Raw genomic sequence first — 441,504 nt, 5'->3', positions numbered from 1 at the left:
GAGTGCCGCGATCCCGAACTCGACGACGTCCGGTTCCTCGTCCACGTCGTTCGACGGTGGCCGAACTCCCATTGCCGGACACATCGGCGTCGACCCCCGAAAATCCTGCGGCTCGAACGCTCCCCGTAGCGGCGTGTTCGGCCCACGGCGCTCGGTCGCTCGCGGGCTACAGGGCGTCCAGCGCCCCGGTGGCTTCCGGCCCTCCGACCGCCCGACGGTAGCCCGGTGGCGCCACCAACGATAACTAACCGGCCCCCTATGTGGCGGACATGCTGCAGTCGTCGCCCGGGCAGGTCGCCGAGCTGGTCGAGGCCGTCCGCGCGGTCGCCCCCTGGCAGCAGCTGTTCCTCCTCGTCGCCGTCGGGGTCTCCGTCGCCGTCGCCCGCCGGCTCGTTCCCGGGGAACGCTGGGGCGACCGCCTGCGCGCCCGGTTCGTCCTCGGCGTCCCGTGGGGGACGCTGCTGACGGTCCTCGGCGTCCTGCTCGTCTACTGGGTGGTCCAGGGCGGCTGGGAACACCCCAACAGCCCGCTGGTTATCCCCTTCCGGTCGTGGTCGTACTTCTACCCGCTCGGGGTCCTCGTCGCCGGGTTCGCCCACAACGGGGTCGGTCACATCACCGGCAACCTGGTCGGGACGGTCGTGTTCGCCCCGGTCGTCGAGTACTACCTCGGCCACTACCCGACCGAGCGGGGCTCGGAGTCGTTTTCCTCGCTCCGGGCGAACCCGTTCGTCCGCCTGCTGGCGGTCCCCGCCGGGTCCGTCGCCGTGGGCGTGTTCACCGGCTTCTTCTCGATGGGGCCGGTCATCGGCTTCTCCGGCGTGGTCTACGCCTACGTCGGCTTCGCGATGGTGACGCGGCCGACCCTGGCGGTGCTCGCGCTCGTCTCCGAGCGGGTCGTCGACCTGCTCTACCGGGGGCTGCGCAACCCCTACATCAGCCGCGAGCCGGGCCCGAGCTTCTTCTCGCCGTGGTGGGCGGACATCGCGATCCAGGGCCACGCGATCGGCATCCTGGCCGGCGTGCTGGCCGGGATCGCCGTCCTCGCCGTCCGCGAGGAGTACCCGAACCCGCTCGCCCTGTGGTTCGCTGCGCTGGTGCTGGGCATCCGGCAGTCGCTGTGGGCGATCTACGCGCCGATGGGCGCCAACCGGTTCGTCCTCTTCCGCGCGGTCGGCGTCGGCGTGATCTTCCTCTCGGCGGCGCTGATCGCGACCGCCGTCTCGGCGTCGAACCGGTCGCTGGTCCCGCGGCTGGAGGGACGGAGCGTCGACCTGCCCAGCCCCGATTCGCCCGTGGTGGTGGTCGCCGTCGCGCTTGTCGTGCTCTCGTCGTTCGCGGTACCGTTCGGGTTCGCGACCGTCTCGGGGGAACTGCCGGCCGACGCCGCGACCGTCGAGGTCCGCGACTACACCGTCACCTACGTCGAGAACGAGCCCAACCAGTACGTCTCGCTGGTCAACGAGTACCTCTACGGCGACACGGGGACGATCCGCTCCAGCGGCGTGGTCGTCCTCAGCGAGGAGCGCCGGGTGTGGATCGAGGCCATCTCGAAGAGCCGGCTCGCCTTCAGCGGCGGCGGGACCGTCCGCGTCGGCGGGCTGGGCTGGCGGGAGTCGGTCCACGCCGACCGCGAGGGCTGGTCGGTGGTCGGCAACGGGTCGGTGTACAAGGTGTCGCTCCGCGAGCAGGGCGGACGGGAACGGCTCGCCTACGCGTCCGACGCGCGCCGCGCGCGGCCGGTGATCGACGGCCGCAACGTCTCGATCGCGCCCGTAGAGGGCGGGTTCGAGGCCGTCGTCTCGACGAACGGGACCGTCCTCGGGCGGGCGCCGGTCCCCGCGCGGTCGAACGCGACGACCGTCGGCGGACTGACTCTCAACCGGACCGGCCGCGACCTGGTCGCGATCAGCGACCGGACGAGAGTGCAGGTCGCCAGCAAGTCCGTGCCGCGGGCGCGGCAGGGCTGAACTGCGGGCGCCCCGGGCGCGCGGCAGTCACTCGTCGTCGGCGTCACTACCGTCCCAGGCGATCCGGAAGACCTCCACGTCGACCGTCTGCGAGTCGGCCTCGTGGAAGTCGAACTGACGGGGCAGGTCGAGTTCGGCGGCGAAGGCGTGGGTGACGCGGCCGCCGTTGTCGGCGGCGAACGACTCGACGAAGTCCTCGCTGCCGGCGTTGTGGACCGAGTAGGACACCTCGCTCACCGCGGCGGCCGTCCCGAGGAACGCCCGGTCGGCGTGTTCGTTGCCCGACTGGGCGCCGAACGGCGGGTTCATCACGACCGTCGTCGGGCCGTCCGGGCACAGGGGGACCGCGGTCGCGTCGGCCCGCACCCACTCCACGTCGGCGGCGGCCGCGACCCGGCGCTCGTTGGCCCGCGCCGTCGCCAGCGGGCCGGGGTCGAGGTCGACGCCGACGACCCGCTCGGGACCCCGCAGGACGGCGCCGAGCGCGAGCATCCCCGTCCCGGTCCCCAGGTCGACGACGGTCCGACCCTCGATGTCGCCCTGCAGGTCCGCCGTGTGGATCAGGTGGGCCGCCACGTCCGGCGGCGTCCGGTACTGTTCGAGGTCGACCCGCGGGTCCTCGAAGCCCGCGACGACCGCCAGCTGCTGGGCCAGCCGGGTCTTCGTGCTCACGCTCTCACCCCGCGGTTGCTCCCGCCCGCGCGTCGCGCCTGGTCGGTCATCCGTCGACAATATCTCCTGCGTATGCAAAAACGTTTGTGAATGCACAACAGTAATTCCAGGGCGGGTCGCGGACGGGTCACGCCCGGGGGAGTTCCAGGACGAAGGCGGCGCCGCCGCGGTCGCTCTCCTCGGCGCGGACCGACCCGCCGTAGGACTCGACCATCGAGGAGACGAAAAAGAGGCCGAATCCCGTGCCCGAGGAGGCGGCGCCCTTCCCGCCGCGCTCGAAGATGTCGGTCCGGTCTTCCGGGGGGAGCCCGGGCCCGTCGTCGGCCACCCGGAGGACGACGGTCGACCCCTCGTCCTCCGCGGTGACGGCGACGCTGGTGGTCTCCTCGGAGTGCTCCACGGCGTTCGTGAGGAGGTTCCCGACCACGTCGTCGAGGAGGTCGTTCCCGAGGACGGTCAGCCCCGCCGGGACCGAGGCGTCGACGTCCACCCGGTCGGTCATCGCGTCGACGCGGTCGGCCTCCTCGGCGACGAGCGGCCGGAGCGCGACCGCTTCGAGGGCGGCGTCCCCGTCGCTGGCGACGGAGTCGAGGATCGACCGCACCTTCCCGCTGAGGTCGGTGATCTTGACGCTCCAGTCGTGAATGTTCTCGGCGTGACCGACGAGTTCCGGGTCGTCAAGCTCCGTTCGGAGCATGTCGGCTCGCGCCATGATGACGTTGAACCCGTTCATCATGTCGTGGCGGAGGACGCTGTTGAAGAAGTCGAGCTGCTCGTTGCGGCGCGCGAGCGTCTGCTCCTGCTCGTGGCGGTCGATGGCGTAGCGGAGCGCCCGCACGAGCCTGTCACCGTCGAGGTCGCCTTTCGGCAGGTAGTCCTGGGCGCCGGACTGGATCGCCTCGACGGCGATCTCGGTGTTGTCGAGCCCGGTGAGCACGATGATCGGCACGCCCGAGTCGAACGCCGCGGCGCGGCGGAGCGTCTCGATCCCCTCGGACTCCGGGAGCCCGAGGTCGAGCAGGAGCACGTCGTAGTGGCGCGCGACGAGCGCGTCGCGTGCGGCCGACAGCGACTCGACGTGGGTGAGCGCGACCTCGTCAAGGAACGCCTGGACGGAGGGGTTCTCGAGGTGATGCTCGACGAGCTTCGCGTCGCCGGGGTTGTCCTCGACGAGCAACGCGTTGACGGCCTGGTTCATCACTCGGGGGGCATCCTGACGACGGTGAGCCAGAAGTCCTCGATCCGCTTGACGATGTCGAGGAAGCCGTCGAAGTCGATCGGTTTGGTCAGGTACGCGTTCGCGTGCAGGTCGTACGACTGGACGATGTCCTCCTCGGCCTCCGAGCTCGTCATGACGACGACCGGGATCCGCCTGAGGTCGTCGTCCGTCTTGATCTCCTCCAGCACGTCGCGGCCGTCCTTCCGCGGCATGTTGAGATCGAGGAGCACGAGGTCGGGGCGGGGCTCGTCGGCGTACTCCCCCTCCTGGCGGAGAAAGGAGAGCGCCTCGACGCCGTCGCCGACGACGTGGAGGTTGTTGCTGATGCTCCCCCGTTCGAGCGCCTTCCGCGTCAGCGTCACGTCACCGGGGTTGTCCTCCGCGAGGAGTATCTCGACCGGCTCGCCGTGGTCGTTCATACCCGCGCCCCCGCGGGTCGGGTCGGTTCGTCGACGGTTCGCGCTCGGTCGGTCGCGGTCGTGTCGTTGCGGTTCATGCGTGGATCTCCGTCTCCGCCGTCGCCGGCATCGTGAAGTGGAACGTCGCGCCGTCGCCGGGTTCGGACTCGACCCAGATCTCGCCGCCGTGGCGGTTGACGATGCGCTTGCACATCGCCAGCCCGATGCCGGTGCTCCCCGAGCGGCTGGCGTTCTGTTTGAATATCTCGAAGATGCGGTCGTGCTGGTCGGCCTCGATGCCCGGGCCGTCGTCGGCGACGGTGAAGTGGACGCGGTCGTCCTCGCGTTCGGCCCCGGCCGTCACGGTCGGCTCCTCGCCCCCGTAGTGGAGCGCGTTCTCGACGAGGTTCTGGAACACCTGTCCGAGCTGGTTGCGGTCGACGGTGACCGCCGGCAGTTCGCCGCTGTCGACGGTCGCGTCGCGTTCGTCGATCAAAAGCTCCAGGCTCCGGACCGTCTCCTCGAAGACGGCCCCGGCGTCGGTCTCGGTCGGCTCGTCGCCCTTCGTCGTCACCCGCGAGTACTGGAGGAGCGCGTCGATCATCGCCTGCATCCGGGTCGCGCCGTCGACGGCGTACTCCATGTACAGTTCGCCCTCCTCGTCGAAGCTGTCGCCGTACTCCTCTTCGAGCAGCGAGACGTAGCTCGACACCATCCGCAGCGGCTCCTGGAGGTCGTGGGAGGCGACGTAGGCGAACTGCTGGAGACTCTCGTTCGAACGTTCCAGTTCCGTCCGCTGGCGTTCGAGTTCGGCCTCGCGTTCGACGCGGTCCAGGGCGTCGACCATGGCCTGCTCGACCATCTCGACCATCGTGTGTTCGAACTCATCGATCTCGGCCGGCCCGGGCTGGCCGACGATCAGGAGCCCGTGGTCGTCGACCGGGACCAGCATCAGCGTCCCCAGGTCGGCCCGCGGGACCGACGGGTTCGCCAGGTCGCCGTAGTCCGCCACGACCGACAGCTCTCCCGCCTCGAAGCAGCCCATCTCGTCGTGAGCGGGCTCGATGTCGGGGAGGGCCTCCGTCGTCTCGACCCCGAACGCGTCGAGCGCGCCGTCCGACGCGTACAGCGGTTCGAGTCGCTCGGCCCCGTCGTACGACCAGTACGCCGACACGGGACAGCCGACGATCGAGTCGACGATCTCGACGACGATCTCGACGACCGCTCGCTCCGAGCGAGCGTGTGGGAGCTTTCTGGTCGTCTCCGCGAGGTTCTTCAGTCGCGTCTCGCGCCGCTTGAGCTCGGAGATGTCGCGCGTGAACCCGGCGACGTACGCGACCGCACCGTCCTCGTCGAAGACGGGTTCGGCGTGGACGCTGAGCCACCGCGTCTCGTCGTCGTCCGTCAGGGTGCGGTACTCGAGGTCGGCCGGGTCGCCCTCCGAGAGGACACCCATCTTCTCGCGGACCATCTCGCGGTCCTCGGGGTGGATCCCCTCGAGGAAGTTGGTCGGGTCCTCGATCAGGTCCGCCTTCGTCCGGTCCCACACGTCGTCGTACGCGGAGTTGACGATGACCGTCTCCGACCAGTCCGCCGTGAACATCCACAGCGTGTCCGTCGTGTACTCGGTGAGCCGGAACAGCAGTTCCGTCGTTTCCTCGTAGCGCTGGTGTGAACGGTACTCGTCGACGACCACGTCGATCCGGTCGACGAGCGTTCGAAACGCCTCGGACCCGGGCTCGCCGTCGTAGGCGACGTAGCCGTCCGCACCGGCGTTGACGGCGTCGGCCGCGACGCGCTCGCTCCCGTCCCCGGTGACCAGCACGAACGGCAGGTCGCCGTGCTCCGCCCGCAGGCGTTCCAGGACCGCGATCCCGTCCGGCTCCCCCGCGGTCAGCCCGCACACGAGACACCCGACGTCCTCGGCGTCCAGGCGTTCGAAGGCCGACGACACCGTCGTCACCGCCGTCGCGTTCGCCGTGTCGCCGGTCGCCTCGATACCGTCGGCGAGGCGCTCGCCCGTCGCCTCATCCGGGTGGAGACAGACCACGCTGACTCCCGACTCCCGCTCGTCGAGCGGCCTGACGTACGTCGACGACGACGGGCGACCGTTGCTCACGGGGTGTCCCCTCCGCCGTCGGACACCGTCGCCGCCGGGCCGGTGGGTCCACGACCGACCGCCACTCGCTGGGCTCTCGCGCTCGATTCGGTGCGCATACGCGAGGCTCACCGTCCGGCTGTAAATCGTTGTGCCACCAGTTATCGCGGCTGATACTCCACTGGGCCCGCGAGAACGGGTCTCCGGCGGCGGGCTACCAGGTGCCGTGGAAGGTGTCGAACTCCAGCGCCTCCAGCGGTTCCTCGCCGATGGCGATGCGGTACTCCTGGGGGGTGAGCATCGGCTGCTTGAACTGCGGGCCGTCGTCGGTGGTGATCCGGGGACAGCCCGTGTTCACGTAGGCGTCCATCCCGAAGTTGGTCAGCCGGTCGGGCGTCACCTCGTCCATCGTGATGAGGTAGGCGTCGTCGTTGTTCTCGACGATCTCCTGGGCCTGGTCCCAGCGGCCCTGCCCGATCTTGGTGCAGAAGATGACGCCCCACTCCTCGGCGTCCATCGCGCGGTGAACCGCGCCGTAGCGCTGTTTCATGAACTTCTCCGTGTCGGCGACTGAGACGGCGTTGTTGACGGGGTCGGCGATGACAACCTTCTTGTCGGGGTGTTCCATCGCCAGCCCGAGCGGGTGGAACTTGCCGCCGCCGACGTACAGCATCTGGTCGGCGTCCACGTCGGCGCTGGCGTAGTTACAGCCCAGCACCTGCCCCTCGTGAGTGAGCCGCTCGTCGCCCTTGCGGGTGTGGACGGTGTAGCCCCGCTCCTCCAGCCACGAGCGCATCTCGTCGAACTTGTTCATGTGCTGGGCGGTCGTCACGAGGCCCACGTCCTCGTCCTCGTCGGCCGGGGCGATCTCCTCGTCGAGCGCCCGCTCCATGATCGGGAAGACGTCGACGTTCGAGAAGAGGGGGACGTAGATGATCTTGTCCGACTCCTTCATCGGGGAGTGGCCGAAGTGGACGAACACGTCCGTCCGGCGCATCAGATAGGTGTCGAGGTCACAGGCGCCGTAGCAGGGCTGGCCGGAGATCATGACGGTCACGTCGTCGGGCAGCTCGGCGCGCAGGTCGTCGGCGACGCGCGGACCGCGCCGCTTCAGCCCCTCGGGGAACTGCAGGCCGACCGTCTCGGCGTCACGTTCGGCGACGGCGTCGACGATGCGGTCGAGTTCGTAGTCCCACTCGCGGTCGTGGCGCAGCGACATGCCCGTCTCCCTGAGGTCGCCCTCGGTGCGAGGCGCCTCGTCGGCCTCGCCGCGCGAATCCTGGCTCATTAGGGGCTCGTATCCGCTCGCGGGGTAAAACCTCCGCGGTCCCCGGCGGACCCGTCAGTGCGTCGCAGTCGCACGGCTGGGCGGGCGGCGAGCGCGAGGAACGAACCCGAGGGTCGAACCGCCGTCAGGGGTCCTCGATGACGACCCGCTCGTCGCCGCCGCGGGCGCGGGTCAGCGCCGAGACGATGCGGTCCTGGAACCGGAGGAAGCCGAACACCAGCGTCGCGAGCAGCCCGCCGACGACGAGTTCTGAGACCATACCCCCGCTTCGGTCCCGCGTCGGATAAGGGCTCGGGGAGCGTGCGAACGTCGCCGGATCCGGTGACGCGCTCCCGTCGGTCCGGACGCCAGGAGCGACCGCGCCCACGCATTTATCGCCGCCCGCCGAGTAGGGTCGACCGCCGATGGTCCCTCTCTCGACGGTCCTCCGCACGGCGGTCGTCGCCGTCGCCTCGTTCGCGGTCGCAGCCGGCGCCGCGGTCGCGGTCACCCGCCTCGCCGTCCGCACCCGCTTTTTCGCGATGCACGACCGCCTCCCGGACAGCTGGCACGGCCGACCGCTCCGCCAGGCCGACCGTGAACCTCGGGACGGGCTGAACCCGTTCATCCTCGCCTTCCTGGCCTTCTGGGTCGCGTTCGGCCTCGCGAACGTCGCGCTCGACGCGCTGTTGCTCGGGTAGGTTCGCGGCCCCGTCCGCGGGGTCCCGAAGTTCCAGTTCCGGTCCCCGCGCAGTCGCGGGAGCTTTGGCGCTCGCGCACCCGGAGTCGGGTATGTCTCCCCGTACGTGGGCGTCCGCGACCGTCGACTTCCTGCTCGCGGCGGTCGGGCTCTACCTCGCGCTCGCGCCGGCCTTTACGGTCGTCTACGCGCTGGTCGCCGACGCGACGCTGTTCGCCCAGCCGCCCCAGACCGCCGCTGTCGTCGTCGCCGTCGGCGGGAGCTACCCGTTCGTCGCCGGCGACTGGTCGTATCGGCGGCTGGCCGTCTTCGTCGTCGCGCTGTACGTCGCCAGCGGCGCCGCGGGGCTGGCCGGCATCGCCGTCCTCCGGTCGCTCGACGTCTCGCTCCCCTCGTCGGTCGTCGCACGGGCGGGTGCGCTCGCGGTCGCCTATCCCGTCGCCGCCGCGGCGGCGTTCCGCGACCGCGTGCGTCGCCGGCTGGGCCTCCGACCGCTCGACGCCGACGACCACCTGGAGCGGTGAGCGCCCGGGGTACTCGGCCGGTGCCGTTCGACGGGGTCGACCCGGCGACTGCGGCCGGAGTCGGCACCTTGAAACCCGCGAGGGACCAACGGCGGGTATGAGCATCGAGACCGACGCGGCGAACGCGGAGGCCAGCGAGGAGGTCGACGCGCTCGCCCGCGAACTCGGCGAGCGCATCGCGGAGCTGCCCGTCTACGAGCGCTACCGCGAGGCCAAGGCCGAGGTCGAGGCCGACGAGGACCTCCAGGAGCAGATCCGCGAGTTCGAGCAGATCCGCGAGGAGTTCATGCTCGCGCGCCAGACCAACGAGGCCACCCAGGAGGACCTCCGGACGCTGCAGGACGCCCAGGAGGAGCTACACGACCACCCGAAGATGGCGGAGTACCTCGAAGTCCAGAGCGAGCTGGAGCTGCGCCTGCAGGAGCTCAACGAGATCATCTCCGAACCCCTCACGGTGGACTTCGGCGGCAAGGCCGGCGGCTGCTGCGAGGACTGACCGTCTCGCGGGCGCCGCCGAGCGAACGGCCGGTTTCACCCACCTTTTTGCTGGCGTCGCGCGGAGGTGCGGGTATGACAGTGGACAGCGACTGGGGCGACTGGCTCCCCCGCGCGGTCGAATCGGCGTCGCCGGACACGCTGGCGGTCTGGTACCTCGGCTGCAACGGGTTCGTCCTGAAGGCCAGCGACGGCACGACGGTCTACGTCGACCCCTATCTCGGGATCGGCGACCCGCCGCGGACGGTCCGGATGATCCCCGTCCCGTTCGAACCCGAACACGTGGAAGAGGCCGACGCTATCTTCGGCACCCACGAGCACGTCGACCACGTCCACGGCCCGAGCCAGGCGCCGATCCTCGCGAACACGGGCGCCGACTACTACACCTCCGACTCGGGCCACGACGTGATCGACGAGGAGGACTGGACCGGCGAGTGGGGCGTGAGCGACGACCAGCTCCACGAGATCGAGGAGGGCGACACGGTCGAAGTCGGCGAGCTGACCGTCCACGTCGAACCGGCCAACGACCCCGACGCCGTCCACCCCGTCTCGCTGGTCTTCGAGCACGAGGCCGGGACCTTCTTCCACGGCGGCGACGCCCGCCCCGGCGAGTTCGAGCGGGTGGGCGAGGCCTACGACATCGACATCGGGGTGCTGGCGTTCGGCGCGGTCGGCAACATCCCCGACAAGGAGACCGGCGAGGACGTGCGCACCCGGTGGTACAGCGACGAGAACATGGTGATCGAGGCCGCCAACGAACTCCAGCTCGATACGCTCGTGCCGAGCCACTGGGACATGTGGAAGGGCATGACCACCGAGCCGACGGTGCTGCACAACCACGCCGCGAGCTTCGAGTACCCCGAGAACCTGCAGGTCGTCGAGATCGGCGACCGCTTCGACCTCTGAGACGGTCGCCGCACGTGCCGTCGTCGGCCGGGTATCCGCCCGTCCGGCGCCGCGGGACCGCCGGACGACCGACCGCTTTTCGCCCGAAATTCCGCGCTTTCGTTCCGCTGCGCAGAGATGAAAGGATCCGGACAATAAGTATCATTAAGTTGGTCCCTAAACGAGAGGGAACACATGAGCGACTCCCAGCAGTACGAGAAAGTGTCCGTCTCGTCGGACGGGGTGACGGTGGACAAGCGGTTCGAGGAGGACGAGTTCCCGGTGCCGGCGATCGCCTTCGAGATCCAGTCGGCGCGCTCGGAGACGGTGACGGTGACGCTGGTCGACCGGGTGCCCGAGGACGTGGCCGTCGAGGACCTGGGGTTCCACCCGGAGTACGGCTCGGAGTACTGGACGATCGACGAGGACCAGATCACCTTCGAGCGCGAGCTGGAGGCGGGCGCGGAGTACACGACGGTCTACGGCATCCGGGCGACCGGGACGGACAACGTCGAGCAGTTCCTCACGACGCCGACCATCGAGTCCGTCGACCCGCCGCTGGACGACGGCGGCGACGGGAGCGTCGTCGACGAGGGCAGCAGCGACGTGGTGCGCGACGTGATCTCCGGCGACGGCGACGTGCCGGGGCTCGAAGACGAGGAGGAGGCCGATGGCAGCGACGAGGACGTGGAGACGCTGAACCTGAAAGACCCCAACGAGCCCGACGACGCCGGGTCCGGCGGTGGCGGCGGTGGCGGCGACTCCTCGGGCGGCGGCGGGACGGTGGCCGTCGAGGACGCCGACGTGGACTCGCTGGTCGGCGCGCTCGCCGCGGAGATCCGCAACCAGAACGTCGACGCCGAGGACGTGAAGCTGCTGCGCAAGGCGTTCGACCTCGCCGAGGACGACAAGGGCAGCGTCGACGCGCGCATCCAGCACCTCCAGACCGAGGTGTCGGACCTGCTCGCCTACACCTCCGCGCTCGAGGAGTTCCTCGACGAGAACGGCACCGGCGACGAGATGATCGAGGAGTTCCGCGAGCAGGTGGAGTCGTTCGAGTCCGAGCTGGAGGAGGTCCGCGAGATGGCCTCCGGCCACGAGGCGTCGATCTCGGAGGTCGAGGAGACCGTCGCCTCCGTCGAGTCGTCGATGGACGCGCTCCAGTCGGACATGGACGAGGTGCTCGACGACGTGGAGTCCGTCCAGGAGGACGTGGAGTCCGTCCAGGACGAGGTCGACTCCGTCGAGGACACCGTCGACGACGTGGAGGAGGACCTCGACGACCTCGAAGCGCAGGTCGGCGACATCGACGTCGGGGACGTGCGCTCGGACATCGAGGACATCAACGACGAGATCGAGGAGCTCAAGGAGTGGCGCGAGCAGCTCTCCTCGGTCATCGGCGGCAGCTGAGCGGTTTCCCCGGACCGGCGAGCCCCGGGAGCAGGAGTCGAGCGGGACTGGGCACTGGGGTCGAGCAGCACCGGGCGCTGGAGTCGAGCGGGGCCCGGAAAACCCCCGGCCGGGCGGACGTGGCGGAGATCGGACTCGTTTTACGCGCCGCTTGCGTGCTCGATAGCAATGACGACCGTCAGCGTCGCGGTGCCGCGGAAGGGACGCCCGCTCGAAGCGGTCCTCGACAGACTCGCCGACGAGACGGGGGTCGCCGGCCTCGCCGACGACGTGATCTCGACCCTGCGCTACGAGAAGGCAGTCACCAAGGGCGAGCAGTCGGCGACCGGCGACGTGTACGAACGGCTGGCCGCCTACAGCGACGACGGGGACCCCCATGCCCCGGAGTACACGCTCGTCCGCGACGACCGCTCGGGGATGCCCCGCCGGATCGTCTTCGACAGCGTGGTCGTGCCGGTCGACGAGGACCTGCGACTGCGACTGGTCGGCCGCGAGGAACCGTTCCGCGCGCTCCGGAAACACGAGATGCCGCTGGGCTTCGACAGCGCCGACCTCTTCCTGGAGGAAGTCGTCGAACTCCGCGCGGAGCCGCTGGCCGAACTCGGCGAGGTCAACGAGCGGGTCGACCCCCGGGACACCGACGTACGCCTGGTCGCGGGCCTGGGCGACACCGTCTGGCACTCGCTGCTGGTCACCCCGGAGGTCGCCGCCGAGTACGATCCGGACCCGACGCGGGAGCTGGTCGACGCCTACGAGGGCGACCTTTGCATCTCGCCGCGCTACGAGCGGCTCGTCGAGGGAGTCCTCGGCACCTCGGCCACGGAGGGGATCGAGTTCACCTATCCCACCGACGACCACGAGGAGGAGGAGGCGGCCATCGCCGAGACGGGCATCGGCGTCTACCTGACCGTCTCCGGCGGGACCGCCCGCGAGCACGGCCTCGAAGTCGGCGAGCGCCTCTTCCCGAGCGAGACGGTGCTGCTGCGGAGCGAACCGGAGGTGACGGCGGCGGCCGAGCGGGTGGCCGACCTGCTGGTCAGCGCCGAGACGGGGACGCGCCTGGCGGCGCAGTGAGAAGCGGTCAGTTCTCCTCGTCGTCCTCGGTCTCGACGGTGTCGATGACGTTGAGCGGCACGTCGCGGAGCGCGCCGCCCACGTCGCTCTTGGCGATGCGCTGGGCGTGTTCCTCGCTCTCGGCGTTGAACACCTCCATCTCCAGGACCAGGCCCACGAGGGCGGTGTCGGCGGCGATGTACGCGGAGTCGAACGGCTCGCCGCAGGCCGGACAGTTCGTCGAGCCCACGCCCACCTCGACGTAGTCCATGTCCTTCTGGTTGAGGCGCTTGCCGGCCTCGCTGATGGCGACGCCGATGGCGTCGTCGATGTTGTCCACGTCGTGAACCAACCAGGCCGCTTCCATCACTACGATGTAGTTCATACACGTTGCTCCGCCTTTCTCCGTAATCCTGTTTTTGGTCCGCTCCCGCCAGCAGGGCCGCCCGCCGGCCCGGGCCCTCCCCGACGACCGCCGCGGGCCGCTGCGCACGTGACTCCAATCATGGCCATAACTTATGACGATTCCCGGGCTCACCAGCGGACCCGTTACCCCGAAACCCGCGCGAGCGCCGGTGTGGTTGTCTCCGGGACAACTCCGGTTGAACCGCAAGACGGCGTGGGGGTGAAACCACATGATCCATGATCAAATACCCGGTGTCGGGGGGTAAAGCTTATATACTCCCTCGACTGGAGAAGAGAGCATACCACGATGCCGACCACCCTGAACCGCGCGGCCGTGTTCGCAGTGTACCAGTTGACCCTGTTCGCCGGCATTCTGCTCATGCCGGTGGCGCTCGTGATGCGGAAGGCGGGGGTCACCCTGCCCGTCCACCGGGCGGTCGACCGCGTCAACGAGACCTACGAGGAGATGGACGCCGAACACGCGAACTGACGGGGCCACCCTTCTGTCGTCGACCCGCCAACCGGCGAGCGACGCGTCGCACCGGCGCCGTCGCCGGACGGGGGATCGAAAAGGTGGTTTTATCAGCACAGGACTGATACCCGACTACCATGCGCGACCCATCCGCAGGCCCGGAGTTCTCGGAGAATCTGCAGCGCCACGACGCGGGGATCCCCGACCCGACCGAGCCGGAGATCGGCTCGTTCCCCGACGAGTCCCCCCAGGGCGACCAGAGCAAGGTCGCCGAGACCGGGACGACGACCATCGGCATCACCGCCGAGGACGGCGTCGTCGTCGCGACGGACATGCGCGCCTCGCTGGGCGGGCGGTTCGTCTCGAACAAGCGCGTCCAGAAGGTCGAGCAGATCCACCCGACCGCCGCGCTGACGCTGGTCGGCTCCGTCGGCGGCGCCCAGTCGTTCATCCGCTCGCTGCGCGCCGAGGTCGACCTCTACGAGGCCCGCAAGGGCGAGGACATGAGCATGACCGCCCTCTCGACGCTCGCCGGCAACTTCGCCCGCGGCGGTCCCTTCTTCGCCATCAACCCCATCCTCGGCGGCATCGACGACGAGGGCAGCCACGTCTACTCCATCGACCCCGCCGGCGGCGTCATGGAGGACGACTACACCGTCACCGGTTCCGGCCTCACCGTCGCCTACGGCACCCTGGAGGACCGCTACGAGGACGGCATGAGCATCGACGAGGCCCGCTCGGCCGCCGTCGCCGGCGTCCGCGCGGCCGCCGAGCGCGACACCGGCTCCGGTAACGGCGTCTACATCGCCGAGGTCACCGAGGACGGCGTCGAGATCGAGGACTACCCGGACTTCGACGGCGTCGAGTAACGCCGCCCTTCTCTCTCGCTCTCGCTCTTTCGCCGACCAGCGGCCGCGCTCGCGTCCGGGCGCGGCTCGCCGGGACCGCACCGGTCCCTCGGTCCCCGTCGCCGTTCGGCCGCATGCCACTACGGTTAATGGCCACCCTCCCGTGGAGCCGGTATGGAACTGTTCGGGACCGCGGGGATCCGCGGCGACGCGCAGTCTCGGGTGACGCCGGAACTGGCGCGGGCGGTCGGGCGCGCGGCCGGCGCGGACGGCGACTCGTTCGTCGTCGGCCGCGACGGGCGAACCACCGGCGAGGGACTGGCGGCCGCCGTCGAGGCCGGGCTCCTCAGCGCCGGCGCCGACGTGACCAGGGTGGGGCAGGTTCCGACCCCCGCCCTGGCCTACGCCGCCCAGCAGCGCCGCGGGGTGATGGTCACGGCCAGCCACAACCCGCCGACGGACAACGGGCTCAAGCTGTTCGCCGACGGCCGCGAGTACGGCGACGACGCCGAGGCGCGGATCGAACGCCGCGTCGCCGACGACCCCGACCCCGTCGCGTGGGACGAGTGGGGCGCGAGCGAGCGGGCCGACGTACTGGGCGCGTACCGCGACGCCGTCGCCGAGTACGCACGCGACCACGGCGAGCCGCTGGACGGTCTCTCGGTCGCGGTCGACTGCGGCAACGGGATGGCCGGCGTCGCGACGCCGCAGGTCCTCCGCGCGCTGGGCGCCGACGTGACCGCGATCCACGCCAACGTCGACGGTCACTTTCCCGGCCGCGAGAGCAAGCCCACGCCCGAGAGTCTGCGGGACCTCCGCTCGTATCTCGCGGAGAGCGACGCCGACCTGGGGATCGGCCACGACGGCGACGCCGACCGCATCGTCGTCGTCGACGCGAGCGGCGAGGTCGTCCACGAGGACACGATCGTCGCCATCCTCGCCGAGCACTACACCGCCCGGAGCGACGCGGCCGACCCCGTCGTCGTCACGACGCCCAACGCCTCCGCCCGCATCGACGAGCGGGTCCGCGCGGCCGGCGGCCGCGTCGAGCGCGTCCGCCTGGGCGCGCTCCACGAGGGCGTCGACGCCGCCCGGGCGGCCGGCGGTGACGACACCGAGGTCGTCTTCGCCGCCGAGCCCTGGAAGCACATCCACACCGGCTTCGGCGGCTGGATCGACGGCGTCGCGAGCGCGGCGGTGCTCGCCCGCCTCGTCGCCGGCCCCGGCCTCGCCGTGCTCCGTGACCCGGTGACCGAACGACCGTACCGGAAGGTCAGCGTCGAGTGCCCCGACGAGGACAAGGAGCGCGCGATGGCGCTGGTCGAGGAGCGACTCCCCGCCGAGTTCCCCGAGGCGAGCGTCGACACGGAGTACGGCGTGCGGCTCGAACTGCCCGACGGCTCGTGGACGCTCGTCCGCCCGAGCGGGACCGAACCGTACGTCCGCGTCTACGCCGAGAGCGAGGGCGTGGCCGAGCTGGTCGACGCGGTCACGACCGTCGTCCGCGGCGCCGTCGCCGACGCCTGATCCGGGCGACGGCTTAAGTGGCGTCCGCCGTTCGGTACGGCCATGAGCGACCTGCTGGAACGCGCCCGCGAGGCGCGCGAGAACGCCTACGCCCCCTACTCGGAGTACGCCGTCGGCGCGGCGCTGCGGACCGCCGACGGGACCGTCTACACGGGCTGTAACATCGAGAACGCCAACTACAGCAACAGCCTCCACGCCGAGGAGGTCGCGCTGGGCTCGGCCGTCCGCGACGGCCACCGCGAGTTCGACCGGCTGGCGGTCTCCTCGGCCGCCGAGGACGGCGTGACCCCCTGCGGCATGTGTCGCCAGTCGCTCGCGGAGTTCTGCGCGGAGTCGTTCGTCGTCGTCTGCGAGGGGGCCGACGACCCGGTCGAGTACGAACTCGGCGAGTTGCTACCGGAGACGATCACTCGGGAGATGGTCGAGCGATGAGCGACGGGGACGACGCCGCCGGCGGGAACGGGGCGGCGACCGGGGACGCACCGACCGACGGAGACACCCCCGCCAGCGAGGACCCCAACGACGGCGAGCAGTACCACCTCGAAGTCTCGCCGGGGGACGTGGCCGACAGCGTGCTCCTGCCGGGCAACCCCGAGCGCGTCGAGAAGATCACCGACGGCTGGGACGGCCACGAGCTCGTGGCCGAACACCGCGAGTACCGCACCGCCACCGGGACCTACGACGACACGCCGATATCGGTCACGTCGACGGGGATCGGCTCGCCGTCGGCAGCGATCGCCGTCGAGGAACTCGCCCGCGTCGGCGTGGACACGCTGCTCCGGGTGGGGTCCTGCGGCGCCATCCGCGAAGAGGCGTCCGTGGGCGATCTCGTCATCACCGCCGGCGCCGTCCGCCAGGAGGGGACCAGCGACGAGTACGTCCGCGAGGACTACCCGGCGAGCGCCGACGACCGCGTCGTGGGCGCGCTCGTCACCGCGGCCGAGCGGCTGGACTACGACCACCACGTCGGGCTCACCGCCAGCACGGACAGCTTCTACGCCGGCCAGGGCCGCCCCGGCTTCCGGGGGTTCGAGGCCGCGGGGAGCGACGCACTCGTCGAGAACCTGCGCGAGGCGAACGTCCTCAACTTCGAGATGGAGGCCGCGGCGATCCTGACGCTCGCCAACCTCTACGGGCTCCGGGCGGGCGCGGTCTGTACCGTCTACGCCAACCGCGTCACCGGCGAGTTTCGCACCGAGGGCGAGCGCAAGGCCGCGAAAGTCGCGAGCGAGGCCGTCTCGATCCTCGCCGAGATGGACGACGCCGCCGAGGCTGCGGGCGTCGACCGGTGGCACCCCGGGCTCGGCCTGGGGGAGTGAGCGGCCGAGTGGCGGGCGGCGTGGGGACCCGCCCGGAGACGCCGGTCACTCGCCGGCGTCGTCGGTCGTCGGCGAGTCCTGGGTCTCGGCGTCGGCGACTCCCTTCTCGTCGGTCCCCGTCCCCTCGTCGCTCTCTTCGACCGCTCTGGCCGTCACTTCGTCGATCCGGGCGCCGTCGACGGCCGCGACCGTGAACCGGTAGCCGTCGACGGTCACCTCGTCGCCGACCTCCGGCGCGCGGCCGAGCCGGTCGAGGACGAGCCCCCCGACCGTGCCCACGTCGTCGGTCTCGAACTCGGTGTCGAGAGCGTCCTCGACTTCGGTGAGGACGACGCCGCCGTCGATGGCGAAGGAGCCGTCGGCCCGCTCGTCGACCGTCGGCTCGCGCTCGGCGGCGTCGAAGTCGTCGCGGAGGTCGCCGACGACCTGTTCGAGCACGTCCTCGACGGTCGCGATCCCCTCGAAGGAGCCCCACTCGTCGATGACACCGGCCATCTGGCGCTGCTCGGCCTGGAACTCCGCGAGCAGGTCGTCGACGGCCCCGGTCTCGGGGATCAGCGGCATCTCCCGGGCGATGTCGGCCGCGGTCACGTCGTCGGCCATCGACTCCTCGGCCCGGAAGACGTCCTTCACGTCGACGAACCCGACCACCTGGTCGGGGTCCTCGGCGTCGAGCACCGGATACCGGGTGTGACCCGAGTCGAGGACCGCCTCGCGCAGGTCCGCCAGCGTGGCGTCCGCCGGGACGCTCGCCACGTCCGGCCGCGGGACCATCACCTCCCGGACCGAGACGTCGTCGAGTTCGAACACGCGCTCGATCATCTCCACCTCGGTCGCGTCGACGTGACCCTCCGTGCCCGACCGCGAGAGGACCGTCAGGATCTCCTCCTCGGAGAGGGTCTCCTCGGTCTCCGAGGCCGGCGGGACGCCGATCAGGCGCGTGAAGTAGTTCGCCGTCCCGTTGAGGACGACCAGCCCGGGGATGAAGATGTAGTAGAAGAACTTCATCGGCGGGGAGACGAACAGGGCGATCTGCTCGGCCCGGGCGATCGCGATGGTCTTCGGCGCGAGTTCCCCGAAGACGACGTGCAGGAACGTGATGATCCCGAACCCGATCCCGACGGCGATGAGGTGGACGGGGGCGTTGGGGAACGCGGCGCCCAGGACCGGGTCGATCAGCGCCGCGATGGCCGGTTCGCCGATCCAGCCCAGCGAGAGCGAGGCGAGCGTGATCCCGAGCTGGGTCACCGCCAGGTAGTTGTCGAGTTCGTCCAGCGCGTCCCGCAGCAGGTCCGCGCCCGCTCGGCCCTCCGCGACCATCTGGTCGACCGCGCTCGACCGGACGCGGACGTACGCGAACTCCGAGGCGACGAAGAAGCCGTTCAGGGCCACCAGGAACAGCGCGGCGAGCAGGCGCCCCGTCGAGAACAGGATGTCTACCATCGCGACCACCGACGGGACGGCGAGGGGGTCGTCTCTCTCATGGCCAGTCTAGGTGCGGGACGCGATTTAATCGTGGTGGCCCTCACTCCGGCCGGCCGCCGTCCTCGACCGCGACCGTCCCGCCGGCCGCGGGCGTTCCCCGGCCGGCGGTCCCCTCGCCGACCTCGAAGGTCCCCAGCAGCGACTGCAGGCGTCCGGCCCGCTCGCTCAGCGACGTGACGTTCCCGCTGACCTCGGCGATCGCGGTTGCCTGCTCCCGGGCGGTCGCCGCCGCCTGCTCGCTCTCGTCGGCGGTCGAGCGGCTGATCTCGGCGACCGCCTCGACCGTCGAGACCGCCTCCTCGGTGCTGGCGGCCTGCTCGTCGGTCGTCTCGCTGATCTCCCGGATCCCGCTGTCGGTCTCCTCTGCGTTCTCGGCGACCCGCTCGAACGCGTCGACCACGTCCGCGACCACGTCGACGCTCTCGCCCATCCGCCGCTCGGCGCGGCGCGCCTCCTCGACGGTCGCCGTCGTCTGGGCCTGCGTCTCCTCGACGAGCTCCTCGATCTCCGTCGCCGACGCCCGGGTCTCCTCGGCGAGCTGTTTGACCTCCTCCGCGACGACCGCGAACCCGTCGCCGGCCGCGTCGCCGCCGCTGCCGGCCCGCGCCGCCTCGATGTTGGCGTTCAGCGCCAGCATGTTCGTCTGCTCGGCCACGTCGCCGATGAGGTCGACGATCTCCCCGATCTCGGCCATCCGGTCGTCGAGCGCCTCGACCCGGTCGGCCGTCGAGCCGATCGCCGCGCGGCTCTCCCGCGTGTTCTCGATCGCCGTCCGCGCCGTCTCCGCCCCATCGTCGGCGATCTCGGCCGTCTCGCGGGAGGTCTCGGCGACCGTCTGCGCGGAGGCCGCCACCTCCTCGACCGTCGCCGACAGGTCGCTCATCTCCGCCGACACCGCGTCGAGCTGTTCGGACTGCTCGCTCGCGCCCTCGGAGATCGCCTCGATCGACTCGCGGACCGCCTCGCTGGCTTCCTCGACCGCCGCGGCCCCGTCGTCGGCCTCGGCGCTCGCCTCGCCGACCTCCGCGGCGAACCCCTGGATCTCCGCCATCGCCGACTCCGTCTCCGCGATCATCTCGTTGAACGCCTCGGCGATCCGCGTCATCGCCTCGCTCTCGCTCTCGGGGTCCAGCCGGACGTACAGGGCGCCGTCCGCGGCCCGCGACATCGCCGCGCTGTAGTCGTCGGCCTTCGCTTCGAGGTGGTCGTTCAGCCGCTCGACCTCCCGCCGGCGCTCCTCGGCGCGCTCCTGGGCCGCCTCCGCCTCGGCCTTCGCCCGCTCGATCTCCGCCCGCTGCTCCTCCAGATCGGTGACCTGCTCGCGTTTCTGTTCGGCCTCGCGGAGCCGCTCGGTCGCTTCCTCGCGGGACCGCTCCGTCGAGTACCAGTGGGACATCAGGGCGGCGGCCAGCGCGAGGACGAACACCCCGTGGATCAGTCCCCAGGCCCACGGATTGGCGATCGCGGCCTCGTGGTTGTACACCCGACCGGGATTGATCATCCCGAAGACGCCGTGGGTGAGGACGACCTTCCCGATCCCCAGGGCGAACGGGAACCAGTCCTCGTAGACCGCGACGACCGCCATCGCGACGAAGAAGTGGAAGTGCGCCTCGATGAACCCGCCGGAGAACTGGACGAGGACGATCGACGCCGTCAGCAGGCTGACCGTACCGAGCGCGGTGCGGGCGCGCCGGGGCAGCCGCGAGCGGCTCGCCGCGGCGACCAGCCCGACCAGGACTCCGAGCTCCAGCAGGACGGTCGACAGCGGGATGGCGGGGATCGTCGCCCCGGAGAACGTCGTCTCGGTCCCCTCGAAGGTCCCCAGCAGAAAGAGCACGGGGACGTGGGCGAGGACCACGAGGAGGATGTTGCGGTGGCGCCGCCGCCACGCCTCGTCGGGGATCGTGTCCCCGCTCGGGATGTACTCGACGAAGGTTCGGAGACCGGACCGCAGCCCCCCGGTCGCTGCGGCCGGTTCGGTGGCTCCCTCGGCTGGCATACCAAGCTCGGAGGACTAGCTCGACAAAAGCACACCGGCCCGAGTATCAGCCGCTGAAACGGCCGATCCGGCCGGTTGCGGCCGGGCGGTCGCGGCTCGCCAGTCCGGGGTCAGGCGGTCGCGGCTCGTTTCAGGATCTGCGGCGTGACGATCATGTCGAGGACGGCCACCGCGTAGGCGACGAGCTGGGTCGTGCCATCGAGGAAGAGGTACGCGACGACGGCGACCGCTAGCGCGCCGGAGGCACCGATACCGTATCTCACAGCGGGGCTCGCCAGGGGGTTCTGTGACATCAGTTCGGTTGGACCCGTGTCACCTGTAAATACGTTGTGGCCTCACCTATCGCTCCCGTCGAGGGCGGTCGCTACTCGGTTCCGCCGTACGCCGTGAAGTTCAGCCGTTCGGGTCCGGCCTGGACGACCGACCCGTCGACCAGACAGGGGCCGTCCGCGTCGCGGTCGAACTCGCCGTTCCCGTTCCGGTCGCTGTAGACGACCGTCTGGACGGCGCGAGTCCCGGAGTACGACCGCCGGAGGTCGAGGGGATACCCGTCGGCAGTGACGACCTCCTCGCCGATGTCCGCGCGGAAGTACGTGCTCGCGACTTCGCCGTCCACGTACGTCACCAGAAAGAGAGACCTGTTCGACGGGATCGTGAAGCTCACGCGGACGGCGTCCTGTGCCCAGATATCCGCTCTGTCGGTCCGCGAGAATCCGATCCAGAGGCTGTCGGGACAGGCCGTGCCGTCGGAATCGAACGCGACCGGCGTTGCCGATGTCGGTCGGGTAACGGACGCCTCCGCGGGAGGGTCCGACGGTGACTCGCGCGGCGACGCGACCGGCGAGTTCGGTCCCGGACCGGGCATCGTTTCGGTCGCTGGGTCCGCCGACTCGGTCGTCGGTGAACGACCGGTCGCAGGAGCGTTGCAGCCCGCGACGACCAGGAGTAGTGCAAGTGCCACCGGGAGCGCGCCGCGCATCGTGTCTGACGATTCGGCAGTCCGGTATATGCTTTGTCCAGTCGAGTGGCCAGTTTGGGTTGCGAACTGCTGTTCCGATAGCTAGCGCGATGCAAACAGCGTGTCTCCCTCGATCTGAATCGAATACTCTTCATAGGTGAACGAGATCACGACGCGAGCCTCCGAGCGGACAAGTGTGTCAAGCGCGTCGGGGTCAACGTGGTCCGATAGGGTCGTGTCAAACTTCTCGGGGAGCCGGGTCGCTTCTACACCTTCCAGTTCTGCGACTCCGAGAACGACCGCGTGGCTCGGATCTGTCGTTGACCAATCGAACTGGCGCTTGACTGGGGCGTCTCCGAAAGAACAATCCACAATGTGACTACTCGCTGTAGTGACTTATGTTTAGTGTGATTATCTGAGTGATTGCTATCGAGTGCCTGTCTTCTGGGCCGAGGGCACGTCTAATACTCGACCGAGTAGATCCGACCCTGTGGGTAGAACCGGACACCAATTTCAGACAGTGACGTAACAGATTGCCGCTCTCGGTGAACTGCCCGGTTCAGGGGAACGGTGGTGCGTCGTCGGCTGTTTCGGCGTCACTACCTTGTTCCAGTTCCGCTTCGAGCTTCGGATGGCTCCGATACCGAACTGTCTCCGAGCGGTGATCGAAATCGATCACGCCCTTCTCATCCAGAAACGGTAGCTGGTGGTGATAGAGGCCGATCCGAATCGACCTACGGTCGGGGGGCGGGGAGTCCGATGCTTCCTGGGCGATGCACTCAACGAGGGTATCGACTTGGGCCACTTTGTCTTCGGCGTCCTGAAGATACCGCAGGAGTTGGCGTCGGCGTCGGTGTGCGAGAATCCGGTATGTTGCACTCTCCGAGGGGGTCATGGGTGAGACCACCGCAATATTCGCCACTTATATAAATAAATCTATTTCTAGCACATAATATGATTTTGTGAGTTACTGTAGTCCCTCACAGAGTGTTCCACGTCTCGACTGTAGGTAGCACTCGTCCGAAGCACTGAGCGCGATTCACCGGGATCGAGCGAAGCGAGCTGCCGGCCTCGTTCCCCGGAACGTCGTCACATGTCGGGCCAGGCGTCGATGGCGTTGCCGATCGAGGACACGTCGGCGATCCAGCGGGCTGCGATGCCCTTCTTGAGGATCTCGGCGGGCTTGCCGCCGAAGGTGGAGATGGGGAGGAACTTCACGTCGTGGGCGACGGCCTCGTCGCCGACGGAGACGACGGTGCCCTTGTCGTCGTAGGTCCACTCGGTGAGCGGCTGGCCCTTGACGCGGCGGGCGAGGTTCTCGCCGGCGACCTCGGCGGCCTGCCAGGCGGCCTGGGCCGTCGGCGGCGCGGGGTCGTCGCCGGGCTGGTCGACCAGCGCGGCGTCGCCGATGGCGAACACGCGGTCGTCGTCCGTCTCGAAGGTCATGTCGGCGAAGATGCGGTTGCTCCGCTCGTCCTTGTCGACGTTCGCGTCCGCGATGGCGTCGCGGCCGGTGATGCCGCCGGTCCAGATGAGCACGTCGTAGTCCATCTCGGTGTCGTCGCCGATGTAGACGGTGTCCTCGTCGACCTCGCCGATGAACTCGCCGGTGTGGATGTTCACGTCGGCGGCCTCCAGGCGCTTGCGGAGCGCGCCCTGCAGTTCGGGGTCGCTGTTGGGCAGCACGCGGTCGAGCCCCTCGACGAGTTCGATGTCGACGTTGGCGCCGTAGTCGTCGCGGTACTCGGCGATCTCGCCGGCGGTCTGGATGCCCGAGAGACCGGCGCCGCCGACGACGACCGTCGCGGGGTCGTCCCGCGTGGCGCCCGCGGCGGCCTCGGAGACGGCGTCGTGGATCGAGAGGGCGTCGTCGAGGCTCTTGAGCGTGTGGGCGTGCTCGCGGAGGCCCTCGATGCCGAAGAAGGCGGTGCGCGAGCCGATCCCGACCAGCAGGTAGTCGTAGGCCACCTCGTCGCCGTCCGCGAGTTCGACGACCCGTTCGTCGGTGTCGACGCCCTCGACCGTGGCCTGGCGGAACGTCGTCGACGGCGACTTGACCTCCTCGACCGGGATGGTGACCTTCTCGCGGACGCTCGGGTCGCGGATACAGCGGTGGGACTCGTGGAGCACGAGGTGGTAGTCCACGTCGGAGATCCAGGTCACGTTGGCCCGCCCGTCGAGGTGGGATTCGAGGCTCTTGACGGCACCCGCGCCCGCGTAACCGGACCCGAGCACGACGACGTTGTCGCTCATGCGACCGACTCGGGAGGCGGGCGATACAAACCCTACGAATCCGTCGCGAGAATCGGTCGCTCCGACGGCCGTCTGTCACGAAAATACAGGATCGACGGGTCCGATCGAGTCAGTCGAGACGAACGACGGGCGGCTCGGGCCCGGGGCCGCCCGGATCGGAGTCGGGGAGCGCGGAGCCGGTGGGAGCCGAGGGGGTGAAGCGAGTCGACCGGTCGACGGGGCGGTATCGCGGTCAGTGCTCGGGTTCGCCGGCGGGTGCGCGCATGTCGTCGATGGTGAGGATGAGCTTGTTGTTGGTGTCGTCCTTGCCCTCGAGCGTGCCGATGATCTGGAGCTTCGAGAGCGGCGTCGGGCCGACGGTGATGGTGTCGCCCTCGTGGAAGTCGGCGATCGACCCCTGCAGCTGGATCTCGGCGCGGCACTCCTCGGGGTGGTGGACGCTGGTGAGGTCGATCTCCTCGACGTTGGCGTCCTCGATGTCCGAGCCGTTGTGGGCCAGCGGCACGTCGGCGGCCTGGTCCATGTCCTGGATCTGGAGCGCGTCGTAGGCGGTCGCCGTCGGCTTGTACCCGCCCTTCGGACCGGGGACGCCCTCGACCAGTTGGAGGGCCTTGAGACTCTGCATCTGGTTGCGGATCGTCCCGGGGTTGCGGTCGACCTTCTCGGCGATGTCCTCCCCTTTCACCGCGCTCTCGGACTCCCGGTAGAGATTGACCAGCTCCTGCAGGATGTTTTTCTGGCTGGGCGTCAACTCGATTGATGACATACCCGCATTTTGGTCATAGATTTTATTAAAGCCGGCGGTGGCCGGCCGCGACCGCGGCAATATTCGCCACCCGCTGGCTCGAACCCGCGACAGTCAGTCCCTCACACGGTCGATCCGCTCGCGGCCCGGCGATAATGGGATGACTTATTGCGCTCGGAGTGACATCTCGACCCATGGACGGCAAGCGGGTACTCGTCACGGGCGGCGCGGGGTTCATCGGGTCGAACCTGGCGAACCACCTCGCCGCGGACAACGACGTGATCGCGCTGGACGACTGTTATCTGGGGACGCCCGACAACCTCGACGAGTCGGTCGAGTTCGTCGAGGGGTCGGTCCTGGACGACGACCTGCCGACGGACGTGGACGTGGTCTTCCACATCGCGGCGCTGTCCTCCTACGCGATGCACGAGGACGACCCGACGCGGGGCGCCCGGGTCAACGTCGAGGGGTTCGTCAACACGGTCGACCAGGCCCGCCAGGACGGCTGCGATACCGTCGTCTACGCCTCCACCTCGTCGATCTACGGCGACCGCACGGACCCCTCCCCCGAGGACATGGACGTGACGGTCAACACGGGCTACGAGGCGTCGAAGCTCGCCCGCGAGAAGTACGCCGAGTACTTCGCCAACCACTACGACATGTCCATGGCCGGCATGCGCTTCTTCTCCGTGTATCAAGGGATGGAAGACGGTGCGGAGGAGCACAAGGGCGAGTACGCCAACCTCATCGCGCAGTTCGCCGACGACATCGCCAACGGCCGCAACCCCGAGATCTGGGGCGACGGCTCGCAAACCCGGGACTTCACCCACGTCGACGACATCGTCCGCGGGCTCGAACTCGCCGCCGACCACCAACTCACGGGCGTCTACAACCTCGGCACCGGCCAGCAGTACAGTTTCAACACCCTCGTCGACCGCATCAACGACGAACTGGGCACCGACGTCGAACCCGTCTACGAAGACAACCCCATCCCCGAGGACGTCTACGTCCACGACACGATGGCCGACGCCTCCAGGATGCGCGAGGCCACCGGCTGGGAACCCGAGATCTCCTTCGAGGAGGGCGTCCGGCGCGTCTGCAGCCAGTACGAGTAACTGGCCATACAGAACACTTAATTGACACCCGCGTCAGCGGTTGGTATGGACCTTCGAGAGGGGGTGGGCGGCAGTTACCAGTTCTACCTCGGTGACCACCCGCGACAGGTCGTGTTCGGTTCGGTGACGACGGTCGTCCTGTTTTCCGCCGGTGTGTTCTTCGACGGGTTGTCACAGGCGATCGGGACGACGGGGCTCGCGGTCGTCGCGCTCGCCGGCTTTCTCACCGGACTCTCGCTGGGTCGCGCGTGGTACGAGGGGGTCGCCGTGGCTTTCCGTGCGGTGGTCATCGGGCTGGTCGTCTCGGCGGTCGCCGTCTCGGTGGGACTGTTCGCCCTGTGGCTCGTCCAGCCCGAGGGGAACTCCGTGTACGGGGCACTGCTGTCCGCGGTGTTTCTGATGGTCCTCGGTCCACTGTTCGGCTTCGTCGGCGCCGTGGGCGGTGGCTTCGGGACCGTCCTCCGTCGGTTCGTCGTCCCTCCGGGGACCGACCCGCCGACCTACTGAAGGGGGCGGTGGAGACCGGCGTGCCCGGTCCGGTGGCCCCGACCGTTTTGCCGCTCGGCCACCTTGCGGTGGTATGGACCGACCGGTACGCGTCCTCGGCGTCCCGATGGACCTGGGCGCGGACAGGCGCGGCGTCGACATGGGCCCGTCGGCCATCCGCTACGCCGGACTGGCCGACGAACTGGAGTCGCTCGGGATCGACTGCGACGACGGCGGAAACGTCCCGGTCCCCAGCCCGGAACGGACCGAGGCGGACGCCGGCCGCCCCCCTGATGGTCGGGCGAAGTACCTCGCGGCGACCGAGCGGGTGTGTCGTGACCTCGCCGACGAGGTGGCCACGGCCGTCGCCGACGGCGCGGTCCCGCTCGTCCTCGGCGGCGACCACTCCATCGCCATCGGGACCGTCGGCGGCGTCGCCCGCGACCGGGACATGGGGGTCGTCTGGTTCGACGCCCACGGCGACTTCAACACGCCCGCCACCACACCGAGCGGGAACGTCCACGGGATGTCCGTCGCCGCGATCCTCGGCCGCGGCGCGTTCGCCGACAGCGACTGGGCGGCGTCCCCCACGGTCGACCCCGAGAACGTCGCGATGGTCGGCCTGCGCGACCTCGACGACGAGGAGCGCGAGGCCCTCCGGGAGAGCGACGTGACCGCGTTCTCGATGACCGACGTCGACCAGCGCGGCCTGCCCGAGGTGACCCGCGAGGCCGTCGAGGCCGCGACCGACGGGACCGACGGCGTCCACGTCAGCCTCGACATGGACTTCCTCGACCCGACCGAGGCCCCCGGCGTGGGCACGCCCGTCCGCGGCGGCGCCTCCTACCGCGAGGGCCACACCGCGATGGAGGTCGTCTCCCGGACGACCGGCTCCGACCTCGTCTCGATGGAGATCGTCGAGGTCAACCCCATCCTCGACGACCACAACAGGACCGCCGAACTCGCGGTCGAACTCGCCGCGAGCGCGCTCGGCAAACGCATCCTCTGACACGGGACGACGCGCGAGCGAGCGCGCCGACCCCGGTCCCAGCCGCTACTCCCGCCGCGACAGCGCGGCCGCGCCGAACAGGACGACGGCCACGACGACCGCTGTCACTCCGAACCCGGGGCCGAACCCGTCGGCGGCGCCGTCTGTGACCGTCGCGGTCCCGCTGGCGGCCGTGCCGTTCGGCCCGGCGGTGCCGTTCGCGGCGGTCGGGACGCCGGTCCCGTTCGGGGCGGTCGTCCCCGCGGGCGTCGCCGTCGGCGTGTCCGTCCCGCGCAGCGTCGGCGGCGGGAGCTCCGTCGTCGTGACCGCACGGTCCGTCGGCGTCGCGGTCGGCGTCGGCGACGGGGTGGCGGTCGCCGTCGGCTCGTCGGTCGGCGTCGCCGTCGGGACCGGCGTCCCCGTGATCTCGTCGGCCGGCGGGAGCGTCACGCCGAGGTACTGCGGATTTCTCGGCGGTTTCGACCCGCCGTCGAGCAGCACCCTGCCCACGCCGTAGACCGGGTCGCTGCCGATCCGGTAGGGGCTGTCGTCGGCCGGGTAGTCGAACCGGCCGTCGCCGTCGCCGTCGCGGTGGGCCACGAGGACGACGTTCTCACTGCGGGTCAGCGGGCGGTCGAGCGACACCGTCGGGTCGTGGACCCCCGGCTGGAGGTACCCCGAGCGACCGATCAGGTCCTCCCGGGTCACCTGTTCGTTCGGCGGCACGCGGTAGGCCGCCAGGAACCCGCCGTCTTCGAGCGCGACGCGGGCGTTCTCGACCCGGTCGGCCTCGCTCGAACTCGCCGACGCGTACTCCTCGAAGAGGACGGCCGTCGCCTCGGCCGACCCCGTCGTCAGCAGCGTCTCCGAGTCGTCGATCTGGGCGATCGAGGCGGTGTACCGCGCGTCGTCGCGCGCGTCGCTCAGGTCGACGTCGACGCCGAAGCTCCCGTCGTCGTCGACGGTCGTCCGCGCGCTCGTCTCGTAGTCGCGGTCGAGCCCCGTGACGTTGACCGTCAGGTTCGTCCCCGGCGCCAGGTTCGTCTCGCCGGCGACCCGCTGGCCGGGTTCGGCCGCCCGGACGAGGATCCCGCCGTCGGCGTCGTAGCTGTACTCGCGGGCCGCGACCGTGTAGTCGACCGCGGTCGTCGTATCGGATTCGGCGATGTGACTCCCCCCGGAGAACGTGTATGTCGCCCGCCCGGGCCCGCGGAACCCGCGGTCGAGGCCCTCGCGGACGGCCACGCGCCGCAGGTCGGCGGTCACGTACAGCGTCTCGCTGTCCGGGTCGGGGATCACCCGGGCGGTCCCGTCCGCGACGCTCCCGCGGACGTCGACGGCCGACTCGCAGTCGCCCGACGAGGTGATCGACAGGTCGAACGGACCCTCCTCGCCCGTGGCGGCGAGGAAGTTCGCCTCGCTGGTCGCGCCGCCCTGTGCGGCCAGCAGTCCGTAGACCCCGCTGGCGTTCAGCCGGTAGACCATCGTGTCGCCCAGCGCGGCCTCCGGGCCGTCGTCAGTCATCGGCGGCTCCGTGATCAGACCCGCCTCGCGGGCCGCGACGATGTCCTCGTCGGAGTCCAGTTCGCCGAACCGGTCGCCGGGCGCCCGCTGGAGCGTCGTGTCGCCGACCGCGGGGTCGTCGACGGTCAGCCGCTGCGTGGTCGTCCCCGACCGCGTCTCGACGGTCACGTCGTAGGCGCCGACCGGCATCGGCGCGCCGGTGACCGACTCCCGGTCCTCGACGGCCACGCGGTCGTTGTCGCCGGCGGTGTACGCGAGGCCGGCGACCGCCGTCTCGTTGCCCGCGAGGTAGGTGTTGACGTACAGCTCCGCCGGCTTGCGCCCGTCGTTGTTCGCGAACGTCAGCGAGACGTTGAACTCGCCGTCGACCGACTCGATCCGGACGGTCCCCGTCTCGCCGCGCGTGATCCCCGTCTCGATGGCCGCGATGTCCCCCCGGGCCACGTCCGTCCGCGGCGCCTCCGGGTAGCTCGCCAGCGAGTGGTCGCTCGCCGCCGACGCGGTCGAAGCGCCGCCGGGACCGCTGTCGTCAGCGCCCCCATCTGCGGCCGCCGCCGACCCGACCGCCCCGCCGCCGACCGGACACTGCGTCCCGCCGCCCGCGTTCGCCGGCGCCGTCCCGGCCCGTGTATCCGGTCCAGCGGCCGCGAACGCCGGTATCGCCGCGGTCCCGGCGACCGCCACCGCCAGGACGAACAGTACTCCGAGCGTCGAACCGCCGCGTCTCTCGAACATCGTGATCGTGAGTTCCCCCGTCGCTGTCCGGGAGTCCGCCCGACTCCGGCAAAGTTCTTGTGTCCCTTCACGGGCGAGCGCTCCGCTCGACGGCGAGAACGGCGAAAGCGAAATCGGCCGGGAACAGGGGCGCTACTCGGCGTCCTCGGCGTCGACCTCGTCGACGGACTCGGGGACCACGTCGACGCTGGCGACGCTGTCGCCCTCCTCCACGTCCATCACGACGACGCCCTTGGTGTTGCGGCCGACCTCGCTCACGTCGCCCGCGCGGATGCGCATGATCTGCCCGCGCTCGCTCATGATGATCAGGTGGTCGTCCGCGCCGACGGCCTTGACGGTGCTGACGGGCCCGTTGCGCTCGTCGGTCTTGATGTCGATGAGCCCCTTGCCGTAGCGGGACTGGCGGCGGTACTCCGAGAGGCGGGTGCGCTTGCCGTAGCCGTTGCGGGTGACCGTCAGCAGACAGCGGTCGTCCTCGCCGTCGGTGGCGACCATGCCGGCGACGCGGTCGTCGCCCTGGAGGTCGATCCCGCCGACACCGCGGGCGTTGCGGCCCATCTCGCGGGCCTCGCTCTCGTCGAAGCGGATCGTCATCCCCTGTTCGGTGGCGATCACCAGGTCCTTCGTCCGGTCTGTGACCTCCACGTCGACGAGCTCGTCGCCCGCCTCCAGGTCGGCGGCGATGATCCCCGTCGAGAGGATGTTCTCGAACTCCTCGGCGTTGGTCCGCTTGACGTAGCCGTTGCGGGTGACCATCGCGATGGACTCCTCGGGCTCGAAGTCGTCCGTGTTGACGACGGCGGTGATCTCCTCGCCGTCGTCCAGGTCGATGAGATTCACGGCCGACTTGCCGCGCGCGGTCCGGCTCATCTCCGGGATCTCGTAGGTCTTGAGCTTGTAGACCTGCCCCTGGTTGGTGAACGAAAGGAGGTAGTCGTGGGTGTTTGCCCGGAACACCTTCGAGACGCGATCGCCCTCCTTGGGGTCGGCGCCGATGATGCCCTTGCCGCCCCGGCCCTGCGGGTCGAAGCGGTCGACGGGCATCCGCTTGATGTAGTCGTCCTCGGTGATGACGACGACCACGTCCTCCTCGGGGATCAGATCCTCGTTGGTGATCTCGTCGCTCTCGACGAAGTTCGTCCGGCGCTCGTCGTCGTACTCGGCCTTCATCGCCTCCAGCTCCTCCTTGATGACCGCCAGCAGCTCCGACTCGTCGTTCAGGATCGTCTCCAGGCGCTCGATCTCGGCCTGCAGGTCCTCGTACTCGCTCTCGATCTCCGCGGCCTCCATCGAGGTGAGCGAGCCGAGCTGCATCCGGACGATGTGGTCGGCCTGGTCGCCCGAGAAGTCGAAGGCGGTCTGCTCGTCGAGGTGCTCGAACTCCGCGTCGAGCTCGCCGAGGTCGACCTCGCCGCGCAGCGCGGCCTTGGCCTGGTCGCGGTCCTCGGAGTTGCGGATGAGGTCGACGACCGCGTCGACCTGCTCCAGGGCCTTCAGCCGGCCTTCGAGGATGTGCGCGCGGTCCTCGGCCTCCGCGAGTTCGTACTCGGAACGGCGCCGGACGACCTCTTTGCGGTGGTCGAGGTACTCCTCGAGGGTCTCCTTGAGCGTCAGCACCTGGGGCTGGCCGTCGACGAGGGCGAGGTTGATGACGCCGAAGGTCGACTCGAAGTGGTGTTTCTTCAGCTGGTTCTCGACCACGTCGATGTTGGCCCCGCGCTTGAGTTCGATGACGACGCGGACGCCGTTGCGGTCCGATTCGTCGCGCAGGTCCGAGACGCCCTCGATCTTCCCCTCGTTTACGTCCTCGGCGATGCGCTCGACCATCCGCGCCTTGTTCTCCTGGAACGGGATCTCCGTCAGGACGATCTGCCCGTTCTCCCGGTCGAGCTCGTACTTCGCGCGGACGGTCACCCGGCCGCGGCCGGTGGTGTAGGCGGAGTGGACGGCCTCGCGGCCGACGATGGTGCCGCCGGTCGGGAAGTCCGGCCCCTTGATCGGGCCGGCGGTGCCGTTGCCGCGGCCGTCGCGGGTGTCGATCAGGTCCTCCACGTCGCAGTCGGGGTTGTCGATGAGGTGGACGACGGCGTCGACGACCTCGCCGAAGTTGTGCGGCGGGATGTTCGTCGACATCCCGACCGCGATGCCCGAGGAGCCGTTGATCAGCAGGTTCGGCACCTTCGCGGGCAGGACCTCCGGCTCGGTCAGTCGGTCGTCGTAGTTCGACTGGAAGTCGACGGTGTCCTTCTCGATGTCCGCGAGCATCTCCTCGGCGATGGGGGCCATCCGGGCCTCCGTGTAGCGCATGGCCGCCGCGGGGTCGCCGTCCATCGATCCGAAGTTGCCCTGGCCGTCGACCAGGGGGTACCGCATCGCGAAGTCCTGGGCCATCCGGACCAGGGTGTCGTAGATCGCGGAGTCGCCGTGGGGGTGGTAGTCCCCCATCGTCTCGCCGACGATCGACGAGGACTTGCGGTGTGAGCTGTTGTTCGTCACGCCCATCTCGTGCATCGCGTAGAGGATGCGCCGGTGGACGGGCTTGAGCCCGTCCCGCACGTCCGGCAGCGCCCGGCCCGCGATGACGCTCATCGCGTAGTCGATGTAGCTCTGCTCCATCTCGTTCTCGACGCGGACGCGGTCGACCTCCGCGGCCGGCGTCACGTCCGAGTCGGGTACGTCGGAACTCATCGTGTCACCTCTCGTCGGTCAGTGTCGTCCGCCGCTCGGTCGCGCCGGGTCATATGTCCACCCACTCCGCTTCGGGCGCGTGGTCCTTGATGAACTGCTTGCGGGGTTCGACGGCGTCGCCCATGAGGACGGAGAACATCTTGTCGGCGGCGGCGGCGTCCTCGATGGTGATCTGCTTGAGGATGCGCTGGTCGGGGTCCATGGTGGTGTCCCAGAGCTGCTGGGGGTTCATCTCGCCGAGACCCTTGAAGCGCTGGACCTGAGTGGGGTTGCCGTTACACTTCTCGGAGACGATGCGGTCGCGCTCCTCGTCGCTCATCGCGTCGTAGGTCTCGCCGTTGTACCGGACGCGGTACAGCGGCGGCTGGGCCGCGTAGACGTAGCCCGCCTCCAGCAGCGGCCGCATGTGCCGGTAGAAGAACGTCAACAGGAGCGTCCGGATGTGCGCGCCGTCGACGTCCGCGTCGGTCATCAGGATGATCTTCTCGTAGCGGGCGTCGTCGATGTCGAACTCGTCGCCGATGCCGGTGCCGATGGCGGTGATCATCGCGCGGATCTCGTTGTTTTCGAGGATGCGGTCGAGGCGGTGTTTCTCGACGTTCAGAATTTTCCCGCGGATGGGGAGGATCGCCTGGAACTCGGGGTTGCGGCCCTGCTTGGCCGACCCGCCCGCCGAATCGCCTTCGGTGATGAACAGCTCGGCCTCCTCGGGGTCGCGGGTCTGGCAGTCCGAGAGCTTCCCGGGCAGCGCCGTCGAATCGAGCGCCGACTTCCGGCGGGTCAGCTCCTTGGCCTTCTTGGCGGCCTTGCGCGCTTTCGCGGCCTCGACGGCCTTCTGGACGATGACCTCGGCGGTGTCGGGGTTCTCCTCGAAGTAGGTGCCCAGCCCCTCGTGGACGGCCGACTCGACGATGCCGCGGACCTCGCTGTTGCCGAGCTTCGTCTTGGTCTGGCCCTCGAACTGGGGGTCGGGGTGTTTGACGGAGATGACGGCGGTGAGCCCCTCGCGGATGTCCTCGCCCTTGAGCGTGCCGTCGATCTCGCCCAGCAGGCTGTTGTCCTCGGCGTAGTCGTTGACGATGCGGGTCAGCGCGGTCTTGAAGCCCGTGAGGTGGGTGCCGCCCTCGCGGGTGTTGATGTTGTTGGCGAACGCGTGGATCGACCCCTGCAGCTCGCTCGTGCCCTGCATCGCCACCTCGACGTGGATGTCCTGCTCCTCGTCCTCGAAGTAGACGACCTCCTCGTGGAGCGGCTCTTTCGTCTCGTTGAGGTACTCGACGAACTCCCGGATGCCGCCCTCGTAGCGGAACGTGTCCGCCGTCCCGTCGCGCTCGTCGGCCAGCGTGATCTCGACGCCGGAGTTGAGGAAGGCCAGCTCGCGCAGCCGCGACTCCAGCGTCGAGTAGTCGTACTCCGTGGCCTCGAAGATGCCGGTGTCGGGCCAGAAGCGGATCTCCGTCCCCGTCCCCTCGTCGTCGTCCATATCCCGGACGCGTTCGAGGCCGTCCTGCGGGGCGCCCTGTTCGAAGGACTCGCGGTAGACGGCGCCGTCGCGCTTGACCTCGACCTCCAGCCGTTCGGAGAGGGCGTTGACGACGGAGACGCCGACGCCGTGGAGCCCCCCCGACACCTGGTAGGACTTGTTGTCGAACTTCCCGCCGGCGTGTAACACCGTCATCACCACCTCGACGGCGGGCTTGTCGTACTTCTCGTGGGTGTCGACCGGGATCCCCCGACCGTCGTCGGTCACCGAGACGGACCCGTCGTCGTGGATCGTGACCGAGATGCTGTCGCAGTATCCCGCCAGCGCCTCGTCGATAGAGTTGTCCACGACCTCGTAGACCAGGTGGTGCAGCCCCCTGTCGTCGGTGGACCCGATGTACATCGCCGGGCGTTTGCGCACGGCCTCCAGCCCCTCCAGGGCCTGGATCTGCTGTGCGCCGTACTCCTCAGGCTCCCGTGACATATAATCTGTCTACCGGTAGTAGACCAGCCGACTTAAAGCCCTCGCACGCGCGCTCGCGCGAGACTCGCCGCGGAGCGGCCCGCTCGCCCGCGGGATCGCACGCCGGGTCCGGTCTGTCCCCGGATCCAGCGTCGGGCAACAGGCCGGGGCGTCCCCGCCGCTCCGGGCGACAGACCGGACCGTCCCCGCCGCTCCGGGAGCCGGGTTTCACTTTCACCCCGCCGGCGAACGCCTTTTAACCTGCCCGGCAGTAGGGGGGCGCACGGATGACATCGTATCAGTCGCAACTCGGCGAGGGTGAGGGGATCGCCGAGGAGCTGGCCGAGAGCCAGCGGTCGATCTCCATCGCCGAGTTCTTCGAGAAGAACAAGCACATGCTCGGGTTCGACAGCGGGGCCCGGGGGCTCGTGACCGCCGTCAAGGAGGCGGTCGACAACGCACTGGACGCCTGCGAGGAGGCCGGCATCGCCCCCGACATCTACGTCGAGATCCAGGAGGCCGGCGACTACTACCGCCTCATCGTCGAGGACAACGGGCCGGGCATCACGAAAGAGCAGATCCCCAAGGTCTTCGGGAAGCTCCTCTACGGCTCGCGGTTCCACGCCCGCGAGCAGTCCCGCGGCCAGCAGGGGATCGGCATCTCCGCGGCCGTCCTCTACTCCCAGCTGACCTCGGGCAAGCCCGCGAAGATCACCTCCCGCACGAAGGGCGGCACCGACGCCGAGTACTTCGAGCTCATCATCGACACCGACACCAACGAGCCCGAGATCGACGTCGAGGAGACGACCACGTGGGAGCGCCCCCACGGGACGCGGATCGAACTGGAGATGGAGGCGAACATGCGCGCCCGCAACCAGCTCCACGACTACATCAAACACACCGCGGTCGTCAACCCCCACGCCCGCATCGAGCTCCGCGAGCCGAGCGAGCACATGAAATACGAGCGGGTGACCGACAAGCTCCCCGCGGAGACCGAGGAGATCCGGCCCCACCCTCACGGGGTCGAACTCGGCACGCTCATCAAGATGCTCGACGCCACGGATTCGTACTCGGTGTCGGGCTTCCTCCAGAGCGAGTTCACCCGCGTCGGCGGCAAGACCGCCGACTCGGTCATCGACAACTTCCGCGACCGGCACTTCGGCCGCGAGATGTCGTGGACCCCGCCGAAGTCACACGAACCCGCGGACGTGGCCCGCGCGCTCGACGCCGCGGTCGCCAACAAGGGCGCCGAGGCGACCGCCGAGTTCGCCGACCGGGTCGCCGACGCCGTCGACGGCTACGAGCGGGTCGCCCACCACGAGTTCTGCGACATCGTCGACGACGTGGCCGACGACATCGAGGAGAAACACGACGTGACCTTCGGCTCGACCGTCCGCGAGAACGCCTGCGAGGCCGGCTGGGGCGCCGTCACCGGGACCGGCGAGGCCGTCGACCTCGGCGAGGACGCCGACGAGTACGAGCACCTCCGCGGGGACCTCTACGCCGTCGTCGACGAGGTGACGACCACCCAGAAGGACGACGCGACGATCCAGGGGGTCGCCGACCGGCTCGCGCCGAAGTTCGGCGACGCCGACGACGCCCGCCACCGGCTGACCCGCGACGAGATCCGCGAGTTCGTCCGCCGCGCGGCCGAGGCCACCGAGGAGTACGACGACGCGACCTTCGGCGAGACCGCCCGCGAGAACGTCGTCGAGGCGCTGTGGGAGCGGGCCCGCCGCGTTCCCGACGACCCGCCGAACGTGAACGAAATCGCGGGCGACCGCGACACGTCCAGCCAGCTGCTGGAGGCGATGCGCGAGACGGACATCATCGCGCCCCCCACGGACTGTCTCTCGCCCATCGAGTCCGACCTCATCGAGGAGGGGCTGCGCAAGGAGTACGACGCGGAGTTCTACGCCGCGTCGACCCGCGACGCATCGGTCCACGGCGGCGACCCGTTCATCGTCGAGGCCGGCCTGGCCTACGGCGGCGACGTGGAAGCCGAGGGCAAGGCCGAGGTGATGCGCTTCGCCAACCGCGTCCCGCTGGTCTACCAGCGAGGCGCCTGCGCCACGACCGACGTGGTCAAGGACATCAACTGGCGCAACTACAACCTCGACCAGCCAGGCGGCTCGGGCATCCCGAACGGGCCGGCCGTGATCATGGTCCACGTGGCCTCGACGAACGTCCCGTTCACCAGCGAGTCGAAAGACGCCGTCGCGAACGTCCCCGAGCTCGAATCGGAGATCGAACTCGCGGTACGGGAGGCGGCCCGCGAGCTGAAGTCGTTCCTGAAGAAGCGCCGGTCGATGCAGCAGCGCCGCGAGAAGCAGGACAAGCTCGCCACCATCCTCCCGGAGATGGCCGAGAAGCTCTCGGCGGTCACCGACAACGAGGAGCTGGACATCGACGACACCCTCGCGCGGATCATGAACAACGTCCTGATCGAGCGCCAGCGCGACGGCGACACCGTCCGGCTGGTGGTCGAGAACAACTCCGACCGGGCGGCCGAGGTAGAGATCACCGACATCGTCGCGGGGAGCGAGCCCGCCCTCGCGAACGGCGACGCCAGCGTCGTCGAGATGGACGGCGAGTGGTTCGTCAAGTGGTCGACCTCGGTGTCGGCCGGCGACGAGGCCACCCTGGAGTACGACGCGGGCGCCGACGCGGAGTTCGACATCTCCGTCGACGGCGTCGAGGCCGAGCGAGTCACTATCGACGCATGACGACGAGCGCGGACACCGACACATACCAATGAGCGCAGACACAGACACCGACGCCGACGCGAGAGAACAGCTGATCGACCTGGCCGAGCAGTTCTACGAGCAGTTCGAGGGCGGCGACGTGCCGAAGATGAAGATTCCGACCCGGACCAAGTCCAACATCGAGTACGACGAGGACAAGGACGTCTGGGTGTACGGCGACCGCGAGAGCACGCGCACCGCCAAGACCATCTCCGGCGCGGAGAAGCTGCTGAAGGCCACCTACACCATCGACTTCCTCGCCCGCCAGCTCGACGAGGACCGCTCGTCGACCCTGCGTGAGCTCTACTACCTCAGCGAGTCGTGGGACCTGGACGAGGCCCAGTTCAACAGCCAGGACGAGTCGAACAACCTCGTCGAGGACCTGGAGATCGTCTCGGAGGTCAAACGCGAGGACTTCCACATGCGCCCGGAGGAGTCGGGCGCGAAGGTGATGGGCCCGCTGCGCATCCGCGAGCAGACCAACCGCGGCGACCGGGAGATCCACTGCCAGGACGACGTGGGCCAGGGCGGCTACCAGATCCCCAACAACCCCGACACCATCGAGTTCCTCGACAACGACGCGGAGTTCGTCCTCTGCGTCGAGACCGGCGGCATGCGCGACCGCCTCGTCGAGAACGGCTTCGACGACGACTACGACGCCCTGGTCGTCCACCTCGGCGGCCAGCCCGCGCGGGCGACCCGGCGGCTGACCAAGCGGCTCCACGACGAACTGGACCTGCCCGTCGTGGTCTTCACCGACGGCGACCCGTGGTCGTACCGCATCTTCGGGTCGGTCTCCTACGGTTCCATCAAGAGCGCGCACCTCTCGGAGTACCTCGCCACGCCGGAGGCGCAGTTCGTCGGCATCCAGCCCGAGGACATCGTCGAGTACGACCTGCCGACCGACCCGCTCTCGGACTCGGACGTGAACGCCCTGGAGAGCGAACTGGAGGACCCGCGGTTCCAGTCCGACTACTGGAAGGAGCAGATCGAACTGCAACTCGAGATCGACAAGAAGTCCGAACAGCAGAGCCTGGCCTCCTACGGCCTGGACTTCGTCACGGACACCTACCTGCCCGAGCGCCTCGACGAGATGGGCGTGCTGTGACGACAGGGACACCTCGTCTCTGACAATCGTCCGGTTCGACGTGCGAGTTGAGTGGGTGTTTCTGTTTGTGGAGTCGTGAAACGAAGTCGTGTCGGGGAGAGCGCAGTCAACCACAGGCGTTGAAAGCCCTCGGCGCGCTCGCGGTCGCTGAGGCGGGATATCCGCGCTCTCGGCACCGCCCGCGCGGACAGTGCCCGCTCAGGCGACTATATAAACGCGAGCACGCCTCGCCCTTTCAGTCCGCCAGGACCGCAACCGCACGACACCGCACGGCTCCGCACAGCACCGCAACCGCTCACTGTAACAGCTACCGCCTGTACTGAACAACCGATGAGCGACCGCGTTGTCCGCGAAGTCTACCGCTCGTCCAGCACGACCGGGACGCCGCGCTTCGCCACGTCCTCGGCGAAGGCGCCGCTGTCGGCTTCGAGCGCCGCGAAGGTGTTGTAGTGGATCGGGAGCACCAGGTCGGGGTCCATCGCCTCGGCGAGGTCGGCGGCGTCGTGGCGGTCCATCGTGAACGACTGCGAGATGGAGGGGGCGAACAGCGACACGTCGAGCGCCTCGTGACCCTCCAGCGCGTCGGAGTCGCCCGTCCAGAAGACGTTCGTGCCGTCGACGGTGACGACGAACCCGCAGCCGATCCCCTTCGGGTGGAAGGGTTCGCCGTCCTCGTCGACGTTCTCCCCGTCCGGGTCGTTGTACGCCGGGACGGTCGCGATCGGCACGTCGCCGACGACGAGTTCGTCCTCCATCCCGACCTCGACGACCTCGTAGGGGAGGTCGTCGACGGGCGTCAACTCGCGGTCGGTGTCGGTCACGTCGATGCCCTCGAAGGCGACGACAGTGGTGTCCTCGTTCGAGACGCGCTCGACGCCGTCGCTGTCGTAGTGGTGGATGTGGGTGACACAGACCACGTCGGCGTCCTCGGCGCGGTAGTCCTGTCCCGGCGGGTGGCCGACGCCGGGCGTGTCGGGCTCCCACTCGCCGGTCAGCGTGCCGTAGCGGCCGGGGTCGAGGTAGACGACCGTGTCGTCGCCCTCGATGCGCAGGGTCGCGTAGCCGAGCCAGTCGACAGTCAGGCCGTCGTGTCGGACAGTCATACCCCCGATTTCCGCCGAGACGCGGTTAAGGGTTCGGCTTCGGGTGGCGCCTTCCGGCTCTCGGCCGCGCCCTCACTGCCGCTCGGCGAGCCGCTCGACCCGCTCCAGGGAGTCGGCGTCGGTCGGGTCGATGTCCTCGCGGACGCCGAGGAAGCGCGGGAACCGCAGGGCGTAGCCGCCCGAGTAGGTCGAGGAGGTCTGGATCTCCTCGTACCCCACCTCGAAGACGACGGACGGGTCGATGTCCACGTCGGCGCCGTCCTCGCTCAGGACGTGGGGTTCGAGCAGCTCGGTCAGCTCTTCGAGTTCCTCGTCGGTGATGCCGGTGGCGACCTTGCCGAGGGGGGCGAAGCCGTCGTCGGTCCGGGCGGCGACCTCGAAGGTGCCCAGGAGTTCGGCCCGCCGGCCCTCGCCCCACTCGGCGCCGGTGACGACCAGGTCCAGCGTCTCCACGTCGGGCTTGCGCTTCAGCCACTGTTTCCCGCGCCGGCCGGGCGTGTACGCCGACTCGGGGTTCTTCAGCATGATCCCCTCGTGGCCGGCGTCGAGCGCATCGGCCTCGATGGCGGCGATCTCGTCTGGATCCTCGGAGACGGTCGGTTCGGACAGCGCGTCGGTACCGGCCTCGCCCAGCACGGCGGCGAGCCGGTCGTGGCGGTCGGTGAGGGGGTCGTCGAGGAGGTCGTCGCCGCCGGCGTGCAGGCAGTCGAACGCGCGGAACTCGACGGTCACGTCCTCGCGGGCCTTCGCCACGTCGTGTTTCCGGCGGAACCGCCGGAGGACCTCCTGGAAGGGGAGCGGCGAGCCGTCCTCGGCGACCGCCACGACCTCGCCGTCCAGTATGGCGGGGGCGTCAAGGCTCTCCTCGACGAACTCGACGACCTCCGGGAGCGGGTCGGTCACGTCCTCCATGTTGCGGGAGAAGAGGGCGGTGGTGACCCCGTCGTCTATCCCGTCGGGGTCGTAGTGTACCTGGACCCTCGCGCCGTCGAACTTCCACTCGACGGCCGCCTCGCCCCAGTCGTCCAGCGCGTCGGTGACGGTCCCCGCCTGGGCGAGCATCGCGCCGACCGGCCGGCCGACTTCCAGCCCGAGCGATTCGAGCCCGTCGCGCCCCTCGTCGCGGGCGACGACCGCCACCTCGCCGTGGTCGTTGGTGACCTGCAGCGCCCGCTCGACCGCCTCGACGGGCACGTCGAACGCGTCGGCGACCGCGTCCCTGACGGTCCCGTCGCCGACGCCGATGCGCATCTCCGAGAGGACGAGTCGGGCGAGATACCGCGCCTCGTCGCCCTCGGTCCGGTTGAACAGGCCGAACAGGATGTCCCGCTTGGTGTCGTGACTGCCCGACCCCTCCGTCGCGGCGAGGTCGCGCAACTCGGCGTCGACCTCGGCGACGGTCAGGCCGTCGCTCCCGCCGTGGCCGTCCCCGCTGTCGCCGCCGCCACCGGCGCCGAACGCGGCGAGGCCCCGCTGGCCGCCGAAGTCGTAGCTCGCGGCGACCTCGCCCACGTCGCCCACGTCGGCGACCCGCTCCTCCACGTCGTCGGCGGTGACGTTCCGGCCGGCCGCCTTCGCGATGGCCTCGTAACAGAGGGCCGGCCCGATGTCGAGTTTCGTCGAGTCGTGGGCGGGGAACACCCGCCCCTGGACGTAGCGGGCGACGACGGGCAGGTCCGGGCCCGCCGCCGCCAGCAGGTCGGTCACCCGCTCGCGCACGTCGGAGTCGGCGCTCTCGGCTTCGATCGCCCGGGCGCGCTCGGCGAAGGCGGCGAACTCCATCGCCTCGTCGGTAGGTCCCTCGCCGGTCTAAAAGCTGCCGACCCCGAGCCGGTCCGCCAGTCTCGACCGTTCCGCCGGTCCCGCGGTGGGCTGGAGAGACCGGGTCCCGCCGGTGCCGGGCCGCCGGACGGTCGCCACGTCGTAGATCCGCGTGCGCTCCTCGGGGTAGGTGCGGTCGACCGCCCCGCCGGTGTAGCCGAACCGCTCGTCGCCGTCGGTGTCGAGGTGCGGGACGGCGTACAGCTCCATCTCGTCGCTGTAGGTCGATTCGAGGCGTATCCGCACGTCCTCGTGGCCCCCGGCCGCGAGGTACCCGCTGTGGCCGACGATCTCGCCGTCGGCGCTCCGGGCGCGGACCGTGACGTAGCCGCCCTCCGAGAGCGACACCGAGTCGACGGTGACGGTCTCGCCGGCCATCGTCTGGTCGTCGAAGGTGACCTGCGCGACCGGGGAGGACAGAAGCAGGAACGCGCCGTAGGCGACCGCGAGCATGACCGCCGCGTGTTTGGCGCCGTGTTTGAGCGACCCCTCGCCGAGCTGGCCGGCGACGAACCCCGAGAGGACCGCCTGGACGATGGCCGTGTGGAAGAAGACGAGGGTGTAGGCGGCCTTGTTCACCCGGCCGAAGCGGGCGAAGGCGTCGACGTTGACCGCGAGGCGGTCGGTGTTCTCGGGGGTCGGGACGTTGTTCGGGAGGCTCGGCACGAGCACCTCCTGGACGGCGACGATGATGACGAGGAAGACCAGAAAGGAGATGTAGATGACGATCAGGTAGGTGAACATCTGCTGGCGGCGCTTGCGCCGGAGCTTGAGTTCGGTGTTGGCCTGCTCGCCGGCGATCCGCAGGACGGGCGCGAGGTCGCCGCTCGCGCGGAGGGCGTTCGTGAGGAGGGTGACGACGCGGGTCGTCGCCGTCGTGCGGACCCGCAGGCCGAACCGGCGCAACGCGTCGTCGACGTTCGCGCCGTAGGTCAGGTCGCGGCAGATGCGGTCGACCTCGACCGAGAGGACGCCAAGGTCGCTCTCGCGGACGCGCTCGAACCCCTCGACGACGGACATCCCGGCCTCGTTGAGGCTGGCGAGCCGTTCGAGCAGTTCGGGCAGCGCCGCCTCCAGCTTCCGGATCCGCCGGCTGTAGAGCTCCCAGACGACCGCGAACGAGCCGACCACCAGCAGCGCCGCCTGGATCAGCACGTCGTCGAGCGCCCGGACCTGGACGCCGGTGGCCCCCACCGCGTCCGGCGCCCGGAGCGCGATAGACAGCAGCGCGAGCGGGACGGTCACGTAGAGGATCGCCGTCGGCCGCTGCATGAGCGCCTGTCCCGGTCGGTCGAACAGCGCCCGGACGCGGGCGAGCGAGTCGTACGCCGCCAGTTGCTCGCGGAGTGTCGACGACGCCGTGTAGCCGCCGTCGGTCACGGGACTGTCGGCCGCCGAGTCGGTGCCCGCCCCGTCGACCGTCCGACCGTCGGCGACCTCCCCCTCGGCCGCCGGGTCGGTCCCGGACCCGCCCGCGCCCGGGAGACCGCTCCGGCCGCGGATCGACGCCGCGAGCGCGCCGGTCTCGCTCCCGCCGGAGACGCCCAGCAGGTCGAGTTTCCCCGAGAGGTAGACCACGAACAGGAGGTTGGCCAGCGGGATCATCACGTAGGCGAGCAGGCGAAGGAAGTTGATGGTCTGAGCCGTCGTCAGCCCGAAGACGAGCAGGATCGTCATCAGGAACAGCGTGCCGGCGACGAGGACGGTGACGTAGGCCTCGGCGATGGTCGCCAGCAGTTCGAGGATCTCCTCCTGGCGGTCGGCGGCCTCCTCGCGGTAGCGCTCGTACTGGTCGCGGAGGAACCCGGGGAGGTTCTGCCCGCTCTGGAGGACGCTCGCGAGGTTCTCGCTGAAGGTCTTGAACTCCTCGCTGGGCGTCCGCTTCGAGACCGACCGGACGGCGGTGATGATGTCACGGCCGAAGAGATCCATCTCCCGGACGGCGACGGAGATCTCGTCGGCCCCGTGGCCGTACACGTCGCGGTTCTCGGCCAGCGTCCGCATCACCGCCGGCGTCGCCATCCCGCCCCGCGACAGCGCGTAGACGAACGCGACCGTCCGCGGCAGCCCCTCGTTGATCCCCCGGCGGCGGACCTCCGCGGTACTCCGGAGACGCTCCCAGCGGTACCAGTAGGCGACTCCGGCGACGGCCAGTCCGGAGACGGCCCCGCCGGCGGTCAGCACGCCGAACACCTGGTTCGGGGTCAGGTCGGGCTCCAGTTCCGGCCGCCCGAGCGTGTTCGCGATGGCGTCGGGCAACCCCTGGATGAACTCGCCGACCGCCGGGAGCACGAGCAGGACGCCGCCGAAGACGTAGACGCCGACGATCGCGCCCGCCGTCGCGGCCAGGACCGTCACGAGGTACGTCTCCGCCGCGTAGGTGCGGTACGTCTCGTCGACGTAGGCCTCCCTGAGCCGCCGCCGTCGGTCGGGCGCCTCGTCGGGGACGTACCGGCCGAAGTAGCGCCGCGCCGTCCGGGTGAACCGGGTGTCGAGGCCGGAGTGGAGCGACGACAGCGGGACCAGCGCGGCCAGCCCCAGCGCGACGACCAGCGGGGCGAGCCCGACGACCGAACTCATTGCTGGTCGCCGGTCGCCGGGTCGGTTCCTTCGCCCGCCGCCGGGTCGGCGCCCTCACCGACCGCCGGCCCGGCCCCGGCGTCCGGGCCCGTCCCCTCGTCGACGGTCACGTCGGCCTCGTCGATCATCTCGACCACCTCGTCGGGGTCGGCGTAGTACTTGTTGACCATCGCGGTGAACCGCCGGAAGTCGGTGATGTCGTTGTCCCGGAGGTACGTCAGGAACCGCCGCCGGTCGCGCAGTTCGCGGAGCAACTCGGCGCGGGTCCAGCCCTGCTCCTCGCGGATCTCCTCCAGGAGTTCGCTGTTGTTGCGGGTGAAGGTGTCGGCGGTGCCGTCCCAGCTGTAGGTGTTCGAGTAGTCGAGTTCGCCCGTCCGCTGGTCGATGCCCTCGATCTCGGCGATGGTCCGGGCGCGGCGGACCCGCTCGCCGCCGGATCGGGTGAGGACCTGGACGCTCAGCACGTCCAGGCTCTGGACCATCGGCCGCGGGACGTTGATCGGCTCGTTCTCCAGCCGGTTGATGACCGTCTGCACGGAGTCGGCGTGCAGCGTCGAGAAGGTGGTGTGGCCGGTGTTCATCGCCTGGAACAGCGTGATGGCCTCCTCGCCGCGGACCTCGCCGACGACGATGTACTCGGGGCGGTGGCGCAGCGACGAGCGCAGCAGGTCGTACATCGTGATGTCGCCGTCGCCCATCCGCTCGCGGGTGACCGACGAGAGCCAGTTCTCGTGGTACAGCGAGAGCTCGCGGGTGTCCTCGATGGTGATGACCTTCGACCGCGGCGGGATGAACATCGAGACGGCGTTCATCGAGGTGGTCTTGCCCGCCGCGGTCCCGCCGGCGAAGATGAGGCTCTTGTTGTGCTCGATGCAGAGCCAGAGGAAGGCGAGCATCCGCGCGTCGTAGGTGCCGTAGTTCATCAGGTCGACCGGCGTGAACGGCTCGTCGGCGTACTTCCGGATGGTGAACGCCGAGCCCCGCGGCGTCACCTCCTCGCCGAGCGCCAGCTCGATCCGGGAGCCGTCCGGCAGCGTCGTCGAGACGACGGGGTCGGAGACGCTGACGTGACGGCCCGAGCGCTGGGCGAGCTGGACGACGTAGTCGTCGAGTTCGTCCCGTTCGAAGACGACCGTCGTCTCTACGTCGGTGTACTCCTCGTGGTAGACGAACACGGGCAGGCCGGACCCGTCGCAGGAGATGTCCTCGACGCGCGGGTCGTGCATCACGGGGTCGAGCTTGCCGTAGCCCAGGAAAGAGCGGTGGAGGTAGTAGTACAGCCGGTAGAACGTCTCCGTCGCGATGGAGACGCCGTACTCCTCGAGGCGCAGGCGGAGCTCCTCGCGCAGGGCGTCGGCGGGGTCGTCGCTCACGTCGTCGCGATAGAGCAGCGGGTCGCGGATGTCGTCGAACACCCGGTCGAGCAACTCGCGCTCGGTCCCGTCGAGGGTCGGTTCGACGACGCGGTAGCGGTGTTCGTTCTCCTCGTCGTCGTAGGCGATGGAGACGTAGGCGAAGGGGGCGTTGAGCCAGTAGCGGTCGACCTCGCGGCCGCCGCTCGGCGGGTCGTCGGCGACCAGCCGACCGTGCCGGGCCGGGTCGTAGTCGGGGACGTGGATCCGCGACCCCGCCAGCGCCCCGGCGGCCCGCGAGAGCCACCGCTGGAACGCCGCGAGCCGCCCGTCCGCGCCCGGTCCGTCCGTCGCTTCCCGTGACATGAGTGCCCCCCTGAGGGTGTTACTCCAACTATCCCGGCGAGTCACTTAAACCCGGAGCCCCAGGAATCACGGCTGAAATTCGCGAGGGGGCGGTGTCGCGTCGATACGTTGACCGGCGACACACGGATCGATGGGATCCGCTTCACGAAGGGCGGCGCGGGAGCGAGGACCTACGCCCGCTTGCTCGAACGTTTATTACCATCCGCTGGCAACGGTCAGGCATGGAGCGGCGAGACGAGATCTCCGGGGTAGATCTGGACGCCGTTCGCCGTGTTCTCGACGCGGCTCCGGTGTCGGTCGGAGTCCTCTACGGTTCGGGCGCGCGCGGCGATGCCCACAGTCGGAGTGACATCGACATCGGAGTCGCGTTCGAAGACGTACACTCCCCGTCGGATCGGACTCGCGAGCGCCTGTCGCTGATCGACGCGCTGTCGGCCGCGCTCGGCACCGACGACATCGACGTCGTTCCGATCACCGACTCGCCGCCAGAACTCCGGCGCTCGATCCGTCGCGATGGGGTGGTCGTGTACGGGTCGCTCGACAGGGCTCGCGACCTGCTCGCGACGCCGGACTCTGAAGCCGACGACGCGCCGCTCGACTCGTTCGACGACATACTCGGGGATCTCAGACGAGTGGTGTAGGATGGACGAGTCGACGAGACGGCGAATCGTGGAGAAAGCGTCGTACGTCCGGGATGCGGTCGAGGTGCTCGCCGAAAAACGCGATTCGCTGTCGTTCGAAGAGTACCGGGATAGCCGAGAGGACCGCGCAGTCGTCGAACGGGAACTCCAGACCGCGATCGAAGACTGTATCGACATCGGCGAGATGCTACTCCGGTCGCGAGACATTGCCGTCCCGGAGACGAATCGGAGCGTGTTCCGCCGCCTCGAAGCGGAAGCGGTGTTAGACGACGCCACTGCCGACCGGATGGCTCGCGCTGCCGGACTCCGGAACATCCTCACACATCAGTACGGCGCAGACATCGACGACGAAGCCGTCTACACTTCTCTCCAGAACCAGCTCGACGGTTCGAAGCGTACCTCACACAGATCCGAGACACTATCGGCTGAGGTCTCTCGACCCCGGTTTTAGACTGTAAACAGATGGCCCTCCTCGGGCACGTCGAACAGCCCGATCCGGGCGCCGGCGTCGAGCCAGGCGTGGCCGTAGGAAAAGGAGGCCAGGGCGTTGACGGGGTCGTCCTCGTCGCGGAAGTGGCGGCCGTCCTCCAGGTACGAGCGGGCCATCTCCTCGCACTCGGCGGCGGCGTCGGCCATCGGCGTCCCCTCGGGCGGCGCCACCTCGGCGGCGTCGAGCGCCTCCGCGAGCAGCCGTTCGTAGCGGTCGGTCTTCTCTTCGAGGTCGGCGGGCATACTCGGAGTAGAGTGTACCCGCGGGCCTAAGCGTTCGGACCCGATGTGAGTTGTCAGTTCGTGTTGCGAATCGAGTAGTTGTTTCTGTTGGGTTTGTCGGGGAAGGAAGTCGTCTCGGAGTGGCCGCACTCGCCGGTGAGCGCTGAAAACCCTCGCCGCGCTCGCTACCTGGAGTCAACACCGCAGAGGACAGCAAGCGATGAAAGCCCTCGGCGCGCTCGCGGTCGCTGAGCGGGATATCCGCGCTCTCCGCACGGCCCGCGCGGATAGTGGCCCGCTCAGGCGACTAGATAAACGCGAGCCCGCCTCGCCCGTTCAGTCCACCAGGACAGTACCGCAGACCGCCCCGCACAGCACCGCAGACGGCCACGAGCCTCCCCAGCCGATTCGCGACACGCGAGTCGCGAATCCCTCGCGCGATGTCGTCGCGCGCACGAGAGCGCGCTCCAGCGCGCGCCGACCGCACCGCGACCGCTCACTGCAACAGTTACTGTCTGTCCTGAGTGCGGGCCGGGTAGTGTTGGTGCAGGCAGAAGATACTTGATACGGTGTACCAAACCCGGTCGTGAAGCCATGACGGACCACGCGACGCGACGCGGCGAGGCGGACAGTGCCGAGAGCGAGCCGTCCGCGGACGTGCGAGTCGGGCCGGCCGACACCGACGGCGTCGCCGCCACGGACGCCTACGAGGTCGACGGCGGCGTGGTCCTCTTCCACACGGAGAACCCCCTCGCGTGGGTCGAGGCCGACGACGCGGTCGCGCTCGGGCAGATGGTCTGAGCGGCCCGGGCGACCGGTTGGCGCCCGGTTTTCCGTCGAGTGGGAACCCTTTTGTCCGCCAGCGCGTAACTCGCCGGTGTGTCCGAGGACGGGGCGGACGACGAGCGCGGCCTGCTGGGGGACGACGAGCGCTTCGAGCACGCGCTCGGCCCGGACGTGCCGAGCGTCGACGTCCCGTCGGTCTCGATCCCCGGCGAGGACGGCGCGGACGGGGGCGAGGACGCGGGCGCGGTCGACGAGTCCGACGCGTTCGACGCGGACGTGGACCCCGAGGTGAGCCGGACGTTCTGGCGGCTCGTCCTCGTCTTCGACGTGGCGCTGTTCTCGATCGCCGTCGGTCCGATGTTCGTCTACTTCTGGGGCGACTGGAGCGTCGGCGGCCCGCTGACCGCGCTCGGCGCGGTCACGTTCGGCTATGGCGTCCGCGAGTACCGCGCGTTCCGGCGCTCCAGGGCCGCCGACTCGCCGGAACCCGCACCCGACGGCGGGACCGAGGCCGGCGTCGACCTCGAAACTGACGCCGGAGCCGACGAGGGCTGACTCGCCGGCGACACCGGGTCGACCCTCGTCGCCGCGACCGGAACCGCTAACCCCGCGAGGCCGCTACCGCCGGCCATGCGAACGGTCCGCGACGAGTCCGGCCGCCGCCTGGTGCTGCTGAAGGAGTCGGACGACGCCTCGCTCGTGCGCGACCCCGAGACCGGAGAGCGCCGCCACGTCGCCAACGAGGATCTGGAGCCCGTCGACGGCGAGTCGCCGCTGGAGACGGCCAGCCGCGCCGTCCCCGAACCGGTCCGGGCCGTGGCGAGCGCCGTCCACGACGACCGCTCGCTCGGACTCCTGGTGGAGATCGACGCCCGCTCGCCCGTCGACGTGCGGACGCTGACGGGCGCGGTCGACCTCTGCGAGAGCGACCTGCACGGCCTCCTCTCGGAGTTCCGTGCGGCCGGGCTGGTGGCCGAGACCGACGCTGCGGGCGTCCGCGGCTACGAGACGACCGAGCGGACGAGCACGGCGCTGGCCGCGATGCGCGGTGCGGACGTGGACGGCGACGGTGACGACCCGGTCGAGAGCGACGACGACTCGGTCGAGAGCGACGACGGCCCGGCCGCGGACGGGCCGGACGCGGCCGATCCCTGACCAAGACATTTACCGCAGCGCTCGCGACGGTGGGTATGGGCCGGGACCGGCTGTGGGCACACGTCGTCGGCGAGCGTCCGCGGTGGATCCCGGTCGCGTTCGCCGTCGGCGTCGCCGCCGCGGTCGGGCTCGAACTGTTCCTCGCCGTTCTCGGCACGGGACCGGGGTTCGCGGTACTGACGGTGATCGCGTATCTCGTCGGTGCCGCGGCGCTGACCCACCTCGTACTGCGGTGGTCGGGCGGCGTCGTCACCGCCTGGGCGGCCGCGTTCCCGTCGATGTACGCGTTCGCCTGGCGGTTCTTCTCGTACGTCGGGATGCCACCACCGGACCTTGGCCGATTTCTCCCGCCCGCAGTCGCGTTGACGCTCGGCGTCGGCACCGCCCTGTACGTCCTCGGCATCACAGTGGGACGGCTGCTCCGCAGATCCGGCGTCTCACCCGCGAGCGAGAACCCCGCCGAGGACGGGGTGGCGGGCGCGGTCCGCCGGAACAGACGCGCCGTCCTCGTGGGGAGCGTCGGCGGCGCGCTGACGCTGACGGCCGGCGTCGGCCACGCGCTCGGGTGGTGGTGCCGGGCCGAGCCCGCCACCTGCCACGTCGAGAACGAACTACCGAGGGCGGTCGACGCCGGGGTCACCGTCCGCCGGGCGGGCGAGACGGTGTTCACCGCGTCGCCGTCGCTCGGTCCGGCCGAAGATACACAGGCGGGCTCGGCGACCGCGACGCCGGACGACGCCCGGTTCGAGGAGGCCGTCCCGCTCGGCTGTTCGTTCCCCGCGACGGTCACCGTCTCCGTCGAGGCCGACGGCCGGTCCGCGACCGAGACCGTGACGTTCCCGGAACCGGACCTGTCGAGGTCCGAGACTCTGTTCGGGTCGGTCCTCCACGTCCGGGTCACGGACGGCGACACCGAGATCGAGGCGAACTACTCGATCGCGATCGCCTGAGTCGCCGGCCTGTCGGCGACGGGGCGGACGACGTAACGGATGGAACGTATCCGCCGCCGACCGTCCGAACCCGGACGCGGGGTTCGCCGTCCGTTCGCCTCGCGAGCCGCGCGACCCTTTCCTGCGCCAGCCCCGCTTTCAACCGCTCGCGGCCGGTACCTGCTGTATGTCGACCGTCCGCTCCGTCGTCGCCCTCGCCCGCGACCGCAACCTCACCTTTCTGGCGGCCGGGATCACCTACTACGCGTTCGTGTCGATCATCCCCATACTGCTGCTCGCCGTCGTCGTCGCGTCGGTCGTCGGCGGCGAGGCCCTGGTCGACCGCGTGGTGGCGATGGCCGACCAGCAGCTCTCCTCGTCGGGCGCCGAGAGCCTGACCCAGGCGCTCACGGCCTCCACCGGCCGCGGCGCCGCCTCCGTCGTCGGGTTCGTCACGCTGACCTGGAGCGCCCTGAAACTGTTCCGCGGCCTCGACCAGGCGTTCGACGAGGTCTACACCGACGACGTGGAGGCCTCGCTGCTCGACCAGATCCGCGACGCCCTCGTCACGGTCGTCGGCATCGGGCTCGCCATCGGACTCGTCGTCGCCGTCGGCGTCGCCCTCTCGCTGCTCCCGCTGGAGATCCCGCTCGTCAACGTCTTCGGGACTCTCGTCCTGGTCGCCGCCCTCGCGCTCGCCTTCCTGCCGATATACTACGTGCTCCCGCCGGTCGAGGTGTCCGTCTCGGAGGTGCTCCCCGGCGCGGTCGTCGCCGCCGTCGGCTGGGTGCTCCTCCAGGTCGGGTTCCGGCTCTACGCGTCGAACGCCGGCCGCTACGCCGCCTACGGGGCGATCGGCGCCGTCCTCGTGTTCGTCACCTGGCTGTACTTCGCCAGCATCGTCGTCCTGCTGGGCGCGGCGGTCAACGCCGTCCGCCGCGGGCGGCCGGTCGAAACCGCGTAGCCGCCTTCAGTCGTCGGCCTCGACGGCCTCGGCGAGGCGGTCCTCGGGCCGCTCCCGCCGAACCGACGAGCGGTTGGTCGTCGAGTCCTTCTCGACGCGGACCAGGTCGTCGGCCGCGCCGACGAGTTCGTCGTCGTGGCTGACGACGAGGATCTGCTCGACGCCGTACTCCCGCATCGCCTCGACGAGTTCCACGAGCTGGGAGACGTGGCCCGAGTCGAGGAAGACGGTTGGCTCGTCGAGGATGAGCGGCGGCATCGGCGCGGCGCCCTCGATGCCCTCCGCGAGCAGCCGGTAGATAGCGCAGCGGAGGCTGAGGTTGAACAGCGCGCGCTCGCCGCCCGACAGCTGCTCGGGGTCGAGCGGCTCGCCGTCCTTCTGGTAGACGGTGAGTTCGTACTCCCCGGAGAGCTCGATGCGGGCGTAGGAGTCGTTCTGGTAGACCAGGTCGAAGATCTCGTTGAGCATCGCCTCCAGGCTCTCGACGTTGCGCTGGCGGAGTTCGGCGCGCAGGTCGCCGTACATCCGCTGGAGCTGCTCGGCCTCCTCGTACAGCGAGTCGAGCCGCTCGACCCGTTCGGCGAGTTCCTCCCGGCGCTCGCGTAGCGATTCGAGCTCTTCGATTTCGTTCTCGACCCCGCCGATCGCGCTCTGGAGGTCGTCGCGGCGCTCGCGCAGCTCCTCCAGCTTCGCGTCCGCCTTCTCGATGTAGTCGACGGCGTTGTCGTGTTGCTCGCGGGCCTGCTCGATCCGGTCGTCGTCGAACTCCTCCTGCAGCTCCGAGCGCCGTTCCCGCTTCTCGGCGAGCCGCTCGCGGCGCTCGTCGTTGGTCTCTTCGAGCTGCTCGCGCCGCTCGCGTAGCCCCTCGATGGCGTCGGTCGCGTCGGCGATCCCGTCGAGCAGTTCGTCGACCCGCTCCAGGCGCTCGCGGCGCTCGCGGATCTCGCCGCGCTCGGCGTTGATCTCGCCGACCCGCTCGCGACACTCCTCGGCATCGGCCTCGTGTTCTTCGGCGGCCGCCCGTTTCTCCTCGACCTCCGATTCGAGGTCGTCGGTCTCCTCGCGGAGCCGCTCGGCCTGTTCGACCTTCTCTTCGAGGGCGTCCTCGCGCTGGTCGACCAGCTGCTCGACGTTCGAGCGGTTCGTCCGGCACTCACGGACCTCCGATTCGACCTCGACGAGCTCCTCGGCGCGCTCCAGGCGGTCTTCGAGGTCGTCGCGGCGCTCGCGGGCCGCTTCGAGGCCGGCCTCCAGTTCGGCGAGGCGCTCGCGGTCGTCGTCGATGGACTCGACGTGGGGGGACCCGTCCACGTCCTGGCCGCACTCGGGACACTTCCCCTCGTCCAGCAGTTCCTCGGCCTCCTCGATCCGGTCGCGCTGGTTCGACACGTCGGATTCGAGGCTGGCGACCCGCTCGCGGGCCTCGCTCAGCTCGTCGGCGACCTCCGCGCGGAACGATTCGGCCTCCCCGAACGCGACGGGCGCGTCGTCGAATTCGGACTGCAGGGACTCGATGCGTTCGCCCAGCTCGTCGATCTTCTCGCGGCGGTCCGCGAGTTCCTCGCGCGTCTCGGCCACCTCCGATTCGAGGTCGTCGGCCTGCTCGCGCTTGGCCTCGGCCTGCGATCCGAGGTCGTCGGCCGTCTCACGGAGGTTCTCCGCCTGCGTGCTGTGCTGGGACACGTCGGCGGTGACCTCCTGCAGCGTCTCCTGTAGCTCGTCGTCGCGCTCGGCGAGGTCGTCGAGCAGCGAGTCGACGGCCGCGGGGTCGGGCGGGTCGTCGGCGCTCCCCGCCAGTTCCGTCTCGGGGAGCAGGTCGCCGAGTTCCTCGCGGCGGGTCTCCCGACGCTCCCGGTGGTCGGCGATCTCCTCGGCCAGCTCCTCCCGGTCGCGCTCGGTGTCGGAGATCGCCTCGCGCAGCTCCTCAATGTCCGACTCGACCTCGTCGAGTTCCTCGCGTTTCTCCTCGTAGCTGTCGAGGACTTCCTGGGCCTGGTCGCGCGTCTCGATGGCCTTCTCGCGCTGGTCCTCGAAGCGCTCGATGTCGGACGTGACCGATTCGAGGTCCGTCCGGAGGTCGTTGAGCCGGGCGTGCAGATCCTCGTCCTCCTTGGCCTCGATCTGGTCGTCGAGCTGGGAGAGCGAGCCGCGCTTGTCCCGGCGGACGCGGTCGACGCCGACGCGGGCGTCGCTGGCGCGCTCGCGGTACTCCTCCAGTTTGCCCAGCTGGAGCAGCGAGTCGAGCATGTCCTGGCGCTCGGCCGGCGAGGCGTTGATGAGCTTGTTCACCTCGCCCTGCCGGACGTACGCGCAGTTGACGAACGCCTCGGCGTCCATCCGCAACAGTTCCTCGACGTAGCCGCGCACGTCGCGGGCGCCCTCGACGGTGCCGTCGGGGCCTTCGAGCACGCACTTGGCCGTCTGGGCCTGCTCGCCGGTCGCGCGGACGCGCCGCTCGATGTGGTACGACTCGCCGCCGTGGGCGAACCAGAGTTCGACCTCCGCGTCGTCGGCGCCGATGGTGACCACCTCGTCGAGGGTGTTGTCCAGCGCCTTCGCGCCGTACAGCGCGAAGAAGCAGGCCTCCAGCAGCGAGGACTTGCCGCTGCCGTTGAGCCCGTGGATGACCGTCACGCCGCGGTCGAGGCGCACGTCCGCGTCGTCGTAGCACTTGAAGTTCGAGAGCCTGACGCGCTCGAACCTCACTGGAATTCACCCCACGTCGCCTGGCCGTCCCCGTCCTCCGCGGGGGCTCCGTCTTCCGCGGGGGCCCCGTCCTCCCGGGCGTCCGGGTCGGTCTCGGTTTCCGCTTCGCCGCCGGCGTCGCCGGACTCCTCTGCGGGGTCGCCGCCGTCGGCCGCCGCGCTCGCCGCGACCGTCTCGTCGTCGGCCGCTGGGGAAGCGGGTTCTCCGTCGCCGTCGCCTTCCGCCGGTTCGGACTCGTCCTCCCGCTCCTCGGGGTCGACCGACTCGAAGGCCGCGGGGTCGCCGTCCTCGACGAGGTCGGCGACCCGGTCTTCGACCACGTCGTCGACGTTGGAGTCGGCGACCTTGCTGGCGCGGACGGTCTCGTCGAGCGACCGGGCCGCCTCGCTGAGGCCGAGTTCGCGGACCCGCTCGCGGACGGCGTCGTCGGGGTCGGCGAACGACACCTCCCGCTCGCTCTCCTCGGCCGTCTCGCGGCGGTCGGTGACGCGGGCGACCAGCGCCCCGCGGTCGAGGGCGAACTCCTCGACGGCGGCCGGCGTGACCGGCTCGCCCTCGCCGTCGATGGTCACGACGACGACCGCGTCCTCCAGGTCGTACTCGCCGACGCGCTGGCGGACGCGCTCGACGCCCTCGCCCTCGCCGAGGTCGAGGTCGACGAAGACGAACTCCCGGGTGTCCAGCCCGCGGCGGCGCACGTCCACCTCGCCGTCGAACTCGACGACGTTGTACCCCCGCTCCTCGCGCTCGGCGGCGCTGGTGCGCTCGGTCGACCCGCAGTAGGTGACCCAGGTGTCGTCGACCTGTGCGGTCTCGGCGTGGTGGTTGTCCCCCAGCAGGAGCGCGTCGAACTCGACCTCGGTCGTCTCGAACAGCTCGCGGGGGTCCCACTCGCCGAAGTCGAACGGCTCGAACAGGCCGTGCGTGACCAGGGCGGCGTGGTCGGAGTCGTGCGATTCGAGGTCCAGTTCGAAGCCCTCCCGCTTCGAGCGCGGGACGAAGTCGAGTCCGTAGAAGGCGGTCGAGCCCAGTTCGACCGGCTCGGGGCCCAGCCGGGTGGCGAGCCCGAGCGACTCGAAGAGATCGAGCCACTGGCCCTCGCGTTTGGCCTCGTGGTTGCCGACGACGGCGAGGAACGGGACGCCGGCGTCGTCGAGGGTCCGCAGGACCGAGAGGGTGCCCATGATGTCGTCGAGGGTCGGGCGCCGGTCGTGAAAGAGGTCGCCGGCGTGGACGACCGCGTCGACGTCGTCGGCGGCGGCGTCGTCGGCCACCTGCCGGAACGCGTCCAGATAGTCCCGCTTGCGCTCCGGCCGGTGGTACTGCCGGTAGCCGAGGTGGGTGTCCCCGGTGTGTATCACGCGCGTCATCTACGGCGGGGTACGAAACCCCGGCCTAAAGAGGTGTCGCGAGCGCGGTGAAAGTACTCCCGTCGGGTACGGTCGACCTACCACGCGGTCCGGCGAATCCGGCCGACGGAGCGGCGAGAAAACGGGGAAGGGCGGGGAGGGCGGCGGTGGTCGGGGAGCGGGACTACTCGATATCGAGCGTGTAGATGCGCTTGCGGGCGTCGGCGAAGGAGAACCGGGAGCTGACGACGTCGACGTCTTCGAGCCGGTTCAGCGCGTAGCGGACGGTCCGCGGGGGCAGCAGCGTCTCCTCGGCGAGCTGACTCTGGGTCAGCGCGTCGTTGTACTCCAGGGTCTTTGCCACCAGTTTCGCGCTCGGGGGCAGGTCGCGAACGGCGTCCCAGCCCTCTTCGGCCGCCGATTCCGCCTCCGCAGTCTCGGACGTGCTCATCGTGACTGTCGCTTTCGGATACAGACTAATAATATTTCCCGTTTCGAATAATTACCTCCGAGAATCTATCGGCAAGAACCGCGCGGCCGGTGCCGGTCAGCCGGGGCCGGTCCGACTGCGCTAACATATCACACGACGATACCGGGAGAATCGGGGGACAGCGCCGGACGTTCGGGATATCCCTCCGATCGGCAAGTGACCGGACCGACCCGAAACCTCTTATTATCCCATCCGCTAGCAGAGGTGTAATGACCGACACCGTGGACGAGGTGGACCTGCCGTACGACGACGACGCCTCCCAGCAGGAGAAGATCGAGGCCCTGGAGGAGCGCCTCGAGGTGCTCGAATCGCAAAACGAGGAGATGCGGGACAAGCTGCTGGACGCCAACGCCGAGAACAACAAGTACCAGCAGAAGCTGGAGCGGCTGACCCACGAGAACAAGAAGCTCAAGCAGTCGCCGCTGTTCGTCGCCACGGTGCAGGAGCTGACCGACGACGGCGTCATCATCAAACAGCACGGCAACAACCAGGAGGCCATCACCGAGGTCACCGAGGAGATGCGCGACGACCTCGAACCCGACTCCCGTGTCGCCGTCAACAACTCCCTGTCGATCGTCAAGAGCCTCGAAGACGAGACGGACGTGCGGGCCCGCGTCATGGAGGTCGAGGAGTCCCCGGACGTGACCTACCAGGACATCGGCGGCATCGAGGACCAGCTCGAGGAGGTCCGCGAGACCGTCGAGATGCCGCTGCAGAACCCCGACATGTTCGAGGAGGTCGGCATCGACCCGCCGAGCGGCGTCCTCCTGCACGGCCCGCCGGGCACCGGCAAGACGATGCTCGCCAAGGCCGTCGCCAACCAGACGGACGCGACGTTCATCAAGATGGCCGGCTCCGAGCTCGTCCACAAGTTCATCGGCGAGGGCGCCAAGCTCGTCCGCGACCTCTTCGAACTGGCCCGCCAGCACGAGCCCAGCGTGCTGTTCATCGACGAGATCGACGCCATCGCGGCCAAGCGAACCGACTCGAAGACCTCCGGCGACGCCGAGGTCCAGCGCACGATGATGCAGCTCCTCTCCGAGATGGACGGCTTCGAGGAGCGCGGCGAGGTCCGCATCATCGCCGCGACCAACCGCTTCGACATGCTGGATCGGGCCATCCTCCGCCCGGGCCGGTTCGACCGCCTGATCGAGGTGCCCAAGCCCGACGTGGAGGGCCGCGAGCAGATCTTCAGGATCCACACCCGTAGCATGAACCTCGACGACGACCTGGACTTCGCGGAGCTGGCCGATCTGACCGGCGAGGCGTCGGGCGCCGACGTGAAGGCCGTCTGCACCGAGGCCGGGATGTTCGCCATCCGCGACGACCGCACCGAGGTCCGCATGCAGGACTTCCTCGACGCCTGGGACAAGATCCAGGCCGAGGACGAGGACGAGGACGTCTCGCGCACCTTCGCGTAGACCGACCAGTCCACCTCTCCCCCGTTTTCCGACCCGACAGCGACGGGACCACCGCGCCTCGACCGCAACACACTTCTGTCGGGTGGCTGTCACCTCGAACGTGCCCTCCAGACGCGACGTGCTCGGTTCGGTCGCGGGGTCGGCGGCGCTGTCGGGAACCGCCGGCTGTCTCTCGACCGGCCCGAGCGATCCGATACTCGGCTGCGTGAGCGTGACCAACGACGCCGCACAGGCCCGGACCGTCCACGTCATCGTCGAGCGCGCGGACGAACTCGTTGCGTGGGACACGCTCGAACTGGCCGGGCACGACGAGTCGGGCGTCGCTCGGAAGTGGATCGAGCGGACGTGGCCGGCCGAGCCGGCGCCGTTCCTCATCAGGGCGCGCGTCGAGGGCCGCGACGGCTGGGAGCAGGTCGATTCCGAGGGACTGGCGAACGGGAACTACATCCACTACGACCTCGAAGTCGGCGAGGAGTCGACGATATTCTGGAAGAACTCGGTCCCGGACCCGAACGAGCAATGCGCGGGGACGCCGGTCGCAACCGGGACGCCCGAAACTACCGATTGAGACGGGTCCGACGAGCGTCCGGGATAGCAGGCGGCTCGGTCACAGCATCCGCGAGAACTGTCCGAGCGGCGGGAACCGCAGCGTCTCCTCGCTCTCCGCGTCGAACACCACGGGTCGGTACTGCGAGACGCCGGTGACGACGGGGGACAGCTCCGGCCGGGCGGTCCCGACCCGACCGTTGACCGAGACGCCCTCGACGAGGCGGTTGAACGAGGGGACGACGAGCACGTCCGAGCGGCGGTAGGCGCCGTCGCCGACGAGGAAACAGGGTCGTTTTTGCCCCTCGATCTCGATTGCCGGGTGGTCGTGGCCGACGACGTAGGCGTCGGCGGGCGTATCGGGTTCCTCGTGGCCGTGAGTCACCACGACGGTCTCGTCGCCGTCGGTGTCGAGTTCGTACTCGTCGTGGAGCTCGCCCGAGTACGCCGCGTCGAGCATCGTGTCGTGGTTGCCCTCGACGACGACGAGGCGCGCGCCCGCCTCGCGGACCGCCCGCCGAACCCCCGACAGCGCCGCCTCGGCCGAGTCGGGCACGTAGTCGAACGAGTGGAACACGTCGCCCGCGAAGACGACCTCCTCGGGGTCGAAGCGGTCCAGCAACTCCTCCAGGCGCCCGACGCAGTCCTCGCCGGCGCCGATGGGGAACTCGACGGTCGAAGCCTCGCCCTTCCCGAAGTGGGTGTCCGCGAGGACGAGCGTCCCGTCGAGGTAGACCGCCCGGTCGCGGTACTCGGGGTCCATCGCTCGCCTCTCGGCGCCCGGCCGACAAATGCCTGACGCACCGCCGAAGTCGCCGAGGTCGCCGAGTCGCGATCGCTCTCGCGGTTGCCTACTACTCCCTCTCGCGGCCCATTATTCGCCGTCGTCGGTCGCCGCCCGGTACTCCGCGGCGGTGACGGTGAACCGGTGTACGTCGGCGACGGAGCCGTCCTGGTTCACCTCGAAGTTCCGGAGCAGGCCCTCGTGGTGGCCGCCGTGGGCCTCGACGTACCGGGAGACCGCTGTCCGGGACTTCTCGTTGCCCGCGTGGACGCAGACGACGACGGCGTCGAGGTCGAGCCGGTCGAACGCGACCCCCATGAGCGCCGCCGCGCGCTCGCCGGAGTAGCCCCGGCCCCAGAAGCGCTTGCGGAACCAGACGCCGAACGTCGCCGTCTTCCGGTCCCAGTCGACGCTGATGCCCGAGAGACCGGCGAGCTCCCCGGCGCCGTCCTCGCCGGGTTTCGGCCGGACCACGTAGGTCGCGCCCTCGTCGTTCTCGCGCTCGTCGGTCACGAGTTCGAGGAACTCCGCGGTCTCTCTGGGCGTCTCGTGGGGGTCCCACGTGACGTACTCGGTCACCTCGTCGACGTGCGGTGCGCCCTCGCGGACGTGTTCGTACAGGTCCAGCGGGTCGACGGTCTCCGTCGTCGCCGCTTCGAGGACGAGCCGCTCGGTCTCGACGCGCTCGGGGAACAGATCGGACATACTCCGATGGGGCCCGGCCAGCGGAAAAGCGCTTGCCCCCGTTCGGGACGGAGTCCCACGGTCCGGCAGTCCCGTGGTCGGTTCTCGGGTATTTATCCGCCCGCCGGCCGGAACAGGGGATATGTCCGACGACCTGTACGCGGCAGTCGAGGAGTTCCTCGAGAAGACCGACGCAGCGCTCTCCGAGTACGACGACGGCTACGCCGACGCCGACGCGACCCTCCGGGTCGTCCGGACCCATCTGTCCGACCTGCGCGAGGCCGCCGAGGAGGAGTGACTGGCGGCGTTCGGCCGCTTCTCGACCGCGACTCCTGTTCTCGAAGCGTCTCGCCCGTTGACGGCGGTTCCGGTCACTCCGGGGAAACACCGATGACGGAGCCGCGCGAACTGTTGACACATGACAGACGTAGTGATAGTCGACGGATCGCGGACCGCCCACGGCGCGATGCTCGGGTCGCTGTCGGACGTGCGCGCGCCGGAGCTGGGCGCGACGGTGCTGGAGGACCTGGTCGACCGCTCCGGCGTCGACGCCGGGGATATCGACTGGGTCGGGCTGGGCAACGCCGTCCAGGCGGGCGTCGGACAGGTCCCCGCGCGGCAGGCGGTCACGCGGGCGGGGCTCCCCGATGACACGCCGGCGACGACCGTCAACGAGGCGTCCGGGTCGGGACTGCGCGCCATCACGCTCGCCGCGGACCGCATCGCGGCCGGTCGGGTCGACATCGCCGTCGGCGGCGGGATGGAGTCGATGTCGAACGCGCCGTACCTCCTCCGGGAGCTGCGCGAGGGCCGTCGTCACGGCAACACCGAGCTGGTCGACTCGATGATCTTCGACGCGCTGTGGGACGTGGGCTACGACGCCCACATGGGCGAACTCACCGAGCGGCTGGCCGAGGCTCACGACATCACCCGCGAGGCCCAGGACCGCTACGCGCTGCGGAGCAACCGCCGCGCGGCCGAGTCGATCGAGGAGGGCCGCTTCGACGAGGAACTCGTCCCGGTCGAGGTCGACGACCGGCTCGTCACCACCGACGAGGGGCCGCGGGCCGACACCTCGCTGGACCGGCTCAGGGGGCTGCCCGCGGCGTTCCGCGAGGACGGAACCATCACGCCGGGCAACGCCTCGAAGCTGGCGGACGGGGCCGGCGGCGTCGTCCTCGCCAGCGCGGAGGCCGCCGAGGAACACGGGCTCGGGCCGATGGTCCACGTCGAGGACTACGCCGTCGCCTACCGCGACCCCGCGGAGTTCTCCCAGGCCGTCGGCGACGCCATCGAGAAGCTACTGGCGCGAAACGACCTGGCCGTCGACGACGTGGACCACTACGAGGTCAACGAGGCGTTCGCCGCCCAGACGGTCTACGTGCGGGACAGGCTCGGGATCCCGGAGGAGCGGCTGAACCCGCTCGGCGGCGCGGTGGCGCTGGGCCACCCCATCGGCGCCAGCGGCGGGATCCTGGCGACGACGACCGCCCACGCGATGGTTCGGGAGGACCACGATCTCGGAGTTGTGGGGATGAGCGTCGGCGGCGGCGGTGCGGTGATGGTGTTGCTATCGCGGTAGGGCGGTTGTGTGAGACCGCCGGCGCCGACGGGAGTGAGCGTCGGCGGCGGCGGTGCGGTGATGGTGTTGCTATCGCGGTAGGGCGGTTGTGTGAGACCGCCGGCGCCGACGGGAGTGAGCGTCGGCGGCGGCGGTGCGGTGATGGTGTTGCTGTCGCGGTAGGGTGGTCGCGGTAAGGCGGTCGCGGTAAAGTGGTCGCAGGAACCCGCCGGCGCCGCCGGTGCCCATTAGTCGACGCGTCCCTATCGCCCGGGTATGTCACGGACGACAGCGGCTCGACTCGCCGACTACACGCCGGCACCGCTGTCGGTCGCCCGCGTCGGCCTCGGCGCGATGGTGTTGCTCGCCGGCGTCCACAAACTGCTCGCGCCGGGCGTGTGGGCGGCGTACGTCACCGGCTGGCTGGCGCCGTGGCTGGTCGTCTCGCCGGTGACGTTCATGCTCGTCAACGGCGTCCTGGAGGTGGGGTTCGGCGCGGCGATCGTCGCCGACAGGGCGACCGCTTTCGCCGCCGGCGTCGCGGCCGTCTCGCTGTCGGCCACGACGGCCTACCTCGCCGTCGCCGCGGTCGTCGAGGGCGGCTTCTTCGTCGACGTGCTCGTCCGGGACGTGGGGCTGTCGGCGCTCGCGTGGACGGTCCTGTTCGACGCGCTCCGGCGGTCCGGACGGTGAGCACACGGCGAGCCCGGACGGCCGCTCCGGATCCCGGCGACCGTCACGGCGCTGTCGCTCGTGCAGGACTGCTGGGGGCGGGAAAACGGGAGGCGGCCAGTCGGTCAGTCCTCGCCGTCGTGTTCGAGGCCCTCGGTGAGGGTGACGACGTTCTCGGCCTCGCCGTCGAGTCGCTGGGGGTAGATGCCGACGGCGACGACGTAGTCGCCCTCGTGTCTGAACTTCGCGGCGTGGACGTACACGTCGACCTCGCTCCCGGAGAGCGTCGCGGTCCCCTCGAACTGTTCGAGGGTGCGCTGGCTCCCGAGCGCGCGCACGCTGCGGTTCTCGACGTGGTCGCCCACGCTCAGGCCCTCGTACTGGGACTCGAACTGCCGGAGCACCTCGCGGGTGGACATGTCGGAGATGGGGTTGAACGTCCGGGTGGCCACCTCCACCTCCGGGCTGGCGAAGGTGACGAACACGGCCGCCCGCTGGGAGCCCAGCGGGCCGAGGTCGACCGCCCGCTCGTAGCGCGCCTGCCGGTTGGTCACCTCGACCTGCCGGGTCTGGCCGGCGGCGCTGAAGTTGCGCGTGACCGTCGCGTTCGTGACGGCCCGCTCCTCGTAGCCCGTCTCCGAGAGCGCGGCGTCGCTCGCGGTCGCCGGCGAGGCGCTGAACGCCAGCGCGCTCTGGCCGGTGATGAACCCACAGCCCGCCGTCACCGTCAGGACGAGGACCGCCAGCGTCGGGAGTGTCTGCCGTGTGTGCATACGCCGCTCGTTGCGACAGAACGCGGATAAACCTGCTGATACCCGGAATTCCGGTTTCCGCGTGGGAATGTTTCGATGGTTGATCGGTTCTCCGCGGTGCGCCGGTCGCCGGTGGCGGCGGCCGCGCGCCCACCGGCGGCCGCGACGGCGGGACCCTCAACAGTTATCGGGGAGCGCGCCCGCCGTGGGAGTATGACGGAGTTCTCTCGACGCGTCGAGCAGGTGTCGATCAGCGGCATTCGCGAGGTCTTCGAGGCCGCCGGCGAGGACGCGATCAACCTCGGCCTGGGCCAGCCGGACTTCCCGACGCCCGAGCACGCCCGCGAGGGCGCCATCGAGGCCATCCGCGCGGGGGAGGCCGACGAGTACACCTCCAACAAGGGCACCGAGTCGCTGCGGGAAGCCATCGCGGGCCGCTACGCCGAGGACCGCGGCATCGACGTGGACCCGAATGACGTCATCGCCACCGCCGGCGGGAGCGAGGCGCTGCACATCGCGCTGGAGGCCCACGTCGACCCCGGCGAGGAAGTGGTCTTCCCCGACCCCGGGTTCGTCTCCTACGAGGCGCTGACGCACATCGCCGGCGGCGAGCCGAAGCCGGTCCCGCTGCGCGACGACCTGACGATGGCTCCCGAAACGGTCGAGGAGGCGATCACCGACGACACCGCCGCCTTCGTCGTCAACAGTCCCGCCAACCCCACCGGCGCAGTCCAGTCGCCCGAGGACATGCGCGAGTTCGCCCGGATCGCCGACGAGCACGACGTGCTCTGCATCTCCGACGAGGTCTACGAGCACATCGTCTTCGAGGGCGAGCACCGCTCGCCGCTGGAGTTCGCCGAGACGGACAACGTCGTCGCCGTGAGCGCTTGCTCGAAGACCTACTCGATGACGGGCTGGCGGCTGGGCTGGGTCACCGGCTCGAACCGCCGGATCGAACGGATGCTGCGCGTCCACCAGTACGGCCAGGCCTGCGCGACCGCCGCCGCCCAGCACGCCGGCGAGGCCGCGCTGACCGGCCCGCAGGACCCCGTCGACGAGATGGTCGAGGCCTTCGAACAGCGCCGCGACGTGCTGCTCGACGGCCTCGCGGACATCGGGCTGGAGTGTCCGACGCCGAAGGGCGCGTTCTACGCGATGCCCAAAGTACCGGAGGGGTTCGTCGACGAGGTGATCGACCGCGGGGTCGTCGTCGTCCCCGGCGACGCCTTCGGCGAGCACGGCGAGGGCTACGCCCGCATCTCCTACGCCGTCAACGTCGAGACGCTGAAGGAGGCCCTGGAGGTCATGGACGACGCCTACGACGCGGTGGCCTGATTCATACGGATTATTGCAAGCGTTTCCCGGGTCAACCGCACGACTGCATGCGGTCGATCCCGGAATGACTTGCAATAATCCGTATCAGTTCGGCGCGCCGCCGTCGGTTTCCTCGTCGTCACCTGCGGCCGCCGCGTCCTCGTCGGGGAACGGCGAGCCCAGGAGGACGAGCGGGACGGCCGTCACGACCAGCAACGCGCCGAGCGCGCCGTAGGCGGCGACCGGCCCGCGAGCGCCCGCCGCGACGCCGGCGAGGACGACGAACGGCGTCCGCGCGAGGCCGACGACCATCGAGACGGCCGACAGCACCGTCGCCCGTCCGACGCTCTCGACCCGGTCGTTGACGTGGCCCTCGACCATCGGGCGGAGCAGGTAGTGGACCGCACGGAGCAGGTAGAACGTCGCGAACGCCGCCAGCGGGACCGCGAGCGGGACCAGCGTCGCGGCGACGAGGACGACCGCGGCCCCCGCGAGGACGCGCGAGAGGCCGAACCGCGCCTCGATCGGCCCCGCGTAGTAGCTGACGACGCCCGCGACGAGGGCGAAACTCGCGTACAGCGGTCCCAGTCCGGTCGCCGCCGACACCGGAACATCGACCGGGAGCGATGCGGTCCCGACCGTCCCCACGACGCCGCCGACGACCGGGAGCGCTGCGAAGTCGACCCCCTCGACGACCGCGACGGCGATCGGCTGGACGTACTGGTTGCCGGCGCCGACGGCGCCGAAGACGAGCGCGGCGAAGGCGACGAACGACCGCAGCGGCGGGCGGGCGAGGCGGTCGCGCAGCAGCGGGAGCGCGTCGCGGACCGACGGGCCGGCCGTCTCGCCGGCCTCGAACTGCTCCGTGCGGGGGAGCGTGGCGACCACGCCCGCACCGACGAGCATGAGCGCGCCCGCCGCGAGGAACGGCGCCCGGGGGTCGGCCCCGTAGAGGACGGCGCCGACGACGGTCGTCACCGCGGAACTCCAGCGGGCGATCGACTGGCCGCGGCCGCGGACGGTCGTGAACTGTTCCTCGCCGACGGTCGATTCGAGCACCTCGTAGAGCCAGGCGCCGCCCGTCCCAGACGACAGGGCGACCCCGGCCCCCCAGAGCACGTAGACGACGAGGTAGGAGGCGAACGAATCCACGAGGAGGAACCCGAGCAGCGAGGCGGCCATCGCGATCTTGCTCGCGACGAGCGTGTCCCGGCGGCCAGCGCGGTCGCCGACGTACCCGGTCGGGATCTCGCCACCGACCAGCACCAGCGAGTAGACCGCGCTCAGCGTCCCGTACTGCGGGTACGTCAGATCGCGGAGGACGAACAGCGCGAAGACCGGGGAGACGAACCCGACCGCCGCCAGCGCCTGGAAGAGGTAGTAGCGGCGGATCAGCGCCCGCGGGTCCGACAGGTCGACGCGCACGGTCGGTCCGTCGGACGGCGCGGACTTGACGTTTCCCTGAACGCCGTTGAAGTAACCGGTCTGACACTCGGGCCGACATTCGCCTGCGGAACGTAGAAACGTCTCGCGGCCCTACCTCCGGGCGATGGACCAACTGGCGCCGTCGAACGTGCCGACCTACGAGACCAAGGCGGAGGGGCGGTCGCTGTGGGACCGCTGCGCCGACCGCGGGCTCCCCGTCGTCGCCGTCCGCGAAGGCGAGCGCGGCTACGTGGTCCGCTACGACCTCCAGCACCTCGACGGCCAGCTCTCCGAGCGGGCGCTCAGGCGGCTCCGCGAGCACGTCCGCTCGCTGCGCTCCTACTCCGTCCGCGTCGACCCCGACTCCCAGACGGAGGGGGTCGGCGGCGAGACGGGCCACGTCGCCGGCGAACTCCACGCCGAGACGGAGGACGACGCCCGGCGGCTCGCCTCCCACGTCTCGGCGTTCGTCTTCGACGACGACAACCTCGTCTGAGCGGCGGGTCTCGGTCTCCGTCGAAGCGCCCCGACGGTCCGCCCCGTCACTCCGACCGGTCGTGGAGCGTCTCGTGGATCCCCAGCACCAGCGCCGGGACGACGAGCATGAACAGGTGTTCCTCGACCGGGATCCCGACGAACTCGACGCCGGTCCGCAGCGGGATGGCGAACACCCCGACCGCCAGCGTGTACCAGTCCCAGACGTACGCCAGCGGGTAGACGACGGCGACGGTCACGGCCGCGCGCCGTAGCGCCGCCCGGCCCGCGCGGACGAGCAGCCCCAGCGCGAGCGACCCGAACACGAGTTCGGTCGCGAGGTAGGTGTACGGACCGAGGACGCCGATGTCGGGCAGCGGAACGCCGGCCAGCGGTTCGACGGCGACGGCCGCGACGAGCGCGGCCAGTCCAGCGGCGAGCCCCGATGCCAGGCGCCGCTCCGCCCGCGCGACCGGCCCCGTGGCGACCCCCAGCGCCGTCCCGAACAAGACCACCGCGGCGACGCCCCCGCTCGGGGGCACGACTCCCGCGACCGCCGCCCAGAGCACGGCGACGCCGAGGCCGAAGGCGAGGGCGACGAACCCCTTCGCGCGACCGCTGTCCATACCGTCACGTGCGGCGCCACGCACATGAGAACCGGGTCTTCGCTGGGGGCGTTCGGTTCGATGTGCAAGTCGATTCGCTCCTGGCGTCGCTCATCCACCGTCGGAGCACGCTCCGGCGAGCCTTCGTTCACACAGTTCACGAAGACCTCGCGCGGCTATTTCGAGCGGCCCGCCAGGCGGCGGGCACGCTCGACAGCGCACGCCGACCGCACCGCGACCGCTCACCGCAACCGCTACCGCCCGTACTGGACAGTCAACATCTCCGGCACTGACCGTTTTCGCTCGTGTCTCTCGTCCCGGCGCCCACAGAGAACGCAGCGACCGGGAAACCACGGGCGGCAGACCGATGGGGCGGAAGGCCAATCTTAAGGCGGTTCCGGCCGCTCCCGTGTACATGGATTACCAGCTCGCCATCGAGTCGGCGCCGGACACGGTACCCGGCGGGACGGGCATCCTCCTGCTGCATCCGAGCACGGGCGAGACCGACCGCATCGACACGGAGTTTCTGAGCACGGACACCGACGAGATGCTGGTCATCTCGACGCGGACCACCGCCCGCGAGGTGCGCCAGAAGCTCGAACACTACGAGGTCGACGAGGAGCGGGCGACGATCCTCGACGCGCTGTCGGTCGAGCGGGGCTACACCCGCCGCCAGTCCGAGAACGTCAAGTACGTCTCCGCGCCGGACGACCTCGAGGGGATCGTCGAGGAGACGCGCGCCTTCCTCGAATCGACCGAGGGCAAGCGCCGGGTCAGTCTCGACTCGGTGACGGAGATGGTGTACTACTCCGACGCCGAGCGGGCCGCCGAGGCCGTCGACGCCATCCTCGAACTCCTGGACGAGCACGACGCCGTCGGCCTGTTCCATCTCGCGAAGGGCGTCCACGACGACGCGGAACTGGAGGACTTCCGCGCGCGGTTCGACGGCGTGGTCGACCTCTCCGAGGACGGCTCCGTCGACGCCGACTTCTGAGGCGGGCGCCACTGCGTACCGCTCTGCCGCGGTTTCGGACCGTGCTCCGGGCCCGGTCCTCAGCCGGCTCCGAAGCGGTGGAGCGTCCCGTACTCGGTCACGACGAAGACGGACCCGGCGGCGACGGTTCCGCCGGTCGGCTCCGCGTCGAGGGCCCGCCGCGACCGCTCGGTCCCGTCGTCGGTCGCGAAGGTCGCGAGCACCCACGAGTCCTCGTTCGCCACGAGACCGGCCGCGAAGACCGTGTCGCCGGCGCACGCGAGCACGTTCCGCCCGCCGACGGGGGCGGCCCACCGCCGATCGCCGGAGGGCGCGTCGAACGCGGCGACCCGTTCGTGCGTCCCCCCGACGACCACGTCATCGGTGACGGCGACCGAGTCCGCGCTGTCGATGGTTTCCTCGCTGTGGGCCGTCCACACCGTTTCGCCGCCGTCCGCGTCGAGCGCGGTGATGCCGGCCTCGGTGGCCGCGTAGACGGTCCCGTCGCTGACCGCGAGGTCCCGGACCGGCGCGCCCGGGTAGACCCACTCGACCGCTCCCGCGTCCGGATCGAGCGCCAGGACCCACCCGAGGTTCGGGTAGTCGCTGTTCGACCCGTTCGCGCCGACGTACGCGCGACCGTCGGCCACCGCGACGCACCGGACCGCGGTACCCGGATCCGAGAGCGCGAGTCGAACGCCGAGCTCGCCCGATCGGGCGTCCACCGCGAGGACGGCCGGGTCGAACTCGTGGCCGGTGAAGACGGTGTCGCCCGCGATCACCGGGGACGCCGACACCGAGGCCGAGAGCGTCCGGCGCCATCTGCGCTCGCTGTCGGAGAGGCCCACCGCGCCGAGGTACGAGCCGGTCCCGTCGTTCTCCCAGGGGGCGAACCCGGCCCCGTCGCCGATCGCGGGCGTCACGTGGCTGACGTCGTCGTACGTCGCGGACCACCGCTCGGCGCCGTCCGCCGGGTCGAACGCGGACAGCGCCGCGTCGTGGTGGGTGGTCACCACGAGGAGCGTCCCGTCGGCGACGACCGGCGCCGTCGGGCCGTTCTGACCGGTCGACTCCGACCACGTCCGTTCGAGCGGGACCCCCTCGGGCGCGTTCTCGACCGGCGCCGCCGCGGTCCCGGCGGCGTCGTAGCCGGCCATCGGCCACGAGCCCGGTGCCGGGCGCTCGTCGGGGTCGGCGGTCACGTCGGCCGGGCCGTCCTCGACGGTCCATTCGAGCGGCTCCCGCGTCCGCGTTGGAGGGGCGTCCGGGGACCCGAAGTCCGTCACGCAACCGCCGACCAGTGCGCTTCCGAGGACACAGAGGGCGCAGCGCCGTCCGATCTCCGTCACGGCGGATTACGTTCGGCGCGTCGACAAATACTTTCCGGGGGTCCGGCGCGGTCAGTCGTCCGAGCGGGTCGAGTCGGCGCCGTCCGAGGGGCGCAGGCGCTCGTAGCCGGCGCGGAGGCGGCCGCCGATCCAGCGGCGGTGGTAGACCGCCTCGGCGCCGGTCCAGCCGAGGGTGACGACGGCGGCGCCGAGGAAGGCGACGAACGCCCACGGGTCCATCCAGACGGGGCGGACCCAGGGGGCGACGTGGGCCCACCGCTCGGCGAACGAGTCGACCTGTCCCGAGATGGGCGTGCCCGCGAACGTGTTGCGGAGCCACGAGGCGAAGGTGGCCCGTTCGGTCGCGCCGGGGGTGAGCGCGGCGCTACCGTTCAGGGCGTAGGCGCCCTCGGCGTCCTGGTCGGCGATGGTGGGGCCGCCGGGTTCGTCGCCGAGATGCATTCGCTCGGCCTCGTAGGTGCCCCAGGGGGCGTAGTACTCCCAGACCACTTCGCCCTCGGGGGTGACCTCCATGACGCGGTGGTTGAGCGAGTCGGTGACGAGCGTGTTGCCGTTGGGGAGGCGGTCGGCGTCGCGGGGCCAGTTCAGGTTGCCGTCGACCCCGAGGTTCCAGGTGCGCTCCCAGGTGGCGTTGCGACCCTCGCCGCCCGCGTACTCGTACTCGACGACGCGGTCGTTCTCGCTGTCGGCGACGACGACGGTCGGGGTCCCGTCCTCGCTCTCGATGTAGTTGGGGTTGTGCTGCTCGTAGATGACGCTGTGGTCGCCGGGGGCGCCGAGCGACAGCTCGACCTCCTTGGTCGAGCGGTTGATCACGACCACCTCGTCCATGTTGCGCGGCGAGGCCATGTACCGGCCCTCGCCGATCTTGTCCACGTCGTTGACGTGGGTCCAGTCGCCGGTGTAGCTGCCGCCGTCCCCGCGGTCGTAGATGCGCTCGAAGCGGTACTCCCACTCCGTCTCGCCGGTCGTCCGGTTGTAGACGAAGATGCGGTCGTTGTTCGTCCCGGTCGTCTCGTTGTAGTTGCGCATGTTGGCGATCAGCAGCTGATCGCCGTTGATCAGGTCCACGTCGTGGGTGTCGTGGATGTCGAGCCGCTCCGTCCAGACGCGGCTGTTCGTGTCGGGGTCGTACTTGAAGACGGTCGTGCCGTCGGTGCGGGCGCCGACGACCAGCAGCGTGCCGTCGTCCAGCGGGTCCACGTCGTAGAACCACGTCACGTCCTCCTTGGGCTCGTAGTTCCACTCGAGGTCGCCCTCGGGACCGACGCCGACGAGCCGCGCGGGCTTCTTGGAGCTGTTCTGTCCGCGGCCCTTGAACCCCTGGACGGCGATGACGGTTGTGCCGTTGGCGGCCTCGTCGATGGCGCCCTTCTGGAGTTCGACGGGTTCGTGCGTGAGCGCCGAGACGCCCGACGGCACGAGCAGTGCCGCGACGAGGGCGACCACGCAGAGACGGGCGGCCAGCGGGCGCGTGAGTTCGAGTGAATCCCAGTCCATTCGGAGACCTCCGGAACTACCGTCCGGTTGTCCGGTTCCAGCCGTCTCTCGGTAATAACCGTACCGCTCTGGCGCAGTGGTGCCCGGCCGCCGCTCCGACCGAAGCACCGAACGCCGTTCCCAACCGCCGCCCGACCGTTCTAAAGAAAGTCGAACCCGTTCTCGATGTCCGGACCGACCTCTACACCAGGACCGCCCTCGGGAATCGGTGCTGACGCCGTCACGCCCGGGTTCGACGGGGTGTGAGTGCTACTACCAAATCACCAACCATTAAGGTCCAGTACCCGAAGGGATGTACTGTATGCCGGAATGCCAGAACTGCGGTTCCTTCGTGACGGCGGACTACGCACGGGTGTTCACGCCCAACGGGGTCGAGTCGCCGCGCGTCTGTCCTCAGTGTGAGGACAAGATCCGCGACGGGGCCGACGTCCGCGAGGCGCGCTCGACCCGTCGCGGCTAGGGTCCTGAATCGTCGTGAACTATCGGGGGGAGGCGGCCTGGCGGGTTCGGGGGGACCCGCCCGGGACGCTGCCAGGACGCTTCTCCTGTTCCGTTCTCCGCCGAGCGAACTCCCGCCGAGCCACCGCTCCAGCCGTCGGCCGGGCCCGCGTTCCGACGGCTGGGTCCCACGTTCCGACGGCTCACGCGCCGACGGCTGGGTTCTACGCCCCGACGGCGTCGTCCAGCAGGTCCCGCGCTTCGGCGAAGACGGCCTCGGCGCGGTCGGCGTCGCGGGCCTCGGCGGTGATCCGGACCAGGGGCTGGGTGCCGCTGGCCCGCAGGAGGAACCAGGCGTCGCCCAGGTCGACGCGGACGCCGTCCAGCGTCGTCACGTCGCCGTACTCCGCGAGGACCCGCTCGGTCACCCGCTCCATGACGGCGCCCTTCTCGGCGGTCTCGACGGAGTCCCGGCGGATCGGGTAGGTCTCGACCTCGGCGAGGCGGTCGGCCAGCGGGCGCTCGGCGGCGAGCGCGGCGACCTTGCACGCGGCGAGCGGGCCGTCCGGGCAGAGCGTCTCCCCCGGCCAGATCCAGGCGCCGCTGGGCTCGCCGCCGAAGGCGACGCCGCCCTCGCCCGCCCGTTCGGCGACGTACACGTCGCCCACCTGCGTACGCTCGACGGACACGTCGACTTCGGCGAGGTGGTCGTCGACGGCCAGACTGGTGTCGACGGGCGCGGCGACGCGCTGGCCCGGGCTCGCCGCCTCGCGGGCCAGCAGCGCGAGGGTCACGTCGCCCGAGAGATACGTACCGTCGGCGGCGACACAGCGCATCCGGTCGGCGTCGCCGTCGTGGGCGATCCCCAGGTCCGCGTCCGTCTCCGCCACGAGGGCGGCGAGCGACTCGCAGTTCTCGGCGGTCGGTTCGCTGGGCCGACCGGGGAAGGACCCGTCGGGCTGGGCGTTGAGCGTCTCGACCTCGCAACCGAGCCGCTGGAGCGCGTCGACGGTGACGCCCCCCGCGCCGTTGCCCACGTCGACGACGACCGACAGCGGTTCCGGCACGTCGACCGCGTCGACCAGGGCGTCGACGTGGCGGCCGTCGGCGGTGTCGCGGTCGACCCGGTCGCCGAGTTCGTCCCACGCCGCGAGGTCGGCGGCGTCCTCGCGGAGTCGGCGCTCGACCTCCGCGCGCAGGTCGGCGTCGTAGGCCTGCCCGGAGGGCTGCCAGAGCTTGATACCGTTGTCGGGCGCGGGGTTGTGCGAGGCGGTGACCGCGACGCCGGCGTCGGCGTCCTCGCGGGCGACGCTCCGGGCGACCGTGGGCGTCGCGGCGAGGCCGAGGTCGACGACGTCGACGCCGGATTCGCGGAGACCGGCACTCAGCGCGTCCGTCAGGAGCCGCCCGCTCTCGCGGGCGTCGCGGCCGACGACGACGCGGTCGGCGCCGACGCCGACGGCCCGCCCGACCGAGAGGGCTAGCTCCGCGGTCACGTCCTCACCGACCGGTCCCCGGATGCCGCTGGTTCCGAACATGCTCGACGCGACGGCGGGTCGGACCAAAAAACTCGGCCGTCGGCGCGGTCGCTGGGCGGCCGGTCGGCGGAAAAGGGGTGGATGCCTGACAGTGTCCAGTGACTCGCCGCGCGAGCGGGTGGCCGTACTGCTCGTCCCGGGCGTCAGTCGGCGCCGTGGCGCGGCGCGTGGCCGCAGTCGCTGCACTCCCAGGACTGGTGTTCGAACGTGATCTCGCCGTCGCAGTCGGGACACCGATACGCCCCGACGGCCGTGTGCTGCTGCGTTGCCATTACCGGAGTCCAGATCGTTCTCCGGTTTAAGCGTTCCTATTATTCCGACTTGAGAATATAAGGCCGTACGTCGCGGACTGTGTGACCGCTTCGCGGGAGTATTGTGAATCGTTCACGAGGTTCTGGGACTCGGATCCGAGATAATCTCTCGGAGACTACGTAAATAATAGGGTGTTTAATTATCAACCTGTGTGCCTATATTATTTCCCGGTAAAACTTATGTCCGGGGACGGGGTCGATCCGGGTATGGCAGCGACAGACTCCTGGAACGACCCCGAGCGGTGTCCGTTCTGCGGCGAACGACTCGCGTCGCCGGGCGCGGGCTTCGTCGACCACACGGCCGAGCGCCCCGAGTGCGAGGCGAAGTTCGAGACGTGGCGCGACCGGGTCGGTGGCGACCTCCGCGGCGGCTGGAGCGGCTGACCGTCGTCGCCGGCCGGGAGAGCAGTGGGAGGACCGACCGCCGGCCGTTCGCGGTCGGTAGCGTTTTTCGGCCCCCCGGCGATGGGTGGGGTATGAACCAGAGCGAGCGCGAGGCGGCCAAGCGCCGCGCGGGCGAGCGCGCGGCCGAAGCGGTCGAAGACGGCACCGTCGTCGGACTCGGGAGCGGCAGCACCGCGGCCCACGCCGTCCGGGCGCTCGGCCGCGAGGTCGACGCCGGGCTCGACATCGAGGGCGTCCCCACGTCGTTCCAGGCCAGGGAGATCGCCGTCGACGAGGGGATCCCGCTGACGACGCTCGACGAGAGCGACGTCGACCTGGCGATCGACGGCGCCGACCAGATCGCGGGCGCCGACCTCGTGAAGGGCGGGGGCGGCGCCCACGCCCGCGAGAAGGTGGTCGACGCCGCCGCCGACCGGCTGCTCGTCGTCGTCGACCCCACCAAGGAGGTCGACGTGCTCGACGACCCGGTGCCCGTCGAAGTGCTACCGGACGCCCGCTCGCCAGTCGCCGACGCCGTCCGCCGGCTCGGCGGCCGGCCGGAACTCAGGCGGGCCGACCGCAAGAGCGGCCCCGTCGTCTCGGACAACGGCAACCTGATCCTCGACTGCGAGTTCGGCGCGATGCCCGACCCCGCCGGGCTGGCGGCGGACCTGTCGGCGCTGCCGGGCGTCGTGGAGCACGGGCTGTTCGTCGACTTCGCCGACGAGGTCTACGTCGGGACGGAGACTGACGTAACCGTCTTCGAGCCCTGACGCCGATAAAAATACGCTGTTCCCGTCGACCTTACAGGTCGCGCGGCTGGACCGTCTTCCGGTCGTTGGCCTCGGCGCGTCGCTGCGCCTCGTCGAGCAGCTCCTCGACTTCCTCGTCGAGGGCGTCGTAAAAGTCGCGGGAGACGTTCATGTCTTCGAGCGCTTCCTTGACCGAGTTCTTGACAATGAGGTCTGCCATACAAGTCGCTTGAACAAATGGATGGTTTATAAACTTTCCCAATTAGACGCAGTCTCGCCGGCTTTGTCGGGGGTCTGAGCGCCGCTCCGGCGCGGTCGCGCCCTCCGAACGACGAGGGTTTAAGTATCTTTTGGGGCGACCGCGGCCGAGACGGGCGGAAACTGGGCCGTTCGAAGGTGTGGGACCGCTCGCGCGCGCTCCGGCGCGGCTGAGACTGTGGCGGGACGGTGTTCGGGGAACCCGCCGGTCACGGCCGGAGAGGGGGACGGTCAAGTGGATCGAACGCAGATGGGGGGTATGCGCGAACTACTCGAGGCGGTCGCGGCGGGCGAGCTCTCGCCGGCCGAGGCCGAGGCGGAGCTCGCGGGCTACGCCACCGGCGAGGCCGGGCGGTTCGACGCCGCCCGGACGACCCGGAGCGGCGTCCCCGAAGCGGTGCTCGCGGACGGCAAGACGCCGGCGGAGGTGGCGGCACTGGCCTCGACCTCCGTCGAGACGACCGGCAGGACGATCGTGACCCGCGCGGACGAGGCGGTCACCGAGGCCGTCGAAGACGTACTGGGTGCCGACCACCCCGAGGCGACGGTCGAGGCGGACGGCCGGTCGGGCGTCGTCGTCGCGACGACCCCGGAGTTCGAGCGACCGGACCTGGACGCGGCCGTCGGGGTCGTGACGGCCGGGACTTCCGACGCCGTCCCCGCGGGAGAGGCCGCCGCCATCGCCCGCGAGATGGGCGCCACCGTCGAACGCGTCGACGACGTGGGCGTCGCCTCGCTCGCGCGCGTGGTGGACTCGCTGGAGACCCTGCGCGAACAGGACGTGCTCGTCGTCGCCGCCGGTCGCGAGGGCGCACTGCCGACCGTGCTGGCCGGGCTGGTCGACGTGCCGATCATCGGGCTCCCCGTCTCGACGGGCTACGGCCACGCCGGGGAGGGCGAGGCCGCGCTCTCGGGGATGATCCAGTCGTGTACCGCCCTCTCGGTCGTCAACGTCGACGCCGGGTTCACCGCCGGCGCGCAGGCGGGGCTGATCGCCCGTCGCATCGACGCCGCGCGGAGCGACGGATGACCGAGAGACGGCCGGTAAGACGGCTCTCACCCGGTTACACGGACGACACCAAACAGCGTTGGTACACTCGTTATATCCGGGGCGCGTCAAGGGACTGGTACCGGTTGACAGCCGGGACAAACGAATGCCAACGTGTAATCACTGCGGCGCGCACGTCTCCGACCAGTTCGCCCGCGTCTTCGCCGACGAGACCGGTGCGGTTCACGCCTGTCCGAGCTGCTCGGCGAACGCGGGCATCGCGGAAGTCGCGAGAGAGCGCGCCCCCGAAGTGTAGTCCCCGCACAGCCCGATGACCGACCCGCGGACCGCCGACCCCGACCACTTCGTCTACGTCCTGCGGTGCGCCGACGACACGCTTTACACCGGCTACACGACCGACGTGCAGCGGCGCGTCCGTGAACACGACGACGGCGCGGGCGCGAAGTACACCCGGGGCCGGACGCCGGTCGAGCTCGTCCACGTCGAGGGGTTCGACTCGAAGTCCGCCGCCATGTCCCGGGAGTACGAGATCAAGGACGGCTCCCGGGCCGCGAAGGAACGCCTCGTCGCCGAGGGCGGCGTGCCCGAGTCAGTCGACCTGCCGGTCGGCCTGCTGGCCGACGACGCGCGGTGAGCCGCCGTCGAGCGGAAAGCGCTCGACCGCCGCCGAGCGTGGTAGCACGCCACTCACACACCTTTTTCCGCCCGGCAGCGCTGCTTCCGGGCATGACCGCAGACGCAGACGCCGACGCGATCGAGTTCGGCACCGACGGCTGGCGCGCGACGCTCGACGAGTTCACCGAGCCGCGCGTCCGCATGGTCGGCCAGGCCGTGGCGACGTACCTCCGCGAAGACGGCGACGCGCACCCTGACGCCGCCGACGGCGCCGGGACCGTCGCCGTCGGCTACGACGCCCGCGATACCTCCCGCGGGTTCGCCGAGGAGCTCGCCCGCGTCCTCGCCGCGAACGGCTTCGACGTGCTCGTCCCGCCCCGGGACTGCCCGACGCCGGTCGTCGCCTGGACCGTCCGCCAGCGCGACCTCGCGGGCGGCCTGATGGTGACCGCCTCGCACAACCCGCCGGAGTACAACGGCGTGAAGTTCCTCCCCGCCGGCGGCGCGCCCGCGCTCCCCGAGGTCACCGACGCGCTCGCCGACCGCCTCGCCGAGCCCGACCCGCTCCCCGAATCGGAGTGGGGCAGCGTCGCGGAGGCCGACCTCGTCGGCCCGTACACCGACCGCGTGCTCGACGCCGTCGACGCCGACCTGTCGGGCCTCTCGGTCGTCTACGACGCGATGCACGGCAGCGGCCGCGGCGTCACCGACCTGTTGCTGGAGCGGGCCGGCGCGGACGTGGACCGATTGCGCTGCGAGCGCGACCCCGAGTTCGGCGGCGACTCGCCCGAACCCACCGCCGCCCACCTCGGCGACCTGGCCGACCGGGTCGCCGAGTCGGACGCGGACCTGGGGGTCGCCAACGACGGCGACGCCGACCGGATCGCCGTCGTCACGCCCGACCGGGGCGTCCTCGACCCGAACCTCTTCTTCGCCGCGACCTACGAGGCGCTGCTGGACGAGGGGGTCTGGACGAGCGACGAGGAGACCAGCGGCGACGTGGTCCGGACGGTCTCGACCAGCAGCATCGTCGACCGCGTCGCCGAGGCCCACGGCCAGTCCGTCCACGAGACGGCGGTCGGGTTCAAGTGGGTCGCGCAGGCCATGGCCGACCACGACGCCCTGATGGGCGGCGAGGAGAGCGGCGGGTTCGGCCTCACGACCCACGTCCGCAACAAGGACGGCGTCGGGGTCGCCGTCCTCGCGGCGGCCGTCGCCGCCGCCGAACCCTACGACGACCGCGTCGACGCCCTGCTGGAGCGCCACGGCGCCATCGTCCAGGACCGCGTCAGCGTCGACTGCCCCGACGAGCGCAAGGGACCCGTCCTCAGCGACCTGGAGGACGCGCTGCCCGACGAGCTCGCCGGCTCGGCGGTCGAGGACGTGTCGACCGTCGACGGCTTCAAGGCCTTCCTCGCCGACGGCACCTGGCTGCTGATGCGTCCCAGTGGCACGGAGCCCAAACTGCGGGTCTACGCCGAGGCGAGTTCACAGGAGCGGGTCGACGAGCTGCTCGCGGCCGGTCGCGAACTGGTCGAGCCGCTGGTCTGAGTCGCAGAAACCCGTTCAACCGTCCTCTTGCGGTATCGCGCCGCACAGTACACCCCGGTAGCGGTCGGGTTCGTCGCCCGTGGTGGGTTCGATCTCGAACCCCAGCGACTCGTAGAACGGCCGCACACCGGCGTCGAACTCGGCGACCAGTCGGTCGTAGCGGTCGGCGGCCGCCGCGACCAGCGCACGGCCGATCCCCTGGCCGCGGCGGCGCCGCCGGACGGCCACCGCGTCGATCTCGGCGCCGGCCGGCCCCTCACAGTCGACCAGCACGAGCGCACCGAGGACGGTCCCACTGGCGTCGCCCGCTCCCGACGCCGATCCGCGGACCGCGACGAACGCGTCGCCGCGGTGGATGCCTGTCCGCACCGCTTCGGCGTCGGTTTCGAGTGCGCCGGCGTCGAGGACGCCGAGGACGCCGGACAGGTCGTCGGCGGTCGCCGGCCGGACCACTACGTCCCGGACCACCGGAGTCACTCCCGGACGCTGTCGAGGCCTTCGAGCACGGTCGTCATCGAGGGGTGGTCCCACGTGGACCGGCCGCGGTAGGTCCAGGCGACCTCGGGTTCGGCGCCGCGGGCGTCGACGATGGCGACTGCGGGCAGGCGCCCGAATATCGGGAGTTCGGCGAAGACCGGGAGCCGGACGGGCTGGCCGTAGTCGTCGCCGGCGGTCCCGTCGGGGTCGACCAGCAGCGGGTGGGGGAGGTCGAAGCGGTCCTGCCAGTCCTCGGCCCGCTCGCGGTCCCGCGGGAGCACGGAGACGGCGACGGCGTCGCGGGCCCGCAGCGCGGCGTAGCGCTCGCCGGCCTTCTTCGCCTGGGCGCGGCAGTCGTGGCACTCGTCGTCGTGGTGAAAGAGGAGGACGACGAACGACTCGGTGCCCGAAAGCGTCGCCAGCGAACAGGGGTCGGGACCGGCCCCGACGTTGGGCAACTCGAACGCCGGCGCCGGCTGAGAGCCACTCATCGACCGCCGATAGACGCCCCCCGGTCAAAACGACTGCGTCCGAGGTCGCCGACGTGGACCCGCCGGCGGGGTAAGCCGTCGAACCGTGGGCAAACCACTTGAGCGTCGCTCCCGTCCTGTGCTGTATGCCATCGAACGACAGGGTAACCGTCGGAGACGTGATGTCCACGCCGCTGGAGACGATCTCGAAGGACGCCACGGTGAGAGAGGCCGCCCAGCGGATGCGGGACGCGGATATCAGCGCGCTGGTTGTGACGACCACGCCGCGAGCGATAATCAGTAGTACGGACGTGCTCGACGCCGTCGCCGGGGGAGATGACGTCTCCGCCCTCCGCGTGAGCGACGTGATGACGACCGACGTGGAGACGGCGACCCCCGACCTCTACATGGAGGAGGTCGCCGCGATGATGGCCACGTACGGGATCAAGCACCTCCCGGTCGTCGAAGACGACTACGTCGGGATGATCTCCTCGACCGACGTGACGGCACACCTCTCGTGACGGTCTCGGGTCTCCCGCGACCGCGGTGAGCGGACCGCCGGGAGAGACCCGCCGGAAGGTTACCCCCGCCGACACCGGCCGCGACGCAGCCGGTCACCCGCCCTTGACGAGCCGCAGGACCTCCACCTCGTCGGCCTCGACGGGGGCGTCCTCGGGGACGGGGCGGCCGTCGACGAGGACGGACACCTCGTGGGCGCCGTAGGGCAGCGGCTCCAGCAGGTCGCCGTAGGTCGCCCCGTCGTCGACCTCGATCTGGCGGGTGTCCTCGCCGGCGACGGCGACGGTGACGCGCATACCGGTCGATCCGTCCGCGCGGGCTTGAGCGTGTCGTCCGCGGTCGGACCGACGGAGTTTCGGCCGCACCCGGCCAGCGGGGCGCTCCCGCGCTGTCGAGCGGGTGCCACTCGGTAGGTTTACGGACGGCCGTCGCCTCCCTCCGGGCATGAGCGAGGCCGACCAGGAGACGGGGTCGCGGGCGGGGCGCGAGGAGGTATGGATCGAGAAGTACCGCCCGCAGACCCTGGACGAGATCGTCGGGCAGGAGGACATCGTCGAACGCCTCCAGAGCTACGTCGACCGCAACGACCTGAGCCACATGCTCTTCTCGGGTCCGGCCGGTATCGGCAAGACGACCTCGGCCACGGCCATCGCCCGGGAACTCTACGGCGACGACTGGGGGGAGAACTTCCTCGAACTCAACGCCTCCGACGAGCGGGGGATCGACGTGGTCCGCGACCGCATCAAGAACTTCGCGCGCACGTCCTTCGGCGGCTACGACTACCGGATCATCTTCCTCGACGAGGCGGACGCACTTACCTCAGACGCGCAATCAGCGCTCCGCCGGACGATGGAGCAGTTCTCGAACAACGTCCGGTTCATCCTCTCGTGTAACTACTCCAGCCAGATCATCGACCCGATCCAGTCCCGGTGTGCCGTCTTCCGCTTCTCGCCGCTGAGCGACGAGGCGGTCGCCGAGGAGATGCGCCACATCGCCGAAGAGGAGGGCATCGAGGTCACCGAGGACGGGCTCGACGCCCTGGTCTACGCGGCCGACGGCGACATGCGCAAGGCGATCAACGCGCTGCAGGCCGCCTCCGTGACCGGCGGCGTGGTCGACGAGGAGGCCGTCTACGCGCTCACGTCGACGGCCAAGCCCGAGGAGATAAAGGAGATGGTCGACCGGGCGCTTGAGGGCGACTTCACGGCCGCCCGCTCGACGCTCGACCGCCTCCTCACGGAGGAGGGCATCGCCGGCGGCGACGTGATCGACCAGCTCCACCGCTCGGTGTGGGAGTTCGACCTGGAGGACGAGGCCGCGGTCCGGCTGCTCGACCGCATCGGCGAGACCGAGTACCGGATCACGACCGGCGCCAACGAGCGCATCCAGCTCGAAGCGCTGCTCGCGTCGGTCGCGCTGGAGGACTGACTCGCCCGCTCTCGCCGTCGTTCCGCACTCCCGGACTGCCTCGCGTCGCCGTCGCCGCGCGACTACGTCGAGGGGGCCGCGACCGTCCCCTCGACCGGTTCGATCCGGCGCTCGCCGGCGTCGACGTACTCCATGTCCCCCTTCGTGTAGGTGTCCTCGCAGCCCCAGGGGATGATCCCGAGGCCGTCCGGGCGGACGCGGACGCTCACGACGCGCTCGCCCGCGGCCTCGCCGGAGCAGGGGTCGACGACGCCGGTGATCCGGTCGGCGGGCGGCGCGTCCGGCAGCGCCGCGCGCACCTCGTACCCCTGGCCGGGCTCGATCACGTTCTGGAACTCCACCGCGTCGCCTTCGGGGACGCGGTACCAGGCCGCGACGATCGGATCCACGTCGCCGGTCCCCTCGCCGCTTCCCGTTCCTCCGTCAGTTCCGGTCGCGCCGACGGCTCCGGTTTCGCCGGGGGTTGCGGCGTCGTCGACCGACCGCTGTGCGACCCACAGCGCGACGCGGTGGGCCGTCTCGTCCGTGTTCTCGATGTAGATGTGGCCGGTCCCCGGGCCCTGCTGTCGGAGGAGACACCCCGCGAGACCGCCGGAGACGGCGAGTCCGGTCGCCGCCAGCATCTCGCGGCGCGAGATGGCGCTCATGGTGGTCGGGCTAGCCGTGCCGCGGGCAAGTGCCCCTGCCCGGGCGCTGCAAGCCTCGCCGGTTCGAGCGCGGTCCGGTAGTCCGGCGGCCCGCCGGTCAGGCCGACGCCTCGTAGCCGGCGTCCTCGACGGCCGCGACGAGGTCGTCGGTGTCGGCGTCGCCCTCGACGGTCGCCGTCTCGGCCTCTCGATCCGCAGAGGCCGACTCGACGCCCGCGACGCCCTCCAGCGCCTCCTCGACGGACTGTTCGCAGCCGCCGCAGCTCATGCCTGTCACGGTGATCTCTCGGACCATACCCGACCGTTGTGCCGCGACGCTCTTGTGTGCCACGGACGCGGCGATCCGTCCGGCGAGGCCGGGCAAACGTGTGAACGGAAAATTATTTAATAACCAGACGGCCGAACGACCGATATGCGTCGCGCCGCTCGAACGGTCCTCCTCCCGGCAGTCCTGACAGTCCTCGCCCTGGCCGTCCAGTTCGGTCCCGCGGTCGTCCCGATCCGCGGACCCGCGTGGCTGGCCGACCTCGGGTCGTCCAGCGTCCGTTTCGCCCTCTGGGAAGGGCTGTGGGCGCTCGGAACGGTCGCCGTGCTCGCCGGCGCCTGCGCGCTGGGGTATCGCGAGGCCCGCCACCGCGAGGTGGGCCCAGCGTACCTGCGGTACGTCGGCGTCGTCGCCGGCACCTGCACGACGGTGTTGCTCCTGGTCCTGGCCGGATGGGTCGTCCTCAACGGCCCGAACGGGTCGAACCCGTTCCTGGGGTTACTCACCGTCGTGACGCTGCTCGTCGGCGTTCCCGGCGTCTTCACGGTGGCCGCGCTGGCGGGCGTCGCGTTCGCGTCAGCCCGCGGGGACGGCGCGCCCGTTCGGTCGGCCACAGAGTTGGGACCGCTCGCCCTCGGAGCGGCCACCGTGGCCGGCACCGGATACCTGTTGAACTCCGTCGCCGACCTCGCCATCACCGCGGGCGACGGTGTCGGGGTCGCGGCGTCGCTCCCGCAGTTCGGGTCCACCGGGGCGACCGTCCTGGCGTACCTCCAGGCCGGTCAACTGGCCGGCGATATCGTGGTCATCGGCGCTGGAATGGCGCTGGGCGTGCTGGCAGTCCGCCGGCGGGGCGTGGCGACCCCGTCCCGCCGGTTCGTCGGCATCGTCGCCGCCGGCGCGCTGGGCGGGTTACTGGTCGCGTGGGTCTCGGTGACCTGGTACGCGACGACAGGGGGCGGCGACGCGAACGCCCCCTCGTTCGTGTCGGCAGCGGCCTCGTTCCCGGACGCGGTGGTCTGGACGGGCGTCGTCACGGTGCTCGCGGTCGTCGCGGGGGTCGGCGTCGCGCACTTCGAGACCGACGACCGGGAGACCGGGAGTCGCGAGTCGACCGACAGCCCCGGCTTCGACCCGGGGACCGAGACGCGGACGAACGAGCGGTCGTTGCGCGACCACTGATCGCCGGCCCGCCGTATCGGTGCCCCGTCCGGGAGTACAGTTTTGTGGTCGGGCGTGGTACGGAGTCCCATGAAGTTCGTCATCGTCGGATTCGGTCGCGTCGGGATGCGGACGGCCCGCATCCTCCGGAGCGAGGGCCACGACCTGGTGATCGTCGACAACGACCCGGCCAAGGTCGAGCGCGCCCGCGAGGAGGGGTTCACCGTCGTCGAGGGGGACGGCGCAGAGGAGTCCACCCTGGAGGAGGCCGGCATCGCCGACGCCGACGCCGTCGGCGCGCTGACGGGCGATCTCAACACCAACTTCTCGGCGTGCATGCTCGGCAAGCACTACGGCCTTCGGACCGCCCTGCGCATCGACGAGGACTACCGCCAGGAGATCTACGAGAAGTACGCCGAGGACGTCGACGAGATCATCTACCCCGAGCGGCTCGGCGCCGCCGGCGCCAAGACCGCGCTGCTGGGCGGGGACTTCAACGTCCTCGCCGACCTCACGGAGGAACTCTCCGTTGCGACCGTGACCATCCCCGAGGGGTCGCCACAGATCGGTCGGCGCGTCGTCGAGGTCGACCTGCAGGGCGACGCGCATATCTACGCCCACGGCCGCGCCGACGAGCCGATGGAGATCCCGCTGCCACAGACGAAGATCGAGGCCGGCGACGACGTGGCGCTGATGGCCGCGCCCGCCGACCTGCCGGAGATCCGGGCGTTCCTCCGCGGCGACGAGGCGGCCGCCGCCTGACCGCGACGGCCGCGCGCCGCACGTGACAGCCGAAAGGACTTTTCCAGCGGGCGGAGACTACGGAGACGTGTCCCCACCCCCGCTGTTCCCCGCCGGCCCGCCCGGCGGTGTCGCGCTCGCGAGCGTCGTCGGCCAGTTGCTCGTCTTCGTGTTCGTCGGTCTCGTCGCCGTCGCGCTCTACCGGCGGTTCGTCGCCGACGAGTGACTCGGCGGGTGCGGGAAACGACGCGGTCGCGGACACGCGACCGCTGGGCGCCTTGGAGTGGATGGGCGGGCGCGCGGTGGGGAGGATGGGAATGAGGCCGTCGCTGCGCGCCCGTGCGAGTGTCCTCCGCCGGAGGACGTAAAGACCCGTCAGACGGGCGACTGACGCCGCCGCCGAACGGGTCAGTCGATGTCGAGCGAGAGCCCGTCGGAGGCGAACCGAACGTCCCCGTCGTAGCGGTCGGCGACCGAGTCGAGCATCTCCTCGTGGCGGCCGTCGGTGTGCGGGTAGAGGTGAGTCAGGTACACGCGGCCGACCTCGCCGTCGGCCTCGGCGAGGGTCCGGCCCAGCTCGCTCGGAGTGGGGTGGTTGTCCACGTCGACGCTGTCGGGGAACGAGCAGTCGTGCGCGAGGACGGCCGCGCCGTCGGCGAACTCGACGAGTCCCGGGAACGCCTCGGTGTCGCCGCTGAAGACGAACGCCGGGCGGTCGCGCTCGCTCGACGCCGACGACTCGGACTCCGCGAACCGGTAGGCGAGACAGTACATCGAGTGTCGGACCTCGAAGCCGGTCACGTCGAAGCCGGCGAGCGAGAACGCCTCCGGGCCGACCTCGCGGAAGGTCAGGTCCATGCGGTCCCGCATGTACTCGTGGACGCCGAGCAGGTCGGTCACGAGCTCGGCCGTTCCCTGGGGGCCGGCGATAGTCAGGTCGGTCGCGCCGGCGAGCCAGCGGGCCTTCAGCAGCGCCATGAGGTCCGAGACGTGGTCGAGGTGGTGGTGGGTCAGCAGCACGGCGTCGATACCCTCGTACCCGACATCGGTCCGCTGGAGGCCGTGGAGGACGCCGCTGCCGCAGTCGACGAGCAGATCCCCGCCGGCCGACTCCAGCAGGATGCCGGTCTGGAACCGCTCGCCGGTCGGCATCGCGCTGCCCGTGCCCAGGAACGTGACGCGCATATCCGACTCGTCGGGCGGGAGGCTGAAAAGTCGTGCCGTGCTGTCGATGCGTCCGCCGGGCGGCGGCTCCCCGGCGGCGACCCGCCCGGTGGCGACTCGCCCGGCGGCGTCCCGCCGAGTTGCGGCCCGTCCGCTCCCGTCCCCGGTGTGGTCGGGTCGGTCCGGGAAAAACATATAACTCGAACGGGACGATTCCACGACATGGGATTTCGCATCGAGTCTCCGCTCGCGAAGGCCGCCGGACTCCTGTTCGCGACGGTCGCGCTCGGGTACGTCGTCATCCGGGAGGCCTGGGGGTTCCGGATCGACGCGCTCGGGAGCGGGCCGGTCGAAGTCGCCCTGGCGGTCGGCGCCGTCCTCGTCGTCGGCGCGCTGCTCGTCCTGACGGACAACGCCTTCGAGGGGTGACCACTTTCGCCCCGCGGTCCAAACCCACTTGACGGCGCGGTCCCAACCGGGGAGCCGAGGCCACATGGGAGGACGCGAGTTGCTGGACACGGCAGACGTGGGTGTCGACGCCGCCGACGCCGAGATCGACGACGGCCACGTGCTCGACCTGCTGGAGCCGCCGGTCCGCGAGTGGTGGGTCGAGCAGTTCGGCGCGTTCGTCCCCGAGAACGGCGGGTTCTTCACGCCGCCACAGAAGGAGGCCGTCCCGCTCATCCACGAGGGCGAGAACGCGCTCATCGCGGCGCCGACGGGATCGGGGAAGACGCTCGCGTCCTTTACCAGCATCATCAACGAGCTGTTCCGCCGCGAGCGCGCCGAGGGGCTGGACAACTCCGTCTACTGCCTGTACGTCTCGCCGCTCAAGTCGCTCGCCAACGACATCCACCGCAACCTGGAGGTGCCGCTCGACGGCATCACCGAGAAACTCGACGAGCGCGGCGAGGACGCCGAGATCCGCCACGCGATCCGCCACGGCGACACCAGCGACGCCGACCGGCAGAAGATGCTCGACGAGACGCCGCACATCCTCAACACGACGCCGGAGACGCTCGCGATCCTCCTGAACAGTCCCAAGTTCCGGGAGAAACTCCGCACGGTCGAGTACGTCGTCGTCGACGAGATCCACAGCCTCGCCGAGAACAAGCGGGGGACGCACCTCTCGGTGTCGCTGGAGCGACTGGAGGCGCTCGCCGACGGGTCGCCGACCCGCATCGGCTGTTCGGCGACGGTCGAACCGCTCGACGCGATGGCGGAGTTCCTCGTGGGCCAGGAGTCGCCCGGCGGCGACCCCCGCGACTACGAACTCGTCGACGCCCGGTTCGCCCGCGAGTTCGACGTGGAACTGGTCTGTCCGACGGACGACCTGGTGAACACGCCGCCGGACGTGGTCAACGACAGGTTCTACCGGGACCTGCACGACCTGATCCAGGACCACACCAACACGCTGGTGTTCACGAACACCCGGTCGGGCGCCGAGCGCGTCCTGCACAACCTCCGGGAGCGCAACGACGACTACGACGAGGACAACTCCGGCTGTCACCACGGCAGCCTCTCGAAGGAGCGCCGCCAGGAGATCGAGGGGAAGCTCAAGGAGGGCGACCTCGACGTGGTGACCACCTCGACGAGCCTGGAACTGGGGATCGACATGCCGTACATCGACCTGGTCGTGCAGGTCGGGTCGCCCAAGTCAGTCGCCGCCCTCCTCCAGCGGGTCGGTCGCGCGGGCCACCAGCTCGGCGAGACCGTCACGGGGCGGGTCGTCGCGCTCGACCGGGACGAACTCGTCGAGTGCGCGGTGATGCTCAGGAAGGCCGAGGCGGGGTTCGTCGACCGCGTGTTCGTCCCCGAGCGCGCCCAGGACGTGGCCGCCCAGCACGTCTACGGGATGGCGATCGCCGAGGTCCGGCCGGAGGCGGAGATCCGGGGCATCCTCGAACGGGCCTACCCCTACCGGAACTACAGCGACGAGGAGTGGGAGTCGCTGCTGCGCTATCTCACCGCCGACTACGCGGGGATGGAGGACAAGAACGTCTACGCGAAGGTCTGGCGCGACACCAACGACCCGCCCGACGGCGAACACCACTACGAACAGTTCCCCGTCGGCGAGGACCTGATGGGCAAGCGCGGCCGGCTCGCGCGGGTCATCTACATGACCAACATCGGCACCATCCCCGACTCCTTCACCTGCGACGTGTTCACCCGCTCGGGCGACGAGTGGGTCGGCCAGCTCGACGAGGAGTACCTCGACACCCTGGAGTCGGGCGACGTGTTCGTCCTCGGCGGGCAGAACTTCGAGTACCGCTACCGCCGCGGGTCGAAGGTGTACGTCGACCCGACGAGCGCCCGCCCGACCGTCCCGTCGTGGTTCTCCGAGCGGCTGCCGCTCTCCTACGACCTCGGCCGGGAGATCCTCGCCTTCCAGCGGGAGCTGCTGGACAAGCTCGACCGTGGCGGCGCCGGCGCGGTGCGCCACTGGCTGCGGGAGTTCCCGCTGGACGAGAACAGCGTCCGCGCCGTCGCGCGGATGTTCGAGGAGCAGGTCAGGTACGCCGGCTTCGAGAGCGTCAGCACCGACGAGCGGCTGGTCGTCGAGGAGGAACTCGACCGCGAGGAGTACGAGCGCCGCTACTACGTCCACTCCAACTACGGCCGGCGGTTCAACGACGGGTTCTCCCGGCTACTGGCCTACCGGATCGCCCGCGAGGCCAACGCCAACGTCCAGGTCGCCGTCGCCGACAACGGCTTCACCCTCTCGATGCCGCTGAACCGGAAGGTGGACGTGCTGGGCGTGATCGACGACATCCACCCCGACGACGTTCGCGCGGACCTGCGAGCGAGTCTGGAGGGGACCGACCTCCTCCAGCGGTACTTCCGCATCAACGCGACGCGGGCGCTGATGATCCTGAAACGGTACAAGGGCTACGAGAAGTCGGCGGCCGAACAGCAGATGAACTCCGAGATGCTGCTGGGGTTCGCCGAGGACCTCGACGGGTTCGCCGTGATCGAGGAGACCTACCGCGAGATCCTGGAGGACAAGCTGAACGTCGACGCCATCGAGGACGTGCTCGGGGCGGTCCAGCGCGAGGAGGTCGCCGTCGAGCACCACCGCGTGCGGTCGCCGTCGCCCCGCGCGTTCGGGCTCGCGACGCTGATGGCCTCGGACGTGGTGCTCGCCGAGGACGAGAGCGAGGTGCTCCAGCGCTTCCACGAGCGCGTCATGGACGAGATCGGTGAGGACGCCGCCGATACCGGGCTCGGTGCGAACTGAGCGGGAACGGACCTGATGGCGGCGCTACTGCATCGCGCCGCTCCGCCGTTCAGACCAGCAGCGTGTCGAGCGCGTCGGGGACGACCAGCACGTCGCTGCCGGGTTCGACGGCGTCGGCCACCGAATCGCGTGCGTGCATCAGACACTCCTCGACTACCTCGGGCGCCTCGCTGTTCGTGACGTAGATGTCCTGGTCCCGGAGAGTGCGAGCGACGACGAACGCGCGCTGGGCGCCGGGTTCGTACCCCTCGCGCATCTCGTCGTAGAGCGCCTCAGCGCTCTCCGCCGAGGAGAGCCAGTCGTAGAACCGCTGCTCGCCCGTCCCCTCGCCGGCGCCCTCGGGGAGCGCCGCCGGGATCACGACCCGGCCGCCGTCCCGGAGTGGGTTGTGCGCCCCCAGCACGACGTAGGTGGCGGCCCGCGTCGTCTGGTAGAGGTTGGCGTCCTTCGGCGCGCCGACGCCGGCGACGACGGCGTCGTAGCCGTCCTCGACGGGCGTCGCGAGGGCTTCCCGGGCCGTGTCGGCGAGGTCGCGGACCACTGGCCGGGGATCGCCCGCGGCGGCGCCGAGGATGCCGCTCGGGCCGTGGGTGACGTTCAGGGAGAACGCGACGCCCGCCAGGTCGCCGGCCTCGTCGACGAACGCGCGGAAGGGGTTGTCGTCGACGCGCCCGAGGCGGACGCCGTCGCGCGCGAGCAGTTCGGGGCCGTGGGAGTAGCCGATCTGCGACTCGCCGCCGGCGCCGACCACGACGGTCTTCGCGCCGCCGGAGAAGCCGGCGTACTGGTGGGGCTCGACCATCCCCGTCGCGAGGACGGTGTCGACCCGCGTCAGCGTCTCGTTGATCTCGATAGGAGTTCCGTCCACCTCGCCGACCTCGACCGTCGCGTCGGGGTCGTGGTTGACGGCGAGGTCGGCGTGGTCGCCCAGCGCGCGCTCGATCTCCGCGTCACTCATCGGGCGGTGCAGTCCCAGCCCGATGATCACGGTCACCTGCTCGCGGGCGACGCCCGCCGAACGGAGTTCGTCGAGCAACACGTCCAGCAGCACGTCGTCCGGGGTCGCGCGGGTCACGTCCGTAACGACGATCCCGACCGTGTCGTCGGGGTCGACGCGGCGGGCGAGCCGCGGCCCGTGCGGGTCGGCGACCGCCGCCTCGGCCGCATCGCGCGGGTCGACCGCCTCGCCGCCGGGCGGCCGGCAGACGGTCACGTCGCAGTCGGGGAGCGAGACGGAGACGGTCCCCTCGCCCAGTGGGAGTTCGACTGGCACGCTCGCCAGTAACACCGCCGCCCCCGAGAACTTGCCGGTCCGGTACCCTCTCTCGCCTCGGCGCCGTCAGCCAGCTCAGTCGGTCGCGCTCGCCCCCGCGAACGCGTCGAACCGGCCGACCAGCGAGGGGAGCGCGACGATCCCGAACGTCAGCGCGGCGTTGGCGGCCGCCGCGGGGAGGAAGAGCGGTTCCACCGTCTGGACGACGGCGATGGTCGCCACGAGGTACGCGACGCCACCGGCGGTGACCGCGACGCGCTCGACCAGCGAGCGGAACCGCTCGGCGCCGGTCCGCCACGCCGCGCCCGCCAGGCCGCCGACGCTGCCGCCCATCGCGAGCGCCGCGTCGCCCGGGGCCGCAGCCAGGAGCACCGCCGGGACCGAGCAGACGACCGCGAGGCCGAACACCGGGGTCGGGCCGCGGTCGAGGGCGACGGCGACCACGCCGACCATCACCAGTCCCACGGCGAAGCCCGCGAGCACGTCGCCGAGGTAGTGGACGCCGATGACGACCCGCGAGAGGCCGACGAGCGCCACCAGCGCGCCCGCCCCCGCGAGGAACTTCGGGTCGCGGTAGCGGTCGAGCGCGACCAGCAGGCCCCCGTAGACGGTCGTCGCCGCGATGGCGTGTCCGCTCGGGAAGCCGACGGGGCTGGGGTCGACCGCGACCCGTCGGGCGGCCGCCGGCGGCCTCGGCAGGCCGAACCCGTACTTCAGCGCCAGCGTCACCGACACCGCGACGAACGCGACGCCGACCACCGTCAGCAGCTCCCGGCGCCGGGACCCGTCGTTCCAGTACGCCAGCGACAGCGCCACCATCAGGAACTTCGACCCGCCGAGGACCGTGACGAGCCCGAACACCGGCACCAGCTCCGCCGGGACCGCCCCGCGGATCGCCTCGCTCGCCGCGACCAGCCGAAACATACCCGCCTCCGTGTCCGCCGCCCGCTTATACTTTCCCACCCCGGCGACATCTCTCGGCGTCGATACCACTACTAAAATCCACGCCACGGAGTGAAACTGAAACGGTACGGAACTAGGGATAAAACCTCGCCACACGGTGAAAGTGGAGCGGCGATTCACTAGTCAAAAGTGATAGCCACGGGGCGAAAGTGGAACGCGGCGAGTGACGGGGTCGGAGCGGGAGATCGGGTCGGCGTGGTCAGCGGGCCCACTCGACCATGCGGCCGTAGGTGTCGTCGGTGGCGAGCGCGTCGGCGTCGCCGACGAGGACGAGCGCCTTCTTCGCTCGCGTGAGCGCGACGTTGACGCGGCGGTAGTCCTCGAAGATCGGGGAGTCGAGCGACCCCGTGGCGACGAACGAGATGACGACGACCTCCTTGCTGGAGCCCTGGAAGCGGTCGACGGTGTCGACGGCGACCGCGTCGGGGAGCCGCTTGCCGATCTCGGCGACCTGCGCGCGGAACGGCGCGATGACGCCGATCTCCCCGGCCGGGACGCCCGCCTCGCGGTAGGCCGCGACGGTCTCGGCGACCGCGTCGGCCTCCGTCGGGTTCGTGTTGCCCCGCGCGCTCCCGTCGGGGTCGACGAACGCCACCTGGCCGCGGAGGTGCTCGGGCAGCGCCGCCACGTCGACGCCGTCGAGCTGGCCGAGGTGCTGGCCGGCGACCTCGCCGGTCGCCGGTCGGAGCTGGCCGTCGTAGAACTCCCGGGAGGCGAACGCCTGGATGCGCTGGGCCATGCGGTACTGCCGGTCGAGCATGACCGAGGCGTCCGGATAGCGCTCGATGAGCCGCTGGAACAGCGACCGGGAGAGCGCAGCGCCCGGAGCGGGCTCCCCGTCGTCGCCCGTCGGCAGGTCGTCGAGGTCGGGCTCGTCGGCCTGTACCACGGGGGGTAGTTGCTGGTGGTCGCCCACGAGCACGAACCGCTCGGCGAGGTTCGTCGCGGCGAGCGTCCCGGGTTCGGTGAGCTGGCCCGCCTCGTCGACAACGGCAACGTCGAACTCCTGCTCGCGCATGATCCGCGACCCGCAGGTGGCCGTCGTCGCCGCGACGACGTTCGCGTCCCGCAACTCGGCTACCCGCTCGTCGGGGTCGCCGGCCCGCTCTAGCCGGTACTCCTGCATGTCCTCGCGGACGCCGCTCTCGGTGCCGACCCGGACGAACTCGTCGAAGCCCTGCTCGACGAGCGCTTCGAGCGCGTTGTCGACCGCGCGGTTCGTAAAGGCCGAGAGCAGGACCCGTTCGCCGCGGTCGACCAGCGCTTGCACGATGTATGCCAGCGTATACGTCTTGCCGGTCCCGGGCGGTCCGTGGACAAGCGCGCAGTCCTCGCAACCGACGGCCAGTTCGACGGCCTCGTCCTGTGCGTCGTTGTTCGGGACGAACGTCTCCTCGACGGCCGAAAAGTCGGGCTCGCGGCGGCCGAACAGCACGTCCTTCTCGTCGGGCGACTGCGTGAGGACGGCGTCGTGCAGCGCGGTGAGCATCCGGTCCGTGGAGAGTTCGGAGGGGTACACGTCGATACGGCGCAGTTCGACGGGTTCGTCGGCCGTGACGACGACCTCGGGCCCCTTCTCGTCGGACTCGGGGTCGTCGACACCCCCGCCCAGCCGCTCCACGCGGGCGAGTTCGGCCTCGCCGCGGATCGGGTCGCCGTCGCTGGCCAGCACCAGGTCGCCCTCGCGGATCTTCGAGACGGCGCCGGTCCCCCGGGCGCGAAGCTCCCACCGGCCGCCGTCGAGTTCGGTCCGTTCCGTGGGTTCGAGGTCCACCAGCGCCCGGTCGTCGTCGGCCCGCTCCTCGGGGCTCTGCTCCCAGAGCTTCGCGTACTCGCGGTGGACCGCGCGCCGTTCGCGCTCGATCGATTCGTAGACGCGGTCGAAGTACTCGCGCTCTTCCTCGGGGATCGGCGAGCCGACCTGGCCGGCCTTCGACTCCTGGTCCAGCCGGCCGGAGACGGCCATGCAGGTGTCCTGCTCGAAGCAGTACTCGCACTTGGCGTCGGCCTCGTAGCCGGTCGGCACGTCGACGCCGTACTCCATCGCCGCCAGCGCGTTCCGGGTCCGGAGGACGAACTTCAGGAAGCCAGAGCCGATGGAGAACTCCTTGGCCGGCGAGAGGTCGCCGCTCTCCTCGGTCCGCTCGACGGCCGCGTTCTTGGTGTAGAGGAGGGTGCCCGTGTCGGGCGGCTCCCCGCGGCGCTCGCCGAGGATGAGCGCGTAGCAGGTCGCCTGCACCTTGTCGTGGAAGCGGGGGTCGCGCTTGGTGTTCTTGCCCGTCTTCAGCTCGACGGGCATCCCGCGGCGGACGGCGTCGGCCCGCCCCTTCAGCCCGTAGGTCTCGCTGACCAGCGTCATCTCCGAGCGCCACTCGTCCTCGTCGGTGAGCGTCCCCTGCTGGAGCCACCCCTCGATGGCCGAGGCGTGCTGGCGCACCTCCTCGCGCACCTCGTCGGCGGTCCGGCCGAGCATCCCGAGTTCGAGTCCAGCCTCCTCGACCCGCTCGTCGATGGATTCGTCCAGATCCCGGCCCCGGAGGAGGTCGCCGAACACCTCGTGGACGATGGTCCCCTTGACGACGGGGTAGGCGTTGGGCGTGCCGCCGATCTTGTTGAGGTAGTACATCCGCGGGCACTGCACCCACGAGCGCACGTCGGTCACGTCCACGAGGAAGTCCGGTTCGACGACGACCATCGAGTCGCCGGTCGTCGAGAACTGCTGCTCGCCGCGGTACTCCCGCTGTTCGGGGTTCGTGACGGCGAGTTCCATCCCGGCTTCGAGGTACGTCGCCGTCTCGGTCCACTTGTCCCACAGCGTGACGGTCGTCGGTTCACCCCGGCCACGGTCGGGTCTGAGGCCCACCTCGACGAGTTCGCTCTCGCCGTACTGCGTCGAGACGGTCTTCGGGTCGCTCACGTCGACGACGACGCCGCGGATAGTCACGCTCCGATCACGGGCGGGCCGCGGGAAAAACGCTGTCGATCAGAGGGGATCGCCGGGTTCCGGGTCCCTCCGGTCGCCGGATTCCTGGCTCCGTCGGTCGCGGTCGTCGCTCCGGGCGTCAGGGCCGTCGGTCGCGGTGTCGCGGTCGTCGCCCCCGCCGTCGACCCGCGGGCGGTCGGGCTCGCCGGGGTCGCTGTCGGAAGCCGCCCCGGGTTCGTCCCCGCCGGGGTCGGGCGCGTCGGGCGAGACGGCGGGCACGTCGACCGCCGAGAGCGCGTCGGCGACCACCTGTTCCGGGTCGACGCCCTCGACGGTCGCCTCGGTCGTCAGCACGAGCCGGTGGGCCATCGTCGCCCGGGCGAGCCGCTTCACGTCGTCCGGTGTCGCGTAGTCCCGACCCGCGACGACGGCCCCCGCCCGCACCGCCTCGAAGACGCGCTGGATGCCCCGGGGGGAGACGCCGATGTCGGTCCGGCCGTCTTCGCGCGTCTCCCGTGCGATATCGATGATGTAACGCCGCACCTTGTCGTCGACGCGCACGTCCTCGGCGAGGTCCTGCAGCGCGAGGACGGTGTCCGGGTCGACCACGGGGTCGACGCTGGGTGCGAGCGAGCGCCTGCCGGCCCGCTTGTCCAGCAGGTCCATCTCGCCGTCCACGTCGGGGTAGCCCATCGAGGTCTTCACCGCGAAGCGGTCGCGCTGGGCCTCGGGCAGCCGGAACGTCCCCTCCTGCTCGACGGGGTTCTGCGTGGCGATCACGACGAACGGCTCCGGCAACGGATGGGTCGTCCCGTCGACGCTGACCTGCCCCTCCTCCATCGATTCCAGCAGGGCGGCCTGGGTCTTCGGCGGCGCGCGGTTGATCTCGTCGGCCAGGACGACGTTGGTGAACACCGGCCCCTCGGCGAACTCGAACTCCCGTTCGTGCTCGTTGTAGACGTTCGAGCCCGTCACGTCCGCCGGGAGGAGGTCGGGCGTGAACTGCAGGCGGGTGAACCCGAGCCCGAGCGACTCCGCGAGGACGCGGGCCAGCACCGTCTTGCCCGTGCCCGGCACGTCCTCGACGAGGACGTGGCCCCTGGCGATGACTGCCGAGAGCGTCTCGAACAGCACCGACCGCTCGACGACGACGGCCTCCTCGACGCGCTCGACCACGTCGAGACAGACCTCCGTCGCCTCCTCGACGGTCAGCTCCTGGTCGGCCATACCGACGCCTGTGACCCCACCGACAAGAAGCTACCCTTCGCCGGTCCGTCTCCGAGTTCGCCGCCGTCGGGTCGGCCGGGAGCCGCTCGAACCGGTCGTGACGAGAGACGAACACGGTCCTCTCGCGGACTTCGAAAGCGGCCGGAGCCTGAGAAACAGAGGTCCGCAGCGACCCGGAGCGAGCGGCCGAAGTTCCGGTGTAGGAAACCCTTTTGTGAGTTACGCCGGATCGGGTATTCGAAATGACGGACGACCAACCCGACGCGGATATCGAGATCGAGCTTCCCGGCGAGGACCCCGAACCGCCGGAGTACGAAAAGGTAGCGGACTTCGGCGAACGGCTTCGCGAACGGTTCGCCGAGTACCACTGGGAGTTCGGGATGCTGGCCGGTGCGGACGGGGAGACGGTCGAGATACCGGCCGTCCACTCCTGTATCGAATCCGCGTTTCGCATCCACGTCGCGGGGACGCTCGCGGAGGCGGAGTTCCCCCAGCAGGTGTACGACGACCCCGACGTGGACGCCGACTTCCTCGCCACCGACCAGGAGCTGGGGCTGGAGGACATCGCCGTGACCGTGACGGCCACTCGGCGGGACGAGGGTCCGGACCGCACTCCCGAGAGACGGGCGGACGGAGTTCACGAACACTGGCACGTCAACCTGGCGTACGGTCTCTCCGACTCGGTCGTCACCAGCGAGCGCGTCTCGGACCCGACGATCACTATCGACGAGCTGTAGCCGCCGCGTGGGTTCCCGGACCGGCGTCCGACGTTCGGTCTACCCGCGCAACAGCGCGCCGAGCAGCAGCGTCCCGACGACGGCGGCGGTCATGGCGAGCGTGTGGCCGCCGCCGGCGCTCGTCCGGACGGCGTACAGTCCCGTCGCGCCGAGGACGGCGGCCGCGCCGATCCCGGCGGCGAAGACCCCGTGGTAGAGTTCGAGCCGCCTGGTCTCGGGCCGGTGGCCGAGTTCGGCGGTCAGTCCGAGGCCGAAGGACCCCGCGTCCCAGACCACGAGCGCGCCGGCGACGGTGGCGAACACCAGCGGCGCGGGCAGGCCCGCCGAGTCGGCGCCGACGGCCGCGACGACGAGCCCGGCGGCCGCGAGCGCGGGGCCGCCGGCCCGCTCGGGGGACAGGTCGATCCGGACGGCGACGAGCGCGGCGCCGACCGCGAGGAACACCGCCAGGGGCGCGAGCAACACCCCGGCGAGAAAGATGAAGGGGCTGAACGCGAGGATCCCGACGGCCTGCGGGACGACGCCGAACAGGAGGACGACGAGGTAGCCGCCGCCGGCGACGCCGGCCGCGACGGTCCGGGTCTTGCGCTCGCCGTAGCGCTGGGTCACCTGCCGGGCGGCGACCGCGGCGCCCGCGGCCAGGAGCGCGAGGGCGCCGACGACCAGCAGCGGGCCGACGACGAACGCCGACGTGAGCGCCGCCACGACGGCGGTCGCGCCGGGGACGAGCGCCAGCGCCGGGGAGTCGGTAGTGGTGAACACCAGCGAGAGGAGCCCGGCCCCGACGGCCGCGGCGGCCGCGGCCGCGAGCCACCGCCTTGTCCGCCCGAGCCGCGCCCGGACCGCGTCGCGCCGGCCCCGGGGCGTCAGCTGGACGACGGGGATCCCCTCCAGCGAGAGGCGGACGGCACCGAGGACGGCGCCGAGCACGAACAGGAAGCCGATCGCGGCGACGGTGGGGTCCTCGGCGGCGACGGTGCTGTCGACGAGCCGCCAGGCGAGATACCCCGCGGCGACGGCGATCGCGGTCCCGAACAGCCAGACCAGGCCGAAGACGTACGAGAGGATGCCCTGCGAGAGCGCGCCCTCCAGCGCGTCGTCGTCGGCCACGTCCGCCCAGGCGGCCGCCGTCCCCAGCAGCGCGAGCGCGTAGCCCCCGACGAGGTATGGGTTCCCCGGCGTGGCGACCACGAGCACCCCGAGCAGCGCCGCGCCGGGGAGAAAGAGCAGGTGTCCGACGACCTTCTCGCCGAGGGCCTCCCGGTCGAGGAGCGCGACGCCGGCGGTCGCGAGGCCGGCGACGAGTCCCAGCCCCGTGAGGAACGTCGGCTGCCCGACGACGAACCCCGTCGCCAGGGCGAGGCCGACGACGGTCACGGCGGCGATCCCGAGGCTCGTCGCGCGGGGGCGGCCCTCGTCGCCGACCGCCGAGGGCCGGTCCAGGCGCGGCCCGAACGGCATCAGGCGCCACCTCCCGCGGTCCCCGCCGACCGCCTGGCCTCGACCGCCAGGGCGTACTCCAGCGCGAGCGCCAGCGGCGTGCCGCGCCGCCAGTCGACGGTCCGGGCCCCGGTCGACTGACAGCGCGCCAGCCGCGTCCGCCGCCGGACGGCGTCGAGCCGCCCGCCGACCGTCGTCGCCGACACCACGTCCGGCGAGAGGACGGTCCGCGCCCGGTCGAGCGAGGCCCACGCCTCGACGGCCTCGACCGGGCGGCCGTCCAGCAGCGGCGAGACGAGCAGCAGCTGCGCCCGCGGGTCCGAGAGCTCGGCGGCCTTCCGGAACTGGTAGGTCGCGTCGACCGGCGTGTCGACGGCGTACTCGACGGCGCGCTCGACGCCCGCTGTCAGCCGCGACCGGTGGTCCGACCCCGCGCCGGGCTCGACCCAGTCCAGCCCGCCCGGGCCCCTGGCGTTGCGGCCGACGACCGCCAGACCCACGTCGTGGCCGGCGCGCATGAGCGCCGTGACGGTCCGGACGGCGGCGTAGGCCGAGCGCTCGACGGCGGTGGGGCGACCGGGCCCCGGGGCGACCCGGTTGCGCTCGCGGGCGTCGAGGACGACCACGACCGTCGTCGACACGGGTCGCTCGTACTCGACGGTGGCGAGTTCGCCCCGCCGGGCGTAGCCCCGCCAGTCGATGCGGTCGGCGGCGTCGCCGTGGCGGTACTCCCGGGTGGCGTGGAACTGCACGCCCCGGCCTGGCCGGTCGGCGGTGAGCCGGCCGACGAAGTCGTCGCCCCGGTCGGCCAGCGGCGGCGCGTCGGCGTCCAGCCGACAGACCAGCCGGTCGTCGCCCGCCGGGACCGGTTCGGTCGTCGCGACCATCCCCGCGCCGACCGACCGCAGGCGTGCCCGCGGCGAGGCGAAGTCGTACTCGCCGCGGCGGGCGACCACGGTGTATTCGACCGTCGCTGTCTCCCCGGGGTCGAGCGTGGTCCCCGCCCGCGGCGAGCCGTCGACGACCTGCAGGTCGTCGGGCACCCCGTCGACCAGCCGCAGGTCCGACAGCGTCCGGTCGCCCTCGTTGGTCGCGGTGAGCGTGACGGTCACCGGCCGCCCCGGCGGCGCCGGCGTCGGGTCGACGGTCCGGCTGACGGCCAGGTCCTCCGGGGAGTCGACCGTCGAGAGCGACCCGTAGGCGACGAAGACCAGCGGGATGGCCGCCGCGAGGACGAGCGCCGCGCTGCGGTTCCAGACGCCCGCGACGGCGAGCACGAGCGCCGCCGCGACCGCCCCGCGCCAGCGGACCCGCCGCCTACGCACCGTCCCACACCTCCCCGACCGGGTCCGCCGTCTCGTCCGCGTCGTCCGCCTCGTCGAGGGTCCCGTCCGCGTCGTCGGGCGCGCCGCCGCTGCCGGCGCCGGACTCGTCTCCACCGGCGTCTTCGGCGCGGTCGGTCGCGCCTCCGCCCTCCCGCTGTGGCCGTCCCGCGGCCGCGTCGGCGCGCTGGAGCGTCCCGTCGGCGGCGCGCTGGAGACTCCCGATGGCGGGCGCCAGCGTCGGGGCCGTCCGCGGGGCGTCCGCTCCGACGACGGGCGGGAGTTCGCGCTCGGCCGCCTCGTCGATGGCCGCGACCGCGCGGGCGGTCCCCCGCCTGACGACCCGCTCGGGGAACAGCCAGGCGCGCAGTCGCCCCCGGAGCGACAGCCGCGGGGGGTCGACCCGCTCGTCGACGACCGCCGCGGCGACGCGGTCGTCCGTCCAGGCGCCGGTCGCGAGCGCCCCCTCTATCTGGTCGGGGTCGGCCCCGCCGGCCGCGAGGACGCGGGTCAGCGCCTCCCGGAGCGGTCGGCGCACGACCGCGAACCCCTCCTCGACCGTCTCGGCGTCGCGGGCCCGTTCGCGCGCCTCGCCGACGAGTTCCGCGAGTTCGGCGCCGGTCACGTCCGCCGGGTCGGCCGTCTCCTCCGGCGTCCCCGCGACCAGTTCGCCCTCTTCGGTCCAGGGCGCCGGCGCCACCGCCTCGGCGTCCGCGGCCGACCGGTAGAGCTTGACGGCCGCGAGCGCCAGCCCGACCAGCGCGACGGCCAGCGCACCGCCCCCCGCCTCGGAGGCCGTTACCGGCGTGAGCGCGACCGCCAGCAGGAGCGCGGCGCCGATGGCGACGGTCCCCAGCGCGGCGACCAGCGCCGCCAGCCAGCGGTTCACGACTCCTCGCCCTCCTTCTGCTCCCGCTCACGTTCGATGCTCTCGAAGGCCTCGCGGGCCCGCTCGCTCCGGTCCTCGGCGCTCCGGTCGCCGTACTCGACCTGGCGGAACGCGTCGGTCAGCGCCCGGACCGGCCGCTCGGGCCACCCGCGTTCGACGGCCGCCCGCGACACCTCCCCCGGCGTCGACTGGCGCCACCGCTCCGGCAGGACCCGCCGGGCGAACCGCCGCCAGAGCGCACGGATCGACCGATCCCTCCGGTCGTCGCCGTCGCTCCCCGTCGCGGTCCGGCCGGTCGCAACCGCCGAGCGACCGTCCGTCCCGTCCCCGGCGTCGGCGTCGGACGCCTCGCGAGTCCACCGCCGATAGGCGACGGCGGCGACCCAGAGCGCGACCAGCCCGGCGAGCAGGCCGAGGGCGCCGAACCGGTAGGTGAGCCCCGCGAGCAGCCCGGTCGCGAGCACCGCGGCTGCGACGCGCCGGAGCGTGAGGCGGGCGGCGAGATACCGCCGAACCCGCCCGGGGAGCGCCCGGAGCCAGTCCCACAGCCGGGCGGCCAGCCCACGGGCCGACAGCGGGAGGGCGGCGACGCGGTCCGCGATCCGGCCCAGCAGCGCCGCGAGCCGGTCGAGGCCGGCCGCCACGCCGTCGGCGACCGCGAGCGCGGCCCGGCGGACCCAGGCGACGAGCCCGCTCGACCGTTCGGCGAGCGTCCGCCCGCCGGCTCCGACGGTCCGCCGGTGACGGACCGCCGCGACGAGGGCGACGAGCCCCGCCGCGGCGAGCAGCCCGCGCCCCTCGTCGACGGCGAGGCCGACGAACAGGACGGCCAGCGCGACCCACCACGTCGCCACGCGCTTGGCCGCGCCGCGACCGCGCCGGCCCGCGGCGACGCCGGTCCCGACGACGCCGCCGACCACCAGGAGCGCGCTCGCCAGTATCGTCGACGCGTAGGCGGTCCACAGCGGCACCGTCGCGGACTGTCGGTCGGTCCGGACCGTGACCGTGCCCCTGGGGTCCGCCGGCAGCGCGAACCCGACCGTCCCGTTCTCGTCGGTGCGCCCCAGTCGCGCCCCGTCGAGGGCGACCCGGGCGTCCTGCGCTGGTTCTGGCCCCGCGGCGGCGCTCACAAGCGCCGGCTCGCCGGGCACGGGCAGCCCCTCCTGCGGGCGGACGGCGGCGTCGAGCAGCCACACCTCGATGGTCCGCGACCCCGAGAAGTCGCCGCGCTCGACGGTCACCGACACCGACTCGGCGTCGGTCGGGACCGCGAGCTCGTACCGCCCGTTCGCGGTCGTCCGGCCGACGCGTTCGCCGTCGACACTGACGGTCGCCCGGCGCATCGGCACGTCCTCCACTGCCGCGAGGAGGGTCACGTCCGTCCCGGGGTAGGGGTCGCCGACCACCGAGAGTTCGACGGCCCCGTCGACCTCGTAGGCGGCGGTGTCGTTCCCGTCGCTCTCCTGTGTTCGGGCGGCGGCGGTCTGCCCGCTGGCGAGCGACGGGACACGGAGGTCCGACAGGCCGACACTCCCGGCGGCTACGTCGCCGGCGTCCCCGCCGGTGTCGTAGGGCCGCCGGAAGAACTCGCAGTCCTCGCCCGGCACCCGGACGGTGACGTTCAGTTCGCGGGTGTAGGGGGCTTGACCCTCGACGCGGCCGGCCGGGTCGGTCCGCCCGACCAGGCGGTCGCCGAACCAGACCGGGACCCCCTCGGCGGGTTCCAGGTCGTCGTAGACGCTGACGCGGACGACCCCGCCCGGCACCGGTTCGTTCTCGACCACGACGCCGCAGCCCTGTTCCGTGGGGGGTGCGTCGTCGCCGGGGACCGGGATCGGCTCGCCGTCCTCGGAGATGACGCGACCGCCGCCGCCGTCACTGCCGCCGACACCGTCCCCTTCGCCCCCGGCCCCGCCTCCGCCCGCGCCGCCCTCGCCACCGTCACCGGCCCGCCCGCCGGACCCATCGTCGCCGCCACCGCCGTCGCTGGCCTCGCCGCCGGGTCCGGTACCGTCGCCGGTCCCGAAGACGCCCGCGTCGGGCGCGACCGGGGCGACGAACGCGGCGACAACGAGCCCGAGCAGACAGAGCGCGACGAGCGCGGCCTGGCGGCGGTCGACACCCGCGGCTGCGCCGCCGGCCTCGCCCGTCGGTTCGGTCTCTGACACCGTGGTAGCCCCCTCGACCGGCGCCGCGCCGCCGCGGTCGCCGGGCAGTTGTACACCTGTCAGGTGGGGCGGATAATCAATCGTCCGGTCGCCGGAGTCGCGGCGTCGGCGTCCCGGCCGGGTCGGGGGACTGCGGCCGGAGAAGTGGCCGCGACCGATGCCTTCATTCACGGGGGGCGCCTACCCGCGACCGACATGCGCGTCCGCGACTGGCAGGACATCCTGGAAGACGTCGTGGAGAGCGACGCCGACCCCGCCGGCTGGCGCGCGGCCGGCGGCGACCGCGCGAACGGCATCGGGGAGGATCTGTACTTCGGCCACCCCGCCGTGGGGGTGTTCCACGTCAAGACCTACGCGAGGAACCCCTACGAGGTCCAGGGGGTCGGCGCCGAGGTCGCGCGCAAGATCGACGACGACCTGGACCCGCTGTTCCCGGCGGAGCCCGGCGAGGGCGGGATGTTCGGCGTCCGCCAGCCCGTCGACGACGAGGACGAGGCCGAGGCGGCGGCCTCCGAGCTGGAGGAGGTCGTGCAGGCCCACGCCGACGCGCCGACGACGCCCGACGCCCTGTTCGAGGACGTGATGGACACGCTGGACTCGCCGGCCTACGGCCCGATGGAGTACGACCAGTACGGCCGCCCCGACCGGGTCGACGACCTCGCGGACACCTTCGAGGAGGCCGAACAGCTGCTCGACTCCGAGCTGGACGACCTGATCGACGAGAACGTCGACAGAGGGTTCCAGTGATGGGCGCCGCCGACCGGGTCGAGGCCTACTACGACGCGCTCCGCGAGGGGGAGCCGCTGGCCCCCTTCTTCGCCCCGGTCGACGGCGCCGTCAAGGTCGGCATCTCCGAGCGGCTGGTCGGCGGCGACGCCGTCGCCGAGGGGCTGCGCGAACAGACCGAGCGGACGACCGACTGGAGCGTCGGGAGCCGCGACCTGCGGGTCACCGAGCGCGACCGCCACGCCTGGTTCGGCGACCGCGTCTCGCTGGCCTGGACCGACACCGAGCGGCGGATCCGCTACGAGTTCGACACCCGCTGGACGGGAACGCTCGAACTGCGCGGGGCGGACGGCTCGTCGGCCGACGGCGCCGACGGGGCGGGTGAAGACGGGGCCACCGCGGCCGACGGGAACGGCGACCGGTGGCAGTTCGTCTCGATGCACGTCAGCACCGCGAGGGCCCTCTGATGGGCCGGACGAGCCCCCGCTCGGGAGGCGAGCGCTGATGGTCGGCCCCATCCCCGAGGAGGAGCGCTCGGCGTTCAACCGGAAGGTCGTCTACGGGACGACGCTGCTGGTCGGGCTGTCGGGCGGACTCATCACGCTGCAGATCGAGACGACGGCGGTCCAGACCGCGGGCGCGGTCGTCCTCGGGATGCTCGTCGGCTACCCCCTCGCGAAGTTCGTCGTCCCGACCGGTCCCGCGCCGGCGGACCGCCAGCGGCGGCGGATCGAGCGGGAGAACCCCTTCGCCGACGGCGGCGACGGGAGCGACGGCTCGGGCGACGACGGTTCCGGTGGCAACGGTTCCGGCGGCGACCGCTCGGACGGCGGAGACGGGTCACGTGCCCGGTCGCGCTCGGACGACTACGGGCGGCGCTGAGGGCCCCGACGGCGGGAGAACCGGATCTCTGCGTTACGGGTCGACGCGCGCGAGCCACAGCGCCGGGTCGTCGAGTTCGGCGTCGGTGGGCAGGGTCTCCGGGGACTCCCAGACGGCGGCGGCGCCGGCGACGCCGCGCTCGTCGGCGACGGCGTCGAAGAAGGCCTTGCCGCGCTCGTACTGGCGCCGTTTCATGCCGAGGCCGAGCAGCCGGCGGATCACGCGGGCGACCGGTCCGCGGCCGCGACGGCGGGCCTCGACCTTCTCGCGGAGGTCGGCGTACTCGTCGTCGAACGCCCGGTCCATGACGAGTTCGGCGTAGCCCTCGACGGCGGTCATCGTGGTGTCCAGATCCTGCAGGGCATCGCGGTCGAGCGTGCCCTCGCCGAGCGCCGCGACGGCGCCCTCCATCGTCGATTCGAGGTGGTCCGACAGCCAGGGCGCGGCGCCGAACTCGGCGGCGTGGGCCACCTCGTGGAAGGCGATCCACCGGCGGAAGCGGTCGAAGTCGACCTCCAGGGCCTCGGCCACCGTCTCGATGTTCGGGTGGACGAAATACAGCGCGTGGTCGTCGCCCTCGGCGAGCAACAGGGGGTCGTACTGGCCGAGGACGTTGTTGCCGAGGAAGGCCAGCGCGACGCTCATCGTCCCGGTGTTGACGACCCGGCTGGCGCCCGGGAACATCGTCACCTGCTCCTCCAGCGGGCGCATCACCCGCTCGAACGTGGCGACGTTGGCGTCGATCCAGTGGTGGCGGTTCTGGATCTCGACGACCTCCGGCAGGTCGAACGCCACCTCGCCGACCGACCGCACGCGGTCGCGAGCGTCGCGCACGTCCGCTGCGTAGGCCTCCTCCTCCTCGCGGGTGAGCGCGATCGACCCCGGATCGGTCGACGACTTCGCGGCGTCGGCGACGGCGGTCCAGTCGACCGGACCGTCGCCCGAGGCCGCCGTGACCGCCCGGACGCTCTCGTACAGTCCCATACCTGACCCACGGTATCCGACGGGATAGGCCTTCTCCCCGCCCCGGCAGGGGTCAGAGCCGCGCTCGCAGCCCGCCGCTCTCGGCTTCCTCGGAGCCGCCCGTCTCGAGGACCGGTTCGCCCGACCCCCCGAGGATCCGCCGGAGCGCGACGACGGCGAGGATCATCCCGGCGAAGGTGAGGACGATCCCGAAGGGGTTGGTCCCGCCCTCGTCGGTCGCCGTCGCCTCGTCGGTCTCGTCCTCGCCGAACGGGAGGGCGCCGAACCCGTCGGCGCCCTCGTCGGGTTCGGCCTCGCTGTACGGTGCGTTCGCGGTGAACTCGGCGCCGTCGAGGTGGACTTCCAGAAGGGTGAACTTCGCCATGGGTGACGATTCGACGACCGACCGGAAAGGGGTTTCCCCGGCGACTGCGCCCCCGGTCGACCCAGCGGTCGGCCGCCCCCCTGCCCCCGGCGCGTCCAGCCGACACCCGGCACTTCTTTGCGGAGGCCGCCGAGGCGGAGGTATGGCTCCGACGATCACCAAGATCGAGAGCGTCGAGTTCGCCTACGAGATCCCCGAGATGGGGACCGACCAGCACGGGTTCAACCTCGTCTACGAGCCCGGCGGCAGCGTCGAGCGCAAACTGTTCGCCGTCACCGTCCACACCGACGAGGGGATCACCGGCGAGTACGTCGGCGGCAACTCCCCCGGCGCCGCCCAGATCAACACCTTCGCCGACTACCTGGTCGGCAAGAACCCTCTCGAACGGGAGAAACACTGGTCGGAGATCAAGCGGGCGCTCCGCAAGTACGACCGCATGGGGATCGGCCCGGTCGACATCGCGCTGTGGGACTTCGCCGGCAAGTACCACGACGCGCCGATCCACGAGCTGCTCGGCACCTACCGCGAACGGCTCCCTGCCTACGCCTCGACGTACCACGGCGACGAGAACGGCGGCCTCGAAACCCCGGAGGACTTCGCCGACTTCGCCGCCGAGTGTCGCGACATGGGCTACCCCGGCTTCAAGATCCACGGCTGGGGCGGCAGCGACGGCTCCCGGGACCTGGAGCGGGAACTCGACGCCGTCCACGCCGTCGGCGAGCGCGTCGGCGACGAGATGGACCTGATGCACGACCCCGCCTGCGAGCTTGAGACGCTGGCCGACGCCGTTAAGCTCGGCCGCGCGCTCGACGAACAGGACTTCTTCTGGTACGAGGACCCCTACCGCGACGGCGGGATCTCCCAGCACGCCCACCGCAAGCTCCGCCAGCAGCTCGACACCCCGATCCTCCAGACCGAGCACGTCCGCGGGCTGGAGCCCTTTACCGACTTCATCGACGCCGAGGCGACCGACTTCGTCCGCGCCGACCCCGAGTACGACGGCGGGATCACCGGCGCCATCAAGCGCGCCCGCGTCGCCGAGGGCCACGGGCTGGACGTGGAGTTCCACGCGCCCGGCCCGGCGCAGCGACACTGCATGGCCGCCGTCCGCAACTCCAACTACTACGAGATGGCGCTGGTCCACCCCGACGCGCCCAACACCACCCCGCCGGTCTACGCCGGCGACTACGAGGACCAGCTCGAATCGGTCGACGACGAGGGGACTGTCCCCGTCCCCGACGGCCCCGGCCTCGGCGTCGAGTACGACTGGGACTACATCGAGGCCAACGCGACCGGCAGCGTCCACGTCTACGAGTGATAGGTTCGCACCCACTGACGAAACGGCGGTGCTACTGGTGACGGAGCGGCTCAGACCTGGTCCAGTAGTTCGCCGGGACTAACCGCCCCGTTGTCGAGCAACTCCCCGTCGAACGTGACGAGCGTAGCGTCGATGTCCTCGGCGAGCGCGAGCAGGACACAGTCCATCGTATAGAGAAGTGACTCCCGTTGCATACCGTACGCGGTGATCTGGTCGCTGATCTCCGGTGCGTAGATGTCGACCTCCTCGTAGATGTCCTCCAGCACGGCTTCGACCTCCTCCTGTTCAGTCCGCTTTTTCTTCGTCAGCACCGACCGGATCTCCATCAGGTTCAGAATCGACGTGCAGAACTCGAAGTCCTGATTGAGTAGTTCCGTCGCAACGTCACCCCGGGACGGCTCGTCCGTCACGCTGGCGACGAAGACGTTCGAATCGACGAGAACGGTCATCCCCGCTCTCGTTCCTCGCGGACTGCGGCGACCGAGTCGATATCGACGTCCGACAGACGCCCGGACAGCAAGTCGCCCAGTTCCGGCCGTTCTTCGTGCCCCTCGCCGGACTCCCGGTCGTCGGGCGGGTCGGACGGGTACGACGAATTGATGGAGCTACCCATACTCCGAGTTGACAGTTGCAGGGTCAAAACAGTTCCTCCGCCGAACGAACCCAGGACGTGACGCGCCGTGGAGTGCCGTCGTTTCGTGTCGGGGGAATTTCGCCCTCGGCGTCGACGACTGGGACTACATCGAGGCCAACGCGACCGGCAGCGTCCACGTCTACGAGTAATCCGGCGGGTCGCTAGCCCGGCTGTGGTCGATCGCCGGTCGGCCGTCTGATCTCGACGGGGAACGAACACTCCGTCGTCCGGTCGAACATCTCGACGGAGACGTTCACACGCTCGGGCAGGCTGTGGCGGAGCGCCCGGCGGGTGGGGCCGGTCAGCGGTACGTCGCGGACGACGACCCGGTCGAAACCGCCCGTAAACCGGACGCCGCTGTCGCCGGTGGTGAACCGGGTGTCGAGAGTCCCCCGGAGCCGGTCGGTCGCCGCGTCCTTGCCGTACCAGCAGGCGTACTCCCCGAACGGTTCGAACGCCCGCTCGCTGCCGCTGCCCGACACCCAGAAGCGGACCGTGTCGTTCTCCGGGTAGTAGTGGGCGGGGCCGTAGTCGTCGGGCGCGTGGTCGATCGCCAGGGTGTCGTCGACCGGCTGGACGGTCGTCGGCCAGAACCCGACCAGGACGAACCCGACGACCACGAGCGGCACGGCGACCGCACCGCCCTTCGCGAGCGCGCGGAGCACGCTCGGAGCGTCCGGCCGGACCGACAAATGCTTTCCCCGTCCCGGCATCGACCGGCTCCGCATCCGGCGGCCGTGTCCCCGCCTGCCCCGCCGAAGCCACTAAGCCGCCGTCGCCCCGAGCGTCGCCATGCGCCTGTTCTGGCACCGGCGGGATCCCCGCGTCCGGGACAACCGCGGGCTGGCGACCGCCGCGGCGGACGGCCCGGTCGTCCCCGTATTCGTCCGTGACACCGACCTCCTCGACCGCCTGGGCGACCGCCAGCGCGCGTTCTTCCTGCGCGGCGTCGACCGACTGCGCGAGGCCTACCGCGAACGGGGGAGCGACCTCCTGATCCGGACCGGGAGACCGGGCGAGGTCCTGCCCGAGCTGGCCGCCGAGTTCGACGCTGACGGTCTCGTCTACAACGAGCACTACCGCCCCGAGCGTCGTGACCGGCAGGAGGCCGTCGAGGCGGCCTGTGCCGAACCGGGGGTCGACACCGCCAGCGAACCCGACCTCGTGCTCGTCGACCCCGCCCGGCTCGACGAGCGGTACCCGACCCACAGCCAGTTCCACGACGACTGGGAGCAGGTATCCAAACCCGCGCCGGCGCCGGCGCCCGAACCGGACGACCTGGCCGACGTGGGCGGCCGCGAGACGGTCCCCGTCCCCGACGCGGACATCGACCTCCCGGAGGCGGGGTACGGGGCCGCACGCGAGGGGTACGACGACTTCCTCGACGGGGGGATCCGGAGTTACGGCGACACCCGCGACGACCTCTCGCTCGCCGTCGAGGCGCCGGCGCAAGCGGTTTCCCGGCTGTCCCCGTACGTCGCCGCCGGGATGATCGGGATCCGCGAGGTGTGGCGGGACGCGACAGAAGTCCACGACGCCGTCTCGGGGGACGAACGGCGAAACGCGGAGAAGTACCGCTACGAGCTGTCCTGGCGCGAGCAGAACTACCACCTGCTGTACTACAACCCCGACCTGCCGACGGCGAACTACGAGCCGTTCCCGAACGGGATCGAGTGGCGGAACGACCGCGAGGATTTCGAGGCGTGGAAGCACGGCGAGACGGGGTATCCGCTGGTCGACGCGGGGATGCGCCAGCTCCGCGAGGAGGGGTATATCCACAATCGGCCGCGCCAGGTCGTCGCCTCGTTCCTGACGAAACACCTGCTGGTCGACTGGCGGCGGGGGCGGCGCCACTTCGCCGAGCAGCTGGTCGACCACGACCCCGCCTCGAACGCGGGCAACTGGCAGTGGATCGCCTCGACGGGCACCGACTCCGTGGACGTGCGTATCTTCGACCCCGTCGCGCAGGCGAGCAAGTACGACGACGACGCGCGGTTCGTGAAGGCCTACGTCCCGGAACTGCGGGACGTGCCGGCCGGGAAGGTGGTCGACTGGCCGACCCTCTCGCCCGACGAGCGCGAGCGGCTGGCGCCCGACTACCCCGACCCGATCGTCGACCGGACGGCGGCCTACGAGCGGGCCCAGCGGGTCTACGAGCGGGCGCTGGGGAAGCGATGACCGACGGCGCCGACTCGGCGCTGGCCGGGGCAGATCCCGAGGATCGCGTCTGCGTCGTGGCGACGCGGCCGGCGACGTTCGAGCGCTGCCGCGAGGGGTTCTACCCGTCCCCGGCGTCGTACGACCGGACCGACGAGCCGTTCGAGTACGTGGCGTTCTACCGCACGGCACCCGTCTCTGCGGTCACGCACGTCGCCCGGGTGACCGACCGGGTCGAGCAACGCCGGGGCGAACACGGCCCCCTCTCCGAGCGCGACTGGCGGGCGACCATCGACCCGTTCGTCGACACCGACGCCGCCGTCGTCTTCGAACTCGGGGAACTCGAACCGCTCGCCGAGCCGGTCGAGAACGACCTCTCGGGGCTGCGCGGCGCCTGGTACTGCACGGTCGCGGACCTGGCTGGCGCGACCGCCCTGTCCGACCTGACCGACCGCGACGGTTCGGGCTGACGGATCGCCGGAGGACGACCGCGGGGACGGGTCGCCGGGAAGCAGCCACGGCGACGAACCGCCCGGGAAGAGGCCGCGGCGACGGAGCGGCGGGCAAACACCAAGACCCCTCCGCGCCATGCGGGCGACATGGCACCCTACCGCGCGGGCATCGTCGGGGCCGGCGGCATCGCCGGGCTCGGCATCCTCGGGATGCACGACGAGGACGACATCGGCGAGAAGAAGTTCACGGCCAGCCACGCCGGCGGCTACGCGGCGACCGATGACGTCGAACTCGTCGCGGTCGCCGACGTGGACGAGGACAAGCTCGACCGCTTCGGCGACGCCTGGGAGATCCCGCCCGGGCGCCGCTACGTCGGCCACGAGGCCATGCTCGACGCCGAGGATCTCGACGCCGTCTCCGTGTGTACGCCCTCCTTCCTCCACCGCGACCACGTCGTCGATGCGGCCCGGTCGCCCGCCGACCCGGACGTGGTCTGGTGCGAGAAGCCTATCGCCGCCTCCGTCACGGGCGCCGAGGAGATGGTCGAGGTCTGCGAGGAGACCGACACCGAGCTGCTCGTCAATCACTCGTTCCGGTTCACCGAGAAACAGGAGCGGCTGCGCGAACTCGTGCGCGAGGACGACCTGCTCGGGGACGTACACGCCGTGTCGATGCAGTTCCGGATGGAGCTGCTCCGGAACTCGACGCACCTGCTGGACATGCTCGTCTCGTTTCTCGACGCCCGGGCAGAGCGCGTCTCGGGGTACATCACCGGCGAGAACGAGGCCGTCGACACGCTGGAAGCGGAGGAAGCGGTCGACGACGCCGGCGGCGGCGGGTTCGTCGTACTGGACGACGGTACGTTCGCGACCGTCGACTGCACGATCCCGCGGGCGGACTCCTCGATGACGATGCAGTTCGTCGGCACGGAGGGGAAACTCTACCTGAACAACGACGACGGCGAGTGGCGCTACTGGCGGCTCGAAGACGGCGACCACGTCGAGGAGGACCTCGCCGAGTACGGCATCGAGGGGGCCTGGACGTGGGACGACGACTACCAGCGGGCGTTCCCGAACGCCGCCCGCCACGTCGAGGAACTGCTGGACGGGACCGCCGAGAACCGCTCGACCGGCCGCGAGGCGACCCGGTCGCTGGAGATCATCGTCGGGTTCTACCTCTCGCACTACACGGGAGGACAGGTGTCGATCCCGCTGGACCGCCCGCTGCGGGACGCCGAGATCACCTCCTGGTGAAGCGGACGGGTCACCGCCGCCCGCGCGCGCACCGCCGGCCGCCAGACGCACGATTCAAGACCGTTCGCCCGAACGGAGGGGCATGGAGCGCGAACACAGGGCGTTTCTGGAGGATCTGCTCTCGACGGCGAGCCCGTCCGGCTACGAGGTGCCGGGCCAGCGGGTCTGGGTCGACTACGTCGAAGGGTTCGCCGACGACGTGCGCGTCGACGAGTACGGCAACGCGGTCGCCGTCCACGAGGGCGAGGCGGACACCGACGCGTCGATCGCCTTCGCGGGCCACGGCGACGAGATAGGGTTCGTCGTCCGCGAGGTCACCGACGACGGCTTCCTGACCATCGGCCGCGTCGGCGGCTCGGACAAGACGGTCACGCAGGGCCAGCACGTCACCGTCCACACCGACGACGGGCCCGTCGCGGGCGTCGTCGGGCAGACGGCGATCCACCTGCGCGACGCGGACGACGACGAGGCGCCGGACATCGCCGAGCAGCACGTCGACATCGGCGTCGACGAGAGCGAGGACGCCGAGGCGCTCGTCGAGGTGGGCGACCCGGTCACCTTCGCACAGCGCGTCCGGGAGCTCGAAGACGGCCGGCTGACCGCCCGCGGGATGGACAACCGCGTGGGGATCTGGGCGGCCGCCGAGGGGCTGCGCCGGGCGGTCGAGGCGGGCGCCGACGCGACGGTCTACGCCGTCAGCACCGTCCAGGAGGAGGTCGGGCTGCAGGGCGCGGAGATGGTCGGGTTCGACCTGGACCCCGACGCGGTGGTCGCCTGCGACGTGACCCACGCGACGGACTCGCCGGGCGTGCCGGGGAAGAAGTCGACCGGCGTCGAACTCGGCGAGGGCCCCGTGGTCGCCCGCGGGAGCGCGAACCACCCGGCGCTGGTCGGGACTGTGCGCGAGGTGGCCGACGAGCGGGGGATCGATGTCCAGCTCCAGGCGACCGGCTCGCGGACCGGCACCGACGCCGACGCCTTCTACACCGCCCGCGGCGGGACGCCGGCGCTGAGCCTCGGTCTGCCCAACCGCTACATGCACACGCCGGTCGAGGTGATCGACGCCGACGACCTCGACGCGATGGCCGACCTGCTGGGGGCCGTCGGTGTCACCGCCGAGTCGCACGCGCCGTTCGGCGTCGACATCTGATACGGGGTCGGACCACCAGCGGGGAGCGGGCCGGTCGTCGGGCGATTGGGCAAGCGGTACGTTTATGCACGCGACGGCAGGCAGTCAGGGTATGAGTGGACGACCGCTGGACGTGCTGGAGGCGTCGCTCGGCGAGGAGGTCACGGTTCGTCTGAAGGGCGGCGAGGAGTACGTCGGCGACCTCTCGGGGTACGACCAGCACATGAACCTGGTCCTCGAGGACGGCCAAGACACAACGATTATACGCGGCGACAACGTCGTCTCCATCAACCCATGACTGGCGCAGGAACCCCGAGTCAGGGAAAGAAGAACACGACGACACACGTCAAGTGTCGCCGCTGCGGCGAGAAATCGTACCACGTCAAGAACAAGGTCTGTGCGTCCTGCGGGTTCGGCGAGTCGGCCAAGCGACGGGACTACGCCTGGCAGGACAAAGCGGGCGAGTAAGGGATGCACGAGAAGTGCGGCGTTGTCGGCATCTCCACCGCCGGCCGTGACGTCGCCCGCCCCCTCTACTATTCGCTCTACGCCCTCCAGCACCGCGGCCAGGAGTCGGCCGGGATCGTCACCCACGACGGCTTCCAGCAGTACGAACACGTCGAGATGGGCCTCGTCGGCGACGTGTTCGACGAGGACGACCTCGACTCGCTGAACGGTTCGAACGGCATCGGCCACGTCCGCTACCCCACCTCGGGGTCGGTCAACAACTGCTGTGCCCAGCCCTTCTCGGTGTCGTTCAAGAGCGGGTCGCTCGGCCTCGCGCACAACGGCAACCTCATCAACACCGAGGAGATCCGCGAGGAACTCGCGGCGCTGGGCCACGCGTTCACCTCCGACGGCGACACCGAGGTCATCGCCCACGACCTCGCTCGCAACCTCCTCGAGGAGGACCTCGTCCGGGCGGTCAAGCGGACGATGTCCCGAATCCACGGTTCGTACTCGCTGACGATCACCCACGACGAGACCGTCCTCGGCGTGCGGGACCCGCAGGGCAACCGCCCGCTCTGTATCGGCGAACTCGACGACGGCTACGTCCTCGCCTCGGAGAGCGCGGCGATCGACACGCTGGACGGCGAGCTCGTCCGGGACGTGCGGCCGGGCGAGCTGGTCGTCCTCCACGACGACGGCAGCGGCTTCGACACCTACCAGCTCGTCGAGACCGAGCAGACCGCCCACTGCTTCTTCGAGCACGTCTACTTCGCGCGGCCGGACTCGGTCATCGACGACGAGCTCGTCTACGAGGTCCGCCGCGACCTGGGCCGGGCGCTGTGGGACGAGTCGGGCATCGAGACGGACGTGGTGATGCCCGTCCCCGACTCCGGCCGGGCGTTCGCGACGGGCTACGCCGACGCCGCGCCCGACGGCGTCGACTTCGCCGAGGGGCTGATGAAAAACCGGTACGTCGGCCGCACGTTCATCATGCCCACGCAGGACGAGCGCGAGCGGGCCGTCCGCCTGAAGCTCAACCCCATCCGGTCGACCGTCGAGGGCAAGTCCGTCACGGTCATCGACGACTCCATCGTCCGCGGGACGACCTCCTCGCAGCTGGTGGAGCTGCTCTACGAGGCCGGCGCCGAGGAGGTCCACGTCCGCATCGGCGCGCCGCCGATCATCGCCCCCTGTTACATGGGCATCGACATGGCGAGCCGCGACGAACTCATCGCCGCGGACCGGTCGGTCGAGGAGATCCGCGAGGAGATCCAGGCCGACTCGCTGTCGTACCTCTCGATCGAGGCGGTCGCCGACGCGCTGGGCAAGTCCGACTCGGATCTGTGCCTCGGGTGCGTCACGGGGGAGTACCCCTACGACATCGAGGGCGAACGGACGGACCGCGAGGTCCAGCGCCCCGCCGTCGGCCACTCCTCGGCCGACGACTGACCGGCCGGCCTGGACCGGCCCTTCTCGACCGGCCGTCGTTTCTCCGACCCCTCAGAGGTAACTGACCAGGTCGATCCCCACGTCGAAGTGGTCGAGAACGACGTACCCCAGGTAGATCCCGACGATGCCGAGGACGCCGGCCGCGTTCGGCGGGGCCGGGATCGGGACGTTCAGGAAGCGGAAGACGGCGCCCGTCAGAAAGCCGGTCAGCAGGGCGAGCCCCGCGGTGGTGGCCGAGACCATACCCGTCCTACAGCCAGTCGCCACTCAGGGGTTTCGGCACGGGCGCGACGCGGACGGCACTGCCGCTCGGGGGGTGACTCCCGCAGAAAGGTGGGGTGGGTGGGTGTGGGGGTGGGTGGGTGGGTTGGCACCGAACTGGTGCCGCACCTGAGTAGAGCCGGTGGTGGGTAATAAAGATTACTCTCGAATTATCGAATCTGAATTTGGTTGGTTCTCAAAATTATATTCTACGGTCGCGACGCGACGAACGCCGTACTGAACCGCTACTTCTCTCTCACTACACTCGGCTTCCGGTATCAATTCTGTAAACGAGGGAGCAACCTATTTGCGCGAACCGGCCGACGATCCGGCAATGAGACCCGAGAGGCTGTACGACGGCGGGCGGGCGGCGACGGGGGGCGGCCGCCGATGACGGTGGAGTCGGAGAGACCAGCGGCGTCCGCCGGGGCCGACGACCCGTCGGTGCTGGTCGTCGACGACAACCGGGCTGTCGCGGACACCTACGCGTCCTTCCTCGCCGACGAGTACGCGGTCGAGGCGGTCTACAGCGGGGAGGCTGCGCTGTCGACGCTCGACCCCGGGGTCGAGGTGGTCCTGCTCGACCGGCGGATGCCCGGGCTGTCGGGCGACGAAGTGCTCGCCCGGATCGAGGAGCTGGCGCTGGACCCCAGGGTCGTGATGGTGACCGCGGTCGACCCGGCGGTCGACATCGTCGACCTGCCGTTCGACGAGTACGTCGTCAAGCCGGTCGGCCGGCCGGAGCTGGTCGCCGTCGTCGACGAGATGTGCCGGCGGGCGACCTACGACGACCGGTTCCGGCGGTTCCTCGCGCTCGCCTCGAAGAAGGCGACGCTGGAGGCGAACGCCGACGCCGACGAACTCGCGGACAGCGAGGCCTACCGCCGTATCGAGGAACGGCTCGCCGACCAGCGGGCGTCGCTCGGAATCGAGACCGAGCGGCTGGAGAGCGTCGTGGCCGGCGATGAACCCGACATCGTCGACACGGGCGGACCCGAGCCGGTCGGGACCCGGTGACCGGGGGCGGAGCGACCGACCGGAGTGACCGATGGCTCCCTCGACCGGACGGCCGACGGCGTCGTCGAATCCCGTCGACTCCGGTACGCTTACGGCGCGTGCTCCGTAGCGGACTGGTAATGGAGGGGATCCTGTGGTACGTGCTCACCGGGACGCGCGGCGGGCGCAACCGCATCAGGATCCTCCAGGCGGTCGACGAGCGACCGCGCAACGCCAACCAGCTGGCCGAGGACCTCGAACTGGACTACAAGACGGTCAGACACCACCTGGACGTGCTGGTGGACAACGACATCGTCGACAAGAGCGGCGACGACTACGGGGCGGTCTACCTGCCGAGCGACCGCGTGCGGGCCAACTGGGAGACGGTCGAGGAGATCTTCGAACGGGTCGAGTGAGTATGGTCGAAATTGGGAACACGTATATTCGACGGCGCGAACAACGGAGGAACGGATGAGTCTCTGGCTCGACGCCGCGAGCGCGGCCGCGACCCTGAACGTGGTCCTGCTGACCGCGCTCGTCGGCATCTGGGCCCGCAACTACCTGGAGTTCCGGTCGAAACACCCGCTGGGCCTGCTCGTCTTCGGGCTCCTGTTGCTCGCCGAGAACTGCCTGTCGGTGTACTACTACGTGATCGACCCGGAGGTGGCGGCACTGCTGCGCTCGGCCGCCCCCGTCGCCGGCCGCGCGATGACGTTCGTCCAGATCCTCGAACTCGCCGCCATCGTCTTCCTCGCCTGGGTCACCTGGGACTGACGCCCGACTCCGGCGGCCGCCGCCTCTCTCGACCACGCCGCCCCGACGCCACCTTTCTCGCCCGCGAGCCGAGCCGGAGTCCGAACGAAATTGGGTGACTCCCGGGCGAGGGTCCGGTGACACGTCGGACAACCTTCACGTCGCTCGTTTCCCCCGACACTAGCGATGACGCGCAAGACACGTCGCGACCTGCTCGCAGCGCTCGGCGCATCGGCCGCGGTCGGCCTCGCCGGCTGTGGATCCGACGGCGGATCCACCGACACCGAAGCCGACGACGGCGCCGACGAGACGGACGCCATGGACGGGGGGATGGACACCGAAACCGACGCGATGGACGGCGGGATGGACACGGAGACGGAGACCGACGCCGGGACGGACGGGACCGCGAACGTCCGCGTCGCCCACTTCTCGCCGGACGCGCCGAACGTGAACGTCACGGTCAACGGCGACGAGGTTCTCGCCGACGTGGCCTTCAGCGCCGTCAGCGACTACCTCGAACTCCCCGCCGGTACCCACACGGTCGCCCTCGCCGCCGCCGATGGGTCCGGTGAACCCTTCGAGACCGACGTGACCGTCGAAGCCGACACCGACTACACGCTCGCGGCGCTGGGCGAGTTCTACGGCGACACGGAGTTCCGGGTTCAGGCGTTCGTCGACGACAACAGTCCGCCCGACTCCGACACGGCCCGGGTCCGCCTCGTCCACGCCTCGCCCGACGCCCCGGCCGTCGACGTGACCGCCGCCGGCGGCGACACCGTCCTGTTCGACGGCGTCCCGTTCGGCGAGGCCGGCTACGTCGAGGTCCCGGCCGGCACCTACACGCTCGGGGTCCGCGGCGACACCGAGAGCAACGACGGCGACGTGGTCGCCGAGTTCACCGTCGAACTGACCGGCGGCACCGTCTACACGGGCTTCGCGGGCGGGTACCTCATGCCGGGCGACAGTCCCGCGGACGAACCGTTCGACCTCACGCTGGCCGTCGATGCCGGCGAAGGCGGCGGCGGTCTGGTCGAGACCGGCTCGGTCCGCGTCGCACACATGTCGCCGGACGCGCCGAACGTGGACGTGTACGTCGACGACAGCGAGGTGCTCTCGGACGTGCCCTTCGGCGCCGTCAGCGACTACCTCTCGGTGCCGGCCGGCGAGCGCACCGTCACGATCACCGCCGCGGACGACGCCGAGACCGTCGCCTTCGAGGGGCCGGTCACCGTCGGCGCCGGCGACTACACGATCGTCGCCGCCGGCGAACTGACGGGCGAGGACACGGAGTTCCAGCCGCTGGTCCTCGAGGACGACAACAGCGACCCCGGCGGCGACTCCGCGCGGCTGCGGGTCGTCCACGGCTCGCCCGACGCGCCCGCGGTCGACGTGACCGCCGCCGGGGGGGACGTGGTGCTGTTCGACGGCGTCGCGTTCGGCGAGTCCGGCTACACGACCGTCGAGGCCAACGACTACACCGTCCAGATCCGCGGCGACACCGAGGGCAACGACGGCGACGTGGTCGCCGACTACGACGTGTCGCTGAACGGCGGGACGGCCTACACCGCCTTCGCCCAGGGGTACCTGACGCCGGACGACGAACCCGTCGACGAGAGTTTCGATCTCAACGTCGTCCAGGACGCGAGCTACTGACCGCTCGCCGGACCGCCCGGCCGCTCCCCGCGCCCGCGACCGAACCGCTTCGGCCCGCCCCGCTTCGGAACCGCAAGTTCGGACCGCCGCGTGGTTCGCTTCTCCAACGGAAATCGGGTTGAACGATGCGCCCGTCGGTCCGACGTGAGATGACGACAGGACGCGACGGCGGGGTGGCGGCGGGATGAACCGCAACGACCGGGCGATCACCGGCTTCGCGATGGCCGGGCACGGGCTGGTCCACACCTACGAGCTGGCGGTGCCGATCCTGGTGACCGTCTGGCTCGTCGAGTTCCCCGTCACCTCGGCCACGCTCGGGAGCGTCGTCGCGGTCGGCTACGGGCTGTTCGGCGTCGGCGCCCTGCCGGCGGGCCTGCTCGTCGACCGCTTCGGGTCGCGGGCGCTCGTCGTCGGCTGCACGTTCGGGATGGGACTGTCCTTCCTGCTGCTGGGCGCCCTGCCCGGCGTCGCGGGCATCGCCGTCGCGCTCGCGCTGTGGGGCGTGGCGGCCAGCGTCTACCACCCCGCCGGGCTGACGCTCATCAGCAAGGGGGTCGAGGAGCGGGGCGCCGCGTTCGCCTACCACGGCATGGCGGGCAACGCCGGCATCGTCGCCGGCCCGTTCCTCACCGCCGTCCTCCTCGTGGTCGCGGACTGGCGGGTTGCGGTCGCGGCGCTCGCGGTCCCGGCGTTCGCGGCGACCGCCGTCGGCCTCCGCGTGGAGTTCGACGAGACCGCGGCGGTCGGAACCGGGGAGGCGGCCGCCGACGGCGGCGACGCCCCCGAGACGGACATCGGGTCGCTCGGGGAGTTCGTCTCGGCCTCGCGGGCGGTGTTCACCGCCGGCTTCCTGACCGTCTTCGCCCTGGTGATGTTCAACGGGCTGTACTACCGCGGGATGCTGACGTTCCTCCCCGGCCTGCTGAGCGACTTCCTCGAACCGCTGGTCGGGACCGGCGGCCTCGCCGTCGGGCCGCTCTCGGAGGGCCCCGCCGCCCGCGAGTTCGACCGCTCGCGGTACCTCTACGCCGGCCTGCTCGCCGTCGGCATCGGCGGCCAGTACGTCGGCGGCCGGCTCACCGACGCCGTCGAGCCCGAGCGAGCGCTGGTGGTCGCGCTGGGTTCGCTGGTCGCCATCGCGCTGCTGTTCGTCCCCGCGTCGGCGTCGCTCCCGGCGCTGCTGGCCGTCAGCGCCGCGCTCGGGTTCGTCCTGTTCGGGATGCAGCCGATCACCCAGGCGACCATCGCGAAGTACTCCCCGCCGGAACGCCGCGGGCTCTCGTTCGGCTACACCTACCTCGCCATCTTCGGGGTCGGCGCGCTCGGCGCCTCCGTCACCGGCGCGGTGCTCACCTACGGCTCGCCGCGGCTGCTGTTCGTGGTGCTGGCCGGCTTCGCGGCGGCCGCTCTCGCGCTCGCTGCCTCGCTGGTCGTCCGCGACCGGTGACCCGACCGAGCCCCCACTTGAGGGCCGTCGCTGGTCGATGTAGCTTCGATAGGAAGTTTGCGTGGGTGCAGTCCCTGAGGGACGCACCTGCACTCTCGTCCGCCGTGGGCGGACTGGCAGTGCGTGGGACCGGATTTGAACCGGCGGACCCCTACGGGACAGCGCCCTCAACGCTGCGCCGTTGGCCTGGCTTGGCTACCCACGCACTCGTCGGCTCTTGCGGTTTTCCGCATCTGTCCATTCCCGAGGGGCATTAAAATCACTGTCGGTTTCGCCGCTCGGTGGGGGTCGACCCCACGCCGTCCGGGGAACCCGGCGGGGCGGCGGGCGGAGCCAGCGGCGCCCGTCGACGGGCGTCGACCGAGTGTCAGGTCATCCGGACGAGAGAAAACGGGCCATTCAAATAGGGGGGCTCCACTACCCCCAGCATGGCCAAGTACTCGACCGGTGGCGCCGGCTCCAGCGCCAGCGACAGCTGCGAACTCTGCGGGGCGGAGAACGTGGACCTGCAGACCGCGAGCGTCGCCGGGGCGACGCTCAGCGTCTGTTCGGAGTGCGCCCAGCACGACGAGACGCCGGGCGGGGGGTCAGACGACGGGGGTTCGAGTCGCGACGAGCGCGACCGGAAGCGGCAGGCGGCACAGAACGCGGCGCGCATGCAGGACGCCGCCAGCGCCGACGCCGGCCACTGGGAGGACGGCGCCGACTACGACGACGACCAGCTCCCCTACCTCGTCAGCGACTACGGCGACGTGCTCGTCGAGGCCCGCCAGGACGCCGGCCTCCAGACCGAGGAGCTCGCCGAGGCCGTCGACGCCGACGAGTCCGACGTGCTCGCCGTCGAGCAGGGCCGGGCGACCCAGGCCAACGTCGGCGGGTCGCTCATCGCCGCCCTCGAAGGCGAGCTGGACGTGCAGCTGGTCGACTCGGAGTGACAGTCGGGGAGCGGGTGTTTTCAGAGCGAGAAACAGCTCGAACGACATAAGTAGTTGACGTGTGTCGTGGCGTCCAGCAGGGGGAGTGGCATGTTCACGACCGGCGGTGACAGCGGGGGTTCGGGCGTCTCGACACCGGTCGGTGTGACGATCATGGTCGCCATCGTCGTCCTGCTGGCGACGCTGGTCACCGTGATGACGACCGACCTGGCCCGCTCGACGCAGGACAGCGCCCAGGTCCACGGGGTCGGGACCTTCGACGTCGAGTTCCAGGAGAGCGGCAACGACTCGCTGCGGATCGCGCCCGACGCGCTCCGCAACGAGGACACGACGTACATCCTCGAGGTCAACGACAATCGCATCCACCGCTGGCGGGGCCACGAGCCGCTGGAGTTCACCTGTCTGTACCCCGGCGACCACGTCGAGATCGTCTCGAAGGAGGGCGAGACGACCTATCCCGTCCAGGAGTACACCGTCGAGCGGGCCCTCTCCTGCGAGCGGATCCGGCCGCTCCCCGAGAAGTTCGAGTACGCGTACATCGACAACCGGACGACCTCGGAGAAGGTACGCGTCCAGCCCGACTTCACCTTCGGCATCGAGATCGACCCCGACGGGACGGGGCCGGACCGAACCCTCGGGAACGACGTCCACAAGCAGAACATCGGGACGATCCCGGTGACCAACCAGTGGCACTACATCCGCAAGTACGACAAGCCGATCGAGGGGATGTCGCCGCCGGTCTGGGTCATCGTGATGACCGACAACGTCCACTGGAAGTCCGTCGGCGGCGGCCTCAACTGGACCGACGACCCGACCGGGGCCCCGGGGAGCGACGCCTACTCCATCAGTAACACGGGGAGCGGCAACGACCTGGTGCTCGACCCCTCCGGGAGCGAGCCGACCAACGACATCTACATGCTGTTCAAGCCGGGCTGTTCCGGCAGCACGCTCAAGATCATCGACGTCGACGCCGGCTACCACAACCGGATCTACGTCAACGGTCAGGTGGCCGTCCCGGACACCTACACCTACAGCAGGGACAACCCCAGCCGGACCGACCCGCCCGTGGAACTGAGCGCGCCCGCCGTCAACTGTCCGGCCAGCCCCTGACCGCCGAGCCGGCGTCCGAACGGCCGCGCAATTTTTGCCGGCGCTGACCCAAGAGCGCCCCATGGAGTTGACACCCACGCAGGCGGCGGTCCGCGAGGCGGTCCGCGAGTTCGCCGAGGCGGAGATCCGACCGGTCGCCGCCGAGGCCGACCGCGAGAGCGTCTTCCCGGAGGACGTGTGGGACGGGCTGGCCGATCTGGACCTGACGGGGCTGACCGTTCCCGACTCGTACGGCGGGTTCGACGCCGACCGGCTGACCTACGCGGTCGTCAACGAGGAAGTCGCCCACGGGTCGCTCGCCGTCGCGACGGCGCTGTCGGTCCACTGTCTCGCCACGTCCTGCATCGCGGAGTTCGGCGACGAGTCGGTCCGCGAGGAGTGGCTCCCGGAGATGGTCGACGGCCGGCCGGTCGGCGCGTTCGCGCTCTCGGAACCGGAGGCCGGCTCGAACCCCGCGGAGATGTCGACGACCGCCCGCGCGGTCGACGGGGGCGACGCGTACGTCATCGACGGGGAGAAGCAGTGGATCACCAACGGCGAGCGCGCCGGCGTCTACGTCGTCTTCGCGAAGACCGACCCGACGGACCCCGACTCGGTGACGCAGTTCCTGGTCCCGGCCGACGCCGACGGGCTGGAGGTCGGGAAGAAGGAGGACAAGCTCGGCCTGCGGGCGAGCGACACGACGAGTCTGGTCTTCGACGGGGTGGCGGTGCCGGCGCGCTACCGGCTGACCGAGCCCGGGCGCGGGCTGGCCGCGGCGTTCTCCATCCTGACCGGCGGGCGGATCGGCATCGCGGCCCAGTCGGTCGGGCTCGCCCAGGCGGCGCTGGACGAGGCCGTCGCCTACGCCCGGGACCGCGAGCAGTTCGACCGACCGATCGCCGACATCCAGTCGATCCGGCACAAGCTGGCGGACATGGAGACGGACGTGCGCGCGGCGCGGGCGCTGACCCACGAGGCCGCGGCCGCCCAGGACCGCGGGGAGAGCGCCCGCACGGCCGCGAGCGTGGCGAAGTACTTCGCCAGCGAGGCGGCGGTCGACGTGACCGGCGAGGCCGTCCAGATCCACGGCGGCTACGGCTACACGTCGGAGTTCCCGGTCGAGCGGTTCTACCGGGACGCGAAGGTCACCACCATCTACGAGGGGACCAGCCAGATCCAGAAGAACATCGTCGCGCGGGTCCTCCTGGAGTGAACGGCGGTCGACACCGCGGCCGGCGGGCCGGACCGACGTTGCGGGGCCGCTCGGGCGCTGCGGCGGGGTCGGTCGTCCGCCACCGGCGGGGTCGTCGCCGGTCGACACGCATTTGCTGGCTCGATCCCTACCCCGACGCGTGACGGAGTACGACGCCATCGTCTACGACCTGGACGGGACGCTCGTCCGCCTCGACGTCGACTGGGGGGAAGTCGCGGAGCGGTGCGCCGCGGTGTTGCGGGCCCGCGGCCACGACGTGTCGGGCGCGGACATCTGGGAGATGCGCGAGGTCGCTGCGGCCAACGGCCTGCTCGACCGCGTCGACGAGGCCATCGCGGAGTTCGAGCGCGACGGCGCGCGGAGCGCCCGCCGGCTCGCGCTCGCCGACGAGCTGCCCCACTCGGTGCCGGTGGGCGTCTGTTCGCTCAACTGCGAGGCGGCCTGCCGAATCGCCCTGGAGTTGCACGGCATCGACGGGTACGTCGACGCGGTGGTGGGCCGGGACTCCCACGAGACGGTCAAGCCCGACCCCGAGCCGCTCGTCCACGCCGCCGACCTGCTCGGCGCGGAACCGTCCTCGGCGCTATTCGTGGGGGATTCGGACTCCGACCGGGAGGCCGCCGCGGCCGCCGGGCTGGACTTCCAGTGGGTCGACGAGCGGGTCTGAGCCGGCCGGCTGGCCGAACGGCTGGCTCGCCGGCCGACCGTCCCGCCGCGGTCAGGCGTTGACCCGGCGCTCGTAGGCGTAGACGGAGAGGGCGGTGACGATCCAGACGACGGCGCCGACGCGGACGGCGAACAGCGCGCGTTCGGTCCACGTCGTCAGTTCGACCGTCAGCGAGAGCGCGGCCACGAGCGGCGCTCCCGCGACGATCGTGGCGACGAAGGTGAGCTGCATGACCCGGCCGTAGTCGACGCCGTCCGGGTCGGTCCGCTCGACGCGCGCTGGCACACCCGACCCTTCCGCCGACGGCGCCTTGAGTCCCCCGTTTTCGCCCCGGGGCGACGCGGATCGGCGCGGATCGGCGCGCTGGCGCCCGACGCTCCCGTTCAGTCGTCGAGCGAGTCGAGGAACCGACCGACCGCGCGGTTGAACGCCGCCGGCCGCTCGGCCATCGCGAGGTGTGCCGCGTCGGGGATCTCGGCGTATTCGCACTCCGGGAGTTCGTCGGCGAGGAACTCGTGGTAGGCGGGCGGGGTCAGCGAGTCGTGCTCGCCGACGACCGCCAGCGCGGGGGCGTCGACCTCGTCGAGCCGGTCGCGAACGTCGAAGGTGTGACAGGTCAGGAAGTCCCTGCGGGTGACGGCCTGCCCGGTGGCCCGCAGTTGGGACTTCGAGCGGTCAAGCGCCCGTTCATCGGCGTCGTGGAACAGCCGGTCGTCGTCGTGGAGGAAGTCGACGGCGCGGTCGAAGTCGTCGGCGAGCCACGCCCGGAGGTCCTCGGCGACGGCGAGCTTCGCGCCCGTGCCGGCCAGCACGAGCGCGGCCGGGTCGAAATCCGTGTCCAGCGCGACGCGGAGGACGACCGCGCCGCCGAGGGAGTTCCCGACGAGGGCGTCCGCGCCGGTCGCCTCGGCGACAGCGATTACGTCCCGTGCGTACGCGTCGAGGGTCTCCGGGCCGGGGTCGGTGGCTACGTCTTCAGAATCGCCGTGGCCGCTCAGGTCGAGCGCGGCCGCCGGGCGGGCGGGGCCGTCGGGGCCGTACTGGGCGGCCCACAGCCGGTGGGTCGCGCCGCTGCCGTGGACGTACAGGACTTCGGCGCTCCTCCCCGATCCCGTCGTCGACTGGGACTCGGCCGTCGTGTCGGCGTCGGGATCGCCGCCAGCTAATCGGTAGGCCGTCTCCCGGCCGTCGTGGCGAACGGTCTCCATGCCGTCCCGTTCGACCGCCCCGACCAAAGCCGTCGGGGCCGGCCGTCGGACGGCCCGGGGCGCGACCCCTCGGCCGGGTGTCAGTGTGAACCGCAATTCTACCGCTCGTGCGAATGGCCCCCACGTGCGGGGTGGTTTAGCGATAGATTTAAGTACTTATCGCGCTAACTCTGAGTTAGTATGACCGGAACCCAACAGCTGGCCGACGACGTCGGTCTGCGTCGGTACGAGTACGGCGACGACGAGACGGTGCTGGCGGCGGACCTCGGTCCCGGTCGGGACGCGTCCGTGGACGTGCTCGACGAGACCGTCATCGTCGTCGTCGACGGCGAGCAGTACGACCTGGAGCTTTCGGGTGACGCGCGAGCGTTTATCCGCAACGGCGTTCTCACTATCGAGGTGAACGCATGAGACTCACCGTCAAGCCCCTCAAGCAGAAGGACGCGGGCCGCGGCCTCGCCGCCATCGACCGCGCGGCGATGTCCGAGCTCGACCTCGAGAACGGCGACTACATCGTCATCGAGGGCGGCGACGGCTCCCGCGCGGTCGCGCGGGTCTGGCCGGGCTACCCCGAGGACGAGGGCCGCGGCGTCATCCGCATCGACGGCCGCCTCCGCCAGGAGGCCGACGTGGGCATCGACGACACCGTCGACGTCGAGAAGGCCGACGTGAACCCGGCCAGCCGGGTCAGCGTCGCGCTCCCGCAGAACCTCCGGGTCCGCGGCAACGTCGGCCCGATGATCCGCAACAACCTCAGCGGTCAGGCCGTCACCGAGGGCCAGACCGTGCCCGTCAGCTTCGGGCTCGGCCCGCTCTCGTCGATGAGCGGCCAGAAGATCCCGCTGAAGATCGCCGGCACCGAACCGTCCGGGACCGTCGTCGTGACGGACTCGACGGAGGTCGACGTGGCCGAGAAGCCCGCCGAGCAGATCACCGGCGGCGCCCCCGGCACCCCCGAGGGCGGCGCCCCCGACATCACCTACGAGGACATCGGCGGCCTCGACGACGAGCTCGAGCAGGTCCGCGAGATGATCGAGCTGCCGATGCGCCACCCCGAGCTGTTCGAGACGCTCGGCATCGAGCCGCCGAAGGGCGTGCTGCTGCACGGCCCGCCCGGCACCGGCAAGACGCTGATGGCCAAGGCCGTCGCCAACGAGATCGACGCGTACTTCACCGACATCTCCGGGCCGGAGATCATGTCGAAGTACTACGGGGAGAGCGAGGAGCAGCTCCGCGAGGTCTTCGACGAGGCCGAGGAGAACTCCCCGGCCATCGTCTTCATCGACGAGATCGACTCCATCGCGCCCAAGCGCGGCGAGACGCAGGGCGACGTGGAACGCCGCGTCGTCGCGCAGCTGCTCTCGCTGATGGACGGCCTCGAATCCCGCGGCCAGGTCATCGTCATCGGCGCCACCAACCGCGTCGACGCCGTCGACCCGGCGCTGCGCCGCGGCGGCCGCTTCGACCGCGAGATCGAGATCGGCGTCCCGGACAAGACCGGCCGCAAGGAGATCCTGCAGGTCCACACCCGCGGGATGCCCCTCGCGGAGGGGATCGACCTCGACCAGTACGCCGAGAACACCCACGGCTTCGTCGGCGCGGATCTGGAGTCGCTGACCAAGGAGTCGGCGATGAACGCGCTGCGTCGCGTCAGACCCGAGCTCGACCTCGAGTCCGACGAGATCGACGCCGAGGTGCTCGAACACCTCGAAGTCTCCGAGGACGACTTCAAGCAGGCGCTGAAGGGCATCGAGCCCTCGGCCCTGCGCGAGGTGTTCGTCGAGGTCCCCGACGTGACCTGGGACGAGGTCGGCGGCCTCGAGGACACCAAGGAACGGCTCCGCGAGACGATCCAGTGGCCGCTGGACTACCCCGAGGTGTTCGAGGCCATGGACATGGAGGCCGCGAAGGGCGTCCTCATGTACGGCCCGCCGGGCACGGGGAAGACCCTGCTCGCCAAGGCCATCGCCAACGAGGCCCAGTCGAACTTCATCTCGATCAAGGGCCCCGAACTGCTGAACAAGTTCGTGGGCGAATCGGAGAAGGGCGTCCGCGAGGTCTTCGAGAAGGCCCGCGCCAACGCGCCGACCGTCGTCTTCTTCGACGAGATCGACTCCATCGCCGGCGAACGCGGCGGCAACACCACCGACTCGGGCGTCGGCGAACGGGTCGTCTCCCAGCTGCTGACCGAGCTCGATGGGCTGGAGGAGCTGGAGGACGTGGTCGTCATCGCGACGACCAACCGCCCGGACCTCATCGACAGCGCGCTGCTGCGCCCCGGCCGTCTGGACAGGCACGTCCACGTGCCCGTTCCCGACGAGGAGGCCCGCCGCAAGATCTTCGAGGTCCACACGCGGAACAAGCCGCTGGCCGACGGCGTGGACCTGGACGACCTGGCGGCCCGCACGGAGGGCTACGTCGGCGCGGACATCGAGGCGGTCGCCCGCGAGGCGTCGATGGCCGCGACCCGCGAGTTCATCGCCAGCGTCGACCCCGAGGAGATCGACGACTCGGTCGGCAACGTGAAGGTCACGATGGACCACTTCGAGCAGGCGCTGGAGGAGGTCTCCCCCAGCGTCGACGAGGAGACCCGCGAGCGCTACGAGGAGATCGAGGAGCGGTTCGACACCGCCGAGCCCGAACCCGAGGAACAGCAGGTCGGCCGCACCTTCCAGTAGCGCGGCCGCCCCGCCCGACCGTTTTCCGTTTTTTCTTCCCGGAGCGGCGCGCTTCGTCCCGCCCCGATGAGTATTAATATGTGTTAATATACCCTAAATACTTAATACTATATAATCTCGGGTCGTTGGGTTCCCTGTGCCGCACCATCAGGACATCGACGACGACGCGGAGACGCAATCGGCCTACGAGTGTCTCGTCTGCGGGAACATCGTGCGAGCGGACTCGCACCCGGGCGACTGTCCGGAGTGTGACGGCGGTCTCCAGAACCGCGCGATGTCGCTGGAGTAGCGGACTCACCATGTCTTCCGACACACCACCCCAGTCGACAGTCGATAGTCCCGAGCCACCGGCGGACGAGCCGGCGTCGGCGCTGGCGACGGCCCGCCGCCAGCTCCGGCGGGCGGCCTCGCTGGTCGACGTGGACCCGAACGTCGTCGAGCGGTTCCTCCACCCGGACGCGGTCCACGAGGTGACCGTCCCGATCGAGCGCGACGACGGGAGCGTCGAGGTGTTCCGCGGCTACCGCGCCCAGCACGACAGCGTCCGCGGGCCGTACAAGGGCGGCCTGCGGTACCACCCCGAGGTCTCTCGCGAGGAGTGTATCGGCCTCGCGATGTGGATGACCTGGAAGTGCGCGGTGATGGACATCCCCTTCGGCGGCGCCAAGGGCGGCGTCGTCGTCGACCCCAAGGAGCTGAGCGACGACGAGCGCGAGCGGCTCACCCGGCGCTTCACCGACGAGATCCGCGACGTCATCGGGCCGACGACGGACATCCCGGCGCCGGACATGGGGACCGACGCCGAGACGATGTCGTGGATGATGGACGCCTACAGCATGCAGGAGGCCGAGACGATCCCGGGGGTCGTCACCGGGAAGCCGCCGGTCATCGGCGGCAGCGAGGGCCGCGCCGAAGCGCCGGGCCGGAGCGTCGCCATCGTGACCCGCGAGATCGCGGAGTACTACGACACGCCGCTGGCCGAGGCGACGGTCGCGGTGCAGGGGTTCGGGAGCGTCGGCGCCAACGCCGCCCGCCTGCTCGACGACTGGGGGGCGACGGTCGTCGCCGTCAGCGACGTGACCGGCGCCGCCTACGACCCCGACGGGCTCGACACCCGCTCGATCCCGTCCCACGAGGAGGAGCCCGAGGCCGTCGCGGCCCACGCCGACCGCACCGTCACGAACGAGGCGCTGCTCGGACTCGACGTGGACGTGCTCGTCCCCGCGGCCGTCGGCAACGCCATCACGGAGACGAACGTTTCGGAGGTCCGCGCGGACGTCGTCGTCGAGGGCGCGAACGGCCCGGTGTCGTTCGCGGCCGACGAGATCCTCGCCGACCGCGGCGTCCCGGTCGTCCCGGACATCCTCGCGAACGCCGGCGGCGTCACGGTCAGCTACTTCGAGTGGCTCCAGGACATCAACCGCCGGTCGTGGTCGGCCGAGCGCGTCAACGAGGAACTGGAGACGGAGATGCTCGCCGCGTTCGAGGCCGTCGCCGAGGAGTTCGAGGCGAGCGACGGCACCTGGCGCGACGCCGCCTACGCGGTCGCGCTCTCGCGGATCGCCGAGGCCCACGAGGCCCGCGGGCTCTGGCCCTGACGGGTCCCGGGAGTTCGATTCCCGCCGAGCGACGCCGCGTCGTCCGGAAGCGCAACTGGGTTGACGGTCGAGTCCCCAGTTCCGGCCGATGAACGTCAGCGAGCACGTCCCGGCGGTCTCGGGCCTCCTCTCGGTCGTCGCGCTCGCGCTCGTCTTCGCGGCGGCGCTACAGGCGATCCCCCAGGCGCTGTTGCCACGGGCGCCCGACCCGGTACTGGCGGCGATCCCCCACGTCAACGCCGTCGTGAGCGCGACGGCGGTCGGGACCATCGCCGTCGGCTGGCGGGCGGCCCGCCGGGGCGACGTGGCCCGCCACCGCGCGGCGATGCTGTCGACGACCGGACTCTTTGCCCTCTTCCTCGTCGCGTACCTCTACCGCGTCGCCCTGCTGGGCCCGAGCGACTTCTCCGGGCCGCCGCTCGTGGAGAGCGTGATCTACCCCGGCATTCTCGCCGTGCACATCGTCCTCGCCATCGTCTGCGTCCCGCTGGTCATCTACGTCCTCCTGCTGGCGCTGACCCGCCCGGTGGCCGAGGTGCGCGAGACGCGCCACCCGACCGTCGGCCGCGTCGCCGCGGCGCTGTGGCTGGTCTCGTTCACGCTCGGCGTCGTCGTCTACCTCATGCTGTACGTGCTGTTCTGACTGTCACACGTGCGATCCGGCGCTCAGGCCGTCCGGACCGGTCCCGCCAGCGCCGCCGGACCGTCGGCGAGCACCGCCCGGACCCACTCGACGGTTCGGTCGCGCGACGACGAGGAGAACAACTCGTGGCCGCCGTCGTAGAGGACCGTCCGCTCGGCGGGGGCGTGTCCGCCGATGGCGTCGACGCCGACCACGCTGTCGCGGAGCGAGCAGAAGACGACGCTATCGGCGCGGAAGTCGGGCAACCGCGACTGGGCGTCAGCGACCGTCCGCAGGAACGCCGGTGCGATCCGATCGGGCCCCTCGGCGCGCTGGCGCTCGGTGGCCAGTTCGCCGAGCGCGCCTTCCTCGAACGAGACCGGAATCACCGGACGGGCAGTAGGGAGTGAGGCGACGAGCCGTTCGAGGATCCCGTCCTCGCCCGCCATCCCCCACCACGGGCTCAGATAGACGCGGGGGGCGGCCGAGTCGAGGTGGGCCGCGACCAGGCCGCCGGTGCTGTGGGAGAGGACCCGGTCGGGATCGGTCGCGTCGTGGTGTCGCTGGGTCGGGCGGACGTAGCCCGCGTCGAAGTCGCTCCCGTGGTCGGGGATCGTCCCCACGTCGACCGTGTAGCCGGCGTCGACCAGTTCGTCGACCAGCCACCGGACGTTCTCGTGGTGGGTCCGATTACCCCATCCCAGGACGAAGAGGACGCGCTCGTCGCCGTCGCCGAACTCCGTGAACTGCATGACCGGAGGGTGGGGGCGTCGTCACAAAAAAGGCGTCTCCGACCGACACCGGCGTTCGCCCGGTTCAGTCGTCGGTCTCGTCCGCCGCGCCGTCCGGGACGTACTCCAGCTCGCCCGCTTCGACCAGGGCCTCGAAGGCGTTGTCCTCGGCGTCGAGCGGGAAGTCGACGCGGCCGCGCTTGCGGGCGGACTCGTAGGCGCCGAAGATGATCTCGGCAGTCTTGAGGCCGTTTTTCGCGCCGAGTTCCGACTCGCGGCCCTCGCGGAGCGCGTCGACGACCTCCGCCGCGGCGCGGTCGATGTACTCGCTGCCGTACTCCCGGCCCTCGGCGTTGGCCCCGTGCAGGTCCTCGCCGTCCACGTCGATCGCCTCCCACTCCTCGTCGCCGGCCCGGCGGATCTCCAGCATGTTACCGGTGTCGCTGTCGATACGGATCTCGCCGTCGGTGCCGCGGATGGCGTGGGCGGCGTCGGCGAAGTCGCTGCCCTTCCCGCCGGAGATCACGCCCTGGACGCCGGTCTCGTACTCCCAGAGCGCCCAGGCCTGGTTCTCCTGGTGCATCCCGAAGCGCACGTCCTCCTCGCGGTAGTCGATCTGGGCGATGACCCACTCGGGTTCGGCCTCGCCGGCGAACATCCCCGTCAGGTCGATGGTGTGGGCGCCGGTGTCGTAGAGGTCGCTCCAGGTCGTCTCGACGCGGCGCAGCTCGCCGATCTCCCCGTCGTCGATCAGCCGTTTCGCCTCGCGGAACGGTTTCCCGAAGCGTCGCTGTCGGTTGAACGTGAGCTGCACGTCGCGGCGCCAGCAGGCGTCGGCCATCCGGCGGGCCGACCCCCAGGTGTGGGCCATCGGCTTCTCGGCGTGGATCGCCGAGACGACGCCGCTGCGGGCGCAGTCGACGACCACGTCCTCGTGGACGGCCGGCGGGACCGCCACCGTCACGATGTCCGGTTCGACCGCCGCGAGCATCGCCTCGTAGTCCTCGAAGACGTGTTCGTCGGGCAGGTCGAACGTCCGCCCGAACGCCTCGGCGTTCTCCGGGACGATGTCGGCGCAGGCGACGACCTCGCAGTCCGCGTTGTTCCCGAACGATTCGGCGTGGCGGTAGCCCATCGCGAACCCCTCGACGGTCGGGTTCTCCGGGTCGGGCCCCGTTCCGACGACGGCCACGGTGTACGTCATGCCATCACCCAGCGAGAACGCGCCAAAACCTCTTTCGGTCGCTCTCGTTCCCCTAAATCGACGTGTAGTCCGGTACAGACCGCCGCGCCACCCCGCTCGCCTGGTAATCGCTCCCACCCCGCGTTCGATTCTGCCAAACGGCTTGGAAAAGATATATCACTCAGTTCTTGCCAATATACGAACAGTCGAGCTATCGACATGCCAGACATAACTGTTGACGGTTCGGAACTTGAGTACGAGCGACAGGCGAAGAACAGATCGGAGAGCGTCTTCGAGGCCCGGCTGGTCGTCGAGTCGCGGACGGGCGAGCGCTCGGTGCGGTCGTTCGAGGTCGACGTGTCCGCACGCGACGAGCTGACCGCCGAGCGGATGGAGGAGGCGCTCTCGGAGTGGAAGGAGGGCCACCCCACGCTGACGATCGACCAGGTGGTCGTCGAGGAGACCAAGCGCTGCGGGTTCGGCCGGCGCGTCGGCGAGGCCGACGAGGACGCCGTCGAGGCGTCCGCGTCCGACGACGGGTCGGCGCGGGCCCAGCCGCTGTACCGCGGCGGCGGCGCGCAGTCGGTCCCCCGCTCGCCCGTCGGGTTCGGCGACGTGCCCGTCGAGCGCGGCGAGGAGGTCACGTTCCACGTGGCCGGCCCCGACTCCTCGGTCTACGGCACCGACAGCGGGACGGTCACCGGCGTCAAGACCGGGACCGAGGACTACAACATCCTCATCATCGAGACCGACTCCGGCACCAAGCGCGTCCGCGAGGACTGGATCGTCGACGACAGCGACGACGAGGAAGGTGCGGAAGACGCCGAGACGGAGGCGGACGACGATGGCGGTGACGAGGAAGCCGAAGCGGACGAGTCCTGACCGGCGGTCGGCCGCGGTCCGGAACGCCTTCTCTCCCGGCAGTTTCGGTCGTTCTCGGCTGGTGAGTGGCCATCGGAGCACGTGATGTCGGTGAGACGGGGATAGTGGTTCGGATACCCGGTGCTCGCGGGTGCGTATTCCGCCGCGGTATGTTTTCACACACCGACGTAAACTAGGAGTGCCCCCTCGACGATCGGGAAACGTGGACTACCTCGTATCGGATCTCCACCTGGACCACGGCAATATCATCGACTACTGCGACCGACCGTTCGGCTCAGTCGAGGAGATGAACGAGACGCTGGTCGAGCGGTGGAACGCCGTCGTCGACTCGAACGACGAGGTGCTGTACGGTGGCGATCTGACGATTCGCACGTCGACTGCGGCCCTGCTGGACTGGCTCGACGAACTCGACGGCGAGATCGTCTTTCTGCTGGGTAACCACGACGGCACCGTACTAGAGGGGCTGGATCGGGTCCAGTTCGTCGAGGAGTTTCGGTTCGAGCACCGCGGCGTCCCGTTCCGCGCCGTCCACGACCCCGCTGACGCCCCCTCGAACTGGAAGGGGTGGCTGCTTCACGGCCACCATCACAACAACTGGCCCGACCGGTTTTCCTTCATCGACCACGGGACCCGACGCGTCAACCTCTCGGTCGAGCTACTGGAGTACCGACCGCTGGCGGCCGACAGACTGGTCGACTATCTGGCCTGCGGCGAACGGTTCCCCGATCGGACCGCTGCCGAGAAGGCCCTGACGACGAATGACTGAACCCGACCCGGAACCGCTCTGCAGTGTCGAGGGGCCCACCGTCGACTTGCTGGTCGTCTCCGACCTGCACCTCCGGGCGACGGGGGCGCGATATCCGGTCGGGGACCTCCCGGTCGAGACACACGACATCGTGCTGTCTCTCGGTGACGTGATCGACGAGAACCGCGAGCACGCCAAGTCCGTGTCGGCCGGCGAAGCCTACGAGGAACGGGGTCGGGCGTTCCTCGAGCGTCTCGACGAGCGGGGAGTTCCAGTACTCGCGGTGCCCGGGAACCACGACCCCGTCGGCTGCACCCGGCGGCTGAACGAGGGGCTCGCGAACGTCCACTCACTCCACGGCGGTACTCGAAACGTAGCCGTGGGAGGGGACTGGTCGCTCACCGTCGCCGGCTGGGGCTGTGAGCAGTTCGACTTCACGCCGGCCCTGCTGTCCCCCGATTACCCGGATATCCCGGTCGGAGACGACGCACAGACGCCGGACGCCGTCGCAAGCGCTCTGCTCCGTGCGGCTGGGCAGTACCTCGCCGGAGACCTGTCCGGAACGAGCCTCGCAGACAGGCTCGGCACTGAGGCGACGAACCCCTCCTTCGAGACGGCGCTCGCTCGGCTCGATGCACGCTTCGAGACACTGGTCGAACTGGTAGGCGGAGCCGACAGCCCGACCGTCGTCGCGAGCCACGTCTCCCCGTTCGACGTACCGTTCGATATCCGCGGACAGCACTCCCGCGACGGGGACTACCACTTCGGCTCCGTGGCGCTTCGGGTCGCACTGGCGGCAACCGGTGTCGACGCCTGTCTCTCCGGACACACCCACCAGCGCGGACTGACAGCGATCCCGACTACCGGCGGGCATTCGTACGCACACAACCCCGGCGACGCCGGGGTCTCGAGCGTTTCTATCAGCCGAGATGGCTCTCTTCGGGCGGAGCAAATAGACGTTGCGTGGCGGTGATCGGGGACTCGGAGGGCTCAGGCCGCCCCGCCGGACACGTCCCCTGTGATCACTACGACGACGTCTGTCCAGGTCTCACTGATCGAGGAGTTTTGCGGCAGCAAGTCCGAGGGTAGCCAACGATAGGTTTCGCAATCGACTCGCGGCTGGCTCCGTCCGGGCGTGACCGAGACGGCGTCCGGACGGGATCGAGACGGTCTTCGAGCGCGGTCGAGACGGCGGTCGGACCGCGAGGGACGAAACGGCGGGGCGTCAGTAGGAGCGTTCCTTCGGCTCGTACTCCTTCTCGCCCTCGAGGAGGACGGGCTTGTAGTAGAGTTCGGGGTTGCCGTCCGACCAGGCGAGCATGGTGTGTTTGAGCCACTCGTCGTCCCGGCGCTCCTGGTACTGCTCGCGCCAGTGGGCGCCGCGGAACTCCTCGCGGGCCAGCGCGCCGACCGTGATGGCCTCCGCGATGTCGATGATGTTGCGGGTCTCCATCGTGTGCATCAGGTCGGTGTTGTAGGTGCGCGACGGGTCCGAGGCGGCGACGTGCCGGTAGCGCTCGCGGGCCTCGCGGATGTCGTCGAGCGCCTCCTTGAGGTTGTCCTCGCGGCGGAAGACGTTGACGTTGGCCGTCATCGTCTGCTGGATGTCGTCGCGGACCTGCGCGTGGTTGATGCCGTCCTCCTCCAGCAGCCGGTCGACCCGTTCCTGCTGGCGCTGGACCTCCGCCTCGACGACCGTCTCGGCGTCGACTGCGGCGCCGTCGGCGGCGACCGACTCGCCGCCGGCGTCGACGGCGCCGATCTCGATGTCGTCGGGGAGGTCGCCCGCCTCGCTCTCGGCGCTGGGCCCGGTCGGGATCTCGGCGTCCTTCATGTCGCCGCCGGCAGCGTGCTTGCCCGCGCGGGCGCCGAACACGAGCAGCTCGGGCAGGGCGTTGCCGCCGAGGCGGTTGGCGCCGTGCAGGGAGACGCAGGCCGTCTCGCCCGCGGCGTAGAGGCCGTCGATGCAGGTCTGGCCGTTCTCGTTGCACTCGACGCCGCCCATCTGGTAGTGCTGGCCGGGCTTGACCGGCATCGGCTCGTCGAGCCCGTCGACGCCCTCGAAGTCCTCCGCGAGGTGGAGGATGTTCTCGAGGCGGTCGAGGATGCGCTCCTCGCCGAGGTGGCGCATGTCGAGGTGGACGTACTCGTCCTCGATGCCCCGGCCCTCGTTGACCTCCGTCAGTTCGGCCCGCGAGACCACGTCGCGGGAGGCGAGTTCGCCCTCGTTGTTCGCGTAGCCGTACTCGAACATGAACCGCTCCTCCTCGTCGTTGTAGAGGATGCCGCCCTCGCCGCGGACCCCCTCGGAGATGAGCACGCCCGTCGACGGCAGGGTCGTCGGGTGGAACTGGACGAACTCCATGTCCTCCAGCGGGACGCCGGCGCGGTAGGCCATCGCGTAGCCGTCGCCGGTGTTGGCGACGGCGTTGGTGGTGTGGTCGAAGACCTGGCCGGGGCCGCCCGTCGCGAGGATGACGCCGTCGGTGGCGCGGTAGCCCCGGATCTCGCCGCTGGCGATGTCGTAGGCGACGACGCCGTGACACTCGCGGTCCTCGACGTCGTCGTGGTCCGTGACGGCCAGATCGAGCACCTGCTGTTCCTCGTAGACGGTGATGCCCCGCTTGACGACCTGCTCGTACATCGTGTGCAGCAGGTGGTGGCCGGTCTCGGCGCCGGCGTAGGTGGTGCGGGGGTGGCTGAGCCCGCCGAACGGCCGCTGGGAGACGGTGCCGTCCTCCTCGCGGGAGAACGGCATCCCCCAGTGTTCGAGCTGGATGACCTCGTCCGGCGCGTCCTGGGCGAAGGTCTCGACCGCGGGGGCGTCCCCGAGGTAGTCCGAGCCCTTCATCGTGTCGTAGGCGTGCAGTTCCCAGGAGTCCTCGGGGTGGAGCGCGGCGTTGATGCCGCCCTCGGCCGCCCCGGTGTGGCTCCGGACGGGGTGGAGCTTCGTGACCATCGCCACGTCCGCTCCCTCTTCGTGTGCCGCGATCGCCGCGCGCAGGCCCGCGCCGCCCGCGCCGACGACGAGTACGTCGTGTTCGTGCATGGTTACCAGAATTTGAGGTTCGACTTGACCGCTTCGCGCTTGAGTTCCTGGATGTGCTCGGTCAGCGGGATGTCCTTCGGACAGACCTCCGTGCAGGAGAACTGCGTCTGACACCGCCAGACGCCGTGTTCCTGCTCGATGATCTCCAGGCGGTCCTCCTTCTGGATCTCGCCCTCCCGCTCGTCCATCGCGAACCGGTAGGCCTTGTTGATGGCCGCCGGGCCGAGGTACTCGTTGTCGCCCGCGGCGATGTTACACGAGGACATGCAGGCGCCACACCAGATACACCGCGTCGACATCTTCACCTTCTCGCGGTTCTCGGGGGACTGGCGCTGTTCCTCGCGCTCGCCCTCCGGCAGCTCGTCGGGCTGGAAGTACGGCTCGACGGCGTGCATCTGCTCGTAGAAGTGCTCCATGTCCACGACGAGGTCCTTGACCACGTCCTGGTGGGGGAGCGGCTCGATGCGGACCGGGTCGTCAAGGTCCGCCATCTGCGTCTTGCAGCCGAGTCGCTGCTGGCCGTTGACGAACAGCGCGTCCGACCCACAGACCGCCTGCCGGCAGGAGTGGCGGAAGGTCAGCGACGAGTCGTAGTGGTCGCGCGCGTAGATCAGCGCGTCGAGGACGGTCATCCCCTTGAAGAAGGGGACCTGGAAGTCGTCGAACCGCGGCTCCTCCTTGCCCTCGACCTCCGGGTCGTAGCGGAACACCTTGATCCGGACGGTCTCGTCGGCGTCCCGGACCTCCTCGCGGGCCTGCTCCTCGCGCTCGCGGGCCTCGGCGCGGGCCTTCTTCTCGGAGAGGCGCCGCTCCTGGGGCGACTGCTCGGCCGGTTCGGCCGCCTCGGCGTCGGTCTGCTCCTCGGTCTGCTCTTGCTCGATTTGCGTGCTCATAGTAGGTTGGTCATCGCGAGTGCCACGCGGGTTCCCTGAACGATCAGTGCTATGCTCGCCAGCGCCAAAACGGCCCCGACTGCCTTCTTGCGGGCGCCGGTCAGTCCCTGGTTGACGAGGGCGTTGTAGACGCCGTTGACGCCGTGGAAGGTCGCGGTGACGAGGAACAGCCACATCGTCGCGAAGTAGCCGACCTGGCTCATCCGCGCCTGGGTGCCGGCGAAGGTGATCTCGGCGGCGTGGTTGACGAAGTGCAGGAGGAAGAAGTGGAAGGCGAGCACGCCGACCAGGAAGACCGCAGTCAGCCGCTGGAGCAGCCACTTGGTGCCGCCCCGCTCGAACGACGAGTAGTGTTGTGCCATGGATTCACACCCCCGCGAGGAACGTCGGCACGCTCGCGACGACGATGGCGGCCGTCACGACGAGCGACGCGTAGAAGCTCTTGTCCTGGTTCTCCAGGCCGAACCCGAGGTCGACGAACAGTAGCCGAACCCCGTTGAGGATGTGGAAGACGGCCACCGACAGGAGGCCGACCTCCAGCACGCGGACGATCAGCAGTTCCTCGAGTCCCTGGAGCGTGTTCGTGTACACCGTCGGGTCGCCGGCGGTGGCGGTGCTCAGCACCGCGATGTGCGTAAAGAGGTAGCCGACGAGCACCCAGCCGGTGAACTTGTGGAAGATCCAGGCCCACATGCCCGGCTGGAACTCCCGCCACCGGCCGAAGTCCTCGACCGCTCCGCGGTCGTACGTTCCGCTCATACAACGGGCGCAATGGTAGCAGGGGCTATAGTAGTTTCTACACCGCCCCGTCTCGGCCACCGAACACGTTCACGCGCGTCCACAGGCGGCCGGGTTCGGCGTGTGTTTCGGGGATTTTCGCCGCCGCCGTCGGGAACGTACCACTCGGCTGTCAGGGTTCGCGCCCGCGGGCCGGCGTCGCCCGCTCGCGCGCGGCCCGTGGGTCGGTGCCGTGACGACGGCTCCTCACTCCGCCGCGGAGTCGGGCACCGGGTCCCTGGGCGTCGTCGGCCCGCCGTCGCGCTCGATGGCGTCGAGCGTGTCGTCGTCGAGCTTGACGAGGTGACAGAGCGGGTTGCCCGGGTAGACGACGGGATTCTCGAGGATCCCGACGAGCAGGCCGGTGAACGGCGCCTCGACGTGGGTCCGCTCGGTCTTGAACGGGTTGGCGATGGTGCAGATGGTCTCGCCCTCGCGGACGACGCCGCCGCGGGCGGCGTGCATGTCGACGAGGCCGCCGGCGTCGGCGCGCAGCCACGTCTTCTCGCTGGAGCCCTCGACGACCATCCGCCAGCCGGGCCAGCGCACCCGCTCGGTGGGCAGGAGCCCGAACTCGGCGAGGACGCTCTCGACGCCGACCAGGGCCCGGTCGATGAACTCCCGCTGGAAGCGGTGGGCCTCGCCCATCTCGACGGTCACCGTGGAGGTGCCGCGCTCGCTGGCCTCCCGGCGGAGCGTCCCCTCGGAGCCCTGGCCGTCGATGATGACGTTGGAGGCGAACGCCTTCGCGACGCGGGCGACCGACGAGTCGGCCATGTCGGCGCGGACGTGGAGCATGTTCGTCCGGCCGCGGGTGGAAGTGTGCAGGTCCAGCCCGAAGTCGCAGGGATCGACGAAGTTGTCGAAGATGCGCCGGGCCATCCGCTTGGCGCTGGTCGAGCCCGCCTTCCCCGGAAACGAGCGGTTCAGGTCGCGGTCGTAGACCGGGAGGTACCGCTCCTGGGCGATGAAGCCGGGGACGTTCAGCACGGGGAGACAGACGAGCGTCCCCCGGAGGTCCGACAGGTCCCACTCGTGGGCCACCTCGCGGACGACCTCGACGCCGTTGAGTTCGTCGCCGTGGGCGGCGGCGCTGAGAAACGCCGTCGGGCCCGCCCGCTCGCCGACGACGACCGTGACGGGGATCCTGACGGGGTCACCGAGATAGGTCTCGCTGACGGTGTAGCGCACGTTGACCCGCTCACCCGGGTCGACCCGCCCGCCGTCGTAGGTGAACGGTTCGGCCTCGTCCATACTGCCCTCTACGTCCGGGGGTTGAAACGTGTGGCGACCCGCGGACTCCGGCGCCCGGGGCCCGTCCTGGCGGCCCGTGGACTCGCCCGGCGGAGAACCGCCAGTGCGAGCGACCGTTCGCGCTCGACTGCCGACGCTCTTCTTTCCGGATCGCCGTCAGAAACGCCCCTCGCCGGCGATTCGCGACCGTTAGTACTTTCGGCCGCCCGGCCGACCGGATCGGCATGGCGACTTCTGACGCCGTTTCGGTGGGGGTGTTGAGCCTGCACAACAGCAAGGAGACCAAGGCGATACTCAACGCGGTGGAGGCGCTGGGCCACGACCCCGAGTGGCTGCGTCGCGAGAACACGACGCTCCGGGTCGAGGACTCCGAGCCGCGACTCGAACCCGACGTGGACGTGATCGCGAACCGACTGCTGCTGTCGAAGTCGACCGAGCCCTGCGAGGAGATGGGGCTGGCCAACACCTTCGAGCAGCTCGTCCCGATGCTCAACGAGCCGGCGAAGACGCTCACCTCGATGCACAAGGTGGCGTCGGCCGTCGCGCTCTCCGACGCCGACGTGCAGGTGCCCGACGCCCTGCTGGCGCTGTCGTCGGACCGGCTGAACCTCGAACGCGAGCGGTTCGGCGATGAGGCCGTCTACAAGACGGCGATCGGCACCAACGGCGGCGGCACGTGGAAGGTGGACGCGACCGAGCGGGTCAACGCCCGGGTGGGCAACCGCTACGCGTTCCTCCAGAAGCTCTTAGAGCGGGGCGACGCCCCCACTCGCGACCTGCGCGTCTACGTCGTCGGCGGCGAGGTCGTCGGGTCGATGTTCCGCTACGCCCCCGAAAACGAGTGGCGGACCAACGTCGCCCTCGGCGGCCGCGTCGAGGACGCCGACGGCGAGGTCGACGAGGCGGTCATCGACACCGCCCGGAAGGCCGTCGAGGCGGTCGGGCTGGACTACGCCGGCGTCGACCTCATGGAGGGGGCCGACGGCTGGTACGTCCTCGAAGTCAACCCCACCGCGGGGTTCAAGGGACTGTTCGAGGCGACCGGGACCAGTCCCGCGCCCTACATCGCCGAACTCGCCGTCGAGCGCGGCGGCGGCAGCGTCGACCGCGAGCGCGTCGAGGAGCTGTCGGGCTTCCTCGACGACTCCGTGCCCGCCTGCAAACCGCCGGCGGTCTCCTCGGGGGCCGCGGAGTCGCTGGTCATCGGCTACACGGAGGAGGTGCTGATCAGCGGGACGAAGGGTTCGGAGTCGGTCGTCGCCAAGTCCGACACCGGCGCGACCCGGACGAGCATCGACACGCGCCTCGCGGCCGACATCGGCGCCGGGCCGATCAAGTCGATCACGAAGGTCCGGTCGGGGTCGAACAAGGCCTCGAAGAGCCGGCCGCTCGTGGACGTGGTCGTCGGCGTCGGTGGCACGCGCCACACCGTCACCGCCAGCGTCGAGGACCGCAGCCACATGAACTACCCCGTCATCCTCGGCCGGGACATCCTCGGCGACTACCAGGTCGACGTGTCCCGGCAGGCCGACCGGGAGTCCGACCCCGAAGTCGAGTCCGAGGAATAGCCGGCCTTCGCCGGGGTGGTTCCGCGCCCGCTCTCAGTTCTCGTCGTCGTCCCCCGCGATATCTTCCGCCAGCGACCGCGCCGTCGCCACGCGCTCGTCGGCCGCCGGATCGCCGGTCCCGTCGACGTTGTCGAGCAGGTCGGCGACGTGGCCGACCCGCTCGCGGACGGTCGACGCGGCCGACTCGTCGGCGGCCGAGCCCGCCGCGTCGGCTGCCAGACCCGCCGCGTCGCCGGCGACCGCCTGGGCCTCCCCGATCCACCGGCTCGCCGTCCGGTCGACCGGCCGCTCCTCCGTCGCTTCGAGTTCGGCGTGGAGGCGTTCGACGCGCTCCTGCAGTGACCCACCGTCATCGATAGGATCGTCGCCCACGACTCACCCCTCCACGGCCCGCCAGAGGTAGAGACTGGCGTAGCTCCGGTAGGGTTGCCAGCGCTCGGCGGCGTCGGTCATCTCGGCGCGGGTCATGTCGGCGTCGAACAGCCGGTCCATCCCCTTTCGGATGCCCAGGTCGCCGACGGGGAACACGTCCTCACGGGCCAGTCCAAACATCAGGAACATATCGGCAGTCCACGGGCCGATGCCGTGGATGTCGGTCAGTTCCGCTTTGACCGCCTCGTCGCTCATCTCGGCGAAGGTGTCGCGGTCCCACTCGCGCGTGAGGAAGGCGCTCGCGGCGCTTTTGACGTAGTCGGCCTTCGCCTCGGAGAGGCCGGCCTCGTGGAGGGTGGCGTGGTCGGCCTCGACGATAGATTCGGGCGTGACCTCGACGGCGTCGAACAGCCGCTCGCGGATGGCCGCGGCGGCGTCCATCGACACCTGCTGGCGGATCAGCGAGACGACCAGCCGCTCGTAGAGGTCGTCGGCCGGCTCCAGCGCGACGGGTCCGTGCTCGTCGACGACCGGCCCGAGCACGTCGTCCGCGGCGAGTTCCTCGATTGGGTCCGCTGTCATCGCCCCGGTGTTCGGTGCCGGGACGGCATGGGGGTTTCGGACGGCCGCGGCGCCGCCGAGGAGCAGTCGACTGGCGGGGCGCACCCTGCCCGTTCAACTCGCGCCGGCCGCGCCGCAGCAGGCCGGTGGGTCGGGGGGCGTCGCCGTCTCGTCGTCCGCCGGTTCGTCCGCAGTGGGCTCGGCGCTGCTTCCTTCGGCGGCTTCCGGTGTCGTCGCGGATTCCGGTTCGGTCCCGGCGTCGTCCCCGTCGACGACCTCGGCGGGGTTGCCGACGACGGTCGCGCCGGGCGGCACGTCCTCGACGACGACGGCGCCGGCGCCGACGGTCGCGTCGTCGCCGACCGTGATGTCGCCCACGAGCGTCGCGTTCGCGCCCAGCGTCACGCGGTCGCCGACGGTCGGGTGCCGTTTGACGGGTCGCGGGTCGTCCCCGCCGAGCGTGACGCCGTGGTACATCGCCACGTCGTCGCCCACCTCGGCCGTCTCGCCGATGACGACGCCCATCCCGTGGTCGACGAAGACTCGACGGCCCAGGTCCGCGCCGGGGTGGATCTCTACGCCTGTGAAAAACCGGGTGAGCTGGGAGAGGAGTCGGGCGGTGAAGTGGAACTCGCGGGTCCACAGCCAGTGGGCCAGCCGGTAGGCCCAGACGGCGTGGACGCCGGCGTAGAGCAGTACCTCGGCGCTGCTTTTCGCGGCGGGGTCGGTCTCCCGGGCTGTGCGTACGTCTTCGCGGAGTCTGTCGAACATTGTCTGGTCCGTGTCGTGGTCGGTCGGGATCGGTGGGTCGAACGGGTCGATGCGTCGGAGAAAGAGCGGGCGCTCAACAACGGCAGCGCCGAACACTGTTCGGCTGGTCGTGTGCCGTGCGACCGGACGAGCGCGAGCGCCCGAAGTCCATGTTTCGGTGTCGCTCTGCCAGCGGCTTAAATTATCCGACCCGCTCTAGCGGTCTCGTCGACCGCAGGTGACAGCAGGCATCGAAAGCCCTCGGCCCGCTCGCTAGCAGTCGTTTCGACCGCAGGAGACAGCAAGCGATGAAAGCCCTCGGCCCGCTCGCGGTCGCTGAGCGGGATATCCTTGCGGCCCAAGAGGCCGCTTCGGATAGTGGCCCGCTCAGACGACTGGATAAACGCGAGCGCGCCTCGCCCGTTCAGTCCGCCGGGAGAGCAAGCTCTCCCGAGCCCGCGCTCACACGTTCGCGCGGACGCCAGGGACCGCACAGCACGGCACCGCAGACCGCCCCGCACAGCACCGCAGCGGGCCTCACACCTCCCCAGCCTCTTGCGCTCCTCGCAAGCTGCGGTGCTCATCCCTCGCACGACTATTTCGAGCGGCCCGCCAGAAGGCGGGCACGCTCGACAGCGCGCGCCATCCGGAAAGCCATCGGATAGTCACCGAAAGGGCCGAGGGATCAGACCATGCCCTTGCCGAGCAGTTCGCGGGCGATGATGTTCTTCTGGATCTCGGTGGTGCCCTCGTAGATCTGGGTGATCTTGGCGTCGCGGTAGAACCGCTCGACGTCGAAGTCGTTGACGTAGCCGGCGCCGCCGTGGATCTGGACGGCCTCGTCGGCCACGTCGACGGCGATCCGGGAGGCGTACTCCTTGGCCATCGAGGCGAGCTTCGTGAGCTGGTCGTCGGCGTGGTCGACGCTCCAGGCCGACTTGTAGGTCAGCTGGCGGGCTGCCTCCGTCTTGGTGTGCATGTCCGCGAGCTTGTGCTGGATGGCCTGGAACTCGCTGATGGGGCGGTCGAACTGCTCGCGCTCCTGGGCGTAGTCGAGCGCGCGCTCGGCGGCGCCGCGGGCGATCCCGACGCCCTGGGCGGCCACCGCAGTCCGGGTCTCGTCGAAGAACTGCATGAGTTGCAGGAAGCCCGCGCCGCGAGTGCCCAGCAGGTTCTCCTCGGGGACTCGCACACCGTCGAACAGCAGTTCTGCGGTGTCCGAGGCGCGGATCCCCAGTTTGCCGGTGATCTTCTCGGCCTCGAATCCCTCTCGATCTGACTCGACGATGATCTGCGAGAACCCGTTGTACCGGCCCTCGGCGTCGGGGTCCGTCTCGCAGAGGACGACGAAAAAGTCCCCCACGGAGCCGTTCGTAATCCACATTTTGTTGCCGTCGATGACCCACTCGTCGCCCTCTTTGCGGGCACTGGTGGAGACGCTGGACACGTCCGACCCCACGTCGGGTTCGCTGATGGCCGAGCCCATGATTGCCTCGCCCTCCGCGACCGGGCGGAGGTACTCCTCTTTCTGCTCCTCGGTGCCGAACTCGACCAGTGCGTCGGCGCCGAACGCCGCCGAGGAGATCGAGAGGCCGATCCCCGGGTCGGCGGCGAACAGCTCCTCGACGATGACGATGTTGGTCAGGTAGTCGTAGCCGACGCCGCCGTACTCCAGCGGGACGTTGGCGCCCACGAGTCCCAGCTCCGCGGCCTCCTCGACCAGTTCGCGAGGGAACTTCTCCTCGGTGTCGTACTCGGTGGCGACCGGGCGGATCTCGTTGTCGGCGAACCGACGGACTTCGTCGCGGACCTGCTCTTGCTCGTCTGTGAGTGCGAAGTCCATACCTCGTTTGTCATCGTCTCGCATACATAACGCTTCGTAATCAACGATCAACTAGTCGAGCGTTTACGGCCGAGAGAAACCTTGAAACGGGAGCCGAGCGAGGATGCACACGTCATGAACTTCGAGGACATCGAGCAGGTCGCGGTACTCGGCGCCGGCAACATGGGCCACGGGATCGCCGAGGTCGCGGCCCTGGCGGGCTACGACGTGACGATGCGGGACATCAAGGAGGAGTTCGTCGAGGACGGCTACGAGAACATCGAGTGGTCGCTGGGGAAACTCGCAGAGAGCGGCCAGATCTCCGATGACGAGGCGGACGCCGCGCTCGACCGCGTCGAACCGCTCGTCGACTTCGAGTCCGCCGTCGCCGAAGCGGACGTGGTCATCGAGGCCGTCCCCGAGCGGATGGACGTGAAGAAGGACGTGTACTCCGAACTGGAGGAGTACGCGCCCGACGAGGCCATCTTCGCGACGAACACCTCCAGCCTCTCGGTCACCGAACTGTCGGAGGTGACGGAGCGACCGGAGCAGTTCTGCGGGATGCACTTCTTCAACCCGCCGGTCCGGATGGCGCTCGTCGAGGTCATCCGCGGCGACCACACCGCCGACGAGACGCTCGACGCCATCGAGCGACTGGCCGAGGCCTTCGACAAGACGCCCGTCCGGGTGCGCAAGGACTCGCCGGGGTTCATCGTCAACCGGGTCCTGGTCCCGCAGATGAACGAGGCCTGCTGGCTCGTCCACGACGACGTGGCCACCGTCGCGGAGGTCGACTCCACCACCTCCTTCGACATGGGCCTGCCAATGGGCGCGTTCGAACTCGGCGACCAGGTCGGCCACGACGTGACCCTGCACGTCCTCGAATACCTCCACGAGGTGCTCGGCGACGCCTACGAGCCCTGTCCGCTCCTCGAAGAGAAGGTCGAGGCCGAGGAACTCGGCAAGAAGACCGGGAAGGGCTTCTACGACTACGAGGACGGCGGCGTCGAGATCCCGGCCGACGAAGGCCGCGACGACGTGGAGGCGCGGCTGCTGGCCGTGATGGCCAACGAGGTCGGCAAGCTCGTCGAGAACGACGTGGCACCCGTCTCGGACGTCGACGAGGCGATGATGCTCGGCGCGGGTTTCCCCGAGGGGCCGGGCAAGCGCGCCGACGCCTACGGCCTGGACGACCTCGTCGAAACCCTGGAGGACCTCCACGAGGAGACCGGCGCCGCCCGCTACGAGGTCTCCGACGGCCTCCGCGCGGCCGCCGACGAGGGCGGCTTCTACGGCGGTGACGACGGGGGCGAGACAGTCGAGTACGAACAGATCGTCGTCGAGACCGACGGCGCGGTCGGCCACATCCGGCTCGACCGCCCGGCGCGGATGAACACGATCACCGTCGACATGATCGACGAGATCGACGCCGCGCTCGACCAGTTCGAAGCCGACGACGAGATCCGGACGGTGCTCCTCGAGGGCGCGGGCGACCGCGCGTTCTCCGCCGGGTTCGACGCCGCAAGCGCCGCGCCCGAGAGCGGCCTCGACGCCAGCGAGATGTCCCGCAAGGGCCAGCGCGTCTTCGGCCGCCTGGAGGAGGTCGGGATGCCGGTCGTCGCCGCGATCGACGGCTACTGCCTCGGCGGCGGGATGGAACTCGCCACCGCGGCGGATATGCGGATCGCCAGCGAGAGCGGCCAGTTCGGACAGCCCGAGCACAACCTCGGCCTCCTGCCCGGCTGGGGCGGCACCCAGCGCCTGAAACACGTCGTCGGCGAGGGCCGCGCCAAGGAGATCATCTTCACCGCGAAGAACGACTACGACCCGGAGACGATGTACGACTACGGCTTCGTCAACGAGGTCGTGAGTCCGGACGAGTACGACGACCGCAAGTGGGAGCTAGCCCGGGATCTGGCCGCCGGGCCGCCCATCGCTCAGAAGCTCACCAAGCGCGCGATGGTCGCCGGCCGCGACGACACCGACGCCGGCCTGGAATACGAGGCCTCCGCCTTCGGCCAGCTCTTTACCACCGACGACGTGTGGGAGGGCCTCGCGGCCTTCCAGCAGGACCGCGAGCCCGAGTTCGAAGGGAAGTAACACGGCATCGCTGTTCCCTCCACGTTCAGGGTCAAGATATTGTGCTTGGAGACCGAATCAGGTCCTATGAACGAGGAAGACACGTTCTTTCGGGATTTCGACTACTCGGACATCGATTCAGACGAAACACTGACTGCAACCGAGACGGAGAAGTACATCTACGGGGACGAGTGAGCGTCACTCTCTCCGACTCGGATCTGTTCGGATTCTTCTCCGCTCTACCGCTCCCAGTTCGCCAGCCAGATCACCGAGGCGATCATCAGAACGACGATGCCGAGGAAGGACGTGGTCGGTTCGGGGACGAAAAACAGCAGGACGCCGACGAGTATCAGGCCGCCGACGCCGACCTGTTCCCAGTACTCCTGGAGCGTCGCCATACGCGCGATAGCGGGCGGAGCCGAAAGGGTATAGGCCAGCTACCGCCGCTGAAGCCGAGGTTACCTCAGTCGTCCTCGGCGGCGTCGAGCGCCTGCTGGGCCACCCGCTCGCTGGCCTGTTCGACGAACTCCTCGGGGAGGTCCTCGATCTCGCCGGCCTGGACGCGCCAGAGGTTGGCGTAGAGGCCGTCGCTCTCCAGCAGCTCCTCGTGGGTGCCCCGCTCGACGATCTCCCCGTCGTCGAGGACGAGGATCGTGTCGGCGTCCCGGACCGTCGAGAGCCGGTGGGCGATGATGAATGTCGTGCGGTCGGCGGCGAGTTCGTCGATGGAGCGCTGGATGAGCATCTCCGTCTCGGTGTCGACGGCGGAGGTCGCCTCGTCGAAGATCATGATCGCGGGGTGCTGGAGGATGGTCCGCGCGACGGCGACCCGCTGGCGCTGCCCGCCCGACAGCTTCACGCCCCGCTCGCCGATGTCGGTGTCGTAGCCCTCCGGGAGGTTCTGGATGAACTCGTGGGCCTCGGCGCGCTTGCAGGCCTCGACCACCTCCTCGCGGCTGGCGTCGAACTGGCCGTACTTGACGTTGTCGGCGACGGTGCCGTCGAACAGGAAGTTGTCCTGGCCGACGTAGCCCATCGCCCCGCGCAGGCTGGAGACCGTCACGTCGCGCACGTCGTGGCCGTCGACGCGGACGGCCCCCTCGTCCACGTCGTACAGCCGCAGGAGTAGCTTGACGATCGTCGTCTTGCCGGCGCCCGTGGGACCGACGAGGCCGACCGTCTCGCCCGGCTCCACGTCGATGTCGATGTCGTCGAGGACGACCTCGTCCTCGTCGTAGCTGAAGGTCACGCCGTCGTACTCGACGCGGCCCTCCACGTCGCCGAGGTCGACCGCGTCGGGCTTGTCCTGGATGCGGACCGGCAGGCTCATCAGCCCGAGGATGCGCTTGGTCGAGGCCTTGGCGTCCTCGTAGCGCTCGATGATGTTCGACATCTGCGCGAGCGGGTTGACCAGCCGCTGGGTCAGCAGGAGGAACGTGACGAGCGTCCCGACGGTGAGTGTGGTGTCGTAGGTCTGGCCCATGAACGTCAGCTGGTTGGACAGCGGCCCCGGCGGCCCGTTCAGGATCCAGATCCCGCCGACGACGAACGTCGCGATGAACGCGAGGGAGGTCAGCGCCCGCAGCCCCGGGCGGTAGACGAAGCTCAGCCGCAGCGCCAGCCAGTCGAGCTTGAAGTAGCGGTAGGAGTGGTCCCTGACGCGCTCGTCCTCGTAGTCCTCGGTGTTGGAGGTCTTGATGACCTCGATGCCGCCGAGGTTGTTCTCCAGGCGGCTGTTGAGGTCACCGACCGACTCGCGGATGTCGGCGTAGCGCTCCTCGGCCAGCCGCATGTACCAGAGGGTGAACACCGCGGACAGCGGGATGACAGTCAGCGTCACGACCGACAGCATCGGGTTCATCCACAGGAGGATGACCGCCGTCCCCAGCATGAGGACGATCAGCTGGATCATCTCGCCCATCATCGAGTCGAGGAACTGCTCCAGCCGGTTGGTGTCGTTCGAGAGGATCGAGATGAGCTCGCCGGTCTGGACCTCGTTGAAGAAGTTCATGTCCAGCCGCTGCATCTGCTGGTAGGTGGCGGTGCGGGCCTCGTGTTTCACCCGGTGGGAGAACAGGTTGAGGGAAGTCGCCCGGGTGAAGATCAGCACGGCCTGTCCGAGCATCGCGACGGCCATCGCGCCGATCGCGAACCAGAACTGGCCCATCGTCGTCTCGGGGAGCCAGGCCGCGGGGACGAACGGCAGGGTGAAGGCGGCGTCGTCCCGGAAGATGGCGTCGATGGCCCGCCCGAGGATCACGGGCGGCACCAGCGAGAAGAACCGCGAGCCGATGCTCGCGAGGACGCCGAGGACGAACCAGCGACGGTGCCCGTCGCCGAAACGCATGAACAGCTGCCACAGCGGGTGGTCGATCTCCTCCCTGTGCCGCTCGATGTACTCCGCGTCGATCGCCTGGTCTGTGCTCACGGGTTCGACTGTCGCGCCTGTTAGCCAGGGCCGGCTAAAAAGGGGCCGGTCCGCCACAGATTCGCCGCTTGTTCCGCCGGTCGTGAGCGACCGGCGGCGGCCCAGTCACCGACCGCCGTACGGAGTCGCTACCGGTCCGCTCGTCGGTCCCCGGCCGGGGCCGCCGCTCAGCACATCTCGGCGAGGTCGCGCCAGTCCTCGGTGTTGAGACCGACTTCGAGTTCGCGGCCGCAGCCCTCGCAGTAGAAGGCCCCGCTGCGGCGGTCCGCCGGCAGTTCCGTCCACTCGCCGTGTTCGTCGCACTCGATGCGGATCCCCTGTTCCTCGCCCTCCGGGAGTTCGACCGAGTAGGATGGCATCGTTCGCGCGTGGGACCCGCGTCCGCTTAAGTCCGACGCCGATCCTGGTGCCGTCCGCCGGTTGTCCCACTCTCGGCGGACACGCCACCGGGTCTCGCCCGGACCGGGAACCGCCCCTCAGTCCCAGAAGCTCCGGGTGCGCGCGTACTCGCGCTCGCGGCGGAGGATGTCCCGGTAGAACTCGTCCTCGTCCTCCCGCAGTTTGTTGATGATCCGGGCGGCGTTGCGCGGACCGACGCCGCGGGCGGCCAGCGCGATCACGGCTCGCTTGCCGTGGCTCTGGACGAGACTCGCCGACTTGTAGGCCTTCTCGGTCATCTTCTCCTGTTCGTCGTCCTTGTCCGTCGCCTTCACGGCCGATACCACCTCGTCCGCCCACGGATTGAGCGCGGCGATCCGGGTGGACCCGCACTCGGGACACTCCGGCTGGTCCCGGATCCGCTTGACCGGCTTCTTGCGCTTCCAGTCCTGGCAGTGGAGACAGAAGAGGATCATCCGGTCGTTCCGGATCCGCTCTTTGACGGTCTGGATGACGCTCGCGTCGGCGTGGTCCGGCGAGAGCAACTCCTGGCCGGCGCTGCGCCCGCCGAGGCCGATCGGGGTCCGGTCGCCGAGCAACTCGACCGAGAGGTCGCCCGACTGGACCCGTTCGAGGACCTCGCTGGCCCCGTCAACGTCCAGTTCCTCGTGGAGGATCTCGCGGACGGCCTCGTCGTAGACCGGCGTGTCCTCCAGCGCGTCCATCAGCCGGTCGCGGCCGAACCGGTCGCTCGACCCGCGGCCGCGCCAGCGCTTCAGCGCGCCGAACTTCGTCGCCACCTGGGCCACCTTGAACTTCAGCGAGTCGGCGTTCTTCAGGGAGAGCTCGACGAGTTCGGCGACGTGGTCGGGGTCGGTGTCCTCCAGCACCCCCAGCGCGTCGGTCGCCGAGGCGGTGCGGGGCACCTCCAGTTCGATCCGGTAGGGGTCGATCTCCATCCCGACCGACGAGCCGGTGGCCTGGCCCAGCAGCGCCGAGAGCAAGCGTCCGAGCGTCTCGTTGATCTTGTGGCCGAAGGCGGCGTTGACGACGAGTTCCCGCCCGCGGAACTCGATCAGGACCGTCTCGTCGGTCGGGATCGGGTGGTCGGGGTCGTGGTCGGCCAGCTGTTCGAGTCCCACCGCTATCGTGTCGGCGTCGCCGTCGTAGCGGGCGGTGAACTCCCGGGCGACCGAGTCGACGCTCGCCCCCTGCTGGAGCTGTCGGCCGGCGACCCCGCGCATCTCGCCGACCTCCTGGGCGACGCCGCAGGGGACGGGGATCTCCTGGCCGGTCCAGGAGGGGACTTCCCCGCCGGGGTCCTCGACCGGCGAGACCGTGACGGTCTCCTCCTCCTCGTCGATCTCGGTGATGCGCCACATCTCGCCGCGCTGGATGAAGATCTCCCCGGGCGTCGCGAAGTTGACGACGAACCGCTCGTCTAAGGTCCCCACGTCGCGGCCGCTGGCCACGTCCTCGACGGTGTAGGTCGCCTCGTCGGGGATCATCGAGAGGTTGTGATAGAAGTACTGCCAGGTCCCGCCCCGCTTCTGGATCTCGTCGCTGTCCTCCTCCAGCCAGACGACCTTGTTGCCCGCCAGTTCGCGGACGACGGACTCGAACGCCCGCTCGGAGAGGTCGCGGAACGGGTACGCCCGGGTGATGATCTCGTAGGCCCGCATCGCCCGTACCTCGCCGAAGTCCATGACGACCCCGGCGACCTGGTTGGCGACGGTGTCGAGGCTGCCGTCGTGGATGTCGGCGGACTCGACCTCGCCCGCGCGGGCCTTGCGGGCGATGGCGAGCGCCTCCAGCGTGTCGTCGGGGTGGGTCGTCACGACGGTCCCCCGGGAGACCTGGTCGCGGCGGTGGCCCGCGCGGCCGACGCGCTGGAGCAGCCGCGTCACCTGCCGCGGGCTGTTGTACTGGACCACGTGGTCGACGTGGCCCACGTCGATCCCCAGCTCCATCGAGGAGGTGCAGAGCAGCCCGTCCAGTTCCCCGGCCTTGAACCGGTCCTCCACCTCGATGCGTGACTCCTTGGCGAGCGAGCCGTGGTGGACGCCGATGTCCGCGTCGAGTTCCTTGAACCGCGAGCCCAGCGCCTCCGCGAGTTGACGGGTGTTGACGAAGATCAGCGTCGACTCGTACTCGTCAACGAGTTCGGTGATGTAGCGGACGTGGCTCGCGAAGTCGGGTTCGGTCATCAGCTCGCCGGCGAGGCGCTCGTCCTCCTCCCGGACCTCGGGCGAGCGGACGCGCACGTCGAGGCGGCTGCCCACGTCGATCTCGACGACCGAGCAGCCCCGATCCCCAGTGAGGAAGCGGCCGACCTCGTCGGGGTCGCCGACGGTCGCCGAGAGCCCGATCCGCTGGAAGTCGTCGGCGAGTTCGACCAGTCGTTCGAGCCCGACGGTCAGCTGGGCGCCCCGCTTCGAGACGGCGAGTTCGTGGACCTCGTCGACGACGACGTGGTCCACGTCGGCGAGGGCGGTCCGGAGCTTCGACCCGGTGAGCATCGCCTGCAGCGTCTCGGGGGTCGTCACGAGCACGTCGGGCGGGTCGTCGGCCTGCTGCTGGCGCTGGTAGTCGGTCGTGTCGCCGTGGCGGACCTGCACGTCCAGGTCCAGCCGCTCGCCCCACCACTTCAGGCGCTCGCGCATGTCCCGGTTCAGGGCCCGCAGCGGCGTGACGTACAGCGCGCCGATGCCGAACCGCTCCTCGCCTTCGAGGGCGTCGAGGACGGGGAGCATCGCCGTCTCGGTCTTGCCGGTCCCCGTCGGCGCGACGACGAGGACGTCCTCGCCGTCGACCAGCGGCGGGATCGCCTCGCGCTGTGGCTCCGTCGGCGTCGCGAACCCCCGCTCGGAGAGCGCCGCCCGGACCTCCGACCCCAGCGCGGTGAACGCGCCCGGGTCGCCCGAAGTCGGGTCGGATCCGCCGGTGTCGGCTCCGTCGGCGTCGCCCGAGCGCGGCTCGCCCGGGGCCTCGGCGTCGGCCTCACCGGTCGCTCCGGCGTCTGTCATCGCCCGGCCTACGGGTTTGAACCGATTAAGCGCCCCGATCGCGACACGCCACCGACAACGGGCTGTCGCGTGGAGAGCACGGCCCGCCTCACCCGTCGCGCCACTCCTCGCGGAGCAGCCCGTACCGGACCATGTCGCGGTGGGCGCCGTCGACGAACATGAACTTCCGGCGCCGCCCCTCCTCGACGAAACCCAGCGACTCCAGCAGGCCCCGCGAGGCGTCGTTGTGGTCGAACGCGCCCGCGCCGACGGCCGGTTTGTCGTACGAGCGGAAGGCGTAGTCGATCGCCAGCCCGACCGCCTCCGTCCCGTACCCCCGGCCGTGGACCTCTGGAATCAGCCAGTAGCCCAGTTCCGGCCGGCGGTAGTCGACGCCCTCGACGCTCACGGCGCCGATGCGGCGCGTCTCGCCCTCGTCGGGTCGGCCGGGGCCGGCGTCCTCGCCGTCGAGACAGACGAGCAGCCGGTCGGTGCCGTCCGCCTCGTCGACGTCGATCGCTTCCCGGTTCCGCAGCGGGTTACCCAGCGGGTAGCGAATCTCGGGGTTCGCGCCCGCGCGCTGCAGAAACGGCACGTCCTCTTTCTCGACGGTCCGGAGCGTGACACTGTCCCCCTCCGCGATGCGCGCGCCTGGCATGGCCGGAGGTCGCGGTCGGCCGGCAAGGGCTTTGTCCCCGCGTGCGACGAGGTGTCGCACGGAGAGAGAAATCCTTTTGCGTGATTCGTCCGCACGTCCGGGTATGGACTGGCCGCACGACCCCGACGGGGACGAGGGCAGCGAGGGGCGCCGCAAGTACGGGCAGGCGGTGCTCGCCAAGAAGATCGACGAGGGCGAGGACTTCCCGCTCACGCAGTCGGAGTTCGTCTCGGAGTTCGGCGACCACCCGATCCGCATCGACTACGAGACGGTCGTCAGCGTCTCCGAGATCTTCGAGCACGTCGACCAGGAGGAGTTCGCGGACTTCCCCGACTTCCACAAGGCCGTCGGCGCGGCGCTGCGCGAGGCCGACTACTGGCCCTACCGGCTCGAACACGCCTAGACGCCGACGGCGCCGTCGGGCGGCGTCGCCGGTGTTTTCCCGACCGCCGCGACCGGTGTCTTTTCGGGACCGCCGCGAGTATCCGGTCGCATGGCCGGGGACGGGGACGCGCCGAGCGACCGCTTGCGCGAGCGGGCCGACCAGAGCCGGTGGAAGCTGTGGGTCCTCCTCGAGGCCGACCGCTGGCTCGTGGCCGGCATCCTGGTGACCCTCGTCTTCCTCGCGCTGGTCGGCGCGGGCTATCTCTCCCCGACGGCCGAGAACGCCATCGGGACGGGCGACTCCGTCGACACGCTGTTCCAGGGCTTTCTCACCGCGACGATCACCGGCGTTACGCTCGTGTTGACGCTGAACCAGCTCGTCCTCTCCCAGGAGCTGGGCGCCGCCGAGGACCAGCGCGAGCGCATGGAGGGCGCCATGGAGTTTCGCCGGGACGTGGCCGAGGTCATCGAGGCGTCGGTCAGCCCCTCGCGGCCCGCGCAGTTCCTCCGCGCGCTCGTCCAGGTGTCGGGCGACCGCGCCGAGGAGCTGCGCGAGGCGGTCCCCGGGTCGGGCGACAGCGAGGTCGCCTCGGAGGTCGCGGACCTGACCGACAGCCTCGTCGAGAACGCCGGCGGGGTCTCTGCGGGGCTGGACGACGCCCGGTTCGGCGAGTTCGACGTGATCTCCTCGGCGCTGAACTTCAACTACTCCTGGAAGATCTTCACCGCCCGCCGGATCCGCGAACAGTACGGCGACGACCTCGGCGAGGAGGGCACCGAGGCGCTCGACGGGCTGATCGAGGTGTTACAGCTGTTCGGGCCCGCGCGCGAGCACTTCAAGACGCTGTACTTCCAGTGGGAGCTGATCAACCTCTCCCGGCAGATCCTCGTGGCGTCGATCCCCGCGCTGCTGGTGTCTGCGGTCATGATCGTCTTCTTCGACGACGCCACCTACGGCGCGACCGTCTTCGGCGTCGAGACGCTGGCGCTGGTCGTGGCGGTCGCGGCCACCGTCGCCGTCGTCCCGTTTCTAATCTTGCTCTCCTACGTCATGCGGATCGCGACGGTGACCCAGCACACGCTCTCGATCGGCCCGTTCATCCTCCGGGAGACCGACGACGTGACCGAGGTCGAGTGGAACCGCGACTCCTGACCGGCGACGACCCGCCGACGCGGTCAGTCCGGGAGCGGGACCCGGCGAGAACGACCCGCCGCCGAGACGAAGTAGCCCGCGAACAGCGCGTAGACGACCGCGGCGGGCCCCAGGAAGTTGCGCCAGCCGGCGACCCAGACGGCCATCGCGGTCAGGACGACCATCGCCAGCGGGGTCCCCCACAGCACCAGGAGCTCCCGGTCCGTCCGGGCGGCCCTGTAGACGCCCAGCAGTCCGAGCACCGTCAGCGGCGTCAGGGTGACCCCCGTCTTGACCGCGTGGGCGACCGACCAGCCGGGCAGTACCGGCGCGAAGAACCAGAGCCCGCGCAGTCCGGCGATGGCGACGACGTGTTCGGCGTTGCGGACGAGGAACTCGACGACGCCGTCGGCGGGGGCGGGCGTGTAGTCGTAGACGAACCGCTCGGGCGTGATCACGACCCCCTCCTTCCACGGCGACAGGACCGTGTTCCCGTGGTACAGCCCGAACGACAGCCGGTAGAGGGCGAACGAGCCGAGCGCGCCCGCGAGCGCGACGTTCACCGGGGCCGGAAAGAAGAGGTTCAGCCGCCGGCCGCTCGACGCCGGGAGGAAGTCGTAGGCGAGGTATCCGAGGACGATGACCAGCCCGTTCGGCCGGACGAGCGCGACGAACCCCAGCGCGGCCAGCGCGAGGACGCGGTTCCGCCGGGTCGCCGACAGGTGATACGCGGTGAGGCGCCACAGCGCCAGCGCCACGGCGAACGCGAGCATGAACTCCGACTGGGGCCTGACGACCCACTTGTACACCTCCCACTGGACGGCCAGGAGGAGGCCGGCGACCAGCCCGGCCCGCGCGTCGACGAGCAGCCGCGCCGTCTCGCAGACGAGCACGCACGCGAGCGCCGAGAGGACCACCTGGAGCGCCACCCAGCCGTCGACGAACTCGCCCGTGGCCCGCAGCCAGCCGCAGTAGGGCAGCCAGTACCCCGAGTAGACGAGCGCCCGGCTCCCGAACAGCGTCGACGCCGAGAGCTGGCCGCACCACTCGATGTAGCGGTGGGCGTCCCGGACGACGAGCGATCCGGTCCGGGACCACAGCCACGCTCGCAGCGCGAGCGCGACCGCGAACACGAGCGCGTGCGTGCGACCGATCCGTCGTCCGATCGACCGGCCGAGGGCGGTTCTGTGGAGGGGCATCGGTGGGGACGTGTTCGGGGGTCGGGTGGGGGACGGGTGTTCAGGCCGGCCGGTCACCGGGTCCGCCGTCGATTCGAGTACCCGGTCGCCGGGCGTCGTGCGGCTGGTCGGTCCCGCTGGCGTCGTCGGTTCCGTTCGGCGCGGAGGTGGTGTCGTTCGACGCGAGGGCGCGCTCGCCGACGCGGATCCGGCCGGTGAAGGTGTGGAGGTAGCGCGGCCCCGTCTCGCCGGTGTGGCCGTGGGCGAACATCACGTACCGGCCGTCCGAGCCGACCCTGACGACGTCGGCGTCCTGGATGCCGTACCCGTCCAGGGTCGCCGAGTCGTTGCCGCTGGGCGCCATCACGGTGTCGACCCGCGTGAAGTTCGTGTAGAGGTCGTCATTCGCCCACACAGAGACGCTGTACTGCGGGTGGTCGGTCGTGTAGTCGCCGAACATGAAGTAGACCCCGTCCTGTTCGACCACCTCGAAGTCCCCCACCTTGTAGCGGCCCGACGTGTTGTAGACCGGGGGGCGGACCGTCCAGTCGGTGACGCCGTTCGGGCTCGTGGCGTGGCCGATCGCGAGCCCCGAGTGGTCCTCCCTGTCGCCCGCCTCGTAGAACAGGTGGAAGCGTCCGGTCGCCGTGTCGTAGTAGACCCCGTGGTCCTGGCCCGGCGGGGAGTCGCTCCGGTGGGTCCACTTCTCGGCGGCGAGTGTCGTCGACGTGTACACCTGGCCGTCCTGGTAGGCGTAGTAGGTCCCGTTCACCTCCACGGCCGTATCGATCGACCCGCCCGGGTTGCGCCCGTTGACCGTCAGCTCGACCGGCTCCCAGCCGCTCGCGTTCGTCGGGAGCTCCGGCTCGACCGACCGCAGGAGGATCCGCCGGCGGTTCGAGTTGTGGACGAGCAGGTGGTACGCGTCCGCCGAGTCGTCGAACACCACCGCGTCGTGGGAGTTGTAGCGCAGCATCGTCGAGTTGTCCGTCCGCGTGAACTCGACCGAGATCGCCGACGCGTTCACGGGCGCGTCGCTCACGCGGTCCGGGATCCCGCCCCGGCGGACGGAGTCGGTCCCCCAGGAGAGACCGACTGCGACCGCCCCGGCGACGAGAAGCGCCGAGAGCGCGAGAACGGCCAGCGCCGCCTGTCGAGCGGAGGGCATGGCGTCGACGGGTTGACCCGAACCGGTTGTAAGTATAGCCGGCCTATCGGTCGTATCGGCCGGACAACCCCCACTTACCGGCGACCCGCGGGCTCGACCGACTCCCGACTCACCGGTTCGGCAGCCCCCCTCGACCCGTCGGGGATCCAACAGAAAGCCGTCGCTCGCCGGTTCGCACCCCGGAGAATGCTCCGTCTGGGATTTGAACCCAGGTCATCGGCTCGAAAGGCCGAAATGATTGGCCGGACTACACCAACGGAGCCCGTGTCGGCCGCGCGTCGCACTCGGGAGATTGCACTCGTGGTATAAAAACTCGTCTCTCTCCGGACGGTGTGGTGGTGGCTGTCGCACGGCGGTCGGACCCCCGGCCGCGGTTGGATTTATAAACGGCAGCCGAATCGATTCGCGGTGGTTCCGGGGGGTCGGGAACGCCCTCGACGGTATATGAGTGAGAGGCGTCCAGTTGCAGGTGTCGATGACCAGTTCCGATCCATCGAGGCGACGGATACTGCGGCTGACGGGCGCGGCGATCGCCGGCGGGGCGGTCGCCGGCTGTTCGGCCGCGCCGGGCGAATCGTCGGACGCGGGTGGTGACGGTGGCGACGGGTCCAGCGACGCGACGCCGACGCCCACGTCGTCCGGAGACGGCGGCGACGGCGGGTCCGGCGGCGAGTGGACCCAGACGAGCACGGTCGAGATGACCGACGAACTCGTCTACGCACCCAAGCGGATCCAGGTCTCCAGCGGGACGACGGTGACCTTCGAGAACACCGGCAACATCGGCCACACCGTCACGGCCTACGACGACGGGATCCCCGACGGCGCGACGTACTTCGCCTCCGGGGGCTTCGAGTCACAGAGCGCCGCCTCCGACGCCTACAGTTCGGAGCAGGCGGGCAACATCCCCGGCGGCGAGTCGTACGAACACACGTTCGAGACGGCGGGCACGTACGAGTACTACTGCATCCCCCACGAGCTGAACGGGATGGTCGGCTACGTCAAGGTGGTCTAACTATGAGCAACGACAACGGCGACACCGGTGACGCGGAGGAACTCGTCGCGGAACACGAACAGCGCATCAACGACCTCCTCCAGGACGTGGAGGACCCGGCGGAACTCGACGACGGCGACGACGGCTTCTCGATGGAACTGGCGGGCCTGGAGCTGGACCGCCGGGACTTCATGAAGGCCGGCGCCGCCGCGGGCGTGGCGAGCGCGGCCGGCGCGTTCGCGGGCTGTCAGACGGCGCTGCCCCAGGGCAAGACGCCCGCCGACGGCGGCGACGGCGGCGACGGCGGCGGCTCGCAGGGCGCGTCCGCCAGCCACGGCCACTTCGTCCCGCCGGGCGAGAAAGACGAGTACTACGGCTTCTGGTCGGGCGGCCACTCCGGGGAGATCCGCGTCATCGGCATCCCGTCGATGCGCGAACTCCAGCGGATCCCCGTGTTCAACACCGAACCCGCCCGGGGCTACGGCTACGACGACCAGACGTCGGAGATGCTCGAAGAGGAGGGCGGCGGCTACACGTGGGGCGACAACCACCACCCGAACCTCTCCGAGACGGACGGCGACTACGACGGGGAGTACCTCTACGTCAACGACAAGGCCAACGGCCGCATCGCCCGGGTGAACCTGAAGTACTTCGAGACGGACGCCATCGTGGACGTGCCGAACATGCAGGCGATCCACGGCTGTTCGGTCCTCTCGCCGGACACCGAGTACGTCCTCGGGAACGGCGAGTTCCGGGCGCCCCTGCCCAACGACGGCCGCGACGTGAACAACCCCGACGAGTACGTCTCGCTGTTCGCCGCCGTCGACCCCGAGTCGATGGAGACGGCCTGGCAGGTCAAGGTCGACGGGAACCTCGACATCGTCGACACCGGCAAGGAGGGCCGGTGGGCCATCTCCTCCTGTTACAATAGCGAGGAGGCGACCGAGATCCAGGGGATGACCCGCGACGACCGCGACTACGCGAAGGTCTTCGACATCCCCGCCATCGAGGAGGCCGTCGACAACGGGGACTACGAGGAGGTCAACGGCGTCCCCGTCGTCGACGGCACGCGCGAGAGCGACCTCAACTCCGGCGACGAGCCGATCGTCCGCTACGTGTCGGTGCCCAAGTCGCCCCACTGCGTCGAGGTCGGCCCCGACGGCAAGTACGCCTTCATCGCGGGCAAGCTCTCGCCGACGGTGACGATGCTCGACCTCGACCGGATCGACGAGGTCGACGACCCCACGGACGCGGTGGCGGGGCGCCCGAAGGTCGGGCTGGGGCCGCTGCACACGACCTTCGACGGCAACGGCCACGCCTACACGAGCCTGTTCATCGACTCGCAGGTCGCCAAGTGGGACATCGAGGCGGCGGTCGAGGCCGAGAACGGCTCGACCGAGCCGATCCTGGAGAAGCAGGACGTCCACTACAACCCCGGGCACATCCAGGCGCTGGAGGCGATGACGACCGACCCCGACGGGGAGTGGCTCGTCTCGCTGAACAAGCTCTCGAAGGACCGGTTCCTGCCGGTCGGGCCGATCCACCCGGACAACGACCAGCTCATCCACATCGGCGACGGCGAGAAGGAGATGGAGATCGTCGCCGACCACCCGGCCTACCCCGAACCGCACGACTGCGTGTTCGCCCACCGGGACAAGATCGACCCGGCGACCACGTGGGACAAGAGCGACTACGAGGGCGAGAAGCCCTACATCACCCAGGAAGACTCGGGCGTCGAGCGCATCGACGACTCGACGGTCCACGTCAAGGCCTCCTCGAAGCGCTCGGAGTACGGGATGTACGACTTCACCGTCCAGGAGGGCGACGAGGTGCGCCTGACGATCACGAACGTCGAGGGCGTCCGCGACATCATCCACGGCGTCGCGATCCCCGAACACGACGTGAACCTCGCCGTCGCGCCCCAGGACACCCGCGAGGTCACGTTCACCGCCGACGATCCGGGCGTCTACTGGATCTACTGTACGTACTTCTGCAGCGCGCTGCACCTGGAGATGCGCTCGCGGATGATCGTCGAACCGAGCGAGTAGCACCGCCGCCGCGCGACCGCCCGAGCCGCGCGGGTTTCACCGCCCGGCGGCTTCTTCCGACCACGCATCGCTCGCGAACCGACCCGCGACGGAGTCAGACTCGCGACGAACTCCGACCCACGGACCCACAAAACGACCCACGATAACGCGGTGACACCCATGAACTACGAACCACCCGACCTCGGCGAGTTCACGCAACTGCGCCGCGGCCTGCCCGTCGTCGCGGCGGTCATGCTCGTGGTCGCACCGATCCTGCCGATGTGGCACATCGCGGTCAACGCGGTGCAGTACCCCGACACGACGCTGCACCTGCACCTGCACGCCTACCCGTTCATCGGCGGGGACTACGAGGAGATGGCGGCGCTCAACAAGTACATCGGGTTCTACTACCCGGACCCGGTGATCTGGCCGCCGAACTACGAACCCCACCCCTACGCGGTCGACGTGCCCGAGTGGTCGCTCGGCCCCCTGGCGTTCGCCGCCGTCGCGGCCGCCGGCCTGTTCGTCGCGTTCGCCCCCGACACCGACCGGCTGAAGAAGGGGCTGACCTACCAGCTCGCCGGCACGGTCACGGTGCTGACGGTGATGCTGGCCGACATCCAGTACCGGCTCTACCAGGCCGGTCACACCCTCGACCCGGACGCGCCGGTCATGGGCGTCGACGGGTTCACGCCGCCGCTGTGGGGGACCTACGAGGTGGCGAACATCACCAGTCGCTCGCGGTTCGGCGCCGGCGCCTACCTCACCGCCCTCGCCATCGGCCTGCTCGTCGTCGCCTTCTACTACCGCGACACGCCGGCCACGTTCGGCGACCTGCCCGACCGGGTCGCCGGCCGGATCGAGGGCGCCCGCGGGTGGCTCGACGAGCACACCGTCGGCGACGACGAGTGGGACGACCGTGAGGGCGACGGCCGGGAGGGCGACGGCCGGCGCGAGCACGACGGTCCGTCGGGCCCGGGCGCCAGCGGAGGTGACTGAGCCGTGGGACGACCGTCCGCCGACGCGGCGCTGGCCGCCGTCGCGGCCGCCCTGCTGGTCGCGGCCGCCGGGACGGTCGTCGCCGTCCCCACCGACACGGCGCCCACGGGTGACGACGTCGCGTTCGACGCCGGCGTCCCCGACGCCTACGAGTTCGAGGCGACCGACGAGCCCGGCGTCGCGGCCGTCGACGGCGACGAGTTCGACGCGCTCGGGCCGGCCGTCGACGCGGCCGAACCGGGCGACACCGTCGAACTCCGGGGCCGGTTCGACCCCGAGGCGACGGTCGTCGTCGAGACGCCGAACGTGACGGTCCGGGCCGACGACGCCGACGGGCGGATGCCGGTCGTCGACGGCCCCGGCGAGGGCGACGTGCTCGCGCTGAACGCCTCGGGAGTCACCCTCGACGGCGTGTGGGTCCGCAACGCCGGCTACGCGGCCGAGGACAACGACGCCGCCGTGTGGGTCGACGGCGCGGGCGTCACCGTGCGCGACAGCCGGATCACGGACACGACCTTCGGGATCTGGGTCGACAGCGCCGCCGACGCGCGGCTGGTCGACAACACCGTCGTCGGCCGCGACGGGATCGAATCGCGGAGCGACCGCGGCAACGGCATCCAGCTGTACGAGACAACCGACGCATACGTGGCGGACAACCGGATCACCGACGCCCGCGACGGCATCTACTACTCGTGGGCGAGCGGCGTCGAGGCCCGCAACAACACGCTGTGGGACCTCCGCTACGGCGTCCACTACATGTACTCGAACGACAATACGCTGGTGAACAACACGGCCGTCGACAACGACGCCGGCTACGCGCTGATGGTCTCCGAGGACCTGCGCATCGTCGACAACGTCGCGGTGAACAACAGCGGCCAGAGCGGCCACGGCATCCTGCTCAAGAGCATCGACAAGACGACCGTCCGGGGGAACCACGTCGTCGGCAACGAGAACGGCCTGTTCGTTTACAACTCGCTGGACAACGAGATCGCCCGGAACCTCGTCGCGGGCAACGGCGCGGGCGTCCACCTCTCGGCGGGGAGCGTCCGCGAGTCGGTCCACCACAACACCTTCGCCCGCAACCGCGTGCAGGTCCGCGCCGACGTGAACTCCCGGGTCGTCTGGAACGAGTCGGTCGGCAACTACTGGGCCGGCGCCGGCGCCCGCGACGTGGACGGCGACGGCGTCAGCGAGACGCGGTACCGCCCGGCCGGGATGGTCCAGCACCTCACCGGCGAGCACCCGAAGGCGAGCGCCTTCACCGGCAGCCCGGCCTTCGAGGTCCTCCGCCTCGCCGAGCGGACGCTGCCGGTGGTCGAGGCGCCCGGCGTCGTCGACCACCGGCCGCTGGCCGAACCGCCCCACGACTGGAGGGACTACTATGATCGAGATCACTGACGTCACGAAACGGTACGACGGCGTCGACGCGCTGGACGGCGTCTCGCTGTCGGTGCCGTCGGGCGCATCGCTCGGCCTCGTCGGCACGAACGGCGCGGGCAAGACCACGCTGTTCCGCCTGCTCGTCGGCCACGAGACCCCCGACGCTGGGACGGTCCGCGTCGCGGGCGTCGACCCGACCGACGGCACGCGCGTCCGCGAGCGGGTCGGCTACCTGCCGGAGGACGCCGGCTTCCAGCCCGCGCTGACCGGCGCGGAGGTGCTGGGCTACTACGCGGACATGCGCGGCGTCGAGGCGCCGCGGGTCGACACCTTGCTGTCGGTCGTCGGCCTCCCCGACGCGGGCGACAGGCCCGTGGGCGGGTACTCCAACGGGATGAACCGCCGGCTCGGCCTCGCGGTGGCGCTGCTGGGCGACCCCGACGTGCTCCTGCTCGACGAGCCGACCGCCGGGCTGGACCCCGCCGGCGTCGACGCGTTCAACCGCGTCGTCGAGCGCGTCCGGGCGGAGCGGGACGTGACGGTCGTCCTCAGCACGCACGTCCTCAGCGAGGTCGAGGCGCTCTGCGACCGCGTCGCCGTCCTCGACGACGGGGCGCTCCGGTCGGTCGGCACCGTCGAGGAAGTGACCCGCGCGGCCGGCGACGAGGTGACGGTCACCGCCGAATACGCAGACAGCGACGCCGTCGCGGCGGCCACGGAGTCGGTCCGGGCGGCGCTCGGCGACGCGGGGGGCGACCTCGACCCGGACGTCTCCGCGGGCGAGCGAACCCTCGAACTCGCGGTCGCCCCCGACGCGGCGACCGACGCGCTCGCGGCGGTCGTCGAGACCGACCCCGAGTCCGTCGGTGTCGAGGAGCCGGACCTGGAGACGGCGGTCCGCGACGCCATCGCGCCCGGAGGTGCGGACCGATGAGCGCCGAAGACGACGACACCGCGGCGGCGTCCGACGGGCACCCGCGAGCGGACGACAGCCCCGACGGAGCCCGTCCGGACGGCGGTACGACTGCACACGCGGCGATGACGGCCGACGAGACGCGCTCCGACGGCACCGCGCGGCAGGTACTCGGCGTCGCCCGCCGGGAGTACCGGGTGCTCTCGCGCGCCCGGTGGACCTACGGGCTGGCGGCGCTGTTCGGCGCCTTCTCGCTCGCGGTCGTCGGGCTGGCGGGGACGGCGACCGGCCCGACCGGCGCCGGCGCGCTGCTCGTGACCCTCGCGGAGCTGTCGGTGTATCTCGTCCCGCTGGCGGCGCTCGCGCTCGGCTACGGGACCGTCGTCGGCGCCGACGAGCGCGGCACGCTCGAACTGCTGCTGTCCGTCCCGCTCGGCCGCACCGAGCTGCTGGTCGGCAAGTACCTCGGCCGCGCCGCGACGCTCGCGGTCGGCATGGCGCTGGGACTCGGTGCCGGGGCGGTGGTCGTCCTCACCAGGTTCGGCCCGGCGGTCCTGCCGGCGTACCTCCACTACCTGCTGACCGCGGTCGTGGTCGGGGCCGCGTTCCTGTCGCTCGGCGTCTGTCTCTCCGCGGCGACGGCCGAGAAGGCCCGCGCGCTCGGCGGCGCCCTGCTCGCGTGGGTGCTGTTCGTGCTGGTCTACGACCTCGCGGCGCTGGGCGTCGTGGTCGCGCTGGACCCGCCCGGCTGGCTCCTCTCCGCGCTGGTCGTCGGCAACCCCGCCGACGCGCTCAGGCTGGTCGTCCTCTCGCTGGTCCCGACCAGCGGCGGCGGCGTCGGCGCCGCGCTCGCGACCACCGCCGTCTCGACCCCCGCGCTCGCGGTCGGGCTCGCGCTGTGGATCGCCGTCCCGCTCGCCGTCGGCGGTCGGTTGCTCGCCCGCCGCGCGTGACCTCGGACCGGGTTCGCGCGCTCTGGTCGGCTGATTCGGCCGATCCTTCGCGGATGAGCGCTGAAAACTCCTCGCCGCGATCGCGGTCGCTGTCCCCGGAACACGGTGGGCCGCCGTTCAGTCGTCGCGCTCGCGGACGGTCCCGCCGCTCAGGCCCGCCCACTCGACGCGGTAGCCCAGCGCCGACAGCGCGGCGCTGGCGTCGTCGACGCCGTACTCGTCGAGGACCGCCTCGGCGTCGCTCAGGGCCATCCCGGCCTCGATCCGCTCGCCGAGGTCGTCCAGCACCGCGGGCCTGACGAGCGTCCGCCCGACGCGCTCGTGGTCGGGGAAGGCCTTGCCCTCGACGGCGTCCTCGCTGACGCCGTGGTCGGCGGCCAGCGATTCGATAGTCACCACGTCCGCCTCGGGCCGAAGCTCGTCGGGCAGTGCGGCCGCGTGCTCGGCGACGAGGTCGTCCTCGTACCGCCGGAGCGCGTCGCGCACGTCCTTGACGCGGACCGTCCCGGAGTAGGGGATCGCGCGGTGGGCGCGGGCCTCGATGTCCTCGCCCGCGCCGAGGCTCTCGTCGACGGCCACCAGCAGTTCGGCGTCGTCGATGGCTTCCAGCTGCGAGAGTTTCTTCTCGACGTACTCGGGCGTCCAGAAGCCCATGATCTCGAAGAAGACGCGGAAGTCGGCGTGGCGGTAGTCGAACGCGAAGTCGGGGATGGCGACGCTGGCGCCGGCTTCGAGCGGTTCGGGCTCGCGGACGAGCTCCCAGTCCAGATCCAGCGACTCGAAGCGGGTCGCGAAGTCGGCCTCGACGCCGCTGTCGTAGCTCACCTCGGTCACGGGCTCGACGCCGGGCACGGACACGTCCGCGTCGGTCAGGGTCATCTCCCGCTCGGTGCCGCGGTCGTCGACGGTCGCCTCCAGGTGCCACTCGTCGGCCTTCGCGACGGTGCGCAACAGGCGGGCGAAGCGGGTGCCGTAGCGGCGGGTCGCCCGGAAGAGGGCGTCCGGGCCGGTGACGACCACCTCGCGGCCGGCGTCGGTCTTCCGGACCTCGTACATCAGCCGCAGGCGCTTGACGGCGGAGACGAGCGCCTTCGGGTCGGACGAGCGCACGCGGACCTCCGTCGCGTCGAACAGCGCCGTCTGGGCCAGCGAGAGGTTGTACTGGGCGACCAGCTCCGCGGGGTCCCAGCGCGGGTCGATCTCGACGAGGACCTGCCGGTCGTCCAGGTCGGCGTACAGCGAGTCGGCCACGTCGTCCGGCTCGGCGTCGAGGCGGTCGGCCGCCCGCCGGAGCGCCCGCTCGCGCTCGTCGGCGGTGACGACCCCCACGGACTCGCCGGCGGCGAAGGCGGCCTCGCGGGCGCGCCGGGGTTCGACGGGCGAGCGGACCTCGAAGCGGGCCTCCCGCTCCAGGAGCTTGGCGAACCCGCGGACGAGCTTGAAGTCGTCGGCCTCGCGTTCGAGGTCGGCGAGCGCGTCGTCGAGCGCCGAGCGGGCGCGGTCGACGTGGCCCTGGTAGACGCCGAGGACGCGGGCCGCGAGGTCCCGGCGGTCGTCGCCGGCGAACTGCGGGTGGAAGCCGCCGCCGGCCCGCGAGACGCGCAGCAGGTCCTTCGTCAGCACACCCCCGACTCGGCCGGCGACCGGCATAAGCGCGGCGGGAGGTCCACGGACCGGCGGGACGGGTCGGCGGCCGCCCCGGCCGCCACCGCCCGGACGGGAAGATTCTTACCGGACCGCACCCGGGGGAGAGGTATGCAACGACGGACGCTCCTGCGCGGGCTGGCCGCCCTCGCGGCGGGAGCGGGCGCGGGCTGTACGGCCAACCGGGAGGTGCCGGCGACGGCCCCCGAACCGCCCGAGGGGATCGCGACGCCCGAGGACGACGGGTTCGGCGACGGGTCGGGCGGCGACGGCGGCGGGGCCGGAGACGACGGGGAGGGGGACCCGACGCCGGACCGCCAGCGGTTCGTCGTCCCGGCGCGGGCCTTCCGGTCCGACGGGGACGGCGACCTGCTGGCCGATCTGACCGTCCGGAACCGCGGCGAGGCGGCCCACGAGGCGGTGATGACCCTCCGCGTCGAGGCCGGCGACAGGACGTTCACGCCGTCACGCCACGTCGCCCTCGAACCCGGCGCCGCCCGGGAGTACACGTTCCACTTCCCGGTCGCCCAGGACCAGTTGACCGGGTTCTCCGTCTCGTTCGAGGCCGGCCCGCCCGAGACGCCGATCCCCGAGGGGACGGTGACGCCGTACCCGGGCGACGCGACGCGGACGGCGACGAACGGCTCCGACACGGGCGACGACCCGTCGGACTCGACGACCGGTTCGGCCGAATAGCGCCGGCCGTCGGCCGCTCGACGGCGGGCGGCCCGGCGCCGGCTCCGGACGGGGCCTCCGCCGTTCGGGCCGGCGTCACTCGTCCCTGCGGAGGTCCCCGCGGTCGACCTCCTCGTCCAGTTCCGAGACGGCCCTCGCTCCCGGCCAGAACGCGACGGCGACCAGACAGAGGTACACGACGCCGACGGCGCCGAGCACGACCCAGCCGGGCGTGTTCGACACGCCGGCGGCCGCCACGACCGACTCGTCGCCGCCGGCGAGCCGGAACAGCCAGACGAACAGCAGGCCGACCAGCAACGGCAGGTACACCCGCCGGAGCCGGTGGGCCAGCGCGAGCCGGAGCGACAGCCTGCTGGTCGGGCTGCGGTAGTCCTCGCTCAGCTGTCGGCGCCAGTCGCGCTGTTCGACGCCGCCGGAGGGGTCGAGCGCGTTGGCGAAGAGGTTCTCCTGCATCGACCGGACGCGGGACCGCCAGACGTCGTACCGCTGGAACCGGCGCGCCTCGATGACGAGAAACACCAGGCCGCTGCCCATCCCGACGAGGATGATCGTGTGCGACACGTCGTCGGCGGAGAACGCGTAGGCGAGGATGCCCGCGATGACCGTGACCGCCCAGTTGGTCGTCGCGTCCAGCCGCTCGCGCCAGGATATCTCGCGGGCGACCTCCCCGCGGTACATGTGGGCGACGACGGACCCGAGTCCGGTGTTCTGCTCGACCATCTCCCGACCGATCTCCCGTTCGTCCGGCGCCTCCGGGTCGAAGTCGTCGGTGCCCATGCGCGGACGTACGGCCGGGAGGAAGGTCCGACGTGGGCTTTGATATGCCGGGTATCGGCCGGCTCACCGCCGCCGCCGTGCGACCCGTTCCTCGGCCGTTTCCTCGGTGACGATCTCGTACAGCAGCGCCCGCTCTCCGTCCGATTTCGGGCGGAGGACCCGGCCGAGCCGCTGGGTGAACTCCCGCTCGCTGCCGCTGCCCGAGAGGACGACCGCGACGTTGGCGTCGGGCACGTCGACCCCCTCGTCGAGGACGTTCGCCGTCACGACCCGGGAGTACTCCCCCGAGCGGAACCGCTCCAGGATCGCGCGGCGCTCGTCCGCGCCCGTCTCGTGGGTGATCGCGGGGATCAGGAACCGCTCGGAGAGGCGATACACGAGGTCGGTGTGGGCGGTGAAGACGATGACCCGGTCCTCGCGGTGGCGGTCGAGCAGCGCTTCGAGGCGTTCGACCTTCGCGTCGGCGTTCATCATCACCTCGCGGGCGCGCTGTTTGGCCAGCAGCGCCTCCCGCGCTCTGGGGTCCGACCCCGAGCGCTTGACGAGTTCCTGATAGTCGCTGCCGCTACGCATCTGGATGCCCGACTGCGCGAGGTAGTCGGTGAACGTCTCCTGGTGGCGCTCGTAGACCTCCCGTTCCTCGGGAGTCAGCTCCACCTCCAGGCGCTTGATGTCGTAGTCGGCGAGGTGGTCGCCGGCGAGTTCGTCGACGGCGACGCGGTGGACGAGCGGGCCGACCAGTTCCGCGACGACCTCGTGGGCGCCGTCCGGGCGTTCGAAGGTGGCTGTGAGGCCCATGCGGGCGGGCGCGGCGAGCAGGCGGGCGATGTCGCGGTAGCCCTCGCCGCCGAGGTGGTGGACCTCGTCGAAGACGACGAGGCCGAAGCGGTCGCCGAGTTCGTCGGCCCGCAGGTACGCCGAGTCGTACGTCGAGACGGTCAGATCGGCGAGTCGCTGCTCGCCGCCGCCCAGTTGCCCCACCTCGCGGTCGAACTCCCGTTCGAGCTCGCGGCGCCACTGTTCGAGCAGGTCGATGGTTGGCACGACGACGAGCGTCGGCGTCTCGACGGATTCCATCGCGGCGATGCCGATGACGGTCTTGCCGCTGCCGGTCGGGAGTTCGAGCACGCCCCGCCGGTCGGCGGCCGTCCAGTCGTCGAGGGCGTCGCGCTGGTAGCCGCGGAGTTCGTAGGTCGAGTCGAGGGACAGCTCCGGGAGGTCGAAGACGCGGTCGTCGTACTCGACGCCGCGGTCGTCCAGCGCGGCGAGCAGGTCGACGTAGCGGCCCGCGGGCGCCCGGCGGGTCTTCGAGCGGTCGTCCCGTTCGACGAACGCCAGGTCGTCGAGCGCGTCGCTGCCGGTGATCCGGACGGTGCCTTCCTCGTAGACGAGCCGGACGGTCACTGCCGAGGGGTATCCGCCCGCGGGAGTTAAGCGGTGCGGGCCGCAGTCGGCCGGGTCGCGGTCGGTCGGCGGATGTCCGGTGGTCGGTCCCGCGACGGCGTGGTCGCCCCCGGTCTCGGTCGGATTCTCAACCCTTTTGTCGCCGCGGCGACTGGCTCCGGGTATGAGCGAGCAGGACGCGTCCGACCCCGCCGGGGCCGCAGCCGAGGAGCCAGACGCAGGCGACGGGGCCGTCGAACCCGACGAGGTCATCGACGCCGACGAGTCGGGCGACGCGGCCGGCTCCGCGACGGCCGCCGACGGCGAGGTCGAGGTCGACGAGGAGCTGGTCGACCGGGTCGCCGAGTCCGACCCCGAGTCGATCGCCCGCGAACTGGCGGCGCTGCGGACGCGCGTCGACGGTCTGGAGGACGAGCTCGAGGCGCGCGAGGCGGAGGTCGACGAGCTGACCGAGAAGCTCAAGCGCAAGCAGGCGGAGTTCCAGAACTACAAGAAGCGCATGGAGAAGCGCCGCGAGGAGGAGAAAGAGCGCGCCACCGAGGACCTGGTGACGCGGCTGCTCGACGTGCGCGACAACCTCCAGCGCGCGCTCGAACAGGACGAGGACGCGGACATCCGCGGCGGCGTCGAGTCGACGCTGCGGTCGTTCGACGACGTGCTCGACGCGGAGAACGTCGAGGTGGTCGAACCGGAACCGGGCGAGGCGGTCGACCCCCACCGCCACGAGGTGCTGGTCCGCGTCGACTCGGACCAGCCCGAGGGGGCCATCGCGGAGGTCCACCGCCCCGGCTACGAGATGGCCGGCAAGGTGATCCGCGAGGCGCAGGTCACCGTCAGTGACGGGTCCGCCGAGTAGCGACCGCCCGCGCGGCGACCTCCCACACCTGTCTCTCCGCTGATTTTTCGGCGGTCTTTGGCTGGTATTGCGGTTGGATTTATAAGCAACGGTCGCAGTCCGGAGCGCGACCACAGATCGTCCGTCTGCGGGCGTCACGATGGGGTCGCCGACGGTCGCGTCTAGCAACTTTTAACCGGCACAATCGGGTATAGACGCGTAAGATGGCTAGTAACAAGATTCTCGGAATCGACCTCGGGACCACGAACAGCGCGTTCGCGGTCATGGAGGGGGGCGACCCCGAGATCATCGTCAACCAGGAGGGCGAGCGGACGACACCCTCGGTCGTCGCGTTCGACGACGGCGAGCGCCTCGTCGGCAAGCCCGCGAAGAACCAGGCGGTCAAGAACCCCGACGAGACGGTCCAGTCCATCAAGCGCCACATGGGCGAGGACGACTACTCCGTGGAGCTGGACGGGGAGGAGTACACGCCCGAGCAGGTCTCGGCGATGATCCTCCAGAAGATCAAACGGGACGCCGAGGAGTACCTCGGCGACGAGGTCGAGAAGGCGGTCATCACGGTCCCCGCCTACTTCAACGACCGCCAGCGCCAGGCCACGAAGGACGCCGGCGAGATCGCCGGCTTCGAGGTCGAGCGCATCGTCAACGAGCCGACCGCGGCCGCGATGGCCTACGGGCTCGACGACGAGTCCGACCAGACCGTCCTCGTCTACGACCTCGGCGGGGGCACCTTCGACGTCTCCATCCTCGATCTCGGCGGCGGCGTCTACGAGGTCGTCGCCACCAACGGTGACAACGACCTCGGCGGCGACGACTGGGACCGCGCGATCATCGACTACCTCGCCGAGCAGTTCGAAGAGGAACACGGCATCGACCTGCGCGACGACCGTCAGGCCCTCCAGCGGCTCACCGAGGCGGCCGAGGAGGCCAAGATCGAGCTCTCCAACCGCAAGGAGACCCGCATCGACCTGCCGTTCATCACCACCACGGACGACGGCCCCCTCGACCTCGAGGAGAAGCTGACGCGGGCGAAGTTCGAGTCGCTGACCGAGGACCTCATCGAGCGGACGGTCGGCCCGACGGAGCAGGCCCTCGAGGACGCCGGCTACGACAAGGGCGACATCGACGAGGTCATCCTCGTCGGCGGCTCCACGCGGATGCCCCAGGTCCAGGAGCAGGTCGAGGAGATGACCGGCCAGGAGCCCAAGAAGAACGTCAACCCCGACGAGGCCGTCGCGCTGGGCGCGGCCATCCAGGGCGGCGTCCTCAGCGGCGACGTGGACGACATCGTCCTGCTCGACGTGACCCCGCTCTCCCTCGGCGTGGAGGTCAAGGGCGGCCTCTTCGAGCGGCTCATCGAGAAGAACACCACGATCCCGACCGAGGAGTCGAAGATCTTCACCACCGCCGCGGACAACCAGACGCAGGTCCAGATCCGCGTCTTCCAGGGCGAACGCGAGATCGCCGAGGAGAACGAACTGCTCGGCGAGTTCGCGCTCACCGGGATCCCGCCGGCACCCGCCGGCACGCCCCAGATCGAGGTGTCGTTCAACATCGACGAGAACGGCATCGTCAACGTCTCCGCCGAGGACAAGGGCTCGGGCAACGAGGAGAACATCACCATCGAGGGCGGCGCCGGCCTCTCCGACGAGCAGATCGAGCAGATGCAACAGGAGGCCGAGGAACACGCCGAGGAAGACGAGCAGCGCCGCGAGCGCATCGAGGCCCGCAACGAGGCCGAGAACACCATCCAGCGCGCCGAGACCCTGCTGGAGGAGAACGAGGACCAGGTCGACGACGAACTCCGCGAGGAGATCGAGGCCGAGATCGACGAGGTGCAGGAAGTCCTCGAAGACGAGGACGCCGACACCGAGGACTACAAGGAGGCCACCGAGAGCCTCGCCGAGGCGCTCCAGGAGATCGGCAAGCAGATGTACCAGGAGCAGGCCGCCGAGGGCGCGGCCGGCGCGGGCGCCGCGGGCGGCGCGGCCGGTGCCGGCGGCATGGGCGGCATGGGCGGCGCCGGTCCGGGCGGCGCTGCCGGCGCCGGCGGCGCGGCCGGCGGCCAGGGCGAGGAGTACGTCGACGCCGACTTCGAGGACGTCGACGACGAAGACGAGGACGAGTCCGGCGAGTCGTCCGCCTGACGAGGCCGGTTCCCGACCCGGGTTCCGGCGCTAGTTTCCCCCTGTTTCTGCGGGTGACTGCGAAGCCGAGAGCCACTGTCGACGGCGAGGCGCGTGTCTATCTCTGGTGACCGTGTCGTGTCTGTCCGGCGGGTCCCGCGTCCGCCGCCGTGGCCGAGAGGCGTCGCAGCTACCCGGCGTGACGTTTCGCCGTCGTGTAGGCCTCGCGGACGCGCTTGAACTCGTCCTCGTCGCCGCCCTGGTCGGGGTGGACCTCCTTGACCTTCCGCCGGTAGGCGGCTTTCACCTCGTCCAGGCTGGCCGAGGCCGACACGCCGAGTTCCTCGAACGCGGCCGTGGCGGGGTCGCGGTGCTCGCCGTCGGTCTCGGCCGGCCCGAAGTCCACGTCGGGCACCTCGAAGGGGAGTCGGTCGCCGAGGTGGACGCCGGGCATCTCGTGCTCGACGAGGACCGGGTGGGTCGGCGAGCGGTCGATGCGGTAGTAGGCGTGGGCGTCGAAGGTGATCGCCACGTCGCGTTCGGGGAGGTAGAAGGCGATGTGCTGACCCTCGACGAAGTGGTCCTCGGCGTAGGACTCGCCGATCGCGTCGAGGTAGTCCCGGAGTTCGGCGCGGCGACGGTGTTCGCCGTCGTCGCGTCGGCGGTGGGCCCGCGGCGAGGGGTAGAGCCGGTCCGCGGCGACGAACAGGACGGCGGCGAGGACGCTACTCGCGACGCCGAGACCGAGGCCGACGACCAGCCAGTGGGGCAACCCGAACACCGCGTCGTGTACCACGCGCGAGCGTTGGCGTCGCTCCACTATCAAAGTCTCGCCGGCGGGTCGGGCGTCGGAGCGGACGGTGGCGGGGCCGGCGGGGAGGGGACCGGGCGGAGGGTCGCGGCCGCTTAGCCGATGTAGCGCAGGTCCTCGTCGGAGGCCGCGGGCGTCCCCTGGTCCATCTCCTGGATCTTGCGGACGACCTCCTCCATCTCGTCGGCCCGCTCCTCCAGGGAGGCGTAGTCGACCGCGAAGTCGACGACCTCCTGGAGCACTTCGAGGACGGCCTGGGCGCTCTTGGGGTCGACGAGGTAACCGCTGGTCTCGCCCATCAGGCAGGCGGCCTCGAAGCCCCTGCGCTCGCCGAGACCCAGCAGCAGGCCGCTGACGCCGACGATGCCGCCGGCGGGCTCGTCCTCGCGGAACTCCACGCCCACGTCCTCCAGGTCGTCGACGACCGCGTCGGCAGTCGCGGCGCCGAGCACGGAGTACTCCTCGATGAGTTCGCCCGTCGGGACGCCGCCCAGCGCGAACACGCGGGAGACGCCGTGGTCGTCGGCCACGTCGAGGAACGTGTCGGTCAGGCCGTAGTGGCCGGTGTTGTCCTGGGCCTGGTGGTCGCCGGTGAGCACGAGCATGTCCTGCCCGTCCTCGGGGCGGACGGCGTGGAACTCCGCGCCGGCCAGTTGCGTGCGGCCCTCGTCGACGCTGACCTGCGGCGGGAAGTGCGTCGAGTGGACCCGCTCGACGAGCTCGCTGTCCAGCTCTTCGAGGAGGTGTTCGGCGGCGAGCTTGCCGACGTGCCCGACGCCCGGCAGCCCCTCGACCAGTACGGGGTCGTCGAGGTCGACCTCGCCCAGCGACTCGCGTTCGAATTCGTCCATGCGCGCTAGTCGCGGCGCCGCCGCTTAAGTGCGCGTCGATACTCGCCGTAGCTGTCCTCCGGCGAGAAGGGCGCGGGCGCGGAGTTGACCGCCTCCGCGCCGCAGTCGGGACACGTCTCCGAGAGCGTGTAGCGCGGCCGCTCGTGTTCCGTCCGCCACGCCGAACAGACCAGGATGTCGGATTTCATGCAGAGGGTGAGCGGGGCGCCGGGCGACCGACGGCCCGCGGGGGGACGGTCACTCCGTCTCTTCTTCGCGCTCGCGGTGGTAGCGACCGGAGCCGCCGTTGTCACCGACGACGGCGACCGCGCGGTCGGCGCTCTCCTCGAGGTGGGACTCGGCGGTCTTGTAGTCGGGCGCCTGCACCTGGATGCGGTACTCCGGCGAGCCGACGTAGGTGACCTCCAGCTGGACCTCCTCGGGGATCTCCCCGTTGCCCTCGGCGGCCTGCAGGGCCTCCTTGATCACGTCGACGCCGTCGCCGCTGGGACACTCCAGCGTGACGTAGCCGGTGACGTTGACGTAGGGCACCGAGACGTTCTCCCGGGCGGTCTCGACGATGGCCTCGACCTCCTCGTCGTCCAGATCCGTGTCTTCGAGGGCCTCCTCGCCGTGGATGGCGGCCTGCTCGAAGCCGTCGTACATCGAGCCGAACTCGGCGAGCAGCTCGTTGGCGATGGCGGCGTAGGTCTCGTCGTCGATGTCCTCGCCGAACGCCAGCAGCATCCAGTTGTCGGCCTTCTGTTCGTTCTTCCACTCCTGGATCTTGTCCTTGCGCTGGTGGTCGTTGACGTCCTTGATCGAGAGATCGATCTGCTGGGACCCCTCGTCGACGTCGAGCACCTTGGCGACGACCGTCTGGCCCTCGGAGACGTGGTCGCGGACGTTCTTGATCCACCCGGAGGCGACCTCGCTGATGTGACAGAGGCCGCGCTTGTCCTCGTACTCCTGGAGGTCGACGAAGACGCCGAAGTCCTCGATCTCGTCGACGCGTCCGACCACCAGTTCGCCGGGGTCGGGCCAGCCGCTGTATTTCATTATCGAGCCTCGACGGTCTCGAGTACCTCGCCCTCGATGGCCGCTTTGCCGCCGGTCGGTCGCGCGAGCGTGTGCCCGCAGACCTCGCAGGCGACCTCGGTCGAGGCCTTGCCGAACACGATCTGTTCGTTCTCACAGTCCGGACACGCGACGCTGAAGAAGTTTCCTGCCATCGTTAGTCCTGGAGGTCGAGTCGACCGGCGCGCCATCCCTCGCGGAGGTGGGCCTTGCCGCAGTCGGAGCAGCGGTACTTGAGGTCGGTCTTCTGGGTCGGCTTCCCGCCGGACGGGACCTTCGAGAACTTGCCCGCGTTCCCGTAGCCCGAGCGCGTCCGCTCGGCCTGGCGCCCGTTGACCTTCGTCATCCCGGAGGTGCGACCGCTTCGAACGCGCTCGACCTCGTGTTCGTTGTGCTCGTCGCAGTGCGGACAGTACGTGTTAAATCGGCGTGGCATCTCCATAGATATCGACCTTGCGGTCGACTTGGACATCCCCGCTTAAAACCCGTTTGGTTCGCGCCGGTCGCGGCGACCGAAACCGCCGACTCGACCCGACTGCCCCGTGGGATCGCGGCGCACACGACCGGTCGTCGAGAGACCGCGTCGCGGTCGGTCGAGGCCGGTGGATCGACCGCGCTCGGGCCGCACGGGCGGCGGGCTTCGAAGTCACTAAGTACGCCTCCGTCGAACCGCCGGGCATGAAGAAGCTCATCGTCCACGGGGACCCCGGATTCCGGAAGGACGCCGTCATTTCCGTCGACGGCGAGGAGCTCGTCGTCTTCGGCGTCGCGCGCCAGGGCGAGTGGCACGGGCCCGACGAGCCCCAGCTGTGGTGCACCGTCGGCACCGAAGACGAGCGCGAGACCTACGAGCGCCGCGACTACATCCCCAACTTCCTCGACACCGAGGCCGTCGACGCCGAGGCCGTCGAACTCGTCGAGAAGGCGAGCGCCTGAGCCGCCCCTTCTCTCATACGGATTGTTGCAAGACATTCCGGGATCGACCGCACGACTGCGTGCTGTCGACCCGGTAAACGCTCCCAATAATCCGTATTACACCAGGTCGACGTACGGCGGGCTCTCGTGGTAGGCCACCACCTTGCTCGTCCCGGGCGAACCCGTCGGCGACTTGCGTAGCGTGAGCCACTCGATGCCGTCGTCGCCCCGTTCGATCCGGATCGTCTGGTTGCTCGTGTCGACGAGGAACTCGACGAGCGCGGTGTCCTGGACGGCCGGGTTGATCGTGTAGACGACGACGTCGTCCTCGTCGGTGTAGCGGGCCGCGGCGCGGTAGCGGACCTCCCGGACGCGCTCGCGCGAGACCCGCTCCAGCAGCGGTTCGGTGTCGACGAGCGCGAACAGCGGCCGGTCGCCGCTGCGCTCGTAGGAGAGTTCCATCAGCCGGTCCCAGTCGCGGTCCTCGTCGTCGTCGTAGGCGAGGACGTTCCGGTGGTCGTGGCCGTTGCTCTCGACGAGTTCGAGGACGAACAGCCGGTCGTCGTCGAGCAGGTCCGCGACGCTCCAGTCGGTATCGGTCCAGTAGCGGTCCAGCTGCGTCAGCGAGACCTCGGCGGGGAGCGCGACCGCCACGGCCATCCCCTCCTCGAGCGCCTCGGCGAGCATCCGCGTGTTGATCGTGTAATAGCCCGTCGTCCCGTCGTGGGAGAGGACGGTGAACCCGCCCCGGACGAGGCCGCCGCCGAGCAACTCGTCGAGCGCGTCGACGCCGGTCGGGAGGTGGTCGTGGGTCAGCAGCGCGCTCGGCGGCGTGCGCTGGGTCGGCTGGACGGACACGCCGGAGCCGTCGAAGACGAGCTTGTGCCGGCGGTCGTCGTGGTCACGACCCCGGAGCTTCTCGACCCGCAGGAAGCGGTGGCGCTGGTTCGCCCGCTCGGCCCACGAGAGTTCGACCACGCCGTGGGCCGCGTACCGTAACAGCTCGCTGGCGACGCTGTCGCCGATGTCGCTGTCCTCGGCGGTCAGCAGCGACGTGGCGTCGAAGGTGTCCGAGAACAGGCGGATCAGGTCGTACGTCGAGCGCCAGAAGGAGACCTCGTCGGCCGCGATCGGCCGCAGCCCCGAGAGGCTGTCCAGCAGGATCCGGTCGCGGGGACCGTACTCCGAGAGGTAGTGGACGACGTTCTCCCGGGTGAACGGGAGGTCGAACCACTCGGTGACGGCGCGGTCGCCGCCCTCCAGCGTGCGGACGACGAGGTCGTCGTCCCGCTCCATCGTGTCGCCCGGCTCGCAGTGGACGGTGATCACGGTCAGCCCCTCGGCGTCGAGGTCGAACGGGTACGGCTCGAACGTGTCCTCGAGCTCGCCGATCGTCTGTTCGGTGCTGACGAACAGGCACTGGTCGCCCCCGTCGAGGCCCGCCTGGAGGAACTGCATGCCCAGGGTCGTCTTGCCGGTCCCCGGTGGCCCCGAGACGAGCAGGCTCCGCTTGTCCGGCACGCCGCCGCCGAGCAGTTCGTCCAGCCGTTCGCACCCGGTCGAGAGGCCCATCGTCCGACTGTCGTGTTCTTTCGGTAAATCAATTTGGCAGGATAGTCGAGCACGCGGGCGGCCGGGGGCGGCGGCCGGAACTCCGGGGCAAAAACGTATCGGGGCGGTGATAGCCCGTCACACCCGAAAGAAACGCTTTACTGTCGGCCGGGGCGACCACCCGGTATGGACACGGCCGAGCGACTGGAACTCGCGACCCGCAACACGGCGGAGGTCGTCGAGGAATCGGAGCTGGAGGAGCTGTTCGAGGACGGCGACCCGTCGGTGTACATCGGCTACGCCCCCACCGGCGAGATGCACATCGGCCACTTCACCACGATGCGCAAGCTCGCCGACTTCCTCGGGGCCGGCATGGACGTGACCGTCCTGATCGCCGACCTCCACGCCCACCTCGACGACAACAAGAGCCCGTTCGACCTGCTTGACGCCCGCTCGGCCTACTACGAGGCGACCATCGAGGCGATGATCGACGCCGCCGGCGCCGACGCCGACCGGATCTCCTTCGTCCGCGGCAGCGACTTCGAGCTCGACGAGGAGTACACGCTCGAACTGCTCCGGATGGCCGCCGAGACGACCATCTCCCGCGCCCAGCGCGCCGGCAGCGAGGTCGTCCGCGAGTCCGACTCGCCCAAGCTGGGCGGCCTGCTGTACCCGCTCATGCAGACGCTGGACGTGGACGCGCTGGACGCCGACGTGGCCTACGGCGGCATCGACCAGCGGGGCATCTACATGCTCTCGCGGGAGGTCCTCCCCGACCACGGCGGCGAGGCGCCGGTCTGCGTCTTCGCGCCGCTACTGTCGGGGCTCACGGGCGAGAAGATGTCCTCCTCGCTCGAGGCGTCGAAGGTCAACCTCACCGACTCACCCGAGGCGGTCCGCGAGAAGATCGGGGACGCCTACTGCCCGGCCGGCGAGCGCGAGGACAACGGCGTCCTGGAGTACCTCGAGTACCTCGTCTTCCCCGTCCTCGACGAGCGCGGCGAGGCCCTCGTCGTCGAGCGCCCCGAGGAGTACGGCGGCGACCTGACCTACGACGCCTACGGGCCGCTGGAGGAGGACTTCCTCTCGGGCGAACTCCACCCGGCCGACCTCAAGCCCGCCGCCGGCGAGGCCATCTCGGAGGTCATCGCGCCCGTCCGTCAGCGGCTGAACGACCGGCCCGAGCTGCTCCGCGAGGCCTACCCCGAGAAGTACGACTGACCGGAGCCGATGCCCGAGGAACCGTCGTCGCCGTCTGTCGACCCGTCGGCTGACTCGGTCCGGGCGACCTACGACCGCATCGCCGACCACTTCTCGCAGACCCGCGAGTACCCCTGGCCGGAGATCGAGACGTTCCTCGACGGTCGGTCCGGCCGCGTCGGGCTGGACGTGGGATGTGGCAACGGGCGCCACACGGAGTTGCTGGCGGAGCGCTGCGAGCGGGCCGTGGGCGTCGACCTGAGCCGCGGGATGCTGGCGACCGCCGGCGAGCGAGCGCGCGAGCGCGGGTTCGAGTGCGGGCTCGCGCAGGCCGACGCGGGGGCGTTGCCCCTCCGGAGCGACCGCGTGGACCTGGGGGTGTTCGTGGCGACGCTGCCGCACCTGCCGTCGCGGGAGCGGCGGGTGGCGAGCCTGGACGAACTGGCCCGCGTCCTGAGCGGGGACGGGCGGGCGCTCGTCAGCGCCTGGTCGACCGAACACGACCGCTTCGACGCGGAGGAGGGGTTCGACACGACCGTCGAGTGGACCCTGCCCGGCGGCGAGGCGGTCGACCGGTTCTACCACGTCTACGACCCCGAGGAGTTCCGCGCGGACGTGGGCGCGAGCGGGCTGGCACTGGTCGAGTTCGAGGTGTCCAGCGGGAACTGCTACGGCGTGGTCCGGGCCGAAGGGAAACGGTCTTAATTCGCGGTCGGGAACGTGGGTATGTGCGCCGGTGGTCTAGTGGTAGGACCTGAGCCTTCCAAGCTCATGGCCCGGGTTCAAATCCCGGCCGGCGCAGTCACGTGGCCGCCAGACCGCAAGTAGTTGGGACGCGACCGGTAAGATAATTATCACGCGAACACGAGCGGTTCTGGTATGGACGAGAGGCGGGTCGTGGTGGCGCTGTTCGGAGCGGCGGTGGTCGCGGTCATCGGATATCTCGTGTACCAGTTCATCGAGGCGTTCACCGTCTCGGTGTTCCTCTACTACTCCACCCGGCGGTTCCACAAGGGGCTCCGCCGGGCGCGGCTGACGGCGCGGGCCCGTGCGGCCCTCACCCTGGCGTCGCTGGTCGTCCCCCTCTTCCTCCTCATCAGCTATACGTTCGTGATCCTCGTCGTCGAGGCGCGGCAGTTCCTCAACGACTACGCGGTCGTGGACATCCTCTCGGAGAACCTCGGCTGGTTCGGCGGCGTCGAGACCATCCCCGAGTTCACCGCCCAGGGCGTCTACCGGGCCTACCAGAACGGACAGCTGGACGTGTTCATCGAGTTCCTCCGCGCGAACGCGCCGTTTCTGACGGGGCTCATCTCCGATTTCTTCCTCAACCTCTTCATCGTCGTCGTCGTCACCTACTACCTCCTCGTCGACGGGGCGCGCATCCGCCGGTGGCTGCTGCGGTTCGACGACGACGCAATCGTCCGCGAGTACCTCGAAGCGGTCGACAGGGAACTGGAGGCGGTCCTGTTCGGGAACCTCCTGAACGTCATCGTCACGTCGTTCATCGCGATCGCGGTGTTCCAGGGGTACAACGCCGCCGCGCCGGTGACGGTACGGGTTCCCTACCCCACGCTCGCCGGCGCGCTCACCGGCGTCGCGAGCCTGATCCCCGTCGTCGGCATGAAGATCGTCTACGTCCCGCTCACCGGCGTGACCGCCGTCCCGGTCGCGCTCGCGTCCGACTCCTCGCTGGTGGTGTACATCGTCGGGCTGCTCCTGCTGGCGGTCGTCGTCGTCGACACGATCCCGGACCTGGTCCTCCGCCCGATACTCAGCGGCGAGACGACGCACGTCGGGCTGTTGATGCTCGCCTACACGCTGGGTCCGGTCGTGCTCGGGTTCTACGGGTTCTTCTTCGCGCCCATCCTCCTCGTCGTCGGGCTGACGTTCGCCAACACGGCGCTGCCACGCCTGCTCGGCGCCGACGAGGACGGCGGCCTCCACCGGGACCAGCTCCGGATCGACGACTTCTGACCGGAACTGGATCGGGGCCGTTCGTAGCCGTCCGACGGACAGACGGCCCGGTCGTCCCGAGCCGACTCGGACGGGGCGCCGGAGAGTGCTGCGAGTAAGGGCGCGTTATCCGGCCGGTAGGTGAGTCCAACGGCGGGAGCCGGGCCGGAACCGCGGACGGGCGGGAAGCCGGGCGTGCGATACTCTGAAAGACGTGGCTATCGGCGGCGACGCAGCGATTGGCCGGGCTTACGGCTCGGGGGCGGCTCGTGGGCGGAGGATAACAAAGTGTATCTCGGCCTTGCCCTCAGTCGCATGACTTACGATAGGTACACGAAAGCGATAGTCGGAGTCGTCGCTCTGACACTCGTCGTGAGCGCGCTCGCGGCGGGCGGAGCGGCGTCCTCGTTCGCGGCGCAGGAGGACGAGGAGACCACCACACAGACGCAGGACACGTCGTACCTGCGGGTCGGACATTTCTCCCCGGACGCGCCGGCGGTGGACGTGACGATCGACAACGAGACCGTCGTCGAGGGGGCCGAGTTCGGTGACGTGACGGGGTACCTGGCCCTGGAGAGCGGCACCTACAACGCGACCATCGCGGTCGCGGACCAGCCGGACAACGTCCTCTTCGAGGGCAACCTGACGCTCGAACCGCGGACGGTCGGGACGCTCGCCGCCAGCGGCGAGTTCTCGACCGGGTCCGAGACCGACTTCCAGCCGGTCCTCTTCGAGGACGACGCCTGGGAACCGGACAACGACACCGCCGCCGTCAGCCTCGTCCACCTCTCGCCCGACGCGCCCGCGGTCGACGTGGTCGTGACCGAGGGGCCGACCGAGGAGACCGAGACCGAGACCGAGGAGACCGAGACGGAGACGGAGACGGAAACCGAGACCGAAACCGGTACCGAGACGCCGACCGAAGACGGAACGGAAACGCCGACGGAGGACGGGACGGCTACCGAAACCCCGACCGACGACGGGACGGAGACGCCGACCGACGGCACGGCCACCGAGACGGGCACCGCCCAGGGGTCGCCGACCGCGACGCCCACCGAGGCAGGTGCGACCGCGACGGAGGCCGGAGCGACCGAGACGCCCACCGACACCGTCGGCGTCGACAACCTGATGCCGGCCCAGCAGGAGGAGAACGAGACCTACCTCGCGCAGAACCTCACGTTCCAGAACGCGACGGACTACACGAACGTCCCGGCCGGTAACTACACGGTCGAGGTTCGCTCGAACGAGACCGGCGACGTGCTCGCCACCGTCGAGCTCTCGGTCGAGGGCGGCACCGCCTACTCCGTGTTCGCGGCCGGCTACGCGAACCCCGACGAGTCGCCCGCCGGCGCCTCGTTCACCGCCATCCCGGTCGAAGACGCGACGATGACCGTCTCGCTCCCGGAGATGGCCACCGACGACGGGACCGCGACCGACATGCCCGGCACCGAGACCGCGACCGAGACGGACGGTATCGGCACGGAGACCGCGACCGACACCGACGAGACCGAGACGCCGACCGACGGCACGGAAACGCCGACCGACGACGGCACGGAAACGCCGACGGAGGACGGGACGGCTACCGAAACCCCGACCGACGGGACGGCGACTGAGACGCCGACCGACGACGGAACCGAGACGCCGACCGACACCGCAGGCACCGAGACGCCGACCGACACCGGCGCAGGCACCGCCACTGCCACGGCGACCGAAGCGGACGCCTGACTCGCGCGACGCACTCTTTTTTCGCGGCAGTGCCGACGGATGTGACGAGATTCAAGACGCCGGCGTCCGAACGGTCGGTCGTGAGCGACGAGACGCGAGCGGACGCTGGCGACGCGGGGCCGGACAGCGGCGACGGCGCCCCCGGCGGCCGCGCGTCGCGGACGGCGGCCGACGCCCCGAACCCGCGGTACGACCGGGTGAGCCGCCACCCGACCGCCGGGCCGTACAACTCCATCTTCCACTGGACCGACGCCCGCCACCCGCTGCGGGTGATGGTCAACTACGTCGTCATTCTGGCCTGTCGGGTCTGCCCGAGCATGCGCCTGAAGAACTGGCTGTTGCGCCGCATCGGCGTCACGGTCGGGACCGGCGTCGCGTGGGGGCTGGAGTCGACGCCCGACGTGTTCTGGCCGGACCTCATCACCGTCGAGGACCACGCCATCGTCGGGTACGACGCGACGGTCCTCTGCCACGAGTTCCTCCAGGACGAGTACCGGACCGGGGAGGTGGTGATCGGCGAGCGCGCGATGGTCGGCGCCGGCGCGGTCGTGCTCCCGGGCGTCGAGATCGGCGCGGGCGCGCAGGTCGCGGCCAACTCGCTGGTCGCCGAGGACGTGCCGCCGGGCGCGACCGTCGCCGGCGTCCCGGCGACCGTGCAGGACGAGGAGTGAGGCGCCGGGGACGGGCCGCGGGCCGCCCGCCGCAGTGTCAGGTCCCCTCGCTCACTCGCGGACGCGCACGATGCCGCTGGAGAAGACCTTCTGGTTGGGGACGATGTACTCCTCGCCGTCGCTCTCGATACGGGTGGTGAACATGTCGACCTCCTGGACGATCCCCTCGCTGTCGTCGATGCGGACGCGGTCGCCGATGCTGTACGGTTCGCGCAGCAGGAGGTACGTGCCCGCGGCGCCCGACCGGAGCAGGTCCCAGAAGGCGACGAGGGCGACGACGACGATGGCGAACGCGTAGACGCCCAGCAGGACGACCAGCGCGGTCGTCTCGACGCCGAGCTGGCCCAGCGCGATGAGGATCGCGACGTAGAAGATACTGTACTTGACGAGCTCCGGGATGACGTTGACCTCGGGGAGCTTGACGCTCCGGAGGCGCTCGCTGACGTGGAGCTTGGCCTTGTCGCCGACGATGAGGCCGATGATCAGCGCGAACGCGGCAACGAACAGGCTCGGGAGGAACCCGACCAGCCGCGTCCAGAACAGGTCGGGGTTGCCCAGCTGGGCGATGTTGACGGCGAGGACGATCGCGAGGACGTAGACGAAGATCGCCGCGATGGTCGAGACGATGCCGACCGTCGACGTGCCGAAGCTCCTGGCGGTGCGCTCGAAGGGCGTCCCCTCGACCGTCTCGGAGACGCCGGCGCCCCGCAGGAACCGCCGGGTCCACCGCCAGACGAGGTAGCTGCCGACGACGCCCAGGAACAGCACCGCGATCGATGCGGCGAAGGCGCCCCGCTCGGAGAATACCGACCGGATGACCTCGGGCCACTCGATCTGCATCAGTAGGCCTCCGGATCCAGCTCCAGGATGAGTTCGCCCGCCTTGAACGCCCGGACCAGCCCGTCGCTCTCCGAGAGGACGATCGCGATGGCGTTGGTGTCCCGCGTGATCGCGCCGGCGGCCATGTGCCGGGCGCCCAGTCCCTTCGGGATGTCGACGCCCTCGGCGGAGGGTTCGAGGTAGCGGTACGCCGAGACGATCTTCCCGGAGTCGGAGATGACGAACGCGCCGTCGAGCCGCGAGAACTCCTTGAGCATCACGTTCACGATGGGGTCGCCGACGTGGACGTGGGACTTCTCGAAGGGGTTGTACGAGAGGGGTCGGGACTTGTTCATCACCTTCCCGGCGTCGCCGACGACGAACAGCGCGCCGACGGGCTTGCCCTTCTGGCCCTTCTTGCCGAGTTCGACCGCCACCTCCAGCACGTCCCGGACGACCGACGGCTCGGCCCGGGAGTTGGCGAACAGGTCGTAGACGCCGGACTTGTCGAACTCGTCGGCGCGGACCCGCGCGACGGTGTCGGCGTCCTCGCCGAACACCTTCGCGAGACAGACCAGGTCGGCGTCCTCGTCGACGTGACCCTGGTCGACGGCCCCCTCGACGCCGAAGCGGATCCGGTCGCGCAGGTCCTCGAACTCCAGCGGCAACTCCACGAACGCGTCGGCGTCCAGGTCGTTGTTCGGTCCGATGACGACCACGTCGCCGTCCGCCAGCGCCTCGTAGTGGGACTTCCCCGGCGAGAACAGACAGACCGCGTCCGCGTCGGCCACCAGCTCCTGTAGAAACTCGTCCAGCCCGGTCATTGTCGTATCAACTCATCCGACAGGAAAAAGCGTTTCGGCACGTCTGACTCGCGTCGCGCGCTCGTCTTGCGTGACGGCCGAACTGCGGCTCCGTCGGCCGCCGCGTATCCCTCGAAACGACGGCACTATGATAGGTCCGGGAGCGCCCGGTAGCGCGCCAGCACCCGCTCGCGAACGTCGGTCATCGGGACGCCGGTCGCGCGGGCGAGCGCGAGGGCGCCCCCCATCGCGACGCCCTCCTTGGCCTCGCCGGCGACGTAGCCGTCGAACGCCGGGTGGTCGCCCTCGTCGAACCCGGGGTCGGTGACCGTCACCGACAGGTCGAGCGCCTCGGCCAGTCCGTCGAGGTCGACCGACGGGTCCTCGGCCACGAACGCCGTCGTCGCCAGTTCGAGGGGCTGGTCGACCCCCGCGTGGCGCAACAGCGCCGCCACGGTCGCGAGCTGCGTCCCGCCGGCCAGCGTCACGGCGGTATCGGTCTCCAGACAGCCCAGCGCGGTCCCCGCGGCCACGGCGAGGACGGGGTCGCCCATCCGGCGGATCGCCGCCTTCGGATCCCCCGCCGCATCGCCCTCGTCGAGGCCGCTCGCGGTCAACCCCTCCGCGACGACCTCGCGCTTGCGCTCGACCGGGTTCTCCGGGAGCGACGAGGAGACGCCCGCCCCCTCGCCGTCGCGCTCGCCCAGCGCCGCCTGGACGCCCAGCGCCGTCGTCGTCCCGCCGGGGATCGACTCCCCCAGGTAGACGGCGTCGTCGGGCAGCGCCCGGCCGAACTGCCGCGCTGCCTCGAAGGCGCCGTGGGCCGTCGCCACCGGGTCCTCGTCGCGAACGTCCCCGCCGGGCCGCGCGCCCACGGTCACCGTCGGCGCGCCGGTCGGCTCCGCCAGCCCGGCGTCGACGACGGTCACGTCGAACCCCACCAGATCGCGCACGGCCCGGGTCACCAGCGCCGGCGTCGGCGTCCCCGTCGGGCTCACGGGCACGACCGGCGCCCGGATCGGCTCGCCGTAACAGACGATCTCCGCGTCTGCGCTCGGCGTGTGCACCATCACGTCCGGGTCGGCGCCCGCGGCGCTGATCCCGTCGATCGCCGCGGTCCGCGTCGTCCCGACGGCCAGCACTACGCGCACGGTCCGGGCCTCCTCTCGGAACGCGCCCCCCACGGCTTACTGCGTTCGGTCATACCGACGGGTTCGACGGCGACGGGTTAACTCCGTCGTCACCGCTCTCCGGGGGAGGGCCAGGCTCGCGGAACCCGCCCCGGAACGATGCCGGTCCAGCGAACTCCGCCCCGGAACGATGCCGGTCCAGCGAACTCCGACCCGGAACGCCGCCGGTCCCGGAGCCTCGCGGACCAGCGACCGGGCCGATCAGATGAAGTCGTCGACGCTCGGGCCGCCCGCGTCGTCGTCGTCCTCGTGCGCCGTCCCGCCGGCCATCAGCGTCAGCGGGTTGCGCGTCTGGAGCCAGACGTGGCCCTCCCCGGTGAACTCCGTCACGTAGCCCTCGCCGCCGAGCATCGTCGACTTGATCGACCCGTCGCGCTGGCGGCTCATCGACAGCCCCTCGGTCCAGGCGACGAGGTGGTCCTCGTCGACGGTCAGCGGCTCGCCCGCCGTCACGTCGACCTCGTACATCGACCCGTACGAGGAGACGAAGGCCATCCCCTGCCCGGAGATGCCCAGCACCGTCAGCTCGCCCGACGAGAAGAGGTTCGAGGTGTTGTTCAGCTCCGTCGAGCGCTCGACCAGCGGCTCCCACGCCAGCAGCGACCCCGACTGCGAGCGGATCGGCCCCTGCTCGCCGACGTTGATCGCCGTGATGTCGCCCGGGTGGTCGGGCACCAGCGTCACCGTCGAGTCGTCGTCGGTCGCGTAGTAGGTGTTCTCGATCAGCCCCCGCTCGTCGCTGATCGCCCGCTTGGCCATCCCCATCACGCCGTCGTCGCCCCCGATGTTCGTCTCGTTGTCGATGCCCGCCGACTGGGTCATCATCGCACCCGGCTTCGTCTCGATCTCCTCACCCTCCGCCAGTTCCACTTCCAGCACCGCGTAGCTGGGCCGCTTGTCGATCGTGTAACGCATCTCACCCGGGATGTCGCTCACCGGTTATTTATAACTTTCCTACATCTTCCGCCCGCTCGCAGGCGTCGGAACGAACGGGTCCCGCCCTCGCGGACCGTTCGCACTTCGCCGACGGACGCCTCGCTATCGCTCGGCGCTGCGGCCGACAGAAGTGCGCGGGACCGGATTCGAACCGGAGGAAGAAATGCTCGCTCCCGACGGTCGCTGCGCGTTCCTTCCGGGATTCAAATCCGCTTGCGCATTCGTCGCTCGCCGTTGGCTCGCGACAGAATGCGCGGGACCGGATTCGAACCGGCGGACCCCTACGGGACAGCGTCCTAAGCGCTGCGCCGTTTCCTGGCTTGGCTACCCGCGCCCAGTCGTCGCTATCCCCGACGGCGCCAAGAAGGTGTCGTTACTCGCCGAACTCGACGCCGCGGAACTCGAAGCGGGCGCCGCCGTCGGCGCTCTCGGTCGCCGCGGCCTCCCAGCCGTGAGCGCGCGCGACCTGCCGGACGATGGCCAGGCCGTAGCCCGTCCCCTCGCTCGACGTGGTGAACCCGGACTCGAACACGTCCCCGCGGTCCGCATCGGGGATCCCCCGGCCGTCGTCCTCAACGAAGAGGCAGCCGTCCTCGCCGACGCCGACCCTGACCTCGACGGTTCCGGTCGAGTCGTCGGCTCCGTGCTCGATGGGACCTGCTGCGTCGGCGTCCTCCTGCGCCTGCGAAGCGGGGCTCGTCGAGCCGTGTTCGACGGAGTTGACGAACAGGTTCTCCAGCAGCTGGGTCAGCCGGCCGCGGTCGGCGACGACGGTCGGGTCGTCGGCCACGACCAGCGAGCTCTCGCCGGTGGGGACGTTGTCCCAGGCGCCGCGGGCGACCTCGGCGAGCGAGACCGGCTCGGTCCGGCCGAGCTGTTCGCCCTGCCGGGCCATCCGGAGCAGGTCCCGGAGCAGCTCGTCCATCCGGTCGAGCGCCGACAGGGCGTCCTCGAGGTGGCGGTCGTCGCCCGTCCGGCGGGCCATCTCGATCCGGTGTCTGACCGCGCCCATGGGGTTGCGCAGGTCGTGGCCGATGACGCTCGCGAACTCGTTGAGCCGGTCGTTCTGCTCCCGGAGGCGCCGCTCGCGGTCCTTCCGGTCGGTGACGTCGACGTAGACGGCGTAGCCCGCGGGCCGGTCGCCGGACTCGACGGGGACGTTGCGGAGCAGGAAGGTCCGGGTCCCGTCGGTCGTCTCGCGCTCGGTCTCGACCTGGAGGCGCTCGCCCGCGCGCACCCGCTCGTCGAGCGACGCCGCCTCCGCCTCCCTGTCGTCGGGGACGACCAGGTCGTTCAGCGGCTCGCCGACGGCGACCCCGCGGTCGTAACCGAACGTCTCGACGAACGCGCGGTTGACCGACTCGACGACGGGTTCGCCGTCCTCGAAGGCGTACTCGACGACCGGGTCCGGCGTGGCGGCGAACAGCGCGTCGAGCCGCCGGGCCGCCCCTCCCTCGACCGTTTCCTCGTCGACCGACTCGTGGTCGTCCCCTGCACCTCGCCCGCGGTCGAGCGCGCGGTCGACGGCGGCGACCAGTGAATCGTCCGCCGACGCGGGCACGTACTCGTCGGCGCCGGCGGCGACGGTCCGGGCCGCGAGCGACTCGCCCCCCCCGCGGGCGAACACGACGACCGGCGGACCGCTCCCCGCGACCGTCTCGACGGTCTCGACCGCCTCGGCCGCCGAGAACGGGCCGGTGTCGCAGACCGCGCAGTCGGGCCGCTCGCCGGCGAGCGCGTCGGCGACCGACCCTGGCGTCGACCGGACGACCGCGTGGCCGGCCCGCTCCAGGCGGTCGACCGCTTCGACGGCCCCGGTATCCGGGTCGGCCGCTTTCGCGTCCGCCTCGGCCGCCTCGATATCCGCCTCGGCCGCCTCGCCGTCCCCCCCGGTCACCGACCCGTCGCCGACCCACAGGACCGTCGCGCCGTCGCTCATTGTCGGACCGTCTGTCCTCCGATCGTTTACATGTACCGGCCTGGTTTCCGGACCTGCTTCCCCGGGGTCGGGCCGGCGCCCCTCAGCGGGTCGCACCGACGTTCTCCCTGCTCTCCGGGCAGGGCGGGTCCGGTTCGATGTTGGCGTACTCGACGACCCGCCGGCCCAGCGTCCGCACCCGTTCGGCGTCGTCCTCCTCGCGCAGGTCGGGGCCGTCGAACTTCGTCCGGACCTTCGGGAGCGCGACCTGGTGGGGCACCACCCAGGCGTTGAGCGAGCGGGCGACCGACCGCAGGTGGTCCAGCGAGGTGATCGGGAACGAGCCGCCGGCGACGCAGAGCAGGCCGACGGTCGTGTTCTCGAACTCGTCGAACCCGCAGTAGTCCAGCGCCGTCTTGAGCGCCGAGGAGTACGACCCGTGGTAGACGGGTGTCCCGAAGACGACCGAGTCGGCCCGGCCCACGCGCTCGCGCAGTTCCGGCGCGTCGCCGGCGTCGTCGGCGTCGGCGTCGAACACCTGCAGGTCCAGTTCGCGGAGGTCGACCAGGTCGACGCTGGCGCCCCGGTCCTCGGCCTCGTCGAGGACGATACGCAGCGCCCTGCGCGTGTAGCTCTCCTCGCGGAGGCTCCCGCAGAGCGCGACGACGTGTGGTCCGTCGGACATACCCGGTCCTCCGAAGGGACGGGTAAAAACCGCCGCGGTCGACGGCGTCGCAGCCGGGGTCGGGTGGCCGCCGGCTCAGATCCCGCGGACGGTCTCGATGACGCCGACGGATTCGAGGCCCATCCAGGCGAGGAAGAGGACGTACAGCGCGAGGAACGCGTAGGCCTCGCGGTTCGTGATCTCCAGGCCGGTGCGGGTGAAAACGATGAACACGAGCGTCGCGAGCGCGAGGAAGCCCATCGTCGGGATGGCCGCCAGGAAGTCGATGGTCGCCTCCCCGGCGAGCAGGACGCCGACGGGGATGGCGACCAGGAGGTTGAACGTGTTGCTCCCGAGGACGTTCGCGAGGCTGGTCACGTCGTCGTTGTCGCGGGCGGCGTTGACGCTGACGAAGGTGTCCGGCAGGCTCGTCCCCGCGGCGATGACCGTCAGCCCCCAGAAGAACGTCGGCGTCTCGAAGGCCGCCTGGAGCGCGAGCGCCGCCTGGACGATGCCCTCGACGCCGACGGCGATCACCACGAGCGAGACGGCCAGGACCCCCCACTCCCGCGGGGCGCTGACGCTGTCGGCGGGGTCGGCGACGTGGTCGGCGGCGTCCTGCTGGTGGAGGAAGACGTAGACGCCGTAGGTGGCCAGCGGGACGACGACCAGCGCCGGCGTCAGCAGCGCCTCGCGGTTGGTCCCGCCGGGGACGTAGGTCGCGCCGAGCGCGAAGACGATGAACAGGACGAGGATGCTGATGACGTAGAACTGGGCGTCCTTGTGGACGATGTCCCGCGTCGAGGTCAGCTCCTCGCTGGCCAGCGAGGAGACCGCGGGGATCACCAGGAGGTTGAAGATGGCGCTGCCGACGATGGCGCCGACGCCCAGGGAGAACTCGTCGTGGACGACCGTGCTGATGACGATGGAACTGATCTCGGGGAAGCTCGACCCGACGGCGACGACGACCGCGCCGTGGACGGCCACCGGCAGCCCGTAGTACCTGCTGAGCCGTTCGGCGGCCCCCTCGAACCACACGCTGCCCTTCCAGATGACGACCGTCGCGACCAGCGCCAGTCCGACTGCGGCGAGCGGTCCGACCATCGCCCGCCAGTTCGCCGCCCCGATGTAACAATCTGCCCCTCTCGGTCCGGCTCTCCGGGCGCAGCGCAACAGGACCTTTCAGTTCGGCACTCCAACAGAAGACAGATGCCGACCACGACGCGCACCGGCGACGGACCGCCGCGCGACGCGGGTGCACGCCGATGACGCCGGACCTCGCCGCCGTCGCGACCGCCGTTGCGCTCCCGTTCGTCGCGGCGGCGCTCTCGCCGCTCGCCGTCCGCGCGCTCGGCGAGCGAGCGGGCTACGCCGGCGCCGTCGTCGCCGCGGCCAGTTTCGCGCTCCTGGCCGCCCAGCGCGGCAGCTACGGCACGGTCAGCGTCCAGTGGGTCCCCTCGCTGGACGTGAGCGCCCGGTTCGCCGTCGACGGCTGGTCGCTCCTGTTCGCCCTCGTCGCCAGCGGGATCGGCGTCCTCGTGTTCGCCTACTCCGCGCGGTACATGCGCGGCGATGAGAACCTGGGGCGCTACTACGCGGCGCTGCTGGCGTTTCTCGGGTCGATCCTCGGCGTCGCACTCGCCGCCGACCTCGTCTTCGTCTTCCTGTTCTGGGAACTGACGAGCCTCTGCTCGTTCGTCCTGATCGGTCACCACACCGAGGACGGCGACGCCCGCTACTCGGCGCGGATGGCCATGGTCGTCACCGTCGGCGGCGGCCTCTGCCTGCTCGCCGGCCTGCTCGTCCTCGCGGCGGCGGCCCGCGGTGCGCTGGGGGGCGTGACCTTCGACCTGACCGCGATGGTCGCCAACGACGCGGCGATGCGGGCGGCGCTCCGGGAGTCGGGACTGTTCGTCCCGGCCGTCGTCCTGCTGGTCGCGGCCGCGGCCGCAAAGTCCGCGCAGGTGCCGCTGCACTTCTGGCTGCCCGAGGCGATGGTCGCGCCGACGCCCGTCTCCGCGTTCCTCCACTCGGCGACGATGGTCAAGGTGGGCGTCTACTTCCTCGGTCGCGTCCGTCCCCTGCTGATGAGCCCCGAGTGGACGCTGCTGGTCGCCTCGCTGGGCCTGCTGACGATGCTCGTCGGCGCGGTGCTGGCCGTCGCCGCCTCGGACGCGAAGGAACTGCTGGCCTACTCGACGGCGAGCCACCTCGGGCTGATGGTCGCGGGCTTCGGCTTCGAGGCCGTCTACGGCGGCGAGGCCGGCGCCTTCCACCTGCTGAACCACGCCCTGTTCAAGGCACCGCTGTTCCTCGTCGCGGGGGTCGTCGCCCACGAGGCGGGCACTCGAAATCTCGACAACCTCGGCGGCCTCTGGCGGGAGCTGCCCGTCACCGCCGCGGTCACCGGCGTCGCCGCACTGAGCATGGCCGGGATCCCGCCGTTCAACGGCTTCTACTCCAAGGAACTGCTGTTCGAGGCGGCCTACGAACTCGCCCACGAGGCGGGCGGGCTCGCCTGGCTCTACCCGGCCGTCGCCACGGTCGCGAGCGTGTTCACCGTCGTCTACTCGCTGCGGTTCCTCGCGGTCTTCCTCGGCGAGCGGCGGGCGCCGGTCAGGGAGATCCACCGGCCGCCGGTCGCGCTGGTCGCGCCGCCCGTCGTCCTCGGCGTCGCGGTCGCGGCCGTCAGCGCCGCGCCCCAGGCGGCCGTCGACGCCGTCGTCCAGGCGGCCGTCGCGGCGACCGCGACCGGGGAGGCCACCCTCGAAGTCGGCCTCCCGACGCACCTCACGCCGCCGGTCCTGATGTCTGTCGTCGCGGTGGTCGGCGGCCTCGCCGCGTATCCGTTCGCCGGCCGGCTCGCGGCGGGGATCGACCGCGCCGTCGCGGCGCCGGTGCCGATTCGCCCCCAGGGGTGGTACGACCGGCTCCTCGGGGCCGCCGAGCGGACGAGCGCGCGGTTCGGGCCGTTCGTCCACAGCGGGGTCCTGCGGACGTACGTGACGTGGGTGGCCGCGACCGCGAGCGCGCTTGCGCTGGCGGGGTTCGCCACGAGCGGCCCCGTCCCGGCCGAACTGGGGGACGTACCGCTCGCGGTCGCCGTCGTGTTGCTGATCGCCGTCCTCGCCGCCGTGGCCGTGACGACCGCCTCCTCGCACGTCGCGGGCGTGCTGACGCTGTCGATCCTCGGGTTCATGCTCGCCATCTTCTTCATCCTCGCGAGCGCGCCGGACCTGGCGCTCACCCAGCTGGTCGTCGAGACGCTCGTGCTTGTGATCTTCCTGCTGGTCCTCCAGCGGCTCCCCACCTTCTACTCGGACGTGCGGCCGCTGGAACTGGCGCGTGACGCGGCGCTGTCGCTGCTGGTCGGCGGGACCGCCGCCGCGGCCGTCCTGCTCACCGCGCCCGGCGACGGCGCCGCCCCGACGCCGGTCGCCCAGTTCTACGCCGAGCAGGCGGTCCCCGGCGGGGGCGGGACGAACGTCGTCAACGTCATCCTGGTGGACTTCCGGGGGTTCGACACGCTCGGGGAACTGCTGGTCGTCGCGGTCGCGGCCATCGCCGTCCTCGTCCTCGTGACGATGCGGACCCGTGGCGAAGAGGCCGCCACCGAGGAGGAGGCGCCGGTCCCCGACGGGGGTGACGCCCGGTGACGACGACGATCATGCGGACGACCGCGCGGGTGACCGTCCCGGTCGTGCTCGTCCTCGCCATCTCGCTGTTCCTGCAGGGCCACAACCTCCCCGGCGGCGGGTTCATCGGCGGGGTCCTCACGACCGCCGCGTTCGTCCTCGTCTACGTCGGCTACGGGCTGGACTTCCTGGAGTCGGGCGTCCTCGGCCGCGAGGTCGACCCCGGGACGGGCATCTTCGAGCACCGGACGGTCGCCGCCTACCGCCGGACGTTCCTGCTGGGGCTGGCGGTCGTCGTCGGCAGCGGCGTCGCCGGGATGCTCGTCGGCGAGCCGTTCCTCTCGCAGACGTACGTCCACCTGGAGGGGATCCCGGTCTACCACGAGGTGGAACTGGCCAGCGCGCTCGTCTTCGACCTGGGCGTCTACCTCGTCGTCGTCGGCGGCCTGCTGACCATCGTCTCGGTGGTGAGCGCCGAATGACCCGCGCTGGGACTCCGGGGGCCGCCGCCCCGACGCCGCCGACGGCATCGACGGGAGGTGACGACCGGTGAGCGTCCCGCTGGCGGCCGCGGTCGGCGGCCTGTTCGCCGCCGGCACGTTCCTGCTGTTGCGCCGGGACCTCGTCCGGGTCGTCTGGGGGGTCGCCGTCGTCTCGCAGGGCACGTTCGTCTACCTGCTCGCCATGGGCGGCGTCGACGAGGGGACCCACGACCTCGTGCCGGTGCTGGCCGGCCACGGCGAATCGGTCCCCGAGGTCGCCGACCCGGTCGTCCAGGCGCTGGTGCTGACCGCCATCGTCATCAGCTTCGGGACGACCGCGCTCGCGCTCGTGCTGTCGTACCGCGCCTACGAGGAGAACGAGAGCATGGACGTCACGGAGTGGGTCTGAATGAGCACCGCCGTCGTCGCGCCGCTGCTGGTCGCGCTCGTCACCGCCGTCCTGACGCTCGCGCTCGGTCGATACCCGCGTCTCCAGCGACGGGCGAGCGTCGCCGGCGCGCTCGCCTACGCCGTCACGGTCGGCGGAGCGGTCTGGGCGACCGTACTCGGACCGTCGGCGCCCGGCGCGGCCGCCTACCAGGTCGGCGACTGGCCGGCGCCGTTCGGCATCACGCTCGTCCTCGACGGCCTGTCGGCGTTCATGCTGACCATCGCCGGGGCGCTCGCTCTCGCCGCGGCCCTGTTCTCGGTCCGCTACGTGACCCCCGAGAACCAGCGGGTCTACTACCATCCCCTGTTCCACCTCCTGTTCGTCGGCGTGACCGGCGCCTTCCTCACCGGCGACCTGTTCAACCTCTTCGTCTGGTTCGAGGTGATGCTCGTGGTGAGCTACGTCTTCGTGGCCTTCTACGGCACCGACCGCGCCACCGCGGCCTCCTTTCGCTACCTCGTGCTCAACGTCTTCGGGAGCGCGCTCATGCTCGTCGCCGTCGGCGGCCTCTACGCCACGACCGGGACGCTGAACATGGCCGACATGGCCCGGCGGCTGGCCGACCCCGCCGCCTTCGGGGTCGACCCGGCGCCGGTCGTCGGCCTCTCGGCGCTCCTGCTCGCCGTGTTCGCGCTGAAGGCCGGACTGGTCCCCTTCCAGTTCTGGGTGCCCGACGCCTACGCCGCCGCGCCGCCGCCGGTCACCGCCGTCTTCGCCGGCGTCACGAAGAAGGTGGGGATCTACGCGGTCGTCCGCCTGTACTTCACCGTCTTCGCCGCCGCGCCCGTCGCGGTGGACCTGCCCGGTGTCGGCGGGACGACCCCGCTGGCGTTTCTCGCGCCGGTCCTCGCGGCGATGGGGGTCGCCAGCATCGCCGTCGGCGGGTTCGGCGCCGTCGGTCACGGCCGCCTGGAGGGGACCTTCGCCTACTCCAGCGTCGGCCAGGTCGGGTTCATCGCCCTCCCGGTCGCCGTCGCCGCCGCGGCCGACCCCGTCGCCGGGGACCCGACGGAGAGCCTCCGCGGGGTCGCCATCGCCGCCGCGCTGGTCTTCGCGCTCCACCACGCGCTCGTCAAGGGGCTCCTCTTCCTCGCGACGGCCGCGGTCGAGGACGCGACTGGAACCGACGAACTGTCCGATCTCGGCGGTCTCGCCGGTCACGCCCCGGTGCTCGCGGGGGCCACCTTCGTCGGTCTCCTCTCGCTGGTGGGGCTGCCGCCGCTGACGGGCTTTTTCGGGAAGCTACTGACCGTCGACGCCGCCGTCAGGGGGCTGGCGGTCGGCCCCGAACGCCTGTCGGCGGCCGCGCTCGCGGCGCTCCTGGGCGGCGCGGTGCTGACCATCCTCTACGCGACGCGGGTCTGGGTCGGCGGCTTCTGGGGGGTCCGGACGCCGGCGGTCGAGCGGGGCGGCACCGACCTGGGACAGGTCGCCGTCCTCGTCGCGCTGGCGCTGGCGGTCGTCGCCGTGGGCGTCGGGTTCGACCCCGTCTACCGGTTCGCCGAGGCGGCGGCGGCCGCGGCCGTCGACACCGAGGCGTACGTCGACCTCGTCGACCCGACGGGAGGTGGGTCGGCGTGACCCGGACCTGGCCGGCCGCGGGGGCGCTGTTCGCGGTGCTGTGGGTGTTCGTCCACGGTCCGCCCCTCGCCCCCGACCCCCTCGCGGGGTCGCTGCTGGTCGGCCTGGCCGTCGGCCTGCCGGTCGCGTACGTCTTCCGGCGGCTCTACGCGGACACGTTCGGGCTCGAGCGGTCGGTCCGGGGGATCCCCTCCGTGGTCCTGTTCGTCCTGGCGTTCGTCCGGGAGGCCGTCCGCTCGTCGCTGGACGTGACCTACCGCGTGCTCGCGCCCTCTCGGCCGATCGAACCGGAGGTTATCCTCATCCCGCTGCGGGTCCGGACGGACCTGGGCGTGACCACCATCGCCAACAGCATCACGATGACGCCCGGGTCGCTCACGCTGGACTACGACGCCGAGCAAAACGCCCTCTACGTCCACGTCATCGACGGGAGCGACCCGGCCGACATCGTCGCCCCGATCCGCGACTGGGAGGACTACGCGCTGGCGGTCTTCGACGAAGACCTGTCGCCCGGCGACCCCGCCCCGGACTTCGCGGTCTACCCGCCGGACCGGACCCACCCGGTCCTCGAACAGGCCGTCCCCGACGACGAGGGCGACGAATCGGCGGACGCCCGGCGGAGCGACGGGGACGCCGACGCGCCGGACGGAGGTGACGGCGGTGGCGACTGACGCGACGGTCGTGGCGGTCGTCGACGCGGCCATCGTGCTCGCGGCCGTCCTGAGCCTCCTCTGTGGCTACCGCGCGGTCCGCGGGCCGACGGTGCCCGACCGGGTCGTCGCGCTGGACGCCATCGCGACCAACGTCGTCGCCATCGCCGTCCTGTTCGCCATCAAGACCGACCGCGGGCTGTACGTCACCGTCGCCCTCGTGCTCGCGATCATCGGCTTCCTCTCGACGGTCGCCGTGGCGAAGTTCGTCACCGAGGGCGACGTCATCGTCAGACAGGAGTGAGAGAGATGCACCACAGACCCCACCGACGACGCCAGACCGCGCGGACGACCAGCGACTCGACCGGCCGGCCGCCGGCCGGCGAGCGCGGCACGGACCAGCCGGGAGGGTCCAGATGGTAGCCGCCGAGGCGGTCCGGACCTGGGTCGTCGTCGCGCTGGTCGTCGTCGGGAGCGTCTTCCTCACGGTCGGCACGATCGGCCTGCTCAGGCTGCCGAACGTCTACAACCGGATGCACGCGACGAGCAAGCCGGCGACTATCGGCGCCGTCTCGGTGTTCCTCGCCGGGTTCGCCCACTTCGGGCCGGGCGGCGCCGGCCTCCCGTCGCTGGTCGGCATCGTCTTCCTGTTCCTGACGGTGCCGACCGGCGCGCACATGATCGCGCGGGCCGCCGAGCGGACGGGCGTCCCGTTCCTCGGCTCGGTCACCTGGCCCGGCAAGTCCGACGACGAGTGACCTCAGGCGGTCCCGTTCGTCGCCGCCCGCGCCGCCGAGACCCACTCGGGCCGCTCGACGGTCGTCTCGCCCGGGTCCTCGTAGGTGACCCGCAGCACCGACGGGCCGACCCGCTCCGCGCCGGCCTCCTCGACGACCAGCTCGGCGACCAGGCCGCTGGGCGCGACGTAGGCGGTCACGTTCGTCGGCCCGTTCCGGTACGGTTTCTGGAACGACCCCGCGAGCCGGTAGTACGTCTCCCCGTCGCGGGTCACCTCGGTCACGGTCTGGTCCTCGACGTTCGACAGGTACTCCGCGAGGTCACGGCGCTGGGTCAGGAGGTTGGGACTGAGCGACGCGTTCATGGCCAGGACCCGGTCGTAGGTCGCGCTGCCGTTCTCGACCGCGCGGTGGAAGACCGTGCCGCCGTCGCGCCACGTGTCCGTCCGGCCGGACCTGTTCTCGTAGACGGCGGGCGCCGAACCGGTGGTGTTCACCCACTGGACCGCGCGAGCGCGGACGGTCCCGTTCAGGTCGACCTCGCCGGAGAGCCTCTGGGTCACGTTGTAGTCGTCGCCGTCCCGGCGGAGCTCGTACCGGACGGTGAACGGGTCGGACCGCAGGACCGCGGTGTGGGCGTTGACGAGCGCGAGCGGGTCCGACACGCCGTCGGCCGTCAGGCCGGGCGCGAGCGCCGCCGCGGCGGTCCTCGACCCCGACTCCGGGGCCGCGGCCGACGACGGTGCCGAACCGGTCGACCCACCCGGGCCGCTCTGCCCGTCCTCCGTCCCGGCGGGTGTCGAACCGCCGCCGCCCAGCCCGGTACAGCCCGACAGGACGACGAGGGCGGTCACGCAGACGACCGCGACGGTCCGCACGCGGGGCCCGTGTCGCTGTCGCGTTCCGGCCATCTGTCACTCCCCGTCGAGGGCGCTCTCGATCGCCGGGGCGATGTCCTCGTAGTGGCGCAGGCCGGTGTAGCTCAGTTCGTTCCCCTCGGCGTCGAACAGCTTGTTCGTCGGGTACGCGGAGACGCCCCACCGGCTCGTCGCCCGGAGGTCGGCGTCCATGGCGACCGGCCAGGTCCCCTCGTAGGTCCGCCAGAACTGGCGGACGGCCGCCTCGTCGGACTCGGGCGTCACCGAGACCATGTGGACCCGGTCGGCGTCGAACGCCGCGCGGACCTCCCGGAGGTCCGGCATCTCCTTCTTGCAGGGGCCACACCACGTCGCGAAGAAGTTCACGAACGACACCTTCCCGTCGGGCCGCAGGCTGACCTCGCCGTCCGGCGACCCGGCCGCCTCCACCGTCGGCAGCGCGAGCGCGTCCCGGTCCCCCGGTGTGGACGTGCGCGCGGCACCGCCGTCCGGCCGGTCGGTCCCGGCCGCTCCCGGCGCGTCGGTCGCTGACTGGTCGGTCGCAGGCCCGTCGGTCGTCGCGTCGTCCCCGCCGGAGCACCCGGCGAGCGCGAACGCGGCGGCCCCGCCGGCTGTCCGGAGCAGGCGCCGCCGCGTCGGTCGGTCGGAGGGCATCGTACCCGATCGTACACGAGTTGGGAAGTTGTTACTTACGGTGGGGAAGAACGTCCCGGAGGCGGTCGGTCACACCGGGACCAGCGACGTGAAGTCGGGGACCCAGGGCGGGAACCCGTAGCGGTAGTAGTAGATCTCCGCGAGCCCGGACAGCGCCAGGAGGGCCCCCGCTACCCGATAGACCCGTCCGGTGTGGCGCGAGAGCCGCCCGACCAGCGCCGTCCCGGTCAGCGCGACCGTGACGGTGACGACGACCATCACGAGGGCCATCCCCCCGGCGTACGCGAGGGCGACGCCGGCGCCCTGGCCCGGCCCGCCGGCGGCCGCACGCAGGAAGACCGCGACGAACAGCGGGGCCGTGCAGCCGGCGGCCGCCGCGGCGTACAGCACCCCGAACGCGAAGAACCCGCCGACGCTCCGCCGTCGCTCGGGGAGCCGGACCGGCTGGCCCGTCGGCTTCCACCCCGCCGCCATCGCGACGCCGACGACGACGAACGCCGCGCCGACGACCAGTTCCATCACGGCCACGTTCGACAGTGCCCGGGCGCCGACGGCCGTCACGACGCCCGCGATCACGCCGTAGACGAGGAACATCCCCGCGCTGACGACGAGGCCGACCCCGACGCCGCGGGCGACGGCCGCCAGCCCCGGGTGGAGCCGCCCGAGTCGCCGGGCGACGCCCTCTCCGAGCGTCGCCGTCCCGCCGTCGGTGGCGGTGTCGGCGCTCGTCCCGAGGTAGTACGAGAGGTAGCCGGGGACCAGCGGGAACGCGCAGGGCGCGAAGAACGTCGCCATCCCCGCCGAGAACGCCAGCCCGAGCAGGGAGACGGTCGCGCTCACGGCCGACTCCCCCCGGTCCCGCGGCGTCCGATCGGCGGCGTTCGGCAGTGAGTCGTCGAGCGAGGCGCGCGGAGCGTCGGATCGCGGACCGGCTCCGGACTGCGGGCGGGCGGCGCGGACGGCCGCCGCCCGCGGTCGGCGGCGACGGAGGGCATCGTCCGGCCTTGGAACGCCGGTCATTTCAATCTAACTGACAGTAGTTTCAGAGTTCAGGTGGGCGCTCCGGACGGACCGAGCCCGCTCACTTCCGGAGGCTGGCGACGCCGGCCGACTCGTCGTAGTCGACCAGCCCGTCGTCGTCCAGGTCCGCGAGCAGGTCGGCGAGCCAATCGCGGCCGTACTCGCCGTCGGGCGCGTAGTCGACGCGGACCTTCGGGCCGAGCTCGTCGAGCGCGATTTCCTCGCTGGCGCCGAGGACGTTGACGACCCGCCCCCGCATCTGCCGCCGAGAGCCCTCGAAGTCGGGCTGGGTCGGCACGTCCGGCGCGGTGAAATCGCCCGTCCCGTAGGCGTGACACCACTCCCGCCAGGGACAGCCCGCCCCGTCGCAGGCGGGCGTCTTCTCGCAGGCCACCCCGCCCAGTTCCATGATCGCGTTGTTCCAGACGCGGGACTCCCCCTCGGGCATCAGTTCCGCGGCGACCCGCTCGAAGGTGTCGTCGTCGTCCGGCACGTCGAACGCGCGGTAGAGGACCCGCTTGACGTTCGTGTCGACCACCGCGTTCCCGTTGTCGAACGCGAAACTGGCGACCGCGTTGGCGGTGTAGGGACCGACCCCCATCAGCTCCGAGAGCTCGTCGGGCGACTCGGGGAACTCGCCCCCGTACTCGGACTCGACCTGGCCGGCGGCCTCGTGGAGGTACTTCGCGCGGTTGTTGTAGCCGAGGCTGTGGTCGCTCCAGAACCCGACCACGTCCGCGCGGTCGGCGGCCGCCAGATCCGCGGTCGTCGGCCACCGCTCCAGAAACGCCTCCCAGGCGTCGACGACCCGGGAGAGCTGGGTCTGCTGGCTCATCACCTCCGAGACGAGGATCTCGTAGGGGTCGTCGGTCCGCCGCCACGGAAAGTCGCGGTGGTCGGCCTCGTACCACGCGACCAGCGCCTCCCGGACGGCGTCGGCGTCGTCGGGCAGGAACGCCTCGGCCGGCGCGTCCGCCTCGGTCTCGGCGTCGGCGTCACTCATCGGGAGAGCGTATCGGCCGGACCCGCTTGGGGGTGGCGATCGGCGGTCGGCGGCCGGCGGTCACGGACGATACCGGGAACGGAACGGCTCAGACGAGCGCCGCGACGGTGGGGACCGCGGCCGCTCCCGCGCCGACCGCGGACTGGACGGCGTTCGAGACGGCGCCGACCACCGTCTCCCAGACCGAGAAGTCCGTGAGGATGGCGAGGAATGTGTCGAACCCGAAGAAGAAGAACACGCTCGCGCCGAACAGGTGGGCCTTCGCCGCGTCGAACCGGCCCGCGAACGTGCTGAAGAAGTAGGCGTTAGCGAGGCTGATGGGGATGATCACGAGCATCTCGCCGACCCAGATGCCCGGGTGGGCGCCGTACTGGACGGCGAGGCTGATCGTGACGAGCTGGGTCTTGTCGCCGAACTCGCCGACCGCCATCAGCACGAAGATGGGGAGGAAGTTCCCGAAGCGGTCGGGCACGTCCCGGCCCAGCACCGACACGTCGAGGTCGCCACTTCCCCCGACGCCCGCGTACCCGCCGTCGGTCTCGGCCGCGGCGGCCTCCTCGGGCGAGCGGTCGCCGTCGCCCGGCGCGACGCGGCCGCCCTCGGGGATCGACCGGAGGAGCAACACGCCGAACAGCAGGAAGAGCATCCCCGAGATCGCGTCGAGATACACCGGCGGCAGCGCCCCCTTCAGCGCCTGGCCGAACCAGATCTCCAGCGCCGTCCAGCCGGCGAAGGCCAGCCCCGCCGCGCCGACGACCGTCAGCGGGCGGAACCGCGTCGCCAGCCCCGCGATGATGAACTGCACCTTCTCGCCGGGCAGGACGATCAACTGCGCGACCATCGCCGCGACCATCACCGCCAGAAAGTCGCTCACGGCGTATCCACCCCCCGCCCGCTCACCGACCCGGCGGCGCCGCTCCGCCGGACGAACCGCACGTGACCCATCATATCCGCGAATTAGACCGGTCTAAATCAAAAGCCTGGCGAACGCGGTACCGGGCGGTTGGGGGCGAGCGGACCGCACGGCGAGTCTGCGTCCGGCGGCCTCACTCCGGGGAAACCACGTCGCCGCGGTCGAGCGGCGTGGCCTCCGTCCAGTAGCGCTCGAAGGCGTCCTCGGCCCACTCGCGGACGGCGGCGTCGTCGGTATCGATGGCGGCCCGGAGGACGCCGCTGTCGTCGCGGACCAGCAGGTGGACCCGGCCGTCGGCGACGGTTCCGGCGACCGGGACGCCGGCCGGGCGGACCCGGACGGCGGCCGAGTCGGCGTCGACGAGGGTCAGGAGGTCTCGCCGCAGCGCGTCGTCGCTCGTCAGCGCGTCGACGGCCTCGGGCGAGAAGACGCCGCGGAACCGGACCTCGCCGGCGGCGGCCCGCTCGGCCAGCAGCGAGAGCGTCCCCTCGTTGAACGCGTGGGAGAACGCCCGGACCTCGTCGGCCGCCCGCTCCAGGTCGAGCAGCCGCCGGACCGGCGCCGACGGCCGGGTCTCCGTGGGGACGGTGATCGTCGCGTCGGTCAGCCGCGCGAGGTCGAACCCAAGCTCCTCGGTCGGGAGGTACGCGACGATGTCCCGGAGGTCGCGTTCGAGTTCGAGCGCCTCCAGCAGATCCGAGAACGCGTCGGCGACCAGTTCGCCCGTGGCCGTCGCCTCGTAGCCGTCGTCGGTCCGCCGGACCCACGACCGCTCCTCGAAGTCCGCGAGGATCCGGCCGAGGGTGGCCTGGGAGGCGCCCGTCTCGTCGGCCAACGCCGACCGGCTCCGCGGCCCCTCGGCGAGCGACCGCAGGACGGCAACCCGGTTGGCCGACAGCGCGAGGAACTCCACGTCTTCGAGCGCCGCGTCCATACCGGGAGTGGCGCCGCTCGGGCTAAACCGTTTTCGGGGCGGCCCGACGGGCTCGATACGCCGCTCTCGGGCGTGTTCTTCACGACACGAAATCGTTTCACGTCGTGCAATCGCGACACCGGTCGCCGCGCTTGCCCGCCGGGCAAGGATTTCTGAACGGGCCTATAAGGCTTCGAGCCCTACAGGATTCCACGATGATCTCTCACGCCATCTCTCTGGAGCCGACGCCCGCGGAGGTGTCGCCGTGATCGGTCGCAGGACCGTCGCGGCGTTCCTCGCGACGAGCCTGCTGTTTGGGGGCACCTTCGTCGCGGCGAAGGGGGGCCTGGAGTTCTTTCCGCCGCTTTTGTTCGTCGCGCTCCGGTTCGACGTCGCGGCTGTCGCGCTGATAGCCTACGTGCTGCTCACCCGCTCGCGCGCCGACCTGATTCCGCGGACGCGGGGCGACCTGGGCGGGATCGTCGCGACCGGGCTGTTCGCCATCGGGCTGACGAACGCCCTGCTGTTCGTCGGCCAGCAGTACGTCACCAGCGGCGTCGCCGCCATCATCGCGAGCCTGAACCCAATCCTGACGCCGGTGCTCGCCGCGGTCCTGCTCGCCGACGAGCGGCTCTCGGCCCGCGGCGCCGTCGGGATGGCGGTGGGGCTGGTCGGCGTCGCGCTCGTGGCCAACCCCGACCCGTCGGCGTTCGGCGCCGGCGGCCTGCTCGGCGAGGGACTCATGCTCGTCAGCGCGACCTGCGGCGCGCTCGGGTCGGTGCTGATCCGCCGGGCCGACGCGGACCTCTCCAGCACCGTCCGCACCGCGTGGGGCCTGCCGCTGGCGGCCGTCGTCACCCACGGCCTGAGCCTGGCGGCCGGCGAGTCGCCCGCCGCGATCACGTGGACGCCCGGTGCCGTGCTCGCGCTCGCCTACGTCGCCCTCCTGGCCGGCGCCGTCGCCTACATCGCGTACTTCGGCCTCATCGACGAGGTGGGGGCCATCCGCGCGAACCTCGCGTTCTACGTCGTCCCGCTCGTGGCGACGCTCGGCGGGTGGGCGCTGCTGGGCGAGACCATCTCCGGGCTCGCCGTCGCCGGCTTCCTCGTCGTCTTCGCCGGCTTCGCCGTCATCGGCAGCGAGTCGTTCGCCCGCCCCGGGCTCCGGGAGACACTCCCGGGCCGCCTGCTCGCCTCCGAGAACCTCCGGTCGCTCGACGACGCCTACGCGACCGACGGCGGGAGCGACCCGGCCGACGACCGCCCGGCCAGCGACTGCCGGATCGACGGCGACGGCCCCGGCTGTCCCGCCGACGACTGACGCTGACGCGCCGGCCTCTCCGCCGCAGTCACTCCCCCTCGAACTCGGGCTCGCGGCTCTCGACGAACGCGCGGACGCCCTCCTCGTGGTCGTCGGCCGAGGCGGAGACGATCTGGGCGGCGGCCTCGTTCGCGATGGCCTCGTCGAGCGAACTCGTCGTCCCCTGCTCGACGAGTCGCTTCGACTGCTTCAGCGCGACCGCCGGGCCCGAGGCGATCCGGTCGACCATCCCCGCGACGCGCTCGTCGAGTTCCTCGTCGTCGTAGACGTGGTTGAACAGGCCGACCTCTTTCGCCCGCTGGGCGTCGATCAGTTCCCCCGTGAACAGGAGTTCCTTCGCGACGTTCTCGCCGACGATCCGCGGGAGGAGGTGGGAGGCGCCGGAGTCGACGTTGAGCCCGACCTGACGGAAGCCGAAGCTTATCTTGGCCGACTCGCTGGCCAGCAGCAGGTCGCAGGCGATCGCGAGCGCGCCGCCGGCGCCGTAGGCGGGGCCGTGGATCTTCGCGACGGTCGGGCGGTCGCAGGTCGCGACCGCCCGGACGGCGCCCGCGGTCTCCTCGACGATGCGTTCGACCCGTTCGTGAGCGGGTGCCTCGCCCTCCAGTCCGTCCACCATCGCGTCGATGTCGCCGCCGGCGCAGAACGTGGGACCGCTCCCAGCGAGGACGATACAGCGGGCCTCCTCGGGGACCGCCGCCATGGCGTCGATCAGGTCGGTGGCGACGCCGCTGGTCAGCGCGTTGCGCATCTCCGGGTGGTCGAGTGTCACCGTTGCGACGCCGTCGGATACGTCGAGCGTGACGTGTTCCATGCTCCCGGAGTGGGCTGCCGACCGGTTAAGCGTGCGTGGCGCCGTGGCTGTCCTGAACCCCCCGCCGGCCCCACTCGTTTGGGGGTACTTTGAGGGACGCGTCGGGCGTGGCTCGCGTATGAGAGTCCACTGGCACCGCCGGGACCTCCGGGCGGCGGACAACCGGGGGCTGGCCGCCGCGGCGGGCGACCTGCCGGACGTGCCCGCGGACGGTCCCGTCGTCCCGCTGTTCGTCTTCGACCGCGACGTGCTCGCCCACGCGGGGCCGCCCCGCGTCGCGTTCATGCTCGACGCGCTCGACTCGCTGCGGGCGTGGTACCGCGAGCGCGGCAGCGACCTCCTGGTCCGCCGCGGCGACCCCCGCGAGGTCGTCCCCGCCGTCGCCGGGGAGGTCGGCGCCGACGCCGTCACCTGGGGCGCGGAGGTCTCCGGGCTCGGTCGCGAGCGCGACGCCGCGGTCCGGCGGGCGCTCGACGACGCCGACGTGGCTCGCCGGAGCGTCGAGGACGCCCTGCTCCACGAACCGGGGTCGATCCGCACCAACCAGGGCGAGGTCTACTCCGTGTTCACCTACTTCTGGAAGAAGTGGCGCGACCGCGAGAAGGCGTCCCCCGCACCGACACCCGACGAGGACGCTCTCGCAGACATCTCCGACGACGAGCCGCTCCCGTCGCTCGCGGATCTCGGTTTCGACGAACCCGAGGCCGACGTGCCGCCCGCCGGGACCGAACCGGCTCGTGAGCTGCTCCGGGCGTTCTGCGAGAACGACGTGTACGACTACGACGACCGCCGGGACTACCCCGCCGACGAGTGCACGTCCCGGCTCTCCGCCCATCTCAAGTTCGGTACCATCGGCATCCGGGAGGTCCACGGGGCGGTCAGCGAGGCGAAGTCGGCCGCCGCCGGCGCCGACTACGACTCCGCCGAGGAGTTCGAGTCGCAACTCGCGTGGCGGGAGTTCTACCACCACGTCCTCTGGGACGAGCCGAACGTCGTCACGGAGAACTTCAAGGACTACGAGCGGCCGATCGAGTGGAACCACGACCCCGAGGCGCTGCGGGCCTGGAAGGACGGCGAGACGGGCTATCCCATCGTCGACGCGGGGATGCGCCAGCTGCGGGCGGAGGCGTATATGCACAACCGCGTCCGGATGATCGTCGCTTCCTTCCTGACGAAGGACCTGCTCATCGACTGGCGGGAGGGCTACGACTGGTTCCGCGAGAAACTGGTCGACCACGACACGGCCAACGACAACGGCGGCTGGCAGTGGGCCGCCTCGACGGGGACCGACGCCCAGCCGTACTTCCGCGTGTTCAACCCGATGACCCAGGGCGAGCGCTACGACCCGGACGCGGAGTACATCCGCGAGTACGTCCCCGAACTCCGGGACGTGCCCGCCGACGCCGTCCACGAGTGGCACGAACTCGACGCCGGCCGCCGGGAGATGCTCGCGCCCGACTACCCGGCGCCCATCGTCGACCACGGCGAGCGCCGCGAGCGGGCCATCGAGATGTTCGAGCGGGCGCGGGCCGACGACTGACAGCCGGGGCGACACCGCGTCTACATCTCTCGACGCCGAGAGGTCGCGGACCGCCGGCGGCTCGGCGGATTCGGCCGCGTCCCGCGGGTCAGTCCCCGTCCGTGTCAGCCGTGTGTGACAGTCTCACTCATCCAGTTCCTCAAACTTTAACAGGTATCCAGCCGACCGCTAGAGTGGAGGAGATATCTATGCCAGAACATTCCGATCCCGAGCTTCCGCCGCTCCCGTACGACTACGACGCGCTCGAACCGCACGTTAGCGAGCAGGTGCTTACGTGGCACCACGACACCCACCACCAGGGGTACGTCAACGGCCTCGAATCCGCCGAGGAGACGCTCGCCGACGCCCGCGAGTCGGGGGACTACTCCTCGACAGCCGGCGCGCTGGGCAACGTCACCCACAACGGCTCCGGCCACTACCTCCACACGCTGTTCTGGGACAACATGTCCCCGAACGGCGGCGGCGAGCCGGAGGGTGACCTCCGCGACCGCATCGAGGAGGACTTCGGCTCCTACGAGGGCTGGAAGGGCGAGTTCGAGGCCGCCGCGTCGGCCGCCGGTGGCTGGGCGCTGCTGGTCTACGACCCCGTCGCCAAGCAGCTGCGCAACGTGGCCGTCGACAAGCACGACCAGGGCGCGCTGTGGGGTTCCCACCCGATCATGGCCCTGGACGTGTGGGAGCACTCCTACTACTACGACTACGGCCCGGACCGCGGCAGCTTCATCGACGCCTTCTTCGAGGTCGTCGACTGGGACGAGGTCGCCGACCAGTACGACACGGCCGTCAGCCACTTCGAGTAACGACGAGTCAGTTCACCACCGCCATTTTTTCGCGCTCCACTGGTCAACCGCAGGTCCACGCCCCGCTGGCCAGCCGCCGGGCCGCACTCCACCGGTCAGCCGTCGGGTCGCGCTCCACCGGTCAGCCGCCGGGCCGCCGTCGGTTCACGCTGCAGCGGCCACCGCGACGCCGAACGGCCGTCGGGGTGTGCCGTGGCGCCCCGGCCGCGTTTCGAGGGCTTTAGGCGTCGACCCCGAGTATCCGGGTCCATGCCGCGACCGAAATCCGACTTCGACGACCTGCGACCCCTGGAGTTCCGCGAGCCCGCGGAGGTGCTCGACGCCGACAAGCTCTACACCATCTACGAGGTCGGCCGCCTGCTGCAGGGCGTCGACCCCGAGGCCGAGCTGGACATCGAGACCGAGAACGTCCTGCTGGACTGGGCCATCCCGTGGATGATGGGCCACAGCGAGCAGTTCGTCTTCGCCGAGCCCGAGACCGACGGCGAACCCGGCTACTACGGGCTCGCGCCGGGCGTCGACGCCGATGGCGCGAGCGAGCAATGAGTCGCGGAGGGGGCCGATGAGGCTGCTCGTCGCGGGCGGCGCCCGCGTCGACGCCGGGAAGACCACCTTCTCGACCGGACTGATCGAGCGCACCGGCGCCGTGGGGTTCAAGCCCCGCGCGGGCAACGACTACTGGTTCGACCACGACGACTACCTGACGGCGACGGCCGAGGGACGGCTCTACGGCAAGGACGCCCGCAAGCTCGCCGCGGCGAGCGGGGCCAACGTGGCCCCGGAGGACATCAACGCCGTCCACCGCCTGTGGCGACCGAGCCCGGGCGGCGGCACGGGCCTCCTCGGGAAGGACGACCGGGAGTTCCTCGTCGACCGCGTCGGCGAGTCGTTCGTCGTCAACGGGACGGTCGAACTCCCGGACTCCGTGCGTGAGGCGCTCCCCCTGTCGGACGCGCCCCGCGTCTCGTCGGTCGACGAGTTCAACGAGGTGATGACCGACCGGCACCTCCCCGAACAGCGGTCGCTGCTCGCCGAGGTCGAGGCGACCGAGCGGGCGGTCGTCGAGTCCTACGCCGACGTGGCGCGGCCGTTCCGCGACGTCGACCCCGACGCCGTCGCCGTGGTCGAACCGGGGCGCGTCCGCGTCTACGACGGCGACCGCTACGCGAAGGGCTGCGCCGTCGCCAGCGGCGGCCCCGAGGCCGGCCAGCTGGAGGAGCGGGTCCCGGACGTGACCGACCTGGTCGACCCGGCGACCGAGACTCGCCTGCCGCCGCTGTCGAAAGCCGAACGCGGCGACCCGGCGGCCGTCGCCGACGCGTACGAACACGCCTACGACGCCGTGCTCGCCGCGGCCTTCGACTGACCGGGTGTGGAGCGGACCCGGCCACGGCTCCCGTCGAGGTCCGCCGCTCAGATCGTGTCGATGCGGTCGACGGGCATCACGGAGTAGTCGATCGAGAGCGTGTCCTGGGTCGCGCGGATCTTGCCGACGAACGTGGAGATGTCCTCCAGGTCGCCCTCGAGGATGAACAGTTCGAGGCAGTAGTGGTCGCCGATGTGGCTGTGGACGTTCGAGGCGACGAGGTTCTCGTACTCGTGGCGGAGGTTCATCATCCGGTGTTCGACGCCCGACGACGAGTAGTCGAACAGGACGGTCACCACGCCCATCAGCTCCCGCTCCTCCAGCTGCTTGTCCTCGAACTCCCCGAGGAGGTTGCGCGCGGCCTCCCGGACCACCTCGCTCCGCCCGGTGTAGCCGTGTTCGTCCGCGAACGAGTCGATCCGTTCGAGCAACTCGTCGGGCATCGAGACGCTGACGACGGTCATATGTTAACCGAGCCGGAGCGAGCTATTAAGAATTGATATCGGCCGCGGCCCGGGCCGGTGGTGGCGGTCCCGGTCGATCGGTACCGGGTGTGGCGGGACGGGGACCGCACGGGCGGGCGACGGCGGGGTCGGCGGCACAGGTCGGGAGACTCAAGGACCGCGGGCGGGAGATGGGAGACGATGGAGACGAGTCATCGGGTCGTCCTCGGCGACGCGCGCGAACTCTCGGGGCTGGCCGACGACAGCGTCGACCTGGTCGTCACCTCGCCGCCGTACCCGATGATCGAGATGTGGGACGAGACGTTCGGCGCGCTCGACCCGGCCGTCGCGGACGCGCTGGCGGCCGACGACGGCCAGCGCGCCTTCGAGGCGATGCACGGCGTCCTCGACGAGGTGTGGGCCGAACTCGAACGGGTGCTCGTCGACGGCGGCGTCGCCTGCGTCAACGTCGGCGACGCGACCCGCACCGTCGACGGGAGCTTCCGCGTCTACCCCAACCACGCCCGGGTGCTGGAGGCGTTCCGGTCGCTCGGGTTCGACCCCCTGCCGGACGTGCTCTGGCGCAAGCCCACCAACAGCGCCGCGAAGTTCATGGGCTCGGGGATGGTGCCGCCCAACGCCTACGTCACCCTCGAACACGAGTACGTCCTCGTCTTCCGCAACGGCGACGACTCCCGGTCGTTCGCGCCCGGCGCGGATCGGCGCTACGAGGCCGCCTACTTCTGGGAGGAACGCAACCGCTGGTTCTCCGACGTGTGGACCGACGTGAGCGGCGAACTCCAGGCGCTCGACCACGACGAACTCCGCGAGCGCTCCGCCGCGTTCCCCTTCGAGATCCCCTACCGCCTCGTCAACATGTACTCGGCCTACGGCGACACCGTCCTCGATCCCTTCTGGGGCACCGGTACCACCTCCCTGGCCGCCCTCGTCGCCGGCCGCGACTCCGTCGGCTACGAGCGGGAACCCGCCTTCGCCGAGGTGTTCGACGACCAGGTGGACGAGGCCCCCGCGCTCTCGCGCTCGGTCGTCGAGGAGCGCCTCGACCGCCACCGCGAGTTCGTCGCCGGCGTGCGCGAGGACGGGGAGGAACTCGGCTACGACGCCGTCCACTACGACTTCCCCGTCCGCACGAAACAGGAGCGGGAGATCCGCTTCTACACCGTCGAGTCCGTCGAGTCGACGGCCGACGGCTACCGCGCGGTCCACGAACCGGTCTGAAAACGCGAGAGGCAGGACGGTGAGGGTCCCGCGGGACCGTTCCCGTCCGACTGTCCCGCTACTTCGGCGGGCCGTTGCCGTTCCCGTTGTTCCCGTTGCCGGGACCGTTCCCGTTGTTTCCGTTGCCGGGACCGTTCCCGTTGCCGTTACCCGGACCGTTGCCGCTGTTCCCGTTGCCGTTCCCGGCGCCTCGCTCACCGGCGAAGGTGAGCTCGACGCCGACGGGGACGCGACCGCTCTCGCCCTCCTCGGCGGCCCAGGTGCTCGCGACGACCACCGTCTCGAAGTTGCCGTTGTGGAGGAACCTCTTCAGGTCGCGCTTGCCGGCCTCGTCGAAGGTCGTCGTGTCGACCTGCTTGACCTGGTAGTTGCCGTTGTGTTTGATCCCGACGAACGAGAACTGGTACTCGACGTTGTCGCCGGTCGCCTCGCGCTCGCTCAGGTACGGCGCCGTCGAGTTCGTCGGGACGGACTCGCCGGCGACGCTGACGTTTCTGACGTACCAGCCGTCCTTCGCGGTCGCCCAGTCGGTGACGTACCGGAAGGAGACCAGGACGCTCTCGTTGCCCTCGTAGGCCGAGAGGTCGAACGACTGGGACTGCCAGCCGTCCGTGTCGCCGGTCAGCCCCGGCACGTTCGCCTTCACCGTCGGGTGGGCGTCGGGATTCGGCGATGCGTCGGTGTTCCCGTTCGAGAGACTGTGCCAGGTGTCGCCGCCGTCGGTCGACACCTGCACGAAGCCGTAGTCCCAGTTGGCCTCGATGCGCTGGAAGCTCTCGAAGGTCAGCGTCGGGTCCTCGACGTTCGAGAGGTCCCGCTCGACGACCGCGTGGCGGTCGAGCAGGTTGCCGGACCCGCTGTAGAGGACCTCGCCCTCGCCGGTCACGGGGTCGGTCGCCGTCGACCACTCCGTGTCCGTGAAGTCGGTCCCCGAGACGGTCACGTCCCTGATCGGGCCGCGTTCGCTCGTGTCGATCGTCCGGTAGTTGGTCCCCCAGGCGCCGGCGGTGCCGACCGACCCGGAAGTGTTGACATTCACCTCGACGCCGTCGATGTGGAACTCGTCTTTCGGCGGCGTCCGGATGTCGTCGGTCACCACGGCGGTCGAGAAGTCCTGGTAGAGGTCGGCGAAGTCGCGTTTCGCCCCGACCTCGTCCAGGGTGTTCTCGACGCTGGTGATGCCGTTGTCCGTATCCTGTGCGAGGTTGGAGACGAACTCCCGGCCGTACTGGTCGGCCAGGTACATCGTCCACGTGTAGGCGATCCCGTAGTCCGCGAGGACGTTGTCCGCCCCCTGGTCCTCCCAGTTCGTCAGCGAGTTCGAGGGCAGCTGTTCGTAGGCTCCGAGGTGGCCCTCCGGGACGCCGTAGCCGGTGATGTACTCGGCGTAGTCCGACATCCCCTCGTTGACCCAGGTGGTCTCGTCGCCGTCGAGGTCGGCGTGGATGAGGTGCTGATACTCGTGGGCCAGCGTCCCCTCGTAGCCGGTCCGCTCGTTGCTCTCGTTGACGGCGTTCCAGTCGTAGGCGTCGACCGTGATGGCGTTACGGTCGGTGTACTCCTGGATCGTCGGCGAGTAGAAGCCGGCGATGTACAGCGGGTACTCCTCGTCGTAGTAGTTCCGGTCCCGGACGTTGTCCACGAGCAGGACCGTCCGCTCGGAGCCGTTGCCCGTCTCGTAGTAGTCCTCCGGGACGGCGCCGATCTGTTCGAGCAGCGACTCGGTGCCGTTGCGGGCGTCGGGCCGGCCGAACGTCTCCGTCTCGACCGGGTACATGTTCCCGTCGAACTGCCGGGCCATCGACTCGGCCTGGGCCTCGGAGATCGTCGGGTCCTCGCGCGGGTCGTCGCTCGGCCACGAGAGGTTGTTCGCGACCCACACCTCGATCTCGTCGCCGACCGCCAGCAGCGTGTACTCCTTGAAGTAGTAGCTCCCCCGGTCGGAGCCGAGGTACTGCTTCGACGTGCCGACCAGCGGGTGGTCCTCGTCGTCCGGGTCCATCATGATGGAATCCGCGGACGCCGCGCTCGCCGCCCCGCCGGCCGCGTCCCCCTCGGCGAGGCCCGCCGGCGCCGTGTCCACGTCGACCGGCTTGTCGGTCCAGTTGCGCGTCGGTTCGATCCCCGTGTAGCCGTCGGAGGCGTTACCCGGTTCCCCCTCGGGCACGGGCTCGGTCAGTTCGGCCCGCGTCGGGCCGTCCGTCGGTTCCCCCGTTGCGCCGCCGACGCCCGCGGTGACCGCCGCGAGCGCGACGACGAGCGCCATGAGTACTGATCGCATAGGTACGATCCACTCGGCGATACAGACGGAGTGACAATAAATAGTCGCCGTATAATTACGATCGAATGCCACGAACGGGCGGCCCCGCAGTCGCTATCGACTGCCGGGAACCGGGTGCCGGGCGGATGGACCGACCACCGGATCCGTCACTCCGTCGAAAGCGGTGTCGATATCCGCGGTCGCTGTCACCGGGCAGCGGTCGCCTCCCCGATGCCGCGAAAGTATAAAATATTTGTCATAGTCCCGGACGGATTCGAACCGTCGTCCATGGCTCGCTTCAGGGAACTGATATATTCAGGACCCCTCCAAAGGCCATGATGATTGGCCACTACACCACGGGACTTCACGGATGGCTATACGGCGGTCGCATAATAGCGTTACTCTTGCAGTTCTGGGGCGTTTCGACGGATCCGGCCCGATCGGGATGTCGCGCTGAGAAGCGGATTGATCCGGGTCAGTCGTCGGCGGCCGCGGGGACTTCCAGCAGGCCGCAGACGTCGTTCTCGGCGTCGAAGCAGTCGGGGCAGGCGGGGTCGCGGTCGATGATGGTGTCGAGCCGTTCGGCGACCGTCTCGTCGATGACGCTCTCCAGCTGGCGGGCCTCGCCGCGGAACTCCTCGACCTCGAGGACCTCGACGAGGAACCGCTCGATGATACAGTAGTTCTGGAGGGCCTCGCGGGCGCGGACGATGCCCTCGTCGGAGAGGGAGACGCCCTTGTACTTCTCGTGTTCGGCCAGCCCCTGGTCTTCGAGCTTGCCGATCATCTCGTTGGCGCTGGCGGGGCTCACGTCGAGCCGGTCGGCCAGGTCGCCGGTCGATGCGGGACCGTCCTCCATCCGCTGGATCAGGTAGATTGCTTTCAGGTACTGGTCGGCCGTGTTCACGGCGATCCCTCCTGTTGGGTCCGCGTCGCTCCGTCGGCGGTCATCGGCGCTCCTCCATGAGCTCGGTCACTTCCTCGACGCCCTCGGCCTCCTCCTCGCGGATGGCCGCGAGCGTGTCGAGCAGCCGGTCGCGGTCGATGCCGAACTCCACGTCCGAGGCCTCGACCGCCTCGATGAGGTCGTCGTAGAACTTGTAGGCGGTCTCCTCGTTGCACAGCTGGTCGTAGAGGACGCCGTCGAAGTCGTCGTCGGACTCGTACTGGGCCTCGACCAGCGCCTCGATCTCCTCGTAGGCGACCGTGTCGGCGTCGAGTTCCGCTACCAGGTCCTCCAGCCGGTCGCGGTGGTCGGCGGACTCCTCGGCGGCGTCTTCGAGCATCGCCCGCACGTCGTCGGTCAGGTCCACCCCGCTGTCGCGGGCGTGTTTCGACGCCCGCGCCTCGACGACCTCCTCCAGGACGATCCCGATCTGGAGCAGGCGGGCCAGCTGGTGGTCGGACCCGACCGGGACGGTGAGACTCACCGTCGCACCTCCCGGGAGTCGGCGCCCGTCGCACGATTCATAGGCACCTCTCGGGTAGGCGGGGACGTAAGTCCTTCCCTCGGCGGCGGCCAGCGGCGGCCCAGCCCGCGAGTTCGCCGGCCGGGACGGGAACGTCCGGCCCACGGTCGTCCAGCCCGGGAGCGGCCGGTCCGTGAGCGACCAGTCGACGATCTACCGGCTGGATTCACGGCCCGCTCGGCCGCCGTCGCTCCCCTCTGTTCGGCCGCTCCCGGAGCCGTCGGTCCGTCGGTCTCCGCGCCCGCCGCCCGTCCAGCGGAGCGCGAGCACGTACAGCCCGACGACGACCACCCCGACCGCGACCCCGAGGACCGAGTCGGTCACGAGGTGAGGGTGACCCGCGTGAACCGGGACGACGGACGCCGCTGCGAGCGCCAGGAGGTGCAGTGGACGCATGGTCTGGTGTGTCTCACTCCGGGTACGAACTTAAAAGACGGGCGCGTTTTCGCAACCTGGGAACGGAAGCGAACGTCGCCGAGACGGACGGAAAACGGGAGTCGGTTACCGGCGCAGGCGTTCGACGATCAGCTCGTCGAGGTCCTCGCGGAGCTCGTCGACCGCGACCTCCTCGAGGACGGGCACGAAGAAGCCCTCGACGAGCATGTTCTTCGCGCGCTCCTCGTCGACGCCGCGGGAAGTCATGTAGAACAGGTCCTCGGCGTCGACCTGGCCGACCGTCGCGGAGTGGCTGGCCTCGGTGTCGTGGTTGTTGATGATCAGCTTCGGCGAGGCGTCGGCCTCGCTGTCGTCGCTGAGCATCAGCGTGTTCTCGCGCTGGTAGGAGTTGGTGTCCCACGCCTCGCGGCCCACGTCCTGGACGCCCTCGTAGACCGAGCGGGCCTCGTCGTCGAGGACCCCGCGGGTGACGAGGTCGGCGGTGGTGTGCTCGTCCTCGTGCCAGACGCGGCTGTTGATGTCGAAGTGCTGGTCGTCGTGGCCGAAGAAGGCGCCGACGATCTGGCTCTCCGAGCCCTCGCCGAGCAGTCGCGTCTCGACGCTGGACTTCGTGAGTCGGGAGCCGATGTTGCCCTCGATCCAGTCGACCGAGGCGTGGTCGGCGGTGTGGCCGCGCTTGACCTGGAAGTTGTAGGTGTCCTCGGCGAGATTTTGAAGCGCCCCGTACTGGACGCTGGCGTTCTCGCCGGCGACGACCTCGACGACGCCCGAGTAGTACTGGTCGCCGTCGACGTTCGTCCCGGTGCTCTGGCGTTCGAGGATCGTCGCGGAGGCGGACTCCTCGGCGACGACCAGCGTGTAGTTGAACAGCGAGCGGCTGTTCATCCGGGTGCGGATCTTCACGTCCTCGGCGGCGACGCCCTCGGGGACGTAGACGACGGTCCCGGCGCTAAAGAGGGCCGTCGACAGCGCCGTCAGGAAGTCACGCTGGGGGTCGACGACGCTGCCGAAGTGCTCCTCGACGAGGTCGCCGTGTTCGGCCAGCGCCTCGGACCACGAGAGCACGTCGGCGCCCTCGGCCTCGACGCGGTCTTTCTCCTGTTCCCACTCCAGGGGGTCCACGAGCGACTCGTAGTCGAGGTCGGTGAGGTTCGTCCAGTGGCGCGGGCCGGGCGTGGTGATCACGTTCGGCATGTCCAGGTCGTCGAGCGCCGCGAGGGCGTCCTTGCGCGTCTCGAGGAGCCACTCGGGCTCGTCGAGCTCGTCGCTGATCTGCTCTACCTGTGCCTCTGTGAGGTTCGCGTGTAGCTGCGTACTCATGTGAATCACCGGGGGTTACCCGAGCGAGCCCTCCATCTCCAGCTCGATGAGGCGGTTGAGCTCGACCGCGTACTCGATGGGCAGTTCCTCGGTGATCGGCTCGATGAAGCCGGCGACGATCATCTGCTTGGCGTCGTCGTCGTCCAGGCCCCGGGACTGGAGGTAGAACACGTCCTCGTCGCCGATCTTGCCGACGGTCGCCTCGTGGGCCACGTCGACGTCGTTCTCCTGGATCTCCATGTACGGCATGGTGTCCGACGTGGACTCGTTGTCGAACATCAGCGCGTCGCACTCGACGTTGGTCTTCGAGCCCTCGGCGCCGTTGGCCATGTGGACGAGCCCGCGGTAGTTGGTGCGGCCGCCGTCCTTGGCGATGGACTTGGACTCGATGGTGGAGCTGGTGTCGGGCGCGTTGTGGTAGACCTTCGCGCCGGTGTCGATGTCCTGACCCTCGCCGGCCATGGCGATGGTGATGTGGTTGTCGGTCGCGCCGGGGCCCTTGAGGATGGTGCTCGGGTAGAGCATCGTCGCCTTCGAGCCCATCGAGCCGGAGACCCACTCCATCGTGGCGTCGGCCTCGGCGATGGCGCGCTTGGTGTTGAGGTTGTAGGTGTTCTTCGACCAGTTCTGCACCGTCGAGTACTGGACGTGGGCGCCCTCGCCCACGAACACCTCGACGCCGCCCGAGTGCAGGTTGAACTCCGAGTACTTGGGCGCGCTGCAGCCCTCGATGTAGTGGACCTCGGAGTTCTCCTCGGCGATGATGAGCGTGTGCTCGAACTGGCCCATGCCGTCGGAGTTCATCCGGAAGTACGCCTGGACCGGCATGTCGACCGTCGTGTCCTCGGGGACGTAGACGAACGAGCCGCCCGACCAGATGGCGCCGTGCAGCGCCGCGAACTTGTTGTCGCTCGGCGGCACGGCCTTCGTCATGAAGTGCTCCTTGACGAGCTCCTCGTGCTCCTGGACGGCCTTGTCCATGTCGCAGAAGATGACGCCCTTCTCCTCCCAGCGCTCCTGCATGTTCTGGTAGACGATCTCCGACTCGTACTGGGCGCCGACGCCGGAGAGGGCGTTCTTCTCCGCCTCGGGGATGCCGAGCTTGTCGAAGGTGTCCTGGATCTCCTCGGGCAGGTCCTCCCAGTCGTCGACCCCGCCGCGGGTGTCGATGTCCGGCCGGATGTACGGGACGATCTCGTCGACGTCGACCTCCGAGATGTCCGGCGCGCCCGGCCAGTCGGTCGGCATCGGCATCTCGTGGAACTGCTCCAGCGCGCGCAGGCGCCGCTCGAGCATCCACTCCGGTTCGTCCTTGTCCTCGGAGATGACCCTGATGGTCTCCTCCGTGAGACCCTTCTCGGCCTCGAAGGCGGACTTCTCCTCCTTCTTGAACTCGAAGCGGGCCTCGGTGTCGGTCTCCTTGAGATGGTCTTGGTCTGAGCTCATTGTTGTATCGTAGGTTTGGTGTGCAGACGGAAGACGTTGTGCACGGTCACGCCGCCTCGTAGACTTCCTCGCGGACCCAGTCGTACCCCTCGTCTTCGAGGGTCTCGGCCAACTCCGCGCCGCCCGACTTCGCGATCTCGCCGTCGAGCATCACGTGGACGTGGTCCGGCTCGACGTAGTCGAGGATGCGCTGGTAGTGGGTGATCTGCAGGATGCCCGCGCCCTGCTCGTCGCGCAGGGCGTTGATGCCCGTCGAGACGTCCTGCAGGCGGTCGATGTCCAGCCCGGAGTCGATCTCGTCGAGCACGGCGATCGACGGCTCGAGGATCGCGGCCTGGAGGACCTCGTTTTGCTTCTTCTCGCCGCCGGAGAAGCCCGCGTTGAGATAGCGGTTCGCGAACTTCTCGTCCATGTCCAGTTGCTCCATCTTCTCCTGGAGGATCTCCTGGAACTCGGCGACGCCGACCTCGCCCTCGTCGGCGGGCCCCTCCATCGGGGAGGTGTCGTAGCCCGCGGCGTCTTCCTTGGTGTCACCGCCGTCGTCGGCCTCGGCTTCCTCCTCCTCTTCGTCCTCGAAGAGCTCCTCGCGCTCCTCGAGCTTGGCGTTCAGCGCCGTCCGGAGGAAGTTCACCATCGTCACGCCCTCGATCTCGGCGGGGTACTGGAAGGCCAGGAAGATGCCCAGCGCCGCGCGCTCGTTGGGCTCCAGGTCGAGGAGGTCCCACGTCCGCATGTCCTCGGGGACCTCGATGTCCTCGAACTCGTCCTCCTCGATGTGCAGCAGGACCTCGCCGCCCGTGACCTCGTAGGCCGGGTGACCCGCGATGATCTTCGCCAGTGTGGACTTGCCCGAGCCGTTGGGACCCATCAGCGCGTGGATCTCGCCCGACTCGACTTCCAGATCCACGCCCCGGAGGATCTGCTCGCCGCCGTCCTCTGCGACTTTCGCCTGCAGGTTGTCTATTTCGAGTACAGCCATGTGTTTCGGTCGTCCTAAAACACGGTACTGACGCTGATAATAGTTTCGAGTTTCCACGAGCGTCTTTTTCGAATCGGAAAGTCAATTTGTGGGATTGACAACCGGCGTCGACCGGGCCGGGGGCCGGATCCGACTGGAACCACCCCTACATGAAGCTCTCCAGCCCGGTCTGTTCCTGGCCGCTCTTGACCTCCTCCCAGGACACGTCGAGCGCTTCGAGGATGCGCGCGATGGGGCCCTTGAGCGTCTTGTCGAGCATCTTGTCCCAGTCGACCTCGAAGGCGTCGGGCACCTGGTCGGCGTACTCGAAGCAGATCACGTCGGGATCGCGCTTGAACTCGCCGTACAGCGGGTCTTCGGCGGGGTCCAGGTCCAGTTTCTCTTCGACCTCGCGGAAGAACTCGGGGTGGACCTTCTCCAGGTAGACCCGCTTGGGTTTCGACCCGCTGGCGAAGTTGGTGTCCAGCAGGAGGTTGGCGTACTTCGCCCCGCGGACCTGCGCGGTGTCGGTGTCGTAGTTGTCGAGTTTCTTCCCGATACCGCCGGGAATACCCACGTCGTCGAGGCTGACCTCCCCGTTCTGGAAGTCCTCGATGACATCGTGGACGTAGTCTTTCACGTCCTCGATGTCCTCGCCGTGGACGATCATCTCGATGACCTGCAACTGGACCTCCTTCGTGATCGGCGCGATGTCCGACCGCTGATACTCGAAGCCCGTGATGTCGATGTCGTCGACCTCCTTGCCCTCCTTCCAGACGATGTGGCCGGCGTAGCGCTTCTTCTTGCCCGCCTGGAAGAACCGCCGGTAGAGCTTCTCGAACTCGATCTGGAAACGGTGCGAGTCGGCGTTGAGCTCCTCGCGGGCGAACTCGTCGTAGCGGTCGTTGATGTGCTCCTCGATCTCGAAGGACTTCTCGATGGCGCCCTCGGTGTCGAGGTCGCCCAGTTCGAGCATGACGGAGTCGGTGTCCCCGTAGGTCACCTCGTACCCCAGTTCGCTCGACGCCTCCGCCGTGAAACTGATGACCTCGCGGTTGGTCGAGGTGACGCCGGCGCTCATTTCACGGTCGTAGAGGCGGAAGCGGTCCCAGCCGAAGACGCCGTACAGGGAGTTCATGATCACCTTCACGGCCGCCTGCTGGCGGTCGAACCGCTCGTACGCCTCGGACCCGGGCTCGTTGTCGTTTCGGAGAGACTTCTTCTCCTCGCGCTCTTCGAGGAGTTCGTCGACCATCTCCCGGATGATACCGTCCGGTTCCTTCCGGAAGTGGACGCCCGTGGGCGTGCGGTAGGTCTCGCCGTCGTAGGTCTCGGGGTCGACCTTCGTCTCGGGCGAGGCGTTGATGGTCGTCATCGACATCGGGTACAGCGACTTCAGGTCCAGCACCGAGACGTTCTCGCGGACGCCGGTGATCGGGTCGAAGACGGCGCCGCCCTCGAACTCGTCGGTGGCCTCCTGTTGCCCTTTCGAGGGGAGCGCGAACTCGCCGTAGGCCTTGTGGAGGACGTACATGTCGACGGCGTCGCCGGCGGTGGGGGCGTCCTCGATCTTGCAGCCCACGAGCTTGCGCGCCTCGTCCCAGAAGGCGATGATGTCCTGCTTGCGGTCGAGCTCGACGCACAGCTCCACGTCACGGAGGTTGTACTCCAGCAGGCGCTCGGGGTCGTCCTCCCACAGGTCGCCGATGTCGCCGGTGTACCGCTCCTTGCCGGCGTCGAGTTCCATCTCGCCGACGGCGTCGAGCCGGTAGGACTCCAGTTCGGTGAACTGCGTGCTCTTGTACGCCCGGAGGAGGTCGAAGACCACGCGGCCCTTGATGTCCGGGCCGTTCCAGTCCGAGCGCCACACCTCGTCGACCCGGGAGAGGCGGTCGATGTCGAGGTCGTAGTCGTGGTCCGGGCCGGCGAGTTCCTCGACGCGGTCGAGGAAGTACGGCGCGTCGAAGTCGGCGAAGTTCCAGCCGGTGAGGAGGTCGGGGTCGGTCTCCTCGATGTACTCGATGAACGCGTCGAGCATCTCCGGCTCGGAGTCGAACACGCGCACGTCGGCGTCGATGTCGTCCTCGATGGGGTCGTACTCCGCCAGCGCGGCGGGGCCGTCGACCCCTGCGGGCGACTGGTAGAGCCAGTTGATGTACTCGTCGTCGTAGGAGTCGTGGGAGGTGAGACAGACGATGGTCTCGTCGCCGTCCTCGGGGAACCCGTTGCGGTCGTCGACCTCGATGTCGAAGGTGTTGACCCGCGGCGTGGCGTTGTCGTCGACGGCCTCGATCTCCTGGTGGGGGATGCGGATGACCCCGTCCTCGTCGCGCCGTTCGGGCACGCGGACGCCGCTCTCGATGTCCTTGTCGATGAGCAGGCGGTTGGGGAACAGGATGTCGGCCTCGTAGTGCTCGAAGTCGTCGCGGACCTGGCCCACGTCGCGGGGCGTCCGGCCGATGATCTTCGCGAGGCGCTCGCCCCGGATCGACTCGAAGGGTTCGCCCTCGGCGTCGGTCTCGCGGTAGTCGACGAGGCCGTCGTACTGCGCGATGCGCTCGTCGTCGACGTTCTCGATAGGCGCGTAGAAGTACGGCTCGAAGTCGTAGACCTCGACGTGTTCGAGTTCCGGCTCTTCGTCCGCCGCCTCGGTCTCGCGCCGGCCGAAGACGTGGACGACGGGGAACTCGTCGTCGCCGCTGTACTCGACGGTGTAGTCGACCTGCGTGACCGTCAGCGTGACCGTGCCCTGCGCGTCGGGGAACCGGACCGAGTCGGCGTCGACCACCGTCGCGGCGCCGCCGCCGCCCTCGTCGCCGGCGACGGCCTCGGCCTCGTCGGCGGGCCGCTCCTCGCCGGCCCCGAAGTCCCCGAACTCCGTTTGCTCCATGTTACTCGGCGTTGGCGGGGCCCGACTAAAATAGTCGCGGTCTCCGGGATCGACGGGTCGGTCTCGGTTGCGTCTCGACTGTTCCTGACCGGGCGGTCTGAAACTGTGGGCAGGACCGGGACCGACTCGAAGCGCTCGACTCGACTCCGCTCGTCTCGACCGCATTCGACTCGATCGCAGGGATCAGCAGGCGTTGAGAGCCCTCTGGGCGAGCCGCCTCGCCCGTCAGTCCGCCGGGAGCGCAAGCGCTGACGAGCCTTCGATCGCAGGCTCGCGAAGACCTCGCGCGGCCACGGTCGCGCGCATGAACGCGCGCTCCAGCGCGCCGGAGTGGCTGCTCTGGCGGTAGAAAAGCGACCGTTCAGAGTTCGTCGAGGCCGTCGATCCGGCGGTCGCCGAGGACGCACTGGCCGCGCTCGACGGGGTCGACGCGGTCGACGTGGACGGCGTCGAGGCCGGCGTTCCAGGCCGCGCCGGTGTCGTCGGGGTCGTCGCCGACGAGGGCGCCCTCGTGGCCGTTGTAACCGACGCCGAGGCGGTTCATGGCGAGTTCGACCGGCGTCGGGTCGGGCTTCCAGCCGACCTCGTCGTCGCAGCAGACGACGGTGTCGAACCAGTCGGCGATGTCGTGGTACTCCAGCAGCGGCTCGGTGAGATACGACTGGCAGTGGGTAACGATCCCGGTGGGCCGGTCGAGTCCGGCGACGAACTCGGCGGCGTCCTCGTAGACGAACGACGACTCGGCGCGGGCGCGCGGGTCCTCGACCTCGTGGAAGGTCTCCCAGAACTCGTCCGGGGAGAGCGCGCGGTCGGCGAACACCTCCCCGCGGGCGCCGCCGACGCCGTACCACAGCAGCTCGGCCTCGCGGTCCGTGAAGGTGTGGCCCAGTCGGTCCCCGATCTCGGAGACGATCGTCCGGGGGTAGTCCGGGTCGACGTCGACGACGGTGCCGTCGAGGTCGAACAGCCAGAAATCGTACGCGTCGCGGGCCATCGGGATCCCACAGGTAGGGCGGTGGCGCCTAAGTACCTTCTGGCGGGCCGCCGCCGCGCAGTAGCGGTCACGGGACCACAGCGACGCGGACCGGGCAGATTTAAGCCCCGGACGGGCGAGACCAGGGACGATGAGTCTGCGGACGCTGGTGACCGACCCGGGCGCTTTCTTCGCGGCGCGACAGGACGACTACTCGCTGGCCGGGCCGGCCGCGGTGGTCGTCGCCCACGCGCTCCTGGCGCTCGCGGGGACGGTCGTCGTCCTGCAGGCGGTCGGCGACGTGGTGACCGCCGCGGACGCGGCGCGGGTCGTCTACGCGGCGGGCAGCCAGCGCGTCTCGGCGCCACGGGATATCGTCCTCGCGGTCTGGGCCACGGGCGGGCTCTACTTCGCCCTGTGGCTCGCCGTCGCCGCCGTCGCCTACCTCGTCTCCCTGTACTTCGACGGCGCGGGCTCGTTCCGCCGCCTGCTCGCGTTCGTCGGGTGGACGCTGGTCCCGACGCTCGTCCCGACCGCGCTCCGGGCCGTCGTGATGGCCGCCGTCTTCCTCGGGGCCCCCGAGTTCGCCACCGAGGCCGCTCTGCGCGAGTGGGTCCGGGCCGAAGTCGTGGACAATCCGGCCTACGTCGCCGCCAGCGCGGTCAGACCCGTCTTCACCCTCTGGATGGTGTACCTGTGGGTGCTCGCCGCCCAGTACGGCCGCGAGCTCTCCCGGCGCGGGGCGGTCGTGGCCGTCGCGCTCCCCGGCGTCCTCGCGTCGATCAACGCCGTCGGGACGCTGGCGGTACTCGCCGGCCGCGCGCTCGGACTCGTGTGAACGCCGGGCCACCGACTCGAACGGGCGAGTTTGTCGGCGAGCGGGAGGGCGCTCCCGCCGCTCAGACCTCGTCGGTGACGTGGATCGAACTCCCGAGGTACTTCGTCAGCGCCTCGTCGACCGTGTCGGCGTTGAACGCCCCGAGGTCGTCGGCGACCGCCGCCCGCAGGTCGTCCAGGTACGCCTGCGTCGTCCGCAACTCCCGGAAGTCGATGCTGTCGACCGACATACCGAGCGCGTCCTCGGCGACCGCGCGCATGTGCGCCGCGTCGCCGCACTCCCCGCGCCAGAGGTTGTCCCGGAAGTACAGCCACCCCGGCTCCCCCGGCGGGTCGGCCTCCCTGAACACCGTCGTCTCGAAGGCGTCCGGCTCGGTCCAGACCCCCTCGACCTCGGGGTCGAGCCGCACGGTCACCCGGAAGACGTAGGCCGCGGCCGGCCCGTCTCCCTCCTCCCGGTCCCCACGGCTCATCTCAGCGCAGGTCGTCGAACCGTTCCGCGAGTTCGATGTCCTTGTCGGTGATCCCGCCCTCCTCGTGGCTCGTCAGCCGGACCTCCACCTCGCGCCAACTGATTGTGATCTCGGGGTGGTGGAAGGCGTCCTGAGCGACGCCGCCCGCGCCCGCGGCGAAGCCGACCCCGTCGAGGTAGGCGTCGAACTCGTAGGTCCGGACGATCTCGTCGCCGTCGCGCTCCCACTCGTCGGGTAGTCGCTCCTCGATCTCCTCGTCGGATAGCAGGTCTGCCATGTGAGGGCGGTGGGCCGGTACCCGCATGAAAGTTCGGCCGAGGTGTTCGTGCAAGTACCTCGTTCGACGGAACCGCCGTAGCATCGACCTCTCGAACTGGAACCGCGGACAGCGTGAAAGCCCCCGCTCGCTCCGGTCCCGCGCCTTGCTGCGCGCTTCGGTCACTGCGTTCGCTCCAGTGCTTACTGCGGCGGGGTTCCCGGAGCGAGCGGCCCCTTTCATTCCCACCCCGCGTCGGCTGGTTGGTCAGTCTATGCGGGTGGGAATGAAAGGGGCGACCGGTTCGACGCAGACGGGCGACGCAAGCACCGCAGGGAGTGAAACGACCGAGGAGCGCAGCGAGCCCCTCGAGTCGAACCGGTCGGGGCTTTCACGCTGTTCGCGGTCGCAGTCACGATAGCAGTCGCTGAAGGTCGAGGCGGTTAATCACGGACGGGCCCAGTTCAAAACCGAATCGCTGCTAATCGTCGCTCAGCTGGTCGAAGACGGCGTCGGGCATCTGGTCGCGGAGGTGTTCGGGGATCTCCTCGCCGCTCTCCTCGTCCTCGCCGAACTCGGGGTCGAACAGCTGGAGTGCGGTGTTGATGGTCGACCAGTCGTCCTCCTCGGCGGCGTCGCGGAGGCTCTTGGTCGGCGCGGCGAGCAGCTGGTTGACGACGGCGTCGGCCATCGCCTCGACGACCTCGCGCTGGTCGGCGTCGAAGTCGGCCTTCTCGAGCGCGGTCTCCAGCTCCTGGGCCTTGACGCGCTCGGCGCTCTCGTACATCGCCGAGATGACCCGGTCGGCCCGCTTGCGCTTGTACTGGGCGAGAAGGTGCTCGAACTCCACGTCGATCATCTCCTCGACGACGGTTGCGGCCTCCGCGCGCTGGGCGCGGTTCTCGTCGGTGACCGTCTGCAGGGCGTCCAGGTCGCGGACGGTCACGTCCGGGAGCTCCGTGACGGTCGGCTGCACGTCGCGGGGCTGAGCGATGTCGACGACGAACGTCTCGCCCGCGCCGGCGACGGTCGACCTCTCGAAGACGTAGTCGGTCGAGCCGGTCGCGGTGACGACCACCGACGCGCGCTCGACGGCCTCGTCGAGGTCCGCCAGGTCGACGACGGTCGCGTCGGCGTCGACGGTCTCCGCGAGGTGTTCGGCCCGCTCGGCGGTGCGGTTGGCGACGTGGAGGCGGTCGACCCGCGGGGCGAGCGACTGGGCGGCGAGCCGCCCCATCTCGCCGGCGCCGACGACCAGCGCCGCCGTCCCGTCGAGGCCGACCTCCTCGTCGGCGAGCGAGACCGCCGCGCTCGCCAGCGAGACCGACCCCTCGTTGATGGCCGTCTCGGTGCGGGCGCGCTCGCCGACGTGGATCGCCTTGGTGACGCCCTCCTCGAGCAGGCGGCCGACGCCGCCGGCCGCGCGGGCGTCCTCGTAGGCGTCGCCGACCTGGCCGAGGATCTGGTCCTCGCCGACGACCAGCGATTCGAGCCCCGCCGCCACCCGCATGAGGTGACGCAGGCTCTCCTCGTGGCCGAGTTCGACCAGCACGTCATCGGGCACGTCCTCGAAGAAGGCGGCCAGCGCCGCGCGGCCGTCGGGCCCGTCGCCGGTGACGACGTAGGCCTCGACGCGGTTGCACGTCTGGAGGACGAACGCCTCCTCGACGGCGGGGACCGACAGCAGGCGCTCGACGCCCGCGCGCTGGCTCTCGACGGTCGCCGCTTCGAGCTCGTCGACCGTCGCGCGGTCGATCGCGACGCTCGCACCCGAGATGACGCCCGTGCCGACCGTCACGATGTCTCACCTGTCACGTCCGAGATCACGTCCGCTGCCACTTGTCGAGCCTTTGGTTTCCCACTATCTAAAGCCTTCCAAACCGCGTCCGACCTGACAACCGCACGCACGGCCGCCCGCCGCTCCGCCGGCGGGACGCCCTCCCCCTGTAACTCCGCGCGGATGTCCCCCGTCAGTTCGGCCATCGCCCCGGCGTCCGCGATCTCCATCTCGATCCGCTGGCGCAACAGGCGGCTCAGCGCCGGGCTCGCGCCGCCGGTCGCCACCGCTGCGACGACCGGATCGTCCCTGACGGTCGCCGGCACGACCACGCTACCGGGGTCGCGCCCGCCGTGCTGGTCCGTCCGGTTGACGAGCACGCCCCGGTCGCGGGCGACCGCCTCGATCCGCTCGTTGAGCCCCCCGTCGTCGGTCGCCGCGACGACGAGCGCGGGGTCGGCGCGGTCGAACCAGTCGTCGACCTCGTCCGGGTCGGGCGCGGCGCGGACGCGCTCGGCGCCCCCGAAGTCGGCGTCGGCGAACTCGGGACTGACGACGAGTACGCGGGCCTCGCGGGCGAACCGCCGGGCCTTCCGCGCGCCGACGCGGCCGCCGCCGAACACCAGCACCGTCTCGCCGTCGAAGTCGTGGAGCAGTGGGATCACGGTTGAAATTCGGTGTCTCGTCTCCGTCGGCGCCGCTCAGGCGGTGTTGGCGTCCGCGCGCTCCTCGATGCGGATGCCGGTCTTCTTCAGTATACCCGTCGAGAACAGGGTGTCCCAGTCCTCGTCGGTCACGTCCCAGTGCTCGGCCATCGCCTCGCGGACCTGCTCGACCCGTTGCTCGCTCTCTTCCTCGCTGCGGCCGTGGGTCATCGCGAAGAAGTTGTACGGCCAGACGCCCTCGTGGCGGGGCCGCCGGTAGCAGTGGGTCACGAAGTCGAAGGCGGCGACCGCTTCGCCGACCTCCTCGACCACGTCGTCGGGCACGTCCCAGACGGTCATCCCGTTCTCGGAGTAACCCAGCGAGTAGTGGTTCGGGATGACGCCCACGCGGCGGACTTTCCCCTCCCGATCGAAGCGCTTGATCGTCTCCAGCACCCACTCGACGTCCTCGCCGAGCGCGTCGGCCACGTCCTCGTAGGGCGTCCGCGTGGTGGGGAGTCCGCCCTGGATCTCGACGACGAGGTCGCGCTCGCGCGGGGTCAGGCTGTCGCGGTCCTCGGGCTCCACCTCGGGGCCCAGATCGGAGCGGTCGATCCCGTCGTCGAGGTCTTCGAGCGGCCCCTCGACGGGGAACTTCGCGCCGACGTGGAACTCCCGCTGTTTCGGGAGGTTGTAGGTCTCCTGGCCGGTCTCGGCCTCGATCTCCGCGAGCACCTCGTCGACGCGGTCCTCGTCGGCGACGCTGACGACGAACCACATGTTCAGGTGGGGGTGCTCGCGCTCGTAGTTGTGTGCCACCTCGGCGTGGGCGTTGACCTGTTCGGCCACCTCGTCGAAGCGCTCCTCGGGAGCGTGCATCGCGACGAGCGTCGCCGTCCCGCCGATGGCCTCCGCGTTGATCAGTGCGCCGAAACGGGTGAGGACCCCCTCCTCGTCCATCGCCGCGAGGCGCTCGTGTAGCTCCTCGGCGCTCACGTCCACTCCGCGCTCCCGGAGCGCCTCGGCCGCCGGCTCGTAGGGGTCCGCCACGACCGGGAACCCGCCCTGGTAGGCGTTGAGGATCGCCCGGTCGACGGAATCGAGGTCGGTCATACCCGGGACTCGGGAACCGAGCGGCATAAACCGCCCGTCTACGGCAGGCGACTGCAAGCGCCTCCTCGTGACGTTCCCCTCGCTCCCGTCAGGGACACTCCTGACCGGCGAGCGACGCCTTCTCGGACCCCTGGTCGACCGCGCGGGTCGCACCGCTCCCGACGGTCACCAGCATCGCCTGCCCGCCGTAGCCGTGGGTCCGGTCGTGACCACGGACGGCGACACAGGTGGACCCCGCCGGAATTTCGACGGTCTCGGAGCGCGTGAACGGCGCGGTGGAGTGGGGGTGGAAGAGTTCCCGCCGGCCGAGTCGCTCGCCGTCGAGCGTCTCGACCTGCCACCAGTCCGCGTAGCCGTCCTCGCCGTCGTCGTCGTGGTACAGCGTCACCGAGAACCGATAGATACCGTCACCCGCCGACTCGACCGCGACGGCGGTGACGTTGGCCTCCCGGAGGTCGAGTTCGGGCGTTCCGGTCGGGCCGGTCGAGTCGGTGGCCGCCTCGGTGGCGGACCCCGGTGTCGCGGTCTCGCTCCCGGGCTCGAAGGTCGCACAGCCCGCGACCCCGGCGGCCGCGAGCGCGCTCAGTCGGAGGACCGCTCGCCGTGTTCGGCGGGGACCGTCCGTCATGCGGACGGCTTCGGCCGGGCTAGCCAAAAGCGTGTCCCGGACGTGCGACGAGCGATCGCGGCCGGCGGACGAAAGTTGTATGCCCCATGGTACCAAACAACACGACATGTCCGCCGACCGAAACGACGGCGCCGCGGAGATGATCGAGCGGTGGAACAGGGTGTTCGGGTCGCTCACGGCCGAGCCCCGCAGGCAGATGGTGGTCGCGCTGATGGAGGCCCCGCCCGACCGGGAGCTGTCGCTCCCCGAGGCGGCCAACCCGCCGTACCTGCTCCGGGACCCCGAGGAGCTGTACACCGACCTGGTCCACTCGCACCTGCCGGCGCTGGCCGAGGACGGCTTCGTCGAGTGGGACCGGGAGCCGCTGCGGGTGCGCCGGGGACCGGCCTTCGAGGAGGTCGCCGCCGTCTTCGAGGCGTTGCACGCCCACGCCGACGAGATCCCTCAGCACCTCACCGAGTCGTGCCAGCGGCTGGGGGAGCCACAGCGGGGGTGTGAGTCGTGACTGCGACCGACGACATCGCCCTGAACATCGTCCGGGCGATCGCCGCCGTCGAGGGCGTCAATCCGCACGAACTGGACTACTCGCTGCACGAGCACGTCTCGACCGACGCGGTCCGGTCGCTGGCGGCGATGGACCACGACGACTGGGAACTGACCTTCGAGGTGCCCGACCACACCGTGACCGTCGACGGGCGCGGCGCGATCGGCGTCGACGGCGAACTGATCGGCCGGAGCGAGGCGATCCGCTCCGACGAACCGCGGTAGGCGAGCGCGAACCGAAACGGCCGCGAGAACGAGCCGGCTACTCGAAGACCAGCCCTTCGCTGTCGTCGCCGTAGAGGGGGTACTCCTCGGTGAGCCCCTGCACGATCTCGGCGACCTCGGCCTTGACGTCCTCGTCGTCGGGGTTGTCGATGACCTCGGCGATGCAGTGACCGACGGTCTCCGTCGCCTCCTCGTCGAAGCCGCGGGTCGTCAGTGCCGGCGTGCCCGCGCGGATGCCCGAGGCGACGAACGGCGAGCGCGTCTCGCCGGGGACGGTGTTGGCGTTGAGGACGATCCCCACGTCCTCCAGCGCCTCCTCGGCCTCCTTGCCGGTCACGTCGGGGTGGGAGTCGCGGAGGTCGACGAGCACGAGGTGGTTGTCGGTGCCGCCCGAGACCAGCGAGAAGCCGTGCTCCTGCAGGTGGTCGGCCAGCGCCTGTGCGTTCTTGATAGTCTGCTCGGCGTACTCCTCGAAGTGCGGCTGCAGCGCCTCCTCGAAGCCGACGGCCTTGCCGGCGATGTTGTGCATCAGCGGGCCGCCCTGCGTGCCCGGGATGATCGCCGAGTCGACGGCGTCGCCGTACTCCTCGTCGGCCATGACGATGCCGCCGCGGCCGGCGCGGATGGTCTTGTGCGTCGAACCGGTCACGAAGTCGGCGACGCCGACCGGCGAGTCGTGGACGCCGGCGGCGACCAGCCCGGTGATGTGGGCGATGTCGGCCAGGTGGTAGGCGCCCACGTCGTCGGCGATGGCCTGGAACTCCTCCCACTGGACCTCGCGGGGGTACGCGGAGAAGCCCGAGACGATCATGTCCGGCTCGAACGCCTCGGCGTGGGCGCGGACCTCGTCGAAGTCGATGCGGCCCGTCTCCTCGTCGACCTCGTAGTTCTCGACCTCGTAGACCTGTCCGGCGAAGTTCTTCGGGTGGCCGTGGGAGAGGTGGCCGCCGTGGGTCAGGTCAAGCGAGAGGATCCTGTCGCCGGGTTCGAGCATCGCCGTGTAGACGGCCATGTTGGCCTGCGAGCCCGAGTGGGGCTGGACGTTGACGTACTCGGCGCCCCACAGCTCCTTGGCGCGGTCGATGGCGAGCTGCTCGATGGTGTCGGCGTGCTCGCAGCCGCCGTAGTACCGGGAACCGGGGTAGCCCTCGGCGTACTTGTTCGTCAGCACGGAGCTCTGTGCCTCGAGGACGGCCTCGCTGACGTGGTTCTCGCTGGCGATCATCGCGAGCGTGTCGCCCTGGCGCTCGACCTCCGCCTCGAGCGCGTCGGCGACCTCGGGGTCCACCGACCGGACCGTGTCGTAGTTCATGCCTGTATCTCGGCGACGCCCCGTCAATAATCTACCTTTTCGCGGTGCGGGGACGACCGCGGCGCGCCGAGCGGCGGAGGGTCGAACCCCGCTCGACCGCTCGCGACCGCGCGGGCGAACGTCGGCCTCGGCGCCCGTTCGGGTCGATTCAACGCCCCCTGGCGGTAAAATTAAGTGTGATAATGCGGAATAGCATAGCTATCAGATGAGTTCGAACTTTCTCGAGGCGGACGTGGGCGCGGTCCTCGCTGGCGTCTTTCGGGACAGCAGCGGCGTCGTCTACGCGGTCAACCCCACCCGCGAGACTATCGCCGAAGTGATATTCGGGCTGCACGAGGTGGAGACGCCGCCGACCGTCCGGCTGCTCGCGCCCGGCGACCCGATCAAGGACGTGCTCGCGGACTTCATCGTGGCGGGCCGGGCCGCCGACCTGGTCGACGCCGGGACGCTGGCGCTGCGGGTGCTGGAGGAGCCGCCGGAGGCGTCGCTGCTGGTGACGGAGTCGGCGGTCGTCTCGCTGGTCGCCGGCGACGACCGCGTCGGCGGGCTCTCTGCCGCCGACGAGGCGTTCGTCGCGGACGTGCGGGACCGTTACGAGCGCGAGTGGGACGACGCCGAGGACTACTCGCTGCGGACGCCGCCGCTGTCGGCGGTCCGCGAGACGCTGGCCGTCGACATCGGGACCGACACCGCCGAGGACTTCGATACGCTCCTCGACTCCCTGGAGGTCGCCAAGGGCGAAGGGGAGGGCCTCGACGAGGTCGCCATCGCCCTGCTGGTCGCCGCGCGCAACGGTCAGCTGCTCTACGACATGAGCAAGTGGGGCGAGGACGTGGGCCTGGCGAGCAAGGCCACCTTCTCGCGGATGAAGACCCGACTGGAGGACAGCGGCCTCGTCACGACCGAGAAGGTCCCCATCGACGTGGGGCGTCCCCGCCTGCGGCTCCGGCTGGCAGAGGACGTTCGCGAGGCGGACCTGCCGGAACTCGGACGGGTCGCCCAGAAACAGCTCTACGACTGACCCACTCCGGTCGGAGGCGACCGCCGGGACCCGACGGACCGACGTGCGAGTCCCCGGGCTTTTCTACCCGTCGCCCCCTCCGGGCTGGCATGACAGTCGAACTCGTCGGAACCGGCCCCGCCGCCGACGCGGTCGCGGCGGCGCTGGGCGACGTGGACGAACCCGTCGAGCGTCGCGAGCGGGCGGCGCTCGAACCCGCGACGCGACTCGGCGTCGTCGTCGACCGGGCCGGCGCGGCCGCGTTCGAGCGGACGAACGACCGCGCCCGCGAGGCGGGCGTCCCCTGGCTCGCGGTCGAACTCGGCGGGGTCGGCGGCGTCCCGGTCGTCGACGCCTCCGTCGCCGCCTTCGACCCCGAGGGGGCCTGCTACCGCTGTCTCGCCGCGCGCGTCGAGTCGAACGTCGACGCCGACGCCGAGCCGGCCGCCGCGCCCGCCGACGCGACCGCCCGCTTCGCCGGCGCCGTCGCCGGCCGCCGCGCCACGCAGCTGCTCGACCCCGCCGAGACCGACCCGCTCGGGACCGTCGTCGAACTCCCCCACACCGAGCGGGAGTTCCTGCCGGTCCCGGGCTGTGACTGCGGCGACGGGCGCGACCGCGTCCTCGACCGGGGGCACCTCGACCGCGACGTGGAGCGGTCGCTCTCGCGTGCGGAACGGGGCCTCGACGACCGGGTCGGCGTCGTCCAGCAGGTCGGCGAGGCGGAGTCGTACCCGGCGCCGTACTACCTCGCGCAGGTCTGCGACACGGGCGCCTTCGCGGACGCGACGGCCTCCCGGCAGGCCGCCGGCGTCGACCCCGGCTGGGACGCCGCGTTCATGAAGGCGCTCGGCGAGGCCTACGAGCGCTACTGCGCCGGGGTCTACCACGGCCGGGAGTTCAAGACCGCTGCGGCGACCGACCTGGCCGACGCCGTCGCGCCCTCCGAGTTCGTCCGCCCCGAGAGCTGGGTCGGGAGCGGCGAGGGCGCCGACGCCGAGCGCCCGTGGGTCCGCGGGGCGGATCTGGTCACCGAACAGCCCGTCTCCCTGCCCGCCGAAATCGTCCACTACCCGCCGCCCGAGCGGACGATCCGGCCGGCGGTCACCACCGGGCTCGGCCTCGGCAACTCGTCGGTCGAGGCGCTGCTGTCGGGCCTGTACGAGGTCGTCGAGCGCGACGCGACGACCATCGCCTGGTACTCGACGTACGACCCGCTCGGGCTGGACGTGTCGGACCCGGGCTACGAGCGGCTGGCCGCCCGCGCCGGCGCCGAGGGGCTGGACGCGACCGCGCTCCTGCTCACGCAGGACGTGGACGTGCCCGTCGTCGCGGTCGCGGTCACCCGCGAGGAGTGGCCGAAGCTCGCCCTCGGGACGGCTGCCCACCTCGACGCCGGCCGCGCCGCCCGCAACGCGCTGGCCGAGGCCGTCCAGAACTGGGTCGAACTCGACGGGATGGGACGGGAGGGCGCCGCCGAGACCGACGGCGCCATCGGCCGCTACGCCGACCGCCCGCCGCTGGTCGAGGCGTTCGTCAGCCCGGAGACGACCGTCGACGCCGCCTCCGTCGGGCCCGAGACCGTCCCGGAGGGCGGCGCCCACCTCGACGCCGTGCTCGACCGGGTCGTCGAGGCGGGCCCCTCGGTTTACGCCGCGCGAACGACGACGCGGGACGTGCAACGGCTCGGGTTCGAGGCCGTCCGCGTCGTCGTCCCGAGCGCACAGCCGCTGTTCTTCGGCGACCCCTACTTCGGCCAGCGCGCCCGCTCGGTCCCCGCCGACATGGGCTTCGAGCCCGCCCTCGACCGCGACCACCATCCCTATCCCTGAGGTCGCCACCCGATCCGAACTCCGTCCCCGTTCCGGACTCCGTTCCCCCGCCCGATTTTTGTAACCCACCGACGGCGCGGAATATGGAACGAAACCGACTAATGCGAGAATTTATGCTTCCGGGTGCGCACCGTTCACACGGCACCTGGCGTCGCTTCTGCAGGCCCGAAGCGGACCGTCAGAGGAGCGTATCATGGTAAGCGAGTTCGACCTCCCGTGTACAGACTGCGACCAGCAACTCGTGCGGACCGAAGTGGCGTCGCCCGCGACGGGCGGCGAGGTGACCGTCGCCGAGTGCCCGACCTGCGGCAGCCGGTACTACCCCGAGTCGGCGCTCGAGACGGTCTGAGCGGCCGGGATTCTCCGTCGGTTTCCGAGCCGTCGACAGCGACCGCGTCGGGGGACCACAGGCCGGCGCCCCGACGGTTCGACGGCTCAGATCGCGAACGTCACCCGGAGGATGTCCCGGGTCCCCGGACCGAGCCCGACGGCCGCGGCCGCGACGAGCAACAGGACCGCGTAGCGCGGGCTCTCCTCGAAGATCCGCTCGTCGAACAGCCACACGATGCCCAGCGCGACGCCGAGCTTCACGAACAGGAACGGCCACGACGTGCCGATGGCCGCCGACACGGATGCCGGCTGGATCGCCTGGGTCACGTCGATGATCGCCCGGTTGGCGACGTGTTTCGCGCCGTAGGCCTCGATGGGGTGGCCCAGCTCGGGGAGCCAGTCGGCCGCGACGACGTTCGCCACGCCGTCGATGGCGTGGGCCCACAGGATCCCCAGTCCGACGACACCCGTCCCCGCGTTGATCTCCGGTTCGAAGCGGTCGGCGGCCCGGTAGATCCCGTAGGCCAGCACCGAGGCCAGCCCCACGTCGACGACCAGGATCTGCGGGTAGAAGGAGACGTACTCGCGGGTGAAGGCGACGAAGAAGAGATAGGCGAGCGTGAGCGCGAGGACGCCGAGTCCGAACCCGGCCAGCGCCCGGTAGCGGTTGCGGACCGTCCCCTGTGATTCCAGCCACATACTCGCCAGCAGGGCCGCCAGCGTGACCAGGAACACCGTCACGTAGATGATGGGGCTGATGAACAGCACGTTCAGCGGGTAGCTGACGACGGGTTCGACCCCGGCCGCGACCGCGGCGTCGGTCGCGTCCTCGACGACCCGAACGGCGCCGCCGAACAGCATGAACGGGACCAGCGAGAGGAAGAGTCGTCGGTCGCCGCCCACCTCCAGCCGGTCGAGCAGCAGGTAGACCCCGCCGAGCATGAACACCAGCACGACCATGTAGCCGACCGTCGAGACGGTCGTGTAGCCCGTCTCCGCGACGACGCCGGTCGCGGCCCGACAGGCCGCGGCGGTCGCGTGCAGGTCGATCCCGTCGCCGGTCAGGACCGCACAGCGGGCGTTGTTGGCGTCCGAGTAGACCGGCCCCCAGAAGTACTTCCAGATGAACTGGTCGTAGACGCGCTCGGTGGCGACGACGGACCCGACCGCGAGCGCCGCGAGCGCCGCGACGAACGCCCCCAGCCAGGTCCGCTCCGTCAGGGCCTGCTCGCTTTCCATGGCCGGTACCCCGCGCGTCTGGCTGTTTAGCCTTCCGGTCGTGGGCGCGGGAGCGACACGGTCGCTCGTTTCGGACACTCGACACCACGGGCGTCGCTACGCCGAGTCGGCTGCCCGCGCGACCGCCCGGACCGCCTCGTGGGCCTGCCCGTTGCTCGCCACGATCCCCTCGCTGTCGCGCGTCCACGGCTCGCCCGCGAGGTCGGTGACCGTCCCGCCGGCCCGCCGGACGAGGTGGATCCCCGCCAGCGAGTCCCACGGGTCGGGCGTGTACGTCGCGAAGGCCGCGTCGAGTTCGCCGCTCGCGACGAACGCCAGCGTCGCCTGCATGCTCCCGAACCGCCGGAAGTCGCCCAGTCCGTCGACGACCGCCTCGGCGATGGCGCCCAGTTCGTCGCCGGTCCCGCGCTCGAACCGGCCGACCGGCGCGACCGCGAACGTCTCCGGGTCCGAGCGGTCGCTGACCGACAGCGCCGTCCCGTTGCGGGTGCCGGTCTCCGCCCCCGCGGCGTACATGTCCTCGGTCGCCGGCAGGTAGACCGCCGCCGCGGCGAGGTCGCCGTCGGCCACCGCCGCGACGGCCGTCGCCCACGTCCGGAGCCCGCGGGCGAAGTTCGCCGTCCCGTCGATCGGGTCGACGACCCACGTGTCACCCGTCTCGGGGACCTCCGACAGGATCTCCACCTCCTCGCCGGGCGTCCCCACCGGGACGGCGTCCTCCTCGCCCACGACCGCGTCCGTCGGGAACTCCGCGCGCACGGTCGAGACGACCTGCCGCTGTGCGTCCCGGTCGGACTCGGTCACCAGGTCGTTCTTGTCCGCCTTCGTCTCGACGGCGAGGTCGCCGCGGAACGCCTGCCGGGCGACGGCGCCGCCCGCCCGCGCCGCCCGCTCGGCCACGGCCACTCGCCTGTGTGCGTCTGTCACGTCCGTACCGACGAGCGCCCGCGCAAAAAGCCAGGCGATAGGTGGTGCGACACCGACGCTTCCCCTGTCCCACCTCGCTTCGCCCGGCGGGTTCCCACCCGGGACGGCTCCCGGACGTTCCCACCCGGGACGGCTCCCGGACAGACCACTCGGCGCGCGCTGGAGCGCGCGTTCGTGCGCGCGACGGTGGCCGCGGAGGTCTGCGAGAGCTGTGCTCTCGCCCGATCCCGAAAATCTCCGATTTTCGGAGACAGCGACCGCGAGCGCGTCGAGGGCGTTCACCGCCTGCTGTCCCTGCGGTAGAGGCACCTGCGAGCGAGCGCGTCGAGGACTCCCATCGTCCGTCACCGACTGCGTTCCGATCGACGGAACCGAATCCCGGGACGACCCTCACCCGGTCTCGAAGCCGTCGAGTCCATCCAGCACCGAACCAATGTCGCTCAACAGCTCGTCTAACTCCCGCACGCTCGCTTTCTCCAGGCGCTCGGGGTTGGCCAGCACCCGAACCGACTGCGAGCCCACGGGCACGAATCCCAGGTCCAGCTTCGTCGCGGTCGCGCGCAGTCCGAGGGCCGCGTCGGCGTCCCCGGCGGCCACGGACCGAGCGGGGCTCTCGAAGGCCCGCGCGGCGAGGTCGAACCCCGAGATAGCCTCGGTCACGTCCCGCCGGTCGACGCCGCGCTCGTCGGCCAGATCCGCGAGCGCGTTCGAGAGACTCGTCCGCAGTCCCGACTCCGTCCCCCGGTTCACGAACGACAGGTCGCGGTCCACCAGGTCCGCGAGCCCCGACACCCCCTCGGGGTTCCCCGCCGGAACCACGAGCCCCCACTCGCGGGACCAGCCGCCGAGTGCCGCCGCGTCCGCGACGCCCTCCCCGTCGGCGTCGAACGGCCCGGCGACGACGGCCACGTCGGCGAGCCCGTCGCGCAACTCCCGCAGCCCGCCGCGGGAGCCGCGGGCGAGATAGCGGGGCCGCTCCAGCCGGTCGAGCAGCCGCGAGAGCGCGGGGTCGTCCTCGCCGACGCCCAGCAGGGTCGGCGGGCGCACGTCCGGCGAGAACAGGTCGACGGTCACCGCGTCGCCGGCCGAGAGCGCGTTCGTGTCGGCGGGCACGTCGACCACGCCGTCGGCCGCGGTGAGCGTCGTCGTCGCGCCGCTGCCCTTGTCGACCGGGTAGACGAGTGTCCGTCCGTCGGCGTCCTCAACCAGCCCGACGGCCAGCAGCCGGCGCCGCCCCTCCTCGGTGCGCTCACCGACGGCCATCTCGCCGTCGACGCGGGCGGTCCGGGGCTCCGGCAGTCCCACGGCCGACCGGATCGCCGGCGCGACGAACGTCCGGAAGATGGTCAGCGCCGACACGGGGTAGCCCGGCAGGCCGACGTAGGCGGCACCCGGCTCGTCCCCGCCCGACTCGCCGCCGGTGGCGCCGGATTCGCCCCCGATCCGGCCGACCAGCATCGGCTTGCCGGGCTTGATCGCGACGCCGTGGAGCAGGAGTTCGCCCCGGTCCTCGATGACGCGGTAGACCACGTCGACGGCGCTGGCGCTGGTCGACCCCGAGGTGAGTACGAGGTCGCAGTCGGCGGCCGCCTCGACGAGCGTCTCCTCCATGGCGGCCATGTCGTCGCCGACGTGGGGGTAGACCACGGGTTCGCCGCCGGCCTCCTCGACGGCGGTCGCCACGGCGTAGCTGTTCACGTCGTAGATCTGGCCCGCTCTGTGGTCCAGGTCGCCGCCCGGGCGGACGAGTTCGTCGCCGGTCGAAACGATGGCGACCCGCGGCTTCGCCCGGACCGGAACCTCGTCGACGCCCAGCGCAGACAGCAGGCCGATCTCCCGGGGAGTCAGTTCGGTTCCGGGGCCGAGCGCCCGCTCGCCGGCGGCGATGTCCGCGCCGGCGAGCATGACGTTCTCGCCGGGCGTGACTGCCGTCTCGACGCGGACGCGGCGGTCCTGCTCGCGGTCCGGGTGGTCGCCGTCCGTTTCGCCCGCCTCGACTTCCTCCGTTCGCTCGACGATCACGACGGCGTCGGCGCCCTCGGGCATGACGGCGCCCGTCGATATCTCGGCGGCTTCGCCCTCGTCGAGGCTCACCTCCGGGCTCTCGCCGGCGTGGACGCTGCCGACGACCGGGAGGACCTCGGGGTCCGAATCGGCGCCGTAGGTGTCGGCCGCCCGCACGGCGTAGCCGTCCATCGCGGCGCGGTCGAACCCCGGCACGTCCAGCCCGGCGTCGACCCGCTCGGCGAGGACCCGCCCGCGGGCGTCTTCGAGGGGGACGCGCTCGGTCCCCGCCGACAGGTCCAGCGAGGCGACGCCCTCGCGGGCGCGCTCCGGGTCGGCGAGGTCGCGGAACTCCTTGCGGTCGCTCATACGGTCGCCTCCCAGCGCTCGACGGAAACCGTTTCGCCCGCGGCCGCGCGCTCGCGGTCGGCGGCGACGGCAACCCACCCGTCCGCCCGGGCGAGCGTCGACAGCGGCTCGTCCGCCACGGGGGATGCGATCGGAGTCGCGCCCTCGCCACCGCTTCCGCCATCGTCCTCGCCCCCGCCGTCGAGTTCGACCGGGACGACCGACTCGACCCCGCGGTCGCTCTCGATCGAGTCGGCAAGTTCGGCCCCGACGGTCCGCGGCTCGGGCGGTTCGCGGTCGGCCAGCCGCGCCACCGCGGGGGCCACGAATCGCGTCGTCGCCACGAACGCGGCCACGGGGTCGCCCGGTATCGACACGACGGGACGCTCGCGGACGACGCTCAGCGTGGTCGTCCCCGCCGGGTCGAGCGCGACGCCGTCTGCCAGCACGTCGCCCAGCTCGGCGATGGCGTCGACGATCCGGTCGGATTCCCCGCCCCCGGTTCCGCCGACGGTCACGAGCAGGTCCTTCGTCAGGTCGCGCTCGACGGCCGGCCGGAGCGCGTAGGGGTCCGGTTCGACCGGGTCGCGAAGGACGACTTTCCCGCCGGTCGCCTCGACGAACTCGGCGACGGTCGTCCCGTCGGTCTCGACGACCTCCCCCTCGCCGGGGTCGCCGCCGACCAGAGCGCCCCCGACCGGAACGATCCCGACCGCCGGCCGCTGGCGGACCTCGACGCGGGTCCGCCCGACCGCGGTGCAGAGCCCGGGGTCGGAGGGGCCGATCCGGTCGCCCGCGGCCAGGACTTCCTCGTCGACCGCCACGTCCGCACCCGTCGAACGGACGCCGTCGCCGGGTTCGACGGGGTCCGTGACCGTCAGTTCGCCGCCGTCGACCGTCTTCAGGTCCGGCTCCGTCCCCACGGTCGCGACCGCCTCGTGTCCGACGACCGCGTCGGCGCCCTCCGGGAGCGGCCGCCCGGCGTCGACGCGGACGGCCGTGTCCGCGTCCAGTTCGCTCCCTACAGCGAGCGCGGCGGGGTCGCGTTCGGTCGCCCCCTCGGTGTCGGCGGCGCGGACGGCGAACCCGTCGCGGACGGCCTGGTCGAACCCCGGGACCGGCCGACGGGCGGCGACGGGCGCGGCGAGCGTGCGACCGACGGCGGTGCTGACCGGCAGCGTCTCGGTCCGGTCGACCGGGGCGAGGTGGTCGGCCAGTCGCTCGCGCGCCGCCGCGAGCCCGACCCCCTCCGCCGTCGACCGGCGTCGTTCGTCCATACCCCGGGTTTCGGCGCCCGTCCAATAAGGGGTCGGGCGTCGCCGTTCGGCCGTCGGGCGTCGTCGTTCGGGCGTCGCCGTCAGCGACCTCGGGCGGGTCCGACCGCGGGGTTTAACGCCGTCGCATCCTAAGCCCCGCTCATGTCAACGTTGCGTGATGCGCTCCGGGACCTGCCCGACGCGGTGTTCGCGGACGTGCTGGAGAGCGACGACGCGTACCTGCTGGTGATCGACCTGCCGGGCGCGACCGAGGCGACGGTCGACGCGGCGGTCGAGGGCAGCCGCCTGCGCATCGAGGCGCGCCGCGAGAAGGACGTGCCCGCCGACTTCGACTACGTCGAGGAGGAGCGCTCGCTCTTTCTCGACGTGGAACTGCCGCTCCCGCCGGGCGTGACCGGCGCCGGCGCCTCGGGGACCGTCGACCGGGGCGTCCTCGAACTCGAGTTGCCGAAAGCCGAGGCCGCGCCGGAGACGCAGATCCCGATCGACGACTGACCCTCACGTGAATCCACGCGCCTACTGGCGGTTCGTCGTCGTCACGTGGCAGTTCCTGCCGCTCTTGGTCGCCTACACGCGGGACCGCAACCGCTTCGTGTTCTTCGGCCGGAGCCGGTCGGTCTCTCCGGAGACCCAGCGCGAGCGGGCGCGGGTCCTGCTGGACACGCTGTTGACGCTCGGCCCGACGTTCATCAAGCTCGGCCAGCTGCTCTCGACCCGGCCGGACATCCTCCCGCCGGAGTACATCGAGGAACTGGAGGAGCTGCAGGACCGCGTCCCGCCCGCCGACTGGGAGCGCGCCCGCGAGGTGCTGGAGGAGGAAGTGGGGCCGGTCGAGGAGACGTTCGAGGAGTTCGACACCGAGGCCATCAGCGGGGCCAGCCTCGGCCAGGTCTACTACGCGACGACGCCCGAGGGCGAGGTGGCCGTGAAGGTGCGCCGGCCGGGCGTCGAGGACCTCGTCGAGTCCGACCTGCGGGTGATCCGCTGGTCGCTGCCGGTGTTGATGTACTTCGTCGACGAGTCCCGCTCGTTCTCCCTGCAGACGCTGGCCGACGAGTTCGACAAGACGATCCGCGAGGAGATGGACTACGCCCGCGAGGCGGAGATGCTCACCGAGATCAAGGGCAACTTCGCCGACGACTCGCGGATCCGTATCCCGGCGGTCGACGAGAGCCGGTCGACCGAGCGGGTGCTCACGATGGAGTACGTCCCCGGGACGAAGATCACCGACCTCGACGAGCTGGACGACCGCCGGCTCGACCGGACGGAGCTGGCCGAGACGCTCCAGGAGGCGTACCTCCAGATGATCATCGAGGACGGCGTCTTCCACGCCGACCCCCATCCCGGGAACCTCGCGGTGCAGGACGACGGGACGCTGGTCTTCTACGACTTCGGGATGAGCGGCTACGTCGACCCGTTCATCCAGGACAAGATCGTCGACTTCTACGTCGCCGTCGCCGACCAGGACATCCAGGCCATCCTCGACACGCTCGTCGAGATGGGGACGCTGAGCCCCGAGGCCGACCGCAAGGTGATGGCCGACGTGCTCGAACTCGCCATCGCGGACGCCCGCGGCGAGGACATCGAGCAGTACCGCGTCCAGCAGATCGTCCAGCAGGTCGAGGACACCATCTACGACTTCCCGTTCCGCCTGCCCGCCAACCTCGCGCTGGTGCTCCGCGTGGCGACGGTCGTCGAGGGCGTCTGCGTCACGCTGGACCCCGATTTCGACTTCATCGACGTGGCGACGGGCTACCTCCGCGAGCAGGGCTTCCTCGCCGACACCGCCCGCGAGTACGTCGAGGACCGCGTCGACGAGGTCCAGGAGGCCACCAAGTCCGCCGTCCGGACGCCCCCGAAACTGGAGGAGGCGCTCGACCAGGCCATCAACGAGGACCTGCAGGTCGAGGTCGACCTCCGCGACTCACAGAGTCTCCTCGACCGGGTCGCCAAGCGGCTCATCTACGGGATGGTGCTGGCCAGCGCCGTCTTCTCGTCGGCCGTCCTCGTCGCCTTCGAGCAGTTCGCCGCCGCCGCCGTCGCGGTCGGGTTCACGGTGATCGTCGGCGTGCTCCTGTATCTCTCCTTCCGCGACCGCAAGGGGATCCGCGCCCAGCCGCAGTTCACCCGACAGAGCATGCGCGAGCGCGACCGCGAGCGGCGGTGAGTGTTTCCCGCCGCTTAACTGCCGAGCGACCGCGGGATCGACATGGACATCGAGCCGTTCGCGCTCGAACGCTGGCTGGCCGACCACGAACACGGCGCGGCGGTCAACCTCGGCGACAGCGGGGTCCGACCGCTCGAAGCGGACCGCTTCGACACCGACCCCGGGACCCTGGGGTACGTCGTCCCGACGAACGGCGACCCGGACCTGCGCGAGCGGGTCGCCGACCGCTACGACCGCGGGGCCGACGAACTGCTGTTCACCTGCGGGACCCAGGAGGCGAACCTCCTGGCAGTCCTCGCGACCCTGGACCGGGAGAGCCACGCCGTCTGCGTGACGCCGACCTACCAGTCGCTGCACTCGCTGCCCGCGGCCGTCGCCGACGTGACGCGGGTGGAACTCGACGCCCCCGACTGGACGCTCGACCCCGAGGCGGTCGCCGACGCGGTCCGGCCGGACACCGAGCTGATCGTGGTCAACAACCCGAACAACCCCACTGGCAGGATCCACCCGCAGGGGACCGTCGAGGCGCTCTACGACCTGGCGGCCGCCGCCGACGCGTACCTCCTCTGCGACGAGGTGTACCGGCCGCTCGCGGCGCCCGACGAACGGGTCGACCCGGTCGCGAGCATGGGGCCTCACGGGATCAGCACCTGCGGACTCTCGAAGGGGTGGGGGCTGCCGGGGCTGCGGTTCGGCTGGCTCGCCGGCCCCGAGGAAGTCGTCTCCGACGCCTGGCAGTGGAAGGACTACACCACCATCTCGCCGTCGGCGTTCGGCCAGCACGTCGCCCGGCAGGCGCTCGACCGCGAGGCCGACCTCCTGGCGGAGAACCGCGAGCACGTCCGGAGGAACCGCGACCTGCTCGACGAGTTCGCGGCCGAGCACGGCCTCGACTGGTACCTCCCGGCGGGGGCGACGGGGTTCCTGACAGTCCCCGAGGAGTTCGCGTCGGGCGAGGCGTTCTGTCGGGCACTCGTCGACGAGGGCGTGGTGGTCGTCCCCGGCGAGACGTTCGACCGGCCGGGGTACGTCCGCGTCGGCTTCGGCGCCGAGCGGGCGACGCTCCGGGAGGGGCTCGACCGGATGGCGACGGTGATCGAGCGCGGGGGGCGCTAGGGCAGTCCTCGGAACGGCGGCGGAGGGCGCGATTCCGGGGCGGAGGCGTTCCAAACCGTTTATACCGGTCGCTCGTTTACGCCGCGGTATGGCAACGAAGCAGGTTGAGGTCCGCGATCTGGACGAGGGCAGCTACGTCATGATCGACGACGTGGCCTGCAAGATCAACTCCTACAGTACTGCGAAACCCGGCAAACACGGCAGCGCGAAGGCCCGCGTCGAGGCCGAGGGCGTCTTCGACGGCAAGAAGCGAAACCTCTCCCAGCCGGTCGACGCGAAGATCCGCGTCCCGATCATCAACCGCAAGCAGGGCCAGGTCGTCTCGACCTCCGGCGACGAGGCGCAGGTCATGGACCTGGAGACCTACGACACGTTCACCATCGCGCTCCCCGACGGCGTCGACCTGTCGCCCGACGACGACATCGAGTACCTCGAGATGGAAGAGCAGCGCAAGATCGTCTGATGTTCCCCGGCGCGGACGCCCCCCGGGCCGAGGCCGACTACGCCCTCGTGGGCGCGCCGCTCGACGCCTCCACCTCCTTCGAGCCCGGCGCCCGGTTCGGCCCCGACCGCGTCCGCCGCTACGCCGAAGCCTTCGACGACTACGACCGCCACACCGACCAACAGTTCTCCGAGCTGGCCCTCCACGACCACGGCGACGTGGGTCCCACCGCCGACACCGGGGAGTACCTCACCTTCCTCCGGGGGACCTGCGGGGACTTCCGCGAGGCGGGCGCGGTCCCGCTGCTCGTCGGCGGCGAGCACACGGTGACTGTCGCCGGCGTCCGAGCGGTCGAGCCTGACGTGTTCGTCTGTCTCGACGCCCACCTCGACCTCCGGGAGTCGTACGCCGGCGACCCGCTCAGCCACGCCACGGTCACCCGCCACGCGCTGGAGGTGGCCGACCGCGCCGTGGTCCTCGGCGCCCGCACCGGCAGCGAAGCCGAGTGGGAGCGGGCGAGCGAGGGGGACGTGCGCGCCGTCGCGCCCGCGGACGTGTCCGACTGGGAACCCGACTTCGACCCCGACGACTCGGTGTACCTCAGCGTCGACATCGACGCCTTCGACCCCGCCTACGCGCCCGGGACGGGGACCAAGGAGCCGTTCGGCATCGAACCCCGGGAAGGGCGGCGAGTCGTCCGCGAGGTCGCGCCGTTCGCGGAGGGGTTCGACGTGGTCGAGGTCAACGACCGCGACGACGGCCAGGCGGCCGTGCTGGCCGCGAAGCTCCTGCGGGCGTTCGTCTACAGTCACGCCGCGGACCGATAGGTCGCGGGGGGTCGCACCGACTGTTTTACGTCGGCCGAGATACAGGGTGGTGGCATGGACCGACTCTCGTCCTGTTACTTCTGTGGCGCCGCCCCCGACGCCACGCTCGAAGAGCATCCCGTGGTCCCCGAATCGCTCGACCCGACCGCCGAGACGCAGACGACGGTCGTCCTCTGTCGCACCTGCGCGCGGAAGCTCGACGCCGTCCTCGACAGCGTCGTCGGGGCAGTCGAGGACGGCGGCGTGACCGCCGACACCGGATCCGGTGGCGACGCCGCGAACGCGGACACCGCGTCGGGGGAGGGCGGTCCGGAGGACGACCTCGAATCGACGCTCGGCGACGACGAGGAGATCCTGACGCCGCTGGGCGACGACGAGTCGACGGCCGAGGAGGCCGCCGAAGCCTCGGAGATGGAGTTCGGCGACGACCGCGAGGGCGACGAGGCGGACGCCGACACGGGCTCGGACGACGGCGGCGGGTCGTCGAAGGCCCGCAAGTACACCCGGTCGCGCGGCGCGGGCTTCCGCAAGGAGGACGACGACACGGCCGAGTCGGGATCGCTCACCGGCGGCGCGTTCGACGACGGCGACGACGCGAGCCCCGGCCGTTCGACCGCCTCCGACGGCGAGTCGCGCGACCCGCTGGCCGGCGGGTCGACCGACGAGTCCGCCGAGAGCGGATCCGGCACGTCCGGTCCCGAGAGCGGGGCAGGCGGCTCCAGTCCCGACGACGAGTCGGGCGGCCAGTCGAGCGGTGGCCAGTCGAGCGGCGGTTCGTCCGGCGGCGACACGTCGGGTTCGGACGGCGACGGCGACCACCGCGTCTCGATGACCCGGCTGGAGAACACGAAGGTCATGCGGCTGCTGGAGAACCGGGAGTTCCCGGTCGACAAGGAAGAGTTCGTCGTCGTCGCGGCCAACGCCTACCAGGTGTCCCGGAGCGACTGCGAGAAGGTGATCGACCTCGCGGTCGAACACGGCCTCCTGCGCGAGGAGGACGGCCAGCTCTACGGCGGCGACGCCTGACGCCGCTGTACCGCTGGCTCCCTGCCGTCCTTCGCTGTTCCGACGCACTCGCCGGAACCCACAACGAATAGGGACACCTCACTCGAACGGGGACGCATGGACCTCTCGACAGTCTGCGAGCGCTACGACGAGCGCCTCTCCCCGGGCGACTACGCCGACGTGGACGCCAGCGCCAACGGCCTGCAGGTCGGCCCCGACGAGGCCGACGTGGAGACGGTCGCCTTCGCCGTCGACGCCGCGGGCGCGACCATCGACGCGGCGCTCGACCGCGGGGCGGATCTCCTGGTCGTCCACCACGGGGTCTCCTGGGGCGGCATCGACCGCGTCACCGGCCTCGACTACGACCGGATCGCCCCGCTGATCGAGGGCGACCTGGCGCTGTACGCGATGCACCTCCCGCTGGACGGCCACGACGAACTCGGCAACGCGGCCGGCGTCGCGGACCTGCTCGACCTCGAAGCCCGCGAGCCGTTCGGCGAGGTCGGCCCCGTCACTATCGGCCAGCGCGGCCGGGCCGCCGACCCGTTCTCGCCCGACGAACTGGCAACGTTGCTCGAATCGGAACTGGACACCGGCGGCGAGGGCGTCCAGTACTTCGACTTCGGTCCCGGAGAGATCGAGGACGTGGCCGTCGTCACCGGCGGCGGCGCCGACTGGCTGGAAGAAGCCGTCGACGCCGGCGTCGACGCGTTCGTCACGGGGGAAGGGAAACAGAAGGTGTACCACCAGGCCCGCGACGCCGGGATCAACGTCTTCCTCGGCGGCCACTACGCCACCGAGACGTTCGGCGTCCAGCAGTTGCAGGGGCTGGCCGACGACTGGGGCCTGGAGACGACCTATATCGACCACCCCACCGGGCTCTGAGTCGGTTCGGCCTCCCCGGTGTCCTACTCGGGGACGCGGTGGTCCGCCACCAGCGGGACGATCTTCTCTCTCACGACCCGCGCGTCGACCTGGCTCCAGCCGCTGACCGAGACGCCGCTGCCGAAGTTGACGGCGATCGCCTCCCCCTCGTCCGCGCCGTCGTGTGCCCGCACGAGCGGGACGATCTCCGCCTCGACCACGGATCGCTCGACCGGCGTCCAGCCGTCGATCGGCGCGCCGTCGCCCAGATACACCTTGTGTGACTCCCGGCCGGGTCGGCTCTCCGATGTCCCTCGCTCGCCGTCCGTCTCCTCGCTCTCGGACTCCTCGTCCGCCTCCGTCGATCCGAGTTCGTCCGTCGATCCGGGTCCGTCGGTCGACCCGAGTTCGACACCGCCCTCCAGGTCCAGGTCTAGGTCCCGCCGGCGGACGTACTCGCTCTCGGAGACCTCGAAGAGTTCGTCCTCGGCGACGCTGTCCCGCTCGTCGAGCACCGCCTCCACCTTCTCCGTATCGACGGTCTCGGTCGTGACGCGCTCGACCGGGACGCCGTGTTCCCGGAGCGCCGCCGCGACGGTCTCGTCGTCCCGCAGCGACCGGCGCCGGCGCTTCGCCCCGGTGACCGACCCGACCGAACCCGCGACCGTCTCGTCGGGTTCGACGCGGGAGGTCAGTTCGTCCCGGGCGGCGGTCCGCAGCTCCTCGATCTCCGACTTCGCCTTCGAGAGGACGGCGTAACTGTCCGCCAGCGCCGCCGTCTCCAGCCCCGACACGTCCGCGGACTCCATCCCCTCCAGCTCCGCGACGGTGTCCGCGAGGTCCCGGAGGAGGCGCTCGGCGCTGTCGGCGTCGAGTTCCTCGGCTCCGTCGGGTCGTTCGCGGTCCTCGTCGCTGTCGCCGGAGTCCGACCGCTCGTCGTAGACGCGCGCGCAGAACGCGCGCTCCGCGAGCAGCGACTGGACGGCCTCCCTGGACGGCTGGGCGGCACCGGGACCGGACCCCTCTAACACCGCCAGTACGGCCCGGTCTTCCAGGTCGTGTCCGGCAATCCGCTCCTCGATCGAGTCCAGCGTCGTCGACCCGGTGACCTCGAACTCGAAGGTGCTGAACGGTCGGGCGTCCAGTTCGTGGCGCGTCACCGACAGCGTCCCGTCCGTCATCGCGTACTCGTCGACCCCGCGGGCGGGCGGCTCCTCGCCGACCGTCGACTTCGAGAGGACGTGCTCGGTGCTCCCCGGGTCGGAGAGTCGAACGCCCGCCCGCTCCGCCCGGGCCGGGTCGGTCCGCTTGCCGGCGAGGACCGCCGCCGGTCGCCCCGGGACCGCGTCGGCGAGTTCCTCGACGGCATCCTCGCGGACGCTGGCGACATCGAGGTCGCCGCACGCGACCAGCAGTGTCCCGTCGTCGGCCGGTTCGCCGACCGCCGACAGGGCCTCGGCCGGCTCCGAACCCGCGCCGACGCCGACCAGCGTGACGCCGTCGCCGACCGCGACCGCCTCGCCCCCGATCGGCGTGAGCAGGTCGCTAGTCGCCAGGCTCCGCAGCACGGTGGACCGGACTTCGAGTTCCTTCGGGCCGGGGACGAGGTAGAAGGGAATCCCCGCCTCGCGGAGTCGCGCGAGTTCGGTCTGCAGGTCCGAGACCGTCTCGCGGTCGGGCGAGCCGCTCTGGAACAGCCGCCCCGTCTGGACGACGGCGTCGACGCCGTGCTCGATCGCGAGGGCTATCGCCTGTGCGAACGCGTCGAGATAGTCGGCCGTCCGGGCCGCCCGGCCCATGTTCTGCCGGCCGAGCGTCGCCTTCCCGACGTGCAACAGCGAGGCGTCCGAAGCCGGGCCGACGGATGCGGACCGCACCGTTTCGGCACCTGTCGGTACGGGTTCCGCTCCCTCGTGTTCCACATCCTCTGGCTCTCCGCCCTCGTGGGCCACGTCGTCGGGCTCCACGCCTTCGACTCGTTCCGGGTCGCTCCCCTCGGCTTCGGAGACCAGCGAGGCCGTTTCGGCGACGAACGCCTCGGTCGAGGGCAGTTCGTCGACCGAGAGGTGGTCGCGCAGGGCCGACGGCGCGACCACGTCCGCCAGCCGCTCGCGGCGCTCTTGGCCGACCCGGCAGTCCCGGAGGTGGTCGGCGGCGGCCGCGGCCTCCGCGTCGTCCATCCTGGTGATCGAGTCCGGGGCGGCGAGGTCGTCGGCGATGTCGTCGGCCGTGTTCGGCAGCCACACGTCGCCGACGACCGCGAGCGCCTTGAACAGGAACCAGGGGACGGCGTCGCCGGGACCGTACCCGAGTCCCGTCAGCAGGTCCCCGGCCTCCGGACGGAGCGAGAACGCGTACCGGCCGCTGGGGAACGACGCCTCCACCCGGAGGTCCCCGTCGGCGGCCCGACGCAACTCCGGTTGCTTCGCCATGTGTGCTCGGATACCCCCGGACCGGTACAAAAAGTTGTCCTCAGTACAGCTCGCCGCCCAGGGGTACCGACTCCTCGGGCGTCACGAGCACGGGGTTGCCGTCGTCCCCGGGGACGCCGACGGTCAGCGCCTCCGATTTGAACCCCGCGATGCGGACCGACCCCAGATCCGTCGCCGCCAGCACCTGCTGCCCCTCCAGGTCCGCGGCCTCGTGGTGGTAGCCCAGCTGGGCCGCCGACTGGCGCGTCTCGTCGCCGAAGTCGAGCCGGAGCTTGACCATCTCGGGCTTGTTCGCCTCCGGGAACGGCTCGGCGTGCTCGACCTCCGCCACCCGGATCGTCATGTCGAACGGACTCTCCATGTCGCGTCGCTCGCCCGAGACCGAGTTAACGGTTTCTCCGGTCCGCGGCCGCCCCGCCGCTGCACCGAATGTCACTGTCTCACAGTCGACGGTTGCATTGTCATCCCGTCTCACAGGGCCGGAGAGCGGCGGAGGCGGCCGATCCGACGTATCCGATTGGAAACGCTTTAGCCCGGCGCTCGGATACTGCGGGCAATGAGTTACCGGATCGGACTCGTCGGCAAGCCCTCCGTGGGCAAGTCGACGCTGTTCAACGCCGCGACGATGAACGACGTGCCGGAGGGCGCGTATCCGTTCACGACCATCGACCCGAGCGTCGGCGAGGCGTACGTCCGCGTCGACTGCGCCGCCCCGGAGTTCGACCACTCCTGTACGCCCAACACCGGCTACTGCGAGGCGGGCAAGCGGTTCGTGCCGACCAAACTGGTCGACGTGGCCGGCCTCGTCCCGGGCGCCCACGAGGGCCGCGGGCTGGGCAACCAGTTCCTCTCGGACCTCAACGAGACGGACGTGCTGGTCCACGTCGTCGACTTCTCCGGCGAGACCGACATTGAGGGCGAGGCCACCGAGGACCACGACCCCCGCGAGGACATCGACTTCCTCGAAGAAGAGCTGGACATGTGGTACCTCGACATCCTGGAGAAGGGCGTCGAGCGCTACCGCTCGGGGTATCAGGGCGAGGATCGGGATATCGAGACCGACCTCGCCGACCAGATGGACGCCTTCGGCATCAACGAGGACGAGATGAAGCAGGTGATCCTCTCGCAGGGGCTGGCGCTCGACCCCGACGAGTGGGAGGCGTCGGACCGCGAAGCCCTCGCTCGCGAGATCCGACTGCGCACGAAGCCGATGGTCGTCGCCGCGAACAAGATGGACAAACCCGCCGCCCAGGCGAACTTCGACGAGATCACCGACGAGTCGGAGTACGACCATCTCACCTTCGTCCCCGTCTCGGCCCACGCCGAGAAGGCGCTCAAGTCGGCCGACGAGCGGGGCGTCGTCGACTACCGACCCGGCGACGCCGAGTTCGAGATCGTCGGCGACCCGAGCGACGAGCAGGCGGCCGGGCTCGAACAGATCCGCGAGTTCGTGGCCGAGTACGAGGGCACTGGCGTCCAGCGGGCGCTGGAGACGGCGCTGTTCGACGTGCTCGACGCCATCGCCGTCTTCCCCGGCGCGGAGAAACCGCAGGATGACGGCACCTTCCTCCAGGACTGTTTCGTCCTCCCCGACGGCTCGACGGCCGAGGATTTCGCCTACTTCCTGCACACCGACATCGGCGAGGGGTTCCTCCACGCGACCGACGTGCGCTCCGGTCGACAAGTGGGGGCGGACACCGAACTCGACCACCGCGACGTGGTCGAGATCACGACGACGAACTGAGCGGGGTCGCCGCTTCGACCCGCTCGCGGTACCCCGCCGTTCACTCGCTTCGCCCCACCGTTCTTCGCCCCTCGCGAGCGAGCGATTCAAGACACCGCGCGTTCTCTTCGCCCACATCGTGACGGCGCCGCCGTACGACGACATCGAGACCCACGACGAACTCCTCGCGTGGTCCCGCGAGTACTGCAAGGAGGTCCGCCGCGAGCAACTGGTCGACGTGCGCTTCGACCTCGTCGAGTGGGAGGTGTCGACCCGGGCGAAACGCCGCGCCGCCGCGCTCAAGCGCCCCAAGATCCCCGGGGCGGAGGTCGGGACGCCCATCGACTGGGACAGCGCGGAGGCCGCGGGAGGCCGCGTCGCGGACGGACGCCCTTTCCCGGCGACGCTGTCGCTGACGTGGGACGCCTTCGCGGCGTTCGACCGCGAGCAGTGGGAGTCGACGCTCCGGCACGAACTCGTCCACCTCGAACAGTACCAGCGCTGCGGCACGACCGGGCACGGGCGCGCCTTCAAAGAGCGGGCACGGGAACTCGACACGGAGGTCCACTGCGAGACGTTCTCCGACCCGAAATACGTCCTCCGCTGTGCCGACTGCGACGCCCTGGTCGCCCGTCGCTACCGCGAGTGCAAACTCGTCCGTCGGGCCGAGGAGTACCGCTCGTCGTGTTGCGACGCGGCGCTCGCGGTCGAGTAGCGTATCCGGTCGCGTCGCGGGCCCGCCCGCGATATCAGTCCGCCCACGGACCGGGGAGCGAGCGGTTCCGCAGCCAGCGCAACGGGCCGAGCGACGCGGTCGCGGCGGCGGCCGCGAGCCGGTCGGGCACGGCGTCGGGGAACGCCAGCGGGTGGCCGCGCTGGGTGACGACCGTCCGGGCGTCGGTGTAGTCGCGGATCCCCTCGCGGCCGTGGCGGCGGCCGACCCCGGAGTCGCCGACGCCGCCCATCGGCGCGTCCGTCGACGCCCACATCGCCCGGTAGCCGTCGTTGACCGAGACCGTCCCGGCGTCGACGCGGCGGGCGACGCGCTCGCCCCGTTCCGGGTCGCCGGTCCAGACGCTCGCGTGGAGACCGTAGTCGATGTCGTTGGCCCGCGCGACCGCCTCGTCGACGCCGTCGACGGGGACCAGCGAGACGACCGGCCCGAACGTCTCCTGACTCGCCGCCGTGGCGTCGTCCGGGAGGCCGGTCAGCACCGTCGGCTCGTAGACCCACGGCCCCGCGTCTTCCCGCCGCTTTCCGCCGGTCTCGACGGTCGCGCCGCGCTCGCGAGCGTCCGCGACGTGAGACTCCACGGTGTCGAGCTGGCCCTCGCCGATCAGCGATCCCACGTCCGGTCCCCAGCCGAGGCCGACACCGAGGGACTGCCGTTCGGTCGCGGCGACGAACCGGTCGCGGAACGCCTCGAACAGCGAGCGGTCGACGTAGACGCGCTCGGTCGCGATACAGAGCTGGCCGGCGTTGGCGTAGCAGCCGTTGACGAGCCCGCGGACTGTCTTCGACAGGTCGGCGTCGTCGAGGACGACGGCCGGGTTCTTGCCGCCGAGTTCGAGCGAGGCGTCGATCAGGTGTTCGCCGGCCAGCGCCGCCACCTCGCGACCGACCGCCGTGCTGCCGGTGAACCGGAGGTGGTCGACCCGCGATATCAGCGGTTCGCCCAGCCGCTCGCCGTCGCCCGTGACCACCTGTACCAGCCCCTCCGGGATCCCGGCGGATTCGAGCAGTTCGACCGCCGCGAGCGCCGAGAACGGCGTCGTCTCCGCGGGCTTGAGGACGGCGCCGTTGCCGGCCAGCAGCGCGGGCAACAGATCCGAGACCGCGAGCGTGAGCGGGTAGTTCCACGGCGCGATGCAGCCGACGACGCCCACCGGCTCGGCCCGCTCCACCGCGCGCGTGAGCCCCGGGATCACGCCCGTCCGCTCGGCCGATTCGAGGTGGTCCGGCCCCTCGCGGGCGTAGTAGTCAGCCGTGGCGACGACGTCGAGGACCTCCTCCAGCGCGTCGAACCGCGCCTTCCCGGTCTCGACCTGCACGACGTCGAGCAGCTCCGAGCGGTTCGCGGTCACTGTGTCTGCGACCCGCCGGAGGACTTCGGCGCGGTCGCCGACGGGTCTAGCCGCCCAGTCGGCCTGGACCTCCCTCGCGCGGTCGACGGCCGCCGCCACGTCCTCGGCGGTGCAGGACGGGACCGAACCGACCACTTCCCCGGTGATCGGCGTCCGAACGTCGCGGTCGTCGCGGTCGCCGACCGGCGTGACGCCCGCTCGCAGACTGTGCCGACGGCCGGCTGGCAGGGCCGACTCGACCCTCGAATCCATGCCGGTAGCAAGGAGCCCACGCATTTCGGTGTTTCCCGGGAGCGACGACTCCGGATCGCGGGCTTGAAGCGCGCGGGCGGCCGACGGACGAGCGATGACCGACGAGACGCCCCGAGAGACGTTCGAGCACGACCCGATCGGCCACGCGGAGGCACGGGCGGGCATGACCGTCGGCGAGCTCGCCGACGAGTACGGGTCGGCCGGCATCGGCGCGAGCGCGCTCCACGAGGCCGTCGACGTGTACGCCGAGATGCTCGGCGACGACGAGGTGACCAACTTCTTCGGCCTCGCCGGCGCGATGGTCCCGACCGGGATGCGCCGCATCGTCGCCGACCTCATCCGGGACGGCCACATCGACGCGCTCGTCACGACCGGCGCGAACCTCACCCACGACGCCATCGAGGCCATCGGCGGCAAACACCACCACGGGCAGGTCCACGAGGACGGCAAGACCGAACGCGAGCACGACGAGCGGCTCCGCGACGAGGGCGTCGACCGCATCTACAACGTCTACCTCCCCCAGGAGCACTTCGCGCTGTTCGAGAGTCACCTCCGCGACGAGGTGTTTCCGCCGCTCGAAGCCGAGTGCGAGGCGGACGGGGCGGTCAGCATCCAGCGGTTCACCGAGGAACTCGGCCGGGCGAACGCCGAGGTCAACGAGCGCGAGGGCGTCGAGGAGGGCGCCGGCGTCGCCGCGGCCGCCCACGAGCACGACGTGCCGATATACTGCCCGGCGGTCCAGGACTCCGTGCTGGGCCTGCAGGCGTGGATGTACGCCCAGACGAGCGCGTTCACGCTTGACGCGCTGGCCGACATGACGACCATCACCGACCAGGCGTTCGACGCGGAGAAGGCCGGCGCGATGGTCGTCGGCGGGGGCGTCCCGAAGAACTACACGCTCCAGACGATGCTGGTGGCGCCCGACGCCTACGACTACGCCGTCCAGCTGACGATGGACACCCCCGAGACCGGGGGCCTGTCCGGCGCGACGCTCGACGAGGCGCGCTCGTGGGGGAAACTGGAGAAGGCGGCCCGTAACGCCTCCGTCTACGCCGACGCGACGATCACGCTCCCGCTCGTCGTCGCCGCCGCCCGCGAACGGGTCGAGTCCGACGGAGCCGACCGCTGACGAGGGCGACCCCCGACTGCCGCCTGTCGGCCGCCGACGAGTTCGGTCGGCGACCCGGTCGAATCCACCGACTAACGCGAACGATTTACTCGGTATTTAATAATTTATTCTATGGCGGTGATTAGCAAACGAACGGCGGATATGACACCTTTATCACGGACGGATGTGATCGAACGGGTACGATGTCACAACACGGGACGGCGATAGAGTCGCCGACCGCGGCGCTCGCGGACCCCCGGACAGCGGACAACGTCACCTACGACCCTTCGTTCGCGACGCTGCGCGAGTTCGCGCGCGAGAAGGAGACGACGACGGAGTACGGCTCCCCGTCGTACACGAGCGAGCACCGGTCGCGCAACGCCGACCGGACGGAGAACGCCCTCGACGCCGAGTTCGGCCCCGCCGACTACGAGCACGTCGAGCGGGTCGTCGAGGCCGCCGGCGACCGCGAGATGGTCTGTCTGGACCGCAAGCTCGGCCGCCATCCCGACAACACCTACGTCTGTCGCTACTACGTCCCGAAGGAGTTCAGCCGGATCGCGCTGACCTGGGCCAACCTCTTCGAGCCGGCGCCCGACGGCGCCGAGCCCGACTTCACGACCGTCCAGGTGCCGGACGCCGACGAGGTGGCCATCCGCGTGCTCCCCGAGGAGGGGTTCACCGCCGTCCGCGGCACCGACTACACCGGCGAGGCCAAGAAGTCGTTCCTGCGGCTGTTCATGTTCGACGCCAAGCGCCAGGGCGGCCTCGGCCTCCACGCCGGCACCAAGCGCGTCCGCCTCGAAACCGAGGACGGCGAGGCCGGAGACGCCGAGACTGACGAGGAGTCGGACCTGGAGACGGTCGGGCAGGTCTTCCTCGGCCTCTCGGGCACCGGCAAGTCGACGCTGACCGCCCACGGCCTCGGGCTGGACGAGCCCGAGGACGCGACGATGCTCCAGGACGACGTGTGCGCGCTGCGGCCCGACGGCACCGTCGCCGGCAGCGAGGGCGAGGGCCTGTTCATCAAGACCATCGGCCTCGACCGCGAGGAGCAGCCGGCCCTCTACGAGGCCGCGACCCACGAGTCGGCGGTCTTGGAGAACGTCGACGTCGACGAGGACGGGACGGTCGACTTCGACAGCGACGCCCACACCGCCAACGCCCGGGCGGTCGTCCGGCGCGAGCACCTCCCCTCGGCCGACGAGGAGATCGACCTCGAGTCGGTCGACCAGGTGTTCTTCATCACGCGGAACCCGGCGATGCCGCCGCTGGCGAAGCTCTCGCCGGAGGAGGCCGCCGCCGCGTTCATGCTCGGCGAGTCCGTCCAGACCAGCGCCGGCGACCCGTCGAGCGCGGGCGAGGCCATCCGCGTCGTCGGCACCAACCCCTTCATCATCGGCTCCGAGGGCGAGGAGGGCAACCGCTTCCGCGATCTGGTCGCCGACCTCGACGTGGACGCGTACCTCCTCAACACGGGGACCGTCGGCGACCGCGACGTCGGCGTCGACGACACGGTGACGCTCCTCCGGGAGGTCAGCCGCGGGCGCATCGAGTGGGCGGCGGACCCGACGACGGGACTGACCGTCCCCGACGCCGTCCCGGGGCTCGACGTGAGCCGCTTCGACGTGGGCGACGCGCTCGACGACGCCGACGAGCACATCGCCGACCTCCGCGAGGAGCGCCGCGACTACCTCGCCGAGTTCGACGACCTCGACGAGGAGATCCGCGCGGCCGTCTACTGACGGGCCGGCGCCGGAGAGCGGTCGGCCGTCGGCGACGGCCGGCCCGTCGACCGCCGGTCAGGCTTTCCCCGCCCGTTCCCTGGAGACTTCCGCGATCCCGCTGTTGGCCGAGCAGGTCGGACAGGCGTGGACCTCGCCGTCCTCGTCGGCGAAGACGCGTGCGAACTGTTCCGAGACGTGCGTGCCGCAGTGTGCGCAGGCTGGCATCGGTCGAGATTCCCGGACTGTCGTCCACCCGGAGACAGGTCTCGATCCGTACAAGACGGTTTTCCGACCTGGGACCCAAATTTCCCCGAACTCCGGTCGAAATCGAGCTCGAACGGGCTGTCGAAGCCGTTCGCTACTGGGGAGTTCGCCGGTTATACCCGTGACAGTCTCCTGTCAGTCCGGCCCGTAGCGCCCGAGTACCCCGACCGCGGAGACGGTGTCAGACGTCGCCGCGGGCGCGGTCGACGAACTCGTCGGGGAGGTCGTCGATCTCGCCGGCCTGGACCGCCCAGAGGTTGGCGTAGAGGCCGTCCGCCTCCAGCAGTTCCTGGTGGGTACCCCGCTCGACGACCTGGCCCTCCTCCAGCACGAGGATGGTCTCGGCGTCGGTCACCGTCGAGAGGCGGTGAGCGATGACGAAGGTCGTGCGGTCGGCGGCGAGGCGGTCGAGCGAGCGCTGGATCAGGACCTCCGTCTCGGTGTCGACGGCGGAGGTCGCCTCGTCGAGGATCAGGATGTCGGGGTCCTGCAGGACTGTGCGGGCGATAGAGATGCGCTGGCGCTGGCCGCCCGAGAGGCGGGCGCCGCGCTCGCCGACCTCCGTGTCGTAGCCGTCCGCGAGGTCGGTGATGAACTCGTGGGCCTCCGCGGCCTTCGCCGCCTCGACGATCTCGTCGCGGGACGCGTCGAACTCGCCGTAGCGGATGTTCTCGGCGACGGTCCCGTCGAAGAGGTAGGTCTCCTGGCTGACGTAGCCGATCGACTCCCGGAGGCTCCCGACGGTCACGTCGCGGATGTCGTGTCCGTCGACGCTGATGGCGCCCTCGTCCACGTCGTAGAGGCGCATCAGGAGCTTGACGGCCGTGGACTTGCCCGCGCCGGTGGGACCGACGAACGCGACCGTGTCGCCGGCGTCGGCCTCGAAGCTCACGTCCCGGAGGACGGTCTCCTCGCCGTCGTAGCCGAAGGTCACGTCGTCGTACGCCACCTCGCCGTCCACGGTGTCGAGTTCGACGGCGTCGGGCGAGTCCTCGATGCGGACGGGCGTGTCCATCAGGCCGAAGATGCGCTTGCCGGAGGCGCGGGCGTTCTCGGTCCAGTCGATGATGTTGGAGATCTGGGCGAGCGGGTCGATGAAGCGCTGGGTCATGAAGATGAAGACGACGAAGTTCCCGACGGTCAGCTCGCCCGAGAAGAAGAGCGGCGGACCCGAGAAGATCCACAGGCCGCCGACGACGAAGGTCGTGACGAACGAGAGGCCGGCGAGCAGGCGCATCCCGGGGCGGTAGACGAAGGCGATCTTCAGCACGTCGATGTTGGTGGTGTAGAAGTTCCAGGAGGCGTCCTCGACGCGCTCGGTCTCGAACTCCTCGGTGTTGGCGGTCTTGACGAGTTGCATCCCGCCGATGGAGTTCTCCAGGCGGGTGTTGAGGTCGCCGATGCTGGAGCGGACGGCGTCGTACCGGGGCGCGACCGTCCGGCTGAACCACCAGGTGAAAAGCGCCATCAGCGGGACCGCGACCAGCGTCACGACGGCGAGCTGCCAGTTGATCCACAGCAGGAGGCCGCCGATGGCCAGCACCATGACGATCAGACGGGTACCGTTCTTCAGCGCCTGGTCGAGAAACCGCTCCAGGTTGGTCGCGTCCTGGTTGAGGATGGACATGGCCTCGCCGGTCTCCTGCTCGTCGAAGAAGGCCATGTCCAGTTCCTGCATCCGCCGGAACGTGTCGACGCGGACGGCGTGCAGCGAGCGGTGGGCGAAGATGTCGCTCGTGATCCCCTGGGCCCAGGTGCAGACCGCCGTGAGGACGAACGCCCCGACGATCAGGGACACGGAGAACCAGAACTGCGCCTCGGGCTGGGTCGGGATCCACGACGCCGGCACCAGCGGCAGGTCGTAGGCGCCCGTCTCGTTGAACACCGCGTCGATGGCCGTCCCCAGCACGAGCGCGGGCACCAGCGCCGACAGCCGCGCGACGAGGTTCATCGCCACCGCGACGGCGAACCAGTGGATCCGCGGCAGGCCGTACTCCCGGAAGACCCGCCGGAGTGGCGCCTCTACCTCGTCGACCCTGTCCTGTACCGCGACTGTGGTGGCCTCGGACATTCGGTCGTGTCGCCCCTGTCGATAGACGCGCAAAAGGGTTTGCATCACGGAACTCCGATAGGTCAGATACCGGAGATTTGTTCCGGAACCGGCCGCCGGCGCTCGCCGAGTCGCCCCTCACGCCGAATCGTCTCGCCGGGCGCGGTATACTGTCAGCTACCGATCAGCGACGAGCACGGGCGCCGGTCCGGACCGGTCGACGCCGACCGGCCGGTCGAACGTCGCCAGTACCTCCCGGCAGGTGGCGACGTGGTCGGAGATCCCCGGGACCGCGACGCGGCCGCCCGCGAGCGCGAGGAAGCCGAGCAGCTGGTCGGCCATGTGGGGGTCCACGGCGGCGCCGCTCCCGCGGAAGCGTCGGACCTGGTCGGTCGCCTCGGAGGCGACCGTCTCGGACCGCTTGTCCGGGGCGCCGTAGGCGTCGAAGCCGGCCAGCGGCCGCCCCCTCCCACTGGCATCGTCCGCGACGGGAGCGCCGTCCAACCGGACGACCAGGACCGAGCCGGGGCTGTCGCTGGCGACGGAGGCCGTCCGGTGTTCGACGGGTTCGACCCCGAGGTCGGCGAGCGCGTCGGTCGCGGCGTCGGCCTGGCGGTCGGCCACCTCGGCGTCGGCCAGGTCCGCCGCGGCCTTCGAGTAGACACGGGCCGCGGTCGGCTCCAGCGGCGCGTCGAGGTCGAGCGGTGACAGCTCCGACGGCCAGAGGCGCAGCGTCGCGCGGCCGCCGCCGGCCGGGTAGAAGCCCGTCCGGTCGAGTTCGACGGCGGCCGCGAGCCCGAACTGACGGAGGAGGGGGAGCTTGACGGCGCGGTAGTAGGCCATCGGCGGCGACCACGTCACGTCGGTCCCGCCGGTCGCGGTGACCGACAGCGGCTCGTCGATAGCGGTCGCCAGCGGCAGCAGGGTGTCGAACAGCAACGTCACGCTCCCGGCGGTCCCGATGTCGGTTCCGTAGTGGCCCCCGGCGACCTCGCCGGGCTCGAAGGTGACCGTCTCCGAGCCCAGTTCGGCGCCCGCGACCTCGGCGTCGGCGACCGCCGCGGCCGTCTCGACCGCGGCGAGGTGCTGGGCCTTCAGTCCGGGCTCCGAGCGGTTCCCGCGCACGTCGTCGATCTCGACGGGCTCGCCGTCGAGCATCGACAGCGTCAGCGCGCTCCGGAGCAACTGGCCGCCGCCGTCGCTCCCGTCGACCTCCAGCATACGCGGGGGTAGCTCCGCCCCCCGCTTAGCTCTCCCGGTGGGGTGGCGCGGTCTCACGGACCGCAAGGCGGCGTCGGGCGACGTGCCGCCGCTCGACCGATCCCCGTCGCTCGGCGGCGACGAACTGGGAGAGAGCACCGGCCCTCGGAAGCCTGACAGTACCGCGGGACCGGTGGGATGTCGATACGGGGTCGCTACGCTGCGGGGTCGTTACTCCGTTCGGCTCTGGACCATCCGCTCGACGCGGCCGACGAGGGTGTCGCGGCCGGTCGCACGCTCGACCATGTCGCTCATCTTCGTCTGCTCGAAGTAGCTCGCGAACGCGAGGATCGTCGGCGGCCACAGGCCCACGAAGATGCCCTGTTCCTTGTCGCCCTTCGCGTAGAAGAAGAACCACGACAGGGCGACCGACCCCGCCGCGAGGATTACCGCCGGATCGGTTCCGGTGTCTTCCGCTGCTCGCATCGCTTCCTGCTGTTGGCCTTGTGTTTCCATGCACGCACCCTTGCGGCGGCACGGGCTTAGTTAGCCGCCGGGTAGCCGACGAAACCGGTCGTTATCGCGTCCGAGGCCGCGACAACCCGAGGTTACGCCCGGAAACGCGCCGTTACTCGCCGACGGCGTGGTCGGCGCGTCGTCGTCCGCGGTGGAAACCGACTTGCCGGACGGCCGCGTAGGCTCGGCCGGCCGATGACGACTCGCGACTCCGAGCCGGCCTGACGACCCGGCCGTGACGACCCCTATGAGTGCCGAGGCCACTATTCTGAGGGGAGACGGCGTTTCCGAGGGCATCTAGTCACGGCCACAGGAGACGGAAGCCCTGGTCAGATCTATGCCGGGCAGGCGGACACGGATTAAAGAACGGTGCCGAGCAATCGGAAGACGTCGGCTGGGGCCTGAACGCGTGACGCTCGCGGCCGTTTCGGACGCGAGACCGCTCATCCATCTCGCCGAAATCGATTCGCTCGAACTGCTCGCGACCTTTGACACACTCCTTGTTCCAGAGACTGTCTACGAAGAGGTTGACGCCGGCGGCGTTCCGGACGGGTTGGGCAACCTCTCGTACGAACTCGTCGAAGCCGACGAGAGCCGAGTCGGAACCGAAGAACTGGACGCCGGAGAGCGCGCCGCGATTGCGGTCGCTGAACAGCGGGGAGCCGTTCTCCTGACCGACGACCTCGCCGCCCGAGAGACGGCATCCGACGCGGGCGTCGAGGTACGCGGTGCTATCGGCGTCATCGCGCTCGGGTACGGTCGCGGATCGCTCGACAGAGACGAAGCGGCACCGAAGATGCGAGCACTCCAGCGTGAGACGAGTCTCTTCGTGACCGAGGCGGTCGTGGAGCGCGGCATCCAGATGCCGGACGAGCAGTAACGGAACGGGTGAGCTCTACGAGCGCGCTGAATCCTTCCAGGGAGATTGCGAGTCGCGACTCCGAGGCCAGCTTCTGACCGACCGCTCACCGGGCGCGGAACGCCCGAACGGTGTCCCGGTTCACGTCCCGGCGGTCGACCTGTTCGAGACCGAGACCGCCGAAGATCTCGCCCCAGTCGCGGTAGTACAGCGGGAACTCGTCGCGGACGAAGTTCACGTCGGGGTCCTCGTCGCGTTCCACGCGCTCGGCGTCTTCGGCGTCGTCCTCGATCTCGGCGGTGACGAGCAGGTCGCCGGTGACCCGCGCGATCTCCGCGAACACCCACTCGGCGTCGGGGTGGACGTGCTGGAGCGTCTCGACGGAGTAGACGGCGTCGAAGGCGCCGTCGTCGAAGTCGCCGACCACGTCCTCGATGGCGTCGGCGTGGAAGGTGCCGGTCTCCCACAGGTCGGGGTAGTGGTCGGCCATCACGTCGAAGGCCTCGTCGTTGAGTTCGACCCCCGAGAGGTCGGTGAAGCCGTCGTCGAACAGGTGCGAGAGGTGGCGCCCGGAACTGCAGCCCAGCTCCAGCACGGCCGCGTCGCGCCCGACGCGGTCGCGCAGGATCTCGCGGACCGACTCGCTCGTCTCGTCGGGGCCGTAGTGGGCGTAGTACGCCGGCGAGTACTCGCCGGAGCGGTCGGCCCACTGGCGCCGAACGTCGTGAGAATCCACAGTGGGACGACGAGTGGCGGACGTATAGTCCCGTCGGGCTCGGCCGGACCGACGCGACGGCGGCGGCCGCCCGGGGCGACGGCCGCCGCCCACGCCGACAGCGAGAACTGTCGATCCCGCCGAAGCCCGTCCCCGACCTGCCGGATCGAGCATCGATCCGGGAGAAAGTGCTCGTTCTGGACGTTCGGGTTCCCAAACCGGATATAGAATACGTTCGTTTTCTAATTCGGCCATTATCCACACAGATACGGAATACTTAACCGTATACCGGGCCTCCGTCTATTCGCAATGGCAAACGGCAAGGTCGACTTCTTCAACGACACTGGCGGTTACGGTTTCATCGACACCGAGGACTCTGACGACGACGTATTCTTCCACATGGAGGACGTTGGCGGCGAGGATCTGACGGAAGGGACCGAGATAGACTTCGAGATCGAGGACGCCCCCAAGGGCCCGCGCGCGACGAACGTCGTCCGCGCGTAGTTCGGTTCGCACTGTCGCCTGACGGCGACCGAACGCACCGCGTTTCTACGGACGACTACTCGGCGAGCGGCGGGCCCGGAGGCGGTCCGGTCCCCACCGCGGAGCGGTGTGTTTCTTTATCGGTCGGCCGCTCGAAGGAGTATGAGCAACGTCGGCGCCGACTCACCGGACGATCCCGGTCCGCCGGACGACGCTCGCGAGCGGGTGCGGTTCTACCTGCTCGACCACCGGACTCCGCTGGGGAAGGCCATCGACATCGGGCTGCTCGCCCTGAATCTGGTGTTCGTCGCCGTGTTCGTCGCCCAGACCTACCCGCTGGACCCGGCGCGGCGGGCCCGGCTCTGGGACCTGGAGGTCGCGATCGCCGCGGTCTTCGCGGCCGAGTACGTCCTGCGGCTCTACGGCGCCCGCGACCGGCTGTCCGAGGCGACCGACCCCTACACGGTCGTCGACCTGCTGTCGGTGCTCCCGACCGTCCTGGTGGTGTTTTTCCCCGTCTCGGCCGTCGCGCTGAACGCCGGGTTCCTGCGGGTGCTCCGGGTCGTCCGCGTCCTGCGGTTCTACCGGTTCACTCAGGACGAGGAGTTCTTCTTCGGCACGATCTCCGGCGGGGCGCTCCGGGCGATGAAACTCCTGCTGACGGTGCTGGTCGTCCTGTTCGTCTCCGCGGGACTGTTCTACAGCGCCGAGGTCCGCGCGAACCCCGAGGTCCGGCACTTCGGCGACGCCTTCTACTACGTGGTGATCACCCTGTCGACGACGGGGTTCGGCGACATCGTTCCCGTGACGCGGGCGGGACGGTGGGTGACCGTCGCCAGCATCCTCGCGGCGATCATCCTCATTCCCTGGCAGGCGAGCAAGATCGTCCGCGCCTGGACCAGCGACGACGAGGTGCCGGTCACCTGCCCGAACTGCGGGCTCACCGGCCACGACCCCGACGCCTCCCACTGCAAGGCCTGCGGCCACGTCATCTACCAGGAGTACGACTCCCCCGAGTGACCCGGCCGGAACCAATGGCGGTCGGACGGAGCGGCCGTCGCCGGCAGTTCACTCCCCGCCGGTCTCGTGGGCCGCCCGCATATGCTCGCGTGCCTCCTCGGGGGTCATCCCGCGGACGCCACAGGTACAGGAGCGCAGCTCCGGGTCGGTCAGCTCGTCGACCTGTTCGACCGCGTCGCGCTCCAGACTGTCCGTCTCCGGGTCGTACTCGAAGGTGACACGGTGGTTGACCTGAGTGACGCCCTCGATCCGGTGGGCCTCGTCGGGGTCGGGGTTCGCGATGGCCTCGGCGTGTTCGGCCCCCATCGCCTCCTTCCACTCGTCGAGGGTCGCCTCCGGGTCGCGCTCGTCGCTCATGGTACGACGAGGACGCGGCCCGGGGAAAAGTCCGGCGGGCCGAGACGACTCGGGTCGCGGGCCGCTACAGCTGCAGTCGGCGGACGGTCGTGCCCGACGACTCCACGTCGGCGGCGCCGGCGGCGACGATCACCTGGTTCTCGCCGCGCTCGATGTCGACGGTCGCCTCGAACTCGGTGCCGTCGGGTTCGAGGGCGGCGCTGTCGACGGGCGTCTTGACGGCGACGCGCTCGCCGGTCGTCTCGCCGGAGACGACCAGCTGGTCCCCGCGGAACTCCGTGTCGACCCGGAGCGCGGGGCTGCGGTCGGGCTCGTGGAGCCGCTCGTCGCGGTAGCGTTCGCGGACGACGGCGGGCGTCTCGACCGGTTCGCCGGCGCTGATCCCGTGGGCGAGCCGGACGTACTGGGCCATCGACCACGCCAGCGGCGTCGCCGAGCCGGTCCCCTCGCCGAACTCCCAGTCGTAGTCGGTGGCGTGCTCGCGGTCCCACACCTGCTCGGCGATCATCCGCCCGGAGTTGGCGAACTCCTGCATCGTCCGCAGGCAGTCCTCCGGCGGGAGGTCGGGGTCGTCCAGCTGCAGCTCGTACTCGCCGCGCTCGCCGGTCAGCAGCGGCCACAGCCGGCCCTTGCCCTTGTGTTCGACCGACCACGGGCCGCCCACGTCGCCGCGCTCGCGCTCGCCGTAGCCGTCGCCGTTGTACCGGTAGAAGCCGGCCGCGGAGCCGGCGTCGACCCTGATGGTGTCGTCGACCTCGGCGACGGAGTTGCGGACCACTTCGTCGTCGGGGGGTTTGATGCCGAGTCGCACGAGGTCGAGGAAGCCGGCGTCGATGATGTCCCGCTCGTCTAGCGTCGGGCCGGCGTTGGCGAGCGTCCGGAGGTGGCCGGCCTCGGGGTCGCCGTCGCGGGTCACGCGGACGTAGTAGGGGGTCTCGTCGTGGCGTTCGGTCCCCGTCTCGGTGGCCGTCCAGTCCTCGACGTTGTTGACCCACTGGTCGGCCAGCGCCGTCCAGACGAGCGCGTCGGCCTCGTGGCCGGCCTCGACCGCGAGCTTGCCCGCGCAGGTCAGCCCCGCGATCTCGGCGGCGATCGACGAGGGGGAGTAGCCCGACTCCTCCTCCCAGCGCTCCTGGGCGCTCTCGGGGCCGTTGCGGGCGACGTAGTCGGCCGACCGGCGGACGTGCTCGTAGTCGTAGTCCACGTCCGAGAAGTCGAGACCCCGCTCGGCGAGGTGGTAGGCCATCACCGACGGGAAGGAGATGTTGTCCATCTGCTCGCCGCCCCAGCGGGTGATGCCGTTGACGTAGGTGTTCTGCGGGATGAACCCGTCCTCGTCCTGCTGGTACTCGTAGATGTAGGCCAGCTGGGCGGCGGCCACGTCGAGCTCGCCGACCGCCTCGAAGACGGTGAACACCTGGTACAGGTCCCGGGACCAGACGAAGTTGTAGCCGTAGCCCTTCGGCTCGTCGGCGGAGACGGCCTCGCCCCACGGGACCGACGGCGAGGCGATGGAGGCGCCGGTGTAAGTCTTGTCCTCGACGGCGTACAGCGTCATCAGCGCGGTCCGGTACTGGGCCGCCAGATCGCGGTCGTCGGCGACCGCGTCGGGCAGCGAGCGGTCGCCGAGGAACTCGGTCCAGGTGTCGGCGTACTCGGCGCTGACCGTCTCGAACCCGCGGTCGAGCGCGCCGTCGGCTTCACCGAGCGCGGCGGCGGTGTCGGCGGCGCGGGCGAACCCCAGCGCCAGCTCCGCGTCGACGGCGTCGCCGGTGCCCAGCCGGCCGACGAGGACGACGCTCTCGTTGTCGACGGCGTCGCGCGGTTCGGGGAGGGCGCCGTCGGTGAACAGCGCGCGCAGCGGCTCGCTGCCGGCCGCGCCGACGGTCGCCCACTCGAAGCGGTCGCGGGCGGCCATCGCCATCGCGACGGAGTAGCCCTCGCCGTCCTCGTCGACGAGCAGCGGGTCCGCCGTGTCGCCGGTGTAGGCCGTCGGGTCGCGGGCGACGAGGTGGTGGCCGCCGGGCTCGCCCAGCCGCAGGCCGCGGTCGGCCCGCGCGCTGTTGACCAGCGCCGTGTCCGCGACGGCGAACACCTCGTAGTCGTTGCCGTCGGCCGCCGAAAAGTCCACGTCGGCAAGCACCGCGTCGTGGTCGGGGTCGGTGGCGTACTCGACGGTCAGCTCCCACTCGTGGCCGCGGCCGTCGCCCGCCTCCGTGAAGACGTGTCGGAACAGCAGCGCGTCGTCGGCGACCGGCTCGACCCGCCGCTCGACGGTGTCGTCGCTGACGCGGGACTCGTTGTGGGTCCGGATCGTGTACTCGTCGTCGTCGCGGTCGGAGACGAGGAAGTCGAGCGTGCGGAGGTTCATCAGGTCGACCTGCGGGAACCGCACCTCCGTCATCGCGCCCTCGGTGAGCGTGAACCAGACCCGCGAGGGGTCGGCCGCGTCGTGGTCGGCGGCGGTGCCGACGCCGTACTTCTCGCCGGTCGTCCACCGCATCCGGTCGGTCGGTCCCTCGATGTCCGAGGTGCGCGCGGGCAGCGCCGCCTGGGCGTCGAGGAGGGCGGTCGCGCGCAGCCGGAGCGCGTGCGACCAGCCCAGCGGCGCCGCGCAGTCGAGGTCGCCGTCGTCGAACGCCTGCTCGGCGAGATACCCGGCGTCGGTCGTCAGCGGGCCGTCGGCGCCGAGCAGTTCGTACAGGTCCGCGGCGCGGTCGAGGTAGGCGTCGCCCCCCCGGCCGCGCTCGTTGAGGAGGACGCCCACCTCGGCGGCGGCGACGGCGCCCATCGCCGTCGTGGCCGACCAGACCTTCTCGCGGTCCTGCTCGGCGGTCCGCCAGTCGTCGCCCTCGTAGCGGACCAGCCCCGCGAGTTCGCTCCCGGGCGGGTTTCGGAAGAGGCCGTCGAGCGTCGTCGCCACGTGGTCGGCCACCCGCTCCAGGCGGTCGTCGGAAAGCGTCGCCTCGGGGACGGCGTCGTAGGCGGCGACCGCCTCGGCGAGCGCGAGCGTCGCCGCGTCGAGCCGGCGGTCGGGCTCGCCGCCGGCCAGCCGCATCGGGTAGGCGCCCCGCTCGGCGTCGTACACGTCGTCTAGCCCGTCGAGCACCGCCTCGGCGGTCGCCAGCGCCCGCTCGCTCAGCTGGCGGTCGACGGGCGCCCGCGCGACCGCCGCGAACGCCTGGACGTACGTGGCCGCAGTGTGGGTGAACCGCCCGGTGGCGTCCTCCCAGACGTTCTGGCAGGGCTCGGGCAGGCCGTCCTCGTCGACGGTCCGGGCGAGCGCGTCGACCGCCTCGGCGACTGTCTCGCGGATGGAGACGGTCAGGTCGTCGTCGAGATCGCGGCGGCGCTCGCGCAAGAGCGTCGCGAGGAAGGCCGTCACGGAGGCCGTCTGGTCGGCCTGGTACTCGACGGCGTCGTCGCTGCGCTCGACGGTCGCGTTGGCCCACCCGGGCGCGAGCGAGCCGTCGCTCGCCCACACGCGGTGGGGCCAGGTGCCGTCGAGCAGTTGCGCCTCGCAGTGGAAGCGAGCGGCCCGGTCGACGAGATCGGCGACCGGCAGGTCGAGGGAGTCGCCCGCCGCGAGGACGTGGCGGGCGAGTTCGGCGTCGTCGCGGAACCAGACGTAGCCGTAGCCGCCGGAGTTGGCGTGGAACGGGTCGAACTCGGGGGCGGCGACCCGCGCGCCGGCCGCCCCTTCGAGCAGGTCGGCCACCCGGAGGTCCGCCCGCACGAGGTCCGACCGGGGCGTCGACTCGGGCACGTCGACGGCCGTCCGCTCGCGGGCCGCGGCGCGGAGCTCGTCGGCGCTCGCGTGGTCTGCCGCGCAGGCCCGCAGGTCGGCCAGCGCCGTCCCGCGGTCGATCTCGCGGTGGTCCGACAGCTGGGAGACCAGCGTCGTTCGGTTGCTGCGGCCCTCGCGTTCGAGCGGCGCGGTAACCACGAAATCGCCGGTCATCCGCGTCTGGTCGTGGGCGCGCTCGCCCTCGCCGCGCGGGAAGTCGACCGGCTCGTCGTCGAGGATCTCCGCGAACCGCTCGGGCCGCTGGCCGTGGATCCCGTCGAGCCCGGTCGACGCGGTCAGGTAGTCGTGTTCCGTCCGGTGGAAGACCTCCAGGGCGTCCGCGCCCGCGGGGCCGCCCTCGTCGTGGACCAGGGCGCCGACCCCGGCCTCCTCGCCCTCGGGCGCCAGCGTGAGGAAGGCGACGAGGCGGGCGTCCTGCGGGACCGCGCCCCTGAGTTCGACGTGGGTGACGTGGGCCCGGCCGAGCGTCAGGTCGTACTGGTGGACGGTGAACGAGCCGGCGTCGTACTCGGTCTCGACGAGGCGCGTGTCGCGGTAGTAGTGCTGGCGGATCGTCTCCAGGTCGGCGAACCAGCGAGTGCCACGGTCGGTCCGGACCCCCAGCTTCGAGCGGTCGATCCCGTGCAACCCCGAGAGCGGCGCGGAGTAGTCGCGCAGCGACCCGTTCGGGTCCACGTGGACCAGCCGGTCGCCGTGGCCCGAGAAGGCGCCGTCGACCGTCCTCGTCTCCTCCGGGAAGCGCCCGCCGCGCGAACGCTTGTACTCGTCGAGCGCCGTCGTCAGCCGCATACCGTCACCACGCCCGTTCCGCATATAAATCCCGCCTCGGGCGCAGGCGTTGCCACGCGTTCACGGGGCGCACGGATCGCCGGACCGTGGCGGGGCGACCGACCCGCGGCCGCGTCCCGGCGGTACGCGAGCAACGCCCGGTGTCAGCGGCGTGTCTCCGCCGGGTCCGCCGGCACGACCGCGACGCTCTCGACGCGAAGTCCGTCGTCCCCGGACTCCCCGACCGGCTCGCCGGTCAGCACATCCGTTCCGTCCGCGGCGGCGTCGACGGCGACCGTCGCCGGCTCCGCGCCGAAGTTCAGGACGACGACCACCGCGTCGCCGTCGTCGGGCTCGTCTACCTCCCGGCGGAACGCGACCACGCGGTCGTCCCACCCCTCCCGAACCTCGTAGTCGACCCGGTCGAGCGCGGCGCCGGCCGACAGCGCCGGCCGCTCGCGCCGGAGCGCGGCCAGCCGGCGGACGTGCTCGCGCAGCGACTCGTCGGCGTGGGCCCAGGCGAGGTCGTCGCGCCGACCGCGCTGGCCGAACTCCTGGCCGGCGTAGACCATCGGCGCTCCGGGGAGGGTAAAGAGCGCACCCAGCGCCGCCTCCGCCGCGGGACGGCCACACTCGACGAGATAGCGGGTCTCGTCGTGGTTCTCGGCGTAGAGCATGAACCCGGCGTGGTCGGGGAAGCCCGAGCGGGCGCGGTCATCGACGGCGTCGAGGACCGCCTCGGCGGGTTCGCCGTTGCCCACCCGCCGGAGCGCGGCGTAGGTCGTCGAGTCGAAGTGCATGTCGAACAGGCCGGCCTGGTAGTCGGGGATGTACGGAATGGTCTCGTCGAGCAGCAGGAACTCGCTATCGCGGGCCTTCAGCCGGTCGTGGACCTCCCGCCAGAAGGCGTTGGGGACCGCCCACGCCATGTCGCAGCGGAAGCCGTCGACCAGCGGCGCCCACTCGTCGACGGCGTCGAGCAGGTGCCGCCGGACCGGCAGATGCGAGAAGTCGAAGTTGGCGATCAGCTCCCAGTCGAAGTACGTCTCCGGCTCCGCCGGCCCGCGCCACTCGTACCACTCGCGGTACTCGCTATCCGGGTCCGAGACGGCGGCCTGGAAGTACGGGTGCGCCCTGGCCGAATGGTTGCAGACCAGGTCGAAGAGAACGCGCATGCCGCGGTCGTGGGCCGCCTCGACCAGCCGCTCGTAGTCCTCGCGCGTGCCGAGGTCGTCGGCCAGCGCGAAGAAGTCCGTGACGTTGTAGCCGTGGGGCGCGTCGTCGTTCGCCAGCACCGGCGTCAGCCAGAGCGTGTCGACGCCCAGCCCCTCGATGTAGTCCAGCCGCTCGCGGATCGCGTCGAAGACCGCGCCCGTCCCAGTGGCGTCGCTCTCGTCCCCCGCGTCACTGTCCTGTCCCGGGAACGTCCGCACGTAGACCTCGTAGATGACCGAATCCTCGGCCCACGCCGGCGGGTCGTAGGGTCGGTGGATATCGACCGATCCGTCCTCCTCGCGGCGGATGTCCACCGCGTCGGGGACGCTGTAGCCGTGGCGGCCGACGGCGACCGCGTGGACCCTCGCGCGGTCGGAGAGGGCGTCGAGGGGGAGCGTCAGTTTCCCGCCCGCGATCCGCACGTCCCCGCGCGCCACGTCGTCGCGGTCGTCCAGCAGGAACGTCACGTCCAGGTCAGCGGTAGTCTCCGTCCCGTCGGGGTGTGATTGCGCGTGAGTCTCGACGACGACGGCTTCGTCTTCGACCGTCGCCGAGAGGGTGAGTCTCGGCCGGCCGCCGCCGTCGGGGTCGACGGGGGCGTCGGCGTCGTCGTCGGTTCGGCCCGACCCCTCCTCGTCGCCGCTGGTGCCGTCGGCCGCGGGCGTCGTGTCGTCGTCGGTCGTCGCTGCGCCGCCGGATCGGCCGTAGTCGGGCGCTTCGGAGGCGGATGCGAGGCCGCCGGGGAACGCCCGGACGGTCAGTTCGTGGCGGCCGTCGGGCGCGTCGAGCGCCAGGACGTAGCGGCCCGGCTCGTCCGGGGTGAAGTACTCGACCGGGTCGTCGCCCGGCGTGGCCGTCGACTCGGCGGGCGCGGCCGCGACCGACCAGGCGTAGGTCGCCGCCGGGTCGGGGTCCCGCGGCGCGAGTTCGACCTCGTCGCCGACGGCCACGAACCGCGGCGGTCCCGGGTGGTGCATGCCCCTACCTGCGCGCGTCTCCGCCTTCGGGTTTGCGGTGTGCGCGATTCTGTCGACGATGTCGTGTCTGTCACTGACCGCGGTGAACGAGGCGGCCGCACTCGACAGCGAACGCTGAAAGCCCTCGGCCCGCTCGCTAGCAGCGATCACGACCGCACTCGACGGTGAGCAGTGAAAGCCCTCGCCGCGCTCGCGGTCGCTGAGCGGGATATCCGCGCTCTCCGCACCGCCCGCGCGGATAGTGCCCGCTCAGGCGACTGAACTGCACGCGAGCGCGCCTCGCCCTTTCAGTCCGCCAGGGACAGCACCGCCCCGCACAGCACCGCAGACGGCCACACACCTCCCCAGCCGATTCGCTCGTTCGCGCCGCTCACTCGCTCATCCCTCGCGCGGTTCCGTCGCGCGCATGAAAGCGCGCTCCAGCGCGCGCCGACCGCACCGCACTCCCTCACCCGTCCCGCGCGCCAGTTCCGCGGCGACGCGAACAGTTAAGTCGCTCTCGGCCGGCGGTCGATACATGAGCGGGACGAACGCCGGGGGACCGGTCTCGGTCGACGTGGACATCGAGGACGGGCGGACGACCATCGAGGTGACGGGCCAGCGCCGGGTGGCGACGGTCGTCCGCTCGGCGTCGGGCGAGCGGATCTACCTCCCGCCGGAGCGGACCGACGAGGAGGAGGAAGCGACGCCCTACCGTCCGGCCGGCGGGGACAGCCCCTACGAGGGCATCGCCGACGACAGTCCCTACGGGTCCAGCCGGCGGGCGCCGGCGACGCTCGGCCGCTCCCGGACAGCGAACGGGTTCCGCATCGTCCACCCCGAGCCGGTGACGGACGTGCGGCTGCTGCGCTGAACCGCGACTCGAACCGGCCGACGCGACCGCCTTATTCCGCCAGGATCTCCTCGTAGAAGGCGACGTGTTCGTCGGCGACCGTCTCCCAGGTGCGTTCCTCGTACTCCAGCGGCGTGTCGGCGGCCAGGCCCGCGTCGATGCCGTCGGCGATGGAGTCCGAGTCGGGCTCGACCTCGATCACGCAGTCGTCGGGGAGGATCTCCGCGGCGCCCGACTCGCTGGCGACGACGCGGGTGCCGACCGACAGCGCCTCGACGATGGTGATCCCGAACGGCTCGGCCAGCGACGGCGAGACGAAGAGATCCGCGGAGGCGTAGTAGTCGCCCAGCTCCGACTCGGGGACGTAACCGACGAACTCCACCTGGTCCTCGACGCCGAGCAACTCGACGAACTCCTCCAGCTGGTCGGTGAGGTGGCCGGTGCCGCCGAGGACGAGCGTCGCGTCCGGCCGGCGGAGCTTCGAGAGCGCGTAGACGAGATGCGAGAGCCCCTTCTGGTGGGTGTGTCGGCCGACGAAGAAGAGCATGGGGCCGTCGATGTCGAGCTCGGCCTTCAGGTCGCGGCCGGTGGGCTCGACCGAGGAGAAGCCGTTGTGGACGACGCGGGCGTCGCCGCCGTACTCGTGGGCGATGTTGCGGCGGACGAGGTCGCTGACGGCGATCAGGTGGTCGGCGCGGTCGACGATCCGCTGTTCGGTCTCGACCTCGCGGTCCGGCGGCTGGCGGTTCCGGTCGGTCGTCAGCGAGTGGAAGGTCGTCACCCACTCGGCGTCGTGGGTGGCCTGGGCGCGCGAGCCGGGGCCGTAGCCGAACCAGTCGTGGGTGTGGACGATGTCGGCGTCGGCCGCGTAGTCGACGAACTCGCCGGCGAGGCGGTTGATGCGCGTGCTCACGTCGCCCTCGCCGGTCGGGACGCCGTGGATGTTGTCGCGTCCGTCCGGTGCATACTCCGCCGGGAGGACGAGGTCGACTTCCACGTCGTCGCGCGTGTCGAACCTGTCGACGAGTTCGCCGACCGCCGTGTCGAGGCCGCCGCTGACGTTCGGCGGGAACCCCCAGCCGAGCATGAGCACGCATGGCACCATCTGACAGCCCCTTCGGCACACCCCCACTTTACCGGTTCGGCCGCGACACCACTGGCGACCGCACGGACCTCCCCGTCACATCGACGCCCGCGCTCACTCCCCCGGCGAGGCCCCGCAGTCCACGCAGACGTACTCGCTGCCCGTCTTCACGACCGGGGCGCCGCAGACGGCGCAGTTCAGCCGCTCGTTTCTCCCCCTCCGCGGGTATCGACTCATATTCAACTATCGTGGCCGTAATACCATAAAATTACACTCTGTGCGAATTTACGGTTTTGTATATAGATATACTACTGGATATTGCAACGTACGTTCGCCCCGGTATCCCTCGATGGCGGCGGACAGGTGACCGGACCGCGGCGTCCGGGTCCCGGCCGCGGCCCCCCGACGGAAGTGGCGCCGGTAACCGGTCGTACCCGGACGTTTGAAATCGCCGGGGAGACAAGGCGGGGCCATGCAACAGCAGCGCCGGAGCGGCGTGTTCCTGCATCTCACCTCCCTGCCGGGTCCCCACGGGGTCGGCGACCTCGGGGCGGGGGCGCGAGCGTTCCTCGACTTCCTGGAGCGGGCCGACCAGTCGCTGTGGCAGTTCTGTCCCGTCGGCCCCACCTCGGCGGCGTACGGCCACTCGCCGTACGGCTCCCCGTCGGCGTTCGCCGGCAACCCGCTGCTGGTCGACCTGACCGACCTCGCCGGCCGGGGCTATCTCGACGAGTCCGACCTCGACGGTCCCGAGGGCGCCGAGCCCGGGAGCGTGAACTACGAGGCCGTCGCGCCGTTCAAGCGCGAGCGACTGCGGGAAGCCTACGAAACCTTCGCCGCGGAGGCCGGCGAGGACGAACGGGCGGACTTCGAGTCGTTCCGCGAGCGCGAGTCGGCGTGGCTGGCCGACTACGCGCTGTACGCGGCGCTGAACGGCGCCCACGGCGACGCGGCGTGGACCGACTGGCCGGCGGACCTGGCCGGCCGGGACGCCGACGCGCTGGCGGCCGCGCGGGAGACCCACGCGGAGGCGGTCGAGTACCACGCGTTCGTCCAGTGGGTCTTCGACGAGCAGTGGCGCGAGCTGCGCGCGGCGGCGGCCGACCGCGGCGTCGACCTCGTCGGCGACCTGCCCATCTACGTCGCCCTCGACTCGGCGGACGTGTGGGCCAACCAGGACGCCTTCCGGCTGGACGGGGACGGCGACCCGACGGCCGTCGCGGGCGTCCCGCCGAACCCGGGCGACGACGGCCAGCGCTGGGGCAACCCCGTCTACGACTGGGACCGCCTGCGCGAGGCCGACTACGGGTGGTGGCGCCGCCGGCTCTCGCGGCTGCTCGACCTGATCGACCTCGCCCGTATCGACCACTTCAAGGCGTTCGACGAGTACTGGGCGATCCCCGCCGACGCCGACGACCCCGCCGCCGGCGAGTGGCGGCCCGGCCCCGGCGCCGACTTCTTCGAGACCGTGCGCGACCACCTCGGCGGCCTCCCGTTCGTCGTCGAGGACCTGGGCTTCCTCGACGAGAGTATGATCGCGTTGCGCGACCGCTTCGAGTTCCCCGGGATGCGGGTGCCTCACTACGCCGACTGGTGCGCCGAGACCGACCGGTACAAACCCGCCAGCTATCCCCGCCGGTCCGTCGGCTACACCTCGACCCACGACACGGACACCGCGGTCGGCTGGTACGAATCGCTCCCGGACGACCAGCGGGACTGCCTCCACTACGCGCTTGCGACCGACGGCGAGCGGATCGCCTGGGACCTGATCGAGGCCGTCTGGGACTCCGACGCGGCGCTGGCGCTGACGACCGTGCCGGACCTCCTGGAACTCGGCAGCGAGGCGCGGTTCAACGTCCCCGGCACCGCCGAGGGCAACTGGCGCTGGCGGGTCACCGCCGACCAGTTGGACCCCGACGTGGCCGACGAACTCGCCGGTATCACTGCGGCGACGCTGCGATAGCTAGTCGGCCAGCGACTCCTCGCCCGCGTCGGTTCCGGACCGCGGGGCCGTGGCCGCCGCGGTCGCCGGACGGTCGACCGGTTCGGCGGTCACGGAGCCGACACCGCGGACCGTGACCTCGTACCCGCAGTACTCGAACCGCACCGTCACCGGCGCCAGCTTCTCCCCACTCGGTTCGAACAGGTCGTTCAGCGCCTGCGGGTCGACGGCGTCGGCGAGCGGCGGCAGGTCGACGGGGTCGGCCCGTTCGGCGGCCGCGACTGTTTCGAGCACGGAGAGGACTGTCGTACTGGCGTCGTCTTCCATGTGCGCGTAGATTCCGCCGGTGGTCATAACGTTGCTTGCAGGTTCCCTGCGGCTCCCGGACGGATACGACCCCGCCGCCTGCCGCCTCCACGCCGGGTGTGTCCGGGTCGAGTGCGCCCGTGGCACCCGATACCGTCGCTCGTGGCCTCCTGACGGGATCTGACGATCCGAGACCGCGGCCGCTCGGAGTCGCTCGGCGGAGCCGGTACTGCCGGCGCTACGGGGGCCAGTGCCAGGACGAGTCGAGGCTATCGGCGGAGCCGACGCTATCGGCCGCGCGACGCGCGGTCGTCGCTACGGCGCCGTCGGGGAACGAGGAAAATCAGTCGATGTGGCCTTCGTCGCGCAGCTGGTCGGCGTCCTGCTCGGAGTAGCGCCACTCGATGTTGGCCTTCTCGTCCTGCCAGTCCCACGGCTCGACGAGGACCACGTCGCCCTCGCTGATCCAGGTTCGGTACTTCATCCGGCCGGGGATCCGGCCCATGCGGTCGACGCCGTCCTCGCACTGGACGCGCACGTGGTTGCCGCCGTTGTGCTGTGTGACTACCGCGAACAGTTCGTCGTCCGAGGGCATCCGGAGGTTCCGACGCCCGCTGTTGTCGCTCTCGCTCACAGGGTTGATACGGGCCCGCCACGTTTAAATCACCTGAGTATCGCGCTACCACGTGTCACGACGACCGGTCCACGGGGTTGTCGGGCGGTCTCGGTGCGGTTTCCCGTCCGGACGCCGGTCCGGGAGCGGGACGAACTCGGCCGCGAAGGTCTCAGACGTGTCGCGCGAGCGCCCGCACCTTCGAGAGGTCGCTCGGGTCGAACGGGTACAGGTCGAGGTAGTCCCGGAGGGTCAGCTCGTAGCGCTGGAGGCGGTCGACCTGTTCGTCCGTCAGCCGGCCGGCGCTGGTGACGAACCGCCGCTGCTGGCCGGGCGTGAAGTCGTAGAGCAGCTCGCAGACGATCCGCTGGACCCGCCAGTCGAGCCCCTTCTCGTCGTTCCAGCGGTCCTCGTAGACGGCGAGTCGCTCGCGGGAGGTGTCGCCGCGGTCCAGGGCCGCGAGCGCGACGTTGGCCGCCATCTCCGCCGACTCCATCCCCGGGCGGATCCCCTCGCCGAACAGGGGGTTGATGCTCGACACCGCGTCGCCGACGGCCACCAGCCCGTCGGTCGCGCGCTGGTTGACGGAGTTGTTCGAGACCGCGTCGCCGGCGTGGACCGCCCGGACGGACTCGGCCTCCCAGCGCGGGTCGGCGGCGATCCAGTCCTCGACGTAGTCGTCGATAGTCCCGTCGTCGGCCGGGGCGTGCGTCTCGTAGAAGTCGTCGATCCGGCAGACCCCCGCCTTGAACGCGTTCTCGCCGGCGGGGAACGTCCAGGCGTACCCGCCGGGCGCGTCGTCGTGGTCGAATCTGAATAGCATCGAGTCCAGGTCGTAGCGGCCCTCGACCTCGTACTCCTTGCCGACGCCGTGCTGGACGGACTCGGGGTCGAACATCCCGAGTTGCTTCGCGAGGACGGCCCGCGGGCCGGTCGCGTCGACGACGAGATCCGCCCGGAGGTCGCGCCGTTCGCCGCCGCGGGTGTACTCGACCCCGACGACCCGTCCGCCCTCGCGGATCGGTTGCTGGACCCGGGCACCGGTGCGGATTTCCGCACCCTCGCGCTCGGCGTCCTCGCCGAGAAACTCCAGGAACGCGGGGAAGTCGAGGACGTACCCCGGAATCGCCAGCGTCGAACTCGCCCCGGGCGCCTCGAAGACAACGTCCTCGTTCTCGGCCATCACAACGCCGTCGGGGATCCCGTAGCGGTCGATCACCTGGTGGAAGGTGCCCCCCGTCGACTTGTCGTTGTCCGAGAGGGCGTCGTTGGCTTCGAGGACGACGACCGAGTACTCGGAGCGGGCGGCGACTTCGCGGGCGAACTGGAGGCCGGCCGGGCCGCCCCCGGCGACCGCCACGTCTGCGTCTGCCGACATATCGCGAGCTATCGACCAGCGCGACTAATCCGTTCCGATGTGCGCCGGCGGCGGGGACGCTCGGCGGCGTTCCGGTCTTCGGGAACCAGACCGGGCCGGATCGGACCGGGTCGGAGATCCTCGGGGCCCGGAGTCAGTACTCGTCGAGCGGTTGCTGGCGGATCTTCGAGCGCAGTTCGTCGACCGAGGGGTTCTCGTCGCCGGAGAACATCGCGAACAGCGTCGTCACCTCCGAGCGGGAGACCTTCACGTCGCCCTCCTCGATCACGTCCTCGGGGCGCTCCTCGAGTTCGCGCAGCGTGCCGACGGCCAGGAGGAAGGGGATCGCCCACGCGGAGAGGGTGTTGCCGCGGATCTCCGGCATGGCCTCCAGCCAGGTCTGGGCGCCGTCGAGATACCCCTCGGCGCGGTCGACGACCCGGCGGATGACGGGGACGAACTCCTCGCCGTCCTCCTGACGGATGTCCTCGGTGTCGAGCTGCTGGTCCTCGAGCAGCTCCTGGGGGATGTAGACGTTGTTCTCCTCCTCGAAGTCGGTGGCCACGTCCTTCGAGACGTTGACCAGCTGGAGGAGCATGGCGAACGAGCGGGCGTTGTTGTGCAGCGTCTCGCTGACGGAGTCGTCGACGTTGCGCGAGAGCAGCCCCGTCACGAGCGTCCCGACGGTCCCGGCGGCGTACCAGCAGTACTCCTCCAGTTCGCCGAACGTCTGCAGCCGGAGCCCGCCCTGTTCGGCGTAGCGCTCGACGAACATCGCCATGCCGCTGACGAGTTCGCGCACCGGCGGCCGGATGGCGGCCTGCGAGTCGTCGTCGAGGCCCTCGAACGCGCGGAACACCCGCGGCGACTGGGCGACGACCTCCCAGTCGTCGTTCGGGCTCTCGGGGATCCACTCGTCGACCGCGGCCCTGAACTCCGCGACGGTGGCGTCGTCGTCGGGGTCGAGCACCCGGTTGTAGAGGTCCAGCAGAGTCCGCTGTTCGGCCGGCGGGATGTGCCCCGCGTCCTCGATGGTGTCCGCGATCCGACAGAGGAGGTAGCCGACACAGATGTCGCGCGACATCGGCTCGTCGAGCTCCGCGACCGTCAGCGCGAACGTCCGCGACACGTCCTGGACGGCGTCGTAACAGTAGTCGAGGTCGTCCTGAAACATCTGTTCGGTCTGGTTCCGTGACATTCCCGATACCACCCCTTAAGATTCCACAAGTAAAAAGTTCGCCGACTGTTCGCCCGGCCGGGACGGGGCTCGCCCCGCCAGCCAGTCCGGGGGTCCCGCTCGCGGAGCCCGGATCGCCGCCGTACTATCTTCCCGGTGTCACTTCCGGCGGGTGACCTCCGCCGACTCGACCCCACCGATCTCCCCGGGGTCTGGGAACACAAACCACGGGAAGGAAAGGCTTTTTCTGGAGTACTCCAAGCGTCGAATATGGGTCGTTCGGCGACACGCTTCCGGCGGCAGTTGCGGGCGACCAGTCCGTGGCTCGTCATGGCCGCGGTGGTCTATTCGGTGCTGTTCGGCGCGGGACTGGCCGCGATGGCGGCGTACTACGACGCGGACGTGGTCGCGGCGGTCACCGGCTCGGTCGGCGGCTGGCTCTTCCTGGTCTCGGTCGGCGTGCTCGCGTCCTTCGCCGCCGCGCGCATCCGGGAGTACGCCCGCCCGAACTTCGAGCCCGGCCGCCCCCGCGACGAGTACCTCGACTCGACCGCCCGCTGGTTCGACGACGACTGACCGGCGGAACGTCGGTCGCCGGCCGACGTTCCCCTACCGGCCAGCCACGTCGCTGTCCGAGGGACCCGGACCGCCGAGGTCGGCGACGAACCCGTCGAGCGCGTCGGGGTCGTCCGCGCCGGGCAGGGTCTCCTCGGCGGTGCGGCAGGGCTCGTCGACGCCGAGCCGCTCGCAGACCGCGTCGGCCGTCGCCTCGGCCATCAGCCGGTAGGTGGTCAGCTTCCCGCCGACGACCGACAGGAGGTTCCCGACGCCCTCGTCGGCGCCGTCGAGCAGGAAGAACCCCCGCGAGATGCCCCGGCCGCCGCGGTCGGCCTCGTCGGGCTCGTACAGCGGGCGCACGCCCCACCACTCGCGGACGTGGGCGGCGTCGGAAAGCGGCGGGCACATCGCTGCGCACTCCTCGCGGACGCGCTCGCGCTCCCAGTCGGCCCGCTCGTAGTCGTCGGGGTCGTCGACCGCGACGCTCGTCGTCCCGAGCACCGCCTCGCGCTCGTGGGGGACGACGATGTCGCCGTCGCCCGGCTCGCGACACCGGTTGAGGACCGTCCCGAGCGTCGAGTAGTCGACCGACACCATGAGCCCGCGGGTCGGCCGCATCTCGACGGTCGCGCCCGCCATCGCCGCGAGTTCGCCGGCCCACGCGCCCGTCGCGTTGACGACCACCTCCGGGCGGACCGTCTCGCCGAGCGCGCCGCCGACTGCGACGCCGGTTACCTCGCCGCCGTCGACCCGGATCCCCTCGACGGGCGAGTCGTAGTGGATCGAGGCGCCGCGGTCGGCCGCGTCGCGGGCGTTGGCGGCCACGAGCCGCGACGGCGAGACGACGGCGTCGGGGACGCGCATCGCCCGCTCGACGCTCTCCGCGAGGTCGGGGACGGCCGCCCGCGCCTCGTCGCCGTCGACCACCTCGACGGGGATCCCGACCGCCTCGCAGGCGTCGCGCTTGGCGTCGAAGTACTCGGGGTCGTCCTCGGCGAGCTGGACGAACAGCCCGCCGGTGTCGGCGACGGCCGCACCGGCGATGTCCCGGAGGACGCGGTTCTCCGCGATGCACTCCTCGGCGCCGGTCTCGTCGGCCTCGGCGTAGCGCGCGCCGCTGTGGAGCAGGCCGTGCGAGCGACCGGTCGTCCCGTCCGCGAGACCGCCGCGGTCGACGAGCGTCACGTCGCACCCGCGCAGCGAGAGGTCGCGCGCGACGCCCGCGCCGGTCGCCCCGCCGCCGACCACGAGGACCGCCGTGTCTATCGCCATACCGATCCCTGGGGTCGGAGACGGATGTGGGTGCCGGCGGTGGTGCCCGAGCGCCCCCGGTGGTCCGTCAGGAACCCGCGACCGGCCGGCGACCCAGATCTAGCGAAACCCCGTCACCGTGGGGGAACAGTGATTACGGCGGCGGACGGAGGTCCGCCAACAGTCGATGACTCGGTACAACCACGCGCGGGTGCAGGAGTACTGGCAGTACGTCTGGGACGCCGAAGGGGTCTACGAGGTGGCCGACGACGCGGCGGACCCGACGTACGTCCTCGGGATGTTCCCCTACACCTCCGGCACGCTCCACATGGGTCACGTCCGCAACTACGCGATCACCGACGCGTACGCCCGCTACCGCTCGCTGCGGGGCGACGAGGTGCTCCAGCCGATGGGGTGGGACGCCTTCGGCCTCCCCGCCGAGAACGCCGCCTACGAGCGGGGCACGGACCCCGAGTCGTGGACCCGCTCCTGCATCGAGCAGATGCGCGAGGAGCTGGAGACGATGGGCTTCGGCTACGACTGGTCGCGGGAGGTCACCACCTGCGACCCCGAGTACTACCGCTGGAACCAGTACCTGTTCAAACGGTTCTACGAGGAGGACCTCGTCGAGTACACCGGCGCCCGCGTCAACTGGTGTCCGGACTGCGAGACGGTCCTGGCCGACGCGCAGGTCGAACGGCCGGACGACGCCGAGGCCGAATCGAGCGCCGTCGACCACGCCCACGCGGCGGGGGTCTGCTGGCGCTGCGAGACGCCGGTCGAACGGCGCGAACTCGACCAGTGGTTCTTCACGATCACCGACTACGCCGAGGAACTCGACGCGGGCCTCGACGACCTCGACGGGTGGCCCGACAGCGTCCGCGATATCCAGCGTAACTGGATCGGCCGCCAGGAGGGCGCCCACGTCACCTTCGACGTGGACGGCAGCAGCGGTGAGGCCGCCGATATCGGCAGCGTCGACGTGTTCACCACTCGCCTCGACACGGTTCACGGCGCCACCTTCGTCGCGCTCTCGCCGGGCCACGACCTCGCGCGTGCGGTCGCGGAGACGAACGACGAGGTGGCCGCCTACGTCGAGGACGTGACCAGCGCGGGCGCCGACGCCGGCGGCACCTCCGGCGTCGAGACGGGTCTGACCGCCACGCACCCGATAACGGGCGAGGAACTGCCGGTCTACGTCGCGGCGTACGTCCTCGACGACGTGGGGACCGGCGCCGTGATGGGCGTCCCGGCGCACAACGAGCGCGACCACGCCTTCGCCGACGCCCACGACCTCCCGGTCGAGCAGGCGGTCGAACCCGTCGACGGCAGCGGGACGGACCTGCCCGGCGCCCCCTACACCGACGACGGGATGCTTACGAACAGCGGCGAGTACGACGGGCTGGCCAGTTCAGCCGCCCGCGAGCGACTGCTCGGCGAACCGGGCGTCGAGTCGGCCGTCGAGTACCGCCTCCGGGACTGGCTCATCTCCCGGCAGCGCTACTGGGGGACGCCGATCCCGATGATCCACTGCGAGGAGTGCGGCCGCGTCCCCGTCCCCGACGAGGACCTGCCCGTCGAACTCCCGCCGTACGTCCGTACCGCGGGCAACCCCCTGGAGGAGAGCGAGGAGTGGAAGTCCGTGGCGTGTCCGGAGTGTGGCGGCCCCGCCGAGCGCGAGACGGACACGATGGACACGTTCGTCGACTCCTCGTGGTACTTCCTGCGCTTCCTCTCGCCGGACCTGGACTCGGCGCCGTTCGACACCGACCGCGCGAACGACTGGCTCCCCGTCGACGTGTACGTCGGCGGCGAGGAACACGCCATCCTGCACCTGCTCTACATCCGATTTTTCACCCGCGCCCTCGCGGACCTGGGCCTGCTCGACACGCGCGAGCCGGTCGAGCGGCTGATCAACCAGGGCACGGTGCTGTACGACGGCGAGAAGATGTCCTCCTCGAAGGGCAACGCCATCGCACCGCACGAGTACGGCGCCGAGACGACTCGACTCTTTCTCCTCTCGGCCGCCCACCCCGCACAGGACTTCGAGTGGACGGTCAAGTCCGTCGGCGACGTGTACGACTTCCAGCAGCGCCTCTACGCGATGGTCGCCGACCGGGACGACGTGGCGACCCGCGAGGCGTCGGCGCCCCAGGACGCCTACCTCGAACGCGAGATCGACCGGACGATCACGGCCGTCGCCGAGGAGTACGAGCGGTTCCGCTTCCACCGCGTCGTCAGCGAGATCCAGCGGTTCGCCCGCCTGCTCCGCCGCTACGCCGAGTACGGGCCCGTCGACGAGGCGACCTACGAGCGGGGGCTGGGCGCGCTGACGCGGTTCGTCGCGCCGATGGCGCCGTACCTCGGCGAGGAGATGTGGAACCTGCTCGACACCGAGGGGATGGTCGTCGAGGCCGAGTGGCCCGCGGTGGCCGAGGAGATCGAGGACTACGAACTAGAGCGACGGCTGGTCGACCGGACGCTGGACGACGTGCGTGACATCACCGAGGTCGTCGACATCGACGACCCGGGGACCATCGAGATCGTCGTCGCCGAGGACTGGAAGTACCGCGCCTACGAGCACGTCCGGACGGCCGACCCGGGCGACGCGGTCGTCGGGTCGGCGCTGGACGACGACGCCGTCGGCGAGGCCGGCGACCGCGCCGCCGAGTACCTGGGCGAACTCGCGGACCGTGCGGGCGCGCTCGAACCGGTGCTGGACGCCGAGCGCGAACTCGCCGTGCTGGAGGCGGCCGGCTGGCTGTTCGCCGACGAGTTCGGCGCGGAGATCGAGGTGCGCCGCGCGACCCCCGACGACGACCTCGCCGGGAAGGCCGAACCCGCCAAACCCGCGATCCACATCGACTGATGCGTCTCCAGGGGGGGCGACCGACCGTGACCTCGTCCCGGCGGGCCGTCCTCGCGGGGTCGGCCGCCTCCGTGACCGCGCTGGCGGGACTCGGCGGGGCCGTCAGACGGCGGAGTCGACGGTCGCCGACCGCGACGGTCCGCGGGGACGCCGACGCCTGGTTCGGGTTCGTCGGCGACGCGATGCTCGGCCGGAGCGTCGACGAGCGCTGGGCCGGTAGCGAATCAGCGGGGTCGACCCGCGACCCCGCCGGCGTGTGGGGCACGACGCTCCCGGCGCTCCGGGGGCTGGACGGCCTCGTCGTGAACCTCGAATGCGCGCTCTCGACTCGCGGGGAGCGGACGCCGAACCGGGGGTACTACTTCCGGGCCGACCCGGCGTGGGCGGTCCCGGCGCTGGAGGCCGCCGGGACCTCGTTCGCGTCGCTTGCGAACAACCACCTGCTCGACTTCGGGCCGACGGCGCTGGCCGACACCGTCGACCACCTCGCCGACGCCGGGATCGCGGCGACGGGGGCCGGCCGCGACCGCGCGGCGGCGTTCGAGCCGGCAGTCGCCTCCGCGGGCGACCTGGACGTTGGCGTGGTCGCGCTGACCGACCAGTCCCGGTCCTACCGCGCCGACTCCGACAGCGCGGGGACGGCGTGGCTACGACTCGACCCCGAACGACCGGAGACGCGCGAGCGGGTCGGGGCGATGCTGGAGAGCGTCTACCGCCGCGACCCGGACCTCGTCGTCGCGTCGCTGCACTGGGGACCCAACTGGGAGGTCCGGCCATCGGCGACCCAGCGGCGGTTCGCCCGCTGGCTCGTCGACCGCGGCGTCGACGTGGTCCACGGCCACAGCGCCCACGTCCTCCAGGGGATCGAGGTCTACCAGGGCCGCCCGATCCTCTACGATCTGGGCGACTACGTGGACGACTACGTCGTGAAGGAGGGTCTCCACAACGACCGGAGCGCCCGCGTCGAACTCGCCGTCGAGGACGGTCGGCTGGACCGCCTGCGCGTCGCACCCGTCGAGATCGTCGACGAGCGGGTCCGCCGAGCGAGCGGCGACGTGGCGGCGTGGGTCCGCGAGCGCGTCCGGACGCTCTCGGCCGAGTTCGGGACGACGGTCAAGCGCGAGGGACGGGGACTGTCGGTCCCGCTGGTCGAGAACTGAGCCCCGACGTGCCGCCGGAGATACGACCCGTTTAGTCGGAGGAGTCCGAACGACCGCCATGACACGGATAGGAGTCGTCGGCGCGGGCGCGGCGGCCGCGGCCGCGACGTACGTGCTCGACGGGACGGTCCCGTCGGCCGAGGTGACGGTCCTGGAGAAGTCCCGCGGCGTCTGCGGCCGGGCGGCCACCCGCCGCCGCGGCGACGTGACCTACGACTACGGCGCCAACTACGTCAAGAGCGACGACGACCGCGTCGTCGAACTCCTGACCGAGACGCTCGACTCGGAGGGGCTCGTCGACGTGACCGAACCGATCTACACCTTCGACGCCGACGGGCAGGTCTCGGAGGGCCGCGACGCCGACGAGCACAAGTGGAGCTACCGCCAGGGGCTCACGCAGATCGCCAAACGCCTGCTGGGCGAAACCGACGCGACGGTGCACAACTCGACGCGGGCGGAGACGCTGGTCCGCGACGGCGAGCAGTGGCGCGTCGTCGACACCGACGGCGACGAGTGGGGGCCGTTCGACGCCCTGCTCCTCAACCCGCCGGCCCCGCAGAGCGCCGAGTTGCTGCGGGACGCCGAGTGGGACAGCGAGACGCGACGGGACCTCGCCGAGGCTGCCGAGGCGGTCCCCTACCGCACCATCTGGACGGCGGTCCTGGGCTACGAGTTCGAACTCGACCGACCGTACTACGCGCTGGTCAACCCCGGTCGGGACCACGAGATCGGCTGGATCGCCCGCGAGGAGTGCAAGGACGGGCACGTCCCCGACGGGGAGTCGGTGCTGGTGGTGCAGGCGAACCCCGAGTGGTCGGTCGAGCGCTACGCCGACGACCCCGCGGAGAACGTGGCCGACCTCGCGGAACTGACCGCGGACGTGCTGGACGACGAGCAGTTGACCGACCCGGCGTGGACCGACCACCAGGGGTGGCGCTACGCGCTCCCCGACGAGGGCGTACGACGGGGCGCGGTCGACGACGCCGCGGACGCGGACCTGTACGCGCTCGGCGACTGGGTGGGCGGCGAGGCGCGCCTGCACGCCGCGCTCCGGAACGGGCTCGACACCGGCGAACGGGTCGCGTACTCGCTGTGAGCGGGGCCGGGGACCGGTAGTCGCAGGCGGTAAGTTTCACGGCCCGCCATCCCGCTCAGGGCGCCGTCGCCGCCGTCGCCTCGCGCTCGCTCCCCGGGGACCGCCAGAGGTAGACGGCGACGACGATGGCCGCGGCGACGACGAACCCGGCGACCGACTCCAGCGCGCTGTGGGCGTTGACGAGCACCCGGGTCGGGACCATGACGACGGGGATCGCGAGCAGCGGGAGGAACTTCCGGTCGAGCAGCGCGAGGTACAGCGTCGGCGCGAGCGCGAAGATGACGTGACCGGAGATGTCCCAGAACGGCGAGAGCGCGGCGTAGGGCGGCACGACCGCGATCAGCGCCGCCATCCCGCCGGGCACCAGTCGCCCCCAGTCGTAGCGGCGCCACACGCCCCAGGTGATCGCCGCCCCGAGGACCACGCCCGAGGCGACCATCATGTCCAGCTGCCAGCTACTGCCCGAGAACGCTTTCGAGAGCGTGCCCCGCTGGAGGGCGAAGAAGGCGAGGGTCGGGACGAACCCCAGCACGCCGGCGCCGACGAAGGCTCCCCACCGCTTCCAGAGGAGGGAGCGGTCGGCCGACTGGCCGGCCCACTCGTAGTGAATCAGCAGCAGGACGCCGAGCCCGATGACGGTGCTCGGGTGGAAGACGTACCCGTACAGGTCGACCGCTCGACCGAGCAGCGACATGACGCGCGAAGTTGGCCGTCCGGCCGCATAACCCGCCTGCCGGCAGTCGCCGGGGGTCGCCGCCAGCAGTCGCGAGAGGCGCTACCAGCGGTCGCCCGAGGTGGTTGCGGCCGGCTCCCCTCACGAGCGGAGCGACGACGGTCCGGGACGTGATTCGCCACGAACGGCCGAGACGACGGCCGGCGGACCGATCAGGCCCGCGCCGAGCGCGACGGCGCAGGCGAAGACGACGGCCGGCGACGGCTCGACGACGACGGCGACGTAGCCCAACCCGGCGAGCAGGGGGAGGACGCCGCCGACCAGCGCGAGGCGCCACAGCGGTCGCTCGACGGTCCCACCGTGTTCGACGACCTCCCAGACGGCCGCCGCGCCGAGCGCCAGCCCGAGCAGGCCCACGGCGTCGTAGCTAAACTCGCTGACGAGGAGCGCGACGACGGAGGCACCGGCGGCCAGCAGGAACCCCCGGCGCGGGTCACGGCCGGTCAGCGCGAAGGCGACCAGGAGGAAGGCGACGCCGAAGGCCACTCCGGCGAACACGTCCCTGACGAAGTGGACGCCGAGGACCACCCTCGAGAGCGCCACGAGGCCGACGAGGACGGCCGCCGCGCCGTAGCGGAGGCGGTCCGACCCGGCGTCGAGGTCGACGGCGAGCGTGCCGTAGGCGACGGTCGCGCCCATCGCGTGGCCGCTCGGGAAGCTGTGGCCGCCGGTCGGGATCAGGTTGACCGACGCCGGCGGCCGCGGCGCGGCGAAGGCGTACTTCAGCGCGGTCAGGACCGCCATCCCGGCGACGACGACCCCGATCGCGTGGGCGCCGCGCTCGCGGTCGACGAACCAGTGGTCCAGGGCGAACGCGACCAGGAAGACGCCGACGTTGCCGAGCCTGGTGACCCCGAGGAAGAACGGCACCAGCCACGGCGGCACGGCCGCGCGGACCGCCTCGTCGAGCGCCTGGATGACGATTCCGTCGGGCACCCTGGTCGATAGGACCGCCCCGGACTTGGGGTCGCGGCCGGATTTCGCCGGGTCGGCCGGGTGGCAGATCGAACGGTCAGTCGGCGACGTCGCCCGGTTCGGCCGGTCGGCGGTCGACGCGGCGGTGTTCCTCGCGCTCGGGCGGGGCGAGGTGGCGCCGGTGCCACTCCCGGAGGAGTCCCTCCGACTCGTTGACCCACGTCCCTTCGTCGGGGTCGACATCGAGGGCGAGGTCGTACTCGCGCTCCTCGACGAGGTCGGCGTCGCCGGCCCGGTCCTCCTCGCGGGGCTCCGCGGCGACGAGGTACCGTTCCTCGACGTGCGCGTCCGCGCCGTCGGCCCCCTCGGCGGTGACGCCGAACTCGCGTTCGAGGACGTGGACCCGGTCGGTGTCGTCGGCGAAGGTGTGCGAACCGAAGAACGCGGCGTCCACGTCCGCGGAGTCCGCGAGGTTGCGCTGCTGGAACTCCGTCGCCTCGTGGTCGAAGCCGGGCGGCAGGTGGTGGCCGGCAGTCGGGTCGTCGGGGTCGTGGTCGGGCGTGTCCATGTGCTCGCGGGCGAACGACGAGAGCCAGCCCCAGTCGTGGTCCTCGCCGATGTCGACGAGGTGGTCGCCCAGCGTCTCCTCCTCGTCGAGTTCGCGGCGCTCGCCGTCCTCGTCGAGGACGACCCGTCCGCTCTCCCGGTCGAACCGACCCTCGTGGACCGTGTCGTTCTCCGGCTCGTAGACGTACGCGCTGTCGGAGCCGGCGCCGGAGGGCGCCATACCGATCCACTCCACGTCGTCCGTCCGCTCGGGCTCGCCCTCCTCGGTCGCCGGCGTCTCTCGCTCGTCGCTGACCTCGTAGGCGTCGTAGCGCCTGACCGGCCAGTTGTCGAACCGCGGATCCGTCACGGGCTCGGCCTCGGCGTCTCTGTCGGGGTCTGCCATCGGTCCCCCCGATAGGGGAGCCACGGAAAAAGGAAACAGGCGCCTATCGACTGGGCGCCGTGGAGGCGACGTGAGATCGCCGAGTACCGCGGGCCTACCGGTCGCGCGCCGTCGGCAGGTCGGCACGTCCACGGCGGTCACGCCGCGGACGACCCGTCGACCGGTCCCTCGTCGCTCGCGGCCGGGACGGCGGCGTCGGCGTACCACAGCACGGAGAAGTCCTGCGGGCTCGGCAGCGCGCAGGCCATCCAGCCGGCGGCGGCGAAGCGGGCGACCCCCTCGCCGGCGAACGGGTCGGGGACGAAGCCGAGCGGGACGAGCGCGAGCGGCGCGGCGAGCGCGAGCGGCATCACCGCCGAGCACCGCAGGACCCAGGCGGGCGTCTCGGCGGTCGCGCGCGGCCTGACCGCGGCCCAGCGCCCGCGCAGGCCCGCGCCGAGCACCCCGGTGTCGTCGCCGGGGAACCAGTCGATCCGGTAGGCCACGCCCGCCGCGCGCAGGACGGCCGCGTGGGCGAGTTCGTGCGCGACGAGTCCGAGACTGACCGCGAGGACGAGCACGGCGGCGGCCGCGACGATGTCGATAGGCGTCATCTACCCGGGGTACGTTGGTCGTACCGCCCCGGTAATCGATTATCAATCTATCGGTCACGGGGTGGGAGCGGGGCGGGCCGAACGGATCATCGTCGGCGGGGGACCTATGGGGCTCTCGCCCCTACGGCGGGGTATGTCAGAGGACAGCGGACCCGAGATCACGGCCGAGCCCCCGGAGAGCCCGTTCCACACGACCGGCACCGACCACATCACGCTCATTGGCAGCAACGAGGCGGACACGATCGAGTTCTACCGCGACCTGCTCGGAATGCCGCTGGTGCTCCGCCAGCCCAACCTCGACGACCCCGACTCGACGCACCTGTTCTTCGACACGGGGGACGGCCGCATCCTCACGTTCTTCGTGAAAGACGACCGCGAGTCGTCGTCGGCGCCGCTGCGCCACCAGATCGGGTCGGTTCACCACCTCTCGTTCAGCATCGACCCCGAGCGCTTCGCCGACGTGAAGCGCGCCCTGGATGAGTTCGGCCACGGCTACAACGAGTTCGACCGGGGGATCTTCCACTCGCTGTACACCCGCGACCACAACGGGCTGACCATCGAACTGGCGACCGACAAGTACGACATCCCCGACGACCGCCGCGGCGAGGTGCTGGCGACCGTCCAGCGGATCCGCGTCGCCGACGGCGCCGAGTACGCCGAGGCCGAGCACCTCGAACAGGCGCTGGAGGAACTCGGCATCGACAGCGACCCCGTCGAACTCCCGGACGCGCCGACCGGCGCCGGCGTGGAGTGAATCGCGCCTGCGACGGCAAGTCCGCCCCTTTTGCGCGTCGGCGCCGAACTCGGCCCATGGCAGACGAGGAAGCGCACGACGACTCCGAGGACGCGGAGGAGGACGCAGAGCAGGACACGAACCAGTACGGTGGCGGCGAGGGGGACATCGACCCGGTCGAACAGACCGAACGGATGGACGAAGACGACGAAGCGGACGACGGGGAAAGCGACGAGAGCGAGTGACCGCTCACCCGGTGACCGCCGGGCGGGCGAGGCTCGTCGCACCCGCTCCCGCCGTGGTTCCGGCCGGATCTGTCCCCGACGCGGACCCGGTGGCGTTCGACCGCTCGTAGTCGGTGTAGGTGACGAGGACGGTCACGTCCTCGCCGGTCCGGTCCGAGATCTGCCGGGCGAGTTCGTTCGGGAGCGACGGGTACGACTCGTCGGAGACGCGGGTGAGGCCGACCGAGACGGTCGTGGGGGTCTCGACGGGGCTGATCCCGGCGTACTGGACGGTGACGCCGCGGAGCGACAGCTGGCCGTACTCGTCGTCGGTGATCACGTCGGAGGTCGCCTGCGTGACGGCGTACTCGTAGCGGACGTGCTGGACCGAGCCGGCGAGGACGACCGCGACGACGGCGACGACCGCGACGACGGTCGCGGCGAACCGGGCCGTCTCGGCGGCCGACTCCGGGTCGAGGAGCGGTCCGCCGGCCTCCTCGGGGTGGTAGCCGAGGTAGCGCAGCATGAGGTAGCCGCCGACGTTGACGGCGACAATGGTCAGCCCGAGCAACACGAGCGCGCCGACGGCGACGCTCGCGGCGCCCCATGCGACGCCGATCCCCACGACCGCGGCCGTCGGGACCAGGGCGGCGGCGACCATCACGCCGACGATGCTGACGTTGCCCTTCGTCGTCAGCCCGAAGGCGCCGGCCGCGCCGGCGGCGAGGCCGACGACCACCGACAGCAGGCCCGGCGAGAGCCGCACCGCGAACAGGTCGACCGTCGTCACGTCGAGCGTCACCGAGACGATGGCAAGGTACCTGATCAGCAGGCTCGCGGCGACCGCCCCGAGGACGGCGACGCCGAGGCCGACCGCCTGCTGGCGGAGGCTGTCGGCGACCATCGCCCGGTCGTTGCGGACCGCGCCGATGCTCGCGGCGAGCATCGGGGCCACCAGCGGCGCCAGCACCATCGAGCCGACGAGGACGGCCGGCGAGCCGATGAGCAGCCCCGCGGTGGCGATGACAGTACTCAGGAACATCAGCCACACGTACGACCGCGTGTTCGGTCGCATGTCCCTGGCCTTCGACCGGAGCGTCCGCGGGGCGATCCGGTTGGGCGTCTCCGCCCAGTGGGACTGCACCGCGTCGATGCCCTCGAAGCTCGCGAACTCCGCCTCGATGGAGACCGTGTAGGTGTCCCTGTCGTAGCCGGCCTCCCCGAGGTCGTCGAGGACGCGCTCGACAGCGTCGGCGGGGACGACGACGGAGACGAGGGCGTGGCCCTCCTTCGCCCCGTCGCCCTCGGCGACGGTGTACCCCAGGTCGTGCCCGTCGAGGACCGCCAGCACCGCCTCGCGGCGCTCCCGGGGCACCGACAGCTGCAGGAACCGCATACCCCCCCGTTGGGCCGGCCGCCGGAAAAGGTCGGACCCGGCGCGTGCTGGCCGCTTTAGCCCGGTTCTCGGCGCCTGTCGGCCACCGGCAGGGTTCGACGGCTCCCGCGGTTCCGCGAAACCAACCACTAAGCGAGCGGCGCCCTATCGGCCGGTATGGAGTACAGACGACTCGGGGAGACCGGCCTGCAGGTCTCGCCCGTCTGTTTCGGGACGTGGCGGTTCGGCAAGGAACACGACGGCGTCGTCGAGACGGGCCGCGAGGAGGCCCACGAACTCCTCGACGCCTACGCCGACCGCGGGGGGAACTTCATCGACACCGCCAACGGCTACGGCGGCGGCGACTCCGAGCGCTGGATCGGCGAGTGGCTCGACGAGCGCGACCGCGAGGACTACGTCGTCGCCTCGAAGTGCTTCTGGTCCACGGTCTCGCGGTTCCAGGAGAACCTCTCGAAGAAGAACGTCAAGGCGGAGGTCGAGGGCTCGCTCGACCGACTGGGCACGGACTACCTGGACATCCTCTACCTGCACCGCTTCGACGACGAGACGCCCATCGAACGGACCTTGCGGGCCGTCGACGACCTGATCTCGGAGGGGAAGGTCCACTACGTCGGCATCTCGACCTGTGACGCCTGGAAGCTCACCAAGGGCCTGTGGCAGGCCGACGTGAACAACTACGAGGCCTTCTCCGTCACCCAGCCCCTGTTCCACGCCGCCTACTACGAGGACGTGGCCGAGTACCTGGATGTCTGCGCCGACCAGAACCTCGCGGTCTGCCCGTACTCGCCGCTGGCCGGCGGCTTCCTCACCGGCAAGTACGAGCGCGTCGGCGACGGCACCTACGACCTCGACGCCGACGAGGGGACCCGCGCGGATCTGGACCCGATGTTCGAGGACTGGTACGTCTCCGAGCGCGGCTGGCACGTCCTCGACGCGGTGCGCGAGGTGGCCGACGAGGTCGACGCCTCGCCCGCGCAGGTCGCGCTCCGGTGGCTGATGGACCAGCGGGAGTTCGACTGCGTGCCCATCGTCGGCGCCCGAACCGTGGAGCAACTGGACGAGAACATGGGCGCCATCGACGTGTCCATCTCCGACGACCAGTTCGACCGCATCTTCGAGGCGCGGTACGACGACGGCGAGCTGTACGAGACGAACGCGTAAGCGAGGTGGCGGTCGAGTAACTCCCGATCAAGTCGCAACCAGACGTTTCCGCGTCGCGGGCGAACCCGACGCACAGTGAGCGAACGGACGACCGCGGCCGCCGACCGGTCGCGACGGTCGCCGCCCCGGCGAGCGCTCCTCGCGGCGGGCGTGTTCGGGTTCGGCTTCAGCGGGCTGATCGACGTGCTCGTCCTGCACCACGTCCTGCAGTGGCACTATCTCCTCTCCGGGATCTACCCGATGGACACGCTGGCCGGTCTCCGGACGAACGTCCTCGCGGACGGGCTGTTCTCGCTCGGGATGCTCACCGTCGCGGGGGTCGGGGCGGGGCTCCTCTGGCGGTCCGAACGGCGGACGGACGCCCCGCTGGCCGTGCGACCGCTGGTCGGCGCCGCGGTCGTCGGGCTCGGCGCGTTCGACGTGTTCGACGCCGTCGTCAACCACGCGGTCCTGGGCCTCCATCGGCCCATGGGGTCGGGCGGCCGACCGTTGTCACTCGGCGGTCGGTACAACCCTCACTGGATCGCGGTCAGCCTCCTGTTCGTCGCCGCCGGGTACTACGTCTATAGAACCGGGACGCGAGACCGCGACGACGCGGACGACCGCGTCTGAACCGCCTCCGAAACGTCGACCGCCAGCGCAACGATGGTCCGCTCGTACGTCCTCTCGGCTCCGCTCCACTGGTGCCCGCTCCACGGGGTCGGGGCGTCGCCCCCGGTACCGCACTGGGTCGTACTGCTCGCGGCCGTCCCGACCTTCTGGCTCCTCGTCGCCGCGCTCGTGCTCGCGGTCGACCGGCTCCTGGGCGGTCACGGGGAGGCGTGACGGCGGGCGCTCGGACTCCGATGGCCGCCCTCGACCGCTTGCGGCGGTGGGTCCCGCTCCGCGGCTCAGACCGCAGGCTTATCCGTCGGCCACCGCTTCGGACGGTATGGCTATTTCCACGGGCGACACGGTAACGATCGAGTACACGGGGCGACTGGACGACGGCAGCGTCTTCGACACGTCGCTGGAGTCCGTCGCGGAGGAGGAGGGGCTGGCCGAGGACCAGCCCGGCCGCGACTACCAGCCGCTGACCGTCGAGATCGGCTCGGGCCGCATCATCGAGGGGCTCGAAGACGGCCTCGTCGGCATGGCGGCCGGCGAGGAGGACACCGTCGAGATCGAGCCCGAACAGGCGTACGGCGAGCGCACCGACGACCGCGTCGTCGAGTACGACGCCGACGAGTTCGCGGAGATGCTCGGCGGCCGCGAGATCGAGGAGGGGCTGGAGATCCAGACCGAGGAGGGACTGCCGGGCGAGGTCGTCGACGCCGACGACGAGGCGGTCACCGTCGACTTCAACCACGAGCTCGCCGGCGAACGGCTGACCTTCGAGGTCGAAGTCGTCGCCGTCGAGTAACCGCCGCCTATCCCCGTAGGCACGGGATAATCCCTCACGTTCCCGGTGTTATACGGGATATAACAACGGATGGGGGGATGATACCCCGGAACATGGCCGGGACAGAGGACCGAGAACTTCGGGGGGAGACGCTCGGCGCGTGTCCGAACTGCGAGGTGATGATCCCGTCGGCGAACCTGCTGATCCGCTACGACTCGGAGGGCGACTGGCCGAAGCTGTTCGCCGAGTGTCCGAACTGCGAGAAGCCGGTGCATCCGGAGTGATCGCCGTGGGACTGTTCGCCTCGCTCGTCACACGCGCCGAGCCCGGGACCGTCGTCGCCGAGTGTCGGCGCTGCGGGACCACCGTCGACGCCGACACGTCCGTCTGCGGCGCCTGCGGCTCGGAGGAGATCGTCCGGTACGACATCGATTGACGGCTCGACCGCCCCGAAGCTCGACCACTCCCGATATCCGCCGGTCCCCGCCGTTCAGCCGTCGAACGCCTCGACGAACGACCGCGTGGAGTCGCGCCAGGCGTCGACGATCTCGCCGTCGTTCTCGCTGTCGTAGTCGTCGATGGCGTCGCGCCGCTGCAGGTCGTCGATGGTCCGCTCGACGCCCTCGCGGAACGAGATGGTGTACTCGAAGTCCAGGTCCCGTCTCGCCTTGCTGTTGTCGAACACCGTCGAGTACTGGAAGTGGTCGAGTAGCGGGTCCGTCCGGTCCGGGACCGCCTCCACGAGCTTGTCGGTCGGGACGTAGACGAGGTCCGGTTCCGGCGCGTCCATCGCGTCGGCGACGTACTCGTGGTACTGGTTCCAGGAGATGACCTCCTCGCTGGTGACGTGGTAGGCCTCGCCGTAGGCGGTCTCGTTGCCGACGGCGTTCACGAACGCGGCGGCCACGTCGTCGCGGTGGCAGGGGCCCCACAGCGTCGCGCCGTCGCCGTGGACGACGATAGGCTCGCCCTTCCGCACGCGGTCGAGGTAGTAGGTGCCCCAGCCCATCGTGTGGATGACCGGGCCGCCCTCCCCGTAGGTGCTCCACGGCCGGATCACCGTCGTCGCGAAGGCGTCCCCGTGGGCGTCGAAGAAGACGTCCTCGCACTCGGCCTTGTCGGCCCCGTAGTCGCTGACCGGCGGTTCGCGCGGGGCGTCCTCGGTCGCGGGGTTGGCGTCCAGCGGCCGGTGGTACACGTCGACCGTCGAGCAGAAGACGAACTGCTCGACGCCCGCGAAGGCCTCGACGGCGCTCCGGGCCTGCTCCGGCGAGAAACACACCATGTCGACGACGACCTCGGGGTCGACCGCCTCGGCCACCTCGGCCAGTCGGTCGTCGTCGTTGCGGTCGCCGTGGACGTGGGCGACCGCGTCGGGCAGGTCCGCGTCGGTCTCGCCGCGGTGGAACGCGGTCACGTCGTGGCCGGCGTCGACCGCCTGGCGCGCGATGCCGGTGCTTATCAGCCCGGTGCCGCCGATGATGAGAACGTCCATGGGCCACCCATGGCGACTGCGGGGATAAAACGTCGCCTCGCGGAAGCCCCCACCGCGAGCGGGGGGCCGGCCGACGGCCCTGCGACAGGTTTTCCTCCGGGGGGCTCGCCACCGGCAGGTATGAGCGACGCCGGCGAGGACCGGGGAGAGGGGAGGGCCGAGTCGGCCGACCCGACCGAGTCGCGCGGCCCTGGGCCGGCAGGCGACGGGCCGCCGTCACCGCCGGGGTTGCCCGTCGTCGGGCACACGCACCGCTACGCCCGCGACCCGTTCGCGTTCGTCGACTGGGCGACCGACCGCGCCGGCGACTGCCTGCTGGCCCGCGTCCTCGGCGAGGGCGACCTCTGCGTGCTGGCCCACCCGGACCACGTCGAGCGCGCCCTGGTGACCGACCGCGACGCCTTCGCCAAGGGCGAGGTGTTCACGGTCGCGTTCGGGCAGAACCTCCTGTCGGTCGAGGGCGACCAGTGGGAGCGCCAGCACGACGCCGTCCGGGAGTTCTTCTACCCCGGGAAGGTCCGCGGCTACGCCGAGGAGATGGCCGCGCTGACCGAACGCCGGGTCGACCGCTGGGCCGACGGCGACCGCGTCTCGCTGCACGACGAGCTGCGGGCGCTCGCGCTGGAGAACCTCTTCGCGACGCTGTTCGACCGCCGGCTGGACCTCGACGGCGACGAGGAGATCCGGCGGGCCGCCTCGGACCTGAACCTCTGGTTCAAGCCCACCTCGTGGGCGCTCCCGGAGTGGGTGCCGACGCCGGCCCGCCGCCGGTTCGCCCGCGCCCGTGAGACCCTCGACGCCGAGGCGCGTCGGCTGCTCGCCGAGCGGGAGGCGGCTGTCGCGGCCGACGACGAGTCCGTCGGCGAGGACCTGCTCTCGACGCTCGTGGCGCTCCGCGAGCGCGGCGACGCCGAGCTCTCCGACGCGGAGATCGCCGACCAGGTGGCCGGCTTCATCTTCGCCGGCCACGACACGACCGCGCTGGCGATGACCTACGCCCTCCACCTGCTGGGCACCCACCCCGAAGCCCGCGAGCGGTTCCACGCCGAACTCGACGACGTGCTCGGCACGGGGCCCGACGCCGACCGCCCCTCGTTCGACGACCTCCGGGACCTCGACGTGACCGAGCGCGTCTTCCTGGAGACGCTGCGGCTCTACCCGCCGGTCCACACGATCCCTCGGGTGACCGCCCGGGACGTGTCCGTCGACGGCTACCGGGTCCCCGAGGGGACGACGACCCACCTCTCGGTCGTCTCGATCCACCGCGACGAGCGCTTCTACGACGACCCCGGGGCGTTCCGGCCGTCGCGCTGGCGCGACGCGGACCCGCAGTCGAAGGGGTACGCGTTCGTCCCGTTCGGCGCGGGGCCCCGGGACTGCATCGGCCGGCGGTTCGCGGCCCTGGAGGCCCGACTCGCGCTCGCGACGATCGGGCGGCGCTACCGGCTCGAACCGCTCGCCGACCTCGAACTCGACCCGCAGATGACGACCCAGCCGGCCGACGGGGTACCCGCGCGAGTCGCCGAGCGCTGAACCGGCCGATACCGCCCCGGGAGCACGGACCGCGGTCCCGGTCGTCCACGGCGTTCCCCCGAGGGCGGCCATCTTTCCCGGTCCCGACCGCTGTCCCGCGGTTAAAACTACCTGAAATCGGGTGAACTCGGGCTAGCGACGACCCCGGTTTAGGGGGGTGGCGCCCGCCGTGTCCGGTATGGACGCGACGAGCCGGATTCCCGGGGACACCCCCATCGCACGCACCGCCGTCGACGACGACGAGGAGGCGACCGACGCGCTCCTCAGGGCCGCCAGACGCGCCCACGTCGACCTCGACGAGGCCGACCCGCAGCTGTACGACCAGATCGACGCGGGCGCGCTCGACAGCCTGACCGCCCACAGCCGGGCGAACGAGAGGTCCGGGGACTTCGTCCTCGTCGCCGACCTCTGGGACCGCACGTTCGTCGTCCGCCCCGACGCCGTCGAAGTGTACCCCTGACCGCTCGCGGTCCGTCCCGGCTGGTGTGTCCCGGTTGACCGCCCCTATCCCGGGAGCGTAAGGTGTTTGCGACGGCCCCGCCTGGCTGAGTGTATGAGCCTCGACGATCTGCAGGACGACGTACAGGGCGAGTACAGCGACCTCGACGAGCGGCTGTCCGTCGAGACGGACCGCGAGACGCGCAACGAGCTCGCCATGCTGCTGGCCGCGCTGGACACCGACGACCCCGACGAACTCGTCCGCAGGGGCATCCACATGCTGTTTCGGAGCGCCGTCGAGACCGGCAACCTCGACTTCCACCTCCGCACCGAGTACGACGTGACCTACGACGAGTACCTCTCCGGGATGACCTTCGACGAGATGACCGGCGCCGACCAGTTCCCCCAGTCCGGCGACCCCGACGACCGGCGCTACCAGTTCTGAACGCTCTTCTCGACGGAATTCAACGCACAACCCCCGGACGCGGGGGCGCCCGGCGGCTCACGGCAGACGGCCGCCGGGTCAGAGCAGGAAGACGCCGACCATCGCGACGAGGACGCCGGCGGTCAGCAGCACCTGGAGGACGCTGGAGGTGAGCATCCCGAGCAGGGTCACCCCGGCGGCGCGGGCGCTCCCCTCGAGTTCGCCGCCGTCGGCCAGTTCCATGAGGAAAACGGTCCCGGCGGTCCCGAGGAGGAAGCCGATCGGGCCCCACACGAGGCCGACGAGGCCGACGGCGGTGGCGACGACGGTCGTCCGGGTCGAGGCGCCGCCGGCCTTCGCGGAGACGGCGCCGGCGAGCCAGTCCGTCGCGATGGCGACCAGGGCGACGAACAGCAGCCCCGAGAGGACGAAGACGTTCGGCTCGGCGAAGCCGCTGCCCCACCAGTAGACGACGACGCCGGCCAGCGAGAGGATCCCGCCGGGGACCAGCGGGGTGACGCTGCCGACGACGCCGCCGACCAGCAGGACGAACGCGACGATCACGAACAGGTCGACGGGGAGGGCTTCCAGCGCGGGGAGTTGCATCATTCGAATCGCTCCAGTTCCGCCGCGACCTTCGACCCGCCGAACCGTGAAAGCAGCGGTCGGGTCGCCGCCCCGAGCGCCCGCATGCACTGCCCGTGGGAGTGGAAACCCAACTCGTCGGCGACTGCACCCCACGGGTGTCCCTGCAGCGCCTTCCGGACCAGCAGGCGCTCCTGGCGGGGGTCGAGCAGCGCCCCGTTCGGGTCGTCGTCCTCGCCGCCGTCGCCGGTGGGACCGGCCTCGGTCAGGTAGCGGACGGTCAGCCGCCGGAGCGGCCGCGGCGAGGTGTCGAAGATACCGGCGCCGCCGACCGTTCCGGCGAGCAGGCGCCACTCCCACTCGGAGAGGTCGAGGTCCGGCGTCGCATCCACACTGCGCAGCGCCGCCCGCACCACGTCCGGGTCCATGTCGTCCAGCGGGTCCGACAGCATCGCGCCGACGCGGTCGACGAACCACCGCGAGTGGCGGTCGGCCAGCTCCCGGCCGGCGTCGCTCGCGGGGTCGAGCATCACGGCGGAGTACTCGCCGCTGGCGTCGTTGCGCGTCGTCGAGAGGTGGACGGTCGCGTAGCCGTTCCGCTGCCAGAAGGCCAGGAGTTCCGGCGTCGCCCCGTAGCCGGTGCCCAGCCAGTCCACGTCGTCGGCGAACTCCCCCCGTATCTCGGCGAGCAGCCGCGAGCCGAGGCCGCGCGAGCGGACGGCGTGGTGGGTCGCGATCCGGAGCACGCGCAGCCCCTCCGGGATCCCCGCCCGCTCGTCGCGCAACTGGCTCGTCAGCACGTCGGGGATCATGTTCCCCCGCACCCGGCCGCCCTCGTACATGCGCGCCCGCAGGTCCGCGGGGAGGTCCCCCTCGCGGGCCAGCAGCGCGACCGAGACGACGTGGCCCCCGTGGGTGAGCGCGCGGACGGCCACGTTCGGCGCGTCGAGCAGGCGGGCCAGGTCCGACGGCTCCGTGCGGTAGTGGGCGGCGACGAGCAGCCCGAAGACCTCCCGGAGCAGGTGCTCGTCGGCCAGCAGGTCGGCGGCGTCGAACGCGCGGTAGGCGAGCGAGTCGGCGCTCTCGCCCTCGTTCGCCCCGACGCCGGCGCCTTCCACGAGCGGGTCGACGGCGGGGCTGGCGTCGAGCAGGAGCGCGCGGAAGGCCCACACCTCCACGGGGTCGCCGGCGGCGTAGCGGATCGGGTCGGTCATCGAGGCGTCCGTCACCTCGAAGTCGCTGTCGGCCAGGCGGTCGCGGAACCGGACGGAGAACCCCCGGCCGGCGCCCTCGTAGCCGTGGACCGTCGTGGTGAACGCCGCCGCCGGCGCGTCGAGGAACCGTTCGAGCAGCCGCACGGGCAGCGCCGCGGCCTCGTCGACCACGACGGCGTCGGGGTCGTCCGGCAACTCGGCCGCGTCGGTCGGTTTCTCGAAGCGGACGCGGCCGGCCGAACCGTCGGTATCGGCGCTGCCGTCACCTTCGACCGTCAGCAGTTTCGGACCGGACTCGTCGGGGTCGCCGGCGAGGGCCCCCGCATCGACCAGCACCTCGCGGGCGCGGGCGAAGACCGCCGCCGCACTCCGGTACTGCGGCGCGGTCACGAGCACGTCCCGCCCGTCGAGCGCGAGCGCGCCCGCGGCGAGGCCGGCGGCGCTGGACTTCCCGCGCCCGCGGTCGGCCTCGATGACGACGGCGTTGCCGGGCTCGGCGAGCGCCTCTAGGGATTCGACGGCCGTCACCTGATCGTCGGTCCGGCACCGCTCGTAGACGGCCGCCGGGAACGCGGGGTCGTCGGGGACCGCCGGCGGGTCGGGCGGGCGGCGCGGCGCGGGGTCGGTCAGCCCGTCGCGCTCGACGGTCGGGTCCCCTGCTCCGTCGCCCACGTCGACGACGGCGACCCCGGGGTGGGCGCGGAGCAACTCGACCAGCCGGCGCCGGAAGTTGCCGGCCACGTCCGACACCTCGAACGGCGGGACGGCCAGCGTCTCGTCGAATGCGTCGCGGCGGTCGGGCCAGGCGTCGAGCGGCGGGGTACAGAGGACAAGGAGGCCGCCGCCGTCGACGGCCCCCACCGATCGCCCGAGGGCGTTGGGACGACACGCCTCGTGGCAGTCCACCACGAGCGCGCCGCGGGTTGTCCCGAGCAGGTCGCCCGCACGGGCCGGCGGGACCCGCTCCCAGGGCGTTCCCTCGGCGTCGCCGAGGTAGGTCACGTCTCGCGAGTCGATGTCGGCCGCGTCGAGCGCCCGCTCGGCGGCTTCGCGCGTGGTGTCCCCCTCTCCCGAAAGGACGAGCAGCCGTCGCTCGTTGGTGGCGCGGGCCTCCTCGCGGAGCGCGCTCGCGACGCGACCGACGGTCATACCTCCCGGTCGGCCGTCGAGGGGCAAAGAACCGCCGATCGGACCGGCCGCCGGTCGGCCGCGAGGCGGTACCCGGCGGGGACCGACGGTCCCGAACGGCCGGTCGCACCGAGCGCGACCCCGGCCGAGGAGTGTGTCGAGGATCTGCCAGACGACGGGCGCGAGCGGGCGTGTCGTGTGCAGGCTGCTCGCACGCGGGTTCGTCTTCGAAAGGGCTTTTAGTACTCCTCTGCCAGATGGGTGTACAGCCCGTGCGGGGTTGATGATGCTCCTAGCCTCTCAGGATATTCCGCCGCGATTTTCTCGCGGCGCCCGGGCCCGGCCCGGACCGGCGGGGGAGCGCGAGCCCACGCGCGGGAGGTGATCCACAAATGCCAGTATACGTAGATTTCGACGTGCCCGCGGACCTCGAGGACGACGCCCTCGAGGCCCTCGAGGTCGCACGAGACACAGGCACCGTGAAGAAGGGAACCAACGAGACGACCAAGGCCGTCGAGCGCGGCAACGCCGAGCTCGTCTTCGTCGCCGAGGACGTCCAGCCCGAGGAGATCGTCATGCACCTGCCCGAGCTGGCCGACGAGAAGGACATCCCGTTCGTCTTCATCGGCACGCAGGACGACGTGGGCCACGCGGCCGGCCTCGAGGTCGGCAGCGCCGCGGCCGCCATCGTCGACGCGGGCGACGCCCAGGGCGACGTCGACGACATCGCCGGCAAGGTCGAGGAACTCCGGTAGGTGACCCGGTATGTCTGCTGAAGAATCCGACGGAGACGGCGGTTCCACGGCCGCCGAAGTCATCGAAGTCGTGGGCCGCACGGGGATGCACGGCGAGGCCATGCAGGTCAAGTGCCGGATCCGCGGCGGCGAGAACCAGGGCCGCATCATCACGCGAAACGTCCTCGGGCCGGTCCGGGAGGGCGACGTGCTCCAGCTCCGCGAGACCGCGCGCGAGGCCGACCAGATCGGGGGCCAATAATGCCACGAACGCGCGAATGCGACTACTGCGGCACCGACATCGAGCCCGGGACGGGCACCATGTTCGTCCGCACCAACGGCTCGACCATCCACTACTGCTCCTCGAAGTGCGAGAAGAACGCCAACCTCGGCCGCGAGTCCCGCGATCTCGAGTGGGCCGGCGAGGAGGAAGAAGCCGAGAGCGAGGACGAGGAGTCCGAGCCGGCCGCCGACGAGCGCCCGACCGACATCGAGGACCAGGGCCAGGACGTCGACGCGCCCGGTGACACCGACGAGGACCTCGAAGACGTCGAGGCCGACGAGGCCGTCGAGGCCGGCGCCGCCGACCCCGAGGAAGTCGAAGCCGAGGGGACCGACGAGGACGCCGAGTCCGACGAGGGCGACGCGGACGCGGACGAGGAGTCCGACGAGGGCGACACCGACGAGGAGGAGGCCGAGGCACGATGAGCCACCACGACGAGCGGACGTTCGTGATGGCCAAGCCCGACGCCGTCCAGCGCGGGCTCACCGGCGAGATCATCACCCGCCTCGAGGAGCGCGGGCTGAAGCTCGTCGGCGCGAAGTTCATGCGGATCGACCGCGAGCTCGCCGAGCAGCACTACGGCGAGCACGAGGACAAGCCGTTCTTCGAGGACCTCGTCGACTTTATCACCAGCGGTCCGGTGATGGCGATGGTCTGGGAGGGCGCCGACGCGACCCGGCAGGTCCGCCGGATGATGGGCGCGACCGACCCCGCCGAGGCCGCCCCCGGCACCATCCGGGGCGACTACGGCCTCGACCTGAGCCAGAACGTCATCCACGGCTCGGACCACGAGGACGAGGGCGCCAACGAACGCGAGATCGAGCTGTTCTTCGACGAGGACGAGCTCGTCGAGTACGACCGCGCCGACGAGCCCTGGGTCTACGAAGACGCCGACCACTGAGCCGGCACCCCTGAACCGGCGCCCCGCTTTTCGGCCGTCGCTGCGCACGTCGACCGGGCTCCGGTCGACTTCGCACGCTTTCGCCCGCGAGTCGCGATCGCCCGGCGTCGCTTTTCGGCGGAGCGACTCCCCGCCGTAGCTTTTTCCCGGGTCGACCGTATCGTTCCGACGTGGACGATATCGTCGAGGACGCGCTCGCGACGCCGCCGGACGCCGACGAGGAGTGTTCGGTCTGCGGCGAGTCGATCCCGATCGAGGAGGGCGTGGTCCCGCCCGAGGGCGAGGAGTACGCGGTCCTGCGAGCGGCGGATCCGGAGCGGCCCGGCGTGATGACCGAGCGGTGGGTCCACCGCGCGTGTCTCCGGACGTACCTAGACGAGTCGGCCGAGGGGTGACCGGCGACGGTCGGGCGCGTACGGCGGCCGGAGGAGTGGCCCGGCCGACAGAACGCGGGCGGGCAGCGTCGCCGCGGGTGATACATTTTTGCACCCCCCTGATCAATAGGGTGGCGTGCAGACGACATCGGCCGCCGACATCGAGGCCGTCCTCGACGAGTCCGGCCCGGACTACGAGGAGTTCAGCTACGAAGCGGCCACGGGCGGGACGCGGGCGGACGTGTACATGGTCACGCTCGTCTACGACGGCAACGAGTACGAGGTCGTCGTCAAGTTCCAGCCGCCCAACGACGACCGGTTCGCGGTCGAGCCGAAGCTCCACGAGTACGTCGCCGACCGGACTTCGATTCCGATCCCCCGCATCCTCGTGTTCAAGCAGGAACCGGAGCGGTCGGTCCCGCCGTACTTCGTCACCGAGCGGGTCCGCGGGGACAACCTCGCCGACCAGTACGGCGCGATGGACCAGAGCCACTGGGAGCGGGTCATCGAGCAGGTCGGGACGATCATGGGCGACCTGCACTCGGAGATCGCCTTCGAGGCGTTCGGCCGGCTGATGCTCCACGACGACCGGATCACGATCCGCAACTGGCGGGGCAACTGGCGGGAGTACTTCGCCGACCTCACCCGGTCGCACATCGACCGCCTCTCCGGGACCCCGTTCGAGGGGATGCAGTCGCGGGCGCGTGACGCCGTCGAGGACACCCTCTCGCTGGTGCCCGAGGACGGGATGCCCCGGCTCGTCCACGACGACATGCAGCCGACGAACCTGCTCTGTATCCTCGACGAGCCGGACCCGATCACCGCGGTACTGGACTGGCAGGACACGCTAGCGGCCCACCGCGACTACCAGCTCGCCCAGTCGGAGTTCCTCTACATCGACTCGACGTTCGACGACCCCCAGGTCTGCGAGCGCCTGCGCGAACGGCTCTACGAGGGCTACCGGACCCACGCGGAGTTCGACCCCGGCGAGACCTACGAGCGGTGCAAGCCGGTCTACCAGCTGTCGACGCTTCTGTGGCGGATGACCGGCTTCGACGACGCCTTCGCCGAGGACGACCTCGGCCGGGCCCGCGCCGAGTTCCAGTACCGCCAGCAGTTCGACCGCCTGCTGGACAAACTCCCGCGGTGAGGCGGAAACCGCGACTCCGGGAGCTCACCGACCGCCGCGTCGGAACTGTTCGCCGCCCAACCTGTTTCGTGTAACGAAGTTTTTAAGTTACCGCTCTACGGAAACACCGGCGAATGCCCTCCATATCGACACTGCTGACCGATCCCGACGGGTTCTTCCGCCGGCAGGGGTCGGACGCGTCGCTGAAGGGACCGCTCGTCGTGATACTCGCCGTCGTGGCGGTCGACGTGGTCGCCGCGGTGTTGCAGTCCCGGTTCATGTCCCAGCTGTTCGAGGGGGCCGGGGCCGCCGGCGGCCTCGTCACCGCGCTCCAGGCGTTCACGTACGTCTTCGTCGTCGCCGGGCCGTTCGTGGTCTGGCTGCTGTACGCCGGGCTGTTCCACGCAATCTCGGTCGTCTTCGGCGGTGACGGGGCGTTCTCGACGACCCTCTCGTTCGTCGGCTGGGGGTTCGTCCCCAGCGTCGTGGGCTCGGTCGCTTCAGCCGCGATCAACTACTACCGGTTCAACGTCCGCGGTATCGACGTGCCGGCCGAGATCACCCAGGAGTCGATGCAGCAGTTCAACCGGGCGCTCCAGACCGGGCCGCTGGTGGCGCTGTCGGCCGCGTTCGCCATCGTCTTCACGCTCTGGAGCGCGTTCCTCTGGACGTTCGCGCTGAAACACGCCCGCGACCTGACGGTCCGGCAGGCGGCGCTGACCGTCGCCGGTCCGGTCCTGGTCGCCGTGCTGATCTCCCTGCGGACGCTCCTGGTCGCGATCGGGGTCCTCTGATGGTCCGACGCCCCCGTTCCCCTCGCCTCCGCTCCCCGAGTCCCCGCACCGAGTCGACAGCCACGAACCACAGCTCCCCCGACCAATGAATCGCAGCAAGACGGTAGCACTCGCGGTCCTGATCGCAGTCGCATCGCTCCCGGCCGTCGCGGCCGCAACCAGCGTCAACGTGACCGTCTCGTCGGTCGACGTGACGCCGTCCGAGCCGGTCCCCGGCGACGAGATCACGATCGAGCCGACCATCGAGAACTTCGAGAGTAGCTCGGCGGGGTACTTCGTCGACCGCGTCCGGGTCATCAAGGCCGACGACGGGCCCCACCCGAAGCAGTACGCGGACGTGAAGAACATCGGGACGGTCCCCGCCGGCTCCGACCGGACCGTCCCGCTGTCGGTGTCGTTCGACGAACCGGGCACGTACGACCTGCAGGTGAACGTCACCGGCCGTGATACCGAGAACGACCGGCTGACGCGGCTGAGCTACCCTGTCTCGATCACGGTGGAACAGCGCTATCCGCAGCTCGACGTCGACGCCAACGACTCCGTCGCGGGCGTCCGGACGGACGGGTCGGTCACGGTCGCCAACAGCCTGTCGGCCCCCATCGAGAGCGTCGAGCTCACCGTCGGCGGCGAGGCGGTGACCGTCACCAACCGCCGGGAGGTGCTCGCGACCGTCGGGAGCAACGACTCCCGGACCGTCGAGTTCGACTACCGCGCGGACGACCCCGGTCGCCACCGGCTGACGGCGACGCTGACCTACACGACCGCGGGCGGCGTGACCGACACGGTCACCGACACCGTGACGGTCCGCACCGAGCGCGAGCGGCCGCAGATCGACATCGATACCAACACCTCGATCGCCGGTCTGGAGTCCGAGGGCACCGTCACCGTCGCCAACGGCCTCGGCGCGGCGGTGACCAACGCCGAGCTGACGGTCGCCGGCGACGGCGTCGCCGTCCGCAACGACCGCTCGGTGTTCACCCGGATCGCCGACGGCGAGTCGGCGACCGCGGCCTTCGACTTCCGGCCGTCGTCGGCCGGCGACCACGAGGTGACCGCGACGCTCTCCTATTCGACGCCGGGCGGGGCGACCCGCACCGTCAACGAGACGGTGTCCCTGCAGGCCGACCCGCTGCGCGACAGCGTCGCGCTGGACCTGAGCACCCGCGAGGGGGGTAACTCCCAGGCCGTGACGGTGTCGGTGCTCAACCGGGGCAACGCGCGGATCTCGAACGTCAGCGTGCGCGCCACGTCGCCGAACGCCTCGGTCGGGCAGGCGCTGGTCGACCGCGTCGCCGCCGGCGAGTCCCGGACGGTCCGGCTGAACGCGAGCCTGTCGGGTGACTACGCGGCGGTCGACGTGGTCGCCACCTACGACGTGGCCCAACAGCGCGGCGAGACCTCGGCGTCGACGGCGCTGACACAGACGCCCGGCACCATCGGCCTGACCGGGCTGGAGGTCGTGCCGGACGGGGACCGGCTCCGCATCTCCGGGAGCGCGAGCAACCTCGGGACGACCGACGCCGAGAGCGTCCTCGTCAGCGTCGTCGACAGCGAGCGGGTGACGCCCACCGCGCCCAACCGCGAGTACTTCGTCGGCACCGTCCCCGCGAGCGACTTCGTCTCGTTCGACGTGTACGCGACCACGCGGGGCAACGTCTCGACGGTCCCGCTGCACGTCGAGTACCTCGTCGACGGGCAGCGTCACACCCGGACCGTCGAGGTCGACGCCGCGAGCGCCAGCCGCGCGCTCGCGGCCGGCCCGGATGTCGACCGGAACTCCGGCGGTGGCGGCGGCTTCCTCCTCCCGCTGGCGGTCGGCGCCGTCGTCGTGGTCGTCGTCCTCGCGGTGATGGTCCGCGCCTGGAGGGCGAGCCGTGGCGGTGATTGAGACCCGGAGCGTCGTCAAGCGCTACCGGACCGGCGGGGAGACGCTGGAGGCGCTGAAGGGGATCGACTTCGCCGTCGAGCCCGGCGAGTTCGTCTCCATCATGGGCCCCAGCGGCAGCGGCAAGACCACGCTGCTCAACCTGCTCGGCCTGCTGGACGACCCCAGCGAGGGCGAGGTCCTGCTCGACGGCGAGGACGTGACCGGGCTCTCGGACCGCGAGCAGACCGCCGCCCGCAAGCGCACCATCGGGTTCGTCTTCCAGAACTTCTATCTCATCCCGACGCTGACGGCGAGGGAGAACGTCGAGGTGCCCGCCCTGTTCGACCACGACCCGTCCGTCGAGGAGCGCTCCGTGGACCTCCTGGAGCGGATGGGGCTGGGCGACCGGCTCGACCACAAGCCCGACGAGCTCTCCGGCGGCCAGAAACAGCGGGTCGCCATCGCCCGGTCGCTCATCAACGAGCCCAGGCTGTTGCTGGCCGACGAGCCGACCGGGAACCTCGACCGCGACACGGGCCGGCAGATCCTCGAGGAGTTCGTCGACATCACCGAGCGCGACGTGGCCGTCATCGCCGTCACCCACGACGAACTCGTCAACGACTACGTCGACCGCACGGTGGAACTCGTCGACGGTCTCATGGGCGAGGACGCGCCGACCGACGGCGGCCGCGGCGGTCCCGGTCCCGCACCGAGTGGAGACGCCGGTCCCGACCCGGACGCCGGTGTGTCCAGGGCGGTCGGCTCGCCGGACGACGGGACGGACGGAGGTGACCGGCCGTGATGGACTGGCTGCGCCGGCGGTTCCCGGCGCTGTTGATGGCCCGGCGCAACATCGGTCGGACGAAGGTCAGGTCGGTGCTCGCGGCGCTGGGGATCGTCATCGGCGTCATCGCCATCGCGTCGCTGGGGATGTTCGGGCTGACGCTGCGGTACCAGCTCACCCAGAACCTCGGCGACATCGGCAACCAGGTGATGGTCGTGCCCGGGGACTCAGCGGGAGCGCCCGACGCGCTCACCGAACGGGACCTGCGCCAGGTCGAGTCGGCCGCCAGCTCGGGCGCGACCGTCGCGCCCGCGCTGCAGCGAGTCACCAGGGTTTCCTACAACAGGGAGACATCCGAAGTCAGGTCGGTCATGGGGATCGACCAGCCGGGCAAGCTGTTCGAGGCCCGGGAGGGGTCGATCCCCGAACCCTACCGGAGCGGCGCCCTGGTCGGGCCGGACCTCGCGGACCAGTACGACCTCGGGCCCGGAGACACGATCGCGGTCAACGGGACGACCGAACGGGTCGTCGCCGTGCTCTCGCCGAGCCAGGGCTTCGGCTTCACCGACCCGAGCAACCAGATCGTGCTCCCGACCCGGAGCTTCGACACGCGCGGCTACGACACCATCACCGTCACCGAGACCGACAGCACGGCCGCCAACGCCACCGCGATGGCGATCCGCGCCCAGCTGAACGACCGCCGCGAGCGCGTCACCGTCCAGGACTACTCCGGGGTCGCCGACCAGATCGGCCAGTCGTTCCAGGCGCTGAACCTCTTCCTCATCGGCATCGGCTCCATCTCGCTGCTGGTCGCCGGCGTGAGCATCCTCAACGTCATGCTGATGAGCACCGTCGAGCGCCGCCAGGAGATCGGCGTGTTGCGCGCCGTCGGCTTCCAGAAGCTCGACGTGCTGAAGATCATGCTCTCGGAGGCGGTCCTGCTGGGTATCGTCGGCGGCCTCGTCGGCGCCGGCTTCTCCATCGTCGCCGGCCTGGTCCTCAACCACTTCGTCGTCGGCGACGCCACCCTCGCCTTCCGCCCGGGCAACTTCCTCTACATCGGGCTCGCCTTCGCCTTCGGCGTCGGCACCAGCCTGGTCAGCGGGCTCTACCCGGCGTGGAAGGCCGCCAACGAGCGCCCCGTCGAAGCGCTGCGGAGCTGAGAAATCGTCGCCCAGGACGGTCTTCCGTCCGCTCGCGTCGTTCCGGCCGGTCAGTCCGCGCCGACCGTCAGCCGCGGGCTCGCGCGGTCGACCGACACCGGCGCGAACCGCTCGAACCAGTCCGTCTCGCCGGACTCGAAGGCGTCCAGGCAGTCACCCACGGTGAAGTGGATCTCGCCGCTCTCGTCGGCGCAGGGGAACACGGCCTGCAGGTCGCTCCCCTCGTAGACCGCCAGCGACGCCATCGGGAAGACGACCACGTCGTGGACGGCGTCGGTCCCGATGTACGAGCGCTGTCGGCGCTCGAAGGCCGGTTCGAGCCGGTAGCCGTTCTCGGAGGCCCACTCGCCGAACTCCTCGTAGGTGGCCAGCGCCTCGTCGCGGCTGTCCTGCTCGGGCGTCCGGATGCGCTGCCAGGAGGCGTCGACCTCGGTGTCGGCGACGACCCCCGCCGACTCTAGGTCCTCGACCCGTTCGAGGACCCGCTGCTGGCGGTCGTAGCTGCCGTACGTGTCGCCCCGGAGGTAGAGTTCGATCCGCCGGTCGGTGGTCGCGCTCATGTCTTTCACGTAACCTATCTCTCGGGTGGGCCCCTCAAAACGCTTTCCGCCCTATTCCTTCGAGGGACTCTAGAGACCTAGTATGGGGTGCGTTGACGCTGTTCTTGCGCGTTCCGCCACACGTGCATACGATTCGCCCGCAACGGATCGAGTTTCGACAGCGGGCCGGGGGAAAATCGGGATCGCGGTCGGTCGTCGGTCGCGGTCAGTCGTCGGCCGACGCCCGTTCGCCCGCGGCGGGCACGTCGATCTCGCCGGCGTCGAGTTCCGCCTCGACCTCGCGGGCGGCCTGGACCATGTTCTCCATCTTCTCGTAGGCCTTCTCGCGGGGGAGCAGCTTCAGCCCGCAGTCCGGCGAGATGGTGAGCTGTTCCGGCGGGACGACCTTGAGTCCCTGCTCGATGTTCGCCTTGATCTCCGCGACGGACTCGACCTCGGCGGTGTGGTTGTCGACGACGCCCAGCGCCAGGTCGAGCGTGAACTCGGGGTCGGTGAACACGTCGATCTGCTCGTAGTCGCCGTTGGTGAGTTCCAGGTCGAGTTCGTCGATCGGGTAGTCGAGCACCTCGGGGTAGATCCGCGAGTAGTCGCCGTAGCAGACGTGGAGGCCGATGCGGACCTCCTCGGGGATGTCGGCGACGATCCGCTCCAGGGCCTCGCCGACGATGGCGTGGTCGTCGGGCGTGGTCGCCAGCGCGGGCTCGTCGATCTGGATGTAGCGGGCGCCCGCGTCGACCAGTTGTTCGATCTCCTCGTTGACCAGTTCCGCCAGGTCGTAGGCCAGCGCCTCGTCGTCGTCGTAGGCCTCGTTGAACGTCCAGTTGGCGAGGGTGTAGGGACCGGTGATGGGCACCTTGACCGGGCGGTCGGCGACGCTGTCGGTGAACTCGAACTCGTCGACGAGCCACTGCTCGCCGTACTCGACCTCGTCGACGACCGACGGCTTGTTGAAGTAGTTGTGGCCCCACACCTTGACGCGGCCGTTGAACTCGTAGCCCTCGATGCGCTCGGCGAAGTACTCGACCATCTCCGTCCGGCGCATCTCGCCGTCGACGACGGTGTCGAGGCCGGCCCGCTCGTGCTCCTCCGTGATGAGCCGGGCGGCGTCGTCCTTGGCCTCCTCCCACTCGTCGTCGCCGAACTCGGTGTCCTCGTCCTCGTAGAGCTCGCGGGCGTGGTCGAGCCACTTGGGCTTCTTGTAGCTGCCGACGACGCTGGTCAGCAGGAAGTGGTCGTTGTCGTGGTCGGCCGGGCGGAACTGCTCGCGGTTGTCGGCGGGCCGGCTCATGCTTTCACCTCCGCGCGCTCGACGGCGCCAAGGGCCGCCAGCTTCTCCTCGAACTTGCCCGAGGGCAGGTAGAAGGTCGGGGTGTTGACCGTCGCGTAGGCCGTCTCGAAGTCGACGCCGTGAGCGTTGTCGAGCGTCCACTCGACGCGCTCGGAGATTTCGTCGGGCTCCTCGACGAGCGTGTTCTGCCCGTCGACGATACCCAGCGCGATGTCGTCCTTCGCGCCGTACTCGGAGATGACGTAGGCGTTGTCCTCGTGGTTGGCCACGAAGTCGAAGCCGATAGCGTCGACCTCGGCGTCCATCAGGTGGGCGTAGACCTTCTCGTCGATGCCGCCCTCGCCGCCGTGAGACTCCCAGTAGGTGTGGGCGACCACGTCGGCGTCGGCGGCCTCAGCGACCGTGTCGATGGCCTCGCTGGCGCGCTCGTCGGCGCCGTCGCCGGGCGGCGACTCCAAAAGCGAGGGCTCCAGCAGGAACAGCGTCTCGACCTCGGGGAGCCGCTCGGCCTCGGCGGCGAGGAACTCGGCCAGCGCCGAGAGGAACGCGGCCTCGTCGCCGTAGTGGTCGTCGGTCGCGAGCTGGCTGAGCGTGTACGGTCCCGGGAGCACTGCGCTGAGGTCCGCGTCGGTGAGCTCGGCGGTCGCTTCGAGGTCGGCGGCCACGTCGCCCGTGGCGGAGAGGTCGCCGGTCACGACCGGTTCGCGGTAGAAGTTGTTGTTGTCGAAGTAGCGGACGATCCCGCGGGTCTCGACCGCGTCGGCGACGGCCAGCGGGTGGGTGAGCATGTCGTCCCACCGCAGCTGGCCCTCGACAACCAGGTCGAGGCCGGCGTCGGTCTGGAGGCCGACGACCTCCTCGCGCGCTCGGCCGTAGGCGTCGCCGACCGCGGCGCTCTCGTCGCCGGAGACCAGGCCGCCCTTCTGTCGCCCCTTCAGACTCGCGAGTTCGTCCTTCGCCCAGTCCGGTAGCGGGTACAGGCCGGGCGTCGTGGAGAGTACCTGCGTCATTGGAGCGAGGTAGGACATGACGCCCTATAATATTTCTCATCTCGTTTGATGCACTGTGGTAATTCAGTCGGCGAATCGTCGCGGCTATCGAGTCAGAAAGTTCATACGTCTTTCAGCGGAACGCGAGAGCGTGTCACGGCTGTCTCGACTGGGTCCCGCCGGAACTCGGGCCGTCGGCGCGGGGGTCGCCGCCGGGTCGCTGGCCGTGCTGCTCCTGTACCCCTACTACATGCGATATCACTACGCCGTGCCGGCGGCCGGCCGCTACTACGCGTTCGCCGCCCTCGCGATGTTACTGGCGTTCGTCTGGGCGCCGGCGGCCGCGTGGGGAGTCGCGACCGCAGTTCGGGGACGGTTCCGGTCGCTGACTCCACCGCTGGCGTGCATCGCCGTCCCGCTCGCACCGCTGCCGCTGGCGCTCGACACCTTCCGCAGGCCCCGGACCGACGTCGTCCCGACGCCCGAGTACATCACCGAGTGGACGCCGCCGTCCGGTCCCGTCGAACTCGCGGTTCGGACGTTCGAAACCGCCGACTTCTGGTGGATCGGCTGCGTCCTCTTCTTCGTCGCCGGCGTGGCGTGGGCTCGCGGCCAGCGTCGCTGGCTGCTCGGAAGTTTCGTCGCGCTCGTCTGTTACGGCGGTGCGCACGGGGCTGTCACCGCGACCCTCATCGAAGGGCTCGTCGTAGGCCCGCTGTTCGCCGTGCCCGTCGGCGCGGTCCTGTTCGCCGCCGGCGCGAAACTGGCCGCGCCACCCGTCGACGGGACGGCCTCTGCGAACGACGAGACCACGGCCCCCGCCTCGACCTGATACGGATTATCGCAAGTCATTCAGGGATCGACCGCACGCAGTCGCGCGGTCGACCCGGTAAACGCTTGCAATAATCCGTATGAGTTATCGGTCGAGCGCGAACCGCACCACCAGTAACGTCTCGAAGGGGTGCGATTCGCTGGCGACCTCCTCGCTCGCCAGCCCGTTCGCCGCCGCGCGCTCCCGGACGGCGTCGGGGTCGGTGAGCGAACTCACGAGCAGGTACGCCGCACCGTCGGGGGCGAGCACCCGCGCCACGTCGTCGAGGAACGGGTCGATGGCCGCGCGGCCGTCCTCGCCGCCCGACAGCGCCCGCTCCATCCAGTCGTCCCACTCCCGGTCGGGCTCGGTCGGCAGGTACGGCGGGTTGAACGCCACCACGTCGAAGGCGCCGTCGCGGAACGGCCCCGTCAGGTCCGCCCGGACGACCGGGATCCCGACCCCGGCGGCCTGCCGGCAGGCGTGCGGGTTGAGGTCGGCGCCGACCGCGTCGGCGCCCGCCTCGGCCATCCGCGCGGCGACGTAGCCGGACCCGGTGCCCACGTCGAGCGCCCGGTCGCCGCGCTCGACGCGTTCGACCACGGCGTCGGCCAGCAGCTTCGAGTCCTCCGCGGGCTGGTAGACCTGCTCCACGTCGCGCTGGGCGGCCAGCCCTGGTTTCCCGTCGGCGGTCTCGGCGTCGTCACCGTCCGCAGTGCCGCCTTCCCCGGACCGCTCCTCGGTCATCGCTCGCCCGGCCCGCCCACCTCGTAGGCCAGCGTCGCCAGGTCCGCGAACTCCGCGGGCGTCACGGTCCCGGCGCGGGCGCTCATCAGGTCCTCGTCCGCGGCCTCGACCACCGCGTCGGGGTCGCCCAGCCCGGAGATGTGGGCGGTGTTGCGGACGGCGTTGCGCATCGTCTTCCGGCGCTGGGTGAACACGGCCTTCAGGAAGTCCATGAAGAACTCCTCGTCGTCGACCTCGTAGTCCGGATCGCGGGGCGTCGTCCGCACGACCGCGCTCTGGACGGCCGGCGGCGGCGAGAACGCTTCTTTCGGGACCGGCTCGACCACCTCGGCGTCGGCGTAGTGACCCGCCGTCACCGACAGCCGGCCGTAGTCGTCGGTCCCCGGCTCGGCGGCCATCCGCTCGGCGAACTCCCGCTGGAACATGAGCACCAGCGGGCGCTTCTCGGGCAGCAGCCGGAAGGCCAGCTCGCTCGACGGGCCGTACGGCAGGTTCGAGACCGACGCGGTGAACTCGGGCAGCTCGACCTCCAGCGCGTCGCCCTCGACGACGGTGAGCCGGCCCGCGTCGATCTCGGCGGCGAACTCCTCGCGGAGGAACGCCGCCAGGTCGGGGTCGCGCTCGATGGCGGTCACCCGGTCGGCCGCGGCGAGCAGCCGGTCGGTCAGCGCGCCGGTCCCCGCGCCGATTTCCAGCACGTGCGAGAGGTCGACGTTCGCCTCTCTGGCGTGTTCGGGCAGCCGGTCGAGCACGCGGTCGTCGACCAGGAAGTGCTGGTCGCGGTCGGGGTCGCCCCGGACCCCCGCCCGCCGGAGCAGGGCGTCGGGGTCGCGGGTGCCGGGATCGGGGTCGGCGGCGGACGGACCGCTCCCGTCGTCGGAGGTCGCGCCGCTGCTGTCGGCGGGCGCGCCGCTGTCGGCCTCGTCCGCTCGCGTGCGCTCGTCGTTCATTCCTCGTCGTCCCGCCGGGCGAAGGTGCGGTACTTCAGGTCGTCCTCGCGGATCTCCTCCAGGATGCGTTCGACGACGACCTCGCGAGGGTTGTGCAGCCCCTCGACGCGCTCCTCCAGGTCGTCGAAGCTCTCGAACGGGCCCCGCTTGCGCTCGTCGAGGATTGCGTTGCGCAGTTTCTTCCCGATCCCGGGCAGGAGGTTCAGCTGGTGCAGGCGCAGGGTGATGGGCTGGGCGTCGTTGTAGAAGTCGACGAACCGCCGTTCCTCCTCGTCGACGAGGTCCTCGACGGCGTAGTCCAGTTCCGACTGGGCGCCGCCGGGCAGGTCCTCGTACTCGACCTCGCCCGTGCGCTCGATGGCGTCGGCCGCGCGGTCGATCACCAGGTCGTCGCCGATCGACACGTCGGCGTCGGGCCCGAGGACCACCTCGAACAGGCGGAAGTCCTCGCGCCCGAGCGCGTAGGCGAGCGGCTGCTTCTGGTACTGCGGGCGGTCGTCCTCGGTCCGGCCGTGGGCCAGGAAGTCGAGGACGACGGCCGTGGGTCCCCCCGGATCGTCGTCGCCGCGCTCGGAGTCACTCATGACAGGCGAGTAGGGCGAGACGGAACTTAAACCCCCGCCGTCGGGCGCTCGCGGGAGAACGGCGTCCGGTCAGGCGTACTGCGCGACGACCTCGAGGATGGCGTCGAGCTCGTCGCCCGAGAGGGTGAACCGCTCCTGGGCGTAGATCGCCCGCAGCTCGTCGCGGTCCCGGGGGCGCAGGTTCGCGATCTTGTAGGCGGTCGGCTCGTCGACCTTGTCCAGCTCCTGCAGCTCGGCGACGAACTCGCGGGACTCCTCGGGGTCGAGCACGGCGAAGCGGTTGACGTGCTCGATGGCCCGCGCGAGCTCGTAGCGCATCTCGCGGTCCTCGTCGGCCGCGCGCTCGCGCTCGAGCTCCTCGAGGATCGCCTTCGTCTCGGCGACCGTGAGGTACTCTTCGTCGACCTTCTCTTTGAAGATCGTCATGCCTGGCTGCGGAGGTGGGCGGGCTTGACGATGAGCGTCTTGTCGACGTCGCCGTCGGTGATGGCGACCTTGTAGGCGGCGCCCTGCTCGCCGACGACCTCGCCCGTGCGCCCGTCGAAGCGCGGGTGGAACCGCCCGTCCGGGACGCTCGGGTCGATCTTCAGGTGGACCTTCTCGCCGTGCTCGAACTCGGTGACCGACCGCTGGGGCGGCGACGTGCCGCTGTCTCGGGGCTCGTTGCGGAGCTTCTTGCGCGTCTTCTTCCGGGGTCCGTTGGAGTTGGGCATTCGTGCGGTTCCGTTATCCGGTCACGCTTATAAAACGTGCGTTACGCGGTCGTGGCCGCCGTGTGAGCGGGTACCGCGACCCCGGCAGCCGCGGCGGACGGTCGCGGCGTCGGCGCCGTCCCCCAGGCCGGCGGCGCGGCTCGACGGCCGGCGGTCGGGAAAAGCGAGCGAACCGTTACAGGCGACCGACGTCGCCGACTTCGACGCTCTCGACGCCCTCGACGCCGGCGAAGGCCTCCTCGACGGCCTCGGTGCCGCCGGCCTCGTCCGGGACGACGACGGTCGGGAGCAGGGCGACGAGGCCGAAGGCCACGTCGTCGCGCTCGAAGCCGTTGATCTTCGCGCCCTCGGGCAGCGACGCTTCGAGGCGCTCCTGGAGCGCGTCCAGGTCGACCTCGGGGTTCTGCGGCATGACCTTGATCTGCGCGGCGACTTTCCCCATCGTTACGGCCCCATGAACCCGCAGTCCGGGCACTCGTAGAGGTTGCTCTGCTTGCGACACTTCGCGCAGCGGTAGATCTGCTGGCCGCAGTCGGGACACTTGAACGCGGCGGCGTTCGTGCCGGCGATGTTGATGCCGCACGAAACGCACTTTTGCTGGCGTTTCTGTTGGCTCTCGCTCATACCACTCCGTATCCTCTCACGGTTTTTAACCGTTGTCAAAGGCGTCGACCACCGACGCGCGACGCCGAACCGCGGTCGAGCCGCCGCGCCACCGCCGGCGGTCGGCCCTCGCGACCGCGCGCCCGCGACGCGCTACCCGAATTCTCGACCTATCCGAAGTTCTCGACCTTCGCGGCCTCGGCGTCCCCGCCGGCCGCCGAGATGGCGGCCGTGGCGTCGTCGAGGAAGTCGGCGAAGCCGTAGACGAACACCTGGGTATCGTCGGTCAGGGCGTCGTCGACCGACGACGCCAGCGGCGACGACGGCGCGAGGACGGCCACCGAGGCGCCCCGCTCGTTCAGTTCGGTCAGGCGGTCGTCGTGGATCGGCGCGGCGTCGCGGTAGACGATGGCGGCCTCGCCGCCCTCGTCGAGCGCCCGCTCGGCGATCCCGATCGCCGGGCCGACGCCGGGACCGCCCGCGAGGATCAGCACCCGCTGTTCGCCCTCGTAGTAGGCGTCGCCGTACGGCCCGGATATCTCGACGGTGTCGCCGGCGGTCAGGGCCGCCAGCTCCGGCCCGACCTCGCCCTCGGGGTCGATGCCGACGGTGATCTCGAAGGTCTCCGCCACGTCCGGCGAGGAGACGGTGTAGAACCGCGACTCCTCGACCCCGTCGAGGGAGACCTTCACGAACTGGCCGGGCTGTGCGTCGAACCCGTCAGGCGTCTCGAAGTCGATGGCGACGGCGTCCTCGCCGACCGACTCGACCGCGACCACGGCGACTTCCGTGTCCTCCATACCCCGCTCTCGCGTCGCGCGGCGCATGGTCCTTTCGTTCCGAACCGTCGATCCCCCGTTCCGACTCGTCGATCCGGTCCCGTTCGACCGCCGCGATCGGGGACCGACGTTCACCATCGGAGGACAGTGTTACCGGCTGTTCGAAACCGTCGATTTTCGCCCGTGCGTCCACTTCTGCGACGGAAGCGTGGGTCGAAACCCGGGGCCATTACAGAAGTCTTTTTGCCGGGCGGAAGATACTCCAATGCAGTATGCCCGAGGACCTGAACTGGGCCATCGGCGGTGAAGCCGGTGACGGGATCGACTCTACCGGGAAGATCTTCGCTCAGGCACTCTCGCGTGCCGGCCGTCACGTCTTCACCTCGAAGGACTTCGCGTCACGGATCCGGGGCGGGTACACCGCCTACAAGGTCCGGACATCCGTCGACCGCGTCGAGAGCGTCGTCGACAGGCTCGACATCCTGATCGCGCTCACCGAGCGCACGATCGACGAGAACATGGACGAACTGCACGAGGGCAGCGTCATCATCTACGACGGCGAGCGCTCCACGATGGAGGACGTGGAGGTGCCCGAGGGGATGATCGGCCTGTCGGTCCCGCTCCAGCGGCTCGCCGAGGACGCCGGCGGCGCCATCATGGCGAACGTCGTCGCCCTGGGCGCGGCCTGCGAGGTGGCGAACTTCCCCATCGAGAACTTAGACGAGTCGCTGGAGAAGCGCTTCGGCGACAAGGGCGAGGCCATCGTCGAGAACAACAAGGAGGCCGCCCGCCTGGGCCAGCAGCACGTCCAGGAGGAGTACGACCACGACTTCGACTACGACATCGAGACCACCGACAACGACTACGTCCTGCTCAACGGCGACGAGGCCATCGGCATGGGCGCCATCGCCGCCGGCTGTCGCTTCTACTCGGGCTATCCCATCACGCCCGCGACGGACGTGATGGAGTACATGACCGGCCGCGTCGAGCAGTACGGCGGCAAGGTCGTCCAGGCCGAGGACGAACTCTCCGCCATCAACATGGCGCTTGGCGCCGCCCGCGCCGGCGCACGCGCGATGACTGCCACCTCGGGCCCCGGCATCGACCTAATGACCGAGACGTTCGGCCTGGTCGCCACCACCGAGACGCCGCTGGTCATCTGCGACGTCCAGCGCTCCGGTCCCTCGACCGGGATGCCGACCAAGCAGGAACAGGGCGACCTCAACATGGCGCTGTACGGCGGCCACGGCGAGGTCCCGCGGTTCGTCGTCGCACCCACGTCGGTCTCGGAGTGTTTCTGGAAGACCGTCGAGGCGTTCAACTACGCCGAGAAGTACCAGACGCCGGTCTTCCTGGTCTCTGACCTGGCGCTGGCGGTCACCGAACAGACGTTCCCGCCGGAGGAGTTCGACATGGACGAGGTCGAGATCGAGCGCGGGAAGGTCGTCGAGGAAGACGAGATCGACTCCTGGCAGAACGAGAAGGGCCAGTTCCAGCCCCACTTCCCGACCGCCGACGGCGTCAGCCCCCGCACGTTCCCGGGCACGACCGACGGCGCGCACATGACCACCGGCCTCGAACACGACGAACTCGGTCGTCGGACCGAGGAGGAGGAGGTCCGCATCGAGCAGGTCGAGAAGCGCACCCAGAAGGTCCAGACCGCCAAGGAAGAGGAGGACTGGGACTACCGCGAGTTCGGCGACCCCGACGCGGACACGCTCGTCATCTCGTGGGGCTCCAACGAGGGCGCCATGCGCGAGGCGCTGGGCTTCCTCGAGGAGCGCGGGACGGACGTGCGGTTCATCTCGGTGCCCTACATCTTCCCGCGCCCCGACCTCTCCGAGGAGATCGAGGCGGCCGACGACGTGATCGTCGTCGAGTGTAACGCCACCGGCCAGTTCGCGGACGTCATCGAGCACGACGTGCTCGAACGCGTCCAGCGGGTCAACAAGTACAACGGCGTCCGCTTCAAGGCGGACGAACTCGCGACCGAGATCGAGAACACGCTCGCTGGGGCCGACGCCAGCTCCCAGGAGGTGGAGGCAGAATGAGCTCCGACGTTCGATTCACAGACTTCAAATCCGACAAGCAACCGACGTGGTGTCCCGGCTGCGGCGACTTCGGGACGATGAACGGCATGATGAAAGCGCTCGCCGAGACGGGCAACGACCCCGACAACACGTTCGTGGTCGCCGGCATCGGGTGCTCGGGGAAGATCGGCACCTACATGCACAGCTACGCGCTGCACGGCGTCCACGGCCGCGCCCTGCCCGTCGGCATCGGCGTCAAGCTCGCCAACCCCGACCTCGAAGTGATGGTCGCGGGCGGCGACGGCGACGGCTACTCCATCGGCGCGGGTCACTTCGTCCACGCCGTCCGCCGCAACGTCGACATGACCTACGTCGTCATGGACAACCGCATCTACGGCCTCACCAAGGGCCAGGCCTCCCCCACTTCGCGCCAGGACTTCGAGACGAGCACCACCCCCGAGGGCCCGCAGATGCCCCCGGTCAACCCGCTCGCGCTCGCGCTGGCCTCGGGCGCGACGTTCATCGCCCAGTCGTTCTCCTCGGACTCCCAGCGCCACGCCCAGATCATCCAGGAGGCCATCGAGCACGACGGCTTCGGGTTCGTCAACACCTACTCGCCGTGCGTGACGTTCAACGACGTCGACACCTACGACTACTTCCGCGACTCCATCGTCGACCTCGACGAGGAGGACCACGACCCGACCGACCGCGAGGCCGCCAAGGAGAAGATCCTCGAGGGCGACAAGGAGTACATGGGCGTCATCTACCAGGACGACGACTCGGTCCCGTGGGAGAAACGAGAGGGCATCGAGGGGGACATGTCCGACATCCCCGACGGCGCGCCCGAGGGCGCGATGGACCTCGTGCGAGAGTTCTACTAGGACCCACTTTTTGCGGCGGAGAGCGCCTCGCGCGCCGGCGGCGCGCTGCGGGGATCCTCCGCCGCAAAAACCTGGGGAAAAAGGCCGGACGACTCGCTCACTCCGTTCGCTCACGTCCGGTGTACCGGCGCTCCGCGCCGGATGCTGACTGCACTGCAACCGCACCGCCACAGCGTCTGCACCGCCACAGCAACCGCACCGCCACCCCGTCTTTTCAGCCGGAAATCACTTGAGCGAGCCCGTCCTCGGTCTCCGACGTGCAGCGTCCGGGAACCGCGCTCGTCGGCCTCCTCGCGCTGGTCGCGCTGGCGGGAGCCGCCGGCACGTTCGGCGCGGTCGACGGCCCCGTCGTCACCGGCGACGGGACGCCGACGCGTCCGGCGACGCCGACCGAGGTTCCCCCTCCGACCGGCGCGCCTGGCGGCGCGTCCGAGTCCGAGGTCCACCGGGCCGCGACGGCGACGACGGCCGCAGCCGGCGACTCCGGCGGCGTCTCCCCGTTCGTCGTCCCCGCCGTCGGCGGGTCGCTGCTGGCGGCCGGGCTGCTCGTTGTCTTCCTGACCGGCCACGACGAGCGGGCGCCCGAGGTTCCCGACGACGGCCCGGGCGGAGGCGACCCGACACCGGCCGTCGACCCGGCGTACGACTCGCCGGACGAGAACGCGGTGACGAGAGCCTGGCGACGGCTCCGCGACCGCGCCGGCGCCGACGAGTCGACGACGCCGGGCGACGTGGCGACGCGAGCCCTCGACGCCGGCCTCCCCGGGTCGGCGGTAGCGACCGTCACCGAGCGGTTCCGCGCGGTCCGCTACGGCGAGGGATCCCCGTCCGCCGACGGGTCCGATCCCGCCGCTACGGCCGTCGAGCGGCTCGAACCGGCCGACAGTTCCGGCGCGGAGGACGATCCCGACACGAACGAGGGCCGCGACACCGACGGCGAGCCGGGCCCCGGCCGTGGCCGGTAAAAACTTGTAGCTGGGCCGAACACTCCCGACCGTGAGACGATCCGCGACCGCCCTGATCGCCCTCCTCGCGCTGGTCGCCCTCGTGACGGCCGCCGGGTCGCTCGGCGGGACCGACCAGCCGACGCTGTACTCCGGGACGACGCCGACCCAGCCGATGCCGACGGGCACCCCGCCCGGCGTCGGCGGCGGCGCGAACGGAACGGACGCGCCCGACTCCCGACGGGTCGTCGAGGAAGAGACGCCGGTTCCGCCCGACGAAAGCGGCGAGGACGGCGGCGTCTCGACGCTCCTAGTCGCCGGGCTCGTCGGCGGGCTGCTCGTCGCCCTCGTCCTCGCCGTCGTGCTGACCGGCGACGACACCCGCGCGCCGCCGCGCGACGAGAGCGGCGACGGCGACGGGGCGACGGGACCGCCGACGCCGACGGTCGACCCCGCCTACGACGCGCCGGGCGACAACGCGGTCGTCCGCGCCTGGCGACGGCTCCGCGACCGGACGGGCGCCGACGAGTCGACCACGCCCGGGGAGACGGCCGCGGCCGCCGTCGACCGCGGCTACCCGGCGGAGGCGGTCGACCGCGTGACCCGCGGCTTCGAGGCGGTCCGCTACGGCCGCCGGCCGCCGACCGACGAACAGGAGCGCCGCGCCAGTCGGCTGGCCGACCGGCTGGACGCCGGCGACGACCGCGACGGGTCCGGGGGTGACGGCGCGTGAGCCGCCGACGAGTCCTGCTGGCGGTCGGGGTCGCGGCCGTCGCCGCGGGGGTCGTCCTGACGCTCCGCCCCGGACTCGTCACGTTCGACTGGGCGACGCTGGTGACGCTCGGGGTCTGGTTCGGGGCGCTCGCCGGCGTCGGCCTCGCGGCCGTCGAGCGGTTCGAGCGCGCCGACGCGCCGGCGGGCGGCCTCCCCCGGGTCGGCGAGCGCCCCGACTACGGCGTGCCCGGCGACGACCTCGCGGCGGCCGTCTCGGCGGTGGGTGCGAGCGAGCGCGACGCGGCCGAGCGCGACCGCATCCGCGAACGCCTGCGCGGCGCCGCCGTCGACGCCCTGGAGCGGTTCGCGGGCGTCGCGCCGGAGGTGGCCGAGCGCCGGGTCGCCGACGGCTCGTGGACCGACGACCCCGAGGCCGCCGCGCTGTTCGCCGGCGACGACGGCTCGATCCACGAGGGCGTCGAGGGCGACTTCGACCGGCGGGCCGAGCGCGCCGCCGCCGTGGTCGCGCGGCTCCGCGACCGGCGTGACGGCGACCGCGGCGACGGCGGCCCGGACGGACGCGGTCGATCCGGAGACGCCGGTCGACCCGGAGGTATCGCCGATGACTGAGGGGGCGGCCGTCGGCACGGGGCTGGACCGCGGCGAGCAGCGCCTCGAACGGACCGGTCGCTGGGCGGGGATCCACGGGCTCGCGCTGGCGGCGACGGCGGTCGCGATCCTCGTCGGGAAGCCAGTCGCCATCCTCGCCGGGCTGGCCGGCGTCGGCTTCGCGGCCTACAGCCGGGCCGCCGAGGCGCCGGAGCCCGAACTCGCCGTCGAACGACACGTCAGCGACACCGACCCCGCGCCGGGCGAGCGGGTCCGCGTCACGCTCACCGTCGAGAACGAGAGCGGGGCGACGCTGCCGGACCTGCGGTTCGCCGACGACGTGCCCCCCGGCCTGGAGGTCGTCGACGGGACCGCCCGGCACACCACCGCGCTCCGGCCGGGCAAGCGCGCCTCGATCGCCTACGAGTTCGAGGCCGTCCGCGGGCGCCACGAGTTCGATAGCCTCACCGTCGTGACCCGCGACTTGAGCGGCGCGAGCCGCCGGGTGGCCCGCGAGGCGACCGGCCGCTCGACGGTCGTGTGTCGGCCGACCTACGAGGACCGGACGGCGCCACTGGGCGAGCTGGCGACGCGGCTGACCGGCAGCCAGCCCGTCTCGGCGACCGGCGAGGGGCAGGCGTTCCACTCGCTGCGGGAGTACCGGACGGGCGACCCGCTCGGGAGCATCGACTGGAACCGCTTCGCCAAGGAGGGGGAACTTGCCACGCGACGGTTCGACCAGCCCCGGACGGTCAAGGTCGTCCTGCTGGTCGACGCGCGGGCCGCGGCGTACGTGACCGCCGGCGACGGCCGCCCGGCCGTCGACGCCTGCGTCCGCGCCGCGGGCGCGCTCGTCGGCGGCCTCGCCGACGCGGACTGTCACCTCGGGCTCGGGGCGCTGTCGCCCCGCGAGTGCTGGCTCCCGCCGGCCTCCGGTCGGACTCATCGCGAGCGGCTGCTCGACGCGCTCACCACCCACGACGCCTTCGGGTGGCGACCGCCGTCGGAGCGTGACGACGGCGCGGACGGCGCCGACGGCTTCGACCGCCTGCTGACACAGCTACCGGGCGACGCGCAGGTCGTCGTCTGCTCGCCGCTGGTCGACGGCCGCCCCGTCGAGGTCGCGCGGGCGCTCGACGCCCGGGGCCACGACGTGACCGTCGCCAGCCCGGACGTGACCGCCGACGACACCGCGTATCGCCGCCTCGCCGCGGCCGAACGACAGATGCGCCTCGACGAGTGTCGCCGGGCCGGAATCGCGGTCGTGGAGTGGACCGATGGCGGCGACCGCGGGGCGCAGCCGCGGAGCGCGACGGACGCGGGTCCCGATGCCGGCGCCGGAACGCGGGTCGCGACCGACGGGGGTGACCGCCGGTGGCGGTGAGCCGCGGGACCGACCGGCGGCGGCCGCGAGCGAGCCACGCGCTGGCGCTCCTCGCCGCCGTCGCGGTCCTGGCCGCGGTCCGCGGGTCGACGATGGCGACGCTTGTCGCCGTCGCTGGCGCCGGCGCCGTCCTCGCCGGACTCCTGCGCCGGTCGGAGTCGTCGGTGGTCTTCGGCGGCGCGGCGCTGTTCGCCGCGACGGTGCTGGCGGCGACCGGGCCCGCCTCTCCTGAAGCGGTCCTGCTGGGCGGGTTCGCCGCGGTGGTCGCGGCGGACCTGGGGACCTTCGGGCTCGGGATCGACCGCGACGCCGGCCCGGCGGTGGCGACGACGCGGGTCGAACTGCTCCACGCCGTCGGGAGCGTCGTCGTCGCGGTCCTCACGGGCGGCGTCGGCTACGTCCTCTTCGAGACGGTCCCCCGCGGCGGCTCGCTCGGCGTCGTCGCGCTGCTGCTGGGCGGCGTCGTGCTGGCCTGGCTGCTGCGGGAGTAGGTGGATCGCGGGGGCAACAGGGCCGCCGTCGAGCCGGTTCGCGGCGGGCGAAAACCCATCACACGGGGTCGTCCCGTTCAGGAACGTTAATTACGCAGACGCCGGACCAACGTCTATGGGCGACCGCTTTGACGTGGTGATCGCGGGTGCCGGACCCGCCGGAGCGCAGTGCGCGCGCGACCTGGCGGCGAGAGACCACGAGGTGCTCGTGCTGGAGACGGAACCCGAGGCCGAGTTCCCGCGTCAGAGCAACAAGTCGACCGCCGGCACGTTCCCCTCGATGATGGCGTCGTTCAACGTCCCCGACGAGGTGGTGATGAACTTCACCGAGACGGTCGTGCTGGAGTCGCCGAACGACCACTTCGTCCGCGACCAGCCCGGCGCCGTCCTGGAGTTCGCCGACTTCAAGCGCTGGCTCGTCGCCGAGGGCCGCGAGAACGGCGCGGAGTACCGCTTCGACTCGCGGGTCTCGAAACCCATCGTCGAGGACGGCGAGCCGGTGGGCGTCCGCTACGACGGGCAGAAGGAGGTCTACGCCGACATCGTGATCGACGCGACGGGGCCGGCGGCGCCGCTGGCGAAGGAGCTGGGCGTCACCGACCTCCGGCGCGACCGCCAGGCCATCGGCGTCGAGTACGAGTTCGAGGGCGTCGAGGCCGACCACCCCGAGTTCGCCGACTGCACCGACGCGATGATGCTCCGGCTGGACCACGACCTGGCACCGGGGGGCTACTCCTGGCTGTTCCACACCGGCGGGGACACGGCGAAGGTCGGGCTCTGCTACATCCAGAACGACAGCCACCGCGAGTACGCCAAGGAGGGGATGGGCATCGACGACTACCTGGAGTACTGGCTGGAGAGCGACCCCCGCTTCGAGAACGCGACGCGGCTGGAGGGCAAGCAACACCGCGGGTCGGCCCACATCCAGAAGCCGGGGCAGATGACCACCGACAGCTTCATCGCCATCGGCGACACCGTCCCGACCATCGACCCGCTGTGGGGCGAGGGCATCCACAAGGGGATGCTCTCGGCGCGGGCGGCGGCGGCGACGGCCGACCGGGCGCTGACCGGGACGGTCGACACCGCCGCCGAGGAGATGGCCATCTACAACAGGCTCTGGCACAGCGACGTGGCGCCGAAGATGAACACGCGCCTGCTGATGACCGAGCTGCTGTATCTGGCGCCCAACGAGCGCTACGACCGGCTGATGGCCGACCTGCGGGAGGCCGACGGGGACACGCTCGCGAAGGTCAACAGCGGGAACCGCCTGGCGATGCGGAACCTGATCCACCTCGACGACATCCCGCTGCTCGCGCGGTTCGCCCGCGAGCGGCTGGGGAGCTGACCCGACCCCGGTCCCGTGACGGCGGCGGTCGCGGCGAGGTGACGGCGGCGCCCGCCCGTGGTTCACGAGAGTCCCTCGAAAAGCCGACAGGATTTTACCGCTCCCGGTCGCGTCGTCGGGCATGGAACGGGAACCGAGCAGGCGACGATTCGTCAAGGGGTGCTGTCTCGTCGGCGCGGGGGCGCTGGCCGCGAGCGGCTCGGCCGGCGGCGCGGCCGCGGAGTCGAACCGTCGGCAGGAAGTGCCGCCGACCCGCTGGGACCGGACCTACGACAGGGGGGCGCCCGCGGAGGCGAACGCCGTCGTGCCGGCGGGCGACGGCGGGTTCGTCGTCGCGGGGACGACCGAGCCTTCTGAGGGCGAGGCCGCCGAGGCGATCTGGCTCGCCAGGCTGACCGCCGGCGGCCGGATCGACTGGGAGACGACCGTCGCCGAACGCGCCGTCACGAGGGGGTTCGACGTGGCGCCCGTCGGCGACGGGTACGTCGTCGCCGGCCACACCCACGAGGAGGGGTCGAGCCAGCAGGGTGCATTCGCCGTCGGCGTCGACGGCGAGGGGACCGAGCAGTGGCGACGGGTGTTCAACGTCAGGTCGGAGCGGACCGACACGGTGCGAGGCGTCACGGTCGACGAACAGGGTCGGTTCGTCTTCGCGGGGTGGACCGACCGGTTCGACGACGCGTGGGTCGTCCGGATGAACCCCGACCAGTCGATCGACTGGTCCGAGACCATCGGGCCCGGCAGCCGCAACCAGCTCCACGGGGTCGTCGCCGCCGAGGAGGGCGGCTACGTCGCGGTCGGCGAGACCGACGACACGGCGGACGACACCGCGGGGTGGATCGTCAAGCTCAACGACGGGGGGAGCCAGGTGTTCTCCCAGCGGTTCAAGAAGCAGTCCGACGACGCGATCAACTCCTACGACGACTACAACGTCCTCTACGACGTGGCGGAGACGCGCAACGGGTTCGTCGCCGTCGGCGCCAACGCCTTCGACCCGCAGACCAACGACCGGCAGGGCTGGGCGCTGGAGGTCAACGCCGACGGCGGCAAGCGGTGGGGGACCCGCATCGAGTCCGACGCCTACACCGTGTTGCGGAGCGTCACCGGCGGCTACCTGGAGTACTACGTCGCCGGCGAGACGGCCACGAACGGCGACGGCGTCGACGCCCGGGGCTTCGCCGCCAACCTCGGCATCGACGGCGAGACCAGGTGGACCAGCACCTACGGGTCGGGCTCCAGCGAGTTCTCCGCGTTCCACCTCACCGACGACGAGGGGATGGTCTGCGTCGGGAGCACGGCCGACTCGGCCGGCGGACCCGCCGCCGGCTGGGGCGTGAAGGTCGGCGGCGCGGCGGTCGCCACGGCGACGCCCTCGCCGACGCCCAGCCCGACGCCCTCGCCGACGCCGACCCCGACCGACGACTCGACGCCGACGTTCACCCCGACGCCGACCGACGAACCCGGTACCGACGCGGGGGGCGGCGCCACGGCGACCGCCACACCGACGGCGACGCCGTCGGGAGACCCGGGTACGGCGACCGGAGACGACGGCGACGGCGGGACCGCGACGACGGCCGGCGACGGCGGTGGCGGCGGGCTCTCGCCGGCGGTCATCGGCGTCGGCGCGGCCATCCTCGCGATCGGGAGCGCCGGCGTGCTCTACAACCGGTTCCTCGCCGGCGACGACGAGGGCGCCGGCGGCGACGCGGACGCTTCGTCCCACGACAGCGGCGGTGACGGCGACGACGGGGACGGCGGCGGGAGCGGCGTCGAAACGACCGAGCCCGACACCGAAGGGACCGAGGAGGTCCAGACCGCCCAGACCGTCGTCGAGAGCCCCGGCGGCGAGCCGACGGAAGTCGCCGACGACGCGGCGGACACCGGGACCGACGACACCGGGGCCGGCGAGACGACGGACGACGGATCGGAGGCCGACGAAACCGCCGAATCCGGAGCAGCCGAATCCGAGACCGGCGGTGGGACTGCCGCCGAAGCGACCGGCGAGTCCGGGGGTAGCGACGCGACCGAGGAGTCCGATGGTGCCGACGCGACCGAGCAGTCCGGGGGTAGCGACGCGACCGAGGAGTCCGATGGTGCCGACGCGACCGAGGAGTCCGATGGTGCCGACGCGACCGAGGAGTCCGGGGCGGACGACGCGGACGGCGACGCGACCGACGACGAGGAGTAGAGCGCGCGTTCCGGAGTCGCAACCCCTATTGGTCGTTCGTCCCGAGGATCGGGTATGTCTCAGGGAAACCAGTCTCCGGCGAGCGTCTCGCGCGTCGACGGGATGCCGACCTTCGGGCTCGGGACGTGGCAAAACGAGAACCCCGAGCAGTGCGCCGAGAGCGTCCGCACGGCGCTGGAGATGGGGTATCGTCACGTCGACACCGCCCAGGTCTACGGTAACGAGTCGGCCGTCGGCGACGGCATCGCCGCGGCGGACGTGCCCCGCGAGGAGGTCTTCCTCGCGACGAAGGTGTGGATCGACCACCTCGACCGCGACGGCGTGGTCGAGACCACGGAGGAGAGCCTCGACAAACTCGGCGTCGACAGCGTCGACCTGCTGTACGTCCACTGGCCCTCGCGCACCTACGACGCCGGGGAGACCCTGCCCGCCTTCGAGGAGCTGAAATCGCGCGGGCTGGTCGACCGCATCGGCGTCTCGAACTTCGAGCCCCACCACCTCGACGAGGCCCGCGAGGTGCTCGACGAGCCGCCGTTCGCCAACCAGGTGGAGTGTCACCCGCTGCTCCCCCAGGAAGAGCTCCGCGAGTACGTGGCGGGGACGGACATCGAACTCGTCGGGTACTCGCCGCTGGCCCGCGGCGCCGTCTTCGACGTGCCCGAACTGTCGGAGGTCGCGGAGAAACACGGCGTCAGCGAGGCGCAGGTGTCGCTCGCCTGGCTCCGCGAGAAGGGCGTGACGGCCATCCCGAAGGCCACCAGCGAGGCCCACATCCGCGACAACTGGGAGAGCCTCGGCCTCGAACTGGACGAGGAGGACGTGGCGACCATCGACGCCATCGACCGGACCGACCGGCAGGTCCACACCAGCTTCGCCCCCGACGCCTGGGACTGAGCGGGAGGTCTTTCGGGCCCGTTCCGTCGCCCGGGCAACCGACCGGCCCGCCGTTTCGGCCCGCTGAGGGCCCCCGCTGTCCCGGGCTGGTGCCGGGCTGCACCCGGTCCTCGGAACCGCCGATCCTGTCGTCGAGAGGACCTGTCGACGGTGAAACAGCGACGGCCGTCGGCGGGCAACAGAAGAGGTATACAGGGCGCTGCCAAAGTCGGGAACATGTCAGTCGGGAACCGGCAGGGGGTCGTCGAAGCGGTCCGCTTCGACCTGAACAAGTTCCACGAGACCTGGATGGAGTTGCTCTACCCACGCCAGCGCGGTGCGGGCGACACCGTGCTGGGGAAGTGGCAACCGGAGACCACCCGGGAGAAAGTGACCTACAACGCGTGGGCGGCGCTGGGGGCGCTCGTCGTCGCGGTGCTGTACCCGCTGGCCCTGTTCGGCGTCGTCGTCCGCTTCCACGCCCGGAAGGTCGACGTGTCCGTGGAGAAACTCGGCGCGGTCGGCGTCATTCTCCTCGCGGTCCTCGTGTGGGGCGGGCTCTCGGCGCTGGTGGAGTTCCGGCTGGACTACTCGAACCAGGCGGCCAACGCCATCATCGCCGCCAGCGTCGTCGCCGTCGTCTCGGCGGCGCTGGCCGTGTTCTTCCGGGCGGTCGGCGGCCGGGTCACCACGGTCGTCTTCGCGTACCCGTTCGGGATGACGGCCATCTTCCTGCCGCCGGTCGTCGCCGCGCTCGTCTCCGAGGACGTGGCCCAGTTCAGCATCGTCTACGCCGACCAGATCGCCGAGTTCGTCCGCCAGTCGGTCCTCGAACCGGTCGGCCTCCGCGACTACGTCGTCGAGAAGTTCGACATGACCGAGTTCGCCTACGTCCTCATCTGGATCGGCATCTCCGTCCCGCTCGGGTGGCTGCTCGGCACGACCGTCGCGCTCGCCGACTTCATCCGGCCGAAAGGAGAGTAGGAACCCTCATATCCGCGTTTTTCCGGTGTTTTTCACCGAGAGTATCTACAGCACGTCGGCGGGGTCGACGACGGCGGGTTCCGGGGCGTTCTCCGCTGCGTCGCCGCTCGCGACGGCGACGGTCCCGGTCGACTCGCGGTCGACGAGCACCGTCGCGCCCGCGGCGACCGGCGCGAGCACGCCCGCGACGACGGTTCCGGGGTCGGCCAGCGGCGCCCGGACCGCGACCTCGTCGTCGGCGGCGAGGCCGTACTCGTCGACGATCCCCTCCGAAGCCGACAGGAGCCGCTCGTGGGTGAACTCGCGGTCGCCGGCGGCGAGGGCCGTGTCGGCCGGGTCGACGCGGTCCGGGGGCGCGGTCGGGTTCTCGCTCCACATCTCCGCCTCGAAGTGGGCGAACTCGGGGTCGTCCGGTACGTCGCCGTAGACGAACGTCTTGGTGCCGGGGTCGGGGTCGTAGGCGTCGGCGCGAGCGGCGGGGACGACCAGCGCCTTCGCCGAGGGCGACTCGCCGGGGTCGAAGCGGGTCGTCGCGCCGAGGAGGCCCGCACCGAGGAGGGCCAGCAGCGGGGGCGGCGTGAGCGAGTCGCCGGGGTCGACGGCGACGGTCGCGCCGCCGCGGACCCCGTAGTGGCGCAGGATGTTGCCCGTCTTCCAGGCGTTCGTGCAGCACTTCTCGTAGCTGTACGAGCCGGCGCGGCTGTCGGTCCGGACCGCGAGGTCGTCGCTCCGCCGGTCGCGCGCGACCAGGTCCCCGATCACGTCCATGGCGGCGCTTCGGCCGGAACCGGCAAAAGGAGTCCGACACCGGCCGACGATGGGGACGAACGTCTTCGGTGTGGGGCCCCGGTCGGATATCTGATCCGAAAGCAACAGGTTCGTGGACACGAACGCTCGGGCAATGACCGACTGGGGCGTGTATCTCGTCACGCAGGAGAGTCTCTCGGGGAACCGAACGACGCGCGCGGTCGTCGAGGCGGCTATCGCCGGCGGCGTCGACGTGGTGCAACTGCGCGAGAAGGACCGGAGCGCCCGCGAGCGCTACCACGAGGGCCGCAAGCTCCGGGAGCTCACCCGCGAGGCCGGGGTGACGTTCGTCGTCAACGACCGGGTGGACCTCGCCGCGGCGGTCGACGCCGACGGGGTCCACCTCGGCGACGACGACCTGCCCGTCGAGGTGGCCCGCGAGCGACTGGGGGACGACGCCCTGATCGGTCGGTCGGTGTCGTTCGTCGAGGACGCCCGCCGCGCCGAGAAGGCCGGCGCGGACTACCTCGGCGTCGGCGCCGTCTACGCCACCGGCTCGAAGGACGACATCGACGACGACGAGCACGAGATCGGCCCCGAGCGCGTCGGCGAGATCGCCGCCGCCGTCGACATCCCGGTGGTCGGGATCGGCGGGATCACGTCGGACAACGCCGCGCCGGTCGTCGAGGCGGGCGCCGACGGTGTCGCGGTCATCACGGCGATCACCCGCGCCGACGACCCCGAGGCCGCGACCCGCGATCTGGCCGAGACAGTCGCCGACGCCCGCGAGGACTGACGGGCCGGGTCGGGAACTGACGGCGTCGGGTGCCGGGGACCGACGGAACCTGTCGGGGGCGACCCTAGCTATTCCCGCTCGCGGGCCGAACGGGCCGGCGTGCAGGACCCTCGCGCGGTCGGGGCGTCGGTCGCCGGGCGGCGGCGGGCGCTGGTCGCCGTCCTCGCCGTCGTCTTCGTCGACCTGCTCGGGTTCGGGATCGTCGTCCCGATCCTCCCCTTCTACGTGCGCGACCTGGGCGGGACGGACGTGGTGTACGGCCTGCTCGCGGCCTCCTACTCGCTGATGCAGTTCGTCTCCGCGCCGCTGCTGGGACAGCTCTCGGACGCCCGCGGCCGGCGGCCGATACTCATGCTCTCGCTGCTGGCCAACACCGTCGCCTGGACCGTCTTCGGCCTGGGCGGCGAGGTCGAAGTGGTCGCGGGCACGACCGCGGCGCTGGCGACGCTCTTTCTCGCGCGGATGCTCGCCGGCGCGATGGGCGGCAACATCGCCACCGCCCAGGCGTACATCACGGACGTGACCCCGGCCGACCGTCGGGCGGGCGCGCTCGGGCTGGTCGGCGCCGCCTTCGGCCTGGGGTTCGTCTTCGGGCCCGCGCTCGGATCGGTGCTGGCGAGCGACGGCGTCGTCGCCGGTGCGGCGAGCGTGTTCCCGGCGTTCGTCCCGGCGACGCGGTTCTCGCTGCCGAGCTTCGGCGCGGCCGTCCTGAGCTTCCTCGCCTTCCTCGGGACGTGGGCGTTCCTGCCCGAACCCGAGCGCCAGGCACGGACGGCCGGTCCGCCGCGGATCGTCGGCCAGTTCGTCGAGGCCGCCCGCGACGCCACGCTCCGGCCGCTCGTCGGCGCCTTCCTCGTCGCCTCGGTCGCCTTCTCCGGGATCCAGGTGGCGTTCATCCCCTACGTCGCGGACGTGTACGGCTACGACGCCTCCCAGGCGGGACTGCTGCTGACCTACGTCGGCGCGCTCGCGGTGGTCAACCAGGGCGTCGTCGTCGGCCGGCTCTCCCGGGTCGTCCCCGCCCGACGGCTCGCCGTCGCCGGCGCCGCGCTGCTGGTCGTCGCGCTCGCCGCGTTCCCTTTCTCCCCCGAGATCGGCCGGGCGCTGCTCGGCCAGCGGGCGATATTCGGATTCGGGCCGCGGGTGGTCGCGCTGCTGGGCGCGCTGACGCTGCTGTCGCTCGGCAACAGCCTGCTGAACGTCTCGCTGACGACGCTGGTGTCGCTGGCGACGAGCGCCGACCGGCAGGGCGGGGCCTTCGGCGTCACGCAGGGGGCGGGCAGCCTCGGGCGGACGGTCGGCCCGCCGGTCATGACGGCGCTGTACGCCCTCGTCGTCTACTGGTCGCCGTTCGTCTTCGGCGCGGCCCTCACGGTCGGCATCGTCGCCCTGCTGACGACCGTCCGGGTCGTCGGTGACCCGGCCGAGACGCCCGCCGAGCGCACCGACTGACGACGGACTGCCGAACGGGTGGCGTCGCCGCCGCCTGCTTCGGCCCACCTGATACGGTCGGTTGTAAATTATTTCCGGGGTTCGCCGGACCGCTCGGCGAACCACCGGCAAACAGTTACAACCGAACGTACGACTCGTTTGGCGCCGGGCTTGAGTAGGCGGCGCCCGAACGTCGAGTATGAGCAACTGGACCGCCGCCGACGTGCCGGACCTGTCGGGACAGACGTTCGTCGTCACCGGGGCCAACAGCGGCCTGGGCTACGAGGCGACGCGCGTCTTCGCCCGGAAGGGCGCGACCGTGGTGATGGCCTGCCGCAGCGTCGACCGCGGCGAGCGGGCGGCCGCCGAGATCCGCGAGGCGGAACGGCTCGACGGCGACCCCCTCGACGTGCGCGAGTGCGACCTGGCCGACCTCGACTCGGTGGCGTCGTTCGCCGAGGGCTTCCTGGCCGATTACGACGCGTTGCACGTCCTCTGCAACAACGCCGGCGTGATGGCGATCCCGCGCTCGGAGACGGCCGACGGCTTCGAGACACAGTTCGGCGTCAACCACCTCGGCCACTTCGCGCTGACGGGCCGCCTCCTCGACAGGGTCGTCGCCACGCCGGGCGAGACGCGGGTCGTCACCCACTCCAGCGGTGCCCACCAGGGCGGGGAGATCGACTTCGCGGACATCAACCACGAGGAGTCGTACGGCAAGTGGGAGGCCTACGGCCAGTCGAAGCTGGCGAACCTCCTGTTCGCCTACGAACTCCAGCGCCGCCTCTCCGCCGCGGGCGTCGAGGACACGATCTCGGCGGCCTGCCACCCCGGCTACGCCGACACCTCGCTGCAGGCGCGCGGCCCGAAGGAGGAGGGGTCGACGGTGAAGCTGTACGCGATGCGGGCGATGAACGCGGTTCTCGGCCAGTCCGCCGAGATGGGGGCGCTCCCGCTAATCTTCGCCGCGACGGAACCGGGCGTCGACGGCGGGGCCTACGTCGGCCCCGGCGGGCTGTTCGACATGCGCGGCCACCCCGAGCCCCAGCGCTCCAGCGACCGCTCGTACGACACCGACCGCGCCGAACGGCTCTGGGCCCTCTCCGAGGAGATGACCGGCGTCACCTACGACTTCGACGCGATCGCCGAGGCGGCAAAACCGGGTGCGGACGCCGCCCCGGGCGACGCGAGCGACGAGGCCGCGAGCGGCGCGGACTGACGGGAGGAACGGGTTTCCTCCCCTCAGTCGTCGCCCTCGTCGAGCGACCCGTTCAGTACCTTCGCCGCCGTCAGCACGGGGTCCCAGACGGGGGAGAACGGGGGCGCGTAGCCCAGGTCGAGGGTCTCGACCTCCGGGACCGTGAGGTCGGCCTCTAGCGCGGTCGCGATGGTGTCGATCCGGACGGCCGCGCGGTCGGTGCCAACGATGGTACCGCCGAGCAGCCGCCCCGTCTCGCGGTCGGCCGTCAGCGTCACGACCGTCTCGGCCGCGCCGGGGTAGTAACTCGACCGCGACAGGTCGGTGATCGTCTCGCTGACGGGGTCGAAGCCGGCCTCCTCGGCCCGCTCGTGGTCGACGATCCCCGTCCGGCCGCACTCCTGGTCGAAGGCCTTGACGACGGCCGTCCCGGCGACGTCGCCGGTCGGTTTCGGGTCGCCGGCCGGCTTCGGGTCGCCGGCGACGGTCCCCCCGATCGCGCGACCCGCGCGGTTGGCCGTCAGCCCGAGCGGCACCCAGTCGAACTCCCCGGTGACGGCGTGGCGCGCCTCCGCGCAGTCGCCGGCGGCGTAGACGCCCTCGACGGCCGTGCGCCCGTAATCGTCGACGGCGATCGCGCCCGAGTCGCCGAGTTCGACCGCCGTGTCGGCGACGAGGCCGACGTTCGGCCGGATCCCCACGCCCACGAGTGCCAGGTCGATATCGAGGGCGGTGCCGCCGGCGCACTCGAGGCGCTCGACGCGCCCGTCGCCCGCCAGCCGTTCGACGGTCTCGCCGAGGTGGAGCGTGACGCCGCGGTCGCGCAGTTCGGCCTCGACGCGCTCGGCGACGGCCTCGCCGAAGGGGTCGAGGAGGTGCTCGCTCCGCTGGAAGACGTGTACGTCGAGGTCGCGGGCGGCGAACGCCTCGGCCATCTCGACGCCGACGTAGCCGCCGCCGACGACGGCGACGGTCTCCGGCGGCTCCCAGTCGGCGTACGGCGCGATCACCGACGGGTCGAGGAAGTCGCCGCCGCCCAGCGACTCGACGGTCGCCTCGCCCGCGGGTTCGAGCGCAGCGCGGATCGCCGCCGCGTCGTCCATGCCGTGCAGCGAGCAGACGCCGGCCAGGCCGGTGCCGTCGACCGGGTCGGTCAGCGCGCTGGCGCCGGTGGCGACCAGCAGGTCGCCGTAGGGCTGTTCCCGGCGGCCCCCGTCAGGACCGCGGACGGTCACGGTCCGCTCGTCGGTGTCGATCCCAGTCACCTCGTGCTCGCGGTGGAGGTCGATCCCCCGCTCGTCGATGTCCTCGGGCGACAGCGACAGCAGGTCGGTCAGGTCTTCGACCTCGCCTTTCACGTAGTAGGGCGTCCCGCAGTGGGCGTAGGAGACCCACGGCCCCCGCTCGAAGACGACCACCTCGCGGTCGGGATCCTCCCGTTTGCACTTGCTCGCGGCGCTCAGTCCGGCGGCGTCGCCGCCGACCACGACGAACGGCTCGGCTGTCATGGCTCCGAGATGGGGCCGCCCCGACGTAGTGGTTCGGGCCGTCTGGCCGTGTCGCGCACGACCGCCCGAGAGGGGCGGAGCCGCAACTGCCACGGCCGGTCGTCGACGCGGCCGCCGAGGAATGGACGACCCGCGCTCACCAGTTCCAGGGCCCGTGGTCGGGGTCGATCTCCCGGTGGCGCTCGTCGATCGAGTCGATCAGATCGATATCTTCCTCGTCCAGTTCGAGGTCCCCTGCGGCGAGGTTCTGTGCCATGTGCTCGCGGCTGCTGGCCTTCGGGATGGCGGCGACGTTGTCGTGGGAGAGCACCCACGCGAGGCTGACCTGCGCCGGCGTCGCGTCGTGTTTCTCGGCGACCTGCTCTATCTCCGGCACGTCCAGCGCCGCGCCCTTCCCCAGCGGCGAGTACGCCACCAGCCAGTAGTCGTGCTCCTGGGCGTGCTCGACGAGTTCCCGCTGGGGGAGCAGCGGGTGCATCTCGACCTGGTGGGCGAAGAGTGGGGCGTCCAGCACCGCGCGGGCCTCGTCCAGGAGCTCGGGCGTGAAGTTCGACAGCCCGACGTTCCGCGCCTTCCCGGCCTCGTAGGCGGCGTCGAACGCCGGCAGGACTTCCTCGTGGTCGTAGACGCCCGACGGCCAGTGGACGTACAGCAGGTCGACGTAGTCGACGCCGAGCCGGTCGAGGCAGCCGTCGATCGCCTCGGGGACCTGTTCGGGTTCGGGCGGCACGTCGTGGTGGACCGTCTTCGTCGAGAGCCACACGTCGTCGCGGGCCACGTCGCTGTCGGCGAGTCCCTGGCCGACGTACTCCTCGTTCTCGTAGACCTGTGCGGTGTCGACGTGGCGAAAGCCCACGTCGAGGGCGGTCCGGACGTTCTCGCGCCACTGCTCGCGGTCGTCGTCGGAGTAGGTTCCCAGTCCGAGCCGGGGGAGGTCGTCGACTGGCATGGTCCGGGTTTGCGGCCGTCGCCGTTTGACCCTGCCGGTCGCGGAACCCAGGAGTCGACCGGCAGGCCGGTCGGCGCAGCGCGATCGCCGAGATCGTCCGGCTCAGTAGATCGGGGGCACGTAGAGGTTCAGCGTCTCCAGGGGCTCGTCGCCGTCGTTCTCGATCTCGTGGGTCTCGCCGGCCTCGATGACGAGCAGGTCACCGGCCTCGAAGCGCACGTTTTCGCCGTCGACGGTGGCGCGGCCGGACCCCGAGACGACGTAGAGCCACTGGTCGCTGTCGGGGTGGCGGTTGTCGGGGCCGCCGGTCGACTGGCCGGGCGAGAGCGTCATCTGGGCGGCCTGGGCGTCCTCGGTGGTCTCGCGCACGTCGAAGAACCCCTCGAAGTCGAGGCTGGCGCGTCTCATGGTCGGGAACTCGGCCCGCGGGGTCCTGACGGTTTCGACGGCGAGTCGGGGGCCGGTGGACGGTGGGACCGAGGACGGAGCTGTCGCCGGTCCGGTAGCGGATCAGTCGCGGCGGCTGAAGTCGCCGCCGGCGTACGCCGAGACGCTCCGGCCGTCGGCGATCAGCTGGTCGACGGCGAACTCGGCGACCGCGTCGCGCATCCGGAGCGTGGCGGTCTCGTCGCCCATCGTCACCTGGAACATCCGGGCGCCGGCCATCGAGGTGTAGATGCTCTGGCCGACCCACTCGGGGTCGACGGCCTCGCGGAACACGTCCGCCTCGACGCCGTCCTCGATGATCCCGGCGACGACCGCCGCGTTCTCGCGGTAGTGGGCGTCGAGCTTCTCGCGGAACTCCTCGTTGTGGGCGGCCTGGACGCGCAACTGGAGGATCGCGAGCGCGAACGTCTCCCGCTGCTCCTCGCCGGGTTCGATGACGAACTTGTCGATGAACTCCTCGAGGCGCGCGAGCGGCTCCTCGGTGTCGGACTCGGCCAGCCGGTTGCCGATCCAGCCGATGACGCGGTCGAGGAAGACCAACATTAGCTCCTCTTTGGTGTCGTAGTGGTAGTGCAGCAGCGACCGGCTCTTGTCGAACTCGTCGGCGATGTCCTGCATCGTGAGGTGGGCGTAGCCGTGCTTGCACAGCGCGTGGTAGGTCGCACCCATGATCGCGTCGTGCGTGTCACCCTGAACGTCCACCTCCGAAGCCATACCCACGTGTTACCGGCCGCGGGCAAAAATCTTCCGCGCCGCTGGAAGGTCCGAACGCGAGGGGACGGGACGGAGCGGACGACCCTCGCGACTAACACGAGAGTTAGTTATTTAAGGAGGCAGTCGCTATGCGGTGCTATGTCATGGGGTTTCTCCGGCGGGAACGACGACGCCGACGCGTTCGAGGACCTCCGTGAGTCGGCCGAGCGGCCGATGTGGCGGATATTCACGGAGTACGGGCGCGGCTACAAGGGCGAGTTCGCGCTCGGGGCGGTGGCGAGTATCGTCGCTCGGTTCTTCGAGCTGATCCCGGCGCTGATACTCGGGATCGCCATCGACTCGCTGTTCGCGGGCACCCAGCCGTTCCGGCTGCCGCTGGTCCCCCAGTCGGCCATCCCCGAGGGGACGGAGGGGCAGTTCTGGTTCGCCGTCGGGCTCGTGGCGGGCATCTACGTGCTGACGGCGACGCTGAACTGGGTCAACTCCTGGGCGTGGAACCGCTTCGCCCAGCACCTCCAGCACGAGGTGCGCGTCGACACCTACGACGTGGTCCAGCGGCTGGACATGAGCTTCTTCGACTCCAAGCAGACCGGGGAGATCATGTCCATCCTCAACAACGACGTGAACCAGCTCGAAAGTTTCCTCACGAACGACCTCAACGCCGGCATCCGCATCGGCGTCCTCGTCGTCGGCACCGGCGCGCTGATGGTGTGGCTCAACGCCCAGCTGGCCGTCGTCGCCCTCCTCTCCATCCCGGTCCTCGCCGTCGCGAGTTACGTGTTCGTCCAGCGGATCGGCCCGAAGTACGGCCGCGTCCGTAGCTCGGTGGGCGCGCTGAACTCCCGGCTGGAGAACAACATCGGCGGCATCGAGGTCGTCAAGTCCTACGGCCGCGAGGGCTTCGAACGGGACCGCGTCGAGTCCGCCTCCGAGGACTACCTCGACGCCAACTGGGACGCCATCTCGACGCGGATCAAGTTCTTCCCCTCGCTGCGGATCATCACCGGCTTCGGCTACGTCGTCACCTTCCTCGTCGGCGGCTACTGGCTCCTCTTCGGCGCGCCCGGCCCGTTCTCGGGGACGCTCCAGCTCGGGACCCTGACGACGATGCTTTTGTGGTCCCGTCGGTTCCTCTGGCCGATGCGGCAGTTCGGCAACGTCGTCAACAACTACCGCTACGCGTTCGCCGCGGCCGAGCGCGTCGTCGGCCTGATGAACGACCCCGGGACGATCCACGAGGACGACGACGCTATCGACCTGGACGGCGTCGACGGGCTGGTCGAGTACGAGGACGTGCGTTTCCGCTACCCTGAGGCCGACGAGAACTCCGTCGAGGACGTGACCTTCACGGCCGAGCCCGGCGACTTCGTCGGCCTGGTCGGACCCACGGGCGCGGGCAAGACCACCCTCCTGAAGCTGCTGATGCGGCTGTACGACCCCCACGAGGGGACCATCCGGATCGACGGGACGGACGTGCGGGAGCTGTCGCTGTCCAGCCTGCGGAGCCACGTCGGCTACGTCAGCCAGGAGCCCTATCTCTTCCACGGCACCATCGAGGAGAACGTCGCCTACGGGCTGGAGGCGAGCGACGACGAGATCATCGAAGCGCTGGGGATGGCCGGCGCGATGGAGTTCGTCTCCGACCTCCCCGACGGCATCGAGACGACCGTCGGCGAGCGCGGGGTGAAACTCTCCGGCGGTCAGCGCCAGCGCATCGCCATCGCGCGGGCGATCCTCGAAGACCCGGAGATCCTCGTCCTCGACGAGGCGACCAGCCACGTCGACAACGAGACGGAGGTGCTGATCCAGCAGTCGCTGGAGTCGTTGACGGCCGAGCGGACGACCTTCGCCATCGCCCACCGGCTGTCGACGGTCCGGGACGCCGACCAGATCCTCGTCATGGACGACGGGAAGGTCGTCGAGCAGGGGTCCCACGAGGACCTGCTGGAGGCCGACGGGCTGTACGCGAACCTCTGGAGCGTCCAGGTCGGCGAGGTCGACGCGCTCCCCGAGGAGTTCGTCGAGCGCACCGCCGAGCGCGAGCGCGCCAGCCTCGACGACGACTGAGGCCGGGTCCGGCAAGTCCCCGGTTCCGGCCCGGGCGAGTCGCCCGGCCCCGGGCGGCTCAGTCGTCGGTGGACCCGACCGCGACCACGCGGCCGCCGTCGCCGGCGATGGGCGTCTCGACCGTCTCGACGCCCGAGAAGACGACCCTCGCGCCGCCCGCTTCGCTCTCGGTCATCTCGACCGACCAGCCGTGGGCGCGGGCGATGGCCTCGACGATGGCGAGGCCGAGGCCCGTCCCGTCGTCGTCGGTGGTGTAGGCGTACTCGAAGACCCGGTCGCGCTCGTCCGGCGGGACGCCGGGGCCGTCGTCGGCGACGGCGAACCCGTCGTCGGTGCGCTCGACGGTGACCGTCACCGACGCGTCGCCGTGCTCGATACAGTTGCGGTACAGGTTCTCGAAGACCGACTGCAGGCGCGTCGCGTCCGCGTAGATCCGGACCCCCGCGTCCGCACGCACGTCGAGTTCGGCGTCGCCGGTGTCGACGGTGCCCCAGGCGTCCCGGGCGACGGTCGCCAGGTCGACCCGGTCCAGTTCGTCGATGGTCTGGCCCTCCCGGGCGAGCGTGAGCGTGTCGCCGATGATCTGGTCGATCCGTTCGAGCGCGTCGCTCGCGGTGTCGAGGTGCTCGTCGTCGTGGCGCTCGCGGGCGAGTTCGACCCGGCCGTGGGCGACGTTCAGCGGGTTGCGCAGGTCGTGGCTGAGCGTGCTCGCGAACTGCTCGAGCTGTGTCGTCTGCTGTTCGAGGTCGCGGACGTGCTGGCGCCGCTCGGTCACGTCGCGCAACACCAGCGTATACCCCGCGACCGACCCCCGCACCTCCAGCGGCGAGACGGTCACGTCGTACTCCCGGACCTCGCCGTCCTCGAACCGCGTGAACGTCGAGACGAACGGCGAGTCGTCCGTCCCGGTCGAGGCGAGCACGTCCGTCGGCTCGCCGCGCGACGCCGGCTCGCTCGGGGTCATTCCGGCACCGGATCCCTCAGCGGCCGCGTCCGTGAGCGTCCCGTCGGCGCCCTCGTCGCCGGGGAGCCCGTCGTCGTGTTCCCCGGGCCCGTCCCCGTCGTCGCCCTCGCGTTCGCCGGCCGGGCAGAGCTCCGGGATGGCTCGCTCGACGGGCTCGGCCTCGTGGTCGAGGACAGTCGGGAACCGTTCGGCGGCCGCCGCGTTGTAGTCGAGCAGCCGCCGGTCGCGGTCGACGACCACGACGGCGTCGTCGAGCACTTCGAGGACCGACTCGCGGGCCAGCGGCGCCAGGTCGAACAGCTGGTGTCTGAAGACGGCCCAGGCGACGACGGCGAGTATCAGCGGCGACCCGATGACCAGCGCGCCGGTCAGCGGCCCCGGGATGGCGCCGCCGAACCACAGCGTGAAGATGGCGAACGTCGGGAGGTACCCGACCAGCAGCGCGGCCGTCTGCTTGCGCCCGACGCTGGGCCCGACGAGCAGGTGCGCGCCCAGCAGCGCGATCGCCGCGTAGTACAGTATCGACCCCGGGAGCACGAGCGCGACCGCGAGTGCGGTCCCTTCCGCCTGGACGTGGGGGAACGGCGACGCGAGAACCGTGTACTCGCTCCAGACCAGGTCGTGTGTCGGGTTCGTGATCTCCAGGACCGCGACCACGACGTTCCAGCCGACCAGCGCGTAGACGGCCGCCCTGGGGACCCGGCGGAGATAGCCCGTGTACTCCAGGATGAACAGGAACCACAGCAGCGGGAGGAAGGCCGTGACGGCGGCCTCGAAGTTGTACGCCACGATCATCCACCGTCGCGTCGGCGCCAGCAGTTCACCGACCACCAGCACCCCAGCCACCGCGTAGACGGCGACGATCCCCACGAACAGCCGCCCCTGCAGGCTCATCTCCTCGTCCCACAGCCACCACGCGGCGACCACCGCGATCGCCGTCGAGAGCGCGACCAGCCCGACGTAAACAGTCTCCGAGACCACGATACCCTACCTGATACGCGTACTGCCTAAAGAATTCTCGCTATGGAATCAAACCTGATATCCGGGCTACGACCGCACCGGGAAAACAACGTCGTAACCGGTCTGAAGGGTCGAAGTAGAACCTTCTCGAATTCAAACCCGGTATCGATTTCGAGGGCTTTCCAGGCGGCAGCGGTTCCGGGCCGCGGTGGGGGGAGCCGACGGTGACCAGCCCCCGCCCCGAACCGACGGACCCAAGCGGTCGAGGGCGGTAGGGAAGGTCGATGAACGTGCGGTTCCTGGGCGGCGCCCGCGAGGTCGGCCGCAGCGCGATACTGGTCGACGACCGCCTCCTGCTGGACTACGGGCTGTTGACCGGCAACCCGCCGCGGTTCCCGGTCGACTCGGTCGATCCGGAGGCGGTCGTGGTCAGCCACGGCCACCTCGACCACGTCGGCGCCGTCCCGTCGCTGTGTTCGGGCGACCGCCGGCCGCCGATCCACTGGACGCCGCCGACGCGGGAACTCGCGCTGACGCTCGCCCGCGACACGCTGAAGCTGCACGGCGGGACCTACGACTGCCCGTTCACCGAGACTGAACTCCGGCGGGTCACCCAGGTCTCCGAGACCCACGGCTACCGGGAGCCCTTCGAGGCCGCCGGCTACGAGGTGACGTTCTACGACGCCGGTCACATCCCCGGCAGCGCCCACGTCCTCGTCGACGACGGCGAGACGCGACTGCTGTACACCTCCGACTTCCACACGGGGGATCAGCGACTCGTTTCGGGGACGACGGCCCGTCCCGACGCGGACGCCGTGGTCTGCGAGTCGACGTACTCCGACGTGACCCACGAGGACCGCGGGGCCGTCGAGGAGCGGTTCGCCGAGAGCCTCCGCACCACGGTCTGGCAGGGCGGGACCGTCGTCGTCCCCGCGTTCGCCATCGGGCGTACCCAGGAAGTCCTCCTGATATGCGAGGCTCACGACATCGACTGCTACGTCGACGGGATGGGCAAGCGCGTGACGGAGATGCTGCGGCAGTATCCCGGGTTCGTCCGCGACGCCGACGCGCTCCGGCGGGCCAAATCCAACGCTCGCTTCGTCGACGGCCGCGACGGGCAGCGCCGGCGCATCGCCGACGACAACACCGTCATCGTCACCACCAGCGGGATGCTCTCGGGGGGCCCGGCGATGACCTACGTCCCCGCGATCCGCGGGTCGCCGACGAACAAGGTCGCGATGACGGGCTACCAGGTCGAGGGGACGCCCGGTCGCGAGCTGCTGGAGACCGGGAGCGCCGAGATCGACGGGCGGCGGATGCCCGTCGCCGCGGGGGTCGAGCAGTACGACTTCTCCGCCCACGCCGACCGCGAGGGGCTGCTCGCCTTCCTCGCCGACTACCGCGACGCAGAGGTGCTGGTCAACCACGGCGACCGCTGCGAGGCCTTCGCCGCCGAACTCCGCGAGGACGGCTTCACGGCGGCGGCCCCCGCAGTGGGCGACGCCGTCGACGTGTAACCGATCGCAGTCGCTGGTCAGCCCAGCACGCCCAGCTCGGCGAGCAGCACCAGTCCGGTGACCACGGGGAGGCTCCCGAGGATCGTGAGGAAGACGACCGTCCCCACGTAGTCGGCGGTCGTGACGGTTGCCGGCGCGCCCTCCGTCGGCCCGGCCGCGGCCCCGTCCTCGCTCGCCTCGTCCCCGAACTCGATGGAGAGGACGAGCGGGATGACCGCCGAGGGGCCGGCCGCGAGGACGACGAACGCGGCGGTCACCGCGGGGTCACCGATGTCGGCGAGCAGCGCGACCGCGACGGCGACGAGGGGTGCGACGAGCAGTTTCAGCCCGACGGTCGGCAGCGTCTCCCGGACGGTGGCGGCCAGGTCCATGGACTCGACCTGCAGGCCGAGCACGACGAGGAACACGGGGATCGAGGCGTCGCCGACCAGCCGGAGGGTGTCCATCGCCGTGCCGTCCGCGGGCGGGACGACGCCGAGCGCGACCGCCGCGCCCGCCGCCAGGAGCGCGTAGACCACGGGCTGGCGGGCGACGCGGCCGAGCGCGGCCCGGTCGCTCCCCTCCCCGCCCCGCGAGAGGAGGTAGACGCCGACGGTGTACAGGAGCAGGTTCTGGACGAGGACGAAGAGGACGGCCGTCGACCGGCCGGCGGCGCCGAACGCGAACGTGGCGACGGGGATGCCGAAGTTGCCGGTGTTGGGGAAGGCGGCGGCCATCGCGGCGCCGACGACGACGGTCCCCTCCCGGCCGCGCGCCCGGCTGACCGCCCACGAGAGCGCGCCCATGACGGCGGTGAACCCGACCATCGCCCCGACGGCGGCGGTGACGGTGCCGACGCCGACTTCGAGGGTGACGAGCGTCTCGAAGACCAGCGCCGGCAGGAGGACGTAGACGGTGACCGTGCTCAGCGGCTCGGTGTCTACCTCGCGGACGCGCCCGAGGAGGTATCCCGCGAGAGCGATGGCGAGCGGCGGCGCGACCGACGAGAGGAACACCGAGGGGACCGACCCGAGCGCGTCGAGTACCTGCACGGATTGGCCGTCCCGTCGGTATCGCGGCCGATAACGCTGTCGACTCGTCGCCGGACCGCGCCGGTATCGGCGGGCCGCTCCCGTTTCTAAACCGTTTTCACCGTCGAGTCGAAACCCGGCCCGTGGTGTCCTGGTCCCGGTACAACCCCGTCCGCGCGCTCCTCCTCGCCGTCGGGTCGCTCGTCGCTCGCGCCGGCATCATCGACCGCGAGCGGATCGAGCGGGCGACCGACCTGGCGTGGCCGCGCATCGTCACCGGTCTCGCGCGGATGTCCCGCTCGACGGCCGACGTGGCGATGGTCGGCATCGCGCTCGGGTCGAGCGCCATCGCCGGCGTCGGCTACGCCAGCCCCTTCTGGGGGCTGGCCTTCGCGCTGGGCGGCGGCGTCGCCGGCGGGACCATCGGCCTCGTCTCCCAGCGGTTCGGCGCCGACGCCCACGGGGAACTCGCCCTCTCGGTGAAGGTCAGCGCCCTGCTCACGGTCGCGATCACCCTCCCGCTGGTCGCGGTCTACTGGTTCCTCTCGGCGCCGCTGATCGCGCTCATCGGCTCCGGCGAGGCGGCCGTCGGCTTCGGCGCCGACTACCTCCGGGTCGTCGCCTTCGGCGTCCCGTTCGCGGCGCTGAACCTCATCGGCAGCCGCACGCTCGTCGGCGCCGACGACGCCTGGACCCCGATGATCCTCCGCGGGGGCGGCGCCGCCCTGAACATCCTCGTCAACGCCGTGCTCATCTTCGGCCTCGGCTGGGGCGTCGTCGGCGCCGCCGTCGGGACCGCCCTCTCGAACGCCGTCGTCACGGTCGCGTTCGCGGTCGGGCTCGCCCGCGGCGGCCTCCCCGGCATTGGGGAATTCCCGGTGCAGGTACCGCTCTCGGGCCCGCACCTCGACCGGTCGCTGTTCGGCGACCTCGTCGAGATGGCGACGCCGCTGATCGGGACCAACCTCGCCCGCAGCGGCGGCCAGTTCCCCAAGCTGTTCATCGTCGGCCTGTTCGGGTCGAACGTCGTCGCCGCCTACGTCGTCGCGATGCGGGTCCGCGCGCTGATGGACACGCCCAACTGGGGGTTCAGCATGGCCTCCTCCAGCCTCGTCGGGCAGGCGCTCGGCCAGGACGACGAGGACGACGCCGGCGCGTGGGCCCACGACATCATCCGCTTCTCGCTGGCCTGCTACGCCGTCATCGCCGTCGGCGTGTTCGTCTTCGCCCGCCCCATCGGCCGCGTGTTCGTCGACGACCCCGCGATCCTCCCGACCGTCGTCACGTTCATCCGCGTCGCCTGCTTCGGCGTCCTCTTCAGCGGCGTCTACGGCGGCTCGACCGGCCCCCTCAGAGCGAGCGGCGACACGCGCTGGCCGTTCTACGCCCAGCTGGCCGGCCTCTATCTGTTCGCGCTCCCCGTCGCCTACCTCGGCGTCGCCGTCCCCGAGATCGGCCAGACCGCGCTGTACGCCGCCATCCTCGCCGAGATGGCCGTCCCCGCCTGCATCACCTACTACCGCTACCACTCGGGGACCTGGAAGGTGGTCAGCCGCGACTACCGCCCCGACGCCGCCGCGGGCGACTGAGCGGGACCCGGCCGTCCGCTCCCGTCGGCGCATCGCCTGCCCGGGCGGCCGCTCCCGGAACGCCGGGCCGCGAGGGTCAGCCTTTTGCGTGGTTACTCCCGAGGGCCAGGCATGGAGTACACCACACTCGGCTCGACCGGGATGGAGGTCTCGCAGGTCTGTCTCGGCTGCATGAGCTTCGGCAGCGAGGAACCGTGGATGCTGGACGAGGACGACGGCCGGGAGATCATCGAGCGCGCCATCGACCTGGGCGTCAACTTCTTCGACACCGCCAACGCCTACTCCGACGGCGAGAGCGAGGAGATCCTCGGCGACGCCATCTCCGGCTACGACACCGACGAGCTCGTCGTCGCCACCAAGGTCCGGTTCCCCGTCGGCGAGGATTCGCCCAACGCCTCCGGTCTGTCCCGCAAGACCATCGAGCAGGAACTCGACGCCTCGCTCGACCGCCTCGGCCTCGACACGATTGACCTGTACCAGACCCACCGCGTCGACCCCGACACCCCCCCGGAGACGACGCTCCGGGCGCTGACGGACGCCCGCCGCCGCGGGAAGATCCGCCACGCCGGCACCTCCTCGATGTGGACCCATCAACTGGTCGACCAGCTCCGGACGAGCGAGCGCGAGGACCTCATCAGTTACGAGACGATGCAGAACCACTACCACGTCGCCTACCGCGAGGAGGAGCGCGACATGCTGCCGCTCTGCGACAAGGAGGACATCGGCGTCGTCCCGTGGGGCCCGCTCGGCCAGGGCTTCCTCGCCAGGCCCTTCGACGAACTCGAACGGACGAACCGCGGCGACCCCGAGAACTTCCACAACCCGACGCCGGAGTACGAACGCGGCGGCGGCAAGGAGATCAACGAGCGGGTCCAGGAGCTGGCGGCCGACCACGGCGTGACGATGGCCCAGATCGCCCTGGCCTGGCAGTTCCAGAACGACTACGTCGACGCGCCCATCGTCGGCACGACGAGCGTCGAACACCTCGAACAGGCCGTCGAGGCGCTGGAGATCGACCTCTCGGCCTCGGACGTGGCGTACCTCGAAGAGCCCTACGAGCCCCAGCCGGTCATCGGCCACGAGTAGCCGGAGCCGAGTTCGGCCCGCCGGTGGCCGCGGTCGACCTGTCGGCTGGCCGGTACTACTTTCTGTCGCCTGGGCGATGGGGCGCCATGGATCGACGCGCGTTCCTGGGGGGAGTGGGAGCGACGACGGCGCTGGGGGCGCTCTCGGGGCTGGGTCGGGCGGGCGGCGCCAGCGGCGAGAGCCGCCGGGGCGCCACCAGCGTGGGGGACGCGGCCCGGACCGACCCGGACTGGGCGGTCGACTGGCGCTCGCGGTGGCCGACGTTCGGCAGCGCGGAACCGTCGAGCGAGGTCCAGCCCGTCGTCGGCGACGGCCGGCTGTTTCTCACCCCGAGAGTCGCCGGCGTCCCCGGGCGCGCCGCGGAGTACGAGGGCGAGGACGCGGAGTTCTTCGCGGTCGGGCTCGACACGGCGGACGGGTCGCACAGGGACGGCAACACGATCGAGATGGGTATCCTGTCGCGGATGCCCGCGGGAACGGTCCGGGCGGCCGGTCGGTTCGTCACCACCGGACTGGCGGACGAGGCCGAGCGGACGTTCGCGACCGTCGTGACGCTTCCCGACGAGCCGCGGGGGTGGACGACGAGAGTCGACGGCGTGCCGGCCGGACCGCCGGCCGCGACGGACGAGACCGTGCTGGTCCCGGCGGGCGCGTCGGTCGCCGCGCTCTCCGCGAGCGACGGGAGCGTCGCGTGGACGGCGCCGTTCGACTCGCCGGTGACGGGCGTCACCGGGGCCGACGGGACGGTCTACGCGGCGACCGAGGAGGGAGCGCTGTCGGCGCTCGACGCCGCGACGGGCGACCCCCGGTGGACGGCCAGTCCGCTCACGAACCTCGGGCTCCGGGGGCCGACGGTCGCGGGCGACCACCTCCTGGCGCTCGACGGGTGGGGCGGCGTCCACGCCGTCGGGACGGACGGGTCGGAGGCGTGGTCGACGATCCCGAACGGCGTCGTGACCGCCCCGGACGACGGGCGCGGCGCGACCGGGCCACCGGGGACGGTCGGTCCCGTCGCGGCCGACGGCGAGCGCTGCTACGTCGCCGCCGTCTTCGGGCCCGAGGACCGCGAGCGGACGGCCGTGACGGCGCTCTCGCTGGCCGACGGGAGCGAGGCGTGGACCCACGAGTTCGCGAGCGCGCCCCGCGACGACGTTCACAGCGTCCGGAACGGACCGACGCTACAGCCGCGGGTCGTCGAGGGGAGCGTCTGGGCGGCCGGCGACCGGACCGCGGTGGCGCTGGACGCGGCGAGCGGCGACCTGCGGCGGCGCTGGGGGTTCGGCCACCCGCTCAGGGCGACCCCGCTCCCGACGCCGTCGGCCGTCTACTTCCTCGACGGGTTCGGCGTCTATCGCCTCGACCGCTCCGGGAGCGACTGCGGCCCCTACGAGGTCTCCACGGCGGGCGTGAGCTACGAACGCGGGATGGACGGCGAGGAGTTGAGCGTCGACGGAGGGGTGACCGCCGACGGCTGTCCGGTCGTCGGGACCGTGGACCTGGTGGTCGACGGCGAGTACCTGGCCTCGGCCGGCGGCTACGTCGCCGCCGGGGAGGGGACGACGCCGTATCTCGCCTACGGCTGGGAGGACCTCCCGGAATCGCTCGACCGCGCGACCCTGCGGTTCAGGGGGACTGACGGCACCGTCGTCGACACCCGGCGCGTGGCCATCGACGACTACCGCGAGGAACCCCCCGATTTCAGTATCCGCTGTCCGTCGATGGCGACCACCAACCTCGGGGTCGGCACGAGCGTGACCGTGACCGCCGAGGTGTCCAACTCCGGGTCCGAACCCGGCTACGTGGCGACGCTCGAAGCCGACGGGTCGGTCGTCGCCCGGCGGAGCGGCGAGATCGCCCGGGAGTTCCACGACGACCTCGAGCCCTGCGACGGGACGACGCTCGCTCTCTCGACGCTGCTGACCGGGTTCGAGAGCCGCGAGATCACGGTGCGGGTCGAACCGACCGCCGACGAGGGCAGCGGCGACGCGGAGCGGTTCGGGACGGTCCAGTCGGGCGACCCCTACGCGTTGGGCGGCGGGGTCGCCGGGCTGACGTTGCTCGGAACCTACGTCCGCAGAAAACGCCGCGGCGACGGGTCGGACTAAACCGCCGACCGGTACTTCGAGACCGCGGGGCCGACCCTCTTCGCGACGCGCTTGCTCGCCAGCCCCGAGACGACCGAGCAGGCGATGTACCAGACCGTCCAGACCTGCAGCGGGCCGACCAGCTTGGCCGTCCAGACGACCCGACCGGCGATCGGTAATACCTGCGCGGCCGGCGTGACCGCGGCGGCGGGGTTGACGGTCAGCCACGAGATCCACAGGAACACGGGGATCGTGACCAGCATCGCGTAGACCATCGGTCGAACCATCTGCTTCATCGCACCGACTTGCTCCAGCATGAGTTCCTGCTGGCGCGACTGCAGCCGTTCGACGGCCTCGTCGTCGCCGCGCTCGCGGGCCGCGTCGAGTCGCTCCCTGACCGTCTCCAGCCGCTCTTTCGCGACTTCCTGGGGGTTCTCGTCGAGCAACCGGCGCCGCAGCGTCGTCGAGACGACCGTCGTCGCGACCGCCAGCAGCGCGACCGTCGCGCCGAAGGGCAGGACGGCCTCGACCGGCCCGAGCAGGAGGTGGGCGGTGCTGCCGACCGTATCCCGGGCCACCGGCACCTGGTAGCTGGCCATCAGCCCGATGGCGGCGACCCCGGCGAGTTTGTCGGCGGCCGACCAGCCGCCGGAGTCGGCGTCGTCGACGGGGCCGTCGCCGTCGGCGGGCCTGGCGTCGGAGTCGCCGGTGGCGTCGGACGCTTCGAGGGCCGTCCGGACGGCGTCGGGGTCGTCGACGACGAACCCGGCGTCGGTCGCGACCAGCAGTTCGGATTCGAGCAGCCGGCCCCACTGCTCGGCGGGGACCGCGTCGCTCACGTCCGCCCAGGAGACGGTGCCGTCGCCCGATTCCGCGCGGTTGAGGACTGCGGTCGCGGCGTCGGCGAGCGCCTCGTCGCCGTCGAGCCGCTCGCGGAGGGTCTCGTCCATGCGGGAACCTGTCAGCGCGCCTTTGTCAATCTTGCTCTCGCGGTGTCACGCCTCCGAACGCCGGAACCGCCCGGCAGCGGGCAGGACGAGTCGGAGGGCGACGACGTGCCCGGCGACGAGGACGAGGACGGCGGCGACGATGAGAAACCCCTCGCGGACGGTCGGGAGGAGCCCGAGCGCGACGATGAGCGTGGTCGCACAGGCGGGCGGATGGACGGCGTCGAACGCGAGCATGCCGGTGCTCGTCAGGACCAGCGCGAGGACGCCGCTGGCGACGACCGCCGCGAGCGCGGGCGACCTGGGCGCGAGGTCGGCCGTGACGACGACGCCGCTCGCGAGGAGGTGGTACGCGAGGAGCCCGGCGACGACGCCGATACCGTGGCCGGCGACGATCCGGCGGAGCCGCTCCGGGGCGAGCGGCCGCTGGCTGACGAGGACGTACGCCGTCGGGCCGAGGCTGGGGAAGACGAACGGCGTCCCCGTCAACCACGCGACGACGCCCGTCACCCCGAGGAGGATCCCGGCGTGGACGCCCGTCAGCACGGCGTGGCGGTTCACGTCTGTCCGTTCACGTCGGCGTCCAAGAACGTGGTGTTTCGCGAGCCCACTGCGGGGCCGACCGTCGTAACACCCAACACGGCACCTCGGGAAACACCCGCCCGGGATGAGTTCTACCTCCGAGTCCGAACCGTCCGGCGCGTCGCTCTCCTATCGGAACATCCTGGAGCGGGAGATGGAGAACGCGCTCAAGGAGATCCACCGGCCGCCGAAGGGGGTCTTCCTCTCGGGGCTCTCCGCCGGGCTCAACCTGAGTTTCGGCGCGTTGCTGATGGCGATGGTACTGACGTACTCCGGGGGGTTCGGATCGAGACTCGTCCAGCAGGCGACGCTGGGCTTGGTCTCCTCTGTCGCCTTCCTGTTCGTCGTTGTCGGGCAGACCGAGCTGTTCACCGCTCACTCGACGATGGCGATCCTGCCGGTCATCGACGGGCGAGCGTCGGTACGGGGGCTCGGTCGCGTGTGGGGGGTGACGTACGTCTCGAACCTCCTCGGGTGCGGCCTGTTCGCCGCACTCGTCGCCGTGCTGGGGCCGCAGATGGGGATCGTCGAGCCCGCCGCGTTCGGGACGCTGGCGTCGGCGTTGCTCCCGTTCCCCGGCCGGGTGATCTTCCTGAGCGGCGTCGTCGCCGGCTGGCTGATGGGGCTCGTGACCTGGCTCTCCGCGGCGAGTCGCGACACGGTCGGGCGGATACTCTTCGTGATCATCGGAACGGCCGTCATCGGGTTCGGACCGTTCCACCACAGCATCCTGGGGACGACGGAGCTCCTCTCGGCGATGGCGCTCGGCCAGGGGGTCGCGCCCGGCCAGTTCGGTCACTTCCTGCTCTGGACGACGCTCGGGAACGTCGTCGGCGGGAGCGTGTTCGTCGGGCTGTTGAACTACGGGCACGTCGCCCTGGCAGGCGAGCGCCAGGACGTCGAGTTCGACGCCGAGGACGAGGCGGAGTGATCCGTCCCGCGGACGGACCCGTCGCCTCGTCCGCCGCTCACTCCCCGTCGCCGCGCAGTTCCCGTGTCGCGACGAGCGCGACGGCGCCGACGACGAACGCGAGCGTCCCCATCGCGAGCGCGGAGACGGCCGTCAGCAGGACCGATGACCCCTCGGCCAGCGTGATAGCGTCGGGACCGAGCAGGACGGCGACGACGGCAGCGACGGCGAGCAGTCCCGCGGTCTCCTCGCGGGACAGCGGCTCCCGGAAGGCCGACAGTTCCATGGCCGGCGGTTCGTCGGGCGGGCTGAAAACGCTTGGGACCGCCGTGAGCCGAGACCCCGGTGGTCGCTACTCGACGGGGTCCGTGACCGTCAGCCAGTCGAGGCGGTCGTCCATCCGCTCGAGCGCCTCGTCGTGTGTCCAGAGTCGCTCGACGCCGTGTCGCTCCATCGCGGCCAGTACCGGCGCGTCCCGGCCGCCGATCCCGGACTGGTCGTACTCGGCGAGCAGCTCCGCCCCCCGCTTCACGTCGGCGGGTCGTAGCTCCGCGACGGTCGAGTCCTCGATCGATAACACCCGTTCGACGTGGCGCTCGCTGTCGGCCAGTTGGTTCGTCAAGTAGTGGACGACCTCCATCTGGAGGACCGTCGTCGTGAACAGCGGCCGAGAGCGGAGTACCTCGGCCACGTCGTCGCGGACGGCCTCGTGTTCGTCGAGGTCGGCGTCGAGGAAGTAGATCCAGACGTTCGCGTCGAGACAGTACATCAGTTCGGCAGGTCGCTCGTCCACTCGGCTTTCAGATCTTCGGGGTCGATCCGGTCGGCGTCCTCGGCTCTCGTTTCCCCGTTGACGCATCCCTCCAGTCGCTCGACCAACCGCTCCCGCGAGATCCGACTGCGGATGACGATCCGGTCGCCCTCCAGCTCCACGGCGACCTCCTCCCCCGGGTCGATCTGCAACGCCTCCCTGATGGACTGCGGGATCGTGACTCGCCCCTTCTCGTCGACGCGTCGGTCCTCGCTCGTCCCCATGTATCCCACTGCGGTGGGAACGCAGTTAAACGTTCGCTCGGACGGGCAGCCGTCGGTCCCGCCGCTATCGGTCGCGGCGTCGAAAAAATCGAGTTCGCGTGAGCGACCTTACTCGCCCTTCTCGATGGGGGCGCCCACGAGGTTGCCCCACTCCGTCCAGGAGCCGTCGTAGTTGATGGCGTCGTCGTAGCCCAGCAGCTCGTGCAGGGCGAACCACGCGACGGAGGAACGCTCGCCGATGCGGCAGTAGGCGACGGTCGTCTCGTCGCCGTCGATGCCTTCCTCGGCGTAGAGCTCCTCGATCTCCTCGGCGTCCTTGAAGGTGCCGTCGTCGTTCGTGACGGCGGCCCACGAGATGTTCTCGGCGCCCGGGATGTGGCCGCCGCGCTGGGCGGTCTCCTGGAGTCCCGGCGGCGCGAGGACCTCGCCGGAGAACTCCTCGGGCGAGCGCACGTCGACCAGCGGCAGGCCCTTCTCGACGGCGTTCTCCACGTCGTCGCGGTAGGCGCGGATGGACTCGCGCGGGCCGGAGGCGTTGTACTCGACCTCCGAGAAGTCGGGCTCCTCGTCGGTGAGCGGGTAGTCGTTCTCGACCCAGTAGTCGCGGCCGCCGTCGAGCAGCTTCACGTCGTCGTGGCCGTAGTACTTGAACTGCCAGTAGGTGTAGGCCGCGAACCAGTTGGCGTTGTCACCGTAGAGGACGACCGTCGTGTCCTCGCTGATGCCCGCCGAACCGAGCAGCGCCTCGAAGTCCTCCTTGTCGAGGATGTCGCGCTCGACCTGATCCTGGAGGTCCGTCTCCCAGTTCCAGCCGACCGCGCCCGGCGCGTGGCTCTCGTCGTACAGCTCCGTGTCCACGTCGACCTCGACCAGCCGATAGTCGTCGTCGTCGCTCTGGAACTCCTCCAGATGGTCTTCGACCCAGTCCGCCGAGACGAGTACGTCTTTCGCGTATTCGCTCATGGTCATCGAACCATTGGTCTACCGACTATATACAGCTAGGACCTTCGGCATGTCCCGCCCCTTGACGACTATAGCGGAAATTGTTGCCTGAAGTTGCCGTGTCTATAGTTCTCACGGCCTCTGTCTCGCGCTCTCGCCGGCCGGTCCGGACCGGGGGACGGGTGCGACCGCCGCACGAGCCCGCGGGCCGGCCCCGCCTTTATGTCGTGGGACGGCCGCCGTCGTCCCGGTCAAAATTGCCACTACCTCCGACCGGGTCGGAAGGACATCTTCAAGCGTCCGCTCTCCCGACCCGGGGACATGAGCGAGATCGTCGTCCCGGCCGACTGGGTGGCCGACCGACTCGACGAGGTCCGGATCGTCGACGTGCGCGACGCCTGGGAGTTCGACGGCATCGGCCACGTCCCCGGGGCGGTCAACATCCCGTTCGACTCGTTCCGCGCGGACGACCACGCCGCCGACGGCGACGCCGCCGGGGACAGTTCGGGCGGCGACCAGGGGATGCTCCCCGGCGCCGACGCCTTCGCCGAACTCATGTCCGAGGCGGGGATCGAGAAGGGCGACCGGGTCGTCGCCTACGACGACACCCACGGCGTCTTCGCCGCCCGGTTCCTCGTGACCGCCGAGCTGTACGGCCACGACCCCGAGCGGCTCCACCTGCTCGACGGCGACTTCTCCGCCTGGCGGCTCGCCCACGAGACGACGAGCGAGGCCGCGGACTTCGAACGCTCCGAGTACGCCGTCGACCCGCCCGCGGAGACGCCGCTCGTGGACATCGACGAGGTCGCGGCGGCCACCGACGACCCCGACACCGTCGTCGTCGACACCCGCGAGGACTGGGAGTTCGAGGAGGGCCACATCCCCGGCGCGGTCCGGCTGGACTGGCGCGAACTCGTCGACGACGAGACGCGCGGGCTCAGGCCCCGCGGGGAGATCGAGTCGATCCTCGACGAGCGGGGGATCGGCCCCGACAGGCGGGTCCTGCTGTACTGCAACACCGCCCGGCGGATCAGCCACACCTACACCGTCCTCCGTCACCTGGGCTACCCCGACCTGGCGTTCTACGAGGGGAGCCTCACCGAGTGGGAGGCCGCCGGGCGCGAACTGGAGACCGGCGCGTAGGGCCCACGCACCGTCGGTAGTCCCCGCCCCGGTCAGTCGTCGGCGCCGTCGGCCCTCGGGTCGTCGCCGACGGCGCCGTCGCCGGGCGAGTCCTCGCCCGCGGCGCCGTCGGTCGCGGGCTCGTCCGCGGCGTCCGCCGCGGAGTCACCGTCGGCCAGGGAACCGGTCAGTCGCCCGGACCGGTCGTCGTCCGGGTCGGCGTCGGGGTCGAGCGCGGCCCCGTCGAAGGTCTGCTGGACGCTCGTGCGCTCGTCGGTGATGAGTTCGACCACCTCGACGAGCAGCGCGACGACCAGCGGGCCGGCGATGACGCCGACGACGCCCAGGCTGAGGGTGCCGCCGGTGAACCCGACGAAGTAGAGGCTGGCGGGCATCCCGGTCGTCAGCGAGGCCAGCCGCGGGCGGATGAGCGCGTCCGGCAGGAACCCGATCAGGACCAGCCCCGTGCTCGCCACCAGCAGTGCGGCGGTGATCTCGCCGGCCAGCACCTCCGTCAGGGCGAGCGCGACGATCAGCAGGCTCGGGCCGATGACGGGGATGAACTGCAGGAGCCCGGAGAAGAGCGCGAGCGAGAACACCGCGTCGTAGCCAAGGATCGTGAAGACGGCGTAGGCGACGACGAACGTGCCCAGCGCCGTCGCGGCCTGGAGCACGTACAGCGCGTACAGCGTGTCCCGGACGCAGCGGTGCAGCGACAGTATCACGTCGTGGTACTCGCCGGGGACCAGCCGCAGCGACGCCCGGCGGACGCTCCCCGGTCGGAGCAACAGTCCGTAGACCAGGAAGGCGAACAGGAACCCCTTGAGCGCCAGGACCGGGGTCGTGCTCGCGAAGTCGATCGCGATGTCGCTCACGACGTCCCGCGCCTGCGCGAACACGTCGCTGACGTCGATCACGAACTCCATCCCGAAGACGGGGACGGTGAGTTCGCTCGGGATCTCCCGCAGGAACCCCAGCAGCAGCTGCTGGCGGTTGTAGAGCGCGTAGACGATGGGCGTGAGGACCGCCAGGACGAACAGAAAGCCGACCGCCGTCGCCGCCGCGGCGGCGATGCGCCGGTGGACGCCCCGTGTGACGAGTTCGCGGCGGACGGGATAGAGCACGTACGCGACGGTGATGGCGAAGAAGACCGTCCCGAGCACCCGCGAGAGGATCGCCAGCGTCAGCGCCGCCGTCCCGACGAACAGCCCGCCGAGCACCTGCTGTCGCCGTGTCAGCGCCATACAGCCCCGTGGACGCGAGACCTACAAAACGTTTGGCACCGTCGGGGTGACGCCGCGCGGCGGGGGTGCCACGCAGCGTCCGCCCGACCGGGCGAGGCGGGCCGCTACGGCACCACGCCGACGGTCAGCAGGGTGCCGTGCTCGCGGTAGCGCTCGACCATCGCCTCCCGCCGCTCGAAGTCCTCGGTCGGGAACGCCTCGGCCGGGGGGATCTCCGTCTCGGTGTCGGGGATGCGGTCCTGTGCGGCGACGTGCAGCCCCGCCTCGCGGAAGTGGTCGCGGTACTCGGCCTCCGTCCAGCGGACCATCGGCACGTCCACCAGGTCGTCCCACCTGTGCGTGTGGACGCTCTCCTCCCAGTAGTTGACCGCGCAGTAGAACGTGCCGCCCGGGCGGAGAACCCGCCGCAGTTCCGCCAGTACGGCGTCGGGGTCGCGGGCGTAGAAGAACGCCTCCATCGACCAGCAGTGGTCGATGCTGTCGTCCGCGAACGGCAAGTGCTCGAAGTCGCCGTTGAGGAACCCCGAGCGGCGGTCGTCGGTGTACGCGCGGGCGTTGCGGGCCATCTCGGGCGAGGCGTCGATCCCGTAGGTGCGCGCCGCGTCCTTGGTCTCCCGCAGCGCCCGACCGGCGTAGCCGCTCCCGCTGCCCAGGTCCAGCACGGTGTCGCCGTCCTCGACGGGCATCCGCGTCAGGGCGTGTTTGGCCGTGTGCCAGTGGCGTTCCTCCATGCCCTCGTCGCGGCCGTCGCGGGCCCACTCGTCGAACTCCTCGCTGACGCTCATGGGAGACGGGTGGGCGCCCGCGAGGAAAACGGTTCTGTGTCGGCGACCGCCGGGCCGGCCGCGGGGACGCGCTGGTGTCGAACGGGAGACAAGACCTATGTCCGACGGCGGGGTACGGGCGGCCGTGCAGCTCCCTCCGATGCTCGCCGAGCGGCCGCTGGTGGCGGTCGCGGTCGGCCTGACTGCGCTCGTCCTCCTCGCCCAGCCGTTCGTCCTCGCCTACTGGGCGCGCAGCGAGGCGCGAGCCAAGGGGTCGTCGACGCTCGACATCTTCCTCTACATGCAGCTGGCCGTCGGGGTCGTCCACTACTGGTACGTGCGCTTCGGCCGCGGCGATTCGGGGCCGCGCGACTCGCCGCCCACCCGGCGCGAGCGACTCGCCGGCACGTACGCGATGGCGGTCGTCGCCGGGTTCGTCGTCGGAGCGGTCGTCTCGCCGCCGGACCCGATCACGCAGGTACTGTACTTCCCCCCGCTGTTCGTCGGGTCGTTCGCGGCCGCGTGGCTGGTGAGTTCGGTCGCCGGCGACGCCCGCTCGACGGGTGACGGGTCGAGCGACGGGTGACGGGTCGAACTGTGGGGAGATATCGACCGACGAGCGCGGTCGGCGCCGCCGACCGCCGCGTCCGCCAGCGTTTTCCCGGTGCCCGGAATACCCCGGTGCATGGCACGGGACCCGCGGTACAGGCTCGCGGACACCGCCCAGCAGGTCGTCGGCGGGTTCCTGCTCGCGGGGCCGTTCGTCGTCACCGAGGAGGTGTGGACGCTCGCGAAGCAGATGAGCTGGTTCCACACCGCCGTCACGGTGGCCATCGTCTTCGCCATCGGTTACGGCGCCCTCTACGAGGCCGACGACGACCGCGACCCCGACCGCGAGGCCGAGGTAGCCGGGGTCCCCGTCCGGTTCGTCTCCCTGATGGCCGTCTCCTTCGGCTCGGTCGCCGTCCTCGCGCTCACGCTGACCGCGCCGACCACGTTCCTCACCGACCCCGACCTCACGACGACCGAGCGCGCCGGGATCACGGTCCGCGCCGTCAGCGTCGGCGCCATCTTCAGCGTCGTCGGCGCCGCCACCGCCGACAGCGTGTTCTGACGACCGGTTCGATCCGCGAGTGGAGCAGTTGTCTCTGGTGGGTCTGTCCGGGAGAGAAGTCGAACGAGAGCGACCGCGGGAGACAGCAAGTGCGCCTCGCCCGTCCAGTCCACCGGGAGAGCAATCTCTCCCGAGCCCGCGCGAACGCCGTTCGCGCGGACACCGGGAAAGCACGGCACCGCGATCGCCCCGAACAGCCCCCCAGAGGGTCACGACCCTCTCCGGAGCTTGCTCTGACGGTGTTTCCACGCACGTCTTCGCCACCCGGCTCCCCGCAGGGAGCGCAGCGACCGAGGAAACCCGGGTGGCAGAGAGACGGTTGGTAAAGAGTTTTCTCCCCCGCCCCGCGAAAGATGGACCATGACTACACGCGAGTACGATGTCGTCGTCGTCGGGGCGGGGACCGCCGGCTGTTACGCCGCGGCGACCGTCGCCCGCGAGGGCTACGACGTCGCGCTCCTGGAGCGCAAGCCCGAGGAGGAGGGGGGCCACATCGCCTGCGGCGACGCCCTCAAGGGCGCGAGTTCCTTCCCCGACGCGATCCCGAAGTCGCAGATCGAACCCGCGATGACCAACACCGGCGTCGACCACGGCCGCTTCGAGATCCCCCAGGAGGACACCGTCCTGGAGATCCCCGTCCCCGGGGAACTCGCCGTCATCGACCGCTGGGAGTACGGCAAGGCCGTCATCGAGGGGGCCCGCGACGCCGGCGCCGAGATCCACTTCGACACGCTCGTCAAGGACGTGCGTCAGGCCGACGACGGGACGGTCACCGGCGTCCGCGCGATGCGGAAGGGTGACCCCGTCGACTACGAGGCGGAGATGGTCATCGACGGCGCGGGCGCGCTGTCGATCCTCCAGGACAACGTCGACTTCGACGGGACGACCTTCGACACGAACGTCAGCTACAGCCAGTTCTGCTCGGCCTACCGGGAGATCGTGACGGTCGACGAGCCCGTCGAGTGGGACGACGCCCTCGTCTTCAAGCCGACCGAGCGGGCGGCGGGCTACCTGTGGTACTTCCCGCGGACCGACACCGAGATCAACGCCGGGCTGGGCTTCCAGATGAACGAGGAGCCGATGCACCTCGTCGAGGACCTCAAGCGCGATCTCAGGAACCGCGAGGAGTTCCAGGGCGCGACCGTCGAGGACAAGCTCGGCGCCGCCTTGCCGACGCGGCGGCCCTACGACTCGGCGGTCGCGCCGGGCTTTCTCGCGGCCGGCGACGCGGCGGGCCTCGTGAACCCGACGACCGGCGGCGGCATCGGCGGCGCCGCCTACTCCGGGCAGTACGCCGGCGAGCAGGCGGTCGCGGCCATCGAGGACGGCGACGTGGGGGAGGACCGCCTCTGGGAGTACAACAAGCGGGTGATGGACCACTTCGGCGCCCGCTTCGCCACGCTGGACGTGTACAACATCTTCGTGACGGCCTACGACATCGACGACCTGATGGGGATGCTGGCGGCGCTGCCCGCCGAGAAGATCGCCGAGGGGCTCTACGCCGGCGAGACCGACATCGGCCTCTGGCTCAAGCTCAAGACCGCGGTCAAGTCGGTCGGCCACTGGGGCACCATCTACGACCTCTACGAGACGAAACAGCTGGCCGAGCGCGTGCTCGACCACTACGAGGACTACCCCGACAGCCGCGAGGGCTTCGCAGACTGGCAGATCCGCCGCGACGAGATCCTCGACGACGTCTACGAGACCACCGGCGCCGATCCGAAGTACTGACCGCCTACGCCGCCGGAGTCCCACCGCGCGTCGCCGCCCGCTGTCGACCGCAGCCGTCGGTCCACAACACGTTCGGAGTCGGGGCGTACGCGGTGATTACTCGAACGATGATGACGAATATTTATGTGCAGTCGTCAATATACTGATCAGTAACGCGCGGTGGGGAACGGCCCGGACGGAGACGGGGCGGCTGGGGCGTCGTCCCGAAGGGGCGTCCGGGCAGCGTTCAGGCGCGCGTGGGGAAGGAAACCATGACAGGGATCGACTCGTCGAGAGCTGTTTCGCCGGTCATCGGGGTCATCCTGATGGTCGCGATCACCGTGTTGCTGGCGGCGACGGCGGCGACGTTCTTCATGGGGTTCGAAGGGGAGCTGTCGGGGACGCCGACCGTCGCGATCGAGGGGGAGTTCGCCGTCGACAGCGGCGGCCACGAGCTCGCCGTCGAGTTCACCGGCGGCGACGTGCTGGCGCGGGAGAACGTGGCGATCCACGTCGCCAGTGCGGGCTGTCGCGGCGTCGGGTCGGTCACCGACCGCTACGACCTGGCGGAGCTGGGCGTCTCCGGGTCGACCGTCGCCGCCGGTTCGCAGGCGCAGGTCACCGTCGGGACGGTCTGCCCGCCGGCCGCGAGCCGGCTCGACCTCTCGCGGACGGAGGTGACCGTCTCGTGGGTCGATCCGGGCGGCGACGGGACCGTCCTCTACCGCTGGCGCGGGCCCGCGGCCTGACCGGGTCGCTGCCGGTCCACGTCGAAACGACGGACCGGGACCCGCTCGGGGAGCCGGCGGCCGCTCAGGGACGGTCGCGCGCCAGCGCCCGGACCGTCTCGGACAGCACGTCGACGCCGACGGCCAGCGAGTCCTCGTCCACGTCGAAGGTGGCGGTGTGGTGGCCGCCGGGGTGGTCGGTGCCGACACCGACGTACGCGGCCCGGCCGCCCCGCTCCTGGACGCGGTTCATCAGGACGGTCGCGTCCTCGCTCCCGCCGAGGTCGTCGTTCCGGACCACCGAGTCGACGCCGCCGGTCCGCCCCGCGATCGTCTCGACCACGTCGACGACGACGGGGTCGCTCTCGGCGCCCGGTGCCTCCCCCTCCGGGGTCACGTCGACCTCGCAGCCGTGCATCGTCGCCGCGCCGTCGAGCACCGAGCGGGCCCGCTCGCGCATGTACTCCATGAGCTCCGTCGTCTCGCCGCGGACCTCGCCCTCGACGTGAGCCTGCTCGGGGACCACGTTCGTCGCGGTCCCGCCGCCGACCTTCCCGGCGTTGACCCGCGTGGCGCCGTCCCCGTGGCGGGGGATCGCGTAGAGATTTTGCACCGCGGCGGCCATCGCCTGGACGGCGTTGCGCCCCGACCCGGGCCGCGCGCCGGCGTGGGCCGACTCCCCCGAGAAGTCGGCGCGGAACTGGTGGACCGCCAGGAACCCCCCGACGCCCGCGACCACCTCGCCGGTCGGGTGGTCGAGCCCGATGTGGACGGCGAGCAGGTAGTCGACATCGTCCAGCAGGCCGCTCTCGGCCATCGGCTTCCCGCCGCCGATGGTCTCTTCGGCGGGCTGGAAGAGGACCTTCAGCGTCCCCTCGAAGTCGCTGTCAGCGACCGCCTCCAGCACGCCGAGCCCGATGGTCGCGTGGGCGTCGTGCCCGCAGGCGTGCATCGTGCCCTCGTGCTCCGAGCGGAAGCCCTCGCGGGCGGGACGGTGCTCGTCGTCGGTCGACTCCTCCCGCGGGAGCCCGTCGATGTCGACCCGCAGGGCGACCGTCGGGCCGTCCCCGCGTTCGAGCGTCGCCGCGGCGCCCGTGTACCCGCCGCGCAGTTTTTCGAGCGTCTCGGGGTTCGCGCCCGCCTCCTCCGCCTGCCGGTACCACCGTTCCAGCTCCTCGTCGTCCGGGACGGCGATGCGCTCGCCCTCCGCGAGGACCTCGGGGCCGACGAGGATGTCGTCCACGTCCATCGATTCGAGTTCTTCGACGACCCGAGCTGTCGTCCAGAACTCCCGCCAGGCTGGTTCGGGTTTGCGGTGGAACTCCCTGCGTAACTCGACCAGGCGCTCGCGGCTCGGCTGACTCATGGGGGACCGTGGGCGCCCAGGGAAGGTGTGGGTTTCGGCGATCGGGCGTGAAAACCGAGATCAGTACCGGCCCGACTCAGTCCGCCGCCGCGAACAGCGTGGAAGTCCCGACCCGTTTCGGCCGGCTCGACGGTCTGTGCGGGTGGGAATGAACGGGCGGTCGTCTGCACGAACCCCGGCGACGCAGGCACTGGACCGAGCGGAGCGAGGGAAGCGCGCAGCGAGCCGCGGGAGTGCAGACGGCCGGGGCTTTCACGCTATTTGTGACGCCAGTACGGTCGATGGTGACGCCCGCGGCAGTGAGAGTCACTGTAATCGCGGCTCTCGCAGAATCGATCCGAACGTCTCGAACTCATCGGACCTGTTCGATCTCGGCTTCGACGTGGATGCGGTCGGGGTAGTCGTCGCCGGCGACCGAGCGGGCGAACTCGTCGTGGCCGTGGATCTCGACGGTCCGGGTGTAGGCGGTGTACTGCCAGGGCTCGAACTCGCCGCCGTCGGCGGCCAGCCGCTTGGACTGCGGGACGCGGTGGTCGGTCGGCGGCTGGGGATGGGGCCCTTTCAGCTCCACGCCCTTGCGCTCGGCGGCGGCCTTGACCCCGTCGACGACGTCGTCGAGGAGCCGGCGGTCCCCGCTCGTGAACGTGAGCTTCGTGACGAAGGGCATGTCCGTCCGGTCGCCAGGGACCGGGATAAGCCATGCGCTTGCCGCCGCGTCGTGTCGAGTCGGCGAGTGGTCACCGCGGCGATGCTCCGATATTCACTTAAGGAGTGATAGAGTACCTACTGGCAATGATAGAGGCCACGAGCGCGGGAGCCATCCTCTTTCGCGACACGCGTGGCCGGCGGGAGTACCTCCTCCTGAAGAGTCGCCCGGGCGACTGGGAGTTCCCGAAAGGGGGCGTCGAGGGCGACGAGGAGCTCCAGCAGACCGCCATCCGCGAAGTGAAAGAGGAGGCCGGGATCGGCGACTTCCGGCTCTTGGACGGCTTCCGAGAGGACTACGACTACGTGTTCGAAGCCAACGGCAACACCATCCACAAGACCGTACACCTGTTCATCGCCCGGTCGTTCGAGGCGTCGGCGGAGCTGTCCCACGAGCACCGCGACCTGCAGTGGCGCGACTACGAACAGGCCATCAACACCGTCACCCAGGACGGCCCCCGCGAGATCTTAGAGGAGGCCCACGAGTTCCTCGACGAGAAACTCGACGAGGACGAGGACGACGAGGAGTAGCGACCGGGCCACTCCGTCCGGTCGCGGCCCGGTGGGCCGTCGCACCGAGCGGCGGCCGGTCCGCCCCGCCAGCGGACGCCGCGTCGGCCGACCCACGGCGTCGCGCTCCCGCGTGCCACCGCCCGCTCGGTCGCCGGGGCGTCGTCCCGGTATCGAGCGGCTCGCCGCGACCGGTCAGGCGCCCGCCGCGGCGTCGTTGATACCCGTCTGGATCAGGTACCAGGCCGCCGGACCGAGAAACAGGAACAGGACGAACAGCAGGACGCCGCTCTGGTCTGTCACCGCCTCGGCCGCGTCGGCGACCTTCCACTGGCCGTAGAAGGGGACGATCGCGAGGATCGGCGAGAGGCTCGCGTCCGTCCCCCGGTCTAGCTGTCTGGCCGTGCTGTACATCCAGTAGACCATGTACAGCCCCAGCGTGACGACCGCCAGTGCCACTTGCTTGCCGAGCGACCCCTTCTCGAATTCGGACCTGTCTACGATCTGTGTCGACATACAGGCCGTTACAGAATGACAGCGTATAAATTACTTTGGGGAGACACGATCTCGTCGGCGCCCGATAGCGCTGCATCCGTTCGCGGGGCATTTATACGCCCGATCCGTCTGTGGCAACTGTGAGTGGGGCCGACGACGGTGTGACCGGCCAGTCCGAGTTCGTCTTCGAGCTGGCGGTCTGTCAGTGGGCCGAGCGGGAGTGGCCGCCCGCCGGGAGCGCAACCGGGGCCGGGGACGGCGACGGCCGACCGACGATCGTCGCCCGGCAGATCGGAACGAAACGGCGCCGCTGGGACACCGTCGTCGTCGAGTGCGACCCGGAGGGGCTGGCCCGGCGGGCGAACTTCGGGCTCGACGAACTCGACTCGGATCTGTTGCACGTCGTGCGTAACGCCCCCGCGGAGTGGGCCTGGTACCGCGACGCCCTGCCGGATCCCGGGTATCCGTGGCGGTACGTCCGGGAGGCGGTCCACGAGGCGGCCGACCGGGGGCTGGTCGAGCGTCGCCGCCGGTCGAACAGCCGGATCGAGATCCGCCGCAAGTGGACTTACCCCGACTGGGTCGAGCGAGTCGTCGCGATCGAGAACAAGCCGGACCTCGACGCCAGCGCCGCCCGCGAACTCGGGCCGCAACTCGAACGCGACGTGGCGCTCGCGCTCGCCGACGAGGTGTGGGTCGCCACGACCGAGACGGGCGAGACCGTCGAGCCGGCGCTGGTCGAGGACGTGCCCGTCGAGGCCGGCGTCCTCACGGTCGACGCGGCGGGCGAGGCCGCGGTGTCCTGGCACCCCCGGACGCTGGCCGTCGACGACCCCGGCACCAGAATTCTCGAACGACCGCCGGGTGGCGACCGCGACGCCTCGGCCGCCCGCTTCGAGTACGCCGACCCCGAGTGGAAGGCCGACAAGCGGCTCGAACTCGCCGAGCGGGCATACGGCCGCGGCTGGCGCGCCTACGCCGACACGATGCGCCCCGACTGCCGGCACTTCCGGCTGACCGACGCCGGGGCGGGCTTCCTGCCCCGCTGTGCCGCGAAGGAGTGTCACCCGACCGCCGGCGAGTGCTCGGGATCTTGCCCCGAGTTCGAACCGGAACCGCCGGCGTGGCGCTCGAACGGCTGGCCCGTCTCGGGCGGCCCCGGCAAGGGGATCAAGCGGCTGCTGGAACGACAGCGGCGGCGCCAGCGACCGGGGCTGGACGAGGAACCGTAGCGTCGCGGCGGCCGCGCCGGTCTGTGGCTCCAGCCGCTCGCCGTCTCCGCACGCTCAGTCGTCCTCGAACCCGAAGATCCGCCGTAGCTCGAACTCGATGCGGTCGACGAACTCGTCGAGAACGGCGTCGAACGTCTCGTCGTCGACGGGCACGTCTCCCGCCCGTTCGCGCGGGTTGGCCGGGAGTTCGACCCGGAACTCGCCGTCACCTTCGTAGAACGGCTCGCTCCCGTCGAGGACCCGGCGGTCGATCGCCTTGAGGAGCGTCGAGTCGTACCGGCCGTGGAGCTGCTGGTAGGCGTTCCTGTAGGCGGTCTGTAGCTCGTCCATGTAGTGGACGTACTTGTCCTCGAACTTCTCCGGGTCGAAGGCCGTCATTGCAGACTCCTACGACCGCCGGCCCGTAAACGACTCCGTTCGACGGGGGAAACGGGGTCTCTCAGTCGTCGCCGTCGTCCAGGCGCTGGACCTCCAGCGCGTCGCGCTCGACGGCCAGCCGGTAGGTCGGGACGGTCTTCTGGACGCGCTCGACGACGCCCTTCTCGGCGAGCGAGCGCAGCGCCGAGCGCACCTCGTCGACCTCGGGGTCGCGGCCGGCCGCCCGGAGGTCGTGCAGCGTCGCGACGACGCTCTGGGGCTCGGCGTCGTGGTCGGGGAGGACATCGATGGTCGCCGCCTGCAGCGCGGGGACGGTGACGACCTGCTCGTCGATCTCCCCCTCGACGTCGTCGCCGACGAGGCGGTTGGCCTCCGGCGTCGCGCAGATGAGGCTGTCCTCGTCGCGGTAGTAGTAGTCCTTCAGTTCGGATTCGAGGTACTGGTGGACGTCGCTCCCGCTGTCCATGTCCCACTGGGCCTGCAGCTCGGCGTTTTTCGTCGGCTGGAGCGCCACCACGTCCGCGAGTCGCTCGCGGGCCTCGTCCGATAGCGTCATTCGTCCGGGGGTAGGTTCACCGGGTTATTAATCCGTGTTGCTTGCCGGACGCCGCCGGCGCTCCCGCTCAGAGGTCTTCGAGCGTGCCGGCCACGTCCGCCCAGTGGCTCCCCTTCCAGAAGTGCTGGCCGCAGTTCCGGCAGCGCCAGACGGTCTCCTCGTGGGTCTCGGGCGCGTAGTCGGGCGTCGGCTCCGTCCGGTCGACGCGTTCGAGCGGGCCGTTGCAGGCCGAGCAACGCGCGGGCTCGTCGGACAGTTCGAGGTCGAACCCCGACCGCCGGAGTTCGCGCAGCTGCTCGGTGACCTCCCGGGTCGAGAGCAACTGCGACCGCTCGGCGCGGGCGGCCAGCTCGCGGTCGCGGGTCACCAGCACCCGGCCCTCGGTGTGGGCCAGCGCCAGCACGTCGTCGTCGGCCTCGACGCCGCGCTCGCCCGCGTAGGCGGCGTCGTACCCGCACATCCGCAGGTACGTCGCCAGCTTCCCGAGCATGGTGTCGAGCAACAGCGCCGTCTCCCCCGCCGGCTCCTGGGGGAGGTCGTCGCTGTCGTGTTCGTCGCCGTCGCCCCGGTCGGCGCCGTCGCCGCGACCGCCTCCGTCCTCGACCGGGTCGGCGGCCACGGTGCTGGCTCGTCGCTCGCTCGCGCGCTCGTCGGTGTCGGGCTCGTCGCCGGTCATTCGAGGAACTCGCGCAGGCCTTCGACGCCTCGCGTATTGAGTACGTCGGTCTGTTCGGCCCAGCCCCGCCGGGCCGTGTGGACGCCGTAGCGGACGCGCCGGTACCCGCCGGGTCGGTGGGCGTCGGTGTTGACGGCGACCGTCGCCCCCGCCTCGACGGCCGCCTTGACCGCGCCGCCGCCCAGGTCCAGCCGCGCCGGGTTCGCGTTGACCTCCAGCGCGGTGTCGTGCTCGGCCGCGGCCGACGCCAGCCGCTCGACGTCCAGGTCCAGCCCCGACCGCTGGTTGATGTACCGGCCGGTCGGGTGGCCGATAACGTCGACCTCGGGGTGTTCGGCCGCGGCGACCAGCCGGTCGGTGCCGTCGCCGTCCAGCCCGGAGTGCGGGGAGGCGACGACCACGTCCAGGTCGGCCAGCAGGTCGTCGGCCACCGAGATCGACCCGTCTGCCCCGATGTTCGCTTCGACGCCCGAGAACACCCCGATGTCGGCCTCGTCGGCGACCGCCCGCACCTCGTCGAGCTGCTCGCGGAGTTCGTCGTCGGGGACGCCGACGCCGCCGACCATCCCGGGCCCGGTCGCGTGGTCGGTGATCGCGACGTAGTCGTGGCCGAACTCGGCGGCGCCCGCGACCATCTCCGCGACCGTGTGGTCGCCGTCCGACCAGCCCGTGTGGGTGTGCAGGTCCCCGCGCACGTCCTCGACGGCGACCAACTCCGGCAACTCGCCGTCCCGTGCGGCCTCGATCTCCCCCCAGTTCTCCCGGAGCTCGGGGGGCATCCACGGCAGGCCGACGGCCTCGTACATCCCCTCCTCGGTCTCCCCCGCGACGCGCTCGCCGGCCCGCTGGTCGGCGTCGGGGTCGTCCACCTCCGAGACGTCGAAGACGCCGTACTCGTTCATCTTCAGGTCCGCCTCGATGGCGACGTTCCGGAGCGTGACGTTGTGGTCCTTGCTGCCGGTGAAGTACTGCAGGGCGCTGCCGAACTCCGAGGGGTCGACCACCCGCAGGTCGACCCGGACCTCGCCCGAGCGGACGCTGGCCTTCTGGTCGCCGGCCTCGATGACGGTGTCGGCCTCGGGCCAGTCGGTGAACGCCTCGACCACCCGCTCGGGCTCGGCACTCCCGACGAGCACGTCCACGTCGCCGATGGTCTCCTTCCAGCGGCGTAGCGACCCCGCCAGATCCACCCGCTCGACGCCCGGCTGTCCGTCGAGGTACGAGACGACGCTCTCGCCGCGGGGCCGCGCCTCGCCCAGCGACTCGCGCTCGGTCGCCTCGCGGGCGAACCCGACGTTCTCCAGGATGTTCTGTTCGGTCTTCTCGCCGAAGCCGCTGACCTCGCGGATCTCGCCGGCCTCGGCCGCGGCTTCGAGGTCGTCGAGCGTCTCGACGCCCAGCGCCTCGTAGAGGCTCCCGACCGTCTTCGGGCCGACCCCCTCGACGCGGGTGAGCGCCTCGATGTCGACCGGCATCTCCGCTCGCAGTTCCTCCAGCTCCTCGATCGCGCCGGTCTCGACGTACTCGACGACCTTCGACGAGATGGCGTCCCCGACGCCCTCGATCTCGCCCACCGCGTCTTCGCCGTCGTCCTCGGCGAGGCCGGCCACGTCGCCGGGGAACGCCCGCACGTTCTCGGCGGCGCGGCGGTAGGCGCGGGGCTTGTACTCGACGCCCTTCGCCTCGAGGCGGTCGGCGAACTCCTCGAGGCGGTCGGCGATCTCGTCGTTGCGGCTCATGGCGACCCCGACCGGTGGCTGCCCTGGCTGTCCCGGTCGTCGCCCAGCGCCTTCTTGAGGAAGTTCATCCAGCGCTTCTTGTCGGCGGTCTCCTGGGCCTCGATCTCCGCCTCGAGGTTCGTCGGGCCGAGGTTCTCCAGGGCGTTGAGCGCGCGGTCGATGCCGACGATCGCCTCGACCAGCCGCTCGCCCTCCTCGCGTGAGATGTCGCCCTCCTCGATGCGTTCCTTTCGCTCCCTGCGCTCGCGCCGGAGGTTCGTCTTCGCCCGCTCGACGCGCTCGCGCTCGCCCGCCGGGATGGTCTCGCGGCGCTTGATCTCGAAGACGAACTCCCGCAGGTCGATCGTCTCCCCCTGGATCTCGATGCGCTCGGGGATCGTCGCGCCCACGGTGGCTCCCTCGCGACCGATGCGCTCCAGGAGCTGTTTGCGCTCGTACTCTTGCACGCTCGCCAGTCCGGTCTCGACGGTGAAAAACCCACGCGGTGGTTCCGTCCGTGGCGGATTCCGGCGGGACGGACCGGACACGTCGGCGGGCGAACGGCGAGGACCCATCGGATCGGAAGGGTAGGCCCTATATGGGTGGGCGTCCTACGGGGGTGTAGCACCGTCGTCAGCGGACGGCCGGCGATTCACCCAACTATGTCCCGCGTATACAGACTCCACTCGACACTGGAACTGCCCCTGGAGGACGTGTACGACTTCTTCGATGACCCGGATCTCCCCGAGGACATCGAGGACGTCGACATCACACGCCGGAACAACACGCTCATCATCAGCGCTGTCTCCGCCGACGAGAGCATCAGCAAGTACACGCCCACGGCCCAGCTGAAGGCCAGCGTCACGGAGAACCGCGTCTACGAGGAGATCGAGGAGGACGAGGACGAGGACAGCTCCCCCGTCCACACGACCGACACCGCGGGCGGCCCGCAGTGGGGCGCCCTCGAGGAGGAAGAGGAGGAACCCCCCTCGGAACTGGTCGAGTACGCCTGCTTCAAGGGCGACCGCGAGACGGTCCTGCAGAACAGCACCCTCCAGTACGAGATGTTCCTCGTGCTCTGCGAGATCGCCCGCGAGGCCGAGAAGGGCACGCTCACCGCCATCACCTCGCCCGACGACGACCTTGAGGCGGTCCGCATCGTCGACGGCGAGGACCGCCCGGCCTCGATCAACGTCGTCGAGGACCCCCGCGAGGACGAGGACTCCGAGGGCGTCAACTGGCGCGACAACGAGTTCATCTCCGGCTGACCGTCGCCCTGCTATCTCCGCGCCGTCCCCGCTCCCCCCGCTTTTCCCCGTAGCCGCAGTCGCCAGCCGCGGAGCTGTCGGACCTACGCGTCGCGGACGTCGACGCCGCCGTCGCTCTCGTACTCGACCGTACAGCCGGCGTAGTCGAAGCGCACTCGGCCGCCGCCGGTCGTGAACAGCGCGTCGAGCGCGTCCGGGTCAAGCGCCTCGTACAGCGGCGGCAACGCGACCTCGTCGACGCCCTTGTGGGCGGCGACCGACGAGACGACTGTCTCGCTCGGCTGCTGGTGGTCGTCGCCGTGACCTGGTGCGGTCGTACTCATTGAGCGCGGGTTCTCCAGTCCCACGTAAAACTCCACCGAAGGTTCACTCGACGTTCGACGAACTTGAAGGCCGCCGGAGAGACGGTCACTCCGGGAGGGCGCCGGGGCCGAGGAGCCACTCGGCCACGTCGCGGGTGAGATACACCTCGATCCAGGCGGCGACGACGATCATGGCGACGAGGACGACCGCGATGACCGCGAGTTCGTACAGTTCGACCCGGCTGAGCGGGGTCTCGTCCCAGCCGAGCAGGTAGCGGACGACCCGGTGGGGGACCCGCAGCCCGACCGCCGCCGCGACGAAGAACGCCGAGAGTTCGATCACCCCGTGGGGGAGCAACAGCGCGAGGATCACCGCCCAGGAGGTCTGGCGGACGACGACCGAGACCACCGCGCCGACGATGACACCGTTGACGACCAGCCCGAACAGCGAAAGCAGCCCGCCGGTGATCGCCCCGAGCCCGATCAGAGCGAGCGCCCGGAGGTTGTTGACCAGCAGCGGCACGAACGCCAGCTCGGGGAGGGGGCTGTCGGCCGGCGCCTCCGCCTGGAGCTGCTCGACCAGCGCCTCCAGCTGGGCGATTGGGACCGACCCGACCACGGCGTAGGCCGCGAACGCGCTCCCGAAGAAGACGAAAAGCGCCGCGACCAGGTGCCACCGCAGCCACCGCGTGAACCGCGCCTCCCGGTGCAGCGCCCGGATCGATCCCCCGCTCGTCCCCCCGTTCGATCTGTCCGGGTCTCGGGTCCGGTCCGGAGCCGGGTCCGGATCCCCGCCTCGGTCCGCGCTCCCCTCCGTCTCCCGGCGGTCGCTGTCTCCGCTCATTACCTCGCCGTTCGGCCCCCGCCCCCTTCTGTCCTCCGACCGACACGACCGCCCGCCGCACTCGCCCCGCGATCCTGACACACGATCACATACGCCGAACGACTGGTCCTCCAAAAAGAACTTAACCGGCGCGCTAATTACATCTCATTACCGATGACAGACGAGTTCCCCGACTACCTGGACGTCGACTACAGCGCAGGCGAAGGCGAGGACCCGGCCGACTACCCGCACGTCAACGACAAGATCGAGAAGGCCATCGAGGTCACCCGGAAGGGCCTCGAGGAGTACGAGAACCCGGTCGTGATGTGGACGGGCGGCAAGGACTCGACGCTCACGCTGTACTTCGTCAAGGAGGTCGCCGACCAGTTCGACCTCGAAGTCCCGCCGGTCGTGTTCATCGACCACTACCAGCACTTCGACGAGCTGATCGACTTCGTCGAGCACTGGGCCGACGAGTGGGATCTGGACGTGATCTGGGCCCGCAACGAGGACGTGGGTGAGTACGTCGACGAGCACGGCCTCGAACCCGGCGACGACATCCCGATCGACGAGCTCTCCGAGCACAACCAGCACCACGTCCGCGAGATCCTCGAGTACGAGGAGGACACCTTCCCGTTCCTGCTGGACACCTACGTCGGCAACCACCTCCTCAAGACCGTCGCGCTCAACGACGCTATCGAGGCCCACGACGTGGACGGCATCATCTCGGGCATCCGCTGGGACGAGCAGGAGTCCCGCGCCGACGAGACGTTCTTCTCGCCGCGCCACGACCCCGACATCTACCCGCCCCACGACCGGGTCCAGACCATCCTCCAGTTCGACGAGGCCGCCGTCTGGGAGGCGTTCTGGAACTTCGTGGTCCCGGACACCGTCGACGAGTTCCCCGACGAGGGCTACGTCCCCGAGACCGACGACGACCTCCCCGAGGGCGTCTCCCAGGAGGACATCCCCGTCTCGCCGAAGTACTTCGCCGGCTTCCGGTCGCTCGGCTCCGAGGTCAGCACGGACAAGGCCGCCGAGGAACCGGCCTGGCAGCAGGATCTGGAATCGACGACCGAGCGCGCGGGCCGCGCCCAGGACAAGGAGGACCTGATGGAGCGCCTGCGCGACCTCGGCTACATGTAACGCCGGTCTCGACCGGTCTCACGGCCCGTTTTCGCCGCTGTCGGTAGTCAGGAGGCGCGATGCGAACCGGCTACGGCAGTCCGCACACCGCACTCGTTCGTTCGTCGCGCGATCCGGGTAGCCACCGGGACGGCCAGGTCGGCGCCCCGGCCACCCCCTCACCAGTCGACCGAGAGCGTGCCGTCGCCGTTCGGGTCGGGCGCGATCTCCTCGTCGGTGCGGCGGTCGACGACGTGGATGACGCCCCGGTCTTTCTTCGCGGGGCAGACCTCCGCCGCGCGGACGTTCTCGTCCAGTTCGTCCTCGCCGATGAAGTACGCCTCCGGCCTGGCGATCCCCGTCGAGATGTCCAGCGTCCAGTTGTCCGAGACCTCCGCGCACTTCCCGGCGCCGAAGCACTTGTTCGCCTCGAAGATGATCTTGTACGGCTTCTCCTCGACGGGGGGCGCGTCGCGCTCGCCGATCGTGGCCGGGTCGACGGGACCGTCCTCTGCCATACGGGCCGATCGGCGGCGACGGACCTTTCGTCTGTCGCTTCGGGCGAGTCTTCCGCGGGCCGCCGTGCCGGCGTTCGTCCCCGGGCCGCCGGTCCGCGCTCGGTCCCGGCCCCGGCGGCCGGGACGGTCGCCCCACCGGCTATAAGACGCGGGCGGCCCCACCACGTGACATGACCTACCTGGTGCCCTTCGACGGGTCGGCGCTGTCCGAGGCCGCCCTGGAGCGGGCGACGGAGTTCGGCGACCTCACGGACACCGAGGTCGTCGCGCTCGTCGTCATCCCGCTCGACGAACGGGAGTTCGCCGTCGAGCGCGGGTGGATCGACGAGGACGAGCGCTACGACCCCGACGACATCGAGTCGGCGCTCGAGGCGAAGATCCGCGCCGTCGCGCCGGACGCGACGTTCCGGTGCGAGCGCCCCGAGGACGTGAGCTCGGTCGCCTCGGTCACGACCGACGTGGTCCGGACGATCCGCGCGGTCGCCGAGGAGGTCGGCGCCGAGATCGTGTTCATCGGCAGCGAGAACGCCGGCCGCGTCTCGACGCCCGTCTCCAGCGTCGGCGCGCCGGTCTCCGAGGACCCCCGCTACGACGTACACATCGTCCGCCACGCCGGCGAGACCGACACGGGCTCCGACTGACCGCTGCGCGCCCCGGCGCGTCCGGACGCCTCAGCGCACGACGGTAACGGGGACGGGCGAGCGCCGGACGACCGCCTCGGCGACGCTGCCCAGGAGGATCCGGGTGACGCCCGAGCGGCCGTGGCTCCCCATGACGATCTGGTCGACCGCCTCCTCCTCGGCGAACTCGACGATGACGCGGATCGGCTTGCCGACCTCGATCTCCCGCTCGATCGAGAGGTCGGTCCCGTCGGCGAGGGCGGCGATCTCGTCGAACAGCTCCTCGGCGGCGGCCCGCTCGCTCTTGTACCACTCCTCGGAGAAGCTCGGGATGGAGGCCTGGGCGCTGTAGCCGGCCTCCGCGGGGTTGACGACGTGCAACAGCACCACCTCAGCGTCGCCGAACTCCTCGGCGACGAACTCGAACGCCCTGTGTGCCTGCTCGGACCCGTCGACCGGGACCAGGATGCGCTTGCCCATGCCCCACGTACGACCCGCTCGCGGCTTCAATCTTCGGCGGGTCCCGACCCCGGGGAACCGCACGGGCCGGCCGGACCGGCAACCCTTAGGGCGTCCCCCGGCCTACCCCGCGGTATGCTCGACACGCTCGCCGCGGCGCCGCTCCAGTCGACCGGGGCCGCGGTCGCGGCGGCGGCGTTCCCCGCGCTGACGTGGGTCGCGCTTGTCACCTGGGTCTACCTGGACGCCGTCGCCCGCGCGGCCGACCACCCGGTCGGCTCGACGCTCGCGGTCGCCGCGTTCCCGCCCGCGCTGGTCGCGTACGTCCACTACCGACCGGAACGGACCGCCCCGCAGTCCGACCGCGAGCGGCTGGCGCTGACCGTCCTGCTGGCGCTGCTGGCGGCGATGATGGCCGGGACCGTCCTCTCGCCGCCGGACGTGTTCGCCCAGCCGCGCAACACCTTCGGCGCCCTGCTGGCGCTGCTGCCGCTATTCTACCTGATCGTCTACCGGGAGGGCCCCACGGACGCCGAGTCGTCCTCCTGAGCGCCGCCCGCCGCGAAAACCGGTCAGTCGCCGCCGTTGACTTCCTCGCGCAGGGTCGCCACCTCGGCGACCCGCTCGGCGTGGGCGTTGTGCTGGTGGATGGACTCGTCGTTGGACTGCTCCATGCGGACGACGGCGTCGTCGTCGAGGCCGGGGAACTCCTCGATGACGCCCTCGGCCATCGCGCGGACGCAGTCCTCGACGAACTTCGCGTCGAGGTGGGACTGGTAGGTCATGTGGTCCTCGTCGGGGCGCTTGGCGAGGTTGTAGATGCGGGCGCTCATCGAGTCGCGGGCCACCTCGATCAGCTCGACCAGGTCCACGTCCGGGCCGCCCTCGCTCTCGACGGTCAGGGTGGCGTGGCCGCGCTGGGAGTGGCCCGGCTGGGGCACCTCCTCGAGGAACTCCTCGATGGTGCGGTCGTCGACGCCCTGCTCGCGGAGTTTCTCGCGGGCGCGGGCGGCGGACATCCCCTGCGAGCAGGGGCAGACGGTCATGCCGGTGACCTCGGCGCCGATCTCCTCGCGGATGTCGCCGTCCTCGGTGGCGGTCGCCGAGGCGATCACGTCGGCGGTCGACTGGGTGGGCAGGTCGCTCTCGGGCGTCCGCTCGCGCGTGACGAACTCCGCCTCCATGCGGACCTCCGCCCGCTCGGTGTAGTCGTGCTTGTCGAGCAGGCGCTCGGCGGCGGCGCCGCAGATGTCCTCGATGCGGAGGTCGCTGTGGCTGACCGCCTCCTCCAGGGTCTCGTCGACGACCTCCATGTTGCGGCTCATGTCGGCGCCCTTCCGCCAGGAGGGCAGGTCGACGAACACCTCGAACTCGGCCATCAGGACGTACGGGCGTTTCTCCTCGCGGCTGATCTCGACTAACTTCTCGACGCCGGTGACGCCGACGCGGTTGAGGCCGACGGTCACGTCCGGGCTCGACGCCTGGACGTCCGGCAGTTGCGGAGTCATTGCGCCCGGCTTAGGACCTTCCCCGAATAGTGTTTACGAAAGGCTCGATACCCGCCTCGCTCGGTGACGACGCGTCGCCCTGGGAGGGCGCGCCCCGTCGCGGGACGGCCGCCCCGGCTCCGGTCGTCGTCGGCCGCTGCGACTCCGCCCGCCGCCCGCCCGGTCACTCCCGGAGGTCGCGGAACAGCGACTCGAAGTCCTCGTCGGCGAGGCGCTCGGCGGCCGCCGACAGCGAGTCGCGCAGCTCCGCCCGGCGCTCCTCCAGCCGGCCGAACTCGTCGCTGTCGGCCAGCTCGGCGGCGCCTTTCGCCGACTGGAGCGCGACCTGGGTGCGGGTGACCCGGTAGTACTCCCGCAGCGCCCGCTCGTAGTCGGCACAGCGCAGGAGCCGGTCGACGGTGTCGAGCAGCTCCTCGCCGCTGACCGGCTTGACGACGTAGTCGTCGAACTCCATGTCGACGATGTCGAAGTCGGCGTCGACGGCCGTGACCATCGCCACCCGGCAGTCCAGCCCCCGGTCGCGGACCGTCTCCAGGACCTCGTCGCCGACCATGTCCGGCATCCGCCGGTCCAGCAGCACCACGTCGACGTCCTCGTCGAGTTTCGCGAGCGCCTCCTCCCCCCCGTAGGCCGTCCGCACCTCGTGTGCGTCCCGGACGTGTGCGGCGTACGCGTCGGCGACTTCGGGCTCGTCGTCGACGATCAGCACGACCCCCCGCTTCGGACCCGTCATACGAACGTGGGTGTATGGACCGAGCGGGCGCAAAAAGCTTCCGTCGGTTCGGTAGCGGACCCCGTCCCCCGATATCGGCGGTCTCGCCGCTCACTCGCCGGCGTGCTCGTCGACGAGGTCCTCGTAGCGGGCGCCCGTCTGTTTCAGCGTCTCCGTCGAGTAGAGCCGCTCGTGGGTGACGGGCAGGTACTCGGCGGCCAGCTCGTCGATCTTCGCGTCGACGGCGTCCTGCTCGCGCCCGTGGATCATCGTGAACAGGTTGTAGGGCCACTCCCGCTCGGGCCGACGCGGTCGGTGGTAACACAGCGTCACGTACGGGAGTTTGCCCACCTCGACGCCCCGCTCGTCGAGTTCGTCGTCGGGCACGTCCCAGACGACCATGCAGTTGGCGTCGAACCCCGTCACGAGGTGGTTGACGACGCAGCCGATCCGCTTGATACAGCCGTCGGCGAGCAGTTTCTCGACGCTCGCGAGCACGTCCGCGACCGGCGCGTCGACCGCCGCGGCCACGTCCCGATAGGGGGTCGCCGAGAGCGGGAACCCGCCCTGGACCTCCAGCAGGACGCGCCGGTCCAGCGCCGACAGGTCCGCGGCCGCCCGCTCGCTGATCGTCGTCGCCGACACGTCCGTCTCCGCCAGGCTCTCCCGGGCGAAGCGGTCGCCGTTGACCACCGGGAACTCCAGGTCGATGTAGAAGTCCGTCAGCATCGGGAGGACGAGGACCTCGCAGCCGGTCCGCTCCTCGATCTCCGCGAGGATGGCGTCGCGACGCTCCTTCGAGGCGGCGGTCACGACGAACCACATGTTCCACTCGTGGTCCCGTGCGTAGTTGTGGTTGACCTGCTCGTAGCCGTTGATCACGGCGGCGACCTCGTCGAAGCGGTCGACCGGCGCCCGCACCGCCGCCAGCGTCGAACTGCCGATCACCGGCGGGTTCAACACGGGGCCGAACCGCCGGAAGATCCCCTCGTCGTAGAGCCGCCGGACCCGTTCGAGCGCCTCGCTCTCCGCGACGCCCAGGTCCGCCGCGACGGCCTCGAAGGGCCGCTCCCGGACGGGGAACCCGCTCTGCCACCCGTCGACGATGGCCGCGTCGACGGCGTCGACCCGCGCCCGCCAGTCGGCCGTCCCCTGACTCATTCGACGGGACTAGGGAACAGAAGCGTATCAAACCATCTCTTTCGACGGACGCGCGTTCGGTGTCGTCGTCCTCCTCGTCGCCGGGCCGTTCGCATCGAAGTGCTCCCTGCGGGGAACCCCCGGGCCAAAAACACGGGTGAAAACGCGCTCGCTCCCGCCGGTCGCTCGCGGCCTCACTCCAGATCCTCGATCAGCGCCTCGAGCGTCCCGATGTGCTCCTCGAACTTCTCGCGGCCGCGGTCGGTGAGTTCGTAGGTGGTCTGCGGTTTGCGGTCGACGAACTGCTTCTCGACGGCGACGCAGTCGGCGTCCTCCATCTTCCCGATGTGGCTGGCGAGGTTGCCCTCGGTCACGTCCAGGGCCTCCTTGAGGTCGGGGAAACTCGTCTCGCCGTGCTGGTAGAGGTAGGCGAAGATCTGGAGCCGCGTCGGCTGGTGGACGAGTTTGTCGAAGTCCATGGTCAGGCCCGCGTCAGGTACACGTAGGCGCCTATCGCGTACACGATGAAGAGGATGCCGAAGAGGCCGACGCCGACCCAGCGGAGGACCTGCACGTAGGGTAGCCACGAGGCATAGACGAGGATCCACGCGCCGCCGGCGTAGAACACCAGCCGGTCGCGCCGGCGGACCCGGTAGGCCGACAGCACGGCGCCGGTCAGCAACAGGCCGAGCCCGACCGTCGCGATTACGAGCCCGAAGTACAGCAGCGCGCGGTCGAGCCCGCCGACCTGCCGGGCGGCCTCGCCGGCGACGCCCGCCGCGGCGACGAGAAAGGCCGCGAGCGACCCGAAGACCGCCCGCCAGCTCGGCGCCGTCCCGGGGGCGGTCGCGCTCGGGAGCCGCGAGGCCATCCACCAGGTCGCGGCGCCGGCGACCGCGACGAACCCGAACCAGACCGCCGTGTACTCGGCGCCGCCCAGGCGCTCGTAGAGGAAAAACGTCGCCTGCGCCAGCAGCGCGGCGCCGCCGACGACGAACCCGGCGAGCAGCCACAGGCGCGCCCGCCCGGGGTACCGTTCCGCCAGGCCCATCGCGCCCTTGATCTCCGAGAGCTGGCGCCGGAGCTCGTCCGGGTCAACATCCGGGTCGTCGACAGGGCCCGCCTCTGAGTCGTCGACCGGGCCGTCCCCCTCGTGGGCGTCGCTCACGGCGACCACCTCCGGCGGTCGCGCCGGCGGTCCGAGTCGGGGGCGGTCCTGCGTCGGTTCGGCGCGGTGGGGTGTGGGTCCGTCGTCATCCGTGTGCTGTGGGGGTCGTTGCCGCGGTGTTGTCGGAGGGCCGGTAAGTCGGTTCCGGAAGCGTCGGCGGGGACCGCCAGGGAGGCTACCCCAGCTCCGCCGAGCGGAACCGGAGGTAGCCGACGAGCGGCGCGCCGACCGTCCAGGCGGCCAGGACGGCGGCGTTGAACCACGGTTCGTAGCCGAGGTAGTCGGGCACGTCGGCGAACTGGGCGAACACGTCGTACTGGCCGGGGGCGTCCGCCCAGACGAGTTCCGGGAGGAGGTTGAAGTACGCGCCAGCGGGGGAGAGCGCGCCGATCACCGCCCGCGTCGACTCGGGGATCGCGACGCCCGTGAGAGCGGCGACGGCGTCCAGCGCCGTGTCGAGGTTCAGGGCCGGGAGGGGACCGATCCAGAACGCCGACAGGAGGAAGTACGCGCCGACGACGCCGACCATCGCGCGCGACCGGGAGGCGACCGAGGCGGAGACGGCGAGGAAGATCCCCACCATCGCGAGGGCGAACGCCGCCGAGAGGGCGCCGAGCGCGAGGAAGCGGCCGGGGTCGGGGGCGTGCTCGTAGGTCGCGAGCGCGACGGCGACGGCGACCGCGACGCCCAGCAGCGTCGTCGCGACGGCGACGGCCGCCCGCGTGACGTACTTCCCGCGGAAGTACGCCGCCCGCGAGTTCGGCAGGCCGAGGTGGTAGGTGACCGTCCCGCGGGCGCGGTCGCCGGCGACCGCCAGGTACGCCAGCGGGGCGAGCAACAGCGGGAGGACCCAGGCGACCAGCGCCGCCAGCCCCCAGGTCGTCCGGACCGGGTGGGGGTGGACCTCGCTCGACCCGAGGAACGCCAGCCCGACCAGCGCCGCGAACGTCGCGGCCACGCCGACCACGACGTACGAGCGCCTGACGCTCCGGAAGTCCACGCCGGCGACGGTCCGCGTGCTCACGTCCCGTCACCTCCCGCGGTCGCCGCCGGGGTATCACCGTCCGCTGCGCTCGCGTCGTCGGCGTCCCGGGTCGTTCCGGCGTCGCCGTCCGCGCCCCGGGCGCTGTCGGCGTCTCCGTCGGCCGCCGGCCGGTCGGTCGTGTAGGCCTCGAACAGGTCCTCCAGCGACGACTCCTCGATGGCCACGTCCGCGACCGTCGCGCGGTCGTCGAGCCGGCGGAGCGCCGCCATCTTCGCCCGGGGCGCCGCGCAGGACACCCGGACCGTCGAGCCGTCGGCGGAGACGTCGGCGACGCCGTCGACCGCGGCGACCGGGTCGAGGTCCGGCACTTCGTCGACGGTCGCCGAGACGACGCTCCCCATCCCCAGCTCGGCCCGGAGGTTCTCGACGGAGTTGACCGCCGTCAGCTCGCCGTCCTGGAGGATCCCCACGCGGTCGGAGACGCGTTCGACCTCGTCGAGGATGTGCGAGGAGAAGAACACGGCCGCGCCGCGGTCGGCCTCCTCGCGGACGACCTCGCGGACCAGTCGGACGCCGTTGGGATCCAGCCCCGCGGAGGGCTCGTCGAGGACGAGCAGGTCCGGTTCGCCGACCAGCGCGACCGCCAGCGCCATCCGCTGGAACATCCCCGTCGAGTAGTCGTCGGCGGGCCGGCGGGCGTCCTCGGGGGCGAGCCCGACCCGGTCGAGGAGGGCGTCCGGGTCGTCGTCGGCTCCCTTGGTCTCGACCGCCGCCGCGACGTGCTCGCGCCCGGTGAGGTTCGGGACCGGCTCGAACGCCTCCGGGAGCAGTCCCACCCGTCGCTTGACTCGCTGAACGTCCTCGGTCACGTCCGTCCCGAGGACCCGGACCGACCCCGCGGTCGGGTCGAGAAACCCCAGGAGGACGTTGATCGTCGTCGACTTCCCGGCGCCGTTCGGCCCGAGGAAGCCGAACACCTCGCCGCGGTCGACCGACAGCGAGAGGCTCTCGACCGCGGTCACGTCGCCGAACCGCTTCGTGAGTCCGTCCATCTCGACCGCGCTCATCCGACCCGCACCTCCGCTGGGCGGGCGGCGGTCGGGCTGTCTTGCTCGGTCGGGGCGGGGACCGTCTCGATCATGCCTCGATCCGAAAACGAGTTTCCGAACCAATAAAGTTTGCGTCGCAAATTAACTTTGTAGTGCAAAGCTTACTTTGCGACGGAAAGTGCCCCCAGCGGGGCGGTTCCGCCGGTGGATGACCGGCCCGACGGGCGCGAGCCGCCGCCGCGCCGGACCGACGGGAGACTTTTGAGCCCGGGCGACCGAGTGTGTGGTATGACAACTTGGACCGAAGACCCGTTCATGCGGCGGAGCGTGCTCATCACGCTCCTGTGGCTGCTCGCGATGCTCGTCGGGGGGATCGTGCTGATACGGTTCGGCGACGTGATCCAGGGGCTGTTCGCGTAGTCGCCGGTTCGACGAGCGAGCGGTCGCGCCCGGCGGGAGTGGCCCCACAGATTGAAACGGCTCAGTCACGTTCGACCGGGCATGCCCAACGAACGGTACCAGCCGCTCCTCAAGCTGGTCCACAGCAGGGCGGGCGACGCGTTTCGGGGCGCCGTCCGCTACGACGCGGAGGGATGGGAGGCACTGTACCTCCGTGACGACGTGGCGACCGGGGACCTGAAACAGGCGCTCGGCGCGATCACCGACCGGGCGCGGGCGGACGAATCGATCGTCCCGGCCGACCAGTACGACCGGCTCGGCGGGACGCAGGCCACCGTGGAGCTGCACGACCACGCCGCCGTCCTCCACTTCCGGGAGGGGGCCGAGGCCGGCATCATCGTCTCGCTCGACCGCGATGTGGCCCAGGGGCTCGGCCAGTTCGTCAACAGCTGCAACGCGGTGCTCGACGGGCGACAGCCGGACGCCGAAGCCGACGGCTGATCGGTCGGCCGAGCGTCGACCCGTGGCCGAACGGCGGAGCGACGGCAGGGACGGGGCGGAAAAGCGAGCGGGTTACTCCTCGGCGCCTTCGAGCTCGTCGACGATCTCCTCGGCGTCGATGTCCTCGTCCTCCAGGGCCTCTTCGAGGTCGCCACCGCCGCCGCCCATACCGCCCATCATGCCGCCCATGCCGCCCATCATGCCCATGCCGCCGCCCAGCTCCTCCTGGACGATGATGCGGTCGATGTCGAGCAGGTCCGTGAGCTGCTGGGCGATCTGCTGTTTGCCCATCATCCACTGCTGGTTCATCGTCAGCTGCGGCGTCGCCTCGATGTACAGCGTCTCCTTCTCGGTCTCGACGACCTCGTACTCGGGCTCGCTCTCCGCCTCGTCCTCGTCGTCGTCGTCGGACTCGACGAGCTGTTCCTCCTCGACGGTGTCCGTCTCGAACCAGACCTCCAGATCCATGTCGAGGAACACGTCGAGCAGCGCGCCCGCGCGCTCCTCGCGGTCCTCGACTTCGGAGAGGACCTCCCAGTCGTACTCGATGTCCTCGCCGGCGAGCGGGTGGTTGAAGTCGACGCGGGCGCGGCCGCCGATGATCGTGTTGATGTGGCCGTGCTCGCCGTCGATGTCGACGTGGGCGCCGGGGTAGCGGTCGTCCTCGGGGATGCGGTCGGCGCTGATGGTGCGGACCTCGTCCTCGTCGAACTCGCCGAACGCCTCCTCGGCGGGGACGGTCACGGATCCGGTGTCGCCGACCTCGCTCCCGAGGATGTCCTCCTCGACGGCGTCGAAGACGTGCCCCTCGCCGAGGACGATGGTGCGGGGACCGAACTCCTGGTCCTCGCCGACGCCCTCCTCCTCCGCGACCTCGGGGTCGGTCGTGTCGACCAGGTCGCCGCCCTCGACGGTGCGGGCGGTGTAGTCCAGTTCGATGAAGTCGCCGCGCTGGAGTCCCTCGGCTTCCTCCTCGGCCTCGGACTCGGTCTGTTGCTCGCTCTCGGCGTCCGCGGCTGTCTCGTCGGCTGCGTCCTGCTCGGCCTCGTCGGCCTCGGACTCGTTGCTCATACCGTCAACGACTCGCGTTGCACTCTTAAGAACAACGTTTCGGGGGCGACCGACCCCGGTCCGGCCGACGACCAGTCCCAGCGATTAAGCCCGCCGCGAGCGGCCGTGTCGGTATGGTCGAGTTCGGCTACTTCGCGTCGCTGGAAGAGTTCTCCCCCGCGGACTGCCTCGAACAGGTCGAACGCGCCGAGCGCGCGGGCTTCGACAGCGCCTGGGTCAACGACCACTTCCACCCCTGGTTCGACCGGCTGGGCGACGGCTCGCCCGCCCACGGCGGCAACCCCTGGGAGTGGCTCCCCGCGGCGCTCGAACGCACCGACGACATCCGGATGGGAACGGGCGTGACCGCCGTCCTGAACCGCTACCACCCCGGGAACGTCGCCCACCGGCTCGCGACCCTGACCGAGCTGTACCCCGACCGCGTGTTCCTCGGGCTGGGGACGGGCGAGGCGCTCAACGAGTCGCCGCTGGGCTACGACTGGCCCGACTACGGCGAGCGCGCCCGCCGCACGGCCGAGGCCATCCGAGTGATTCGGCGGCTGTTCGCCGAGGAGTTCGTCGACTTCGACGGCGAGTTCTGGACGCTCGACGGCGCGAACTGCTACACCGGCCCCGACGAGGCGCCGCCGATCCACGTCGCGGGCAACGGCGCGACCGCCGCGCGGATGGCCGGCGACCTGGGCGACGGCTTCGTCACCGTCTACGAGACGCCGGAATCGGCTCGCGAGGAACTGTTCCCGGCCGTCGAGCGCGGCGTCGCCAGGTCCGACCGCAACGACGACCCCGACGACGTTCACAGGACCGTCCACCTGCACGTCTCCTACGCCGAGACGGACGCCGCCGCCCTCGAACCCTGCCTCCCCTGGCGGCTCACGCTGAAACCCGAGGTGTTCGAGGCGGACCTGGCCGACCCGCGCGAACTCCAGCAACACGCCGAGGACGTGAGCGAGGCCGAACTCCGGGAGACGTTCGTGATCACGACCGACCCCCAGGACATCGTCGACGCCGCCGCGGCCTACGTCGACGCCGGCTTCGACGAGGTGGTCTTCCAGAGCTCCAGCCCCGACCAGGCCGCCTTCTGCGAGGTCTTCGAGCGCGAGGTCGCCCCGTCGTTCGACTGACTCGCCGCTCCACCGCTCTGCTGCCCTGTCGCCGTTCCCGGGCGAACCTAACGAGTTTGGTAGCATCGATACCCCGAGAGCGTCCCGAGGAGCGGTATGGAAACCGAACACGGCGTCGACGGGATCGGATCGGACGCGGCCGCGGAACTCAGGCGTGCGGCCAGAACCGTGGAGGCGGTCGACGTGGTCGAGTCGGCGGACGGCGTCGCGCTCCGGGGCGACGCCGAGTCGGTGCGGTCGCTGCGGCGGGCGCTGTGGGCGCGGCAGCTGTCGGCCGAGCGGTTCGGCCAGGAGCGGCTGGCGGCCGCCGACGCCTCGGCGCGGGGACGGCTCGTCGAGTCGCCCTGACCGGCGAAGGGGTCCTCAGCCCGACACGTCCGGCGCCGTCGCGAGCCGTCCCTCGACGAACGCGGCGAAGTCGTCGGTGAACCCCTCGACCTCCGCCCAGTCGGTGTACTCGTAGTCGCGGGAGGTGTCGGTGTCGCCCGTCGCGTCGCTGGCGATCCGTTTCATCAGCAGGCGCTTGAGGAAGCCGTACTTCGAGTAGCGGAGCGCGCCGCCGAACCGCGCGATCCGGTCGGGCTCGTAGCCCGTGTCTTCGAGGAACTCCTCGACGTAGCGGGCCGCCTCGGCGCGTCGCTCCGGGTCGTCCGAGGCCGACGACAGCGACACCTGGAAGAACGCGGTCGGGAGCGCCGTCAGCTCCGCGGCGTTCGCGTCGACGAACGACCGGACGGAGGCCTGGTGTTTCCCGACGTGGATGGACGACCCGACCACGACCGCGTCGAAGTCGTCCAGCGAGTAGTCGGTCTCCAGCGCGCCCGCGTCGACGGCCGTCGCCTCGTGGCCGCGGTCGCGCAGCCGCGCGGCGACCCGGTCGGCGATCTTCGCGGTCTGTCCCTCGCTCGACCCGTAGCAGACCAGGAACGAGCCCATGGCCGGACCGACGCCCCGCCGGCGGAAAACACTCGCGACGGTGTGCGCCGGTAAGCCGACGTTTGTCCGCGGTAAGCCGCTCGAACGGGGCCGCGGCCGGTCGCGCGTGAATCCGGCGCGAAACCTGCGGCTTTGAAGCCCGGAGCGTCCGTCCCGGGGGGTATGGAGGAGCTGATCGCCGACGCGCTCGACACGTACGCGGAGACCCAGGGCCTCGACCCGGACCGGCTCGACGAGTTCGGCCGGGCCTACCGCGAGCAGGGCCATCTCACCCGCGACCAGCTCTACGAGGTCGCCTTCGAGAGCTCGACCCGGAGCGCCTACCACGTCGAGTCGAACCCGCCCGAGCGGTGCCGGGAGGTGACCGCGAACGTCCTCGCGGTCGACGGCGACTTCTCGAAGATACAGCTACTGACCGGCCTCTCGGGGTTCAAGGCGCCGACCGCCTCCTGCGTCCTGACGGCGCTGGACCCCGGGCGCCACGCCGTCGTCGACACCCGCGTCTGGGCGTCGCTCGACCGCCTCGGCTACCTCGACGGCCGCAGGGAGTCGTTCGACGCCGCCGACTACGTGACGATGATCGAGCCGATCCGCGAGATCGCCGCGGAGACGAGCTACTCGGTGGACGACGTTGGGTACGCCCTGTTCGCCTACGACGTGGAACAGCGCGAGGGGACGCTGCATTAGAACCTCCGGTCGGGAATCCCCTCTTCCCCGAGTCGCCGCTCGGTCAGTACTCGATCCGCGATCGGTGCTCGGGGACGCCGCCGACGCCGAGGTCGACGGAAAAGAGCGCCCCGGCGCCGGAGCCCTCCTCCTCGCGGGTGCCCGCCGGCCCCTCGCCGGGGCCGAGCGCGGTCGTCACGTAGGCGGTGTGGTAGTCGGGGCCGCCGAAGGTGACCGCCGAGACCTTCTTCGCCGGGAACTCGACCCGGGCCAGTTCCGTCCCGTCGGGGTCGTAGCGGGCGATCCGGCCGCCGTCCCAGAACGCCGACCAGACGCAGCCCTGGGCGTCGACGGTCATCCCGTCGGGGTGGCCCGCCAGGTCGCTCGCGTCGAGGAACGTCTCGCGGTCGGAGAGCTCGCCCGTCGCCCGGTCGTAGCGGTACCGGGAGATCCGGCTCGCCTCCGTCTCGGTGAAGTAGAGCCGCTCCCGGTCCGGCGTGAACCCGAGCCCGTTCGAGAGTTCGGCGTCCTCGACGGCGACCGACAGCGAGCCGTCGGTGTCGAGCCGGTAGAGGGTCCCGGGCTCGCCGTCCGGCGTCGGCATCGTCCCGCAGAAGACCCGGCCCTCCGGGTCGGCGATCACGTCGTTGAACCGCGACTCCTCCTCGCCGTCGATGGACGCCACGAGCGGGTCGCCCAGCCCCGTCTCGGGACTCCACGGCTGGATCCGGCCCTCGTCGCAGAACAGCAGCAGGTCGCCCGACTCCTGGATGGTGAACCCGCCGATGGAGCCTTCGGCGTCGAGGGCGCGCTCGTGGGACCCCACGGCGGGGTCGTAGCGGTAGAGGTCGGCTCGGGGGATGTCGAGGAAGTAGACGACCTCCTCGTCGGGGTGCCAGAGCGGCCCTTCGCCCGTGTGGCACCGCGTGTCGGCGACGACCGACGGCTCCGGCGACGCTCCGACCATCTCAGACACCTCCGTCGGTCGTTCCGTCCGTCCCGTCGGTCGCACCGTCCGTTCGTTCGGCCGATTCGAGCAGGCCGCGCATGTACCCGACGGCGAACAGCCGACCCTTGGTGTGGTAGCCCGGGTTCGAGTTGTCCTCGCCGGCCATCGTCGGCACGTGGTCGGGGCGCATCGGGCCGTCGAAACCCACATCGACGTAGGCGTCCATCGCCGCCTGCATGTCGGTCGGGCCGTCGTCGTGCCAGGTCTCGACGAAGCGGTCGGCGTCGCCCTCGACGTCGCGGAAGTGCGCGAAGTTGATCTTCTCGCCGAAGTGGCGGATCGTCTCGGGTACGTCGACGCCCATCGCCGCGAAGTTGCCCTGGCAGAACGTGACGCCGTTGTACTCGCTGTCGTAGATGTCGAGCACGCGGTCGTAGTTCTCGACGCTGTTGGCGATCCGGGGGATGTCGCCCACGGATTCGCGCGGCGGGTCGTCGGGGTGCAGGCCGAGCTTGACGCCGGCCGCCTCGGCGACCGGGACCACTTCGTTCAGGAAGTACTCGATGGCCTCCCACACCTGTTCGCGCGTCACGTCCGCGGCCTCACCGGACCCGGTTCGCATCTTCGCGTTGTCGTAGCCCGTCGTGTACGACCCGCCGCGCGCTTCGAGGTGGGCCTCGGTGCGCGCCCAGCGGACGCCGGCCATCCAGTCGTAGCAGACCACCGGGATCCCCACGTCGCCGCAGTCCCGGAGGAACTGCTTGAACTCCGCGATGTCCTCGTCGCGGCCGTCGAGTCCGAGCCTGATGCGGTCGCTGATGGGGACGCTGCCCTCCAGCACGCCGAACTCCAGGCCGGCGTCTTCGAGCCAGTTTTTCGTCCCCAGCAGGTCGTCGTACGACCAGTGGGTCTTGTCGTCGCCGACCTCCAGCGGGTGGACGACGGCCTGCTCGACGCCCATCTGCTTCGCGAGCTGCCAGCGCTCGTCGGGCTGGCGGGGTAACACGAGCGATAGCTGAACCATACCCGTCCGTTGGACGCCTCTGTGTTATCGGCGTTCCGGTCCCGGAAGCGGGAGCGGGAACGGGAACGGGTACCGCCGACGGGCGCCGCGGACTGCGGCCACGCCGGTCGACGCGGCGGTCGTCAGCTCGGGTCGTCGCCGGTGCCGCAGATGTTGCCCGTCACCCACACCTCGTTGTCCTCGGTGATCTCGATGCCGAGGCCGAGGCGGTTGGCGTTGGGGTAGTCGAGCACCTGGGCGTAGACCCGGTTGTCCGTCCAGTCCCTGAAGATCTCGCGCGCGACGGCGGTCTCGTTCTCGTGGTAGACCGTCTCGCCGTTCTCCTGGAAGTTGCGGGCGATGTAGGTCTGGCCGATCACCTGGAACTGGTTCTTGTCGGGCCTGACGATGAACTGCGCGTCCTTCTTCTTGAACTTGCAGGTCTCGAACAGCCCGAACTCCTTGTAGCGCCCGGCGACCGACAGGTTGTGCGTCTCGTAGACGAGTTCGCCCCGCTCGGCCATCGCCTCGCTGTGGTTCAGCGACATCCGGTTGATGCGCTCGACCAGCGACCCGTTCGCGTTCGCGTACACCTTCAGGCCGTTGGACCGCCGCCAGTCGTTGATCAGCCGGCGGAGTTCGAGTTCGACCTCGCGCTCGCTGAACCGCCGCGGGAGCATCGGCGTCCGCGTCGGGACCACCGTCGGCGTCGGCGTGACCGTCGGGGTGGCGGTCGGCGTCGCGGTCGGCGTCGCCGCCGACGTGGGCGTCAGCGTCGGGAAGGCCGTCGCAGTCCCGTTCGTCGCGGTCCCGTTCCCGGCGGTCGTCGGAGCCCGCGTCGGCGTGTCCGCGGACCCGCCGCTGTCGTCTGGCTCGTCCGAACCGTCCGCGTCGTCGGGCGTCGGCGTGTCGCCGCCGCCGCCACCGCCGAGGACCATCGCGCCCGCGATCCCCCCGAGCACGAGCACGGCGACCGCGGCGACTGCGCCCGCGACGACCACCTTCCGGTCGACCATACCCGTTCGGTGCCCGAGTCGAGACTTAAATCTTCCCAATACATCGAAATGCTCTGATATTTCCGGCGCGACGGGCGCCCGCCGGCCCCGGCACGACCCGCCCCGACCGAAACGGTTTCGACCCTGCTACCGACAGGTGGCGTATCAACGGATGTCCCCGGGAGACGACTACCCGTCGGTGGCACTGCACGGCGTGGCCGAACTGGCCGACCCCGACTGGACCGACGCGGGCGACGAACTCCGGCGCGTCCCGAGCGGGGTCGCCGGGAACCTGAACGTCGCCGCCCGCGACCGGATCCGCCACCCCGCCGGGTGCGAGGTCAGGTTCGTCTCGCGGGGCGGCGGCCCCGTCCGGCTGACCCTCTCGGCGGCCGCCGAGACGGTCGTCCGCCCGTTCTGGGGGACTTTCCAGGGCGAGGACGCGCTTGAGCTCGGTCCGGAACCGACCGAGGTCGAGCTGTCGGTGCCCGAGCCGCTGACCGACCTGACCCCCGCGGCCGCGGCCGAGGCCGCCGGCGCGTTCGACCCGCTGGTCTGCCGGCTCCGGTTCGAGCCCCGGGCGCCGGTCGCGCTCCACGACGTGCGGGGCGAGTGTCGCCCGCCCGACCCCGACGAGGTGCCCGACCGCCGGTACCTCGCCTACGGCACCTCGATCACGGAGGGCGCGGCCGCGTCGGCTACCCACCTGAACTACGTCGCCCGCGTGGCCCGCGACTGCGGGCTGGACCCGGTGAACCTCGGCATGTCCGGGGCCGCCTACTGCGAGCCGGCCGTCGCCGACCACATCGCCGAGCGCGACGACTGGGCCGTTGCGACGCTGTCGCTGTCGGTCAACATGGCCAACCGCGGGTTCACCGTCGAGCAGTTCCGCGAGCGCGCCGCGTCCCTCGTCGAGACCGTGGCGGCGGCCGACCCCGACCGCCCGGTCGTCTGCGTGACGCTGTTCCCCTACCACGCCGACCTCCGGGAGAGCGGCGACCGCGAGCGCGCCCGCGCCTACCGCGAGGCGCTCGAATCCGTCGTGGAAGGGTGTGCATCACCGAACGTCTCCCTCGTCGACGGCCGCGAACTGTCCCCGGCCGACGGCCTGACCACAGACCTGCTCCACCCGGGCGACGCCGGCATGGCCTCCATCGCCGACGGACTCGCCCCGCGGGTCGCCGACGCACTCGACGACTGATGTCGATGGCGGTGGATGCACTCTTCGGTGTGTGCTCAAACCTCTCGGCACGTTCGCTAGCAGTGCCGCAACCGAAGGAGACAGCAGGCGTTGAAAGCCCTCGGCGCGCTCGCGGTCGCTGAGCGGGATATCCGCGCTCTCCGCACCGCCCGCTCACGGCACAGCCGTTCGCTTCGAGGCGCCACGCGCCTCGCACCGCGCGGATAGTGGCCCGCTCAGGCGGCTCTCGGCGCGAGCGCGCCTCGCCCTTTCAGTCCACCAGGGACCGCACAGCACGGTACCGCGACCGCCCGCACAACACGCAGACAGCCACGAACCTCCCCAGCCGATTGCGCTCCGCGCGCCTGCGGCGTGCGGTGCTCATCCCTCGCGCGGCTACTGTCGCGCGATGAAACGCGCGACAGCGCACGCCGACCGCACCGCACCGACTCTCACCTGATCGCTCCAGGGACGACCGGTCCGAACTCGCCACGCGGACACGGCGGGCTCAGACCCGGCGGTAGTCGCCCAGGCGGGTACCGTCGAGGAGGTACGCCTCGCCGTCGACCAGCCCGTCGGGGAGGAACGGGGCGAGGAACTCCTGGCCGGCGACGTTGACCCAGGTGCCGCCGGAAAGGTCGTTGAACCCCGGGAAGACGACGAGTTCGCCGTCGACGGCGAGGTCGCCGCCGTGGAACTCCCGGAAGGGTTCGGGGTCGAGGTCGCCCCGGAGCCACACCCGCTCGACGCGGGCGCCGCCGACCTCGTCTTCGAGGCGGACGACCGGATGTTCGTGGCCGACGCAGACGGTATCGGCGGCGAGCACGTCCGGGCTCGGCCAGGTGTGGCCGTGGGCGAACCCGACCTCGCCGATCCGGACGCCGTGACCGGGCGTGACCTCGACGGGCTGGTCGACCCGTTCGAGGACCGACTGGGCGTCGCCGTCGTGGTTGCCCTTGACGAGCGTGACCGGCAGGTCCGGGAGCGCGTCGAACAGCGCGAGGACCTCCTCCCGTTCGTCGCGGCCGGGGTCGCCGATCGAGTGGCCGAGGTCGCCGAGGAAGAGGAGCCGGTCCGGCCGCTCGGCGTCGACGAGCGCGCACAGCGACTCGCGGCGGTCGGGCGCGTGGTCGGGGAGTTCGACCCCCTCGCGGCGCAGTCCGGCCTCGATGCCGGCGTGGAAGTCCGCGACGACGAGCACCCGCTCGCCGCCGCAGGTCCCGACCGCCGCGGGCTCGTCGGGGATCGGTTCGACGCCCATCAGATCGGCTTGTACACGTCGTCCTCGGGCTCGTAGCAGCGCCCGCCCATCAGCGCGTCCTGGATGGCCTCCCGGACTTCCTCTTCGGCGGCGCCGGTCCGCGCGGTCACCGCCTCGACGATCTCGTCGGCGTGGGCGCCCTCGCCGTCGTCGTGTTCGGCCATCGCGTCCATCACCGCGTCCTCGACGTCGACGTCCTCCGCCGGCTCCTCGGCGTCGGCGGAGTCGACCTCGTCGGCGGTGTCCGGTTCCGGCTCCGACTCCGGCCCGGTGTCGGTCGCCGGTTCGTCGGTCGTCTCCGTCGCCGGTTCTTCCGCGGTCCCGGTGGCCGTCTCGGCGGCTTCCGACGCGGGTTCGTCCGCCTCACTGCCGGTTTCGGCGGTCGCCGACGGCGACTCGCCGGCCCCGGCCTCCGCTTCGGCCTCGGCGAGTTCCTCGGGGTCGGGCGTCTCGATACCGGCCTCGCCGGGCTCGTCGACCTCGGTGCCGCTCTGGAAGCTCGTGCCGTACTCCTCCTCGATCTCCTCGCGCTCCTCCTCGTCGAGTTCGAACTCGCCGTCGAAGTCTTCCAGGTCGTCGCCGTCGGAGTCGACGCCCGTGTCTACCGCATCGGCGCCGGCGTCGGAACCGATATCGTCGCTCCCGGCGCTCTCGCCGGCCGGAGCGGGGTCGGCCTCGACTGCGGCGGACTCCGTCGACCCGGACCCGGACGGTTCGGCCTCGGCCCCGGTCGCTCCCTCGGCACCGACCGGTTCGGATTCGGCGGATGCCGGCTCGGAGTCGGTGGAAGGGGACCCGGTCTCGTCCGCCTCCGCGCTCGCAGTGGCGCTCTCGCCGCCGGCCGCTTCGCCGCCCGCGGACGCCGTCTCGCCGCTCGCGTCCGCGCTCGCGGTGTCGGTGCCGGTCGCCGCTTCCGTCTCGGTCGTGTCGGTCCCCGCGTCCGTCGAGGCGGTGCCGGAGGCCCCCGACGGCTCCGTCTCGACCGCGCCGCCGATGTCCGTCGTCTCGCCGCCGACGCTCGCGGTCACGTCGAGCGCGGCCAGCGTCGCGAGGTCCGCCTCGCCCGGGGCGTCCGGCGAGGCGGAGTGGGGTTCGACCTCCTCGCGCTCGCCGGCGACGACCTCGGCGGCCTGGACCGCCGTGTTCCGCACCGCGTCGAGGTAGGCCGCCGTCGTGCCGTAGTGGTCGATGGCCAGCGGGACGCCCGCCGCGAGCCCGGTGTCGACGCCCTCCGCTTCGAGCGCCGCGCGGAGCTCGTCGCCCCGCTGGTCGCGCGCGAGCGCGTCGGCCATCGTCCGCACGCGGTCGAGCGTCTGGCGGGCGGTGCCGACCGTCCAGCGGTCCCGCGTCTCTGCGTCGACCTCGTTGACGTTCTCCGGCCGGATCGAGGTGTAGGTCACGTCGGAGTCGTCGGGCTGGAACGTGCGGGCCTTCCCGGTGACGGCGACGAACAGCGGCGGCTCGGCGCGCTCGAAGAAGGCCCGGGCGTCGGGCTGGTACTGGCCGGCGTAGACGACGAAGGCGCCGGTCGGGTCGACGACCCGGGCGCGGAGCACGTCCTCGCTGGCGTTCTCGACCTCGGTGAGGACGCCGACGACGAACAGCCGGTTGATCCGGCCGCCCGTCGGCGAGACGACGTAGTTCGGGGCGCGCTCCTCGTCGCTCTCGGAGTAGGAGAAGTCGGCGTCGTCGAACTCCGCGGCGAACACGCGGTAGGCGACCTCGCGCCGTCCCGCGCCGCCCTGGTCCTCCGAGCCGCTCATGGCCGGACCTCCGTCAGCAGGTCGGCGGCGCGACTCGCCGGGTCGTCGTCGGTCTCGTCGAACGACCGGGCGTTGAGGTTGGCGCCGTACTCGTCGACCGACAGCGAGCCGCGGACGCGGAACTCCCGCCCCACGAGCGTCTCGCGGATGGCGTCGGCGACCGCCTCCTGGTCCATCTCGTCGCGGGCGTGTTCCTTCGCGTCCGCCACGTCGCCGCCGTAGACCTCCTCGGTGAGTTCGTCGTCGAGGATGGCCGTCACGGTCCCGGTGCCGTCATCGAGGATCGCCTTGATGCGCAGGTCGTCGACGCCGTCGACGGCGCCGTGGCTGCGACACTGGCCGTTTTGGACGACGCGGCCACACTCCGGACAGCGCTCGATGAGCCCGGAGCCGTCCCGGACGGCGATGACGTTGCCGACCAGCTCCACGTCGAACAGGCCGCCCGATTCGATGGCGTCGCGGACCGCCAGGCGGGGCGCGTCCTCGGTCGCCTCGACGGGCCGGTCGAGTTCCCGTACCTCGGTGAACTCCGAGACGTTGACGGAGGGCGCGCCGCGGAACTCGCGGACGAACACGTCCTCCAGGCGGACCGAGGCGCCCTCCGTGATCTCGTCGTGGGGCTCCCAGTCGGTGAACGGCAGCCGCGTCGTCTCGTCGGCGAAGATGCCGCTGAGGATCTCCGTCTCGCCGTCCCGGCCGTCGATGGTCTTGGTCTCGACTTCCAGTACCGTGACCTCGACGTTGCGGCCGCGGTCGCCCGGTTCGAGTTCGGCCAGGCCGGCGTCGCCGCCGACCGGGAACGCCACGTCGAGCTCCTCGTCGGCCAGCCCGATGGTCGTGCTCTCGCCGAGGTTGAGCTCCGGTTCGCCCTCCCACTCGCGGATGCCCGCGTTGCCGGCGGTGATCGTCTGGCCGGCCTGGAGGCCGAAGTCGTCCCAGGCGGTGTAGGATATCTTGCCGGTCTCGTCGGCGATCTCGCCCTCGAAGATGACGTGGTCGCTCCCCTGGTAGCGGATCGACCGCTTGCCCACGGTGAGGACCGTCCCGGTCACCGTGACCGACGAGTCGCCGGTGGTGATCTCGGCGATGGACTTGGTGGTGGGGCCGCCGTCGTCGGAGCCGTCGCCGTACTTCCGGCGGAGGCTGTCCTTGGCCTCCTCGACGGGGACGCTGTACTCCACGAGGTTCTCCAGGTCGCGTTTGACCTCCGTTTTGTCGACGCCGAGGTCGGAGGCGAGCTCCTCGGCATGGTCGTCTAAGCTCATCACCGGACCTTGTGGTGCCCCGGTAAAAATCGTTCCCGTCGGGTGACCGCCGCCGCGCCCGCTCTCGCCGCGGCCGACGGGCCGACCCGCGGTGGAGGGTCGACCCGCGGCGGGGGGTCGACCCGCGGCGGAGCTATCACCGCCGGTGACTTTCGCGGTAGCTATTTACGGTCCGACGGTCGAATCGGGAGTATGCAACCTCCGACCTTCCGGGGGAAGCCGTCGGAGTCGCACGTGCTCTGGCGGCGGTCGGGGGCGGGCGCGGACGCGCCGAAGCGGTTCGACGAGGCGCACCTCCGCGAGTGGTGTTCGGCCAGGGGCATCGACTTCGAGACGGACAAGCGGGTCGACCACGAGCGCTCGGACCAGCCGCGCGAGCAGTACCGCTGCGTGTTCGCCTGGTCCGACGCCGAGAGCGAGTCGTTCGCGGTTGGCGACGACGAGTGGGAGATCGCCACCCAGGAGACGCCGCGCACCTTCCTGGAGATCGACGACGCCGGCGAGGCGCGGCTCAAGAGCTGGACCGACGAGTACGTCTTCGACCTCGACGAGCTGTGGACCGACGGCGACGCCGTCGCCTTCCGCGCCGCCGGGATCGACGGCGCCAAACGCCTCGACGCCCGGAAGCTGACCGAACGGCCGGAGTGACCGCCGGGCCGGGCGGCCGCGAACGGGTGTGCGCCCCGAGAGCGCGGCGTCTCACATCGAAAGCGGTTTTCCCGCGAGCGCGCAGCTACCGGGTATGCACGTCGTCGTCAACGCGGCCATGAGCGCCGACGGGAAGCTCTCGACCCGGGAGCGCGAACAGGTCGAGATCAGCGGCCCCGCCGATTTCGACCGGGTCGACGCCCTGCGCGCCGAGAGCGACGCCGTCATGGTCGGCGTCGGCACGGTGCTGGCGGACGACCCCTCGCTGACCGTCGACGACGACGCCCGCCGGGAGCGCCGGCGCGACGCCGGCAAGCCCGAGAACCCCGCCCGGATCGTCGCCGACTCGCGGATCCGCACGCCCACCGACGCCCGCGTCCTCGACGACCGCGCCGAGACGATCCTCCTGACCAGCGAGGCCGCGCCGCAGGACTTCGTCGCCGAGATAACCGAGGCCGGCGCCGAGGTCGTCTCCGCCGGCCAGCAGCAGGTCGACCTCCCCGCGGCGCTGGCGGAGCTGGAGTCGCGGGGCATCGAGCGGCTGATGGTCGAGGGCGGCGGCGAACTCATCTTCTCGCTGTTCGCGGCCGACCTGGTCGACGAGCTCTCGACGTTCGTCGGCGCCGCCGTCATCGGCGGGTGGAAGGCCCCCACTCTGGCCGACGGCGACGGCTTCGTCGACGACTTCCCGGAGCTGTCGCTGCGCGACGTGGAGCGGATCGACGACGGCGTCCTGATCCGCTGGGACGTGCCCTGAGCGGCTCCGGTCCCGTCGTCGGTCGTGGGCTACCGCGACTACTGCGAGAAGTGTCTCAGTGGCTGTGGCCGGTCAGTTCCGCGAACGAGCGGCCGAACCGCTCCTCGAACAGGTCCAGCGTCAGCTGCTCCGTCTCCGCGACCTCGTCGCTGGGCTCGCCCTCGCTGTGGTGGGCGGCGCTGTGGATGCGCTGCGCGAGGCCGAACATCGCGATGTCGCCGACGACCTCGGGCGGCGACTCGTCCTCGCTCTCGGCGAGCATCTCGACGAGCGTGGCCGGTACTTCCAGTTCGTCGGTCGCGTCGTCGGATTCGAGCGTCAGCGTGACCGTCTCGGGTTCTGCCATGGCCTCCGTTGGGAGAGCCGACGTATGACTCTGGTGGAAGCGTGCGCTCTCGGGACCGTCCCGCGGAAAAATCGGTGCCCGCGACCGTCTCAGTCGTCGGCTTCGGCCGCGGCCTCGGCGCCGCTCTCGGCCGACAGTTCGCGTTCGAGGTAGGCGTCGGCGTCCATCGCGGCCTTGCAGCCCATGCCGCCGGCGGTGATCGCCTGCTGGTAGTGGTGGTCGACCACGTCGCCCGCGGCGAACAGCCCCTCGACGCCCGTGGCGGTCTGGTTGCCGCCCTCGCCGCCGAGCGTGCTGACGTACCCCTCGTCGTCGAGTTCGACGCCCGTGTCTTCGAGGTAGTCGGTGTTGGGCGTGTGGCCGATGGCGACGAAGACGGCGCCCACGTCGAAGTCGAAGGTCTCGGTCTCGGGGTCGTCGAGGTTGTCCTTCGGGTGGCCCGACTCGTTCTGCGCGAGCGTGACGTGGTCGACGCCCTCCTCCTGGGAGCCGTGGACCTCCAGCAGTTCGGTGTTCGTCATGATCTCCACGTCGCCGTCCTCGACCTTCTCCCGGAGGCGGTCGACCCAGTAGTCCTCGGCGCGGAACTCCTCGCGGCGGTGGACCAGGTAGACCGTGTCGGCGAACCGCGTCAGGAAGTCGGCCTCCTCGAAGGCGGCGTCGCCGCCGCCGACGACGACCATGTCCTCGCCGCGGAAGAAGGCGCCGTCGCAGGTGGCGCAGGTCGAGACGCCGAAGCCCATCAGGTCGTCCTCGCCCGGCACCCCCAGGGTGCGGGCGCTCGCGCCGCTGGCGGCGATGAACGCGTCGGCCGTGTAGGTGTCGCCCGTGTTCAGTTCCACCTCGAACGGGCGGACCTCGTCGTCGACGTCGGTGACGATCCCGTGGGTGATCTCGGCGCCGAACTGCTTGGCCTGGGCCTTCATGTCGTTGACCAGCTCGGTGCCGCCGACGCCGTCGGGGAACCCGGGGTAGTTCTCCACGTCGGTCGTCAGCGTGAGCTGGCCGCCGGGCTCGTCGCCCTCCAGCACGAGCGGGTCGAGGTTCGACCGGGCCGCGTAGATGGCGGCGGTCAGCCCCGCGATGCCCGAGCCCGCGATGATCAACCGTCGATGGTCGGCCGTCTCGGAACTCATTGCTCACCGATAACGGAGGATGGGGTATTTACCTTGCGCTCGCCCGCCAGCGCCGCACAGCCCTCACCCCTCGACGCCGTCGGTTTCGTGAGCTCTCCGCCACCGGATGCTCAGTGTAGGCCATCTTTTTCCCGGCGGGGTTTCCTCGGTCGCTCCGCTCCCTGCGGGGAACCCCGCCGGCAAAAACATGGGTGAAAAAGGCCACTTCCGCCGTCTCCGACGGCTCCGGTGGTCGAACCGCGCGCCACAGGCGCGCGGATGCCGACGGTAAGTACGCACATCGAACCGAACGCCCTCGTCCCGACTCCGGCAACTGATAAACCGCTGGCCGTCGAAGAGCGACCAATCGCGATGTCTCGCACGACAATTCCGGACCTCTACGAGAAGTACGAGGACGGGACGCCCCTGACGATGCTGACCGCCTACGACGCGCCGATCGCCCGGCAGGTCGACGCGGCGGGCGTCGACATGATCCTCGTCGGCGACAGCGCCGGGGACAACCACCTCGGCTACGACGACACGCTCCCGGTCACCCTGGAGGAGGCCCTCTCGAACACCGCGGCGGTCGTCCGCGGCACCGAGGAGGCGTTCGTCGTCGCCGACCTGCCGTTCCTCACCTACGGCACGTCGATGGAGGAGTCGGTGGAGAACGCCGGCCGGTTCCTCAAGGAGGCAGGCGCCGACGCCGTGAAACTGGAGACCGCGCCCTACGGCGAGACGACGGTCGAGATCGTCGACCGGCTGACCGAACTCGGGATCCCGGTCCAGGGCCACGTCGGTCTCACGCCCCAGCGCAAACACCAGATCGGGGGCGCCTACGTCCAGGGCCGGGACACCGACACCTCCTCGCCCGGGGAGGCGCTGGTCGAAACCGCCCAGCGGCTGGAGGAGGCCGGCGCGTTCTCGATCGTCCTCGAAACGGTGAGCGAGGGCGTGGCCCGGGAGGTCACCGAGGCCGTCGAGGTCCCGACCATCGGCATCGGCTCGGGCCGCTACGTGGACGGCCAGGTGCTCGTCGTCTCGGACGTGCTCGGGCTCGGCGGAGCGGGCTACAGCCTCGCGAAGGAGTACGCCGACCTCGACTCGGAGATCCGCCGCGCCGTCGAACAGTACGTCGACGAGGTCGAGACCGGTGAGTTCCCGACGCGGGACAACGCCTTCGACCCCGTCGACGAGGAGTGAACCTGTCGCGCCGGTACCGTCCCGTTACCGACCCCGCTCCGCCGCGGCCACCACCCGTCGTATCACGGGCGAAAACTGTTTGGTTCTCCGTCACGATTCCCGCAACCATGGTGCTCGACCGCTCGCTGGACTGTCCACAGTGCGGCGCGGAGTTCGAACAGCGCGAGGAACACGACGTGACGATCGACTACTGCCCGGACTGCGGCGGCGTCTGGCTCGACCCCGGGGAACTCGAAGAGCTGACGGGGGCGAAACGCCACAAACACGGCCACGGACACTCCGACCGCGACATCGACGTGGACCTGGACGACGAGGAGGAGTACGAAGAAGAGGAGGAAGAGGGTCTGCTCGGCGCCGTGGCCTCGGCGATCGGCGGCGGCGAGGAGGAGGAGGAGTGGGAGGAAGACGAGGAGTGGGGCGAGGAAGAAGACGAATGGGGCGGCGAGGAGGAGTTCGGCGGGGGCGAGGAGGAGTTCTGACCGGCGGTCCGCGACCCGAGCGGGGCCGAACTCCCGGGACCGTCAGCGGCCGGTGAACGCGACGGTCCGGTCGGCAGTGTCTATCGCGACGCGGCCGCCCATCGGCATCGGAACCGTCGGGTTCGTGTGGCCGAAGTCGAGGTCGAAGACGAGCGGAGCGGTGGCGTTGTACTCGCGGACCCACTCGCGGACCGCCGCCCGCTGGTCTTCGCGGTACTCCGTCCGCTCCGCGTCGGTCCGGTCGTCGTCGCGACTGCGGGTCTGCGGGCGGCCGACGAGGACGGCGTCGAACCGCTCCAGCAGGCCGCGCTCGCCGACGCAGGTCAGGACCCGCCGCACCTCGTCGGCGCTCGGCAGTTCCTCGGAGGTCTCCACGGCGAGGACGGCCCCGTCGAGGGCCGCCGGGTCTGGGACGGCGCGGTCGGCGGCCAGCAACCACTGGAGGACGGTGAGACAGCCGCCCCAGAGCCGGCCCGAGATCACCTCGCCGGCGCGCTCCTCGGGCACGTCCCACCGCCAGCCGTCGTTCGGTTCGTACTCCGGCTCTGTCTCCCGGTAGTCCTCGCTGCCCCACTCGACCACGTCGTCGGTCCACTCGTCGGCCGGTTCGAGTTCGCCCGGCGACTCCTCGAACAGCGCCCGGCGGAGGTACCGCTCGGTGTACTCGGGGAGGTGTCCGGGCGTCGCCACCTGATTGAGCAGCTGCCCGCCGTAGTAGGAGACGACCCCCTGGGTCCAGAGGTAGCTGGCGAGGCAGGTGTTGTCGCTCATGCCGAAGAAGCGGGTGGGGTTCGCCCGCAGGATCTGTGGGTCGAGGTGTTTCAGCACCCGGAGCTGGTCGTCGCCGCCGATGGTGGCGAAGACCGCCGCGATGTCGGGGTCGCGGAACGCCTCGTGTACGTCCGCGGCGCGCAGTTCGGGGCGGTCGCGGAGTTCGTCGGGGTCGGCCTCGGCGGTTTCGAAGACGGTCGGGTCGAGGTCGAACCGGTCGCGCAGGCGGTCGAGCGCGAGGTCCAGCACGTCCGGGAACACCGTCGCCGCGCCGCTGGAGGGCGCGACCACGGCGACCCGGTCGCCCGCTTGTGCCGGCGGCGGCGTGACGAACTCGTCGGGAGGGGCGCTGTCGCTCATATCCGGTCCGTCGCGCCCCGAGCGAAAAGCGTTTGCCCCGCCGTGGGAGACAGTAACGGATCTACCGGCCGCGGCCGCGCCGGTTGCGGCCGGCGAACCAGGGGCGGTGCCACCACTCCCAGAGCCGCTTCGTGAGCCGGGTCACCGGGAACGGGCCGTGGCCGAGCAGCGTCATCGAGAAGCCGACGGCGAGCGTACCGAGGAAGGCGACGACGCCCGCGATGGCGGCCAGCAGCCACGGGTTCGCGGCGTCGACCCACGGGTCCGCCGAGATGAAGAGGACGGCGAGCGCGGCGACGACGGAGGGGACGAGCGCGTCGACGATACTGAGGGCGGCGACGCCGACGGCGCGGAGGACCTTCATGGGAACTCGATTCGGTGACGGTCAGTCGTCGGCGGAGGCGGCGTCGGGGTCGGCGCCCGCGGCCCGGGCGGCGTCGTCCTCGATGCTCGGCGGGTACTTGCCCCGGTCGAGCACGAGATCCGACTGCGGGCGGGCCATGCAGGTCAGCGCGTAGTCCTCGGCCTCTTCCTCGGTGAGCCCGCGGGCCGCGGGCTGGGTGACCTCGCCCTCCTCGATCCTCGCCGAGCAGGCGAGACACATCCCGACGCGGCAGGAGTACTCCTGGGCGATGCCCTCCTCGATGCACCGGCTCAGGATGGTCTCCTTGTCGGAGACCGTGATCTGCTCGCCGGTCCCCGCGAACTCCACGGTGTACTCGGTCATGGCCCCCGATTCGACACTCTCCGCCTAAACTCTTTATGCCGGCGCGCGGCGCCGCGACGCCGCCCGGTTCGAGTGGCTCGTTGCTTGGGTTGATCTGATCGGTCTGTCGCGGAGAGGAGCCGAGTGAGCGCGGCCCACTCGATGGCAGCCGTTGAACGCCCTCGGCGCGCTCGCGGTCGCTGTCACCGGAAATCTTCGATTCGCTCAGCGACGAGAGAGCGAAGCGCTCCCGAACCAAGCGGGATATCCGCCCCTCCGCGAAAAAGATGGTCAGAAGATATTGGCCTGCTCGTACACCGAGATGCCGTCCATGGTGATCTCGTAGGGTTTGGTCTCCCGGGAGTGGTTGGCGTTGCGTATCTTCTGGATCTCGACGGCGAGGCGGGTCTCCTGGGTCTCCGAGCGGACGTATCGCAGCAGGAAGACGGCGTCGGTGAGATATTCGATGATGCCGTGGCGGGAGGCGTAGGGGTTGTCCTCGTTGGCCTCGCTGGTGAGGACGGTCGTGACGCCGGCCTCCTTCAGGCTCTGGGTGAAGTCGAAGACCTCGGTGCGCCGGCGGGAGACGTCGTCGTACATCATCTCCAGCAGCGAGACGGAGTCGAGGACGAACCGGTCGGCGCCGAAATCCTCGATGAGCTCGGGGAGCTCGCCGCGGATGTTGTCGAGGCTGTTGGCCATCTCGACGGGGTCGAGGTCGACGACCGCGAGGTTGCCCTCCGCCTCGTGGCGCTCGAACTCCCAGCCCCGCTCGCGGGCGGTGGCCATGATGTCCTCGTGGGTCTGTTCGAGGGTGATGAAGACGCCGCGGTCGGTGTCGTCCTTCTCCAGCCCGTGCTGGAGGAACTGGAGGCCGAAGGTGGTCTTGCCGGTGCCGGCGCCGCCGACGATGACCATGAGGTGGCGCAGCGGGATCCCGCCCTGGACCATGTTGTCGAGCCCCTCGATACCCAGGTCGAGGCGGGGGATGTCCGACTCGAAGTCCTCGTCCTCGAAGTCGGCGTCGCCGCCGCCCACGCCGCCCATGGCGTCGGCGAAGTCGTCGTCGAAGAGCCCGCCGCCGTCGCCGCCGCCGAAGCCACCGCCGTCGCCGCTCCCGGCGTCCCCGAACGCGCTCTCGCCGCCGGTCCCCACGTCGCCGAACGCGCTTCCACCGCTGTTCCCGGTGTCACCGAACGGGCTCTCGTCGCCTGTCCCGGTGTCGCCGAACGGGCTCCCACCGCCAGTGTCCCCGCGGGTGTCCGCGTCGGTCCCACTACCGGGTTCCGCGCCATCGCTCGAATCGGCGAACGCCCCGTCGTCGCCCGGTTCGTCGAAGGGTTCGCGGTCGTCCGGGTCGTCGCCGCTCCAGTCGTCGAACGCGTCGTCCTCGTTACCGCTCTCGGAGTCCGCGGCGGAGTCGTCCGTCTCCTCGGCCTCGTCGTCGCGGAGCGCGTCCTCGAACCAGTCGTCGTCCGCGTCGTCGCTCATCCGTTCGCCTCCCCGGATTCCGGGGTACTCATGGGCGAAGGTGCGTCTCCCCCGGCATTAAACTTGCCCGCCGGCTATCGGAGTTGATTCGAGCGGGCACGGGGGCGTAGAACGGGGACGGGGGCGAGACGAGAGCGTCGCCGGCCCCGGCGGTCGCCGGACGCCGACGGGGTCGTTTATTGGGGAGGAACGCGAAGCGGACGCCAATGCGAGTCGGAATCGTCGGCCAGCGGGGCAACCGCCGCGCCGCGGGCATCGTGGCCGACCTGTACGAGCGGCTGGTCGACATGGGCGTGACCGTCGCGGTCGACGAGGAGTCCGCGGACGACCCCGCGGCGTGGCCGAGCGACCACCCGGACCCGGCGCAGCTGGGCGTCCCGGTCGACGAACTGGCCGACTGCGACCTGGTGGTGAGCATCGGCGGCGACGGGACCTTCCTGTTCGCCGCCCGCGCCGCCGGGGCGACGCCGATCATGGGCGTCAACCTCGGCGAGGTCGGCTTTCTCAACGCCGTCCCGCCGGAGGACGCCGTCGCCGCCGTCACCGCGGAGGTCGAACAGTACCAGGAGCGCGGCGCGGTCGACACCCGGGACATGCCGCGGGTCGAGGCGAGCGGCGACGGGTGGTCGCTGCCGCCGGCGCTCAACGAGGTCGTCGTCCAGGGGCCGCGCAGGGGTCACGGCGGCGGCGCCGCCCTTGAGGTGCGCGTCGACGGCTCGCTGTACACCAGCGGCCACGCCGACGGGATCCTGCTGGCGACGCCGACCGGCTCGACCGCGTACAACCTCAGCGAGGGCGGCCCGCTGGTCCACCCGAACGTGTCGACGCTCGTGCTCACGGAGATGTGCGGCGCGGAGTCGATGCCGCCGCTGGCGGTCGACATCGACAGCACGGTCACGGTCCGGGTCGACGACGCCGACGGCGGCTTCGTCGTCAGCGACGGTCGCGCCCGCCGGGAGCTCGACGTACCCGCGGAGGTGACGCTCGAACGCGCGGCCCGTCCGGTCCGGATCGCCGGCCCGCCGCTCGATTTCTTCACCGCGCTCGGCAAGATCGAGTGACGCCGCTGCTCGCCGTCGGCGCGTCGCGGGCGGGGACTCGACGAGAACGGAGAGGGGCTTACTTCTGGGCGGTCGTGTAGAGGACCGGCGAGACGACCAGCAGGACGAGGCCGATGATCTTGTACTGCAGGATGCCGCTGAGGAGGCTCAGCTCCTGGGGCTCGTACATGCTGCCGGGCGCGAGCAGGAACAGGGCGCCGAACGCGATGAGGTGCAGCGTCAGCAGCTTCCGCGAGCGCTGGGTGGCCACGGCGAACAGTCCCAGGACGAACCCGACGATGAGCGCGTCGCCGAAGTTGACCTTCAGCAGGAACCCGTCGACCAGCTGGAGCGGGATCGGGAGCATTCTTGTCCCGAAACTGGCCGTGATACAATCTTTAAACTTCCGTTCCCGGGGCGGGAGCCGGTCCCTGGGCGCCGCCCGGGCGTCGCGGAACTCCCCGGATCCTGCGCTCACCGGCCGGTGTCGTACTTGTAGGTCGCCTCGTCGGGGTCGATCCCGAAGTCCTCGGGGCCCTCCTCGGGCTCGTCGTCGGCCTCCGCGGCGGCCGCGCCCTTGAACGCCTGGCGGAGGCGGTCGGGCACGCGGAACTCCTCGGGGTCGACGCGCATCGGGACCGCCTCGGGCGCGACCCCGTCGCGCTTCTCCGAGAGGCGCTCGCGGAGCCGCTCGGGCAGCGCCGACTCCTCGATGGGGTCGAAGCCGAACTGCGCGAGGTAGTCGGGCTCGTCGGTCAGCGAGTAGACGGTCTCGAACCCCTCGTCGGCGGCCGTGCGGACGAGCCGCTCGACGACGTGGGCGCCGACGCCCTGGCCCCGCCAGCCGTCGAGGACGCCGATGCTCGTGAGCTCGCAGTGCTCGGCGTCGTCGGTCTTGTGGACGCGGTACCGGCCGAATCCCGCCCTGACGTTGTCCACCTCGTCGACGGCGATCACGTAGTCGCGCGAACGGAACGCTGTCTCGTCGAGCCCCATCGCCTCGATGTGGTCCAGCAGCCAGGCCTCGTCGCGGTTCTTGGCGTCCCGAACGTACATACCCGACCCTCGGACGGCCACGCGAAAAGAACTTGCGGGCACTCGCCGCGGCGAACGCGCGGGACCACCCCGTCGAACCGCGGCGGGCGAGCGGGAGAACCACCGCTCGCCGCCGCCGTCGTTCACGATCGACCGGGCAAATACTTTGGGTTCACCGGACGAACGTCCGGTATGGCGTCCGACTCACTCGGAGACATCGACGAGGTGGTCCACCGCCCGGACCGGGAGTTCGTCGAGTCGACGAACGTCTGGCAGTTCATGCGGACCTACGACATCGACGACTACGAGGAGCTGATCGCCCGGACGACCGAAGCCGACCCCGGCCGGCCCGCCTCGGGCATCGACTGGTTCTGGGACACGATGACCGGGTACCTCGATGTCGAGTTCTTCGAGCCGTACGACCGCGTCCGGGACGACAGCGAGGGCCCCCAGTTCACCGACTGGTACCCCGGCGGGACGACCAACGTCGCCCACAACGTGCTGGACCGCCACGCCGCGACCGACGCCGAGACCCGGAACAAGGTCGCCTGCATCTGGGAGGGCGAGCCAGTGGGACCGAACGGGGAGGCGGCCGAGATACGGGAGGTGACCTTCCACGAACTCCGCCGCCAGGCCGACAGGGTGGCGAACTACCTCGACTCGCGGGGCGTCGGCGTCGGGGACACCGTCGGGCTGTACATGCCGATGGTCCCCGAGGTCGTCTCGATCCTCTACGGCTGTTTCAAGGTGGGCGCTATCGCCGTCCCGATCTTCTCCGGGTTCGGCGTCGACGCCACCGCCACCCGGATCGACGACGCCGAGCCGTCCGTCCTGTTCACCGGCGACGGCTTCTACCGCCGCGGCGACGAGGTCCGGCTGAAGGGCACCGCAGACGACGCGATCGCGGAGGCCGGCCACGTCGAGGAGGTCGTCGTCTACGACCGGCTCGGAACCCGCGGCGGCGACGCGGGGACCAGGTCCGCGGACGGCGAAGCCGCGGCCGACGCGGACGCGGGCGACCACGACATCCCCTGGACCGAGGGCCGGGACCGCTGGTGGGCCGACGCGGTCGAGACGTGCGACGACGCGTTCGAGACGCGCGAACTCGACGCGAGCCAGGAGTCGATGCTCCTCTACTCGTCGGGGACCACCGGGGAGCCGAAGGGGATCGTCCACACCCACGCCGGCGTCAACGTCCAGTGCGCCAAGGAGCTGTACTTCGGGTTCGACCTGAAGCCCGCGGACCGCTTTTTCTGGGTGTCCGACATCGGCTGGATGATGGGGCCGTGGACCCTGATCGGCAACCACCACTTCGGCAACACCGTCTTCATGTACGAGGGCGCGCCGGACTACCCCGAGCCCGACCGCTACTGGGCGATGATCGACCGCCACGGGATCACCCAGTTCGGCATCTCCCCGACGGCCATTCGAGCCCTGCGCAAACACGGCGACGAGTGGCTGGAGGGCCACGACCTCTCCAGCCTCCGGATCCTCGGCTCGACCGGCGAGCCCTGGGACCCCGAGTCGTGGCTGTGGTTCTACGAGCAGGTGGGCAACGGGGAGACGCCGATCATCAACATCTCCGGCGGCACCGAGATCTGCGGCTGTTTCCTCATGCCGATGCCCGTCCAGGACCTCAAGCCCTGCACGCTCGGCGGTCCCGGCCTCGGGATGGACATCGACATCGTCGACGAACACGGCGAGAGCATCGCCGACACGGGCGAGCGGGGGTACCTCGTCGCCCGCGACTCCTGTCCGTCGATGACGAAGTCGCTGTGGTCGGGCGACGAGCGGTACCTCCGGGAGTACTGGTCGACCTGGGAGGACCTGTGGGACCACGGCGACTGGGCCCAGAAGGACGCCGACGGCTTCTGGTTCCTCCACGGCCGGGCCGACGACGCGCTGAACGTCGCCGGCCGGAAGGTCGGCCCCGCCGAGGTCGAGGGGGCCGCCATCGAACACGAGGCGGTCAACCAGGCCGCCGCCGTCGGCGTCCCCGACGACACCACCGGCACGGCCGTCGTCCTCTTCGTCGTCGTCGAGGACGGCTTCGAGGAGTCGGACGAACTGCGGACGGAGATCCGCGAGCTGGTCGGCGCGGAACTCGGCAAGCCGTTCCGGCCGCGGGAGGTGCTGTTCGTCGACGAGTTCCCCAAGACCCAGAGCGGGAAGATCATCCGGCGGGCCATCGAGGGAAGCTACACCGGCGAGGACCTCGGCGACATGTCCTCCATCGAGAACCCCGAGGCGCTGGCGGAGGTCGCGGACGCACGGTAGTTGATCGGTCCCGTCGTCTCTCCGACCCTACAGATCGAACCGGTAGGCCCGTCCCGGCCGGTCGTCGTCAGTCGTCGGCGCGCCGACCAGTGCCGACTCCCCGTGGAGCGCGACCGCGGCGCCGAACCGATCTACCGCGTCGCGGCGGTCAGCGACGAGCCGGGCCGTCCGTTCCCACCCGTCGCCGGTCCGTTCGAGCCGGAGCGCCTCGCCCGCCCCGTCGTCGCGGGGCCGTCCGACGAGCGCGGTGGTCCCGTCGACCGAGACGGTTCCGGCGGCCTCCGTACCGTCGGCGTCGCCGAGCGCCGGGAACGCCGCGCGCTCGGTCCAGCCGTCGGCGGTCCGCTCGAAGACGTGAACCCGGCCGCGGTCGCTCGCCTCGAGCGCGCCGACGACGGCGGTGTCGCCGTCGAGCGCGACCTGTCGACCGAAGCCCGCGTCCTCGGCCTCGACCGAGAGCGTCGTCTTCCGGCTCCACTCGTCGCCCGAGCGCTCGTAGACGAACACCGTGCCGTCCCACTCCGTGCCCTCGCCCGCAGCGGGGGCGCCGACGAGGAGCGTCCCGCCGGAGACGGCGACCGACCGGCCGAACAGGTCGTGCGGTTCGGTACCGAACCTCGCGACCTGCGACCAGTCGTCGCCCGACCCCTCGAAGACGAAGACGTGACCCCTGTAGGAGACCATCGTCGTCGGCTCGTTGACGGCGCCGACGACCAGCGTCCCGTCGTCGTGGGCGACCGACCGCCCGAAGTTGTAGTACTCCTCGTCGCTCGACGCCCCGGGCGCGACCAGCGCGCGACGGGTCCACTCGTCGCCGACCCGCTCGACGACGGCGACCGCGCCCTCGTCGCCGAGTTCCAGTCCGCCGAGAAACGCCGTGTCGCCGTCGAGCGCTATCGAGAGCGGCAGGTAGGAGTACGCCTCCGGGTCCCCCTCGGGGGCCAGCGTTGCCGTCCGGCGCCACCCGTCCCCGCCCGACTCGAAGACGGCGACCGACTCCCCGTCCGAGTCGACCAGTGCGACCCCCTCCGAGAGCGCGACCGCCGTCCCGAAGTCGCTCGCGGCCGGTCCGGACGCCGGCGTGAACGCCGCGGTGCCGGCGAGTCCTGAGTCGGTCGCGCTCCCGGGGGGCGTCGGGCTCGGGGTCGCCGTGCCCCTCGGGCCGGGCGCTGTCGTCCCGGGGGTTCCCGTCGACGGAGTGTCGGTCGGCGTGAGCGTCGCCGTCGGCGTGAGCGTCGCCGTCGACGCGTCGGAAGCGTTGCCCGGCGTCGTCGCGCCGGGGGTTTCGGTCGGGGAATCGGCGTCGGGAGTGCTCGTCTCCGTCCCCGAATCGACTGAAAACAGTCCACAGCCCGCGAGGGACGCGGCGACGGGCAAGCTGACGGTCCGGAGGAACTCGCGTCGGGAGACCATGTCACCGACTCACAGGGCGAACGGTGAAAAATCACGATGGTTCGGCGGTCCCGCGGGCCGGACGGCGGGGGCCGACGCCCTCGCCGCAGGGCTCAGTCCCTGTCGAGGACCGCGTTGCAGTTCGGGCAGTTCGAGTGGTCGGCGTCGGCGGCGTAGGTCTCCCCGCAGATCGGACAGAACTCGTTTTTCACCGTCGGCTCGCCCGTCCCCCCGGTCGCGCCCGATGCGGCCTCGGGACTCACGTCGTCGGCGTCCTCCGGCGGCGTGAACACCCGCGTCTGCCCCGGGGATTCGACGGCGTCCCCGTCCGAGCCGGACGACCCGGGTTCGTCGCTCGCCGGGTCGCTGCCGCCCGACTCGGCCTCGGCGGTCGAACTGCCGGCGGTCGAACCCCCGGCGGACCCGCCGGCCGAGTCGCTCGACTCCGAAACCCCATCGGCGGACCCGTCGTCGGTACCGCTGCCCGAGGCAGTACCCATCGCCAGGCGGTCGGTCGTGCCGGGCTGGACGACCTGGGGGTAGCGCTGGCCGGCCCGGATCGCCGACCGGGGCACGTCCGGCCGGCGGACCCGGACGAGGAGGCTGGCGAACAGCTGGACCCACACGTACGCCAGCCCGAGGACGGCCGGGGTGGCGACCGCGACCAGCGGCAGCAGCGGCGCGGTGAGCCCGGCGCGGGTCACCTCGCCGAAGACCAGGTCGCCGACGCCGTAGCGCGCGGCGGCCGCCTCGACCAGCGCGGCCTGGCCGCCCAGCGACGCGGCCCGCGAGACGGTCGCCGTCGTCGCGACGACCGCCGAGATGAACACGAGCGCCTGCAGCAGCCGCGGCGCCGAGAAGGAGTAGACGCGGTAGCCGTAGGCGACGGTCCGGACGAGCAGGAGGGTGTTCGCGACCGCGAGCAGCGCGAGCACGTACCACGTGGCGGCGCCGCGGACCGCGCCGACCGCGACGGCGACGGCCAGCAGGCCCAGCGGCGGCACGAGCGCGACCAGCGGCCGGTCGAAGCGGTAACACTGCTCGACGTTGCCCCGCAGGTTCGTGAGGTTGCGGACGACGTAGCGGACGGCGACGGCCGACGGGAGGAGAACCCAGAGGACGGCGAGGGCGGCGGCGAGGCCGGCCGCCTCGGTCGACCAGGGGTCGACGGTGTAGGCGCCGACGGCCACGTCGGCGACCTGGGAGACGGCGACGCCGGTGCCGGCCAGCCAGATGAGGTAGCCGGCGGCGCCGGCGACCAGTCCGACGAACAGCCACCGCTCCTCGTCGGTGAGGAGGCGGACGGACCTGCCGAGTTCACGGCGCGTGTCTCTGGTATCCATGCTCGCTCGTCGGACCGTGCCGCGGGGTCAGGGGGCTTCGACGCGCATCGAGGCGACGCCGGAGAGTTCGATCCGGTCGCCCGGCGAGACGGGGACGCGCTCGCCCTCGTCGAGCGACTCCCCGTTGACGACCGTCGGGTTCCGCCCGAGCGCGACGAGGTGGAACCGGCCGCCCTCGCGGACGAACTCCACGTGCTCGCGGTGGATCTGTCTCGCCTCCTCCTCGTCGCCGCCCGTGTTCACCACGATACTGCGGATGATTCTCCCGACGGTATCCCCGTCGCGCACTTCAACCTCGCGGTTGCGCACGACCAGCACCAGCGACTCCCGTCCCTCCGCCGTCGAGTCGGCGTCCCCGGTCGCCGCCCCCGCTCCCGCGTCGCCGGTCCGGTCGTCTCGGTCGACCGTCCGGTCGTCGCCCCCGGCGCTCGCGGCCTCACCTGCGCTCGTCCCGCCGGGCGCCGCTCCCTCTGCGGCGTCGTCCGGCGTGGTGTCGTCCCGCGTGGCGTCGTCCTGCGTGCCGTCGTCCTCAGCGGGGGCGCCCCCGCCGCCCGAGCGGTGGGTGTGGAGGTTCTCGCCGCACGACGCGCAGAAGTTGTCCTCCGGGTCCACTTCGGCATCGCAGGCGGGACACTCCGTCAGGGGCCCCGCCTGTAGCGTCGACACGTCCTCCCCGCAGCTGGCGCAGAAGTTGTCCTCGGCGCCGACCGACTCGCCGCAGTTCGGACACGCGAGGTCGACCCCCTCGTCGGCGCCGGCGTCTCCGTCCGCGTCGGCGTCGGTTGCCCCATCGGGGTCGGCCGCCTCGTCCGTGTCGGCCGCCGCGCCGTCGGCGCCGGTGTCGTCGGTGCCGGCCTCGGTCGTTCGGGGTTCCGCCGGCGCGTCGCCCCCCGTTTCGCCGTCGGTCGCGGTCCCCTCGCCGGCTCCGGTGTCGGCCCGTTCCGTCCCGTCGGCGTCCGGCGCGCCGACGCCGGCCCCGCCCTCGGCGGCCGCGACGCCGTCGGCCGCGTCGGCCGGGTCGGCCGCTTCCGAGTCGGCGGCCGCCCGGCGGTCGCGGTCGGCGTCGCCGGCCGGGTCGCGGTCACTGCCGGGGCCGGAGTTGCTGTCCGAACCGGCTTCGCCGCCGGAGTCGGGCTCGTCGGCCGCGTTCGTCTCGGACGAGGCGCCCGCAGGGTCGGATACGCCGGCCCGGGACGGCTCCGCGTCGGCCCTGCCGTCCGTCGCTTCCGCGTCGCCCTCGCCGTCCGTTGCTTCGGCGTCCCCGTCCGTCCCCTCGGGCGCGGCCGCCTCGTACTGCCATTCCCCGCAGTCGGAGTTCGTACACCAGCCCCCCGCAGCGGTCGGGTCGAACGCCTCCCCGCAGAGGGGGCACTCGACCGTCCCGCTCGTGCCGTGTGACATAGCTGTCGGGATATGCGGGCCGGTCATCAAAACAGTTGCCCCGGCCCCGCCGTCGCGTCGGACGGTGGGCGCCCCCGACGCGGCCGGTCCCCGACCGGTCGGCCGTCGCCGCTCAGTCGCGTTCGACGAGGGTCTCGCGGTCCTCGACCGGCGGCCCGGCGCCCGCTCCGCGGGCGGGCGGGTCCTCGGGCGTCGGCGGGAGCGTCCCGTCGTGCAACAGGACCGTCGAGCAGTTGTCCTTGCCGCCGCGCTCGTTGGCGAGCTCGACCAGCCGCTCGGCCGCGTCGGCGAGTGACGGCGACGACAGCACCGCCTCGCGGATCTCGTCGTCGGTGACGGCGCGGTCCCGGACCACCGCGGCCATCTCCTCGTCGCGGCCGGCGTCGACGTACCACTCGTAGAGCTTCGCCGCCTCGGTCTGGGCGTCCAGCAGGCCGTCGCTGGTCACCAGCAGCACGTCCTCCCGGTACAGCGGAACCGTCGCCGTCTCCACGTCGACGGTGGCGGTCTCGGGGTCGTCCCGGCCGCTCCCGCCGACGGCGCGGGTGATCTCGTTGCCCCGCGGGTGGACCAGCGCCTCCACGTCGTCGATCTCGCCGGCCTCCCGGAGCCGCTGGACGACGGCGTGGTCCGTGGTGAGCGGCAGGATCTCCTCGCGGGCGGCGTTGACGACGTAGGCGCGGCTGTCGCCGACCCACCCGTAGTGACAGCGGCCGCCGACGACGACCCCGGCGACGACGGTCGCGTGGGCCTGCTCGCCCGCGTCGGCGGCGTACTCGAGGACCTCGCGGTGGGCCGCGACGACCGCCTCGGCGACCGCCGCCTCCAGATCGGCGGCCCGCGGCGGGGCCGCCAGCGGCTCGTCGACGGCCACGTCGAACCCCTCGGGCTCGCTACGCGCCGCCCGGACGGCGGTCCCCGCGAGGCGCTCACAGACGGCCGTCGTCGCGATGTAGGAGGCGGCGTCGCCGGCGTCGTGTCCCCCGGCGCCGTCGGCCAGGGCGAACACCGCCGCGCTCCGGTTGTCGGGGCCGCCGTCGGGCCGACCCTCGCCCGGTTCGCCGTCGGCGGCCTCGGCGGTCGGGGCCGCCCCGTCTCCGCCGCCCTCGTCGGTCCGGTCGTCGTCCGATTCCGCACCGTCGGGCCCCTCGCGGTCGTACCCGAGAAAGCCCTCGCGGTGGCCCTGTTCGAACACGGAGACCGCGACGCTGTCCTCGTTGATCCCCCCGTCGCGCTTGCGGTCCCCCACGTCGTAGTGTGTCGCGTAGTCCATGGTCATGCTGTGCTGAACTCGAAGGTGACGCCGTAGCTCGGGTGGACGAGGGCGATCAGGTCGCCCTCGCGCAGCCCGTACAGCTCCGGCGGCACGTTCCCCTCGGCGTCGGTCGCGTCCTCGCCCCGCTGTTCCAGCCGCTCGCGTCCGGTCTCGCTGAGCACGCGCTGCCAGCCCCCGCCGGTCTGGACGTACGTCCCGTTGAGGCTCCGGTCGCGGATGAACCACTCCCCGTCGTCGTCGGTGTCGAACTGCACCTGCACCGTCGAGATGTACTCCTCCTCGTCCTCGATCACGACCGACGAGCGCGGCCCCTCGGCGTAGCGCCGCCCGATCGTGTCGCCGGGGTAGACCGTGTAGGTCTCCCCCTCCTGGATGTAGCGGACCGTCGCCGACGGCGGCGGGCTCGGGTCGCGCGCCTCGAGGACCCGCTTCATCGCCGTCGCGTTCCGGTAGCGCTCCTCGTAGTCGGCGGCGGTCGCCTTCTCGACGATCTCGGCGAGATAGGGCTCGCAGTCGGCGCCGAAGTCGCGCGGGTCGACGCCGTCCTTCCGCGGGACCGTGCCCTTGAGCAGGTACAGCAGGATCTTCCCGACGGAGTAGACGTCCGACCACGGGCCCTGGCGCGTCTCGGTCGCGTCGGCCTCGGCGACCTCGCGGGGCTTGTACGGGCCGACGATGGTCGTCTGGTCGGCGGCCTCGGCCCCCGAGTCGAACCCCGTCGCCGTGTTGAAGTCGATGAGCACCGGCGTCACCGTCCCCCCGCGGTGTGTGATCATCACGTTGTCCGGCTTCAGGTCGCGGTAGACGATCTCGTTCTCGTGGAGGAAGCTCATCGCGTCGCAGAGGTCGATCCCGATCTGGCGCACCTCGTCGATGTCGTCGAGCGGCCCCGTCCGCCGGATGGCGTCGTCGAGCTCGTAGCCGTCGACCAGCTCCACGGCGAGGACCGACGTGCCGTCGTCGTCCTCGGCGACCTCGCGCAGCGACATGATGTTGGGGTGGCCGCCGGCCGACCGGATCGCCGCCAGCGTCTCCGCCTCCTTCTCGAAGTAGGTCCTGACGATGTCGCGGTCGTTCTGACTGCCCTCGTAGTTGGGGTACTTGAGCGCGACGGCCTCGCCGGTCTCGGTGTCGACGGCGTCGAACACCTTCGCGAACCCGCCCTCGCCGACCACCTCGCCGACCTCGTAGCGGCCGACGACCAGATCACCCTCCGCCGGCGCGGCCGTCATTCTAGCCGGGAGTCGTCGACGATCCGGGTCGCGTTCTCGCGCTCGCTCCGGCCGCCCTCGTCGACGAGGCGGGTCTGTCGCTTCGCCTCCTCGACGACGGCGGTGTCCTCGCCGTGGATCCGGGTCATCCGCTCGACCTCCGTCTCGGCCGCCTCGACGTTGCCCTTGCCGAGTTCGGTGCGCACGACCGTCTGGCGGTGGTCGAGCGACACCGACTCGTTGTGCTCGGCGAGTGCGGCGTTGTCGTCGGTGTACTCGACGGCGATCCGGTCGTCCGCCCGCCGGCCCGACGCCGTCAGCGTCACGTCGACCAGCGTGTGCTCGCCGAGTTCCTCGCGCCCGGGCGCGTGGACCTTCAGGACCACTCGCTGGTCCTCCCGCTCGGCCAGGTCCGGCAGCGGAACCGTCGCCGTGTTGCCCGACCAGGTCACGTCGACCTCCTGGGCCTGGGGGAGCGCGCGGTAGACCTCGCTCACCTCGACGCCCGCCGCGGCGTCGAGTTCGAGGCTGGCCTCCGTGGCGACGACGGACTGGGCCTGCTCGACGGCGTCCCCGAAGAACGATTCGATGTCGCCGGGCGACTCGAGGTGGGTCCACTCGCCGCGGGCGGTCGTCCCGAGCGTGCGGATCGTCTCCTCGTCGTAGTCGGTCCCGATGCCCGCCGAGAGGATCCGGATGCCCGACTCGTCGATGTCCTTCGCGAGGTCCCGGAAGTCCGCGGGCTCGTGGGAGTTGTCCTTGCCGTCCGACAGCAGCAGGACCCGGCGGACGGCGTCGTCGGTCTCCGGGCGGTAGGAGAGCGAGTCCAGCGCGGTCCGGGCCGAGTCGAGCCCGTCGTACATGTCGGTGCCGCCGCCCGCGCCCAGCTGGTCGACGCGGTGCATCGCGTCCTCGCGGCTGGTGTCCCCCCACCGCTGGGGACGCATGACGACCTCCGCGTCGGAGTCGAAGGCGACGATGCCCACGTAGTCGTCGGGTTCGAGGAGCCCGAACACCCACGAGGCGCCCTCCCGGGCCCGGTCGAGTTTCGCCCCGTCCATCGAGCCGCTCGTGTCCAGACAGAGGAGGATGTGCCGCTCGTGGGACCCGCTCCCAGTCCCCGGTTCGACGTCGACCGTCGCCGTCAGCGTCGCCCCGTCGGCGGGCACGTACGGCCGGTTGACGTCGGTCGCGATTGCTACCATCGTTCGCCCACTCGCTCTCGTCCCGTATGTGTTTTTCTCCGACCCGATCGTCGCCACTCGTCCTCCGGGTCGTTGCGGCCGACCGGCCCGGTGGTTGCCACTCGGCGCCCGTCGTTGGGACTCGTCGGTCCGACGGCGGTTACGCGATGTCCCGGCTCGTGTCGATCGACACCTGCTCGACGAGGTCGAGCTTGATGATGTCGGTCGGGGCGCGGCCGCCGCGGAACTTGGGGATCGCGAGCCGGTTCTCCACCTCGTCGGCGTCGGTCGTGGTCTTCAGCTCGAAGATCACGTCGGCGAAGTGCTCGGTGGTGTCCCGGAGCGGCGGGACGCTGCGGCCGTCGAGGCAGTGGACGATCGCGAGGCTGCCCGTGTTGACGATGTGGTTCTGCAGGTCGTTCATGAACGAGCGGTACCGCGAGGGGGGCTCCTGGGCCTCCAGCACGTCCAGCGGGTCGACGATGAGGTTGGAGGTCTCCGGGAGCGCGGAGACGAGCTTGCTGGCGTTGTCCAGCGGCGCCTCCCCGGAGATGTGCCGGACCGTCGGGTCGCCGGTGGTGGTGGGCGACTGCTCGATGCTGGCGGTGACCGACTGGGCGGTGCGGTCGAGCGAGAGGTACAGCGTGCCGCGGGTCGCGGTGAGTTCGTAGAGGAACAGCTCCGCCTGGCTGGCCGGCTGGGCACTGAGGGCGACGATGCTCCCCTCCGGGATCCCACCCCCGAGCTTCCGGTCGAGGACATCGATCCCCGTGTCGAGCCGGTTGACCATGCTACCGAACTATAACGATCCCACCAGATTAAATATTCCGCCTCGCGAGCGCCGTTGCGAGCCGATCGTACGACGCGCGTCCGACCCGGTCGCCCAGCACGTCCCCGTCGATCTCCGGGACCGTCGCCAGGACCGGCTCCGGCGCGCGATCCGAACCGTCCGACGCGGGGGCGGTCGGCGGGGGATCGTCGGTCCGTGTGAGGACGCTGCCGACGACCCGCGCGCCCAGCGCCTCGGCCATCCGCGCGGTCTTGGCGGCGTCGCCGAGACTCGCCGGCGCGCCCGTCGAGACGACCAGCGCCGCGTCGGCGTGGCGCAGGGGCGCGGCGGCCCCGTCCGACCCGCCCGCGGGACAGTCGAGGATCACTCGCCCGCGAGCGCGCCCGAGCCGACGCAGCGCCGTCCGGCCGAGCGACCCCGACGCGTCCCCGGCCGGGAGCACGTCGACGCCGGGGACGACGGTGCTCCGGTGAGTCGCCGCGGCGATCGAGTCGCCCTCGGCGACGGCGTCGACGCCCGGCGAGCGGTCCGTCTCGGCCATCGTGTGCAGGTTCGGCATGTCGCAGTCCGCGTCGACCACGAGCGGCCGCCCCCCGTCCCGGGCAAGCGCCGCCGCCAGCCCCAGCGCCGTCGTCGTCTTCCCGCAGCCACCCTTGCCGCCGGCGATCGCGAGCATGGGCTGCGATGGTCGCGCTCCCGCACTTGAACCTTCGGAGAGGGGAGGGCCCGTTGCGGTGCTGTGCGGGGCGGTCGCCGGTGCGGTCGCAGGGCTGTCCCGGCGTCCGCGTGAACGAGCGCGTCGAGGGCGTGCACCGCTCACCGTCGACCGGGAAGCGGGTCGCGAACGGTCAGAGGTACGCGGCGTCCCAGCGGGTGGGCTTGCGGGCGTTGCCGCAGCTATCGCACTCGATGCGGCCCATCGCGTCCATCGCGTTGGCGAGGCGGTTGCAGTTGCTGCAGAAGTAGCCGTAGTGGTCGGCGCCGTCCTCGTCGCGGTACACGGTGTAGAACTTCGCGGCGGAGCCGTCGTCCCAGTCGGTCTCGTCGACGTAGACGGTCTCGCCGTCGGCGCTCTTGATGGGCTGGAGGCCGTCGTCGCCGGACTCGGCCCAGACGTTCTCGACGTGGTGGCGCCCGGCGATCTCCAGGTCGGCCTCGTCGACCCGCTCGAAGCCCTGGGCCTCGTAGAAGCCGTTGCCGTCGACGTTGTCGGCGAGCACGCGACCGATCATGCGGTCGGCGCCGGCCGCCTCCAGCCGCTCGCGGGTCGCCTCGAACAGCGCCGTCCCGACCCCCTCGCCGCGGTAGGCCGGGTCGACGTGGAGCCACAGCAGCGTCGCGTCCTCGCCCGACAGCTCGCTCTCGGCGAAGCCGACGACCTGCCCCTCCCGCTCGGCGACGAGCAGGTACCGGTCGTCGTCGGTCGTCGCCTCGTCCAGCGCCGCCTCGTCGTACCACTCGGCGACGGCGCCGGTGATCGCCTCCGGGCTCAGCGAGTACGACGCCTGCAGCGAGCGCCGCGCCACGTCCCGGATCGCCGGTCGGTCCCCCCGCTCCGCGGTACGCACGTTCATACGTCACACGTTGACACGCACCACGATAAAACCACGCCACGCCGCGGGTCGGGTTCCGACCCGCGAACCGATCGGCCCGGACGGTGGACACGCGTGGAGATCGCGGCCCCTGTTCGGGAACGCGCATCGGGGTCGGGGACCGACGGGTCCGGCAGGCGGTCTACCGACGGGCCCGCCGCCCGGTCCACCGGGACACGGACCCGACCGAGACCGGGGGACAGCGTGCGGATCCGGCCGCAGTGGAGCGGTTTCGGGCGGTCGGTGAACGCCCGTCGGGGGCGTTCGGCGGTGTCGAATCCGGCGGGCCACGGGTGTCGTAACGCCTAAGAGTCGAACGCGCCTTTCTATTCGTAAGATGACTGACGCACGTATCTACCGGAGGTGGTTCCGTGGGCGTCGAAATTAGGGAGTCGCCCGTCTCCGCCGAGGAGTTCGCGGAGATGCAGGACTTCGTCCACGACTACCTGGCCGCCAGCGTCGAGAGCGAGGACGACGGCGGCCGCATGCGGTGGTACCCGTGGCACTCCGCGGAGTACCGGTTCAACCACATCCTCAACGTGGTCGAACTCGCCGAGGAGATCGCCGAAGCCGAGGGTGCCAACGTGGACGTAACCCGCGTCGCCGCGCTCTTCCACGACATCGCGAAGCTGGAGGTCGACCAGGACCTCCACGCCGAGGAGGGCGCCCGCATCGCCCGCGAGTACCTCACCAGCCACGGCGACTACCCCGCCTCGTTCGTCGACGAGGTCTGCGCCGCCGTCCGCGACCACTCCTACCAGGGCGAGCTGACCGACCTGCCGCTGGAGACGCAGTGTCTCATCGAGGCGGACCTGCTCGACAAGGTCGGCGCCAACGGCACCGCCCTCATGCTGTTGCGGATGGGTTACGAGTCCCGGACGCACATCGACGCCGCCGAGATGGTCGGGCGCGTCCTCGAACGCGGCACCGACGCCCGCGAGCGGATCCGCAGCGACACCGCCGAGAGCATCTGCCACCGCCGGCTCAAGCGCGTCAAGTGGTTCAAGGAGTGGCTCGAAGCCGAGGTCGCCGACGTCGAGCCCGAGGAGCTCCCGGGACGGCCCGACGGCGGGGACTGACCGGCGCCGCGAACCAGCCCGCGACGCCGACCGACCCGCGACGCGGCCGTCCGATGGCGCCCGGACGCGGCGAGCGATCCGGACCGCGGCGAGCGATCCGGACCGCGGCCGGCTCAGAGGCTGACCAGCGTCCGCGCCGCCGTCCAGCAGAAGGCGACGCCGAACCCCGCGAGCACCAGCGCCGAGGCGACCGCGGCGGCGGGCGCGAACGCGTCGACCCGGCGGCCGACGCCCACCAGCGTCGCCGGGAACCCGGTGATCCAGACGACGATGCCGCCGAACAGCCCCGCCAGCAGCGCCGGGCTGCCCGTCCGGACGACGAGCGCGCCGGCCAGGTCCGCGCCGACGACCGGCAGGTAGGAGAGCACGTCGACGGTGCCGGGTTCGAGCAGGCCGACGCCGACGGTCAGCCAGAACAGTATCTGGTAGGGGTTGGTCAGCGCGAGGACGAACGCCTTCGTGAACCCGCGGGCGTCGGCGTCGTCGCTGTCCGGCCCGGGCTCCCCCGAGAGGAAGTCCGCCCGGGCGTCGCGCACGGCGCCGACGGCGAAGTACAGCATCAGCAGGCCGCCGACGCCGACCATCACCGCGCGCAGGGTCCGGGCGCCCTCCAGGAAGGCGACGACACCCGCCAGCGACAGCACGAAGAAGACGAAGTCGGCGGTCATCGCGCCCAGCCCGGCGGTGAAGCCGGCGAGCCACCCGCGGAGGACGCTCTCCTCGGCGATGACGGCGTTCATCGGGCCCGGCGGCGCCGCCAGCGCGAGGCCGAAGACGACGCCCACGGCGAACGTGCCCGCGGCGGTCGCGAGGCTCATCGGGGTCGCTACTGATACATCCCCATCGGCTGGGCCTTCGAGCTCTCCTCCTGGGCCTCCTGCATCCGTTTGGCGAGGTTCTCGCGGGCCTGGCTGATCTCCTCGGCCTGTTCGACGAGGTGGTCGGTGTCGACGTCGACGCCCGCGATGGGGCCGACGCCGTCGAGGAGGAGGACCCGCGCGGCCTCCGGGTCCGGGAAGTTCCGGTTGGCCTCCACCACGAGGCCGAGCGCGTCCAGGTCGTGCCGGTTGGCCTCGTACAGCAGCGCGCCGGTGGGGCCGCTGATGACCCCGCTCTCGGTGGGGGGCGAGATGTCGTACTCCTCGAGCAGGTCGGTCGCGTCGCCGCTGGCGACGCCGTAGAGCCCCGGGACGCCCTCCTTCTCGGCGGGGAGCCCCGAGACGTACAGCGCCGTCGCGCCGCGCTCGCCGAGCCACCGCGTCAGGCAGGTCGCGAAGTCGTCGGCGACGTTCGGCGAGACGGGCACGTCGCTCTGGAGCGCCAGCAGGTTTCGGTCGGCGTCGGCGTAGACCCGGACCGGCGGGTCGTAGGTCGGGTCGTTCTCCCCGAAGACGGCGACCTCGGGGATCCCCTCGCAGTGCAGCGAGGCGTAGTGGGTCATCTCGAGCGCGTCGACGAGGTGGTCCGCGGCGATCTTGCCGACGAGGCCGACCCCCGGCAGCCCCTCGACCAGCGTCGGTTCGTCGAGCTCGATGTCCTCGCGGTGGACCTGAACGTGCGCCATACCGGCAACGAGTCGGCCAGCGGCTTAAATCCGTCTGCGGTCGGCGGGTGCGCCGGGAGCCTCGTCCGCTCGCCCGCGAACCGGAGCCGAGAGGGTTAACACGGGCGGCGGACAACGGGGAGTCGATGGACGTACTGGAGCGCTACGAGCCGCTCGTCGACGATTTCGACGCCTTCCGGGCGGCCTGCGAGCGCCCGCTCCCGTCGGTCGTCCGCGTCAACACGCTGAAGACGACCGTCGAGCGGGCCAGCGACGCCCTCGCGGAGGCCGACATCGCCCACGAACCCGTCGGGTGGCACGACGGCCTGTTCGCTCTCCCCGACGACCAGCCGGGGACGAACTGGCCGTACGTGCTCGGGTGGATCCACGGCCAGGAGGAGGTCTCGGCCGTCCCCGCCGAGGTGCTCGACCCCCGGCCCGGCGAACGGGTGTGGGACGCCTGCGCCGCGCCCGGGAGCAAGACCACGCAACTCGCCGCGCTGATGGAGGACCGTGGCCTGCTGGTCGCCACGGACAACAACCTCGGCCGCATCTCCGCGCTGCGCTCGAACGCCGAGCGCGCCGGCGTCACGAACGTCGCCGTCACCCACGAGGACGCCCGCAACCACTCGCTGAAGCCCTTCCGCGCGCCGGATTCTGACGAGGGCGAGGAAGGCGCGCCCTACGACCGCGCGCTGGTGGACGTACCCTGTTCCTGCGAGGGCACCATCCGGAAGAACCCCGACGCGCTCGACGACTGGGAGCTCGACCACGTCGAGGGCATCTCGGGCGTCCAGAAGGGCGTCCTCCGCCGGGCGGTCCAGACGACTCGGGAAGGCGGGACCGTGGTCTACTCCACCTGCACGTTCGCCCCCGAGGAGAACGAGGCCGTCCTCGACCACGCGCTCGCGGAGGAGTCGTGCGAGCTCGTCGAGTTCGACCTGCCCCTCGACTCGGCCCCCGGGATCACCGAGTGGCAGGGCGAGCGGTTCGACGAATCGGTGCGGAAGGCCAGGCGGATCTACCCCCACCACAACGACACCGGCGGCTTCTTCTGCGCGAAACTGGAGGTGACCGCCGAATGAGCGGCGAGGACGGCGCCGGAGACGCGCCCGCCGAGAACGACGGGACGCAGTTCGACCGCCTGCCCGCGACCGCCGACGAGCGGGTCGTCGAGGGACGGCCGACCCGCGCGGAGGTCCTGGAGTGGTGGGACGAACGGTTCGGAATCCCGCCGGCGACGTTCGACGGCCACACCTTCTGGGAGCGCGGCTCCGGCAAGGTCTGGGCGTTCGCCGACGACGTGGCCTCGCCCGTCGCGGTCGAGGGCCTGGGGCTGGCCTTCCTGCGGACGCGCCGCGAGCACTGGAAGCCGACCCTGGAGGCCGTCCAGCGGTTCGGCGACGCCGCCGACGACTGCGTGATCCACCTCTCCCGGGACGAGGCCGCCGCGTTCGTCGCCGGCGACGACCAACAGCTCGACTGGGACGGCGACTGGGGGTACCTGATCGTCACGACCGACGTCGCGGGCGAGCCGGAGCCCGTCGGCGTCGGCCTCTACGTCCACGGCGAACTCCGCTCACAGGTCCCGAAGGGTCGTCGCCGGGAGCTGTGAGGCGAGCCCGCGCCCGGTTCCGGGCGACGGAGTACGCCGGACGGCTCCGGCTCGCTAGCCGGAGTCGCTCCCGGACTCGCCGGCGAGCGCCGACCGCCCGCGACGCGCTCGCGGTCGCTGTCTCCGAGAGGGCGGGTCGGGAGAAACGCCCACCGGGCCGGCGCCGACCCCGCTCGTCGCGGGACGACGAGCCGTCCGGTCACGCGTCGACGCGGCGCCAGTACAGCGCCAGATCGAGCGTCGCGTCGTCGAACTCCACCGTCTCCTCGCGGACGCAGGCGTACCCGAGCGACTCGTAGAATCCGCGGGCCTGCTCGTTGTCCGCGCCGGTGTTCAGGACCAGCGCGCGGTACCCGCGCCGGCGGGCCCGCCGGGCGAGCTCCTCGACGATCCGGGTCCCGATCCCCCGGCCCTGCATCGCCGGGTCGACGCGGACGCGGGAGAGTTCGCCGGTGCCGGCCGCCGCGTCGAAGCGCTCGGCCATCCAGCCCGTCAGCGGCTCGACCGCGCCGGTGGCGACGATCTCCCCGTCGTCGAGGTCGGCCTCGCTCGCTCCGCCGGCGAGTTCGCCGACGAGGAACTCGCCGCCGGCGTCGAGGTAGTGGCCGCGCACGTCCTCCAGGTCCGTGTCGGGCGCGTCGACGACCCACTCGGGCGTCCCGGCCATCGCCTCGCGGTTCAGCTCGCGGACGCGCTCGCCGTCGCCGGCGCGGTACCGGCGGACCGTCAGGTCGGTGGACTCGACCATGCTCACGCCGAGGCGACCGCCGCGTCGCCGTAGACGGGGAACCGATCGCACAGGTCGGCGACCGTCTCGGCGGCGGCGTCGGCGGCCGCGTCGTCGTCGGGCGAGTCGAGCACGTCGGCGACGGCGTCGGCCAGCCGCTCGGTCGCGGCGGCGTCGAACCCGCGCGTGGTGACCGCCGGCGTGCCGATCCGCAGGCCGCTCCCGACGGTCGCCGGACGGTCGTCGCCGGGCACCGTCTGCTTGTTCGCGACCAGCCCCACCGATTCGAGCGCGTCCTCGGCCCGCTCGCCGGTCAGGTCGGGGTGGGTCTCCCGCAGGTCGACGAGGACGAAGTGCACGTCGGTCCCGCCGGAGACCAGTTCGAACCCGCGCTCCTGTAGCCGGTCGGCCAGGGCCGCGGCGTTGTCGACCACCTGACGGGCGTACGTCTCGAACTCGGAGGTCAGCGCCTCGGCGAAGCCCGCGGCCTTGCCGGCGACGTTGTGCATCAGCGGGCCGCCCTGACAGCCCGGCATCACCGCGGTGTCGACCCGATCGGCCAGGTCCGCGCCGCACAGCACCATCCCGCCGCGGCCCGACCGGACCGTCTTGTGGGTCGACCCCGTCACGAGGTCGGCGACCCCGACCGGCGAGGGGTGGACGCCCGCCGCGACGAGGCCCGTGAGGTGTGCGATGTCGGCGACGTGGTACGCGTCGACGGCCTCGGCGATCCCCTGCATCCGCTCCCAGTCGACCCGCCGCGGGTACGCGGAGAACCCCGAGACGACCAGGTCGGGGTCGACCGCTTCGGCACGGGCTTCGACGGCGTCGTAGTCCAGCCGGCCGGTCGCCTCGTCGACGCCGTAGTGGGCGACCTCGAAGTGCTCGTCGACCATCGTGTACGGCTGGCCGTGGCTGAGGTGGCCGCCGTGGCTCATTTCCAGCGAGAGGATCGTGTCGCCGGAGTCGAGGACGGCCTGGTAGGCGGCGAGGTTGGCCTGCGTGCCGGAGTGGGGCTGGACGTTGGCGTGGTCGGCGCCGAACAGCTCCCGGGCGCGCTCGCGGGCGAGGCGTTCGACCGCGTCGGCGTGCTCGCAGCCGGCGTAGTAGCGGTCGCCGGGCTCGCCCTCCGCGTACTTGTTCGTCAGGACCGAGCCCTGTGCGGCGAGGACCGCCTCGCTCGCGTGGTTCTCGCTCGCGATCAGCGACAGCGTCTCGCGCTGGCGCGCCCGCTCGGCGTCGAGCGCGTCCGCCAGCGCGTCGTCGACCGGTGAGAGGTCCGTCGGCATGTCCGAGTGGTCCGGCGGTCCCGGCTTAGCTACTGTGCTGACACGGACCGGTCCGACGTGATAGCCGACACAGTCGATACAGTCGACACGGCGAGTCGCCCGACCGCGGCCCGGTCACTCAAGGAAGTACTCGATGTCGTCGACGGCGTCGCCGTGGGCGTGGTAGGCGTCGTCGGGCACCTCGGCGAACCACGCCAGGTCCAGATCCGACCACTCGCCGAACGTCGGGTCGTCGGCGACCGGTTCGCCCGTCACGGGCTCGGTGCCCACGACGGCGTCGTAGCTCGTCGCCGTCCGGTCGGTGTCGCTCCGCAGCTCGTGGGTGACCGCGCTGACCCGGAGCACCTCGGCGGCCGCGACCTCGCGACCGGTCAGCGTCGCGGCGATCTCCCCGGCGCGGTCGAGCCAGTCGGCGCCGCCCGGAACCGCCCCGTAGGGCAGCCGCCAGCCGTGGGGGCTTTCCATCAGCAACACCGCGCCGGCGTCGCTCGTGACGCCGACGGCGACCAGCCCCTCGACCTCCGAGAAGTACTCGAAGGCGTCCGCGCCGTCGGTCGTCCTCGCTTCCGTGTACTCCACGTCGGGGTCCTCGCGCAGCGTCGCCGGGTCGCGCAGCTCGTCCATACCGCGGCGTTGTCGGGCGGAGTATTTGGGCGTTGGTACCGCCGGCGGACCCTCGTCGAATCGCAGACGGGCCGGAGCGGCGCTGCCCGGGTCGAGCTAACTGGTAACAACCGACAAGACGGACCGGCCCGTATCCCCCGTCGGAACCAGACGTATGGCGACACACCGGGAGCCACGAACCACGAATCGAGGCGGAACTCGGAGGGGTCGCGATGGCTAAAGTGACCGAACTGGCGGGGGAACGGGGGAAGACCTACATTTGCAGGACCTGCGAGGTCGAGTTCGTCATCCCCAGGGACGAGACCGCGGTCTGCTGTCCGATATGCCGGATGAACCGCATCCGGGCGGTCGACTGACCGTCACTCGACCTCGGCCAGCGAGTCGAACGCGCGCCAGCACTCGCAGTCCAGGTCCTCGATCGAACTCACCTCGTCCGGCAGGTCCGATATCGGCATCCCGTCGTCGAAGCGGTCGCAGTCGTCCGTGTGGACCGAGAAGTCGTCGCTCGCCATGACCGGCATACGCCGGACGGTCGCACCTGTCCGACAAAAACCCCGCGCAGCGTTCTCGGCCGGCGTAACTGCCACCGCAATGTCGACTGTGTCGGGACAATCGTTTTGGGGCCGGGACGCGAGGCGGGCGGTATGGAAGTCGCCGAGCGGGTCCACCTGATCCCGGTGGGCTACGAGAACGACCGGATCGTCCTGCCGGCCGTCGAGCTGCGGGCCGACCGCGTCGTCCTCCTGCGATACGAGGACGAGACGGACCACCCCTCCTACGTCGAGACGGTCCGGGGGCGGCTCGACGACGAGGGCATCGACCACGAGACGGTGTCGTGCAACATCTTCGACTTCTACGACTCCATCGGGACCGTGGCGGAGCTGGCGACCCGCTTCGCCGACCACGAGGTGTACGTCAACCTCGCCTCGGGGTCGAAGGTGACGGCCATCGGCGGCATGATCGCCTGCATGGCCACCGGCGCGACCCCCTACTACGTCCGCGCCCAGCGCTACGCCGCGGAGACCGACGGCGACGTGGCCGAGGGGATCCGCGAGATCACCGAACTCCCGACCTACCCGATGCAGAGCCCCGAACCCCAGCACGTCGCGGTCATGGACTACCTCGACCGCGAGGACGGCGCCCGCAAGCGCGACCTCATCGACTTCGGCAAGGAGGAGGGCCTGCCCTTCATCGCCGACCGCGACGCCGCCAACCGCAAGAGCGAGTACCGCCTGCTCGACAGCCACGTCCTCGGGCCGCTGGCCGACAACGGCTACGTCGCCCTCGAGGAGGTCGGCCGCTCGACCCGCGTCTCGCTGACCGAGAGCGGCCGCAACACGCTCCGGGCGTTCCGCTACCTCGTCGAGGACGACTGAGCCGGCGGCGGGCCGCCGTCCCCGACCCCGTCACACCGGCACGTGCAGTTGTCAGACGTGAGAATTGCACCGCGCCACTCAAGAGGGGGCGTCGAGTCCTACGACTAGGACCAGATGCCAGACGTTCACGACCGCGAGTCCGGGTCGGACGCCCACCGGCTCGCCCCCGCTGCACCGGACGAGGAGCACGTCTACGGTGCCTGCAGCCCCGGCTGGCACAGCGCAGCCGACCGGAGCCGCGCCCTCGCCGACTGGATCGCCGTCGTCCGCGCCAGGGACATCGAACGGGTCTGCTCGCTCCTCCCGGGCGACCAGTCGCCCGCCGACCCCGAGGTCGACGGGTACGTCGACGCGTTCGGCGAGGACAACGTCCTCCACGCGCCGGTCCCGGACGGGCGCCTCGCCTCTCCCGCCCGCCTGAAACAGGAGGTGTTGCCCTTCCTCGACGAGGCCGTCGAGGCGGACGAGCGGGTCGTCGTCCACTGCCTCGACGGGACGGGTCGCACCGGCCAGGTGCTCGCCGCCTGGCTCGCCCACGACCGCGGCTACGAGCCCGAACGGGCCATCGAGACCGTCGAGGAGATGGGCCGCCAGCCCCGCGAACCCGTCCGCGAGGGCAACGCCTCCGAAGCGGAACTGCACGACCTGCTGACGGTCGTCCGCTGAGGGTCGAACAGCCGAACGGCCACCGACCGGACGGCTGCCGGCGCCCGGCGACCCCGTCGGCACGCGCCGACAGCGCCGCGCTCGCCCGGGAGTCGTCCGTATCCTTATGTCCGATGGCGCACAAGTCCGGAGCGATGACGACGATCAAGGACAGCGTCCACGACCACATCGCGGTCGAGGGCGTCGCGGCGGCGCTGCTGGACACGCCGCCCGTCCAGCGGCTCCGGCGGATCAAACAGCTCGGGACGGTCACCTTCGTCTACCCCTCCGCCAACCACACCCGCTTCGAGCACTCGCTGGGCGTCTACCACCTCGCCAACGAGGCGCTGGCCCACCTCGGCATCGAGGGCCGGCAGGCCGAGCGGGTCCGCGCGGCGGCGATGCTCCACGACGTGGGCCACGCTCCCTACAGCCACAACATCGAGGACATCATCCACCGCCGGACGGGCAAGTACCACGACGACGTTCACGACCTCATCGACAGCGGGCCCGTCGCCCGGGCTCTGGACGACCACGACCTCGACCCGGGCGCCGTGGCGGACCTCGTGGCCGGCGACGGCGAACTCGGCCAGATCGTCTCCGGCGAACTCGACGTCGACCGGATGGACTACCTCGTCCGGGACGCCCACCACACGGGCGTCCCCTACGGCACCATCGACGCCGAGCGGCTGGTGCGGGCGCTGCGGTTCGTCGACGGCGACCTCGTTCTCGACGAGGGCAACGTCCAGACCGCCGAGAGCCTCCTGCTCGCCCGGGCGCTGATGAACCCGACCGTCTACAGCCACCACGTCGCCCGCATCGCGAAGGCGATGCTCCGGCGGGCGACCCAGCGGCTGCTCGTCCACACCGACATCGACGCCGCGGAACTGCGGCGGATGGACGACTGCGGGCTGCGCGTGGCCCTCCGGCAGTGCGACGCGACAGCCGCGCTCGCCCACCGGCTCGACCGCCGGGACCTGTACAAGCGGGGCGTCTGGGCCGAGATGGGGGCGGTCCCCGAGGCGTTGCTCGACGCCGACCAGGAGGCCATCCACGACCACGAGCGCGCAGTCGCCGACGAGGCCAACGTCGACCCCGACGCCGTGATCCTCGACGTGCCCGACCGCCCCTCGATGAAGGAGTCGTCGAGCCGCGTCCTCGTGAACGGCGAGGTGCGCCGGCTGAGCGAGCAGTCGACGCTGGTCAACGCCCTGCGGGCCGCCCAGCGCGACCAGTGGCGGCTGGGCGTCTACGCCCCCGCCGAGACGGCCGAGCGGGTCGGCAACGCCGCCGTCCGGACGCTCGGGCTCGACCTCGACGACACCCGGGTCCGCGACGTGCGCCCCGGCGTCCACGCGACCCTCGACGAGTTCAATTGAGGCCGAGGCCCGCTCCGGGGTCCCGCTGTCGGGGCGCCCCGACGGCTTTAACTGACGCCTCGGGCGACTCCAAGTCATGAGTTCCACCACGTTCGAGGGACGGATCCTCCGCGGGCGCGAGTTCGAGCCCGTCGAGGGCCGCGTCGTCGTCGAGGACGGCCAGATTACGGCCGTCGAGGAGGCCCCGACCCACAGCGACGACATCGTCCTCCCGGCGTTCGTCAACACCCACACCCACATCGGCGACTCCATCGCCAAGGAGGCCGGCGGCGGCCTCTCGCTGGAGGAGCTGGTCGCGCCGCCGGACGGGCTGAAACACCGGCTGCTCCGGCAGGCCAGCACCGAGGAGAAGGTAGAGGCGATGCGCCGGTCGCTGGAGTTCATGGTCGATTCCGGGACGGCGGCCTGCATCGAGTTCCGCGAGGGCGGCGTCGCGGGCGTCGAGGCCTTCGAGCGGGCCGTCCACGGACTGCCCATCGACCCGATGGTCATGGGCCGGGAGACGGTCGAGGCGATGGAGGCCGCCGACGGCTTCGGCGCCAGCGGCGCCAACGACGCCGACTTCTCGCGGGAGCGGACGGCGACCGCCCGCGCCGGCAAACCCTTCGGCATCCACGCCGGCGAGGTCGACGCCTCCGACATCAACCCCGCCCTGGACCTCGATCCCGACTTCCTCGTCCACATGGTCCACGCCGAGGAACTGCACATGGATCGGGTGGCAGACAGCGAGATCCCGGTCGTCGTCTGCCCCCGCTCGAATCTCGTCACCGACGTGGGCTTCCCCCCGATCGAGGAGCTCCTCGAACGGACGACCGTCGCGCTCGGCACGGACAACGTCTTCCTGAACAGCCCGTCGATGTTCCGCGAGATGGAGTTCGCCGCGAAGCTCGCGGACGTGAGCGCCCGCGACGTGCTGCGGATGGCGACGGTCAACGGCGCCGAGATCGCCGACCGCAACTGCGGGCTCGTCGAGCCCGGCCGCGACGCCAAACTGCTGGTGCTCGACGGCGACTCCGACAACCTCGCGGGCGCGCAGGATGTCGTCCGTGCCGTCGTCCGCCGCGCCGGCGTCGCCGACGTGACCGACGTGTACCTGCCCGAGCGCTGAGCGGTACGCCCCCGCTACCGTCCCGAAGGCACCGATATCGGCCGATCCACTGTTCGGACGGCACCGCTTGGAGATACAGGCAGTGTGTTGACTGGAATCACACGCCTATCCGAACACGCAATGTCACTTGCCGACACCGTCTCCAGGATCGACCGCCTGAGCGACGAGCAGCGCGAGTGCATCGAGAACTGCAACGAGGCCGCCGAGGTCTGCGAGTGGTGCGCCGACGAGTGTCTCGGCGACGCCGAGATGGAGGAGTGCGCCCGGCTCTGTCGGGACGTGGCCGACCTCGCCTCGCTGCACGCCCGGTTCATGGCCCGCGACTCGCAGTTCAGCTCCACGCTCGCCGAGGCCTGCGCCGACGCCTGCGAGGCCTGCGCCGAGGAGTGCGGCAAGCACGACGCCGACCACTGCCAGGTCTGCGCCGACGTGCTGCAGGAGTGCGCGGAGTCCTGCCGGGAGATGGCCGGCGCCTGACCGACGGACGGCGAGCCATCCTCCTGCCGCTCTCTCCGTCCTGATCCCGTCTCTGCCGTGCTCTCGACGTGGCCCGTCCGATCCTGCCGAAGTGTTATACCGCCGTGCGTGGTACGTACTGGCATGGGGATGTACGACACGATCCTGCTGCCGACGGACGGCTCGGCGGGCATCGAGCGGGTGGTCGACCACGCGGGGGAACTGGCGCGGGTCCACGATGCGACGATTCAGGCGCTGTACGTCGTCGACGCGACGAGTTTCACCGGGCTCCCGATGGAGACCTCCTGGGAGGGCGTCCGCAACGTCCTGGAGTCGGAGGGCGAGACGGCGCTGGAGGGGGTCCAGCGGCTGGCCCCCGACGACGTGGCCGTCGAGGCCGAGACCGTCGAGGGGACGCCGAGCACCGAGATCGTCCGCTACACGCGCGACCAGCCCGTCGACGTGGTGGTGATGGGCACCCACGGCCGCGGCGGGATCGACCGCCTGCTGCTGGGGAGCGTCGCCGAGCGGGTCGTCCGGAAGTCGGCCGTGCCCGTCGTGACGGTGCCGGTCAGCGAGGGCGCCGTCGAGGCCGACGAGGTCGTCGAGGCCGACGCCGACCCCGCGGCCGGCGTCGAGAGCTCCTGAGACGGCCGGTCTGACCGTCCGCCCGTCTCCCCTTCACTCGACCGGGCGCAGGTGCTCGCAGTCGCCGGCGGTGACCGTTACCCGCTCGTCGCCGGTGTCGACGACGAGCGTTCCCGGGAACGTCACGTCGACGGCCTCGCCGACGACCTCGCCGCCGGGCGTGTCGACGCGGACGCGCTTGCCGAGCGTCGTCGCGTGCTCGCGCCACGCGGGCACGACCGACTCCAGGTCACCGCGCAGGTCGTCGAACTCCTCCAGCACGCGCTGGGTGAACACCCGCCGGTCGACCTCGCCTGCCTCCGCCGACAGCGTCGCCGGTCGCGCCTCGCTCGGCAGGTCCGCGGGGTCGACGTTGGCGTTGATCCCCATCCCGACGACGACCCACGAGACGCGGTCGGCCTCGCCCTCCATCTCCGTGAGGATCCCCGCGAGCTTCCGCTCGATCCCGTCGCCGTCGGCGTCCTCGGCGGGGACGACCACGTCGTTGGGCCACTTGATCCGCGCGTCGACACCGGCCTCGCGAGCGGCCCGTGCGACGGCCACCGCCGCTGCGAGCGTGAACGCGGGCGCGTGGGTGGCCGGTACGTCCGGCCGCACCAGCAGGCTCAGCCAGACCCCGCCGCTCGGGGAGGACCACTCCCGGTCGAGTCGGCCCCGGCCGCCGGTCTGCTCGTCGGCGAGGACGGCCACGTCGGCGGCGCCCTCCCCCGCGAGGTCGCGGGCACGGGCGTTCGTGCTGGGGATCGACTCGTGGAACTCCACGTCGAAGGGAGCCGCCAGCCCGTACTCGACGGCCGCGCCGCCGAACTCGGGGACCGCGACCAGTTCGTACCCCGCGTCGCCGCTCGCGACCTCGAAGCCCGCCTCCCGGAGCGCCTCGACGTGCTTCCAGACGGCCGCCCGCGACACGTCCAGCCGCTCGGCCAGCTCCGGCCCGGTGACCGGCCCCTCGGACAGCGCGTCGAGGACCCGCTCGCGCGTCTCCTGCATGGCCGTCCATCTCTCGGGCGCGACCGTAAGTGGTCCGGAGCCGGCGCGGTCCGCCCGGCCGTGCCCGACGCGGGCCCCAGTCGGCCGTCACGCCGCGGCGGCCCGGTCGGTCCGCCGCGCCCGCCGGACGAACGCGGCGACGGTCCCGACCTGCACGGCCGCGACGGCGCTCGCCAGAACCGGACCCCCGACGGGCGCGCTCCCCGCGAGGTAGGTCGCGAGGCCGAGGACCACGACGACGCCGGCCAGCGCCCAGCCGTGGCCGGTCGCCAGCCCCCAGCTCCGCCCGAGCGCGTCGGGGATCGACGCGCCCTCGACGAGCAGTGCCGGGAGCGCGACCAGGTGGGCGACGACGTAGACGTACAGCGCGACGAACGGGAGCCCGACGAGCAGCGGCACGTCGGCGCTGGGGGCGAACGCCCGGAGCAGCGCGAGGGCGCCGAAGGCGAGGCCGTAGCGGGCCGCTGCCCCACGACTCGGCTCGGCGTCGAGCAGCGTCGCGAACGCGTAGACGCCGGCCGCCGCGAGCGCCGCGGCCCGGAACAGTTCCAGCGCCGCGACCCAGGCCAGCCAGCCGGGCTTCAGGCCGGCCAGCGCCGACAGCGGCGTCGACACGCCCGCGGGGACGCTCACCATGATCCCGTAGTGGACCGTCACGCGTCCGGCGGTGATGCCCTCGAAGGCGGCGACCGGAACCGGGTCGGCCAGGCGGACCCAGTCGACGACCGCGACCGCCAGTCCCGCCAGAAGCATGGCGAGGAAGGCGCTCGGGTTCCGACGCAGGCGGACGGCACTCTCGCGGACCAGGCCGGTTCCCGTGAGGGGTACCCGGTCGTCGCGCTCGACCGCGGGGCCGGTCGGATAGCCGCCGTCGGTCTCGCCGGACGGTTCACCGGAAGTCGGCGCTCCGGAACCCCCGGCGGTCGCGTCGCGCTCGTCGCTCATGGTTCCTCCAGCGCGTAGAGGTGTTCGCTCCCGACGACGTACACGGCGTCGTCGACGATGGCGGCGGGCGAACACGGTTCCGTGCCGGGGTCGAACCGCCAGCGGACCGACCCGTCGTCGGCGTCGACCGCCGCCAGCCCGCCCGCGTCGGTCGGAACGTACACCGCGTCGTCGGTCGCCGCCGGGAGGTACGCCGCCTCGCTCGGCGTCACGCCCTCGCAGACCCAGCGGACCGAGCCGTCATCGGCGTCGAGGGCGCACAGCCGCGTCGCGGTCGTGTCCGCGCGCCGGACGTAGACCGTCCCGTCGGCGACGGCGACCGGCCCGGCCGGCACCGACGCCCCCTCGGGGAACGTGGCCCGCCAGTCGGCAGAGCCGTCGAACGAGTGCGCGCTGACCCACCCCTGGCCAGCGACGTACAGCCGGGCCGGGGTCGCCGCGAGGTACATCGGCCGGCCCGGGAGGTCGACCGACAGGTCGGTGCTCGCCCCGGTCGCGAGGTCGTAGCTGCGGACGCCCCGGTCGGGACCGACGACGTAGGCGGCGCCGTCGCGGACGGCCGGGCGTGTGGCCGGCAGTCCCTCGTCGCTCGTCCACCGGACCGCGCCGCTGCTCCCGTCGACCGCAGCGAGCGTCCCCCGGAAGAACGTCACGAGCGCGTCGCCGACGGCGACGGGCGGCGGCGTCGTGGCTCCGCCGAAGCGGATCCGGCTGTAGCTGTCCGAGTCCGCGTCGACCGACGCCGTCCACCGGGTCGCGTCGGTGCCGGTCCACGGGGCGGACTCGCCCCCGCCGAGCCACCCGCCCGTGCCGGCGTCGGCGCCCGGAAGTCCGACCAGCCGGTGGGGGTCGAACGTCGGCGTTTCCAGCGTTGCGACGGTCCGAGCCCGGTAGGCGCGGGCGGGCGCGACCGCCGGCGCGCTCCGGACCGGCCGCCGAGCGCGCGCCAGCACACTCCCCTCACTCGCCGACAGGGCGACCAGTTCGGGGCTGTGAGGGGGCATCGACTCGTGCGGACCGACCGCGTAGACCACGCCGCCGGCGACGACGGGTGCGGGGCGCACGTCTGCACCCGGCCAGGGCGGTAGTCCGTACTTCCAGCGCACCTTGACCCCGTCGGTCGGCGGGTCGGCTTCGGGCGCGTAGGCCGTGCCGCCGGGGTCGCGGGCGACCATCGGCCACCCGTCCGGTGACCGCCCGGCGGCTGTCGGGAGGAGGCGACGCGCCAGGACGCCGCCGCCCAGCAGCGCGCCCGCCGCGCCGCCGCTCGCGAGCACCTGACGCCTGGAGAGGGAACTGTCGGGGACCATCTACCGGATCACCTCGGCGAGTTTTCATAAGTCTTGTACTCCCGGCCCGGTCCCGCCCGGGGGCGTCACCCCGAGTCGGCGATGCGCTCGCCGTCGCTGTCGGACTCCGGGTCGGCCTCGGGCGGGGACCCGTCGGCCGCCTCCGCGTCGGGGGTCGTCCCAGCGTCGATCCCGAGTTCGGCGGCGGCGCAGTCGAGGCAGTAGTGGTTCTCCTCGCCGTCGCTCGCGGAGACGGGGACGCCGGCGACGACGGCCTCCTCGCGGTAGCGCCGGCAGAGGCCGGCGTCGACGGGCCCCCCGCAGACGACGCAGGGTTCGTCGGTCGCCTCCGACGGGCGGACCGCCCGGCGCTCGACCGTCGGGACGCGGCCGAACCGCGAGCGGGCGTACGCTCGCTCGAACCGCGGGTTGACGGCGACGCCCGCGGCGACGGCGACGACCGAGAGCGCCAGCGCGACCAGCGCCGGCCACGGCGACCAGACCGTTCCGCTCGCGGCCCGGGCCGCGACGACGGCGACGCCGGACAGTCCCAGCCAGACGAGCAGCCAGCCGGCGGCGCCGGACAGCAGCGCCGACGCCTCGTCGGCGAGCGAGACCAGCGGTGTCCGGTCGTCGGTCATGTCGAACGATATTAATTTCGGCGACTAAACCGTGTCGGTCGGCGGGACACTCCGGGCTCGGACCCGGACGGCCGCGGTCTCAGTCCAGCACGAACATCGTGTCGCCCATGTCGACGGACTCGCCCTCGCTGACGGCGACGGCGGTCACGGTGCCGGCGCTCTCGGCGACGATGTCGTTCTCCATCTTCATCGCCTCCAGCACGCAGAGCACGTCGCCCGCGGCGACCTCGTCGCCCTCCGCGACGTTCACTTCGAGGATCGTCCCCTGCATCTCCGCGGTGATCTCCTGGCCCTCGGCGGAGACGCCGCCGGAGTCGCCGCCACCCGACCCGCCGCCACCGCCCGGCTGGGGCCGCTGGGCCTGCTGACCGCCGCTACCGGCGCCGTCGCCGCCGGTGGGAATGGCGGGCGCGCCCCGCTCCTCCAGCTCGACCTCGAAGCGCTTGCCGTTGACCTCGACGGTGAACTCCCGCTCGACGACCTCTTCGTCCTCGTCGTCGCCCCCCGACGACTCGGTGCCCCAGCGCTCCTGGGCCGCCTCGATGCGGTCGTGGTCCAGGTCCTCGTCGAGGTACTTCGTGGTGTGCCTGCCTTCGAGGAACGGCTCGTCGGTGAGCATCATCCGGTGGAACGGGATGATCGTCGGGAAGCCCCGGATCTCGTAGTCGGCCAGCGCGCGCTTGCCGCGGGCGATGCACTCCTCGCGGTCCTCGCCCCACGTGATGAGCTTCGCGATCATCGAGTCGTAGTCGGTGACCAGCTCGTCGCCCTGGCGGTGGGCGTCATCGACCCGGACGCCGATACCACCTGGGGTGTCGTACACCTCGAACTCACCGCCCGTGGCGGGCGCGAAGTCGTTGGCGGCGTTCTCGGCGTTGATCCGGAACTCCATCGCGTGACCCGCCAGTTCCACGTCGTCCTGATCGAAGGTGATCTCCTCGCCGGCGGCGACCCGGATCTGCCACTTCACGAGGTCGATGTCCGTCAGCTCCTCCGTGACGGTGTGCTCGACCTGGATGCGCGTGTTGACTTCGAGGAAGAAGAAGTCCGTGTCGGCGTCGAGCAGGCCCTCGTCGTTGCGCTGTTCGTCCTCGACGAGGAACTCGAAGGTGCCGGCGTTGTAGTAGTCGCCGGCGTCGGCGCCTCTGCGGGCCGCCTCGCGGATCTGCTCGCGTAACTCGTCGGTCAGCGCCGGGCTCGGTCCCTCCTCGATGACCTTCTGCTGGCGGCGCTGGAGCGAGCAGTCTCGTTCCCCGACGTGGCGGACGTTGCCGTGTTTGTCGGCGATGATCTGCACCTCGACGTGGCGGGCGTTGTCGAGGAACCGCTCCAGGTAGACCGACGCGTTCGAGAAGTACGCCTCGCCCTCGCGCTGGGCGGTCTCCAGCGCCTCCTCGGCGTCCTCGGCGCTCTCGACGACCTCCTGGCCCATGCCGCCGCCGCCGCCCTCGGCCTTGATGAGGACCGGGAAGCCGTGTTCCTCGCCGAATTCGACCACCTGCTCGGGGTCCTCGACGGACTCGGTGGTGCCGGGGACGATGGGCACGTCGGCCTCCTGCATCACCTTGCGGGCGTGGGTCTTCTCGCCGAGCCGCTCCATCGCCTCGCTGGAGGGACCGATCCACGTGATCCCGTCGGTCTCCTCGACGCGGGCGGCGAAGTCGGCGTTCTCGGCCATGAAGCCGTAGCCCGGGTGGATGGCGTCGGCGCCGGCCTTCTTCGCGGCCTCGATGACGGCCTCCCCGTCGTTGTAGGAGTCGGCCGCGCGGGCGGGGCCGACGTTGTACGCCTCGTCGGCGTAGCGGACGAAGCCGGCGTGTTTGTCGGCCTCGCTGTAGACGGCGACCGTCCCGACCCCCAGCTCCTCGCAGGCTCGCATCACGCGGACGGCGATCTCGCCGCGGTTCGCGACGAGGACCTTCTCGAACATACCGTCCTGTACCGCGCGTCGCCCTTTAAATCTAATCGGACACCGGGGTGGTCGGCGGCCGCGCTGACGAGTCGTGCGTGCGCCGACCGGGAAAACGGTTATGCGGTTGCTGGCCGTCGAACCACCAGTGAGCGACAGCGACGCCGTCGCGCGGACCGAGGACGGACTGGTGCAGGTGCTCGACGCCGACGGGCAGGTCCGCGAGGACGCGACCGTGCCCGACCTGTCCGACGAGCGGCTCGTGGCGATGTTCCGGGAGATGAAGCTCGCCCGCCACCTCGACGAGCGAGCCGTCTCCCTCCAGCGCCAGGGCCGGATGGGAACCTACCCGCCGCTGGCCGGCCAGGAGGCCGCGCAGGTCGCGTCGACCCACGCGCTCCGTGACGACGACTGGATCGTCGACCAGTACCGCGAGCACGGCGCCGTCGCCGTCCGCGGGCTCGAACCCGAGTACCTCCTGTACTGGATGGGCCACGAGGTCGGCAACGAGTGGCTCGCCTCCAAGCACGTCTTCCCGCTGAACATCTCCATCGCCAGCCACCTCCCCCACGCCACGGGGATGGCGTGGGCGGCCCGCCTGCGGGGCGACGACCGCGTCGTCTGCTGTCACTTCGGCGACGGTGCCACGTCGGAGGGGGACTTCCACGAGGCGCTCAACTTCGCGGGCGTGTTCGACGCGCCCGCCGTCTTCTTCTGCAACAACAACCAGTACGCCATCTCCGTCCCGCGGGAGCGCCAGACCGCCAGCGCGACCATCGCGGAGAAGGCCGACGCCTACGGCTTCGCCGGCGTCCGCGTCGACGGGATGGACCCGCTGGCCGTCTACCAGGTGACGAGGGGGGCCGTCGAGAAGGCCCGCGATCCCGCCGAGAACCAGCTGCGCCCGACGCTGGTCGAGGCGGAGATGTACCGCTTCGGCGCCCACACCACGGCCGACGACCCCTCGCGGTACCGCACCGACGAGGAGGTCGACCGCTGGCGCGAACGGGACCCGATCCCGCGGATGGAACGGTTCCTCCGCGAGCGCGGCCTGCTGGACGACGAACGGGTCGCCGAAATCGAGGAGCGCAACCGCGAGCGGGTGGCCGAACTGGTCGAGGCCGCCGAGGCCTACGAGCCCGACGTCGAGGCGTGGTTCGAACACGCGTACGAGGAACCGACCCCGCGCGTCCGGGAAAGCCGAGCGTACCTCCGCGAGTTGCGCGAACGCCACGGCGACGACGCGTTGGTGCGCGACGAGTGAGCGGGACAGGCCGTCGATACTCGCGGATGTGTCGTGCTACCGACTGACAGGGAAGGGCCTACCGGTCGGAAGCCGCCCCATAGCAATACCGTCGCGGCCCGTCGGTCGCCGTATGGCCTACCAGGTCGAATGCAGCCAGGGAGACGACTTCATGATCAAGTCCGAGGACGAGCAGGAGGTCATCCAGCACGTCAAGGAACACGCCCAAGAGAAACACGACATGGACCTGAGCGACGACGACGCCCGCGACATGGTCCAGGAAGCGTCCTGAACGTCGGTCAGTCGACCCCGCCGCGCCGATCTGCCCCGGATCGACTGCCCAGCCGGCCAGCAACCGTTTTGTCGCTCGCCCCATCAGTGCCGGTATGAATCCTCCGCCGGCGGTGGTGCTGTGACGGGCGTCTACGAGTACGCGCTTGGCGAGGCGGCCGACGACCTGCACCCGAACGTGCGCGAGCGGTACGCGCTCGGCCCCGACGACGCGTTCGCGACCGTGGGTCGCGGACTGATGGACATCACGCGCGGCGCCGTCGCGCTGCCGGTTCTCTACGCGATGCCCGCGCGGAACCTGCTGTTCCCCGAGTCCGGCGAGGACGTGCCGTTCTCGGTGACGACCGCCGGCTGGCGCGACCCCGCGGGCTACGAGGCGCTGACCACCCGCCGGGAGTTCGACTTCGACGGGAAGACCCGACAGTTCGACTCGACGACCGTGTGGGACCGCGAACGGGAGCGGCTGTTCGACTTCCTCGGCACCGGCGGGCACGTCGTCTCCGAACTCCACCCGCGCGTCGAGGACGGTGTTCTCGTCGTCGAGGGGGGCAAACAGTGGACCCGCGTCGGCGGCCGCTATCTCCCGACACCCGGCCCGCTCGGGGTCGACGTGACCGTCCGCGACCGATACGACGAGGACGACGAGCAGTTCTACGTCACCGCGACCGTCGAGAGCGGCCTCGTCGGGCACATCCTCGGCTACCGCGGGTCGTTCACCCAGGAGCGCCGGGAGATGGAGCGGGTGCCCGACGACCTGAAACCGGTCACCGGGGTCGACCCGCTGCCGCCATGAGCGGCGACGAACCGGGTTCGGACAGCACGGCGGAGACCGAATCGGACCCGTTCGCCCGGCTCGTCGCCGGCGTCACGCTCGCGGACCTGAGCGCCGTCTTCGGCGCGGGCCTGTGGCTCGTCCTCGCGCTCGCCGGCGGCCTCTCGCAGGTCGAGCGGGCGCTCGCGCTGGCGCCGCTGGTCGTCGTCCCGCTGGGCGTCGGACTGGCCGCGCGCGGGGAGTTCGCCGGGCTCCCGGGTCGACTGCTCGGCGCCGCCGTGGCGCTCCTCCCCGTCGGCGCAGCGCTGATGGCCCTCTCGCTCGTGGTCGACGCCGGGCCGACCGCCGCGGGGCTGGCCGCGCCGTGGGTCTTCGTGACGAGCCTGCTCGCGCTCGCCGGCGTCTCGCGGGCGGTCGAGCGAGGTACGATCCGACCGCTGACCGCCGCGCTCGTCGACGCCGGCCTCGCCTACGCCCCGGTCGCCGCCGTCGCGCTCGTCCTCTCGCACCTCGGGATCACCTTCTGGTTCGATCCGACGATCGTCCTGCTCACCGCTGTCCACTTCCACTTCGCCGGGTTCGCGCTGCCGGTCCTCGCGGGCGTGACGGGCCGACACCTCGGCGGCTTCGAGGGCGGGGCGCGCGCCGTCGCCGGCGTGATCCTGGTCGGACCCGCTATCATCGCGGTCGGTATCTCCTTCTCGCCGCTGGTGGAGGTGGTCGCGGTCGGCGCGTTCACCCTCGCCGTGGCGGCGTTTGGCCTGCTGGTGCTCGTCCGGGTCGTCCCGTCGCTGGACGCCCCGCCGGCCGCGCTCGTGGGCGTGTCGGCGCTCGCACTGCCGGCGTCGATGGCGCTGGCGCTCGGCTACGGCGTCGCGGCGTTCTCCGGGACGAACCCGCTCGGGCTGAGCATCGGCCGGATGGTGACGCTCCACGGGTCGCTCAACGCCTACGGGTTCGCGCTCTGTGGCGTCGTCGGGTGGCGACTGGCCGCGAACGTGGAGACGGGCTGAACTGCCCGCGGGAACCTCTAGAGCGGGATGTTCCCGTGCTTCCGGTCCGGGTGGTCTTTCCGCTTGGAGCGTAGCGTCTCCAGGTCGCCGATCAGCCGCGAGCGCGTCTCGGGCGGTTCGAGCACGTCGTCGACGTAGCCCCGTTCGGCGGCGGTGTAGGGGTTGGCGAACTCGTCGCGGTACTCGTCGATGAGTTCCCGGCGTTTCTCCTCGACCTGCTCGGCGGCGTCGAGTTCGTCGTCGTAGAGGATGTTCACGGCGCCCTCGGGGCCCATCACGGCGATCTCGGCGGTGGGCCAGGCGTAGTTCACGTCGCTGCCGACGTGCTTCGAGGACATCACGTCGTAGGCGCCGCCGTAGGCCTTGCGGGTGATGACGGTCATCAGCGGCACGGTCGCCTCGGAGTAGGCGTACAGCAGTTTCGCGCCGTGTTTGATGATCCCGCCCTGCTCCTGGTCCTTGCCGGGCATGAACCCGGGCACGTCGACGAACGTGAGCAGGGGAATGTTGAACGCGTCGCAGAAGCGGACGAACCGCGAGCCCTTCAGCGAGGAGTCGATGTCGAGGGTCCCGGCGTTGACGCGGGGCTGGTTGGCCACCACGCCGACCGCGTGGCCGTCGAGGCGGGCGAAGCCGGTCAGGAGATTGCGAGCGTAGCGCTCGGCGACCTCGAAGAAGGAGTCCTCGTCGACGACGCCGTCGATGACCCGGTGCATGTCGTACGGTTTCTGCGGGGCCTGGGGCACCACGTCGCGCAGGCTCTCGTCGGCGCGGTCGGGGTCGTCCCACGGCTCGACCCGCGGCGGGTCCTCGGCGTTGTTCGCGGGCAGATAGGAGAGCAGGTAGCGGATGTCGTCCAGCGCTTCCTCCTCGGCGGCGGGTGCGAAGTGGGCGACGCCCGACTCGCCGGTGTGGGTGGCCGCGCCGCCGAGTTCGTCGAAGGTCACCTCCTCGCCGGTGACCGTCTCGATCACGTCGGGGCCGGTGATGAACATGTGGCTGGTCTCCTCGACCATGAAGATGAAGTCCGTGATGGCCGGGGAGTAGACGGCGCCGCCGGCACAGGGGCCCATGATGGCCGAGATCTGCGGGACGACGCCGGAGGCGAGCTGGTTGCGGTGGAAGATGTCGGCGTAGCCCGCCAGCGCGTCGACGCCCTCCTGGATGCGGGCGCCGGCGGAGTCGTTCAGGCCGACGATGGGCGCGCCGGTCTCCATCGCCTTGTCCATCACCTTGCAGACCTTCTGGGCGAACGCCTCGCCCAGCGACCCGCCGAGGACGGTGAAGTCGTGGGCGAACACGAAGACCGTGCGGCCGTCGACCTCGCCGTAGCCGGTGACGACGCCGTCGCCCGGGAACTCCTTCTCCGCCATGTCGAACTTCGTCGAGCGGTGCTCGCGGAGCGCGTCGATCTCGACGAAGCTGCCGTCGTCGAGGAAGTAGTCGATCCGCTCGCGAGCGGTCATCTTCCCCCGGTCGTGCTGGGCCTCGATGCGCTCCTCGCCGCCGCCCTTGCGAGCGGACTCCTTGCGCTCGCGCAGGTCCTCGATGTCTTCGTCGCGGGTCACGACGAGCCACCTCCGGACGGGGGAAACGGCCGGTCGACGCGGGTCCGTGCGGTCATTGGTGGGGCATCGGCAGTCCGGGAGAAAAGCGTTTCCCGATTCCGGGGGGGCGACGGCGGGGCCGTCCGGCGAGCCGGCGGGAACCGGCGGAGTTTTGGCCGGCCCGCCACTGCGGGGGAACGTGAAGAACGTCACGGCCCGCCAGTCGAACCCATTCGGCTTCTCGCCGCCGTGCGAGCCGTTCGTCGCCGGGTACGGCGACGCGAACGCCGACTTCCACGTGGTCGGCGACCACCCCGGCGTCCACGGCGGGGCCGAATCGGGCTACCCGTTCACCGAGTTCGACGCGAGCGAACGCCTCCAGCGGGCGCTCTCCGAGGGCGGTCTGCTCGCCGAGACCGGGTCCCCGCCGGTCGTCGAGAAGACCTTCCTCTCGTATCTCTACCCCTGCGTGCCCGAGGGCGTCCCGAGCGAGCGCGACTACGCCGACGTGGAGAACATCTTCGACTCGGAGATCCGGGCTATCACCGCTCACGTCCTCCTGCCGGTCGGCGAGCGCGCGACGCGGCACGTCTTCGCCAACATGACCGCCCGTCCCCCGGAGGAGGTCGACCTGGAGCGCCAGCACGCGACCGAGATCCCCGGCAGCGGCTGGCTCGTCGTGCCGATCAAGGATCCGGCCGAGTGGTCCGACGACGACGAGTCGGCGCTCGTCGAGGCGCTCGTCGAGCTGCGCCGGCGCGACTACGTGCGCCGGGCGGACCTGGGGCGGTTCCTCCCCGACGACGACCCGTACATGGTGCGGTAGGTCGCCGCCGGGATTCTACGGGAAGATCGCGCCCGCGACCAGCGGTGGGATCCCGGTCGGGTCGTCCTGCAGGAACAGCTCGAAGATGCCGAGCAGGAGCGTCGCGAAGACGCCGACGACGACGACGAGCCGGAGCGTCCACAGCCAGAGCGGGCCGAAGGGACCGAGCCCGCCGGTGCCGCGGCGGAGTTCGTCCACCGCGTCGCTACCGATCACCCAGCCGACGAAGACCACGACTGCCAACACGGACACCGGCAGGAACAGGCTGTAGGCGAGGTTGTCGAACCACGTCAGCCAGGCGGTGTCCCACGCGGAGGGGAGCCCGAGGACGAACAGACCGAGGCCGACGGCGACCGCCAGCGTCGGCCGCGAGACGTCGAAGTTGTCGACGGCCCACGAGACGGTGACCTCCATCAGGCTGATCGCCGAGGACAGCGCCGCGATGAGCACGACGACGAAGAACACGACGCCGAGCCACCGCCCCAGCGGGAGTTCGGCGAACCCGGCCGCGACGGCGACGAACAGCGCCGACGCGCCGCCGCCGCCGGTCAGCGCGAGGTCGACGTTGTTGGCGAACAGGATCGGGAAGACGACGAGCCCGGCGAGGATGCCGACGAGCGTGTTCGTGACGACGATGACGCCCCCGTCGAAGGGGAGATTGTCGTCCTCGCCGACGTACGAGGAGTAGGTGATCATGATCGCCATCCCCAGCGAGAGGGTGAAGAAGGCCTGGCCGACGGCGAAGGGGATCGCCGTCCCGGCGTTCTCGACCATCGCGTCGAGGCTGGGCGAGAGGAAGTAGGCGTAGCCCTCGCCCGCACCGCCGAGCGTCGCCGCCCAGCCGGCCAGCACGACCATGATCACGACGATGGAGGGCACCATCACCTTCGTCGCCTTCTCGATGCCGTTCTCGATGCCGAGCGCGACGATGGCGACGGCGATGCCGAGGAACAGCGCCTGCGCGAGGATCGCCTCGGGTCCGGCCGAGACGGCGCCGAAGTACGCCCCGGGGTCGTCGAAGTACGCACCCGTCGCGCTCCCGAGGATGTACCGGAGGACCCACCCGCCGACGACGTTGTAGTACGAGAGGATCCAGAAGCCGGTGGCGACGGCGAGACCGCCGACGAGGCGCCAGTTCCGGTGGCCGAGTTCCCTGAAGGCGTCCACGGCGTTGACGTTCGTGCGCCGACCGACGACGAACTCCGCGAGCATCGCCGGGAACCCGATCAACACCACGGCGATCAGGTAGAAGGCGACGAACGCGGCGCCGCCGTTTTCGGCCGTCTTGAACGGGAACTGCCAGAGGTTCCCCAGGCCGACTGCGCTCCCGATGGCGGCGACGAGGAAGCCGACCCGCGTCGCCCACGTCTCTCGTTCGACCATACGCCGGTTTCGGCCGCTGACCCTGAAAACGGCTACGACCACAGACGCTAAGTCGTGCGCGAGCGACAGGAGAGACGCCATGCCCTCCCTACTGGAACGGCTGCTCGGCGACGACTCGACGGAAGAAGGCGTCGACCTCCGGGAGCGCGAAGACGAAGCGCACGAGGCCCTGGAGAACCGTGTCACTCCCGAAAGCTACGGCATCGACGACTGCGCGGTGACCGGCGTCGCGGTCGTCAACGAAGGCCCCGACGAGGAACCGATCACGGTCCCCATCGCCCGCTTCTCGCTCGGCGAGGACGTGGAGTCGCCCGACGACGACCTCGTGTGGGAGCTCGCGGGCGAGGCGGTCCGGGCGATGGTCCCCGCCTTCGACGGTGTGTTCGTCCGCCACTACGACGTGCAGTTCACCTTCGACGGGGACGGCCTGTTCGAGGCCGAGGAGTGTCGCCGGATCGCCGTCACCCCCGAACTGGCCGACCGGCTGGTCGCCGAGACGGGCTTCGACGCCGCCGCGTTCAAGTCGGCGATGCTGGAGGCCGACGACATCGACGACCACGTCGCGCCCGTGGCCTGGGGCGAGTGCGTCGACTACAGCAGGAACGACAACGCCGCGGTCGTGACCGGTGCGGCCGCGGCTGCGGCGGGCGCGAGCGCGGCGAGTGCGAGCTGTGCGGGTGCCGGAGCCGCGGGCGGCGCGGGCGGCTGCTGAAGTCCCGCACGAACCCCGCTCGCCGGACGCTCAGGCCTCGCCGTAGACCGGGACGGCGGCGCCGCTGGTGACGCTGGCGGCGTCCGAACAGAGGTACACGATGGTCTCGGCGATGTCTTCGGGGTCGACCCACTTCTCGTGGTCGGCGTCGGGCATCATCTCGCGGTTCATCGGCGTGTCGATGACGCTCGGCATCACCGCGTTGGCCCGCACCTCACCGGTGTTCTCCTCGGCGATGGTCTCGGTGAGGATCCTGACGCCCGCCTTCGACGCGCGGTAGGGGCCGTCGCCCTCGCCGCCCTCCAGCGACGAGCGCGCCGAGACGCTGACGATGGCGCCCTGGCCGGCCAGATCAGACTCCCGGAGGTGCGGGATCGCGTGTTTCGAGGCCAGGAACATCGTCTTGAGGTTCACGTCCACGAGGAAGTCGAACGTGTCTGCGTCGGTCTCGTCGATGGGCGTGCCGCCGCGCCAGGTGCCCGCGATGTTCGCGAGCGCGTCGAGCCCGCCGTGGTCGTCGACGACGGCCTCGACCGTCTCTGCCACGTCGTCCTCGTCGGTGAAGTCGCCCTGGTAGAAGTCGACGCGGTCGCGGTCGGTGTCCAGTTCGAAGTCCTCGTCGTCGGGCCCGACCACGTCGGCGCCGCAGACGGTCGCGCCCGCGTCGGCGAACGCCTCGCAGACCGAACTGCCGAGCGTCCCGCCGGCGCCGGTCACGAGCACCACGCTGTCACCGAAGTTGAAGTCGGCTGACATGGTCGTCGGTTGGGGCCGGCGGCGGTTAAAGGTGCGTCGCGGGCCGGCGCAAGACCTACCGGACGGGCGGGCCAACACCGGCCATGGACTGCATCGCCCACCGCGGCTTCCCCGGCGTCAACCCCGAGAACACCGTCGCGGCCGTCGCGGACGCCGCAGCGCGGGCCGACGCCGTCGAGGTCGACGTGCGGATCTGCGGCTCCGGCGAACTCGTGGTCTGTCACGACGAGACCGTCGACCGGACGACCGACGGAAGCGGTCCCGTCTCGGCTCACACCGCCGACGAGTTGGCGGCGCTCTCCGTCGAGGGGTCGGACCAGGGAGTCCCGACGTTCGAGGAAGTGGTCGAGGTGGTCCCCGACGACGTGGCGCTCTACGCGGAGCTGAAGGAGCGCGGCACCGGCGAGGCCGTCGAGCGGGTCGCCGCCGCCGCGGCCCCCGAGGTCGTCGTCTCGTCGTTCGACCCGGAGGCGCTGGCCGAGGTGGGGGAGTTGCCCACCGCGCTCGTCCAGTGGGAGGGCGAGGGGCTGGTCTCGCGGGCGCGGGAGCTGGGCTGTTCGGCGGTCGCCCCGAACCTGGCGGCCTGCGACGCGTCGCTCGTCGAACGGGCCCACGGCGCCGGCCTCGACGTGACCGCCTGGACCGTCACCGAACCGGAGGAGACCGAGAAGGTCCAGCAGGCGGGCGCCGACGGCGTGATCACGGACTTCCCGGAGTGCTGTCCGTCCTGATATCCACCCGTTCTCACCTCAGAGCGCGTCGAGCAGGGCGTCGATGTCCGCGGCCGTGTTGAAGACGTGGACGGAGACGCGGACGGTGTCGGTCGGCGGGATGTCCCGGACGCGGATACCCGCCTCGTCGAGCCGCTCTGCGGTCTCGGCGGGGTCGTCCGCTTCGAAGGCGACCAGCCCCGACTCGTAGCGCTCGGGGGAGACGAGCCGGTCGCCGAGCCCCTCTTTCAGCCGGTCGGTCAGCCGTTCGATGCGGTCGGTGACGGTGTCGTAGCCGACGTCCTCGATTGTCCCGATGCCCTCGCCGAGGCCGGCGTAGGGCACCGGCGAGACGCTGCCGGTCTCGAAGCGCCGCGCGTCGGGCTTGAGGTCCCAGTCGTCGGCCTCGGGGTCCTCGACGCCCATGTAGCCGACCTGGGCGGGGTCGAGGTCGCGGGCGAACTCGTCGGTGACGTGGAGGAAGCCGGTGCCCGTCGGGGCGAGCAGCCACTTGTGGCCGGCGGCGGCGACGGCGTCGGCGCCCCACTCGCCGAAGTCGACGGGGCGCTGGCCCACCGACTGGACGGCGTCGACGACGACGCGGGCGCCGGCGTCCTGCGCGATATCGGCGAGTTCGGCGACCGGGAGGCGACAGCCGTCGGTCCAGGTGAGCGAACTGAACAGGGCGAGTTTCGCGCCGTCGACGGCCGCCTTCCACTCCTCGCGGTCGACCTGTCCGTCCGCGGCCTCGACGACGCGGACTTCGATGCCGTGGGTCTCGCGGAGCCGCTCCCAGGGGAGGATCCCGGCCGAGTGTTCCTGGTCGGTGCGGACGACCGCGTCGCCGGGCTCCCACTCTATCGCGGCGGCGACCCGGCCGATGCCGTCGGTCGTGCTCTGGGTCAGCGCGACGGAGTGAGGATCGACGCCGACGTGGGCGGCGACCGCTTCCCGCGTCCCGTCCAGCGCCTCGAACAGCGCGCCGTAGGTGCCGGCGCCGGTCGGGGCCTCGTACTCGTGGAATTCGAGCGCGTCCTCGGTCGCCTCGACGACGCGCCGGGGACTGGGTCCGCCGGCGCCGGTGTTGAGGTAGACGCCCCCGTCCAGCGCAGGCATCTCCGCCCGGAGTTCCTCGGGAGTCATGCCCGAACCGACGGACCGTGCGCGGTTAAACCGTCCGCCACGCGGCTATCGACGTTCCCGACCGGACGTGTGCGATCCGGGTGAATATCGAGCGACCGGAGGAGAGACACGCGCCGTCCGCTACGCGGTGGGGAACGAACCGAAGAATCCGACGGCGTTCAGTTCGAGCGCTCGGCGTAGGCGTCGCGGAGCTCCTCGACGGCGGGGATGACCACCCAGAAGGTGAGCGCGCCGAAGACGGCGAACCAGGCCATCACGTCCATGATCGCGACGCCGAGCTGTCCGTAGACCGTGTTGACCCCCTCCACCGGGGCGACCAGCTGGACGCCGCTCCCCTCGAAACTGGGCGTGCGATACCAGCCGGCGAGGGTCAGCCACGCGAGCCCCGCGGCCGAGAAGATCGCCATTCCCTTCGCGAATTCGTCAGCCATTGTCGGACCTTTCGTCGGTTTCTTCTTTAGCGTTTCCCATTCCGTCGGCCCTGAACCGCGTCGAGAACGCGTACGTGACCGCGCCGGCGGCGATCAACCCGACCCCCGCCAGTGCGACCAGCGGCTGAACCTCCGACAGCTCCGCCGTCGCCCGGTCGGTCGCCACGTCGAGCACCAGGAACCCGCCGACGACGGCGGCCACTGCGAACAGCGTCGAGAAGACCGTCACGCGCTTGTACACCGCGTCCGGGACGACCACTTCGCGACCGCGCGCGCCCTCCGGGTCGTCGCTGGCGGCGGACTCGTCGGTGGCGGACCTGGAAGCGGCGACAGAATCGGCGTCGGCGACGGCGGGGTCGTCCGTCCCGTCGGCGGCCGCGTCGGGCGAGTCGCCGGGGCGGGACGGGTCGGCCATCTACTTCGGCGGCCGCAGGCGGTAGTACCGGCGGTTGAGGTTGAACATGTACCCCTCCCGCATCGTCCGGAGGACGGCGTACGTGAGGAACGCCGACAGCACCGGGAGCAGGAAGGTCAGGTCGAAGATGAGATGGGAGTCCATCGGGATGAGGTTCTTGACCGACAGCGCGGCGATGGTGAAGGCGAAGACCACGCCGCTGACCCCGACGGCCGCCCAGAACGGCTGTTCGACGGGGCGGCGGGCGCTGCCCTTGTTGAGGAAGGGGACGATGGCGACGAACCCGACGACGACCAGGTTGGCGATGACGCCGTACGTGCGGTCGGCCATCAGCTTCTGGCCGCCGAGCAGGCTGATCTCGGGGTTGAGCGGGCCGAGCTTCAGCAGGCCGAACGACCAGTAGAGGTACCAGTCGGGCAGGATGATCGCCGGCGTCGACGAGGAGTCGGCCGGCGGGCCGATGTGGGGCGGCAGCGCCGCCGAGAGGAAGATGATCATGCCGACGAAGAAGCTCGTCAGCGCGAGGTTGCGGATCATCTCGTGGGGCCATGTCGGGAACGCGAGCACGTCGCGTTCGACGTAGCTGGACTGCTGGCGGAGGTCCTGGTCCTCGCGCCGGGAGCGTTCGAAGTACTCGTAGGTCAGCCGGGCGAGCCCCTGCTTGCGAGCCTTGCGCTCGCTCCAGGTCGGGGTCTCGTCGTCCGGCGGGACGATGCCCGTGCCGTCGGTGCGAACTTCCTCGCTGTTGTCGTCGTTGTCGCTCATTGTATCAGTGGGGTTCCGCGATGCCCTGCATCCAGACGATGCCGATGTGCACGGCGATCAGCCCCGTCGTGACGAACGGGAGCACGAACACGTGCAGGATGTACATCCGCTGGACCGTCGACTGGCTGAGGGTGAACCCGCCAAAGAGTAGCTGGGCCACCCACTCGCCTATCAACGGTATCGACAGGCTCATCTCGACGCCGATCTGGCCGGCCCAGAAGGCCAGCTGGTCCCACGGGAGCAGGTACCCCGTGTACCCGAAGACCATCGTCAGCGAGATGAGCACGATGCCGATGATCCAGTTGAGCTCGCGCGGTTCCTTGTACGCGCCCGTGAAGTACACCCGCAGCATGTGCAGGAACACGGCCGCGACCATCACCTGCGCCGACCAGCGGTGGAGACTCCGGAGGAAGAAGCCGAAGTTCAGGTCGGTCATGATGAAGGTGATGGAGTTGTACGCGAGGTCCGGCGTCCCGTTGGAGGCGCCGGCGCCGGGCGCGTAGTAGAACCCGAGCAGGGCGCCGGAGATGGCCGCGACGACGTACGCGATCGTCGAGAACGACCCCAGCGCGTACAGCGGGTACCAGTACCAGAACTTGTTGTCCAGGTTGTACTGCTCGGTGTGGCTCTTGGGCATCTGGAAGTTGACCTTGTAGTACATGTTCTCGAGGATCTCCAGATAGTCGACGATGCGGAGTCGCCTGTCGAGCCACAGCAGCACGGTCAGGTAGATCTCCTCGATGGCCGTCAGGTCCCGGCTCTCCATCCACGATTCGTGGTCGTGTTCGTCCTTGCGTTCAATGCTCATTGTTACTCATCCGGCCGCGGGCGGGCCACGAACTGTACCTGCGTCGGGCTGAACGGGTCGTAGACCGACTGGTGACACTGGCAGTACACCTCGTCCGCGGCGTTGAAGTTCGCGCTCCCCTCCAGTTGCTTGTAGCCCGGCACGCAGCAGAAGTGCGTGCACTTGTTGATCCAGGCCATGAAGTCCTGTTCGGTCGCCGCGCCGATGAAGTTCTGAATCGAACTCGGGAGGTCGCTGAACTCCCCCTCGCCGTTCGCCATCTGCGAGACCTTCGGCGAGCGCAGCACCTGCACCGGGATGGTCTTGGCGTCCTCGCCCTGCGAGCGCCACGTCGCGCTCGCCGGTTTCCCGATACCCTCCTTGCCGATGCCGTTGCCCCACGTCTCGTAGTCCTCGAACATGTCGACGGTGAGGACGGTGTCGCCCTCGACGTCCTGCTGCCACTCGTAGGCGGGCGGCGGGCTCGCCGAGGCGCGGATCATGTTGTCCGCGTCCGCCTCCGGCTGGACGCCCTGGTACTGTTCGAGCCCGCAGTACTGGAACCACTGCGAGGAGTAGGTCGTCCCGCCCAGGTCCATCTCGGCGACCGTCCGCTCGACGCCGCCGACCGTCTCCGTGCTCGCCTCGGGGAACAGGCCCCGGAGCTCGCCCGCGTCGGTCACCTCCAGCGGGACGATCGGCATCCCGCGGGGCGCGGGACCGTCCGTGTTCTCGATCGCGATGTACTGTGTCGGGCCACCGCCGCCGCCCGCCGCGGACGTGACCGTGTTCACGGCGGCCGCGCCGCCGGTGCCCACGCTGGCCAGCGCGGCGCTGCCGACGACGCCCTTCACGAAGCGGCGTCGGCCCGTCTCGCCCGGATACTTGTCTTCGTCCAGTGGCATAGTTATCGTTTGTAGTAGGGGTAGACAGCTCGTTTCACGCTCTCGAGAGGGTTCCCGTCCGCGAACGACGTCCCGTCGACGTCCTCCTCGCGGACGTACAGGTCCTCCCACTTGCGGCGCCGTTTCTTGACGATCATCACGTCCGGCAGGAACTCCTTGCGGTAGACCATCAGGATAAAGGCCAGGTCGACGAAGATGATGGCGAGGATACCGCCCAGGTACATGTTCCCGAGCGGGCTGTACCCCCAGCCGTTCACGAGGCCGAACGTGAACAGGCCCACGAACACGACCTCGACGATGGTCAGCAGGACCAGCGCGACCGCCGCGGCCGTGCTCTCGCGGGCCGGTTCGTACCGGTGGATGTCGCCGTACGTGCTTCCCGACGAGGACATCAGTCGTTCCCTCCCTTGGCGTTGGGCGATTCACCGTACTTCAGCAGGAAGAACGTGAACAAAAGCGAGACGACCATCATCACGATGGTCGAGATGCCGACGTAGTGCGGGTGGAAGGGCACGCCCATGTGCTCGGGGTTGAGCGGCGTCTGGCCCCCGCCCCCGACCTCCTCGGTTTCGACGTCTTCGCCGACGGCGATGGCGCCCCGCATCCCCTGGCCCTCGTGTGGGGCGCAGTTGTACGTGTACATGCCGGGGGTCTCCAGCGTGACCTCGTAGGTCTGGCCCGCGGCGATCGTGGCGAACTGGCCGCCTTCGGTGCCGTTGAGGCTCCCGCCGTCGGGCTGGCTGTTGGGCTTGACGTTGTGGCCCGCCTCGACGAACTCGAAGACGACCGTCGTCCCCGGGTCGATCCAGGTGGTCGTCGGGCCGAACCCGAACCCGCCGGAGCCGACGCCGACCTCGATCGTCACCTCCGAGCTGCCGCGCAGGTCCTCGTAGCCGGGGCCGTTCGCGTCACTCACGTAGGAGGGGAAGACCGGGCGTACGCTTCCGCCACCGCCCTCCTGTGCGGCGGCCGTACCGGCGCCCGCGGCGACGGCGGACGCGCCGCCCGCGGCGCCGCCGGCGGTCCGCAGAAAGTCCCGTCTGTTCATACAAAGGGTGGTCGGTACCGAATTTGTATAAACCCACCGAATACGCACGCAGGCGCGCGATTAGCCCCGCGCCAGCCGGAGATATTCGGGGCGTCGTCGGTCCGACGCGGCCGCTCCGTGCGAATCGTTGTCACTCCGGCGCGACCGGCCGGCGCACTCCCGCCCCGACTCGGTTGCGACGCCGACCGCTCCGCTCAGGACCCGTCGTCCGCACCGTCCCCGCTCCCGGACGGGCGACCGTCCGCGCCCTCCCCCGGCAGCCCGTCCGAGGGCTCACCCGGGACCCCCGACGCGTCGTCGGGGGACGCCTCGTCGGGGAGAAAGTCCGGCCGCTCGTCCGGTTCGAGTTCGACCGCGCGCAGGCGGTTGCGGTACTCCTCGGCGCGGAACTTGTCCGACAGGCGGGCGTTGGCGACGACGCCGAACAGCAACAGTCCGATCGCGAGGAACACGACGCCGCCGAGCAGCATCGCGACGACGTTCAGCGAGCGCACCGACCCGCCGCCCGGCGGGGAGACGATCCCGAGGAAGAACACGAACCAGCCGCCGATCAGCACGAGCCCGGCGAGCACCTGAATCGCAGCGACGATCTGCAACACCGTGTTGCCGAACTCACCGCTGCCCTCCGGGACCTCCTGTGGCTCGGGGAGCAACTCCTCGGGCGGCGCCTCGGGCACGTCGTACGACTCCATCGACGCGAGCGCGACCGTCGGCTTCACGTCCCGGAGGACGGTGCCGTGGCCCTCGACGGAGCCGTCGGCGTAGACGGTGGCGTACCCCTCGTCGGAGTAGGCCACGATGCGGTCGTCGTGGCGCTCGACGCGGGCGAACACCTCCCGCTCGGCGACCCGCCGCTTGAGGTCGGCCTCGACGCGGTCGAGCAGCTCCTCGCCGGTGATCCACGACTCCGGGTCGAAGACCGCCTCCCACTCCTCGGAGGACATCGACGCCATGTCCTGGGGCCCGAAGTCGTCGAAGTCGTACTCGGCCTCGACCCGCTCGCGCAGCGCCTCGATGGACTCGGCGTCCTCGCCGGCCCCCTCGTCGGTCCCGGCGCCGTCGGCCTCCGACGCCTCCTCGGCCCCGTCGACCCGTTCGTCGGCGGCGTCGCTCATTGTCGGAACTCCGGCCCCGAGGGGTAAAAGCGCCCCGACCCGGCGCAAGCGACAGCACCCGACTGCACGAACGTCCCGACCGGAGACTGCACGGATGTCCCGACCTGAGACCGGACGGCGCCCGCGTGCGCGGAAACGACGGGTGTCGTCCGGACCGACGGTACTGTCAGCACGTCCGTCCTCCGGTCGAACTCCGGACGGAGTACAGTTGAATTTACATTCAACATCGATATCGTGGAATAGATATTATAACCTCAGTAGAAGGCACTTTTCCAGAATGTTCGCACCACTACGAAGGTAGACCGGAACAATTAATTTAACACTGATTCAATCGACTGGCAATGGCACAAGCGACAGAACGGCTCCGCCGATACCTCGACGACGAACTCGGCGAGTGCCGGAGCGAAGACGTCGACCGGCGCCTCGACGAGCTCGGCACGCTCGAAGCGGCGCTCGGGACCGAGCAGGTCGAGGCGGAACTCGACGTGCTCTCGGCGCTCGCGAACGAGACGCGCTACACGCTCGTCCGCGTGCTCGTGGCGGCCGGGGAGGAGCTGTGCGTCTGCGAACTGAACGCGGTCGTCGACGTGACCGAAAGCGGGCTCAGTCACGCCCTGTCGGCGCTGGTCGACGCGGGGCTCGTCGACGGCCGGAAGGACGGCCGCTGGAAGAAGTACCGCGCGACCAACCGCGCGGTCGCGCTCGTCACCGTCCTGGAGGGGAGCGTCGGCGACGAGCTGCCGGACGGGAGCGGCGGCGATGAGTAACGCGGACGCTCACGCCCACGGCCCGGACTGCGACTGCGAGTCCTGCGGCGACCCGCGGTCGATGGACTTCCTCGACAAGTACCTCACCGTCTGGATCTTCGGCGCGATGGCCGTCGGCGTCGGGCTGGGCTACGTCGCCCCCTCGGTGACCCGGCCGATCCGGGACCTGCACCTCGTCGAGATCGGGCTCGTCGCGATGATGTACCCGCCGCTGGCGAAGGCGGACTACTCGCGGCTCCCGACCGTCTTCCGCAACTGGCGGGTGCTGAGCCTGAGCCTCGTCCAGAACTGGCTGATCGGCCCGACGCTGATGTTCGGGCTGGCCGTCGTCTTCTTCGGCGGGGTCGTCCCGGGTCTG

At 70.9% G+C, this 441,504-nt stretch carries 457 protein-coding genes, 5 tRNA genes and 1 pseudogene (2 of these 463 running past the window's edge); 218 read left to right on the top strand and 245 right to left on the bottom strand.

Annotated features, from left to right (window positions below; genetic code table 11):
* A protein-coding gene (locus tag E3328_RS03120; protein WP_135363162.1) for a DUF5789 family protein crosses the window boundary here: on the bottom strand, positions 1–72 show its beginning. Its footprint begins 258 nt before the window's first position; only the first 72 of its 330 coding nucleotides appear in the window; the start codon lies at positions 70–72; its stop codon lies off the left edge, out of view.
* 197 nt (positions 73–269) lie between these two features.
* On the opposite strand from E3328_RS03120, the gene E3328_RS03115 reads away from it, so the two are divergent.
* Positions 270–1,970 carry a rhomboid family intramembrane serine protease gene (locus E3328_RS03115; RefSeq protein WP_135363161.1) on the top strand — a complete coding sequence of 567 codons (1,701 nt, stop codon included), beginning with the start codon at positions 270–272 and terminating at the stop codon, positions 1,968–1,970.
* 27 nt (positions 1,971–1,997) lie between these two features.
* Here the strand turns inward: E3328_RS03115 and E3328_RS03110 are convergent, their stop codons facing one another.
* The 6 genes from E3328_RS03110 to E3328_RS22685 all read right to left on the bottom strand — a co-directional run bounded on the left by E3328_RS03110 (position 1,998) and on the right by E3328_RS22685 (position 7,904).
* Complete coding sequence (locus tag E3328_RS03110; RefSeq protein WP_135363160.1) at positions 1,998–2,642, bottom strand: METTL5 family protein; 645 nt, start codon at positions 2,640–2,642, stop codon at positions 1,998–2,000.
* 127 nt (positions 2,643–2,769) lie between these two features.
* Positions 2,770–3,840 carry a hybrid sensor histidine kinase/response regulator gene (locus E3328_RS03105; RefSeq protein WP_135363159.1) on the bottom strand — a complete coding sequence of 357 codons (1,071 nt, stop codon included), beginning with the start codon at positions 3,838–3,840 and terminating at the stop codon, positions 2,770–2,772.
* Positions 3,840–4,280: a response regulator gene (locus E3328_RS03100; RefSeq protein WP_135363158.1), complete on the bottom strand. Its 441-nt coding sequence runs from the start codon at positions 4,278–4,280 to the stop codon at positions 3,840–3,842. Before E3328_RS03100 ends, E3328_RS03105 begins: the two co-directional genes overlap by 1 nt.
* 73 nt (positions 4,281–4,353) lie before the next feature.
* Complete coding sequence (locus E3328_RS03095; RefSeq protein ID WP_135363157.1) at positions 4,354–6,378, bottom strand: ATP-binding protein; 2,025 nt, start codon at positions 6,376–6,378, stop codon at positions 4,354–4,356.
* 193 nt (positions 6,379–6,571) lie between these two features.
* Positions 6,572–7,645, bottom strand: a complete 1,074-nt coding sequence (gene dph2, locus E3328_RS03090) for a diphthamide biosynthesis enzyme Dph2 (RefSeq protein WP_135363156.1) — start codon at positions 7,643–7,645, stop codon at positions 6,572–6,574.
* Between the two features lie 124 nt (positions 7,646–7,769).
* The gene (locus tag E3328_RS22685; RefSeq protein ID WP_269750335.1) at positions 7,770–7,904 is read right to left on the bottom strand and encodes a hypothetical protein; all 135 of its coding nucleotides are present in this window, start codon (positions 7,902–7,904) and stop codon (positions 7,770–7,772) included.
* Between the two features lie 145 nt (positions 7,905–8,049).
* On the opposite strand from E3328_RS22685, the gene E3328_RS03085 reads away from it, so the two are divergent.
* From E3328_RS03085 to E3328_RS03060, 6 genes are all read left to right on the top strand, one after another.
* Positions 8,050–8,325: a hypothetical protein gene (locus E3328_RS03085; protein WP_135363155.1), complete on the top strand. Its 276-nt coding sequence runs from the start codon at positions 8,050–8,052 to the stop codon at positions 8,323–8,325.
* 91 nt (positions 8,326–8,416) lie between these two features.
* Positions 8,417–8,848, top strand: a complete 432-nt coding sequence (locus E3328_RS03080) for a hypothetical protein (RefSeq protein ID WP_135363154.1) — start codon at positions 8,417–8,419, stop codon at positions 8,846–8,848.
* 97 nt (positions 8,849–8,945) lie between these two features.
* A complete protein-coding gene (locus E3328_RS03075; protein ID WP_135363153.1) occupies positions 8,946–9,344 on the top strand; it encodes a YlbF/YmcA family competence regulator in 399 nt (132 codons plus the stop codon).
* Between the two features lie 74 nt (positions 9,345–9,418).
* Complete coding sequence (locus tag E3328_RS03070; RefSeq protein WP_135363152.1) at positions 9,419–10,249, top strand: MBL fold metallo-hydrolase; 831 nt, start codon at positions 9,419–9,421, stop codon at positions 10,247–10,249.
* A 174-nt stretch (positions 10,250–10,423) separates the two neighbouring features.
* Positions 10,424–11,638, top strand: coding sequence for a hypothetical protein (locus tag E3328_RS03065; RefSeq protein WP_135363151.1), 1,215 nt, complete (start codon positions 10,424–10,426; stop codon positions 11,636–11,638).
* A 168-nt stretch (positions 11,639–11,806) separates the two neighbouring features.
* Positions 11,807–12,712 (top strand): phosphoribosyltransferase HisG-related protein, encoded by a 906-nt coding sequence (locus E3328_RS03060; protein ID WP_135363150.1) that lies wholly within the window; start codon positions 11,807–11,809, stop codon positions 12,710–12,712.
* 7 nt (positions 12,713–12,719) lie between these two features.
* On the opposite strand, the gene E3328_RS03055 is transcribed toward E3328_RS03060, so the two are convergent.
* The gene (locus E3328_RS03055; protein ID WP_135363149.1) at positions 12,720–13,076 is read right to left on the bottom strand and encodes a DUF555 domain-containing protein; all 357 of its coding nucleotides are present in this window, start codon (positions 13,074–13,076) and stop codon (positions 12,720–12,722) included.
* A gap of 327 nt (positions 13,077–13,403) precedes the next feature.
* Here E3328_RS03055 and E3328_RS03050 point away from each other — a divergent pair, with 327 nt between their 5' ends.
* The 5 genes from E3328_RS03050 to E3328_RS03030 all read left to right on the top strand — a co-directional run bounded on the left by E3328_RS03050 (position 13,404) and on the right by E3328_RS03030 (position 17,262).
* The gene (locus tag E3328_RS03050) at positions 13,404–13,586 is read left to right on the top strand and encodes a hypothetical protein (protein WP_135363148.1); all 183 of its coding nucleotides are present in this window, start codon (positions 13,404–13,406) and stop codon (positions 13,584–13,586) included.
* A 119-nt stretch (positions 13,587–13,705) separates the two neighbouring features.
* Positions 13,706–14,437 (top strand): archaeal proteasome endopeptidase complex subunit beta, encoded by a 732-nt coding sequence (gene psmB / locus E3328_RS03045; protein WP_135363147.1) that lies wholly within the window; start codon positions 13,706–13,708, stop codon positions 14,435–14,437.
* 153 nt (positions 14,438–14,590) lie between these two features.
* Positions 14,591–15,943 (top strand): phosphohexomutase domain-containing protein, encoded by a 1,353-nt coding sequence (locus E3328_RS03040; protein WP_135363146.1) that lies wholly within the window; start codon positions 14,591–14,593, stop codon positions 15,941–15,943.
* Positions 15,944–15,985: 42 nt separating this feature from the next.
* Positions 15,986–16,375 (top strand): cytidine deaminase, encoded by a 390-nt coding sequence (cdd, locus tag E3328_RS03035; protein WP_135363145.1) that lies wholly within the window; start codon positions 15,986–15,988, stop codon positions 16,373–16,375.
* Complete coding sequence (locus tag E3328_RS03030; RefSeq protein WP_246022869.1) at positions 16,372–17,262, top strand: nucleoside phosphorylase; 891 nt, start codon at positions 16,372–16,374, stop codon at positions 17,260–17,262. The genes cdd and E3328_RS03030 overlap by 4 nt, the downstream gene beginning before the upstream one ends.
* Before the next feature lie 45 nt (positions 17,263–17,307).
* Here E3328_RS03030 and E3328_RS03025 read toward each other — a convergent pair whose 3' ends face one another.
* The 8 genes from E3328_RS03025 to E3328_RS02990 all read right to left on the bottom strand — a co-directional run bounded on the left by E3328_RS03025 (position 17,308) and on the right by E3328_RS02990 (position 24,723).
* On the bottom strand, positions 17,308–18,705 hold the full coding sequence (locus E3328_RS03025) for a hemolysin family protein (RefSeq protein WP_135363144.1): 1,398 nt from the start codon (positions 18,703–18,705) through the stop codon (positions 17,308–17,310).
* A gap of 82 nt (positions 18,706–18,787) precedes the next feature.
* Complete coding sequence (locus E3328_RS03020; RefSeq protein WP_135363143.1) at positions 18,788–20,746, bottom strand: methyl-accepting chemotaxis protein; 1,959 nt, start codon at positions 20,744–20,746, stop codon at positions 18,788–18,790.
* Between the two features lie 110 nt (positions 20,747–20,856).
* Positions 20,857–21,039 (bottom strand): hypothetical protein, encoded by a 183-nt coding sequence (locus E3328_RS03015; RefSeq protein WP_135363142.1) that lies wholly within the window; start codon positions 21,037–21,039, stop codon positions 20,857–20,859.
* Between the two features lie 71 nt (positions 21,040–21,110).
* Positions 21,111–21,410: a hypothetical protein gene (locus E3328_RS03010; RefSeq protein ID WP_135363141.1), complete on the bottom strand. Its 300-nt coding sequence runs from the start codon at positions 21,408–21,410 to the stop codon at positions 21,111–21,113.
* A gap of 396 nt (positions 21,411–21,806) precedes the next feature.
* Entirely contained in the window at positions 21,807–22,076 is a 270-nt protein-coding gene (locus tag E3328_RS03005) for a HalOD1 output domain-containing protein (protein ID WP_246022867.1), read from the bottom strand.
* A gap of 187 nt (positions 22,077–22,263) precedes the next feature.
* The gene (locus tag E3328_RS03000) at positions 22,264–22,599 is read right to left on the bottom strand and encodes a DUF7344 domain-containing protein (RefSeq protein WP_167837282.1); all 336 of its coding nucleotides are present in this window, start codon (positions 22,597–22,599) and stop codon (positions 22,264–22,266) included.
* 194 nt (positions 22,600–22,793) lie between these two features.
* Entirely contained in the window at positions 22,794–23,957 is a 1,164-nt protein-coding gene (locus E3328_RS02995; protein WP_135363139.1) for an NAD(P)/FAD-dependent oxidoreductase, read from the bottom strand.
* 232 nt (positions 23,958–24,189) lie between these two features.
* Positions 24,190–24,723: an HTH domain-containing protein gene (locus E3328_RS02990; protein WP_135363138.1), complete on the bottom strand. Its 534-nt coding sequence runs from the start codon at positions 24,721–24,723 to the stop codon at positions 24,190–24,192.
* A gap of 173 nt (positions 24,724–24,896) precedes the next feature.
* On the opposite strand from E3328_RS02990, the gene E3328_RS02985 reads away from it, so the two are divergent.
* The 3 genes from E3328_RS02985 (at position 24,897) to rocF (ending at position 27,312) form a co-directional block, all read left to right on the top strand.
* Positions 24,897–25,817, top strand: coding sequence for an NAD-dependent epimerase/dehydratase family protein (locus E3328_RS02985; protein ID WP_135363137.1), 921 nt, complete (start codon positions 24,897–24,899; stop codon positions 25,815–25,817).
* Positions 25,818–25,862: 45 nt separating this feature from the next.
* On the top strand, positions 25,863–26,324 hold the full coding sequence (locus E3328_RS02980; RefSeq protein ID WP_135363136.1) for a hypothetical protein: 462 nt from the start codon (positions 25,863–25,865) through the stop codon (positions 26,322–26,324).
* Between the two features lie 73 nt (positions 26,325–26,397).
* The gene (gene rocF, locus E3328_RS02975) at positions 26,398–27,312 is read left to right on the top strand and encodes an arginase (protein ID WP_135363135.1); all 915 of its coding nucleotides are present in this window, start codon (positions 26,398–26,400) and stop codon (positions 27,310–27,312) included.
* A gap of 45 nt (positions 27,313–27,357) precedes the next feature.
* Here the strand turns inward: rocF and E3328_RS02970 are convergent, their stop codons facing one another.
* The 3 genes from E3328_RS02970 to gyrB form a co-directional block, all read right to left on the bottom strand.
* The gene (locus E3328_RS02970; protein WP_135363134.1) at positions 27,358–29,550 is read right to left on the bottom strand and encodes a DUF7282 domain-containing protein; all 2,193 of its coding nucleotides are present in this window, start codon (positions 29,548–29,550) and stop codon (positions 27,358–27,360) included.
* Between the two features lie 132 nt (positions 29,551–29,682).
* Positions 29,683–32,238: a DNA gyrase subunit A gene (gene gyrA, locus E3328_RS02965; protein WP_135363133.1), complete on the bottom strand. Its 2,556-nt coding sequence runs from the start codon at positions 32,236–32,238 to the stop codon at positions 29,683–29,685.
* 49 nt (positions 32,239–32,287) lie between these two features.
* Entirely contained in the window at positions 32,288–34,204 is a 1,917-nt protein-coding gene (gene gyrB / locus E3328_RS02960; RefSeq protein ID WP_135363132.1) for a DNA topoisomerase (ATP-hydrolyzing) subunit B, read from the bottom strand.
* A gap of 266 nt (positions 34,205–34,470) precedes the next feature.
* On the opposite strand from gyrB, the gene E3328_RS02955 reads away from it, so the two are divergent.
* Positions 34,471–36,909 (top strand): DNA topoisomerase VI subunit B, encoded by a 2,439-nt coding sequence (locus tag E3328_RS02955; protein WP_135363131.1) that lies wholly within the window; start codon positions 34,471–34,473, stop codon positions 36,907–36,909.
* 28 nt (positions 36,910–36,937) lie between these two features.
* Positions 36,938–38,035 (top strand): DNA topoisomerase IV subunit A, encoded by a 1,098-nt coding sequence (locus E3328_RS02950; protein WP_135363130.1) that lies wholly within the window; start codon positions 36,938–36,940, stop codon positions 38,033–38,035.
* A gap of 356 nt (positions 38,036–38,391) precedes the next feature.
* On the opposite strand, the gene E3328_RS02945 is transcribed toward E3328_RS02950, so the two are convergent.
* The 4 genes from E3328_RS02945 to E3328_RS02930 form a co-directional block, all read right to left on the bottom strand.
* Positions 38,392–39,138 carry an MBL fold metallo-hydrolase gene (locus E3328_RS02945; protein ID WP_135363129.1) on the bottom strand — a complete coding sequence of 249 codons (747 nt, stop codon included), beginning with the start codon at positions 39,136–39,138 and terminating at the stop codon, positions 38,392–38,394.
* 72 nt (positions 39,139–39,210) lie between these two features.
* Positions 39,211–40,920 (bottom strand): ATP-dependent DNA ligase LigA, encoded by a 1,710-nt coding sequence (ligA, locus tag E3328_RS02940; protein WP_135363128.1) that lies wholly within the window; start codon positions 40,918–40,920, stop codon positions 39,211–39,213.
* A gap of 27 nt (positions 40,921–40,947) precedes the next feature.
* Positions 40,948–43,539 (bottom strand): type II secretion system F family protein, encoded by a 2,592-nt coding sequence (locus tag E3328_RS02935; protein WP_135363127.1) that lies wholly within the window; start codon positions 43,537–43,539, stop codon positions 40,948–40,950.
* Positions 43,536–45,257 carry a type II/IV secretion system ATPase subunit gene (locus E3328_RS02930; protein WP_135363126.1) on the bottom strand — a complete coding sequence of 574 codons (1,722 nt, stop codon included), beginning with the start codon at positions 45,255–45,257 and terminating at the stop codon, positions 43,536–43,538. Before E3328_RS02930 ends, E3328_RS02935 begins: the two co-directional genes overlap by 4 nt.
* Before the next feature lie 221 nt (positions 45,258–45,478).
* On the opposite strand from E3328_RS02930, the gene mntA reads away from it, so the two are divergent.
* Positions 45,479–45,898 carry a type VII toxin-antitoxin system MntA family adenylyltransferase antitoxin gene (gene mntA, locus E3328_RS02925; protein ID WP_167837281.1) on the top strand — a complete coding sequence of 140 codons (420 nt, stop codon included), beginning with the start codon at positions 45,479–45,481 and terminating at the stop codon, positions 45,896–45,898.
* A gap of 1 nt (position 45,899) precedes the next feature.
* Positions 45,900–46,349 carry a type VII toxin-antitoxin system HepT family RNase toxin gene (hepT, locus tag E3328_RS02920; protein ID WP_167837280.1) on the top strand — a complete coding sequence of 150 codons (450 nt, stop codon included), beginning with the start codon at positions 45,900–45,902 and terminating at the stop codon, positions 46,347–46,349.
* On the opposite strand, the gene E3328_RS02915 is transcribed toward hepT, so the two are convergent.
* Positions 46,346–46,630 carry a DUF357 domain-containing protein gene (locus E3328_RS02915; RefSeq protein ID WP_135363123.1) on the bottom strand — a complete coding sequence of 95 codons (285 nt, stop codon included), beginning with the start codon at positions 46,628–46,630 and terminating at the stop codon, positions 46,346–46,348. The two genes, hepT and E3328_RS02915, sit on opposite strands and share 4 nt — an antisense overlap.
* A gap of 573 nt (positions 46,631–47,203) precedes the next feature.
* Here E3328_RS02915 and E3328_RS02910 point away from each other — a divergent pair.
* The 5 genes from E3328_RS02910 (at position 47,204) to E3328_RS02890 (ending at position 50,443) form a co-directional block, all read left to right on the top strand.
* Positions 47,204–47,410, top strand: a complete 207-nt coding sequence (locus E3328_RS02910; protein ID WP_135363122.1) for a DUF7331 family protein — start codon at positions 47,204–47,206, stop codon at positions 47,408–47,410.
* A gap of 78 nt (positions 47,411–47,488) precedes the next feature.
* A complete protein-coding gene (locus E3328_RS02905) occupies positions 47,489–47,950 on the top strand; it encodes a DUF7322 domain-containing protein (protein WP_135363121.1) in 462 nt (153 codons plus the stop codon).
* 75 nt (positions 47,951–48,025) lie between these two features.
* Positions 48,026–48,550 (top strand): DUF7346 family protein, encoded by a 525-nt coding sequence (locus tag E3328_RS02900; RefSeq protein WP_135363120.1) that lies wholly within the window; start codon positions 48,026–48,028, stop codon positions 48,548–48,550.
* Between the two features lie 35 nt (positions 48,551–48,585).
* Positions 48,586–49,500 carry a hypothetical protein gene (locus E3328_RS02895; protein ID WP_135363119.1) on the top strand — a complete coding sequence of 305 codons (915 nt, stop codon included), beginning with the start codon at positions 48,586–48,588 and terminating at the stop codon, positions 49,498–49,500.
* Positions 49,501–49,666: 166 nt separating this feature from the next.
* Positions 49,667–50,443, top strand: a complete 777-nt coding sequence (locus E3328_RS02890; RefSeq protein WP_135363118.1) for a YihY/virulence factor BrkB family protein — start codon at positions 49,667–49,669, stop codon at positions 50,441–50,443.
* Between the two features lie 6 nt (positions 50,444–50,449).
* On the opposite strand, the gene rad50 is transcribed toward E3328_RS02890, so the two are convergent.
* From rad50 to E3328_RS02875, 3 genes are all read right to left on the bottom strand, one after another.
* On the bottom strand, positions 50,450–53,149 hold the full coding sequence (gene rad50 / locus E3328_RS02885) for a DNA double-strand break repair ATPase Rad50 (protein WP_135363117.1): 2,700 nt from the start codon (positions 53,147–53,149) through the stop codon (positions 50,450–50,452).
* Positions 53,146–54,519, bottom strand: a complete 1,374-nt coding sequence (mre11, locus tag E3328_RS02880) for a DNA double-strand break repair protein Mre11 (protein WP_135363116.1) — start codon at positions 54,517–54,519, stop codon at positions 53,146–53,148. The genes rad50 and mre11 overlap by 4 nt, the downstream gene beginning before the upstream one ends.
* Positions 54,520–54,682: 163 nt before the next feature.
* On the bottom strand, positions 54,683–54,949 hold the full coding sequence (locus E3328_RS02875) for a MarR family transcriptional regulator (RefSeq protein ID WP_135363115.1): 267 nt from the start codon (positions 54,947–54,949) through the stop codon (positions 54,683–54,685).
* A gap of 248 nt (positions 54,950–55,197) precedes the next feature.
* Between E3328_RS02875 and pan1 the strand changes: the two genes are divergently transcribed.
* Positions 55,198–56,409 (top strand): proteasome-activating nucleotidase Pan1, encoded by a 1,212-nt coding sequence (gene pan1 / locus E3328_RS02870; RefSeq protein ID WP_135363114.1) that lies wholly within the window; start codon positions 55,198–55,200, stop codon positions 56,407–56,409.
* A gap of 100 nt (positions 56,410–56,509) precedes the next feature.
* Positions 56,510–56,977, top strand: a complete 468-nt coding sequence (locus E3328_RS02865; RefSeq protein ID WP_135363113.1) for a hypothetical protein — start codon at positions 56,510–56,512, stop codon at positions 56,975–56,977.
* Between the two features lie 39 nt (positions 56,978–57,016).
* On the opposite strand, the gene E3328_RS02860 is transcribed toward E3328_RS02865, so the two are convergent.
* Positions 57,017–57,718 carry a metallophosphoesterase gene (locus E3328_RS02860; RefSeq protein ID WP_135363112.1) on the bottom strand — a complete coding sequence of 234 codons (702 nt, stop codon included), beginning with the start codon at positions 57,716–57,718 and terminating at the stop codon, positions 57,017–57,019.
* Positions 57,719–57,829: 111 nt separating this feature from the next.
* Positions 57,830–58,444 (bottom strand): GNAT family N-acetyltransferase, encoded by a 615-nt coding sequence (locus tag E3328_RS02855; protein ID WP_167837279.1) that lies wholly within the window; start codon positions 58,442–58,444, stop codon positions 57,830–57,832.
* A 121-nt stretch (positions 58,445–58,565) separates the two neighbouring features.
* Between E3328_RS02855 and E3328_RS21720 the strand changes: the two genes are divergently transcribed.
* From E3328_RS21720 to E3328_RS02845, 3 genes are all read left to right on the top strand, one after another.
* Complete coding sequence (locus E3328_RS21720; RefSeq protein ID WP_167837278.1) at positions 58,566–58,721, top strand: hypothetical protein; 156 nt, start codon at positions 58,566–58,568, stop codon at positions 58,719–58,721.
* Between the two features lie 120 nt (positions 58,722–58,841).
* Positions 58,842–60,005 carry a thiolase family protein gene (locus E3328_RS02850; RefSeq protein ID WP_135363111.1) on the top strand — a complete coding sequence of 388 codons (1,164 nt, stop codon included), beginning with the start codon at positions 58,842–58,844 and terminating at the stop codon, positions 60,003–60,005.
* Positions 60,006–60,260: 255 nt separating this feature from the next.
* A complete protein-coding gene (locus E3328_RS02845) occupies positions 60,261–60,677 on the top strand; it encodes a DoxX family membrane protein (RefSeq protein WP_135363110.1) in 417 nt (138 codons plus the stop codon).
* A 104-nt stretch (positions 60,678–60,781) separates the two neighbouring features.
* On the opposite strand, the gene E3328_RS02840 is transcribed toward E3328_RS02845, so the two are convergent.
* Positions 60,782–61,429 (bottom strand): DUF6517 family protein, encoded by a 648-nt coding sequence (locus tag E3328_RS02840; protein ID WP_135363109.1) that lies wholly within the window; start codon positions 61,427–61,429, stop codon positions 60,782–60,784.
* A gap of 192 nt (positions 61,430–61,621) precedes the next feature.
* On the opposite strand from E3328_RS02840, the gene E3328_RS02835 reads away from it, so the two are divergent.
* A complete protein-coding gene (locus E3328_RS02835; protein WP_135363108.1) occupies positions 61,622–62,743 on the top strand; it encodes a pyridoxal phosphate-dependent aminotransferase in 1,122 nt (373 codons plus the stop codon).
* 84 nt (positions 62,744–62,827) lie between these two features.
* Here the strand turns inward: E3328_RS02835 and E3328_RS02830 are convergent, their stop codons facing one another.
* Complete coding sequence (locus E3328_RS02830; protein ID WP_135363107.1) at positions 62,828–64,147, bottom strand: MFS transporter; 1,320 nt, start codon at positions 64,145–64,147, stop codon at positions 62,828–62,830.
* A gap of 124 nt (positions 64,148–64,271) precedes the next feature.
* On the opposite strand from E3328_RS02830, the gene E3328_RS02825 reads away from it, so the two are divergent.
* Entirely contained in the window at positions 64,272–64,643 is a 372-nt protein-coding gene (locus E3328_RS02825) for a hypothetical protein (RefSeq protein WP_135363106.1), read from the top strand.
* 46 nt (positions 64,644–64,689) lie between these two features.
* Here the strand turns inward: E3328_RS02825 and E3328_RS22830 are convergent, their stop codons facing one another.
* Positions 64,690–65,247, bottom strand: a complete 558-nt coding sequence (locus E3328_RS22830) for a lycopene cyclase domain-containing protein (RefSeq protein ID WP_135363105.1) — start codon at positions 65,245–65,247, stop codon at positions 64,690–64,692.
* Between the two features lie 394 nt (positions 65,248–65,641).
* On the opposite strand from E3328_RS22830, the gene E3328_RS02815 reads away from it, so the two are divergent.
* Entirely contained in the window at positions 65,642–66,220 is a 579-nt protein-coding gene (locus E3328_RS02815; protein ID WP_135363104.1) for a DUF7090 family protein, read from the top strand.
* 59 nt (positions 66,221–66,279) lie between these two features.
* Here the strand turns inward: E3328_RS02815 and E3328_RS02810 are convergent, their stop codons facing one another.
* Both E3328_RS02810 and E3328_RS02805 read right to left on the bottom strand, forming a co-directional pair.
* Positions 66,280–67,548 carry an outer membrane protein assembly factor BamB family protein gene (locus E3328_RS02810; protein ID WP_135363103.1) on the bottom strand — a complete coding sequence of 423 codons (1,269 nt, stop codon included), beginning with the start codon at positions 67,546–67,548 and terminating at the stop codon, positions 66,280–66,282.
* 51 nt (positions 67,549–67,599) lie between these two features.
* Complete coding sequence (locus tag E3328_RS02805) at positions 67,600–69,048, bottom strand: aryl-sulfate sulfotransferase (protein ID WP_135363102.1); 1,449 nt, start codon at positions 69,046–69,048, stop codon at positions 67,600–67,602.
* Between the two features lie 301 nt (positions 69,049–69,349).
* On the opposite strand from E3328_RS02805, the gene E3328_RS21715 reads away from it, so the two are divergent.
* Positions 69,350–69,508, top strand: a complete 159-nt coding sequence (locus E3328_RS21715; RefSeq protein WP_006883194.1) for a DUF7563 family protein — start codon at positions 69,350–69,352, stop codon at positions 69,506–69,508.
* 202 nt (positions 69,509–69,710) lie between these two features.
* Here E3328_RS21715 and glmM read toward each other — a convergent pair whose 3' ends face one another.
* Entirely contained in the window at positions 69,711–71,024 is a 1,314-nt protein-coding gene (glmM, locus tag E3328_RS02800; protein WP_135363101.1) for a phosphoglucosamine mutase, read from the bottom strand.
* Between the two features lie 143 nt (positions 71,025–71,167).
* On the bottom strand, positions 71,168–71,296 hold the full coding sequence (locus tag E3328_RS22680; protein ID WP_281275752.1) for a hypothetical protein: 129 nt from the start codon (positions 71,294–71,296) through the stop codon (positions 71,168–71,170).
* 246 nt (positions 71,297–71,542) lie between these two features.
* On the opposite strand from E3328_RS22680, the gene E3328_RS21710 reads away from it, so the two are divergent.
* Entirely contained in the window at positions 71,543–71,719 is a 177-nt protein-coding gene (locus tag E3328_RS21710) for a DUF7501 family protein (protein WP_167837277.1), read from the top strand.
* Positions 71,720–71,811: 92 nt separating this feature from the next.
* Positions 71,812–72,492 carry a ribose-5-phosphate isomerase RpiA gene (gene rpiA, locus E3328_RS02795; RefSeq protein ID WP_135363100.1) on the top strand — a complete coding sequence of 227 codons (681 nt, stop codon included), beginning with the start codon at positions 71,812–71,814 and terminating at the stop codon, positions 72,490–72,492.
* 31 nt (positions 72,493–72,523) lie between these two features.
* Here rpiA and E3328_RS02790 read toward each other — a convergent pair whose 3' ends face one another.
* Positions 72,524–72,691, bottom strand: a complete 168-nt coding sequence (locus E3328_RS02790; protein ID WP_006883199.1) for a DUF1931 family protein — start codon at positions 72,689–72,691, stop codon at positions 72,524–72,526.
* A 297-nt stretch (positions 72,692–72,988) separates the two neighbouring features.
* On the opposite strand from E3328_RS02790, the gene larB reads away from it, so the two are divergent.
* The 4 genes from larB to E3328_RS02775 all read left to right on the top strand — a co-directional run bounded on the left by larB (position 72,989) and on the right by E3328_RS02775 (position 75,904).
* Positions 72,989–73,759, top strand: coding sequence for a nickel pincer cofactor biosynthesis protein LarB (larB, locus tag E3328_RS02785; RefSeq protein WP_135363099.1), 771 nt, complete (start codon positions 72,989–72,991; stop codon positions 73,757–73,759).
* Between the two features lie 124 nt (positions 73,760–73,883).
* Entirely contained in the window at positions 73,884–74,033 is a 150-nt protein-coding gene (locus E3328_RS22885) for a DUF7563 family protein (RefSeq protein ID WP_449404978.1), read from the top strand.
* Positions 74,034–74,048: 15 nt separating this feature from the next.
* Positions 74,049–74,372, top strand: a complete 324-nt coding sequence (locus E3328_RS02780; protein WP_135363098.1) for a GIY-YIG nuclease family protein — start codon at positions 74,049–74,051, stop codon at positions 74,370–74,372.
* A 92-nt stretch (positions 74,373–74,464) separates the two neighbouring features.
* The gene (locus E3328_RS02775; RefSeq protein WP_135363097.1) at positions 74,465–75,904 is read left to right on the top strand and encodes a phosphoglucomutase/phosphomannomutase family protein; all 1,440 of its coding nucleotides are present in this window, start codon (positions 74,465–74,467) and stop codon (positions 75,902–75,904) included.
* Between the two features lie 15 nt (positions 75,905–75,919).
* On the opposite strand, the gene E3328_RS02770 is transcribed toward E3328_RS02775, so the two are convergent.
* A complete protein-coding gene (locus tag E3328_RS02770; RefSeq protein WP_135363096.1) occupies positions 75,920–76,372 on the bottom strand; it encodes a GNAT family N-acetyltransferase in 453 nt (150 codons plus the stop codon).
* A gap of 5 nt (positions 76,373–76,377) precedes the next feature.
* Positions 76,378–76,872 (bottom strand): redoxin domain-containing protein, encoded by a 495-nt coding sequence (locus E3328_RS02765; protein ID WP_135363095.1) that lies wholly within the window; start codon positions 76,870–76,872, stop codon positions 76,378–76,380.
* A 125-nt stretch (positions 76,873–76,997) separates the two neighbouring features.
* On the opposite strand from E3328_RS02765, the gene E3328_RS02760 reads away from it, so the two are divergent.
* Positions 76,998–77,372 (top strand): CBS domain-containing protein, encoded by a 375-nt coding sequence (locus E3328_RS02760; protein WP_135363094.1) that lies wholly within the window; start codon positions 76,998–77,000, stop codon positions 77,370–77,372.
* A 93-nt stretch (positions 77,373–77,465) separates the two neighbouring features.
* On the opposite strand, the gene samp2 is transcribed toward E3328_RS02760, so the two are convergent.
* Positions 77,466–77,666, bottom strand: a complete 201-nt coding sequence (samp2, locus tag E3328_RS02755; protein ID WP_135363093.1) for a ubiquitin-like small modifier protein SAMP2 — start codon at positions 77,664–77,666, stop codon at positions 77,466–77,468.
* A 148-nt stretch (positions 77,667–77,814) separates the two neighbouring features.
* Between samp2 and E3328_RS02750 the strand changes: the two genes are divergently transcribed.
* Positions 77,815–78,798 carry a replication factor C small subunit gene (locus E3328_RS02750; RefSeq protein WP_135363092.1) on the top strand — a complete coding sequence of 328 codons (984 nt, stop codon included), beginning with the start codon at positions 77,815–77,817 and terminating at the stop codon, positions 78,796–78,798.
* A 62-nt stretch (positions 78,799–78,860) separates the two neighbouring features.
* Here the strand turns inward: E3328_RS02750 and E3328_RS02745 are convergent, their stop codons facing one another.
* Complete coding sequence (locus E3328_RS02745) at positions 78,861–79,445, bottom strand: hypothetical protein (RefSeq protein WP_135363091.1); 585 nt, start codon at positions 79,443–79,445, stop codon at positions 78,861–78,863.
* A gap of 97 nt (positions 79,446–79,542) precedes the next feature.
* Entirely contained in the window at positions 79,543–79,740 is a 198-nt protein-coding gene (locus E3328_RS02740) for a heavy-metal-associated domain-containing protein (protein WP_135363090.1), read from the bottom strand.
* Between the two features lie 117 nt (positions 79,741–79,857).
* Here E3328_RS02740 and E3328_RS02735 point away from each other — a divergent pair, with 117 nt between their 5' ends.
* From E3328_RS02735 to E3328_RS21705, 3 genes are all read left to right on the top strand, one after another.
* The gene (locus E3328_RS02735; RefSeq protein WP_135363089.1) at positions 79,858–80,892 is read left to right on the top strand and encodes a hypothetical protein; all 1,035 of its coding nucleotides are present in this window, start codon (positions 79,858–79,860) and stop codon (positions 80,890–80,892) included.
* A 69-nt stretch (positions 80,893–80,961) separates the two neighbouring features.
* Positions 80,962–81,633, top strand: a complete 672-nt coding sequence (locus E3328_RS02730; protein ID WP_135363088.1) for a potassium channel family protein — start codon at positions 80,962–80,964, stop codon at positions 81,631–81,633.
* A 67-nt stretch (positions 81,634–81,700) separates the two neighbouring features.
* Positions 81,701–81,838: a hypothetical protein gene (locus E3328_RS21705; RefSeq protein ID WP_167837276.1), complete on the top strand. Its 138-nt coding sequence runs from the start codon at positions 81,701–81,703 to the stop codon at positions 81,836–81,838.
* Positions 81,839–82,020: 182 nt separating this feature from the next.
* Here E3328_RS21705 and E3328_RS02725 read toward each other — a convergent pair whose 3' ends face one another.
* Complete coding sequence (locus E3328_RS02725) at positions 82,021–82,797, bottom strand: MBL fold metallo-hydrolase (protein ID WP_135363087.1); 777 nt, start codon at positions 82,795–82,797, stop codon at positions 82,021–82,023.
* Between the two features lie 201 nt (positions 82,798–82,998).
* Between E3328_RS02725 and E3328_RS02720 the strand changes: the two genes are divergently transcribed.
* Both E3328_RS02720 and E3328_RS02715 read left to right on the top strand, forming a co-directional pair.
* On the top strand, positions 82,999–83,205 hold the full coding sequence (locus tag E3328_RS02720) for a hypothetical protein (RefSeq protein WP_135363086.1): 207 nt from the start codon (positions 82,999–83,001) through the stop codon (positions 83,203–83,205).
* 64 nt (positions 83,206–83,269) lie between these two features.
* Complete coding sequence (locus E3328_RS02715) at positions 83,270–86,014, top strand: ATP-dependent helicase (RefSeq protein WP_135363085.1); 2,745 nt, start codon at positions 83,270–83,272, stop codon at positions 86,012–86,014.
* Positions 86,015–86,063: 49 nt separating this feature from the next.
* Here the strand turns inward: E3328_RS02715 and E3328_RS02710 are convergent, their stop codons facing one another.
* The 4 genes from E3328_RS02710 to E3328_RS02695 form a co-directional block, all read right to left on the bottom strand.
* Entirely contained in the window at positions 86,064–87,287 is a 1,224-nt protein-coding gene (locus tag E3328_RS02710; RefSeq protein ID WP_135363084.1) for a lactate racemase domain-containing protein, read from the bottom strand.
* Positions 87,288–87,362: 75 nt separating this feature from the next.
* Positions 87,363–88,211 carry a phosphatase PAP2 family protein gene (locus E3328_RS02705; RefSeq protein ID WP_135363083.1) on the bottom strand — a complete coding sequence of 283 codons (849 nt, stop codon included), beginning with the start codon at positions 88,209–88,211 and terminating at the stop codon, positions 87,363–87,365.
* Positions 88,212–88,449: 238 nt separating this feature from the next.
* Positions 88,450–91,194, bottom strand: coding sequence for an AAA domain-containing protein (locus E3328_RS02700; protein WP_135363082.1), 2,745 nt, complete (start codon positions 91,192–91,194; stop codon positions 88,450–88,452).
* Positions 91,195–91,233: 39 nt separating this feature from the next.
* Positions 91,234–92,400, bottom strand: coding sequence for an AAA family ATPase (locus E3328_RS02695; protein ID WP_135363081.1), 1,167 nt, complete (start codon positions 92,398–92,400; stop codon positions 91,234–91,236).
* Between the two features lie 242 nt (positions 92,401–92,642).
* Between E3328_RS02695 and E3328_RS02690 the strand changes: the two genes are divergently transcribed.
* Positions 92,643–93,137 (top strand): hypothetical protein, encoded by a 495-nt coding sequence (locus E3328_RS02690; RefSeq protein ID WP_135363080.1) that lies wholly within the window; start codon positions 92,643–92,645, stop codon positions 93,135–93,137.
* Positions 93,138–93,176: 39 nt separating this feature from the next.
* Here E3328_RS02690 and E3328_RS02685 read toward each other — a convergent pair whose 3' ends face one another.
* The 4 genes from E3328_RS02685 to E3328_RS02670 are packed head-to-tail and all read right to left on the bottom strand — an operon-like array spanning position 93,177 to position 98,956.
* Positions 93,177–94,598, bottom strand: a complete 1,422-nt coding sequence (locus E3328_RS02685) for a DUF7519 family protein (protein WP_135363079.1) — start codon at positions 94,596–94,598, stop codon at positions 93,177–93,179.
* Positions 94,598–95,902 carry a DUF58 domain-containing protein gene (locus tag E3328_RS02680; RefSeq protein WP_135363078.1) on the bottom strand — a complete coding sequence of 435 codons (1,305 nt, stop codon included), beginning with the start codon at positions 95,900–95,902 and terminating at the stop codon, positions 94,598–94,600. The genes E3328_RS02685 and E3328_RS02680 overlap by 1 nt, the downstream gene beginning before the upstream one ends.
* Positions 95,895–96,788, bottom strand: a complete 894-nt coding sequence (locus E3328_RS02675; RefSeq protein ID WP_135363077.1) for a DUF7269 family protein — start codon at positions 96,786–96,788, stop codon at positions 95,895–95,897. The genes E3328_RS02680 and E3328_RS02675 overlap by 8 nt, the downstream gene beginning before the upstream one ends.
* Positions 96,785–98,956 carry a DUF4129 domain-containing protein gene (locus E3328_RS02670; protein ID WP_135363076.1) on the bottom strand — a complete coding sequence of 724 codons (2,172 nt, stop codon included), beginning with the start codon at positions 98,954–98,956 and terminating at the stop codon, positions 96,785–96,787. The genes E3328_RS02675 and E3328_RS02670 overlap by 4 nt, the downstream gene beginning before the upstream one ends.
* A gap of 195 nt (positions 98,957–99,151) precedes the next feature.
* Between E3328_RS02670 and E3328_RS02665 the strand changes: the two genes are divergently transcribed.
* The 3 genes from E3328_RS02665 to E3328_RS02655 are packed head-to-tail and all read left to right on the top strand — an operon-like array spanning position 99,152 to position 100,564.
* Positions 99,152–99,703, top strand: a complete 552-nt coding sequence (locus E3328_RS02665) for a hypothetical protein (protein ID WP_135363075.1) — start codon at positions 99,152–99,154, stop codon at positions 99,701–99,703.
* A complete protein-coding gene (locus E3328_RS02660; RefSeq protein ID WP_135363074.1) occupies positions 99,703–100,149 on the top strand; it encodes a nuclear transport factor 2 family protein in 447 nt (148 codons plus the stop codon). The genes E3328_RS02665 and E3328_RS02660 overlap by 1 nt, the downstream gene beginning before the upstream one ends.
* Positions 100,150–100,186: 37 nt before the next feature.
* A complete protein-coding gene (locus E3328_RS02655; protein ID WP_135363073.1) occupies positions 100,187–100,564 on the top strand; it encodes a hypothetical protein in 378 nt (125 codons plus the stop codon).
* Positions 100,565–100,597: 33 nt separating this feature from the next.
* Here the strand turns inward: E3328_RS02655 and E3328_RS02650 are convergent, their stop codons facing one another.
* The gene (locus E3328_RS02650; protein WP_135363072.1) at positions 100,598–101,548 is read right to left on the bottom strand and encodes a zinc-dependent metalloprotease; all 951 of its coding nucleotides are present in this window, start codon (positions 101,546–101,548) and stop codon (positions 100,598–100,600) included.
* Between the two features lie 52 nt (positions 101,549–101,600).
* A complete protein-coding gene (locus E3328_RS02645; protein ID WP_209452125.1) occupies positions 101,601–101,912 on the bottom strand; it encodes a hypothetical protein in 312 nt (103 codons plus the stop codon).
* A gap of 142 nt (positions 101,913–102,054) precedes the next feature.
* On the opposite strand from E3328_RS02645, the gene E3328_RS02640 reads away from it, so the two are divergent.
* Positions 102,055–103,230 (top strand): enolase C-terminal domain-like protein, encoded by a 1,176-nt coding sequence (locus E3328_RS02640; RefSeq protein ID WP_135363071.1) that lies wholly within the window; start codon positions 102,055–102,057, stop codon positions 103,228–103,230.
* 50 nt (positions 103,231–103,280) lie between these two features.
* Here E3328_RS02640 and E3328_RS02635 read toward each other — a convergent pair whose 3' ends face one another.
* The 3 genes from E3328_RS02635 to E3328_RS02630 all read right to left on the bottom strand — a co-directional run bounded on the left by E3328_RS02635 (position 103,281) and on the right by E3328_RS02630 (position 104,529).
* On the bottom strand, positions 103,281–103,679 hold the full coding sequence (locus E3328_RS02635) for a type II toxin-antitoxin system VapC family toxin (RefSeq protein WP_135363070.1): 399 nt from the start codon (positions 103,677–103,679) through the stop codon (positions 103,281–103,283).
* Complete coding sequence (locus E3328_RS21700; protein ID WP_167837275.1) at positions 103,676–103,843, bottom strand: hypothetical protein; 168 nt, start codon at positions 103,841–103,843, stop codon at positions 103,676–103,678. Before E3328_RS21700 ends, E3328_RS02635 begins: the two co-directional genes overlap by 4 nt.
* Positions 103,844–104,025: 182 nt before the next feature.
* Positions 104,026–104,529 (bottom strand): hypothetical protein, encoded by a 504-nt coding sequence (locus E3328_RS02630; protein WP_135363069.1) that lies wholly within the window; start codon positions 104,527–104,529, stop codon positions 104,026–104,028.
* 127 nt (positions 104,530–104,656) lie between these two features.
* Here E3328_RS02630 and E3328_RS02625 point away from each other — a divergent pair, with 127 nt between their 5' ends.
* The 7 genes from E3328_RS02625 to purF all read left to right on the top strand — a co-directional run bounded on the left by E3328_RS02625 (position 104,657) and on the right by purF (position 110,755).
* The gene (locus tag E3328_RS02625) at positions 104,657–106,042 is read left to right on the top strand and encodes a cryptochrome/photolyase family protein (RefSeq protein ID WP_135363068.1); all 1,386 of its coding nucleotides are present in this window, start codon (positions 104,657–104,659) and stop codon (positions 106,040–106,042) included.
* Positions 106,039–106,491, top strand: coding sequence for a hypothetical protein (locus E3328_RS02620; RefSeq protein ID WP_135363067.1), 453 nt, complete (start codon positions 106,039–106,041; stop codon positions 106,489–106,491). Before E3328_RS02625 ends, E3328_RS02620 begins: the two co-directional genes overlap by 4 nt.
* Before the next feature lie 129 nt (positions 106,492–106,620).
* The gene (locus tag E3328_RS02615) at positions 106,621–107,727 is read left to right on the top strand and encodes a Gfo/Idh/MocA family protein (protein ID WP_135363066.1); all 1,107 of its coding nucleotides are present in this window, start codon (positions 106,621–106,623) and stop codon (positions 107,725–107,727) included.
* Between the two features lie 82 nt (positions 107,728–107,809).
* Entirely contained in the window at positions 107,810–108,877 is a 1,068-nt protein-coding gene (locus E3328_RS02610) for a M42 family peptidase (RefSeq protein WP_135363065.1), read from the top strand.
* Positions 108,878–108,968: 91 nt separating this feature from the next.
* A complete protein-coding gene (locus E3328_RS02605; protein ID WP_135363064.1) occupies positions 108,969–109,154 on the top strand; it encodes an LSM domain-containing protein in 186 nt (61 codons plus the stop codon).
* On the top strand, positions 109,151–109,324 hold the full coding sequence (locus E3328_RS02600) for a 50S ribosomal protein L37e (protein WP_135363063.1): 174 nt from the start codon (positions 109,151–109,153) through the stop codon (positions 109,322–109,324). Before E3328_RS02605 ends, E3328_RS02600 begins: the two co-directional genes overlap by 4 nt.
* 3 nt (positions 109,325–109,327) lie before the next feature.
* Positions 109,328–110,755, top strand: a complete 1,428-nt coding sequence (gene purF, locus E3328_RS02595; RefSeq protein ID WP_135363062.1) for an amidophosphoribosyltransferase — start codon at positions 109,328–109,330, stop codon at positions 110,753–110,755.
* Positions 110,756–110,806: 51 nt separating this feature from the next.
* On the opposite strand, the gene E3328_RS02590 is transcribed toward purF, so the two are convergent.
* The gene (locus E3328_RS02590; protein WP_135363061.1) at positions 110,807–110,998 is read right to left on the bottom strand and encodes a XapX domain-containing protein; all 192 of its coding nucleotides are present in this window, start codon (positions 110,996–110,998) and stop codon (positions 110,807–110,809) included.
* A 408-nt stretch (positions 110,999–111,406) separates the two neighbouring features.
* Between E3328_RS02590 and E3328_RS02585 the strand changes: the two genes are divergently transcribed.
* The 5 genes from E3328_RS02585 (at position 111,407) to E3328_RS02565 (ending at position 115,865) form a co-directional block, all read left to right on the top strand.
* Positions 111,407–112,033, top strand: a complete 627-nt coding sequence (locus tag E3328_RS02585) for a response regulator (RefSeq protein ID WP_135363060.1) — start codon at positions 111,407–111,409, stop codon at positions 112,031–112,033.
* A 119-nt stretch (positions 112,034–112,152) separates the two neighbouring features.
* Positions 112,153–112,428: an ArsR/SmtB family transcription factor gene (locus E3328_RS02580; protein ID WP_135363059.1), complete on the top strand. Its 276-nt coding sequence runs from the start codon at positions 112,153–112,155 to the stop codon at positions 112,426–112,428.
* A 55-nt stretch (positions 112,429–112,483) separates the two neighbouring features.
* Complete coding sequence (locus E3328_RS02575) at positions 112,484–112,786, top strand: DUF8036 family membrane protein (protein ID WP_135363058.1); 303 nt, start codon at positions 112,484–112,486, stop codon at positions 112,784–112,786.
* A 165-nt stretch (positions 112,787–112,951) separates the two neighbouring features.
* The gene (locus E3328_RS02570; protein ID WP_135363057.1) at positions 112,952–114,418 is read left to right on the top strand and encodes a DUF4397 domain-containing protein; all 1,467 of its coding nucleotides are present in this window, start codon (positions 112,952–112,954) and stop codon (positions 114,416–114,418) included.
* Positions 114,419–114,602: 184 nt separating this feature from the next.
* The gene (locus tag E3328_RS02565) at positions 114,603–115,865 is read left to right on the top strand and encodes an MFS transporter (protein WP_135363056.1); all 1,263 of its coding nucleotides are present in this window, start codon (positions 114,603–114,605) and stop codon (positions 115,863–115,865) included.
* A gap of 120 nt (positions 115,866–115,985) precedes the next feature.
* Here the strand turns inward: E3328_RS02565 and E3328_RS02560 are convergent.
* Positions 115,986–116,070 (bottom strand) — tRNA-Leu (locus E3328_RS02560).
* Positions 116,071–116,293: 223 nt separating this feature from the next.
* On the opposite strand from E3328_RS02560, the gene E3328_RS02555 reads away from it, so the two are divergent.
* The 4 genes from E3328_RS02555 (at position 116,294) to E3328_RS02540 (ending at position 119,772) form a co-directional block, all read left to right on the top strand.
* Complete coding sequence (locus E3328_RS02555) at positions 116,294–116,800, top strand: helix-turn-helix domain-containing protein (protein WP_135363055.1); 507 nt, start codon at positions 116,294–116,296, stop codon at positions 116,798–116,800.
* 90 nt (positions 116,801–116,890) lie between these two features.
* On the top strand, positions 116,891–117,910 hold the full coding sequence (locus tag E3328_RS02550; protein WP_135363054.1) for a hypothetical protein: 1,020 nt from the start codon (positions 116,891–116,893) through the stop codon (positions 117,908–117,910).
* Between the two features lie 61 nt (positions 117,911–117,971).
* Positions 117,972–119,105: an acyl-CoA dehydrogenase family protein gene (locus E3328_RS02545; protein WP_135363053.1), complete on the top strand. Its 1,134-nt coding sequence runs from the start codon at positions 117,972–117,974 to the stop codon at positions 119,103–119,105.
* A gap of 139 nt (positions 119,106–119,244) precedes the next feature.
* A complete protein-coding gene (locus tag E3328_RS02540; protein WP_135363052.1) occupies positions 119,245–119,772 on the top strand; it encodes an HAD family hydrolase in 528 nt (175 codons plus the stop codon).
* Between the two features lie 51 nt (positions 119,773–119,823).
* Here E3328_RS02540 and E3328_RS02535 read toward each other — a convergent pair whose 3' ends face one another.
* Both E3328_RS02535 and E3328_RS02530 read right to left on the bottom strand, forming a co-directional pair.
* On the bottom strand, positions 119,824–120,057 hold the full coding sequence (locus E3328_RS02535) for a DUF5822 domain-containing protein (RefSeq protein ID WP_135363051.1): 234 nt from the start codon (positions 120,055–120,057) through the stop codon (positions 119,824–119,826).
* Positions 120,058–120,155: 98 nt separating this feature from the next.
* Positions 120,156–120,980, bottom strand: a complete 825-nt coding sequence (locus E3328_RS02530; protein WP_135363050.1) for an alpha/beta fold hydrolase — start codon at positions 120,978–120,980, stop codon at positions 120,156–120,158.
* Positions 120,981–121,160: 180 nt separating this feature from the next.
* On the opposite strand from E3328_RS02530, the gene E3328_RS02525 reads away from it, so the two are divergent.
* The 5 genes from E3328_RS02525 (at position 121,161) to E3328_RS02505 (ending at position 125,899) form a co-directional block, all read left to right on the top strand.
* Positions 121,161–121,391, top strand: coding sequence for a DUF7127 family protein (locus E3328_RS02525; RefSeq protein ID WP_135363049.1), 231 nt, complete (start codon positions 121,161–121,163; stop codon positions 121,389–121,391).
* Positions 121,388–123,658 (top strand): CDC48 family AAA ATPase, encoded by a 2,271-nt coding sequence (locus E3328_RS02520; protein WP_135363048.1) that lies wholly within the window; start codon positions 121,388–121,390, stop codon positions 123,656–123,658. Before E3328_RS02525 ends, E3328_RS02520 begins: the two co-directional genes overlap by 4 nt.
* A gap of 136 nt (positions 123,659–123,794) precedes the next feature.
* A complete protein-coding gene (locus tag E3328_RS02515; protein WP_135363047.1) occupies positions 123,795–123,947 on the top strand; it encodes a rubrerythrin-like domain-containing protein in 153 nt (50 codons plus the stop codon).
* 10 nt (positions 123,948–123,957) lie between these two features.
* Complete coding sequence (gene gdhB, locus E3328_RS02510) at positions 123,958–125,256, top strand: glutamate dehydrogenase GdhB (RefSeq protein WP_135363046.1); 1,299 nt, start codon at positions 123,958–123,960, stop codon at positions 125,254–125,256.
* 88 nt (positions 125,257–125,344) lie between these two features.
* On the top strand, positions 125,345–125,899 hold the full coding sequence (locus tag E3328_RS02505) for a DUF420 domain-containing protein (RefSeq protein ID WP_135363045.1): 555 nt from the start codon (positions 125,345–125,347) through the stop codon (positions 125,897–125,899).
* Positions 125,900–125,922: 23 nt separating this feature from the next.
* Here E3328_RS02505 and E3328_RS02500 read toward each other — a convergent pair whose 3' ends face one another.
* Positions 125,923–126,630, bottom strand: a complete 708-nt coding sequence (locus E3328_RS02500) for an alpha/beta hydrolase (protein WP_135363044.1) — start codon at positions 126,628–126,630, stop codon at positions 125,923–125,925.
* A gap of 64 nt (positions 126,631–126,694) precedes the next feature.
* Positions 126,695–127,813 (bottom strand): Gfo/Idh/MocA family protein, encoded by a 1,119-nt coding sequence (locus E3328_RS02495; protein ID WP_135363043.1) that lies wholly within the window; start codon positions 127,811–127,813, stop codon positions 126,695–126,697.
* Between the two features lie 198 nt (positions 127,814–128,011).
* On the opposite strand from E3328_RS02495, the gene E3328_RS02490 reads away from it, so the two are divergent.
* From E3328_RS02490 to E3328_RS02480, 3 genes are all read left to right on the top strand, one after another.
* Positions 128,012–128,674 carry a hypothetical protein gene (locus E3328_RS02490; protein WP_135363042.1) on the top strand — a complete coding sequence of 221 codons (663 nt, stop codon included), beginning with the start codon at positions 128,012–128,014 and terminating at the stop codon, positions 128,672–128,674.
* 202 nt (positions 128,675–128,876) lie between these two features.
* The gene (locus E3328_RS02485; RefSeq protein ID WP_167837274.1) at positions 128,877–129,440 is read left to right on the top strand and encodes a metallophosphoesterase; all 564 of its coding nucleotides are present in this window, start codon (positions 128,877–128,879) and stop codon (positions 129,438–129,440) included.
* Positions 129,433–130,392: a metallophosphoesterase family protein gene (locus tag E3328_RS02480; RefSeq protein WP_135363040.1), complete on the top strand. Its 960-nt coding sequence runs from the start codon at positions 129,433–129,435 to the stop codon at positions 130,390–130,392. Before E3328_RS02485 ends, E3328_RS02480 begins: the two co-directional genes overlap by 8 nt.
* Before the next feature lie 252 nt (positions 130,393–130,644).
* On the opposite strand, the gene E3328_RS02475 is transcribed toward E3328_RS02480, so the two are convergent.
* The 5 genes from E3328_RS02475 to E3328_RS02455 form a co-directional block, all read right to left on the bottom strand.
* Complete coding sequence (locus E3328_RS02475) at positions 130,645–132,468, bottom strand: FAD-binding protein (RefSeq protein ID WP_135363039.1); 1,824 nt, start codon at positions 132,466–132,468, stop codon at positions 130,645–130,647.
* Positions 132,469–132,470: 2 nt separating this feature from the next.
* The gene (locus tag E3328_RS02470; protein ID WP_135363038.1) at positions 132,471–133,361 is read right to left on the bottom strand and encodes a succinate dehydrogenase/fumarate reductase iron-sulfur subunit; all 891 of its coding nucleotides are present in this window, start codon (positions 133,359–133,361) and stop codon (positions 132,471–132,473) included.
* Positions 133,358–133,723, bottom strand: coding sequence for a succinate dehydrogenase hydrophobic membrane anchor subunit (locus E3328_RS02465; RefSeq protein ID WP_135363037.1), 366 nt, complete (start codon positions 133,721–133,723; stop codon positions 133,358–133,360). The genes E3328_RS02470 and E3328_RS02465 overlap by 4 nt, the downstream gene beginning before the upstream one ends.
* 4 nt (positions 133,724–133,727) lie before the next feature.
* The gene (sdhC, locus tag E3328_RS02460; protein ID WP_135363036.1) at positions 133,728–134,120 is read right to left on the bottom strand and encodes a succinate dehydrogenase, cytochrome b556 subunit; all 393 of its coding nucleotides are present in this window, start codon (positions 134,118–134,120) and stop codon (positions 133,728–133,730) included.
* A gap of 225 nt (positions 134,121–134,345) precedes the next feature.
* On the bottom strand, positions 134,346–135,392 hold the full coding sequence (locus E3328_RS02455) for a succinylglutamate desuccinylase/aspartoacylase family protein (protein WP_135363035.1): 1,047 nt from the start codon (positions 135,390–135,392) through the stop codon (positions 134,346–134,348).
* A 224-nt stretch (positions 135,393–135,616) separates the two neighbouring features.
* Between E3328_RS02455 and E3328_RS02450 the strand changes: the two genes are divergently transcribed.
* Positions 135,617–136,960: a putative ATP-dependent zinc protease gene (locus E3328_RS02450; RefSeq protein WP_135363034.1), complete on the top strand. Its 1,344-nt coding sequence runs from the start codon at positions 135,617–135,619 to the stop codon at positions 136,958–136,960.
* Positions 136,961–136,993: 33 nt separating this feature from the next.
* Here E3328_RS02450 and E3328_RS02445 read toward each other — a convergent pair whose 3' ends face one another.
* The 4 genes and pseudogenes from E3328_RS02445 to E3328_RS02430 all read right to left on the bottom strand — a co-directional run bounded on the left by E3328_RS02445 (position 136,994) and on the right by E3328_RS02430 (position 140,486).
* On the bottom strand, positions 136,994–137,332 hold the full coding sequence (locus E3328_RS02445; RefSeq protein ID WP_135363033.1) for a DUF8152 family protein: 339 nt from the start codon (positions 137,330–137,332) through the stop codon (positions 136,994–136,996).
* 3 nt (positions 137,333–137,335) lie between these two features.
* On the bottom strand, positions 137,336–137,914 hold the full coding sequence (locus E3328_RS02440) for a DNA-3-methyladenine glycosylase family protein (protein ID WP_135363032.1): 579 nt from the start codon (positions 137,912–137,914) through the stop codon (positions 137,336–137,338).
* A 246-nt stretch (positions 137,915–138,160) separates the two neighbouring features.
* A pseudogene (gene cysE / locus E3328_RS02435) lies at positions 138,161–138,664 on the bottom strand (serine O-acetyltransferase); the annotation flags it as partial.
* Between the two features lie 664 nt (positions 138,665–139,328).
* Complete coding sequence (locus E3328_RS02430; protein WP_135363030.1) at positions 139,329–140,486, bottom strand: acyl-CoA dehydrogenase family protein; 1,158 nt, start codon at positions 140,484–140,486, stop codon at positions 139,329–139,331.
* 114 nt (positions 140,487–140,600) lie between these two features.
* On the opposite strand from E3328_RS02430, the gene E3328_RS02425 reads away from it, so the two are divergent.
* On the top strand, positions 140,601–142,565 hold the full coding sequence (locus E3328_RS02425) for a 3-hydroxyacyl-CoA dehydrogenase/enoyl-CoA hydratase family protein (RefSeq protein ID WP_135363029.1): 1,965 nt from the start codon (positions 140,601–140,603) through the stop codon (positions 142,563–142,565).
* Between the two features lie 218 nt (positions 142,566–142,783).
* On the opposite strand, the gene E3328_RS21695 is transcribed toward E3328_RS02425, so the two are convergent.
* From E3328_RS21695 to E3328_RS02405, 5 genes are all read right to left on the bottom strand, one after another.
* The gene (locus tag E3328_RS21695; RefSeq protein ID WP_167837273.1) at positions 142,784–142,942 is read right to left on the bottom strand and encodes an FXYD domain-containing ion transport regulator; all 159 of its coding nucleotides are present in this window, start codon (positions 142,940–142,942) and stop codon (positions 142,784–142,786) included.
* A 65-nt stretch (positions 142,943–143,007) separates the two neighbouring features.
* Positions 143,008–144,972, bottom strand: coding sequence for an ABC transporter ATP-binding protein (locus tag E3328_RS02420; RefSeq protein WP_135363028.1), 1,965 nt, complete (start codon positions 144,970–144,972; stop codon positions 143,008–143,010).
* Positions 144,973–145,139: 167 nt separating this feature from the next.
* Positions 145,140–145,331 carry a hypothetical protein gene (locus E3328_RS02415; RefSeq protein WP_135363027.1) on the bottom strand — a complete coding sequence of 64 codons (192 nt, stop codon included), beginning with the start codon at positions 145,329–145,331 and terminating at the stop codon, positions 145,140–145,142.
* A gap of 117 nt (positions 145,332–145,448) precedes the next feature.
* A complete protein-coding gene (locus tag E3328_RS02410) occupies positions 145,449–148,376 on the bottom strand; it encodes a DEAD/DEAH box helicase (protein ID WP_246022864.1) in 2,928 nt (975 codons plus the stop codon).
* An 88-nt stretch (positions 148,377–148,464) separates the two neighbouring features.
* A complete protein-coding gene (locus E3328_RS02405; RefSeq protein ID WP_135363026.1) occupies positions 148,465–149,013 on the bottom strand; it encodes a GNAT family N-acetyltransferase in 549 nt (182 codons plus the stop codon).
* Positions 149,014–149,116: 103 nt separating this feature from the next.
* Here E3328_RS02405 and E3328_RS02400 point away from each other — a divergent pair, with 103 nt between their 5' ends.
* Positions 149,117–149,416, top strand: a complete 300-nt coding sequence (locus E3328_RS02400; RefSeq protein WP_135363025.1) for a DUF5785 family protein — start codon at positions 149,117–149,119, stop codon at positions 149,414–149,416.
* A 90-nt stretch (positions 149,417–149,506) separates the two neighbouring features.
* Positions 149,507–150,550 carry a DUF7972 family membrane protein gene (locus tag E3328_RS02395; protein WP_135363024.1) on the top strand — a complete coding sequence of 348 codons (1,044 nt, stop codon included), beginning with the start codon at positions 149,507–149,509 and terminating at the stop codon, positions 150,548–150,550.
* A 23-nt stretch (positions 150,551–150,573) separates the two neighbouring features.
* Here the strand turns inward: E3328_RS02395 and E3328_RS02390 are convergent, their stop codons facing one another.
* The 3 genes from E3328_RS02390 to E3328_RS02380 form a co-directional block, all read right to left on the bottom strand.
* Positions 150,574–151,728, bottom strand: a complete 1,155-nt coding sequence (locus tag E3328_RS02390; protein ID WP_135363023.1) for a glycosyltransferase family 39 protein — start codon at positions 151,726–151,728, stop codon at positions 150,574–150,576.
* A gap of 40 nt (positions 151,729–151,768) precedes the next feature.
* Positions 151,769–152,875, bottom strand: coding sequence for a glycoside hydrolase family protein (locus tag E3328_RS02385; RefSeq protein WP_135363022.1), 1,107 nt, complete (start codon positions 152,873–152,875; stop codon positions 151,769–151,771).
* Positions 152,876–153,062: 187 nt separating this feature from the next.
* A tRNA-Glu gene (locus tag E3328_RS02380) sits at positions 153,063–153,137 on the bottom strand.
* A gap of 213 nt (positions 153,138–153,350) precedes the next feature.
* Between E3328_RS02380 and E3328_RS02375 the strand changes: the two genes are divergently transcribed.
* The 6 genes from E3328_RS02375 (at position 153,351) to E3328_RS02350 (ending at position 160,138) form a co-directional block, all read left to right on the top strand.
* Positions 153,351–153,887: a plastocyanin/azurin family copper-binding protein gene (locus E3328_RS02375; protein WP_135363021.1), complete on the top strand. Its 537-nt coding sequence runs from the start codon at positions 153,351–153,353 to the stop codon at positions 153,885–153,887.
* A 2-nt stretch (positions 153,888–153,889) separates the two neighbouring features.
* The gene (gene nosZ / locus E3328_RS02370) at positions 153,890–155,914 is read left to right on the top strand and encodes a TAT-dependent nitrous-oxide reductase (RefSeq protein ID WP_135363020.1); all 2,025 of its coding nucleotides are present in this window, start codon (positions 153,890–153,892) and stop codon (positions 155,912–155,914) included.
* A gap of 159 nt (positions 155,915–156,073) precedes the next feature.
* Positions 156,074–156,892 (top strand): hypothetical protein, encoded by an 819-nt coding sequence (locus E3328_RS02365; protein WP_135363019.1) that lies wholly within the window; start codon positions 156,074–156,076, stop codon positions 156,890–156,892.
* Between the two features lie 3 nt (positions 156,893–156,895).
* The gene (gene nosD, locus E3328_RS02360) at positions 156,896–158,290 is read left to right on the top strand and encodes a nitrous oxide reductase family maturation protein NosD (protein WP_135363018.1); all 1,395 of its coding nucleotides are present in this window, start codon (positions 156,896–156,898) and stop codon (positions 158,288–158,290) included.
* Positions 158,274–159,206, top strand: a complete 933-nt coding sequence (locus E3328_RS02355) for an ABC transporter ATP-binding protein (protein ID WP_135363017.1) — start codon at positions 158,274–158,276, stop codon at positions 159,204–159,206. Before nosD ends, E3328_RS02355 begins: the two co-directional genes overlap by 17 nt.
* Entirely contained in the window at positions 159,203–160,138 is a 936-nt protein-coding gene (locus E3328_RS02350) for an ABC transporter permease (protein WP_135363016.1), read from the top strand. Before E3328_RS02355 ends, E3328_RS02350 begins: the two co-directional genes overlap by 4 nt.
* 117 nt (positions 160,139–160,255) lie before the next feature.
* Here the strand turns inward: E3328_RS02350 and E3328_RS02345 are convergent, their stop codons facing one another.
* Entirely contained in the window at positions 160,256–161,761 is a 1,506-nt protein-coding gene (locus tag E3328_RS02345; RefSeq protein ID WP_135363015.1) for a DUF790 family protein, read from the bottom strand.
* A gap of 132 nt (positions 161,762–161,893) precedes the next feature.
* Here E3328_RS02345 and E3328_RS02340 point away from each other — a divergent pair, with 132 nt between their 5' ends.
* Positions 161,894–162,478, top strand: a complete 585-nt coding sequence (locus E3328_RS02340; protein ID WP_135363014.1) for a hypothetical protein — start codon at positions 161,894–161,896, stop codon at positions 162,476–162,478.
* Positions 162,479–162,553: 75 nt separating this feature from the next.
* On the opposite strand, the gene E3328_RS02335 is transcribed toward E3328_RS02340, so the two are convergent.
* Both E3328_RS02335 and E3328_RS02330 read right to left on the bottom strand, forming a co-directional pair.
* Entirely contained in the window at positions 162,554–163,255 is a 702-nt protein-coding gene (locus E3328_RS02335; protein WP_135363013.1) for a DUF2270 domain-containing protein, read from the bottom strand.
* 63 nt (positions 163,256–163,318) lie between these two features.
* The gene (locus E3328_RS02330; RefSeq protein ID WP_135363012.1) at positions 163,319–164,659 is read right to left on the bottom strand and encodes a DEAD/DEAH box helicase family protein; all 1,341 of its coding nucleotides are present in this window, start codon (positions 164,657–164,659) and stop codon (positions 163,319–163,321) included.
* 163 nt (positions 164,660–164,822) lie between these two features.
* Between E3328_RS02330 and E3328_RS02325 the strand changes: the two genes are divergently transcribed.
* Together E3328_RS02325 and dnaK are read left to right on the top strand one after the other, a co-directional pair.
* Positions 164,823–165,515 carry a nucleotide exchange factor GrpE gene (locus E3328_RS02325; RefSeq protein WP_135363011.1) on the top strand — a complete coding sequence of 231 codons (693 nt, stop codon included), beginning with the start codon at positions 164,823–164,825 and terminating at the stop codon, positions 165,513–165,515.
* Between the two features lie 203 nt (positions 165,516–165,718).
* Positions 165,719–167,662 carry a molecular chaperone DnaK gene (dnaK, locus tag E3328_RS02320; protein ID WP_135363010.1) on the top strand — a complete coding sequence of 648 codons (1,944 nt, stop codon included), beginning with the start codon at positions 165,719–165,721 and terminating at the stop codon, positions 167,660–167,662.
* Between the two features lie 169 nt (positions 167,663–167,831).
* Here dnaK and E3328_RS02315 read toward each other — a convergent pair whose 3' ends face one another.
* The 6 genes from E3328_RS02315 to E3328_RS02290 all read right to left on the bottom strand — a co-directional run bounded on the left by E3328_RS02315 (position 167,832) and on the right by E3328_RS02290 (position 170,801).
* Entirely contained in the window at positions 167,832–168,437 is a 606-nt protein-coding gene (locus tag E3328_RS02315) for a J domain-containing protein (protein ID WP_246022863.1), read from the bottom strand.
* Positions 168,438–168,547: 110 nt separating this feature from the next.
* Positions 168,548–169,303 carry a proteasome assembly chaperone family protein gene (locus E3328_RS02310; RefSeq protein WP_135363009.1) on the bottom strand — a complete coding sequence of 252 codons (756 nt, stop codon included), beginning with the start codon at positions 169,301–169,303 and terminating at the stop codon, positions 168,548–168,550.
* Between the two features lie 5 nt (positions 169,304–169,308).
* Positions 169,309–169,491, bottom strand: a complete 183-nt coding sequence (locus E3328_RS02305) for an RNA-protein complex protein Nop10 (protein ID WP_135363008.1) — start codon at positions 169,489–169,491, stop codon at positions 169,309–169,311.
* A gap of 49 nt (positions 169,492–169,540) precedes the next feature.
* Entirely contained in the window at positions 169,541–170,341 is an 801-nt protein-coding gene (locus tag E3328_RS02300) for a translation initiation factor IF-2 subunit alpha (protein ID WP_135363007.1), read from the bottom strand.
* Positions 170,341–170,514, bottom strand: a complete 174-nt coding sequence (locus E3328_RS02295) for a 30S ribosomal protein S27e (RefSeq protein WP_135363006.1) — start codon at positions 170,512–170,514, stop codon at positions 170,341–170,343. The genes E3328_RS02300 and E3328_RS02295 overlap by 1 nt, the downstream gene beginning before the upstream one ends.
* A gap of 2 nt (positions 170,515–170,516) precedes the next feature.
* Positions 170,517–170,801 carry a 50S ribosomal protein L44e gene (locus E3328_RS02290; protein WP_135363005.1) on the bottom strand — a complete coding sequence of 95 codons (285 nt, stop codon included), beginning with the start codon at positions 170,799–170,801 and terminating at the stop codon, positions 170,517–170,519.
* Positions 170,802–171,037: 236 nt separating this feature from the next.
* Between E3328_RS02290 and E3328_RS02285 the strand changes: the two genes are divergently transcribed.
* Positions 171,038–171,295 carry an HAH_0734 family protein gene (locus E3328_RS02285; protein ID WP_135363004.1) on the top strand — a complete coding sequence of 86 codons (258 nt, stop codon included), beginning with the start codon at positions 171,038–171,040 and terminating at the stop codon, positions 171,293–171,295.
* Positions 171,296–171,391: 96 nt separating this feature from the next.
* On the opposite strand, the gene E3328_RS02280 is transcribed toward E3328_RS02285, so the two are convergent.
* The gene (locus tag E3328_RS02280) at positions 171,392–172,846 is read right to left on the bottom strand and encodes an RAD55 family ATPase (RefSeq protein ID WP_135363003.1); all 1,455 of its coding nucleotides are present in this window, start codon (positions 172,844–172,846) and stop codon (positions 171,392–171,394) included.
* Positions 172,847–173,011: 165 nt separating this feature from the next.
* On the opposite strand from E3328_RS02280, the gene E3328_RS02275 reads away from it, so the two are divergent.
* From E3328_RS02275 to E3328_RS02250, 6 genes are all read left to right on the top strand, one after another.
* Positions 173,012–174,046, top strand: coding sequence for a tyrosine--tRNA ligase (locus E3328_RS02275; protein ID WP_135363002.1), 1,035 nt, complete (start codon positions 173,012–173,014; stop codon positions 174,044–174,046).
* Positions 174,047–174,055: 9 nt separating this feature from the next.
* Complete coding sequence (locus E3328_RS02270) at positions 174,056–174,730, top strand: class I SAM-dependent methyltransferase (protein WP_135363001.1); 675 nt, start codon at positions 174,056–174,058, stop codon at positions 174,728–174,730.
* Between the two features lie 25 nt (positions 174,731–174,755).
* Positions 174,756–174,826 (top strand) — tRNA-Gly (locus E3328_RS02265).
* A 78-nt stretch (positions 174,827–174,904) separates the two neighbouring features.
* Complete coding sequence (locus E3328_RS02260) at positions 174,905–176,002, top strand: AI-2E family transporter (protein WP_135363000.1); 1,098 nt, start codon at positions 174,905–174,907, stop codon at positions 176,000–176,002.
* A gap of 351 nt (positions 176,003–176,353) precedes the next feature.
* The gene (locus E3328_RS02255; RefSeq protein WP_209452123.1) at positions 176,354–177,706 is read left to right on the top strand and encodes a DUF4397 domain-containing protein; all 1,353 of its coding nucleotides are present in this window, start codon (positions 176,354–176,356) and stop codon (positions 177,704–177,706) included.
* A 197-nt stretch (positions 177,707–177,903) separates the two neighbouring features.
* Positions 177,904–178,377, top strand: coding sequence for an acyltransferase (locus E3328_RS02250; RefSeq protein WP_246022978.1), 474 nt, complete (start codon positions 177,904–177,906; stop codon positions 178,375–178,377).
* 51 nt (positions 178,378–178,428) lie between these two features.
* Here E3328_RS02250 and E3328_RS02245 read toward each other — a convergent pair whose 3' ends face one another.
* The 8 genes from E3328_RS02245 to E3328_RS02210 all read right to left on the bottom strand — a co-directional run bounded on the left by E3328_RS02245 (position 178,429) and on the right by E3328_RS02210 (position 185,811).
* Positions 178,429–179,217, bottom strand: a complete 789-nt coding sequence (locus E3328_RS02245; RefSeq protein ID WP_135362997.1) for a mechanosensitive ion channel family protein — start codon at positions 179,215–179,217, stop codon at positions 178,429–178,431.
* The gene (gene dacZ / locus E3328_RS02240; RefSeq protein WP_135362996.1) at positions 179,217–180,020 is read right to left on the bottom strand and encodes a diadenylate cyclase DacZ; all 804 of its coding nucleotides are present in this window, start codon (positions 180,018–180,020) and stop codon (positions 179,217–179,219) included. The genes E3328_RS02245 and dacZ overlap by 1 nt, the downstream gene beginning before the upstream one ends.
* A 125-nt stretch (positions 180,021–180,145) precedes the next feature.
* On the bottom strand, positions 180,146–181,150 hold the full coding sequence (gene cobT, locus E3328_RS02235) for a nicotinate mononucleotide-dependent phosphoribosyltransferase CobT (protein ID WP_135362995.1): 1,005 nt from the start codon (positions 181,148–181,150) through the stop codon (positions 180,146–180,148).
* Positions 181,151–181,390: 240 nt separating this feature from the next.
* Positions 181,391–182,104: a TIGR00266 family protein gene (locus E3328_RS02230; protein ID WP_135362994.1), complete on the bottom strand. Its 714-nt coding sequence runs from the start codon at positions 182,102–182,104 to the stop codon at positions 181,391–181,393.
* Positions 182,105–182,375: 271 nt separating this feature from the next.
* Positions 182,376–182,459 (bottom strand) — tRNA-Leu (locus tag E3328_RS02225).
* Positions 182,460–182,498: 39 nt separating this feature from the next.
* Entirely contained in the window at positions 182,499–184,064 is a 1,566-nt protein-coding gene (locus tag E3328_RS02220) for a receiver/sensor box histidine kinase (protein ID WP_135362993.1), read from the bottom strand.
* 82 nt (positions 184,065–184,146) lie between these two features.
* Positions 184,147–184,728 (bottom strand): NADPH-dependent FMN reductase, encoded by a 582-nt coding sequence (locus E3328_RS02215; RefSeq protein WP_135362992.1) that lies wholly within the window; start codon positions 184,726–184,728, stop codon positions 184,147–184,149.
* A gap of 75 nt (positions 184,729–184,803) precedes the next feature.
* Positions 184,804–185,811 (bottom strand): sodium:calcium antiporter, encoded by a 1,008-nt coding sequence (locus E3328_RS02210; protein ID WP_135362991.1) that lies wholly within the window; start codon positions 185,809–185,811, stop codon positions 184,804–184,806.
* Positions 185,812–185,972: 161 nt separating this feature from the next.
* Between E3328_RS02210 and mbhE the strand changes: the two genes are divergently transcribed.
* From mbhE to mnhG, 7 genes are all read left to right on the top strand, one after another.
* Positions 185,973–188,363 (top strand): hydrogen gas-evolving membrane-bound hydrogenase subunit E, encoded by a 2,391-nt coding sequence (gene mbhE / locus E3328_RS02205; RefSeq protein ID WP_135362990.1) that lies wholly within the window; start codon positions 185,973–185,975, stop codon positions 188,361–188,363.
* Positions 188,360–188,824: an MnhB domain-containing protein gene (locus E3328_RS02200; protein WP_135362989.1), complete on the top strand. Its 465-nt coding sequence runs from the start codon at positions 188,360–188,362 to the stop codon at positions 188,822–188,824. Before mbhE ends, E3328_RS02200 begins: the two co-directional genes overlap by 4 nt.
* 67 nt (positions 188,825–188,891) lie before the next feature.
* The gene (locus E3328_RS02195; protein WP_135362988.1) at positions 188,892–189,233 is read left to right on the top strand and encodes a sodium:proton antiporter; all 342 of its coding nucleotides are present in this window, start codon (positions 188,892–188,894) and stop codon (positions 189,231–189,233) included.
* Complete coding sequence (locus E3328_RS02190; RefSeq protein WP_135362987.1) at positions 189,234–190,856, top strand: complex I subunit 5 family protein; 1,623 nt, start codon at positions 189,234–189,236, stop codon at positions 190,854–190,856.
* Positions 190,853–191,527 carry a Na+/H+ antiporter subunit E gene (locus tag E3328_RS02185; RefSeq protein ID WP_135362986.1) on the top strand — a complete coding sequence of 225 codons (675 nt, stop codon included), beginning with the start codon at positions 190,853–190,855 and terminating at the stop codon, positions 191,525–191,527. Before E3328_RS02190 ends, E3328_RS02185 begins: the two co-directional genes overlap by 4 nt.
* Complete coding sequence (locus tag E3328_RS02180) at positions 191,517–191,810, top strand: MrpF/PhaF family protein (protein ID WP_135362985.1); 294 nt, start codon at positions 191,517–191,519, stop codon at positions 191,808–191,810. Before E3328_RS02185 ends, E3328_RS02180 begins: the two co-directional genes overlap by 11 nt.
* Before the next feature lie 112 nt (positions 191,811–191,922).
* The gene (mnhG, locus tag E3328_RS02175; protein WP_135362984.1) at positions 191,923–192,264 is read left to right on the top strand and encodes a monovalent cation/H(+) antiporter subunit G; all 342 of its coding nucleotides are present in this window, start codon (positions 191,923–191,925) and stop codon (positions 192,262–192,264) included.
* Between the two features lie 2 nt (positions 192,265–192,266).
* Here mnhG and E3328_RS02170 read toward each other — a convergent pair whose 3' ends face one another.
* The 6 genes from E3328_RS02170 to E3328_RS02145 form a co-directional block, all read right to left on the bottom strand.
* Positions 192,267–193,154: a hypothetical protein gene (locus E3328_RS02170; protein WP_135362983.1), complete on the bottom strand. Its 888-nt coding sequence runs from the start codon at positions 193,152–193,154 to the stop codon at positions 192,267–192,269.
* A gap of 3 nt (positions 193,155–193,157) precedes the next feature.
* Positions 193,158–193,775 carry a TlpA family protein disulfide reductase gene (locus tag E3328_RS02165; protein ID WP_135362982.1) on the bottom strand — a complete coding sequence of 206 codons (618 nt, stop codon included), beginning with the start codon at positions 193,773–193,775 and terminating at the stop codon, positions 193,158–193,160.
* Positions 193,776–193,844: 69 nt separating this feature from the next.
* Positions 193,845–194,615 carry a cytochrome c biogenesis protein CcdA gene (locus E3328_RS02160; protein WP_246022861.1) on the bottom strand — a complete coding sequence of 257 codons (771 nt, stop codon included), beginning with the start codon at positions 194,613–194,615 and terminating at the stop codon, positions 193,845–193,847.
* A 241-nt stretch (positions 194,616–194,856) separates the two neighbouring features.
* Positions 194,857–195,798 carry an HhH-GPD family protein gene (locus tag E3328_RS02155; RefSeq protein WP_135362981.1) on the bottom strand — a complete coding sequence of 314 codons (942 nt, stop codon included), beginning with the start codon at positions 195,796–195,798 and terminating at the stop codon, positions 194,857–194,859.
* Between the two features lie 88 nt (positions 195,799–195,886).
* Positions 195,887–196,672, bottom strand: coding sequence for a TMEM165/GDT1 family protein (locus E3328_RS02150; RefSeq protein ID WP_135362980.1), 786 nt, complete (start codon positions 196,670–196,672; stop codon positions 195,887–195,889).
* Between the two features lie 172 nt (positions 196,673–196,844).
* A complete protein-coding gene (locus tag E3328_RS02145) occupies positions 196,845–197,645 on the bottom strand; it encodes a helix-turn-helix transcriptional regulator (RefSeq protein WP_135362979.1) in 801 nt (266 codons plus the stop codon).
* A 244-nt stretch (positions 197,646–197,889) separates the two neighbouring features.
* Between E3328_RS02145 and E3328_RS02140 the strand changes: the two genes are divergently transcribed.
* Positions 197,890–198,945, top strand: coding sequence for a DMT family transporter (locus E3328_RS02140; RefSeq protein WP_135362978.1), 1,056 nt, complete (start codon positions 197,890–197,892; stop codon positions 198,943–198,945).
* 28 nt (positions 198,946–198,973) lie between these two features.
* On the opposite strand, the gene E3328_RS02135 is transcribed toward E3328_RS02140, so the two are convergent.
* Positions 198,974–199,759 carry an enoyl-CoA hydratase/isomerase family protein gene (locus E3328_RS02135; RefSeq protein ID WP_135362977.1) on the bottom strand — a complete coding sequence of 262 codons (786 nt, stop codon included), beginning with the start codon at positions 199,757–199,759 and terminating at the stop codon, positions 198,974–198,976.
* A gap of 118 nt (positions 199,760–199,877) precedes the next feature.
* Here E3328_RS02135 and E3328_RS02130 point away from each other — a divergent pair, with 118 nt between their 5' ends.
* The 4 genes from E3328_RS02130 to E3328_RS02115 all read left to right on the top strand — a co-directional run bounded on the left by E3328_RS02130 (position 199,878) and on the right by E3328_RS02115 (position 203,465).
* Positions 199,878–201,299 (top strand): cryptochrome/photolyase family protein, encoded by a 1,422-nt coding sequence (locus E3328_RS02130; protein WP_135362976.1) that lies wholly within the window; start codon positions 199,878–199,880, stop codon positions 201,297–201,299.
* 188 nt (positions 201,300–201,487) lie between these two features.
* Positions 201,488–202,099, top strand: a complete 612-nt coding sequence (gene sod, locus E3328_RS02125) for a superoxide dismutase (RefSeq protein WP_135362975.1) — start codon at positions 201,488–201,490, stop codon at positions 202,097–202,099.
* A 249-nt stretch (positions 202,100–202,348) separates the two neighbouring features.
* Entirely contained in the window at positions 202,349–202,645 is a 297-nt protein-coding gene (locus E3328_RS02120) for a DUF5827 family protein (protein WP_135362974.1), read from the top strand.
* A 16-nt stretch (positions 202,646–202,661) separates the two neighbouring features.
* Positions 202,662–203,465 (top strand): ATPase, encoded by an 804-nt coding sequence (locus E3328_RS02115; protein ID WP_135362973.1) that lies wholly within the window; start codon positions 202,662–202,664, stop codon positions 203,463–203,465.
* 47 nt (positions 203,466–203,512) lie between these two features.
* Here E3328_RS02115 and nikR read toward each other — a convergent pair whose 3' ends face one another.
* A complete protein-coding gene (gene nikR / locus E3328_RS02110; RefSeq protein WP_135362972.1) occupies positions 203,513–203,929 on the bottom strand; it encodes a nickel-responsive transcriptional regulator NikR in 417 nt (138 codons plus the stop codon).
* 180 nt (positions 203,930–204,109) lie between these two features.
* Between nikR and E3328_RS02105 the strand changes: the two genes are divergently transcribed.
* Positions 204,110–205,147, top strand: a complete 1,038-nt coding sequence (locus tag E3328_RS02105) for a DNA-methyltransferase (RefSeq protein WP_135362971.1) — start codon at positions 204,110–204,112, stop codon at positions 205,145–205,147.
* A gap of 58 nt (positions 205,148–205,205) precedes the next feature.
* Here the strand turns inward: E3328_RS02105 and E3328_RS02100 are convergent, their stop codons facing one another.
* The 10 genes from E3328_RS02100 to E3328_RS02055 all read right to left on the bottom strand — a co-directional run bounded on the left by E3328_RS02100 (position 205,206) and on the right by E3328_RS02055 (position 216,880).
* Positions 205,206–207,428: an immune inhibitor A domain-containing protein gene (locus tag E3328_RS02100; RefSeq protein ID WP_246022859.1), complete on the bottom strand. Its 2,223-nt coding sequence runs from the start codon at positions 207,426–207,428 to the stop codon at positions 205,206–205,208.
* A 238-nt stretch (positions 207,429–207,666) separates the two neighbouring features.
* A tRNA-Gln gene (locus E3328_RS02095) sits at positions 207,667–207,771 on the bottom strand.
* A gap of 111 nt (positions 207,772–207,882) precedes the next feature.
* Positions 207,883–208,314: a metal-dependent transcriptional regulator gene (locus E3328_RS02090; protein WP_135362970.1), complete on the bottom strand. Its 432-nt coding sequence runs from the start codon at positions 208,312–208,314 to the stop codon at positions 207,883–207,885.
* 40 nt (positions 208,315–208,354) lie between these two features.
* Positions 208,355–208,837: a ferritin-like domain-containing protein gene (locus E3328_RS02085; RefSeq protein ID WP_135362969.1), complete on the bottom strand. Its 483-nt coding sequence runs from the start codon at positions 208,835–208,837 to the stop codon at positions 208,355–208,357.
* A 192-nt stretch (positions 208,838–209,029) separates the two neighbouring features.
* Entirely contained in the window at positions 209,030–209,272 is a 243-nt protein-coding gene (locus E3328_RS02080; RefSeq protein WP_135362968.1) for a hypothetical protein, read from the bottom strand.
* 105 nt (positions 209,273–209,377) lie between these two features.
* A complete protein-coding gene (sufD, locus tag E3328_RS02075) occupies positions 209,378–210,592 on the bottom strand; it encodes a Fe-S cluster assembly protein SufD (protein WP_135362967.1) in 1,215 nt (404 codons plus the stop codon).
* Positions 210,593–210,607: 15 nt separating this feature from the next.
* The gene (gene sufB / locus E3328_RS02070; protein ID WP_135362966.1) at positions 210,608–212,038 is read right to left on the bottom strand and encodes a Fe-S cluster assembly protein SufB; all 1,431 of its coding nucleotides are present in this window, start codon (positions 212,036–212,038) and stop codon (positions 210,608–210,610) included.
* Positions 212,039–212,084: 46 nt separating this feature from the next.
* Positions 212,085–213,017: an ABC transporter ATP-binding protein gene (locus E3328_RS02065; protein WP_135362965.1), complete on the bottom strand. Its 933-nt coding sequence runs from the start codon at positions 213,015–213,017 to the stop codon at positions 212,085–212,087.
* A 145-nt stretch (positions 213,018–213,162) separates the two neighbouring features.
* Positions 213,163–215,886, bottom strand: a complete 2,724-nt coding sequence (locus tag E3328_RS02060) for a DNA-directed DNA polymerase (RefSeq protein ID WP_135362964.1) — start codon at positions 215,884–215,886, stop codon at positions 213,163–213,165.
* Between the two features lie 361 nt (positions 215,887–216,247).
* Positions 216,248–216,880: an HAD family hydrolase gene (locus E3328_RS02055; RefSeq protein WP_135362963.1), complete on the bottom strand. Its 633-nt coding sequence runs from the start codon at positions 216,878–216,880 to the stop codon at positions 216,248–216,250.
* A 130-nt stretch (positions 216,881–217,010) separates the two neighbouring features.
* Between E3328_RS02055 and E3328_RS02050 the strand changes: the two genes are divergently transcribed.
* The gene (locus E3328_RS02050) at positions 217,011–217,697 is read left to right on the top strand and encodes a YIP1 family protein (protein WP_135362962.1); all 687 of its coding nucleotides are present in this window, start codon (positions 217,011–217,013) and stop codon (positions 217,695–217,697) included.
* 61 nt (positions 217,698–217,758) lie between these two features.
* Here E3328_RS02050 and lwrS read toward each other — a convergent pair whose 3' ends face one another.
* The 6 genes from lwrS to E3328_RS02020 form a co-directional block, all read right to left on the bottom strand.
* Positions 217,759–218,169 (bottom strand): LWR-salt protein, encoded by a 411-nt coding sequence (gene lwrS / locus E3328_RS02045; protein ID WP_135362961.1) that lies wholly within the window; start codon positions 218,167–218,169, stop codon positions 217,759–217,761.
* 1 nt (position 218,170) lies between these two features.
* Positions 218,171–218,446, bottom strand: a complete 276-nt coding sequence (locus E3328_RS02040) for a 4a-hydroxytetrahydrobiopterin dehydratase (protein WP_135362960.1) — start codon at positions 218,444–218,446, stop codon at positions 218,171–218,173.
* Between the two features lie 460 nt (positions 218,447–218,906).
* A complete protein-coding gene (gene hemA, locus E3328_RS02035; protein WP_135362959.1) occupies positions 218,907–220,223 on the bottom strand; it encodes a glutamyl-tRNA reductase in 1,317 nt (438 codons plus the stop codon).
* Complete coding sequence (locus E3328_RS02030) at positions 220,220–220,867, bottom strand: precorrin-2 dehydrogenase/sirohydrochlorin ferrochelatase family protein (RefSeq protein ID WP_135362958.1); 648 nt, start codon at positions 220,865–220,867, stop codon at positions 220,220–220,222. The genes hemA and E3328_RS02030 overlap by 4 nt, the downstream gene beginning before the upstream one ends.
* Before the next feature lie 36 nt (positions 220,868–220,903).
* Complete coding sequence (gene ahbB / locus E3328_RS02025; protein WP_135362957.1) at positions 220,904–221,959, bottom strand: siroheme decarboxylase subunit beta; 1,056 nt, start codon at positions 221,957–221,959, stop codon at positions 220,904–220,906.
* A gap of 88 nt (positions 221,960–222,047) precedes the next feature.
* The gene (locus tag E3328_RS02020) at positions 222,048–222,587 is read right to left on the bottom strand and encodes a hypothetical protein (RefSeq protein WP_135362956.1); all 540 of its coding nucleotides are present in this window, start codon (positions 222,585–222,587) and stop codon (positions 222,048–222,050) included.
* Between the two features lie 106 nt (positions 222,588–222,693).
* Here E3328_RS02020 and E3328_RS02015 point away from each other — a divergent pair, with 106 nt between their 5' ends.
* On the top strand, positions 222,694–223,092 hold the full coding sequence (locus E3328_RS02015) for a hypothetical protein (RefSeq protein ID WP_209452122.1): 399 nt from the start codon (positions 222,694–222,696) through the stop codon (positions 223,090–223,092).
* Complete coding sequence (locus E3328_RS02010) at positions 223,089–223,355, top strand: HalOD1 output domain-containing protein (RefSeq protein WP_209452121.1); 267 nt, start codon at positions 223,089–223,091, stop codon at positions 223,353–223,355. The genes E3328_RS02015 and E3328_RS02010 overlap by 4 nt, the downstream gene beginning before the upstream one ends.
* Positions 223,356–223,392: 37 nt before the next feature.
* Here E3328_RS02010 and glyA read toward each other — a convergent pair whose 3' ends face one another.
* A complete protein-coding gene (glyA, locus tag E3328_RS02005; protein ID WP_135362955.1) occupies positions 223,393–224,667 on the bottom strand; it encodes a serine hydroxymethyltransferase in 1,275 nt (424 codons plus the stop codon).
* Positions 224,668–224,872: 205 nt separating this feature from the next.
* Between glyA and tbsP the strand changes: the two genes are divergently transcribed.
* The 3 genes from tbsP (at position 224,873) to E3328_RS21690 (ending at position 227,848) form a co-directional block, all read left to right on the top strand.
* Entirely contained in the window at positions 224,873–225,688 is an 816-nt protein-coding gene (gene tbsP / locus E3328_RS02000) for a transcriptional regulator TbsP (protein WP_135362954.1), read from the top strand.
* 89 nt (positions 225,689–225,777) lie between these two features.
* Positions 225,778–227,499 carry a YcaO-like family protein gene (locus E3328_RS01995; protein ID WP_135362953.1) on the top strand — a complete coding sequence of 574 codons (1,722 nt, stop codon included), beginning with the start codon at positions 225,778–225,780 and terminating at the stop codon, positions 227,497–227,499.
* Between the two features lie 193 nt (positions 227,500–227,692).
* On the top strand, positions 227,693–227,848 hold the full coding sequence (locus E3328_RS21690; protein WP_167837272.1) for a hypothetical protein: 156 nt from the start codon (positions 227,693–227,695) through the stop codon (positions 227,846–227,848).
* A gap of 86 nt (positions 227,849–227,934) precedes the next feature.
* Here the strand turns inward: E3328_RS21690 and E3328_RS01990 are convergent, their stop codons facing one another.
* The 4 genes from E3328_RS01990 to E3328_RS01975 form a co-directional block, all read right to left on the bottom strand.
* Positions 227,935–229,068 (bottom strand): DUF63 family protein, encoded by a 1,134-nt coding sequence (locus tag E3328_RS01990; RefSeq protein WP_135362952.1) that lies wholly within the window; start codon positions 229,066–229,068, stop codon positions 227,935–227,937.
* A gap of 96 nt (positions 229,069–229,164) precedes the next feature.
* Positions 229,165–229,995 (bottom strand): inositol monophosphatase family protein, encoded by an 831-nt coding sequence (locus E3328_RS01985; protein WP_135362951.1) that lies wholly within the window; start codon positions 229,993–229,995, stop codon positions 229,165–229,167.
* A 390-nt stretch (positions 229,996–230,385) separates the two neighbouring features.
* On the bottom strand, positions 230,386–232,368 hold the full coding sequence (locus E3328_RS01980) for a molybdopterin biosynthesis protein (RefSeq protein ID WP_135362950.1): 1,983 nt from the start codon (positions 232,366–232,368) through the stop codon (positions 230,386–230,388).
* The gene (locus E3328_RS01975) at positions 232,365–233,624 is read right to left on the bottom strand and encodes a molybdopterin-binding protein (protein ID WP_135362949.1); all 1,260 of its coding nucleotides are present in this window, start codon (positions 233,622–233,624) and stop codon (positions 232,365–232,367) included. The genes E3328_RS01980 and E3328_RS01975 overlap by 4 nt, the downstream gene beginning before the upstream one ends.
* 141 nt (positions 233,625–233,765) lie before the next feature.
* Here E3328_RS01975 and E3328_RS01970 point away from each other — a divergent pair, with 141 nt between their 5' ends.
* The 7 genes from E3328_RS01970 to E3328_RS01940 all read left to right on the top strand — a co-directional run bounded on the left by E3328_RS01970 (position 233,766) and on the right by E3328_RS01940 (position 240,066).
* Positions 233,766–234,119: an Hsp20/alpha crystallin family protein gene (locus E3328_RS01970; protein WP_135362948.1), complete on the top strand. Its 354-nt coding sequence runs from the start codon at positions 233,766–233,768 to the stop codon at positions 234,117–234,119.
* 7 nt (positions 234,120–234,126) lie between these two features.
* The gene (locus E3328_RS01965; protein ID WP_135362947.1) at positions 234,127–235,791 is read left to right on the top strand and encodes an ABC1 kinase family protein; all 1,665 of its coding nucleotides are present in this window, start codon (positions 234,127–234,129) and stop codon (positions 235,789–235,791) included.
* 42 nt (positions 235,792–235,833) lie between these two features.
* A complete protein-coding gene (locus tag E3328_RS01960; protein ID WP_135362946.1) occupies positions 235,834–236,907 on the top strand; it encodes an aminotransferase class I/II-fold pyridoxal phosphate-dependent enzyme in 1,074 nt (357 codons plus the stop codon).
* 88 nt (positions 236,908–236,995) lie between these two features.
* On the top strand, positions 236,996–237,370 hold the full coding sequence (locus tag E3328_RS01955; protein ID WP_135362945.1) for a translation initiation factor IF-5A: 375 nt from the start codon (positions 236,996–236,998) through the stop codon (positions 237,368–237,370).
* On the top strand, positions 237,370–238,176 hold the full coding sequence (speB, locus tag E3328_RS01950; RefSeq protein ID WP_135362944.1) for an agmatinase: 807 nt from the start codon (positions 237,370–237,372) through the stop codon (positions 238,174–238,176). Before E3328_RS01955 ends, speB begins: the two co-directional genes overlap by 1 nt.
* 54 nt (positions 238,177–238,230) lie before the next feature.
* Complete coding sequence (locus E3328_RS01945; protein WP_135362943.1) at positions 238,231–239,202, top strand: hypothetical protein; 972 nt, start codon at positions 238,231–238,233, stop codon at positions 239,200–239,202.
* A gap of 96 nt (positions 239,203–239,298) precedes the next feature.
* On the top strand, positions 239,299–240,066 hold the full coding sequence (locus E3328_RS01940; protein WP_135362942.1) for a Nif3-like dinuclear metal center hexameric protein: 768 nt from the start codon (positions 239,299–239,301) through the stop codon (positions 240,064–240,066).
* A 23-nt stretch (positions 240,067–240,089) separates the two neighbouring features.
* Here E3328_RS01940 and E3328_RS01935 read toward each other — a convergent pair whose 3' ends face one another.
* Entirely contained in the window at positions 240,090–242,477 is a 2,388-nt protein-coding gene (locus E3328_RS01935; RefSeq protein ID WP_135362941.1) for a DUF7983 family protein, read from the bottom strand.
* A gap of 40 nt (positions 242,478–242,517) precedes the next feature.
* Complete coding sequence (locus tag E3328_RS01930; RefSeq protein ID WP_135362940.1) at positions 242,518–242,838, bottom strand: tRNA-binding protein; 321 nt, start codon at positions 242,836–242,838, stop codon at positions 242,518–242,520.
* A 195-nt stretch (positions 242,839–243,033) separates the two neighbouring features.
* On the opposite strand from E3328_RS01930, the gene E3328_RS01925 reads away from it, so the two are divergent.
* Together E3328_RS01925 and E3328_RS01920 are read left to right on the top strand one after the other, a co-directional pair.
* Positions 243,034–244,221, top strand: a complete 1,188-nt coding sequence (locus tag E3328_RS01925; RefSeq protein ID WP_135362939.1) for a redox-regulated ATPase YchF — start codon at positions 243,034–243,036, stop codon at positions 244,219–244,221.
* A 118-nt stretch (positions 244,222–244,339) separates the two neighbouring features.
* Positions 244,340–244,915, top strand: a complete 576-nt coding sequence (locus tag E3328_RS01920) for a SprT-like domain-containing protein (RefSeq protein ID WP_135362938.1) — start codon at positions 244,340–244,342, stop codon at positions 244,913–244,915.
* Positions 244,916–244,949: 34 nt separating this feature from the next.
* On the opposite strand, the gene E3328_RS01915 is transcribed toward E3328_RS01920, so the two are convergent.
* Complete coding sequence (locus E3328_RS01915) at positions 244,950–246,536, bottom strand: succinic semialdehyde dehydrogenase (protein ID WP_135362937.1); 1,587 nt, start codon at positions 246,534–246,536, stop codon at positions 244,950–244,952.
* Between the two features lie 94 nt (positions 246,537–246,630).
* Here E3328_RS01915 and E3328_RS01910 point away from each other — a divergent pair, with 94 nt between their 5' ends.
* Positions 246,631–247,665: a deoxyhypusine synthase gene (locus tag E3328_RS01910; protein ID WP_135362936.1), complete on the top strand. Its 1,035-nt coding sequence runs from the start codon at positions 246,631–246,633 to the stop codon at positions 247,663–247,665.
* Between the two features lie 182 nt (positions 247,666–247,847).
* The gene (locus tag E3328_RS01905) at positions 247,848–249,389 is read left to right on the top strand and encodes a phosphoenolpyruvate carboxykinase (ATP) (protein WP_135362935.1); all 1,542 of its coding nucleotides are present in this window, start codon (positions 247,848–247,850) and stop codon (positions 249,387–249,389) included.
* 57 nt (positions 249,390–249,446) lie between these two features.
* Here E3328_RS01905 and E3328_RS21685 read toward each other — a convergent pair whose 3' ends face one another.
* The 4 genes from E3328_RS21685 to E3328_RS01890 form a co-directional block, all read right to left on the bottom strand.
* A complete protein-coding gene (locus E3328_RS21685; RefSeq protein WP_167837271.1) occupies positions 249,447–249,596 on the bottom strand; it encodes a DUF7563 family protein in 150 nt (49 codons plus the stop codon).
* Positions 249,597–249,816: 220 nt separating this feature from the next.
* Complete coding sequence (locus E3328_RS01900; RefSeq protein WP_135362934.1) at positions 249,817–251,706, bottom strand: ABC transporter ATP-binding protein; 1,890 nt, start codon at positions 251,704–251,706, stop codon at positions 249,817–249,819.
* Positions 251,707–251,862: 156 nt separating this feature from the next.
* The gene (gene rtcA / locus E3328_RS01895) at positions 251,863–252,906 is read right to left on the bottom strand and encodes an RNA 3'-terminal phosphate cyclase (protein WP_135362933.1); all 1,044 of its coding nucleotides are present in this window, start codon (positions 252,904–252,906) and stop codon (positions 251,863–251,865) included.
* Between the two features lie 210 nt (positions 252,907–253,116).
* Positions 253,117–253,401: a hypothetical protein gene (locus E3328_RS01890; RefSeq protein WP_209452120.1), complete on the bottom strand. Its 285-nt coding sequence runs from the start codon at positions 253,399–253,401 to the stop codon at positions 253,117–253,119.
* 409 nt (positions 253,402–253,810) lie between these two features.
* Here E3328_RS01890 and E3328_RS01885 point away from each other — a divergent pair, with 409 nt between their 5' ends.
* On the top strand, positions 253,811–254,281 hold the full coding sequence (locus E3328_RS01885; RefSeq protein ID WP_135362932.1) for a PIN domain-containing protein: 471 nt from the start codon (positions 253,811–253,813) through the stop codon (positions 254,279–254,281).
* Between the two features lie 85 nt (positions 254,282–254,366).
* Here the strand turns inward: E3328_RS01885 and E3328_RS01880 are convergent, their stop codons facing one another.
* Positions 254,367–254,996, bottom strand: a complete 630-nt coding sequence (locus E3328_RS01880; protein ID WP_135362931.1) for a class I SAM-dependent methyltransferase — start codon at positions 254,994–254,996, stop codon at positions 254,367–254,369.
* Between the two features lie 288 nt (positions 254,997–255,284).
* Here E3328_RS01880 and E3328_RS01875 point away from each other — a divergent pair, with 288 nt between their 5' ends.
* Together E3328_RS01875 and E3328_RS01870 are read left to right on the top strand one after the other, a co-directional pair.
* Positions 255,285–255,479, top strand: a complete 195-nt coding sequence (locus E3328_RS01875; RefSeq protein ID WP_006883975.1) for a cold-shock protein — start codon at positions 255,285–255,287, stop codon at positions 255,477–255,479.
* 141 nt (positions 255,480–255,620) lie between these two features.
* Positions 255,621–256,478 carry an ion transporter gene (locus E3328_RS01870; RefSeq protein WP_135362930.1) on the top strand — a complete coding sequence of 286 codons (858 nt, stop codon included), beginning with the start codon at positions 255,621–255,623 and terminating at the stop codon, positions 256,476–256,478.
* Positions 256,479–256,526: 48 nt separating this feature from the next.
* Here E3328_RS01870 and E3328_RS01865 read toward each other — a convergent pair whose 3' ends face one another.
* The 3 genes from E3328_RS01865 to malA all read right to left on the bottom strand — a co-directional run bounded on the left by E3328_RS01865 (position 256,527) and on the right by malA (position 263,603).
* Positions 256,527–256,835, bottom strand: coding sequence for a hypothetical protein (locus tag E3328_RS01865; RefSeq protein WP_135362929.1), 309 nt, complete (start codon positions 256,833–256,835; stop codon positions 256,527–256,529).
* 64 nt (positions 256,836–256,899) lie between these two features.
* Complete coding sequence (locus E3328_RS01860) at positions 256,900–261,432, bottom strand: DUF7997 domain-containing protein (RefSeq protein WP_135362928.1); 4,533 nt, start codon at positions 261,430–261,432, stop codon at positions 256,900–256,902.
* Between the two features lie 143 nt (positions 261,433–261,575).
* Positions 261,576–263,603 (bottom strand): alpha-amylase MalA, encoded by a 2,028-nt coding sequence (malA, locus tag E3328_RS01855; RefSeq protein WP_135362927.1) that lies wholly within the window; start codon positions 263,601–263,603, stop codon positions 261,576–261,578.
* A gap of 517 nt (positions 263,604–264,120) precedes the next feature.
* Here malA and E3328_RS01850 point away from each other — a divergent pair.
* Positions 264,121–264,456, top strand: coding sequence for a DUF7510 family protein (locus E3328_RS01850; protein ID WP_135362926.1), 336 nt, complete (start codon positions 264,121–264,123; stop codon positions 264,454–264,456).
* Positions 264,457–264,487: 31 nt separating this feature from the next.
* Here the strand turns inward: E3328_RS01850 and E3328_RS01845 are convergent, their stop codons facing one another.
* The gene (locus E3328_RS01845; RefSeq protein ID WP_135362925.1) at positions 264,488–265,540 is read right to left on the bottom strand and encodes a glycosyltransferase family 4 protein; all 1,053 of its coding nucleotides are present in this window, start codon (positions 265,538–265,540) and stop codon (positions 264,488–264,490) included.
* Between the two features lie 93 nt (positions 265,541–265,633).
* The gene (locus E3328_RS22675; RefSeq protein ID WP_281275749.1) at positions 265,634–265,756 is read right to left on the bottom strand and encodes a hypothetical protein; all 123 of its coding nucleotides are present in this window, start codon (positions 265,754–265,756) and stop codon (positions 265,634–265,636) included.
* 235 nt (positions 265,757–265,991) lie between these two features.
* Between E3328_RS22675 and malQ the strand changes: the two genes are divergently transcribed.
* Complete coding sequence (gene malQ, locus E3328_RS01840) at positions 265,992–267,482, top strand: 4-alpha-glucanotransferase (protein ID WP_135362924.1); 1,491 nt, start codon at positions 265,992–265,994, stop codon at positions 267,480–267,482.
* On the opposite strand, the gene E3328_RS01835 is transcribed toward malQ, so the two are convergent.
* From E3328_RS01835 to E3328_RS01820, 4 genes are all read right to left on the bottom strand, one after another.
* Positions 267,483–267,788, bottom strand: coding sequence for a DdfA family disk-determining factor (locus E3328_RS01835; RefSeq protein WP_209452119.1), 306 nt, complete (start codon positions 267,786–267,788; stop codon positions 267,483–267,485).
* Positions 267,789–268,110: 322 nt separating this feature from the next.
* Positions 268,111–268,401 carry a translation initiation factor eIF-1A gene (locus E3328_RS01830; RefSeq protein WP_135362923.1) on the bottom strand — a complete coding sequence of 97 codons (291 nt, stop codon included), beginning with the start codon at positions 268,399–268,401 and terminating at the stop codon, positions 268,111–268,113.
* Positions 268,402–268,552: 151 nt separating this feature from the next.
* A complete protein-coding gene (locus tag E3328_RS01825) occupies positions 268,553–269,758 on the bottom strand; it encodes an NAD(P)/FAD-dependent oxidoreductase (protein WP_135362922.1) in 1,206 nt (401 codons plus the stop codon).
* A gap of 133 nt (positions 269,759–269,891) precedes the next feature.
* Positions 269,892–270,935 carry a phytoene/squalene synthase family protein gene (locus E3328_RS01820; protein WP_135362921.1) on the bottom strand — a complete coding sequence of 348 codons (1,044 nt, stop codon included), beginning with the start codon at positions 270,933–270,935 and terminating at the stop codon, positions 269,892–269,894.
* 249 nt (positions 270,936–271,184) lie between these two features.
* Here E3328_RS01820 and E3328_RS01815 point away from each other — a divergent pair, with 249 nt between their 5' ends.
* A complete protein-coding gene (locus E3328_RS01815; RefSeq protein WP_135362920.1) occupies positions 271,185–271,490 on the top strand; it encodes a hypothetical protein in 306 nt (101 codons plus the stop codon).
* 33 nt (positions 271,491–271,523) lie between these two features.
* Here E3328_RS01815 and E3328_RS01810 read toward each other — a convergent pair whose 3' ends face one another.
* Positions 271,524–272,744, bottom strand: coding sequence for an FAD-dependent oxidoreductase (locus tag E3328_RS01810; RefSeq protein WP_135362919.1), 1,221 nt, complete (start codon positions 272,742–272,744; stop codon positions 271,524–271,526).
* A 166-nt stretch (positions 272,745–272,910) separates the two neighbouring features.
* Between E3328_RS01810 and leuS the strand changes: the two genes are divergently transcribed.
* From leuS to E3328_RS01795, 3 genes are read left to right on the top strand one after another with little or no spacing between them, the layout of a single operon-like run.
* A complete protein-coding gene (leuS, locus tag E3328_RS01805; protein ID WP_135362918.1) occupies positions 272,911–275,592 on the top strand; it encodes a leucine--tRNA ligase in 2,682 nt (893 codons plus the stop codon).
* A 26-nt stretch (positions 275,593–275,618) separates the two neighbouring features.
* A complete protein-coding gene (locus E3328_RS01800) occupies positions 275,619–276,752 on the top strand; it encodes a CapA family protein (protein ID WP_135362917.1) in 1,134 nt (377 codons plus the stop codon).
* 58 nt (positions 276,753–276,810) lie between these two features.
* Positions 276,811–277,848, top strand: a complete 1,038-nt coding sequence (locus E3328_RS01795) for an NAD(P)/FAD-dependent oxidoreductase (RefSeq protein WP_135362916.1) — start codon at positions 276,811–276,813, stop codon at positions 277,846–277,848.
* A gap of 55 nt (positions 277,849–277,903) precedes the next feature.
* Here the strand turns inward: E3328_RS01795 and E3328_RS01790 are convergent, their stop codons facing one another.
* From E3328_RS01790 to E3328_RS01780, 4 genes are all read right to left on the bottom strand, one after another.
* Positions 277,904–278,542: a phosphoesterase gene (locus E3328_RS01790; RefSeq protein ID WP_135362915.1), complete on the bottom strand. Its 639-nt coding sequence runs from the start codon at positions 278,540–278,542 to the stop codon at positions 277,904–277,906.
* 120 nt (positions 278,543–278,662) lie between these two features.
* Positions 278,663–279,517: a phosphatase PAP2 family protein gene (locus tag E3328_RS01785; RefSeq protein WP_167837269.1), complete on the bottom strand. Its 855-nt coding sequence runs from the start codon at positions 279,515–279,517 to the stop codon at positions 278,663–278,665.
* Positions 279,518–279,593: 76 nt separating this feature from the next.
* Positions 279,594–280,448, bottom strand: a complete 855-nt coding sequence (locus tag E3328_RS21680; RefSeq protein ID WP_167837268.1) for a hypothetical protein — start codon at positions 280,446–280,448, stop codon at positions 279,594–279,596.
* 137 nt (positions 280,449–280,585) lie between these two features.
* Complete coding sequence (locus E3328_RS01780) at positions 280,586–281,041, bottom strand: hypothetical protein (RefSeq protein ID WP_135362913.1); 456 nt, start codon at positions 281,039–281,041, stop codon at positions 280,586–280,588.
* A gap of 133 nt (positions 281,042–281,174) precedes the next feature.
* Between E3328_RS01780 and E3328_RS01775 the strand changes: the two genes are divergently transcribed.
* Together E3328_RS01775 and E3328_RS21675 are read left to right on the top strand one after the other, a co-directional pair.
* Positions 281,175–281,795 carry a VOC family protein gene (locus tag E3328_RS01775; RefSeq protein WP_135362912.1) on the top strand — a complete coding sequence of 207 codons (621 nt, stop codon included), beginning with the start codon at positions 281,175–281,177 and terminating at the stop codon, positions 281,793–281,795.
* A 56-nt stretch (positions 281,796–281,851) separates the two neighbouring features.
* On the top strand, positions 281,852–282,019 hold the full coding sequence (locus E3328_RS21675) for a hypothetical protein (RefSeq protein WP_167837267.1): 168 nt from the start codon (positions 281,852–281,854) through the stop codon (positions 282,017–282,019).
* A 4-nt stretch (positions 282,020–282,023) separates the two neighbouring features.
* Here E3328_RS21675 and E3328_RS01770 read toward each other — a convergent pair whose 3' ends face one another.
* Positions 282,024–283,394 carry a DUF389 domain-containing protein gene (locus tag E3328_RS01770; protein WP_135362911.1) on the bottom strand — a complete coding sequence of 457 codons (1,371 nt, stop codon included), beginning with the start codon at positions 283,392–283,394 and terminating at the stop codon, positions 282,024–282,026.
* Positions 283,395–283,550: 156 nt separating this feature from the next.
* Between E3328_RS01770 and E3328_RS01765 the strand changes: the two genes are divergently transcribed.
* The 6 genes from E3328_RS01765 to E3328_RS21665 all read left to right on the top strand — a co-directional run bounded on the left by E3328_RS01765 (position 283,551) and on the right by E3328_RS21665 (position 286,372).
* Positions 283,551–284,555: an aldo/keto reductase gene (locus E3328_RS01765; RefSeq protein ID WP_135362910.1), complete on the top strand. Its 1,005-nt coding sequence runs from the start codon at positions 283,551–283,553 to the stop codon at positions 284,553–284,555.
* A 150-nt stretch (positions 284,556–284,705) separates the two neighbouring features.
* Positions 284,706–285,167 (top strand): DUF2243 domain-containing protein, encoded by a 462-nt coding sequence (locus tag E3328_RS01760; RefSeq protein ID WP_135364646.1) that lies wholly within the window; start codon positions 284,706–284,708, stop codon positions 285,165–285,167.
* A gap of 33 nt (positions 285,168–285,200) precedes the next feature.
* On the top strand, positions 285,201–285,380 hold the full coding sequence (locus E3328_RS01755) for a hypothetical protein (protein ID WP_135362909.1): 180 nt from the start codon (positions 285,201–285,203) through the stop codon (positions 285,378–285,380).
* A gap of 106 nt (positions 285,381–285,486) precedes the next feature.
* The gene (locus E3328_RS01750) at positions 285,487–285,957 is read left to right on the top strand and encodes an FKBP-type peptidyl-prolyl cis-trans isomerase (protein ID WP_135362908.1); all 471 of its coding nucleotides are present in this window, start codon (positions 285,487–285,489) and stop codon (positions 285,955–285,957) included.
* 92 nt (positions 285,958–286,049) lie between these two features.
* Positions 286,050–286,220: a DUF7837 family putative zinc-binding protein gene (locus E3328_RS21670; RefSeq protein ID WP_167837266.1), complete on the top strand. Its 171-nt coding sequence runs from the start codon at positions 286,050–286,052 to the stop codon at positions 286,218–286,220.
* Between the two features lie 5 nt (positions 286,221–286,225).
* Positions 286,226–286,372 carry a hypothetical protein gene (locus E3328_RS21665; RefSeq protein ID WP_167837252.1) on the top strand — a complete coding sequence of 49 codons (147 nt, stop codon included), beginning with the start codon at positions 286,226–286,228 and terminating at the stop codon, positions 286,370–286,372.
* Between the two features lie 54 nt (positions 286,373–286,426).
* On the opposite strand, the gene E3328_RS01745 is transcribed toward E3328_RS21665, so the two are convergent.
* Positions 286,427–287,431 (bottom strand): NAD-dependent epimerase/dehydratase family protein, encoded by a 1,005-nt coding sequence (locus tag E3328_RS01745; protein WP_135362907.1) that lies wholly within the window; start codon positions 287,429–287,431, stop codon positions 286,427–286,429.
* A 120-nt stretch (positions 287,432–287,551) separates the two neighbouring features.
* Here E3328_RS01745 and E3328_RS01740 point away from each other — a divergent pair, with 120 nt between their 5' ends.
* From E3328_RS01740 to E3328_RS01730, 3 genes are all read left to right on the top strand, one after another.
* Positions 287,552–288,964 carry a cytochrome P450 gene (locus E3328_RS01740; protein ID WP_135362906.1) on the top strand — a complete coding sequence of 471 codons (1,413 nt, stop codon included), beginning with the start codon at positions 287,552–287,554 and terminating at the stop codon, positions 288,962–288,964.
* A gap of 178 nt (positions 288,965–289,142) precedes the next feature.
* Entirely contained in the window at positions 289,143–289,424 is a 282-nt protein-coding gene (locus tag E3328_RS01735; RefSeq protein WP_135362905.1) for a HalOD1 output domain-containing protein, read from the top strand.
* A gap of 93 nt (positions 289,425–289,517) precedes the next feature.
* Positions 289,518–289,847, top strand: a complete 330-nt coding sequence (locus E3328_RS01730; protein ID WP_135362904.1) for a ribbon-helix-helix protein — start codon at positions 289,518–289,520, stop codon at positions 289,845–289,847.
* A gap of 78 nt (positions 289,848–289,925) precedes the next feature.
* On the opposite strand, the gene E3328_RS01725 is transcribed toward E3328_RS01730, so the two are convergent.
* Together E3328_RS01725 and tmcA are read right to left on the bottom strand one after the other, a co-directional pair.
* The gene (locus E3328_RS01725; RefSeq protein WP_135364645.1) at positions 289,926–290,432 is read right to left on the bottom strand and encodes a DUF456 domain-containing protein; all 507 of its coding nucleotides are present in this window, start codon (positions 290,430–290,432) and stop codon (positions 289,926–289,928) included.
* Entirely contained in the window at positions 290,432–292,774 is a 2,343-nt protein-coding gene (tmcA, locus tag E3328_RS01720) for a tRNA(Met) cytidine acetyltransferase TmcA (RefSeq protein ID WP_135362903.1), read from the bottom strand. The genes E3328_RS01725 and tmcA overlap by 1 nt, the downstream gene beginning before the upstream one ends.
* A 371-nt stretch (positions 292,775–293,145) precedes the next feature.
* Between tmcA and rpl7ae the strand changes: the two genes are divergently transcribed.
* The 10 genes from rpl7ae (at position 293,146) to E3328_RS01675 (ending at position 300,782) form a co-directional block, all read left to right on the top strand.
* Positions 293,146–293,508 (top strand): 50S ribosomal protein L7Ae, encoded by a 363-nt coding sequence (rpl7ae, locus tag E3328_RS01715; protein WP_135362902.1) that lies wholly within the window; start codon positions 293,146–293,148, stop codon positions 293,506–293,508.
* 10 nt (positions 293,509–293,518) lie between these two features.
* Positions 293,519–293,749, top strand: a complete 231-nt coding sequence (locus tag E3328_RS01710) for a 30S ribosomal protein S28e (RefSeq protein ID WP_135362901.1) — start codon at positions 293,519–293,521, stop codon at positions 293,747–293,749.
* Positions 293,749–294,195, top strand: coding sequence for a 50S ribosomal protein L24e (locus E3328_RS01705; protein WP_135362900.1), 447 nt, complete (start codon positions 293,749–293,751; stop codon positions 294,193–294,195). Before E3328_RS01710 ends, E3328_RS01705 begins: the two co-directional genes overlap by 1 nt.
* A complete protein-coding gene (gene ndk / locus E3328_RS01700; RefSeq protein WP_135362899.1) occupies positions 294,192–294,671 on the top strand; it encodes a nucleoside-diphosphate kinase in 480 nt (159 codons plus the stop codon). The genes E3328_RS01705 and ndk overlap by 4 nt, the downstream gene beginning before the upstream one ends.
* A 170-nt stretch (positions 294,672–294,841) precedes the next feature.
* The gene (locus tag E3328_RS01695; RefSeq protein WP_135362898.1) at positions 294,842–295,066 is read left to right on the top strand and encodes a hypothetical protein; all 225 of its coding nucleotides are present in this window, start codon (positions 294,842–294,844) and stop codon (positions 295,064–295,066) included.
* 115 nt (positions 295,067–295,181) lie between these two features.
* Positions 295,182–296,195 carry a phosphotransferase family protein gene (locus tag E3328_RS01690; RefSeq protein ID WP_135362897.1) on the top strand — a complete coding sequence of 338 codons (1,014 nt, stop codon included), beginning with the start codon at positions 295,182–295,184 and terminating at the stop codon, positions 296,193–296,195.
* A 113-nt stretch (positions 296,196–296,308) separates the two neighbouring features.
* Positions 296,309–296,968 carry a Yip1 family protein gene (locus E3328_RS01685; protein ID WP_135362896.1) on the top strand — a complete coding sequence of 220 codons (660 nt, stop codon included), beginning with the start codon at positions 296,309–296,311 and terminating at the stop codon, positions 296,966–296,968.
* An 85-nt stretch (positions 296,969–297,053) separates the two neighbouring features.
* Positions 297,054–298,856 (top strand): COG1361 family protein, encoded by a 1,803-nt coding sequence (locus E3328_RS21660; RefSeq protein WP_167837265.1) that lies wholly within the window; start codon positions 297,054–297,056, stop codon positions 298,854–298,856.
* Entirely contained in the window at positions 298,843–299,637 is a 795-nt protein-coding gene (locus E3328_RS01680; RefSeq protein ID WP_135362895.1) for an ABC transporter ATP-binding protein, read from the top strand. Before E3328_RS21660 ends, E3328_RS01680 begins: the two co-directional genes overlap by 14 nt.
* Positions 299,637–300,782 carry an ABC transporter permease gene (locus E3328_RS01675; protein WP_135362894.1) on the top strand — a complete coding sequence of 382 codons (1,146 nt, stop codon included), beginning with the start codon at positions 299,637–299,639 and terminating at the stop codon, positions 300,780–300,782. The genes E3328_RS01680 and E3328_RS01675 overlap by 1 nt, the downstream gene beginning before the upstream one ends.
* Positions 300,783–300,832: 50 nt before the next feature.
* Here the strand turns inward: E3328_RS01675 and E3328_RS01670 are convergent, their stop codons facing one another.
* The 3 genes from E3328_RS01670 to E3328_RS01660 all read right to left on the bottom strand — a co-directional run bounded on the left by E3328_RS01670 (position 300,833) and on the right by E3328_RS01660 (position 303,640).
* Positions 300,833–301,342, bottom strand: coding sequence for an HTH domain-containing protein (locus tag E3328_RS01670; RefSeq protein ID WP_135364644.1), 510 nt, complete (start codon positions 301,340–301,342; stop codon positions 300,833–300,835).
* 205 nt (positions 301,343–301,547) lie between these two features.
* Positions 301,548–302,630, bottom strand: coding sequence for a methionine synthase (locus tag E3328_RS01665; protein ID WP_135362893.1), 1,083 nt, complete (start codon positions 302,628–302,630; stop codon positions 301,548–301,550).
* A complete protein-coding gene (locus E3328_RS01660; RefSeq protein ID WP_135362892.1) occupies positions 302,627–303,640 on the bottom strand; it encodes a 5-methyltetrahydropteroyltriglutamate--homocysteine methyltransferase in 1,014 nt (337 codons plus the stop codon). The genes E3328_RS01665 and E3328_RS01660 overlap by 4 nt, the downstream gene beginning before the upstream one ends.
* Before the next feature lie 130 nt (positions 303,641–303,770).
* Here E3328_RS01660 and E3328_RS01655 point away from each other — a divergent pair, with 130 nt between their 5' ends.
* On the top strand, positions 303,771–304,451 hold the full coding sequence (locus E3328_RS01655) for a hypothetical protein (protein ID WP_135362891.1): 681 nt from the start codon (positions 303,771–303,773) through the stop codon (positions 304,449–304,451).
* An 84-nt stretch (positions 304,452–304,535) separates the two neighbouring features.
* Here the strand turns inward: E3328_RS01655 and E3328_RS01650 are convergent, their stop codons facing one another.
* The 8 genes from E3328_RS01650 to E3328_RS01615 all read right to left on the bottom strand — a co-directional run bounded on the left by E3328_RS01650 (position 304,536) and on the right by E3328_RS01615 (position 308,827).
* Positions 304,536–305,177, bottom strand: coding sequence for a HemK2/MTQ2 family protein methyltransferase (locus tag E3328_RS01650; RefSeq protein ID WP_135362890.1), 642 nt, complete (start codon positions 305,175–305,177; stop codon positions 304,536–304,538).
* Positions 305,174–306,127 (bottom strand): 16S ribosomal RNA methyltransferase A, encoded by a 954-nt coding sequence (locus E3328_RS01645; protein ID WP_135362889.1) that lies wholly within the window; start codon positions 306,125–306,127, stop codon positions 305,174–305,176. The genes E3328_RS01650 and E3328_RS01645 overlap by 4 nt, the downstream gene beginning before the upstream one ends.
* Complete coding sequence (locus tag E3328_RS01640; RefSeq protein WP_135362888.1) at positions 306,124–306,711, bottom strand: DUF655 domain-containing protein; 588 nt, start codon at positions 306,709–306,711, stop codon at positions 306,124–306,126. The genes E3328_RS01645 and E3328_RS01640 overlap by 4 nt, the downstream gene beginning before the upstream one ends.
* 69 nt (positions 306,712–306,780) lie before the next feature.
* Positions 306,781–307,137 carry an RNA polymerase Rpb4 family protein gene (locus tag E3328_RS01635; protein WP_135362887.1) on the bottom strand — a complete coding sequence of 119 codons (357 nt, stop codon included), beginning with the start codon at positions 307,135–307,137 and terminating at the stop codon, positions 306,781–306,783.
* Positions 307,134–307,424 (bottom strand): 50S ribosomal protein L21e, encoded by a 291-nt coding sequence (locus E3328_RS01630; protein WP_135362886.1) that lies wholly within the window; start codon positions 307,422–307,424, stop codon positions 307,134–307,136. The genes E3328_RS01635 and E3328_RS01630 overlap by 4 nt, the downstream gene beginning before the upstream one ends.
* A gap of 175 nt (positions 307,425–307,599) precedes the next feature.
* Complete coding sequence (locus tag E3328_RS01625) at positions 307,600–307,866, bottom strand: elongation factor 1-beta (RefSeq protein WP_135362885.1); 267 nt, start codon at positions 307,864–307,866, stop codon at positions 307,600–307,602.
* Between the two features lie 2 nt (positions 307,867–307,868).
* Positions 307,869–308,048, bottom strand: a complete 180-nt coding sequence (locus E3328_RS01620) for an HVO_2753 family zinc finger protein (RefSeq protein WP_006883773.1) — start codon at positions 308,046–308,048, stop codon at positions 307,869–307,871.
* Between the two features lie 149 nt (positions 308,049–308,197).
* On the bottom strand, positions 308,198–308,827 hold the full coding sequence (locus E3328_RS01615) for an FAD-dependent oxidoreductase (RefSeq protein ID WP_135362884.1): 630 nt from the start codon (positions 308,825–308,827) through the stop codon (positions 308,198–308,200).
* Between the two features lie 251 nt (positions 308,828–309,078).
* Between E3328_RS01615 and E3328_RS01610 the strand changes: the two genes are divergently transcribed.
* The 11 genes from E3328_RS01610 (at position 309,079) to E3328_RS01560 (ending at position 321,249) form a co-directional block, all read left to right on the top strand.
* Positions 309,079–310,857: a 2-oxoacid:acceptor oxidoreductase subunit alpha gene (locus tag E3328_RS01610; RefSeq protein WP_135362883.1), complete on the top strand. Its 1,779-nt coding sequence runs from the start codon at positions 309,079–309,081 to the stop codon at positions 310,855–310,857.
* A complete protein-coding gene (locus E3328_RS01605) occupies positions 310,854–311,717 on the top strand; it encodes a 2-oxoacid:ferredoxin oxidoreductase subunit beta (protein ID WP_135362882.1) in 864 nt (287 codons plus the stop codon). Before E3328_RS01610 ends, E3328_RS01605 begins: the two co-directional genes overlap by 4 nt.
* A 257-nt stretch (positions 311,718–311,974) precedes the next feature.
* On the top strand, positions 311,975–312,682 hold the full coding sequence (locus tag E3328_RS01600; RefSeq protein WP_135362881.1) for a DUF4129 domain-containing protein: 708 nt from the start codon (positions 311,975–311,977) through the stop codon (positions 312,680–312,682).
* Positions 312,683–312,713: 31 nt separating this feature from the next.
* Complete coding sequence (locus tag E3328_RS01595) at positions 312,714–313,394, top strand: DUF4129 domain-containing protein (RefSeq protein WP_135362880.1); 681 nt, start codon at positions 312,714–312,716, stop codon at positions 313,392–313,394.
* Positions 313,391–314,005, top strand: a complete 615-nt coding sequence (locus E3328_RS01590; RefSeq protein ID WP_135362879.1) for a DUF7269 family protein — start codon at positions 313,391–313,393, stop codon at positions 314,003–314,005. The genes E3328_RS01595 and E3328_RS01590 overlap by 4 nt, the downstream gene beginning before the upstream one ends.
* On the top strand, positions 313,998–315,368 hold the full coding sequence (locus tag E3328_RS01585) for a DUF58 domain-containing protein (protein WP_135362878.1): 1,371 nt from the start codon (positions 313,998–314,000) through the stop codon (positions 315,366–315,368). Before E3328_RS01590 ends, E3328_RS01585 begins: the two co-directional genes overlap by 8 nt.
* Positions 315,359–315,859 carry a DUF7519 family protein gene (locus E3328_RS01580; protein WP_135362877.1) on the top strand — a complete coding sequence of 167 codons (501 nt, stop codon included), beginning with the start codon at positions 315,359–315,361 and terminating at the stop codon, positions 315,857–315,859. Before E3328_RS01585 ends, E3328_RS01580 begins: the two co-directional genes overlap by 10 nt.
* Before the next feature lie 115 nt (positions 315,860–315,974).
* Entirely contained in the window at positions 315,975–317,204 is a 1,230-nt protein-coding gene (locus tag E3328_RS01575; RefSeq protein ID WP_135362876.1) for a digeranylgeranylglycerophospholipid reductase, read from the top strand.
* Positions 317,205–317,325: 121 nt separating this feature from the next.
* Positions 317,326–319,392: an ICP22 family protein gene (locus tag E3328_RS01570; RefSeq protein WP_135362875.1), complete on the top strand. Its 2,067-nt coding sequence runs from the start codon at positions 317,326–317,328 to the stop codon at positions 319,390–319,392.
* Positions 319,393–319,446: 54 nt separating this feature from the next.
* Complete coding sequence (locus E3328_RS01565) at positions 319,447–320,286, top strand: aldo/keto reductase (RefSeq protein WP_246022855.1); 840 nt, start codon at positions 319,447–319,449, stop codon at positions 320,284–320,286.
* A gap of 216 nt (positions 320,287–320,502) precedes the next feature.
* Entirely contained in the window at positions 320,503–321,249 is a 747-nt protein-coding gene (locus E3328_RS01560; RefSeq protein WP_135362874.1) for a hypothetical protein, read from the top strand.
* A gap of 45 nt (positions 321,250–321,294) precedes the next feature.
* Here the strand turns inward: E3328_RS01560 and E3328_RS01555 are convergent, their stop codons facing one another.
* Entirely contained in the window at positions 321,295–322,017 is a 723-nt protein-coding gene (locus tag E3328_RS01555; protein WP_135362873.1) for an acetyl-CoA synthetase, read from the bottom strand.
* Positions 322,018–322,150: 133 nt separating this feature from the next.
* On the opposite strand from E3328_RS01555, the gene thiE reads away from it, so the two are divergent.
* The 3 genes from thiE (at position 322,151) to E3328_RS01540 (ending at position 325,442) form a co-directional block, all read left to right on the top strand.
* Positions 322,151–322,792, top strand: coding sequence for a thiamine phosphate synthase (gene thiE / locus E3328_RS01550; RefSeq protein ID WP_135362872.1), 642 nt, complete (start codon positions 322,151–322,153; stop codon positions 322,790–322,792).
* Between the two features lie 99 nt (positions 322,793–322,891).
* Complete coding sequence (locus tag E3328_RS01545) at positions 322,892–324,244, top strand: MFS transporter (protein ID WP_135362871.1); 1,353 nt, start codon at positions 322,892–322,894, stop codon at positions 324,242–324,244.
* 178 nt (positions 324,245–324,422) lie between these two features.
* On the top strand, positions 324,423–325,442 hold the full coding sequence (locus tag E3328_RS01540; protein ID WP_135362870.1) for an oxidoreductase: 1,020 nt from the start codon (positions 324,423–324,425) through the stop codon (positions 325,440–325,442).
* Positions 325,443–325,465: 23 nt separating this feature from the next.
* Here the strand turns inward: E3328_RS01540 and E3328_RS01535 are convergent, their stop codons facing one another.
* From E3328_RS01535 to E3328_RS01520, 4 genes are all read right to left on the bottom strand, one after another.
* The gene (locus E3328_RS01535; protein WP_135362869.1) at positions 325,466–326,929 is read right to left on the bottom strand and encodes an FAD-dependent oxidoreductase; all 1,464 of its coding nucleotides are present in this window, start codon (positions 326,927–326,929) and stop codon (positions 325,466–325,468) included.
* 136 nt (positions 326,930–327,065) lie between these two features.
* The gene (locus E3328_RS01530) at positions 327,066–327,878 is read right to left on the bottom strand and encodes an aldo/keto reductase (protein WP_135362868.1); all 813 of its coding nucleotides are present in this window, start codon (positions 327,876–327,878) and stop codon (positions 327,066–327,068) included.
* Positions 327,879–327,980: 102 nt separating this feature from the next.
* Complete coding sequence (locus E3328_RS01525) at positions 327,981–328,286, bottom strand: cupin domain-containing protein (protein ID WP_135362867.1); 306 nt, start codon at positions 328,284–328,286, stop codon at positions 327,981–327,983.
* Between the two features lie 102 nt (positions 328,287–328,388).
* Positions 328,389–329,039 carry a TetR/AcrR family transcriptional regulator gene (locus tag E3328_RS01520; protein WP_135362866.1) on the bottom strand — a complete coding sequence of 217 codons (651 nt, stop codon included), beginning with the start codon at positions 329,037–329,039 and terminating at the stop codon, positions 328,389–328,391.
* A gap of 138 nt (positions 329,040–329,177) precedes the next feature.
* Between E3328_RS01520 and E3328_RS01515 the strand changes: the two genes are divergently transcribed.
* Positions 329,178–331,106, top strand: coding sequence for an ABC transporter ATP-binding protein (locus E3328_RS01515; RefSeq protein WP_135362865.1), 1,929 nt, complete (start codon positions 329,178–329,180; stop codon positions 331,104–331,106).
* Positions 331,107–331,164: 58 nt separating this feature from the next.
* Here the strand turns inward: E3328_RS01515 and E3328_RS01510 are convergent, their stop codons facing one another.
* Positions 331,165–333,051, bottom strand: a complete 1,887-nt coding sequence (locus E3328_RS01510) for a sensor histidine kinase (protein ID WP_135362864.1) — start codon at positions 333,049–333,051, stop codon at positions 331,165–331,167.
* A 263-nt stretch (positions 333,052–333,314) separates the two neighbouring features.
* Between E3328_RS01510 and E3328_RS01505 the strand changes: the two genes are divergently transcribed.
* Entirely contained in the window at positions 333,315–334,547 is a 1,233-nt protein-coding gene (locus E3328_RS01505) for an MBL fold metallo-hydrolase (protein WP_135362863.1), read from the top strand.
* A gap of 17 nt (positions 334,548–334,564) precedes the next feature.
* On the opposite strand, the gene E3328_RS01500 is transcribed toward E3328_RS01505, so the two are convergent.
* A complete protein-coding gene (locus E3328_RS01500; RefSeq protein ID WP_135362862.1) occupies positions 334,565–335,578 on the bottom strand; it encodes an AEC family transporter in 1,014 nt (337 codons plus the stop codon).
* A 125-nt stretch (positions 335,579–335,703) separates the two neighbouring features.
* Between E3328_RS01500 and E3328_RS01495 the strand changes: the two genes are divergently transcribed.
* The 3 genes from E3328_RS01495 (at position 335,704) to E3328_RS01485 (ending at position 340,337) form a co-directional block, all read left to right on the top strand.
* A complete protein-coding gene (locus tag E3328_RS01495; protein ID WP_135364642.1) occupies positions 335,704–337,146 on the top strand; it encodes an MATE family efflux transporter in 1,443 nt (480 codons plus the stop codon).
* A 111-nt stretch (positions 337,147–337,257) separates the two neighbouring features.
* The gene (locus E3328_RS01490; RefSeq protein ID WP_135362861.1) at positions 337,258–338,232 is read left to right on the top strand and encodes an aldo/keto reductase; all 975 of its coding nucleotides are present in this window, start codon (positions 337,258–337,260) and stop codon (positions 338,230–338,232) included.
* 86 nt (positions 338,233–338,318) lie between these two features.
* The gene (locus E3328_RS01485; protein ID WP_135362860.1) at positions 338,319–340,337 is read left to right on the top strand and encodes a PQQ-binding-like beta-propeller repeat protein; all 2,019 of its coding nucleotides are present in this window, start codon (positions 338,319–338,321) and stop codon (positions 340,335–340,337) included.
* Here E3328_RS01485 and E3328_RS01480 read toward each other — a convergent pair.
* Together E3328_RS01480 and E3328_RS01475 are read right to left on the bottom strand one after the other, a co-directional pair.
* Positions 340,334–341,266, bottom strand: coding sequence for a DUF106 domain-containing protein (locus E3328_RS01480; RefSeq protein ID WP_135362859.1), 933 nt, complete (start codon positions 341,264–341,266; stop codon positions 340,334–340,336). The genes E3328_RS01485 and E3328_RS01480 overlap by 4 nt on opposite strands.
* Before the next feature lie 45 nt (positions 341,267–341,311).
* Positions 341,312–341,824 (bottom strand): HPP family protein, encoded by a 513-nt coding sequence (locus tag E3328_RS01475; protein ID WP_135362858.1) that lies wholly within the window; start codon positions 341,822–341,824, stop codon positions 341,312–341,314.
* A gap of 106 nt (positions 341,825–341,930) precedes the next feature.
* On the opposite strand from E3328_RS01475, the gene E3328_RS01470 reads away from it, so the two are divergent.
* Positions 341,931–342,776, top strand: a complete 846-nt coding sequence (locus E3328_RS01470; protein WP_135362857.1) for a formate/nitrite transporter family protein — start codon at positions 341,931–341,933, stop codon at positions 342,774–342,776.
* A 37-nt stretch (positions 342,777–342,813) separates the two neighbouring features.
* Here the strand turns inward: E3328_RS01470 and E3328_RS01465 are convergent, their stop codons facing one another.
* From E3328_RS01465 to E3328_RS01450, 4 genes are all read right to left on the bottom strand, one after another.
* The gene (locus tag E3328_RS01465) at positions 342,814–343,041 is read right to left on the bottom strand and encodes a hypothetical protein (RefSeq protein ID WP_135362856.1); all 228 of its coding nucleotides are present in this window, start codon (positions 343,039–343,041) and stop codon (positions 342,814–342,816) included.
* Between the two features lie 66 nt (positions 343,042–343,107).
* Positions 343,108–343,524, bottom strand: coding sequence for a type II toxin-antitoxin system VapC family toxin (locus tag E3328_RS01460; RefSeq protein WP_167837264.1), 417 nt, complete (start codon positions 343,522–343,524; stop codon positions 343,108–343,110).
* Positions 343,524–343,790: an AbrB/MazE/SpoVT family DNA-binding domain-containing protein gene (locus E3328_RS01455; RefSeq protein ID WP_135362854.1), complete on the bottom strand. Its 267-nt coding sequence runs from the start codon at positions 343,788–343,790 to the stop codon at positions 343,524–343,526. The genes E3328_RS01460 and E3328_RS01455 overlap by 1 nt, the downstream gene beginning before the upstream one ends.
* Before the next feature lie 108 nt (positions 343,791–343,898).
* Positions 343,899–344,753 carry a sulfurtransferase gene (locus tag E3328_RS01450; RefSeq protein ID WP_135362853.1) on the bottom strand — a complete coding sequence of 285 codons (855 nt, stop codon included), beginning with the start codon at positions 344,751–344,753 and terminating at the stop codon, positions 343,899–343,901.
* Between the two features lie 300 nt (positions 344,754–345,053).
* On the opposite strand from E3328_RS01450, the gene E3328_RS01445 reads away from it, so the two are divergent.
* Positions 345,054–345,875 carry a sulfurtransferase gene (locus E3328_RS01445; protein ID WP_135362852.1) on the top strand — a complete coding sequence of 274 codons (822 nt, stop codon included), beginning with the start codon at positions 345,054–345,056 and terminating at the stop codon, positions 345,873–345,875.
* Positions 345,876–345,907: 32 nt separating this feature from the next.
* Here the strand turns inward: E3328_RS01445 and E3328_RS01440 are convergent, their stop codons facing one another.
* Complete coding sequence (locus E3328_RS01440; protein ID WP_135362851.1) at positions 345,908–347,098, bottom strand: AI-2E family transporter; 1,191 nt, start codon at positions 347,096–347,098, stop codon at positions 345,908–345,910.
* Between the two features lie 104 nt (positions 347,099–347,202).
* Positions 347,203–347,883, bottom strand: coding sequence for a class I SAM-dependent methyltransferase (locus tag E3328_RS01435; RefSeq protein WP_135362850.1), 681 nt, complete (start codon positions 347,881–347,883; stop codon positions 347,203–347,205).
* Between the two features lie 124 nt (positions 347,884–348,007).
* On the opposite strand from E3328_RS01435, the gene E3328_RS01430 reads away from it, so the two are divergent.
* The 4 genes from E3328_RS01430 to E3328_RS22440 all read left to right on the top strand — a co-directional run bounded on the left by E3328_RS01430 (position 348,008) and on the right by E3328_RS22440 (position 351,435).
* Positions 348,008–348,448 carry a hypothetical protein gene (locus tag E3328_RS01430; RefSeq protein WP_246022853.1) on the top strand — a complete coding sequence of 147 codons (441 nt, stop codon included), beginning with the start codon at positions 348,008–348,010 and terminating at the stop codon, positions 348,446–348,448.
* A 99-nt stretch (positions 348,449–348,547) separates the two neighbouring features.
* Positions 348,548–348,976 (top strand): DUF2391 family protein, encoded by a 429-nt coding sequence (locus E3328_RS01425; RefSeq protein ID WP_135362849.1) that lies wholly within the window; start codon positions 348,548–348,550, stop codon positions 348,974–348,976.
* Between the two features lie 360 nt (positions 348,977–349,336).
* On the top strand, positions 349,337–350,707 hold the full coding sequence (locus E3328_RS01420) for a geranylgeranyl reductase family protein (RefSeq protein ID WP_135362848.1): 1,371 nt from the start codon (positions 349,337–349,339) through the stop codon (positions 350,705–350,707).
* A 251-nt stretch (positions 350,708–350,958) separates the two neighbouring features.
* Positions 350,959–351,435 carry a type IV pilin domain-containing protein gene (locus E3328_RS22440; protein ID WP_246022852.1) on the top strand — a complete coding sequence of 159 codons (477 nt, stop codon included), beginning with the start codon at positions 350,959–350,961 and terminating at the stop codon, positions 351,433–351,435.
* A 64-nt stretch (positions 351,436–351,499) separates the two neighbouring features.
* Here E3328_RS22440 and E3328_RS01410 read toward each other — a convergent pair whose 3' ends face one another.
* Positions 351,500–352,780, bottom strand: a complete 1,281-nt coding sequence (locus E3328_RS01410) for an amidohydrolase (RefSeq protein WP_135362847.1) — start codon at positions 352,778–352,780, stop codon at positions 351,500–351,502.
* Between the two features lie 352 nt (positions 352,781–353,132).
* Complete coding sequence (locus tag E3328_RS01405) at positions 353,133–353,447, bottom strand: uS10/mL48 family ribosomal protein (protein ID WP_135362846.1); 315 nt, start codon at positions 353,445–353,447, stop codon at positions 353,133–353,135.
* A 125-nt stretch (positions 353,448–353,572) separates the two neighbouring features.
* Between E3328_RS01405 and E3328_RS01400 the strand changes: the two genes are divergently transcribed.
* Positions 353,573–354,016: a bis(5'-nucleosyl)-tetraphosphatase gene (locus tag E3328_RS01400; protein WP_135362845.1), complete on the top strand. Its 444-nt coding sequence runs from the start codon at positions 353,573–353,575 to the stop codon at positions 354,014–354,016.
* 174 nt (positions 354,017–354,190) lie between these two features.
* Here E3328_RS01400 and E3328_RS01395 read toward each other — a convergent pair whose 3' ends face one another.
* Complete coding sequence (locus tag E3328_RS01395) at positions 354,191–354,511, bottom strand: DUF4234 domain-containing protein (protein ID WP_246022850.1); 321 nt, start codon at positions 354,509–354,511, stop codon at positions 354,191–354,193.
* A gap of 119 nt (positions 354,512–354,630) precedes the next feature.
* On the opposite strand from E3328_RS01395, the gene E3328_RS01390 reads away from it, so the two are divergent.
* Positions 354,631–355,722 carry a DUF5787 family protein gene (locus tag E3328_RS01390; RefSeq protein WP_246022848.1) on the top strand — a complete coding sequence of 364 codons (1,092 nt, stop codon included), beginning with the start codon at positions 354,631–354,633 and terminating at the stop codon, positions 355,720–355,722.
* A 54-nt stretch (positions 355,723–355,776) separates the two neighbouring features.
* Here the strand turns inward: E3328_RS01390 and E3328_RS01385 are convergent, their stop codons facing one another.
* The 5 genes from E3328_RS01385 to E3328_RS01365 all read right to left on the bottom strand — a co-directional run bounded on the left by E3328_RS01385 (position 355,777) and on the right by E3328_RS01365 (position 359,517).
* A complete protein-coding gene (locus E3328_RS01385; protein ID WP_135362844.1) occupies positions 355,777–356,100 on the bottom strand; it encodes a DUF5783 family protein in 324 nt (107 codons plus the stop codon).
* A 61-nt stretch (positions 356,101–356,161) separates the two neighbouring features.
* Complete coding sequence (locus E3328_RS01380; RefSeq protein ID WP_135362843.1) at positions 356,162–356,656, bottom strand: DUF5797 family protein; 495 nt, start codon at positions 356,654–356,656, stop codon at positions 356,162–356,164.
* Positions 356,657–356,723: 67 nt separating this feature from the next.
* The gene (locus E3328_RS01375) at positions 356,724–357,161 is read right to left on the bottom strand and encodes a Mut7-C RNAse domain-containing protein (RefSeq protein ID WP_394345906.1); all 438 of its coding nucleotides are present in this window, start codon (positions 357,159–357,161) and stop codon (positions 356,724–356,726) included.
* Positions 357,162–357,328: 167 nt separating this feature from the next.
* Complete coding sequence (gene polX, locus E3328_RS01370; RefSeq protein WP_135362842.1) at positions 357,329–359,071, bottom strand: DNA polymerase/3'-5' exonuclease PolX; 1,743 nt, start codon at positions 359,069–359,071, stop codon at positions 357,329–357,331.
* Positions 359,068–359,517, bottom strand: coding sequence for a DUF5788 family protein (locus E3328_RS01365; RefSeq protein ID WP_135362841.1), 450 nt, complete (start codon positions 359,515–359,517; stop codon positions 359,068–359,070). The genes polX and E3328_RS01365 overlap by 4 nt, the downstream gene beginning before the upstream one ends.
* Before the next feature lie 195 nt (positions 359,518–359,712).
* On the opposite strand from E3328_RS01365, the gene E3328_RS01360 reads away from it, so the two are divergent.
* Positions 359,713–360,318: a DUF7110 family protein gene (locus E3328_RS01360; protein WP_135362840.1), complete on the top strand. Its 606-nt coding sequence runs from the start codon at positions 359,713–359,715 to the stop codon at positions 360,316–360,318.
* An 83-nt stretch (positions 360,319–360,401) separates the two neighbouring features.
* On the opposite strand, the gene E3328_RS01355 is transcribed toward E3328_RS01360, so the two are convergent.
* Together E3328_RS01355 and E3328_RS01350 are read right to left on the bottom strand one after the other, a co-directional pair.
* Positions 360,402–360,641: a DdfA family disk-determining factor gene (locus E3328_RS01355; protein WP_135362839.1), complete on the bottom strand. Its 240-nt coding sequence runs from the start codon at positions 360,639–360,641 to the stop codon at positions 360,402–360,404.
* An 85-nt stretch (positions 360,642–360,726) separates the two neighbouring features.
* Positions 360,727–361,464 carry a stage II sporulation protein M gene (locus tag E3328_RS01350; protein WP_135362838.1) on the bottom strand — a complete coding sequence of 246 codons (738 nt, stop codon included), beginning with the start codon at positions 361,462–361,464 and terminating at the stop codon, positions 360,727–360,729.
* Between the two features lie 153 nt (positions 361,465–361,617).
* Between E3328_RS01350 and E3328_RS01345 the strand changes: the two genes are divergently transcribed.
* Positions 361,618–362,589 carry a phosphoadenosine phosphosulfate reductase family protein gene (locus tag E3328_RS01345; protein WP_135362837.1) on the top strand — a complete coding sequence of 324 codons (972 nt, stop codon included), beginning with the start codon at positions 361,618–361,620 and terminating at the stop codon, positions 362,587–362,589.
* Positions 362,590–362,747: 158 nt separating this feature from the next.
* On the opposite strand, the gene E3328_RS01340 is transcribed toward E3328_RS01345, so the two are convergent.
* Positions 362,748–363,086 carry a ferredoxin gene (locus tag E3328_RS01340; RefSeq protein WP_135362836.1) on the bottom strand — a complete coding sequence of 113 codons (339 nt, stop codon included), beginning with the start codon at positions 363,084–363,086 and terminating at the stop codon, positions 362,748–362,750.
* Positions 363,087–363,256: 170 nt separating this feature from the next.
* Between E3328_RS01340 and E3328_RS01335 the strand changes: the two genes are divergently transcribed.
* Complete coding sequence (locus E3328_RS01335; protein WP_135362835.1) at positions 363,257–363,727, top strand: universal stress protein; 471 nt, start codon at positions 363,257–363,259, stop codon at positions 363,725–363,727.
* Positions 363,728–363,757: 30 nt separating this feature from the next.
* Here the strand turns inward: E3328_RS01335 and E3328_RS01330 are convergent, their stop codons facing one another.
* Positions 363,758–364,186, bottom strand: coding sequence for a universal stress protein (locus E3328_RS01330; RefSeq protein WP_135362834.1), 429 nt, complete (start codon positions 364,184–364,186; stop codon positions 363,758–363,760).
* A gap of 114 nt (positions 364,187–364,300) precedes the next feature.
* Here E3328_RS01330 and E3328_RS01325 point away from each other — a divergent pair, with 114 nt between their 5' ends.
* Positions 364,301–364,714 (top strand): hypothetical protein, encoded by a 414-nt coding sequence (locus tag E3328_RS01325; protein ID WP_135362833.1) that lies wholly within the window; start codon positions 364,301–364,303, stop codon positions 364,712–364,714.
* Positions 364,715–364,737: 23 nt separating this feature from the next.
* Here E3328_RS01325 and mptA read toward each other — a convergent pair whose 3' ends face one another.
* The 7 genes from mptA to E3328_RS01290 form a co-directional block, all read right to left on the bottom strand.
* Positions 364,738–365,673: a GTP cyclohydrolase MptA gene (mptA, locus tag E3328_RS01320; protein ID WP_135362832.1), complete on the bottom strand. Its 936-nt coding sequence runs from the start codon at positions 365,671–365,673 to the stop codon at positions 364,738–364,740.
* A gap of 163 nt (positions 365,674–365,836) precedes the next feature.
* Positions 365,837–366,406, bottom strand: a complete 570-nt coding sequence (locus E3328_RS01315; RefSeq protein ID WP_135362831.1) for a response regulator — start codon at positions 366,404–366,406, stop codon at positions 365,837–365,839.
* 90 nt (positions 366,407–366,496) lie between these two features.
* The gene (gene ahbB / locus E3328_RS01310) at positions 366,497–367,546 is read right to left on the bottom strand and encodes a siroheme decarboxylase subunit beta (RefSeq protein WP_135362830.1); all 1,050 of its coding nucleotides are present in this window, start codon (positions 367,544–367,546) and stop codon (positions 366,497–366,499) included.
* 173 nt (positions 367,547–367,719) lie between these two features.
* The gene (locus E3328_RS01305; RefSeq protein ID WP_135362829.1) at positions 367,720–368,004 is read right to left on the bottom strand and encodes a winged helix-turn-helix domain-containing protein; all 285 of its coding nucleotides are present in this window, start codon (positions 368,002–368,004) and stop codon (positions 367,720–367,722) included.
* Between the two features lie 2 nt (positions 368,005–368,006).
* Positions 368,007–368,693, bottom strand: coding sequence for a hypothetical protein (locus tag E3328_RS01300; RefSeq protein ID WP_135362828.1), 687 nt, complete (start codon positions 368,691–368,693; stop codon positions 368,007–368,009).
* Positions 368,694–368,868: 175 nt separating this feature from the next.
* Entirely contained in the window at positions 368,869–369,717 is an 849-nt protein-coding gene (locus tag E3328_RS01295) for an ABC transporter permease (RefSeq protein ID WP_135362827.1), read from the bottom strand.
* On the bottom strand, positions 369,714–370,745 hold the full coding sequence (locus E3328_RS01290; RefSeq protein WP_135362826.1) for an ABC transporter ATP-binding protein: 1,032 nt from the start codon (positions 370,743–370,745) through the stop codon (positions 369,714–369,716). The genes E3328_RS01295 and E3328_RS01290 overlap by 4 nt, the downstream gene beginning before the upstream one ends.
* A 270-nt stretch (positions 370,746–371,015) precedes the next feature.
* Here E3328_RS01290 and E3328_RS22670 point away from each other — a divergent pair, with 270 nt between their 5' ends.
* Together E3328_RS22670 and E3328_RS01285 are read left to right on the top strand one after the other, a co-directional pair.
* Positions 371,016–371,147, top strand: a complete 132-nt coding sequence (locus tag E3328_RS22670) for a hypothetical protein (protein WP_281275747.1) — start codon at positions 371,016–371,018, stop codon at positions 371,145–371,147.
* Positions 371,148–371,228: 81 nt separating this feature from the next.
* On the top strand, positions 371,229–371,627 hold the full coding sequence (locus E3328_RS01285) for a DUF7522 family protein (RefSeq protein WP_135362825.1): 399 nt from the start codon (positions 371,229–371,231) through the stop codon (positions 371,625–371,627).
* A gap of 72 nt (positions 371,628–371,699) precedes the next feature.
* Here E3328_RS01285 and E3328_RS01280 read toward each other — a convergent pair whose 3' ends face one another.
* Positions 371,700–372,698, bottom strand: coding sequence for an FKBP-type peptidyl-prolyl cis-trans isomerase (locus E3328_RS01280; protein WP_135362824.1), 999 nt, complete (start codon positions 372,696–372,698; stop codon positions 371,700–371,702).
* 113 nt (positions 372,699–372,811) lie between these two features.
* On the opposite strand from E3328_RS01280, the gene E3328_RS01275 reads away from it, so the two are divergent.
* Both E3328_RS01275 and E3328_RS01270 read left to right on the top strand, forming a co-directional pair.
* Positions 372,812–373,819, top strand: a complete 1,008-nt coding sequence (locus tag E3328_RS01275) for a TIGR03557 family F420-dependent LLM class oxidoreductase (RefSeq protein ID WP_135362823.1) — start codon at positions 372,812–372,814, stop codon at positions 373,817–373,819.
* A gap of 96 nt (positions 373,820–373,915) precedes the next feature.
* Positions 373,916–374,167: a hypothetical protein gene (locus tag E3328_RS01270; protein ID WP_135362822.1), complete on the top strand. Its 252-nt coding sequence runs from the start codon at positions 373,916–373,918 to the stop codon at positions 374,165–374,167.
* A gap of 15 nt (positions 374,168–374,182) precedes the next feature.
* On the opposite strand, the gene E3328_RS01265 is transcribed toward E3328_RS01270, so the two are convergent.
* Complete coding sequence (locus E3328_RS01265) at positions 374,183–374,755, bottom strand: flavodoxin domain-containing protein (RefSeq protein ID WP_135362821.1); 573 nt, start codon at positions 374,753–374,755, stop codon at positions 374,183–374,185.
* 162 nt (positions 374,756–374,917) lie between these two features.
* Here E3328_RS01265 and E3328_RS01260 point away from each other — a divergent pair, with 162 nt between their 5' ends.
* The gene (locus E3328_RS01260) at positions 374,918–375,442 is read left to right on the top strand and encodes a hypothetical protein (RefSeq protein WP_135362820.1); all 525 of its coding nucleotides are present in this window, start codon (positions 374,918–374,920) and stop codon (positions 375,440–375,442) included.
* 43 nt (positions 375,443–375,485) lie between these two features.
* Here the strand turns inward: E3328_RS01260 and E3328_RS01255 are convergent, their stop codons facing one another.
* The 3 genes from E3328_RS01255 to E3328_RS01245 form a co-directional block, all read right to left on the bottom strand.
* Complete coding sequence (locus tag E3328_RS01255) at positions 375,486–376,388, bottom strand: SMP-30/gluconolactonase/LRE family protein (RefSeq protein ID WP_135362819.1); 903 nt, start codon at positions 376,386–376,388, stop codon at positions 375,486–375,488.
* A gap of 1 nt (position 376,389) precedes the next feature.
* On the bottom strand, positions 376,390–377,394 hold the full coding sequence (locus E3328_RS01250; protein WP_135362818.1) for a mannonate dehydratase: 1,005 nt from the start codon (positions 377,392–377,394) through the stop codon (positions 376,390–376,392).
* 122 nt (positions 377,395–377,516) lie between these two features.
* Entirely contained in the window at positions 377,517–378,389 is an 873-nt protein-coding gene (locus E3328_RS01245) for a spore germination YkwD domain-containing protein (protein ID WP_135362817.1), read from the bottom strand.
* Positions 378,390–378,540: 151 nt separating this feature from the next.
* Here E3328_RS01245 and E3328_RS01240 point away from each other — a divergent pair, with 151 nt between their 5' ends.
* Positions 378,541–379,569 carry a GDSL-type esterase/lipase family protein gene (locus E3328_RS01240; protein WP_135362816.1) on the top strand — a complete coding sequence of 343 codons (1,029 nt, stop codon included), beginning with the start codon at positions 378,541–378,543 and terminating at the stop codon, positions 379,567–379,569.
* 487 nt (positions 379,570–380,056) lie between these two features.
* On the opposite strand, the gene E3328_RS01235 is transcribed toward E3328_RS01240, so the two are convergent.
* The 3 genes from E3328_RS01235 to E3328_RS01225 are packed head-to-tail and all read right to left on the bottom strand — an operon-like array spanning position 380,057 to position 383,837.
* Positions 380,057–380,809 carry a metallophosphoesterase gene (locus tag E3328_RS01235; protein ID WP_135362815.1) on the bottom strand — a complete coding sequence of 251 codons (753 nt, stop codon included), beginning with the start codon at positions 380,807–380,809 and terminating at the stop codon, positions 380,057–380,059.
* Complete coding sequence (locus E3328_RS01230; RefSeq protein ID WP_135362814.1) at positions 380,809–382,572, bottom strand: hypothetical protein; 1,764 nt, start codon at positions 382,570–382,572, stop codon at positions 380,809–380,811. The genes E3328_RS01235 and E3328_RS01230 overlap by 1 nt, the downstream gene beginning before the upstream one ends.
* On the bottom strand, positions 382,569–383,837 hold the full coding sequence (locus E3328_RS01225; RefSeq protein ID WP_135362813.1) for a Single-stranded DNA binding protein: 1,269 nt from the start codon (positions 383,835–383,837) through the stop codon (positions 382,569–382,571). Before E3328_RS01225 ends, E3328_RS01230 begins: the two co-directional genes overlap by 4 nt.
* A 192-nt stretch (positions 383,838–384,029) precedes the next feature.
* Here E3328_RS01225 and E3328_RS01220 point away from each other — a divergent pair, with 192 nt between their 5' ends.
* Together E3328_RS01220 and E3328_RS01215 are read left to right on the top strand one after the other, a co-directional pair.
* Positions 384,030–384,485, top strand: coding sequence for a hypothetical protein (locus E3328_RS01220; protein WP_135362812.1), 456 nt, complete (start codon positions 384,030–384,032; stop codon positions 384,483–384,485).
* 94 nt (positions 384,486–384,579) lie between these two features.
* Entirely contained in the window at positions 384,580–385,242 is a 663-nt protein-coding gene (locus tag E3328_RS01215) for a 2,5-diamino-6-(ribosylamino)-4(3H)-pyrimidinone 5'-phosphate reductase (protein ID WP_135362811.1), read from the top strand.
* A gap of 55 nt (positions 385,243–385,297) precedes the next feature.
* Here E3328_RS01215 and E3328_RS01210 read toward each other — a convergent pair whose 3' ends face one another.
* Positions 385,298–385,588: a DUF7545 family protein gene (locus E3328_RS01210; RefSeq protein ID WP_135362810.1), complete on the bottom strand. Its 291-nt coding sequence runs from the start codon at positions 385,586–385,588 to the stop codon at positions 385,298–385,300.
* Positions 385,589–385,677: 89 nt separating this feature from the next.
* Positions 385,678–386,724: an NAD(P)/FAD-dependent oxidoreductase gene (locus E3328_RS01205; protein WP_135362809.1), complete on the bottom strand. Its 1,047-nt coding sequence runs from the start codon at positions 386,722–386,724 to the stop codon at positions 385,678–385,680.
* 351 nt (positions 386,725–387,075) lie between these two features.
* Here E3328_RS01205 and panB point away from each other — a divergent pair, with 351 nt between their 5' ends.
* Together panB and E3328_RS22305 are read left to right on the top strand one after the other, a co-directional pair.
* Entirely contained in the window at positions 387,076–387,906 is an 831-nt protein-coding gene (panB, locus tag E3328_RS01200) for a 3-methyl-2-oxobutanoate hydroxymethyltransferase (protein WP_135362808.1), read from the top strand.
* Positions 387,907–388,013: 107 nt separating this feature from the next.
* Entirely contained in the window at positions 388,014–388,385 is a 372-nt protein-coding gene (locus E3328_RS22305) for a TFIIB-type zinc ribbon-containing protein (protein ID WP_135362807.1), read from the top strand.
* 42 nt (positions 388,386–388,427) lie between these two features.
* Here E3328_RS22305 and E3328_RS01190 read toward each other — a convergent pair whose 3' ends face one another.
* The 4 genes from E3328_RS01190 to E3328_RS01175 all read right to left on the bottom strand — a co-directional run bounded on the left by E3328_RS01190 (position 388,428) and on the right by E3328_RS01175 (position 391,713).
* The gene (locus E3328_RS01190; protein ID WP_135362806.1) at positions 388,428–389,516 is read right to left on the bottom strand and encodes a S66 family peptidase; all 1,089 of its coding nucleotides are present in this window, start codon (positions 389,514–389,516) and stop codon (positions 388,428–388,430) included.
* 61 nt (positions 389,517–389,577) lie between these two features.
* Positions 389,578–389,880, bottom strand: a complete 303-nt coding sequence (locus tag E3328_RS01185) for a hypothetical protein (RefSeq protein WP_135362805.1) — start codon at positions 389,878–389,880, stop codon at positions 389,578–389,580.
* 21 nt (positions 389,881–389,901) lie between these two features.
* Positions 389,902–390,243, bottom strand: coding sequence for a 2Fe-2S iron-sulfur cluster-binding protein (locus tag E3328_RS01180; RefSeq protein WP_135362804.1), 342 nt, complete (start codon positions 390,241–390,243; stop codon positions 389,902–389,904).
* Between the two features lie 270 nt (positions 390,244–390,513).
* Positions 390,514–391,713: a KaiC domain-containing protein gene (locus tag E3328_RS01175; protein ID WP_135362803.1), complete on the bottom strand. Its 1,200-nt coding sequence runs from the start codon at positions 391,711–391,713 to the stop codon at positions 390,514–390,516.
* A 206-nt stretch (positions 391,714–391,919) separates the two neighbouring features.
* Here E3328_RS01175 and E3328_RS01170 point away from each other — a divergent pair, with 206 nt between their 5' ends.
* Complete coding sequence (locus E3328_RS01170) at positions 391,920–392,774, top strand: NAD(+)/NADH kinase (protein WP_135362802.1); 855 nt, start codon at positions 391,920–391,922, stop codon at positions 392,772–392,774.
* Positions 392,775–392,832: 58 nt separating this feature from the next.
* Here E3328_RS01170 and E3328_RS01165 read toward each other — a convergent pair whose 3' ends face one another.
* Both E3328_RS01165 and E3328_RS01160 read right to left on the bottom strand, forming a co-directional pair.
* Positions 392,833–393,120 carry a DUF8006 family protein gene (locus tag E3328_RS01165; protein WP_135362801.1) on the bottom strand — a complete coding sequence of 96 codons (288 nt, stop codon included), beginning with the start codon at positions 393,118–393,120 and terminating at the stop codon, positions 392,833–392,835.
* A gap of 107 nt (positions 393,121–393,227) precedes the next feature.
* Positions 393,228–393,809, bottom strand: coding sequence for a GNAT family N-acetyltransferase (locus E3328_RS01160; RefSeq protein WP_135362800.1), 582 nt, complete (start codon positions 393,807–393,809; stop codon positions 393,228–393,230).
* Positions 393,810–393,980: 171 nt separating this feature from the next.
* On the opposite strand from E3328_RS01160, the gene E3328_RS01155 reads away from it, so the two are divergent.
* Positions 393,981–396,065, top strand: coding sequence for an AMP-binding protein (locus E3328_RS01155; RefSeq protein ID WP_135362799.1), 2,085 nt, complete (start codon positions 393,981–393,983; stop codon positions 396,063–396,065).
* A 27-nt stretch (positions 396,066–396,092) separates the two neighbouring features.
* On the opposite strand, the gene E3328_RS01150 is transcribed toward E3328_RS01155, so the two are convergent.
* The 9 genes from E3328_RS01150 to E3328_RS01110 all read right to left on the bottom strand — a co-directional run bounded on the left by E3328_RS01150 (position 396,093) and on the right by E3328_RS01110 (position 406,236).
* The gene (locus E3328_RS01150; protein WP_135362798.1) at positions 396,093–397,478 is read right to left on the bottom strand and encodes an FG-GAP repeat protein; all 1,386 of its coding nucleotides are present in this window, start codon (positions 397,476–397,478) and stop codon (positions 396,093–396,095) included.
* 92 nt (positions 397,479–397,570) lie between these two features.
* Complete coding sequence (locus E3328_RS01145; protein WP_135362797.1) at positions 397,571–398,800, bottom strand: hypothetical protein; 1,230 nt, start codon at positions 398,798–398,800, stop codon at positions 397,571–397,573.
* Positions 398,801–398,827: 27 nt separating this feature from the next.
* A complete protein-coding gene (locus E3328_RS01140; RefSeq protein WP_135362796.1) occupies positions 398,828–400,201 on the bottom strand; it encodes a double zinc ribbon and FHA domain-containing protein in 1,374 nt (457 codons plus the stop codon).
* A gap of 112 nt (positions 400,202–400,313) precedes the next feature.
* Entirely contained in the window at positions 400,314–401,474 is a 1,161-nt protein-coding gene (locus E3328_RS01135; RefSeq protein ID WP_135364637.1) for a PP2C family protein-serine/threonine phosphatase, read from the bottom strand.
* A gap of 2 nt (positions 401,475–401,476) precedes the next feature.
* Positions 401,477–402,709 (bottom strand): serine/threonine protein kinase, encoded by a 1,233-nt coding sequence (locus E3328_RS01130; RefSeq protein WP_135362795.1) that lies wholly within the window; start codon positions 402,707–402,709, stop codon positions 401,477–401,479.
* Entirely contained in the window at positions 402,706–403,893 is a 1,188-nt protein-coding gene (locus E3328_RS01125) for a vWA domain-containing protein (protein ID WP_135362794.1), read from the bottom strand. Before E3328_RS01125 ends, E3328_RS01130 begins: the two co-directional genes overlap by 4 nt.
* 139 nt (positions 403,894–404,032) lie before the next feature.
* Positions 404,033–404,662 (bottom strand): RAD55 family ATPase, encoded by a 630-nt coding sequence (locus tag E3328_RS01120; RefSeq protein WP_135362793.1) that lies wholly within the window; start codon positions 404,660–404,662, stop codon positions 404,033–404,035.
* 28 nt (positions 404,663–404,690) lie between these two features.
* Complete coding sequence (locus E3328_RS01115; protein WP_135362792.1) at positions 404,691–405,338, bottom strand: MinD/ParA family ATP-binding protein; 648 nt, start codon at positions 405,336–405,338, stop codon at positions 404,691–404,693.
* Between the two features lie 172 nt (positions 405,339–405,510).
* A complete protein-coding gene (locus tag E3328_RS01110) occupies positions 405,511–406,236 on the bottom strand; it encodes a GNAT family N-acetyltransferase (protein WP_135362791.1) in 726 nt (241 codons plus the stop codon).
* Between the two features lie 389 nt (positions 406,237–406,625).
* Between E3328_RS01110 and E3328_RS01105 the strand changes: the two genes are divergently transcribed.
* Positions 406,626–407,333, top strand: a complete 708-nt coding sequence (locus E3328_RS01105; RefSeq protein ID WP_135362790.1) for an HD domain-containing protein — start codon at positions 406,626–406,628, stop codon at positions 407,331–407,333.
* A gap of 113 nt (positions 407,334–407,446) precedes the next feature.
* Here the strand turns inward: E3328_RS01105 and E3328_RS01100 are convergent, their stop codons facing one another.
* Together E3328_RS01100 and E3328_RS01095 are read right to left on the bottom strand one after the other, a co-directional pair.
* A complete protein-coding gene (locus tag E3328_RS01100) occupies positions 407,447–408,151 on the bottom strand; it encodes a LysE family translocator (RefSeq protein WP_135362789.1) in 705 nt (234 codons plus the stop codon).
* An 8-nt stretch (positions 408,152–408,159) separates the two neighbouring features.
* On the bottom strand, positions 408,160–408,897 hold the full coding sequence (locus E3328_RS01095; RefSeq protein WP_135362788.1) for a proteasome assembly chaperone family protein: 738 nt from the start codon (positions 408,895–408,897) through the stop codon (positions 408,160–408,162).
* A gap of 125 nt (positions 408,898–409,022) precedes the next feature.
* On the opposite strand from E3328_RS01095, the gene E3328_RS01090 reads away from it, so the two are divergent.
* Together E3328_RS01090 and E3328_RS01085 are read left to right on the top strand one after the other, a co-directional pair.
* Complete coding sequence (locus E3328_RS01090; protein ID WP_135362787.1) at positions 409,023–409,961, top strand: RsmB/NOP family class I SAM-dependent RNA methyltransferase; 939 nt, start codon at positions 409,023–409,025, stop codon at positions 409,959–409,961.
* The gene (locus tag E3328_RS01085; protein ID WP_135362786.1) at positions 409,958–410,491 is read left to right on the top strand and encodes a DUF7122 family protein; all 534 of its coding nucleotides are present in this window, start codon (positions 409,958–409,960) and stop codon (positions 410,489–410,491) included. The genes E3328_RS01090 and E3328_RS01085 overlap by 4 nt, the downstream gene beginning before the upstream one ends.
* A gap of 199 nt (positions 410,492–410,690) precedes the next feature.
* Here E3328_RS01085 and E3328_RS01080 read toward each other — a convergent pair whose 3' ends face one another.
* The 3 genes from E3328_RS01080 to E3328_RS01070 form a co-directional block, all read right to left on the bottom strand.
* Complete coding sequence (locus tag E3328_RS01080; protein WP_135362785.1) at positions 410,691–411,239, bottom strand: GNAT family N-acetyltransferase; 549 nt, start codon at positions 411,237–411,239, stop codon at positions 410,691–410,693.
* 2 nt (positions 411,240–411,241) lie between these two features.
* Entirely contained in the window at positions 411,242–412,507 is a 1,266-nt protein-coding gene (locus tag E3328_RS01075; RefSeq protein WP_135362784.1) for a serine hydroxymethyltransferase, read from the bottom strand.
* Between the two features lie 114 nt (positions 412,508–412,621).
* The gene (locus E3328_RS01070) at positions 412,622–413,131 is read right to left on the bottom strand and encodes a hypothetical protein (RefSeq protein ID WP_135362783.1); all 510 of its coding nucleotides are present in this window, start codon (positions 413,129–413,131) and stop codon (positions 412,622–412,624) included.
* 212 nt (positions 413,132–413,343) lie between these two features.
* On the opposite strand from E3328_RS01070, the gene E3328_RS21650 reads away from it, so the two are divergent.
* The gene (locus E3328_RS21650; protein ID WP_167837263.1) at positions 413,344–413,487 is read left to right on the top strand and encodes a hypothetical protein; all 144 of its coding nucleotides are present in this window, start codon (positions 413,344–413,346) and stop codon (positions 413,485–413,487) included.
* 3 nt (positions 413,488–413,490) lie between these two features.
* On the opposite strand, the gene E3328_RS21645 is transcribed toward E3328_RS21650, so the two are convergent.
* The gene (locus E3328_RS21645; protein ID WP_167837262.1) at positions 413,491–413,652 is read right to left on the bottom strand and encodes a hypothetical protein; all 162 of its coding nucleotides are present in this window, start codon (positions 413,650–413,652) and stop codon (positions 413,491–413,493) included.
* A 123-nt stretch (positions 413,653–413,775) separates the two neighbouring features.
* Here E3328_RS21645 and E3328_RS01065 point away from each other — a divergent pair, with 123 nt between their 5' ends.
* The 6 genes from E3328_RS01065 (at position 413,776) to E3328_RS01040 (ending at position 418,743) form a co-directional block, all read left to right on the top strand.
* Positions 413,776–414,507 (top strand): HFX_2341 family transcriptional regulator domain-containing protein, encoded by a 732-nt coding sequence (locus E3328_RS01065; protein WP_135362782.1) that lies wholly within the window; start codon positions 413,776–413,778, stop codon positions 414,505–414,507.
* 114 nt (positions 414,508–414,621) lie between these two features.
* On the top strand, positions 414,622–415,173 hold the full coding sequence (locus E3328_RS01060; protein WP_135362781.1) for a protein-tyrosine phosphatase family protein: 552 nt from the start codon (positions 414,622–414,624) through the stop codon (positions 415,171–415,173).
* Between the two features lie 134 nt (positions 415,174–415,307).
* Positions 415,308–416,531, top strand: coding sequence for an HD domain-containing protein (locus E3328_RS01055; RefSeq protein WP_135362780.1), 1,224 nt, complete (start codon positions 415,308–415,310; stop codon positions 416,529–416,531).
* Between the two features lie 76 nt (positions 416,532–416,607).
* Positions 416,608–417,639 carry an amidohydrolase family protein gene (locus E3328_RS01050; RefSeq protein ID WP_135362779.1) on the top strand — a complete coding sequence of 344 codons (1,032 nt, stop codon included), beginning with the start codon at positions 416,608–416,610 and terminating at the stop codon, positions 417,637–417,639.
* 120 nt (positions 417,640–417,759) lie between these two features.
* A complete protein-coding gene (locus E3328_RS01045; RefSeq protein WP_135362778.1) occupies positions 417,760–418,116 on the top strand; it encodes a four-helix bundle copper-binding protein in 357 nt (118 codons plus the stop codon).
* Positions 418,117–418,245: 129 nt separating this feature from the next.
* Entirely contained in the window at positions 418,246–418,743 is a 498-nt protein-coding gene (locus E3328_RS01040) for a universal stress protein (protein ID WP_135364636.1), read from the top strand.
* Between the two features lie 33 nt (positions 418,744–418,776).
* Here the strand turns inward: E3328_RS01040 and E3328_RS01035 are convergent, their stop codons facing one another.
* From E3328_RS01035 to E3328_RS01015, 5 genes are all read right to left on the bottom strand, one after another.
* Complete coding sequence (locus E3328_RS01035; RefSeq protein ID WP_135362777.1) at positions 418,777–419,733, bottom strand: biotin--[acetyl-CoA-carboxylase] ligase; 957 nt, start codon at positions 419,731–419,733, stop codon at positions 418,777–418,779.
* 87 nt (positions 419,734–419,820) lie between these two features.
* Positions 419,821–420,678 carry a hypothetical protein gene (locus E3328_RS01030; RefSeq protein WP_135362776.1) on the bottom strand — a complete coding sequence of 286 codons (858 nt, stop codon included), beginning with the start codon at positions 420,676–420,678 and terminating at the stop codon, positions 419,821–419,823.
* Complete coding sequence (locus tag E3328_RS01025; protein ID WP_135362775.1) at positions 420,675–421,988, bottom strand: outer membrane protein assembly factor BamB family protein; 1,314 nt, start codon at positions 421,986–421,988, stop codon at positions 420,675–420,677. Before E3328_RS01025 ends, E3328_RS01030 begins: the two co-directional genes overlap by 4 nt.
* 65 nt (positions 421,989–422,053) lie before the next feature.
* Positions 422,054–422,608, bottom strand: coding sequence for a DUF8108 domain-containing protein (locus E3328_RS01020; protein WP_135362774.1), 555 nt, complete (start codon positions 422,606–422,608; stop codon positions 422,054–422,056).
* Positions 422,609–422,687: 79 nt separating this feature from the next.
* Entirely contained in the window at positions 422,688–424,538 is a 1,851-nt protein-coding gene (locus E3328_RS01015; protein ID WP_135362773.1) for an acetyl/propionyl/methylcrotonyl-CoA carboxylase subunit alpha, read from the bottom strand.
* A 100-nt stretch (positions 424,539–424,638) separates the two neighbouring features.
* Here E3328_RS01015 and pdhA point away from each other — a divergent pair, with 100 nt between their 5' ends.
* The 4 genes from pdhA (at position 424,639) to E3328_RS00995 (ending at position 427,836) form a co-directional block, all read left to right on the top strand.
* Complete coding sequence (gene pdhA / locus E3328_RS01010) at positions 424,639–425,781, top strand: pyruvate dehydrogenase (acetyl-transferring) E1 component subunit alpha (protein WP_246022843.1); 1,143 nt, start codon at positions 424,639–424,641, stop codon at positions 425,779–425,781.
* A 112-nt stretch (positions 425,782–425,893) separates the two neighbouring features.
* A complete protein-coding gene (locus E3328_RS01005) occupies positions 425,894–426,052 on the top strand; it encodes a DUF1059 domain-containing protein (protein ID WP_135362772.1) in 159 nt (52 codons plus the stop codon).
* Positions 426,053–426,172: 120 nt separating this feature from the next.
* Positions 426,173–426,844, top strand: coding sequence for a DUF4166 domain-containing protein (locus E3328_RS01000; protein WP_135362771.1), 672 nt, complete (start codon positions 426,173–426,175; stop codon positions 426,842–426,844).
* Complete coding sequence (locus tag E3328_RS00995) at positions 426,841–427,836, top strand: YndJ family protein (RefSeq protein ID WP_135362770.1); 996 nt, start codon at positions 426,841–426,843, stop codon at positions 427,834–427,836. The genes E3328_RS01000 and E3328_RS00995 overlap by 4 nt, the downstream gene beginning before the upstream one ends.
* A 17-nt stretch (positions 427,837–427,853) precedes the next feature.
* Here E3328_RS00995 and E3328_RS00990 read toward each other — a convergent pair whose 3' ends face one another.
* Positions 427,854–429,404: an acyl-CoA carboxylase subunit beta gene (locus tag E3328_RS00990; protein WP_135362769.1), complete on the bottom strand. Its 1,551-nt coding sequence runs from the start codon at positions 429,402–429,404 to the stop codon at positions 427,854–427,856.
* A 178-nt stretch (positions 429,405–429,582) separates the two neighbouring features.
* Here E3328_RS00990 and E3328_RS00985 point away from each other — a divergent pair, with 178 nt between their 5' ends.
* Positions 429,583–430,209, top strand: a complete 627-nt coding sequence (locus tag E3328_RS00985) for a uracil-DNA glycosylase family protein (protein ID WP_135362768.1) — start codon at positions 429,583–429,585, stop codon at positions 430,207–430,209.
* A 15-nt stretch (positions 430,210–430,224) separates the two neighbouring features.
* Here E3328_RS00985 and E3328_RS00980 read toward each other — a convergent pair whose 3' ends face one another.
* Positions 430,225–431,592 (bottom strand): sodium-dependent transporter, encoded by a 1,368-nt coding sequence (locus E3328_RS00980; protein WP_135362767.1) that lies wholly within the window; start codon positions 431,590–431,592, stop codon positions 430,225–430,227.
* A 79-nt stretch (positions 431,593–431,671) separates the two neighbouring features.
* Here E3328_RS00980 and E3328_RS00975 point away from each other — a divergent pair, with 79 nt between their 5' ends.
* Complete coding sequence (locus E3328_RS00975; protein ID WP_135362766.1) at positions 431,672–432,304, top strand: hypothetical protein; 633 nt, start codon at positions 431,672–431,674, stop codon at positions 432,302–432,304.
* A gap of 30 nt (positions 432,305–432,334) precedes the next feature.
* Here E3328_RS00975 and E3328_RS00970 read toward each other — a convergent pair whose 3' ends face one another.
* Positions 432,335–433,060 (bottom strand): SDR family oxidoreductase, encoded by a 726-nt coding sequence (locus E3328_RS00970; protein WP_135362765.1) that lies wholly within the window; start codon positions 433,058–433,060, stop codon positions 432,335–432,337.
* A gap of 83 nt (positions 433,061–433,143) precedes the next feature.
* Between E3328_RS00970 and E3328_RS00965 the strand changes: the two genes are divergently transcribed.
* Complete coding sequence (locus E3328_RS00965) at positions 433,144–433,791, top strand: glycerophosphodiester phosphodiesterase (RefSeq protein WP_135362764.1); 648 nt, start codon at positions 433,144–433,146, stop codon at positions 433,789–433,791.
* Positions 433,792–433,809: 18 nt separating this feature from the next.
* Here E3328_RS00965 and E3328_RS00960 read toward each other — a convergent pair whose 3' ends face one another.
* From E3328_RS00960 to E3328_RS00920, 9 genes are all read right to left on the bottom strand, one after another.
* On the bottom strand, positions 433,810–434,913 hold the full coding sequence (locus E3328_RS00960) for an aminotransferase class V-fold PLP-dependent enzyme (protein WP_135362763.1): 1,104 nt from the start codon (positions 434,911–434,913) through the stop codon (positions 433,810–433,812).
* A gap of 158 nt (positions 434,914–435,071) precedes the next feature.
* A complete protein-coding gene (locus E3328_RS00955) occupies positions 435,072–435,344 on the bottom strand; it encodes a DUF7314 family protein (protein ID WP_135362762.1) in 273 nt (90 codons plus the stop codon).
* Entirely contained in the window at positions 435,337–435,603 is a 267-nt protein-coding gene (locus tag E3328_RS00950) for a DUF7315 family membrane protein (RefSeq protein WP_135364634.1), read from the bottom strand. Before E3328_RS00950 ends, E3328_RS00955 begins: the two co-directional genes overlap by 8 nt.
* A gap of 156 nt (positions 435,604–435,759) precedes the next feature.
* Complete coding sequence (locus tag E3328_RS00945) at positions 435,760–436,524, bottom strand: cytochrome b family protein (RefSeq protein ID WP_135362761.1); 765 nt, start codon at positions 436,522–436,524, stop codon at positions 435,760–435,762.
* Positions 436,525–436,528: 4 nt separating this feature from the next.
* The gene (locus tag E3328_RS00940; protein ID WP_135362760.1) at positions 436,529–437,332 is read right to left on the bottom strand and encodes a cytochrome b; all 804 of its coding nucleotides are present in this window, start codon (positions 437,330–437,332) and stop codon (positions 436,529–436,531) included.
* 2 nt (positions 437,333–437,334) lie between these two features.
* Positions 437,335–438,216 carry a Rieske (2Fe-2S) protein gene (locus tag E3328_RS00935; RefSeq protein WP_135362759.1) on the bottom strand — a complete coding sequence of 294 codons (882 nt, stop codon included), beginning with the start codon at positions 438,214–438,216 and terminating at the stop codon, positions 437,335–437,337.
* 2 nt (positions 438,217–438,218) lie between these two features.
* On the bottom strand, positions 438,219–438,608 hold the full coding sequence (locus E3328_RS00930) for a DUF7318 family protein (protein ID WP_135362758.1): 390 nt from the start codon (positions 438,606–438,608) through the stop codon (positions 438,219–438,221).
* Complete coding sequence (locus E3328_RS00925; RefSeq protein WP_135362757.1) at positions 438,608–439,264, bottom strand: plastocyanin/azurin family copper-binding protein; 657 nt, start codon at positions 439,262–439,264, stop codon at positions 438,608–438,610. The genes E3328_RS00930 and E3328_RS00925 overlap by 1 nt, the downstream gene beginning before the upstream one ends.
* Before the next feature lie 194 nt (positions 439,265–439,458).
* Positions 439,459–440,379 (bottom strand): DUF7319 domain-containing protein, encoded by a 921-nt coding sequence (locus tag E3328_RS00920; protein WP_135362756.1) that lies wholly within the window; start codon positions 440,377–440,379, stop codon positions 439,459–439,461.
* 341 nt (positions 440,380–440,720) lie between these two features.
* Here E3328_RS00920 and E3328_RS00915 point away from each other — a divergent pair, with 341 nt between their 5' ends.
* Positions 440,721–441,146, top strand: a complete 426-nt coding sequence (locus E3328_RS00915) for an ArsR/SmtB family transcription factor (protein WP_135362755.1) — start codon at positions 440,721–440,723, stop codon at positions 441,144–441,146.
* Positions 441,139–441,504, top strand: the 5' end (the start) of a protein-coding gene (arsB, locus tag E3328_RS00910; RefSeq protein WP_135362754.1) for an ACR3 family arsenite efflux transporter. 798 nt of this gene lie beyond the right edge of the window; 366 of the gene's 1,164 nt are visible here — the first part of the coding sequence; it begins with the start codon at positions 441,139–441,141; its stop codon lies beyond the right edge, outside the window. The genes E3328_RS00915 and arsB overlap by 8 nt, the downstream gene beginning before the upstream one ends.

The organism is Halosimplex halophilum (genome assembly GCF_004698125.1).
Lineage (GTDB): Archaea > Halobacteriota > Halobacteria > Halobacteriales > Haloarculaceae > Halosimplex > Halosimplex halophilum.
This window is presented reverse-complemented; position numbering and strand designations above follow the sequence as displayed.

What these genes read in the sequence shown, in the direction of transcription:
- E3328_RS01515 (WP_135362865.1), top strand. Translation starts at nt 329,178, where the DNA reads ATGTCATGGGGTTTCTCCGGCGGGAACGACGACGCCGACGCGTTCGAG.
- pan1 (WP_135363114.1), top strand. Translation starts at nt 55,198, where the DNA reads ATGACCGACACCGTGGACGAGGTGGACCTGCCGTACGACGACGACGCC.
- E3328_RS00970 (WP_135362765.1), bottom strand. Translation starts at nt 433,060, where the DNA reads ATGTCAGCCGACTTCAACTTCGGTGACAGCGTGGTGCTCGTGACCGGC.
- E3328_RS21695 (WP_167837273.1), bottom strand. Translation starts at nt 142,942, where the DNA reads ATGGCGACGCTCCAGGAGTACTGGGAACAGGTCGGCGTCGGCGGCCTG.
- cdd (WP_135363145.1), top strand. Translation starts at nt 15,986, where the DNA reads ATGAGCGACCTGCTGGAACGCGCCCGCGAGGCGCGCGAGAACGCCTAC.
- rpl7ae (WP_135362902.1), top strand. Translation starts at nt 293,146, where the DNA reads ATGCCAGTATACGTAGATTTCGACGTGCCCGCGGACCTCGAGGACGAC.
- E3328_RS01380 (WP_135362843.1), bottom strand. Translation starts at nt 356,656, where the DNA reads ATGACGCTATCGGACGAGGCCCGCGAGCGACTCGCGGACGTGGTGGCG.
- E3328_RS01035 (WP_135362777.1), bottom strand. Translation starts at nt 419,733, where the DNA reads ATGCAGGAGACGCGCGAGCGGGTCCTCGACGCGCTGTCCGAGGGGCCG.
- E3328_RS02470 (WP_135363038.1), bottom strand. Translation starts at nt 133,361, where the DNA reads ATGAGCACGCAAATCGAGCAAGAGCAGACCGAGGAGCAGACCGACGCC.
- tbsP (WP_135362954.1), top strand. Translation starts at nt 224,873, where the DNA reads ATGAGTTCGAACTTTCTCGAGGCGGACGTGGGCGCGGTCCTCGCTGGC.
- E3328_RS01140 (WP_135362796.1), bottom strand. Translation starts at nt 400,201, where the DNA reads ATGTCACACGGCACGAGCGGGACGGTCGAGTGCCCCCTCTGCGGGGAG.
- E3328_RS02775 (WP_135363097.1), top strand. Translation starts at nt 74,465, where the DNA reads ATGACCGCAGACGCAGACGCCGACGCGATCGAGTTCGGCACCGACGGC.
- ligA (WP_135363128.1), bottom strand. Translation starts at nt 40,920, where the DNA reads ATGGAGTTCGCCGCCTTCGCCGAGCGCGCCCGGGCGATCGAAGCCGAG.
- E3328_RS02115 (WP_135362973.1), top strand. Translation starts at nt 202,662, where the DNA reads ATGAGGCTGCTCGTCGCGGGCGGCGCCCGCGTCGACGCCGGGAAGACC.
- samp2 (WP_135363093.1), bottom strand. Translation starts at nt 77,666, where the DNA reads ATGCGCGTCACCGTCGCCGTCGCCGGCGAGGACACCCGCCAGATCGAG.
- E3328_RS02565 (WP_135363056.1), top strand. Translation starts at nt 114,603, where the DNA reads ATGAACCGCAACGACCGGGCGATCACCGGCTTCGCGATGGCCGGGCAC.
- E3328_RS21670 (WP_167837266.1), top strand. Translation starts at nt 286,050, where the DNA reads ATGGCCGGGACAGAGGACCGAGAACTTCGGGGGGAGACGCTCGGCGCG.
- E3328_RS02425 (WP_135363029.1), top strand. Translation starts at nt 140,601, where the DNA reads ATGAACTTCGAGGACATCGAGCAGGTCGCGGTACTCGGCGCCGGCAAC.
- E3328_RS01095 (WP_135362788.1), bottom strand. Translation starts at nt 408,897, where the DNA reads ATGGCGCACGTTCAGGTCCACCGCGAGGACATCGAGCTCGACGAACCG.
- E3328_RS01135 (WP_135364637.1), bottom strand. Translation starts at nt 401,474, where the DNA reads ATGGACTACGCGACACACTACGACGTGGGGGACCGCAAGCGCGACGGG.
- E3328_RS03015 (WP_135363142.1), bottom strand. Translation starts at nt 21,039, where the DNA reads ATGTCACAGAACCCCCTGGCGAGCCCCGCTGTGAGATACGGTATCGGT.
- E3328_RS22670 (WP_281275747.1), top strand. Translation starts at nt 371,016, where the DNA reads ATGACAACTTGGACCGAAGACCCGTTCATGCGGCGGAGCGTGCTCATC.
- E3328_RS01315 (WP_135362831.1), bottom strand. Translation starts at nt 366,406, where the DNA reads ATGACGGGTCCGAAGCGGGGGGTCGTGCTGATCGTCGACGACGAGCCC.
- E3328_RS01650 (WP_135362890.1), bottom strand. Translation starts at nt 305,177, where the DNA reads ATGACCGAGGAGCGGTCCGGGGAAGGCGGCACTGCGGACGGTGACGAC.
- E3328_RS01255 (WP_135362819.1), bottom strand. Translation starts at nt 376,388, where the DNA reads ATGGTCGGAGCGTCGCCGGAGCCGTCGGTCGTCGCCGACACGCGGTGC.
- E3328_RS02730 (WP_135363088.1), top strand. Translation starts at nt 80,962, where the DNA reads ATGAAGTTCGTCATCGTCGGATTCGGTCGCGTCGGGATGCGGACGGCC.
- E3328_RS01955 (WP_135362945.1), top strand. Translation starts at nt 236,996, where the DNA reads ATGGCAACGAAGCAGGTTGAGGTCCGCGATCTGGACGAGGGCAGCTAC.
- E3328_RS01575 (WP_135362876.1), top strand. Translation starts at nt 315,975, where the DNA reads ATGGGCGACCGCTTTGACGTGGTGATCGCGGGTGCCGGACCCGCCGGA.
- E3328_RS02985 (WP_135363137.1), top strand. Translation starts at nt 24,897, where the DNA reads ATGGACGGCAAGCGGGTACTCGTCACGGGCGGCGCGGGGTTCATCGGG.
- E3328_RS01345 (WP_135362837.1), top strand. Translation starts at nt 361,618, where the DNA reads ATGACAGACGAGTTCCCCGACTACCTGGACGTCGACTACAGCGCAGGC.
- E3328_RS02295 (WP_135363006.1), bottom strand. Translation starts at nt 170,514, where the DNA reads ATGGCAGGAAACTTCTTCAGCGTCGCGTGTCCGGACTGTGAGAACGAA.
- E3328_RS02805 (WP_135363102.1), bottom strand. Translation starts at nt 69,048, where the DNA reads ATGGACTGGGATTCACTCGAACTCACGCGCCCGCTGGCCGCCCGTCTC.
- malA (WP_135362927.1), bottom strand. Translation starts at nt 263,603, where the DNA reads ATGCACCACCCGGGACCGCCGCGGTTCGTGGCCGTCGGCGACGAGGTC.
- E3328_RS02980 (WP_135363136.1), top strand. Translation starts at nt 25,863, where the DNA reads ATGGACCTTCGAGAGGGGGTGGGCGGCAGTTACCAGTTCTACCTCGGT.
- E3328_RS02745 (WP_135363091.1), bottom strand. Translation starts at nt 79,445, where the DNA reads ATGAGCGCCATCTCGCGCCGCGAGATGCTGGCGGCGACCGGACTCGCC.
- E3328_RS03085 (WP_135363155.1), top strand. Translation starts at nt 8,050, where the DNA reads ATGGTCCCTCTCTCGACGGTCCTCCGCACGGCGGTCGTCGCCGTCGCC.
- E3328_RS02545 (WP_135363053.1), top strand. Translation starts at nt 117,972, where the DNA reads ATGGAGTTGACACCCACGCAGGCGGCGGTCCGCGAGGCGGTCCGCGAG.
- E3328_RS01865 (WP_135362929.1), bottom strand. Translation starts at nt 256,835, where the DNA reads ATGAGCGACGAGCGCGACCCGGAGGCGACCCTCGACGAGTGGAAGGAG.
- E3328_RS01975 (WP_135362949.1), bottom strand. Translation starts at nt 233,624, where the DNA reads ATGGACGAACGACGCCGGTCGACGGCGGAGGGGGTCGGGCTCGCGGCG.
- E3328_RS01835 (WP_209452119.1), bottom strand. Translation starts at nt 267,788, where the DNA reads ATGGAAGACGACGCCAGTACGACAGTCCTCTCCGTGCTCGAAACAGTC.
- E3328_RS21645 (WP_167837262.1), bottom strand. Translation starts at nt 413,652, where the DNA reads ATGCCGGTCATGGCGAGCGACGACTTCTCGGTCCACACGGACGACTGC.
- E3328_RS01480 (WP_135362859.1), bottom strand. Translation starts at nt 341,266, where the DNA reads ATGGACGAGACCCTCCGCGAGCGGCTCGACGGCGACGAGGCGCTCGCC.
- E3328_RS01705 (WP_135362900.1), top strand. Translation starts at nt 293,749, where the DNA reads ATGCCACGAACGCGCGAATGCGACTACTGCGGCACCGACATCGAGCCC.
- E3328_RS02015 (WP_209452122.1), top strand. Translation starts at nt 222,694, where the DNA reads ATGTCCGCCGACCGAAACGACGGCGCCGCGGAGATGATCGAGCGGTGG.
- E3328_RS01935 (WP_135362941.1), bottom strand. Translation starts at nt 242,477, where the DNA reads ATGGCGAAGCAACCGGAGTTGCGTCGGGCCGCCGACGGGGACCTCCGG.
- E3328_RS02325 (WP_135363011.1), top strand. Translation starts at nt 164,823, where the DNA reads ATGAGCGAGCAGGACGCGTCCGACCCCGCCGGGGCCGCAGCCGAGGAG.
- E3328_RS01490 (WP_135362861.1), top strand. Translation starts at nt 337,258, where the DNA reads ATGGAGTACACCACACTCGGCTCGACCGGGATGGAGGTCTCGCAGGTC.
- sufB (WP_135362966.1), bottom strand. Translation starts at nt 212,038, where the DNA reads ATGAGCTCAGACCAAGACCATCTCAAGGAGACCGACACCGAGGCCCGC.
- E3328_RS01100 (WP_135362789.1), bottom strand. Translation starts at nt 408,151, where the DNA reads ATGAGCCTCGCGACCGCCGCGGGCACGTTCGCCGTGGGCGTCGTCTTC.
- E3328_RS02215 (WP_135362992.1), bottom strand. Translation starts at nt 184,728, where the DNA reads ATGTCCGACGGACCACACGTCGTCGCGCTCTGCGGGAGCCTCCGCGAG.
- E3328_RS02605 (WP_135363064.1), top strand. Translation starts at nt 108,969, where the DNA reads ATGAGTGGACGACCGCTGGACGTGCTGGAGGCGTCGCTCGGCGAGGAG.
- E3328_RS02285 (WP_135363004.1), top strand. Translation starts at nt 171,038, where the DNA reads ATGAAGAAGCTCATCGTCCACGGGGACCCCGGATTCCGGAAGGACGCC.
- rocF (WP_135363135.1), top strand. Translation starts at nt 26,398, where the DNA reads ATGGACCGACCGGTACGCGTCCTCGGCGTCCCGATGGACCTGGGCGCG.
- E3328_RS01030 (WP_135362776.1), bottom strand. Translation starts at nt 420,678, where the DNA reads ATGAGCGACGAGCGCGACGCGACCGCCGGGGGTTCCGGAGCGCCGACT.
- E3328_RS01620 (WP_006883773.1), bottom strand. Translation starts at nt 308,048, where the DNA reads ATGAGCGAGAGCCAACAGAAACGCCAGCAAAAGTGCGTTTCGTGCGGC.
- mre11 (WP_135363116.1), bottom strand. Translation starts at nt 54,519, where the DNA reads ATGACGCGCGTGATACACACCGGGGACACCCACCTCGGCTACCGGCAG.
- E3328_RS02310 (WP_135363009.1), bottom strand. Translation starts at nt 169,303, where the DNA reads ATGGACGAATTCGAACGCGAGTCGCTGGGCGAGGTCGACCTCGACGAC.
- E3328_RS01930 (WP_135362940.1), bottom strand. Translation starts at nt 242,838, where the DNA reads ATGGAGAGTCCGTTCGACATGACGATCCGGGTGGCGGAGGTCGAGCAC.
- tmcA (WP_135362903.1), bottom strand. Translation starts at nt 292,774, where the DNA reads ATGACCGTCGGTCGCGTCGCGAGCGCGCTCCGCGAGGAGGCCCGCGCC.
- E3328_RS01260 (WP_135362820.1), top strand. Translation starts at nt 374,918, where the DNA reads ATGGAGGAGCTGATCGCCGACGCGCTCGACACGTACGCGGAGACCCAG.
- dph2 (WP_135363156.1), bottom strand. Translation starts at nt 7,645, where the DNA reads ATGAGCCAGGATTCGCGCGGCGAGGCCGACGAGGCGCCTCGCACCGAG.
- E3328_RS01755 (WP_135362909.1), top strand. Translation starts at nt 285,201, where the DNA reads ATGGTCCGCTCGTACGTCCTCTCGGCTCCGCTCCACTGGTGCCCGCTC.
- E3328_RS01325 (WP_135362833.1), top strand. Translation starts at nt 364,301, where the DNA reads ATGCTCGACACGCTCGCCGCGGCGCCGCTCCAGTCGACCGGGGCCGCG.
- E3328_RS02280 (WP_135363003.1), bottom strand. Translation starts at nt 172,846, where the DNA reads ATGGGCCTCTCGACCGGGTGCGAACGGCTGGACGAACTGCTCGGCGGC.
- E3328_RS02385 (WP_135363022.1), bottom strand. Translation starts at nt 152,875, where the DNA reads ATGCCCTCCGCTCGACAGGCGGCGCTGGCCGTTCTCGCGCTCTCGGCG.
- E3328_RS01080 (WP_135362785.1), bottom strand. Translation starts at nt 411,239, where the DNA reads ATGGTCGAGTCCACCGACCTGACGGTCCGCCGGTACCGCGCCGGCGAC.
- E3328_RS02500 (WP_135363044.1), bottom strand. Translation starts at nt 126,630, where the DNA reads ATGCAGTTCACGGAGTTCGGCGACGGCGACGAGCGCGTCCTCTTCGTC.
- E3328_RS02065 (WP_135362965.1), bottom strand. Translation starts at nt 213,017, where the DNA reads ATGGCTGTACTCGAAATAGACAACCTGCAGGCGAAAGTCGCAGAGGAC.
- E3328_RS02450 (WP_135363034.1), top strand. Translation starts at nt 135,617, where the DNA reads ATGGCGACTTCTGACGCCGTTTCGGTGGGGGTGTTGAGCCTGCACAAC.
- E3328_RS01270 (WP_135362822.1), top strand. Translation starts at nt 373,916, where the DNA reads ATGGAAACCGAACACGGCGTCGACGGGATCGGATCGGACGCGGCCGCG.
- E3328_RS01610 (WP_135362883.1), top strand. Translation starts at nt 309,079, where the DNA reads ATGCCCGAGGACCTGAACTGGGCCATCGGCGGTGAAGCCGGTGACGGG.
- hepT (WP_167837280.1), top strand. Translation starts at nt 45,900, where the DNA reads ATGGACGAGTCGACGAGACGGCGAATCGTGGAGAAAGCGTCGTACGTC.
- E3328_RS01155 (WP_135362799.1), top strand. Translation starts at nt 393,981, where the DNA reads ATGGCGTCCGACTCACTCGGAGACATCGACGAGGTGGTCCACCGCCCG.
- E3328_RS02580 (WP_135363059.1), top strand. Translation starts at nt 112,153, where the DNA reads ATGGAGGGGATCCTGTGGTACGTGCTCACCGGGACGCGCGGCGGGCGC.
- E3328_RS03105 (WP_135363159.1), bottom strand. Translation starts at nt 3,840, where the DNA reads ATGAACCAGGCCGTCAACGCGTTGCTCGTCGAGGACAACCCCGGCGAC.
- E3328_RS01905 (WP_135362935.1), top strand. Translation starts at nt 247,848, where the DNA reads ATGTCACAACACGGGACGGCGATAGAGTCGCCGACCGCGGCGCTCGCG.
- mptA (WP_135362832.1), bottom strand. Translation starts at nt 365,673, where the DNA reads ATGACTCCGCAACTGCCGGACGTCCAGGCGTCGAGCCCGGACGTGACC.
- E3328_RS02970 (WP_135363134.1), bottom strand. Translation starts at nt 29,550, where the DNA reads ATGTTCGAGAGACGCGGCGGTTCGACGCTCGGAGTACTGTTCGTCCTG.
- E3328_RS02995 (WP_135363139.1), bottom strand. Translation starts at nt 23,957, where the DNA reads ATGAGCGACAACGTCGTCGTGCTCGGGTCCGGTTACGCGGGCGCGGGT.
- E3328_RS03025 (WP_135363144.1), bottom strand. Translation starts at nt 18,705, where the DNA reads ATGGTAGACATCCTGTTCTCGACGGGGCGCCTGCTCGCCGCGCTGTTC.
- E3328_RS02765 (WP_135363095.1), bottom strand. Translation starts at nt 76,872, where the DNA reads ATGAGTGGCTCTCAGCCGGCGCCGGCGTTCGAGTTGCCCAACGTCGGG.
- E3328_RS02660 (WP_135363074.1), top strand. Translation starts at nt 99,703, where the DNA reads ATGGGCGCCGCCGACCGGGTCGAGGCCTACTACGACGCGCTCCGCGAG.
- E3328_RS01740 (WP_135362906.1), top strand. Translation starts at nt 287,552, where the DNA reads ATGAGCGACGCCGGCGAGGACCGGGGAGAGGGGAGGGCCGAGTCGGCC.
- E3328_RS01525 (WP_135362867.1), bottom strand. Translation starts at nt 328,286, where the DNA reads ATGAGACGCGCCAGCCTCGACTTCGAGGGGTTCTTCGACGTGCGCGAG.
- E3328_RS02550 (WP_135363054.1), top strand. Translation starts at nt 116,891, where the DNA reads ATGTTCACGACCGGCGGTGACAGCGGGGGTTCGGGCGTCTCGACACCG.
- E3328_RS01455 (WP_135362854.1), bottom strand. Translation starts at nt 343,790, where the DNA reads ATGGGGACGAGCGAGGACCGACGCGTCGACGAGAAGGGGCGAGTCACG.
- E3328_RS21690 (WP_167837272.1), top strand. Translation starts at nt 227,693, where the DNA reads ATGGTAAGCGAGTTCGACCTCCCGTGTACAGACTGCGACCAGCAACTC.
- E3328_RS02430 (WP_135363030.1), bottom strand. Translation starts at nt 140,486, where the DNA reads ATGGACTTCGCACTCACAGACGAGCAAGAGCAGGTCCGCGACGAAGTC.
- E3328_RS02040 (WP_135362960.1), bottom strand. Translation starts at nt 218,446, where the DNA reads ATGGCAGACCTGCTATCCGACGAGGAGATCGAGGAGCGACTACCCGAC.
- E3328_RS02935 (WP_135363127.1), bottom strand. Translation starts at nt 43,539, where the DNA reads ATGAGTTCGGTCGTCGGGCTCGCCCCGCTGGTCGTCGCGCTGGGGCTG.
- E3328_RS01240 (WP_135362816.1), top strand. Translation starts at nt 378,541, where the DNA reads ATGTCCCCGGGAGACGACTACCCGTCGGTGGCACTGCACGGCGTGGCC.
- E3328_RS01235 (WP_135362815.1), bottom strand. Translation starts at nt 380,809, where the DNA reads ATGGGCGTCGAACCGATCCCCGACGAGCCCGCGGCGGTCGGGACCTGC.
- rpiA (WP_135363100.1), top strand. Translation starts at nt 71,812, where the DNA reads ATGAACCAGAGCGAGCGCGAGGCGGCCAAGCGCCGCGCGGGCGAGCGC.
- E3328_RS02530 (WP_135363050.1), bottom strand. Translation starts at nt 120,980, where the DNA reads ATGGAGACCGTTCGCCACGACGGCCGGGAGACGGCCTACCGATTAGCT.
- E3328_RS00930 (WP_135362758.1), bottom strand. Translation starts at nt 438,608, where the DNA reads ATGTCCTCGTCGGGAAGCACGTACGGCGACATCCACCGGTACGAACCG.
- E3328_RS02860 (WP_135363112.1), bottom strand. Translation starts at nt 57,718, where the DNA reads ATGGACCCCGAGTACCGCGACCGGGCGGTCTACCTCGACGGGACGCTC.
- E3328_RS02405 (WP_135363026.1), bottom strand. Translation starts at nt 149,013, where the DNA reads ATGCCAGGCGCGCGCATCGCGGAGGGGGACAGTGTCACGCTCCGGACC.
- E3328_RS02875 (WP_135363115.1), bottom strand. Translation starts at nt 54,949, where the DNA reads ATGAGCACGTCCGAGACTGCGGAGGCGGAATCGGCGGCCGAAGAGGGC.
- sod (WP_135362975.1), top strand. Translation starts at nt 201,488, where the DNA reads ATGCCAGAACATTCCGATCCCGAGCTTCCGCCGCTCCCGTACGACTAC.
- E3328_RS01015 (WP_135362773.1), bottom strand. Translation starts at nt 424,538, where the DNA reads ATGTTCGAGAAGGTCCTCGTCGCGAACCGCGGCGAGATCGCCGTCCGC.
- E3328_RS02400 (WP_135363025.1), top strand. Translation starts at nt 149,117, where the DNA reads ATGGACTGGCCGCACGACCCCGACGGGGACGAGGGCAGCGAGGGGCGC.
- E3328_RS02895 (WP_135363119.1), top strand. Translation starts at nt 48,586, where the DNA reads ATGGGCCGGGACCGGCTGTGGGCACACGTCGTCGGCGAGCGTCCGCGG.
- E3328_RS02505 (WP_135363045.1), top strand. Translation starts at nt 125,345, where the DNA reads ATGAACGTCAGCGAGCACGTCCCGGCGGTCTCGGGCCTCCTCTCGGTC.
- E3328_RS02740 (WP_135363090.1), bottom strand. Translation starts at nt 79,740, where the DNA reads ATGGTCCGAGAGATCACCGTGACAGGCATGAGCTGCGGCGGCTGCGAA.
- E3328_RS01660 (WP_135362892.1), bottom strand. Translation starts at nt 303,640, where the DNA reads ATGACGCAGGTACTCTCCACGACGCCCGGCCTGTACCCGCTACCGGAC.
- E3328_RS01820 (WP_135362921.1), bottom strand. Translation starts at nt 270,935, where the DNA reads ATGTCACGGAACCAGACCGAACAGATGTTTCAGGACGACCTCGACTAC.
- nosZ (WP_135363020.1), top strand. Translation starts at nt 153,890, where the DNA reads ATGAGCAACGACAACGGCGACACCGGTGACGCGGAGGAACTCGTCGCG.
- E3328_RS01005 (WP_135362772.1), top strand. Translation starts at nt 425,894, where the DNA reads ATGGCCTACCAGGTCGAATGCAGCCAGGGAGACGACTTCATGATCAAG.
- E3328_RS01205 (WP_135362809.1), bottom strand. Translation starts at nt 386,724, where the DNA reads ATGAGTTCCGAGACGGCCGACCATCGACGGTTGATCATCGCGGGCTCG.
- E3328_RS01465 (WP_135362856.1), bottom strand. Translation starts at nt 343,041, where the DNA reads ATGGAACTGTCGGCCTTCCGGGAGCCGCTGTCCCGCGAGGAGACCGCG.
- E3328_RS02190 (WP_135362987.1), top strand. Translation starts at nt 189,234, where the DNA reads ATGAGCACCGCCGTCGTCGCGCCGCTGCTGGTCGCGCTCGTCACCGCC.
- E3328_RS01130 (WP_135362795.1), bottom strand. Translation starts at nt 402,709, where the DNA reads ATGACGGCCGCGCCGGCGGAGGGTGATCTGGTCGTCGGCCGCTACGAG.
- E3328_RS01995 (WP_135362953.1), top strand. Translation starts at nt 225,778, where the DNA reads ATGACAGTCGAACTCGTCGGAACCGGCCCCGCCGCCGACGCGGTCGCG.
- E3328_RS02725 (WP_135363087.1), bottom strand. Translation starts at nt 82,797, where the DNA reads ATGCGCGTCACGTTCCTGGGCACGGGCAGCGCGATGCCGACCGGCGAG.
- E3328_RS02390 (WP_135363023.1), bottom strand. Translation starts at nt 151,728, where the DNA reads ATGCCCCTCCACAGAACCGCCCTCGGCCGGTCGATCGGACGACGGATC.
- E3328_RS01445 (WP_135362852.1), top strand. Translation starts at nt 345,054, where the DNA reads ATGAGCGAGATCGTCGTCCCGGCCGACTGGGTGGCCGACCGACTCGAC.
- E3328_RS01115 (WP_135362792.1), bottom strand. Translation starts at nt 405,338, where the DNA reads ATGCTCGCGATCGCCGGCGGCAAGGGTGGCTGCGGGAAGACGACGACG.
- E3328_RS21660 (WP_167837265.1), top strand. Translation starts at nt 297,054, where the DNA reads ATGAATCGCAGCAAGACGGTAGCACTCGCGGTCCTGATCGCAGTCGCA.
- E3328_RS01710 (WP_135362901.1), top strand. Translation starts at nt 293,519, where the DNA reads ATGTCTGCTGAAGAATCCGACGGAGACGGCGGTTCCACGGCCGCCGAA.
- E3328_RS22885 (WP_449404978.1), top strand. Translation starts at nt 73,884, where the DNA reads ATGCCAACGTGTAATCACTGCGGCGCGCACGTCTCCGACCAGTTCGCC.
- E3328_RS01685 (WP_135362896.1), top strand. Translation starts at nt 296,309, where the DNA reads ATGCCCTCCATATCGACACTGCTGACCGATCCCGACGGGTTCTTCCGC.
- E3328_RS01020 (WP_135362774.1), bottom strand. Translation starts at nt 422,608, where the DNA reads ATGACCGACGACCGGACACCGCTGGTCTCGCTCGCCGACGAGGCGTCG.
- E3328_RS01385 (WP_135362844.1), bottom strand. Translation starts at nt 356,100, where the DNA reads ATGACGGCCTTCGACCCGGAGAAGTTCGAGGACAAGTACGTCCACTAC.
- sdhC (WP_135363036.1), bottom strand. Translation starts at nt 134,120, where the DNA reads ATGAGCGGAACGTACGACCGCGGAGCGGTCGAGGACTTCGGCCGGTGG.
- E3328_RS02440 (WP_135363032.1), bottom strand. Translation starts at nt 137,914, where the DNA reads ATGACAGCGGACCCAATCGAGGAACTCGCCGCGGACGACGTGCTCGGG.
- E3328_RS03060 (WP_135363150.1), top strand. Translation starts at nt 11,807, where the DNA reads ATGACGACCGTCAGCGTCGCGGTGCCGCGGAAGGGACGCCCGCTCGAA.
- E3328_RS01040 (WP_135364636.1), top strand. Translation starts at nt 418,246, where the DNA reads ATGTACGACACGATCCTGCTGCCGACGGACGGCTCGGCGGGCATCGAG.
- E3328_RS02600 (WP_135363063.1), top strand. Translation starts at nt 109,151, where the DNA reads ATGACTGGCGCAGGAACCCCGAGTCAGGGAAAGAAGAACACGACGACA.
- pdhA (WP_246022843.1), top strand. Translation starts at nt 424,639, where the DNA reads ATGCGGTTGCTGGCCGTCGAACCACCAGTGAGCGACAGCGACGCCGTC.
- E3328_RS02020 (WP_135362956.1), bottom strand. Translation starts at nt 222,587, where the DNA reads ATGACGGACGGTCCCCGCCGAACACGGCGAGCGGTCCTCCGACTGAGC.
- E3328_RS02910 (WP_135363122.1), top strand. Translation starts at nt 47,204, where the DNA reads ATGACGGACCACGCGACGCGACGCGGCGAGGCGGACAGTGCCGAGAGC.
- E3328_RS02525 (WP_135363049.1), top strand. Translation starts at nt 121,161, where the DNA reads ATGACCGGAACCCAACAGCTGGCCGACGACGTCGGTCTGCGTCGGTAC.
- E3328_RS02780 (WP_135363098.1), top strand. Translation starts at nt 74,049, where the DNA reads ATGACCGACCCGCGGACCGCCGACCCCGACCACTTCGTCTACGTCCTG.
- E3328_RS01970 (WP_135362948.1), top strand. Translation starts at nt 233,766, where the DNA reads ATGTCAACGTTGCGTGATGCGCTCCGGGACCTGCCCGACGCGGTGTTC.
- E3328_RS01425 (WP_135362849.1), top strand. Translation starts at nt 348,548, where the DNA reads ATGGCACGGGACCCGCGGTACAGGCTCGCGGACACCGCCCAGCAGGTC.
- E3328_RS02290 (WP_135363005.1), bottom strand. Translation starts at nt 170,801, where the DNA reads ATGGAGATGCCACGCCGATTTAACACGTACTGTCCGCACTGCGACGAG.
- E3328_RS02060 (WP_135362964.1), bottom strand. Translation starts at nt 215,886, where the DNA reads ATGGAGCAAACGGAGTTCGGGGACTTCGGGGCCGGCGAGGAGCGGCCC.
- E3328_RS01810 (WP_135362919.1), bottom strand. Translation starts at nt 272,744, where the DNA reads ATGGCGATAGACACGGCGGTCCTCGTGGTCGGCGGCGGGGCGACCGGC.
- E3328_RS02335 (WP_135363013.1), bottom strand. Translation starts at nt 163,255, where the DNA reads ATGGGCACCGACGACTTCGACCCGGAGGCGCCGGACGAACGGGAGATC.
- mnhG (WP_135362984.1), top strand. Translation starts at nt 191,923, where the DNA reads ATGGTAGCCGCCGAGGCGGTCCGGACCTGGGTCGTCGTCGCGCTGGTC.
- E3328_RS01750 (WP_135362908.1), top strand. Translation starts at nt 285,487, where the DNA reads ATGGCTATTTCCACGGGCGACACGGTAACGATCGAGTACACGGGGCGA.
- E3328_RS01045 (WP_135362778.1), top strand. Translation starts at nt 417,760, where the DNA reads ATGTCACTTGCCGACACCGTCTCCAGGATCGACCGCCTGAGCGACGAG.
- E3328_RS01815 (WP_135362920.1), top strand. Translation starts at nt 271,185, where the DNA reads ATGGGTCGTTCGGCGACACGCTTCCGGCGGCAGTTGCGGGCGACCAGT.
- E3328_RS01145 (WP_135362797.1), bottom strand. Translation starts at nt 398,800, where the DNA reads ATGGATACCAGAGACACGCGCCGTGAACTCGGCAGGTCCGTCCGCCTC.
- E3328_RS02610 (WP_135363065.1), top strand. Translation starts at nt 107,810, where the DNA reads ATGGAGCGCGAACACAGGGCGTTTCTGGAGGATCTGCTCTCGACGGCG.
- E3328_RS00925 (WP_135362757.1), bottom strand. Translation starts at nt 439,264, where the DNA reads ATGAACAGACGGGACTTTCTGCGGACCGCCGGCGGCGCCGCGGGCGGC.
- E3328_RS01770 (WP_135362911.1), bottom strand. Translation starts at nt 283,394, where the DNA reads ATGCGGTTCCTGCAGCTGTCGGTGCCCCGGGAGCGCCGCGAGGCGGTG.
- E3328_RS01170 (WP_135362802.1), top strand. Translation starts at nt 391,920, where the DNA reads ATGCGAGTCGGAATCGTCGGCCAGCGGGGCAACCGCCGCGCCGCGGGC.
- E3328_RS01775 (WP_135362912.1), top strand. Translation starts at nt 281,175, where the DNA reads ATGTCAGAGGACAGCGGACCCGAGATCACGGCCGAGCCCCCGGAGAGC.
- E3328_RS01845 (WP_135362925.1), bottom strand. Translation starts at nt 265,540, where the DNA reads ATGGTGCCATGCGTGCTCATGCTCGGCTGGGGGTTCCCGCCGAACGTC.
- E3328_RS02990 (WP_135363138.1), bottom strand. Translation starts at nt 24,723, where the DNA reads ATGTCATCAATCGAGTTGACGCCCAGCCAGAAAAACATCCTGCAGGAG.
- E3328_RS01335 (WP_135362835.1), top strand. Translation starts at nt 363,257, where the DNA reads ATGACCTACCTGGTGCCCTTCGACGGGTCGGCGCTGTCCGAGGCCGCC.
- E3328_RS01090 (WP_135362787.1), top strand. Translation starts at nt 409,023, where the DNA reads ATGGACGTACTGGAGCGCTACGAGCCGCTCGTCGACGATTTCGACGCC.
- E3328_RS01560 (WP_135362874.1), top strand. Translation starts at nt 320,503, where the DNA reads ATGTCAGTCGGGAACCGGCAGGGGGTCGTCGAAGCGGTCCGCTTCGAC.
- E3328_RS01060 (WP_135362781.1), top strand. Translation starts at nt 414,622, where the DNA reads ATGCCAGACGTTCACGACCGCGAGTCCGGGTCGGACGCCCACCGGCTC.
- E3328_RS01055 (WP_135362780.1), top strand. Translation starts at nt 415,308, where the DNA reads ATGACGACGATCAAGGACAGCGTCCACGACCACATCGCGGTCGAGGGC.
- E3328_RS22685 (WP_269750335.1), bottom strand. Translation starts at nt 7,904, where the DNA reads ATGGTCTCAGAACTCGTCGTCGGCGGGCTGCTCGCGACGCTGGTGTTC.
- E3328_RS01070 (WP_135362783.1), bottom strand. Translation starts at nt 413,131, where the DNA reads ATGGACGAGCTGCGCGACCCGGCGACGCTGCGCGAGGACCCCGACGTG.
- E3328_RS01350 (WP_135362838.1), bottom strand. Translation starts at nt 361,464, where the DNA reads ATGAGCGGAGACAGCGACCGCCGGGAGACGGAGGGGAGCGCGGACCGA.
- E3328_RS01860 (WP_135362928.1), bottom strand. Translation starts at nt 261,432, where the DNA reads ATGCGGCTGACGACGGCGCTCGACGAGTACAAGCGTTCGCGCGGCGGG.
- E3328_RS01535 (WP_135362869.1), bottom strand. Translation starts at nt 326,929, where the DNA reads ATGACAGCCGAGCCGTTCGTCGTGGTCGGCGGCGACGCCGCCGGACTG.
- E3328_RS01265 (WP_135362821.1), bottom strand. Translation starts at nt 374,755, where the DNA reads ATGGGCTCGTTCCTGGTCTGCTACGGGTCGAGCGAGGGACAGACCGCG.
- E3328_RS21650 (WP_167837263.1), top strand. Translation starts at nt 413,344, where the DNA reads ATGGCTAAAGTGACCGAACTGGCGGGGGAACGGGGGAAGACCTACATT.
- lwrS (WP_135362961.1), bottom strand. Translation starts at nt 218,169, where the DNA reads ATGAGCCGTGGGGACCGGGAGGAGGGAGACGGGCCGGCCGCGGCCTAC.
- E3328_RS21685 (WP_167837271.1), bottom strand. Translation starts at nt 249,596, where the DNA reads ATGCCAGCCTGCGCACACTGCGGCACGCACGTCTCGGAACAGTTCGCA.
- glmM (WP_135363101.1), bottom strand. Translation starts at nt 71,024, where the DNA reads ATGTTCGGAACCAGCGGCATCCGGGGACCGGTCGGTGAGGACGTGACC.
- E3328_RS01870 (WP_135362930.1), top strand. Translation starts at nt 255,621, where the DNA reads ATGAGCAACGTCGGCGCCGACTCACCGGACGATCCCGGTCCGCCGGAC.
- E3328_RS02395 (WP_135363024.1), top strand. Translation starts at nt 149,507, where the DNA reads ATGGCCGGGGACGGGGACGCGCCGAGCGACCGCTTGCGCGAGCGGGCC.
- E3328_RS01250 (WP_135362818.1), bottom strand. Translation starts at nt 377,394, where the DNA reads ATGGTTCAGCTATCGCTCGTGTTACCCCGCCAGCCCGACGAGCGCTGG.
- E3328_RS01980 (WP_135362950.1), bottom strand. Translation starts at nt 232,368, where the DNA reads ATGAGCGACCGCAAGGAGTTCCGCGACCTCGCCGACCCGGAGCGCGCC.
- E3328_RS01470 (WP_135362857.1), top strand. Translation starts at nt 341,931, where the DNA reads ATGAGTTCTACCTCCGAGTCCGAACCGTCCGGCGCGTCGCTCTCCTAT.
- E3328_RS02050 (WP_135362962.1), top strand. Translation starts at nt 217,011, where the DNA reads ATGAGTCTGCGGACGCTGGTGACCGACCCGGGCGCTTTCTTCGCGGCG.
- E3328_RS02155 (WP_135362981.1), bottom strand. Translation starts at nt 195,798, where the DNA reads ATGAGTGACGCCGACGCCGAGACCGAGGCGGACGCGCCGGCCGAGGCG.
- E3328_RS02300 (WP_135363007.1), bottom strand. Translation starts at nt 170,341, where the DNA reads ATGAAATACAGCGGCTGGCCCGACCCCGGCGAACTGGTGGTCGGACGC.
- E3328_RS21700 (WP_167837275.1), bottom strand. Translation starts at nt 103,843, where the DNA reads ATGGGTAGCTCCATCAATTCGTCGTACCCGTCCGACCCGCCCGACGAC.
- E3328_RS01585 (WP_135362878.1), top strand. Translation starts at nt 313,998, where the DNA reads ATGACTGAGGGGGCGGCCGTCGGCACGGGGCTGGACCGCGGCGAGCAG.
- E3328_RS01940 (WP_135362942.1), top strand. Translation starts at nt 239,299, where the DNA reads ATGGACCTCTCGACAGTCTGCGAGCGCTACGACGAGCGCCTCTCCCCG.
- E3328_RS01640 (WP_135362888.1), bottom strand. Translation starts at nt 306,711, where the DNA reads ATGAGTGACTCCGAGCGCGGCGACGACGATCCGGGGGGACCCACGGCC.
- E3328_RS02625 (WP_135363068.1), top strand. Translation starts at nt 104,657, where the DNA reads ATGCGCCTGTTCTGGCACCGGCGGGATCCCCGCGTCCGGGACAACCGC.
- thiE (WP_135362872.1), top strand. Translation starts at nt 322,151, where the DNA reads ATGACCGACTGGGGCGTGTATCTCGTCACGCAGGAGAGTCTCTCGGGG.
- E3328_RS01420 (WP_135362848.1), top strand. Translation starts at nt 349,337, where the DNA reads ATGACTACACGCGAGTACGATGTCGTCGTCGTCGGGGCGGGGACCGCC.
- E3328_RS02275 (WP_135363002.1), top strand. Translation starts at nt 173,012, where the DNA reads ATGGACACGGCCGAGCGACTGGAACTCGCGACCCGCAACACGGCGGAG.
- E3328_RS01540 (WP_135362870.1), top strand. Translation starts at nt 324,423, where the DNA reads ATGAGCAACTGGACCGCCGCCGACGTGCCGGACCTGTCGGGACAGACG.
- E3328_RS02815 (WP_135363104.1), top strand. Translation starts at nt 65,642, where the DNA reads ATGGATTACCAGCTCGCCATCGAGTCGGCGCCGGACACGGTACCCGGC.
- E3328_RS02720 (WP_135363086.1), top strand. Translation starts at nt 82,999, where the DNA reads ATGGGATTTCGCATCGAGTCTCCGCTCGCGAAGGCCGCCGGACTCCTG.
- mbhE (WP_135362990.1), top strand. Translation starts at nt 185,973, where the DNA reads ATGACGCCGGACCTCGCCGCCGTCGCGACCGCCGTTGCGCTCCCGTTC.
- E3328_RS02555 (WP_135363055.1), top strand. Translation starts at nt 116,294, where the DNA reads ATGGCCAAGTACTCGACCGGTGGCGCCGGCTCCAGCGCCAGCGACAGC.
- E3328_RS01175 (WP_135362803.1), bottom strand. Translation starts at nt 391,713, where the DNA reads ATGAGCGACGACGCGGACGACGACTGGTTCGAGGACGCGCTCCGCGAC.
- dacZ (WP_135362996.1), bottom strand. Translation starts at nt 180,020, where the DNA reads ATGACCGGGCTGGACGAGTTTCTACAGGAGCTGGTGGCCGACGCGGAC.
- E3328_RS02105 (WP_135362971.1), top strand. Translation starts at nt 204,110, where the DNA reads ATGGAGACGAGTCATCGGGTCGTCCTCGGCGACGCGCGCGAACTCTCG.
- E3328_RS01795 (WP_135362916.1), top strand. Translation starts at nt 276,811, where the DNA reads ATGACACGGATAGGAGTCGTCGGCGCGGGCGCGGCGGCCGCGGCCGCG.
- E3328_RS02490 (WP_135363042.1), top strand. Translation starts at nt 128,012, where the DNA reads ATGCCAGACATAACTGTTGACGGTTCGGAACTTGAGTACGAGCGACAG.
- E3328_RS02615 (WP_135363066.1), top strand. Translation starts at nt 106,621, where the DNA reads ATGGCACCCTACCGCGCGGGCATCGTCGGGGCCGGCGGCATCGCCGGG.
- E3328_RS01555 (WP_135362873.1), bottom strand. Translation starts at nt 322,017, where the DNA reads ATGGACGTGATCGGGGACCTGGTCGCGCGCGACCGGCGGAGCGACGAC.
- E3328_RS01220 (WP_135362812.1), top strand. Translation starts at nt 384,030, where the DNA reads ATGCAACCTCCGACCTTCCGGGGGAAGCCGTCGGAGTCGCACGTGCTC.
- E3328_RS01850 (WP_135362926.1), top strand. Translation starts at nt 264,121, where the DNA reads ATGAGCGGGACGAACGCCGGGGGACCGGTCTCGGTCGACGTGGACATC.
- E3328_RS00975 (WP_135362766.1), top strand. Translation starts at nt 431,672, where the DNA reads ATGCCCTCCCTACTGGAACGGCTGCTCGGCGACGACTCGACGGAAGAA.
- E3328_RS02930 (WP_135363126.1), bottom strand. Translation starts at nt 45,257, where the DNA reads ATGTCACGGGAAGCGACGGACGGACCGGGCGCGGACGGGCGGCTCGCG.
- E3328_RS02270 (WP_135363001.1), top strand. Translation starts at nt 174,056, where the DNA reads ATGCCCGAGGAACCGTCGTCGCCGTCTGTCGACCCGTCGGCTGACTCG.
- E3328_RS02410 (WP_246022864.1), bottom strand. Translation starts at nt 148,376, where the DNA reads ATGACAGACGCCGGAGCGACCGGTGAGGCCGACGCCGAGGCCCCGGGC.
- E3328_RS02695 (WP_135363081.1), bottom strand. Translation starts at nt 92,400, where the DNA reads ATGGCCGACCAGGAGCTGACCGTCGAGGAGGCGACGGAGGTCTGTCTC.
- E3328_RS01160 (WP_135362800.1), bottom strand. Translation starts at nt 393,809, where the DNA reads ATGTACGTTCGGGACGCCAAGAACCGCGACGAGGCCTGGCTGCTGGAC.
- nikR (WP_135362972.1), bottom strand. Translation starts at nt 203,929, where the DNA reads ATGACCGTCGTCAGCGTCTCGATGCCCGACGAGTTGCTCGAACGGATC.
- E3328_RS01565 (WP_246022855.1), top strand. Translation starts at nt 319,447, where the DNA reads ATGTCTCAGGGAAACCAGTCTCCGGCGAGCGTCTCGCGCGTCGACGGG.
- E3328_RS01735 (WP_135362905.1), top strand. Translation starts at nt 289,143, where the DNA reads ATGGACGCGACGAGCCGGATTCCCGGGGACACCCCCATCGCACGCACC.
- E3328_RS01120 (WP_135362793.1), bottom strand. Translation starts at nt 404,662, where the DNA reads ATGGTCAACCGGCTCGACACGGGGATCGATGTCCTCGACCGGAAGCTC.
- E3328_RS02585 (WP_135363060.1), top strand. Translation starts at nt 111,407, where the DNA reads ATGACGGTGGAGTCGGAGAGACCAGCGGCGTCCGCCGGGGCCGACGAC.
- E3328_RS01165 (WP_135362801.1), bottom strand. Translation starts at nt 393,120, where the DNA reads ATGCTCCCGATCCCGCTCCAGCTGGTCGACGGGTTCCTGCTGAAGGTC.
- E3328_RS02210 (WP_135362991.1), bottom strand. Translation starts at nt 185,811, where the DNA reads ATGGTCGGACCGCTCGCCGCAGTCGGACTGGCGCTGGTCGCGACGGTC.
- E3328_RS00940 (WP_135362760.1), bottom strand. Translation starts at nt 437,332, where the DNA reads ATGAGCATTGAACGCAAGGACGAACACGACCACGAATCGTGGATGGAG.
- E3328_RS02245 (WP_135362997.1), bottom strand. Translation starts at nt 179,217, where the DNA reads ATGCAGATCGAGTGGCCCGAGGTCATCCGGTCGGTATTCTCCGAGCGG.
- E3328_RS02165 (WP_135362982.1), bottom strand. Translation starts at nt 193,775, where the DNA reads ATGCCCTCCGACCGACCGACGCGGCGGCGCCTGCTCCGGACAGCCGGC.
- E3328_RS02790 (WP_006883199.1), bottom strand. Translation starts at nt 72,691, where the DNA reads ATGGCAGACCTCATTGTCAAGAACTCGGTCAAGGAAGCGCTCGAAGAC.
- E3328_RS01635 (WP_135362887.1), bottom strand. Translation starts at nt 307,137, where the DNA reads ATGACGATCTTCAAAGAGAAGGTCGACGAAGAGTACCTCACGGTCGCC.
- E3328_RS02220 (WP_135362993.1), bottom strand. Translation starts at nt 184,064, where the DNA reads ATGAGCGACGGCGCGACGGTCCTGTGGGTCGGCGACGGGTCGGTGACC.
- E3328_RS01435 (WP_135362850.1), bottom strand. Translation starts at nt 347,883, where the DNA reads ATGAGCGTCAGCGAGGAGTTCGACGAGTGGGCCCGCGACGGCCGCGAC.
- E3328_RS01915 (WP_135362937.1), bottom strand. Translation starts at nt 246,536, where the DNA reads ATGGATTCGAGGGTCGAGTCGGCCCTGCCAGCCGGCCGTCGGCACAGT.
- E3328_RS02845 (WP_135363110.1), top strand. Translation starts at nt 60,261, where the DNA reads ATGTCACGGACGACAGCGGCTCGACTCGCCGACTACACGCCGGCACCG.
- gyrA (WP_135363133.1), bottom strand. Translation starts at nt 32,238, where the DNA reads ATGAGTTCCGACGTACCCGACTCGGACGTGACGCCGGCCGCGGAGGTC.
- E3328_RS01615 (WP_135362884.1), bottom strand. Translation starts at nt 308,827, where the DNA reads ATGGAGGACACGGAAGTCGCCGTGGTCGCGGTCGAGTCGGTCGGCGAG.
- E3328_RS02080 (WP_135362968.1), bottom strand. Translation starts at nt 209,272, where the DNA reads ATGCGTCCACTGCACCTCCTGGCGCTCGCAGCGGCGTCCGTCGTCCCG.
- E3328_RS02475 (WP_135363039.1), bottom strand. Translation starts at nt 132,468, where the DNA reads ATGCACGAACACGACGTACTCGTCGTCGGCGCGGGCGGCGCGGGCCTG.
- E3328_RS01765 (WP_135362910.1), top strand. Translation starts at nt 283,551, where the DNA reads ATGGAGTACAGACGACTCGGGGAGACCGGCCTGCAGGTCTCGCCCGTC.
- E3328_RS02130 (WP_135362976.1), top strand. Translation starts at nt 199,878, where the DNA reads ATGAGAGTCCACTGGCACCGCCGGGACCTCCGGGCGGCGGACAACCGG.
- E3328_RS02230 (WP_135362994.1), bottom strand. Translation starts at nt 182,104, where the DNA reads ATGCGTTACACGATCGACAAGCGGCCCAGCTACGCGGTGCTGGAAGTG.
- E3328_RS01110 (WP_135362791.1), bottom strand. Translation starts at nt 406,236, where the DNA reads ATGAACGTGCGTACCGCGGAGCGGGGGGACCGACCGGCGATCCGGGAC.
- E3328_RS01825 (WP_135362922.1), bottom strand. Translation starts at nt 269,758, where the DNA reads ATGTCGGCAGACGCAGACGTGGCGGTCGCCGGGGGCGGCCCGGCCGGC.
- E3328_RS03050 (WP_135363148.1), top strand. Translation starts at nt 13,404, where the DNA reads ATGCCGACCACCCTGAACCGCGCGGCCGTGTTCGCAGTGTACCAGTTG.
- E3328_RS01890 (WP_209452120.1), bottom strand. Translation starts at nt 253,401, where the DNA reads ATGGAAACACAAGGCCAACAGCAGGAAGCGATGCGAGCAGCGGAAGAC.
- E3328_RS02735 (WP_135363089.1), top strand. Translation starts at nt 79,858, where the DNA reads ATGCGTCGCGCCGCTCGAACGGTCCTCCTCCCGGCAGTCCTGACAGTC.
- E3328_RS02690 (WP_135363080.1), top strand. Translation starts at nt 92,643, where the DNA reads ATGACGGACGACCAACCCGACGCGGATATCGAGATCGAGCTTCCCGGC.
- E3328_RS21710 (WP_167837277.1), top strand. Translation starts at nt 71,543, where the DNA reads ATGGCAGCGACAGACTCCTGGAACGACCCCGAGCGGTGTCCGTTCTGC.
- E3328_RS02170 (WP_135362983.1), bottom strand. Translation starts at nt 193,154, where the DNA reads ATGGCCGGAACGCGACAGCGACACGGGCCCCGCGTGCGGACCGTCGCG.
- E3328_RS22305 (WP_135362807.1), top strand. Translation starts at nt 388,014, where the DNA reads ATGGTGCTCGACCGCTCGCTGGACTGTCCACAGTGCGGCGCGGAGTTC.
- E3328_RS01520 (WP_135362866.1), bottom strand. Translation starts at nt 329,039, where the DNA reads ATGGCTTCGGAGGTGGACGTTCAGGGTGACACGCACGACGCGATCATG.
- E3328_RS01875 (WP_006883975.1), top strand. Translation starts at nt 255,285, where the DNA reads ATGGCAAACGGCAAGGTCGACTTCTTCAACGACACTGGCGGTTACGGT.
- mntA (WP_167837281.1), top strand. Translation starts at nt 45,479, where the DNA reads ATGGAGCGGCGAGACGAGATCTCCGGGGTAGATCTGGACGCCGTTCGC.
- E3328_RS02945 (WP_135363129.1), bottom strand. Translation starts at nt 39,138, where the DNA reads ATGACTGTCCGACACGACGGCCTGACTGTCGACTGGCTCGGCTACGCG.
- panB (WP_135362808.1), top strand. Translation starts at nt 387,076, where the DNA reads ATGTCTCGCACGACAATTCCGGACCTCTACGAGAAGTACGAGGACGGG.
- E3328_RS01290 (WP_135362826.1), bottom strand. Translation starts at nt 370,745, where the DNA reads ATGAGCGCGGTCGAGATGGACGGACTCACGAAGCGGTTCGGCGACGTG.
- E3328_RS03075 (WP_135363153.1), top strand. Translation starts at nt 8,946, where the DNA reads ATGAGCATCGAGACCGACGCGGCGAACGCGGAGGCCAGCGAGGAGGTC.
- sufD (WP_135362967.1), bottom strand. Translation starts at nt 210,592, where the DNA reads ATGAGTACGCAGCTACACGCGAACCTCACAGAGGCACAGGTAGAGCAG.
- E3328_RS01400 (WP_135362845.1), top strand. Translation starts at nt 353,573, where the DNA reads ATGATAGAGGCCACGAGCGCGGGAGCCATCCTCTTTCGCGACACGCGT.
- E3328_RS02365 (WP_135363019.1), top strand. Translation starts at nt 156,074, where the DNA reads ATGAACTACGAACCACCCGACCTCGGCGAGTTCACGCAACTGCGCCGC.
- E3328_RS01360 (WP_135362840.1), top strand. Translation starts at nt 359,713, where the DNA reads ATGTCCCGCGTATACAGACTCCACTCGACACTGGAACTGCCCCTGGAG.
- E3328_RS02900 (WP_135363120.1), top strand. Translation starts at nt 48,026, where the DNA reads ATGCGAACGGTCCGCGACGAGTCCGGCCGCCGCCTGGTGCTGCTGAAG.
- leuS (WP_135362918.1), top strand. Translation starts at nt 272,911, where the DNA reads ATGACTCGGTACAACCACGCGCGGGTGCAGGAGTACTGGCAGTACGTC.
- E3328_RS02955 (WP_135363131.1), top strand. Translation starts at nt 34,471, where the DNA reads ATGACATCGTATCAGTCGCAACTCGGCGAGGGTGAGGGGATCGCCGAG.
- E3328_RS22675 (WP_281275749.1), bottom strand. Translation starts at nt 265,756, where the DNA reads ATGAGTCGATACCCGCGGAGGGGGAGAAACGAGCGGCTGAACTGCGCC.
- purF (WP_135363062.1), top strand. Translation starts at nt 109,328, where the DNA reads ATGCACGAGAAGTGCGGCGTTGTCGGCATCTCCACCGCCGGCCGTGAC.
- E3328_RS03000 (WP_167837282.1), bottom strand. Translation starts at nt 22,599, where the DNA reads ATGACCCCCTCGGAGAGTGCAACATACCGGATTCTCGCACACCGACGC.
- E3328_RS02520 (WP_135363048.1), top strand. Translation starts at nt 121,388, where the DNA reads ATGAGACTCACCGTCAAGCCCCTCAAGCAGAAGGACGCGGGCCGCGGC.
- E3328_RS01630 (WP_135362886.1), bottom strand. Translation starts at nt 307,424, where the DNA reads ATGCCCAACTCCAACGGACCCCGGAAGAAGACGCGCAAGAAGCTCCGC.
- E3328_RS01395 (WP_246022850.1), bottom strand. Translation starts at nt 354,511, where the DNA reads ATGTCGACACAGATCGTAGACAGGTCCGAATTCGAGAAGGGGTCGCTC.
- E3328_RS02850 (WP_135363111.1), top strand. Translation starts at nt 58,842, where the DNA reads ATGACAGACGTAGTGATAGTCGACGGATCGCGGACCGCCCACGGCGCG.
- E3328_RS01675 (WP_135362894.1), top strand. Translation starts at nt 299,637, where the DNA reads ATGGACTGGCTGCGCCGGCGGTTCCCGGCGCTGTTGATGGCCCGGCGC.
- E3328_RS01230 (WP_135362814.1), bottom strand. Translation starts at nt 382,572, where the DNA reads ATGAGCGGCTCGGAGGACCAGGGCGGCGCGGGACGGCGCGAGGTCGCC.
- E3328_RS02825 (WP_135363106.1), top strand. Translation starts at nt 64,272, where the DNA reads ATGGACCAACTGGCGCCGTCGAACGTGCCGACCTACGAGACCAAGGCG.
- E3328_RS01725 (WP_135364645.1), bottom strand. Translation starts at nt 290,432, where the DNA reads ATGCAACTCCCCGCGCTGGAAGCCCTCCCCGTCGACCTGTTCGTGATC.
- glyA (WP_135362955.1), bottom strand. Translation starts at nt 224,667, where the DNA reads ATGAACTACGACACGGTCCGGTCGGTGGACCCCGAGGTCGCCGACGCG.
- E3328_RS02750 (WP_135363092.1), top strand. Translation starts at nt 77,815, where the DNA reads ATGAGCGAGGCCGACCAGGAGACGGGGTCGCGGGCGGGGCGCGAGGAG.
- E3328_RS02375 (WP_135363021.1), top strand. Translation starts at nt 153,351, where the DNA reads ATGACCAGTTCCGATCCATCGAGGCGACGGATACTGCGGCTGACGGGC.
- E3328_RS01625 (WP_135362885.1), bottom strand. Translation starts at nt 307,866, where the DNA reads ATGGGGAAAGTCGCCGCGCAGATCAAGGTCATGCCGCAGAACCCCGAG.
- speB (WP_135362944.1), top strand. Translation starts at nt 237,370, where the DNA reads ATGTTCCCCGGCGCGGACGCCCCCCGGGCCGAGGCCGACTACGCCCTC.
- E3328_RS22440 (WP_246022852.1), top strand. Translation starts at nt 350,959, where the DNA reads ATGACAGGGATCGACTCGTCGAGAGCTGTTTCGCCGGTCATCGGGGTC.
- E3328_RS01410 (WP_135362847.1), bottom strand. Translation starts at nt 352,780, where the DNA reads ATGAGTCAGCCGAGCCGCGAGCGCCTGGTCGAGTTACGCAGGGAGTTC.
- E3328_RS02260 (WP_135363000.1), top strand. Translation starts at nt 174,905, where the DNA reads ATGGACGAGAGGCGGGTCGTGGTGGCGCTGTTCGGAGCGGCGGTGGTC.
- E3328_RS00920 (WP_135362756.1), bottom strand. Translation starts at nt 440,379, where the DNA reads ATGAGCGACGCCGCCGACGAACGGGTCGACGGGGCCGAGGAGGCGTCG.
- E3328_RS01280 (WP_135362824.1), bottom strand. Translation starts at nt 372,698, where the DNA reads ATGAGCAACGAGTCCGAGGCCGACGAGGCCGAGCAGGACGCAGCCGAC.
- E3328_RS01025 (WP_135362775.1), bottom strand. Translation starts at nt 421,988, where the DNA reads ATGGTCCCCGACAGTTCCCTCTCCAGGCGTCAGGTGCTCGCGAGCGGC.
- E3328_RS01745 (WP_135362907.1), bottom strand. Translation starts at nt 287,431, where the DNA reads ATGGACGTTCTCATCATCGGCGGCACCGGGCTGATAAGCACCGGCATC.
- psmB (WP_135363147.1), top strand. Translation starts at nt 13,706, where the DNA reads ATGCGCGACCCATCCGCAGGCCCGGAGTTCTCGGAGAATCTGCAGCGC.
- E3328_RS01050 (WP_135362779.1), top strand. Translation starts at nt 416,608, where the DNA reads ATGAGTTCCACCACGTTCGAGGGACGGATCCTCCGCGGGCGCGAGTTC.
- E3328_RS01665 (WP_135362893.1), bottom strand. Translation starts at nt 302,630, where the DNA reads ATGAGCCGGCCCGCCGACAACCGCGAGCAGTTCCGCCCGGCCGACCAC.
- E3328_RS01990 (WP_135362952.1), bottom strand. Translation starts at nt 229,068, where the DNA reads ATGGAAAGCGAGCAGGCCCTGACGGAGCGGACCTGGCTGGGGGCGTTC.
- ndk (WP_135362899.1), top strand. Translation starts at nt 294,192, where the DNA reads ATGAGCCACCACGACGAGCGGACGTTCGTGATGGCCAAGCCCGACGCC.
- E3328_RS01245 (WP_135362817.1), bottom strand. Translation starts at nt 378,389, where the DNA reads ATGGTCGACCGGAAGGTGGTCGTCGCGGGCGCAGTCGCCGCGGTCGCC.
- E3328_RS01210 (WP_135362810.1), bottom strand. Translation starts at nt 385,588, where the DNA reads ATGGCAGAACCCGAGACGGTCACGCTGACGCTCGAATCCGACGACGCG.
- gyrB (WP_135363132.1), bottom strand. Translation starts at nt 34,204, where the DNA reads ATGTCACGGGAGCCTGAGGAGTACGGCGCACAGCAGATCCAGGCCCTG.
- E3328_RS00960 (WP_135362763.1), bottom strand. Translation starts at nt 434,913, where the DNA reads ATGACTCCCGAGGAACTCCGGGCGGAGATGCCTGCGCTGGACGGGGGC.
- E3328_RS01355 (WP_135362839.1), bottom strand. Translation starts at nt 360,641, where the DNA reads ATGAGTACGACCGCACCAGGTCACGGCGACGACCACCAGCAGCCGAGC.
- E3328_RS01275 (WP_135362823.1), top strand. Translation starts at nt 372,812, where the DNA reads ATGGTCGAGTTCGGCTACTTCGCGTCGCTGGAAGAGTTCTCCCCCGCG.
- E3328_RS02455 (WP_135363035.1), bottom strand. Translation starts at nt 135,392, where the DNA reads ATGGACGAGGCCGAACCGTTCACCTACGACGGCGGGCGGGTCGACCCG.
- E3328_RS02840 (WP_135363109.1), bottom strand. Translation starts at nt 61,429, where the DNA reads ATGCACACACGGCAGACACTCCCGACGCTGGCGGTCCTCGTCCTGACG.
- E3328_RS02350 (WP_135363016.1), top strand. Translation starts at nt 159,203, where the DNA reads ATGAGCGCCGAAGACGACGACACCGCGGCGGCGTCCGACGGGCACCCG.
- E3328_RS01945 (WP_135362943.1), top strand. Translation starts at nt 238,231, where the DNA reads ATGGACCGACTCTCGTCCTGTTACTTCTGTGGCGCCGCCCCCGACGCC.
- E3328_RS02915 (WP_135363123.1), bottom strand. Translation starts at nt 46,630, where the DNA reads ATGCCCGCCGACCTCGAAGAGAAGACCGACCGCTACGAACGGCTGCTC.
- E3328_RS01185 (WP_135362805.1), bottom strand. Translation starts at nt 389,880, where the DNA reads ATGAAGGTCCTCCGCGCCGTCGGCGTCGCCGCCCTCAGTATCGTCGAC.
- E3328_RS02305 (WP_135363008.1), bottom strand. Translation starts at nt 169,491, where the DNA reads ATGAAATCCGACATCCTGGTCTGTTCGGCGTGGCGGACGGAACACGAG.
- E3328_RS01530 (WP_135362868.1), bottom strand. Translation starts at nt 327,878, where the DNA reads ATGCCAGTCGACGACCTCCCCCGGCTCGGACTGGGAACCTACTCCGAC.
- E3328_RS21675 (WP_167837267.1), top strand. Translation starts at nt 281,852, where the DNA reads ATGGCAGACGAGGAAGCGCACGACGACTCCGAGGACGCGGAGGAGGAC.
- rtcA (WP_135362933.1), bottom strand. Translation starts at nt 252,906, where the DNA reads ATGCTGGAGGTCGACGGGAGCGACGGCGGCGGCCAGTTGCTCCGGAGC.
- E3328_RS02590 (WP_135363061.1), bottom strand. Translation starts at nt 110,998, where the DNA reads ATGGTCTCGGCCACCACCGCGGGGCTCGCCCTGCTGACCGGCTTTCTG.
- E3328_RS01150 (WP_135362798.1), bottom strand. Translation starts at nt 397,478, where the DNA reads ATGGTCTCCCGACGCGAGTTCCTCCGGACCGTCAGCTTGCCCGTCGCC.
- E3328_RS01440 (WP_135362851.1), bottom strand. Translation starts at nt 347,098, where the DNA reads ATGGCGCTGACACGGCGACAGCAGGTGCTCGGCGGGCTGTTCGTCGGG.
- E3328_RS02635 (WP_135363070.1), bottom strand. Translation starts at nt 103,679, where the DNA reads ATGACCGTTCTCGTCGATTCGAACGTCTTCGTCGCCAGCGTGACGGAC.
- E3328_RS03070 (WP_135363152.1), top strand. Translation starts at nt 9,419, where the DNA reads ATGACAGTGGACAGCGACTGGGGCGACTGGCTCCCCCGCGCGGTCGAA.
- E3328_RS00915 (WP_135362755.1), top strand. Translation starts at nt 440,721, where the DNA reads ATGGCACAAGCGACAGAACGGCTCCGCCGATACCTCGACGACGAACTC.
- E3328_RS22680 (WP_281275752.1), bottom strand. Translation starts at nt 71,296, where the DNA reads ATGGCAACGCAGCAGCACACGGCCGTCGGGGCGTATCGGTGTCCCGAC.
- dnaK (WP_135363010.1), top strand. Translation starts at nt 165,719, where the DNA reads ATGGCTAGTAACAAGATTCTCGGAATCGACCTCGGGACCACGAACAGC.
- E3328_RS01180 (WP_135362804.1), bottom strand. Translation starts at nt 390,243, where the DNA reads ATGACCGAGTACACCGTGGAGTTCGCGGGGACCGGCGAGCAGATCACG.
- E3328_RS02415 (WP_135363027.1), bottom strand. Translation starts at nt 145,331, where the DNA reads ATGCCATCCTACTCGGTCGAACTCCCGGAGGGCGAGGAACAGGGGATC.
- E3328_RS01190 (WP_135362806.1), bottom strand. Translation starts at nt 389,516, where the DNA reads ATGAGCGACAGCGCCCCTCCCGACGAGTTCGTCACGCCGCCGCCGGCA.
- E3328_RS01450 (WP_135362853.1), bottom strand. Translation starts at nt 344,753, where the DNA reads ATGAGCGAATACGCGAAAGACGTACTCGTCTCGGCGGACTGGGTCGAA.
- E3328_RS22830 (WP_135363105.1), bottom strand. Translation starts at nt 65,247, where the DNA reads ATGGACAGCGGTCGCGCGAAGGGGTTCGTCGCCCTCGCCTTCGGCCTC.
- E3328_RS02950 (WP_135363130.1), top strand. Translation starts at nt 36,938, where the DNA reads ATGAGCGCAGACACAGACACCGACGCCGACGCGAGAGAACAGCTGATC.
- E3328_RS01330 (WP_135362834.1), bottom strand. Translation starts at nt 364,186, where the DNA reads ATGGGCAAGCGCATCCTGGTCCCGGTCGACGGGTCCGAGCAGGCACAC.
- E3328_RS21680 (WP_167837268.1), bottom strand. Translation starts at nt 280,448, where the DNA reads ATGGCAGACCCCGACAGAGACGCCGAGGCCGAGCCCGTGACGGATCCG.
- E3328_RS00945 (WP_135362761.1), bottom strand. Translation starts at nt 436,524, where the DNA reads ATGAGCGACAACGACGACAACAGCGAGGAAGTTCGCACCGACGGCACG.
- larB (WP_135363099.1), top strand. Translation starts at nt 72,989, where the DNA reads ATGCGCGAACTACTCGAGGCGGTCGCGGCGGGCGAGCTCTCGCCGGCC.
- gdhB (WP_135363046.1), top strand. Translation starts at nt 123,958, where the DNA reads ATGTCTTCCGACACACCACCCCAGTCGACAGTCGATAGTCCCGAGCCA.
- E3328_RS02340 (WP_135363014.1), top strand. Translation starts at nt 161,894, where the DNA reads ATGCAACGACGGACGCTCCTGCGCGGGCTGGCCGCCCTCGCGGCGGGA.
- E3328_RS01075 (WP_135362784.1), bottom strand. Translation starts at nt 412,507, where the DNA reads ATGCCGACGGACCTCTCACCGGTCGACGACGCGCTGGCGGACGCGCTC.
- E3328_RS02055 (WP_135362963.1), bottom strand. Translation starts at nt 216,880, where the DNA reads ATGGCCCGCGACGCGTACGATTTCTGGCTGTTCGACCTCGACGGCACC.
- E3328_RS01790 (WP_135362915.1), bottom strand. Translation starts at nt 278,542, where the DNA reads ATGTCGCTGCTCGGTCGAGCGGTCGACCTGTACGGGTACGTCTTCCAC.
- E3328_RS02620 (WP_135363067.1), top strand. Translation starts at nt 106,039, where the DNA reads ATGACCGACGGCGCCGACTCGGCGCTGGCCGGGGCAGATCCCGAGGAT.
- E3328_RS01645 (WP_135362889.1), bottom strand. Translation starts at nt 306,127, where the DNA reads ATGAACGACGAGCGCACGCGAGCGGACGAGGCCGACAGCGGCGCGCCC.
- E3328_RS01910 (WP_135362936.1), top strand. Translation starts at nt 246,631, where the DNA reads ATGACCGACGAGACGCCCCGAGAGACGTTCGAGCACGACCCGATCGGC.
- E3328_RS00995 (WP_135362770.1), top strand. Translation starts at nt 426,841, where the DNA reads ATGAGCGGCGACGAACCGGGTTCGGACAGCACGGCGGAGACCGAATCG.
- E3328_RS01085 (WP_135362786.1), top strand. Translation starts at nt 409,958, where the DNA reads ATGAGCGGCGAGGACGGCGCCGGAGACGCGCCCGCCGAGAACGACGGG.
- E3328_RS02570 (WP_135363057.1), top strand. Translation starts at nt 112,952, where the DNA reads ATGACGCGCAAGACACGTCGCGACCTGCTCGCAGCGCTCGGCGCATCG.
- E3328_RS02685 (WP_135363079.1), bottom strand. Translation starts at nt 94,598, where the DNA reads ATGCCGTTCGGGCCGCGCCTGGACCGGCCCTCGGCGGTCGGCGACGAG.
- E3328_RS02855 (WP_167837279.1), bottom strand. Translation starts at nt 58,444, where the DNA reads ATGTCCGATCTGTTCCCCGAGCGCGTCGAGACCGAGCGGCTCGTCCTC.
- E3328_RS21715 (WP_006883194.1), top strand. Translation starts at nt 69,350, where the DNA reads ATGCCGGAATGCCAGAACTGCGGTTCCTTCGTGACGGCGGACTACGCA.
- E3328_RS02135 (WP_135362977.1), bottom strand. Translation starts at nt 199,759, where the DNA reads ATGGAACACGTCACGCTCGACGTATCCGACGGCGTCGCAACGGTGACA.
- E3328_RS02495 (WP_135363043.1), bottom strand. Translation starts at nt 127,813, where the DNA reads ATGACGTACACCGTGGCCGTCGTCGGAACGGGGCCCGACCCGGAGAAC.
- E3328_RS01215 (WP_135362811.1), top strand. Translation starts at nt 384,580, where the DNA reads ATGCACGTCGTCGTCAACGCGGCCATGAGCGCCGACGGGAAGCTCTCG.
- ahbB (WP_135362830.1), bottom strand. Translation starts at nt 367,546, where the DNA reads ATGAGTCAGGGGACGGCCGACTGGCGGGCGCGGGTCGACGCCGTCGAC.
- E3328_RS02655 (WP_135363073.1), top strand. Translation starts at nt 100,187, where the DNA reads ATGGTCGGCCCCATCCCCGAGGAGGAGCGCTCGGCGTTCAACCGGAAG.
- E3328_RS01570 (WP_135362875.1), top strand. Translation starts at nt 317,326, where the DNA reads ATGGAACGGGAACCGAGCAGGCGACGATTCGTCAAGGGGTGCTGTCTC.
- E3328_RS01900 (WP_135362934.1), bottom strand. Translation starts at nt 251,706, where the DNA reads ATGTCCGAGGCCACCACAGTCGCGGTACAGGACAGGGTCGACGAGGTA.
- E3328_RS01305 (WP_135362829.1), bottom strand. Translation starts at nt 368,004, where the DNA reads ATGGACTTCGACAAACTCGTCCACCAGCCGACGCGGCTCCAGATCTTC.
- E3328_RS02665 (WP_135363075.1), top strand. Translation starts at nt 99,152, where the DNA reads ATGCGCGTCCGCGACTGGCAGGACATCCTGGAAGACGTCGTGGAGAGC.
- E3328_RS02650 (WP_135363072.1), bottom strand. Translation starts at nt 101,548, where the DNA reads ATGGGACTGTACGAGAGCGTCCGGGCGGTCACGGCGGCCTCGGGCGAC.
- E3328_RS03040 (WP_135363146.1), top strand. Translation starts at nt 14,591, where the DNA reads ATGGAACTGTTCGGGACCGCGGGGATCCGCGGCGACGCGCAGTCTCGG.
- E3328_RS01405 (WP_135362846.1), bottom strand. Translation starts at nt 353,447, where the DNA reads ATGCCCTTCGTCACGAAGCTCACGTTCACGAGCGGGGACCGCCGGCTC.
- E3328_RS00935 (WP_135362759.1), bottom strand. Translation starts at nt 438,216, where the DNA reads ATGCCACTGGACGAAGACAAGTATCCGGGCGAGACGGGCCGACGCCGC.
- E3328_RS00980 (WP_135362767.1), bottom strand. Translation starts at nt 431,592, where the DNA reads ATGGTCGAACGAGAGACGTGGGCGACGCGGGTCGGCTTCCTCGTCGCC.
- E3328_RS02760 (WP_135363094.1), top strand. Translation starts at nt 76,998, where the DNA reads ATGCCATCGAACGACAGGGTAACCGTCGGAGACGTGATGTCCACGCCG.
- E3328_RS02645 (WP_209452125.1), bottom strand. Translation starts at nt 101,912, where the DNA reads ATGGCGAAGTTCACCCTTCTGGAAGTCCACCTCGACGGCGCCGAGTTC.
- E3328_RS03020 (WP_135363143.1), bottom strand. Translation starts at nt 20,746, where the DNA reads ATGCCAGCCGAGGGAGCCACCGAACCGGCCGCAGCGACCGGGGGGCTG.
- E3328_RS21720 (WP_167837278.1), top strand. Translation starts at nt 58,566, where the DNA reads ATGTCCGACGACCTGTACGCGGCAGTCGAGGAGTTCCTCGAGAAGACC.
- E3328_RS01125 (WP_135362794.1), bottom strand. Translation starts at nt 403,893, where the DNA reads ATGGTAGCAATCGCGACCGACGTCAACCGGCCGTACGTGCCCGCCGAC.
- E3328_RS01505 (WP_135362863.1), top strand. Translation starts at nt 333,315, where the DNA reads ATGAACGTGCGGTTCCTGGGCGGCGCCCGCGAGGTCGGCCGCAGCGCG.
- E3328_RS03055 (WP_135363149.1), bottom strand. Translation starts at nt 13,076, where the DNA reads ATGAACTACATCGTAGTGATGGAAGCGGCCTGGTTGGTTCACGACGTG.
- E3328_RS02145 (WP_135362979.1), bottom strand. Translation starts at nt 197,645, where the DNA reads ATGGACGCGGCGCTCGAAGACGTGGAGTTCCTCGCGCTGTCGGCCAAC.
- E3328_RS02890 (WP_135363118.1), top strand. Translation starts at nt 49,667, where the DNA reads ATGTCGACCGTCCGCTCCGTCGTCGCCCTCGCCCGCGACCGCAACCTC.
- E3328_RS00965 (WP_135362764.1), top strand. Translation starts at nt 433,144, where the DNA reads ATGGACTGCATCGCCCACCGCGGCTTCCCCGGCGTCAACCCCGAGAAC.
- E3328_RS03100 (WP_135363158.1), bottom strand. Translation starts at nt 4,280, where the DNA reads ATGAACGACCACGGCGAGCCGGTCGAGATACTCCTCGCGGAGGACAAC.
- E3328_RS01225 (WP_135362813.1), bottom strand. Translation starts at nt 383,837, where the DNA reads ATGAGCTTAGACGACCATGCCGAGGAGCTCGCCTCCGACCTCGGCGTC.
- polX (WP_135362842.1), bottom strand. Translation starts at nt 359,071, where the DNA reads ATGAGCCGCAACGACGAGATCGCCGACCGCCTCGAGGAGTTCGCCGAC.
- E3328_RS01960 (WP_135362946.1), top strand. Translation starts at nt 235,834, where the DNA reads ATGGACATCGAGCCGTTCGCGCTCGAACGCTGGCTGGCCGACCACGAA.
- E3328_RS02465 (WP_135363037.1), bottom strand. Translation starts at nt 133,723, where the DNA reads ATGGCACAACACTACTCGTCGTTCGAGCGGGGCGGCACCAAGTGGCTG.
- E3328_RS02835 (WP_135363108.1), top strand. Translation starts at nt 61,622, where the DNA reads ATGACGGAGTTCTCTCGACGCGTCGAGCAGGTGTCGATCAGCGGCATT.
- E3328_RS02715 (WP_135363085.1), top strand. Translation starts at nt 83,270, where the DNA reads ATGGGAGGACGCGAGTTGCTGGACACGGCAGACGTGGGTGTCGACGCC.
- E3328_RS02120 (WP_135362974.1), top strand. Translation starts at nt 202,349, where the DNA reads ATGCCGCGACCGAAATCCGACTTCGACGACCTGCGACCCCTGGAGTTC.
- E3328_RS02640 (WP_135363071.1), top strand. Translation starts at nt 102,055, where the DNA reads ATGGCTCCGACGATCACCAAGATCGAGAGCGTCGAGTTCGCCTACGAG.
- E3328_RS02355 (WP_135363017.1), top strand. Translation starts at nt 158,274, where the DNA reads ATGATCGAGATCACTGACGTCACGAAACGGTACGACGGCGTCGACGCG.
- E3328_RS02480 (WP_135363040.1), top strand. Translation starts at nt 129,433, where the DNA reads ATGACTGAACCCGACCCGGAACCGCTCTGCAGTGTCGAGGGGCCCACC.
- E3328_RS02705 (WP_135363083.1), bottom strand. Translation starts at nt 88,211, where the DNA reads ATGTTTCGGCTGGTCGCGGCGAGCGAGGCGATCCGCGGGGCGGTCCCG.
- E3328_RS02100 (WP_246022859.1), bottom strand. Translation starts at nt 207,428, where the DNA reads ATGCGATCAGTACTCATGGCGCTCGTCGTCGCGCTCGCGGCGGTCACC.
- E3328_RS03030 (WP_246022869.1), top strand. Translation starts at nt 16,372, where the DNA reads ATGAGCGACGGGGACGACGCCGCCGGCGGGAACGGGGCGGCGACCGGG.
- E3328_RS01285 (WP_135362825.1), top strand. Translation starts at nt 371,229, where the DNA reads ATGCCCAACGAACGGTACCAGCCGCTCCTCAAGCTGGTCCACAGCAGG.
- E3328_RS03065 (WP_135363151.1), top strand. Translation starts at nt 10,424, where the DNA reads ATGAGCGACTCCCAGCAGTACGAGAAAGTGTCCGTCTCGTCGGACGGG.
- E3328_RS02575 (WP_135363058.1), top strand. Translation starts at nt 112,484, where the DNA reads ATGAGTCTCTGGCTCGACGCCGCGAGCGCGGCCGCGACCCTGAACGTG.
- E3328_RS01925 (WP_135362939.1), top strand. Translation starts at nt 243,034, where the DNA reads ATGAGTTACCGGATCGGACTCGTCGGCAAGCCCTCCGTGGGCAAGTCG.
- E3328_RS01730 (WP_135362904.1), top strand. Translation starts at nt 289,518, where the DNA reads ATGAGCCTCGACGATCTGCAGGACGACGTACAGGGCGAGTACAGCGAC.
- malQ (WP_135362924.1), top strand. Translation starts at nt 265,992, where the DNA reads ATGCAACAGCAGCGCCGGAGCGGCGTGTTCCTGCATCTCACCTCCCTG.
- E3328_RS01605 (WP_135362882.1), top strand. Translation starts at nt 310,854, where the DNA reads ATGAGCTCCGACGTTCGATTCACAGACTTCAAATCCGACAAGCAACCG.
- E3328_RS03115 (WP_135363161.1), top strand. Translation starts at nt 270, where the DNA reads ATGCTGCAGTCGTCGCCCGGGCAGGTCGCCGAGCTGGTCGAGGCCGTC.
- E3328_RS01065 (WP_135362782.1), top strand. Translation starts at nt 413,776, where the DNA reads ATGGAAGTCGCCGAGCGGGTCCACCTGATCCCGGTGGGCTACGAGAAC.
- ahbB (WP_135362957.1), bottom strand. Translation starts at nt 221,959, where the DNA reads ATGACCGACCTCGATTCCGTCGACCGGGCGATCCTCAACGCCTACCAG.
- E3328_RS01340 (WP_135362836.1), bottom strand. Translation starts at nt 363,086, where the DNA reads ATGGCAGAGGACGGTCCCGTCGACCCGGCCACGATCGGCGAGCGCGAC.
- E3328_RS03080 (WP_135363154.1), top strand. Translation starts at nt 8,417, where the DNA reads ATGTCTCCCCGTACGTGGGCGTCCGCGACCGTCGACTTCCTGCTCGCG.
- E3328_RS00955 (WP_135362762.1), bottom strand. Translation starts at nt 435,344, where the DNA reads ATGGCTGACGAATTCGCGAAGGGAATGGCGATCTTCTCGGCCGCGGGG.
- E3328_RS01670 (WP_135364644.1), bottom strand. Translation starts at nt 301,342, where the DNA reads ATGAGCGCGACCACCGACCGGCGGATCGAACTCTACCTCCGGGGCGAC.
- E3328_RS01780 (WP_135362913.1), bottom strand. Translation starts at nt 281,041, where the DNA reads ATGACGCCTATCGACATCGTCGCGGCCGCCGCCGTGCTCGTCCTCGCG.
- E3328_RS01485 (WP_135362860.1), top strand. Translation starts at nt 338,319, where the DNA reads ATGGATCGACGCGCGTTCCTGGGGGGAGTGGGAGCGACGACGGCGCTG.
- E3328_RS01460 (WP_167837264.1), bottom strand. Translation starts at nt 343,524, where the DNA reads ATGTACTGTCTCGACGCGAACGTCTGGATCTACTTCCTCGACGCCGAC.